Raw genomic sequence first — 352,145 nt, 5'->3', positions numbered from 1 at the left:
TCTGAGAATAGAAAGTCAGGGCTTTATCTACAGCGCAGTATTAAATACTAGACGTAAAGGCAAGCTCACTGACTACGATGTGATAAATGATAGCTAATCATTTATCAATGAGAGATACAAGGCGCCTTGCTTGCTGGCGCGCTTAGGCTAAGTCGTTGCCACCTAAATGCATTTAGTTAAGCTTGGTTTAGACTGCATAGGTATCTAAACCAAGCCCACTTTCTGCTGTTAACAAAGTTAGTAAACATTTACGATAAACGCCTATTTACTTAACAGACTTAAATTGTTTATAATTACGCGTTATTAAATTTAACGTTGTGTTTTTTTGCAATTATATTGTAGTAAGGATTGCTATGGAAAGTTGGTATTTAGTTACGTGTAAGTCTCGCCAAGAAGAGCGAGCAGCCACCAACTTATTAAACCAAGGGATTGAAGTATTCTACCCCAAGTTAACCATCGAGAAACTGGTTAAAGGTCGACGTACCATTAAACAGTCAGCTCTGTTCCCTAACTACCTATTTGTTTGTTTTGAGTCACAAAACGGTAACTTTTTTGCGGTAAAAAATACGCGCGGGATTAGTGGCTTTGTATCTTATGGGCCAAATTATCAAATTGTACCTACAGAATTAATCGAACAGCTTAAAAGTGAGCGTTTACAAACTACCAGTTCTACAATACCTAAAACGGGTGATGTAGTTAGCGTAAATAACTATTCATTTAATAATATTAAAGCTATTTACAAAGAGCCTGACGGCGATATGCGCAGTATTTTGCTAATTAATCTACTTAATAAACAAGTAGAAATGAGTGTAGATAACAAAGATATAAACCAATACTAGTTATAAAGCGCAACTTAGGCTTTATGCCATAAAAAATTAAGTAAGTATCAGTACGTAGGAACTGCAACCTAGGGGCGGAAGCGTGCCCGAAGGGCTAGACAAGCAAAAAGTTTTGCTTTCAAGCTGGAGCGAGAGAGGTTCTGCGACGAACTGGAACGTGGGGCGTGCCCGAAGGGCTAAACTCATTACTAGTAGGTTAGGGTATATTTTTACTTTTGCTAGCTTATGGCTTTTAACCAATACGTATAAAATGATTCGCGCTTGCGCGTAGTTAGCCCTCATGCTTTAATTACAGCGCTAAAAAAATAAGTACTCACCAAGGTTGGTGAGTAAGAACAATTTTAAAATAATTTTGGGATTCTACAATGGCGTTAAGCTGTAAATCACTCGCATCAATACTCGCAATACTAAGCATGACCGGCTGTACAATAGTACCAGGCAGCCACTTTGAAGGTATAGACTCAGGCGAGCAAACACAAAACCTCGAACAAGATCTCGAAAAAGTAAACATTCAAATAATCGACTCGCTACTAATAAATAAACAAAATCAAGCGCGTATAGCAGCTAAGCCAATTTCAAGCACCGATGGTTTAAACGTAAGCAACTACGAATACAAACTAGGTGTTGGCGACGTACTAACAATAGGCGTATGGGATCACCCAGAGCTAACAATACCCGCAGCAGTACAACGTACCGCAGAGTTTGACGGTTTTAGAGTACAACGAGACGGCACCATTACTTACGCCTACGCACCAAATATACCAGCAGCAGGTAAAACAATAAGCCAAGTGCGTAATGAGCTTGTTAAACGCCTAAGCCGAGTAATAGAAGACCCGCAAGTAGACGTAAAAGTAGTTGGCTTTAGAAGCCAAAAAACCTACGTTACCGGTGAAGTAAAACAACCTGGTGTATACCCAGTAACCGAAATTCCACTTACCTTAATTGATGCCTTAAACCAAGCAGGCGGCTTAACTGATGCAGCCGATTGGCGCACTGTTACATTTACCCGTGGCGATAAAACAGAAGTTATTAAACTTGATGACTTTTATGCCCATGGTGACATTTCACAAAACCGTTTGTTACAACATGGCGACATAGTGCATGTAAATCGAAACGATGCACAAAAAATATTTGTATTAGGTGATGTTAAAAAAGCAGGTTCAGTAACCCTTAACCGTTATGGTTTAAACTTGGCCGAAGCGCTAAGCGACTCGGGCGGCTTAAACGAAGCAACAGCAGACGCTAATGGCGTATTTGTACTGCGTAAAAGTGACCTAGAGCAAACCGGTGTTATTGCAAATGTATACCAGTTACACGCTAAAAATATAGCGGCAATGGTATTAGCTGAGCAGTTTGAGCTACAACCGCGCGACATTGTATATGTAACATCGGCACCACTTGCCCGTTGGAACCGTGTAATAAGTTTATTATTACCGTCGGTAGCATCGGTTGATAGCCTAGACGATATTTCATCAAACTAAGGGTTTTTAAAAATGTTTGATTCAGTTTTAGTGGTGTGTGCAGGCAATATTTGCCGCAGCCCAACAGGTGAGTATGTTTTAAAGCAAAAGCTTGAAGGCAAAAATATTAAAGTATCGTCTGCTGGGTTAACAGCACTTGAAGGCAAACCAGCAGATGCAAAAGCAAAGCAAATAGCACTCGCACATGGCGTTAATATGGATGATCACCAAGGCCAGCAGCTTACATCAAGCTTAGTTGCGCAAAACAGCGTAATACTCGTAATGGAAGAACGCCATTTAAACGACGTACATGCTCGCTACCCAGAGGCACGCGGTAAAACGTTTTTACTGGGTAAGTGGATTAATAACGCTGAAATACCAGACCCATACCGCCAAAGCCAAGAGGCTTTTGAACACGTTTATACATTAATCGACAGCGCGTGTAGCGCTTGGCAAAAGTATTTATAAGGAATGGCTAATTTAATGAATACCCAGCCGAATAACAGCGTTAGTAACGCTAATAATAAAAACACTAATAACACACAACCAACGCAAGAAATCGATTTAATGGCGCTACTAGGCGCATTGCTCGATCGCAAATATTTTATAGTAGCGGTAACTGCGTTGTTTATGTTTGTAGGTGTTATTTATGCAGTATTGAGTACCCCTGTTTACCAAGCAACAGCCATGATACAAGTTGAAGACGGCGGCGCATCAGTCCCTGGTTTTGACGATATGGCAGGCATGTTCGAAAGTACATCAGCCGCAGTAACCGAAATAGAGCTACTAAAGTCACGAAGCATAATAGGTGAGGCAGTAGACACTTTAAAGCTTGATGTAATAGCAGAGCCTAAGCTATTCCCGTTTATAGGTAGCCGCGCTTATCGTAAATTCACCCCAATGGAAGATGGCGATTTAGCTGAGCCAAGCTTTGGTGCTAGTAGCTTCGCGTGGGGCGGTGAAAGCATTAATATATTTCGGTTTGATGTACCACGTACCGCTGTAAATAAAGCATTTACTTTAGTTGCGCAAGCTAATAATAGCCTTGCACTTTTAAATGCTGACGGTGAACAAGTATTATCGGGTAAAGTGGGCGAGGAACTTACAAACGGTAAGTTTAGCCTAACCATTCGTACTTTAAATGCACGCGCGGGTACAGAGTTTACAATTACCCGTAAAGATCGCTTAAATACTATTTTAGATTTGCAAACTGCTATTGGCGCAAGCGAAAAAGGCAAAGATTCAGGCATAATTAACTTAAGCTTACAAAGTACTAAACCAAGCTACGCTGAAAAAGTGCTTGATAAAGTAGCGGCTATTTATGTACGCCGTAATGTTGAGCGTAACAGCGCAGAGGCGCAAAAGTCGCTTGAATTTTTAGAAGTACAATTACCAGAAATTAAAAAACAGCTTGAATACGCAGAGCAACGTTTTAACGACTACCAAATAAAGCGCCAATCAATAAACATAACGCTCGAAACACAAGGCGTGCTTGAACAAGTTGTAAAGCTTGAAACCAAGTTACAAGAGTTAAACCTAAAGCGCCTAGAACTTGGCCGTAAGTTTAAAAAAGACCACCCAACATACCAAGGTATGCTTGAGCAAATTCAAGCGGTTGAAAGCCAAAAGCAAGAGCTAGTGGGAGAGGTAGGTAACCTGCCAGAAACTCAACAAGAGCTACTACGTTTAAAGCGTGATGTTGAGGTAAGTAACCAAATTTACACTTTATTGCTTAGCAAAACACAAGAGCTTGATATAGTTCGTGCAGGCACCGTAGGTAATGTACGTATTATTGACTACGCTGAGGTAAATACCAGCAAGCCAGTTAAACCTAAAAAAGCATTAATAGTGGTAATGGCTACTATGCTAGGTGGTATGCTGAGCGTTGCGATTGTACTTATACAAAAAGCAATGCATAAAGGGGTTGAAGACCCAGCTGAAATTGAAGCACTAGGCATACCTGTATACGCAAGTGTACCGCACTCCGATTATCAAGATAAACTAAGTGGCTTTGCCGAGCGAGCCCGTAAAAACAAAACAAATAAGCCTAAAAGTATATTAGCGCTTGATAACCCAGCCGATCTAGCAATTGAGGCACTACGTAGCCTGCGAACTAGCCTGCACTTTGCGATGATGGAAGCTAAAAATAATATTATTGCTATATCGGGCCCAAGCCCAAGCGTAGGTAAATCGTTTATATCGGTTAACTTAGCTTCAGTACTCTCGCAAAGCGGCAAAAAAGTACTTATTATTGATGCCGATATGCGTAAAGGCTATTTGCAAACCCAGTTTGGTTTAAAGTGGGACGATGGATTAAGTGATTACCTATCAGGCCGTTTAAACCTAGAGCAAGTTACTAAACCAACTAAAGTTGAAGGACTAAGTGTTATTACGCGCGGGCAAATACCGCCAAACCCTTCTGAGCTATTAATGCACTCAAACTTTAGCAAATTAGTTGAAGAAGTAAGCGCCATCTACGATATTGTAATTGTTGATACTCCACCAATATTAGCAGTAACTGACCCTACAATTGTTAGTGCACACTGCGGTACTACATTATTAGTAACTCGTTTTGGCCAAAGCCATGTGCGTGAAATAGAGCTTACTCGTAATCGTTTTGAACAAAATGGCATAGACGTAAAAGGCGTAGTTTTTAACGGTGTTGTTAAAAAAGCGAGTAATGCGTATGGGTATTACGGATACTACAACTACGAATACAAAAGTGACAAATAGCCTTTAGTCTAAATCAGGGCCTATTGGGCACTTTTTATAAAAAGTACTAAATCAAGTAATTACAATGAGATAGTCTAAATTGACTGTCTCAATTTAGAAAAAAGTGTCTCAGTAGGGTGCAATAAAGCTGAGACACTAAATTGCTAAAATGCAACTTCATACTAGCTGAATGGTTACTCATAATGTGAATGCTGGGATGTTTTACAGCGTAAAATAGGGATAATTAACTCTCATTCCTCTATGAAGTTGACATATAAACGTAACTAAATATGGTTACGATAAAAGCTGAGTTTTATTTATTAAAGGATATAAAAGTGAAAGTATTAACGGTCTTTGGTACTCGCCCTGAAGCTATTAAAATGGCTCCACTGGTTCATGCTCTTGCCGCAGATGAGCGCTTTGAATCAAAATGCTGTGTAACAGCGCAGCATCGTGAAATGCTAGACCAAGTTCTTGAACTATTTAAAATCACGCCCGACTACGATTTAAACTTAATGAAAGCAGGGCAAACACTACCAGAAATAACCAGCCGTATTTTACTAGAACTAACACCAGTCCTAAAAGAGTTCAAACCTGATGTTGTACTAGTTCATGGAGATACCGCAACTACATTTGCAGCAAGCTTAGCTGCATATTATGAGCAAATAGCAGTCGGGCATGTTGAGGCAGGATTACGTACAGGTAATATTTATTCTCCATGGCCAGAAGAAGGTAACCGTAAATTAACTGGCTCTTTAACAAAGTTTCATTTTGCGCCAACAGAAACTTCGAAGGCTAATCTTTTAAAAGAGAACTACGCGAGTGAAAATATATTCGTGACCGGTAACACCGTTATTGATGCGCTATTACTCGTTAAGCAACAAATAGAAAATGACACCGATTTAAGTAATACGTTAGCTGGTCAGTTCCCAATGCTCGATGAAAGCAAAAGGCTTATCTTAGTGACGGGTCATCGCCGTGAAAGTTTTGGCGGTGGATTCGAAAGAATTTGTGAAGCATTAGCGCAAACAGCTAAAGCGCACCCAGATTGCCAAATACTGTACCCTGTACACTTAAACCCAAATGTACAAGAGCCTGTAAGGCGTATATTAAGAGATGTAAACAATGTCCATTTAATTGAGCCGCAACAATACTTGCCGTTTGTATACTTAATGAATCGCTCGCACATTATCTTAACTGACTCAGGTGGGATTCAAGAAGAAGCACCAAGCTTAGGCAAACCTGTACTCGTAATGCGTGACACAACTGAGCGCCCGGAAGCGGTAGACGCAGGCACAGTTAAATTAGTGGGTACTGATGTAGAAAAAATTACCAAAGCACTCAATGTGTTACTAACGGATGACGCCGCCTATAAGTCAATGAGCCGCGCCCATAACCCGTATGGTGATGGCCAAGCATGTCAGCGCATTTGTGATATTTTAGCAAAAAAATAAATTTAACCACAGGGCTACCCTGTGTTATGTAAATAGTCAAAGAAATTTCAAATACTTTTTATACTTCGATTTTAAAGTATTTTGCGAAGCTCTAGCTCGAAGCTCAAGTAATTATAAAAGGATTATCATGTCATTTAATACAATTTCAGTCATTGGTTTAGGCTATATTGGCTTACCGACAGCAGCAATGTTTGCATCATGTAAAAAACACGTAATAGGTGTTGATGTAAATCAACATGCGGTAGATACAATCAACCGAGGCGAAATACATATAGTAGAACCAGATCTAGACAAGATCGTACATACTGCAGTGACTGAGGGCTACTTAAAAGCAGTAACATCACCAGAGCCTGCTGATGCATTTTTAATTGCAGTACCAACACCATTCAAGAACAATGATTCAACAATACCTGAGCCCGATTTAAGCTATATAAGAAAAGCAAGTGAAGCTATTGCACCAGTGCTAAAAAAAGGTGATTTAGTTATTTTAGAATCTACTTCACCAGTTGGTGCTACTGAACAAATGGCCGAGTGGTTAGCAGCGGTTCGCCCTGATTTATCATTTCCACAAAATGCAGGTGAAAATGCCGACGTAAATGTAGCACATTGCCCTGAACGTGTATTACCAGGCCATGTCGTACGTGAATTAGTTGAAAATGATCGAGTAATTGGAGGTATGACTGCAAAATGTTCAGCTCGTTCAGTAGAGCTTTATAAAACATTTGTACAAGGTGAGTGTGTAATAACAAATGCCCGCACAGCAGAAATGGCAAAATTAACTGAAAATTCGTGTCGCGATGTACAAATAGCCTTTGCTAATGAGTTATCGATTATTTGTGATAAGTTAGATATAGACGTGTGGGAGCTTATTTCCCTGGCTAACCGCCATCCACGTATTAATATTTTACAACCAGGGCCTGGGGTTGGTGGGCATTGTATTGCTGTTGATCCTTGGTTTATTGTTGCTAGAACTCCCAAAGAAGCACAATTGATACATACAGCTCGAAAGGTAAATGATAGTAAACCTCATTGGGTTATTGACAAAGTAAAGCTAGCTGTTTCTGAGTTTTTACAAGAAAACCCAACTAAAACAATGCAAGAAGTTAAAATTGCTTGTTATGGACTTGCCTTTAAACCTGATATAGATGATCTTCGTGAAAGCCCAGCTCTAAATATAACTAAGAGCATTCTGAATATGCATGCAGGAACCGTAATGGCAATTGAACCAAATATAAATGTGCTACCTGATTCTCTAAGTGGATTAGAACTCGTGGATTTTGGAACAGGAAATAGAGCGGACATACACGTATTATTGGTTGACCACAAACAGTTTAAATCTGCTACCTTACAAAGCAAATACCTTGTTGATACAAAAGGCATTTGGTAGAGGTTACTTTGCTTATATATTTCTTTATGGTGATAAAATGGCTTTAGTTAAAGTAATTAAAGGTAATTTATCACTTATCGCTATGATCTTTTTCGCTGGTTGCTTTTTTCTTTCTAGTATTTTTGCAAAAAAAATACTGAGTGATGAGAGCTTTTATCAATATAATTTATTAACTACTATTTTTTCGATGTCTTTTACATTCTGTTTTTTAGGGAGTGAACAGCTTTTTTTAAGGTTTGGGAGCGTGACAAACGGGCGATACCATGTGTCAATCGACACGATAAAGTTAATGCTAACCAGTAATTTCATATTTATATTGGTATGTTACTTTTTTTTAAAAGGAATACTTTTTGAAGATGCCAATAAACTGTATTTTCTTTTAGTTCCTATTTACACGGCCCTTTTTGTACTAACATATAATTTATTAAGGGTTCAGCAAAAGTTTCTACTCTCGCAAGCTGTTAATAATTTATGGAAAATAACCCTACTTTTAGCTGTCTTACTTTGGAATTTAGTAGATTTCTATGTTGTAAGTCATGTGCTTTTAGCTTTTGGGGCACTTATAGTTTTATTAACACTTTATTTAAACCGTGATTCGTTAGTTATTGACAGAAGCAAGCAACCTAAAGATTGGGTACAACTCTTTATTGGTTTCTCAATATCACTGTTTGTATTATTATTGATTAATAATATTGATAGGTTAATGATCGAAAAGTTACTTTCTCAAGATGATTTTTCAAATTATGTATATTTAATTACTTTGCTTATTATGCCATTCAGTATTTTATCTTCATATTTTGGGTTTAAAGAAGTTGCATTTTTAAAGGTGAAGTATAATAAAAAAGTATTTAATAATAAGATATTAAAAGTTGCTTGTTTATCTTGCGTAACGTACTTCATTTGGTTTTTTTTACTATTTATATTTAGAAATTTAATCGATGTACCTGTAGAACTCGGTTTCTTTATTCCCTGTCTAATTATTGTTGTATTTAAGTCTTCTTACTCGCTAGTATCTTCTTTGTTTGGTTTAAAGGCTTCTTATAGACAAATCCTTATTACTAATCTTGTCACTATTTTAGTAATTGCAGCAATCTTTATTTTGTTGATGTTATTTGGTGTTAGTTATTTATATTTACTTTATGCAATAAGTTTTATTTGGGTTTTTAGGTTCTCAATATACTATATGCAAATAAGAAAGGTGTCAGAATATGAGGTATGAGTTGATATTATGGTTTTCTGCATTTTTAAAAATTATTCCAGGAAATATAGGTGTTTTTATTCGTTGTAAATTTCTTCCAGCTAAAATTGGTAAAAAATCAAAAATATGGAGTAATGTTCAAATAGACTCACCATCTAACTTAGTAATCGGTGAAAACAGCTCAATTAATAGAGGCTGTATATTAAACTGTGGGGGGGAGGTAGAGATAGGTAATAACGTCTTAATAGGCCCCTCTGTCACCATTTACTCGCAAAACCATGCTTACAAAGACAAATCAACTCCAATAAATAAGCAAGGCTATATCAAAAATAAAGTTATTATTTCTGATGATGTATGGATTGCTGCTAATGTCACTATTTTACCGGGCGTAATCTTAGCAAAAGGGACCGTTGTAGCCGCTGGAGCGGTTGTGACAAAAAGTACTAATGAGTATTCTGTTTTTGCAGGTGTTCCTGCTGTTCAAGTATCTAAAAGGCGGTAGCCGCTATGTTCTATATACTTTCTTTTACTTTCTTTTTACTAGGGCTTAGAGCATATAAAAATATTATTCCGTTTGTTATATTTATATTTACATTGCCTTTTGGTAATGCTTTCTCTGAATATTTTTATAAATCAGGACTTTATTCATATGACTTTTTCTTTTTTGCCATTATAGCTCTTCAATGTGTTAAAGCAATCCAGAGTGGAAAACTAATGGTATTGCCAGTCCTGCAGTTAATTGGATATTTAGTAGTTTTTCTTTACTTTTTCTTTGGGGCGTACTTATACGATTTAACTGTCTACTTTGTAAGAGACTTAAGGTTGTTTTTATTTTTAATATATCTGTCAACTATTTATTCTATTTTAAGGGGAGTTAAATTTAAAACTTTAAAAAGTTCGTATTTCTATCTCCTCATCTCTTTTGGTGGCGGTGGAAATTTAATTATATTGGCATTATCTTTTTATGGTTTTTTCTCATTTGACGATGGTTTTTATTCGCAAAATTCATTTCGTTACTTTGATTTAGTTACTTATGTTTGTTCTATTTTTTTGATATTTCACTCTCCAGTTAAACCCTCAAACTTATATTTATTAGCATTCTTGATAGCTGCTTTGTGCGTACTCGTATCAGGTATTAGGGTTTTAATTCTGATGACTGTTTTATTTTTTTTAATCAGAAGGCTTCATACATATAATATGTTTATAAAAATCATTGCACTGGCAATTTTTTTAATCATATTAACCCCATTTTTGGATCTAGGAAATACATCAACATTACTTAATAGAATTTCAGATTTATCAGTAGATGTTGTGTTACTTCAATTCTATACTCGCTACTCTCCATTTTTTAGCTTGATAGAATCCTTCGAATGGTATAATTACTTCATAGGCAAGGGGTTCGGTACTACATTTTTTATACCTTGGTTTGAGTATCGAGAGACAAAAGATGAGTTAAATAATTTTATTGATTCAACTTATTTAACTCTGTATGCAAAATTTGGCATTATATCAATACTATATGTTTTTAGTGTTATTTTTTCTTTTTTACGAATTGCCGAGTTTACTAATTTAAAAGACAAATACATATTAGTATTTTACTGTTGTGTATTAATGCTTGTTTATTCCCTACCATATCAAGCAAGCTCCATCGGACTTATTATCGGCTTTTTTCTGATAAATATTGGAAGAACTACTTCTAATGATGACAAAGCATAGTTAACCTTCTAGAGAATAGAGAAAATTATGAAAATAGCGCATGTAGTCTATCAGTCGGTACCTAATATTTCTGGTTCCAGTACTCGTACAAAACATATTATAACTGCACAACGTTTAGCTGGTTTTAGCCCCGTGGTTATTTCCTCACCATGCCAAGCTCCTATAAACAGTGACCAAGCTACTGGAGCAGAGGTTATTGATGATGTTGAGTACTACCGCACACACTGTTTTTCAGGTGTGTCTGTTGGCGGCAAATCATCGATCTCGCAGAAAATAAAAAAAATAATTGCTTTTCCATACTTTGTTTATAAATTATGGCGCTTTAGTTTAAAAGAAAAACCAGTTGTTTTACATGCTCATGCTATGTTCTATTGTGCGCTAGCGGCATTGATTGTAGGTAGGTTGTTAAATATACCGACAGTTTATGAAATTCGTAGTATTTGGTATATAAATTCAAACTCTAATCAATACTCACTTTTTAAGCGAATTGCAATATCTATGGAGCGCTTTGCGATCCGTCATTGTAATACCGTTATAGCTATTAGTGACGGGATTAAATCAGAGTTTAGTGATATTCGTGATGATATATTTATAGTAAGAAACGCAATTCAAAAAGATGAGTTAGGTACTGCAATTGATGATTCTGCTACATTTAAACGCTTTGGCTATATTGGTAGCGTTATAGAACTAGAAGGTCTTGATTATGTTATTAATGCATTTGCTTCTTTAAAAAAAGTATACCCAGATATTCAATTTCATATTTATGGTGGTGGGTCAAAGCTAGAAGATTTGAAAAGGCATGCCGAAAAACTTGGATCTCCTACAGTTTTTCATGGGCAAGTTAAGCCCTCTGATATTAATAGTTGCTATAGAGACTTAGACTGCATTATAAATTGTAGAAATGATGAAGTTATTGCGCAATTAGTAACACCTCTAAAACCATTAGAGGCTATTGCTTTAAATAAAGCGCTAATATGCAGTAACGTAAAAGGTTATATGGAAATTATTGGTGGTAAAGAGAATGCAGTAGTCGTAAATGCCAGAGACACTTCTGCGATAATAGATGCTGTTAGCTATGTTATGGATGATTTTAATCGTGATGAAATTATAAAAAAAATTATTTTAGCAAAAGACTTTATTATTGAAAATAGAACATGGGAGTCTAATATGGAACTCCATATTGAGATATATAACGAGCTTCTAGCACACACTAAATAAATTACAAAAATTAATAGCTAGTATTTTATACGAAAGCTAATTATGGATAATATAAGGTTAAAATGTATCAAAGTGAAATTTCTTCCATACCTGTTGACTGCTTCCAAACAATCGATGAGGCCGTTGACTACATCCTTTCACATGGCAGGGGTAAGATTGCAGTCGCTATTAATCCTGAAAAAATACTTGCTTCTATAAAAGATGAAAAAATTAAAAATGTTTTACTTGATGCTGATATTCGTTATTTAGACGGTATCGGTGCTGTTAAAGTGGCCCAAGCAAAACTTAAGAAAAACATCAATCGGATTCCAGGCTGTGAACTATGGGAATCACTAATGCAGGCATCAGGGAAGACGAAACGTTCTGTTTTTCTTCTTGGTGCTGACTCAGCAGTTGTTTCTAAGACAAAATTGAAATTAGAAGCTCAATATGGTGTCAACATTATTGGGTATTCTGATGGTTTTTTTGAAGATGATGGAGCAATGATAGATAAGCTACTGTCTTTACAACCAGAAATTTTGACAGTTGCTATGGGCTCTCCTCGGCAAGAATTGTTTATGAGTAAATGTAGGGAAGCGGGTCTAAATTCCTTCATGATGGGAGTTGGGGGGACATATAATGTATTCGTTGGTGCTGCAGATAGAGCCCCTAAAGCTTGGTGCGATTTAGGGTTAGAGTGGTTATATCGTTTACTAAAAGAGCCTAGCCGCTTTGTTCGGCAAGTGAAGTTATTAGAATTTGTTTGGCTAGCTTGTCGTAATAAGTTATGAATTAACCGAGATAAATTTAATAATATACAGCTGAATGGATAGTACTATAAAATTAAAAGTGGTAGTTAAAAATACGTTCATTGACAATGATTTTTAAACTCCAGGAAAAAATTATTTTTGGAAATATGTTTACTAGTAAATATGTTTTGAGATGTATACTCTGATTTTTATCGATTTTTATCGATTTTTATATTAAGTGTTAAATTGATAAAATTTAATTTTACTAATTCATTACTTTATTTCTACCTCTAGCATTTATTATATTTTTACCTCTATATAATTTAGATTCTTATGAATGTATGGGTAATAAGGTCTAGCTTTTATATTGAATGGAAAGTGGTTTTACTAGTTTTGGGAGTGTTGTTTTACATATTTCCGCTATGTACTAAATACTACTTGGGCTATTTTAGTTTAGTAATATTTAATACCGACTACGTAGTGAAATTTTTTAGTTAAAAAGTAATAACTTGATGGGCTAAAAGTTATAAATTCGTTAGTATATCATGCCAGATTATTTGAATTTATTACTTAGACTGTTGGTAGTGCAAGGAGCCTTTGAATTTCTTGTAAAGGTTGCACTGTTTCTAGAAACGTTGCGCAAACACCCTCTGTTAAAACCTCAATCACACTTAATTGTGTGCAGAATTAATTACTAGGTAGTTTGTTTATAACTGTTTAAACAAACTAATCAGGATAAGAGAAATCATGCTTTTAGATCTAATATTTACTTTTTTTATTGCTTTTGCTGTGTTGTTCTTAATGCGTAAAGTCGCACGGCAAGTTGGGTTGGTTGATAAACCTTCTGGCCGTAAAGTGCATACAGGTAATATTCCTTTAGTTGGAGGAGTCGCTATATGTATTACTATAGTGCAATACATATATTCACACCCTGGTATGATTAACCACGCTAATTTGTTTATGTGTTGTATTGCTGGCTTGACCATTGTTGGTGCATTAGATGACAGGTATGACTTAAGTGTAAAAATACGCATGCTGATACAAACACTTATATCTATAGCAATGATTTACTTTGCTCAAGCAGAGTTGGTTTCACTCGGAAATATATTGGGGTTTGGTGACATTAGCTTGGGCTATGGTTACGTAGGTGGCTTGATTACTGTATTAGCCGTTATAGGATGTATTAATGCCTTTAATATGGTTGATGGTATAGATGGCCTTTTAGGTGGGTTGTCGATAGTTACATTTGCTGCAATAGGTATTTTACTCAATATGGCTAATGAGCAAAGCTTAAGTTATTTATGCTTATTATTGGTTGTATGTATGATCCCTTATATTGTTATGAACCTTGGCCTTATAGGTCGTGAGCGAAAAGTGTTTATGGGTGATGCAGGTAGTATGATGATTGGCTTTACTGTTATTTGGCTATTAATTGGTGCAAGCCAAACCCCAGGGAACCCTATGATACGCCCAGTAACCGCATTGTGGTTAATTGCTTTACCGTTAATGGATATGGCTGCAATTATGATACGCCGTGTTAAACAAGGTAAATCTCCGTTTAAGCCCGATCGCGAACATTTACACCATATATGCCAACGTTTAGGCTGCTCGCCTACACAAACACTTATTTTAATATGCTCAATTGCATCTGTATTTGCAGGTGTAGGTATAATTGGCGAGATTTTTGTAATACCAGAATTTTTAATGTTTTATTTTTTTATAGTTATTTTTGTAGTTTACTTAGTTGTACTAATTAACTACTGTAAAATTATAAACTTTTTTAGGCGTAAGTTAGACCTACCAGAAAAAAATATTCAGTGAGTAAATAAAATTATACGAGTGCGAAGTAAAATGACATCGCTGATATCGATGGTGTGCAGCTCACTCCCGGCAATAGTGCCGCTTTTAAAACCTTACTTGAAAAACCGGATGCAGACAAAGCCCCTCTAACCTAGCGGAGGTAGGGCGCTACGTACTGAGTAAAATTATTTGGCTACTACTTGCTAAAACAGCGGTTGGCGGAGGTGGCGAAATACAGTTAACTGATTCAATTGATGAGCTAATGAAACAAGAAACGGTGTAAGCGTTTCATATGAGTGGTCGCTCTCACGACAGTGGTGATAAGCTGGGTTATTTAAAAGCGATTGTTGAATACGGTATGCGAGACACTAAGCTTGGCGACGAATTTGGTAAATACTTAACTACGCTTGTGAACGGTGATGATGCACAAACTAATAATGTCGTTAATCTATAATAATATTAGTTTAAAGTTTGACACTACGAGCTGCTAAATAATCTAGTACACAGAAAATCTAATTATAGCGCGGCTTATTGCTGCGCTTTTTCTTTTGTAAAGCTACTTTTTTAAAATTTTAATACATTAAATCTATAAAGGAATAATCATGTCACGTAAGTATTTTGGTACCGATGGTGTAAGAGGCAAAGTAGGCACGTTTCCTATCACGCCTGATTTTGCAATGAAACTTGGTTGGGCTGCAGGTATGGTTTTAGCCTCAAGCGGTACTAAAGAGATTTTAATCGGTAAAGATACACGTAATAGCGGTTATATGTTTGAGTCGGCAATGGAAGCAGGCCTTTCGGCGGCAGGTGTTAATGTTGCCTTTGTTGGCCCTATGCCTACCCCCGCGGTTGCCTATTTAGCATCAACGTTTAGAGCCGATGCCGGCGTAGTAATTAGTGCATCACACAACCCTTACTACGATAACGGGATTAAATTTTTTAATAACTTTGGCACTAAGCTTAACGACGAGCAGGAGCTTGAAATTGAAGCCTTGCTTGAGCAAGCATTAAAAAATGATGCAATGCAGTGTGTAAGCTCAGAGCGTTTAGGTAAAGCAAGGCGTATTAACGATGCCGCTGGTCGATACATTGAATTTTGCAAAGGCATATTTGCCAAAGACTTAACCCTCGAAGGCTTAAAAATAGTTGTAGATAGTGCTAATGGCGCAGCGTATCACATTGCCCCTAATGTTTATTCAGAGCTAGGTGCTGAGGTGATCAGCATTAATGACAAACCCGATGGTTTAAATATTAATGAGCAATGCGGTGCTACCCATTTAGATAGCTTGCAATCTGCTGTAGTAGCTAATAATGCAGATTTAGGTATAGCGCTTGATGGTGATGCTGACAGGCTAATGCTGGTTGATGATGCGGGCAGCGTTGTTGATGGCGACCAAATTTTATATATTCTGGCAAAAGCGGCGAAGCTACAAGGTAATATGAATGGCGGTGTTGTAGGTACGCTTATGTCTAACTTGGGCTTAGAGCTTGCGCTTAAAGACATGGATATAGCATTTAAGCGCGCAAAAGTAGGTGACCGTTATGTTGTAGAGCAACTTAAAAACACCGGCTGGAAACTAGGCGGTGAAGGCTCTGGGCATATTCTACACTTAGATTATGCAACCACGGGTGACGGTATAGTTGCATCACTTTTAGTGCTTACCGCACTTATACAGCAAAAGCAATCATTAAAAGACTACGTAGCTGGTATGCAAAAACTACCGCAAGTACTTTTAAATGTGCGTTTAACACAAAATAATGCCGATGAAATACTCAATACGGACTCAGTAAAGCAAGCTGTACTTGATGCCGAAAGTATATTGGCTGACTCTGGGCGTGTTTTATTGCGTAAATCAGGCACTGAGCCACTCATCCGCGTTATGGTCGAGTCTACAGATTCAGTGGCCTCACAAGCGCAAGCTGAGCATATTGCAAGTGCAATTAAAGCGATATTATAAAACGAACTATTAGTAGGGAGTGAGTGTACACTCACTCCCTATGCAACCTCTAAATAGGCTCTGCTTGAGCGTCATCTTGGCGTTATTACAAATATCCCTATTTGAAAACGTTAATGCGCTTAGAAGCACGCATCCCCCAACTTAACCCTGCTAAGCAATCCCACGCTCAATCATCATTTCATTAAATGCATACCCATCCTGCCTAGATGCATTAGCTACATACGGCGCATAAACCTCAAATAATAAACGTGTATCACTGTGCCCAAGCATATGCGAGATATATAATGGGTTTTCGTGCGCAGCAATATGCAGCACAGCCGCAGTGTGGCGTGTTTCGTAAGGGCGCCTACGCGCTAATGCCGCTTTTTTTAGTGTGGGATACCACAGCTGTTTACTCACAAAGTGATTATCGAGCGGGTTATCTTTATGAGTAAATACAAAGTCACTACTCGATAGCTCTTTTAAGCGGTTGAATAGTGTATAAAGCGTATCGCACATTTTTAATTCACGGCGTGACTTAGGTGTTTTTACATCACACAACTCACCATTGACCCAGTTATGGCGAATTCGAATCAACCTATGGTTAAAATCTATATCTCCCCAACGCAAGCCGTGAACCTCACAGCTACGCATCCCTGTCCAAAAACGCACTTTAAAGTAATCTTTCCACTCAATAGGTGCCGCCTCTAAAAAACATTGCACTTCATCAGCCGTTAGTGGGTTAGAATCAGCACGCTCTTCTTTAAGCGTTTTGTATCGACGCATAGGGTAAGGAAAGTTATGCTCTTCAGCCGCTAAACTTAAAATCGCAATAAGTGGCCACAAGATGCCATTAATGCGTTTATTGGTGAGCTTTCGTCGACCATTCTTTTTTATCATCGTTAGGCTTTCACGAAAATAATCCACATTGGCGAGTGTAATTTCACTCACGAGTATATTGCCAAACTCAGCGATTAAATACTTATCGAGTGTATTACGCATAACGCTTTGATAGCTCTTCTTCCATTTAGCTTTTTGACGGTCGAACCATTCATTGGCGTAATCGTTAAAAAATGGGTAGAGGCGATCGGGGTCTTTAGTGCGTTGCAATGTTTCAAACTTAGCGACTTTTTTGCTATCAGGAAAATAATCACGGTATTGAAACGTTTCTAAGTCAATTTCCGCGTTCATTTTTTTGAGGGTAGCATTAGCTTTTTTTAAATTAGCAGGCGTTGCCATGAGCTTGGTGCCTTCACGAAAGCGTTGTCCATAAAGGTGTAAATCAAATTGAATACGTCCGTTTGGACGAATGCGAATGTGAGCCATAATGGCCTCCATTAGTTAATGGATCTATAAATAGATCTATCCCTCACCAATGGAATTCGCTAGAATTAAGCCATCGGCTGGGTCTGGTTAAATATCGCGCAGCCGGTACGGGGTAGGGAGGTTGCCGCCTCTTTACCCCAACTGCTTATTTTATTGTCAGTAATGCGAATACCATACACTAAGTACAAAATTGCGCTACTGACTAGAATTTCACTCTTAAAATATAGTAAGTGCTGTATATTTGTCCAGTTTTTTTTAGTGCTCATCACCTTCCACTCACACCAGAATCAAACGTCAAGTTCACCCTGTCCTTTTTTCCGTAAATGTTGCGTTTTATCCAAATTTTCAAGCATAGTGACCACTTTCGATAGCTGGCTATCATCTTTTTCAATAGAAATACTGTGGTAGGGTAATTCATTATGTTCTGAACTAAATACGCCTAGTTGAAGTTCACCATTTAAATGTTGTATCACTTTTAATTGCGTAGCGTAATCGTTGTCAGAATTCTTAATTTTTATTTTGAGTAAATCTTTTGGTGAAAAACGGAACAATGAGGAGACTACACCTTCTTTTTTATCATCAACTTTCTTTAGGGGAAGCGATTTAACGAATTTATATGGACTTGTCAAAATTGCAATTGCAGCCCTGCCATTGTCTAGGTATAAATAGGCTTGATCGGCTTTTTTAATGGTGACATAATTATTAACACAGTGATTAACTTCATCTGTAAATGCTTTAAAATTAAGTTTGATACTCATTAAAGAAAGTGTCTCCTCAGGTTCTTTTGCATGAAACTCATCGGCGCCAGCCAAGGAACTGGTTATAACTCCTTCTGCTGTTTGTAGTATAAGCAACTCGCCCTGTTGAACTACACCAATCTCATCATCCTTTATAGATTTGCACAAGTTATCGAATTGCTTAAAGCTTTCTTGTGTCATAACGATAGAAATAGGTAAGTTAATCTCTTTTGGTAAAAAGATTTCGTTTGCTCTGCCTTCTATTTGTACTTTTATAACCTGCTTCTCTACATCTATTTCAAGAAACTCAAATACTTCAAATAAATTATCACCATGGTGAATTTTTTTTATCTCATATAGCATACGTTCGATGGCTGCCTTGCGGATTTTTTTAGTTGGCAGTTGTTGAATATCCTCAAAGTGCGTTAAATGTTTCTCAGATGCTTCTTGGCAATCGCATGTACGAATGGTTGCTTGATTACTTTGATTGTCTTGGTTCGACTTCGTTTTATTTTTATCTGAATCAACGTGAATTAATTCTATAATCGACGGACCTGATGGCGGCGTTTTAAAGTGAAATACAATGTCTTTTCCTAATGGAAAGTAGCCTGGAAGCTGTTTAGCCAAATTACCATGAATTGAAAATTGTGCATCTTTTAAGTGAGTAGAACTCGTACTTAGTTTAATTTTACAACCTGAAATTAAAGGGGGCTGACCTGCAATTAACGTAAAGAGAAGGCCTTTTTTATCTATTAATATGGTTGCTAGGCTATCGACGTGGCGCCTATCAATTTCATCCGTAATATTTTTAATTAAGCGGCTTTTATTGTGAGGGAGAACAATTATCATGATTGGGCCTCATTAGATTGCAATAACTGAAAAAAATTTTGTGTATATTCGAGGACATCGGCTGAAAGGGCTACTTTGGGTGTCAAATAAATAGTTAATAATGTTTCTCCTTTAGGTACTCTTTTTACTTCAATAGTATCGTTTTCATGAGCAAACAGTGTGTTGAGTAATACTAGTTGCCGCTTAGGCTTAACTTTTCGATTAATACACAGTACAAACTTACTGCTGAGCCACCCCCAATCTTCATATTTAAATACGGCGTTAAACATATTGGCATTTTTAGAGTTGCAGGCAAGCGTGATCTGTAATGATTGTTTATCGTTCGAAAGTATGATGGGAGGTAAGTTTTTCAAAGCTGTGCGCTGTTTTTTACTCATCGGTTTAATATGATGTTTACACCCATTGGCCCAAATAAAACTGAGTGCATAGAGATCAAGCGTTTTATTATTGAACATGGTTTTAAATATGAAACCGAGTATCGAGTGTTCACTGCCATGAAGTTTTTCCCAGGCTAAACTGTGAACAATTGTTAAAGGCGCTTGTTTCGTTTTAATAGCTTTACCAAATACGACTTCTATAAGTTCACAATCACGCAGTATGATTGGCTGGCTACGTTTTTGTTCCAGATTTTTATTGGTGTATTCAGGGCTGAGTTTAACTAATATACGAGAAAGATCATTAGAGTCAGGCTTTAGTCCAAGTAAATAACGTAGCTCACTGTGTGTGTATTCGCGCTGTGTATACGATGAATGAGTAGGGCTAATGATAGGCAGTAGCCAATCTATGTCATGCAAGTATGACCAGCGTGTAGTGCCATAATAAATATGACCAATTTGTTTACCCATTTTATCTAAAAAGGCGGCATCATTCACTGCGTTAACCTTTCGCCCTTCAAACCAATAATTAAAGCGAGTAGCCACAGACCTACTTGATAGCACCTCCTGCTCAAGTGGTGTTTCTCCTCGTTGTACATCGACTGTATTATTTAAGCAGTGTAGTGTTTGCAGCATAAATAGATGCACGCCACTGTGGCGAAGATGATGAAAATTAAGATGCTTACCAAATAAACACCGTAAAGCACGTGACACAGGTAATAAATAATAAAGCTGCCGTGAATGATATTTCTCACCTTCAAACCCCAACAAGGGCTGTTCGTGGGGAGCGCTCTCTTTTACTGCCAGTAGATGTTCAAATAATGGGTGATACCGCTCAGGAAGTGTAGTGTATACTTTGCGTGTGGTATCGCTTTTAGTGTTGCCTTCAGGGGTGTTTGTTACGGTAATTGTTACAAGGCCAGTACTTAGCTCAAATTGAATATCTTTACAGCGTAACCTTAGAATTTCACCACGGCGCAGCATAGCGTAAAAGCCGAGTAAAGCAGCGATTACACAAAATAGACTACGAAGAGGGTGATGGGTGCCATTGTCGATAAGTGTTTTTATCAAGTGGTCACATTCCTCAACGCTTAAACGTGCAGGGCTTACAGAAGGCGCTATTAGCGGGCTACTAAACAGAGATAAGTTGAGCATATCTGTTTGTTCTTGGTGCTTTAAAAACCGTAAAAAATTATAAAAGGTTACTTTTACTATATCTGAGCCTATTGAGCCATAAACACACTTAGCCCATACATTAACCGCCTCTTCATCAATTGCATCAGCGTAAGATAAAGGGAAAGGCTCAATTTTACTTTTTAGTGAGGTGTAATTTTTAATTGAGCCTGTGGCAAGCTTCGCTTTTTTTACGCCACCGTACACGATTAGCTGTTTGGTATAGTCAAATAACATGCGCGGCAAAATATTAGCTGCATCCCATGATGGAGGGGCTACAGCATTCGGGTTTTCTGAGTGTTTAAGTAGTATTTCATGCTGCCAGTGTTGTTTGGTTTTTGAGTTTTTTAGCGATTCAAACCACTTGAGATCCCAGTCAATAGCGTAAATTTCATCCGCTTTGATTGTGGACTGACTGATGCCACGAGGTATACCGACGTGGCGCTCAGGATAGGCTAAATCTTTTATAAAAATAAACGGGAGTTTAAAGCGAGTGTACCAGTTTATTTGAAAACGTCTTGGCCACTCACCTTGTTTAACACCAGAGAATCCTTCTTCTTCTAACCACTTAGTTAAATAGTTATGTAACTTCGCCACCGTTATCTGCTCAAGGGGCAGTGCATAGTAATCACGTAATAGTCGGTAGCATATTATTGGAATATGGTAATGTGTTACTTGCGGTTGATCAGTACCACATTCAAAATGCGTTACAGCAAGGCGCGGATTAGGCATTTCGTTTGTTATAGAGTTAGAGTTATTTAAGATTGCGCACATATGCGCTAACGATAAAGGCGCGATTTCAAACCCTATCATTAATGCAATAAAACAGGGAGTTAATGGCGATCTGGTAGCAAAAAAGTGTGCTTTGTGCTGTTGATAACGAGTAAATATTTGCTGTGCATGCGCAGTACCTTTTGTAAGCTCCTCAAAATATAGATGATTCGTATCCGCTATATTTAGTTTTATTTTTTCAGGTAGTTGCCATTGACGTTCATTTCCTAAATAAAAAAGAACGCCCTCAAGTGCCTTTCGATAGACTCGTTGCTCCCCCGTTGGAATAGTATTAATTTTTTTATTTATTATATTTATTTCGGTATCATCTAAACTAGGTGTTTGTATGCTCACCACCATTAGTAAGTTATTCAATACCCATAAAATAGCTTCTAGAGATGTACTGTGTGGCCAGGTATTTACTAAATAATCATTTATTTTATTGGCCTGCTTTTCTATAAACTGTTTAGACATGAATAAACGCCTCCAAACCAATGCGCTGCGGTAGCATGTTTAAATAGTCCTTCATCACAGCAAAACGTCTTGGCGATAATATGTCACTGCCGACCTGCTCTCCCAAATTTTCATGACCCATGAGACGATCAATATCGTTGTCAAATAACTTATTTGAAAACATATGACTATTAGCACAGTGGCTAAAAAAGTGACGCAACTGATAAGGCACTACATTGGGCCAAATTTGGTGCATAAATAAGCGAAGCTCGCGACTTGTTAGGGCTTTCGGGATGTTTTTCTCACTACACGTATACCAAAGCTCATTTAATTCAGTATGTATGCTGAGTTGTGTACGAATAACTGATTGTAAGGATAAATACTGTTTAATCTCTTGTTGCAAGTAATCACAGAGTATTAGCTGCCTAAGGCGGCTTTTATCCTTAATGAATGCAATATCACCACCTGAATAGTAATCTGATAAAATACTAATACCATGCGTAGGCCTTGCACCAGTAAGTAGAATATAGAGAAATGCAATACGATAAGTCGCTTTATTATAGTAATCGCGAAGCGCTGCTTGATTAGCTAATGACGATTTTTGGCTTGGACCTTTGAAATAAATACTCTCTTTGGCATCTTCAACCATTTTTTGAAGAGATTTAAAAAAACGACTCACATCTTTATCAAGCAACGAACGACTGCTTCCTAACATAATTGCGGGAATATACACTTTGTTTTGTCCGTACTGCGAAGTGTCGATTTCAGTGTGCCTAATTGTGCCTTGTCCTAATAAATACTTAGCCTTTTGTGGTTCCTTTTTAATTAAGTTAAATGAAAAGTCTTTCAGATAAACTACAAAGTATGAATAGATACTAGCGTTTCTTGCCGCAGTTATAAGCCTTGATAAGTAGCGATTATGCGCCTTAAAAATTTTACTGCGTATATTATCACTACTTTGTTGTTGATAATATTCCGCGCTTCTATGATGAGCTTGCTGGGGTCCTATAAGTTGCGCTCTAACAATTGCACCTATCGCATTATCTGCTTTGGCGCATTTTACAAAGTAACTTTGCAGGGTGTTTTTACGGACACGGGGTAGGTGCTGTAATTTACGAGGTGTTTTCCAAGCCTTAGACATTAACTCGAATAAGTGTTCTTTGTCTTTGAGATTTAAAAAAGGCGTACCGTAAGTTTGATCGCTAATAAAGCTTTGAAAAAATGCATTTAAATAGGTCGGCATAGGTTGCCATAAATACACAATACGGTTTTTGTATTTACAGGGTCTCGCATATTCAGCCCAGGAAACGGTGCGATCATAAAAAGTTCGAAAAGTGTGTTTTTTACAAGGTTTCGTGGCAGATATTTTTATAAAATCAGGAATATCACTTGCCGAACTAATGTGCTTCCAGCCTAGTGTTAACCACATGAATAGTGCTACTGCAGTCATGGCTGGACGTGCTTTAGCATCCACACTAGCTAGCTTTATCAACATAATCGCCAATGTTGTGGCGTGCGCTAATGCATTAGGGTAACAACCACCGGCATTACTTAAACGATTACTTCTTGCAATATGCTCCGAAATACCCATTTTTAGCTCCTTATTACCGAAAAATAGAAGGGGAGGTATTAGCTAAGTTTGCCAATGTCGTTTTTTTAGGGGCATGTATACCGTGCGCTTTAAAACAACCAAGTCGGTGCTGAATATTGCTACTCAAGCCATTTTTCAAATAAAGCGTGACAGCACAGTTATATAGCAAGGTAACGCCTAATACGTGCTCAATAACATCTGCTGGGTAAATATGTATCTTTAAAAACAGCTTTTTACTTAAAGGATGAGCTTTAAAGCGTTCAAGTATGTTGCTTGTTGTAAGTGTTAAATAGCTATTATCGTCAGTATCAAAAATCACAGCTAATGGGTGCAAGTCTAATAATGACTGTATTACTTCTATAGGTAAGTCATCGATACTTTGGTTCGCTCTTAGCTGTATTAAATCATTTTTGGTTAATTCAATTAGTAGCGGGTGAGGCTTCAGCTCAGCCTTTAAAAGTGGTATCGATTTTTGTTTGTATTTCATAATTAACTTCTCTATACATTTTATTATCAAAGGAGCGTTAAGGCTCATTTCGAAACAGCAGTAAACTAGTCGTGTTCATAAGACCTACATAAGTACAAGCAACAAAAGTTACTTTCTTATGAGTACGGCAAGTGAATAACTAGCTCCATAGGTACAAGTCGAATCGTAAACATTATTTTTGATATATAAAAAAATTAGAGAACCCCAAAAAGCATGCTGTAATTTTTCTTTTTTAAATTTTTTTAATTTCAGTTAGTTAAGATTTTGTTTTTATTCAAAAAAAGTTTGTTTTATGTTTTTTAATTGATTTTTATTTTTAAAGTGAATTTTGAGGTGATAAATAAGGTTATTTATGCATTTTGATGTGGACGTAGGCAGGGAGCCTGACTGAACAAGTATTTATTCAAGTCAGGCGTAGTTCATATAACTAAAGCATATAACGATGAACGTTAGTATTGATGTTCTGATTTTTAAAATAGTTGCTTAACGAAAAAAGATGAAGCAGAGAGTGAACGCTTGTTCAGCTAAAAAAATTCTAATTTTTCCGCTATTTCCGCGAGTTTAAGTTCTGAGTTTTATTCATAAATTTAAGATAGTCTCAAAAATAAATATCCACCCATCTAAACGACTTCAAATTTTAGGTTTTTCGCAAATTAATAGATTTTTTGATGAGTTTCAAAATAGAGCACCTTATTTAGCACCCTCTAAAATTTGACTTTTAAAAAACAGAATGAATTCAGTTTGTTACTTTGTTTTTTCTGTTTTTTTATTGTTTCATTTATTATATATTTTAGATTAGGTACAAATTGAATCGTAAACATAATTTTTTGATAAATAAAAAAATTAGAGCACCCTAAAAAGCATGCTGTAATTTTTAATTTCAATTGGTTAAAGTTTTATCTTTTAAGTGGATTTTGAGGTGATAAATAAGGCTATTTATGCGTTTTAATGTGGACGCAGAAAGGGAGCGTGACTGAATATGTATTTATTCAAGAAAAACGTAGTTCATATAACTAAAGCATATAACGATGTACGCTAGCATTGATGTTCTAATTTTTAAAATAGTTGTTTAACGAAAAAATACGAAGCAGAGAATGAACGCCTGTTCTGTATTAGTTCAAATCTAAACTAACAGTCACCATTAGAAAAATGGGTAACTGTCAGATCAAGTCTGAGCTAGTACACCTGTTCAGTTAAAATAGCTCCAATCTGTACGCTTTTTCACAAGTTTTTTCGCGAAATTTTTCGCACCTTTAAGTTTTTAACTTTTTCTTCGCAAGTTCTAAACAGTCTCAAACATGAACACCCATTTATTCAAGCAACCCCTTATTATCGCACTATTTAGGGGTTTTTATGCTTTTAGCTATTTCTCCGTAAATTGATAATAGTCTCAAATATGAACACCTGTTCAGCTGAAAATTTCCAATTTCCGTACTTTTTGCGCGAAAATTTTCGCACCTTTAAGTTTCGTTATTTTTTCGGCCTTTGAGTGTGGCTGTAAGCATGTAAGTAGTACTAATAACGTATAAAAATAGCTCTCGTAAACCCCTATTTACGATAGCTATTATTATGTTAAGTAGGTGGTGAGGTTGCATCGGTCATGAAATAACCAGAAATATTAACTTGTATCTAGCCTCAATTAATTTGGCTGGTTTAAAAGTTCTCGCATTAGAACTCATACAAAAACTGGAAAAGTTAAACAACGAAAATTCTACAGATAGCCTCCATTAAAAATGGGGGGATTACCCAATAATATCGGCACGTTAGTGATCGGCTTAAACAAAGGTTGGAAACAAGATAGTAATATTGACAAGGTAAACAATCAGAAGTTTGTGAGTATTCCTCACACTATTTTGATTGAGCAGATCAAGTACAAGTATTATGCACTAGGTATCAAAGTCATCGTACGTGAGGAATCGTACACGTCCAAGGCGAGCGCCTTGGATAACGATACCATTCCGACGCACGGTGACAAAATTGTCCCTAAGTTTAGTGGTCGCTGTGTGAAACGCGGCCTGTACAGAGTCCTCAAGGCTTAGTGAATGCTGATGTCAACTCGGCCTTAAATATCTTGAGAAAAGAAACAGGTGAAGCGCTTAACGCGCTAGCTTGTAGGGGCTGTGTGTGCCAGCCCGAAGTAGTAACGCTAGTGCCTAGCGTTACTACTTCTAAAAGGGAAGCTGACTCGTTGCCTTTGGCGGCTTGACCCAGACTTACCCGAAACCAATTCAAATTACGAAGTAATTAGTGTTGGTAGTTCATTTCCTACTAAATAGGGCCATCACGCGCTCTAAGTGGTCGGTTATACTGTCTAAACGCATTGTAACTACTCACTTAAAGCTTTGATTTGCATTATGTGGTTAGTTATACTGCCTATAAGTGTAATAAGTAGAGACTTGATTATGAAGCAAGAACGAGCAATTCAAAGACTGAATGAATTAGATAAGAAAGGCCGCTACGTCTTTTTGCATCGAGATTTATCTAAAATTTTCCATGAAGATTCTCCGCGCTCACTAAACGAAAGTCTTGCTCGCCTTGTTAAGAGCGGTATTTTGGAGAGAGTGGCTAGGGGCGTTTATGTATATGCTTTATCTAGATATAAAAATACATCTAATACGTTGGACTTGATTGCAACGGCATTAAGACGTGGAGAATATAATTATGTGAGCTTAGAGTCCGCGCTATCAGCGTACGGTGTAATTTCTCAGATCCCAATTGACAGGTTAACACTTATGACTACGGGGACGAAAGGTGAATATAAAACACCTTATGGCATTATTGAGTTTACACATACTAAGCGTGCAGTTAGGGATATTCTTCCTTACATTATCCAGGCTGATAGGCCTTTAAGAATAGCATCAAAGACTGCTGCACTGAGGGACTTAAATCGGGTTGGTAGAAATACCCATTTAATTGATATGGAGGTAATGCATGATGACTAAACGAGAGAACTTTAATTTTTTAGTTGAAAGAGCGCTGGAAGAAAATGCTGGCTCAGGTAATAAGCCTGTAATCGAAAAAGAGCTACTTCATTACGATATTCTATTTGCGCTCGATCGAGCAGGTATGCTGGATGATATTGTATTTCAAGGCGGGACGAGTTTAAGGTTATGCTACGGTTCTAATCGCTATAGTGAAGACCTCGATTTCGCAGGGGGCTATGATTTCAACAGCAAGACATTATCAAAAATGAAAGAAGTAATCGAGGAGTATATTGGCGACAGATATGGGTTTGAAATAACGGTTAAGGAACCTCAGTCGCTTAAAAAAGATCCTAAATATACCGATTTAAGAATTGATAAATGGCAAATAGCAATAGTCACTGCGCCAGAGCACAAAAGTATTGCGAAGCAGAGGATTAAAATTGAAGTTGCTAATATTCTGGCTCACACAAAAGTACCACTGCCCCTGAAACAAAATTATGCGTTTTTGCCGGATGGTTATAAAGATACGCTTATTTATGTTGAGTCATTAGAAGAGATAATGGCAGATAAAATTATCTCACTTCCAGCGACTCAAAGGTATGTTAGGCATCGTGATATTTGGGATCTTATGTGGTTACAACAGCAAGGGGCTACGATCAATAAGAAGCTCATTGAGAAGAAAGTGAGCGATTATAAAATAGAGGGGTTTATTGAGCTGCTTGATACGAGAATTGCATCAATTGAAAGCATTGTAAATGGACGCGATTTCGATCAAGAAATGAAGCGATTTTTAAGCCAAGAGGCATATGATCGAACTTTAGGCAAAGACAAATTCCGTGAGTTTTTAATATCAAACTTAGTTGGGTTACTCTCGTCTGCGAAAAAGGAATTGAGCATGCAGATGGATCACCGTACTGAATTTCGGCTATAGCAATCTTACATAAAGCTTATTTTGGTCAGTGGACTGCCAATGTTTCCAAATTATTAAGTTTAGGCATTCTTGTGCTCCATCACAAAAGCGAAGTCGGCAAAAAGTCTTTTTAAAGGGTTTACAGGTGAGGGGGTGATAAAAGGTTCTACTGCTGAACTAGTACAGCTCAGCTGAAGTGGTACAGTGATTTTGGCCACCCATTAAGGAAGAAATGTTATGCTAATAAGCATACAAATTTGGGTGAAAAAATGACCCACCGGTAAGTTTTGTGAAAATATAGGATGAAGAGAACCCGATGAGTAACCATCCATGCCTTTTTTAGTCATAGTAAGTGATACGTGTAGGTTTTCTTGTATTGGCTGGTAGTGATGTACTGAGCTGTACATACTGAGCCACTAATACAACTGAGCCATGTGTTAGTACGCCAACTTCAGCATAGTCAGTGTATACTGTTATATTTGTAATTTTATTTGGAAGCAGTGGTGTGCCACTCATTAGTCATCCTCCGAGAATATATCTTCAATGGTATCCCAGTCTGGTAGAGAGTGTTGTTTTGAGGTAACTTCAAATTGTAAATCAACTGCATCAAGCAGGCGTTCAAATATATCGAACGAACCCGTAAAGCGACCGTTCTCAACCTCGGAAATCGTTGTTTTATTAATCCCTGCGATCTCTGATATCTTTTGTTGCGTGTAGCCTAAAGCTTTCCTGCTAGTACTTATTTGTTTGCCAATATTTGCTCTACTCGACATATATTCACTTATTGAATGTTAGCTATATAGCTAATAAAAATTATCAATATTTCACCCAATAGAGTCCAATAATTTTTCTACGGCGTTGAAGGGAACTGTGTGATAAGCGCGTTAAAATCGCAATCACCGCTTACCCGGCATTTTAAGAAATCAACACTGTCATTTGATTTGAAGTAAGGTTATGTTTACAGAGCAAGTCGAACTTCTCAAAGAACCTAGTTACGTTATTCAAAGTAAGGGGTTATTTGATTTAAATTTCAACCATACCGCCTTAATAAGAAGCTAAAAAATAGTTGCTTATACTTTAGCAACGTAGGATTAGGAGGTGTTTTTGTCTTTCTTAATTGACTTGATATGTTTTTGATACCAAAATATATTGAATTTTGGTATCGGAGGTTGGCATGGCGAAAAATACAAGTGTTACATTAGGTGAGCATTTTGACTCATTTATTAGTCAGCAATTAGAGACTGGTAGGTATGGATCTGCAAGTGAAGTTCTAAGAGCTGGATTAAGAGCCTTAGAAGATCAAGAATTGAAAATGAACAATTTAAGGAATATGTTGGTTGAGGGAGAAAACAGCGGAATAGCTGATTATTCATATGACACACTATTAAGTGACTTAGATAAAGAAAATCATTGATATGAAATTTCATATATCTAAAAAAGCTAAATCAGATTTAATAAAAATCGCTCGTTACACGCAACTTAACTGGGGCAGGCAGCAGAGAAATGACAATTTAAAATTACTTGATAGCGTTTTTCATCAAATTGTAGAAGAACCAGAGCTAGGTTATATTTGTGATTACATTAGAGAAGGCTATAGAAAGCGACCGCAAGGGAGTCATGTTATTTATTACAAAGCATTCGACAAGATACAAGTTGTAATTATTCGAGTTATTCATAAAAGCATGGATGTACACCGGGCTCTCTGAAAATGTAACGGGCCTTTGAGCCTAGAACTTAGGGGGGCGGGCTGCGAGCTTATAAAATAAAGGTGCTAGGTGATAGGTAGAGATTAAGCCAAGCACGGTGTTTGGGTTAAGAGCTAAGGGTAACGGGCATCGGGTTACGAGCTACGGGCATAAAGCATAAAGCATAGAGCATAGAGCTTGGGGCATCAAACGACAGTAATGGCCTACTGTATAAAAGCGTTCGTGATGATGGGAGGGAATGCGTAGCCGCATTTAAGCCTAAAGCGGTGACGATCCCTATTCAAAGTGGGCATTACAAGTACATTTGGAGCGGTAAAAAACAGAAAATTGAAAATATCCTCGAAGTTAATCTCATTAGGCAATGTTAAGGCAAGATGATCAGACAATACATTAAGGAGTGCGATTCATATCAGCAACTATATATCTAGCGTCAATTAAAAAACTAAAAACGAGCAGTTACACAGAATCCGTTACAGGCTCGAACATTTTAAACTCATTCTGAATGTCATCTAAGTTGTCTAGTGAAAACCCTCTATATGAAACTTTATAACCCTTTTTGTTTAAGTTCTGCAATAAACTCTTAGACTTCAAAATCAGTTTTGGCTCACTATACTTTTTGTATTGGCGCTTAACTTCAGCAATTAAAATTTCTTTATCTAAATCGTTAATAGCAACAATATCGATTTCATCTTCACCCTTATTATTCCAATAACTACCAATATTATTAAATTGCTTCGATTCTATAATAATAGCTTTAAATAATGTCTCTAGCTGGGTGCCTGAATACGTATCAAAGTCCCTATATACTATGCGTCTTATGAAGTCATAGTTCTCTATTTCAACTGCACTTCGGTTACTATATATAAAACGAAACCAAAAGCTTAAAAATTCATCTGCAATCTTATAGCGAATGTCTCTAGAGTTTTCTTTTGCAGTAATCGGTCTGAGCCTTGTTATGATATCAAAATCTTTTTCTAATTTATCTAAGTGTACACCGACACTCGTATCTAAGTAATTCTCTATTCGTGGCCGGCTATTATAACCACTGGCTATAGCCCCTAGAATATCAAAATAGGCACGATGCTCAGAACCAAAATCTTCGACAAGTCGATGCATACCCTCTTTTATTAAGGGCGAACCATTTGAAATTAGTGTGTCAAAAGGTGAACTACCTGAATTAGTTAGCCATTCAAGATATTTAGGTATACCTCCAGATAAACACCACCAAGTCAGCATCTCGTTTGGCGTATATCTATCGTTATCCTTCATAATTGCTTTTATATAATTCGGCGCTAAAGGATTAACTTTAAAAAAGTAATCATCACGATTCAGTAATGGTTGCTTTTCATCCTTAAAGATCCTGGTCATTAAATTGTACATAGACCCGCAACAAACCAAATGCATCATCGACTTATTTTTATATTCGTCCCACAGGTTTTGTAGATCTGAAAATAGGCTACTATTTACTCGTTCAATATCCTGAAATTCATCAATAACTACAGTGATAGGTGTATGCGTGGAGTAATCTAGTAAATATTCATATATATCTTTCAAAGACTCTGGCTTAAAGAACTTTGTATTCAATTCATTTTGCAATATAGTTGAAAATTCGCTGACTAAGGCACTCTCAGATTTTCGACTCACAAATAAATAAAGGTATTGCTGCGTAATACTTTGAAAAGCTTCATTAAGTAAACGCGTTTTACCGACACGCCTACGACCAACAACGACACTTAACCGGCCTTTGGATTGCCCTATATTATCAGAGATCGTTCGTAACTTATTAAGCTGGACTTCTCTGTTATAAAATTTTTGCATACACTAGCCTCTTAAAGTTATTGTAATTTATATTACAGTAAATTTTATTACGATAACAATAAGTATAGAACAATATTAAAACAAGCTATTTAAAACATCCTCATAACCTTTCTCTTTATCATTAACAATATACAAAACCGTTGTCACTTCTTTCGTGTGGCCTAAAAGCTTACTAACACGACTAATTTTGACTCCTTTATCATGAGATTAAATGAGCAACTGGCTCAATTAGATGATGGAGGCTCGGTAAGACAAACCGAGGGCAAATAAAAAATCCCGTTAGCATTGAAGAACGTCCACAACTAGTTGATGAGAAAGGTCGTATCGGAGATTGGGAAATAGATACCGTAATAGGTAAAGGTCATCGCGGCGCCCTTGTTACCATTGTGGAGCGAATCACGCAATTCACTGTGTCAACTCAGGTGGCAGACAAAACAGCAGAGGTCGTCACTGCGGCGACGATATAATTATTAAGCCCTTTTAGGTCAGCGCTTCATACCATCACCGCGGACAATGGAAAAGAGGTCGTTTATCACGAGCAAATCACAGAAGCATTAAGTGTTCCTGTTTATTTTGCTCGCCCTTATCACTCATGGGATCGCGGATTGAATGAAAACACGAATGGATTACTACGCCAGTATTGGCCGAAGAGCACAGATTTTAAGGCGATAACACCAGCGCAAGTTATACCAGTACTTGAGTAACTTAATAATCGTTCGAGGAAGACACTTGGATTTGAAACGCCTGCAAAATTGATGCAGGAGGGCTTGGCGGCTAAAGCCACCTAAACGTTATGTGTACTAGCTCAGATTTGAATCCGCGATGTCAATTCCATGTGTATTTCCTGATTAATTATTCCAATTAGTGTGTTTTAACTGCTTCAACAGCCATTGTTAACTGATCATCTGTAAAGGATGGTTTGAAACGAAAACCAATTCTATATAAACAAGTCATTAACTTATCAATGCTGAATTTATCAATTCGGCCATTTACCAGATCACTTACGCGAGGTTGAGTTAACCCTAATTGAACTCCTGCATGGGCCTGTGACCAATTTTTAGCATTGATAATGTCACGAATAACAATCATCAGATCTGAGCGCGTCTGTAGTTCAGAGGCTTCTGCTTTATCTTCTGTGATTGCATCAAAGATATTTGAGTATTCAAGAGTCATCTTAACAACTTTATTGTTCAACTTATAACCACTATATACTGGTGTTGATATATGTTCAAGTAGTGGTATGTGTCACTTAATTTCTTTTTTCCATTAATTTGTATCGTTTCTTCGCAGTGTCCATTGCCTGCCTATCTACCCCGTTAGTAGTTTTGGTAAATGAGTGCAAAATAAAAACAGTGTCAGCAAATTTAGCAACATAAATCGTTCTATATGCTGGTCTGCTGTTTTCTATCAGTTCAACCGCGCCAATACCTACACTGTCCTTTAAGTGCTTAAACTTGCTAAATGGCTCTTTGTTTTGACAGATTGCGTTTAAATCATTTGCAAAGCGCTTTTGAATTTTATCAGGCAACGCTAGAAACTCCTTTTTTGATTGATTGTTTATAAACTTAAACTTTTTCAACTTCCTAATGTCCTGTCACTTTAATTCTTGAATATACGCTATTGATGACGTCTGATAATTTGATCTGAACCAATAGTTTTGGACACCTCATTAAGTGAGTAAACTAACTCATAGAGGTGAAACATGACAACTAAGACCAAACGTAAATCCTATTCAGAAGAATTCAAAGAAGAAGCACTAAAGCTGGCGAGTAAAGTAGGTTTTGCTCAAGCTGCCAGAGAATTAAGTGTCGCAGAGTCCCAGCTTTACTATTGGCGAACTGCTGCTCTGAAAAAAGCGTCTACATCAGATAGAGAAAGTACGTTAGCTACCGAGAATGCTCGTTTGAAACGCCAACTAGCGGTGCAAGCAGAGGAGCTAGATATATTAAAAAAAGCCGCCACCTACTTCGCGAAAAATCAAAAATAACACGATTTGAATTTATGCAAAGCTACCGAAGCACATTCAGCGTTATCAGAATGGCTAAGGTACTTTGTGTATCGCCAAGTGGGTTCTATGCATGGATAAAATCATGTGAGCACGTGTGTAAGCGCAAACAACAACAGCAAATGTTAGATACTCAGGTCAAAGCCGTATTTGTTGACAGTAAAGAGCGAGACGGTGCGAGACGTATCCAAGTCGAGCTGGCGGAGCAAGGAAATAAACATGATGTAAAAACCATCAACAGAAGCATGGGACGTCAGGGTTTAGTCGCTAAAGCAGCTCGTAAATTCAAGTCGACCACCGACAGTAAACACAATTTACCTGTGGCGCCTAATTTACTTGAGCAGAACTTTACCGCCGATAAGCCTAACCAAAAATGGGCAGGTGATATCACGTATCTAATGACCAGCGAAGGATGGATTTACCTTGCTGTGATTATCGACCTGTACTCGCGCTCAGTGACTGGTTGGTCAATGAGTACACGCATGACCTCATCTTTGGTGTGTGACGCCCTGGAAATGGCTATCTGGCGCCGAGGTAGACCTAAATATGTCATTGTGCATAGTGATAGATGCAGCCAATATGCTTCCCATGCTTATCGTGATTTATTAAGCGAACATCATTTAATGCAAAGTATGAGTCGTAAAGGCAACTGCTGGGATAATGCGTGTGTGGAAAGCTTCTTCCATTCACTCAAGGTCTAAGCCATCCAATATGAGCCTATTATGAACCGAGAAACCATGAGGCAGCATGTATTTGAATATATAGAAATTGATTACAACAAAAAGAGAAGGCATAGTGCGTTAGGCTATTTAAGCCCCGATAAATTTGAACAACTAAATGTCGCTTAACGAAGTGTCCACTAATGATGGTTCAGATCAGGAAAACATTCCTAACTAAAAAAGAACACTATCTATTACCATTTCTAAGAGCGTATAAACCAGCAACGAGAGTCAATGCAGTCATGACTAAAATCAATAACGTTGCTACTTGTATGACGTTCATAAATGATCTCCTGATGAGTATATTTTAAGCTGCATGTTAAATTATAACTTTTAAAATTTTTAGTACAAATTTAATGTTTACAGGCTAAAGCTTTATTTAATGTTGTTGAGCAAACCGGTCTTAGAACGGCGGGTCTTCGTGCATTTGCTAATTTAATGGGCTGGAATGTGAGTGATATTGCAAAAGCAACAACCGAGCGGACTTAATTCGCAATACTGCAAAGCCATTCAATAAACAGATCAGTGAACATGCATTAGAGGTAGCAAAATTATCTGGCTTTGGTGATGTCAAACGCTGGGATCAGTGGTTAGATATACCCAATCTACAATTTGATAATCACTGTCCGGGCGAATTGATGCGCCGTGTCATTAACGCTCTACAATATGGGTTTACTGCGTAATAGGTGGCCAAACTTACTTAACCACTATACATCGCCTGATAAGGTGACGAGAAGTCACTTTAAGAAACAATTCTAGTCATCACTTTTAATGTTAAAGCAAACCCACACGGCTTTAGTACTTTTTTTAAAACCGATAAGCGAGGATCTGTGTTGTTTTTCTCAATATCACGTAATGTCCTATCTGATACTTTGACATAATTAGCAAAGCGTGTTTGCGACATTTTATAAAGCTTAGTGCGAACTAATCGCACTGCATCACCTATTTCTATTTCATTATTTAAAATGTCGTGCTCTATTTGTGCTAAAAGTGCCAACCTTTCTAACCCATCATACTTACTCATCCATCACCCCCATTTGTACAAACTTACTCTCTAAAAACTCAAACCCAATTGAAGGAAAATTAACAATACTATTTGGGCAACCGGCATCTAAAAGTTTTATGGGTAAATTTTTGAGCCTTTTGGCTATTTCTTGAAGATATGCAATCAATTCATTTGGATCACACATAGGTGAGAGTTGCTCAGCGATATGTAAAAAGTTTACCTTGCCTCCACGTTCAAAACCGTCACCCCACTTAAATAATCGCGTTACCATTTCAGGATCTGCTTTCATTGGCGCAAAGTCATAAATAGGCGCAAACGAAATCTTATTCTCTTTTTTGAGAAATGAAATATTACGCCCATGGTTGTCTGAATTTCCAAAGATTAAATTCAAAAAATCGCGTGCAACATACTGTTTTATAAAATCCTCAGATGACATATCAGTTACGTTACTAATTTTTGCCCAAAGGCGATTAATCACATCAAAATGATTCTGCACACTTCCAGGCTCTGCATTGATAATTGAATAGATACTTTCCATACCTAACCTATGAGCAATTCCATTATTAATTTCAATATCAAAGCGAGGTAGCCATAAGCTTACTTGGCCATTATGCTCGAGTATTTTTATTAAAGAGGGATCCATAGTCTCTACTGACAAACCATCGAGCACTTGGTTTAGCACTTTGTAATAAACCCCTTCAGCTTTTAAAATATCGTTATCAATCTCTTGCCGGTTGTTTCTAGCAAATTTGGTTAAGTACGCAATGCCGGTTAAAGGTTTTCCGGCAAAGTCGCCATCTATGTATACTTTATCTTTAACAAGCATTAACAGTAGTTTTGGAGCAACACCGCCTGCACCCGTTGCCCCTCCAACCGTGGCACCTTGCTCATTGGCATATTCTAAAAAATCATACTGTAAAGACACAACATCATTTATTTCAAAGTAAAGTACATCATTATTGGTTGATACTTTGTTTGAATGCCCTTTAACTCGAAGATTGCCTATAGGTGAATTACATGCGTTTTTTAGTAAAGCGATATTTTTCTTAAAAGGCGTTTCATGCGCCACATTTAAACGCCGTAACCACCAGGAGCGAGACTTTCCTACAGGCATTAAATCATCTAAAAGAGCAGGCCACTTTAAATAGTCTGTCGGAATAATACTCAATGGTGCATTAACAGAGCATGCTCTGTTATCAATACAATCATTATCCGCTATAGAAAATAGATAGTCTGTAAGGTAAGTGAGCCTTACTTTAGAGCTCATTTCATCACCTGTAAACGTTAATTCAGCAGCATCATGCCACTGACCAGCGTGAAACAATTGGAATATTACACTCATAAATACCTCAGAATTATACTTCCGAAAATTATAATAGTTATGCTCAAAAGGGAAGTATAGTTCTGTTATTGTAGGTATTCAATAAAATAAGGGGAAGTAAGCTTCTGTTTTTAGTTCATGCTAATACAAATAAGCATTAGGTAATGCCATGTAATAAACATATTAGCTACACCAGTATGTCAGGCATTGTGATATTTGGAGCTTATATGGTTACAAAACCAAGGGGATACGATCAGTAAAGTACCTAGGGACATTAGTCTGAGTTAAAAATTATCGAATAATTATACCGTTTAAATGAACTGTTTTTAAGCATGTTAGCTTTTTTAATGACTTCCAAAAAATAGACCCCCCTATTTAGCACTTTCTAAAAAATTTTTAAAAGTTATTTTAATTCAATGGTTTATTTTGTTTTTGTGGTTTTTTACTGATTATATGTTTTAGATAGGGTTTATAGGTGATAAATAAGATTATTTATGTATTTTTTATATGGACGCATGAAGAGAACGTTCTATATTTGGCTTCTATTATTTTCGGAGGGATTACCAAAGCAGTTGCGTGATTAAAAACAGCTGAGAAACTAGGTTTACATATAAAAATATGTGGCTTAAAAATGACAAGTTGAGGCCTTTTCAAGCATACCCGATTGTTGTGTAGATACGGTATAATCAGCAAGGCAATGGATCCTGCACTATGGCGTTCAATACTAAAAGACAATTACAGGGAGTGTTATATTGCTTAGGGCCTATCCGGTAAACGACTATTACGCTGTAAATCCATGTTGCAGCCCGCTAATGACTCTGCGTATTAATTCACGGCCACGGATACTGCTCATTATGGCTCGTGCAGGTTGATTATCAAATTGAACATTGGGTGTGTCTAACCATGTATTCCAATTATCGATACTGCTGAAATATGCAATCCCAAAGTTTGACAATCGTGCCACTTCAATCGCATTCTCACTGATCTGTTTATTTAAAGGCTTATCTTTATTACGTAACAAAGTACGTTCAGTTGTGCCCAGCGCTTTTGCTAAAGTACTCAGTTCCCATTGCATTAAGGTAGAAAAAGTACATAAGCCGGCTGTAGTTAAACCTTCTTTAACGATGGCTATTTCAGTCATAGGGTTTGAGTGTGTATTTAATTTACCAAGCGTGACGACATTGAGAAAGTCGTGCCTTGTACTTTTATTTTGTACCGTACTCATTAGTAACTCACTATAATTAATGACAACTACTTTTAGCGTGCGCAGCTAACCCGCAAAGCCCTGAGCAATATAATATAGCAATGTTATTAATTATATTCTGAATCACATACGGTTTTTGGGACACGAAATACCTATGTCGACCTTATACGCTATCAAAGCTGGAAAACATTACTAATTAGATAAAAGAACACTATCTGTTTCTATTTTTAAGTGCGTATAAACCAGTGACGAGAGTCACTACAGACATAGCTAAAACTAATAAAGTGGCTATTTGTATTGCGTTCATAAATTATCTCCTGATGAGTATATTTTAAACTTCATATTAAACTATAACTTTGAAAATTTTTAGTACAAATTTAATATGTACAGACTAAGGCTTTATCTAATGTTGTCGAGCAAACCGGTGTTCAGAATGAAGTAATCTCGCTGGATAGTATACATAATATTTTTCGTACATCATTTGCATCATTCTTTAGATCTATATTTGATAGAATTTTAACTCATGACGAGTGTCGAGCCTAACTGCGAAATACATTGTCTAAACTGTCAGTGATTAATTAATAGACAAAATTGAACCAGTTCATCTTTCTTAATGGGTGGCCTAATTAACTATGCCACTACAGATGGGTACGCTTAACAAAATCGTTGAACGTTGAACGGTGATTAACACTGCTCTTTTTTAGGCAAAGTCCACTTCACTATGGGAATTGCCCCAAGTTTGTACCTGTATCTGGCGGAAAATAGTGCTTCACTATGGGAGTTACCCCAAGTTTGTACCTGTATCTGGCGGCAAATAGTGCTTCACTATGGGAATTACCCCAAGTTTGTACCTGTATCTGGCGGCAGATAGTGCTTCACTATGAGAATTACCCCAAGTTTGTACCTGTATCTGGCGGCAAATAGTGCTTCACTATGGGAGTTGCCCCAAGTTTGTACCTGTATCTGGCGGCAAATAGTGCTTCACTATGGGAATTGCCCCAAGTTTATACCTGTATCTGGCGGCAAATAGTGCTTCAGTATGGGAATTACTATGGGAAATAATCAATACATATTTTGTGCCATAAACAATATTGATTACACAATCATGGTGAAACACCATGATTGGACCCTGTGCTGTCAGTATTAATAAAGCTAGCAAACCTCAGGTTTTTGTTATTTGGACCGGCTCCAACATAGAAAGTAGTTTTGAAGTCAATAGGGGCTGGTGTTATCCCAAAACTTTTAAATACATCTTTATATTTATCATAATGTCCTATCCAAGCTCTATAAAGAAATTGTCGGTTGCACTTCCATGGTTTAGCACCCATTGCCTTATGCAGATTAGACTTCCAAATTATTTCTACATGTTCAGATACTGATATTTTATTAGAGTTTTTTTGTCTAGATTTGACCGAACTATTAATTTTATTTTTTTGCCATCGAGCTTTTGAATTTTTCCATATTACCGAAAAGTTTGGATAGTTATTTTTTAAGAATTTATATTCTGCATACTTATTGTTTCTAAAATTAGATCTACCACACATATCATCAATTAGTTTGTGCACTTCATCAGGTGTTAATGCTAACAAATACGCGAGATTACTTTTTTTAAATTTGCATATAGATGTAAAATTAGGTGCTATATGGTTAGGATAAAGGTTATATATTAATGTTTTAATGTCTTCATAGAAAGCTTTGTCAGAGTTATCACCATTAACCAACTCCACGTTGATACTATTTTCCTGATATTCGTTATTTTTAATTTTAGTGCGTTTTGAATATGCTGCCCGTTTAGATGTGCTGGAGCAAGCTCGGCTATCGTGAGGATCACACATAAGTATTTCATTATAAATGTCAAAGTCACAGAGCCTAAAATCAGCCTCTCGCTGAATAGCTTCGAATGAAGGGTGAGCTTCAAATGGAATTTTGCTGAGGTATAAATAGTTACCAAATATAACTTCTTTTAAGGATGAATAAATAATATTATTGTCTAAGCCAATATATCGTCGGTTATTAGTAAATACAGCCCAGTATAAATTAACCACAGACCATGCACTAAATATCTCATCGGTTTTTCCTATCATTAAAGAACAGAACTGTTCATTAATTTTGCAAATATCTTTCTTTGAAATATGTATATTTTCTAAGTGTATTCTTAACTGGCATTCATTTGCCGCAATTTCACCCTGAGTAGAATATTTTTTACACGTTTGCTCAATTAATTCGCCAATATTTGTGTCTTGGTATTTTAGTGCTTGCTTTTTATTTAGCCTCGTTATCCAGCCCTTTTCCAAGGCTTCTTTTGACTTCGCGTCAGCTGCTGGTTGTAACGAACCATAAATACGGCTACCACGATTTTGAGCTTGTTTTAACGATAATAGTGGGTTGGCTTTTTGGATAAGCCGACCTCGATTTAACCACCCTTCCTTAGTTTTGTATTTCTCATATAACGCCTTTGTATCTAACGACTCAATTAAAGCGAGCGTCGGTTCAACAATCTCATATCTGCTGGGTAGCCTTTTTGTCATGTATTCCACCTTCTATATAAAGAATATTCAAGTAATGAATTAAGTCTAGTAGCTAAAACGACTACTAACATGAGAGGCGCGAATATTAGATGAACAAGTTGTGCAAAGCGTTAGCCCTCCAAATTCAATACAGCGAGATAGGATAGACGAAGCTAGTACTAATGCTGTGATACAGAATGGGGGGAAGGTAGCAAAAAGTGCATTTTTACACATTTTTATCTCAGACTTTTGCGAAGTAGAAGTGTCTCAAATAGCCAAATTCAGACATTTTTATGTCTCATATGTAGAGTTAAATAGGGCGGAAAGTCTTGCTGTGTAAGGGCTGTCGGGGAGGGGGTGTTTTCTTCTAATAGCGGGAACTATTAGATAAAGAACTGACATAACGAGATTGAGGTATTGACTTCATGAGGAATGGCTTTGTTTTTCACTTTGACTAATTTAGGTGCTTTTACAGCCTCTTATATTTAGACCGATATTTATAAAATTTTGAAGTTGGTAACTTGTTTTCCCTACAAAACGCGTCAATAAATAAGCTACTAGTTTGTTACTGCACAATCAATTTTGCCAGTCATTAATGGGTCTTTGTGTGCATATTACCTACAGTAAAAAACTAAGAGCATTTTCACTTGATTGAATTCACTCTGCTAGGTGTGGTTGCTGTTTACGAAAATAATAAACTTTTTGCTTGTTCGTTTTCTCTGCTCGCTCTGGTAAAATAATAAAAATATTTTTAAATATAAAGGATTAATATGAAAATTGCTGTGGTTGGTACGGGCTATGTAGGCCTTTCTAACGCAATGCTTTTGGCGCAGAATAATGAAGTAGTTGCATTAGATATAGATGAGCACAAAATAGCACTGTTAAATAATAAAAAGTCACCTATTGTTGATATCGAAATTAGTGAGTTTTTAACTCGAAGCGACTTAAACTTTACAGCCACTGCAGACAAAATGGCAGCCTATAAAAATGCTGATTTTGTCATTATTGCGACTCCAACTGATTACGATGTAGAAAACAATTACTTTAATACAAGTTCTGTAGAAGCGGTAATTAAAGATGCGCTAGCGCACAATCCAAATGCGGTTATGGTTATAAAGTCGACGGTACCCGTTGGTTTTACGCAAAGTATTAAAGAAAAACTTGGCATTAATAATTTAATGTTTTCGCCAGAGTTTTTACGTGAAGGTAAAGCGCTGCACGATAACTTATACCCATCGCGTATTGTTGTTGGTGAGCAAAGCGAGCGTGCAAGTGTTTTTGCCAACTTACTTAAGCAAGGCGCTATCAAAGAAGATATTGAAGTACTTTTTACTGACTCAACTGAAGCCGAAGCTATTAAGTTGTTCTCAAACACTTATTTAGCAATGCGTGTAGCTTACTTTAATGAGCTTGATAGCTACGCTGAAGCGCATGGCTTAAACTCTAAGCAAATTATACAGGGTGTTAGTTTAGACCCACGTATTGGTGATCATTACAATAACCCATCGTTTGGATATGGCGGCTATTGCTTACCAAAAGACACTAAGCAGCTACGTGCAAACTATGCAAATGTACCAAACAATATTATTGGTGCCATTGTTGATGCTAATACGACACGTAAAGACTTTATTGCGGACTCAATACTTAAACGTAACCCTAAAGTGGTTGGTGTATATAGGTTAGTAATGAAAAGTGGGTCTGATAATTTTAGAGCTTCGTCTATTCAAGGTATTATGAAGCGTATTAAAGCGAAAGGTATTGAGGTTGTAGTTTACGAACCCGTGCTTGAAGAAAGTGAGTTTTATCATTCTCGTGTCATTAAAGACTTAAATGAGTTTAAGCAAATATCTGATGTTGTTGTATCTAACCGTATGGTTGAAGAGCTCAGTGATATTGCTGACAAAGTTTATACTCGCGATTTGTTTGGTAGTGATTAATAAACAAAGTTTAAAGACTAAAAGTTAAAGGTTAAAGGCTAAAGGCTAAAGGCTAAAGGTTAAAGGCTAAAGGCTAAAGGCTAAAGGCTAAAGGCTAAAGGCTAAAGGCTAAAGGTTAAAGGCTTATAGTTGAAATTAGTTTTTTTTGTGCGTGAGCAAGCTTCACGCCTACAACTCAGCCGTATAATTGCGATGTTATTGTTGTAGGCACCTTACTTGCTGGCTCGTTTAGGCTTTTTTCGTGCGTGCGCAAACTTTACGCCTACGACTCAGCCGTATAATTGCGATGTTATTGTTGTAGGCGCCTTGCTTGCTGGCGCGTTAGCAAATAAGCATAGCTTTAAAAAGTTAAAGGCATTGAGGTAAAAGTACGGACCTGAATAGAAGAGTCTAGGCAGTTATCAAAAATGATATCTGCCTTAATGAAAACTATTGAAACTTGGGATTAGGCTTTTAGTCTTCAACTTTCAACTTTCAACTTTCAACTTTCAACTTTATCAGCTTAAAGATTAGGAAATTATGAAATATTTAGTAACGGGTGCTGCTGGTTTTATTGGCGCGGCAACATGCCAAAAATTATTAGCGGCTGGCCATGTAGTAGTCGGTATTGATAACCTTAACGATTATTACGATGTAAATTTAAAACTAGCTCGTTTAGCGCAGTTTGAAAGCCATGAAGCGTTTACATTTATTAAGCTTGATATAAGTGAACGCCCAGCAATGAGCGAGTTATTTAAAACACAGCAGTTTGATAAAGTAATACATTTAGCGGCGCAAGCCGGTGTTAGGTATTCAATAGAAAACCCTGATGCTTATGCAGACTCTAATTTAGTAGGGCACTTAAATGTGCTTGAAGGGTGTCGTAATAATAAAGTTAAACACTTGGTTTATGCTTCATCTAGCTCTGTATATGGCTTAAACGAAAAAACACCGTTTGAAACAACCGATAGTGTTGATCACCCAGTGTCGTTTTATGCTGCAACTAAAAAAGCGAATGAGCTAATGGCGCATAGCTATTCTCATTTATATAGTTTACCTACAACAGGCTTACGCTTTTTTACTGTATATGGGCCATGGGGTCGCCCAGATATGGCCCCATATATTTTTACTAAAAAAATACTTGCCGGCGACACTATTGATATAAACAACAATGGCGATATGTGGCGTGACTTTACTTACATAGATGACATAGTCGAAGGTGTTGTTCGTGCTGCCGATGTTATACCTGTTGCAAACCCAGATTGGAAAGTTGAAACAGGTTCACCAGCTTCTAGCTCTGCTCCGTATGCGGTTTATAATATTGGCCACGGTAGCCCAATAAACCTAATGAAGTTTATTGAAGCCATTGAAGCTGAACTAGGTACTGAAGCTAAAAAGAACTTCCGTGAAATGCAAGCTGGCGATGTTTATAAAACTTATGCTGATACTACAGATTTATTTAATGCAACAGGCTATAAAGCGCAAGTTGGTGTTAAGCAAGGCGTGAGTGAGCTTATTAAGTGGTATAAAGACTTTTATAAATAAAGGTTACAATTTGTAAGTCATTTAAAACACTGTTTTAAATTTAAGACAGTGCTTTTTTTTGCTTTTAATAAAGTTAATTTAGATGAGCGCGAAGTAAATTCGCGCCTACAGGGTGTGTGTATTGTAGGTGAGGTTTTATACCTCGCTTTTGGTAAAGTTAAATCACATGAGCGCGAAGTAAATTCGCATCGATAGGGTGTATATTGTAGGTGAGGTTTTATACCTCGCTTTAGTAAAGTTAAATTACATTAGCGCGAAATAAATTCGCCCCTACAGGGTGTTAAAAATTGGCAAATACACCTAACCTAGCAAATGCTTCCCCGTATACATCCTTTCCTTGATACAGCTCAGCTCCCCAACTTTTAGCACCCATTATTGGTTTACTTAATTTCCGCGTATAGGCTGTTTGTAACTCATAACTAGTTTTATAACCATCACGTTTATTTTCAAGCATGCGAATGGTGGTATTTAAACTTTCTATTTTACTCAATTGCCAATGCCAGTTTACGCTCATTGATTTAGCAGGAGTGTAGTCGCTGTAGTCGTGTTCATCACCCGCCCAGTGGCCAATTACATTGCCTGAATTACGATTCCCGTCTAAGTATAAGTGATTACCATACCAACTAGGCTGCCAATTACTGTGCTCAAAACGTAGACTATGGTTATTAGCAATAAAAGGTAAGTAGAGTCCAAAACTGTAGGCATTATTACGTGAGCCTCCCAATGTATCTTCAAGCGCAATCTCGCCATAAAACTCAAACGGTAGCGCATAAATACTATTGTTGTAGGCGAATGTTATGGATCCTAGTTGATCCCCAAGCTCGTATTCATCACCAAGTTCGTTAGCATCATCAGTTGTTATATTGTCTTTAGCCCCTGGAGTAAAAAAACCCTCTGCAAAGTCTTTTAAGGTAACTGTTCGAGGGCCGCCTCCGAACTGCATTAAACGACTTAAGCCTATTGTTAGATTATCAGTTGCTGCAAAACTCGTGTGTAAACCAAATAAATAGGGCTTACCTGGTTCATAAACCCTATCAACACCTGTTTGTTGACCTTCTTTTAAAATGCCACGTTGCTCGGTCATTTTGCTAATAAACATATCATAACGAATATTAAAGCTGGTTATTGGCTCTACATTACTAAGCGTTATAGAAGGCGTTGTTTTAGCTTGTGTGCTTAATAGCATGGCGCTGTCGTTAAAAGGTGAGTACCAATGCTCTCGGTAACCTACATCTAACTGCGCGTACTTATTACCAAGGTAAAAAAAGCTTTGTGTAGGTAATATTTCATCTTCGTTGGCTATGCCAGCAACACTTACACCAAAGTAACGCCCGAAGTTAGCGTAAGCGCCACCTTCAACAATTAAGTTGGTTTTAGTGGTTTGGCCGCGTTGGTTTGGCAGTGTTTTATCTTTTGTGCCAGCAGCAAGCGCTAGTTTTGCAAATGTGCCCGCATCGCTTTGAATGTAAGGACTAAGTTGGTACGAAAGTGTTTGATATAGTTCTGGGTAAGTATGCCTTACTGTTTGCAGCACTCTATAAATATCGTGCGCTTTATAAGGCTTGCTCATAATATGTGTGTTTTTACTTACGGCTAAAAGTCGTTGTACTTGGTGCTCAAGTTCTGGGGCTTGATTTAAAGGTAAGTAAGGAGACACGCCACCTTTAGCAATAGCACTTGCACTGATTGCCATCCCTATAAACAGTGATATTTTTTTGAGCATAATTATTCCGTTAGCAAAAATTTGTTTAAGTAAAAACGTTAACGCGAGGTTAGCAATAAACGCCTAAGTAAGGAAGAAAAAAGCGATATATTAGTAGTTATTAGTTGGTGTATATAAGTTGTAGGTGAGGTTTTATACCCCGCTTTGGTAAAGTTAAATTAGATGAGCGCGAAGTAAATGCGTACCTACAGGGGCGTATATTATAGGTGAGGTTTTACATCTCATTTCTAAAGGTCTTATAAACAAAAAACCCGATGGTACTGTGTACCATCGGGGTTTTTTAATCGTTTTAGTAAACCTAAACTTTAAATTCGTCTACCGACAAGCGAAGCTCTTCAGCAAGTTTTGCTACTTCTGAACTTGAAATATTAGTTTGGTTTGCGCCTTCGGCTGTTTGCTCTGCGATGGCTACAATCGACTCAAGGCGTTCGCTAATTTCTTGTGCTACTTGCTGTTGCTCAAGTGCGGCAGTCGAAATTTCTTCACTTACGTCGTGGGCTTGCGAAACCGCAAATGTAATCGAATCAAGTGCGCTACTTGCTAGGTCGGTTTGCTCAACACACGATACAGCGCGTTGCTTACCTTTGCTCATTGCCGTTACTGCAGCTTCAGCGCCTGTTTGTAGCGACTCAATCATTGATTGTATCTCTTGGGTGGACTCTTGAGTTTTACTCGCTAGAGAGCGTACTTCATCAGCTACAACAGCAAAGCCTCGGCCGTATTCACCAGCTCGCGCAGCTTCAATTGCGGCATTTAGTGCAAGTAGGTTAGTTTGATCCGCTATTCCGCGTATTACATCTAATATGCTGCCAATTGATGCGCTATCTTGATGCAGTTTATTAATAACTTGTGAGGCGTCGTCTACTTCACGCGCTAGTTGTTCAATCGTTGCTTTATTGTTATTCGAAATACCTTTAACGCGTTCAGCTTCTTTATCAGCATTTTTAATTTCGCTAAGTGCCTGTTGAGCGCTGTTACTAACTGTTTGCGATGTACTGCTCATTTCGGTTGTTGCAGTTGCGGCTTGTTCAACTTGTGCTTGCTGGTTACGAATTGCTTGGCTTGATTCTGAGGTAATGGCCGATGTTTGCTCTGATGCTGCTGCAAGCTGAGTAGAGCGCGAAATAATACCTTTAATTAGGCTACGTAGGCTGTCAATTAGTGTATTACAACTTTTAGATAGTTCGCCAAACTCGTCTTGAGCGCTGTCGTCTAAACGTTGTGTCATGTCGCCACTGGCAACAATATCTAAAATGCGATTAACTTCGGCAAGTGGTTTAGTAATGCGGCTAACAGTAATAATGGCAATCACAATTGCTAAAAGAGTGGCTATAACCATGCCAACCCACGTCCATAAATTAGCTGAGTCTACATCGCTGCGCACACCTTGTTGCAATTTAAACGCAACGTCACTCGCTTGATTAACTAGCTCGTCAATTTGGTTAAGTGCCATTTTGGTGGCTTGCTCTGACTGCGCAAGCTCTGATTGCGTAAGCGTAATTGAATCAATTAAACGTTTTTTGTTTGCCGCTAAGCTGTTACTGCCCTTTATGTTATTTTCTAAAACATCAACATATTCTTTTAGGCTTGAATATAAGTCGCTATGCGTTTGCTCTATTGCTGGCTTAATTAAATCAACGGTGCGTACTACTTCTTCAAGGTAATACGTTTGCTCGTTCTTAACAATATCGAGAGTGTTAAGCGTTTTAACAGTTAGCATGTCGGTGCTGTTACTAACTACCGACATAAAGTTGTTTTCTAAATTATTTGCAGCTTGATAAGCACGAGGGTGGTTTTGTTCAAATCCGTCAATGTCGATAATGTCGAGTACAACAGAGTTAGCATCTTCTGCACTTAGTTCTATGTTTTCTAATTGTGCTTTTAATGCTTTATTTAATGCTAGTTGTTTGCCTTTATCTGCTAATAAATTTTCAACGGTGCTTAAAAAGCTTAAATAGGTTTTTTCTACGTTTTGGCTGCTTTGATTAAGTGCAGCATCGTTTTTTACTACGTCTTGAAGCTCACGGTGCAGCGTGTTGAATTGCTGTTTTTGCTCAAAGACCTGTGCTTTTATTGGTGCAAGCTCATTGGCTGATGTAGTGTAAAAGCTCGCTTGTGCGGCTTTACTCATTAAAATAAATTCGGCTTGTAGCTCAGAGCTTTTATTTAATGCTGGGAGTGATAGTTGGTTCACTTTTTGAGTGGAACGGTCAATATTTGCAATTTTTATTAAGGAATTACCACCAATTATTAATAATAATAGTGTGATAAATATAAAACCACCCCAAATACGCTGGCTTACTGTCAGGTTCATAAGATTTCCACTCAAAAAGTACTTCAATTAAGACTTATCGGCGTTTGTACCAATAAGTTAAGTAATTAAAATCAATTACTTTAATTAATTTTAACTATTAATTGATAAATCTAACAGATGTATTGTTTTTTTTCAGTTTATTTAGACGAAAGGTGGGAATTTTCTACAATTACTTTTTTAGTACTCAGCTCCATTAGGCTCATGGTGTTACCCCATACGCAGCCTGTATCTAGGGCGTGAACCCGTGAATTACCTGTTCTACCTTCAAGTGCGGCCCAGTGGCCAAAAATAATATCGTGTTTAGATTTAGCTATATTGGGGTGGTTAAACCAAGGAGTGAGAGTTTCGCTGTCGGTTATTGCACCCTTTGCATTAAGCTCGAGTGTGTTATCACTTGTTAAAAAACGCATGCGGGTAAAGTAATTAACTATGTATCTAAACTTTGCAAAGTCATCAAGGGTATTCGACCACTTAGCGGGGTGAGGCTGATACATGTGTTCAAAAAACGCTTTTGCGTTACTTGATTGATAACAGCTTTGTGCAAATTGGGCTTGTTTTAGCGCATCTTCAACAGACCAATCGGGATTTAACCCCGCGTGAGATATAAAGCAGTTATGTTTTATAAGCTCTAATGCCAATGGCTGGGTTTGTAAAAAAGCGATGTAGTTAGCCAATTTAGGGCTTTCAAATATTGAGTGTAATTTATCGTTTGGATTAGTGGGTTTGTTAAGAAAGTAGCAGGCAACCATGTGAAGGTCGTGATTGCCTAAAGTGATGGTCATGCTATTTTGATGTTGGTAAATATAGTCTAAGCAGGCTAGGGAGTCTGGCCCGCGAGCAACTATGTCGCCAACTAAATATAGGTGATCTTTACTTGGGTTAAAATCAACCCGTTGTAAAAGGGTGTTAAATTCACTAAAACACCCTTGTAAATCACCTATCGCATAATCTGCCATCTAAGTGCTTAATGCAAAATGTTAGGGCAAGCCAAACGAAACACATTAATAGGCGCCTGAAACTCAGAACCAAACTCGTTGCGTAACGTGTAATGGCCTTGCATAGTGCCTACAGGTGTATCTAAAATTGCACCGCTGGTGTATTTATAGCTTTCGCCTGGGCCAATATCTGGCATTTCGCCAACAACGCCTTCGCCTTCAACTTCTACTTGTTTGCCATTTGCGTCGGTAATTAACCAATAGCGGCTCAGTAATTTTGCACTGCATAAACTATGGTTTTTAATTGTTACCGAGTAAGCAAATACATATTTTTCAAGCTCAGGTTGAGATTGGCCTTCTACGTAAAATGTTTCTACAGATACCTTTACAGGCGATCCAATGTTACTGCTTGTTGTCATAAATCCAGTTAGCTATATCAATAAATTGTTGTAAAGATAAGCGCTCAGCACGCAGCGTTATATCAATGCCAATGCTAGTTAGTTCTTCTGCGGTAAGTAAGTTACCTAAACTATTACGTAGCGTTTTACGGCGCTGGTTAAATGCTTCTAAACACACGGTGTTTAAAATTTTAATGCTTTTTGCTGTACGTTGCTCTGGCTTTTTAGGTATTAAACGAATAACAGCAGAGTCAACTTTTGGCGCTGGTTTAAAGCACTCAGGTGGTACTTCAACAACCGGCATTGCATTACAGTAGTATTGAGTCATTACGCTTAAGCGGCCAAATGTTTTACTACCTGGGCCTGCTACCATGCGTTTTACTACTTCTTTTTGAAGCATAAAGTGCATGTGCTCAATATGATCTGAAAATTCAAAAAGGTGAAACAATAACGGTGTCGAAATATTGTAAGGTAAGTTACCAAACACTTTTAATTTTTTGTCATCGCGAACCAAGCTTGCAAAGTCAAACGTCATTGCATCGCCTTGATTAACGGTTAATTTAGGACCCAAAAATGGATGTTCAATTAATCGTTGTGCTAAATCTTTATCTAATTCAACAACCGTTAAATGGCCGCTTAAGTCGGCTACTGGCTCAGTAATTGCGCCAAGGCCGGGGCCAATTTCTACTAAGTTGTCTTCTGGTTTAGGATCAATCGCAGAGACTATTTTATCGATGATAGATTCATCAAATAAAAAGTTTTGCCCAAAACGCTTACGAGCGCGGTGTCCTAAATGTACTTTATCGGTCATTGATTTTGTGCTTTTTCTTGGGCGAGCTTAATTGCTTCGCGGATCGCTAATTCAAAACTGCCAACGTCAGCTGTACCAGTCCCTGCTAAATCGAGAGCAGTACCGTGGTCAACTGAGGTGCGGATAAATGGTAAGCCAAGGGTAATATTTACCGATTTACCAAATCCTTTGTATTTTAGCACAGGTAATCCCTGATCGTGATACATAGCAAGTACTGCATCTGCTTCAGATAGGTATTTATGTTGAAATAAGGTATCGGCCGGTAGTGGGCCAATTAAATTCATCCCTTCACTTCTAAGTATTTCGAGCGTTGGGGTGATTGTTTCTATTTCTTCACGGCCTAAATGGCCATCTTCACCTGCATGTGGGTTTAAGCCACACACTAAAATACGTGGTTTTTCTATCCCAAACTTAGTTTGTAGGTCGTGATTTAAAATACCCGCTACTTTAGTTAAGCGCTCAGGAGTAATGGCACGCGATACATACGCAAGTGGAATATGCGTGGTTACAAGTGCAACGCGTAAACCTTCAGTTGCAAGCATCATAACTACATCTGCAGTATTTGATTGCTGCGCAAAATACTCAGTGTGTCCGCTAAATGAAATGCCCGCTTTGTTAATAATGCCTTTGTGAACAGGGCCCGTAACAACCGCATCGAACGTGCCATCCATGTTTTTTTCACTTGCTATACGCAAGGTATCTAACACGTATTGGCCGTTACCGTCGTTTAGTACGCCAAGCTCTACATCCGCACCTAAATCAACCTGATGAATATACAAACTGCCCGCAGGAGCTGCTATGGCGGGGGCATTATCATCAAATTCAATTAAGTTTATTGTTAAGCCTAAATGCTTTGCACGCTCTTTTAATAGTTTGCCATCAGCAATCGCTATAAGTTGAGCGTCCCACGCTTGCTGAGCAAGCGTGAGTAGCAAATCTGGGCCAATACCGGCTGGTTCTCCCGGTGTAATAGCAATTCTTAGAGTCATATTTATTGGTCTATAGGGAAAATTTCAACGTGAGCTTGCTCGCGCATTTCTTGCTGCCAGTTAAAACTTTCTTCCTTAAATTTACGGTTAAACAACATACCGTGAGCACGGTTACGTTTAGCTAGTTCAGTTTTATCAGCTACACGTTTGCCAAGTAACTGCACAATATGCCAACCAAACTGTGTTCTAAACGGTTCGCTTATTTCATTTTCTTTAAGAGAAAGTAATGTATCTTTAAACGCAGGTACGTAGGTAGTTGGATCTGTCCAATCGTACTCGCCACCTTTAAGTGCAGAGCCAGGATCTTCTGAGTACTCTTTAGCAAGTTCACCAAAGTCGGCTGTTCCTGCACGTAAGTCTTTTGCAAAGCCTGCAAGCATTGAGCGTGCTTTTTCTTCACTTAAAATAATTGAAGGTTTAATAAGTATATGGCGTGAACGTACTTCAGTTGTTTCTACAACTTGTAGACCACGAACGTCTTGTACTTTTATGATATGAAAACCAGCACCAGAGCGAAGTGGGCCAACAATAGCGCCTTTCTTTTGCCCTTTTACTGCTTCAGCAAAAAGCGATGGCATTTCGTTAATGCCCATGTAACCAAGTTGTCCACCTTCAAGTGCTTTAGAGCCGCTTGATGATGAAATAGCAATACGCTTAAACTCTTGGCCATCGTTTAATAGCTCAATAACCTTATCTGCACGTGTTTTTGCATCAGCAATTTCGTCAGCTGTCGCATCGTTAGGGATATCTATTAAAATATGACCAATGTCGTACTCTTCAGCACTTTGACCTTGGGTTTCCATAATTTTTAAAAGGTTATCAACTTCTTGTTCGCTAATATAAATACGACGATCAACGCTTGCACGTGTTACTTGCTGCGTTGTGATTTCTTTACGAATTTCTTCACGGTAAGCTTGAAAGCTTTCGCCCGAACCTTCAATAGTGCGGCGTAAGTCGGCGATTGTTCCGCCTTGCTCTTTTGCCATGTTAGCGAGAGTTTGATCGAGTTGGCTGTCTGAGATTTGTAACCCCATACGCTCAGCCATTTGCATCATAAGCGCTTGATTAACTAAACGCTCTACAGCTTGTACACGAAGTGTTTCATCTTTTGGTAATTGCTGGCCTTGTTCTTGTGCTTGCTTTTTAACACGATCAATTATGGTGTCTACTTCGCTTTTTAAAATTACGCCTTGGTTTACAACGCCAATAACTTTATCTATTTCTACTGGTGCAGCCATTACACTTTGACAAAGGCTGGCACTTAAAACTGCTGATGTTAATAATTTTTTTAAATTCATATTCTTTTTACTACTCTTGCTGATAGTACTCTAGTTACTAAGAAAATACGGTCTACGATAGCCAAAAATACCTTGTTGTAATAATTTTTGTGCATCATAACGGCTTTTACTGCCAAGTCCTTTTAATACAAAATTCAAACTAATACCTGAATCAAAAGTTGCTTGTTCTTGTCCTATTGACTGATTTAAATCAGTTTCAATTTGGCGATGGCCAGTAATTTGGATAGCCCAACAGCATGATTCATACTGTAATCCGCTCAATACTTCGATACTTCTGTTGTTTTCAAGATCTCGATGGTAACTCGCAATAAATTGCCATTCGTCGCTAATAGGAATACTTGTAAATACACCTGCTTGCTCGATTGTATTTCCTGAGACATCATTTGCATAGCGATGGTTCAATTGTACTAGCTGATTATTATCACCTTTATAATCAAGCGTTACATTTGACTGTACCATTTGCTTGCCATCTGTATCATATTGAATACCTCCAGCGAGGTACCAACGGCGGTGCCAATGTAACATGGTTTGAGCTGCAAATAGTGCATTATAATTAGTGTCTGAGTTTAAGCCTTGCTCTGTTGGCTTGGCATCGTCACTTAAATAAAATATTTGGCCTGCACTAAAGTTAAATACTTCTTCTTGTTTTTTATCAAATAAGCGCGTTGTCGCACCTAAAGTAAACTGATTCGCAGCTGCTATACGGTCAACACCCGAAAAGCGCACGTCTCTAAATAAACCATAATAATCATCTTGCAGCTTGGTTGTATCAAACAAGCCAATGTCTGATTGATCTTTATTAGGTGTATATAAATACTGAATTTGCGGCTCAAGCGTTTGTATACCATCTTCAAAAAAGTAAGATGCGTCACGCTCAAAATTAAGCTGAGAGTACAAACGTACTTTTGGGATAGTACGCGATACGGTATCACTGTATTGCGTGCCGGTTAAATTTCCGCTTTGCTTATAATTAGTTTGTAATAAGCTTACTTCAGATAAAAATGACCACGCATGCGTAGCGTAGTTGTAGCGTGCTTTTGGCTCTACGTGTACACGAGTTGCGCTGTCTATGGCCACTGCTGATGAATCATTAGTAAAATGGCTAATCTCGCCCGACACACTAAAGTCAAAATTATCAAAACGCCAAGGTGCTGTTTGCGTAAAATTAACTTGTGGTATTGCAGTGTAAGACTCTAAGTGATCGCCGAGTACTTCAAAGTTTTGCACTTTTATATCAGTGCGCCATGTATCACCTAAATGCGTAAGTGAGCCAGTACGATACAATTGAGTATCGGTTTTACTTGCGTAGTTTGAAGTTAAGTCGGTGATGTAGTTATCATCGCTCACATTGGTTATATCAACGTTTGCGCGCCAGTTTTCACCTAAGTAGCTTTGCTGTTGCCAATGAAACATGTAGCGTTCGTTCAAATCAGGCTCAGAATCATCACTATTTAAGTATTCAATCCCTACTAACCCTCCATGTTGCTCTGTTAGGTATCTAAATTCTGTTTGTAATTGCAGCCCTTTGTTAGACATATAACGAGGGGTGATGGTGGCATCAAAGTTAGGTGCAATATTTAAATAATACGGCGTAATTGTTTCAAGACCGTATTTGTCAGAGCTTGAAATAGTCGGGGTAAGCAAGCCCGATTTACGACGCTCATCCAGCGGGAATGTAAAATAAGGTAAATATAAAACCGGTGTATCTAAAATACGTAATACGGCGTTATATGTTTCTCCCCAGCCTTCTTCGCGTGAAAGGTTTATTTCGTCAGCTTCAATTTCCCATGCTGGTGTGTCACTTGGGCAAGTAGTAAAGCTTGCATTCATGAGTAATAAGCCAGACTGATTAACAGTGAGCTTTTCAGCGCCGCCTTTACCTTGTTGTTCGGTTAAGCTGTAGTCGGCGCCTAACAAACTGACTTCTGAATTATTTAAATCGGCATTTAATCCGGTGCTGTTTACTTTACTTACGTAGTCTTGATAAGTAATTGGCCCCGTTGCATTTAATAAACCACGCTGTTTGTCTATCAACGCAGTTTGTGCGGACAAACTCATCTTAAGGGTGTTAATATCAACATTGCCGGTAAATTCAGCGCTTTGAGTGCCAAGCAGCTCAACATCATCAGCTTGAATATCAACTTCACCAAGGTTAAGGCCTTCAAGTGGTTGCCAAGCTCTGGTTTGCATTGAAATGCCACAAAGGTTGTGTGCCAGTTCAGTTTCGGCAAGCGATGGTGCGCTAACTACGCTTAGCATCAATATGCCCCAGGTTTTGCTCATTTATCGACCTTAATACTTTGTGTTTAATATAATATACACATAATAAAGGAAAATAATGGCAATTACAGTAATTGACCTATAAAAATAGATATCTAATAAAATGACACGCTTTGAGAATTTACAACAATTTATAAACACACACCTTAATGCCAAGTCGCATACTTTAAACGCGATCACGGGGGATGCTAGCTTTCGCCGTTATTATCGTTTAAATCACGATAATAAACATTTAATAGTGATGGACTCAGATCCAAAAAAAGTGAATAACGAACCTTACATTTCGCTAAACCAGGTGTTTGTTGAGCAAGGTTTTTTACTTCCCACTATTATTGCAAGCGATGAGAAACAGGGCTTTTTTATTCTCAGTGATTTAGGCAGTACGCACTTAGCTGACATGCTTGATGATGCAAATCGCACCGAGCATTACCAAGCATTAATTAGTTTAAGTGCTCAGTGGGCAAAAACGCCCACAGCTTCTGCTATGCAAGCGTATAACGAAGATTTTATAAAGCTAGAGCTTGATATATTTAGCCAGTGGTTAGTAAGCGACTTTATTAATGAGCCACTCAGTGCCGAACAAAAAATAATGTGGCAAGCAAGTTCAGAGCTATTAATAAAGGCGATGCTTGAGCAACCTACGGTTACCGTTCATCGTGATTACCATAGCCGTAATATTATGAATAGTGACGGCCAGTGGGCCATTATAGATTATCAAGATGCTGTACGCGGGCCGCTTTGCTACGATTTAGTATCGCTACTACGCGATTGCTACTTTAAATTGCCAGAGCAAGAATTAACAAGTTTGCTTGATTTTGCTTATCAAGAATTTACAGCTCAAAATTTACTGGCTAACACTTCATTCGATGAGTTTAAATATTGGTTTGATTTAACTGGATTACAGCGCCACTTAAAGGCTGCGGGTATATTTTGTCGATTGTATTTACGCGATGGTAAAACAGGTTATTTAGATAATATTTTACCGACGCTTGATTACATTATTGAAGTAGCAGCAAATTATCCAGAGCTTAAAGCATTGAGTGAGTGGACAAAAAATATCATAGTGCCAAAAGTGACTGAAAAGTTGGCAAAGGAGCGCTCATGAAAGCGATGATTTTAGCTGCAGGGCGCGGACAAAGAATGATGCCGCTAACGCAAAATATGCCAAAGCCAATGTTAAAAGTGGCAGAAAAACCACTTATTGAGCACCATATAAATAACCTTAAAGCAGCCGGCATCACCGATATTGTAATAAACCTTGCGTGGCAGGGTGATAAAATAAAAGACTACTTTAAAGATGGCAGTCAATTTGGCGTAAATATACTTTATAGCCAAGAAGTTGAAGGTGGCCTTGAAACGGCCGGCGGTATTATTGAAGCGTTACCGCTGTTGGGCGACTCGTTCATTGTAATAAATGGCGATGTATACACCGACTATGATGTAAGTGCGCTAATGCAACTCCATTTACAACCCGGTGAGGCGCACATAGTGCTTATAGAAAACCCGCCACACAACCCAGATGGCGACTTTGCATTGAGCCATTTGTCGGCCGAGAGTCAAAAATATACCTTTTCGGGGATTGGCCGGTATCAGGCTGATTTTTTTAAAGGATTAACGCAAGGTATTCGCCCTTTAGGGCCTATTTTACGTGAAAAGCTAAATGAACATTTAGTCTCTACTGAGCTCTATATAGGGCAGTGGGATGACATTGGTACACCAGAGCGTTTAAACCAATTAAACACGCGCCTTGAGGCGTAACAACTCAATTTTTAAGAAGGCAGTATTATAGATGTGGGGAAAAATTCTCGGTTTTTGTTTTGGCTTTATGTTTGGCAAAATATTTGGTGCTATTTTAGGTTTATACCTAGGTCATTTATTTGATAAAAGCTTAAAAAATAACTTTGATAAAGCAGGCGGTTTTTCTAGCTTATTTAGTGGTGACGATGTTCACGAGCGCCAAGCTTTATTCTTTTCAAGCTGCTTTGCTGTTATGGGGCACATTGCAAAATCGAATGGCCGAGTGAGCGAAATACATATAAAAGCGGCTAACTTGTTCATGGACGAAATGGGCTTAAAGGGCGAAGAACGCCGCGAAGCACAACATGCATTTCAGTCAGGTAAAGAGAGCGACTTTTCACTTAAAGAAACCGTACACGATTTTAAAGAACGCTTTGCTAAACGAAACGATTTAATACAGTTGTTTTTAGAAATACAAATACAAATGGCGTTTTCTGACGGGGTATTAGCCGAACAAGAAAAGCAATTATTAGCAGAAGTAAGTAAACAGCTAGGCATTTCTAAAACACACTTTGCATTTGTATTAAAACGTTATCAAGCTGAGTTTAACTTTAGAAAGCAACAACAGCGCTTTAATCAACAGCAACAAAGCCAAGGTCAAAGTAGTAGCTACCGTGAGGGTTCTGGCCATCATGTACCGCCAAATAATAATATGAACCGTGCGCAAGCATTGGCGTTATTAGGCTTAAATAGCGATGCAACGCAGCGTGATATAAAAGTAGCGTACCGTAAACTTATGTCGCAACATCATCCAGATAAATTAGTGTCGCAAGGTTTACCAAAGCACATGATGGAATTGGCTGTTAAAAAGAGCCAAGATATTCAAGCCGCTTATGAGTATTTAAAAAAGTCGGCGTAAAAACCCGTCTATTTCTTTTGTTAGGCGTGCGTGTTGACCGGGTTGATCGCGCAGGCCAAACAATTGGCGTTGGCGGTAATCAAATTTTGCATTTCGCTCAACCCAGCGCTGACGACTTTTAAGGCTCATTAAAATGTCTGTGCTGTCATTTGCGTAGTAAATATCAAGTAAGGCGGGTGTAACAAGTGACGCTGTTTGGCTCAAACTTTCGTTACGTTTAGTATTAGGTAAGTAACTGCTTAAACTTATAAACGCATCCAGCCTCTCGTCCGGAAAGTCTGCATAGTACTCCAACAACACACCCGCACTAGTACCTTGTGCAATAACCACTATATTACTCGAATCTTCCATAGCGGTTTGATACAGCGCATTAAACCGAGAAATGAGATTTATTTTATAGTCATCAAGTATGTCGTCAGTTACTTTTTCAATTGCATTAACGTAATGAGGCTCACCTTTGATTTTTGCAGGCTGTGATTGTGCGTTTGTTGCTGTGTCGGGTGATGCAGGCTCATCGGCTTTACTAGGCGCAGCTTCGGTTTCGCTGGGCATTGTTTCGGCCAGTTTACTTGCTTGCCAGTCAATGTCGGGCACTGTCATTGCGTAGGTGCTGTAACCTAAATTATTAAGCTCTTTGCGCAAGTAGCTCATACCTGAATTATTGGTAGGTGAAGAATGCCAATCGGGTATAAGTATTACGATACCTCTAAAATTACTACTCATGTACTCGCTGTAAAGGCTTAAAAATTCTGTTTCACCCGCCAATATAGGCTTTATTTCATCACTTGGCAGTAGTCGCTCAATATCGCTATTTTCAATACTTGATAGGCTAGGTGGAGCAATATATTCAGCCGCGCTGATGGGGTTAGCTAAAAGTAGGGCACAGCTGAGCTGTATATAAAAAGCCCCTTTTAAAAACCGTGTAAATAGCATCACGCACCTAACTAATGACAATTAGTTAGGTATCGGCAAGGTTATCTAAAAGTTTAATGTATAGAGCGAATTAGCTAGTAAATTTAAACCTGTTAAAACTCTAATTCGGCTTCAAAAGTAAGTACTTGCTCAGTTACGGGGTGCTTTAATTTCAGCATTTGTGCATGTAATTGTAAGCGAGGAGCGGCAGCAAGTGCCTCTTTGTGGGCGTAAAGTCTATCACCTAAAATAGGATGACCCAGGCTTAACATATGCACACGTAATTGATGCGAGCGACCAGTGATGGGAGTTAGCTCTACACGGGTTGCATTTTCTTCACGCTCAAGTATTTTGAAATGCGTAAGCGAAGGTTTACCTCTGTCGTGATCAACCATTTGTTTAGGGCGATTAGGCCAATCACAAATAAGGGGTAAATCTACTGATCCTGTTTCAGCTTCAAGTTGTCCGTATACACGTGCTATGTAACGTTTAGCTGTTTCGCGCTCTTGAAACTGCATACTTAAATGTCTGTGCGCTGCTTTATTCATGGCAAGGCACAGTATGCCAGAAGTCGCCATATCTAAGCGGTGCACTATTCTTGCTGTTGGAAAAACACGATTAACACGATTAATTAAGCTGTCGGCATGTTTAGGATCTTTACCTGGGACAGTTAATAACTCACTTGGTTTATTAACTATCAGTAAGTCGTCATCCTGAAAAAGTATCGTTAAATACGGACTCATAGGGGGATTGTAGTTAACTAACACGGCCGACCTTAGTAATTTTGAAGGGCGCTATTTTAGTAGAGCAAGCCAACAGGCTCAAGTAAAAGTTTGGCTATATTGTTTTAACTAATAGTCCAAGCCTTAGGCTCCTTTAAAGCGCTTTTATAACTTAATTTCTTCGGGTGTTAATAATCGATATTCACCACTGGCCAAGTTTTCATCTAGGGTAATCCCCGCAATCTGCTCGCGATGTAACTCAACCACTTTGTTATCTACCGCGTAAAGCATACGCTTAACTTGATGATACTTTCCTTCACTTATTGATAAACGTAGTCCGTAATTAGCAAGTCGTTCGGCAATAGCTGGGCGGGTTAAATCTTTTTCGTTATGCAGCATGACACCTGTGCGTAATTGCTCAAGTGCTTCATCGGTAATCGGTTCTTGAGTTTCTACTAGGTAGGTTTTAAATTTATTGCTTTTAGGCGACGTAATTTTATGTGACCAATCGCCATCATTAGTAATAATAACTAACCCGGTGGTATCTATATCAAGGCGACCTGCTACGTGAAAGTCGCTCATATTTGGCTCATCAAGTAAGTCAAAAACAGTTTTATGTAGCTCGTCGCTGTTAGCGCATACATAGCCAACAGGTTTATTTAACATGTAATAGCGCTTACCTAAAAATACCAAAGGCGTACCTTGGTGCAGTACTTCATCTTGCTGGGCTAGCTGAAAATTATGTGATGTGATTACTTCGCCATTAACGCTTACTTCTTTTCGCTTAATACTAGCGCGAGCTTGGGTGCGCGGTATTTCAGCTAAGTGGCTAATAAATTTATCTAAGCGGCAAGGGAATTTCATTTTGGTTCACATTTTTAGTCGGCTACAATGGGCGCGATTATAGCCGATAGTGAAATACCATGACAGTGCACAGCACACAAATTTTAAGCCTTTACCAAGCAAAAATAGACACGGGAGAACTGTGTTTTGATGCAGCGCAGCAAAATGCGGTGGAAGCTTTAAATACGCTAAGCGAGCAACTTCAAGCTCACACATCATGGTGGCAAAAAGCGCCCTTAATAAAAGGCATTTATTTATATGGATCCGTAGGGCGTGGTAAATCCATGTTAATGGATTTATTTTATAAAAACCTACCTATTGAGCAAAAGCAGCGGCTGCATTTTCATCATTTTATAGCACAAGTGCATGCCCAACTTTCGCAGCTACAAGGTCAAAAAAATCCACTTATTCTAATTGCAAAACAGTGGGCTAAAAATATTCGAATACTGTGTTTTGACGAGTTTTTTGTGAGCGACATTGGCGATGCCATGATTATGGCCAGATTGTTCAATGCGTTGTTTGAACAAGGTGTTGTGCTGGTGGCCACATCGAACGCAAAGCCAGAGCAGCTTTATTACAACGGCCTACAACGAGCGCGGTTTTTACCTACTATTGATTTAATTAATAACCATTGCTATATAATTAACGTGGCAGGGGAGGACGATCACCGCTTTAGATATGGTAAAAACAGTCGTCACTATTTTATAAATTTATCAAATCTCGATTTTAAAAATGAGTTTTTAGCTTCGTATCCGGTTGTAACATGTAGCAATACAATTACTGTGCATGGGCGTGACTTACCCTATTTATTAAGAGCCAATAATGCCTTGATGATTGATTTTATGGCGTTATGCTCTGGCCCTCGTAGTGCTAACGATTATATGTTGTTAGCAACACAATTTGATGTGTTATATGTATCGAACGTGCCGCAAATGGGTGTTAAAGCAACGGGTAAAGTTATTGTTCACGGTATAGAAGATAGCTACCAACGCGAAAAACAAACGCTTGATGAGCACACATTTGACGACGAAGCACGGCGCTTTATTGCCTTAGTAGATGAGTTTTACGATTGCCATAAATTGCTGGTAATAAATGCGCAAACCGACATTGAACATTTGTATAAAGGTAAAAAGTTGAGCTTTGAATATGCGCGCACGCAATCACGCATAGTCGAAATGCAAAATTGGTAACGCTTTAATATATATTGTAAACGAGCTTGCTCACGCGAAAAGCGCAGCGCCTTCTCAACCTCTTTGTGAATAAATCACTTAAGATCTTATCGCACAAAGAGGAGTAAATGAGAAGACATTAAAACATAGAAATTACGAGCTTTGCTCGTCACGCCAGCAAGCTGTGCGTACAAGTAAATTTAACCACGGCGTTAAACTTACCCTTCTTGGCGCACTATATTCTCAAGGGCGCGAATATTAGTAATTAAGTCCTGGCGTTGTGGGTTGGCTTGTAATGCTTTTCTAAGATGCTTTAGCGCACTCGGGTAGTCTTTAGAATCAATCGCTATTTGCGATAATCCAAGCCACGCCGATAGTTGGTAATCAGGTAGAGCTTGTGCACGAACATACATAAGTTTAGCTTGGGTAAGTTGGCCTTTACTACGATATATACTCGCTAAACTAAGTAGGGCATCACCTAAATTCGGATTTATTTTAAGTGCATTATTTAAGCTTTTAAGAGCACGTTTAGTATTACCTTGTTGCATAGCAATTTGTGCGCTGTATACAGAAAACTGCGCTTGTTCATCACGGGGTAGCTGCTTAGTTAATCTTTTTGCGCTGCCTATTAGCTCTTTAGCTAAATCCCATTTTTGTTGAGATACAAGCCAGCCTAAAGTTTGCATCGTGGTATTAATAACCTCAACTTGCTGCTGTTTAGTGGCGTGTTTTAAACCTTGCTTTAATAAACTCACTGCGCGTTCAGTGCTGCCTTCAGTTAAATGCAGCTGGGCTGCTAAAAGCTGATTACTGGCATCTTTAGGGTTGAGTTTTAGGGCTACTTCAATAGCAGCTAGCGCTTGCTTTTTTTGATCAAGTTGTAACGCTATTTGCGCACGTTGCAGCCAAAGTTCAGCTTTATCAGGGCTTTTATTAAGTAATTCTTTTAGTAATGCACTTGCCTGACTTAAATCACCCGATTCAATTAACGCAAACAATAGACCTTGTTGATATTGGCTTGTTTCTGGCGCTAGCATAAGCGCCTGGCGGTACGCCGCTACTGCGCTCCAAGGTTGGCTATGCTGCACGTGTATATAAGCAAGTTGCGCATAACTTTGTGCGTCAGCTTGGCCTAGTTCAATACTGTGAACTAGGTGTGTTTGTGCTTTGTCATACTTTGCTTGTTGCATGTATAAAAGGCTCAAACCTTGGTGTGCTTTTACTAAATCAGGTGAAGCTTTTAAACACGCTAGGTAAGCTAGTTCAGCGTTATTAAAGTCTTTTGTTGAAAGCAGTACTTGTGCACGTAATAAGTTTAAAGCAGTGCTATCTTGGCTTATATCTCGGCCTTTAAATAGCGCCGCAACTTCACTGTAATTACCGGCTTGTAATAGTGGTTGTACTTGGCGAGCAAAACCGCGCTCGGTCGGCTCAATAAGAACCTCTGTAGGGCCTAGTAATTTATTATTTATAGCCAACTGCCATGTTGGATCGCTAGGTGATAAGGTTACTTTTAGTGGCGCACTTTTCAATGGCGTACTAGCAGCGCTTGCATGCACGCTACTTACACCTAATAAAGGGAGTGAGCACATTAAAGTAGTGATAACTGCGCGAGTTAATGGTTTTAGCGTTTTAAATATATTCATATTTTTCATTTTAATAGGCTTAAGGTTTAAATTCGATTGGCCAAATAAAGCGAGCGCGTACGGTTTCACCTTCTTTTTTAGGTGCACTAAAGCGGCTTTGTTTAATAATTTTGTCGATAGCTGGTTTAAGTTCAGGGTATGGGTTTTGTACTACCTCAATTAAACTTAACTTACCACTTTCATCAATAAATACATCGAGTTTTACAGTAAATACATCAACACCTCGGCGGGTTAAGCTTTTTGGTAAAACGGCCTTGACGGGAGTAAGTAAAGTGGGGAGACCATCGAGTTGATTTAAGCTAAATGCATCCCAATTTACACTCATTGATTGCCATTGTGGCGCGCTTACTTTTACGTTGGGTGTATCGGGTTTTACAATACTTAAATCACTCTTTATCTTAATTTTTACGGCTTGAATTGACGCGCCTGCACCTTCTACCGCTAAGCTTTGCATTGGCTCATTTGTTTGCTGTTGTGATATTGATGGAGGTGGCGGAGGTGGCAGTGCCACCATGGCAATCTCACGTACAACCACTTTGTCTTGTATATGATGTTCAGCAAGTTGCCCAAGCCATAAAAGCAGTAATGCAGCACTAAGCACAATGAGGCTAAGGCCAAATGCAAACAGCGGATGGCGATTGTTTTTTGTTTTTTGAAGCGGGTTAATCGTGTGCATATTATTGTTTCGTAGCTAAGTTAACTTGCGCTGCGCCTGCCAGCTTTGCTTCGTCAATTACTTGAACAAGTAATTCAGTAGGTACTGTTTTATCAGCTTGAATAACTACAGGGCGTTGTTGCTGTTTTAACATTTGCTCGACACTACTACGTACACCCGCAACACCAATTTGGCTGCCATCAAAAAATACTTGTTGGTTGTCGGTTATTGCTAAAAATATAACTTGCTGCTCAAGACGACTGGCCGATACGGCTTGTGGTTTATCAACCTCAACGCCGCTTTCGCGCACAAATACGGTTGTAACAATAAAAAATATTAGCAATATAAATACCACATCAAGTAGCGGCGACATATCAATATGTTGCCCCGCTTCTTGCTCTAGCTTGTGCTTTAATCGTGATTGCATAGTGTTACCCTAACTGCTTACTTAACGTATGTAATTTAGGATTACGCTGTGAATATGCTAAGTAAGCTTGCATTAACCACGCGGGAATAGCGCACACAAGGCCCAATTGAGTTGTTAGTAATGCGTCACCAATGGCGTCACTCATTAACTCGTTATGGCCCAGCGCCATTACTTTAAATGTATCAAGCAAACCAACAATGGTGCCTAATAAACCAAGTAGCGGAAGCGCTGCAGTTAAAATAGAGCTAACTTCTTGCCAATAACCTTTGCGCTGTGCTTGGTATTGTTTAAGGTGCAGTAAGTCATGAAAAATCAGCTGGTATACAAATAAAGCGAGTAAAAGAATACACCAGCAAATAGGGTTACTAACGATTTTCTCAAACATTGTTATCTCCTTTTTCTAGTTGGCTTAGCTGTAATGCAAAGCCTTCTAGTTGGCTGTAGTACGCTTTTGCTTTACGCGATAACAGTGCATTTAAAACTAGTGCTGGTATGGCCACGACTAAACCTAATTCAGTTGTTATAAGTGCTTGTGCAATACCGCCCGATACAACTTCTGGGTCACCTGAGCCAAACAAGGTCATCATTTTAAATGTTTCGATCATGCCGCTAACAGTGCCTAATAACCCCAGTAGTGGGGCTACTGCTGCAGTAACGGCAATAGCGCCAATAAAGTTATCGAGTTTATGCTTATCATGAATTAACTGATTAAATAATTGATCGTCTCGTACTTGGCCTTTTTCGCTTTGCAGCGTTAAGTTAAATAACTGCTGCTGCATGCCTGCAAATTCACTGCTATTTTCAGCTTTAAAAAATTGCTGTAATTGCATTTGAGAGTGCATTTTAATTTTACTTAAACGCAGTAGCTGTGCGGCTTTTAATAGCGCAATGGTAAGTGCAAAGCAGGCAAATAAAATAATAGGGATAGCCCATAAACCGCCTTTTTCTAGGTGTTCAAGCGGACTTTCTTGTTGGGCTTGGCTAGTTACTAAGTGCGTTAAACTAGGATCAAAAGTAAGTAATGTAGAGCCTACACCGTTTTGCTTTAAAGTATTATCGAGTGGGTTGTCGTCACTTGTTGATTGTACTAACGCTACTTTTAATGCATTAGATTCATCATCCAAATTTAATAAACCCATAAGTTTAGGTGTTTGCGTACTAAACCATGCAACAGGCCCGACTTGAAGGGTATTAGCTTGGCTTAATTCGCCATTAATTAGCACAACCGATTGTTTTTTTAACTGTGGATAAAGTGCCTGCTCTTGATTATTAATTAGCGATACAACACGGCTTAATAACTCGTTTTGGCTATTAGCCGACTCGTTACTGCTAGCACTATTGCTGGTGTTTTGGCGTACAAAACGGCTAAGTAAGTTTAATTGATATTGCTGCTGCTGTTGCCAAGTGTCTAATCGGGTTTGTAACTGATCAAGGCTTAATGTGTTTTCGTCAGCTAGGCGGCGATTAACGGCTGCTTGTTCGCGTAATTTACTGAGCGATTGCTGCTTGGTAAAAATTTGCTTTGCAAGGGTCGCTTGCTCTTTTGAAATGCTCTTTTGAGTTTTACTTAGAGTACGCTGCGCTGTTTTAATATCACTTAAAATACTTTGCTTAGCATCATCACTGCTAGCTGCAAAAGAAATGTTTGCACTAAAAAGTAAAACTGTGGCGCTAAATACTTTAATTATGCTGTTAGTAGCCATTATTTAGCCCCTTGCTGGTTTTTATTTACATAACTTAATATTGGGAGTGTTACCCAATCAGCAGCGCGCTTTTTTTGCTGTACAGCAATACCCAGTGCAACTTGTTCTGCATTAATGCTTGAATCAAACTCCCACTGCCAACCTAAGTCACTTGGAAAACCAATACCTACGTAACTTAAGTCTTCGCTTACAAACCATGCTTGAGCTGCACCTAAATAAAGCTGCTTAACCCATACTTCTTGCCCGTCAGGATGCTTAATAGCCATTTCGTGAATAGAAATACGTTGTTGAAAATCATTAAGTAGAGTCAGCATTTTTAGTGCTGTTTGTAATTTGTCAGTTGTACTGAGTTTTGAATCGCTTAAATCACCAGCGTTTTTCCAACTACTCAAAAGTGGCGGGGGGAGTTGCACTTGTAATGAAAGTAATTGCCCAGAAATACGTGCTAGTTGATCATTTAATTGCTGTTGATCATTTTCAAGTTCTGATTGCTGAGTTACAAGCTGTTCGCGTTTTTGGGCAAGCTCACTGGTGCTTTTTTTTCTACGCTGATTAAGCTCGCTAAGTTGCTGCTGCTCGGCATTAAGAAGCGTTAAGGTTTGCTCCATACTGCTTTTTTGTTCAAGCCAATGAGTATTTAATTCTGTGTTTTGATTTTCTATTTGTAGCCATTTATTAACGAGTTGTTCTAGCTCACTAACAGTGTCGGCTTTTACTGCCATAGTGCTACAAAGCGCGATAACTACGCTAATTGGTTTAATTAAGCTTCGCATTACTTAACAACAATCCTGAAAGTTACGACGAGCAATTACAAGGACGTAATTACTGTTAATTTTTGAGTGTGTATACAATATAGTAATTCACATAACAATGCAATTGATAACAGTTATCGTTTACATTGCGTTATTTGAGTGGTAGGATTTCGCCGAAATTAAATATGTACCTTAAATTAACAATAGTTAAGTGCTTAATAAAAACTACGGAGTAACCATGAGTAAGCCATCGAATAAAGGAAATGCGTACGTGAAGCCAATTGCAGCGGTTGTTACAGCTACGCTTTCAACTTGGGCAAGTGCACAGGATGTTCAAGAACTATCGGTAACCAAAGCAGAAACTAAAACTGAGTCTAGTTATGTTGTAGAAAAATCAACGTCGCATAAATACACTCAATCGCTACTCGATACAGCTAAAACGGTAACAGTAATCAACCAAGCGGTAATGAAAGACAGAAACGTAGATAGCCTACGTGATGCTTTGCGTAATGTTTCAGGTATTTCTTTAGCAGCAGGTGAGGGTGGCTCACCTACTGGCGATAGCATGTCGATTCGTGGTTTTAGTGCAACAAATGATATTTTTGTTGATGGTATTCGCGATGTTGCAGGTTACACACGTGATATTTACAACATTGAAGCCGTTGAAGTTGCAAAAGGCCCAGGCTCTGCAGTTTCTGGTCGTGGCGCAACAGGTGGTAGTGTTAATTTAGAAAGTAAAAAAGCGAAGTTAGACAACTTTAACGACGTTTCTCTACGTTTAGGTACAGAAAACGATTACCGTGGTCGTTTTGATACTAACATTCAAGTAAACGACACAAGCGCACTACGTATTAATCTTCTTACTGATAAAGGTGATGTTGCAGGTCGCGATCATGTTGAAAACGAAACAAATGCTGTTGCGTTTGCATTTGCAACAGGGCTTGGTACAAACAGCCGTTTTGATTTAAACCTAGAGTATCAACGCCAAGACAATTTACCAGATTATGGTATTCCTTGGGTTTACAGTGATACACCAGTAGCTGAACTTGCAGATAGTGCACGCTCACCTTCTCCTGTCGACTTTGATAACTTTTACGGTAATATTTACCGTGATTACGAAGATATTGAAGCTTACTCAACAACAGCTCGTTATGAGTATGATTTTTCTCAAAATACTACGTTACGTGTGCAAGGTCGTTTAGGTAAAGTTAAGCGTGAGTCAGTAACAACTGCACCGCGTTATTTCTCGGTTACAACAGACACTGATATTACCTTTGCGGATGAAAAAACACGTGATACAGAAAATTCACTTGCTGCACTTCAAGTTGATTTAATTGGTAACTATGAATTTGCTGGCTTTACTCACGACGTAGTAGTGGGTGTTGAACTTGCAAATGAAACGTTTACACGCCATAACTTTGTTGCAACTACGCCTGATAACCTAATTGAAGATGGAATACGTAACGACTTATACAATCCTGATGCAACAATTGCATTTACGGGTGTGTACGGCCGTGATGGTACAAGCATTGAAGCTAAAGGTAAAAACCAAGCTATTTATGCATTTGATACAGTGACGCTTAACAAGCAATGGGAAGTTACAGGTGGAATTCGCTTTGATAGCTTCACTACGGATTATCACAACGATTACAATGATCCAAGCGCTTTAATTTCTACAAGTGACGATTTATTTAGCTGGAATGCAGCTGTAGTTTATAAACCTACAGAAAATGGCAGTGTATATTTAGGCGCGGGGAATTCATTTAATCCATCGGCTGAAAGCCTAACGGTATCTACGCGTTCAAATGCAGCTGATTTAGACGCAGAAGAAAGCCGCAGTTATGAATTAGGAACTAAATGGAGCCTAATGGATGGCCGCCTGCAAACTAATGCTGCACTTTTCCGTACTGAAAAAACCAATGCCCGTACTGATGACCCATTTGCAGATAGCTCAAGTGACGAAATACTCGGTGGTGAGCAGCGCGTTCAAGGTTTAGAGCTTTCAGCAACAGGCCTAATTACTAAAGAGTGGACTGTAATTGCTTCATACACTTACCAAGATAGCGAAGTAACTGAAGCATTAGGCGACGACGCAACTCAAATTGGTAACGAGCTTGCGCGTACGCCTAAAAATAGCGCAAGTGTTTGGACTACGTACGATATGTCGGATAAGTTATCGTTTGGTTTAGGTGCGCAGTATGTAGGTGAGCGTTACAACGGCACTACGTCAACACGCTCTCGTGCGCCAGGTTATACTATTTTTGACCTGATGGTTGCGTATGACATATCAAAAGATTTGAGCCTGCAGCTTAATGGTGAAAACCTAGGTGATAAAGATTACGTTGATCAGTTAGGTGGTGGACACTTTGTACCAGGTGATGGTCGTAAGTTTAGTTTAACAGCGAGCTACTCTTTTTAATTTTAAAACAAATTAAAAAATAAAAGTAAGCATAAGGGCAGGCCTATTACCTGCCCTTAATTATTTGATGAAAATGTGAGAGGGCGCACATGATAGTTAAAGTTCCAGAGCTATTAACGAAAGAAGAAGTGGCGTATTGCCATGAGGTTTTGCTTAAAGCGCAGTGGGCCGATGGCAGTATTACCGCAGGTCATCAATCAACCAAAGCAAAAAATAACTTACAACTACCTGAAAATAGTCCTGAATGCCAAGAGCTTGGCGATATTATTATGGCAGCACTTGCGCGTAGTAATTTGTTTATGTCGGCTGCACTTCCTGCAAAAATTTTTCCTCCATTATTTAATTGCTATCAAGGCGGGCAATCGTTTGGTGTACATGTAGATAATGCAATTAGACAAGTGCCGGGTACGCCAGTAAAAATTCGTACAGATGTATCAATGACGTTATTTATTAACGACCCTGAAGACTATGAGGGCGGTGAACTTGTTATTGAAGACACTTATGGCTCACATAGCGTAAAGCTCCCAGCAGGCAGTATGGTGTTGTACCCTTCAACGAGTTTACATCGTGTAATGCCAGTAACGAGTGGGCGCAGATTAGCCTCATTTTTTTGGCTGCAAAGCATGGTAAATAGCGACGAAAAACGTGGTTTGTTATTTGATTTAGATATGTCGATTCAAAGTCTGCGCAGCAAAGTAGAAGATAGCCCAGAGATTATTCAATTAACAGGTGTGTACCATAACTTACTAAGACAGTGGGCACAGACATAACGAATATACTCGTTATTAAATACTGGATATAAGTATTTAAATATAAGTAATTAAAAGCTGCGCTTTTCGCGTGGTAAGCGCTACGCTTACAGCCAAAACTTAACGCTGTGGTTAAATTACCTGTAGATACCATCTCTCATTTTAAGCTTCAAGGTCGTATTTAACTTTCTTGAAGCTTAAACGCTTCTTGGTTTTTTATTACACCAAAACATATATGAATTAGCTTTCGCATATTTGCACACACAGCTTGCATCGGTGTTTTACCATTATTTATTAACGTTAACTTGTGTCGTTTTATTGTTTTATTCCATTGCCCAGCAACAATGGCTGCCATATAAAGTTTGCATCGAATTCTGGCTGGTCCAAGTTTACTGATTGATGTTCGCCCTTTTAATTTGCCCGATTCATTGTGCCGTGGAATTAATCCACAATAAGCGGCCGCTTCTTTGGCTTTATTAAGTTTTTTAGCCGCAAACAAATACGTCAGCTCTCTCGATAATAGGGGCCCAATGCCAGGGATAGACTCAAGTAGTTTCCTGTTTCTTTTTAAATCAGGTTCATTATCTATGTGGTTATCAATGTCAGATTTAAGCTGTTTAATTTCATCGTCTAAAAACGCGATAGTCACTTTTATCGATTGGCAAACACGCGCGGAAACGTTGCTGAATTCACTTGCTTCTAATCGGTTAGCTTCTCGTTGTCGGTTACTCTCAAGCGCATCTAAACGACGAATAAGGGCTTTAAGCTCTCTAACTTCTAATGCATCAGGTTGCCAATAACTAACGACTGCGTGCTTAGCACAGCCGTAATGAGCAAGCATCGTTGCATCAGATTTGTCTGTTTTATGAATTATGTTTAAAGCGTCTGCATACTTTTTAGCTTTACCGGGATTCGCTAAAATAATATTAAAGCCTTGCTCGTGTAAAAAATACATCAGTGCTTCATGATAAACACCCGTTGGTTCGAGGGTGATAACGAGCTCATTAGCAGCGCTTTTAGTTGTATTTAAAAGCCATTTTTCTATTGCTAAAAAGTCTTGATGCTTGTTTTTAAAGACTTTTGTTTTAATTTTGTTTGTAAGCTGGTCTCTCAACCACGATAAATCAATCTTCTCTTTACTAATATCAATGCCGATAAACATCATCTCTACTTACTCCCCTTGTACATACAGCATCTACTTAAAAAAAGTGTGCTTGGATACCATTCAGTTTCTGAGAATAGAAAGTCAGGGCCTTATCTACGGAGCAGTATTAAATACTAGGCGCACAGGCAAGCTCACTGACTTCGATGTGATAAATGATAGCTAATCATTTATCAATGAGAGATACAAGGCGCTCAGCTTGCTGGCTGTGACGAGCGAAGCTCGTAATTTCTATATTTGCTCACTTGCCGTTTTTGCTTAACCTTTATAACCGTTAGGGTTATTTGACTGCCAGCGCCAGGTATCTTGCATCATTTCATCAATACCGCGCACTGCTTCCCAGCCAAGTTCATTAAGTGCTTTTTCTGGCGCTGCATAACACGCTGCAATATCACCAGGGCGGCGAGGTGAAACCTGATAGGGTACAGCCTGATCGCTTGCTTTAATAAATGCATTAACCATTTGTAGTACAGAGTAACCATTACCAGTACCTAGGTTATAAACTAATGCCCCCGTGCTGCTGGCAATTTTATCAAGCGCTTTTAAATGACCAATCGCTAAATCTACAACATGTATATAGTCGCGCACGCCTGTGCCATCAACTGTGTCGTAGTCATCACCAAATACAGCAAGCTGCTTTAGTTTACCTACTGCAACTTGGGCAATAAATGGCAGTAAGTTATTAGGAATACCGTTAGGGTCTTCGCCAATCAAGCCCGATTCATGTGCACCAACAGGATTAAAGTAACGCAAAATAGCAAACGCAAAGCGCTCATCTGATTTAGCGATATCTTGTAGCATCATTTCAACCATTAACTTAGATGTGCCGTAAGGGTTAGTAGTGCCGCCTACAGGAAAGTCTTCTTTGATTGGTAAGCTTGCAGGGTCGCCGTAAACCGTGGCTGACGAGCTAAATACCAATTTAAATACACCCGCATCGCGCATCGCATCAACAAGAGTAAGCGTACCTTGAACGTTGTTTTGATAGTACTCAACTGGCTTTGCAACCGACTCGCCTACTGATTTTAAACCCGCAAAATGTATAACACTATCAACCGTGTGTTTTGCAAATACAGAATCTAAAAAGGGTTTATCGAGAATATCGCCTTGGTAAAAAGTGGCTTCTTTACCTGTTATATTTTTTACGCGCGCAAGTGATTCTTGTGATGAGTTACTTAAGTTATCAATAACAACAACATCGTTACCTTGCTGTAAAAGTTCTAAAACAGTGTGCGAGCCAATATAGCCTGCGCCACCGGTTACTAAAATAGTCATGAAAGCTCCGTGGGTACCTTTTATCAATTAAGTTAATTTCACCATAAATAGAGGTGATTTACATGTTTTATCTGTAATTTATATGATTTTAATCGTATTTTTTTGATATCAGCACATTAAATGCTTTTGATTACATTTTGTGCAAAACAAGTAACACTTGATTGGTAAGATTAAGTTATAGTTAATAAACAAGTGCTAAAATAGCTTTAGTAATAGCTAATACTAGGTTTACTCCAATCCACACTTTTGTGATTGGTTACCTCTTTGGAGAAAGATATGAATTTAGTTAAAAAAATAGCAACAACAATGTGTATCGCATTACCTGCGCTTGCCCATGCTGGTGAGTCTGTTGTTAAATGGAATGACTTTAATGATTATCGTGATGTGCGAGCGTCTAACCAAGCTAAGGGCTCGTATCACAAAAGTGTGGCAGCAAGTTTCGAAAAGCATATGGCTAAACTAGCCGAGCAATTGCCAAAAGACTATAAATTAAATGTAGAGTTTACAGATTTAGATTTAGCAGGTGATGTGCGTTATGGTGGTATGGAGGAAATTCGTGTAGTAAAACCAATTTATTTTCCACGCATTAAGCTAAATTATTCGTTAACCGATAACGACGGTACAGTGCTAAGTAAAGATACTGATGTGGAGCTTAAAGATATGGGCTTTATGGATAAAATTAAAATGGGCCGCGACGAATCATTTTATTACGAAAAACGCTTACTAACAGAGTGGTTTGGTGAACAAATATTACCAAGTTTAGATTAACTGAAAATAAAAATGCCGCTAAATAGCGGCATTTTTATTTTTAAGCTTTACTTAAAAGTAGCTAACAACGTGAGTATTTGTTGTAACTTAATAACGGTTGTTTTCAGTTTTTCTTCTTCAAAACCATCGTTAGATAAGCTTTCAACATCAGCGGCTACGTCAAGTACGTAAGGCTTAAAACGTTTAGCTTCAAAGCTAAAGCCAGAATCGGCAGTAAATAAGGCTTTAAACTTACCGTGACCTTGCTGTTGAAGCTCGTCGAGTTTTTTGTCAGCATCAAGTGCCTGACGGTAAACAATTTTTAAGTTGGCATTGAGTTGTTCAATAATAGAATCCATGGTTTTCCTAAAGCTTTGCACTGCATTGCCGACATAATACTTGGATTACATTTAAAAGTCAGGTTTGTTATATGAATATATCAGGCACAAGTTTACCCGCTGTTTCTGGCTCAGGCCAAGGCAGTGAGCTTTATAGCGCTGCTTTATCTAAAAAGCAGCAACTAGCAGATGGCGCAGCAGCACTTGCACTTATTGAAGGTGCTGCACAATCGTCAAGTGCACAAACACCGGCTAAATCGGTAACTGCATCATTGGGTAACAACGTAAATATATACGTTTAAATGCTGTTTTAAATTAGCTTAAGATCGATAGGTGTTTTGCTTTTTTGACCACCGATTTCTCTTACTAATTTAGGCACTAAAAATCCAGGCAGAGCTTTTAATAGCTCTGCCATTATTTCAATTGCTTGCGCTTCATTAATATCAAAGTGGCTGGCCCCTTCAACTTTATCTAGCAAATACAAATAATACGGCAATACGTCTGCGTCAAATAACGCTTCGCTTAAATTTATTTGCGCATCGAGCGTATCATTCACATCTTTTAAAATTACAGCTTGGTTTAGAAGCGTTACGTTTGCTTGTTTAAGCTTTTGCATGGCAGCTTTAAAATCAGCGTCTATTTCGTTGGCGTGGTTTATGTGATTAATAAAAATAATTTTTAATGGCGATTTTGCTAATCTCTCACATAACTCATCGGTCACTCGCGCCGGTATAACTACTGGCAAACGGCTATGAATTCGCATTCGTTTTATTTGTGGTAATTGCTCAAGCTCATCCAAAAACCAGCTTATTGCATCGTCTTTGGCCATCAGTGGATCGCCACCACTTAAAATCACTTCGTTTATATTGCTATCTGATTTTATATAGCTCAGAGTTTCAAGCAGACTTTTTTTATTGAGTTGGTTTTCTTGATACGGAAAATGCCTTCTAAAGCAGTAACGACAATTTACAGCACAGCCGGTTTTAAACATCACCAAAACACGCGATTTGTACTTATGTAAAAGGCCTGGTTGGTCGTTATCTTGCTCAAGTAGGGGATCTTTATTAAAACCCGATTTAGTCAAAAATTCTTGATGGCGTGGCATAACTTGTAGCAAAAGAGGATCGTTTGGATCGCCTTTGCGTATTTTTTTTATAAAAGGGATAGGCACGCGTACCGGAAATAAACTGCGGGCTTTTAGGTCGTTTTCATGGACTTGGCTCGATAAACCGACCATTTCAAGCAAGGTTTTTGGGCAGGTAACTACATTTGCTAATTCTTTTTGCCAGTTTTTATGCAAATTTGCTTCATTTCTTTGTATCATTGGCATGTAGATTACTCGAAAAAATATAAATAGAGGAAACGATGGCGAATTATAGCACCAACGAGTTCAAGGGCGGCCTAAAAATTATGATGGACGGCGAGCCTTGCAGTATCTTAGAAAATGAAATGGTAAAACCTGGTAAAGGCCAGGCGTTTAACCGTGTTCGTATCCGTAAACTTATCTCTGGTAAGGTGCTTGAAAAAACCTTTAAATCGGGTGAATCAGTTGAAGGTGCTGATGTAATGGATACTGATTTAGCGTATCTATACACAGACGGCGAATTTTGGCATTTTATGAACAACGAAACATTTGAGCAAATTGCTGCTGACGAAAAAGCACTAGGCGATGCAGTTAAATGGTTAGTTGAAAATGATTTATGCACAATTACATTATGGAACGGCAGCCCTATTGCTGTTACACCACCTAACTTTGTTGAGCTTGAGATCACTGAAACAGATCCTGGCCTTAAAGGCGATACAGCGGGTACTGGTGGTAAACCAGCAACGCTTAGCACAGGCGCTGTGGTACGAGTTCCATTATTCGTACAAATTGGCGAAGTAATTAAAGTAGACACTCGTAACGGTGAATACGTAAGCCGTGTTAAGTAAGCTTTAACATTGTTTATAAAATCCCAGCTTACGCTGGGATTTTTTTTGGAGAAAATATGTCAGCAGATCTTTGGGCCCCAAGCGCAAGCATTGAAACACTAAAACAACGCGCATCGATATTACGTAGTATCCGTGAATTTTTTTATGTACGTGATGTTTTAGAAGTAGAAACGCCAAGCTTAAGTGCTGCTAGTGTAACCGATGTGCACTTAGCTAGTTTTAATACCAAATTTGTAGGTCCAGGGCATGCTGGTGGGCTTCTTCTATTTTTACAAACATCTCCAGAGTTTGCTATGAAACGCTTGTTAGCAGCAGGCTCAGGCGCTATTTTTCAGCTTTGTAAGGCATTTAGAAATGAAGAAGCGGGTAGCCATCATAATCCTGAATTTACTATGCTGGAATGGTATCGCCCAGGCTTTGATGAATTTGCACTTATGGATGAAATGGATGAGTTAATGCAACTTGTTTTAGGTGTCGAGCCTGCAACTAGACTTACCTATCAGCAAGCGTTTGAAAAAGCACTCGGCCTCGATCCGTTAACAGCAAGCATAGAGCAATTAAAGCAACTAGCGTGTGAGCAAGGGTTTGCTGATATAGCCCAAAATGAAACGCATAAAGATACATTACTGCAATTATTGTTTTGTATGAAAGTGGAGCCAACAATAGGACAAGAAAAACCGTGTTTTGTTTATCATTTTCCAGCCTCTCAAGCGGCCCTTGCACAAATTTGTGAACATGATGCACGCGTAGCAGGGCGCTTTGAGCTTTATTACAAAAATATGGAATTAGCTAACGGCTTTAACGAATTAACAAATGCTAGTGAGCAAGCTAAACGTTTTAATGAAGATAACACATACCGCGCTAACAACGGTTTAAAGCAAGTACCAATGGATACACGTTTAATTAAAGCGCTAGATCATGGATTACCACAATGCGCAGGGGTTGCTTTAGGGATTGATAGGTTGGTAATGCTCGCAACAAATAAAGAAAAAATTAAAGACGTAATAGCGTTTGATGTGCAAAGAGCGTAATGCTTAGCCTGTAGGCGTAGGTGTAATATTTGTAGGTGCGAATTTATTTCGCGCTCGTGTAATTTAACTTTATAAAAAAGCGAGGTATAAAACCTCACCTACAAATAAAAACACCGCGTTTAAATTAAACGCGGTGTTTTTATTTGCTTGCTGTAGCTTTCATTTGAAAGCCAACGGCTGTGCTTTACAGATTAAGTGTAAACGTAACACCTGCAACACGAGGCTCACCTAATTGTGTGTAGGTATGCGTTGTGTAACCATCTTGTGGATCGTTACCAAACTCAAAACCACGTGTAGGGACTGTCTCGTCAAACACGTTACGAGCCCACGCGCGAACTGCCCACATGTCTGCTTCGTAACCAAAGCTTAAGTTAACTAAGTTGCTGCTTGGTGCCTGTGAGTTATGACTATCTGAGAAGTAGTAGTCGTCCTTACCTTCAACACCAATCATACCGTAAAGCTCACTTGTAAAGTTATAGCGAGCAGTAAACGCATACTGGTATTTAGGTGACTGTGCTTGCTCACGACCGTCTTGGTTTAAGCCAGACTGCGTTACAAAGTCATCTATTTCAGTGTTTAAGTAACCAGCACTACCCGTTAAAAATAGATTATCAGTTAGTTGGTAACTACCTTCAACTTCTAATCCGTAGTTGCTACCAGAACTTGCGTTATCAACATAACCGGTAAATTGCTGACCTTCTACTTGCCATGCTTTTAACTGAATATCGTCGCGGTGCATGTAAAATGCAGCTAAGCGAAGCGTAAATTTGTCATCAAGCGATGAGCCTTTAACACCAAATTCGCCACTCCATAAATATTCAGGGTCGAAACTGGTGTGTTGCTGGAAAAAATCAGCGCTTAGGTTTAAGCCTTCATCTTTTGCTTTAGCCAGTGCTTCTGAGTTAATACCACCGGCTTTGTAACCACGGGTAATGCTGGTGTAGATCATAGTGCGATCAATTACTTGATATTCTAGAGCAATTTTACCGCCAACCATTACGTCGTCGGTGTCTTGTATAAAGCCATTGCTATCGGTGTAGTCGCCTTGGTATTGCTCTACACGTAAACCTGTAATTAATGTTGTTTTAGGGCCAATTGGAGTCGCTACTTGACCATATACTGCAACGTTACTCGTTTCGTAAGTTGAAGAAAACGGGCTTGCTAACCATGTGTATTGGCGCTCTAAATCAACGTCACGGTTTTGGTAATAAATACCCGCAACCCAGTTACCCGTTTTAGAATTAAACTGTAAATCTACAGACTGATCGTCGCGATCGCGGCTGTATAAATCAGTTGAGCTGTATCCATCTGGATGTAAGCCAGCAGCACATAACTTTGGCTCACTTGTATCGTTACACACCCAGTCTTCATCAAAACTATAAAGCAGCTCGGTATCAATAGCCGACAGGTTTAGGTTTACATCAAATAAATCAAAACCCGTGTAAGTATTATTAATACCTATTGCGTAGCTTTCTTGATTATCTTGGCCTGGTTCATCGGCTACACTATTGCGGCTGTTATCAAGCGTAAACGCATCGTAGCCATTGTTTATATCAATATAGTGAAGGTTTAGCTCAGTATTTAAATGCTCTGTAAGCTGGCTGTTTAATTTAAAGCGCGCTACTTGTTCGTCTTGATTTTGTGTTTCGTCATTTAAGTACAAGTTATCTACGTAGCCGTCTGACTTTCTGCGAAAGTAGCTAACGCGTGCGCTAGTGTCATCTGTTAAGCCTGTGCTTGCTGCAATGCCTGCTTCGCGGGTGTTGTATGTGCCAGCACCTACTTGTAATTTTAAGCTTGGATCGCTTGTGGCTTTAGCTGAACCCATTTGGATCATACCGGCCATACCGTCTGCGCCAAAGCGTGTACCTTGTGGACCACGGTAAATTTCTACTTGGTCTATATCAAATAATAATGAACTGCCACCAAGGCCAGAATAGTTAATACCATCAATAACTAAGCCTACAGATGGATTAATAGGATCTACAAATTGTGAACGAAGTCCCACGCCACGAATTTGAATATAACGACCGCGCGACGCACCAGATGCAAAATTTACATTGGCGGTACTGCCTAACATTTCGTCTAAGTAACTTGCACCACGTTGATTAATTTCATCTTCGCTGAATAAGCTCGCACTCGCGCTTAAAGTTTGAATGCTTTCGCGCTGAAAATCGCCAGTTACAACAATTCTTTCAAGGTCGCTATCATCAGCGTTAGCTGCAATTGGTGCACCAAGCAGCGGTAAAAGTGCGGCAGTAATTAAAGACAAACGTAAGTTCATTGGGTTACTTAACTCCATTTTAGGGACTCGTATGGTAGCAATTATTTAAACACATGTGCTATAAACGCGGCAATTATACGTTAAATAATCAGGATTACTAATATGACCTTTAAAGTTGACTTCAAGGTACGTGATTACGAATGTGACTTACAAGGTATTGTAAACAACAGCGTCTATTTTAATTATTTAGAGCATGCTCGACATGAATTTTTGTACGCACACGGTATTGATTTTGCTCAATTAGCAAAAGATAAAATTAACCTAGTCGTGATGCGTAGCGAAATGGACTATAAACATTCACTATTACCAGGTGATGAATTTTATGTAGCTGTAGAGCCGCAGCGTATTAGTCGTTTAAAATTTGCCTTTAAGCAAACGGTTATACGTAAAAGCGATGAAAAAGTAATGCTCAATGCGCTGGTTATAGGGACGTCTGTTAATGAAAAAGGTAGGCCATTTTTACCAGAGCAGATAGATAACGTATTCAAAACTACAACTTAGTACTTAATCGGACAACTTTTAAACTATCATAGAACAAAAATTTACATTTAAAACATGCATTTTTAACGGATAAAGGGCATAAATATTGTTACTATTACATTAATTAGACAATTAGTTAGTAGTAGCATGAAATTAGCAGCAATACCGATGCTTATAGTCGGTTTATGTGTTGGTTGCGCATCAACAGGGACGGTTACCAGTGAGCAGCTTAAATACACCCAATGGCAATTATCACGTGTTGATGGTTTAGCAATTCCACCTTCGTTTAATGCATCAATGAGCTTTATTGAAGCGCTGCAAGTAAACGGTTTTGCTGGCTGTAACAAATTTTTTGGTGAGGGTTCGCTTGAAGAAAGTAACCTTACTGTAAGTAAATTAGGAATGACGCGCAAGTCGTGCGGCGAAGAGCTTGATGAGTTTGAGCAGCAGTTATTACAAGCCTTAAAGCAAGGTGCAGAACTTAAATTGCAAGACCAGCAATTAGTCATGCAAGGCGAGCAAACATTTGTGTTTATCCCTAAATAATTTTAAGTTTTTGAAAAACAGCCCCTTGCGGGCAGTTTTTAACTGACGTACACTCAGCGCAGATTTGTTGAATAATATCTTCGAATCGACGAACAAAATTTATATATCAATACTTGTCGGAGTGCCAAAGCTAAGTAATTAGTTTTTGGCTGAGATCGCGAAAGCGGGATCCGTGAACCTGATCAGGTTAATACCTGCGTAGGGAACAAGCTGCCTAAAATAGGACGCTTGTGCGTCTTTTTTTATGCGCACAATAAAGTGATTTTGTTTTTTTAGGCTGCAAAGTAGCATGTACGCTACTTTACGATCTTTCTCTATTCCTCGGAATATCTGACAAGACAACCCTTAAGCAATGAGGCAAGTCATGTCAAATACTACAAATAAAGCGTCACGCCGAGAAACTCGTGCTGCCGCGTCTGAATATATTTATAACTTAACGGGTCAACCGTTCCCAAATTCTCATAAAGTATACGTTGAAGGTACTCAACCAGGCGTACGTGTTGGTATGCGTGAAATCACGCTAAGTGATACGTTTATAGGCGGCACAGATGAAAACCCTGTTTATGAGTCAAACGATCCGCTTCGTGTTTACGATACGTCGGGCCCGTATACCGATCCTAATTTTGAACTAGACGTACGCAAAGGCTTACCAAAGTTTCGTGAACAATGGATTGAAAACCGTGGTGACACTGAAATTTTAGAGTCAGTGACGTCGCAGTTTTCGCAGCAGCGCATGGCAGATGAAGGGCTGGATCATATTCGTTTTGAGCACTTGCCAAAAATTCGCCGTGGTGTCGCTGGTAAAAACGTAACGCAAATGCACTACGCACGCCAAGGAATTATTACCCCTGAAATGGAATACGTAGCTGTTCGTGAAAATATGGGGCGTGCAGAAATTCGTAAAGAATTACTTGCCGCTCAGCATAAAGGGGAGTCGTTTGGCGCGAGTATTCCTGAATTTATTACCCCAGAGTTTGTACGCGACGAAATAGCCCGTGGTCGCGCTATTTTACCAAATAATATAAACCATCCAGAAACAGAACCTATGATTGTAGGGCGTAACTTTTTAGTTAAAGTTAACGCCAACATTGGTAATTCATCGGTTAGCTCATCTATTGAAGAAGAAGTAGAAAAAATGGTGTGGTCTACCCGCTGGGGCGCAGACACCGTGATGGACTTATCAACGGGGCGTTACATTCACGAAACGCGTGAATGGGTTGTACGTAACTCGCCTGTACCTATTGGCACAGTACCGATTTATCAAGCGCTTGAAAAAGTAAACGGTGTGGCTGAGGATTTAACGTGGGAGATTTTCCGCGATACGCTTATTGAACAAGCCGAGCAGGGTGTTGATTACTTTACTATTCATGCCGGTGTACTGCTTCGTTACGTACCAATGACCGCTAAACGTGTAACCGGTATTGTGTCGCGCGGTGGCTCGATTATGGCTAAGTGGTGTTTAGCGCATCACAAAGAAAACTTTTTATACACGCACTTTGAAGACATTTGCGAAATTTTAAAACAATACGATGTATGTTTTTCACTCGGTGATGGCCTTCGCCCAGGTTCTATTGCTGATGCCAACGATGAAGCGCAGTTTAGTGAGCTGCGCACATTAGGTGAACTGACTAAAATTGCGTGGAAGCACGACGTACAAGTATTTATTGAAGGCCCAGGGCATGTGCCAATGCACATGATTAAAGCCAATATGGATGAGCAATTAAAGCATTGCGACGAAGCGCCATTTTACACTTTAGGCCCGTTAACGACCGATATTGCACCAGGGTATGACCATATTACTTCTGGTATTGGTGCCGCTCAAATAGCATGGTACGGCTGTGCAATGCTTTGCTATGTAACACCTAAAGAGCATTTAGGTCTGCCAAATAAAGAAGATGTTAAAGAAGGCTTAATTACCTACAAAATAGCTGCACATGCCGCCGATTTAGCAAAAGGTCACCCTGGTGCGCAAGAGCGCGATAACGCCTTATCAAAAGCGCGCTTTGAATTTAGATGGCATGACCAATTTAATATTGGTTTAGATCCAGATCGAGCTCGCGAGTACCACGACGAAACCCTTCCGCAAGAATCAGGTAAAGTGGCTCACTTTTGCTCCATGTGTGGACCTAAATTTTGTTCTATGAAAATTAGCCAAGAAGTACGCGATTACGCTAAAGATTTAGAGGCACGCGGTATTGATCCTAATAACGCTGGCGACGCTATTGAAATAAAAATGGTTGATGTAGAAGCCGAAATGAAAGCTAAGTCAGCTGAGTTTAAGCAAACAGGCTCAGAGATTTACCACAAAGCGGTATAAAGTAATTACCGGCTAGAAGTTAGATATAAATGATAGGTGAGATTTTATGCCTCGCTTTTTAATTAATTTTAGAGGCGAGAAGTAAATTATCATCTACTTATATTACTAATAACTGCTTTTGGAGGTTTTTATGTTTTATAACATTGCGGTGGTTGGGTTTGGTTTAGCGGGCAGGTTAGCTGCGCTTGAGCTAAGTAAACAGCACCAAGTAACTGTTTTCGAAGCGGACGACGAGCATACAAAAAGCAGTGCGGGCAAAGTAGCTGCGGCAATGCTCGCCCCGCTTGCTGAGTCGGTGTTATGTGAGGCTGATTTAGCTTTAATGGGTCTTGATTCAATGAAGCGTTGGCCCGGCATTATTGCAGAGCTTGAAAGTGACGTTTTTTTTCAGCAGCAAGGCACTTTGGTCATTGCGCACCAGCAGGACAAAGGCGATTTACAAAGCTTTGCACAGCGTATAAAACCACTAGCTGATCACACTGCCGAGCATATAAATGCTCAACAAATTACAATGCTTGAACCTGAACTGGCAGGGCGCTTTAATCAAGGCTTATTTTTACCCTGCGAGGGGCAAATTGATAACCAAGCATTTTATAAAGCCAGCTTTGCACAGCTCAACAAACGCAAAGTAAAATTTGTATTTAATCAGCGCGTAACCATTAGCGACAACAAAATAAACAATCGACCATTCGATTATATTATTGATTGCCGTGGGCTTGGTGCTAAAAATACTCAAGATGATAAACCGCTTAGAGGTGTGCGCGGCGAAGTAGCAAGGTTATACGCACCAGAGGTAAGTTTAATCAGGCCCGTGCGTTTAATGCACCCGCGTTATCCAATTTATATAGCGCCTAAACCTAATCATGAATATGTAATTGGTGCGACTGAAATAGAGTCACAAGACAATGGTGCCGCTACAGTGCGCTCAACTCTTGAGTTACTTTCAGCGGCTTATACCGTACACAGCGGATTTGCCGAAGCACGACTACTTAATATTCAAGCCGGATTACGCCCTGCATTTAGCGATAACCGCCCAGAAGTATCACAAGTTGGCAATGTAATTAGCATTAACGGCTTATATCGCCACGGTTATATGCTGGCACCGGCATTAGTGGCGCAAGCAGTTTCACGAATAGAGTGAGAATAAAATGAACATTACAATTAATGGCGAGCTACTTAATGTTAATAGCAAAGCGCTCGTTGAGGTACTTCAAAGTTTTGGTGCAGTTGCGCCTTTTGCTGTGGCTGTTAATGGCGAATTTATTCCACAAAGTCGGCACAGTAACTATGTACTTAATGAAGGCGACAGTGTTGAGTTGCTGTCACCCATTCAAGGCGGATAAAGCTCATGCAAACTAAAGACTGTTTAACTATTTATGGTGAGCAAGTAAATAGCCGTTTATTAATAGGCTCTGCGCTTTATCCGTCGCCTGATATCATGACCCAATCGATAGTCGCCTCTGGTGCTGAAATTGTAACCGTGTCGCTTAGGCGCCAACAAAGTGCAGCAGCCGGTGATGACTTTTGGCAGTTAATAAAAAATACAGGCTTAAAAATACTCCCTAATACTGCAGGGTGCCACAGTGTAAAAGAGGCGATTACACTTGCAAAAATGTGCCGAGAGGTATTTGCCACCGACTGGATTAAGCTGGAGCTGATTGGCGATGATTACAATTTACAGCCTGACCCTTTTGCGTTACTTGAAGCCACAAAAATATTAATTAATGATGGCTTTAAAGTATTGCCTTATTGCACCGATGACTTAGTACTTTGCCAGCGCTTAAATGAGCTAGGGTGTGAGGTGCTTATGCCGTGGGGAGCGCCAATAGGCACCGGTAAAGGCTTGTTAAATAGCTATAATTTAAAAACTATTCGAGAGCGTTTACCCGATACCACATTAATAGTAGATGCAGGTTTAGGTTTGCCATCGCATGCCTGCCAAGCACTCGAAATGGGGTATGATGCGGTATTATTAAATTCAGCCATTGCAGGGGCGGGCTGCCCAATTACTATGAGCCGCGCATTTAAAGTCGCAGTTGAAGCAGGGCGCTTTGCATATCAAGCAAAAGCAATGCCTGAAAAAGACGTTGCAGCCCCATCAACCCCAACAATGGGTATGCCATTTTGGCATCAGCAGTGAAGGAAAGAATATGAATAACGTAGTGTGGACAATTGCCGGTTCTGATTCGGGCGGCGGTGCCGGTATTCAAGCTGATATAAAAGCAATGCAAAGTTTTGGTGTACATGGCTGCACGGCAATTACGGCGCTTACTGCACAAAATAGTTTAGGCGTAGAGGCTATTAATGCAGTGTCTACCGATATTATTGAATCGCAGTTACTAGCGCTTGAAAAAGACATGAAAGCCAAAGTGATAAAAATTGGCATGTTAGCCAATGTGCAGCAAATTCAGTTGATCAGCGAACATATAAGTCATTATAAAGCTAAATGGCCGGTGCCTCCCGTTATTGTATATGACCCTGTCGCTATTGCCTCAAGCGGTGACTTACTAACAGAAGAAGACACGGTAAGCGCAATAAAAGAATGCCTACTGCCGCTGGTGGATGTAATAACCCCAAACACCCACGAAACACAGTTATTAACCGGTGTGTATTTAATTGGCCCGGCTGCAATAAAAGAAGCGGCTAATAAGCTATTAAGCTGGGGTGCAAAAGCCGTTGTTATTAAAGGCGGGCATTGGGATTACCCAAGTGGCTACTGCATTGATTATTGTATTGATAGTAATACACAAAATGGCGAAGAATATTGGTTAGGCAATCAAAAAATACAAACACCGCATAACCACGGCACCGGATGTAGCATGGCTTCGGTCATTGCTGCGTGTTTAGCTAAAGACTACCCATTAAAAGATGCCTTTATTTTAGCTAAAGCATATATAAACCAAGGGCTAAAACAGTCGGTACGCTATGGCGAAGGGATTGGACCGGTTGCTCATACATCGTTCCCCACTAATTTAGCTGACTACCCACAAGTGATTGAGCCGGGGAGCTGGCTGGGTGATGAACTAGATTTTGATGTGCCGCTTGATTTTAATATGGCCGCTGATTTTGCACCTTGTGAAAGTAAATCGCTTGGCTTATATGCGGTTGTAGATAGTACCGATTGGCTAGAAAAATGCTTACAACAAGGCATTAAAACAGCGCAGTTACGCGTTAAAAATAAAACGCAAGACGAACTTGATGAGCTGATTAAGCAAGCTGTTGAGCTGGGCAAACAATACAACGCACAGGTATTTATAAATGACTACTGGCAGTTAGCTATTAAGCATGGTGCATATGGCGTGCATTTAGGGCAAGAGGATTTAGACATTGCTAATTTAGCGGCAATTAAAGACGCTGGGTTAAAGCTTGGGCTTTCTACTCATGGTTTTTATGAAATGCTACGTGCGCATAATTATCGCCCTAGTTACATGGCATTTGGTGCTATTTACCCAACCACAACAAAAGATATGACAGGGCAAATACAAGGCCTTGAAAAGCTGATTAAGTTTGTACCTCTTATGCAAAGCTACCCAACAGTAGCAATAGGTGGGATTGATTTAAGCCGTGCTGAGCAGGTAGCGAAAACTGGCGTAGGCAGTGTTGCCGTAGTGCGTGCGATTACCGAAGCAGATAATTACGTAGAGGCTATAAGCGCTCTGCAAGTGGCCATAAGCAGTGCCAATTAAAACTAACAAGGGTAATACTAATAAGGCTGATAAACGTGAGTGAGCTAAGCGATAAAGAAACCCTGCGTTACAGCCGCCATTTATTGCTTGAAGAAGTTGGGCTTGAAGGGCAATTAACACTTAAATCCTCAACGGTTGCAGTAGTGGGGGCTGGTGGTCTAGGTAGCCCAGCGCTTTTATATTTAGCCGCTGCAGGTATTGGAACGCTTATTTTAATTGACGATGATGAGGTTGAGCATTCAAACTTACAACGCCAAGTGCTTTATAAAATAAATCACTTAGGACAAAGCAAGGTCGCTGCAGCGGGTAAAGTATTAGCGAGCCTGAATAATCAAATAAACATAGTAACGCATTGTCAAAAGCTAGATGAGAGTAATGCAGCTAACATGCTCAAAGGTGCTGACATCGTACTTGATTGCTCTGATAACTTTAGTACTCGCTATAGTGTTAACCGTTATTGTATTAGCAATAAAACACCGTTAATTTCGGGTGCTGCATTGGCAACCAAAGGGCAATTAATGGGCTTTGATTTTAGGCAAAGTGATAGCCCGTGTTATGGCTGTGTTTTTCCACAAAGCGAAGCTACACCAGTTATCAATTGCAGTAACGCAGGGGTTATTAGCCCGCTACTTGGTGTAATAGGCTCTATGCAGGCGCAACTTACGCTTAACTTATTGCTAGGGCATGCAGAGGGGTGTGAATTTATAACCTTTGATGCGCTTACTTTAAAGCAGCAGCATTTCAAAGTGATTAAAGATTCAGAGTGTAAAGAGTGTGGAAAATAGGTTTTGAAGGGGGCTGTGCCTTTTATTACATGTGGCGTTAAAGAATTAAAAGCTGCGCTTTTCGCGTAAGCAGGCTTTGCGCCTACAAAAATAAAAAACCGCGTTTAAATAAACGCGGTTTTTTTAATTTCGAATTAACGATTTATTTTAGTCGTTAATTTTTGCAAACGCAGTACCTAAGCGAGTAACCACTTCTGGTAGTTGGTCATCCAGTATTTCAGCTTTATCAGCACCCCATGCTAGTACCACAGTAGAGCCTAACTTAAAGCGACCCATTTCTTCACCCTTTTTAAGCGTGATGGCGTTATCGCCAGTGGTTGGGTATTTCCAACTAAATACATCGCTACCTGCTGGTGGCGTGACAGTACCTGCCCAAATAGTTTCTATGCTGGCTACAATTGTTGCGCCAACAAGTACCATAGCAAGCGGACCAATTTCAGTTTCAAAAATTGCTACTACTCGTTCATTACGTGCAAACAAGTTAGGCACGTTTTGCGCGGTAAGTGGGTTTACTGAAAATAAATCACCTGGCACGTAAATCATTTTGCTTAGTGTGCCATCAATTGGCATATGAATACGGTGGTAATCTTTAGGTGCTAAATAAATAGTGGCAAACTTACCGCCTAAAAATGGTGTTGTATTATCTTGTGAGCCGCCTAGTAGCGCTTGTAAGCTGTAATCGTGACCTTTAGCTTGTATTAGCTGTCCGTCAACAATATCGCCTAGCTGGCTGATTGCGCCATCCACTGGATGAATGATGATATCGCTATCTTCTACCATTGGGCGCATGCCGTCTTTTAAAGGGCGAGTAAAAAATTCATTAAAGCTTTTATAATGAGCAGGATCTGGGTATTGGGCTTCGCTCATATCTACTTTATATTGCTTAATAAATAGTTTAATTAAAGTCGTTGTTAAAGCGCCTGCTTTAGCTGCGGCTAATTTACCCACTACGCGTGAAATAAAATGTTTTGGCATTGCGTACTGCATTGCAATTTTAAATTTGTCTAAACTCACAGTATTTATCCTAAATTATACGCGAGGCGCACGGGCGCCTGCACGGCCATCGGCCATTGTTTCTAAAATTCGGTGGTAGCTGTCAAAGCGCAATTGAGAAATTTTGCCATCTGCTACAGCTTTTTTAACTATACAGCCCGGATCGTTTAAATGTTTACAGTCTCTAAAGCGGCACCCGCCTATAAATTCTCTAAACTCTTTAAAGCACCAGGTTACACGCTCAACATCTAAATGCCATAAACCAAACTCACGAATTCCTGGCGAGTCGATTAGGTTACCGCCACTTGGTAAATGGTGAAGGCGTGAAACAGTTGTTGTGTGCTGTCCTAAGCCGCTGTTTTCAGATACTTCTTTAGTTAATATTTCAGCGTTAGGTAATACAGTATTAACGAGGGTGGATTTACCCACACCACTTTGGCCAACAAAAATGTTATTTTTACCAACAAGTACTTCTTTTAATTCATCAATACCATTGCCCGATATATTACTAACAAGGAGTACTTGGTAATCAAGTTTACGATAGATATCGAGAACTTTTTGTATTTCGCTAAGACCTGCGTCATCAATTAAATCTATTTTATTGAGTACTAAAATTGGCTCAATACCCATATCTTCACAGGCTATTAAATAGCGGTCGATAATACTTGGGGTAAACTCAGGTAATACCGCCGATACCATGAGTATTTGATCAATGTTAGCCGCAATAACTTTTACGCCGTCGTAAAAGTCAGGACGGGTAAGTTGCGAGCGACGCTCTTGCGTGGCTTCAATTACTCCGGCTAAATCACCTTCACTTACTTTGGCTCGGCGAAACAATACCTCATCACCACACACTAAATTTGACACGGTACGTCGTATATTACAACGAAGTACATCGCCATTGTCAGTTTCTACATCGGCGTGTTGGCCAAAACGACTGATCACAATTGCGCTCTCGACCTGACCTAAATTATCGGTTTGCCACTCTTGCGCGCCTTTTTTAGCTGGTCTTGAGTTTGCGCTATTAATGCGCTTTTGGTGGTTGGCCTTGATCTGACGCGATTGGCCTTTACTTAATTTTTTCTGTTTTGCCACTGGAGGCCTATAACCTTAGTTAAATGTCGCTTTTCCTAAAAAAAGCTTTAGCTCGACGGTTGATGCTAATATGATATATCGAAATGCGTTGGATCTAAAGGAAAGCACCGCTTAGGTAATTATGACTATTAATAAATCAAATTTAATTTGGCTCGATCTTGAAATGACAGGACTCGAACCAGAGACCGATAAAATACTCGAAATTGCGACGGTTGTCACTGACGCAGACCTGAATATATTAGCCGAAGGGCCAACCATAGCTATTCATCAAAGTGATGAATTACTAAATGGTATGGACGAGTGGTGTACTACGCAGCATGGTAAGTCGGGTTTAACAGCGCGCTGTAAAGCAAGTACATTCGATGAAGAGTATGCCGTGGCACAAACGTTAGATTTTTTAAAACAGTGGGTGCCTGCAGGTGTATCACCAATGTGTGGTAATTCAATTGGGCAAGACCGCCGCTTTATGAATAAATACATGCGTGAACTTGAAGATTTTTTTCATTACCGCAATCTTGACGTGAGTACTATTAAAGAATTAGCACGTCGTTGGAAACCTGAAGTGCTTGCAAAAGTGAACAAAAAAGGTTCGCACCTTGCTTTGGATGACATTAAAGATTCGATTATGGAATTAAAAGTCTATAGAGAAAATTTCTTTAATTTGTAAAAAACACTTGCAAACACATCGGATTATTGTAGAATCCTGCCCCGCTCAAGACGATAACCCACGCGGGGTTAGTGTGTTTGAGTTGTTTTTATTATGGTCGTTTTACATCCATAATTAAAATGCAGTACTAGTTCAGTTGCTAGAATGTTGAACGCGACCTGTCGCGCTTAAGCGTAAAATAACTGAAGAAGTAAAAATGCGGTACTAGCTCAGTTGGTAGAGCGCGACCTTGCCAAGGTCGAGGTCACGAGTTCGAGCCTCGTGTACCGCTCCAATTTCTAACCAAAAGAAATTGAAGTGAATAAAAGCTAGCTCAGTTGCTAGGATGTTGAACGCAATTTATTGCGCATCATTAAAATAACTGAAGAAGTGAAAATGCGGTACTAGCTCAGTTGGTAGAGCGCGACCTTGCCAAGGTCGAGGTCACGAGTTCGAGCCTCGTGTACCGCTCCAATTTCTAACCAAAAGAAATTGTAGTGATAGTAAATTTAGTTATGCGGTACTAGCTCAGTTGGTAGAGCGCGACCTTGCCAAGGTCGAGGTCACGAGTTCGAGCCTCGTGTACCGCTCCAATTTCTAACCAAAAGAAATTGTAGTGATAGTAAATTTAGTTATGCGGTACTAGCTCAGTTGGTAGAGCGCGACCTTGCCAAGGTCGAGGTCACGAGTTCGAGCCTCGTGTACCGCTCCAATCTTTTTATATCCTTTCAAAATTCTCTGTATTAAAAATCATAAATAAAATTATAATTTAAAATATCTCTTATCTACTTTATTCTTAGTGCAATATTCAGCATTAAAGTTTTGGTTGTTAGAAGCTATGGTTTCTCGCGCGAGCTATGCGCCAACAATAAAGCTGTTGTGCTTTGAAGTTATGAGGTATGAGTGAGGTACAGAGGAGTCAATACTTTGAAACCGAGAGCTTTTATTAAAATAGCTCACCCTGAATAGTTGCTACAACTCCTCTAGAGCCACCAGAATCGCGATGTTCACCTAAATAAATACCTTGCCATGTACCTAACGCTAAATAGCCATTTGAAATAGGAATACTTAACTCGCAGCCTAACGTACTGGTTTTTATGTGTGCAGGCATGTCATCGTCACCTTCATAATCGTGGCGATAATAAGGTTGACGCTCAGGAACGAATTTATTGAAATGGCTCTCCATGTCCATACGAACAGTAGGGTCTGCATTTTCGTTTATTGTAAGGCTCGCTGAGGTATGCTGAATAAATAAATGTAACAAGCCAACTTTATAACTCGCCAGTTCAGGAAGCTGAGACAATATTTCGTCATCGATTATATGAAAACCTCGCGGGCGAGGCTTTAATGTAATTTGCTTTTGCTGCCAACTCATAATTTATCGAAACTAACTTCAATGTTTGCATTACCAGCATCACAGCTAAATGGCATGATGATTTTTTTACCTTGGCTTTTGTGAGTAATTGTATGACCCTTACCAGATACCACAATAGGCGTTGCCATATCAAAGTCGAAGCCTTTCTCGCCAAGTAAATTTTTAGCACCACCAGTTACCATGTTGGTTATTTCACCAACCATATCGGTAACTTCTTCATCTATAGCATCAGGGCGTTCGCCAAGCATACGCTCCATGATGGTCAATGCTAGTTCTTCATCAAATGTAATTGAAAATGATCCTCGCGTTTGCGGGCCAACCATACCAATCAAACCTGATACATCACCACAGGCTATCTCATCAGTTTTAATGCGAGGTTTACCTGGCTTCAATTGAGTTTGAGCCATAGTACTCAAAACATTAATTAAAGAAGATAAAAAAGGATTGATGAATTCTACATTCATAGTGGCTACTCTTAAATTTGTTCTGTGAAGTGACTATATAGTTTGAGTATAATCACTAAGGATAACTTTGAAGGATTATGATGCTCTGCAAGATTCACATTTACCATGTGCTTCTATTGTCTGCCCTGATACAACAAAGCCACCTTCGGCAGCTAAATTATTTAGCTCATGCGAAATTACACTCGAGTGTAATTCTTTGACAAAACCACAGGTATCGCAAATTAACAATTGTACTGGGTGTATATGATCAAAATGATGACACAGCATAAATGCATTTGTGCTTTCAATTTTATGAATAAAACCTAGCTCAGCTAAAAAGTCTAATGCACGATAAATAGTTGCAGGTTTAGCACCCGTTTCAGTTATTTTTAATTGCTCAAGCAAATCGTATGCACCAACACCACCTTGTGCGCTGGCTAATAGGCGAAATACTTTCTCGCGGATAGGCGTAAAACGCGCACCACGGTTGTCACAAACTTGTTTTGCTTTACTTACGAGTGATTCTATATTCATCATTACTCTTATCCTTATGCTACCGTGATATACTAACATACTGTGTTGTAGTTGCAGCGTTTTTATTAAGCGCTTTTTACCTAGGAAACCCAGTAATGCACGAACTATTAGCTATATTTATTTTCTTTTTTGCGGTTATTGACCCCATTGGTACTGTACCTGTATTTATTGCAGTCACACGTGGTGATGATGAGAAATTTAAACGTAAAGTTATATTTAAAGCGGTAGGCGTATCTGCATTAGTGCTCTTATTTTTTGTACTTGCAGGTGAGCAATTACTTAACGCAATTGAAATTCCGCTTTCGGCTTTTCAAATAGCCGGCGGTATCATATTACTTATTTTTGCGCTCTCAATGATATTTGGTGAAAGTAAACCAGAAGCCGAAATTAAAAGTGTACGCGACAGTACTGAAACCGCTATTTTTCCGCTTGCGATTCCCTCTATCGCTAGCCCTGGCGCTATGTTAGGCGCAGTATTAATGACTCGTAATGAAGAATATACCTGGGTTGAGCAGTTATTAACGTCTTCGATGATGCTTGCTGTATTAGCGGTTGTACTGGTTTTGTTACTGCTTGCAACACATGTACATAAATTAATTGGTGATAGTGGTGCAAGTATAATAAGTAGAATTATGGGGCTTATTTTAAGCTCGGTTGCGGTTACCAATATTTTAAATGGCATAGCCCATTATTTTGGCTTGCAGGTTTTCTCTTAACATTGATGCTCGCTAGGCTTTTGTGTAAAATGCAGCGCCTTTTAAGCTGTGCTTAATAACTTTAATACCCTGAGGTTTGCTTTGAATAAATGTACTTTGGATAGACGCTTTTCTGTGGCCCCAATGCTTGATTGGACTGATCGCCATTGTCGTACTTTTCATCGCAAAATGACTAAACATACTGTGCTTTATACTGAAATGATAACCACAGGGGCTATTTTATTTGGTCGAGGCGACTACTTACATTTTAATAAACACGAAGGCCCAGTTGCGCTGCAACTTGGTGGCTCTGATCCTAAAGCGCTAGCGCAATGTGCAAAGCTCGCAGGTGAACGTGGTTATGACGAAATAAATTTAAATGTAGGTTGCCCGTCGGACCGAGTTCAAAATGGTCGATTTGGCGCATGTTTAATGGCTGAACCTCAATTAGTTGCTGAGTGTGTTGCAGCAATGAAAAACGAAGTAAATATTCCTGTTACCGTTAAAACGCGTATTGGTATTGATGAGCAAGATTCGTATGAGTTTTTATGTGCGCTTATTGAAGCGTCTCATAAAGTAGGGTGTGATGATTTTATTATTCATGCTCGTAAAGCATGGCTTAATGGTTTAAGCCCGAAAGAAAATCGTGAGGTTCCACCACTTGATTACCCACGTGTTTATCAACTTAAAAAAGATTATCCGCAGCTAGATTTAAGCCTAAATGGCGGTGTTAAAACAATTGAGCAGAGCCTAGAACATTTGCAACATATTGATGGTGTAATGATTGGGCGTGAGGCTTACAGCAACCCATTTATGCTCAATGACGTTGATGAGAAAATTTATGGTGATTCTGCAAATACGCAGTCACGCCACGATGTAGTGCGTTCAATGTATGACTACATTGAAGAAGAAATGCGTTTGGGTGCTAATTTTTGGCATATTGCACGTCACATGCTCGGTATTTTTCAGGGGCAGCCTGGTGCGCGAGGTTTTAGACGCCACCTTTCTGAAAGTGGTCACGGTAAGCAAGCTGATTTATCGGTAATGGATAAAGCATTAAGCTTTGTACCAGAATAAAACTAAGCTTTAAAAATTCTAAATTTTAGCCACTTTCGAGTGGCTTTTTTGATCCTAAAAATTAGTCAAAATCATAATTTATTGGCCAATTACACTCTATGTTGTTCAGCTTAAAGTCACTAAAATTTAGAGTGCTTGTTGTTTATCGTTATGATTTTAAATGTTTTATTTTTGTTTTGATGGACTTGGCACAACTCTTGGAATCTTCTTGTTGAAATTAATTAAAAATCAACAGGAGAATACCATGGGAATATTTAACCGCGTAAATGATGTAATTCAATCAAACATTGTCGCCATGCTTGATAAAGCAGAAGATCCAGAAAAGCTTTTAAACCTAATGCTTACCGAGATGCAAGATGCGTTGAATGAGTGCCGTAGTACAGCAGCCGCTTTATTGTGTGAAGAGAAAGTAATTAATCGCCAAATTGATACTAAAAAAACAGAATTAGCAGCTTGGCAAATTAAAGCAGAACGTGCGGTTGAGAAGGGCAGTGATGATCTTGCTAAAACAGCTTTACTTGAGAAGCAACGCGTTAACGAAAGCATTGAAAATAAGCAAACTCAACTAGAAACTTTGCAAGAGTCTATTGTAAAAATTAAGTCTGATTGTGAACGCTTGCAGCAAAAAATGGCTATGGCTAAAACTAAGCAAGCTCAGTTAATGCAGCGCCACAATGTTGCTATTGCTAGAGGGCGGATCAGTACGCAACTACAAAGCGATAAAGTAGCTCATGCGTTGTCTCGTTTTGAACAAATAGAGCAGCGTGTTGAAGGTATTGAAGCTCAAGTAGAGGCTTATGAGCTGACTGATACAGCAAGTTCTACCAGTGCCCAAATTGAGTCGTTAGTTAAAAATGAAAAAATTGATGCTGAGTTGGCTCGCTTAAAGGCGAACTTAAATACTAATTTAAAACACACTGCTTAGGAGATTGCTATGAACAGCTTTAATCGTCAACAAGGTTGGTATAAAGATACTTTGAATAAAAAAATATCGGGTGTTTGTAGTGGTTTAGCCCATAGATTGGACTTTCCGGTATGGGCAACACGCCTAGTTACTATTTTATTATTTTTGAGTTTTCCGTTTGCAGTTGCACTTGGCTATTTTATAGCGCATTGCTGCCTTGAAAATAAAGAGTATTAATACCAACAGGCATAAATATTTGAATAATTTAACGAATTAAATCACTCTATAATGTTGTTAAAATTTTATATAGAACAACTAGGTATAAAAATCTTTGCCTAGTTATAGCGCAATTTTCTTATCGTTAAATAGGCCTCATATATAAGCCGGTTGGTATAAGGAGAATTACTATGAAAGCTTTGGCAGTATGTGTATTTATCTATTTATTACTGTTTACTGATTTAATAACGTTTGTGCAGATTGATTCTTGGCAGTTGCCGTTATGGATTGCTGATATTAGTTGGGCTGGGCTCGAGCTTGTAGGTGCTTTGGCCGCAATTATTGCTGTAGTTGCGGTAGTGGCTTTAATTACTATGGGATTAGTTGGTGCGGGTGTAGTGGCATTAGCAGGGACTGTTTTAGCGCTTTTATTCGGATCTATAATGATTGCTTGGCCGTTACTATTTGTTGCAGTGTTGTGTTGGCTTGTTGCCGATAACAAAAAAGTAGCCTCTTAATCCTTAATTTGACTGACTATTATAGGTTAACTATGTTAAATTTAGCCTGTAATTTAAAGTTTTCATAAGGATAAGAATGATGACGAAACTATGTTTTTCGATGGCTTCTGCATTAATATTTAGTTTTTTTTCGTCATCGTTGGCGGCGCACTCAGGGCATGATCATGGTTCTGATGTGGCTGTGCTCGAAGTAACTAACGCGCAAGTTAGAGAGTTTTTACCTGGCAGTACTTCAACTGTAGGTTATTTAACCCTTATTAATCACAGTGGAGCCGCAGCAACTTTAACTAAGGCAACTATTGATGGCTTAGGGCGTGTTGAAATACACGAGCATTCACATGTAGACGGCATGATGAAAATGCAACAAGTTGAATCGGTTGAAATTAAGGCGCACGAAAGTGTCAGCTTTCAGCCTGGCGGTTATCATTTAATGGCATTTGAACCACAAGAGCCATTAAAAGTAGGACAAGATCGTAAACTCACACTATATTTTAGTGACGGTAATCGCTTATTTACTAATGCTCAAGTCGTGTCGCTTGAAGCGCAAGCTAAGCAGTCAAAACCATCTACTCAACACGCTCATCATTAGGAGTACACATGTCGCAACATAAAGGAAAAATAGCAGGAATAATTGTTTTACTGCTTATCATTTTTTACGCAATTGCTGTTTATTGGAGCACAGAACCTTCACGTTTTGACGTTGTTGCAAACGCGAAAGAGCAAGCGCAGCTTCGTAATGAAAAAATAGTAACGGGTTATGTAACTACTTCTACATTAATTACGGTAGCCAATACCTTACTAGATAAACCGGGTGGCTACTTATCAAATGATGTAATACCACCAAGTATTATTATGGATGATATGCCAGCGTGGGAATATGGCGCACTAGAAATGGTACGTGATTTATCGCTTTCTATGCGAAAAGATTTTAGCCGTTCTCAATCACAATCAACGGAACATGAAGCTCTTAAAAAGGCGCAGCCGCAGTTTAATATAAGCTCTGAGGCATGGGCGTGGCCAAGTGCCGAAGGTGAGTACCAAAAGGGTATTGACTACTTAATGGTATATCGTGGACAAATTGCTAATGAGCATGAGCGCGATAGCCAATTTTACGCACGAGCAGATAACTTACGTAGTTGGCTTAAAGAAGCTGAAAAACGTTTAGGTAGCCTAAGCCAGCGCTTAAGTGCCAGCGTAGGTCAGGAAAAAGTGAACACCGATTTAGCGGGTAATTCATCTAATAAACAAGCAACGCTTGCGCCACTGCAGCAGCAAGTAAGAACCCCGTGGTTAGAAATTGACGATGTGTTTTACGAGTCGCGCGGTGCAACTTGGGCATTACTGCATTTTTTACAAGCGATAGAGTATGACTTTAATGACGTTCTTGAAAAGAAAAATGCACGTGTAAGCTTGCAACAAATCATACGTGAACTTGAGGCAACTCAAGAAACAGTATGGAGCCCACTTATTTTAAACGGAAATGGTTTTGGCTATGTGGCAAACCATTCTTTAGTTATGGCAAATTATATTTCTAGAGCCAATGCGGCTTTAATCGAACTCAGCGAACTACTAGCTCAAGGATAAAAAATGAAAAAGTATTGTTTAGCAGCAGCCCTTTCAATGGCATGTTTAGCACCAGCAGCGCAAGCTGACACTCTACTAGGTTTATATGTAGGTGTTGATGGGTGGAAGTCAGATAACGATGGTCAATTTTCTTATAAAAATAATGCATCTCAAGATTTTAATTTTGAAGATGAGACGTTTGTAAGTTACTACGCGGCACTTGAGCACCCTGTACCATTAGTTCCAAATATTAAATTAAAGTATACCGAGCTTGAGTTAAATGGTTCTGCGCTACTTACAGATACATTTAGCTTTAATGGCTCTGATTATGTTGTAGGCTCTACGGTAAATACTGTAAGTGATTTAACACACATCGATTACATTTTTTATTATGAGATTTTTGATAACGATTTAATCTCAATTGACTTAGGTTTAAATGCTAAGCAGTTTGATGGTGATATTGTTGTAAATGGTACTACTCAAAATGGTGGTACTAACTTTACCGAAATAAAAGATTTCTCTGGTTTTGTTCCTCTTGCATATGGCCGTGCCGAAGCTGGCTTACCTTTTACTGGTTTAAGTGTATTTTTTGAAGGTAGCTTTTTGGCTATTGACGATAGCAAAGTACAAGATTACCAAGTAGGCGTAGCGTGGGAACTTATTGATAACCTAGCAGTAGATGTTGCTGTTAAAGCCGGTTACCGCTCTATGGTATTAGAACTTGATGATGTAGATGATATTACTACTGATATTGATGCATCTGGCCCATTTGCGGGTATTCAGGTTCACTTTTAATTAGTATTTTCTAATTAAACATAGCGTGGCATATTATTTTATTGCGTGCCACGCTAAATCAAACTCTCCCTCCAGCGCATTATTAATTAACTGCTTATAAATTTTATTTACAGGAAAATTAATGAGTTTAGATAACTCATCACCTGTTTGCGTGAATTTATAATAGCTCAATACCAAATCACTACTTTTTGCTTTTAACGTTACTTTTTGCGATAAAAATGAAAGGGTAAGTTCTTGCCCCGCTTTAAGCACTGCAGATTCAATTTCTTTTCTATACAGTAAATTAAGATCCATAAGTGTTAAAATGTCAGGAAAACTAATACCTGTTTTTCCTAGATTTAGAGACACTTTATTGCCTTTTCGTAGCAAATCAAACAATGACGGTTTTTTGTAAAAGCCTAGTAGAATAAAGTGGCTGTCGTCTTTTTCGTTATAGCCTGAGAGCGACACACATTTTTGCAAAGAGTCAGCTTCTCGCTGTGTCATATGCTTTAACGTTTGCAAGCTTTTAATTGAAAACGTACCAGGGTTGAGTGTCTCTCCCGTTAAAATTTTGGCCCATAAAGTTTGCATTGACGCATTTGAAGTATCTTCGCACAGTGCGATAAAATGCTCTACCCAATCAACATCAGGTTGTTTACTACTTGCTACATCGGGGCAAAACCCCATAGCCATTGCTAAAATTGACTCTATATTTTGTTGTTGTTTTATTAGAAGTAAATCTTGGCGCTTTTGGGCACGAGCTAAAACAGAGTTTTCACTGTTAATATGATAAAGCGGCTTAACTTGGCCTTTAATATCGTAACTTTGTTCAGAGGTAGGCAATATTCCGTTACTGCCAACTTTTGTTATAGGGTAACCAAGTAAGGATTCGATAATGTTAGCAAGGTTAATTCTCGCTTGTGCTGTCTTGACTGGCATGGCTGTGCATTGTCCTTTGTGAATGACTAAGCTGAGCAACAGTTTTAAGGTTATTTAACCCCATTGAAACTGTATTACGGAGCACATTTTCGCTCAAAATTGCGGTGTAACCCGATATTAAAGGAGCGGTTGTTTGTCCGTTAATCTTACATATTAGAGTGACGATACCGTTTTGCTCACTAAAATTAAAAGTCCCCCTAATAATATGCTCAGCATTTAAAAGTATATTAAAGCTGACCTTATTTTGACTCACCGAAGTTATGATCATTTCACCATACCCCCATTTTCCCTTCCAAGACTGATGAGCACCCAGGCCAGAGTTCGGTTCGCCCAAAGTAAAACGTATACTGGGGTCTACTTTTTCCCATGGAGACCATTTTTGCCATTGATTAAAGTCAGTAATAAGCGGTTTTACTGCGTCAATATTTGCATTGATTTCTATTGTTTTATTTACATTATAACTTTGGGGAAGTATCAGCCCTACCAGTACTAATACCAATAACAATAACAGTACGCCTTTGATTAATATTTTTAATGGTTTAATAAGCACACCTTCTATTAATTTTTTGAGTTGAAATACAACAACTTTTTATTAATCGACTATAGTATGAATTAGATTATAAACCAAAAATAATTTATAAATTGCTACCTAGGAGAGCGAATGTCGTCAGATCAAAACGATTTTTTATTTTTTGAACAAGACTATGAAGATGAGGCAGTTATTGAGCCGACTAAGTTTTGGGATATTTTAATTGTTGATGACGAACCTGAGATCCACTCTGTAACAAAGTTGGCTTTGTCTGGGGTTGAGTTTTGGGGGGTAGGCTTGCGATTTCATGATGCCTATTCGGGAGCTGAAGCAATAGAGATTTTAGCTAAAAATAACAATATTTCAGTTATTTTTTTAGATGTTGTTATGGAAACTGACGATGCTGGCTTGCAGGTTGTAAAAAGGGTGCGTGACGAATTAAATAATCAACATGTAAGAATTATTTTAAGAACAGGGCAAGCTGGTAATACACCAGAGGAAAAAGTAATACGTGAGTACGACATAAATGATTATAAAACTAAAACAGAACTCACTCGCTCTAAATTAGTAACATCGCTCATAACCGCTATTCGCTCTTACGAGCAGGTATGCCAGCTTGAATATCAAAGTGATGCAATGAACACGATTGTTTCTGCATCAAAGTCTATTTTAGGGCTTACTGATATTAAGCAACTATGCAAAGAAATCATCAAGCACATGAGTATTATTTTAAAGTGTTCACCTCGAGGGCTTGTGTGCAGCAAATTAGATGGCGATGACTTTATTCAAGTCTTAGGTGGTTGTGGGCATTACGAAAACTACTTTGGTGAAAAATTAATTAATGTTGATAGCAAAGTATTTAAACAAGTCGAGTCGTGTTTTGATTTATCAAAGCATCAACATACAGACTCAAGTGCAACATTTGTATTAAGAAGTAAGCATAGAAAAGCGGCTTTATATATAGAATGTGACCATGTTCCTTTGCAAGCACAATTGCAGTTCGCTGAAATCTTCTTAACAAATGTGAGTGTTGCCCTGGATAATATAAGGCTGTTTGTAAAGTTAAGAGATGCAGCTTATAAAGATGTGCTTACAGGTATTTCAAATCGTACCAATTTTATTGAACGGGTAGAGCGTTATCAAAAGCCGCACGTGAATGATTATGTATTTGTACTACTTGATATAGTTAATTTTGCAGATATTAATAATGGCTTAGGGCAAGAGGTCGGCAATAAAGTATTAATTGGCATTGTGAAAAGGTTAAAAGAAAACTACTCAACAGCTAAGTTACTATCTCGTATTGGTGCTGATGTTTTTGGTTTTATTATTCGCCGTGATGAACTCGACTTAAAAAAATTGAATGAGCAGTTAGGTGTTCCATTTTGCGCAGAAGAGCATACATTACCTATCGATTTTAGATTGGGTTTATGCCAACAGCAAGACTTTCAAAGTAGCGGGATTGATACACTTAAAGTTGCTTATATTGCACTTAATCAAGCTAAAAAAACAAAACACAAAGAGGGAATTTATTACAGTGTAGACATGCAAGATAAAATGGCTTGGCGCATAGGAATTATTAGGCAATTACGCCATGATTTTGCTCGAAACAAGTTAGAGGTATGGTATCAACCCTAAGGGATCCCCAAAAATAATTATTAAATTTCAATCACATCACTCACATCCATATTTTTCCAATCGAGTTGCACTACCACCTGTACGAAATAGGCTAGCCCTTCCAAGTAATCTCGCCGCCGCAGCTTAATGGACTGTTTTTTGAAGTATCGCAACCCAACAAATGCCCATGACACTACTCGCCTGTTTTTGCTTGAGTTAGCTTGAAAAGCCCCTGTCTTTCCTGCTTTGTCTATCACAGCACCCAGCATCATTGAGAACCAATGAGCCAATGTTGCGAGCAGTAAAAGTATGTCTAATCGATAGAGTTTGTTCGTTCTGTGCAGATCTGAGCCTAAGCCGAACCTAACACTTTTTTGGTCTCGAAACCCTGCCTCTATCTGCATTCTCATTCCATATAGCTTGAGCACCTTTTCGAGAAAGTGGTGTCTTTTTGGAAGAGAAGAAACGAGTAGCCAAGGCTCCTTATAACCGCGTTTTTTATCTCTTTTTAATAACTTATGTCCCTTGCCAACCAACACTGCATGAGTTTGATATTTTGCACTTTTGGTCAGCTCGGTCGCGCCAAGATACTGGCTCTTACGCTGATTGTTCTTGAATAGTGACTGGCATGGAATAAACTCATCGCTGTCCTGCGTTTTCAAATGTGCCGTACCACGAACCCGACTAATATAATGCCAGCCATTGTTCCGCACGGCTTTGAGCCAGGGGACTTTAAAGCCTGCATCCGTCACAATCACGGGGCGGCAATCACTCGGCAAGATCAGTTTGAGCATCTTTAAAAACCGTTTTTGCACTTTTGGGCAATGATATTGAAAGCTGAATGCACTTTCCTGATACAGGGTTAAAGAGCGACCTTCACTGACAATGCTGGCACGCAGAATACAGTATTTGGTTTGTGTATCAGCATGGCTCCAATCGACCAAAATGACGGGATGCTTTTCAGTGACCACAAAACGGCTTAAGCGAACATAAACCGATATCGATTCACGCAAAAGCTCATTGTTACTGAGTAGTCAGTCAATACGTTTAATATCATGTTTTTCAGTTGTTTTTGAATCCAAATTGCGGCCGATAGACGTCAAGGTGCATTGCTGACAGTGCAAAAGAGATTTAACGGCAGCGACTAGAGTATTAAATCTGGCTTTATGAATAGAGTTAGGGGTGACAGCGCGGAGCATATTGTGCAAAATAGTAGACGCATTCATGGTGTTTAGTTCTGTTGTTTTTAAGCGATTCATAAGATCACAAAACACCATGAATGTTCCCTCACTACCCACATTTTTTAATACTGTTAGTTCATTGATATGTAAAGGCTAATTCTGGGGATACTTTAGGTATCAACCTCAACTTTCATTAGGAGACTTGTCTTTAATTGGGTGTGAGGCATTACTTAGGTGGCCCACCGGTAACGGATCATATATATCGCCAGCGGTATTTGTTCCACTTGCAGAAGATGCGGGCTTGATTGTTGATATAGGGCAGTGGGTTTTAGAGCAAGCTTGCCAACAACAAAAGCGCCTAGAAAATATGGGTACCGAAATTTGTATTGCGGTTAATGTGTCTGTTCCGCAGTTTAAAGTAAAAGGCTATGCTCAAAACGTTAAAAATACATTATTAAAATATGGCGTTAAGCCAAAAAACATAGAATTAGAAGTCACTGAAAGCGTAGTAATGGATGAACTCGAAACTGTTATTAATACACTTAGAGAGCTTCAAGAGTTAGGGATGGAGGTTGCTATTGATGACTTTGAGACTGGCTTTTCATCGCTTAGTTATATACAAAGTTTACCCTTGGATAGATTGAAAATAGATCGTGCATTTATTAAGGATCTGCCAAATGATGACACTGGCGCTATTGCTGCCTTAGTTATTTCTCTTGGTGCTAAGTTGGGTTTAAAAACGATTGCTGAAGCCGTTGAAACACAAGAACAAGCCCAGTTCTTAAAAAACTTAGGCTGTGATGAGGTACAAGGTTTTATGTATGCTAAACCCATGCCTGAGCATGAATTGATAGAATTTATAAATAAACGCTAAAAAAGATTAACTTATTATTTAAGTTAGGGCGTGTTGAACTTTTGTGGTTAATTTTGCAGCAGATTGTTTGGTATTTAGGCAAGGCAGAGCCTATGTAGTGTGGTTGTTCCCCATAAATAGGCGATAACGCAGCATAAATGCCAAACATGCGCTGCCCTTTGGGTTCTTTCTAGGGACGATTAACTCTTTGTTGCTCGGTTTTTACTTAGCCCGCTAGGTTACAAACCTCGCGCCGCGATTAAATCGCCCCTAGATTGAACAAATTTCAATCCACAAAGATCAACACGCCCTAATGAACGATTTAGAATTTAAAGCGCGATATGCTTTGACTACTTTGTATATATAAAGAATTTAGTAGGGTATAATTCGCGCCTTTTGTTATTCTACGGCCACAATTATGAGCACACTCAAAGCTAAGCGCGCCTTATTTTCATACCCGAAATACTGGGCTGAATGTTATGGCACCGCGCCATTTTTACCAACTACACGTGAAGAAATGGATGCACTTGGCTGGGATAGCTGCGACATAATAATAATTAGTGGCGATGCGTATGTTGACCATCCTAGTTTTGGTATGGCTGTAATTGGCCGTGTACTTGAAGCGCAAGGCTTTAGAGTGGGGATTATTGCCCAACCTGCATGGGACTCTAAAGATGCATTTATGGAGCTCGGCAGACCGAATTTATTTTTTGGTGTAACAGCCGGCAACATGGATTCTATGATCAACCGCTATACAGCGGAAAAACGCATGCGCCACGATGATGCTTACACGCCTAATAACGTTGGCGGTAAGCGCCCAGATCGCGCCGTGATGATTTACTCGCAAAAATGCCGTGAAGCATACAAAGGTATCCCAATTGTTATTGGCGGTATTGAAGCCAGCCTTCGCCGTATTGCTCATTACGACTATTGGCAGGAAAAAGTACGTCGTAGTATTTTGTTTGATGCAAAAGCCGATATTTTAATTTACGGTAACGCAGAGCGCCCGCTAGTTGAAGTTGCACACCGTATTGCGGCGGGTGAAACGATGGATACGATTCAGGATATTCGCGGCACGGCTGTTATTCGAAAAGAGCCTCTACCTGGTTGGCGTGGCAGTGATTCTACCGCTATTGATAAAATTGGTAAAATAGACCCTATTCCAAACCCATATGGCGCGGATGATGTTGGCTGTAGTAAATCTGAATTTAAACAAGCGGGTATTGATTTAAAAGCAGAAGCGGCAAAACCAATCATGGTTCAGCCTGCACGTCCTAAGCCGTGGGAAAAAACCTATGTTAAGTTACCTGCTTATGAGCAAGTAAGTGTTAACAAACCTTTATACGCTCATGCCTCGCGAATTTTACATCAAGAAACAAACCCTGGTTGTGCAAGAGCGCTTTACCAACGACATGGCGATCGCTCTATTTGGGTAAACCCGCCAGCATATCCATTAGAAACACATGAAATGGATGCTGTATTTGGTTTGCCGTATCAGCGTATTCCTCACCCAAGTTATGGTGATGCTAAAATACCTGCTTACGATATGATTAAAACGTCAGTTAATATTATGCGTGGCTGTTTTGGTGGCTGTTCGTTTTGCTCAATTACAGAGCATGAGGGGCGCATTATTCAAAGTCGTTCGCAAGAATCTATTATTGAAGAAATTGAACAAATTAGAGATAAAGTCCCCGGCTTTACTGGTGTTATTTCTGATTTAGGTGGCCCAACGGCGAATATGTATAAGCTGCGCTGTACTAGTAAAAAGGCCGAGAGTACCTGTAGACGCTTATCATGTGTGTATCCAGATATTTGTAAACACATGGATACAGATCATACGCCAACAATAGATTTGTATAAAAAAGCACGTGAAGTTAAGGGTATTAAAAAGGTATTGATTGCTTCAGGTGTACGTTACGATTTAGCTGTACGCGACCCGCGTTACGTTAAAGAATTAGTAACGCACCATGTAGGCGGTTACTTAAAAATAGCGCCAGAGCATACAGAGGATGGTCCATTATCAAAAATGATGAAACCAGGTATGGGAGCGTACGATCAATTTAAAGAACTATTTGATAAGTACTCTAAAGAAGCCGGTAAAAAGCAGTATTTAATTCCTTACTTTATATCTGCTCACCCAGGTACAAAAGATGAAGACATGGTAAACATGGCTTTATGGCTTAAATCAAACGACTTTAAGCTTGATCAGGTACAAAATTTTTACCCATCACCTATGGCTAATGCGACGACTATTTACCATACAGAGATGAACTCTTTGCGTAATATAAAAAACAACTCAGAAGTTGTTCCAGTACCTAAAGGCGCACGCCAACGTAGATTACATAAAGCTATTTTACGCTACCACGATGCAGCTGGTTGGCCAATGATACGTGAAGCTCTACGTAAAATGGGTAAAGCTAATTTAATTGGTAAAGAGCCTAACTGTTTAGTTCCAGAAGAAGGGCGCGATGAAAAAGCAGGTAAAGGTGGTAAAAAAGGTGGGCGTCCAGCACTAACGCGACATACCGGTTTTAGCCAATTTAAAAAGGCAAACACTAAGCCAAAAGTAGGCGGTAATCGACAAAGCACACGTTAGTAATTTTATTTGCTAATAGATAAGGCTAATTGCGGCACGCGTTTTTTAGCTTTTGTATACGTAAATTAAGTCAGCTTTGCTCTTTATTATCTATATTATTGTAGGTGATATAGGGTGAGGTTTTAGAGCCCCTCTCCTTAGATATCCTGTGCTAAGTTTAGTTTTTTTTTAAAGCATTGATGATAACCACAAACGCAATTTAAGTGACCATAACGGCTGAATGCCGGTGAGTCCTTGCGTCATTTTATTATCTTTTAAGATTATATAAGATGGCGTGACTTGTCCCTGCCAATCGGAAAATATCTCCCCGTGTTGATCGTTAACAGTACTGAAGCTGTAGCCCTGCTCATTTAAATAATCATGCAGCTCTTGATCAGAGCCTGATTTTATCGCGATGCTCACAACGGGGTATTTATTCTCGTTTGCGAGTTCGTTTATGGCAGGGGAGGTAATACTACAAATAGGACACCAAGTTCCCCAAAAATACACAAGCGTGGGTTTATCTTGGCTCATTGCTGCTAAATCAATGTTTTGCCCTTTATAATCGATTAATTGTAATTGAGGATTTGCTGGCATGACAGGTTGCCGCCACCAATTGACGGCGGTATAAAGGACGAAAAATATAGAGCCATATACCAGTACACTTTTTAATATGGATACGCTTTTTTGTTTTAGCGTTTTTTTAGGTATGTCATTTTTATGTTTGGTATCCGTTGCCATAGCTACTGATTTACCCTAAGTATTTTTGCTGTAGTTTTTTACATTTAAAGCGTTTAATTTATATCAGCAACCATGTAGCAGTACCTAAAAAGGCGAATATACCAACAATATCAGTCACCGTGGTTAGCACCACACTCCCTGCAAGAGCAGGGTCTATATTCATTCTTTTAAGAATTATTGGAATACTTGCACCAGCAACACCTGCCACCACTAAGTTCATAAACATAGCGAAAGCGAGTACGCCACCAAGCATAAAGTCCCACTGCCATAGCGCAATAACACCCGCAATTAATAGTGACCACAAAATACCGTTTAGCGCGCCAATGGCCAGTTCTTTCATCATCAAGAAACGTTGGTTTGTTTGGTTTATATGACCTACTGCAATACCACGGATAACAAGCGTTAATGATTGGCTACCAGCAACACCACCCATAGAAGGGACAATACCGTTAAGCACAGCCAAAATAGGTAGCACATCTAAAGTGCCTTCAAAAAAGCTAGCTACAAAAGCAGCTGCAAGTGCGGTTAGTAAATTAACTCCTAGCCAAACTGAGCGTTTTTTAGAGCTTTTTAGTACAGGCGCGAATGTATCCTCTTCATCATCAAGACCGGCTAGGCTTAATAAGCTATGCTCGGCATCTTCTCGGATTACATCAACGATGTCATCGATAGTAACACGACCGAGGAGTTGGTCGTTATCGTCCACCACAGGGGCCGATATCCAATTATGGCGCTCAAATAATTGCGCTACTTCACTTTCATCCATTGAGATTGGGATAGACTCACAATCTTCATCCATTAAATCGCGCACAATTTTTTCTGGCGGATTAGTTAATAATGTACTCAGCGATAAAGCGCCTATAAAGCAGTTATGTTTATCAACAACATATAAATCATCTGTACCCTCTGGTAACTCACCACGCAGTCTAATATAACGAAGTACAACATCGAGTGTTACATCAGGGCGAATGGTCACCGTATCGGTGTTCATTAGCGCACCTGCTGAACGCTCTTGATATGACAGTGCTTGCGTGGCACGTTCACGGTCTTGAATGTCCATCGCGCTAACAACGTCTTTATAGACGGTATCTGGCAGGCTACGTAATACTTCACCTAAGTCATCGTGGCCCATGTCTTCAGTTGCGGCGGCAATGTGCTTAGGTTCCATTTGGGCAATAATGCCTAAACGAACATCTTCAGATAATTCTTCAAGAACATCACCCTGCACATCAGGATCGACCAATTGCCAAAGCAGTCGGCGAATTTTATGCGGTGATGATTCTAATAATAATGCGGTATCACAAGGAGCCGTTTTTGCGAGCATGCGCCTAACTTGAACAAATTGACCACTATTGAGTGACTTCGTCACCTGTTTTAGTTGCTGTAGTGGGTAATCTTGTTCAAAAGCTTCAGGCATTGGCGTCCTTTATAAATTGTTATATTACTTTATGGGGGGGAGGTGAGTTAACTGGCGTTACTAACCTATCTATTTTATATATCTGTTTTAATTGAAGCATTAGTAATGCGAATATTGTTTTTATAAAACAGGTTATTCTTGTTCATTAAAGCGTTGTGCTATTAATTCTCCAACAGCGTGTAAAGCTTGCTCAGAATCAGGGCCTTTACAAACAACTTTAACTTCTTTTCCTTGGCTACTTTCAAGTAACATTAGTGCAAGTACGCTATCGCCTGCTGCTTCTTTGTCATCTTGGAATAATGTGATTGTCGCATCAAATTGTACTGCTAATTGCGCAAGCACAGTAGCTGCTCTGGCGTGTAAGCCTAATTTGTTTTTTATTAAAAAGGTATCTTCACAATGCATAACTTACTCTACCTAAGCTGAACAGGTGATTATTCAGCTATATTATTTTTCTTGCTCGCGATGGCGAATTTTTACATTGGGATGTGTCATTGCGAAACTTTCACCGATAGTTTGCGCTAAATACACAGAGCGATGTTGCCCGCCTGTACACCCAATAGCAATGGTTAAATAACTGCGGTTATTTCGTTCTAAATGTGGTAACCACGTTTGTACAAATGTTTGAATTTGCCATGTGAATTTTTGCACTATGCTGTGATTAGCTAAATAGTCTTTAACCGGTTGATCTAACCCATTTAAAGGCTTTAACTCTGGTTCCCAGTGTGGATTTGGTAAAAAGCGTGCATCAAATACGTAGTCTGCTTCTTTTGGTATACCGTGTTTAAAACCAAATGATTCAAATGTGACAATCAGTTGCTTATCTTTTTTACCTAAAATCTTTTCACGAATAGATTCAGCGAGTTGATGAACACTTAAATCAGTCGTATCTATCATAAAGTCGGCGCGAGTGGTTAATACATCAAGTAATTCTTTTTCTTTTTTGATGGCTAAATCAAGGGGCAACGAGTCTATTGATAGTGGGTGTAATCTGCGTGTTTCAGAAAAGCGTTTGATCAATGTCTGATCGTCGCTATCTAAATAAAACAACGTAGGGTTTGCAAAGCCAGGCAAGTATTCAAGAATATCGTTAAATTCATCTTGTTCTTTAGGGATGTTGCGCACATCTATGCTAACAGCAATTTTATCGTAGCTATCAGACACACTGCGAACTAATGAAGGTAGTAGGTTTACTGGAATATTATCTACGCAATAATAACCTAAATCTTCTACAATGCGCAAAGCAACCGACTTTCCAGAACCAGAACGGCCGCTTATGATAATTAACTCCATTTAACACCCTTTATAAAACTATGATTGATCGACAATAACTTGGTAAAGCTCAGTATCAGATTTTGCACTGCGTAACTGTTTACAAAAATCTTTGTTGTTTAGTTTATCAGCAATGGTTGCTAGAGTCTTTAAGTGCTGCTGGTTATCGCCATCTGGTACGATGAGTGCGACAAAAATATCAACAGGGCGATTATCGATTGCATCAAAGTTTATTGGAGTTTCGCTAACGAGCACTAAAGCCAAAGGCTCTTCTGCACCGCTCATTCTTCCATGAGGAATAGCAATGCCACGCCCTATACCTGTACTACCTAATTTCTCTCTGCTCATTAAAGCGTTAAGAATATCTTGTTGCGGTAAATACGGAAGTTTGTCGTGAGCAAGTTCGCTAATGAACTCTAAAATTCTTTTTTTGCTATTAAAAAGGACCGCAGCTTTGCTGCAGTCCTGGCATATAAGTGAACTTAATTTCATCATATTAGTGTCGAGCAAGCTTCTCTTTGTGTTTGATTACTTGGCGATCGAGCTTGTCGATCAACGAGTCAATAGCGGCATACATATCTTGATGTTCTGTAGAGGCAAATAGCTCAGCACCGCTTACGTGTATTGTGGCTTCTGCTTTTTGATTTAATTTTTCTACATCGAGAATGACATGAACATTATTAATATGATCAGAGTGTCTTTCAAGCTTCGCAAATTTAGTATTAATATAGTCTCTTAGTGAATCGGTTAATTCTACGTGACGACCAGTTAAGTTTAGTTGCATAAGCATTACCCTCTTAGTTTAGCGTCTTAAATCAGACTTTTACGCTGATTTGACGGTGGAATAGCAAGAGATTCACGGTATTTTGCGATTGTACGTCTTGCTACTTTAATTCCTTGCTCAGCCAATATATCCGCTATTTTGCTATCACTCAATGGTTTTGCTGAGTTTTCTGCTGCGATTAATTTTCGGATAAGCGCACGTATTGCTGTAGATGAACATTCACCACCGTTTTCAGTACTTACATGGCTTGAGAAAAAATATTTAAGCTCAAATATACCACGGGGTGTATGCATGTACTTTTGAGTAGTCACACGCGAAATTGTCGATTCGTGCATTTCTACCATTTCAGCGACATCATTTAAAACCATTGGTTTCATGGCTTCAGGGCCATGTTCAAAAAATCCTTGTTGTTGCTTAACAATACAATTAGTAACTTTTAATAGCGTGTCGTTTCTACTTTCTAAGCTTTTAATAAACCATTTAGCTTCTTGTAAATGTGAGCGAATAAACTGGCTGTCGCCACTTGATTTTACAGTGCGAGACATTGCCGCGTATTGGCTATTAACACGAATTTTAGGCATGCTATCTGGGTTTAATTCGACAACCCAGCGACCTTTAATTTTTTTAACTGACACATCAGGAATAACATACTCAGATTCTTCCCTTACAATAGTATCTGCAGGTTTTGGGTTGAGAGTATGTATTAGTGTCATCACTTCTTTAAGCTCTTCTTCTTTAAGCTTAGTTTTTTTCATTAATGTACGATAGTCGCGAGCTGCTAATAGATCAATATGCTCGGTTAAAATCATTTTCGTTTCATTAATGTAAGGTGTTTCTTTATCAAATTGATTAAGCTGAATACACAAACACTCTTGTAAACTACGTGCAGCAATACCAACAGGATCAAACAGTTGAATGCGTTTTAATACCGCTTCAATTTCATCAAGTTCGACTTCGTTATCATCTTCGTTTTCTTGATTAAAGCTTTCTAAAATTTCTTCGCAACTGAGAGTTAAAATACCTGAATCATCGACGGCCTCTACAATCGCAATCGCGATGGCTTCATCGGTAGGGCTAAATGGCGTTAGTTGTAATTGCCACATTAAATACTCATGGAGCGTTTCAGTAGAGGCGCCTTGGTATATAGATTCGTCTTCAGGCATTGGACCTGATGAGGCTGCTGGGGCGGCACTCATGTACTCATCCCAACTAACATCCATAGCCATGTCGTCACTTAGCGTGTCTTTTGCAAGTGCTTCACCAGTATCTTGTTCGTATTCGCTCGGAGCATCATCAGCAGATGCGCTAACAGTTATGTCATCGGTATCAGCTTTTTGCTCGTTTTTACCAGCAGCGTCTTCAGAATAGTCTGCCTCTTCAACCTCTAATAGTGGATTACTGTCGAGAGCTTCTTGTATTTCTTGCTGGAGATCCAATGTACTGAGTTGCAACAAACGAATAGCTTGTTGCAACTGTGGAGTCATTGTAAGTTGCTGGCCCATGCGCAGCTGTAGTGATTGCCTCATGTATCTCTAACAATCCTTTTATGTTGTTATAATTAATACTAGCAGATGCTTAAAGACATGGCGTAAATGTTACAGCCTAAATTGCTCGCCTAAGTAAACATCGCGTACTGTTTTATCATTTAATACGTGTTCTGGAGTACCTGATGCAATCAGCTCCCCATGAGAAACAATGTAGGCTTTTTCACAAACATCAAGGGTCTCTCTTACGTTATGGTCGGTAATTAATACACCAATCCCACGATTTTTAAGATGTTCTATTATTTTCTTTATATCTAATACCGAAATAGGGTCAACACCGGCAAACGGTTCATCCAGTAATATAAATTTAGGATCTGCTGCCAGTGCTCGTGCTATTTCTACACGACGACGCTCTCCACCCGATAATGCCATACCTTGGCTATCACGAATGTGTTGTATGCTAAATTCATCTAATAAGTTATTGAGCGTGTCTTCTCTGGCTTGTTTATTTAGTTCTTTGCGCGTTTCTAAAATGGCCATTAAGTTTTGATAAACAGTCAGCTTTCTAAAAATCGATGACTCTTGTGGTAAGTAGCCTATGCCTAATCTAGCACGACTATGCATAGGTAAAAGAGTAATATCGTTATCATCAATAGATATTTTACCTTTGTCGCTAGGAACAAGCCCTACAATCATATAAAAAGTCGTTGTTTTACCAGCACCGTTAGGGCCAAGTAAGCCAACTATACTGCCAGCTTGTACTTCAAGGCCGACGTTTTTTACAACTTCACGACCTTTATAGCTTTTTGCCAATAGTTCTGCTTTTAATGTGCTCATGGTTGACCTTTATCGCCTTTTTTACTTTTTTTAGTTTCGATCGGTACTAAAATTGTGTGAACGCGGTCAGTTGAGTTTTCATCTTTTTCGGCACTGATGAGCTGCTGCTCTATGTCGTAGGTAATGCTTTTAGCATTTATTTTTTGTCCGGCTTGCGATACTTGTGCATTACCAACAAGCGTTAAAAAACGCTTAGATACATCATAACGTACTTCGTCAGCACTGGCGCTCATAGTCGTGCCGTCTGATTGCTTTTCTTCAAAGTGCGCAGGGCTACCTGTGGCAATTAATAATTGTTTATTATCACCAAGTTCATCACGTTTGTGTACTTCGAGGCGATCGGCTGTAATGCGGCGATTACCGTGAATAATCTCAACGTTTTTCTCAAAAATACCCACATTAGCTTTCAATTGACCTTCTTGCTTGTCGGCACTTATTGAAATTTGATTGGCAGCAGGTTGCGTGTTTTGCTCTGCAGCACTACTATTAAACGCTAGTATAAGTGTAGGAATTATAAGTGATTTTAATATTTTATTGGTCATAGTATATGGTTCGCGTATGGTTAATTAGTTTTATCACTTCGGCTTTTAAGTCGGCTTCTAGGCCTTTACCGGTGATTTTTAAATTGGGTCCAGTGATGATGACGGGTTGCTCCGAACGCATTGTTAATAGCTTTATATCAACCTGAATATTATCAGCATTGATTTTGTCTATCATGGCGTTATCGGTTAAATTTTTGGCAACCACATTACCTTCTAAAATTAATTGTTTATCTTCGTATAATGTTGCTTCGTCTGCATTTATTTGCCACGTTTGTTGTTCGTTATATAAAGTAAAAATGGGTTTTTCGAAAAACGTGAAACCTAATTGCTGGTATAGCTCCATTTTAGCCGCAGTGACTTTGTGGCTAATTTTACCTTGCTCATCATAGGCTGTCTGTTTGAGCTCAATAGCTATGTAATCAGGCTTAGCAATAACTTCAGGCTCAGCCTGAGGCACAATATTTGTTTGTGCAAAATAAGGGTACCAAAGCCAAACCATACAGCTAATGAATAAAACGCTTAATATTATGCGCGCTGCATTCATGAACTAGTGCCTTGTGTAGTCAATGCTTTACCATTTTCAAGCATGAGCAAATCGGTGAGTTCTCTCACAGCACCAAAACCACCAGGCATTTGCGTTACATAGTGTGACAAACGCTTAATAAGTGGGTGGGCATCATTTACTGCAACGGCAAAGCCTACTAACTCCATAACAGGCATGTCAGGACCGTCATCACCAATATAAGCAATTTGTTCATCGCTAAGGTTGAGTTTATCTTTTAATTCTTGATAGGCAATGAGCTTATTTTCTTGGCCTTGATAAATATGCTGTACGGTTAAGCTGCTCATACGTTGTTGTACTATCTGTGAATGACGACCAGTAATAACAGCTACTTCAAAGCCACTGTTTATAAGTGCTTTAATGCCAAAACCATCTTTTGTATTAAATGCTTTTAGCTCTTCACCTTGATTGCCAAGGTAAATACGGCCATCAGAAAATACACCATCAATATCGCATATAAGTAGTTTTACTTTTTTAGCGCGTGCTTTTGCATCATCGCTCAGCGGTTGATAGAGTTCTTCAAATTGCATTTATAACACTCCTGCTTTCAATAGGTCTTGCATATTTAATGCGCCAATAGGTTGGTTTTTCTCATTGACGACGATTAGGCCATTTATACGTTTACGTTCCATAATATTGAGCGCTTCAGCGGCTAAAATATCTTGCGTAGCTGTAGTGCATGACTTAGTCATAACAACATCTATTTGTGTTGTATGAATATCAATTCTTTGTTCTAAAATGCGACGTAAGTCACCATCGGTAAATAACCCTACGAGTTGCTGATTTTCACCAACAATGGCTGTCATACCTAATCCTTTAGCTGACATTTCTATTAGAGCATCTTTAACTGTTTGTGAAACATCAATAATAGGTGTATTTGCGCCGCTGTGCATAACATCTTTTAAAGTAAGTAATAAGCGCTTGCCTAAACTACCACCAGGGTGAGATAGCGCGAAGTCATCAGCTGTAAAGCCGCGAGCTTCTAATAATGCAACTGCCATGGCATCGCCCATCGCAAGCGTTGCAGTGGTACTTGATGTAGGGGCTAGACCCAATGAACAAGCTTCTTTTTCTACTTTAATGCACACATGTACATTAGCAAGGGTTGCCATTGTTGATTGTGTATTGCCAGTCATCGCTATCATTTTGGCACCAAGTCGTTTTAAAACCGGAATGATATTTAAAACTTCGCTGGTTTCCCCTGAATTAGAAATAAGCATAACCACGTCATTTTTAGTGATCATACCTAAATCACCATGACTTGCTTCACCAGGGTGAACAAAAAACGCAGGGCTGCCAGTGCTTGCAAGGGTTGCCGCTATTTTATTGCCAATATGGCCTGATTTTCCCATGCCAATAACAATAATACGGCCTTCACAGTCGTACATTAATTGGCACGCGTTATGAAAATTTTCATCTACATATTGTGCAATATCACTAAGTGCTTGGCGCTCAACATCTAAAACGCGAAGGCCTTGTTCAATAAAGTTTAGCGTTGCCATCATTTACCCTACTTGACTAAAAATATACCCTTGGTAACCCAAAAACGCTATTAGCAATAAGCCACCTTCTACCCTATTGATACGCTGGGTGCCTCTAAAGTTCAATGACATAATAATAAGAGCAAGTGTTGCACCAATCATAATTAATATATCTCGGCTTACTAACGATGGATCAATTGCTGAAGGATTAATAATACCTGCTAGAGGTAATACAGCTAAAATATTAAATATGTTTGATCCAACAATATTACCTAGTGCTAAATCATCTTCATTTTTAAGTACACCTGCAACCGAGGCGGCAAGTTCCGGCAAGCTAGTACCAATGGCAATAATTGTTAAACCAATGACTAAGTCGCTTAAGCCGAAGTATTTAGCAATATCAACAGCTGAGCCGATTAAAAAATGAGAACTAACCGGCAAGAGTATCATGCCGACAATTAACCAAAATACCGCTTTTTTAGTAGGTACATCGTTTGGTACATCGTCGCAGGCTTCTGAGACAAATGGGTCATCTTGGTTTTTTGCACGCATAGATACAATGATTAACCCACCGATGAATACGATAAAGCCAACTAAAAGCGCAACACCTTCACTAAATGAAAAGTAGTTATCTGAGAACACATACCAAGTAGCTAAAGATACGAGCATCACTAATGGCATTTCACGTTTTAACGTACTAGATGAAACTGAAAGAGGGCGAAATAGAGCAGTGATACCTAACACAAGTAAAATGTTTGTAATATTAGAGCCAACAGCATTGCCAACGGCTGTGTCGGTTTTGTTAGCCAAAGCGGCAGAGGCTGAAACCATCATTTCAGGGGCTGAAGAGCCCATGGCTACAACGGTCAAACCAACAATAAGTGTAGGTACACCAAAGTTTTTAGCAAGAGCCGCAGCCCCATAAACAAACCTATCGGCACTCCAAACAAGAGCTGCAAAACCAAGAATTAAAATAACAAACGAGGTAACCATTGTGTTAAGCCAGTTATACAAAATACGGATGGCGCGAATAGTAACAAAAGCCAAGATGAAAGTATAAATAAAAGAGTAAGGTCAACTAGGTAACAATGTTGCTTTTAAACAGCTAATTTAAAAATTTAAGCCGGGGTTAAGCTGTTTTAAGCGAGTCTTATAATCCTTTTCATGGGTGTATTACAAAATCTTACGAATTGTTTTTTCCATCTTTGACAAAAAAGCTTTAAAATAGGGGCACTAGTGAACATTTTTATGGAGAGCGACTTGTCGCAATCAATAGTAGAAGTCAAGGATGTTAGCTTTTCGAGAGGCAATAGAACCATATATAAAAATATGAGTTTTAGCGTTCCTAAAGGTAAAATTACTGCGATTATGGGGCCAAGCGGAATTGGTAAAACCACTATGTTGCGTTTAATTGGTGGTCAGCTTAAACCAGATTCAGGTGATATTTTATTTGAAGGTGGCAGCATTCCTAAAATGTCTCGTAAAGAGTTATACGAAGCACGTACTAAAATGAGTATGCTTTTTCAAAGTGGTGCGTTGTTTACTGATATGTCGGTATTTGACAATATCGCGTTTCCTATAAGAGAGCACACAAAGCTAAGTGAAGACCTGATTCGATTAGTTGTGTTAATGAAATTGCAAGCTGTTGGACTACGTGGCGCTAAAGATTTAATGCCCTCTGAGTTATCCGGCGGTATGGCAAGGCGTGCTGCGCTTGCACGCGCTATAGCACTTGATCCAGAGCTAATCATGTACGATGAACCATTTGCAGGGCAAGATCCTATTTCGATGGGCGTATTGGTTAAGCTAATTAAGTCGCTCAACGAAGTATTAGGTTTATCGTCTTTAATCGTGACGCACGATGTAACAGAGGTAATGAGTATTGCCGATCACGTTATAATTATCGCCGATCAAGGTGTAATTGGTTGTGGTACTCCAGATGAAATGCGTAATCATGAATCTCCTTTAGTTCAACAGTTTTTAAAAGGCTTGTCGGATGGTCCAGTACCATTTCATTTTCCGGCTCAGGCTTATGCAGACGAACTACTTGGAGAAAAAGCATAATGTTGGATTTATTTCAAAAGCTAGGGCATAAAACGCTAGGACGTTTTGCGGCCCTTGGTCGTTCTGCTTATATGCTGTTTAGTGCATTAGCGCATTTTCCTAATTTTAAAAAAGGCACACCTTTACTTGTTCGCCAGCTTTATATGGTTGGTTCGCAATCGTTACTCATTATTATGGTGTCGGGTTTGTTTATCGGCATGGTGTTGGCTCTACAAGGTTACACCGTATTGGTTGGTTATGGTGCTGAAGATAGTTTAGGGCCGTTAGTGGCACTGAGCTTATTGCGAGAACTAGGCCCGGTTGTTACTGCATTATTATTTGCAGGACGCGCAGGTAGCGCTTTGACAGCTGAAATTGGCTTAATGAAAGCAACAGAGCAACTTTCATCACTTGAGATGATGGCAATCGATCCGCTAAAACGTATTATTGCACCGCGCTTTTGGGCGGGTTTTATAAGCATGCCATTGCTTGCATTGATATTTTCAGCTGTAGCAATTATAGGCGCTCATTTAGTGGGGGTAGATTGGCTGGGGGTTGATACAGGTAGTTTTTGGTCAATCATGCAATCGCAAGTGTCGTTTCAGCAAGACATACTAAACGGTATTATTAAAAGCTTTGTATTTGCCATAGTGGTGACCTGGATTGCGCTTTATAAAGGATATGACTGTGTGCCGACCTCAGAAGGGATCAGCAAAGCAACCACCGAAACGGTTGTTCATTCGTCATTAGCAGTTTTAGGTTTTGACTTTATTTTGACAGCGGTAATGTTTACCAGCTAATAGGGTATAGATAATGAATTCACGGAAATTAGAAATTTTAGTTGGTTTTTTTGTAGCACTTGGCATTTTAGCTTTTGCGATGCTTGCACTTAAAGTTGCCAATTCAGGTATTAGTGGCTCTGGCGAAACATATACGCTTAATGCCAAGTTTGAAAACATCGGCTCGTTAAAAGCGCGTGCGCCGGTAAAAGTAGGTGGTGTTGTAATTGGTCGTGTTGAATCAATTTATGTTCACCCACAAGAATTTTTACCAGTCGTTAATATGACCATTGACGCACAGTACTTATGTCGTTTTTCAGACACAAGCTCAATCTCTATTTTAACGTCGGGTATTTTAGGTGAGCAGTACTTAGGTATTCACCCTGTAATTTCTCCAGATTCTGCTAAGCAACGTTGTTTAGGCGAAACAGTGACAGAAAACAAGCAAGATGAAGCAATTGACGATTTATTTGGTGTGGAAAGTAAAGCACTAGGTGATGGCGATTCAATCACTGATACTAAGTCTGCCATTGTACTTGAAGAATTAATCGGGCAGTTTTTATTCAACCAAGGTAGTGAGTAATTATTATGTTGAAAAAGTTTTTAGCTATTGTAGCAATTGGCACAATGACGCTAACTCAAAGCGTAAGTGCAGCAGATGTGAAATTAATCGATCCTAATAAAATGGTACGCCAAGTTGCCGATAATACATTTGCGCGCATTAAAAAAGATCAGCCATTAATTGTTAAAGATCAAGAGTACCTTCGCGTAATAGTCGAAGAAGAATTAATGCCTTACATCGACTATAAATATGCAGCACTTCGTGTACTTGGCAGTGAAGTATCTAAAGTTCGTGCAATTACCGACGAGGCTGAAAAGGCCAAAGCAATTAAAGAAATTCAACGCTTTATTGGTGTATTTAGAGAGTACTTAGTTGCTACTTATGCAGGTGTATTTACTCAATACACAAACCAGAAAGTTGAGTTTGGTGCAGAGCAAGCGTTTAAAGGCAAAGACGTTGTTGTTATTAAGACTAAAATTATTGAAGACGGTAAACCTGATATCAGAATCGATTTTAAAGTACGCGAAGACCGTGACGGTGAATGGCGCGCGTACGATATGATTGCCGAAGGTATTAGTTTACTAGACGCAAAACAAAGTGAGCTGCAAGGTATTTTGCGCCAGCAAGGTATTGATAATGTAAGTAACCTTTTAGAGCAAAAGAGTCAGCTACCAGTTCAGTTTAGAGGCAGTAACTCGAATGACTAAATTGGCAATAAGCCAAGTTGATGGACAACATTTTGGAGTAAGCGGTGAGCTTACTCGAAATTCAATTGGCGATGAACAGCTTCTGAACAATAAGTTATTAACTAAGCATAAAATCATCTATTTCGACCTAAGTGGAGTATCAAGGGTTGACACAGCAGGCTTAGCTTGGTTAATTCACTCTTTTGCAGAATTAAAGCAGCAAGGCATTCGCCTTGAATTGCAAAACCTACCTGAGCAATTGCAAAATTTAATGCAATTGGGTCAGGTTACAACCCTATTTGAGTGAGAGTTATGGAAACTAGCCAAGTCGAAACATTATTACGCGAAGAACTTCAATTAGCTGAAGTGCATGTAAAAGCCAATGGTAGTCATTATGAAGTTGTTGCGGTAGGCGAATGCTTTGACGGTTTAAGCCGAGTTAAAAAGCAGCAGCTAGTTTATGGTCCATTAATGAATACAATTTCAGATGGGACAATTCACGCAGTATCTATTCGTGCATTTACTCCTGTAGAGTGGAAGCGTGAACAAAAATTCATTTTACCGCAATAACTAGGGCCTCCTAATGGATCAATTTGTAATTCAAGGTGGCACTTCACTTGCTGGTGAAGTGACTATTTCGGGCGCTAAAAATGCCGCACTGCCTATTTTATTTGCTTCACTATTAGCTGATGGCAAAAGTATATTTACTAATGTACCGCGTCTTCGCGACATAGTGACCACTGAAGCCTTATTAAAAACTTTAGGTGCAGATGTTAATTGGCAGGGCGATACCCTAGTAATTGACGGTGCAACGGTTAATAAAACATTAGCGCCTTACGACTTAGTAAAGCAAATGCGTGCCTCTGTGCTTGCATTAGGACCTCTAGTTGCACGTTTTGGTGAAGCTCAAGTGTCTTTACCTGGTGGGTGCGCCATTGGCGCTCGCCCAGTTGATATTCATATTCAAGGTTTGGAGCGCATGGGCGCACAAATAAACGTTGAAAATGGTTATATTAATGCCAAGGTAAATGGTCGCTTAAAAGGCGCTGAAATTTTTATGGAAATGGTAAGTGTAGGCGCTACCGAAAACCTATTAATGGCAGCGGCCCTCGCTGATGGTAAAACCATACTTGATAATGCGGCACGCGAGCCTGAAATAATTGATTTAGCTAACTGCCTAATTGCTATGGGCGCTAAAATCACAGGTGCAGGTACTAGCCGCATTGAAGTTGAAGGCGTTGAGCGTTTAGCTGGCTGTGAACACAGTATTTTACCTGACCGAATTGAAACTGGGACGTTTTTAGTCGCTGCAGCAATGGCAGGCGGTGAAGTACTTTGTAAAAACACTGACTTTCATTCTCTTGAGCCTGTGATTGAAAAGTTACGCGCAACAAATGCACATCTAGAAGTGCATAACGACAGTATTTACCTTGATATGCGCGGCCGAGAACTGAAAGCCGTGAATATTAAAACAGCTCCACACCCAGGTTTTCCTACGGATATGCAAGCTCAGTTTACAGCATTAAATGTAGTAGCAAATGGTAGTGCGACTATTACAGAAACGATTTTTGAAAACCGTTTTATGCATGTACCTGAGTTGCAGCGTATGGGCGCTAATATTCGTTTAGAAGGGCATACCGCAATTTGTGGTGAGACTGAGAGCCTAACGGGCGCGCAAGTGATGGCAACCGATTTACGCGCTTCAGCTAGTTTAATTTTAACGGGTATAGTGGCACAGGGTGAAACGGTTGTTGACCGTATTTATCACGTTGATAGAGGCTATCAGCGCATTGAAGATAAGCTAAGTGCGTTGGGTGCAAACATTAAACGTAGAAGTAGATAACTAGTTAAGCTATTTTAAAAAGGTCGGATACGCAAATTGCTATCCGACTTTTTTATTGACGATTGGTATTACTATTTATTAAAGCTTTGTTTCAAGTTCAGCTACCACCACCATGATTTTTTCTATTTTTCCATCTCTGTATAGCTCAAATTCTATTTCTTTACCGGGCTCCGTATTACCTATTTTTTCAAGCACTTTTTGTGGGTTTGCTACCGAAAGCCCTGCAATTTTAATGACGATATCTTGCTCTTCAATACCCGCTTGCCATGCTGGCCCCAAAGGGTCTAAATTAGTAATGCGCATGCCGGTAACCGGCGTTAGGCTGTCGTTTACTTCTTTACCTGTACTATCTACTGCTGTGCCTTCAAAGCCTAAATAGCCGCGTACAACCCGACCGTGACGAATGAGTTTACCCATCACTTTTTTAGCAAGTGAGTAAGGAACCGCAAAAAATATTCCTTGAATATTCAAGTTCTCACGCGTTTTAAATTGTGCAGAAGTAATGCCGACTAAATCACCATTGGAGTTAACTAATGCCCCGCCGGAGTTGCCCACGTTAATAGCTGCATCCATTTGCAATAAGTTATTGTAAGGGCTATCTGTAATTTTTTGCTTACCGGTTGCACTAATAATGCCTTGAGTGATTGTTTGCCCTAAGTTAAGCGGGTTGCCTATAGCAAGTACAACATCGCCTACATTTGATACATAGCTATCGTTTACGGGAATTACCGGGAGGTGATCTGCATTGATTTTAAGTAAGGCTAAATCAGTAATGGTATCAAAACCAATTAGTTGCACATCAAAAAAGCGTCGGCCATCGGTTAAGATAACCATAATTTGGTCTGCATTATTCACAACATGGTAGTTAGTAAGAATATAACCGTCTTGCGACATAATGACGCCAGAGCCTAGCTCTTGTACCGTGTTTTTTCTTTTATAACGAGGTTCTTTGGAAATGCTTTCTGAAAAAATAGTAACTACAGAAGGAGCTGCTCGTTTAACTGCATCAGAAAAACTCAGGTGACTCGCACTCATCGCGCTTGGAAGGGGAACATTAGGGAGTAAGGCGGCTCGCATATTAGGGCTGAAAAAAACCACTAAAAAAGCAATACTTAGACCTGCAAATAAAGGGGGGAGAATAAATTTTATTAATTTCAGCACAGTTTTCTTATTATGTAAGTGAGCAATCTCTTTATGATGACATAAAAAAAATAACAGCGGCAAGTGCCACTGTTATTTTTATTACATTAATAGTGCTATTTATTACTGAATTAAAATAAATATAGACTCACGACCACGTTGTACGCCAAGTACGATATTACCTTTAGTGTTTTCGATAATCTTATTCATATCACGAATAGTCTCTACTCGTTGGCGATTCACTTGCATAATAATATCACCTTCTTCAAGGCCAACACGGGCAGAAGGTGAGCGAGGGTCTACAGACGTAACCTCAACACCTTTATTACTATTTTTTTGCACGTTTTCAAGTGTCGCGCCTTGGAACGCAGGATGCAGCTCTTCGCCAGTCGCTGTAACACCTGATGCACCATCAAGAGTTACTTTTACCGTTTTAATTTTACCATCGCGGTAAATACCAAGTTTTATTTCGCGGCCTTCACCTAGCGTAGCAATTTTGCTGCGTAGTTCATGGAAACCACTAATATCACCGCCATTAATGCTAACAATTACGTCACCTGCTTTTATACCTGCTTTACTTGCAGCAGTGTCGTCCATTACTTGCATTACATAAGCACCTTGTTTAACGTCAAGTTGCTGCGCTTTAGCAAGGCCTGCATCAAGTGGTCGGCCAGAAATACCCAGCGAACCTCGGCGTACTTCACCGTGTTCAACAATTTGATCAACTAAGTTTTTCATCATGTTTGATGGAATGGCAAAACCAATACCCACGTTACCGCCAGAAGCACCTAAAATAGCAGTGTTAATACCAATCAATTCACCGTTTAAGTTAACTAGTGCACCACCAGAGTTGCCTTGGTTGATAGCAGCATCGGTTTGAATGAAATCTTCGTAGCCCTCAATATTTAAACCACTACGGCCAAGAGCGCTAACAATACCAGATGTAACTGTGTGGCTAAGTCCAAATGGGTTACCAATAGCGACGGCAAAGTCGCCCACTCGTAAACTATCTGAATTTGCGAGTTTTATTTCAGTTAAGTCATCAGCGTCTATTTGTAAAAGAGCGATGTCTGATTCTGTATCAGTACCAATTTTAGTTGCTTCAAATTCACGGCCATCTTCGAGGGTTACTACCATTTTTTCGGCATCTTGGATTACGTGATTATTAGTGACTACATAACCCTCATCAGCATCAATAATTACCCCAGAGCCTAACCCACTAAATTGACGCTTTTGACTGCGAGGCTGTTGCTGTCCAAAAAAGTATTCAAGCGGATCTGCACGGCGGCGTACTTCTTTTGAGCCTGAAACTTGGATACTTACAACACCTGGAGATATTTTCTCTAGCATGGGGGCAAGAGTTGGTAGTTGTTGACCATTTACTGCAATTGGCATTTTTGCATAAGATGCTACAGGGCTCATTAATAAGCTTGTAGATAGAATAGCTGCGCTGATAAGTGATAATTTCATTTTCATAGTCAGGGGTAACTCCACTTAAGATAAAGCAAAACAAAAAGGGCTACTTTACAGCAGCCCTTTTCGGTTTATTAAGATAAAACAACAAAGCTGTTATATCTAAAGACTATGGGGTCAAAAAAAAGTTCATCAAGATGCTTTAGAATGTTCTGAAACTTTATTTTGACCAGCAAATAAACCGGATTCACCTGATACATAATCAGCTGGTTGCGCTTCTGCAGAAGAGCGGTCTGAACGACGCTCTTTTAAAGATGCTTGTAATTGTTCGGTTGTTTCTTTAGAGAAATAAGGTTCAGCTGGTGCTTTATTTCTATCTTCTAGAAGAAGCTGGTTTGTTTCTTCAACGTGACTAAGCAGTTGATCATAGTTTTCTTTCATTTTATTTACGAGCTTACCAGTATTCGCTAAATGATCAGCGACATCTTGGCGATACTGCTCAAGCGCACTTTGTGCTTGTTCCGCTTGCTCTTTTAGTTCATCTTGTTTGAACTGTTTTTTAGTTACAAATGCACCAATAAAAAATGCTACAACAGCAACAATAACAATCAAACCTACCCACATAACTGTGCCCATAAAAACTACCCCTTTGGGAAAATAACTAACGAATGCCGATTCAATTATAAATCATACTAAGTGTAATATACCCCGAGTTATGATGCGTGTTAATATGCTTTGCAAATTAAACTGTGTTTTAACTGTAAATAGATATGACTCCTTGGCAAACATACCAACAAGACTTAAAGCGAGATGACTTTGTACACGACGCAGCACAAGAAAATGCTGTGCGCCATTTACAACGTCTATACGATGACCTAACTCAGACAAAGCCAAAACAAAAAGGCTTTTTTGCTAAGCTATTTAGTAAAGAAGAACCTGCGCCTGTAAAAGGTTTGTACTTTTGGGGGGGAGTAGGGCGTGGTAAAACTTATTTAGTTGACACTTTTTACGAATCATTACCGGGCACACGTAAAATGCGTGTGCACTTTCATCGATTTATGCACCGAGTGCATAACGAGCTTAAAAAGCTAAATAATACGGCTAATCCATTAGAAAAAATTGCTGACACTTTTAAAGCAGAAACAGACATTATTTGCTTTGATGAGTTTTTTGTACAAGACATTACTGATGCCATGCTATTAGGTGGCTTAATGGAAGCGCTATTTGCACGGGGCATAGTACTTGTAGCAACCTCTAATATAGTGCCTGATGAACTTTACAGAAATGGCTTACAGCGAGCGCGTTTTATGCCAGCAATTGAGCTTGTTAAAAAAAATACCGAGATAGTTAATGTAGATTCAGGTATTGATTACCGATTACGTACTTTAGAGCAAGCTGAAATTTTTCATAGTCCGTTAGATGAAGATGCGGATAAGAACCTATTTGAGTACTTCGATAAGTTATCGCCAGAGCCAGGGCAATTAGATGAGCCGATAGAGATAGAAGGGCGAAAAATCAAAACGCGTAAAGTAGCTAAATGCGTTGTGATGTTTGAGTTTAGTGAATTGTGCGAAACAGCACGTAGCCAGGTCGATTACATGGAGATTAGCCGCTTATACAATACGGTGATTATTTCTAACGTAAAACAGCTAGGGCAAACTAATGATGATGCTGCTAGACGCTTTATTGCTTTAGTGGATGAATTTTATGAGCGCCATGTAACTTTAATTATATCGGCTGAAAAACCTATTACCGAACTTTATACCCAAGGTAATTTAAACTTTGAATTTAAGCGTTGTATTAGTCGTTTACAAGAAATGCAATCCTTAGAATATTTAGCTAGAGAGCATTTAGTTTAAATAAGTAAGTAAATGTGTAATAGGGCAACTATAAAAAAGAGGTACATATATAGTACTTCTTATTTCTGAAATTTCTTGTGGAAAAAACAACCGGCGAGTAGCAATGTGTTTTAAGTGCTGGTATACTCCCGCGTCTGCCACGTTGCGTTCTATGTCCTCATATAGTCTAGCCACTTGTGAGCGGCGCAAAAGTCTAAAACTCGAAGGGGTTATAGCAAACTTAGAGCAGTAGTTAATATTAACTACTTGTGGTTTTAATTGAAAAACATTGGATTTTTATAAATGAAAACGTTTGTTGCTAAACCAGAAACAGTAAAACGTGACTGGTACGTAGTTGACGCTGAAGGTAAAACTTTAGGTCGCATCGCTACTGAAATCGCTCACCGCCTACGCGGTAAGCATAAAGCTGAATACACTCCTCACGTAGATACTGGTGATTACATCATCGTTATCAACGCTGAAAAAGTTACTGTAACTGGTAACAAATTCAAAGATAAAGTGTACTACGCTCACTCTGGTTTTCCAGGTGGCCTTAAGTCTACTACTTTTGATAAACTTCAAGCTGCAAAGCCTGAAATGATCATCGAGAAAGCTGTAAAAGGCATGTTGCCACGTGGTCCTTTAGGCCGCGCTATGTACCGTAAACTTAAAGTTTACGCAGGTACTGAGCATAACCATGCTGCACAACAGCCTCAGGTTCTAGACATTTAAGGAGCACCATCATGGCAAATCAATACTACGGTACAGGTCGTCGTAAAAGTTCAAGTGCTCGCGTATTCTTACGCCCAGGCACTGGTAACATCGTAATCAACAAACGCTCTCTAGAAGAGTATTTTGGTCGCGAAACAGCACGCATGGTTGTTCATCAAGCTCTTGAGCTAGTTGATATGACTGAAAAATTTGACCTTTACATCACCGTTTCTGGTGGTGGTACAACTGGTCAAGCTGGTGCTATCCGTCACGGTATCACTCGTGCACTTATGGAGTTTGACGAGTCACTACGTCCACAACTTCGTAAAGCAGGTTTTGTTACACGTGATGCACGTAAAGTTGAACGTAAGAAAGTGGGTCTTAAGAAAGCGCGTAAGCGTCCACAGTTCTCAAAACGTTAATCTATACGTTATCAAGAATTCAAAAACCCAGCTTATGCTGGGTTTTTTGTTTTCAAATCAAAAAGTTTACATTTGCTACTTAATTTAAATTTGTTTATAGCGGTCGCCATACTTGGTATTGCTGTAATTAATGATGATCAAATTTATTAATAACTGCGTATTAATCGAACGAAAGTTAAAAAACACTCAGATAGCTGCAAAAAAGTTAAATAATTATCGTAATTAGTTTAAATCCATCAGTTAATTGGTGGAATTTTTTGCTACAATTGGCGTGGAAGTAAAATGAGTGAGTTTAACGACACTATGTACAGTTTTTACTGTTTCCTCTTAGTGGTGTTGATCTCGGTCAGTATATTGTTTTTACAGAAGCGTTATTATAGTCGTTCGGCTTTATTCTCGAGCTAGCTTAATCAAATTTTTGATCAAGTCAGGTTTATTCGAGCATGGGGCTTTGAATAACCTTGTTTTAATCAAGGGTTTTAATTATGATCGCTTCTATTTTAAAAATTTCGAATAATTAACCTGCTGTAACTGATGTTCTCAATATAGCAAGTGTTGAGAATCATAGTGGAGATAAGTGGATGAGCAATGCGCCTGTAGACAATGGCCGACGTCGCTTTTTAACCATAGCTACCTCTGTTGTAGGTGGTGTTGGTGCGGCTGGGGCTGCTGTTCCTTTTATTGCGTCTTGGAATCCAAGTGAGCGAGCTAAATCTGCGGGTGCGCCTGTAGAAGTAGATATCAGCAAACTTGAGCCTGGACAATTAATACGTGTCGAGTGGCGTGGTAAACCTGTATGGGTTGTATCACGTACCCCAAAAATGCTTGAGCAGATGAAAGAACATGAAGGTCAACTTCGTGATCCGCAATCGCAAGAGCCACAACAATTAGAATCATCAACAAATGATTACCGTTCATTACGTCCAGAAATATTTTTGGCTGTAGGTATTTGTACGCATTTAGGATGTTCACCAGGCTTTTTACAAGGTAATTTTGGTGAGAAAGTAGAAGGGACTGATGACGGTTTCTACTGCCCGTGCCACGGTTCTAAATTTGATATGGCTGGTCGAGTATTTCAATCGGTACCTGCACCATTAAACTTAGAAATACCACCTTATACTTTTCTAGATGACACCACTATTTTAGTGGGCGAAGAAAGAGGGGTAGCCTAATGTTTGGTAAGATTATTGGTTGGATAGACGACCGAATCCCAATGACACGTGTTTGGAACATGCACATTGCACAGTATCCAGCACCTAAAAACTTTAACTTCTGGTACTTTTTTGGCTCACTAGCCATGTTAGTACTAGTCAACCAAATACTAACAGGTATTTGGTTGACGATGAACTTTGTTCCGTCTGCTGAAGGTGCTTTTGCCTCGGTAGAGTACATCATGCGTGATGTAGAATATGGCTGGTTACTACGTTACTTGCACTCAACAGGTGCATCAGCGTTTTTCATCGTTGTATATATGCATATGTTCCGTGGCATGATCTACGGTTCTTACCAAAAACCGCGTGAATTACTGTGGTTATTTGGTATGTTCATTTTCTTAGCGCTAATGGCTGAAGCATTCATGGGATACTTATTACCATGGGGCCAAATGTCGTTCTGGGGCGCACAAGTAATCATTTCATTATTCGGTGCTATTCCGGTTATTGGTGATGACTTAACACTTTGGATCCGTGGTGACTACGTAATATCAGGTGCAACGCTTAATCGCTTCTTTGCATTACATGTAATTGCACTACCACTGGTTATTGTAATCTTAGTTTTCTTACACATTGTTGCTCTACACGAAGTGGGTTCAAATAACCCTGAAGGTATTGAGATTAAACGTAAGAAAGGCTCAGTAGCTGAAGAAGATAAGCCTAAATTTAAATTCCATGAGTATTACACTAACAAAAAAGACATTGTTGATGCGATACCGTTCCACCCTTACTACACAGTTAAAGATATTGTGGGTGTGGTTGGTTTCTTAATACTGTTTTGTTGGGTTGTGTTCTTTATGCCGGCGATGAATGGCTTCTTTTTAGAAGGTCCAAACTTCGAGGCAGCTAACCCACTTAAGACACCTGAGCATATTTTCCCGGTTTGGTACTTTACGCCATTCTATGCAATCTTACGTGCAATCCCTGATAAGCTAATCGGTGTTGCGGCGATGGGTGCATCGATTGTAGTACTTGCATTACTACCTTGGATTGACCGTGGTAGAGTTAAATCGGTTCGTTACCGTTGTGGTTTCCATAAATGGAACATTGCAGGCTTTGTTGTAACTTTCGTTCTTCTTGGTTGGGTGGGTGCAACTCCACAAACTGATATGAAAACGATTATTTCTCAAATCTGTACTGTGACTTACTTTATGTTCTTCGTACTGTTGTTTGTATACAGTAAGAACGAAAAAACTAAGCCATTGCCAGAGAGGTTAACGAAATGATGAAGAAGCTTATTATTGGTTTATTTGCTTTATCAGTAAACTTGTTGCCTAACATGGTTATGGCAGCAGGTCCGTCGGTTCCTTTAATGGAAGCGAATAACGACCTTACTGATCAACCATCTTTACAACGCGGTGCAAAGTTGTTCATGAACTACTGTCTTGGTTGTCACCAAATGCAGTATCAACGTTATGAGCGTACTTTTCGTGATATCGGTATCCCAACAGAAGTTGGTTTAGAGCAGTTAATTTTTGACGGCTCTAAAGTCGGTAGCCATATCACAAACGCAATTACAAAAGACGATGCAGCAAAATGGTTTGGTGCGGCTCCGCCGGATTTAACTCTTATTGCACGTGTAAAATCACCAGATTATATTTACACGTACCTAAAATCGTTTTATAAAGATGAATCTCGCCCGTTTGGAGTTAACAATATTGTTTTTCCATCGGTAGGTATGCCTCATGTTCTTCAAGAACTACAAGGTTTACCAACGCCTATCACTAAAGAAGTAGAAGAACATGGCCACACTGTGACCAAAGTTATTGCTACTGAAACTGATGGTACGGGTGAATTAAGCGTAGATGAATACGACCAAGCGGCTCGTGATTTAACAAACTTCCTTGAGTACGTGGGTGAACCTTCACGTCTTGAATCGGAAGCGCTAGGTATTAAGGTAATAGGATTCTTAATAATTCTATTTATCTTGGCATTTATGCTTAAGAAAGAATACTGGAGAGATGTTCATTAAGTTGAACATTTTTAAAGGTAATTTTGCAATAGGGGCTTAAGCCCCTTTTGCTGTTTTAGTTATTTAATGGAGGTATAGGCATGGCCGTAGCTGCCAATAAGCGCCCTGTAATGACCCTTTTTTCTGGTGCTAACTGTATGTATAGCCACCAAGTACGTATTGTACTTGCGGAAAAAGGTGTAAGTGTAGATATTCATTTGGCTGAAAAAGATAACTTGCCAGAAGCACTTCACGAAATTAACCCTTACGGCACAGTGCCAACACTGATTGACCGTGAGCTTGGTTTATACCAGGCAAACATCATCATGGAATACCTTGATGAGCGTTTTCCTCATCCTCCACTAATGCCTGTTTACCCGGTAATGCGTGGTCGTAGCCGCTTAATGATGCATCGTATTGATACTGATTGGTACAGCCTAGCTGACAAAATCAGTAACAACACGTCAGATGCTGCTCAAGCTCGTAAAGAGCTAACAGAAGCATTACTTGCTGTAGCACCTATTTTTAGCGAAGCACCTTACTTTATGAGTGAAGAGTTTAGCTTAGTAGATTGTTATTTAGCTCCACTATTATGGCGTTTACCAGAGTTTGGTATTGAGCTTAATGGTGCAGGTTCTAAAGAGCTTAAAGAGTATATGATCCGTTTATTTGAACGTGAGTCATTCCAAGCCTCTTTAACTGAAGCTGAGCGTGAGATCCGTTTATAATGACGCCTAATCGTCCTTATTTATTACGTGCTTTTTTTGATTGGATAGTCGATAACGAGTGTACACCGCATTTAGTGGTAGACGCTGGGTTTGCAAATGTACAAGTGCCAACACAGTTTGTTCAAGACGGACAAATTGTTTTAAACATAAGTCCATCAGCGGTCACACAGTTTTCGTTAGACTTAACCCAACTTAGCTTCAATGCGCGCTTTGGTGGTCAGCCGATGCAAGTGTATGTGCCTCTAGGTGCTGTGCTTGCAATATACGCGCGTGAAAATGGCGAAGGAACAGTCTTTACTGCAGATGAGTTTTTAGAGGACGAAGACGATTTTGTGCCTGAGCTTGAAAGTGTTGATTCATCAGCTGAATTTATTGATGAAACACCACCAGAAAAGCCACAGAAGAAAAAAGGCTCTCATTTACGCGTTATTAAATAATAAGTAAATGCAAAAAAAAACCGCTTAATAAGCGGTTTTTTTATGTCTGTATTTTGTGTTTACAAGTATTCAAATACTTTAATTACACGCTCTACGCCAGATACATTTCGGGCAATGTTTACAGCTTGAGTAGACTCAGAGTCAGATACTAAACCCATTAAAAATACTTCAGCGTTTTCAGTAACTACTTTAATGTTATTACTGCTAATGTCTTTTGCTGTTAGTAGCTGAGCTTTTACTTTAGAAGTTAACCAAGAGTCATGCGTTTGTGTAGTAATGCCAATATTTGAGCCAATACGAATTTGGTTATGTATCTTACGAATACCTGAAACGCCCTCAATGGTACGCTGTGCTTCGTTTCTCATTTCTTCATTAGATACTTGGCCTACAAGTAAAACAATACCGTTAACGCTTACAGCGCTTATATTGGCAAACTTTTCAAGGCGTTCTACTTCGCTAAGTGCAATACTCGCTTTTATTTCAATATTGTTATCGTCAATTTGAGAGCCAATGGTACGGCGATCGTTCGCTGCAGTTACTGCACTGGCTGTACCTGCAACAACAGCAGCTGCGCAGCCTTGTAGTAATACAACAGTACCTAAAACAATAAGAGAGCGTTTAAACATAATTTTCATCCTGAGGGAAAAGCGTTAAATCAACAAGTTCGCTTAAACAATGTAAGTTAACTAAATGGGATTCGATAATGCGGCTAGGGCGTTTAGATGGGGATCTAATTTCAACATCGTTAGGGCCAAGTAGGCCAACCAACTCGCCACCATCATCACCAACCATAACTATGACCTTCATATCTTTAGTTAGTGCAGCTTCAACGGCAGAAATAACATGTTTTTCGTTACCGTTAATAGCCAGTACAAGCAATAAATCACCTTGCTGGGCAAAAGCGCGGACTTGACGAGCAAATGTATCGTGATCGTCTACCTGAGTACTTTGTCCAAGGTTAACGTTTTCTTGCGATAGAGCAATTGCCGGCAAACAAGGACGCTCGGTTTCATAGTGATTAACCAATACACCCGCCATGTGCTGGGCGAGCATGTGGCAATTAGCAGTACCGCAGCAAATGAGTTTATTTCCGTTGATCAGACTTTGTGCAATAGTAAATGCAGCTGACTCAAGCGCACTAGGTAGCACTTCACCAGCAGCGATTTGAACTTGAATGCTTTCTGTAAAAATTTCTTTAATTGTGTCTTGCATAGCCTACCAATAATTTATCTTTGTATTTGCGTTTAAAATACATTTTTAAGCCAATTAATATTAGGAGATGCTTCTCCTGTAATGGCTACATAATCAATTCTTAGTGCTTGGTTAGTTAAATTTTTAGCTGCTAAGTAATGATAAATACTACGTTTTAATCGAGCTTGTTTTTGTGGGCTAAGTGCATAGTTGGCACCGCCACGGGCATTATTTTTGCGAAACTTGACCTCAATGAATACAAGGGTGTCGCCTTCTTTCATAATGACATCAAGCTCGCCAAAGGGGCAGTAATAATTACGTTCAATGGGTGTTAAGCCCTGAGTAACTAAGTATTTTTGCGCTTCAAGCTCATAATACTGGCCTTTTTCGCGACTATTGTGCCACAGCTCTTTAAACCACGACATGCCGCCCCCTTAACTTAATAAAGTTTAATTTATAGTTTGTATATCACCCGCTGATTGCATAAACAATGGTACCGGGCGTTGTGTTTCTAATTGCACAGGCTTAATGCGACGGTTTGTATATTGAGCCCAGTCGAGCATACGTTCTATATGGCCGCTGGTATTAACAGATAGCTTACCGCTTAAACCACTATATTGGTTGCCTGGCATTACGCTTAACTGTCTAATGTCATGTAATATTGATACTGCATCGTACGCCATTGCAAATAAGCGTTGGCTAATATCAATTTGCTCAGGCCATAGAGAGTTGTACTGCTGGCGTAAATTATGTTGTTTAATTTGTGAATCAAGCATCCACGGTAATTCAGTGAAGTATAGGCCGTCTAAGTCGCCTTTGTCTGTACTGTCAATTTGTTTACTATGACTTTTAGAGCTTGCATAAAGTGGGATACGATCAGCAAATGTACTGACGTTTACATCAAGGTAAGGTTTAATTAAGCGAGTTTCTATTGCATCACCCAAAATATAAATAACGTCTATATCACTGCGTGAACGCGTTTCGTTTTCTACTTCTTGCTTAAATAATGCTTTAACTGTTTGTATGCGATCTTTTGACTTATCAACTTCTAATAAGCTGGTAATTGTGTTCGGCATATCTTTTTTATCGTTATAAAAACCGATTTGTGGCTTGGTTTCGCTGTAGCGTTGCCACTGTAGGTTAAAATAATCAACTAAACGTTGGCCATTTGCATTATTTGGCGCAAGCAGCATAGGCTTTTGATAGCCCTTAGTTAAAAAGTGTTCCAGAGCTTGCTGTACTTCGTGCTCAGGGTTCAATGCAAAGTAATAATGCTGAAGCGAAATGCGCTCACCATCAAAAGTGTTTAAATGCAGTACCGGAGTATCAATAAGAGTTTGTGCATTGGCTAGTTTATCAATATTTGCTTTAAGTAGAGGACCAATTACAAAATCAGGCTTTATTTCTTCAAGTTGCGCTGCGATTTCCTCAGTGCTTAGGTTTTCATCAATAAAAATAGTGTCGTTGATAGTTTGCGTATCAAGTGCAGCTAACACACCGGCTTTAAGCGCATCACCTAAGCGTTCGTTAGGGCCTGATTGTGGAAACAACACAACTAAACGCTCTATATTAATAGGGGCGAGCTCAGTAAGCATTTCGTCCTGTTCAGGTAATACAGAAAAAGCCGGATGCCCAATATAGCGTCTGCGCCAATTATTAATTGCTTGGTCTAGCTCCACGCCGCTACTTGCATATACTTGATAGTATAGACCAAGGTTTACCCAGCCTTGCTGGATAACCGAACCACGGTTAAAACGTTCAAGCGCATATGAAGAGAGCTGTTTTAAGTTATCCCACAAATTTTGATTGAGCTGAGGGATTTCTATATTGTTTTTTGTTGCTGTTTCAGAGGCTCTAAAGAAGTAGGGGGTAGCTTTTTTAGGAAAATTTTGCGATGCATAAATACTGGCTGTTAAAAACTGATGCCATGCAAAATGCTCAGGTTGAGTAAGTTGTCCGTCTAGCGATTGTAAAATCACCAAAGCTTGATCATTCTTATTCTGTTGTTTTTGTGCAAATGCAATATAAAGACGGTTTTGGATTTGATCAACACTTGCGGTTAATTCAAGCTCATTACCAATTCTCTCTAACAAAGGCCAATTTTGCTCACTAATCGCAGCATCACGGGCACTATACAATAACTGTATTTTATCGGCACCTTGGCGGTTTTGCGCCAATTGGTAGATAGATTGCGCACTGGTTGCCTGATTTTGCAGAGCATTAGTGCGGTTACTTACGTTATCGCTGTTTTTAGTTGGTTTTTCGGTTGTGCTACACGCCGATAACCCTGACAATATAATTAATAGACTAACTAGTTTAAGTCGCACAATGATTTCCCAATACGTTAACGCGATTTGCTTATATTACTGACTGACGCAGGAGACCTCAATGTTAAATGAGGAGAATTCACAGAAAATTGGCACTCTTTACATTGTTGCCACCCCAATTGGCAATTATGACGACTTAAGTCACCGTGCCATTGCGACATTATCGCAAGTTGACTTAATAGCTGCTGAAGACACTCGCCATACCGGCAAGCTACTTAGCCACTTTGGAATTAAGGCAAAAACGTTTGCATTACACGACCACAACGAAAAGCAAAAAGCACAGCAAATTATTGATCAACTTAATCAAGGTTTAAATATTGCTTTAGTATCTGACGCTGGTACACCGCTAATTAGTGATCCAGGCTACGCTGTGGTAAATCTATGTCGCGAACAAGGCGCTCATGTTACACCTGTTCCAGGTGCATGTGCTGCAATTACAGCCGTATGTTGTTCAGGCTTACCAACTGACCGCTTTCAGTTTATTGGTTTCACGCCAGCTAAAAGCAAAGCTCGCCAAGACTTTTTTACCGAAGCTGTTAACTCAGGCATTACCAGCATAATGTACGAAAGTACGCACCGTATTATGGCAAGCCTTGATGATTTAGCACTAGCCCTTGGTGATGAGCAGCAAGTCGTGTTTGCTAAAGAGCTAACCAAAACCTTTGAAACATTTTTTAATGGTAGTGTAAGTGAGCTTAAACAATTTTTAACTGATGATCCTACCAAGCAGCGCGGCGAAATAGTGCTTATGCTTGCGGGTAAACCAAAGCAAATAGACGATGTTCCGCCAGAAGCGCGCAAAATGCTGGCACTTCTTGAGAGTGAAATGCCAATGAAAAAAGCCTGTGGCGTTGTAGCCGAATACTTTGGTATGAAGAAAAACGCTTTATATAAAACAATTATTGAAGAAAAAGAGTAAATTTTACTGCGCTTAGTATTAGCCTCATGTATACTGCGCGCCGAGTCAGCCAAGATGATCGCTGCCTGTGACGAAAATGATCAGGGGGAGGAAAGTCCGGGCTCCATAGGGCAGAGTGCCAGCTAACGGCTGGGGGGCGTGAGCCTACGACAAGTGCAGCAGAGAGGAGACCGCCAATCTCGATTGGTAAGGGTGAAAGGGTGCGGTAAGAGCGCACCGGGCCGCTAGTAATAGTCGGTTGCAAGGTAAACTCCACTCGGAGCAAGACCAAATAGGGTTCTATCATTTTAAATAATGAACGCGTGGCCCACGTGAGAACCGGGTAGGTTGCTTGAGCCATAGAGCGATTTATGGCCTAGACGAATGATTATCACTTTCTTCGGAAAGGACAAAACCCGGCTTATAGGCTGACTCAAACTCAAGCGTAAGCACCTGATTTATTAGGTGCTTACGCTTGAACCACTAATCTCATGGCACAAAATTTCAAAAGTGTGCCAAATAGTGTGCCAAATAAACTCAATACGTTACTTACACATAGGTAACTTAATGAGACATATCAAACTCCCCGAACACCTCATACTACGAAAAGAACGTTACTATTTTCGTTATGTTTTCCCTCGTAAATTTATCGGCTCCGATATACGCATTTCACTTAAAACCAAACACCTTCATCATGCTTTAAACTTTCTTGAATTGATCAAACCCGAACTAGATAAACTAAAAATACTTGCGAGTGATCGACACAATATAGATACTGAAACTTTAATCACTCAAGCAAAACGTATCTTAATTCATATGAAGCAAAAACTTACCCATGAGCTAAGCAAAAAAATAATAGCAAAAGAAGAACAACGTTATGCTTCAACAGCACATTCTATAAATGGCATTAAAGCGAAGCCGCTAAATAATCACTCACCTACACATTTAAGAACCGCAGCAAACATTATGCTTTCTATTGCAGATGGTGAAACAGGTGAATTATTGGTTGAAGCTTTAAAAAACAATGATTACGAAGTGCTTAATATTTATGTTTTGGTTAGTAAGTACATGGCACTTAAAAATAGTGGTTTAAGTAATGCCGACATTGTAGCTAATAAACAAATCGAAAAAAGTGTTCGTCAGCTTGCACGCCAATTAGATACGTTTTTACTCGCTGGTATGTTTAATAATTCTGAAGTTGAAACAGATGAAGACTTGTTTGATGACTCAGATGAAGACGACAACTTTTACGCTGATGACATTGATGCAATAGATACTCTCAACAAACACGATGTAGAGTTTGAACATAGCTCTTTAGAGTATTCAGCATTTAAAAGTATGCTAGAAACCTCAAGAAATTTACAGGCTAAATACTTGGCCTCTTGCTTAACTAAAGATTCAGAGCAAAAACATTTATTAGATTCAATGTTTAATAAAAGCTCACACACCATAGCTGAAAGTCAGTCAAGGGAAGAAAAACAACAAACTCAAGGCCCATTGTTTTCAGAAGTATATGCCGAGTTTTTAGATTTTAAAGTAAATGCAGGTTTAAGCGATAGGCTTGTAAAAGAATACACTCGCCACTACGAAGCATGGTGTTTACTGAGTGAAGATAAAGCAATTGAAAGTTATAAAGCGAGTGATATAGGTCGTTTTATTGACCGTTGTTATCAGCTACCTAAAAAGAATCGCGCACCATACAGCAAAATGAGCCTGCAAGAGTGCCTAGACTTTGATGTGCCAGAAGATGACTTAGTGACACCTAAAACAGTTCAAGGCTATTATAAGTGGTTACAGGGGATATTCTCCTATGCTAAAAGAGATACGGTTGAATATATTCAGCATTCACCATGTACTATAAAACGAGACTTTAAGCAGCGCATACGTGGTGTTTTTAATAGCGAAGAACTTACTAAGTTTGAAGCTTTTGCAATACAAACAAAACATGCGTGGCAAAAGTGGTCACTATTATTAGCCATGTACACAGGCGCAAGGCGCACAGAAATTTATCAGTTAAGAAAGCCTGATATCCGTATTGAAGATGGGGTTAACTACATACTAGTAACTGATGAACACGAATCACAACGCCTTAAAACTAATAACGCAAAACGTAAAATTCCTATCCATAAGCGCTTAATTGAGCTTGGCTTTTTAGAGTATGTGGAGCAAACGCAAGAACGCATTCTATATGAAATAACATCGGCTGAAAGTATCACTAGTTGGTTTGGTCGTTTAGTTGTGGAGCTTGAAATACCAAGTGTGAATGAGTTAGATGAGCTGCGTAGTTTCCACAGCTTTAGGCATACGTTCATAAGTAACATAAGAAATAACCACTCGTTTGATCTTTCACTGATTCAGCAAATAGTTGGTCATGAACTTTCTAAAGGTGGAATAACAGATAAATACACGCATGGCGGGGCTAATTTGAAGAGGTTGCAGCAAGTTGTTAGCTCGTTTTGTATTTAATTAAATTAGATAAAATAGTATATTGATGTCACACGCTGGGCCTTTAAATGGTTCTGTTACGTCTTTGGTTCAAACCAACTAATCAGGTAGAGATAAATAATGGATATTCAACTGTTTGATAATGAAAAAATTGATTTCGATAAAAACGGGCATGGTGGGATTGAAGACCTTGATAAATCAGCGGCGAATGAAAAATATATAAAAGGCGCTGTCAGAATTGTTACAGAGCAGGCACGGTATCCACTAAATACAATACTTGCAATGGTAAAAAGTGATGATTATAAATTAAATCCTGAATTTCAGAGGAGGCATCGCTGGGGTATTGAAAGAAAATCGAAACTAATAGAATCATTTATCATGAATGTTCCTATTCCTCCTATATTTCTCTATGAAGTTAATTTTTCAGAGTACGAAGTTATGGATGGGTTGCAGCGCTTGACTGCTATCTCACAATTTTATGCAAATGAATTTCAACTAGCAGGACTATCAGAGTGGCCTGAATTGAATGGGTGCACATATTCTAGTTTGCCAGAGCAAATACAAAAAGGCATTGACCGTAGGTATATTTCTTCAATTATCCTACTACAAGAAACTGCAAAAAGTACTGAAGAAGCGAACCGTTTGAAGCAATTGGTTTTTGAAAGGATTAATAGTGGTGGTGAAAAGTTAAAGCCTCAAGAAATACGGAATGCACTATATCCAGGGGTGGTGAATTCAATGTGTATTTCATTGGCTAGAAATGAATACTTTTGCAGGTTGTGGAATATACCTGTACCAGACGCAGAAGAGCTTGAAACTGGTACAACGGATAGAAATGAGGTCATATCTAACGAACTATATAAAGATATGTCAGACGTTGAGTTATGTTTGAGGTTCTTTGCGTATAGGCAGCTTGATAATTGGAAAGGTAACACAATGGAAGTGTTTTTTGATGAGTTTCAAAAGGAAGGTAATGTAATTTTTACCCCTGAAGTTATTGAAAAACAAAAGAGGTTGTTTGAAGAAACTATAAAACTCTCGTGGGATATCTATGGGGAAAAAGCTTTCTGGTTACATAGGCATAGAGAAGGTAAGTGGTTCCATTACGAGCGACCAACTAAACTATTATATGATCCAATAATGCACGTGCTTTCTACAATGCTAGATAAGAAAGATGAGCTAATAGCAAATAAAGGCGAAATTCTCGCTGCTACTGAGCAATTTCATAAAGATATATATGAACAAATGAAGGGTAGAGATACTAATAAGAATGCGGTAAATACGAGGTTTAAAATATTTTCAGACTTCTTTAATCAATTTGTATCATGAAAGCAGCTTTTGAGGATTTTAGTCAGGAGTTAGAGGCTCTAGAGAAGCACATAGCTTCTCAAACATCTACTTTAAAAACAGTTTCTTCATTGCAAAAAGATGATTCTCTAAAGCATTTAGTTGAAGATATTGAAATAAATATGGTGGCTAATAAAATATTTAATTATAACTCTTATGTTATTTCGTTGTATGGAATTTTTGAGCGTTATATTGAAGATTTACTTAAAGGTTATTTGGTCTCAATATCTAGTATTTTCAACAATTACAATGAATTACCTAACAAAATTAGAGAGGCCAATATAAAGAAGTGTTCGGAGCTGCTTTTAAATTTGGGTCTTCAAAAAAATAAAGATCTAGCACCTGAAATCATTATTTCAGCGTTATACAATAATGTATCAAACGGTTCCATTAAACTTAACTACGAAGCTTTTATACAGCATAGTTCAAATTTTCGGAGCAGTTCAATAAATGAGTATTTCAAGAGTGTTGATATAAATGATTTAAATAAGTTAGTTTGCAATTACGAACCGATAAAAAGTACGCTAGAAAGTAAATTTGATAACCCTGAAGGAACTAGCTCTAAGCAACTTTTTAAAGCTATAGATGAGATTGCAGATAGAAGAAATGAAGTCGCTCATGGTACGAAAGTTCTAAACTTATTAACTCCTGAATTAATTCTTGAACATTGTGTTTTCTTTCAATCTTATAGCGAATCTTTATTTTACTGTTTAACTGATAAAGTTTTGAACCAAAAGGTCAATGTGAAAAGTACACCTATCAAGCTGATTACTGTCATTAATAACTCAATATTATGTTTTGATGCTTCTGATGTTGAATTAACAAGTACTTCTAAGATTATTGTTGAAAGAAAATCAGTTTATCCCAATTACATAACAGTAAATATCGAGGAGATGCAAGTTGACCGCAATGTGGTTAAAAGCGTAAAACTAGAAGATAAGGTTAATGTAGGTGTCAAAGTTGACGAGCACATTACAAATAATAATAACTTCTACTTATTGGCCTAGTACCGCCAACTAACGTTAATACATATTAACGTTAGTTGGTTCAATATTTGTTGCTGTCGTATCTAGAGTGGGTCTATAGATTATAGATACTATAAAAAATAAACCTCTTCAGTTGTCGAACCATCTCTGTTGAGTGGGGAGCCCTATAGTTATAGTGGGGGCTCAGCAGGAATTTTATTTTTTAATTGTTTAAGTTCTAATATACCTTCGTTAATGTAAGAAAAAATAACTATCCAGCCAACTACCGAAATAAAAGGGGCTTTAATGATCCAAGGTAGGAGCCAGTCTCCACTATTCCATAGCATATGTGAGAGTGTTGCTATTAAGAAAGCTCTTATAAAAGTATACTCGAGCAGCATGCTTATCATAAACGGCCTGCCTTGTTTAACCTTCCATAATGCAGCGCCAATCATGCCTGTCCAAATTATATGCCCAAATGGTGATAAAACACCTCTTAAATTTATATTATCTATCATGGAGGTATAGTTTTGATTTAAAAGAATTTCAAAAGCATACCCTGCACTTTCAAATGAGCCAAACCCACAACCAACAGCCGCCCCGAATAGTAATCCGTTTAAAATATATGGGTACCTGATTGCATTAGCTACTAATAAAAGCGCGATTAATTTTCCTGGCTCTTCAGCTAAGCCAGCAACAGGTGGCCCCAACCAGTTTAAGGTAGAAGTTAATTCAAACATTAATAATGAAAAAATTAATGAGAGAATTCCGCCTTGAAGAACTAGTTTAAATACTTTTATCAACGATACATTTCTAGGGACGTTTGTCTCGAAAAAGAAAACAAGTACACTTAAAGGCATTGCAAAAGTACCAACAAAGATTAAGCCGGGTAAAAGTTTAATATTATTCCAATATTCAAAAGAGTAGATGAACCCTATATAAGTCAAGATCATCAGACCAAAAAGCCGAATAAATAACCAAGGCCTTGGAAACTCAGATGTTATTTCTTTGATATCAGGTGTAGTTGTAGTTGTTCCTACTGAGTAATACTCTTCAAGCTCTTCATCATTCCTTTTCTTAAAAACATCAGAGAAAAGTAGCTTTATATTAAAATCGGCTAAATCTTTAGTTCCTGCAAATGATGTCACATGCTGACTCAATGTCGATCGGCTTTGGATTGAAGTATGATTTGTTGTTACATTTCCTTTTGCTAAAGGGCTACTACTAGCACTCTCATTATTTATTACATAGCAGATAACACCAGCCTCTAAAACCTTGTCATACATGTATTTAGACTTTTCTTTGCTGAGGTTTTTTTTTAATATGTAGCTTTTACCATTAAAATATTTTTCTGCATTAACTTTTGATATGTTAAAGAGTAATGCAAACTCACTGATAGCTTCTTCTAGGTTTTTATCAGGCACAATATCGCCTTTAAAAATGAGTCTATATGAATTAGCCATGGTTCTACCTCGTAAATAACAGTTTTACCGATGGTGTGACAGCTAGACTAATCTCCATACCTACGCTTTTCATACTCCTGATGTTAACTTTTTTCTGTAAGTCAGCGCTCATTTTGATTGCACGCACGAGCATTGTAACTACAGGTTTATCTTTAACTTTGTCTTCAAGTTCTTCCATTGATAGCGTCGTTTCGTTGTTCATTTTAATAATAACAATTACCTTTGGCGATACACCGACTTCCATTTCAAGATCTGCAATAACGTATCCTGCATTTTCAAGGTAGGGTATTGATGAATTTATTTGTATTACTGATTCTTGTAACTTTATCATTCCAATTGTTTGGGCTCGTTTTAGTTGCTCAAATGCTACTTTTTGTGCTTTTATAGTAAATGCATTAGAGTTTAGAAAGCTACTTGCTTCCTCTTCGACGACATAAGCCCCTGACATTAAATCATGGAGTCCTCTACGTTTAGGGTTAAAGAAAATACTTATGGCTGATATAAAGAATAGTGCTAGGCCAACTAAGAATGAAAATGATCTTATGAATGAGTTAAGTAAACTTAAAGGCGTAGAGTTCTCATCTACTACTTTGATCTTTAAAAGTCTTGCCCCTACTGTTTTTCCTTTTGAAATATTTCCAGTCATAACTGTAAAATAAATGAGGCTTAATACAAACCCAAGATACTTTAAGCTCTCAAGAGGGGGTGATAAGAAAGTCATGATTAAATACGTAATTATAAATGTAAATGCTATTGTTATAACTTGGTCAATACAAAGTGCTGCTACTCTTTTCCATGGTTTTGCTATTAAAAAGCTATCTACTTCTATAGTTTGGCTCTGATTTATTGACTCATGAACAGTATCGGTGTTTATTGTAGAAATATCTTCAACTACTGCAACAGTTTCAATACCCTCGTCTTCGGCTATTTCATCTACTTCTTCAACTTCTTCAAGATTGAAAAGGTCTTCATTATCACTCTTAAATTGAAGCTCAACTTTTCCCCCATTTTTGATAATTGCTTGTTTAATCTTATTTGCTTTTTCTTCGTCCAAATCACTAAAAAGAATTAGATCGTTTTGTTTTAAATAAACTACGATATCTTCTTTAGACGCTTTGGGAAAACAACGCTTAATTATCCCTGCAAGATTAGCAATATTATTTTTATTACTTATACCTCTGTAGATAACATCACACTTTACCATATACTTTGTCCCTATCATTTTTATCGTAGCAGAGTTCTATTTTACTTTTTAATATTTTGAAAAATTGTCGTTTTTACTTTTAATCATTCAGTCTCAGCGGGTCTAAAAGAGTCTCAGAACCTGTTTGTAAAGCTAACTATAAATCTAAGTTAAAATCACTAGCCCCTCTTAGTCTATTACCTTTTCTTGAGCATGCAGTAAAGATCATAGAACGACATTCATCTCGCTTTTGTTTCGAATCAAACTCAAATTGTTGAGAGCCAAATTCACCTGACACATTTAATAGCCATTGATCTTTCATAGGTGGTGTTTTACGTTTTGCATCAAAGTTTACTCTACTTTGCCTACGTCCTTTTTCATTATTTAATGCTCTTATTTCAGTGATTTTGATGCTATGTCGACGCATCATATTTCTTAATTTTTTTAGTGTGATAATTTCGATGATATTATTTTCAACATCACTAGCAGGAAAAGTAAACTCATTATTATCGATATCGACAATATAGCCTTGAGAGGTAGCCAGCCAAACAGGAATGGAGTAGACGAGAGTCAAAATATTAACAATAAATAGCCATTGTAAACCTACCCCCGCCAGAATTGCTGGAAAAAACCAAAGTATCACAGATAAAAAGAAGTGGGGGTATACGGTTGATTTAATTGCATACCAAATGTCAACTGTGGATTTCTTTTCAGATTCTGATAGCTGAACATTAGTTTCATGGGCTGTGTTTTCATTACTTTTATGAACTTGTTCTTTTGATTTAATAAACTCAACAACAATTCCATACGTTAAAAGTTTTTTAGATATGATTAGAACCTGTTCATTAGTAATATTCTTTTTTAATACGAATGTTTTACCGGATAAAAATTCATTATCTTGGCTTTGCGGAATTTTCAAAATTTTTGATAAGGTTATTGAAGCTTGATTTTTGTTAGTTCCCTCGACCAATTTCCCTCTAAAAATTACATGATAGATACTGTCCATAAATTCCATCTATTATTCCTTACAATTTAATAGATAATACAAAGTGCTTTGTTAAATGTGAAGCGCTAATTACCTAGTGCTATAGTCAGGAACTTTTTTAGTCGTAAAATGCGAAAGTAACTTTGTATTATCAGTCAAAAAAGGCTCTGGTTTTAATTAGTTAGTCATGTATACCGACTATACGTTTACGTATAAAGGTATCTATTATGACTAACTACACACCTACAGAGTGCTACTTAAATAACTTAGCACCAACAGGACGAAAGGCTGTTATTTCACTGATAAAAAGTGTTAAAAACACTTTATTATTGCATGATAAGCTAGTCGCATTACCACTTCACAAGTTAAGCTTTGAGCAGTTATCTACTCTTAAACAAAGCTTAGTACTCAATAATAAGTCAGCTAGAACTATCCAACTTACTTTTCAAGCTATTAAAGCCATAGCTAAAACTGCTTTTTTAATGAATTTAATTGAGCCGCACGAACTAGAAAAGTTTAATATTCTTAAGCTTCCCCATATTGAACCAAGCCTAAAAGGTAAGTCACTTACAGCCACACAGCTAAAAAGCATATTAAAGCAGCCCTATACACCATCTTCAATTATTAGCACACGTGATATTTCATTATTGGCTTTAATGGCTGGTGCGGGATTAAGGAGATCTGAAGTTTCGGCTTTAAGGCTTAGTGACTTTTCAATGGCTGATCAGCTAGTTGTTATCCATAAGGGAAAAGGAAACCGTACTAGAACGCAGTACTTACCAGTGTGGGTATTAGAGTATTTAAGCTCATGGCTAACGGTACGTGGTAAAAACGAGGGGCCATTATTTTGCGTGGTTTTGAATGGTAAAGTTATTCAAGCTCGTGGTATTTCACCTGAAACTATATATAGCGTTGTAACGGCCAGAACTAATCACGTTTTGGGGGAGAAGTTTACACCCCATGATATGAGGCGAACTTATATTTCATCACTCTTGGCTAATGGTGTGGATATTTCTACTGTGAGTAAGTTGGCAGGGCATAAAAGCATTATTACCACACAGTTATACGATAAACGGGGCGTGGACAGTTTAAAGCGCGCCGTTAATACTTTATCTGTGAATGGATGTGGTGATTATGAATAAGTTACTAATAAGCCAATTTACAAGCCATTATGGTATCAAGTTAATAGAATCAGGCTTATTTGATGATGATACGTTTGAACAATATAGCCCTAGGGAAGTACAGCAACTATCAGGCTCAAAAAGATCAAATTTACCTGTTGATCTGGATGAACTATATGCCTCATTTATTGAGATAACTACAGACTTTGACCAAAAATTACTTTCAAAAAACAGCCGTTATTTTAGCAAAAGCATTGGACTACCAACTAACGCTTGCTCACTTATGGAGTTTATTATTGTTGGTACTCTCAAACCAACCATTTTTAGGTCTATAGAGCAATTTATTACTAAATCTGCGTATTCATATTCAGATGCATTCACTGTGTTATTGGGGCTTGGGGAGATTGAGTTGGAGGAATGTTTAGAGGCACTTGAATCGATTGGATTATATAAAAACCGTATTTTTGACTATGAGCTACCATTACTCCCTAAATCTCTTGCCTATTATTTATTCACTAGCCCCCAATACAAGACTAAAGATGCATTAGGGCTATTTTTAAAAAATGAAGAGCCAGCTAGTTACAATTTGAGCTCTTTTGGCCATAGGGATACGTTATACCTAAAAAGCTTATTAAGTGGTTGGAAGAGAGCAAACAATAAAGGCTTAAATATATTGATATATGGGGCTGTTGGTACGGGTAAGTCTGAATTAGCTAAATCTTTATGTAGTAATGCTAACTTAGTTTTAATGAAGGTTAAATCTAGTTCTGAAGTCGATGCTCAAGTTGAAAGGCAATTAGGCACAAGGTCTTCAACTAGCTACCGTATTCATAACTTATCTATGGCACGTAAGTTAATGGGGGATCGCCGTGATGGAGTGCTACTTATAGATGAGTGCGAAGATATATTCGATGTAAACATGTTTGGCTCTAGTGAACCAAAAGAGCTTTTGCATAGCTTAATTGAAGAACCAAATAGTGCAACCATATGGATAACGAACCATATTGAAGATATCCCTGAAAGTTGTGTACGGCGTTTTGATTTTGTACTTGAAATGCCCCAGCTAACAAAGGAAAAGCGTTTAGAGCATGCCGTAGGGTACTTTAATGAACTAAAAGTAAGCCAAAGCTTTATTGAAAAGGTGGTTTCGAACAAACACCTAAGCTTGGCAAATATAAGTAAAGCCAGCCATGGGGCTCGTTTATGTGGTTATGAGAGTGAAGCAGCTCAAGAGTTTATAGGTTCGTATATTGAAGGGGTAATGGCTGCATCGGGTATTGATTTAAACCAAATGCATTACAATCCAGAGCTTAAGTTTGACCATACCAATATTAACTTAAAGGGCTCATTTTCTAGTCTTAATGATATAACCAACGCCCTTAATAACCATCATGGTGCGAGAACCTTACTATTTGGTCCTGCGGGTACAGGTAAAACAGCATTCGTTAATCATGTATGCCAAGAAGCTGGTTTTGAGCTAATTAGCGTTCAGGCTTCAGACATTTTAAGTAAATGGGTAGGGGAAAGTGAGCAAAATATAAAGAACTTATTTATACAGGCTACAGAAGAAGGTGCGGCTATATTTATCGATGAAGCCGACAGCTTATTTTCAAGCCGTGAGGGCGCCACAAATAGCTGGGAGGTTCAGTCCGTGAATCAGCTATTGTGTAACCTTGAAATGTTTGAACTTCCTTTCTTTGCCGCTACAAACTTTAAAAAGCGTTTAGATAAAGCTTTACTACGCCGTTGTGATTTTAAGCTTGAGCTAGATTACTTAACACCTGAACAAGTATCACGAATGATATTAAAGTTAACAGGCAAAAAAGCCTTGGCTAAAAGCGAGAGCGCTAAATTGGTTGGATTAGAGCGTATTACTCCTGGTGACTTTAGCGTAATAGCACGAAAAATACGTTTTTTGAATAAAGCGCCGACATCAAGTGAAGTATTAGAGTTCTTGTTTGAAGAGCAGAAATTGAAAGGCGATTGCAAACGGCGCATAGGTTTTTAATGTATTCTGTTTTAGCTTTTAGGCCTTTTAATTAATTTTTTTATTAAGGTGTTATTATAAATTAACTCGTTGGAATAATTACTATCTGCCAGCTTTATTAAATTGTTATATATATCGGTGGATATTACGATCGTTGTAGTGTTCCTGCGGTGTTTTAATTTTCTTAAATTTGACTGAATTAACTTCCAATCATTATTGTCTATATTACCCTTATTTTTATTTATTTTTTCACATGTATCCACAAACTTGGGGGATAATTTTTTTATCGCCCGTTTGAATTCTGATTCATCTATGTTTTTGTTTACAATTTCAGATAAGCAGTTTTTATCTTCAGCTTTTATTCTGCTTTTCTTTCGAGCAAGGCTGCTGAGATAGTTATGGATCTTTTCATATTTATCTAACTTCTCAAGTAAATAATCACAAGCAATATAAAACTCTAATAATGAAATGTCTTTTCTACCAGTCGCCATAAATTTCTCATCATCGTTACTTCATAGTTATCATAAACGTTCCGGAACGCAAGTGCAATTGTATTTTTACTTCTATGCTAAAGGCTACTGAAATTTAGATTTAAGTTTTTACAATGCAGTTCCGGAACACTTTCGGTTGATTTATTCTTAAGTCTCGAATTAGTTCCGGAACGCTTTTGATTGCTTTATTCTTAAGCCTTATTAAGTTCCGGAACGATATGTAATCTAATTATTTAAAGCCTTTAAATGTTACTAGATTAGTACTTTTTTGAATCTGTAAAAAGAAAGACCGAATAAATTAAAAGGTCTTTTTATGAGTAATAATTTTTCACCTGACTTCTATAACATAGTAGTTAACGTACATGATGATTATAAAGTTAATTTTAAGTATATCTCTCAGCGTATCAATAAAGATGGGGTTATATACACACAAAACCTACAGACTGGTGAGTATGAATGGTACGAGGAATCTAAATTTAAAGAAAAAACTAAGAGTGAAGTTAAATCAATAGATCTAATTGCTCTATCAATTTCATCGTATAGAAAGTTAAAAGATCATAAATGTTTTTATCAACCAAAAGTAATTTTAATTGTTAAACCGAAAAACAAAAACAAAAACAAAAACAAAAACAAAAACAAAAACAAAAACTCATTCATTGATGAATACTATACAAATGAAAGTGCTTTTTTAGATAAGTTATCATTTACATTAAAAGTCTCTGATGATTTAGGTGATGAGTTTATAAAGCTACTTTTACGAGAGAAACTTTGTAGTTCAAAGAGACCTAGGGATACTCGAATTTATAAATGTAGAGTTAGCAATAAAAGTCAGCATATGACGTTTGAATATATGCCAACAAAGAAAAAAAATTCTTACATAAAATGTACATTCAACCCTGCAAAAACCGATGTTCGTTTCTTAAGACTTGTTTTTTCGCAGTTAAAGTTTGTAATAGGCCCAAGTTATGAAAGCCTAATCAGGACATCGAATTTACTAAGGATAGACTTTGCGATTGATTTAAAAAAAGACAAAGTTAAAGATTTTTATTTAAACCTTAATTCCTCACGTCATATAACTCTATATCTTGACCATAAAGGCAAGGTAGAAACTAAAGTATATGGTAAAAGCGGTACGAGACTTCAGATATACAACAAATTGCGTGAAAGAAACTTGAAATGTAAAGTCCCAATTACTAGGTGCGAAATCCAACTGAAAAAGCTTAATTCTAAGTTTGATTTAGAATCATTATTCGATATTTTTAATCGGATACCTAATATAAGAGAGTACAGTATGAAAGCTCTAAAAGAACGGTTAAGCATCTCAGAGTATTATTTAATTAAAAAAATGGGTATAACAGCTGCGAGGTCAACCCTAATTTCTGACTCAGAAAAGCAAAAACTCAGACGACGTTTAAACTCAGCTGAAAAAGGTTTTTTTGGTGAAAGGTTAGTAGGCTCAACTCGAAATGAACTAAGAGCTATACAAAAACTTCTATTTAATCCATGACATTAGTGACTATTAACAATGATAGTAAGATTTCAATGAATAATTGTTAAATCTTTAAAATATAGTGGTCAATTAATTTTGTCCACTATAGACTGATTTCAATTAAGCTTTGGGGTAAGTCATGAATTCTAAACGATCTAACGATATAAAAAGTAAACCTAAGGCATATCGGTGGTTGCTAGACAATCCAGGTAAGTCGATTCTTTTTCTTGAGGTTGTAAATAGACTAAATATTGCATATTTGCATGACAATAGTGGGTATGTTGATTTTACCCCTACCGAATATAGGTATAACGATAAAAGAAATGGTGAATACACGATTATTACAGCCAGAGGTGATGGTAGTGTGAAGGTTAAACTATTGTTAGCTAATGGAACGTGGTTGCATCCAGAAATCTTTATTAGAAGTTCACTTGATATTCAAAAATTAATTAAACTTATGGAATCGTTAAAATACGCTAGCTTTACTTTTTCTCAGCAGGCTAGGGATGAGCAATTTAAAGAACAAGTGAAGAAAAGTATTGAAGAAGGGTCGACTAAACGTAAAAAACGTTTGGCCAAATCCTCTAAAATTCCTCGAAAATATTACGCTACAGTGGCTTTGTTTGAGCGTAACCCAGATGTTGTCGCAGAGGTTCTTGAAAGAGCTGGTGATATCTGTGAATTATGTGGAGAAACTGCACCATTCAAAAGAAAAAGCGATGGTAGTCCATATTTAGAAGTACACCACAAGATATTCTTATCTAAAGGTGGAGAAGATACTGTAGAAAATGCAATTGCTTTATGCCCTAATTGCCACAGGGAACAACATTTTGGCTAGACTACCAGTTTGCTCCTATTCAGTTAGAGTAGTATGTTAAGCTTAATAATTACATTAGAACTGTGCCAAATACTGTGCCAAAATCTGTATATTCACACTTACTAAAAAAAATAACGTATTGATTTATAAGTTTATACTAAAGTCTCCCTGTTAACTTATAGGCTGACTCACTCATTCAATAAAAAGCCCGCAGTTAACACTGCGGGCTTTTTTGTGTCTAAATTTTAGTTAATACAACTTCAGCATCTTTAAATAATATTTTTACCTTGTTCTGGATCGCGAGATTGCTCTGCTTGTTCACGTATTTCGTCGGTATCACTGCTTACATCATCAAGTGTTTTAGTTTGATCAACTGTTTCATTCTTTTCGTTTTGTATTTGCGATGGTTGTTCTTCCCCTATACTAGAAACATTTTCATTAGGGTCGGTGAGTATAATTCTCTCTCGTGCGTCATCAGGCATGCTGATGTTTTGTTTTGTGAACTCATTGACTAATTCGCGCATAAGCTGGGAAGCTACTTTTAATGGACTGTGTTGCTCGCTATTAACCCAAAAATACAAAACGAAGTTAATAGTAGATGAGCCTAAGTTTTTTATTAAAACCTGCGCAGGTGGATCGCTAAGCACCGCATTTTGTTGATTGGCAATAGCTAGGGCGAGGGTTTGTGCGCTACGTATATCGTTATCATAGCCAATACCAATTTCTACTTTTCCGCGCATTTTTGGATTGGCAGTCAGGTTTTTAATAGTATTTTTATATACCGTCGCATTGGGTATTTGAATATGATTGCCATCGTAATCAACAAGTGTGGTTGCTCTTGCGGTTACTTTTTTAACAATACCTAAACGATTGTCTACTTCAATTACATCGTCGATTTTAAAAGGCCTTTGTATGCTCAGTAATAAACTGGCGATAAAGTTCTCAGCTATGTCTCTAAAGGCAAAACCTAATATAAGTCCTATTAGTCCCGTGCCACTCATAATGGCGACAGCAAACTCGGTAAGCCCTGCTAAACGCAGGAATAAGTACACGCCAAATAAAATAATTAAAGTGCTTATGCTGCGCCTTACAACTAAATGAACTAGTTTACTGTCAGTCATGTAGTCAATAGGCTTTATAAGCAATCGAGAAAGTGGCCCTGCAATTAAATAGCTTAATGCTAAAAGTATTATACCGAGTAATAGTGTGGGTAATATTTGCGCTGTTGCATGAAGTAATTGCACAGCTTGTTCATGAAAAAACTGCCACGTAAACACATCGCCTTGAAAACTTTGCGTGCTGGGAGGCGTATTGTTTAAAGCTATAATGTTTGATTGGCTACTAGGCATGGCTTATCGTCCGTGTTTGGTTTTTATAATCGTTAATATTAGGTAACAGCAAGTTTAGTACCAAATACTTTATTTAACTTGGCAAACATTTTGCTGTAGTAATGTAATACAAATATTGAGGTTTAGAATGAAAGAAGCTAAACGAGGACAGCAAGCTGAGCAGCCTGGTCATATCCCTTTTATAGGTTGGTGGGATATTGTTAAGCGCATTTTTAAGCAAATGAGTGAAGATAACTTATCTATAGTGGCAGCGGGTGTGGCATTTTATGCGTTACTTGCTATTTTTCCGGCCATTGCGGCGATGGTATCTGTGTATGCATACTTTTCATCCCCTGCAGATATTAGTGATCATTTAAGTAAAATAGTTACTTTGCTCCCACCAAGTACCAGTGAACTAATCTTATCTCAGGTTTCTAGCCTTGCAAAAACATCAAGTGCCAGCTTGAGCTTAAGTGCAATTGGTACGCTTATACTTACCATTTGGAGTAGTTCTAAGGGCAGCCAAGCACTTATTACTGCGTGTAATATTAGTTATCGTGAATATGATAAACGTTCATTTTTTAAAGCTCAATTAGTACGCTTTTTATTTTCGGTAGGGGCGATTGTTGTCGCAATTTTTGCGTTATTAATTATTGGTATTTTACCTATTGTGCTTAATTTAGTGGGGCTAAAAGAAAGTATAGATTTATTAATTAAACTCATCTCTTGGCCATTATTAGCTTTTACCTTTAATTTTGCATTGGTACTTTTATATCGTTATGCCCCACACCGTAAACCGGCCAAATGGCGTTGGATCACGATGGGTTCGTCTATTGCTACTGTACTTTGGATTTTGGCATCTATAGGTTTTTCTTTTTATGTGTCGCGTTTTTCTAGTTACAACGAAACTTACGGCTCACTAGGTGGTGTAGTGATCATGTTGATGTGGTTGTATATCAGCGCTTATATAATCACATTAGGTGCTGTTATTAATGCAGCTACTGAGCAGCAAACAGGTAAAGACAGTACTATAGGCCCAGCTAAAGAGCGTGGGCAGCGAGGCGCCTATGTGGCAGATCACCTCGATGTAAAAAACGAATAGCTATTAGCTAAAGTTAGTGAGAGCTATAAGCTGCTCTTTAAACTCTTGTGCTGCAGGACCAAGCCTGTCGTTGTCGTTGCACATTAAATATAAATTAAGGGTACGGGTTGTACCTTGGTCTAAATTAAGTGGGATGAGCGTTTTATCTTCAATTAAATGTGCTATTTGTGTTTTTGGCAGCCAAGCGTAACCCAAATTTTGACTAACCATATCAATAGAGTTGCGTAAATGGCTGACTGTCCAGCGCATATCAGCACCTAACCAGCCATCATTGTGACTGGTGTGGATTGCTGAGTCGCGAACTACTATTTGCCGGTGTAGCTTTAAATCGCGAAAGTTGAGTTGTTCAGTTTGTTGGTGTAATACATGGTCTTTATGCGCAACGGCTATAAACTCTATATCGCATAACGTACTGCAACTAATTCCATAGATAGGAATTGATGAAATGGCTAAATCAACCACTGAGTTATGTAGTAATTCGTTTGCACCGGTTAGCACGCTTTCTACTAAATCAATCTTTAAAAGCGGGTAAAGTTCACTCGTTTTAGCAAGTGCCTGGTATAAAATGGTGTGTGGAAAAACTTCATCAACAGCTATTTTTAATGTGCTTTCTACGCCTTCGCTTAGTGTGCTCGCTACCGATTCTATTTTAGTTGCTTCTTCAATTAAAAATTCAGCTCTGCGTAAAATTAGTTTACCGCTATCGGTTAAAAATGCTTTACGACCTTTTACTTCAAGCAACTTAATTTGCAAGGCGGCTTCAAGTTTTTGAACAGCATGGTGTACGGTTGACTGACTTTTATGTACAGCCGCACTTGCGCCTGCAAATCCGCCGTGATCCACAACCGCTTTAAACATTCGCCATTGCTCTAATGTTGCTTTTGCCATTTTTAAATCCTGTTACTACTTATATCTGATTGCTTAACTTGACCGCGCAGACGCATTATTTATTGCGTAACAGTAATTTTTTGTTTATTTATTTTAATAAAGCGACTTTTTTATCAGATAGAAGTGCCATAAAGCTGCTTTTATTTAAAGGTCTTGAAAATAAATAACCTTGTCCGTAATCACATCCGGCTTCAAGTAATAGCTGCATTTGTAATTTAGTTTCAATTCCTTCGGCGATTACTTTTAAGCCCAGTTGATGCGCCATAACAATTATTGCTTCACACAGTGCAAGTTCTTGACTGCCTACTTGGATATTATCAACAAAACGTTTATCTATTTTTAAATAATCGGTATCCATTTCTTGTAAGTAAGCGAGTGACGAATATCCTGTACCAAAATCATCAAGGGCAAGCTGCATACCTGATTTTACTATTTCTTTTAAGCGACGTTGCGTTAATGCTTCGGGGTTAATCATTAGGCCTTCAGTTATTTCTGCCACAATTGAGGATGCAGGTAATTTTGCAGCTTTTAGCATATCGTACCATTCATCTATACCACTCTCTGGCGTGGATAACTGCACTGGCGACACGTTTACACTTATTTGAAAAGTATCATCGGTTAGGGTTTTTATATCGTTAAGCGTTTGCAAGGTTTGAGCAAATACAAATTGGCCAATTGCATTTATTTGCCTGGTCTCTTCAGCAAGTGAAATAAATGCGACAGGGCTAATTAGGCCTTTTTCGGGATGTTGCCAACGAATAAGTGCTTCAGCTTTATGAATATGTAAATCATTCAAAGCAACAATGGGCTGATAAAACAATTCAAATTGTTCAAGTTCAATGGCACTTCGTAAGTCTTTTAATAGCACCATGCGCGCGTGTGCATATTCGCGCATGTCAGCAGAGAAAAACTCAAAACAGTTACGACCATTACTTTTTGCTTTATACATAGCCTGATCGGCTGCTTTTAAAAGCTGTTCAGTATTTTCACCATCATTAGGGGCGCATGCTATGCCCATGCTGGCGCTAATAAATAACTCTTCGTTTTCAAGATGCAAAGCCGACGATAGGCTAAGCAAAATATTACTGGCAATTTGATTAATATGACGCGTACTTTTTATACGATTAAACACAATAACAAACTCATCACCACCAATACGTGCCACAAACTCAGCATTTTTTGCCGACTGAACTATGCGTTGCGATACGAGTTTTAATAAGTTATCGCCATAGTGATGGCCTAATGTGTCATTAATATCTTTAAAGTGATCTATATCTAAAAGCATGACAACCAATTGATTGTCGGGAGTAACAATGCTTGAAAATCGTTGATTTAATCGCTCCTTTAACTCTAAACGATTTGGTAAGTCAGTTAGGTGATCATAGTGAGCTTGTCGCCAAATTGTTTCATCGGCTTGTTTTTTCTCAGTGAGGTCTGTAAATATCGCGATTCGACGAATAGGTGCGTTGTTTGTATCATAAACCGTATCGATTGTGAGCCACTCAGAGTAAAGCTGCCCGTTCTTTTTACGGTTAATAACCTCGCCTTGCCAGCGGCCTGTTTGCTGTAATTCAGACCACATTTTATTGTAAAAATTCTTATCATGTTTTCCTGATGAAAGAATTGAAGAGGAGCGCCCAATAACTTCTTCTTTACTATATAAAGTCGTTTTGCAAAACGCAGGGTTTACATCAAATATTATACCCGCTGGATCGGTGATTATCATGCCTTCACTACTGTTGTTATACACTAGCAAGGCAAGGTGGAGTGCTTCTTCATTTATTTTTCGTTGTGTTATATCCCTTAGCACAACAACGTATTCATTTATACTTTGCATTGCACTAATACGTGCTTCAAAGCTACGTTTAGGATCTGATTTTTCGAGTGTAAATTCTAAATTACTCGAAACATCAAGCTTAGATAACTGCGATAACAAAAGCTGCACATTGTTGTGAGAAAGTATTGATGATAAATGAGGTGCTGCAGTGCTGTTTGGGTTTACTTGAGGCTTAAATTGCCCCGTTATGTTGAGAATATCGCCATGGATGTTAATTCTAACGTAACTGTCGGGTAGAGTATTAAGCAAGCTGGTAAGCTCATCGTGCTTGTTTTTTAAATTAGCCTCGGCTGTTAACCTGGTTTGCGCCATTGATTTAAAGCGCTGATAGAGAGTATTTAGCTCTGGATTATTTGGCTGTATTTTTTGTGACGGCATTTCGCCTTTAGCCAACACGTTTGTTGCATTTGTTAGATTATTAATTGGGTCGATAATGCTGGTTTTAAGCAGCTTACGTGCAATTAAACATAGCACTAGCAGTGATAAAATAAACACACCAATCGCTATAAAAAAATTATTATTTATTTGCTTTAAAGCATGTGTAATAGGAAGTGCAATATATATATTTAAGCTGTTATTACTCGGATCTTTATAAATAATAGAGTGATGAAGCATTCGATCTTCACCCTTAATAGATTTTATTTTTGTTGATGCCTCATTATCAATCGAAGAATCAGTTGCTAATAAAGTCTTTGCAATATTATCGCCAAGGGCTGCAGTTGTTGGTGGGTAACGCGCTAAAATTTTTCCATTAGAATCAGCGATTGCAGCAATAGAGCCAGGTGGCAGTTCAATATTATTAAAAGCATTGTTCCACCAGTCAAGCGCAACAACGATAACTACAACGCCCTGAATTACATTTTTTTTATTAATGATAGGTAACGCAAAGTTAAGGGTGTTTTTTTGCAAGTTTCTTCCGTGCTGAAAATAACCTACTGACAATTGGTTACTTTTTAAGGCATTTTGAAAATACGCACGATCTGCAATACTTATTGTTTTGGTTAATCCGCTTGTTGTACACATAACAATGCCATTTGGATCTATAATCCCGATATTGGCAATATGGGCATAAATAGCTCTAAATTGATTAAAATAATTAGGGCATGACGTAGCTAGATTTTCTTTCTTACTTTCCTCTTTAGCCAAATAACGCGCTAAACGGTCAATATCATCGACTAAGTGCTTTTGCTGTAAAATTAATTGCTTAGCAATGTTTTCTACTTTTTTTTCACTTTGCTCAATAGAGTGGTGGCGTTCAAGCAGCAGAGTAAAAATAATTACAGCGGTGCCCGGAATACTTAGCAATATAAGCAAACGATAAAGCTGATGTTTGAGAGAATAAGTAAAAATAACCATTCCTTAGTTTCGTATTTTGCAATAACAATTGTAGCCAAATTCACTCCAAATAACCATAGTAATTATAAGGTTGAAAATGTAACCAATGAATCAATGTCGTTCTATTTTATAGAACCTTAAGCTCGATTTAAAGACATAGTTATTTTGTTTAATGAATGATTTAATAGCCTCATAAACTTATTCTTTAGAGTGAATTAAAAAATGAAAATATCAAAAATACTTACAGCTTATGCAACTCAAGATGGCGATGGCGTGAGCATTAGCCGTATACCTGGGTTTGATGGTAAATATTTAGATCCGTTTTTGATGATTGATGAACTTAAGTCAGACGACAAAAAAGATTATATGGGAGGCTTTCCAGAGCATCCGCACCGAGGAATTGAAACGTTTACTTATATTCTAAAAGGTGGCTTTGAACATCGTGACCAAATGGGTAACAAAGAAGCAATTAAAGCAGGCGATGTGCAATGGATGAGCACAGGGCGCGGCGTCATGCACAGTGAAATGCCACTCGCTGATGCTATAGATGGTCTGCATGGCTTTCAAATTTGGATAAACATGCCAAGCGCAGAAAAAATGCGTGATTCACGTTATCAAGATACGACTAAAAACCCAGCTCCTAGTTTTACAAATACGCAAGGCGTGACGTTAAAAGCACTTGCGGGATCGTGGCAGTTCGAAAGTGAAACGCTTGCAAGCGAGCTGCAAAGTTTAGCTGCTAATGCGGCGCTCGCTGATATTACATTACCTGCTGGTAAAAGCACTTATTTAGAGCCTCTTAGCCAACAAAAAGTAATGCTTTATATTCATAGCGGCTCACTAATAATGAGCGACAATCAAACAATACCAGCGGGTAAGTTACTTATTTTAGAACCAGGCAGTGATATTAATATTAGCTCTGAGCACGGCGCTGGTGTTTTGGTTTTAGCAGGCGATCCACTTAATCAACCTATTGCTCATATGGGGCCGTTTGTAATGACGACGCAAGCAGAAGTACAGCAAGCAGTGCGTGATTATCAAAACGGTGAGTTTGGCAAAATATAACGGTATTTTTAGGAGAGTTTTATGGGATTATTAGTTAACGGCCAATGGCAAGATAAATGGTACGACACAGATTCAAGTAACGGTAAGTTTGAACGCGAAACGGCGCAGTTACGTCACTGGGTAACTGTTGATGGTAGCGCTGGAATAACGGGCGAGGCCGGATTTAAAGCACAAGCGAACAGGTATCATTTATATGTGTCACTTGCGTGTCCTTGGGCGCATCGAACGCTTATATTTAGAGCGTTAAAAGGGTTGCAAGATTTAATTACGGTGTCGGTTGTTAGCCCTGATATGCTTGATAGTGGTTGGGCTTTTGATACGCAAAACCACAGTACTGGTGATGCTTTATCTAATAGTAACTACTTACATCAAGTGTATATAAAAAATAATCCTAAGTATTCCGGGCGAGTTACCGTACCCGTATTGTGGGATAAAAAGCTAAATAAAATTGTCAGTAATGAGTCTGCCGATATTATACGTATGTTCAATAGTGCATTTAATGAATTAACAGGTAATAACGATGATTACTACCCAGAGGCACTACGACCAAAAATTGATGAATTAAATGCGTTGATTTATCAAAATATAAATAATGGTGTTTATCGTACGGGATTCGCAACAACTCAAGATGCATACGAAGAGGCGTTTAACGATTTATTCAAAGCACTCGATAAAGTAGAAGGGATACTGAGCAAGCAGCGTTATTTAACAGGTAATAGGCTCACCGAGGCAGATTGGCGACTATTCACTACACTCATTCGGTTTGATAGTGTGTACGTTGGCCATTTTAAATGTAATTTACGCACAATTGAAAGCTATCCTGCATTAAGTGGATACCTTAGGGAGCTATATCAAGTTAAAGGAGTGGCTGAAACAGTTGATTTTTATCATATTAAGCGTCATTACTATTTTAGTCACACAATGATCAACCCAACACAAGTTGTGCCAAGTGGTCCAAGTATTGATTACTTATCTGATCACGGTAGAAATGTTTAGCGCTTAAGCTATTAAGTTCACTAGCCAGCCGTATTTTCTTACGAAGCTGGTTTCGCTTTTACCCGCTTGTACTGCTGCACCTGCGATAAAGGCACTTGAAAGCCCAACTTTGGTTACGGCAAAACGCTTTAGTCTATATTGGAACGCTGCATGATGTTGGCGTTTCAATTCACTGCGCGTATCCATTTGCTTACTTAGAGCATCAACGTTTTCATTAGGTGCTTTAATTAAGTAGTTAACTAACATACTAATTTCCTTGTAGGTTAAATAGCTGCTTTAAACTTTTAAGCGTTTTACTAAAGCCAATTTTATTGCTTAAGTAAACTGTATTTTTCCAAAGCCATATTAAACAAGCAACTTGTAGCAAAGTAGCTGTTGCAATACTTAGCCATACCGACCCAAAAACATCGTATACACCGTATCCAACAGCACCTAGAAATCCTGCCCACAACAAAACCAAACCACTGGCAAAGCATCCTAAAAATATAGTGATCAATGCAAGCGATCTAAGCGATAACCGCCATTCAGCTTTAGCAAGCTGGTGGGTGATCTTTCCTTGAGTTTGGTAATCATCCTTGAGCTGCTTAGAATACTCTAAAAGCATTGCAACATGATCTTGCCAATCGTCCTTTTGTCTATGTTGCTCAGTAGTTTGGTCTTGCGCATTACCATCCTTGGTTGCTGTTGTTTGTGGGTTATTCATCACTAATTACTTACGACGAAGTAGTGATGTGATTAGCATACCCGCAGCAAAAGCAATACCCGCAGTTGCTAATGGATTTTCAGAAGCAAAAGCACGAGTTTTTGCAGTACATTCGCTTAGTTTTTCACGTGCGATAAGTTGTTTTTCGCTCAATGCATCTGCTGAGCTAGAAGCTCCTTTACGCACACTGCTTTCAGCTGTTGCAGCTTTGCTAGAAAGTGCATCTACAGCATCGTGCGCCGCTGATGTTGCTTTCTCTGTAAGAGGAGACTCAGTATTTGTTAGTTTAACGTCAGGCTTAACATCTGAAGTTGTATTTGGTTTCGTATTCGTTGCAGTAGCCATAATCAATCCTTAATAAGTTAAAAATTTAAATAGTGATTTAGATGATGCAATGATTAAACCAAACTTGTTATTTATTTTAACTGACTGAATTTGATAGGTTTTGTTTGTAGTTTTTAATTTTTGATAATTAGTATTTTAAAATAAACAGTAACTATTACTACACGGCTAGGTAAATTTTACAAAGAGGATAAAAATGCCTTAAAAATTGTAAATATTCATTGGTTATTCAGTAAGCAAAGCATGTAAACAGAAAGTTATAAAAGCAAAGCTGATATTTTTCTTTACCTCAATCCCACTTTTTCCCACGTAATTCAAACGCTTCGCTTGAGCCCTTATTTTTTCTAGCTTTGGGACTCACTAAAGCTGGTCAGCTTACTTGACAAAATGGCTTGTCAAGCCCTAAACTGGAGCACTGTGGTAAAAAGTGGTTTTTAGTGGATCTCATTGGATAAAATAAACAAGAAATTGAATAAAACAATTTCAAAGTAGGTTTTTTATGTTTCGTGGCGCGAGTTCACTGAGTTTGGATGATAAGGGGCGTTTTGCGGTACCGACAAAGTACCGAGAATCTCTGTTGTCTGAAGATCAGGGGACAGTTATTTGTACCGTCGCATTAAATGAACCGTGTTTATGGTTATATCCATTGGCTGAGTGGCTCGAAATAGAAAGCCGTTTAGCGAAAATATCTAATATGAATCCACGAGCTCGACGAATGCAACGTATGTTGCTAGGTAACGCTACAGAGTATCAACTTGATAAAAATGGTCGAATTTTGCTTGCGCCGTCATTACGTGCCCATGCATCTCTTGGCAAAAAAATCATGCTGGTTGGTTTGATGAATAAGTTTGAAATTTGGGACGAGGCGCGTTGGCACGAGCAAATGCAGCAAGATACTGAGCTTGAAAGGCTTGGTGATTTTGAACCTAACCAAGATTTAGATAATTTTACACTCTAACGGCACAAAAAAAGGCACACAATAGCTAATGACAGCGCAATTTGAACACGTATCCGTATTAATGGATGAGACCATCGATGCCCTTGCAATTAAGCCAGACGGTATATACATGGATGGTACATTTGGACGTGGTGGCCACTCTGGGCAAATTTTAGCACGCCTTGGTGATGAAGGTCGCCTGCAAGCAATTGACCAAGATCCACAAGCAATACAATCAGCTGAAAAATTTGCTGATGACCCACGTTTTGCAATTGCACATACTCGCTTTTCAAACTTATACGAAGTAGCACAGCAAAACGATCTAATTGGTAAAGTCGATGGCATTTTATTAGACATTGGTGTTTCGTCACCACAATTAGATGACGCTGAGCGTGGCTTTAGTTTTATGAAAGACGGCCCACTCGATATGCGTATGGACCCTACAACAGGTCGCAGTGCAGCACAGTGGTTAGCAGAGGCTGAGTTGGATGATATTACCCACGTAATTAAAAAATTGGGCGAAGAAAAGTTTGGTAAACGCATTGCACACAAAGTACTTGAAGTTCGTGAGCACACGCCAATCACAACTACCAAGCAGCTTGCTGACCTTGTTGATGAAGCTGTACCGGTAAAAGATAAGTTTAAACACCCAGCTACCCGTACTTTTCAGGCTATTCGTATTTACATTAATAGTGAGCTTGAAGAAATTCAAACTGCGCTTCAGTCTGCAGTTAAAGTGCTAAAGCCAGGCGGACGTTTAGTGGTGATTTCGTTTCATTCTTTAGAAGACCGTATTGTAAAACAGTTTATTAGAAAACAGAGTAAGGGAGAAGCATTACCCAGAGGTCTGCCTTTAACTGATGCACAAATAAATAAAAATCTGACGTTAAAAGCAGTGGGTAAAGCTATTAAGCCAAGTGCTGCAGAAGTAGAGCGTAATCCACGTTCTCGTAGTTCTGTACTTAGGATTGCACAGAGGTTGGGATGAGTAAAAAAGCGAGCTATCGGCAACCTAATTTATTCTTTGAAATATTAAAAGGCCTAGGAGCTAATAAGCTAACCTCGGCCTTGTTGGTTGTGATATTCGCTTCTAGTTTAGCTGTTGTGCAAACAACCCACTTAGCTCGTGGCCAACTTATACAGCAAGATCAATTGTTACAAGAACGCGATGAGCTCGATTTAGAGTGGCGCTACTTACTTGTTGAAGAAGAATTTTATTCGCAACATGCACGCATTGAAGACGTAGCTACATCACAATTGAAAATGAAAAGACCTACGAGTCAAGATGAGCAGGTAATAATAGTACAATGAGAAATAGAGGCAAAAAACCAGTCACTAATTTAATCACATGGCGCTTTATGCTGGTGTGTGCAGTTGTGTTTATGGTGTTTGTAACACTCGTATCTCGCGCTGCTTATTTACAAGTAATAGAACCTGATAAAGCACGTTCAGAAAGTGACAAACGCACCGTGCGCGTTGAAAAACTACATGTGCAACGCGGGATGATTTTTGACCGTAATGGTAAAGAATTAGCGGTAAGTGTGCCTGTTGTAAGTGTATATGCTGATCCTAAAGCATTGCACAAATCGCTTGTCTCTAAAGTAATTAAACAAGCACGTAAAAGCGGCGAAGATCATTTATCTTTAGCTGAAAATACCGCTGAGCTTGATAAGCGTACTGCACTATATTATAAAAACGATTTACGCTGGCGTGAGCTTGCAGATGTATTGCGTATTGATCCTAAGAAGATTAACTCTCGACTATTAAACGATCCCTCGCGTCGCTTTGTTTATTTAAAGCGCCAAGTTACTCCTGCTGTAGCAAATTATATTGGCGATTTACGCCTACCAGGTATTCATTTACTAGATGAATCTAAACGCTATTACCCCGCCGGTGAGGTTACCGCGCATGTTATTGGTTTTACTAATATAGACGGTAAAGGCATTGAAGGCATTGAAAAGCTATACGAAAACGCTTTAACGGGCGAGGAAGGCCGCCGCACTATACGTAAAGACGCACAAGGGCGTGAAGTAGAAGTACTTGACGAGCGCGAGCGTGTAGAACCAGAAAGTATAGAATTAAGTATTGACCAGCGAATTCAAGCTATTGCCTACAAAGCTGTAAAATCAGCTGTACTGACTTACAAAGCCACATCGGGCTCAGCTATGGTAGTTGATGTTAAAACCGGTGAAGTGCTGGCAATGGTAAATAGTCCTTCATTTAATCCAAATAACTTAAGCGATGCTGCACCTCATAAGCGTCGTAATCGCGCAATTACAGATTTGTTTGAACCAGGCTCAACTGTTAAGCCTCTAGCCATTTTGGCTGGGCTAGACTACGGCGCCATTCAGGCAGATGACACGATTGATACCTACCCAGGTTGGATGCGTTTAGGTGGTAGTTTAGTTAGAGATACTCGTAATCATGGCGAACTAACACTGCGCGAAATACTAAAGTATTCCTCAAATATGGGGGTTGCGAAGGTTACTCAGTTAGTGCCTAAAGATTACCTTGTTGGCTTATATCAAAAAGTAGGCTTTGGCAGTGACACCGGTACTGGAATGGTAGGTGAAAGCAGTGGTTTGTTTTATCCAAATCGTCGCTGGTCAGACTTTGAAATTGCAACTTTATCATTTGGTTATGCAATTTCGGTAAGTACTGCGCAAATGGCGCGCTTTTATACCATGTTAGGCGCTGGTGGAGTTAATCGACCACTGACTATTTTAAAGCAAGATAATATACCTGAAGGCGAACGTATTTTTAAACAAAAAGACGTAGAAGCCGTAGTCCACATGATGGAAAGTGTATTTGAAAAAGACGGTACTGCTCGCAACATAAAAGTTGATGGGTATCGTGCTGCCGGTAAAACAGGTACATCTAAAAAAGCCGTAGCAGGTGGTTATGGTGATGAATATGTAGGTTACTTTGCAGGTGTAGCACCGGCAAGTAATCCTCGTTTAGCCGTGGTAGTTATGATTAATGAACCTGGTGGTGATGTGTACTATGGAGGTGCCACCGCTGGCCCTGCATTTGCAGAAATCATCTCTAACGCATTAAGAATATTAAACGTAGCGCCTGACAAGGAAGAGGTTGCGTACGTACAAGGTAAAGATAACGATGCGTGATTTAAAGGATATTTTAAAATACATCGAAATAGATGCGCCCTCGCAACTGGTTAAGCATTTACGCCTTGATAGCCGTGAAGTAACGCCAGGTGATGTATTTGTTGCTATTAAAGGCCATACACTTGATGGCGGACAATTTATTAATAAAGCAATTGAAAATGGCGCAATAGCTATCATTGCTGACAGATTATGTGAATTTGAAAGCAGTTTTGAGCCACTGTATTTAGTCTCAGAGCTTGATAAAAAGCTTCCAGAATTAGCTAGTCGCTTTTATAGCCAACCAAGTCAGACTCTTGATTTAATTGGTGTGACAGGTACAAATGGTAAATCGACCACCACAGCAATGATTGCCCACTTAGCACAATTTTGTAGTACTGAGTCGGCTATTATAGGTACTTTAGGTTATGGCCATCCTGATAACTTAATTCCACTGATAAACACAACGCCTTCAACAGTTGATTTACAGCATATTTTGAGCGATTTAAATTCGCAGCATAAAAAGCTGGTAGCCATGGAAGTATCATCTCATGGGTTAGTGCAACAACGCGTTGCTAAATGTCAGTTTAAAGCGGCTGTGTTTACTAATCTTTCGCGCGATCACTTAGATTACCATGGTGACATGGCAAGTTACGGTGATGCTAAATTAATGCTTTTCCGTGATTTTGAACCGCAAGTTGTAGTGCTCAATCAAGATGACTTTCAAGCTGAGCAATGGCTTGAAAAGTATGATTTTAATAACCTAATTTGTTATGGCCGCAAAAACTTAGCTCCTAAGAATGCCCGATACGTTTATTTTTCTGATGTTGAATATTCAAGTAAAGGTATTTCGGCGCAGTTGTCGACAAGTTGGGGTGATATTTCAATTAAATCGCCTCTGTTTGGCGAATTCAACTTATATAACTTAACGGCAGCGCTCGCTACATTACTAGGGCTAGGTTATCCGCTTGAGCAACTAGTTGCTGGTTGTGCGCAGTTACAGCCAGTTGCTGGTCGAATGCAAGCTTTTAGTCAAGCTGGCATGCCAACGTGTGTTGTTGATTACGCCCATACACCCGATGCACTTGCACTTGCATTACAAGCATTGCAGTTGCATGTGCCAGGTGGTGTAAGTTGTGTATTTGGTTGCGGTGGCGACAGAGACAAAGGTAAGCGCGCATTAATGGCGCAAGCTGCAGAGCAAAACGCTAATAAAGTGATTATTACCAGCGATAACCCTCGAACAGAAAACCCTGATGACATTATTGCAGATATAGCAGGCGGTCTAACCCATCCACAAAATGCACATTTAGAGGCAGATAGAGCAACTGCAATTCGTTTTGCTATAGAAAATGCTACAGCTGATGATGTTATTTTGATTGCAGGTAAAGGCCACGAAGATTATCAAATTATAGGCGATAAGCGCATCGACTTTTGCGATCGCCGCTATGTACAAGAACAACTAAAAAAAGCAGTAAGAGGGATAACACAATGATCCCAATGGATTTTGATTGGTTAGCTAATGTGCTAACAACTGATTATCAAGGTGATAATCAACACGTGCTAAATATAAATACTGATACTCGCACAGTGTGCGATGGCGAAGTGTTTTTAGCACTTAAAGGGCCAAATTTTGATGGCCATAAATTTATAGCTGAGGCTAAACAAAAAGGCGCTATAGGCGTTATTGTTCAGCACAAAGTTGATGTAGATATTCCACAATTTATAGTAAGCGATACACGTATTGCACTAGGTACAATTGGCACCGCTGTTATGGCCCAAGTGGCGCCTAAAACAATTGCAATTACAGGGAGTGTAGGCAAAACCACCGTAAAAGAAATGTGTGCAGCAATTTTGTCGGTTCACGGTGATGTATTAGCTACTAAAGGTAATTTTAACAACGATATTGGCGTCCCTCTTACGTTATTGCGCTTAGAGCCTCAACATCGTTTTGCTGTTATTGAGCTAGGTGCAAATCACTTAGGTGAAATTGCTTACACAACGGCAATGACAAAACCAGATGTGGCCGTTGTATGTAATGTTGCAGCAGCTCACTTGGAAGGTTTTGGTAGCTTAATGGGCGTTGCAAAAGCTAAAGGTGAGATTTTTGATGGCCTAAAAGATGACGGCGTTGCCATTGTTAATTGCGATAGTGAATTTAGCCAGTATTGGTTAGATAAACTTGAAGGGCGTAATGTTAAACGCTTTTCTACAACCGAAAAACTAGACATTTGGGCAGAGAACATCACGCTTGATGCCAATGCACGTGCAAGCTTTACGCTTTGCACTAAAAACAAGCAAGTGCCTGTTACTTTGGCACTACCTGGTAAGCATAATATTAGTAATGCACTTATCGCTGCGGCGCTGACCAGTGAATTTGATGTAACCCTTGAAGAAATAGCCAATGCACTTGCCACAATGGGTGATGTAAAAGGGCGCGTTAATTTAATTGAAGTATCTGATTTACTTACCGTGGTTGATGATACCTATAATGCCAATGTTAAGTCAGTAAAGGCTGCGATTGACTTGTTAAGTGATATGCAAGGTCACCGCATTTTAGCACTCGGAGATATGGGTGAGCTTGGTGAAGATGCACGTAAGTATCATCAAGAAGTTGGCGAGTATGCACTTGAACAAGGGATTGATGAGTTATTTACATTAGGCGTGTTAAGTAAATACGCAAGTGATGTGTTTGAACTTCCTAATCGCCACTTTTCGAGCCGCGAACAGATGCAGCAAAAAATTCAAGAAAGTATTAATAAAGTGAATAAAAAAACAACAATAGTAGTGAAAGGATCGCGCAGTTCTCGCATGGAATTATTAGTAACCGATTTAGTTAATGGCCAGCAACAAGCCATCAATGGAGTATCATAATGTTAGTTTGGCTGGCAGAGTATTTAACACAGTATTTTAGTGGTTTTCATGTTTTTTCGTATTTAACGCTACGTGCCATTTTAGGTATTTTAACTGCGTTAATTATGTCTCTTTATTTAGGGCCTAAGTTAATTCGTGGTTTGCAACGTATGCAAATAGGTCAAACAGTTCGCGACGATGGTCCGCAATCGCATTTGTCTAAGTCGGGTACACCGACTATGGGTGGCTTACTTATTTTAGCGGCTATTTTTACAAGCACGCTACTTTGGGCCGATTTATCAAATAAATATGTATGGGCAACACTGTTTGTAATTGGCTCGTTAGGTATTGTCGGCTTTGTTGATGATTACCGTAAAGTTATTCGTAAAGACCCAAAAGGTTTAATTGCTAAGTGGAAGTACTTTTGGCAATCGGTCATTGCATTAGTTGTAGCTACTGCTTTGTACTTTACCAGTGCACAAGCATCTGAGACATCACTTGTTGTTCCATTTTTTAAAGACGTATTACCGCAATTAGGTTTGTTTTATATTGTGCTTACGTATTTTGCCATAGTAGGTACATCAAACGCAGTAAACCTGACCGATGGCTTAGATGGCTTGGCGATTGTGCCAATTATTTTGGTGGCTGCGGCATTGGCAATTATTGCTTACTTAACAGGTAATATTAACTTTTCGGCTTACTTACATATTCCACATTTACCGCTAGCGAGTGAGCTTGTAGTTGTGTGTACTGCCATTGTGGGCGCAGGGCTTGGCTTTTTATGGTTTAACACTTACCCAGCACAAGTATTTATGGGCGATGTTGGCTCATTAGCACTTGGTGGCGCATTAGGTATTATTGCTGTTTTAGTACGCCAAGAGTTACTACTTATTATTATGGGTGGTGTATTTGTAATGGAAGCACTATCGGTAATATTACAAGTGGGGTCGTATAAATTACGCGGACAACGCATTTTTAGAATGGCGCCGATTCATCATCATTATGAATTAAAAGGTTGGCCAGAGCCTCGCGTTATTGTGCGCTTTTGGATTATTTCTGTTGTGCTAGTGCTTGCTGGCTTAGCTACTTTAAAGATTCGATAAATGCAGTATTTAAACGAGATAAAAAACAAACAAATAACAGTGCTCGGACTCGGTGTAACCGGCCTGGGCATTGTGCGTTTTCTATTATCTCATGGCCTCACACCAAAGGTCGTTGATAGCCGAGTAACCCCACCGGGGATTGATTGGTTAAAAGAGCACGCATCAAATCTAGATACCCACTTTGGTAATTTGGATGACGCTGAGCTTTGTTCAAGCAATATGATTATTATAAGCCCTGGGCTTAGCTTAAAAATACCAGCTGTTGAAAATGCAATTAACGCAGGTGTTGAAGTGATTGGCGACGTTGAGTTGTTTGCTCGTATTAATACAAAACCAGTTGTTGCTGTTACGGGCTCTAACGGTAAATCAACCGTGGTTACGCTCGCTTATGAAGTATTAAAAGAAGCCGGCTATAAAGTTGCTTTGGGTGGGAATATTGGCACCGCGGTGCTTGATTTACTCAACGATGATTTTGATGTGTATGTACTTGAGTTATCTAGTTTTCAGCTAGATACCACAACGAGTTTAAAACCCGTGAGTGCAACGGTATTAAATGTGTCAGAAGATCACCTTGACCGATACGACAGTTACCAAGCTTATATAGACTCAAAGCTAAGTATTTATGACGGTGCAGAGCTTATTGTTGTCAATGCCGACGATATTCAAACACATCCAGTTGAGCGCGGTACAACCCCCCTAATCAGCTTTGGTGCTCAACAAGGTGATTACCATTTAGCGCAGCATAATGGCGAAACTCATTTTATGCTTAAAGGCGATGCATTTTTACCTGTTGATACGCTTGCGGTAGTGGGTAAGCACAATTATTTAAATACGCTTGCAGTAATGGCGCTTTTAAGTCCGTTTGAAGTAAGTAAAGCGCAATATAAGAACGCGTTAGGTCAATTTAATGGATTGGCTCATCGCTGCCAATTTGTAGCTGAGCTTAACGGTGTAAAGTATTTTAACGATTCAAAGGCAACGAATGTTGGAGCGACCATTGCTGCAATAGATAGTTTGGCTAGTGATGGTGAAAACCTGATTGTTATTGCAGGTGGCGATGCTAAAGGCGCTGATTTAAACGCACTTAAACCCTACATAGAACAGCATGTAAAAGCATTAATTTGTTTTGGTAAAGATGCAAGTGACTTAGCTGCGATTACCAATAAGAGCTATTTAACTAACAACATGGAAGAAGCCGTTGCTTTGGCCAACGTACTTAGTAGTACAGGCAATATTGTTTTGTTAGCACCTGCATGTGCCAGCATTGATATGTATAACAACTATATGCAACGTGGTGATGACTTTATTCAACGTGTTATGGCAGGGCAACTATGATTGCTTTTGCCGATATAAGAGATGCATTAACACCAAAACCTTCAGGTCAGTTGTATGATGTACCGCTGCTGTACTGCGTAATTATGTTAATTGGTGTTGGTTTTATCATGGTAACCAGCGCTTCAATGCCGACCGCTGAGCGGTTATTTGATGACCCATACCATATTACTATTCGCCACAGCATGTTTTTGGCAATGTCTTTTGTGCTTTTTTGGATAAGTGTTTGTGTGCCAATGGATTGGTGGAAACGATCCAACCCTTATTTATTAATACTAGGCATGGTGCTGTTAATAGCGGTATTGATTGTTGGGCGTGAAGTGAATGGTGCTAAACGATGGATACCTATTGGACCTGTTGGTTTTCAGGTGGCTGAGGCCGCTAAATTATATTTTTTTAGTTATATTGCGGGTTATTTGGTAAGAAAACGCGAAGAAGTACAAGAAAATATTAAAGGCTTTGCAAAGCCAATAGCTGTATTTGCAGTGTATGCGCTGCTTATTTTGCTGCAACCTGATTTAGGCACAGTGGTTGTTATGTTTGTAACAACGGTTGGTTTACTGTTTTTAGCTGGCGCTAAATTATGGCAGTTCTTTGTACTTATTCTAACTGGCGTCGGTTTAGTTGTATTACTGATTATTGTTGAACCATATCGAATGGCGCGTGTTGTTGGCTTTTTAGACCCTTGGGATGATCCTTTTGGTAAAGGTTATCAGTTGGTTCAATCGCTAATGGCTTATAGCCAAGGTGGTTGGTTTGGCCAAGGCTTAGGTAACAGTGTACAAAAACTGCAATATTTACCTGAAGCGCATAACGATTTTATTTTTGCTGTAATAGGTGAAGAACTTGGTTTAATAGGCGTTGTAAGTATTTTAATGGTATTAGCTACTTTAGTATTTAGAGCGTTATTAATAGGCCAACAAGCGCTTAAGTGTGGCAAAGAATACGAAGGCTATTTTTCGTTTGCCATTGGTATTTGGTTTGCATTTCAAACCATGGTGAATGTAGGTGCGAGCGCGGGTATTTTGCCAACTAAGGGTTTAACCCTGCCATTTATTTCTTATGGTGGTTCAAGCTTGTTAATTATGACCATTGCCACGGGCATTTTATTGCGCGTTGATTTTGAAACCAAAATGGCAACCAAACAAGCCACCTCACGTGGAGGCAAGCGATGAGTAAAAAATTAGTAGTAGTGGCTGGTGGAACTGGCGGACACATTTTTCCTGGTATTGCAGTGGCTGATTATTTAAAACAGCAGGGCTGGCAAGTTAGCTGGATTGGCACACCAGATCGAATGGAAGCAAGCGTTGTACCTAAGCATAATATAGATATTGATTTTATTAATGTAAAAGGTGTTCGTGGTAACGGATTAAAACGTCTTATTAAAGCCCCATTCATGGTAGTTAATGCAGTATTGCAAGCGCGTAAGGTATTGAAAGAACAGCGTCCAGATGTAGTACTCGCAATGGGCGGTTATGTTACGGGACCCACGGGAATTGCCGCAAAGAGTTTAGGTATTCCGTTAATTATTCACGAGCAAAACGCTGTAGCGGGTATGAGCAATAAACTGCTAGCTAAGGTGGCTACACGTGTATTAGCAGCATTTCCAAGTGCTTTTGCACAGGGTCAAGCCGAGCTAGTAGGTAACCCAGTTCGCCAAAGCGTTATGAATATAGCCAAACGCGATGTATCAAGCCCTATTAATATTTTAGTGGTAGGGGGCTCGCTCGGTGCACAAGTGCTTAATCAAACATTACCAGAAGCATTTAAAGTACTAAATAATACAGCTCCTATAAGCGTATGGCATCAAACCGGTAAAGGTCATTTATCTACTGTAGAAACAGCTTATAAAATGCATGGCTTTGCGGATGGTAATACAAAAATAGCTGAATTTATTGATGATATGGACGCGGCGTATAGCTGGGCTGATATTGTTGTTTGCCGCGCTGGTGCATTAACTGTTAGCGAAATTGCAGCAGCAGGTAAAATGGCTGTTTTTGTTCCCTTTCCACATGCCGTGGATGACCATCAAACAGCAAACGCACAATATTTAGTGATGGCTAATGGCGCATTATTAATGCCACAAGGGCAGTTTAATAAACAATCAATTGTTGAACTATTAAGCCCATATTTAGCCCAACCTTCATTAATTACTGAAATGGCTACAAATGCAAAAAAACAAGCCATTTTAGATGCCACAGCAAGCGTAGCAACGCACTGTGAGCAAGTAACAAATAAGAGAAAATAAGTGAAAGAAACGTCAGTACAAGAAAAACACACGCGCCCAGCAATGCGCCGAATAGAAACCATTCACTTTATTGGTATTGGTGGAGCCGGTATGGGCGGTATTGCTGAAGTACTCGCTTTTGAAGGCTACCGTATTACAGGTTCTGACATTGCTCATAGCGCTATGACAGATCGCTTAATTAAAGCCGGTGCTGAGGTATTTATTGGCCATCATGAAAATAACGTGAAAGATGCCAATGTAGTGGTTGTTTCAAGCGCGATTGATGAAACAAACCCTGAAATTATTGCAGCTAAGGCCGCAAGAATCCCTGTTGTGCGCCGCGCAGAAATGCTCGCAGAACTAATGCGTTTTCGCCACGGTATAGCAATTGCGGGTACGCATGGTAAAACAACGACAACAAGCCTAATTGCAAGTATTTATGGACAAGCAGGGCTCGATCCAACTTTTATTATTGGTGGCTTGTTAAATAGCGCAGGTAGTAACGCAAAAGTAGGCAAAAGTGATTTTTTAATAGCAGAAGCTGATGAAAGCGATGCGTCGTTTTTACACTTGCAGCCAATGGTCTCGGTGATCACAAATATTGAAGAAGATCACATGGATACTTATGGCGGCAGTCTTGAAAAAATGAAGGACACGTATGTCGATTTCATTCATAACTTGCCGTTTTATGGTTTAGCTGTTGTATGTATTGATTCTGAAGTTGCAGCTGAGCTTATCCCGCGCTTTGGTCGCCCAGTTATTACGTATGGCGAATCGAAAGATGCTGATTATCGCATGAGCGACTTTAGCCAATCAGCTAATACGTGCACATTTACAGTAACTAACAAACAAGGTGAGTGTTTAACTGCCACATTGAATATGCCAGGTAGACACAACGCACTTAACGCAACCGCTGCGATTGCTGTTGCAAAAGATCAAAACATTGCGAATCATGCAATTTTAGAAGCGCTGCAGAAGTTTGAAGGCATTGGTCGTCGTTTTCAGCACTATGGTGAATTTGAAAACGAGCGGGGCAATGTGATGTTAGTTGATGATTACGGGCATCACCCTTCAGAAGTTGCAGCAACAATTGCAGCAGTGCGTGAAGGTTGGCCTGATAAGCGTTTAGTAATGGTATATCAACCTCATAGGTTTTCTCGCACACGCGACTTATACGAAGATTTTGTAAAAATTCTTGCTGATGTAGATCAGTTACTATTGCTTGATGTGTATAGCGCTGGTGAAGATCCTATTGCAGGGGCCGACAGCAAAAGTTTATGTCGTAGCCTTCGCCAACGTGGCAAAGAGCCGCTGCACGTAGCAACAAATGCTGAGCTTGCAGGTGTTTTGGCCGCAAATTTACAAAACAATGATTTAGTATTAACCCAAGGCGCTGGTAATATAGGTCAGTTAGTTAAAACATTAGCTGCAACGGGTATGTCGATAGAAAAACTTAAGCAAGGTGAAGTATGACTCAGGTAAACACACAATTTGGTAAAGTAGCGGTACTGCTAGGTGGTAACTCAGCAGAGCGTGAAGTGTCTTTACGATCGGGTCAGGCTGTTTTAAATGCGCTGCAAAATTGTGGTATTGATGCAATTGCATTTGACCCACAAAGTCGTTCTTTGTGGGAGTTAAAAGAATTAAATGTAGATCGCGTTTTTATCGCTTTGCATGGCCGTGGTGGCGAAGACGGCACAGTGCAGGGTGCACTTGAATTTATGAACTTGCCTTACACGGGCAGTAATGTACTCGGTTCAGCACTTGCTATGGATAAAGTACGTTGTAAGCACTTATTTAAATCAGCGGGTTTAAGTACTGCACCTTATACCGTAGTTGATGCTAAAAAAGGTTTTGATGCTAAAGCCATTATGGATGAATTTAAAAAGGTAATGGTTAAGCCATCGCATGAAGGTTCAAGCATAGGTATGGCGCAAGCAAGTACAACACAAGAGCTTGAAGATGCACTAGCTAATGCATTTAAGTTTGATAACCAAGTACTTGTAGAGCAGTGGATCACTGGTCGTGAGTTTACAATCACGGTGCTTGGCGAGGATGTACAACCAGTCATTGAGATGACGACACCTAATGGCTTTTACGATTACCAAGCTAAGTATCAATCAAATACAACCCAGTATCATTGCCCTGCAGATTTATCAGAGCAAGATACTAAGTACTTACAAGCCATATCGCTAGATGCGTTTGATTTAGTGGGTGCAAGTGGTTGGGGTCGTGTTGATGCAATGCAAGACGAGCAAGGGAATTTTTACCTGCTTGAAGTAAATACAGTACCAGGCATGACTGAAAAGTCACTAGTACCGATGGCTGCAAAAGCGAACGGGGCAACTTTTGAACAATTAGTTGTTCGCATTTTAGAGCAAACGCTTTAATATGCATCCCCTTTTAGAAAAAGCTCAACAACTAAAACAGCAACTTAACTTTAATTGGTCGCTGATTTTTGGAGTGAGTTTTTTTCTGGTTGTAGTTATAGGCTTAGTACAAATAACCACCGGTGTATCTGATTGGTTAGTTGAAAATAAAGATGCTCAAATTAAGCACCTTACAGTGCAAGGGCATCCCAAATACACAGATGAAACGGCAATTATAAAAGCAATTAAAAAAGCCGATTTAAGTAGTTTTTTTGAACTTGATGTTAAGCACGTGCAGCAGCTAGTTCAAGACTTGCCTTGGGTTGCTACCGCTTCGGTACGTAAACAATGGCCTGATACTATACAGGTGTATGTAGTTGAACATGAAGTAGTTGCCCACTGGAATAGCGACTTGTTGCTCAACCAAAGTGGCCAAGCATTTCAAGCCAGCAGCGATAAGTTAGATGATAACTTACCGCAGTTATATGGCCCAGAAGGTAGCGAAGAAGAGGCGTGGGTTGCTTTTAAGCAATTTGATGAAATGCTCAGAGTTAATGGTTTAACATTAACAAGTTTGGCATTATCGGAGCGTTTTTCGTGGCAACTTTGGCTAGATAACGGGATTCGCTTAAATTTAGGGCGTAAAGATAAAGCCAAGCGTGTACAACGTTTTATAGACGTTTATCCACGAATGGAACAACGTGCAGATGCACAAGTAGATACAATCGATTTACGGTATGATACCGGCCTTGCAGTAAGCTTTAAGCCAATGCAAGAAGAACAATTACAAAATAAGAGTAAGGCATGACTAAGTCAGCAGAAAGAAACCTAGTAATAGGATTAGACGTTGGCACCTCGAAAGTGGTTGCCACGGTAGGTGAAATCACCGCAGATAACAAGCTCAGCATTGTTGGTGTGGGCAGCCAAGTATCTCATGGTATGGATAAAGGCGGCGTTAACGATTTAAACTTAGTGTCTGAGTCTATTCGACGAGCAATAGACGAGGCCGAGTTAATGGCTGATTGTCGTATAAGCTCTGTGTATTTGGGTATTTCTGGCAAACATATACAGTGCCAAAACGAAAGTGGTGTGGTGGCAATCAATAACACCGAAGTCACTGACGAAGATATTGAAAACGTAATACATATTGCGCGTTCTGTGCCTATTTCAGCAGAGCGTAAAATGCTACATGCATTGCCACAAGAATACAGCATCGATATGCAAGAGGGCATTAAAAACCCACTAGGCATGAGCGGCGTTCGTATGGAAGCGCGTGCACATATCATTACGTGCTCAAACGATATGGCAAAAAATATCGAAAAATGTGTAGAACGCTGTGGTCTTGAAGTCGATCAACTTATCTTTACTGCACTTGCGTCTTGCTATTCTGTACTAACAGATGACGAAAAAGAGCTAGGTGTTGCAGTACTTGATATTGGTGGCGGTACTATGGATATCACCATTTATATTAATGGCGCACTTCGTCACTCTGCGGTTATACCTGTAGCGGGTAACCAAGTTACTGGTGATATTGCAAAAATATTTCGCACACCTATATCACATGCCGAGTCACTCAAAGTACAATACGCATGTGCTAGTAGCCAAATGGCAAGTAGCGAAGACACGATTGAAGTACCAAGTGTAGGCGGACGACCAGCAAGGTTAATGTCGCGCCATACATTATCTGAGGTGGTAGAGCCTCGTTTTAGAGAATTATTTGAGCTTGCGATGGAAGAAATTCGTCGTTCAGGCTTAGAAGACCAAATTGCGGCAGGTCTCGTTATAACAGGCGGAACTGCTAAAATGACTGGTGCTATGGAAGTGGCAGAAGACATCTTCCAAATGCCAGTAAGAATAGGCAAACCAATCGGGATGGTTGGTTTGACAGACTATGTAGATGATCCTTCGTACGCAACCGCTGTTGGTTTGTTACAATACGGGCGTACCATGCAATCGATGAATGCACAAAAGTCGAAAGCAGAGGATAACAATAATTGGTGGAACCGCATTACTAAATGGTTCCAAGGCGAGTTTTAAGACTCAAGTCGGAGAGTAAACATGTTTGATATAATGGAACAACACAGCGAAGAAGCTGTAATAAAAGTAATCGGCGTGGGCGGTGGTGGCGGTAACGCTGTTGAGCACATGGTAAAACAACAAATAGAAGGCGTGCGTTTTATAGCCGCTAATACGGATGCGCAAGCATTACGTAACTCTGCTGCCGATATTACAGTTCAACTAGGCACACAAATAACCTCTGGGTTGGGTGCGGGCGCAAACCCTGAAGTAGGCCGTAAGTCGGCTGAAGAAGATGCAGATACAATTCGTGCCAGCCTTGAAGGCGCCGATATGGTATTTATTGCAGCCGGTATGGGCGGTGGTACAGGTACTGGTGCTGCACCGGTAGTTGCTAAAATTGCTAAAGAACTCGGTATTTTAACCGTTGCAGTTGTAACACGTCCTTTTGATTTTGAAGGTAAAAAACGTGCAGCAGCCGCTGAACAAGGCATTAATGAATTGTCAGAAATTGTAGATTCACTTATTACAATTCCTAACAATAAATTGCTTAAAGTTTTAGGGAAAGGGACTACACTTCTAGATGCCTTCGCTAAAGCTAATGACGTATTATTTGGTGCGGTACAAGGTATAGCAGAGCTAATTACACGTTCTGGTTTAATTAACGTGGATTTCGCCGATGTTAGAACAGTAATGTCTGCAATGGGTACTGCAATGATGGGAACGGCGTCTGCGTCAGGTCCTGATCGTGCACAAGAAGCTGCAGAAGCCGCTATCTCAAGTCCACTACTAGAAGACGTTGATTTAACAGGTGCTAAAGGTATCTTAGTTAATATTACCGCTGGTATGGACATTGCGATTGAAGAATTTGAAATTGTTGGTAATCACGTTAAAGCACTTGCGTCAGAAAACGCAACGGTTGTTGTTGGTGCGGTAATCGACCCAGAAATGACTGATGAGCTACGTGTAACGGTTGTTGCAACTGGTTTAGGCGGCGATCGTCGTCCACAGTTTGGTATTGTTGATAACGGCTTTAAAAAAGCATCAGGTTCTGATGTTGCAAGCACATCAAACCAAACGAGCAGTATGTACGTACCAAGCTTTGCAAGCCAAGATACAAACACTGAAGAAAATACGACTAAAGAGCAAGCGCAAAGTAAAGAAAAAGCGCCTTCAACGAGTTCAAGCAGTTCAAGTTCTTCAGCGCAAAATAGTAAAAAAGCAGATAAATCAGAAGGTGGTGATTATTTTGATATTCCCGCTTTTTTACGTAAGCAGGCAGATTAATATTTAATAATACTTTTGTTTGAAATATATACAAGTATTGAAAGGCAAAAGGATTTATGTTAAAATCCGCCGTCTAACTGTAACTGATTTAAAAGTGAGCATACCTATGATTAAACAGCGTACGATTGCACAAGTAGTCAAAGCCATAGGAATTGGACTTCATAAAGGTGAGAAGGTCACAATAACTCTCCGACCTGCGAGCGCAAATACTGGGATTGTATTTCGTCGTGTCGACCTTGATCCGGTTGTTGATTTTGAAACAACACCTGAAGCCGTTGGTGATACGCAGTTGTGTACCTGTTTAATTAACAAAGATGGTGTTCGCTTATCAACTACTGAGCATCTTATTGCAGCTGTTGCTGCAATGGGCATTGATAATCTAATTGTAGAATTGGACAGCTCAGAAGTGCCGATTATGGATGGTAGTGCATTACCATTCATATATCTGTTACAAAAAGGCGGAATTGAAGAACAAAACGTTGCTAAACGCTTTATCCGTATTAAAGAAAAAGTACGCATTGAAGAAGATGGTAAGTGGGCTGAAGTTGAACCATATGATGGTTTTCATATCGACTTTGAGATTGCATTTAACCACCCCGCTATCAATGAAAGTCGCCAACGTATTGGGTTGGATATAACAACGCAAAGCTTTATTGAAGAAATTAGCCGTGCGCGTACTTTTGGATTTATGAAAGATATTGAATACATGCATACAAACAACCTAGCGCTAGGTGGTAGCATGGATAGTGCTGTGGTACTTGATGAATTCAAAGTTTTAAATCCTAATGGCTTACGTTATAGCGATGAGTTTGTTAAGCACAAGATATTAGACTGTGTTGGTGACATGTTTATGACAGGTCATAATCTTTTGGGTAAAGTAACTGCATTTAAATCGGGTCATGATTTAAATAATAAATTACTACGTAAAATTATGGCTACAGAGTCAGCATGGGAGTGGGCAACATTTGAAACGCCTGTGACGATGCCTGCACCCGGTCTTGAGTTAGCTCCAGCCTAAAAGCAGTAAAAGAACAGCTCACAAACAGTTATAAAAAATGACGCTAATTAGCGTCATTTTTTTTGCGTAAAATTTACTCTATTATAACTCTAAAAGAGCTTGTAACTGATTTAAATGAGTTACTGTATAGGTTGGTTTTATTCCATCGGCTAATTGCTCACCAGGGTGTTGTAACCAGCAAGTATCAATACCTGCATTGTTGCCGCCAAGTATGTCACTTGCAGCAGTATCACCCACCATAAGTATCTCGCTTTTATCTGGGTTACCCATTAGCTCAAATGTGTGCTCAAAAATCGCTTTATTTGGTTTTGCTATACCCACAAGTTCAGATATTACTAACCATTCAAACATATCTTTTAAGCCAGTATGCTCAAGGCGTACGGTTTGTAAGCGGGCAAATCCGTTAGTAATAATACCTAATTGAGCATTTGGCTTAAGTTTATTTAAAAGCTCAATAGCACCAGGTAATGGCTCGCAAATTTGCGCCATAGCATCTAAAAAAGCATCGTTTAGCTCTTTTGCGGGCACATTGAGTTTTGAAGCCCATTCATTAAAGCGTGTTACTTGTAAGTAATCTGCGCTAATAGTGCCATTTTGATAATCAACCCACAGCTGCTTATTGGTTTTTTGATAATGAATATAGTCGTCTTGGCTAAAATCTACGTTGTAAGCTTTAAACATGCGAGTCATGCCCGCTAAAATATCAAACCTAAATAAGGTTTCGTCTGCATCAAACAATACATAGTTGTATTTCATTAAACTTCCTAAATTAATTTGTTTGGCTGTAGAGATCTACGTGTAGAAAGGGCGCCATAGCTAAAGTGAGTGCTTGTGTATAGGTGCTTTCGCGCGTGGCGTGATTGTTTGTAAGTAACCCAATAGCGCCCCCTTTTTGTTTAACGTTGGTGGTATTAAATGCTTTGTCCATTACATCGCCAAGCTCTTCGCCGTTAAGTAATGCGTTATAAAGCACTTGAGGCAAGGGGAGGTTGCTGCTGCGCCCTACAACCTGATTTAAGGCATTATCAATAACTACGTAAGCAAAGGTTGCTGCACCATAGCTAAATTGCTCTGCACCGCCTTCCATTGCCACGTAGTAGTGAGCTTGGTAATGCTCTTTGCAATAATTAACACGGTTTTGTGCGCCAACACGTGTTTCTTCTTCGCCAATAGGTTGATCTGGCACATTGGATAGGGCATCAACACCTTGGCAATCAATTTCATGTTCAGGGAAATACATTGCAAAAATATGTTTAGCCGCGTTAATTTTTACAGGGTTTTTAGAACCCACAATAATTTTTAATGAGTACAACACAATGTCCCTTATTGTTACTAAAATCAGCAGTGTACGTGAGAGAGCTCAATCTTAGAAGAGGAGTTAAATAGGTATATCCAAAGGTGCTAAGTTTTCCAGTGCACGCTTTTTCAAAATAATATCTTTAATAAGTGGAGTAAGAACCAGCTCCATAGCTAAGCCCATTTTGCCCCCTGGTACTACAAGCGTATTAATACGAGACATAAAACTGCCTTCGATCATCCGTAAATAATAAGGAAAATCAACATCATCAATCCCCCTAAAGCGAATAACTACAAAGCTTTCATCAAGAGATGGAATATCTTTGGCGCTAAATGGGTTTGATGTATCAACGGTCGGCACGCGTTGAAAATTAATATGGGTACGAGAAAACTGCGGGGTAATATGATTTATATAGTCATCCATACTGCGCACAATAGAGCCCATAACCGCTTCGCGAGAATGGCCTCGTTCGGATGTATCGCGTATTAATTTTTGAATCCATTCAAGGTTAATAATTGGAACCATGCCTATTAATAAATCGACATGCTTTGCAACGTCTACGTCTTGATCAACTACACCACCGTGTAACCCTTCATAAAACAAAATGTCAGTATTATGGTCAAGATCTTGCCAAGGTGTAAATGTACCTGGTAATTGATTATACGGAACGGCTTCATCAAAGGTATGTAAGTAGCGGCGTAACTTTCCTTGACCTGTTTCGCTATAGTTTTCAAACAACGTTTTTAAAGCGCCAAAGTCATTGGCCTCTCGGCCAAAGTAACTAATATGTTTACCTTCTTGTTGTGCTTCTCGAACTTTTTTATCCATTTCGGGGCGAGTGTAACGATGAAAGCTATCTCCTTCGACAAAAGCCGCTTGAATATTAAGGCTACGGAAAATATGTTTAATTGCATTCGTTGTGGTGGTTGTACCCGCACCAGATGAACCCGTAATCGCAATAATAGGATTTTTAGCTGACATGTTAATTCTCTTTTTTAGGACCAGGTTTTATAACCAGACTAAACTTAACATTATTTTAAGTCGTTTGGGTATCTTAAGAGTTGACTGACTTAGCTCAAGTGACGCCATCAGCAAATAACGTTATCATGAGGTGCTTAAAATTAAAACGAGAGAAAGCATGAAACTTATTAAACCATTACTTGGATTATTTTCTATAGCAGCGCTGAGACCAATAGTGGTGCAGGCTAGCATGCCAAAAAGCCAAGTATTACTTGCTGATTTAAATACACCTTTCGGGGTACAAGTTAGTATAGTGAGCGATAAAAATAGTTATAACAACCAACCGCACTTAACAAGTACAGGTTTATACTTTACTCATGAAGTAATTAATAAAGGGCAAAGCCAAACTGATATTGCTTATTATGATTTCACGTCAAAAAAAGTTACCAATATAACTAACTCTCCTGTAAGCGAATATTCGCCAACGGTTATGCCAAGTGGTGATGCGATATCAGCGATTGTTGTAGAAGCTGACGGTAAGCAAAAATTGTGGCATTACCCACTCAAAAATGAAGATGCGCCAAGTCGTATTTTTGATTGGATTGAACCTGTTGGATACCATGCATGGGGTGTCCAAAATGATTTAGTGATGTTTATTTTAGGAAAGCCTCACACTCTTCAATATACTTCTGTTGCACAAGCGAAGGGGGAAATAGCTGCCAGTAATATTGGCCGAACGCTTATTTATAACAACTCAATGGCTGCATTTTTATTTAGTTACACTAAAAACGAGCAACACATTTTAGCGAGTTTTAATCCACAAGATAAACAAGTTGAAGACCTATTAAGGTTACCGGCTCAAGTTCAAGATTTTATTTTAAAGGATAATGCGACCATTGCTTATGCTATTAAAAACCGCGTTTATCAGCGTAAACTTGATGGAAGTGATGAAGTATCGCAATGGCTTAATTTAAGCACCTACTGCGAAACAAATATAACAAGAATGAGTTACAACAATGAAAAACTCGCTTTTGTATGTGATATAACAAAGTAAAGCAGACAAATAAATTCAGATTTTATTGTGTGTATGCGTTAATCTAATACGCAAATTAACTAATAGGGATTACACGTGGCTTATAGTGCAGACGAGCTGACAGAACAGCTCATTAAATTACAGTGCAGAAGTAATTTTAAGATTAAAAATATTGCAGAGTACATGTTAGTAAACTCTAAAGAAGCATTTTATACCCACAGCGAAAGCGGCAAGGGTAAAATAGTAATTCGCCCTGCATTTGAAGTATTTAGCGATGATTTTAATGATATAGATGGCGTAACACGTGCGCAAGGGTACTTCCATAGCAGTGAGATGACACGCTTTCCTACGCGCATTTTTAAAAGCGCTCAACCTATTCACTACGGTGTTGCGTTTAAAATAAACTCTGAGCAAGCAGCCAAAGATTTTATAGCCAAGCTAACTATGATTATTGGCAACTAATTTTATATAAAAAGTAAAAAGCCGCTGAATTTATATTCAGCGGCTTTTGTATTTTTATAGCTCAATAAACCTAATAATTACTTACTTTTTAAAAAGCTATTAACCGATTCAAGTTCACGTGTTTTAAGCGCGATACAATCGTTTGTGCTTTCTTCAAGCTTACTTAATGTACGAGCGTAACCAGCTACATCAGCTACTTTTTCGTTAAAGAAGGTTTTTGTTGTCGCTAAGCTTTCTGCATCACAGCTTGCAGTTGTAAAGTACGGCAAGTTAGGAATAAAGAAAGGCGGTAAGCTTGCTGTTACTTTATCGTAGTTACTGTAAACCCAATCAATAAATAACGCTTGGCGCTCATCTGTGTAACTTTGACCTGACAAAATAGTACGCATGTCAGATGCCGTTACTTCATCCGTTAAGCTATAAGCTAATACCGCTTTTTGTAACTCAGGTTTACCAAAAAAGCCCATAGCTGCAAGCATGTTTGTGCGTACTTGCGGATCTTTAGTCGTTTTAAACGTTGTCATGAATTGATCAAGCAGCGCTTTGTCACCATGAAAAGCAGCAAGAGTTAAGTACGTACCCGCTAAGTATGGGTCTACTTTTTGTGGATCATTTAAATAAACCTGCGTTTGTTCTTTGGCTTTATTGATGACGTTTTGATCTTCACCATCAAAACCTAAGCGTGATACAACGGCTGCACGAAGTTGTGCAATAGCACCATCTTCACCCGCTTTTGCTTCTAAACCATATTTTTTAGCAGCAGGCGTTACTGCACCGCGAATAAATTCAGGCCATAGGTCTTTATTGCTATCGTCTTTAAAAGTGCGCTGTTGCGACACTAAGTAACCTAGTGCGGTATTTGCTACGCGAGGGTGGCTATCGCTTACGAACACTTCAAGTGTTTGCATTAACTTAGTAGCAGATATAACACCAGCATCAAGTAGCGCATCAGTAGCAGATAGTAACGCTAAGCGTTCACGGTCACTCAGTACGCTTGGCGCCTTTTTAACAAGTGCGCTAAATTGTGCATCATCCATTACCCAGCGGTAGTAGCCTAATGCACCTTGGTCAGGATAAATCCACTCTGGTTCAAAGTCTAAATCTAGTGTTTGGCTTTGTTTATTAAGTAATACGTTTGCTGTTTTTACTTTATCGCCAGCACCATATTTAATTGCAACAGGTACATTCCATAGCTGCTCTGGCGCATCAACGCCTGCGTTTACAAAGCGGCTTTGTGAAATAGTTACTTTGCTACCTTGTTGAGTTACTTTAACTAGTGGGAAAGAAGATTGCTCAATAAACGATTTTAAAACACTCGCTACGTCTTTATTTGATGCTTTACCAAGTGCTTCCCATAAGTCGGCCGCTTCTGCATTTTTATATGAAAACTCTTTTAAATAACTTTGAATACCTTTTTGAAATGCATCTTCGCCAATCCAGTTTTCAACCATAGCAAGTACTGAGCTGCCTTTACTGTAAGCAAGACCTAAACCGTCCATAATGTCGGCTTCGGTTTTAATTGGCTTACGAATAGGCTTGGTGCTTAGGCGTGCATCAAGTGCCATTACGTTGTTTTGTGGCAGGTCTAAGTGCGATTCAAACTCAGGGTTAAGCTGCTTAGTAATTTTTGCAGCCATCCAGCTAGCAAACGCTTCGTTTAACCATAAGTCGTTCCACCATTTCATGGTTACTAAATTACCGTACCATTGGTGAGCAAGTTCATGAGCAATAATTGATACATTACGCTGTTTTTTACTGCGTGTTGCTGCAGCTAAATCAACTAATAAAATATCTTCTCGGTAGGTTACTAAGCCTGAGTTTTCCATTGCGCCAAATGGAAACTCTGGTACCGCTACTGAGTCTAATTTTTTGTAAACGTAAGGAATACCAAAATACGCTTCAAGTGCGCCCAGTACTTTTGGCATGTTTTCTTTTGCGTATTGGGCTAAGTGAATTTTACCTTGAGGGGTAATTACACGACCAGGAATTGGCATGCCTTTAATATCTAATTCTTCAAATGGGCCAACAGCCATCGCGACTAAGTATGAAGGAATTGGCGGCGTTTTATCAAAAAAGTGTGTGGTCATATCGCCATCAACCGTTGTTTTTAGTTCTGGCGTATTTGAATATACTTTTTGTGATGTAGGTGCAGTAATCGTTAACTGAAATGGAATTTTGTAACTTGGCTCATCAAAAACAGGAAATGCACGGCGTGCATCACTCATTTCAAATTGAGTAAATAAATAAGGTGTGCCTTGGTCTAACGTTTTGTATAAACCAACGCTTTGACGATTATATGGCGCTGAAAAATCAACTTTAAGGGTGTATTTACCTGGTTGGATTTGCTCATCACAGCTAAATTTAACTTTACCTGTTTTAAGCATTTCGTTGTTTAAGTCACAGTTTTCGTCGCCAAGCAGTTGCGCCATTTTAACAGCGTAAGCTACGCCATTTAATTCAATGTATTTTGTTGGTTTTAGTACTTCTAGGGAAATCTCAGTTATCCCTGTGAATGTATCTTGGCTCGGATCGAGTGTTAACGATACCTGTTGAGAACTTGGTTTTGCGAGTTTTTCAATAACGAATTCGTTAGCGTTTGCAGCACCCATTGCCAAAGCAACGCTCACTGTTAAGAGGCTTTTAAGAAACATAGTGATCCCTAGATTGTTGTTGTTAGAAACTACCCTAAATAGGCTTTTTTATGCTCATATTATTAGGGGGTTAGATATCCTAACAGTTTTTTTTAATAGAGTAATTGATTATAACGGTGACTTTAAGGGGAAATAGTAACAAAGTTTGTCAGTGGCTTTCGCGTGTTATAAAACGCTGCCAATGCAGGTGTGAGTTAATTATACGTATTTTTTGGATCACGTTATTTAATAAAAGCACGTCCTTAAATTCATTGTGTGGGTATTCGTTAAATCCCATGAGGTAATTAAAGGCGTCTTTAGAGTTGGCTTGCAGAGCATGGATACGCACTTGTTGCTCAAAGTTAAGACGAAGGCTGCTTATTGCTGTTTTCATACCGAGTTGATCAACGTTTGGTATATCACACTTTTGTAAATAGCCGGCTCGCTCACCTTCACCTGAAAACCAAATACGGACTTTTTCACTGTATCTGCCAGTTTTAGCGGGTAAGTCGAACATTAATCGTTGTTGATTTTGTGATTTCATGAATGCTAAGTATTCATTAAACCCGGCATCTATAAGTGCCTGATGCACTGGAACTAAGCGAGGTTTTATCTTACCGTGAGTATGAAAATTAAAACATAAGACATCTTTTTCAAGAGACAGATCATCAAGCGTTAGATAGCCAATTTCATCGCTATATGCACCACTGTAATATGCAATTAGAGGAAGCCAAAAATGCCAGTGTTTTGGTTGCTCACGTGCAACTTTAAAATCACCGTATATATATCCATTATAAAGAGTGTGCAGTTCCATGGCTGAAAAGGGCCGGCGACCAAGATGGGTTTTCAACGTAATACCTTGAAAATAATGATGTGTTTTATTTTATACCCAACTAGCAGTAGATGCTAGTCGGGTTTTATCCGCTCTTAATATAAAGCGTATAAAGTATTACTCACTTAATGCGCGAGCTAAACCAGTAGGTTCAATCTCTGTACATACTTGGTCATCATTCCAGTTAATGCCAACAAGTGCGTTATCTTCATTTAAATCTTCAACCCATGCATCTAAAAATTCATCAAGATTTATTTCTACAGGGCTGTAGTCTTTCCACTCTTCTTTACATTGCGCTTTAGCTGCTTCTTCACTTTCCCAAAGCAGTAGTACGTCAGTTTCGTCAAATTGGTTAGAATCGCACACTACAAAGCCATTATCTTCTGCACCAAGTGCCCAAATTACTTCGCTAACACGTACTTTTTCTACAAAGTTAACTAGTTGTGATTCAATTTCGATATCGCTCATGTGTTTACCTTTTTAAATTAGTGACGAGGATTAGTATCTATTGCTGCTTGACGCTTGCCATATTGCTTATGAAAAGCAACAAGCTCTGAATACTGACTAAAGTCAGTTAATTCACGAAAGCAAATCCAATCAAGCAGGCAGTATAAACTGATGTTGAGGTATTCACAGCTTTTAAATTCTTCATCGCTTAAATGGGTATTTAAAAAGCTTAATGTTTGTTCAATTCGTTCGTTTTGCAAATTAAAAAAGAGTTTATCGCTTTTGGTGTCAAATCCAGAGCGTTCACATAGCAGCATTTCTATTAGCGAATCGTTACAGGCATTTATAGTCGTAAGTAAGTGCTCTTGCGGCCACGTTAGTTTTGGTTGTCCTGTTTTTTCAAGTAAATAGCGCAATATAGAATTAGAGTCACTAAGTGTTAAGTCGCCATCTACCAGAATGGGAATCTTTCGAGCTGGATTTTTACTGGCCATAGTAGGGCGATCTTGCTCAGAAAATATATCAAGACTCACAAGCTCTAGTTTACAGTTGTTTTGTTGTGCCCAAATTCTAATTCGGCGCACGTAAGGTGAAGGTACAGAACCAATTAATTGCATAATTACTCCATAAAAAAGCCGCATAAGCGGCTTTTATAAAACGTTACTTACGATACAGTTAAATTTATTCTGAACGGCTAGTAACTTCAAGTAAATGATAACCAAATTGAGTTTGCACAGGGCCTTGTATTTGGTTAATTGGAGCTGAAAACACAACTTTATCAAACTCTGGAACCATCATACCAGGACCAAACTCACCAAGAGCACCGCCATCTTGACCTGATGGGCAGTTTGAATGCGCTTTGGCTAATTCAGCAAAGTCTTCGCCTTGCTCAATTTTTGTTTTTAAGTCTAAGCATTGTGCTTCACTGTCTACAAGTATATGTCGTGCGCTTGCTACTGTCATAAAATCTCCCGAGTATAGTGTGGTGTTTTTTTAACCGAATTAAAATATCATTCTAGTTAGTTTCAACTAATTGTACCAGTATAAACTTATTTATCAGAAAGCACAGTTTCAATTGCAGCAATCATTTGTTCTGAATCAGGTGCTGCTTTGCTGTTAAACCGCAAAACCGTCTCACGATCAGCAGACACTAAATACTTATAAAAGTTCCAATTTGGAGAGCTAGTTTGCTCATTCAAATATTTAAAAATTGGGTTCGCTTTACTACCACGCACTTCGCTTGTAGCAAACATAGGGAAGGTTACACCATAATTTACAAAGCATACTTTTGCAGTTTCTTTTTCACTATCCTCTTCTTGAAAAAAATCATCAGAAGGGAACCCTAATACGACTAAGCCTTGTTCTTTGTATCGTTGATATAGCGCTTCAAGGCCTTTAAATTGGGGTGTAAAACCACAGTTGCTTGCCGTGTTTACTATTAATAAAGGCTTATTTTTAAATTGGCATAAATTAATAGATTCTTTTGAGCGCAGCTTTCGAATATCGACATTGGTAAAATCTTGACAGTCTTGGGTAGAGGTTTGGTTTATAGTTGATGATGTTTCAGCGTGGAGTGGGGCATTAATAAATAAAGCCATTAATCCTATTATAATTTTTTTTAGCATTACATTACCTAAACTTTTCAATTGTTTGATTGGATAATCATACGCTAATATGAAACAAATTGATCAACCTTTGAATGACCTATGACAACCCGTTTAGCAACTATTGATGATCTTAGTGAAATTGTAGCCATTTATAACGAAACCATTGCAGGGCGAATGGTAACTGCAGATACGCAAGAAGTGAGCGTTGACGAAAAGCGTGACTGGTTTAATAGCCATAACGATAAAAGACCTATTTATGTTTACTGCGAAAATAACCAAGTACTTGCTTGGGTAAGTTATAAATCGTTTTATGGGCGTCCTGCTTACGATGGCACAGTAGAGATGAGCATTTACATTACCCGTAAAGCACAAGGTAAAGGGCTTGGTAAAAAGCTAATGATATTTGCTCAAACACAAGCTAAGCAATTAAATATTAAAGTATTGCTTGGTTTTATTTTTAGTCATAATTTACCCAGTGTTAAATTATTTAAGTATTTTGATTTTGAAATATGGGGCGAGTTACCAAGCGTTGCCATAATGGATGATAAGGCGTATAGCCTTACTATTTTTGGAAAACATCTGAAATAAATTATTTTTCATAATGTTGTAATATTTTTTTACAAAATAAGACGAAGGGTTTATGCCAATTAAATAAAAATAGACTACGCTGTTGGGATATTAAGTTTATTAATTTAAAGTGTGGCTTGATGATTCGAAAAATATTAATTATTGATAGTAGTAGTGTCATCGCGATGCGTGTGAAAGTGCTTTTAGAATTAATAGGGTGTGAGGTCGAATTAATTCATTTCAGCATGCTAGACATGTATACCAATATAGGCGATTACGACTTAGTTGTTGTTGCCCATGGTGTGCCTGTTGATTCTATAAAACCGCTTGTAAGCGAAGTAGCGCAAGAGCGCTTTATGCTGCTTGCGCCAAAAGCACAAAGCGGTGAACAACTAACTGCGTTTAGCGAGCTAAATCATATTGCGCCTGACGCAACCGTGGTCTACCCATTTTTTTCTAATAAAGAAATTACTTCTCTTTTAGAGAGCCTATTAGAATTAGGCTCTAACCATATTTTGCAATTACCTACTATTTTACTTGTCGATCATGTTCCTGAACGTCTCGAAAAAATGAAAAATAGCTTAATCGGTGCTCATATCGAGACTCATACTGCGACAACCTCCGCAGAAGCTTTAGAAATTAGTAAAGAAAAGCAAATAGATATACTGATAAGCGATTTTATTTTAGATGACGGAACAGGTTTAGGAATTTTTTCAAATTTAAAAGTAACCCAACCACATTGCCGTTGCTTATTATTTACCTCACGTCCCGATCAAGTTTCAATGATCGACGCAATTCGTCAAGGCGTAGAAGATGTACTTATTAAACCTTTAAACGATAGCTCACTATTACAATCAATACATAAATTATGGCAAACAGAGTTATTAAAACGTCATAACGCAGAGCTTGTAGAAAGGCTACAAGATACGGTTGATGCCCTAATTGAAAAAGACAGCCTACTTCAGGTTATTTATAAACATACGCCCGATGCAATTATGTTATTTGAAAAGTGCGGTAGAGTGATAGAAGCTAATGATGCTTGCTTGAGACTATTTAACTTACCGTTTAATGAACTCGAAGGTAAATCAGTATTTGATTTTTTAGATGATGATTCAATTTTAGGTATTAAAGATAAGATTTCGACATTAAATAGTAATCGACAATTTAGCTGCGATTTACGTTTATCTAAAACAGCAGGAGGTTATATACCCTTAGTTGGCTCTTTTAATGAGATAGATCACCATGGCGAAATAGCACTTGCGGTCATATTTAAAAATGTAACCCATCTTAAGCAAAAAGAGGATTTATTACTTGAAGCAAAAGATGTTCTTGAAGAGCAAGTAAGAGCACGTACTTCACAACTCGAGCATGCTAAAAATGTGGCTGAGGCTGCAAACTTAAGTAAATCAGAATTTTTAGCAAACATGTCGCATGAACTTCGAACACCTATGCACTCTATTTTAAGCTTTTCGCGTTTTGGTTTAACTAAATTAGAAGCTGGAGATTTTGCAAAAGAAAAACTCATTAAGTATTTATCGCGAATAGAGAGTAGTGGTGAGCGTTTACTGTCGTTACTAAATAATTTACTCGACCTATCTAAGCTAGATGTAAGTAAGTTTCCATTTAACCCTCGTCCCTATAATTTAGCTAATATTATTAAAACAAGTATTGATGATGTGTCTGGTACTGCAATGGAAAAAGAAATTGAGATTATATTTACCGCACAGCCATTACCTGTAATTGCACAATGTGATGAAGATCAAATAAACCAGTTACTTCGAAACGTACTAGGTAACGCACTTAAATTTAGCGAACCTAAAAGTAAAATACGGGTAAATTTAGAGTCAGATAATAAGCTTGCTACTATAGAAGTTACCGATAATGGGGTCGGTATACCAGAAGATGAGTTGGAGCATATTTTTACTAAGTTTGTGCAAAGCAGTAAAACAAATAGTGGTGCTGGTGGCACAGGGTTAGGCCTTGCATTGTGTAGAGAGTTTGTATCTTTACACCAAGGTGAAATCACTGCACGTAACAACGAAAATGGTGGTGCAACTATATCTATACAAGTGCCATTAGAAATAAACTTAGACGAGCATTTAGCTGAAGAACAGTTAATACAACACACTAATTAATTGTTTTTTGGCATACCAAGTAACTTTTTAAAGAGTTTGAATGGATGATAAATTATGGCCTTAACTAAAATACTTGCCGTTGATGACGAACCCTTTAACCTTGAAATTATTGAGGAAATTTTAGAGGAGCTTGATTTTGAATTACAAGTAGCAACAAGTGGTCCTGAGTGTTTAAACATGGTTGAAGGTTATATGCCTCAGGTTATATTACTCGACGTAAGCATGCCGCAAATGAACGGCTATGAAGTATGTAAAGCACTTAAAGCAAATCCAAATACAGCACACATTATTGTTATGTTTGTTTCTGCTCGCGGCACTGTTGAAGAACGCATGGAAGGCTATTCTGTTGGCGCAGAAGATTATATTGTAAAACCTTTTGGCCATGACGAACTTAAATCTAAGCTTAAAAATTTAAATCAAGTACTCGTTGAAAAGCAAAGCCTAGAAAAGCAAGTTGAAGATGCAACATCAACTGCATTTAATGCAATGGCCAATAGCAGTGAAATGGGGCAAATAGTTAACTACGTTGAAAACATAGGCTTTATTAACGATCCTCAAGAGCTAGGTAAAGCGCTTGTAGATTGTCTGCAGTCTTTTGATTTACAAAGCAATGTAGAATTTAGAGAAAATAATGAAATTAGCCTCTTTGCGCTAAACGGCGTGTGTTCACCTATTGTGGTGGAGCTATTTGAAATGCTGAAAAACAAAGGGCGCTTACATGAGTTTTCGCACCGAATTTTAGTTAACTATGAATTGATTAGCTTACTCATTTTAAATATGCCCGATCATGACCCTGATAAGCATGGTCGTATACGCGACCACGTATGTTTTATTGTCAGTGTTACCGAGCAGCAGCTACGCGCCATCATGACCAAGAAAATGCTTGAATCACAACGAGCGAAACTTAATGCCGTAGCAAGTACTGTTCATAGTAAGTTTCATAGCTTAATTAGCTTGTTGAATGAAAACCGTCAAAACAACGAAAAAGTGTTTAAACAGTTACAAGAAGAGCTCGAAGAACGTATCCCATCAATGGGACTGGATGAAGATCAGGAGGTGTTTATTTATAAAAAAGTAGATGAAACTATCCAAAACTCAGTAGCAAGAGAAGAGTCTGTTAAACAAGTCAAAGCAGCCTTTACAGAGATAGAACAAGATCTATCGTTACTTTTGAAAAACTAGTTACTTCGCAATATAAAGGTTTACTTAAGCGGTGCTATGCATCCCTTGGTAAGCCTTTTTCTACAATTCTAATTAACCTAGCTGTTTTACGAATTTGTAATCGTTGTTTATCGTTTTGCTGAGCAAGTGCCCATTCAATATGCTCTAAAACAAGTTCGCTGCATATTTGGCTTTTATCTTGTAGGGCATTAATAATAGCGGGGCTGAATTCTGCATTACCTAAACCAACTGCTAAATTACGTAACCAACGTTCGTGACCAATGCGACGAATAGGGCTGCCTTCGGTGTTTTTTAAAAATGTAGGCTCATCCCAAGCAAACAGCTCAAGTAAATCTTTATCTTTTAATTGAGTGCGAGGATGAAAGTCATTTTCGTCAGTTATTTGTCCATAACGATTCCAAGGACATACCAACTGGCAATCATCACAACCATAAACACGATTGCCTAATAAAGTTCGGTACTGCTCTGGTATTGGCCCTTGGTGTTCTATGGTTAAATACGATATACATTTACGTGCATCAACAACGTAGGGCTCTACAATTGCACCTGTTGGGCAAAGAGTAATACAAGCAACGCATTTACCGCAGCCTTCAAAGGTGTTTTCTGCATCAATTGGTAGAGGTAAATCAATAAATAGCTCGCCTAAAAAAAACCACGACCCAGCTTCTTGGTTAATTAATAACGAATGCTTACCACGCCACCCTAAACCGGCTTTTTCGGCAAGTTGACGCTCAAGTACAGGGGCTGAATCTACAAAGGGTCTAAAGCCATACTCGCCAATTTCTTGCTCTATTTTTTGGCCGAGTTTTTTTAAACGATTACGCATTAATTTATGGTAATCACGACCTAATGCATAGCGGCTTATATATGCTTTTTCTTTATTTTTTAAGGTTTTTGCAAAGCCAGCATCGGGAGGGAGATAATTCATTTTTACGGATATAACACGTTGTGTACCAGGCACTAATTCAGCAGGGCGGGCGCGTTTCATACCGTGGGCAGCCATATAATCCATCGAGCCGTGGTAGCCTGCATCAAGCCAACGTTGCAATTGGGCTTCGTGCTTTGATAAGTCAATATCAGTAATGCCCACTTCGCTAAAGCCAAGCTCTTGCCCCCAGGTTTTTATTTGCAGGGCTAATTTTTCATAGTCTGGGGTAGGGTTGCTCACACGCTTTACACACTTAAATTAATAGCTGCGTAATTTACCATATTTCTCTGAGCCCGAAAACGCTTCTTAGTGCACAAAGCGCTTTAACTGTTGTTGGGTTTGTAAGCTTAGCTGTTGAGATTCCTCGCTATCGGCTAATGCCGTATCTATTTGCAGTTTAGCTTGCTCACCTAAAGCTACGATTTGCTCTACCGATTGGTGAGTCGTACTTTGGGTGCCCTCAAGCAAATGTACAGCACTGGCTATTTGTTGCAGCTGCTGCTGGTTGTGCTCAAACTCACTAAGCATTTTAGTAAAGCCATCACAGGTTGCACTAATTGAGCTTTGTGCGTTATTAGAGTGAGTCATTAATTGCTCTGACTCTTTATTTGTCTCGTTTACCAAATCATTCATCTGACTTATAAAGTCGCTAATCTGCCTAGTTGCGCCACTTACCTTTATTGAAAGCGTGCGTACTTCGTCTGCAACTACGGCAAATCCTCTGCCAGCTTCACCCGCTCTAGCTGCTTCTATTGCGGCGTTGAGGGCTAACAAATTAGTTTGATCAGAAAACTCTTCAACCATTTTTAAAATACTACGAATGTTTTCACTGTTCTCTTTTAGTCCCGCAATTGTATTTGAAAAGCTACCTAGCATATTAGTAATAAGTTTTACCTGCTCTACTAAAGCAGCGAGTTCTGACGCAGATAGTTTTACAAAGTTAAGATGTTCATTATTAACGTTATGTACGCTATCTGTATTATTTACTATGTCTTGTAAGCTTTGGGTTATTTGCATACTGGCATTAATAATACTGTGGCTTAACTGTATTTGTTGCTCACTTGATTGCTCAGTATTTTTCATTGATTCAGTGACTTGTGTATTGCTGTGTGCACTAGCTTGAGCACTGTTATATGTTGTGCTGAGTAACTCACTTAAATGGGCAGTAAATATATTGTATTGTGAACTTAAATCTTTAAATTCGTCATACGAAAAGTGGGGAAGTTTTGCTGCTAAATTTGCATCTTGTTGGTTTATTTCTATCAAAGTATCGCGCATAGCAGTAACAGGGCGAACAATTAAAAAACGCATATAAAAAAGAGTAAAAATAAAACCAGATATGATCACAAGCGTAAGCAGCCAAAATAGCCCTGTACTTTGCTGTTGTTCGCTTAAACTCTGATGCAGCCAAAATAACGTAATTGCTTGAAACAATAATACAAAACTTAAATTACCGACTATTTTACGGGTTAACGTAAAAAAGAATGTTTGCTCTATATAGTTATAAATTTTCATAAAACCACTCATTATGCTCAAGCCCTACGATTGTTATTTAAGTGAGGGGAATGTAAGTTAGCCTTTTTGTAACGACAACAAGTAAGCTTTGGTTCGCGCTGGGTAATTTGTAAAAATTCCGTCTATGCCATACTCAAGCATTAGCGCTATATCTTCTTTCCTATCGACTGTATAAGCATAAATCTTTAGGCCTCTTTTTTTTGCATCCTCTGCAAAAGCCTTATTTATAAAGGTTTTATCTGCATGTACGCTATAAGCGTTTAAATCACTAGCAAACTTTGCATAGTTAATTGGAATAGAAGAAGTAAGGGCGCCTATTTCAAGCCATGGTAGCTTGTTTTTAAGCCACTGTAGTTGATGATGATCAAACGATGATACTAAAATATTGGCTTTCGATATTTTTTTAGCTTCAATGTTTTGTTCTAATTGAGCCACAAACCTTTCTAGTGCAAACGTGTGTTTAAGCTCAATATTTAATAAAGATTTATTGTTATTCCAATCAAACAGCTGCTGAAGAGTAGGGATTTTTTCACCATTTCCAGCATCAAGCTTAGAGAGCTCATGAGCGGTAAAGTTACTCACCCTACCTTTACCGCTGGTGGTTCTATCAAGCCATGAGTCGTGTATTACCATGTAATCATCTAAGGAACTTTGAATATCTACTTCAATACCATCAACATCTACTTTTAACGCTTCTAAAATAGCGCTTTTGGTGTTTTCAGGAAAATCCCCACTGGCACCACGGTGTGCAAATACTTTCATTGTCGAGCCTTTTTAGTGATTGACCACGTTTCAAAACAAGCGGCACTAACTATGAGTGCTCCACCAACTAATGTCATAACAGTAGGACGTTCATGAATAATTACTATAGCCAGTATGGTGCCATAAAGTGGTTGCAAGCAAGAAATTAACCCAGCAGTTGCCGCTGATAAATGCTTTAAACTTGCTGCAAATAACGAGTGCGGTGTAGCTGTAAATATAACACCCGCTACAGCAATTAAAATCAGGTCGTGATTACTAACCTTATACACTGGTACTTCTATAAATGCACACAACATAATGCTTGCCACTAAGGTTTGATAAAACATCGTTTGCGGCCCGCCATATCGGCTAAAGTAGCGCTTATGAGTAATGTTTCTTATTGAAAAAAACAATGCCGATATCACACCTGTTATTACACCTAGGGTTACATCATCGCCTAAGTTTGCACTTGGTACTAATAAGTAAATACCTAAAACAACCACCGCTGCACTTATTATATCTTTTGCTTTTGGCCTGCTTTTATTAAATAAGGGTTCTAAAAACACCGTCATTACGGGATAGCTAAAAAATGCGAGCATTCCAATAGTTATACCGGCCATTTGCATACCAGCAAAATAGGTAACCCAGTGAATACCCACAGCAACACCTAAAAATAATGCAATAAGATAGTCTTTAGGTTTGTTGAGTTTAATTTGTTTTTTTTGAAAATAAAGCATGGCTAAAATAGCCATTCCTGCAATTGCAGTTCTGTAAACGGTAATATCTAAAGCATTTAAACCAATAAGTTTGGCAAATAGAGCGGTCCCGCCAAAAAGTAATACCGCTATGTGTAAATAAATTAAACTTTGTTGCTGAGGCTGCATTTAGTTTCCTTGTTGTACTTTTTGAATATATTAACATTGCTTAAAAATTCTTAAGATGAATTTTTTCCGCATGACAAAAGTCATTAAAGTTGATGACACTTCACACTCTTATTATTTTTGTACGCGGGCATAGTTACCTTACTCAACAGGAGATAATTATGAATTCTTTAATTTTAATCAGCTTAACTATTAATGAAGTGCTAGAGGCGTTAAGTTTTGCGGTTACGTACGCAGATTGCTTTATGCTGGTATGCATTTTTATGTTATTTATATTTATTAATAAAAATAGTGCTATAAGTAAAAATAATATGCCTGAGGTATTAGTATGAGCTCGTTAAGCAGCTTTTCTCAACAAAGCGATAAAGGTTTTTGGAAATATGGACATTTAATTTTTACCGGCTTTTATTTACTCCCGCTAATAATTAATTTTTCGAGCTTTACAGTTAACCAAATTGTTATGTCTTTAGCCTTCTATATTGCTTTTATTCTTTTGTATATAAAAGCAATAAACTGCAAAAGCGCAGGGGTGACTAAGTTATTTGTAGCCATGCTCTTAATTTGTTTTTGCGCTACTTTTTACACCACAGGTACTCCTACTTTATTTGGTTTCGTAGCCTATATAGCAGGCTACTCTTACAGCTCCCGTCAAAGAATTTATGCTGCGATCGCAATTATATTCACGGTTTTATTAAGCACATATATTGGAGATATAGGTAAGGTTCAATACTTTTTAGGCGTTGCTTTGATTCTATGCGCCACATTATTTAGTTACGGTATTGCAGCAAAAAGAGAAAGCTTATACAAAAAGCGCGAACAAGAAAGCGCTAACCAACTAGAGCAATTAGCAGCTATTGCAGAGCGAGAACGAATAGCTCGCGACTTACATGATATTTTAGGCCATTCACTTTCATCTATTGCTCTAAAGGCTGAGCTTGCTAATAAATTAAACCAAGGAGAGCGCTACGCTCAAGCGAATAGCGAAATTGCACAAGTGGCCGATTTGGCAAGGCAGTTACTTAGCGATGTAAGAAGCGCCGTAAGTGATTTAAAACAGCTTAATCTTGTCAGTCAAGTAGCACAGTTAAAGCAAAGGTTAATAGAGCAAGGATTTAACGTTTCATTTAATGTGGTTTTAAATGCTCTGCCCGCTAAAGTAGAGGGTATAGCAGGCCTTATAATTAAAGAGGCAGTTACTAACTTATTACGCCATAGCAACACAAAAAATTGCGAAATAAATATAGAACAAACAGCGCAGCAGTTACTTATAACCGTAATTGACCATGGTCCGTGCAGTACATTGAATTCGGGCAATGGCCTAAATGGTATTAAAGAGCGAGCAGAGCAACTAAATGGCAGTGCAGCATTTACCTGTGGCGATAATTTTACTTTAAAAGTAGTGCTGCCAATTACAGCTAAGGATTTATAATGATCAGAGTATATTTAGTGGAAGATCAGGCGCTTGTACGCGACGCAGTAGCAGCATTGTTAGGGCTTGATTTTAATATTGAGATTATTGGTCAAGCAAGTAACGGGCAAGATGCACTTAATGCAATTGAGGCGCTTGATAGTGATTTACATCCCGATATAATTTTAACCGATATAGAAATGCCAACCATGAATGGTATAGAGCTTAGCGAAAAAATAGCTGTTAAATTTCCTACTATAAAAATGGTTATTATGACTACATTTTCTCGTGCGGGTTATATTAGGCGAGCGCTTACGACTGGCGTTAAAGGTTTTATTTTAAAAGAAGCACCAAGTGAAGAGTTAATAAATGCGCTTAAAAAAGTAATGCAGGGACAAAAGGTAATTGACCCAGAGCTTGCTATTAATGCATTAGACGACGCAGATCCACTTACCGACAAAGAACGAAAAGCCCTTAAACTTGCAAGCGATGGCCTTAAAACAAGCGACATAGCCAAGCAGCTATTTATTAGCGAAGGGACTACGCGTAACTACCTATCGGATTCCATTGCAAAATTAAACGCCACTAACCGCATAGATGCTGCACGTATAGCTAAACAAAAAGGGTGGCTTTAATTAGCGGGTTTATAAATTATAAGCAAAGTATTACTATGTTATGTAAAAGTAACGAACAGCGCTTAAAATTAGCTTAAAAAGCGTTAAAAGAGGTTTTAATGGCAAATTTAATAGAACTAACAACTAAAAATAATATCGCTATACTCACCATGAATACCGCTGAAAACCGCCACAACCCAGCGTTTTTGGCTGAGTTTAATTTACACCTAGACCACATTGAAGCAGAACAAAATATTAAGTCAGTTATTTTAACGTCTTCAAGTGATAAAAACTGGTCATTGGGTATCGACCTTCAATGGATGTCTAATCCAAGTATTTTACCTGCAGCAATTTCAGACTTTATGATTCAAATAAGTGACTTATTTAAACGCATAGTTACTTTTCCTATGCCTATTATTGCTGCGTTAAACGGGCATACCTATGGTAATGGTTCTGTACTTGCGTGTGCGTGCGACTTTAGATTTATGAAATCAGACAAAGGCTTTTTTTGTTTTCCTGAAGTGGATGTAATGGTGCCGTTTGTTCCATCGATGTTTCCTATAATTAATAAAGCAATTTCGCAAACCTTCTTTAATCGTCTAGCTATGTCAGGAGAGCGGGTTGGTGCACAGCTGTTGCTAGAGAACAAAGTAGTTGAAGCTGTGTTTGCAAATAACGACGAACTACAAGCGGGTGTACTTGAGTTTGCCCAGCAATTTAATAAAAATCGTTGGATTTACGCTCAAAATAAAACACAAATGAATAAGCAGATTTTACTTACGATGAAAGAAGAAGACCCAAGCTTTATTGATAATATAAGTAAACTGCTGTGGAAAAACCTACAAAAAAATAGTATAGGTTTTAGCATTGCTACGAGATGACTAAACACTTTGCAGTTAAGGGATCGTTAAGCCCCATTGCGCTAGATTTTTAAACTATACAGCAAGGTAAAAGTGCTTTCTTAAAAGTTTAATAGCTTTTACCTGTCTCATTATAACTATATGGGTTAAAATACCTACATAACCAACTAACAAGATAGTGAATGTCAAACCAAGATCCAAATCTCAGTCGAGAACAAGAAAAGTACGAAAACCCAGTCCCTAGTCGTGAGTTTATACTTACTCACCTTCAAGAGCGTTCAAAGCCTGCTAACTACGCGCAATTATGTGAAGAACTAGCAGTAAACGATGACGAACGCCAAATAGCATTTAAACGCCGCCTTCGCGCTATGGAGCGTGACGGACAGCTGTATTTCAATAAATTTAAATGCTACGCCCTAATTGACGAAGCCGGTTTAACCAAAGGCAAAGTAATAGGCCACAGAGACGGTTTCGGCTTTTTAGAAGTTGAAGGCGAGAGTAAAGATTGGTTTATTGCTAAGCACCAAATGAATATGGTGTTACATGGCGACATTGTACTAGCTAAAGGTACTAAACGTGGTTCTGGCTCAAAATGCGATGCACGTATTATAAAAGTGCTTACTAACGAGCGCGCGCCAATTGTTGGCCGTTACTTTGTTGAGCACGGTGTTGCAGTTGTAGTCGCTGAAGACCCGCGCATAACGCAAGATATAATGATTTTACCAGGCAACGAAAACGGTGCCCGCCATAACCAAATGGTGCAGGTTAAAATTACGCAAAACCCAAGCCGTAACATGAACGCGGTAGGCAAAGTTATAGATGTACTTGGTGAGCATTTAGCCCCAGGTATGGAAATTGAAGTTGCACTGCGCAATCACGTTATTCCACATGTATGGCCAGAAGAAGTTGAAGCACAAGTTGCTCATCTAGGTGAATTTGTTGAAGAAGCTGACAAACAAGGTCGCGTAGATTTACGTGATTTACCACTTGTAACTATTGATGGCGAAGATGCACGCGACTTTGATGACGCCGTATATTGTGAACCTAAAAAATCAGGTGGCTGGCGCTTATGGGTTGCTATTGCTGATGTATCGCATTACGTAGGAATGAACACGCCGCTTAACAAAGAAGCAATTTTGCGTGGTAACTCAGTGTATTTTCCTGAGCAAGTAATTCCGATGCTACCAAAAGTGCTTTCTAACGGATTATGTTCACTTAATCCAAAAGTAGATCGCTTATGTATGGTTGCCGAAATGACCGTGTCGAGCGCGGGTAAACTTTCGGGTTATAAGTTTTACGAAGCGATAATGAACTCGCATGCACGTTTAACTTACACCAAAGTAAATGCCATTTTACGAAACGACGAAAAACTACGCGAAGAATACTCAGCCGTTGTGCCACATTTAACTGATTTACAGCAAATGTACATGGCACTTAAAGCAGCACGCCAAGACCGTGGTGCCATAGAGTTTGAAACCCTAGAAACACGTTTTGTATTTAACGCTCAGCGTAAAATAGAATCAATAGTGCCTGTTATTCGTAACGACGCGCACAAACTCATTGAAGAATGTATGATTTTAGCCAACGTATCAGCGGCTAAAATTCTTGAAAAGCATGAAGCGAGTGCGCTTTATCGTGTGCATGACGAACCAGATCAAGAAAAACTAGGTAACTTTACTAAGTTTTTAGGCGAGTTAGGTATTGAAAGTACATTAAGCGACGAGCCAACACCAAAAGAAATAACGCAAGTATTAGCGCGACTAGGTGACCGCCCAGAAGCTGAACTTATTCAAACTATGTTACTGCGTTCAATGAAACAAGCTGTATATCAGCCAGATAACATTGGTCACTTTGGTTTAGCGTTATCGGCTTACGCGCATTTTACATCGCCAATACGTCGTTACCCAGATTTAGTAGTGCATCGTGCTATTAAAGCAGTAATAAAAGCACAAGGTCAGCAAACGTCTGGCGAATACGCTTACACCGACGATGAAGTTGATCAACTAGGTGAGCAGTGTTCTACAACAGAGCGTCGTGCTGACGATGCAACTCGCGAAGTAGCTGATTGGCTTAAATGTGAGTTTATGCAAGACCATGTAGGTGAAGAGTTTGATGGTGTTATTTCATCGGTTACTAATTTTGGTTTGTTTATTCGTTTAGACGATTTACAAATTGATGGGCTTATACACGTTACTAATTTAGGCGACGAGTTTTTTGCGCATGATGCTGCAAAACACACCCTAATAGGTGAGCACTCTCACAAAGTTTATCGCCTTGGCGATAAAGTAACAGTTAAAGTTGCGTCGGTTAGTTTAGACGATCGCCGTATAAACTTAACGCTTAAAGGCGATGTTGCACAAGACAGATACTCACGTCGTCGTGCACCAAAAAAAGGTTCAGGTAAGTCTGAGCATGCGCCAGCAAGTGTGCGTTCGCAATTAAAAGCAGGCAAAGTACCAGGTAAAAAGTCGCACAGCGATGACAAACCAAAAGGTAAAAAAAAGCCAGCAAATAAAGATAAAGGCAAGCCTGCAAATAAGTCTGCAACAAAATCTGCAGATAAAAAAGCAGCAGACACTGCCGTAAAGAAAAAACCAAAGAAGAAGGCCGTTAAAAAGCCTAAAAGAGCAGGCAAAAATGCCCGCAAACGTACTAGCCCAGGAGCAGACAATACGTGAGTAATGAATTAATTTTTGGCTTTCATTCTGTTGAAGCAATTTTAGAAAGCGAACCAGAGCGCTTTGTAGAAATTTACGCCCTTAAAGGCCGTGACGACAAACGCTCAACTCCGATTATTGATGAAGCACGTAAATTTGGTATTTCAGTACAGTTTATGCAGCGTAAAGCCCTTGATAGCAAATCAAAGGGTGAGCAGCATCAAGGTATTATTGCTAACGTAAAAGCAGCGCCAACATTTAATGAAAAAGATCTTGATGCGATAATCGCTCGTGAAGACACACCGTTTTTACTTGTGCTTGATGGTATTACCGATCCGCATAATTTAGGTGCATGCTTACGTAGTGCAGACGCGGCAGGTGTTCACGCTGTGATTGTACCTAAAGATAAATCGGCTAAGCTTAACGGTACTACACGTAAAGTGGCCTGTGGCGCAGCCGAAACAGTACCGCTTATTCAAGTGACTAACCTTGCACGTACGCTTCGCGAAATTAAAGATGCAGGCGTATGGGTTGTAGGTACCGCTGGCGAAACTGATAACCACGTATTTGATGCAAGCTTAACGGGGCCAATGGCTATTGTTATGGGCGCAGAGGGCGAGGGCATGCGACGCTTAACGCGTGAGCATTGCGATATGCTTGTTAAAATCCCAATGGCGGGTACTGTTTCAAGCTTAAACGTATCGGTAGCCACGGGTATTTGTTTGTTTGAAGTATTACGCCAACGTAACGCAAATAACTAATATATAAAACGATAAGTTTTATGTATTAAAAAGCCGAGATTGAAATTCAATCTCGGCTTTTTTGTGTCTGTAATTTACGCTTTTAATTTTATATCAATTGATGCTCTATTATAGCGATAGGAAAATAACTCTATAGCAAGACAAAAATAACGAAATATAGTTGTTCTTATATGAGTTATTTTTAACGCAGCTAGAGAGCTATTTAACTCGTTAGAATGAGTAAGTGTAGCCCATCTGTACAGTACGTGGCTTACCTGGTTGAATGCCACCGTTTGAACGGTTAGCAACGTATGTTTTATCAAACAAGTTATCAACGCTTAGGTATACTTTTTGATTTTCATCGATTAAGTATTTAGCAGCTAAATCCCATACTACGCGGCTATCAATTGCGTTTAAGCCCGCCTCAGTTAAGTTAGCATGCGCATCAGATACGTAACGTATTTGGCTGTTAACTACAAACGCAGAAAACTCAGCACCTAACGATAACGCTACTTGGTTTTCTGGTACGTAAGGCATTGCATCGCCTTTTTCTACCGCGCCCCAAATTTCTGAATCAAAATCGTTTTTAAACTCAGAGTCTGTGTAGGTGTACGTTAATTTAACTGGGAACATCGCTGTATCAGTTGCAAAAGTACGTGCTGCACTAAATTCAAAGCCTGCTACTTCTACTTCACCGTAGTTGTATTGGTCGCCAATGTTGTCGTCGCTACAACCAACCGCTGCAGTACAGTTACCGTGCATGTTGTCGTAGTCTGAGTAAAAGGCAATTACTTCACCGCTAGAGCCATCCATATTAAAGCGAGAGCCAAACTCAATGTTTACACTTTCTTCTTCTTGGTCAGCATTACCAGGTGCTGCTGGTGCATACCCTTTTTGAATGCCCGCAAGTAGCGTTACGTTTTCGTTAAGCGTGTAAGTAGCACCTAACGACGGCACTAAAATTTCAGTGTCGTTCGACACATCTTTAGTTAAACCGTTGCTGCGTGTTGGATCTGATTTAGACCACTCTTCACGCGTAATAGTAATGTCTTCATAACGAAGACCAGCACTTACTACTAATGCGTCAATTGTCCACTCGTCTTGAATAAACAAGGTGCTTGCTTCTGCGCTATCTACGCGGTTGCTATCAGAGCCCGGAACGCCTTGCTCTGTAAGCGTTAAGCTTAGGTCTTGATTAAGTGTGTATTTGTCTTCCCATTGAAAACGATCCATTTCGTCTTCGTGGTAACGTACGCCAACAGTCACATAGTGATCGCCTGCCGGAATATGTAATTCAGACTGAATACCTTTAGCTTGGTAATCGCGGTTATTAGCTTTAACGCCAATACCTTCAATGCCTTCGCTTGTTGGGTTTGCTTCAAAATCGCTGTACTGCTCAAGAGTACTTAAACCTACGCTGCTGGCTTTATACCAGTTACGGTGAAAATCGTTTAAGTAAGCCGTAGCTAAAAACTCATAGCCATCACCAAAACGGTACGCGTAGTTAAGTTGGTATGCGTTGTGGCGCGTATTCATTTCATCGTTTTGACCAAACGTATGGCCAAACTTTAATAGTAAATCTGTTTTTTCAAAGCCGGTGTTGTCATTGCCTACTGGCAGCTCTTTAAAGCCGTCTGCGCCGTAAGTAAATACTTCAATTAAACCTGCTGTGTTATTTTTTTCTTTACCAAAGTAAGCGTGGCCTTTGTAGTAACCGTCGCTACCAAGGGCTGCATCTACCATACCTTTTGAGCTATTTGGCTCAGTTGGTAAGCTGCGCGAAAGTAAGTTTAAAACACCACCCGTAGTACGCGGGCCGTACTTAACTGAGGCTGCGCCTTTTAATACTTCAATAGATTCCATACGACCCATAGTAGGGAAGTAGTATGCAGAAGGTGCTGAATATGGTGCTGGTGCAACTAATACACCGTCTTCCATTACTGATATTTTATCGTTACGGCCAGTACCTGTACCGCGCATACCAATATTAGGACGAAGGCCATAACCGTCTTCTTCAGAAATAAACGTAGCTGAACCAGGAATATCGTTAATTGCTTGCTGAGAGCCAATAACAGTGATTTGTTCAAAGCGTTTTTCTTTATTGCTGGTGTCTTTTGCTATTGCAGTAGCACTAAAAGACAAAGCAATCGCAGTTGCCAAAGTAGATACTAAAAACTTAGGGTTCATTGTGTTCCTAATCATGTCAATTATCTTAATTGGCGTAATTTAAACACGTTAACGAATACGAATTAATGTTATTAAGTACTTAATTATTCAGTTTAATAGAACTAAAAGCACCTACTTATGCAACTTTGTTAACTAAATTGTTTCTTTTGTATTAGTTTGTAATTGCTTTACTCGTTATAAAGTTTTGATTAGCTATAACCTAAACGTAGCGCTATAAACTCCGCGAGCTTATCTACTGCATGATCCGATTCACCCGAACTTTTAATTAAACTAATACCAATATTACCAAGAGTGGGTAAATGTTTGGTTTGAACCTGATAGTTAAGCTCACTCGGTACTGTACTTTTGGCAAGTACCGTAATACCTAAGCCTTCTTTTAATGCAGCAATAAGGCCGGTTAAATCGGCGTTGCTATAAACTATTCGGTATTTAATGCCTGCACTTTTTAATGCATCAGTAGCACGGCGACGATAAATACACCCCTCTGGTGCGGTAACTAGGGTAACCACCTCGTTATGCGCAAGTGAAAGGTCGCCCACCCACACTAGTTCGTCTTGCATAAAAATAGGAAACTTATCAGAGTTGAGTCGCTCATTTAGCGCAAGTACTAAATCAAACTGATCTTGGCGAGAAGCCGAAAGCAAATGCTTACTTAAACGCGACTTAACCTCTAACGACACCTCAGGGTAGAGCGCCACAAAGTCGCCAATAATTGAGGGTAAAATACGCGCTGCAAATTCGCTCGGAATACCCAAGCGCACTTTACCTGCAATGTTTTCTGAGGTGAACTGCTGCAAAATAGCATCGTTGTGTTGCATCATTTGTTTTGCCAAAGGCAATAATAACTCGCCGTACTGGTTTAATACTTGGCGCTGCCCTTGTTTTTTAAATAGTTTATAGCCAAGCACGTCTTCTAAGCGCTTTATTTGCAAACTTACAGCAGGTTGCGACAGGCCAAGTAAATCGCCTGCTTTAGCAAAACCACCTATTTCAACTACCATTACAAAAGTACGTAAACCGTCTGTTGATATGTTTTTCATATTTAAAATTACAATTTATATGGCTATATATATAAGTATTATTTATCAATTGATAAATAATTACAATTTGTTGTTGATAGGCGTGGGCAATATACTTTTGTAATCAAAAATACACAGGTGTTTGTTATGACTTTTAACCCAATAATGTTTGCCCGCCACAGCAACGCAAGTAGTGCGGTTACTAACGCTTTGCAAACTAACAACAATCACGTTGTAATGGATTTTAGCGGCACCGAAACCAGTGTATTTTTAAGCACTATTTTAGGCCTTGATTTAACTAAGCTTACCGCCAGTGGTTTAGGCTTAAAAGGCACGCTTGATGGCGACTATAATTCTGACTACAGTTTTGCTGTTTATTACTTTAGCGAAACCGCCTTTAGATTCGTACTGCCACACAACGCAAGCCTTCAACTACAAGCACTTATAAACGAGCAACAACTACGTTTTGATATTGATTATGTAGTACGCACCGACCTAGCAAGCTTTATTTTAAGTGGCGACAACGCGTTTGATACTCTAGTAAATGCTTTTAAATTAACACCCGGTTTGCGCCTTTCTGACGCGCAACTTTGCTACGGTGCACAAAGCGGTGATGTATTTATTACCGCCATTGATAAAAACGACGAACAACACTTTGTATTAGTCGCTAAACAACAAGAATTACAAAAATGGCAAAGCTACATGCAAGCGCAAGGTTTTGCACTTATGCATAGTGAAGCCGCATAACGAATACAAACAACAGGCGAGCATAACAATGTTTACCTGTTTTTATATCTATTTAAGCCACGCCCTAAACAGGGTTAATTTAAACGTGAAGGAATGTTATGACTTCTAAAACTGTACTACATGCTAAGCACCTAGAAGCGGGCGCAAAAATGGTTGATTTTCATGGCTGGGAAATGCCAATCAACTACGGCTCACAAATAGAAGAACACAATAGCGTGCGTACCGACGCTGGTATGTTTGATGTATCACACATGACAATTGTTGATATTAAAGGGCCTCAAGCACAAGCATTTTTACGTAAGCTAGTAGCTAACGACGTTGCAAAATTAACCGTACCAGGTAAAGCGCTTTACACAGGCATGCTTAACGAGCAAGGCGGTGTAATAGACGACTTAATTATTTATTTCTTTAGCGAAACCTTTTACCGCCTAGTTGTTAACTCAGCAACGCGCGAAAAAGACCTAGCGCATTTAGCTAACGTATCGAGCGACTTTGACGTCACTGTTACAGAGCGCCCAGAGTTTGCAATGATTGCAGTGCAAGGGCCTAACGCTAAAGCAAAAACAGCTACTCTTTTAAATGCTGAGCAACAAGCCGCTGTTGAAGGTATGAAGCCGTTTTTTGGTGTTCAAGTAGGTGATTTATTTATTGCCACAACGGGTTATACTGGCGAAGACGGTTACGAAATAGTAGTACCGAACGACCAAGCAGCCGATTTATGGCAACAACTGCTAGACGCAGGTGTTAAGCCTGCTGGTTTAGGCGCACGCGACACGCTACGTTTAGAAGCAGGTATGAACCTTTACGGCCTAGATATGGACGAAAGCGTATCACCACTTGCAGCTAACATGGCATGGACCATTGCATGGGAACCAGAAGATCGTGACTTTATTGGTCGTGACGTACTTGTTAAGCAACGCGCAGAAAAAAGCACTGACAAACTAGTTGGCTTAGTGTTTGAAGAAAAAGGCGTTTTGCGTAGCGGTTCTAAAGTAATTGTTGATGGTGGTGAAGGGGTTATTACCTCAGGTACTTTCTCACCAACACTTGGTTTTAGTGTAGCCCTTGCACGTGTACCACGTTCAACAGGCGATACAGCTCAAGTAGAAATGCGTAAAAAATTAGTAAACGTTAAAGTAGTAAAGCCTAGCTTTGTACGTAACGGTAAATCAATAATTTAAATAATTTGGTTATATCAATCAGTGTAATTACAGTGATTGATATCCTCCCAATATAAACCAAAGGACAAATAAAATGAGCAACATTCCTAGCGAGTTAAAATACGCACCTTCACACGAGTGGGTTCGTAACGAAGGCGACGGTACATTTACTGTTGGTATTTCTGAGCATGCACAAGAACTTCTTGGCGACATGGTATTTGTTGAATTACCAGAAGTTGGCGACGAAGTAGACGCTGGCGAAGACTGTGCAGTAGCAGAGTCAGTTAAAGCAGCATCAGACATTTACGCACCTATCAGTGGCGAAATTGTTGCTATTAACGAAGAACTTGAAGACTCTCCTGAAACGGTAAACAACGACGCTTACGGCGACGGTTGGTTATTCCGTATTAAAGCATCTGACGAGTCTGAGCTAGACAACTTATTAGACGCTGAAGGTTACTCGCACACTATCGACGAAGAATAATTATTCTTTGTAGATAACTAAAAGCCCCGCGTGTTTTATTTAGATATCGGGGCTTTTATGATTTTACAGTTAACTTTTCCATACAAAGTAAGCTGTTAAATCATAAGAATTTTAAGTTATTGCTATTTACCCATCAGCAGTAGCCACATTTTTTGGATCATAGGAATCTGGACACATGTCAAACGCCAAATCTCTTGAAGAACTAGAGCAAAAGCAAGATTTTATTCGCCGCCATATTGGGCCAAGCCCAGCACAAGTAAGCGATATGCTAAGTGCTTTAGAAGTATCGAGTGTGCAAGAGCTCATTGACCAAACTGTACCGGCTAGCATTCGTCTAGAGCAGCCGCTAACAGTTGGACAAAGCCGTACTGAAGTTGAAACACTAAGCTACTTAAAATCAGTAGCCAGCAAAAATAAAGTTTTCAAATCGTACATTGGCCAAGGCTACCACCCAACTAACGTACCGCACGTAATTTTACGTAACGTACTAGAAAACCCAGGTTGGTATACAGCGTACACACCGTATCAGCCAGAGATTGCTCAAGGGCGTTTAGAATCATTATTAAACTTCCAAACTATGACCCTAGATTTAACTGGTCTTGATTTAGCAAGTGCGTCACTACTTGACGAATCAACAGCCGCTGCAGAGGCTATGGGCCTTGCAAAACGCGTATCAAAAGCTAAAAAAGCCAATGCCTTTTTTATTGCCGACGACGTACACACACAAACAATCGACGTAGTAACAACGCGTGCCGAGCAGTTTGGTTTTGAAATAATTGTAGGTAAAGCAGAAGATGCCGTAAACCACGACATTTTTGGTGCATTGTTCCAATACCCAACTACATCAGGCGAAGTGGTAGATATAACTGACCTAATTGCTGGCGTACAAAGCAAAAAGGCCATTGCCTGTGTTGCTGCCGACATAATGAGTTTATTACTATTAAAAGCACCGGGTAAACTAGGCGCAGACGTAGTACTTGGTTCGGCTCAACGTTTTGGCGTACCTATGGGTTACGGCGGTCCACACGCTGCATTTTTTGCAACACGTGACGCATACAAACGTTCATTACCAGGTCGTATTATTGGTGTATCTAAAGACCGTTTAGGTAACGACGCACTACGTATGGCAATGCAAACGCGCGAACAGCACATTCGCCGCGACAAAGCCAACTCAAACATTTGTACAGCACAAGTATTACTTGCCAACATGGCAGCGTTTTACGCGGTGTACCACGGCCCACAAGGCTTAAAAACTATCGCGCAGCGTATACATCGCTTTGCTGATATTTTAGCAAGTGGTCTTAAAGCTAAAGGCATCGCACTTAAGCACAGCACTTGGTTTGATACACTAACAGTAGTAAGCGACAGCAAAGACGACGTAATAGCGCGTGCAATTGCAAAAGGCGTAAACTTTGCAACAAATCACGAAGGCGAGTATTCAATTTCGGTATCAGAGACAACAACACGCGCCGATATTACTGAGTTATTCGATATTATTTTAGGCGAAGGCCATGGCCTAAGTGTTGACGCTATTGCAGCCGACGTTGAAGCAAATGGCAGCGAGTCAATCCCTGCAAGTTTAGTACGTGACGATGAAGTACTAACGCATCCAAACTTTAACAGCTACCACAGCGAAACAGACATGCTTCGCTACATTAAGCGACTAGAAAGCAAAGATTTATCGCTTAATCACTCAATGATCTCGTTAGGCTCATGTACCATGAAACTAAACGCGACTGCTGAGATGATCCCAATTACGTGGCCTGAGTTTGCAAACCTTCACCCATTCTGCCCGCTTGATCAAGCAGAGGGTTACCAAATAATGATTGGCGAGTTACACGACTGGCTAGTAAACATTACCGGTTACGATGCAGTATCACTTCAGCCAAACTCTGGTGCACAAGGTGAATACGCAGGCTTAATCGCGATTCGTAAATACCACGAGTCACGCGGCGATGCACACCGTAATGTATGTTTGATCCCAAGCTCTGCGCACGGTACTAACCCTGCATCAGCGCAAATGGCGAGCATGAAAATTGTGGTAGTTAACTGCGACAAAAACGGTAACGTAGACATGAGCGACCTTAAAGCGAAAGCTGAGGAAGTGTCTGAAAACTTATCGTGCATCATGATCACATACCCGTCTACGCACGGTGTATACGAGGAAACAATTCGCGAAATTTGTGACATTATTCATGAGCACGGCGGCCAAGTTTACATGGACGGCGCAAACATGAACGCGCAAGTTGGCGTAACAAGCCCAGGCTTTATTGGCTCAGACGTATCGCACTTAAACTTGCATAAAACGTTTTGTATTCCACACGGTGGCGGTGGTCCAGGTGTTGGCCCAATTGGTGTTAAATCGCACCTTGCGCCGTTTATGCCAAACCATAGCGTAATTAACGTACCAGGTACTAACATCGGTAACGGTGCGGTATCGGCAGCGCCTTACGGCTCAGCCGCTATTTTACCTATTTCATGGGCTTACATCACCATGATGGGTTCAGAGGGCTTAAAGCAAGCTACTGAAATGGCCATTGTTAATGCTAACTACTTAACACACGAGCTAAGCAAGTACTTCCCAATTTTGTACCGTGGTCGTAACAACCGTGTTGCTCACGAATGTATTGTTGACTTACGCCCGCTTAAAGAGCAATCAGGCATTACTGAAATGGACGTAGCTAAGCGCTTGCAAGATTACGGCTTCCATTCACCAACTATGTCGTTCCCAGTAGCTGGCACATTAATGATTGAGCCAACTGAGTCAGAATCAAAAGGTGAGATTGACCGCTTTATCGAAGCAATGGTGTCAATTAAAGGCGAAATTGAAAAAGTAATTTCTGGCGAATGGTCAATCGAAAACAACCCGCTAGTGTTTGCACCACATACACAAGGCGACGTGTTAGGTAACGAATGGGACCGCGCGTACGACCGTTTTTACGCTGCATTTCCAGTGCCTGCAGTGGCTAAAAACAAGTTTTGGCCAACCGTTACACGTATTGATGACGTATACGGCGACCGTAACTTAGTATGTTCATGCCCTGCGGTTGAGACATATAGAGATTGATAATTTTTAAAATTTCCAATTAAAGATTGGGAATTTATCAAAATTATAAAAGCCGTTGCAGCGATGCAGCGGTTTTTTTGTGTGTGGTGATTCCTAACAAATCACAACTATACTTACTCGCTCAAAAGCCAAGAGTATGTGTTATTTGTTATAGGCGTTTAGCTTGCTGACGCGTTGATTGTTAAATCAAAATTCGGTAACCCTTAAATAAAATTGCACGTGTGTAGCCCTTGGGCTACAATTGTTTTATGAAATATCGTATTAAGAAAACCGACGAGTTCGATAAATGGCTTAAAAAGCTCAAAGATCGTCAAGCTTTTATGGCGATAGCTAAACGTATTACACGTGCCATAAATGGAAACTTTGGCGATAGTGAATCTGTTGGTGGTGGCATATCTGAAATGCGAATTTTCGTAGGGAAAGGCTATCGTGTTTATTACATAATTAGAGGCGGTGAAGTTATTTTACTACTCAATGGTGGACACAAAGGCACACAAGGTAAAGACATTACCAAAGCAAAAGCCCTTTTAAGTGAATTGGAGTAATTACTATGGCGCTACAAACATCAGATTTTAACCCGTTTGACTATATGGAAACACAGCAAGAAATTAATACATTTTTAGAAGAGTGTTTAGCTGATGATGATCCAAATACCTTTATTGAAGCACTTGGCTTATTAGTTAAAAAGCATGGCGTGAGTGATATTGCTAAAGCAACGGGGCTAAACCGTGAAAGCTTATATAAAGCAGTTAACGGTAAAACTAAACCACGTTGGGAAACTATTTTTAAAGTGATGAAAGCACTTAACTTTCGCCTTACAACACAAGTTGCATAGGCTAGGTAGAGTGAAACGAAGCCCAACAATTCACAAATATACTTACTCGCTTAAAAGCCAAGAGTATGTGTTATTAGTTGTAGGCGTTTAGCTTGCTGACGCGCGGGCGATAGCCCGAATAAGTATTTAAATAGGTGCTTGAGGTTACTATTACAGATAACGCGAATACGTTTGGCACTTTTTAAAGATTAGAAACCTTATTCAAGGTTTTGTCGCGCTGGCGACGGCAGCCAAAGAGGGGCTGCCGCTGGTCCCTCTCTGGACGCTCTCAGCGCACCCGAGCATCACGCTTAATCCTTCAATGCACAATTGATGTGAACGTAAACGGCGAAGATAGGCCATCCATGGCCTAATTTCGCCTTATCGCGCATCCATGCGCGACATCACTCATCAATTGTTTATTTTCAGGGCGTGATGACGGGGAAGGGTGTTAAACGTGAGGTTGGTGTTTGGTCATAGCAAAATGCAATATTTATCAACAAATATCTTGATGTATGAAGTCAAAATTTCCCCCTCTGGCTTGCTGAGCTCATAAATTAAAAAGCGAACCATAGATGGTTCGCCTTTCTAAGAAAAAATGAAGTACAGTTAGCTGTCTATTAGTTGTTTTTTATAATTTTCTCCAGTTCTGAAGCTTGCCTTAACAAAAATTGCTGATATTTTTGGATGTTAACTAGGTTTTTTGCATCGTAGCCATCTTTTATTTGATTCTGTTTTTCTGCTTTTGTAAGCATATTTCGTGCTACTTGATTAAGTTGAACTGCTTGTTTTATGTCTACATCGGTTAATTTTCTGGCTTTGTGGTATCTCGCCATTGCTTTCCTAAGTAAAGCAAATGATAAAGTTCTACCTAATGTAACTGAGTTATCAATGTAAGAGTCTGCAATTTGTAATTCATCTAAGCGGTAATATATTAACGCTAAGGTTACGACAGCATCACAATTTTTCGGATTAAGTTGTATAGCTTTTTCAGCTATATTCTTTGCTCGATTAAAAAAATCGGTTTTATTTAGTAAAAGCAAGGCGAAACGATCGTGTAAAGCCGAGTTTAAAGGATCTTCTTCGAGCGCCAACTCAAACATATCTATAGCTAATTGAGTATTACCTTTATCTGACTCTACTTTAGCTGCCTTTGCATATTCATTTCTAAATGCTTCAGCAACTCGGTCTCTTCTGTAAGCTTGCTCAATATCGTGTCTTTTAGAGCTATATAGGTCTACTTCAGAGGCCAAGCGCTGCATTTTTTCTTGTATCTCTTTAGGTTGCTCATTTAGTTTCTTTTGAAAAAAACGATGGGCTAGATCTGCCAACTCTAATTCGTAATAAGAACCGTAATCAGTGATTGTAGAGAAGTGGGTTTCAGAAAGGCTTGCTTGAAACTCGCTATGTTGAATTTCAACAAATTGGCAGGCACGGCTAACAGAGTATTTATCTAAAGGGCACGTTAGAGAGACGATGACATAAAAAGCTTCTTTTTGTAAATCAGTTATACGTTCCCATGCGTCTTCATACAAAAACTCTAATAGCTCGTCATTTGATTTTCTATATAAATTTTCCAAAGCTTGCTCTATACCAACTTTAGCTCTGCCAATATAAACGGCAAGCGCTTCTAAAAGTATTGGTTTTTTCATTAGCTTTCTGGAAACTTTCCTTAAATTTGATTCTCCAGCTTTGGTTATTGACTCTGCATTATGTTCTTTAGCGAGAGCTTTTAGTAAGTTTACGCATTCTGATTCAGATAAACCTTCTATTAAAACTTGTTTCGCTTCAATACTTTCCTGTCGTCTTGATGTGATAATTACTCTACCGATAGTTTTACCTATTAGCTCTATTAACCGGCCTAATTCTTTTGTTTGTTGTGACGTGGTAGCTAGTGTTTCGGTATTATCTAAAATAATTAATATATCATCTCTAGTAAGCTTATTGCTCTTAAGCTCATTAGCAGCTTTATCAACGAGAGCTCTTCCACTAGTCTTATACCATTCGGAAGGTAAAACAGTGAATAGGCACTTAAGTAGCTCTCTTATACTTTCATCAATTACAGGTTCAACACTAGTATAATAAGTTAACCCTTCAGAGGTCCATCTAGTTTTTTTTGCAGTGTAATAGCAAATTACGCTAGGTAGTTCCCTGTTTATATTTAGATCCCCTTCCAACAATAGGTTTAGAGCTTCAAGCACTAAGGTTGTTTTACCATACCCCCCATCCCCATATATTAAGCACCTCCTAGAGTCCTCATCCTCCAACCAGTCTTTAAGAAGGCCTATTTCGTTTTGCCTCCCTTCAAAGTTGTCTGTTAGTCTAACTGGAATATTGTGTTCTAATATTTGTTCAACTTCATTATTTAGAACTTCTACAATTTTATATATATCGGCAACACTTTCTAAATTAGCAAATACATTTGACTCTATTAGATCTATTGTTCTTACTTCTGAATTTGTATTAGATAAGAGCTGAACCTTCATTTTCCATCCTGAAGGTTTCTGGACTACTTTTGAAATTACAACTGCGTGGTTGTTGACTAAAAGTGGAGTTTTAATGTTTAGGTCGCTTTTATTAAAAGAGATTTTTAGTTTATCTTTAGGCTGAACTTCGGGAATAGCTTGTTTGAATATATCAAGACAAGAGATTATTAACGATTGAGTTTTCTCAGACCATTTTTTAGTTTTTTGCTGATCTAAAACTCCATGTGCACTGAAAGTATTTCTGAACTCAACCCACTCTTGTAATTGCTTACTAATACAGGGATTGTGTCTAGCTGTCGCTTCAAACCACCCAGTTAAAAACCGAGGATCAACAAAGCTACGGATAATAGTAATGGTTTTATCAAGAATCTGTATTGGCATTCCATCAGATGGAGTGCGAAACCTTTCAATTAATTCATCAAGAGCGGGATCATCAGTAGGTGTTAATTCTTTTACCACTTCTAATGAAGTCGTTCCACATAATTGCAAAAGAGATCTCAATATTGCGGTTAGAAACGACAACTTCTCGCTTGGGTTTTTTAAATTTTCAGCATGAGCTAGTTGTTGTTGATAAATATTTATCATTTTAATCCTATCTATTTTTATTATTGTCTCAGTTATCAACCAGTGTTATATAAGTTTTAAAAAACTAATGGGGCAAATCTTAATTTTATTTATCAAAGGTCTAGATTTATAGTTTACTGCATATAAAGTTAATTGCTACAAATCCAAAAGATGACCCATTTGAAACTTAAGGCGCCAAACTTTTATTACACATCAAGTACCTAGGTTTTTAGTTTATTGCTCATCGAGTTAATTTCTCTGTCGAGACCACGACGAGTAGAGTTTAAGAATGCGTTTACCATGTGATTAACCGTGTGAGAGTGCGTGAGAAAATAAAGGGCAATGTTATTGCCTTTCTTTATACGCTTAAACTGGTAGTTATAAACTATAGCGCGACTAAGCTTTGCTCTAGCATTGCCTTTATTTGTTTTACTATTTTAGCTTCTGTTTCAGGTTCGAACTGTTGTATACGTGGGGTATGAATATGCCCTGTAGGTATACTTGAATTAAGCGCATCGCGTAGGCGAATACTCCTATACGATATTTCGTTAGACAGGTAACCACCGCCGCCGCCATTTACCGCAATACTATTTTTAAGCTCGCCGTACGAACCCGCTTTATAGGTTTTTTCAAGCGTGGTGACTTCGTGATTGTCGATAACTTTATAAGGGCCTTTAGCTTGTTGCATGTAATTTACTGGCAAGCTAAATTTTACAAACTCGTTGCCCGGGAGTGGTCGGCCATTAAGTTTTGGTATTACTGGGCTTGTTTGCGTTCCACCATACACAATATTGGCATTATCGGGGGCGGTTACACTGCGGCGTTTACCTGGGAAACGCTCTAAATCAAATTCTGTTCTGCCCATACTTACGGTTACTACCATGTCTACATTATTAAGTGCGTAGTAAGGGGCAAGTAGTGATTCTATTATACCTTGATCAAAGTCTTCGTAGCGTACAGGCACCATAACGGTGTTAATTTCTGCGCTTATGCCGTTGTAATTAATAACTTGGCCGTCGAGTAATAACGCCGCAACACCTGAGGGGTTACTTTGGTTTATGTTTTTATCGAGTAAAAAAGGGTCAAAGCCTGTAAGTAATATTTTTTTAGTGCTGCCTGATGAAAAAGTAAGATCGGTACGTCCTCTGCTGCCTTCTTCAAGTAGGGTTAGTAAAGTATTTAGTTGAGCCTGCGTAATTGAAAATTTAGGTGACGTTGTGCGTATTACTTTGCTTGAAAGCAGGCGTGCCCAGTAGAGCTCTCGGTCGTCGTAGTTATTGGTTTTTATTATGCGTTGTTTTGCGTTTTCCCATAGTTCAAAGCTAAAGCTTTGTACTAATATTTTTGCACTTTTAAAGTCGTTTAATTCTTTAAATTGTTGCTCAAAACTTGATACTTGTGAGGTAAATGCATTTAAAACATTTGGCATTGCAGATTGGGCTTTGTTGATACGCTGTTCTTCAACAGTTAAAGGATTACTTAAAGCAGCGAATGAAGAGGCTATTAAGCTGGTCGCTAATAATACTTTGATCATAATATTCCTAATATAAGGCTATTTTTTATGTGTAATTTACTATCCTACTATTGCTAACTTAGGGCAACCGATTAACGTTGAATCGACTGAAATTTGCTTTTGCCGTGCATTAGTATTGTTGAACGGCCAATTAGTATCATCGGCTAATAAAAATCCCTGAGTCAAAAATTGATCTTTATAGGTACTACTTTAAGCTCTAATAAAAGTAAAAAACCGTAGCATTAATGCTACGGTTTTTCATTATAGTTTTATGCGCTTCGGCTACACGAGTAAAAGGCTTTATACCCCTTTAAAAACCTCGTTTTAATCGTCAGGCCCTTTGAGCGTAAATTTTAAATGTTTACGCATATCTTTTAAAATAACGCCTTTTTTAAGCATTGCGCCGCTTAAACGCTTTTGCCACTTTAATAAATCAGGCTCTGCGACGGCTAAGGCTTGCTCGTTTTCAAACTGAAAGCACAGCAGTAATGAACTTGGAAATAAGTGATATTCCACATCAAACCAGCATTGCAGCATGCCTGGGAGCTCAGCGCGGCCTTGTTCTTCTAATTTTTCGGCAGTATTAAGTACAAGTGCTTGCTGTTTTATTTGCACTGCAGAGAGTTTTTTCATTATTAAAATCCAAGTTAGCGGCTAAAAAATGCAGCCGGAATGTGGGCATTATACGCAAGCTTGTAGGCAGGCAACAACTTTGAAAGGGAGTTAATGTGTTTTAACTCTATGGTTAAATAACCTTGTTTGAGGTTTTTTTAAGTTGCTTGCGACAACACAGGAGTAGCTGTCGCAAGCCGCCTTTTGAGCCTCTCCGTATTACGTTTAATACTTATAAGAGGTATTAATTGGGACGGTTTATTTGGAGCGGCGCTTGTCTAGTACGTAGCGTACGGCCATTCTTGCAACACCCGCACCAATACCTGAGACTACTGCCCATGTAACGGCCTCTTTAAGATCTGTTTCTTCGCTTGGTCTATCTTTTGGTGCTGGTTCGTTGGTAACCTTTTCCCACGATTTTTGTAAAGTTTTCCTTGTTAACATACCTGCAGATGCAGCGGCCAGACCTATACCTATTGTCGTAATTAGCTGTTTATTACTCATATTATCCTCGATTATTTAGTTGTAACTTGAGTTATTAATAGGTAACTCTTTAAGTAAGAACAGTATTAACAGCAATTTATATACCGATAGGCTTAAAATAGGTATTACGAGAAACACAAAGCATTTATATCTACCCGCAATAATACCAATCAATTTGAAGCATTAGCCTGATGCTAACTTAGTTGAGGGGTGGTGGTTATAGAGCAACCAATACCGTGGCATTAGTTAGAATATTAAGCTAAAGATTACTCTACTGTTGTTAGGGTATTTCTTAAGTTAGTAACTCAGTACCTAGTAAGGCGTCAATATAGGCGAGCTCTTCGCTAAAAATGCCATTCAAAAAAGCGTTTTGCTCAATTATTACAGCGTCATTAGGTTGGGCTTTGTATTCTTGTTGGCATCTTGTAAGCTCGCTGGCTAGCCATTGGCAGGCGTTGCTAGCTATGTTTATTGCCGTTTTTAAAAATGATGACCATTTTATTTTTTGTAAATTAAAGCGATAAAGCATAACTGCAATAGCCCCATAAGCTTGTTGCTCAAGCGAAGGTACATCTTCACTATTTACTGAAAGGCGACTTAAAAGCTTGGTATTAATTAGCGATTGTTGAAGTGCAGCTTGCTGTGATTGACTTAAAAAGTTGTTTTCGTAATCCATGGCCGGCCTATATCTGCTAATAGCAGGGCAATATAAAAAGGAGATTTAGCACAGTATTTTACGATTTATGCGCACCGAAAAATTAGCCGTAGTGATAACAAAATTAGGCTGACTCTTTACTGAATTAATAAAACACAATTGTAACTGGGTAGGGGGTTGAAGAGGGTAAGCGTCTTTTTTAACCTTTAAAGCGTATGAAAAAATGCTCTTTTGGTGTTTTTAATTTTATTGTTAAGCACGGTAATAACCATAAACAAAAGAGTAATAAAAACCTCCCTTTATTTCGTAAGGCGTTTTTTTGTAGATAGGAGTTTTTTACAAAATTTGGCAATTTTTACTCTAACAATGAAAGGGTTAGTTATGGGTTTTGTTTTATCTTATTGATTTTAAATAGTAAATTTATTGGTTTGGGTTTTGCTTAGTAGTAAGTGTATTTTCTTAAATAAATAAAGGAGTTATTATGAGTACCGTTATTACTGGGTTATTCGAAAGTGCATCACAAGCAACACTCGCAATTTATAGATTAGAAGCTTTAGGTATTAATGAAGCTAACATAAGCATTGTAGCCAATGACTCATACGCAAAGGAAGATTTTGCTGTAGACGAAGGTACAAAAGCGGCTGAAGGTGGCCTTGTAGGCGCGGCTTCAGGTGGTATTCTTGCTGCTATTATTGGCGGTTTTACTGCAGTGGGTACTGTAGCAACAGGTGGTACGGGCTTATTAGTTGCCGGACCATTAGTCGCAGCATTTGCAGCTGGTGGTGCAGGCGCCGCAGTAGGTGGTACTTTAGGCGCTGCAATTGGTGCGTTTATCCCTGAGCACGAAATTAAATATTATGAAGATGCCATTGAAAAGGGCTCTATATTAATTGGTGTTAAGTACGATAGTGACAACAAAAACGCTATTGAAGAAATACTTAACAATGCAGGCGCAAGTAACGTTTCTACGGCTTAACGCTAACTAATTAGTTTCAAAATTAATTATAAAGGTGAAACTTAGTTTCACCTTTTTTTTCGTTTTTTTAACTTGGTTTTTTGAGCTGGATCGTTGGTAATCTCCTTTTATGAGTTTTGTAAAGTTGCCATTTTGTTTGTAAATATGCCTTGGTTTTTGCTCAATCTTTGGCTGAAAGTCAGTTTTGTTAGTTAATTAGCTACTTATTTAAGTTTAATAAAAACTATAAATTTACTTTCTAATCAATAAATTAAAAATAAATTGTTCATAAATAATGTTTTCGCGTAGGGCTGGTATATACATTGAAACTACTTGTTTAATAGTCGCTTAATTTAGCGTTATTGTTTTATTAATTTGATACTAAACGAGGAGATGATGATGAGTTGTTTACAGTTTGATTCAAACGCTAAAAGATCTTTAACCCGCGTTTTAAAACCCACTTTTGCAATATTACTTACTGGCGTGTTACTACAAAATAGCGCATTGGCTAATGTAAAAGTTCAAATGCACCAAGTAACTAAGTCAGGCCAAGGGCAATCACTAGGTACTATTACACTAACAGAAAATGATAACGGTGTTGTTTTTTCACCAAGTTTAAAAGGTTTAACACCGGGGCAGCATGGTTTTCATGTTCACCAATTTGCTAGTTGTGAACCCAAGAAAAAAGGCGAGAAAGTTGTGCCGGGGGGCGCCGCTGGTGGGCATTTCGATCCAAAAGCTAGCGAGCATCATGATGCTCCTTGGGGGGATGGCCATTTAGGCGATTTACCGGCGTTGTATGTAAATGAAAGTGGCCAAGCTAAATCGCCTGTTTTAGCGCCAAGGCTCACGCTTGAAAAACTTAAACAACACGCAGTAATGATTCACGAAGGAAGTGATAACTATGCAGATAAGCCAAAGCCATTAGGTGGCGGTGGCAAACGTGTTGCTTGTGGCGTAATTGAGTAAATACAAGGAGAAAGTTATGCCATATAAAAATCGTGATGAATTACCTGAGTCGGTAAAAAGTAACTTACCTAAACATGCTCAAGAGATATATCAAGAGGCGTTTAATAGTGCATGGGATACCTATGAAGACCCAAGCGATAGAATAAACGATGATGACCGCGAAACAACAGCGCACAAAGTAGCTTGGTCAGCGGTTAAAAACAGTTATAGCAAAAATGATAATGGAAATTGGGTAAAGTCGAGTAACTAGCTTTGATCAAACTAATAACAAAGCTAACGCATTAAAAAGCCGCTGTAGCTGATGCAGCTGATATAGCGGCTTTTTATATACTCGTTTTATAGTTGCGCTGTTTATACAATACTTTGCATTATGTTTGAGTAAAAACTGGTAATCAAAACCATAAGTACTGCTTTAAACACGAATGTGAGTTTGGTCTAAATTTACGTTATTATTTATTTGTATTAGCCAATCAGAGAACACTTTGAATTATTTAGCTCATCTTTATTTAGCACAGCCTACAGCCGATTCTCACTTTGGGAACTTGTTGGGCGACTTTGGTGGTAAAAGGCATGTAGAACACTTATCAAATACGGTTATAAACGGGCTCGATAACCACTATTTAGTCGATAAATTTACCGACTCTCACCGCGCAGTAAAACACGCTAAACAGTACTTTTCACCCGAGCGTAAGCGCTTTGCTGGTGTAGCTATTGATGTGGTGTTTGATCATTTTTTAATTGTGCATTGGCAACGATTTAGCAAGCAACCTTTAAGTGATTTTAAGTACACCAGCTATCAGCTTTTAAATAACCGTATACCTGTTATGCCAGCGCGAATGCAGCATGTTGTAACAAGCATGACTAAAAACGATTGGTTTAAAGAATACGAAACCATAGATGGAATAGGGCTAGCACTTGATAATATTGCCAAGCGTATTCGCTTTACGAACACTTTTGCGGGCGCGGCTGATGATATAACTCGTAACTACAATGAATTAGAAGCCGTGTTTTTAGCGTTCTTCCCGGAGCTAATTAAGCATGTGAATGAGTTTGACCTTGAAAGCACCTCAAAAAATGGCATAAAGCGCATTATTTAAAGTTTTCATCAATTGTTAATCTTTTGTGATAAGTTAAGATGAAAAAAACGCTACTCTAATACAAATTAATTTTTGAGTGTTTTTAATGAATCGTAATTACTTGGTTATTGTGGGCTTTGCTGTTTTAGCGGCATTTCAATCCAGTGCTGTATTGGCTTTCGACTTCGACTTAAAATCGGTACGAACCACTATTTCAAATCCAAGCACTAGCCACGCGCTAATATACGATGACTTGGCGGGGAGTAATCAAAAAACACTGTTTTCGTTAGAGCCCATAAATAACCAGCGTGTGGGTGTGTTTTTTGATATTAACGACATTGAAATTGGCTACTCAGCCGATATTTTTGAAGATGATATTGAAACAAAAACACAAGATATACTGCTCTCGTATAGAAAATTTAAAAATTCTAAAATCACATTTAACTATCAAACGCTTGAAGGGCTGCAAAGCACGGCTAGCAATTTAAGCGGCAATCAAACGGATCAAATTTTCTCGCAAAATACACGTTCAACCAAGTTTGAGCTATCTGGCCAACACAACTTTTATACCTTCAATAATAAAGAGTCTTTGTTTGGGCATTTTTTTCTTAATAGGCCAAAGCTAAGTAACAAATTTGATATGTCGTTAAGTATTGTTGGCGCTTGGTCTTTCAAGCATGTATCTCTTGAGAACAAAGATAATATTGTGTTTCAGGCTGATTTTTTAAATTCACCTGTGCCACAGATCACTAAATTAATTTCTAATTCTTATGGGGCGAGTATTGGCTCGCTTTTATCATTTTCGTTACCGCATAATGTTCACGTATTTGCTGAATACAAAGTAGGTAAAGGGTATATTCAAAACACAACCCCTGGGCTGGGGTTAAAAGATTCGGGCGCCAAAAAAGTTGAAGCATACAGCGGTGGAATTTCTTGGACTTCTGACAATAAAAAACTTATGGTCGTACTACGCGCGTGGGAGCAAACAGGCCGGCATATAAATACTTCTTTTGGTGATTTGTCAGTAATTAAGTTTTTTTAGTATTGATCACTGAAATAGTAAATTTACCAGGAATACTATGAGTAAGAATAACGCAGTACCTCAGGCTTATGTGAAGCAAGAGGAAGGTTACCGAATTAAAGCCTTAAGATTGTACCCTTGGGTATGTGGGCGTTGTGCCCGTGAGTTTGAGTACTCTAATTTACGTGAGTTAACGGTGCATCATATAGATCATAACCATAGTAATAATCCAGAGGATGGCAGTAACTGGGAGTTATTGTGTATTTATTGCCACGACAATGAGCACAATAAATACCACGAACATATTATGTATGGCGGGTCGACTACAGAGCGAAAAGTTGAGGCTGCAACGCATTCTCCATTTGCCGATTTAAAAGCGATGCTTAATAAATCAAAGTAGCTACTATGATTTCAACTGTTTGGATAAAAACAAGGTTGTTACATCAGCTACTTTAATAAGTGACAGTTTATCTGCATGGCTCCATGAAATTTTTGAGCCAACACTTTCACAACAAATAACACCTAGCGGTTTGTTATCAATAAAGTAGATGTAATCAAGCAAGGAGTAAATGTTTGATGGTTCAAAATAAACCTTGGTTAAGTTTTTAGTGATTTCGTGGTTTCTCGCATCTGATGCGTCTAATACTTTATGCTCTAAAATATAGTCAAAGTATGCAGGAAAATCTTCAGCTTTTAAAACTGCATTACTTACTATCTCATTTTTTTCATCAAGGCAAATTAAGCTATTAATGGCAGTATAGTCGTGATTAAACAACCAGAGACTGACTCTGTCGGCATTTGAAATTAACTTTTTTAGCTCATTGCATATCTGTTTTAGCTTACGTTCACTCGTAATGTTTGGGTTACTAACTTTAACTGCTAAATTTTTGAGATTTGAGTTTTTTGGATTATAAACATTGAGCAAGCTATTTAAATGATCTTTATTAAATGGCTTCGTTAAATAGCCATCCATACCAATATTCAAATAGTGTTCAATATCTGGTTTCATGGTGTTGGCTGTCATGGCAATAATTGGCGTTGTTTTATCTGTTTGTTGCTCTCTAATTATCTTAGTGGCTTGCACTCCATCCATCACTGGCATTTGAATGTCCATAAAAATTAAATCAACATGGTTGGCAAAAAAGTAATCAACGCATTCTTTGCCATTTTCGGTAAATATTACTTTCGCATTATGAGCTTGTAGCATTTTACTTACGACAACTTGATTTACTTTATTGTCTTCGGCAACCAAAATAGTGCACCCTTGTAAATCGGTTATTTCTTTATTTGGTTTTAATAATTCATCGAGTTCTGATGTTTCAAAGCTTTGTTGGTAAATAAATACAGAACCTTTATCTTCTTTACTCGTGAAGTTGATTTTGCCATTCATTAAATCACTTAGCTTGGTGCAAATGGAAAGGCCAAGGCCCGTGCCCCCGTACTTTCTAGATGTAGATGAATCTGCCTGATGAAACTCTTGAAATAAATTTTGCTGTGCAGCTTTACTAATACCAATACCCGTATCGATTATTTCAAATACAATATTTTGCGTGTTTAAGAGGTTCTCCTTTACAGTGACTTTAAACTCTACCTGGCCTTGTTGTGTAAATTTAATCGCATTTGAGCATAAGTTATTTAAAATTTGAGAAACTCTGACAGGGTCGCCTTTTAGGGTTGTAGCGATATTTTTATCTATAGATGGAATAAATTTTATGCCTTTATCTGTGGCTTGTTTCATTAGTGGATTAATTACATTGTTAATGACTTCGCTCAAGTTAAAGTTAATATTCTCAATATTTAATTTACCCGCTTCAATTTTTGAAAAGTCTAAAATGTCATTTACAATATTTGAGAGTATATTCGCGGAGCTTAAAATACTCTTTAAGGCGTTATCTTTTTCTATATTTGAAGTTTCTGCTAGTCCAAACTCAGCTAAATTTAAAATGCCGTGCAGCGGGGTTCTTAGCTCGTGCGACATATTTGCTAAAAATCGACCTTTTAGAGTGTTAGCTGTGTCAGCTTCTTTTTTTAGTTCTTCAAGATTTTTATTATGTATTTGTTGTTGTTTTAATGCAGTGGCCAGCTTTCTGTTGTTTAACCTGAGCTCAAGTTGTGCAATAACTTCTTTGCCAAGTATTTTCAGTGCGTTAATTTGTGTTTGAGTTAGCTTTTTTGGCTGGTCGCTGATAACACATAATGTACCAATTGTGCTGCCACTAGGTGTAACTAGCGGTGTGCCCGCATAAAACCGAATGTTTGGATCGCTGGTTACTAGAGGGTTATCATAAAAACGTTCATCAAGTAGAGCGTTTTGTATTTCAAATACTTGGTCTTGCAGTATTGTATGAGAGCAAAATGCGATATCTCTTTCGGTGGAGTCTACATCGATACCATACTTTGATTTAAACCACTGCCTTTGTGGATCAACTAAGCTTATAAGTGATATGGGGGCTTCACAAATATCAGAAGCAAGTTGAGTTAAATCATCAAATACTTTTTCGGCTTCAGTATCTAATATTTCATACTCGTAAAGGGCCTTTAATCTAGATTCTTCGTCAGCTGGTATTTGTGCTTTTATCATAGTAATGCTCAATATTTATATAGATTCACTATAAGAGTAATTTAGTGATAATGACAACTTTAACATGTAGAACCGGCTAAAAAAAAGACATTGCATTTTGCTACTCTATTATTACTTTTTTGAAATGTTTTTTCTATTGTGACTAATATTGGTTTTTAAACTCGTATTTTAAAATCTGCTCTAAATACTTAAAAGTAACTTTGCTAAGGTTTTTAGCTAGGTAAGCTTTTATTAAAAAGGCCGAATCCCATTTAATGATTCGGCCTTTTTAAGATTTAGGTTAATAACAATAAGAGTTATTTTTTCTTTTCGCTTGGTGCTGGTTGGCCATAATTAGGTGAACGAGGTCCATATAATAAGCCGTTGTAAACATCTGAAGAAAGTAAGCGTGTTGAAGTCATTGCTGCGATTTCAAAGCCTTTATCGGTTACCGTTTCAGCAATTTGATTGATTGCTGCAATAACAAGCATACCTACAAGGCCACCACCGCCATTACTTTGTTGTTCAGCTGAAGAGGCTCTTGCTTTGCCTTGCCATAATTGCTCGCCAGTGCGTAAATCAACTAGTGAGGCTGACACAGTTACAGCTGTTTCGCTAGAAATTACAACATAGCTAGTGCCGTATTCTTCAATAGTGATGTAAAGCGCAGAATCTGCACCAAAAATTTCATGTAATTTATTCGCCGGTACTTGGTGTACGTCGCTTGCAACAGTGAGGCCATTACCTTTAAAGGTTTGATCAACTAAAGCAACAGGAAAAACATAAAAACCCGACTCAGCTATAGGCGCGACCATTTGAGTCATCACACTGTATGGTGCAATTACTTCAGGTGTATTATTTAGCGGAGGTAAAATAATAACTGAGTGAGGGTCTGCTTGTTTAAATGCTGTGTAGTCATGTGCTGGTGGAGGTGAAACACAACCAGCGAGTAATGCGACTAATGCGATCGCTGTGTATGATTTTAAATTAAGCATATTAAGCGCCTTTCGCAGATTTTAGAAGGAAGTCGATGTAATGAACTGATTCTGGAAAAAGTGATTTCTCAGTTTCGAAGTGAGTAGTGCCTAATGAAGGATTACCCGTTTCAAAGTACAGCATACCTAGGTGAGCATGTAAGCCAGGTGCAACATTCTTACTTTTGTTTGCGGCATCGGCAATAATTTGCTCAAGCATACTAATTTGCTCTTCGGCTGTTACGTCATCTGCTTTTAAATAGGCGTATACGGCAGTGCTATAGTCGCCGTAATAGTAAATAGGTTCTTTCGTTGAGTTACAACCCGTTAGGGCTATACAAACAAATGCTAAGGTAATTAGCTTTTTCATTATTTATTGCCCCATTGGCCAGCTTCAAGACCAGTAACTAACTTGTTAACGACTTCGCGAATAGCTAGGTCAAGTACTTTGCCATTTAATGTGGCATCGTATGAAGCTGTGCTACCAAAACCAATAACTTCACGTTCTGATAGGCTGTATTCACCAGCACCTTGCACTGAATAAATAACTTCTGATGTAGTAACATCAACAACATTAAGCGTTACTTTAGCATAAGCAATTTGCGATTTACCTTTACCCAATAAACCAAAAAGCTGGCGATCGCCAATGGCTTTACGGCCAAACTCTGTTACATCACCAGTTACAACAAATTTAGCACCGCTAAGAACTTGTTTTGTACCTGTTAACTTTGCCTCTTCCGCAAGGGCTGCCATATTGTCGCGATCAAGCACACTAAAGCGATTTGTTTGTTGTAAGTGGCTCATTAGTGTTGTTTTTGCTTGGCTACCTAAACGGTCTTGGCCTGATGCAAATATACCATTTTGAAAGCTCGAACGGTTTACAAACTGACCTACGACTAGTTTGCTTTTTGCACCTGAGTAGGTTGTGTTATAGCTAGCAACAGTTGGTGTTTCTATTACTTTTGATGATGTTGTAGCACACCCAGCTAAAGACGAAGCTGTAATTGCAGCGATTACAATTGTTTTAATGTGGCTTTGGTTAATTCGCATAAATTTTTGTCCATATAGATAATTGCAGAAGTTTTTATTGATAGGCGCTTGGTTTTTATACTTATAAGTCAATTACTTATTTCAAGAGTCCATTCAACCTACTTTATAAACAAAAGTTGATGTAAATACAATGTTATTTATGTTTTATACAGATACACACAATAAAAAAGAATAAATGTTTTGTAATAACAATGCTAATTCATTAGTTTTTAAATTATTGAAAGCCTTTTTCTATAGTTGATATACAAGGAGATTTATTGCGCGCTGAGTTGTTAATTAGTAATTTTATTCAATTAACTGTAATTTTTAAAACCAATCGGCTGCAACTTGTAGTGGAGTAGGGTCGCCTTTTTTAGATACCCAAAACACTAAGGCTTGCTTTGTTGGCGATATTTTTTTAACGCGAGGCAGGGTTAAGTCAGTTAATGATAATTGCTGCTTGGTCTGCATGTCATTTTGCTCGTAGCCAATAACAACAAAGTCGTGTTTTAACTTATGGCCTGCGTTTTCGCCGCTGTGTATTTGTGTTTCTATACCAAAGCCTAACAGAGCTACATGGGCTATTAAGTTTTGGTCAGTATTATCTTCGATATTAACAGTATCGTATTCGAGATTAATTTTACTGTTGTTTATAGTCGCTTTTAAATTACCTAAATAACGGGCTTTAGCTACAGGAATAGCTTGTTTATAAAACCAACCTTGCCACCCGTTGCCGTTAACCATAAATCCTGGAGTAGCTACAATCCTACTTTTACCAAGTGCCTTATAAGTGCGTTGTCTTTTACTAAAAACAGCAGAGGCAAACGGGTCTTTCCAACCCAAATAATTCCAATAAGTAACATGAAAATTAATAGGGATTAAATCAGTCCATAGTTTTTCATCATCTGTAAACGTTGAAATCCAGCGCTCTGCTGGTGGGCAACTACTGCAACCTTGCGATGTGTAAAGCTCTAAAAAGGTAGTCGGATTAGCTGTACTGGAAATAGTTACTTGCTCAGCAGCTTGGCTTTGAAAGCAAAAAATTTATTAACCCAACAAGTGAGATTAAAAATGGATGGGATAGTGCTTTAAAAGGCATGTTACTTCTCGCAAAGGCTGATATTGCATTCAGCCTAAATGATATTTACGAATGAAGTATCACGAAATACTCACAATTAAATCACGTTTTAACTGTGTATTTTATTTAGCTGCTCAATTATTGAAATACTTTACATGACTAAATTTTATTTTTAGGAAATATTATACTTAATTTGATGGTTTGTTAGTTAAAAGCGTCAACCTTTAGTGTGTAAGTGTTTTTTTTATATAGAGGTTATCAAATTTTGAGTTTTTATTTAGTTATTGGCAATAAAAGTTGCGATATTTATCAAGGCTATATTTACCTAATAAATATTATGCTAATTAGTTTTTTAGCCTTTTTTATCTAGAAATAAGGGGGGAGTGAGTTGTTTTAGGAAGTATCGCTTCGTTTTATTATTTTAATTAAGTTAATTATTTGTGTTTTATTTTTTTTATTGTTCTGATAAGTGGTACGGTATTGTGTTGCTTAAGTTGCTATCCTGTTGTTTTATTTGACTTTTAATTGTTGCCTTTAAGTGTCATTTAGTTAAAATAAGGTTTCAGTATAACTTTTTATTGGGTCAAAACACCCGGTTTTAGTTTAAACGGATGTTTGATTTACTAAAAATCAGTAAATTTCAAAAGGATTTATTAAATGAAAAAGACAAAGTGCTTTGCATTGTGTTTAATCGCAACCTCTATTTTAACTGCGTGTGGCAGTGATAAAGACCCATCTAGTACTAGTGAAACACCTAAAGTAGTAGCCAATACAGCACCTTCAGTAAATGCAGGAGCTGACCTTATCGTAGATGAAAATCAATCTATTTCATTTACAGGAACAGCTGAAGACTCAACCGGTACAATAGTAAGCTATGCATGGCAGCAAACCTCTGGGATTGATTTAGAGCTTAGCGGCTTAGATACAAGCACCCTTTCTTTTACAGCGCCAGAAGTAGATGAAGAGCAAGTTGTTGTATTTGAATTAGTTGCTACTGATGATGGTGGTTTGACTGCATCTGACTCTATTTCAATTACTATTAAAAATGTACTAGTAGAACCAACATTGAGCTTAAACGAAAGAGTCACTGTTGAAGAAAATACAGAAGTAGAAATTACAAGCATAGTAGAAGATTCTAATGGCTCAATAGTGTCGTATGCTTGGCAACAAACTGACGGCATTATCATTGAAATTGATAACTTAACTAATAATTCTTTAAAATTTATTGCTCCAGAAGTTGATTTTGATACAACGTTAACTTTTGACTTAACAGTGACAGATAATGATGGTCAAACAGCTACAAGTAGTGTTTTTGTTGATGTGACTAATGTTGCCGCAAGTGTTATGTCTATACCTGGTGGTAGTGAAAATATTGTTATAGATGGGCAAACCGTTGAAGCAGCGCTGAATGAAGTATTAGTACATTTAAACGATGATGTTACAGAAGCTGAATTAGAAGCTGTTTTTGATGAGATTAGTAATAATGATGCTGGAATCGCAAGTTTTGATGATGCATTAAAAGTATTACAGATAAGAGTTAGAGAAGGCGCTTCTGAAAATAGCTTGATAACAAAAATTGGGGAAATGGGTGGCGTTAGGCATGCAGGTTTAAATACTGTTATAGAGTCAAAAAACTTAAGTCTGATTAGTAATTATAGTCATGTAATCAAAAATAAAAACACTGTAATACAATATATTGCAGAGGAAAGCACTGATGAGTCTCTTTTTTCTGGAGATTATTGGGTTAAAGCTGTAGCCGCAGATAAAGCATGGGATGCATTACAAGAACGTACTTTAGCGCCAGTGACATTAGGTGTTGTTGATACCGGTATAGGTGCAGGACAAATTAGCATTGAAAGTTCTCGCTTAACTCGTCTTCGCGCACAAGATAATGGCCAATTTGGTGTTGTTGAAGGTGATGATACAGAAACTGATAGTTCTCATGGGTTGTGGGTATCTAGCTTTATTGCAGGACATAACACGAGTGAAGGCAGTGCTGTGTATGGTGTTGATCACAGTGCCAACTTAATACATACCGATATTTATGTTAAGCGTTGTAAGGATGGATCAACTACTGAAGAGTGTTCATCTGAATCTCCTATTAAAACTTATATAACAGATTTAATAGCAGGAACTAAGGCGACTATAGATAGCGGTGCGAGCATTGTAAATATATCTTGGGGTGATACAAGCACTTGTGCTGACGACTCACAAGTTAGATTAAAAAGTAATAGAAATTGGCGTCTACAACAAACTAACTTAGTGGAATACGCAAAAGAAAAAGATGTATTACTAGTTTATTCGGCTGGTAATAACTGTGAAAAAAATGATGATCAACTTTTAGTTGATATCAATGATATCGCCCAAGATGCTTGGCAAACAAATACATTGATTGTAGCGGCAACAGATGCAGATGATAAAGAAACTGATTTTACACGTATGGGTAACGTCGTAAATATTGCGGCTCCTGGTGATCAAATGGGGTGGGGGAATACTGATGGTAGCTTAGGCGTAGGTACATCATTTTCAGCCGCTTTAGTAACAGGCTCTGCAGGGATTGTGAAAGGAATTAATAGTTCATTAAAAGCAGCGGAGATTAAAGATATTTTAGTTGCTACATCTTCTAATTTAACGCTTTCTGAAGAGTCAAAAGCTCTAGGCACAACCGGTCCTACGCAGTTACTAAATATTCACTCTGTAATACAAACAGCCGATTTAACTGTTGATTCTGTTTTAGATGTTAAGGCTCCAATTGCTTTATCTAAAGGGGATAAAACTACTTCGCAGTTAAGCTTTACCTTACCTGAAACTACTGTGACAGCAATTGATGTCATGTTTTTAATTGATGTTAGCGGTAGTTATACTGATGATATAGCCAGCTTAAAAGAGCAAGCTGACAATATATTAGAAAACTTATCTGGTCGTGGAATTAATGTTGCTTTTGGGGTTTCTGCCTTCTCAGACTTTCCTATTGATGGATACGGCCATGAATACGATGGTGATGAAGCGTTCTATTTATTACAGTCGGTGACTACAGATATAGATGCCGCAAAAACAGGAATCAATAATTTAACCATTTATTCAGGTAATGATTATCAAGAATCACAGTTAGAAGGTTTGTACCAAGCTGTAACTGGAGCTGGTAGAGATATAGACAACGATGGAAATTATACTAGTTTAGGTGATATTGAACCTATGAATATTGGTTGGCGTGAAGGTGCTTTAAAAGTTATTTTATTAGCGACAGACGCGCCATTTCATGATTCAGATATAGATGAGAATTACCCGGGTGCGGGCAAAACTGAGGTCATCAATGTATTACAAGAAAAAGGTGTGACTGTATTTGGATTGCAAAGCGGCTCAATTGGCTTAGCTACAGATGATTTAGATTCAATTGTGTTAGCTACCAAAGGACAAACATTTTTATTGTCGTATGATAGTAACGAAATTGCAGCGGCTATTTCTTCAGCTCTTGATGAGGCTTTAAAAGAAATCGATCTCTCAATTGAAGTGATTTCAGGAGAGCAGTGGGTTGAAACTATTACCCCTGTATTAATTGAGAACGTTAAACCAAATGAAGAAGTGACCTTTGAAATTAATTTGAAAGGGATTAAAAATGCCTCTCTTGAGGAATTAAATTACGAAGTGATACTTTGGATAAGAGGTGATGGTAGCGCAGTTGTAAGAAGGGTTGTAATTCCTATTACAGTTCCAACTTTAGCCGATTAATTTAGACAAAATTAAATGATTAATAAAGCCGATATTGAGCGTTGCTCAATATCGGCTTTTTATTTAATGGGCCAAATATGAGTAGTGCTAATACTTGCCATGCTTTTAGTTTGTTGCTTCTGCAATTAATTTTTAAGCATATTACTTCTTACAAAAGTTTATTTTTTCTTTAGCATAAGTGATATTTACGAATGAAGTATCACGAAATACTCACAATTAAATCACGTTTTAACTGTGTATTTTACTTAGTTAAAACTCAATTTGAACACCCGCTCAAGTTGTGCTTTAATCGTTGCTCAATTATTGAGGAACTTTACATGATTAAATTTTATTTTCACCATACTCCTAACCCAATGAAGGTTGCGCTCTTTTTAGAAGAAACAGGCTTACCGTTTGAACTTGTTCCTCTTGATACTTTAAAAGGTGAGCAACATACACCTGAATTTAAAGCAATTAATCCAAACGCTAAAGCGCCAGCAATTGTTGATGGTGAAACGCGTGTGTTCGATTCGAATGCTATTTTAATGTACCTTTCTGAAAAGTATGGGAAGCTTGAAGGCAAGAGCGATGACCGCGCTGAAATGCTGTCGTGGTTAATGTTTATCGCATCGGGTTTAGGTCCGTATTCAGGGCAAAGTGTACACTTTAGACACATGGCGCCAGAAGGGCTTGATTACGCGGTTAATCGTTATTTACGTGAAGCGCAGCGCCATTACGAAGTACTTGATACTCACCTTGAAGGTCGTGACTTTATAGTGGGTGATACATATACCATTGCTGATGTATCTGCATGGGGCTGGATTGATAAAGCACCGGTTGTACTAGGTGAAGAGGGCTTAGCGCCGTACCCAAATCTTAAGCGTTGGTTTGAAAGCATTGATAGCCGCCCAGCGGTTGCACGTGCACGCGCAATTGGTACTGATATAGCCTTTAAAAAAGAGTTTGATGAAGACGCTAAAAAAGCGTTTTTTCCTTCAAACTACCCAAAAGTATAAAAAGTAATTAGTACTAAACAGCAGATCAGTTAGCTGATCTGCTTATTGTATTTTATTGCTGTGTGAGCGGTTCTTTATTTTCGTCTGACTCAAACAAGCTAACTTCTTGTGTATGCTGCCTTACGCTATTTCTTTTTAGGGCGATGTATAAGTCTGAGTGAATATATATACCTTCTTTTCCAGACTTCATTCCTGCAATATCAAACCACGAAAGTAACTGACGTTTTCTACCTGCAAGCTCAAGCCTTATATCACGCTTTTTAAATATAACGTCGAGATCTGCAAGCATCGCCATTACGCTTAAATCTAAATGAGTAAAGCAGGGCACAGCGTCAATTATTACACATTGAGTGTCGTCTTTTTGCCTTGCATATTACTCAAGTAATCTGCGTTTAAAGTAGCTGGCATTAAAGTAAGTTAAAGGTGAATTAAAGCGGTAAATAAACACGCCTTGCACTGCTTTTGCTTTATCTGTGGCGTCTAAACTTCTTACTACACCGTTAACATCTACGCCGAGAATATTGTCGGTTGGGCGCATAACAGTGCGAATAAATTGAAATAACCCCAGTAATACAGCAAGTGTGATCCCTGGTATAACGCCAATAAATAACACCGCAAGTAAGGTGGCTGAGGCGAGATAAAATGCCTGTTTGTCTTTTCGTTTTAATTGCCAAACAGCTTTTAAATCGAGTAAGTGTACAGAGGCAATAATAAGTACAATACCTAGCGCTGCGCTTGGAATAAATTCAAGTGGGGCTGTTAAAAATACAGCTATGACAGCAATAATGGCCGCTGCTATTATTGATACTAACTGTGTTTTACCACCTGCTGCATCGTTAACAGCGGTGCGTGAGTCGGCGCCACTGACGGCAAAACCTTGCGAAAGAGCTGACGCTATATTGGCAATACCTAACGCTCTAAATTCTTTATCGGCGTCTATGTCGTAGCCATTTTTAGCAGCAAAGCTGCGGGCAGTTAGCATCATACTAACAAAGCTCACGATGGCTAAGTTAAGTGCGGGTACCACCAGCTCACGAATAATCCCTAAATCAAAAACAGGGGTATTAAAAACGGGAAGCCCGCCAGTTACGGTGCCAATGGTTTTTATATCAAATTGTTTTAAATCGAAAATCCATACCAAAAGCGCACTAAAAGCAATAGCAAACATAGATGCAGGCCACGTGGGCTTTATCCGTTTCATGGCAAAATAGACCGCCAGTGTAAACAAAGCCATTAATAAGGTGGGAACATGTGTTTGCGCTAGGTATGTGGGCACACCACCGAGGCGTTCAAGTAAGTAGCGCTCATCAAAAGTAAAACCAAATACTTTAGAAAATTGACCAACAATAATAGTGATAGCTACGCCGTTTAGTAAGCCCAATAAAATAGGTTTAGATAAAAAGTCGGCTAATACACCTAACTTAAATTTACTGGCTATAAAGCACCAAAAGCCGGTCATAGCGGTCATGGTGACAACAAGTTGCCAATGCTTAAAGCTGTCACCTGCAGCAAGAGGTGTTACTACAGCGGCAATAACGGCGCAAGTTGCGGCATCAGGGCCGACTATTAATTGTTTTGAAGTACCAAAAAGTGCATATAGCATCATTGGCAGTATGCAAGAGTATAACCCTACGGCGGCGTTAACACCGGTTAGTTGTGCGTAAGCAATGGCAACAGGTAAAGCCACTGCCGCTACTGATAGCGCCGCCCTTACATCATCAGCAAACCATTGGCGTTCATAGTGCAGCAATGTATTTAAACCGGGCATAAAATTATATAAACGCGACAGCACTTTAGTTTTCCTGCTAATAGTTACAACGTTTTGATAGTAAATTTAATATTCAAATAAGTATAGCTAGGACGGCGGTTATTTTAATAAATTGCAGGTGATTATTTATCAAGATATTAAATTTATAATTTGGCAAAAAAGTGAAAATTGAATTTTCCTGAGGTGTCTTTTAATCAGCTTATGTGCGTAGTATTAATGTACTGATATTGAGCCCTCAGGAAATCACTAAATCTAAAATCTAATTTTAAATTTTTTAAGATTATTTAGCACCACATGCCGGATATAACTCAAGTACTTCTGTTACTACTTGTCCAAATAAAGCTTGTTCTTGCTGTGTTAAATCTATAGCAGGAATAAATGGCATTGTGTCTGTTAATTCCGAGGTAATGATTTGATAAAAGGTCATCGCTGTAAGGACATTCCCAGCATAGGATGCATGATTACCGTCGGCACTATGAAGGTTTATACTAGGCATTATTTCTAATACTCGATTCCATACAAAGCCAACAGGCGCTATGCAGCTAGGTTGTTTTTGACTGATTGCTAAATGGAGGTCGTAAACCTGCTTTGCTTCTGCGGGATCCCCTTTTTGAGGATGCTCTGGAAATAAAATAGGTGTAATTTTATGCTCTTTTGCGTTCGAGATTACTCGCTCAGTTGCACTTGTAGGGTAGTCAGTCGAACCTGATTGTGAGTACTTTTGGCCTTGAAAAATTGCATGACTCCAGTTATCACTTTTTAATTTATCGACATTTGCATCTACTGCGACTATTTCATCTAAAAATCGACCACTAACAGTCGTTATTTTGACTAAAGTGCTAGGTAACTGGTTTGTAATAATTATTTCTAATAAGCCCCCTAACTGTGAACTATGGCTATTACCATAGATAATTATTTTGTAGTCACTTAAGGGACTGTTATTAATAACCGCTTTTGATTGTGGTATTTCAATACTTTCAGCCTCTTTTGTTTTACTTCCCCCAGAGCCGCATGCTGTTAATAATAGTAATGATAATGTGATTGATATTGTTGTTATGTATTTTAGAGACATTGTTAATCCTTTTTTAGTACCAATTATAAGTACAGCTTTAGAATGCTAGACATTTTATAACCAAGCTGCAAGGTTGCTGGTTTTTAGTGCAATGTATGGTGCTTAGTTTGTGCGCTAAAAGTGAAGTGCGGGAGGTTGGTATTGTTTAAGCGGTATCTAAATTTTAGTTTGGAGTATTATTCAATGATAATTTTATTGCTTTAAATATTTAGTTATAAAAATTGTGCGATGTTTTAACACAAGTGCCACTTTTTTGTAGACGTAAAAAAGCCTGCATAAAAGCAGGCTTTAGTTTCTAGGGAAAATTAAAATTTAGCGCGAATACCAAAGCTGTAACGGCGATCCGCTTCAGTGTACTTCCAAGCACCACCTAGTTCAGATAGGTAAATAGAAGGCTCACCCGTTAAGTTGGTCGCATTACCTACTAAGGTCACGTTTTCGTTAATATCCCAGCTTGCAGAGAAGTCTAACTGACCTCTGTCGTCACGGTAGTTATTACCGTAAACAGTACCTTCTGCTGAAATACTGCCGTCTGAGTTAATATTTTCTACACGTTTCTCGTTTTCAGTATCTAAGAAACTGTCACGGTAGTTATAAGCTAGACGAGTAGAGAAACCTTCGTACTCCCAAAATACTTGTAAGTTATACGTATTTTTAGAAATATCTAATAACGGGTTACCGTTTGGTTGCTCGCTGTCTGCGTATGTGTAGTTTGCGTTAATGCCTAAGCCAGAAAATGCACCAGGTAGGTCTGTAAAGAACTGTTGATAACCAACTTCAAAGCCTTGTACTGAGCCGTTTTCACCGTTTACATTTTTAACAGTATCGATACCCGTTAGTCCTGCGTCACGTAAGCCTGCTACATGGTTAAAGCCATCAGCATCTACTGGGAAGTCAGTTGCATCCGAGTAAACTAGGTTATCTTGTGAAACACCTGCAACGTCAAGCTGACATACTTGGTTCCATTGAGTTACGTTTTGGCCTGTTGAAGTGCTTGATGCAGCTACACAGCTACTTTCGTTACTTAAGAAAGATTCAACATCTTTATAAAATACTGCGAAAGAAATTACGTTACCTTGGTCAAAGTAATGCTCTACAGATAAGTCGTATTGCGTTGCACGATATGGTTCTAAATCAATAGAGCCTTGCGTTGCACCTGTAATGTCGTTATTAACGTCAAATGCAGGGCTTAGTTCGCTAAAGTCAGCGCGGCGCATAACTTTTGCAGCAGCAAAGCGGAATAATGTTTCGTCTGAGTAGTTATACGTTACGTTTAAGCTTGGTAAAAAGTCGCTGTAGTCATTGTCGCCAGTTACTTTTTCGCCATTAAGAAATACGCTTGATTCTAAATCTGTAGTTACATAACGACCACCCACAATTGCAGTGATGTTATCAAAGTCTAAGTAGGCTGATATATACACGGCAGCTGTATCTTCAACTACGTTACGGTATGCGCTTTCTTGGAACTCTTGGTTATCTGAAAGACTACCTGCTGACGCTAAGTTAGTACCTGCAAGTAACTGCTGAAGTTGAGCGTAAGTATTGGCCGGGTTAGATAAACCGTTGTAGCTTAAAAAGGTTAGTAGGTCATTTTGTCCCGAATGACCTAGTTGGTCAAATGAGTTGTCGTGGCTAACTGTTGTAAAGCTATTTGAAAAAGCAGCGTTGTAGTCATCAACCCATAAAGTGGCTAACGAACCGTCTGAGTCGTTAAATGCATTTTTATAAATGTCTTTAATTTCTACTTTGTATTGCTCATATTCGTAATCGCGGTTAGTAACACGTACACCCGCTTTTACTTTAGATACCCAGCTTAAGCTGCTGAGTGGCTCAAACATTTCAACATCAAAACGAATAGCTGTTTCGTCATTGTCTGTTCTTCTATCTTCACTTTTAAACGTACGAAGTGCTAAGTTTTGTGGGTCAGTAAATGCATTAGGATCTGAATGAATGATGCTTGGTAATTTATTACCGTCCTGAGAGAATGCACCATCATATAAATGATTTGTTAGCTGAGTTCCGCCACTTGCTTCAAATGTTGATTTTTCGATTGGGCGAAGTGTAAATTCAGAATCAGGTCTTACGCTTTCTGATGATGCTACCGCAATTTCACCAGAGATTTTGATGCTGTCAGTAAGGTTCCACTCTGCACCAAGTGCATTTGAAAACGAGTCAGTTTCACGAAAGTCACTGTATGTTTTAGGAATACCAAATTCGTTTGTTAACGTGTAATTGTTTACGCCGTTAGCATCTTGAGTTGTATTTGCATCTGTTGATAACGAACCTGCGACACCTAAAATAGAGTTACCAGCTTGTTCACCTGAGCGCTTTGTGCCGCTTAAATCAAGATACACCATGCCATTACCAGATTGTGGTGCCCATTGAAGAGATAAATTTACAGCAGTTCGTTTACGTTGTTCTACATATTGTTCAACACTGTGCTCGTCTCTTACGATAGCGTTGCCACTAGGTGTATTACCTTCTTGGCCATTAATTTCTATATCTTGAGGTTTAACACGGCTAGATGTTTCATCTTGGCGAATTTCGCGATCTTGGAATGAAAACATAGCAATGGCACCAAAGGTACCCATTTCATCAAAGTCCCAGTTGTTACCAATTGAACCACTAAAAATAGGAGCTACATTTTCTGTTTTATCAGCGTATTCGCCATCTAATGAAACTGCGCCAGTTAGTTTATCTAACTCTAATGGGCGAACTGTCTTTAAACTAACTGTTCCGCCTAATGCACCCTCAATCATATCGGCAGTAGGAGACTTAACTACTTCTACTGTTTTTAAGAAGCTTGATGGGTAATCTTGCAAGCTAATGCCGTCACGAGAGTCACCAATAGTAGAGCGACCATTTAATTCAACACGGTTTTGAGGTAAGCCACGAATCGAAACACTGTCACCCACACCAAAATCGGTATTAATAGATACGCCAGTAATACGTTGCAACGCTTCTGCAATATTATTATCTGGTAACTTACCAATGTCTTCAGCAACAATTGCATCTACAATACGTCCGTCAGTACGCTTAAGCATAGCGGCGGCTTTCATACTGCCTAGCATGCCTTTTACTTCAATAACTTCAATGTCTGCAGCTGCCGTTTCTGAAGCTGCGGGAGCCTCTTGCGCTGCAATATTTGAAGAAGCCATTAGTAAAAGGGCTGCGGCACTGATTGCTGTAGAGCTACTTCTTTTATGCTTATTAATTAATGTTGAAGTAATTTGATTGAGTTTCATGTATCTCTCCCGTTTGGGTACGACTTGCGTCATTGTGTGTGTGTTTCTACCTGGTTTGGTTAACCAATTTAACTATTTCTTTCCTGTATTGTGTCATACAGGTGGTATGGTTGAAATTAATCCAATTCAACTTTATTTACAACCTTTGTTTACCAAAATTTCAAAATGTGTATTACAAAAGCTTCTTTTATTTTTCTTATATTTAATAAATTTAAAGGCTTATAGTGTGTTTTTATTTTTTGTATTTTGAATGAATTTTATTGAAGTATCTTTACCAAAGGCATTTTTATATATTATTTGTACTATTTAATACATTTGTTAGTACTATTTTTAAATTTTATGCCGTACTTTTATACGTGTTTAGTTTACTTTTCAAGTGATATTGACTTGGAAGAGCGACCATTAAAAGTTCTAAATGATTTATAAATTTGCGAAATAGTGGAGAGGTTAAAATAATTAAAAATCATTTTGGTAATACCAATTTTCTATTGTTTTTATATTGATTTTGTACTAGCTGGGGTGGGGGCGATACACTAGGTAGCGATAAATAGATTTTTACGCAAAAAAAAGCCCAGCATAATAATGCTGGGCTTTCTTACTTTAGATGTATTAGCTCTGTAATTCGCCTGTAGATGATTCTAAATGTGCTCGTATGAACCACTGAAATTGCTCTAAATCGGCTAGTTGGCTGGTGATCATATCTTCAGAGACCGGATCTAGCTCAGAAAGAGTCTCGATTGCTTTGCGGTGATCGGCATTAACGCCGTTATATACTTTATCAAGCGCAGCCAAATGCTCGGTGACTAGGCCTTTGCCTACAGAGTATTCGTCCCAAGTACGGCGATCTACAATTGATTTTGGTGTGCCAACAGGTACTGCACCGAGTGTCGCAATTCGCTCTGCAATTGTATCTGTCATTTCGCGTACAATGTCTACTTGCGGGTCTATCATTTCATGTACGCCAATAAAGTTAGGTCCCACTACGTTCCAGTGAATATGCTTTAAAGTAAGCTGTAAATCTATCAATGCAACCATGCGGTTATCTAGCGTAGCTATTGTTTTTTGAGCTGATTCGTCACTCATACCTGGCGCGGTAAATTTAGTTGTTTTGTTTGATTCGTTATTGTTACTCATAATTTCTCCTACTTAACTAATGTGTTGCTCATATAATGTGTTGCGTGATGAGCGTGACTTAAACTTAATAAAGCAACTGCTATGCCGTAAGTTGATTTATTTAAAAAGTAATTTAAAAACATGTGGTTATATTTTAAATTAAGGTTTTTAAGGCTGCAGAGGAGATTGGGTTTTTGAAAAGCCTGCATATATTTGTAAAATATGCAGACTTCGATTTAGTTACTCTTAGATGTATTTAAACGTTGGCTATATATTCGTGCGCTTTTAAAACATCGAGCGGCACTATTTCTAATGATTTTTTATTTGTAGCCTCAAGTACCACTGGTGGCGCAACGTTTGCTGAAATAGCATGAAGCCATCTTACTGCACACAAGCACCATTTATCACCGGCTTTTAAACCTTCAAAATCGTAAAGAGGGTTCGGGCTTATTAAATCGTTACCTTGTGATTTTGAAAATTGTAAAAACTCATCAGTCATAATTGCACACACACTGTGATTGCCAAGATCTGATTCTGGTACATAACAAAACCCTTCACGTGTGTAGCCACCATTACCGCAACATAGTTTTAAGCGTGTGCCGAGTACATTAAATTGATTCGCCATGAAATACCTTAATTAGTGGTGTTTAATAAATTTACTCTATCAGGAGTAACTCGCTTGAGATAGCTATAAAACTTAAAAGAGGGAAGGGCTACACAAACTTAAGCCCGCAGCAAATTGCGGGCTTAGTATTGTTTATTATTTAATACGCAGCGCCATACAATCGCTATGGCCGTTTATGATCATGCTTTTATCAACACGCACGCCACCACCGGAGTATTTACCGGCGGCTGTAAAACTACATATTTGTACAAAGTAATCATCTACTTTAGGCAATGCAAATAGCTGTTGGTATATTTGGTCTTGCTCGGCAAAGTGCCCCATTGTCTTTTCTATAACTTGCTGCTGTTCATCAACAAGTTGAATATTAGCGCCACAGCGTCCCACTATTGGTTTAACTACATATCCGGTTTGTAATAACTCGTCGTTAAGCTCAAACGCGGTATTAAGTAAATATTTATGATTAGGGAATAAGCTCCACAGTATTGGCAAAATAGCCTTGTTACTAGGAATTAATGTCCACAGCGGTTCAAACACCATGACATTTTTACGCAGTAATACATCGACTAAGCGTGGCGTTTCACCAGCTTTGAATTGTGGTTCAAAGTTATCACCTAATGATTGGTCGGCTTCGCATTCTTCACGAATTTGATCAAGTGCGGTTTCCCACGACCAGGTTTTCCATACGTGACTCAGTTGTGCGCCATCAGTATCTACTATGTTGCCTGACTCATTCCAGCGAAGTGTGCTTAAGCCAATTACTAGCTTACATTCAAAGCCTGCGGCTTCAATAGCTTCTTTCATAAATAATGCGTGGTAATGTTCTTCTGGTTCATCATCTTGCAGAATATGAACAAGACCTTTTACCTCACTTTTACGCCATGCTTTTACGAGATCTTTAAATAAATTTTGGCCTGCATCTACACCCGTTTTAACACTAAAGTGTTTTGCCCACTTTCCCTGAACTTTGCCGCTTTCCATGTAACACGATGCCGAATCGCAATTGTATTCGTAAACTTTTAAACCTGCTGCTGTTAAGGCAAAGTCAAACCGACTGGTAATTAATTGGTTTAAGCGGTTATCCCACGATTGGCGAATTTTATTAAGTACAACATCGGGTAAATTAAACTTTTTTAATAACTCAGGGTGCTGCAGTACATAGTCGGTTGCATGCATAAATAAACCATGCAGCTCATTTGTTGCATGCTCAATGCTTTGCTGCGCCGTTTGAGATATTGCAAAGTAATTATGCTGATCTTCATCTACGGATGTAAGTTTATGGCCTTGCATCATTTCTACGTAGGCAGCTTCATCGTCATTCGCAATATTTAACCATGACTTGTTTGCTTGGCCTGTATCTGCTGCTTTATGGGCTTCTATAGTAAATAAGTCAGTGTTTAGCTCAAACGTTGGCTCAGCATATTCTGTTTCATCAGTTTGTGTCATCCAACCTAAAATAGTGGCGTCGCTGTAAGAGCACTCAATCCAATAGTCGCCATCTTTAGTTACTTTTGCTTTTAGTTCACGGCACCAGTTTTGATTTGTTGGCCATATTTGATGCCCTACATTTTGCTCAGCAAGACGTATTTTATTTTCATGCACTTCAACAATGACAGCAACATGGCCTGTTTCTTCAAACTCGCCGCCTTCTTCCCATATAAGTAAACTACCTACTTGAGGGTGATGTTTAGCACCATTTTTAAACGCGTTTAGTGGCAATCTGTTTTGGCTATTTACATCGCGCACTGAACGCAACTCAAAAATATCGTAAGCCATAGCTATATCATCAAAAATATAACCATGATTGAGGTACATCCATCTCCGGGCAAATTCAACGCATTGCCATTTATAGCCCATGTAAATACCGTCTAGGTAACTACGATAGGCACTACGATTAGGATAAATGCTTTCATCAGCCGTATCATAATCAGATGAGTAAACAGCAACATTACCAGGTGCATAACCTAATAAAGTACCAAAATCACTAGCAGGAGCAGAAGATTTCATAAACAAAGATGTTCAAAATAAGGTGTGATAATTTGCTGACTATATGAGCCAAACTGCGTTATAGCAAGATATTACTGAGTATAATCTTTAATTAAAAATTGGCGCTAAATAGGGCTTAAAATTATATTTTATCAATCCATAGTTTTAAAAGCAGTAGTTAAGAAATCCATCCTTCAAAGTGCTTATACATATAAAACTAAACCTATATCCGTACTTTGGTTAACTTTTTATTAAACTGTTGCGCTTGGTATAGCAAAACTAGCTAAAAGTTTTTAAAACAGGAAAAACAATGGAAGACATAATAAACAACATTGATATTAATCAATATTTACCCGCTGCAATTACGTGGGCAACCAACATATTACTAGCAATTGCAATTTTACTTGCGGGCTTATGGTTAGCGGGCAAAGTACGCAATTTAATTATTGGCTTGTGTCATAAATACACTCATCTTGACGATACGCTTTTTCGCTTTTTAGGCAGCATGGCTCGCTACATCATATTAGCGTTCGTTATTATTGCTGTGTTAAATCGCTTTGGTGTGCAAACAGCCTCTATTATTGCTTTACTCGGTGCTGCGGGACTTGCTATAGGCTTAGCATAACAAGGTGCAATGTCGAACCTTGCAGCGGGCGTTATGTTGCTAATATTTAGACCTTATAAAGTGAATGACTTTATTGAGGCTGCAGGGCGTTTTGGTAAAGTAACAGAAGTAGATATGTTTACTACTATTTTACAAACGTTCGATAACCAACAGGTTATTATTCCAAATAGTCAAATTTGGGGCGCGCAAATTATAAACCATTCACATCATCCAATTTGTGGTGTGGATATGCATTTTGGTGTTGCTTACGGTGAAGATACAGCGGCTGTGCGTAAAGTTATAGATGCGTACTTGCAGCGCACCCACACATACTAAAGGATCCAGCGCCTTTTGTTGAAGTAGAAACACTTAACAACAGTTCAGTAGACTTTTTAGTAAGACCTTTTTGTAAGGGCGAGCATTACTTCGATATTCTTTACACGGTGCCAGAGTTAATTAAAAAAGCACTTGATGAAAACAACATCGAAATACCTTTCCCGCATCGTAAAGTTATTTTAGTTAACGAAAGCAAAGATTAACTAAATTTATAACGGTTTAAACGCAAGAGCACTTTTAAGTGCTCTTTTTTTGTGTGAAAAAGTTACATACCTGTGTAACCTTTTCTTTTATAAATCACCTCAAATACTACATTTTTATCTGTACAGCCCTTTTTTACTAGGTTAGATGGCTGGTCTTTATTTTGCATTTGCATAGTCGCTTTTAGCTTTAAAGCTCATAAAAACTATTGACCCATTAAATCAAACTGTATGAAGGACTAAACATGGCTGAATCATTTAAATACTCAGGTAATAAAGGGCATGGCGGTGAATTGCATCAAAAAGCGTCGGATGAACACCCTACCATGACCACCGCGCAGGGCTGCCCTGTAAGTGACGATCAAAACTCATTACGTGCAGGAAAGCGTGGCCCAGGATTATTAGAAGATCACATAATGCGCGAGAAGATCTTTCACTTTGATCACGAGCGCATTCCTGAGCGTGTAGTGCACGCTAGAGGCTATGGTGCACACGGATATTTTGAAACTTACGACACGCTTGAAGATTTAACCTGTGCAGATATTTTTCAGCGAAAAGGTGAAAAAACCCCAGTATTTACTCGTTTCTCTACAGTTGCAGGTAATAAAGGGTCTCCAGATTTAGCACGTGATGTACGTGGTTTTGCGGTAAAATTTTATACCCAAGAAGGAAACTGGGATTTAGTTGGTAACAATATACCGGTATTCTTTATTCAGGATGCGATGAAGTTTCCAGACTTAGTTCATTCAGCTAAAGCCGAGCCAGATCGTGGTTTTCCGCAAGCGCAAACAGCACATGATAACTTTTGGGATTTTGTGAGCTTATCGCCTGAGTCAATGCACATGGTTATGTGGGCAATGTCTGATAGAGCTATTCCGCGCTCTTTACGCTTTATGGAAGGTTTTGGCGTTCATACCTTTAAATTTATTAATGCCAAAGGTGATGAAAAATACGTTAAGTTTCACTGGAAACCAAAAGGCGGCATGCAATCAGTTGTGTGGAACGAGGCGCTTAAATTAAATGGCGCAGACCCTGATTTTCATCGCAGAGATATGTGGAAATCTATTGGCAACGGCGACTTCCCAGAGTGGGAGCTAGGTGTACAGGTGTTTGATCAGCAATTTGCTGATGAATTTGAATTTGATGTATTCGATGCCACCAAGCTTATACCTGAAGAGCAAGTACCAGTGCAAATTGTTGGCCGTATGGTGCTTGACCGTGTTGTAGACAACTTTTTTGCAGAAACAGAGCAAGTAGCATTTTGTACTCAAAACATTGTACCAGGGCTCGATTTTACACCCGACCCGCTACTGCAAGGTCGTAACTTTTCATACTTAGATACTCAAACTAAGCGTTTAGGTGGTCCTAACTTTACGCATATCCCGATCAATGCGCCTAAATGCCCAATGCGTCATTTTCAGCAAGATGGCCACATGGCAATGCATAATCCAAAAGGGCGTGTTAATTACGAACCAAACTCATGGAGCGGCGACGAAAACAACCCACGCGAATGCCCAGTACACGGCTTTAAAAGCTCAAAGGAACCTGAAGTAAGCGGCGGTGATAAACTGCGTTATCGCTCAGAAACATTCAGCGATCATTACAGTCAAGCTCGTCAGTTTTATTTAAGCCAAACAGAGGTAGAGCAGGCGCATATTCAATCTGCGTACGTGTTTGAGCTTTCTAAAGTTGAGCATTTACCAATACGAGAGCGTTTGGTATCGCACTTGTTAAATATTGACGAAACCCTCGCAAATAAAGTTGCCGAAGGACTTGGCTTGCAAGAAATGCCAGACCCAGCTGAAGCGGCTATGCCAACACGTAAAGACTTACCTGTATCTGATGCGTTAAGTATTTTGAAAAATGCGCCCAACACCTTCAAAGGCCGTAAATTAGGTATTTTAGTAAGTGATGGCTTTAATGCAGACATCTTTGAATCGGTTACCAATGCACTTAAAAGTGAAGGCGCAAACTTTGAAATTATTGCCCCACAAGTTGGCGGTGCTAAATGCAGTAAAGGTAAGCACTTTAAAGCTGATCAGGTTATTAATGGTGGTCCATCGGTTTTATACGATGCGGTACTTGTACTCACCACTGAAGAGGGAGCCGAAAAACTAGCTGCTATTGCAGAAGCTAAAGACTTTGTAAGCGATGCGTATGCACATATGAAATACATAGGCTACACACAAGAGGCTAAGCTTTTATTTAAAGCCGCAGGGCTCGATGACAAAGCAGATGATGGTTGGATTGATTTAGAGGCACACTCTGCCGATAAATTTATAAATACATTACGTAATTTAAGATATTGGAAACGTTAGTAAGCTCAATAATTAAAAAACCACAGCATGTAATTGTTGTGGTTTTTTTAGCTCACCTAGTTAAGGTATTAGTTCAAGCCAACAATAAAATTGGATATATTATGAAGCTTAATGGCGCTTGTCACTGTGGCAAAGTGGTATTTACGGTCAACTCAAAACACCCTTATCCTTATAATTTATGCTATTGCTCTGTATGTCGTAAAACCGCAGGGGGCGGCGGGTTTGTTATTAATTTGAACGCACAATACAGCACGCTTGAGGTTACAGGGCGTGAACACATAACTATTTATCATGCAAAAATAGGCGATAAAATCAGCCCTGCAGAGCGTCATTTTTGTAAGCATTGTAGTGCTAACTTGTGGTTATACGATGCACGTTGGCCTGAGCAAGTTCACCCCTTTGCAGGTGCAATAGATAGTGAGTTACCCATACCGCCAGAGCGCACTCATTTAATGCTTGGTAGTAAAGCAAATTGGGTAAATGCGCCCATTAATGAAGGTGACAAGCAGTTTGAAGAATACCCTGATGAAAGTATTGCTGCTTGGCATAAGCGTTTAAACCTCGAAAAGTAACGCAATTTTTTGTATGAGCTAAGCTTAAATTTAGGGGTAATTAAACGCATATTTAGTTAATTAAATATTAAAAATCACCGCGTAAGTAAAGGAGAATATTATGGCAGTCTCAGCAATACCAAAAGGGTTTCATTCAGTTACACCTTATCTAATTATGAATGACGCACAAAAAGCGATAGATTTTTATTGTGATGCATTTAGTGCTGAACACGTAATGCAGATGCCTTTACCTGATGGTGGAATAGCACATGCAGAAATAATAATTGGTGATTCGCATATTATGCTTTCAGATAATGGTTCTGAAGAGCATTTAAAAAACCCAAAAGAGCTCGGTGGTACAGCGCTAAGCCTTATGCTTTATGTTGAAGATGTTGATACCGTATTTAAAAAAGCAATTGAGCTTGGTGCAACAGAAATAAGACCCGTACATGATCAGTTTTATGGTGATAGGGCCGGCACGCTACAAGACCCATTTGGTCATATATGGATCATTGGTACACATAAAGAAGATGTTAGTAACGAAGAGTTAAATAATCGAATTGGGAATATAACAAATCAAGAGCAAGACGCATAACCCGCATGCTAATTAGATTTATGTAGCTTTCTAATTACGTTGATGACTTCAATGGAAGGCTTGTGGCTTGTGGCTTGTGGCTTTTGCTTCAGCTTAACTAGGTTTTGCCTTGTTATCGACACGGTTTTCTTACCTAAAAGTAGCTCACTTAGTAAAGCGAATTGGTATAGATTACTAGTTAAATTTTAGGCATAAAAAAACCTCAGCCAATAATTAGCTGAGGTTCAAAAGTGGTACCAGCGGCCGGACTCGAACCGGCACTCCTTTCGGAAGGGGATTTTGAATCCCCCATGTCTACCAATTTCATCACGCTGGCATAATTTTTCTTTAATCTTTTAAGCATAAAAAGATAAAGAAAAACCACTTAAAATAAAAAGGATACTTATATACCTCTTATTCTGTATCCGCATTATACAAACAAAAGAGGGGGCGGCAAGCCTTTTCTTTTATTTGCATAAACAACTGATTGATAATTAATCGTTTATAGCAAGGAGACTCCACCGGTAAATTTTTTAAGTCTTTTTGGGCCGATATATAAAGCGAATATTTTGGGTTATGAGTGCTATTAAATTGTTATGCGATTGAATAAATGAGCAATTGAACTATTGATAATAGTTAGCCGTATTACAATAATTATTCCTGATTTATGCCGATTTTGCGCTTGATTCAGGTATTATTTGTACAACAAGGTTTTTAAGACATTAATTATGACCCAATTAAGTGCCAAACAGAACATTCAATCGATTGTTAAAGCTATTAAGGCAGAAGAAGCATTACTTCGTCAACAGCACCCATTACTTGCACATCAAAATACCTTAGGGTTAATTATTTTATTGCTATCATTTAGCGCGTTAATTGGTGTTGGTGCTTTATATTATTTAGCCCTAATACCTGCTTGGGTATGTATAGTACTTGCGGCTATTGCTGCGTCTATTTCCCATGAGTTAGAGCACGACCTTATACATAAACAATACTTTAGCAATCAGCCTTTCATGCATAACTTTATGATGTTAGCAGTATGGTTAATGCGGCCAAATACTATTAGCCCATGGTACCGACGTAAAATGCATTTACACCATCACAAAACCTCAGGCACACAACAAGACCTAGAAGAACGCTTGGTGGGAAACGGTATTAAAAATCCATTTTTACGTGCGCTAGTTATTGTAGATGGGTTATTAGGGCTAATTATTTCTACTAAACGTTTTAGAAAAGAAATTAATGGCTTTAGTTTTTCGAGTGTTTTTAATGCGGGATTTCCGATAGCGACTGCGTATTTTGCTGTTTTATATAGCGTTATTGTATTTCATATCGTTGATTTATTTATACCACTTTCGCTAAATTCACCTAGTTGGTTGTTAAGTACAATGGATGTGTTTGAATTTTTAATGGTTGTGCTCATTGTGCCTAATATTATTCGCTCAAGCTCGCTTAATTTTGTTACCTCAAGCATGCATTACTATGGTGGCGTTAATAACATGCTTGAACAAACTCATGTGCTAACGAGTCGTTTATTCATGCCGTTTCACTTATTTTGTTTTAACTTTGGTAAAACGCATACCATCCATCATTTTGTGCCAAATCAGCCGTTTTATTTACGCCAAATGCTAAGTAAAAAAATACTTAAAGTAATGGCGCAGCACAACGTGCGCTTTAACGATTTTGACAGCATTAAAAATGCTAACGCGTATAAATAATTACCCCCAACATAAGGGGAGGTTCTGCATTGCTATTCTTATTTTATAGTTTGAATAGCGATTATGTGCCAAGCCCATTACCCGTGAATTTACTCTATCCATCGCAACGTTTATTAAGCCCGACTGTCCGTGCGTTGGTGGACTATTTAGTGGCATTTTTAAATCAACAAAAGCAAAAGTGGTAGGCTTAATTAGCGCTAAACCTTTAAACTAAAAATAGATAAAACCAGTGAAAAGTGAAGTGGCCCTTCATAGTTGAGCATCTAGCTTAAATGGGATTGATTATTGTAGAGCCTTCAGTAATAGTGGTTATAGAGCAAACTAATTATGTTCTCAATAATACATAAGAGCTCGTGCTCATCAATATTATAAAACCAATAAATATAATAAGGACAAACAGGATGAAAAAATCACTAATTTCAATAGCGTTGGGCTTTGCTGCCCTTAGTGCGTTTAATGCCAATGCAAACATTGATCAGCAAGTTAAAAAGATAGAGCAACAGGTTATTGATTGGCGACGTGATTTTCATCAAAACCCTGAGCTTGGAAATCGCGAAACCCGCACAGCAGGTATTGTCGCTAAGCACTTAAAGTCGCTGGGTATGGAAGTACAAACAGGGATTGCTTATACAGGTGTTGTGGGGCTATTAAAAGGCGCAAAGCCTGGCCCGACAGTAATGCTACGCGCAGATATGGACGCGCTGCCAGTTACTGAAAAAGCAGATGTTGATTTTAAATCAACTAAAACCACCAATTACCGTGGTGTAGATGTAGGCATAATGCATGCTTGTGGGCACGACACCCACGTGGCTATGCTAATGGGCGCTGCACAAGTGCTTGCAAACATGAAAGATGAGCTACACGGTAATATTATGTTTGTATTTCAGCCTGCAGAAGAAGGCGCACCTGAGGGGGAAGAGGGGGGCGCTGAGTTAATGCTTAAAGAAGGCATATTTAAACAATACAAACCAGAGGCTGCTTTTGGGTTACACATAACATCTAGTTTGCACAGCGGTAAAATTGGCTATAGAAGTGGCCCTGCAATGGCCAGTGCAGACCGGTTTGAAATAACAGTACATGGCAAGCAGGCACACGGCTCTGCACCGTGGACTGGGGTTGACCCCATTGCCGCAGCTGCGCAAATAGTAACAGGCGTAAATCATATTGTTAGTCGCCAAATCAACATTACCAAAGAGCCTGCTATTGTCTCGTTTGGTAAGATAGCGGGTGGGGTACGTAATAATATTATTCCTGAAGAAGTCGAAATGGTAGGTACAATTCGTAATTTTGATATGGATAACCGAGCACAAATATTTGAAAAAATAAAAACCACAGCCACGCACATTGCTAAATCGTCAGGTGCTACTGCAGAGGTACACATTCACGAAGGTTATCCGGTAACGATTAATAACCCAAAGTTAACTGCGCAAATGTTACCTAGCCTTAAAAAAGCAGCAGGTAATGAAAACGTAGTTGAAATGGGAAAAATAACCGGCGCAGAAGACTTTTCGTTTTACGCATTAGAAGTGCCGAGTGTATTTGTATTTTTAGGCGGCACACCAAGTGAGCAAGATTTAAATACAGTGGCTAGTAATCACTCACCTTATTTTTATGCCGACGAATCATCGTTTAAAGTAGGCACTAAGGCGCTTAGCCTGTTAGCTGTTGATTATTTAAACGCACATAAAAGATAGCTTAAACACACCACGTTACGCTATTAGCTTAACGTGGTATTGCTGTTTTATTTAAAACATCGGATCATGTTTTTAGCACTTGTTCAACGTTGAAAATCACTCTCAAAAATTAAAAATCTAACCGAACATACAAATGAACCGGCGAGCAGTTTTTTTATATTTTAAAAATAATGAATCGATATTGCCGGTCTTATATCTCGACTCAATCTTCATAAGCATTAAGGATTTAAATAATGGAAATTACTGGAAGCTGTTACTGTGGTGAAATTAAATACCAAGCAAAGTCTCAAAATAACAACGCACTTGTTTGCCATTGTAGCGATTGCCAACGTATGTCGAGCGGCCCATTTAGAGCAGTCATAATTGCAGAGCCAAATTCGGTCGTGTTTACCCAAAGTGAGCCAAAAGAGTTTGTTAAAACAGCGCAAAGTGGTAACAAGCGTGCGCAAGGTTTTTGTGGCACATGTGGTACAACACTTTATGCAACTAACGAAGCTAAAGCTGACCGTGTATATGGCTTGCGTATTGGTGCGGTTGATCAGCGTGATCAGTTTACGCCAACAGCACAAATTTGGGCTAAATCAACATTGAGCTGGTTGAGCGACTTACACGAAGTACCTGCGTTTGATACAACCCCACAAAATTAGTAATACTGATAAAAAATCACTTTTTAGTAAGCGGTTTGAAATTTATTAAACCAAATGACTGTCTACTTATAAGTCAGTCATTTGGAGAATAATATGTGTAGTTCACCTAAAAGCAGCCGAGCAGTGAAAAAAACAGCCATTAGTTTTAATGATGAGCTTACTCAAGAGCAGCGCTTGCGTTTTGCTGCAAAAGCTAATTTAGCACAAGAGCGCCGTGAACAGCGCGAAGTAACGAATAAACGCTATGAGCAAAAACATACGAGCAACAAACCTTCGTCTGGTTTATTTTCGTGGTTACAGCAGCTAGTTAGCTGATTTAGCTAAAGTGGTGTTTTTACCACTGCCTAAACCACATAATGCACACAGTACTCCGGCAATAGCGCACAACCACAATGGCGCACTCCAACTTCCCGTAGTCGTGTGTAATACACCAGCTAGCATAGGACCAATAGCCGCGAGCAAATAACCTACGCTTTGCGACATACCTGAAAGCGACGCTGCTTGTTGCGAATCGTCAGTTCGTAAACTAATAAACGACAGCCCCAATATAAAACATGCCCCAGAGCAAAAGCCCAGCATTAGGGTCCAAACAAAAGCAAAGCTAGGCATGTAAAGCAGCCCCAATGCACTGAGTGCACTCAACATGGCTAAAATAAAGCTAAGCGCGCTTTGATCTTTTAATTTGGCAAGTAACGGAATTAATATTAAACCCGGTAATGCAGTCGCTATTTGAAAAGCCCCATGATAAGCACCTGCTTGGGTAGCTGAGTGACCGGTTTCGGTTAATATGCTTGGTAACCACGTAATAATTATATAATTTAAAAACGAGTTTAAGCCCAGCAGTAGGGTAATTTGCCATGCTAGTAAATAACGCCAAACACTTTTTGACGTGTTAGCGTGTTGAGCAATACTCGCGGGTTTTGTGTGCTTACTTAATTGCGACATCCATACAATAATACTCGCCAGAGTAATAATGGCTGATGAGCCCAGCGCAAGTTGCCAGCCTAATCCGTTTAACTGACTCAGCGGAAATACCAAAGTAGAAAACCCACCCGATACCACGCCCATAGTAAGCACGTAGGCTGAGGTCATTAACGCAACCTTTGCAGGGAAGTCACGCTTAATTAAACTTGGTAATAATACGTTTGCAATGGCAATACCCACACCAATAATAGCGGTGCCCACAAAAAGCATGGCTGAGGTATTTATTACCCGCGCTGCAACCCCTGCAAGTATAAATAACAAAGCCAAAAACAAGGTGCGCTCTAACCCTTGCTTTTTAGCAAGAGTTGCGGCCATTGGCGATACAACCGCAAAGGCAATGAGTGGCAATGTTGTTAAAAAACCAGCTTGCGATGCGCTAAGCCCAAAGTGATTAATAATTTGTTCAAGCACAGGAGCAATACCTGTAAATGTGGCGCGTAAATTCGCGGCAATAAGTAATATGCCAAGCACAAGTAATATGCCAGCAAAGCGTGATTTAGGTGTGTTATTTAACAAAAGGGAAGACCATTAAAGCTAATAGTTAATGGGCGCTAGTATAAAGGCTTAGCAAAAACTATAATTTAGAGATAATGACATTAAATAACTAAAAACAGACAAAACTATGTTTGATGCAATTGGCTGGGACGACATTAAAAATTTTGAAACTATGGCGCAGCCCATAATAGCCAAAATAGAGCATGCCCATGCAAGTCACGAAATACCACTGCATACCCATCCAAAAGGGCAATTAATTTTAGCGCTACATGGTTATGTAACGTGTGAAGTGTCGGCAAAAATGTGGATGGTGCCTACGCACAGTGCAATTTGGATCCCAGCACAAAAGGTGCATAGCAATAGGGCGTCTGATAACGCGCAGCTTTGTCATTTATTTATTGATAGTAGTAAAAACGGTATGCCGCTAAATACCTGTACGTTAGCTATTACGCCGTTGGTTAAAGAGCTAATGTGTGAGTTGGCTGGGCATAATCAGCACTATACTTTAAATAGTAAAACAGCGCGTTTAGCGCAGGTGTTATTTGATCAACTTATTGAAATGCCCGTACAACCACTGGATTTTGTATTATCTAAAAATGAGGTAATTCAAACTATGAGCGATCAGCTTATAAACAAGCCAAACAATCGAAAAACACTACCACAATGGGCTAAGCAGTTTGCATTAACTGAGCGTACATTAGCGCGGTTAATTAAAAAAGAAACAGGCATGACATTTGGAAAATGGCGTACGCAATTGCATATAATTACAGCCTTAAAAGCGCTTTCTGATAAGCAAAGTGTGCAGCAGGTGTCGGAGTTATTAGGGTATGAGTCGGTGAGTGCATTTATTACTATGTTTAAAAAAGTGATGAAAAAGTCGCCCATGAAATACATGAGCGACTTAAATCAGCTAAATTAGCTTAGCCCTTAAATAAGCATTACCACGTATAAGTTGCCGAAAGCATCGCGTTACGAGGTCTACCCGGGAAGTATCTGTCGCCGGTGAAACTGGTGTAATCGGCGCGCTCCGCATAAACCTCATCAGTTAAGTTAATAATACGAGCAAGTAGCTCAAGATTACTAGTAACTTGCCACTGTGCGCGTAGGCTTAAAACATCATGCCCTTGGTATTTATTTAAGTTTTCTGGGTCGGTGTAGTAGTTACCAACGCGGTGCCACTGCAAAGCAAATTGCGCGTTGTTTAATGCCTGCCATGTTAAATCGAGATTAGCAATATTACGCGGCGCGGTATCTATGTCGTTGCCGTTTATATTTAAACCGTTAAGTATTTGGTTGTTAGTATAAGTATGCTTTGCGTGTGTGCCTGCAAAGTTAAGTGCAAGCGACTTAGTGAGCTGGTAGTCAAGCTCAAGCTCAATACCACGATGGCGAGAGCTGCCATTATTTACCGTAAAAAAGTCACTATCGCGGTAAATCGTATTGTGTTTACTCATAGCGTAAAGTGACACACCATAACGTAGTTTTTCGTAAATCCCTTTAATACCCAGCTCTGCGTTATTAGCTATTTCGGCGCTTAAAATTGCAGTGGTTTGCTCGCGTTGTAATTGGTATAGCTCAGCCGCTTGTGGCGCTCTGTAACCACGAGAAAAGTTCGCATAAAGCGTGTTATTTGTATTGTACTGATAACTAACCCCAAGCTTTGGCGATAGATTACTAAAACTATTTTTAGCACTCGCTGGGCGGCTGTATCGGCAGCCACCAAAGCCGCATTCTGTGCCATCGTCTTTTGTTCTACCTGCTAGCATATTATTGGTGTAGTCGTACTGCATATGCTCGTAGCGCACACCTGCGGTAAGTAACCATTTATTTAATTGCCAATCAAGCGATGCAAAAGGGGCATAAAGCGTGGCGTTTACATCGTAATCGTAATGCTTACCTTGGGGTACTGTAGCAACTAAAAATGCAGAACCTTGAGTGGGCTCATTTTGACTTTGAGTAAAGTCGGCTTGCGTGTATTCGCCATCAAGCCCGAGGTTTACTTTTACATTGCTTTGTAAATTATGTTGATAAAGCGATTGTATGCCAAAACCAGTTTGACTGTTTGTTTCAAGCGGTGTGCCGGGTAAAAAGTGCTTAAAAAAGTCCATGCTTTGGTCGCGAAAATATAACGTAGTAGAGAGCACATCATCGTTATTTAATTGCCATGTTGCATTGCTCCATGCTCTAAATGCGCGTGCTTTTCTAAATGCGTCAGGGTCAAAGTTTTTTTGCGCTAGGTCTTCGTTTTTATAGCTTTCAAAGCCCGTAATAAATCCCGCAGTTTGCTGATCAAGATTTGTGTAAGTAAGCCCAGAGGTAAGTAATAAATTATTATTTGAATAGCGATGGCGAATATTTACTTTTTGTTGCTCTACGCTTTCGTCGTCGCGGTAACCGCTATCGTCGGTAACACTTGCGTTAATGCCTATACCGCTGTTGCCGTAATCTTGCCCTGCGCGTAATTTGTAGCGAGTATAACCGTACGAGCCATAATCTAAACCAACTAAGCCACCGCCTTGTGTGGTGTCGGGCGTTATTACATTAATAACACCATGCACGGCGTTTGAGCCATAAAGTGCAGAGCCAGGGCCTTTTAGCACTTCAATGCGCTGCGCCATTTCGCTGTGCGCCTCAAATAGCTCGTTTATGTTACAAAACCCAGCGGCTCTCAGTGATATGCCATCCTCCAAAGTCAATATGCCACCACAAGCGCCAGCGCCCGAAAGTACGGGGGAGCGAAGTGCGGGTAAATACTCTTGGCCATTTCCGCGTTGAATATTAGCTCCTGCTACACGTTGCAGGGCTTCTTCAATATGGGTAGGCGCTATGCTATTTAGCTGCGCTTCGCTGAGTGTACTTATTGATAAAGGGAGTGGGGTAGATAGCGCTTCAATACGTGATGCCGTAGTTGTTATGGTTTCTATTACATCGTTGTTTTGATTATCGGCAAACGCGGTGTGGCTAAAGGGTAATATCAGCGGCAAAAAATAAGGTTTCATACATTCCTTGAAAGTAATCTATATTGCATTGCCTCTATAATATGCGGTTTTAATATGCATTTAAACTTGTTGCGTTAAAGCGTACGTAACCTATAAACCCGATACGTAATTGATAAAACAAAACAAGCCACAGCAGGAAACACTAAAGCTAGCACTAAGTAATGCTTAAATAAAACGTAGCCGGTTATACCGCCTAGTAAAAAGCCTGCAATAATGAGTAAAAACATAACGCCTTTACGGGTATCAAATTGCTCATCTTTAAGCGCTTTACCTAGCATTAAACCAAGGTCAGTAAAAATACCGGTTAAATGTGTCGTACGTATAACAGCACCACTGTAATTAGTTGCTAGCGCATTTTGTAACCCACACGCAGCAGACGTTAATACAATGCCGTAAACGAATGTGTTTTTGAGTAAATAAGCACTCGCAAGTAGCAGCAATCCTTCAATAAAAAGCAAAGTGTCGTAATGACGACCAAGTTTTAATGAGCCACCAGAGAGCAAAAAGCCCGACAGTGCCGAACCCAACATAAAGCTAACAATTATTGAAAGTAACAATAAGGCAGTACTAGGATTAGTTATTGCTTTAATACCAAGTAAAGTAACAGAGCCAGATACATGCGAAATAGCCTGGTGCTCAAATCCTAATAAGCCTACAGCGTTTACTATGCCCGCTATAAATGCGAGCGTAAACGCGCCATATTCAACCCACTTTGGTAGTTTTGTAAACATTGGTTATCTCTTAACGTGTACAGTGTTAATTATTGAGTTTGTGCTTTAAAACGCTTTATTTGCTCATCAACTAATTTTGTATCTATTACGCCACGCTTAAAAGCAATGTAAGTAGGAAACGTAAACTCATTGAGCTGCCTAGCGGATACGTTTTTATATTCCTTTGAGTACCACAAACCCGCTTGATAGTTAGTTATTGCGTATTCAACGCGATTTTTTTCTAGCAGCTCAAAAGTGTCTTTAGTTGAAAGTGAACGAAGCAGATTATTCTCATCAAGGTTATACTTTTTAGCAATAACCTCAGGCACAGGAACGCCGCGCAGCATTGCTATTGGGGTATTTGATAAATCGTCAGTGAGCAATTTATCTTTGTTTAAAGCAAATAAACCATACTTAGTAGTATGCAAGGGCACGCTTGTAAAATCTAAATACTCTGCTCGCTCTTTTGTATTGGCCAAAGAGAAATAGCAGTCGTAGTAGCCCAGCGCCATTTCTTTTTTAACGCGCGCCCATGGCAGATGAATTACGTCAATTTTAAGATTTAAATTACGCTCAATAAAGGTTAAGTATTCAATATCTAAACCTGTGAACGTTTCGCTTTTCTCATCAAATATAGTAAAAGGCGGGTAGTGAGTTGTTACGCAGCGCAGGGCTTTACTTGGCGCTGCAAGTAATAATGAAGGTAAAGTTAAAGCTAAAAACAGAAATATTGCGCGCATAAATAAAAATTCGATATCTTTTAAAATACATAAATTGAACGCCAATTATACAGTTACTGAGCTTAATTGCATTGATCTAAGTATTTTTACCTAGCGTATAAGTTAAATTTTGTGAGATATACCATGTTTAACGCAGAGCAGCAGTCACGCATTATCGAAATGGCGTGGGAAGATAGAACCCCTTTTGAGGCAATAGAGCAGTTATACGGATTAAAATACCCGCAGCTGGTGGTATTTATGCGCGAACATATTTCAAAAGGCAGTTTTAAAGTGTGGCGTAAACGCCATGCTGGTCGTAAAACAAAACACTTAAAATTACGCGATCCCGCTATTATGCGAAGCCACTGTAAAACACAATATAAACAACGTTAAATAAGTGTAAGCTGTTTCATATGATGTTCAGCCGTGTTTGTTAACCTTTAGCTATTAATTACGCTAGAGATTATTTATGAGAGCACTAACATACACAGCACTAATAGCATTGGCTTTATGTTCAATAAGCGCAGATGCGAAACCGCATAAAGATAAGCATGGTCATAAACACGGCCATAATAAGCATCATTCACATAAACACAACGACAATGACTACCTTTCTAAAAAAGAGGCTAAGCAGCTAATTCGCGCAGGTTGGACGCCACCAGGGCTAAGTAAAAGCTACCACCGAGGCGACTATTTAGATCGTGATTTATATAAACGAGGTAGAGTGATTGAACGCTCTAGAGATAATGGTACAGTGAGTATTGAAATAGACCGTACAGTTATTCACATGGTGCACGACACCCGAGAAATACTTTCAATTTTAAGTCGCTAAACTAACTTTATAAGGATATTAAAATGCTTATTGCGCTGGCTATAATTATTGGCTTTTTTTTACTGGTTACCTTGTTGCCTATGTCGTACAGCCAGCATTACTTAGTACGTAGCTGCGACTTTGTGCGCTTACAGGTATTTTATATTGCCAGTTTTGTAGCCGTTACATCGTTGTTTTTATTATGGCAAAGTAGCGCAATAGGTTATGTATTTATAGCCTTAACCTCATTATTTATAATGATTTTACAAGGTAAATGGATTTACCCGTATACGTGGCTTGCTAAAAAAGAAGTGCAAAGCGCACCAAAGCATATAGACCACAGCGTACGAATTATGTCGGCAAATGTACTTATGTCGAACCATAAAAGTGAGCAGCTAATTAGCCTTGTAGATGAGCACCAACCCGACCTGCTCATTACGCTTGAAAGCGATAGCTGGTGGGAAAATAAATTATCAGTCATTAAAAAAAATTACCCGTATTACATAGAATGCCCTAAAGACAATCGTTATGGCATGCACTTATACAGCAAGTTTAAAATACTCGATGCACAAATATGTGAGCTAATAGAAGAAGATATACCTTCAATTCATATTCTGTTTGAAAATGATGAAGGCCTGCAAATGCAAGGTCACTTTATTCACCCCGCACCACCAAGCCCGACAGAGGAAGATTCATCACGTCCTCGCGACTCTGAGCTAATAATGGTGGCTAAAGCACTTAAAAACCCTACACGGCCTACTATAGTTGCCGGAGATTTAAACGACGTAGCATGGTCGCGCAGCACTCGTTTGTTTATGCAAATAAGTGGCTTTTTAGACCCTCGAAAAGGCCGTGGTTTTTATAACACCTTTCATGCAAGTTACTTTTTTATGCGTTGGCCGCTCGATCACTTATTTCACAGCGAAGGCTTTAAAGTAAAGCGTATTAAGCGCTTAGCTAAGTATGGCTCTGATCACTTTGCGCTACTCACTGAGCTTTCATACGAAAACGCTAATCAGCAATCACTAGAAGATAAATCCGATGAACTTAAGCAAGAAGAAATCCAAGAGCTTGCTATGAATAAGGCAGACAAGCGAAAAGTGCCGAGGTTTGAGGAAAAGTTATAGCTATTAGGCAGTGTAGGTCGGATAAGTGGCGAAGCCACGCCATCCGACAAAAATAATGAATTGGCTAGCAACAACACGACTACCACGTTTATGTTGTCGAGTGGCTAGAAAGTGCCAGTTGCAGACGTTCGATAATGAGATTCATGAGCCAAAATTTGCTCTTATTCTCTCTTAGGGATTTTCTAATTAATTAGCTTTCACGCGTTGTTTACGGCATCTGCAACTTTTTCTGCAATTTCATATACCGTATTAGTTGCTGAATTAAGAGCAAACTTATCCACAAGCGTAGGACTCAACTTCATAATCTCATCTTTACTAATATTATGCCAAATAGGAAGAATGACTTTTTCACCCTCCATCTCTTTTGCGACTAATCCATTTAGTTCATATTGTGTCCAGTTTTTTTCGAAAAAACTTTTAGATAAAATAATTAAACCAAACCTAGATTGAGAAAGGCCTTTATCAATGGACTTCCTTAAACTATCACCAATTCTTAGTGCGTATTCATCATACCAAACTGAAACTCCCTGTTTTATGAGCTCATCTGCTAATGATTTCACAAAATCAGCTTTATCTTCAGAGGCGTGTGAAATAAATAAGTCGCTTGCTTTACCATCTTGCTTAGTTAAATCCTTAGCAAAACTGATCGGCATATTTTTTAATTGAGACAATATGTTTCCCTGAATTTTTAATTCTTCATTTAATGATTGATTAAGTGCAATATTCTTTCTTTTTTGAACTTTACCACCAAATTTTTCTTTATTTCGCTCAGCTAACTTTCTGGTTTTTTGAGCTATTTTTGACTTAACTTGTCGTCTAGCTTTAATAACAGACTTTTCTTTACTTTTTAAGGCCTTCCTTAATTTATGTATATCGTCATAAGGATCTGCATTTTTTAATTTTTTTACTGCCCACTCGAACTCTATCTCTCTAGTAATTACATTTTGTTCAAGTTTTCGTATTTCTGCATCTAGAAAGTTAACACCTTTATATTTGGGATGTTTCAAATTTATTCCTTAAATGCTTAACATTTCTTAGTGTTCGAAGGGCACATCTGAGCGGATGTAAAGCTCGCCTTTATAATCTATATAGTTTTAACAAATAACTTTAGATATTACTATCACAGTTTTCCATTGTATTTAACCAACCTCAATGGCCGGTAATCGCTCTTTGCCGAATTTGAGCTCAGTGCCATGAGCAGACACTGAAGATCTTTAATGTCTGAAATCAAGATTTGGGTGATGCCAATCATACCCATTGCTAGGCCACAAAAAGTGGGACGGGATAGTCGCCTGTTTATTTATTAGCTGGTTTTGTTTACTCTTATTTATGTTAATTGCACCACTTAAGCCTAATGACAAATAGTGGCGCTTAAAAAGCGCTCTTTGCTCATCAACATACCCTAATCAAAAATAGTAATTTGGTGTTGTTCGCGTATTAAATTAGGTTTTGATTAATGGCTTTTATAACGGCCTGAGTGCGGTCTTTTACGTCTAATTTGGCAAGAATTTGTGACACATGATTACGAATAGTCCCCTCAGAGTTATCTAATTTTTTGGCAATCACTTTGTTTGGCATACCTAAAGACAAACACTGCAGTACGGTTTGTTCTTTGCCCGTTAAGCAGAGTTGAGGGCTTAGTTGCTTTTTGAGTAAAAAATCAGTCACCGCACTTTGCAATACTCGCTCACCTGCAACGACCTGCTTTATAGCGCTAATGAGTTCTTCAAGTTCAATGTTTTTAAGCACATACCCACGAGCACCTAGATTAAGGGCTTTGACTAATACATCACAATCTTCAAATGTGGTAATGATCAGCACGGGGGTTTTATCACCCTTCTCGCGCATTTTTTGCAGCACGCCGAGCCCATCTAAATTCGGCATTCTCATATCGAGTAAAGCAATGTCAAAACTATGCTCAGCTAATAGTGCAAGCGCTTGCAAGCCATCTTCAGCTTGGGCTTCTATATTAATGGCGTTATCGAGGTTAAGTAAATTAGCGAGGCCTAAACGAACTAAGGTCTGATCTTCAACTAGTAGGCACTTTATCATGGCTTTTTTCTTCTAAATTTAGTGGTAATGTCATGGTATTGATCAGTGTTTCTTGCTCAATATGTTGTGAAAATTCACCGCCAAATTGTGCCATTCGCTCATTTAATCCTGCTAATCCGTTTCCTTGTTTAGGTAAATGGGTCTCTGGTTGATTGTGATACGCTTTTGCAATTAACAGAGGGTGTTGGCCAACGTGGGAGACATTCACATGCAAAGTAAAATAGTTTGCTTGGGTATGTTTAAGGGTGTTGCTGATCATCTCTTGGGTAAACCGCAATACACACAGGGCGTAGTCTTGAGGGAGCTGCTCTGTCCCCTTACTTAGTTGGAGATTACAGTGTAAATTAGGTGTTAGTTCGCAAATGGCCTCAAGAGCTTGCTTAAGTATCGTTTTGTCATTGCGTTGAGTGGAAACGATTTCGCGTACTTCTGCCAATACTTCTTGGCTAAGTTGGTGGCAAAGAGAGAGGGTTTCAACGGTGGCTTCATTTGCTGCTCTTTTAGCAAAATCTAAATTAATGCTGAGCGCGGTAAGCTTATGGCCGAGTGAGTCATGTAGCTCGCGTGATATATTTTGTCGCTCTTGCGCTGCATGCATCGCGCCCATCATGTGTTGGGTGGCTTTTAACTCTTTGTAGTTTTGGCGGGATTGGTAATGTGTATTTAAACTTTCGACAATACGCCGGCTAACAAACCAATTCATCAAGCAAAAGAAGAACCAAATTGTAAACGTGATCCAAGGAATGCCATTTTCCCAGCGCGAATAATGCGTTAAACCATACACCAGCATGACGGCCACAACACAAGTCAGTATTTTAGGAAGCGAAAAATGAGGACTAAAAACCGCTGTGAACATCACTAGGTGGATAAAAACTAAGGACGTTGAACTCAGTTGTATCATAACCAAAATCAGCAGGAAATAGCCAAGTGCTACGCCGTGAACAAATTTATTGGGTTGTTTTAACACATACAGCAAAATGGCTAAAATGGAACCACTTACTATGATTTGCAAATATAGTGCTAATTCTGAGTTTGCATAATAGGCACACGCCGATGTCACCCCAAGCCACGATGCCAATGTTGAGAAATGCCAATCGGTTGTATGTCGTATAGTTGATTCCATTACTGCGGCCATATTTTTTTAGCAATTATTGCAGAACTCGCATTGTAAAAACAGTGACATCTGTCATAGCTCGGGCTATGAGCTTTGTGACTAGTGCCATGAAACCTCATTCATTTATGCTTTATTAATAAAAATTAGTTGGGCACATTAATGAATAAAGACATTCGATTACACTATATTGATAATTTACGTAGCCTCGCGCTATTGCTCGGCATCGTATTTCATGCCGCTTTAGCCTACAGTCCGTTCTTTAGCAATATTTGGTTTACGGCAGACCCAAGCACACATGGTCTATTTGATTATATTACGCATACGCTGCACTTATTTCGGATGCCGTTATTTTTTATTATTGCAGGGTTTTGCAGTGCACTTTTAATAGATAAATCGAGCAACGCGGGCTTTTTACGTCATCGCAGTAAACATATTCTACTGCCTTTTATTGTTTTTTTACCGCTAAGCTTTGCTATTTACTACCATGCCTTGAGTTTTGGGGCCGGTATAGCTAATCCAATACCGCCGATTTTTGCTGTGTTTCAAGTTATTAAAGAGCCTGTTGTTAGCACTATGCACTTATGGTTTTTGTGGAATTTATTCCAGTTTTGCTTAATTCACTGGTTGTTGAAAACAACTAACTTATTAGGTAATAAATTCGATGGGCTTAGCGTTCACCCTTTATTTATGTGGGTTGTACTTCCCATCGTGTTAACGCTTTCTTTGATGGGGAAATCTATTCCATTTCCTGCTCCCGATAAACTCACTCCACAGTTGTGGTCGTATGGTTTTTACGGCAGTTTTTATTGCTTAGGAGTGGGGCTTTATAAAAAACAACAGCTTATTTCGTCATATCATAAGTACTTATGGCCTCTTATTTTGGGTGTTGCAATATCACTGACTGGTTATTTTTCTTTATTACCAGCCGCGCCAAGCTTAGATGAAGTGATTGCTGCCGCAACTACGGGGTATTTTGCCGCAGCGGGAGAGCTATATGTATTGCATGTTTTATCACAAGGACTAAGTGTTATTTTGTTAACCGCCATAACGTTTTTACTTGGGCATCGTTTTTTAAATCACAAAAGTAAGCTCAGTCGCAGCATATCAAATGCATCATATTGGATTTATTTAATACATGTGCCAGTGCTGATTTATATTCAGATGCCATTGATTAATACTAATTTGCCAGTTTTAGTAAAGTTTATAGTTAGCGTGGTTGTTACATTACTTATAGGTCAAATAAGTTATTTATTATTAGTTAAAAATACGTGGTTGGGCGCACTACTTAACGGTAGGCAAACCAAGAAAAAGATAATACAGTCAGCTTAAATGTCGTCACTTGGTAATGACTTAAAAGCAGCAAAACTGACACATTAAGAGCTACATAAAGGGATACTATTATGCATGCAATAACAATCAAATCGACAATCGCCACGATTCAACAAGGGGCAATCAAAGCCGACGGCAGATTTTGGTTAACCAACACCGATATTCATTTTGCACCGTTTAATGCACAATTTGGGTTAGGACCTTATATGTTTGCACGGCGTGAAATTGTAAAAGTGAGTAAGTGCACTGGTAAAGTTGCGGGTATTTTGTCTTATACACGTGATGCAATTGAAATCGTATTAAAAGATGGTAATAAATATCAATTCATTGTGTCGAATCCGATTGAGTGGATTAAATTAATTAACCAATAGTTTAAAGCACAAATGCTGGTAGTCCACAAAAGTAACTATTGTTTTAATGTACCTAATAATGCACGATAAAACATGTCACTATTTTATTGGGTATATAGTAAGCACATGGGTTTGATTAAAACGCTTTTGCTTAAGCTCCGTTTGGGTAAAAAAGCCGAACCCCTCATCGTTTTAGGGAAAAAACTATCAAACAACAATAACGTGGTAGTTAAGTCGCTTGAGTTATATTGGTTTTCGCCTGAAGCATATTTCGACGATATCAGTGAATTTGAGAAAGACAATTGTTTTATTGAATCTGTAGGTGATATAACCCCTGTTGATGCATTGGTGAGAGCGCTGAGTAGTGCAAATGCCGTTGTTTGTGTCGATAATCGCTCTGAGCCTTTGCTTGTTTTGCCACTATTACAAAAGCTCGTGCCCATTTGTTTTGAAAAAGCCAACGAGGATCAAATCTTGACTTCAGACATCAAAACTTTTGAATGACTACTTCTCGCTCATTGTTGCCTGTCAGGTTAGGTCTAGTGAAATAGATTGCATAGCATAGGTAAAGTTTTTATATTGTTCGGCAATATTTTATTTGGTGCTAATAAAGCACTGCGTGCAAAGGAAAGCATGTGAATTATAAAAAAATATACTACCCAGTTAAGGCGCTTGCTGTTTTATCTTTAGTTGCTGTTGCTATTAAGTACTGGATGCCAACTGAAATTGGCTTTGCGTTTATGCTGTTGCCTTATTTGCTTCTATATTTTTTAGCTAACGCTAAAAACTATAAAAATAAACGGCTCATTTTTATTAGAATTATAGCTGCATTATGTACTATTACTTTAGCGCCAGTACTTGTCTTTGGTATTGAACCTGACCCTCAGGCTGGGATTGGTATTATGTTTTTGCTGATAATGCAGCTAGCTGCAATTAGTGCCTCTGAATTTATTATATTATTCTTTTATATTGATAATGATTAAAAAGCAAACTGCTCATTTACAGTTATTACTGTGTAGTTGCTTTGTGGTTTGAACTTAGTAAAGACTAAGCTCTTCTGTAATCTAATTTTAAAGTTAAAAAAACCTAAAAGCGGTTACCCACTTTTAGGTTTTTTAATGTACTAGTATTTAAGGCTAAATTAGCTATTGATCATAATACATTTGATATTCACAAATTCGCGCATACCAAAGCCGCCGTGCTCTCGGCCGTAGCCACTTTCTTTAACACCACCAAACGGTAGGTTAGGTTGTGCTAAACCGTAGCCGTTAATATTGATCATACCGGTGTCAAAGTACTTTTTAGCTAGTTCAATGGCTTTTTTCTCATCTTTAGAGAAAATACCGCCGCCTAAACCGTAGCGAGAGTCGTTAGCGATGCGCATTGCATCGTCGTTGTCCTTGGCTTTAATAAGCGAAGCTACTGGGCCAAATAATTCGTCGTCATAGGCTGGCATACCAGGGGCTAAGTTATCTAGTAGAGTAGGTGGGTAGTAATAACCCGTTTGCGAAGGTATTTCGCCGCCCGTTACTATGTTTGCACCTGCTTTAACTGATTCCATTACTTGGTCGTGAATGCCGTCGCGTAAATCTTCACGAGCCATTGGGCCTAAGTCTGTATCGTCAGCCATTGGGTCGCCCATTTTCATGGCTTCAAATTGCTCTTTAATTTGCGCTTTAAAGTCATCGTAAAGTGACTCTACAACAACAAAACGTTTAGCTGAAACACACGTTTCACCGTTATTGATCATGCGCCCGGTTACACAGGTTTTAACTGCAAGCTCTAGGTCTGCGTCATCAAGTACTAAGTAAGCGTCGTTACTACCAAGCTCTAACACTGTTTTCTTAACGTGTTTACCTGCTTCTTCTGCTACTTTTTTACCTGTCGCATCACTACCGGTAAAGGTTACGCCGCTAATTGCTTTGTGCGAAATTAAAGAACTGGCTGTTTTGCCGTCGATAAGTAGATTGTTAAAGCAATACTCTGGGAAACCAGCTTGTTTAAATAGCTCTTCTATTTTTTCAGCCATGCCAAATACATTACCAGCATGTTTTAATACGGTTGTGTTACCCGCCATGATGTTAGCTGCACTGTAGCGAATTACCTGATAAAGCGGAAAGTTCCACGGTTGAATACCTAATAATACACCTGTTGGTTGGTAGCTGATAATTGCGCGGCCGCCGTCCATATCACGTTCTTCGTCAGCAAGTACTTCTGGGCCTTGTTCGGCTGTATAACGACAAATTCCTGCACATAGTTCAACTTCTTGAAAGCCTTGCTCGTAAACTTTACCCATTTCTTCGGTCATGAGTTTTGCAATAGCTTCTTTTTGATCTTCAAAGAGTGAGGCTAACTTATTAAGGTATTTTGCACGTTCAGTGAATGACGTTAATCGCCATTTTAAATATGTTTCGTGAGATTTTTCGATTACCTGTTCTGCTTCCTTTTGAGAAAGTAGTGTATAGGTTTCAATGGTTTGCTCAGTTGCGGGATTAATCGTTTTAACTGTGTTACTCATTTCTATCTCCTTACAAATTTAGTTATTTAAAAGGTGCAAGGCTAGAGCCAGTTTTTAAAAAAGTTGCTTTTGTTTTTATCCATCTGATTTTATTAGTTAAATTTAGATTTTTGCTGAAGGGGGATTTTTTAAATATAAAAATTGAGGTGCTCGAGGTAGTAAAATATTCTGGGCGTTGCAAAATTTACAACACCCTCTGGGGCAAACACAGAGCTTTATATTAGCTCCTTTGCAATGCGCTTTAATAAGTAAGTTTCTCGTAAAATAGAAAGCCCTTGTTTTTCACTGTTAGCAATGGTGCGCTCGTTATGCGCAATTGCGTCGTTAATATCAACCCATTTAGCTGTCATGCCATTTTGCTGCTCGTAATGCTCTAACTGCGCTTTGCCAAACTCGTCGGCAATACTGCATACAAAGCAATACGATTTAATATGAATAATATCAAAATCGTCTTTATACCAAGGGCGATACTCTTCATAGAGTCCAAAGGCTTTAACTACACTTATTTGTTGTGCACCAGTTTCTTCGCTTAGTTCGCGAATTAAGCCTTGCTCAATACTTTCGCCGTCATCTACTCCACCGCCGGGTAGGCTGTAGTCTTCATAACGGTTTGTATACATTAAAAGTATTTTATTATTTTTAATTACAATAGCGCGAGCTGTTAAGCGTGTAAATTGAGTACCTTGGTCAATATTAATACCTGAATGTATTAAGGTTTTTAATTGCTGCATTTCGTCTCCTTTTTTAGGTTTTTAATAATAATAGTTGCTACCATTCTATAAATAGAAACGATTTTAATTATTAATCATAATTTATGATCGATTTTTTTCAGCATACGTAAATATTAGGTTGGTAACATTAATAGCATTTAATCGCTTAAGTTTATTTTAAAATTAGATTCTGGGCGCACCTTTAAATTAATATCAAGGATGCGTAGAATAAGAAAAAAGCATAGGGATTTATCATGTTAGACATACTTTTAGTAGATGACGACGTTGAATTTAGTGACGTTGTTTGCCACATAGTCGAATTCCTCGGCCACAATATAAGCACAGCTACCAGTTTAAAAGAAGCACATCAATGGTTTGAAAATAATGCGTTTGATCATGTGCTGCTTGATTTTATGCTGCCTGATGGTAGCGGTTTGCACTTACTTGATCACTTAAAAACGATTGGGCAATCTCCAAAAATTACACTTATTTCGGGTCATCCTTCAGTTAAAGGTATTTTAGCTGATATGTGTGAGCCAAATGTAGGGCATTTATTAAAACCATTACAACGTGAAGATTTAGAACTCGTTTTAAATGGCCCTAAAAAAGCAGTTAAAAAAGCAAAGTCGAGCGGTATTGTACGCCACTTTGGCGGTTTGATTGGTGAATCTGAGCCAATGCAAAAGCTTTACAACATGATTGAACGTGTAGCTAAAACAAATGCTAACGTGATGCTTATGGGTGAAAGTGGTGCAGGTAAAGAAGTAGTGGCTCAAGCTATTCATAACGCAAGCCAGTGCGAAGGGCCATTAGTTGCTAGCAACTGTGGCGCACTTTCAAAAGAGTTAATTGGTAGTGAGTTATTTGGCCACGAAAAAGGCGCATTTACAGGCGCAATTGCACGTAAAGAAGGTGTATTTGAGCAATCAAATAACGGTACTTTGTTTTTAGATGAAGTAACTGAAATGCCAATTGATATGCAGCCAAATTTACTGCGAGTGCTTGAAACTAAAAAGGTAACACGCGTAGGTGGTAACAGAGAAATACCAACCAATTGCCGTGTTATTTCAGCTACTAACCGCTCGCTTACCGATTTAGCACAAAATAATGTTATTCGTGAAGATATTTACTTTAGGTTGGCTGTTTTTCCTATTGATATACCGCCACTTCGCGATAGAAAAGAAGATGTACCTTTATTAGCAAAAGCCTTTTTAGATCAACTTAATGACGAAAACGGCACTGCCTTTAGTTGGACTGCCGCACAGCTCAAAGAGCTGCAAAGCTATGAGTGGCCGGGTAATGTGCGAGAGTTCCGCCATGCTATACACCGTGCATTTATTATGAGCGACCCACAAACTAGCGATATTATTTTACCTGATAACTTAGAGTCACCTTTTTCGCGCGTTAATAATCAAGCTGCCGAAAAGCCTGTATCAGCAGGGCAAACAATTGAAGAAGTTGAAAAAGAACTTATTCATGCAACGCTTGATAAGGTGCAAGGTAATAAAACGCTTGCTGCACAAATGCTGGGTATTAGTACTAAAACACTTTATAACCGCCTTAATGCATATGGCGGTATTGGCGAATATAAATAGATTTGAGGAAGGGCATGACATCCGATAACCAAACAGAGCAACTCAATAAATTAGTACACGATGCAAGAGGGCCGCTAAATCGTATTTCGATGAATGCTGAGCTGATTAAATTGGTACTTGAAAACGATATGCCAAAAGAAAAAGCGTTAGATGCACTTGATAAAATTATCAATAATTGCCAACAGTGCAGCGAAAGTTTGCAAAAAATATCAGACTCTCAATAAGTATTAAGTGTTGTATAAACTTTAATTCGGGAAGCTAAATGAGCAAGAAAAAACAGCAAGGTAAGGCTAATATTACGTGGGCAACATTTATGGTGGTTGTGCTAGGTATTATTGTGGGCAACGCATTTTTAGCATTGAATACGATTCAAGGCTTAACACAAACCCAAAAAAGTTTAGACAACACTAGCATGCTAACCACAGCAATTGAAAAGCTGCATCTATCCATAGTGCAGGCTGAGTCTGGGCAGCGTGGTTATTTATTGACAGAAGAGGCTGACTATTTAGCGCCTTATTATGACGCTATTGGGCAAATTGAGGCGCAAACAGATCATGTCAAGTCGCTTCACTCTGAGATTGACGGTCAAGCTGAGCGTATAGCCCAGTTGTTAGTTCTTGTAGATAGTAAAATTAAAGAATTAAAACAAACTGTAAACCTTGCGCTAGATGACAAAGAAAGACGTGCGATGTATGTATTAAATACACATAAAGGAAGAAAGCTTTATAAGCAAATTAGAGAGTATGTTAATGAAATTCAAGACCGTGAATTACTCTTTAAAGTAAGCCATTTTTCTAAATTAGCACAGATTAAAAATGAGGCTAAAATTACATTCGCTATAACAGCAATAACCAGTGGGTTGCTGATTATTGGTATGTTTATTATGACGCGCCTTAATTTAAGAAATGCAGCACAATATCGTTTTGAGCTTGAAAAACAAAACGAAACATTAGCAATTAAGGTTTCTGAGCGGACACAAGAGCTAACATTATATTCAGATGAATTGAGCCGAAGTAACCGAGAGCTTGAAGAGTTTGCTTTTGTAGCAAGTCATGACTTACAAGAACCTCTTAGAAAAATCCAAGCCTTTAGTGACCGTCTCGAAACTATGTTTAAAGATGAGCTGGGTGAAAAGGGGATGGATTACATTGGGCGCATGAAAAATGCAGCGCAGCGTATGTCTAATCTAATAAACGACTTATTAGAGTTTTCGCGTATTACAACGCGTGGCAAAGACTTTGACGATACGAATTTAAATGAAGTTGTAGCTGATATATTAAGTGATTTAGAGATAGCAATAAAAGAGTCTGAAGCACAAATTGATGTGGAGGATTTGCCAGTTATTCAGGCTGATAAAAGCCAAATGCAGCAGCTGTTTTTAAACTTGTTGTCGAACGCTGTTAAATTTAGGCGTCCAAATATAAGCCCGCACATAAAAATCAGTTATCAAGATGAAGATATTTTCAGCTCTGATCATAATACTCATTTAAGTTTTCAAGTTATTACCATAGAAGATAACGGTATTGGTTTTTCACAAGACTATGCCGATAAAATATTTGTACCGTTTCAGCGATTACATGGACGCTCACAATATAAAGGCACGGGTATTGGCCTTTCTGTATGTAGGCGTATTGTAGAGCGCCATGGCGGAACAATTACAGCCCAAAGTAAAGACGGTGAAGGTGCAACCTTTATCATAAAACTACCTGTGGAAGCTGAGCTTTTCACATTGCAAGGAGAGGCTTAAATGCCCTATTCAAAAGTAAAACCGATTACTATTTTAATGGCAGACGACGATGAAGATGATCGTTTGTTAACACAAGATGCCCTTGCTGAAAGTCGTGTACTTAACGAGCTTCACTTTGTTGAAGATGGCGTCGAGTTACTTGAATATTTAGAACGTAAAGGTAAGTTTGAAGACAAAGCAGTTTCGCCGCGTCCTGGACTTATATTACTTGATTTAAATATGCCTAGAATGGATGGCCGTGAAGCGCTTGAAGCCATAAAAGGAAACCCTAGCTTAAAGGGAATTCCGGTTGTTATATTAACTACGTCTAAACAAGAAGAAGACATGGTAAAAGGGTATAACTTAGGTGCCGCATCTTACATCACTAAACCAGTAACGTTTGATGGCTTAGTTGATTTGATGAAAACGCTAGGAAAATACTGGGTAGAATTTGTAGAGCTACCATCAACATTTAACGATTAAAGGGAGATTCTATGTTAGATAAAGTGACTAAGCTGCTGCTAGTTGAAGACGATGAAGATGATTACATACTCACCTGCGACTATTTACAACAATTAGATTCACATACGTTTAATGTAGAATGGATAAGCTCTCCAGAGCAAGCAATTGAAAAGCTGAGTAAAAATGAGCACGATATTTGTTTGCTCGACTATCGCTTAGGTGCATCTAACGGGCTAAGCGTTTTAAAAAAAGCGATAGCCAACGGTTTTAGCGGTCCTATTATTATGTTAACGGGGCAATCTAATGATGAGTTAGACTCAGCTGCGCTTGATGCGGGCGCCGTTGATTACTTAATAAAAACAGAAATGAGCTCGAGCCGATTTGCGCGTGCTATTCGTTATGCTTTAGCGCGTAAAGATGTAGAAGGTGAGCGAGTTGAACGCTTAAAAGCTGAAGCCGAAAATCGTTCAAAAGATCGATTTTTAGCTCATTTGAGCCATGAGTTACGTACCCCTCTATCGTCTATTTTAGGTTACACCGAACTGTTAATGCAGAGCGACTTTAGTCAGCAAGCAGAAAATGAATTGGGTGTTATTTATCGAAACGGTAAACACTTATTGAGCTTGTTAAACGATGTGCTCGATTTGTCAAAAATAGCAGCCGATAAACTGGAACTTACCCTAAGCGAAGTTAACCTTGATAGCATGCTTGCCGATGTATACACGCTAATGCGCGTATCGGTGCTTGATAAGGGCCTTACGTTGCGCTTTGAATCTCATAAGCCATTACCTCTAGTTGCACGACTGGATGCAACAAGAGTTCGTCAAATTTTAATAAATCTAATAAATAATGCGGTTAAATTTACCGATAAAGGCGAAATTGTTGTTAATGCGTGGACGCAATGGGTTGATGACACTGAAATGCTATTTTTTAGCATTAAAGATTCAGGTATGGGCATTGCCCCTGAAAAACAAGAACTTATATTTAAGCCTTTTGAACAAATAGCCGATGTAGAATCACGCTCTGTAGGTGGCGCAGGCTTAGGTTTGGCAATATGTGCTGAATTGTTAGCGCGTATGCACGGTGATATTAGTTTGCACTCTGAAATAGGCAAAGGTTCTACATTTACTATTTCGGTTTATCCGGGTGACATTAGTGGAGTAGAACGCCAAACGCTTAATTTTAGTAGCGCACCACAATTACAAAGTAAATCAGCTCCTTGTAAGGTACACGGACGAGTATTAGTAGTTGATGATTTACGTGATTTACGCATGCTAGTTGGTCATATGATCAGTACCTGTGGTGCGCGCGTAGATTATGCCGAACATGGCCAGCAAGCGCTTGAAAAAGTACGCATAGCAGATGCGTATAAAGCGCCTTACGACATTATTTTTATTGATATTCATATGCCTGTAATGGGCGGCAAGGAAGCTACCATAGAGCTTAGAAAAATGGGCTATAAAGGCCCAATAATTGCGCTCACTGCCGCTACGATGAAAGGCATACATGAAGAGCTTGCTGCACTTGGTTTTAACGATGTAATACCAAAGCCTGTTGATAGCGCGGCTTTATATCAATGTTTACAAGATTACTTGGTAGCGCCAGAGCATGCACCGCAAGCTAAAGATATAAGCTGTGGCAAGGACTTAACTGAGAAGAAACAACGTTTTTTACTGGTTGAAGATGACCACGATGCAGCACAAATTACGCAGCTACTTTTAGAAAGCTTAGGTGTTGAAACCGTCATTGCGTCTAGCTGCGCACAATGTTTGCAAATACTTAATCACGACCAGCAATTTAATAAGGTATTGTTAGATATGCATTTACCTGATGGTCGTGGCGTTGACTTAGGCCAGCAAATTAATGAGCGATACCCTGAATTACGCTTAGTGATTGTAAGTGGAGCAGAGCCAGATCCAAGAGAAATAAAAGATTTAAATATTGACCGAGTTTTACTTAAACCTATTAATTTGAGCTTACTTGAAACGCTTATTAGCTAAGGACTGTTTCTCTTTTTAGGTTGAATTCATCAGTATGTTTGGTGTTTAGGCAAGGCTGAGCCTGTGTAGTGTGGTTATTTCCTATAAATAGGCGATAGCGAAGCAAAAATGCCGAACATGCGTTGCCCGATAGCTCCTAGATTGAACAAATTTTAATTCTGAAAGGTCAACAGGCCCTAATAACTGAGACATTATTTATATGCATTCAATAAAGTTAGTATCTGAAGAGTTAACACCATCAAAAGTAGTGTGTGTTGGGCGTAATTATACCGCACACATTGCAGAGCTAAATAACGAAACGCCAGAGCAAATGGTTTTATTTAATAAGCCAAATAGCGCAATTACTAATACGTTATTTGCAGCTCACAACGGCGATACGCTGCATTATGAAACCGAGTTGTGTTTTGTAGTTAAAAATAAAAAATTTGTAGGTGTTGGACTCGGCCTTGATTTAACTAAGCGTACTGTGCAAAGTAAATTAAAAAATAAAGGGCTTCCATGGGAGCGCGCTAAAGCGTTCGACGGCTCTGTTATTTTAACTGATTTTGTAGCGCTAACTGATGCAATGAAGCACTTTACCTTTGAACTTAAAATTAATAATGAAGTGATTCAGCGAGGTGATACTCATTTTATGCTGCACAATCCTGACTCAATTTTACAAGAAATTAGTGAATTTATGAGCTTAGAAGACGGTGATGTAATAATGACAGGTACACCGTCGGGCGTAGGTGAGGTAACAGCTAAAAGTATTTTTGCAGTGGCGCTTTATGCTAATGATCAGTGTTTGCTTGAGCATCAGTGGCAAGTAAGTAAAAGTTAACGACTTGCTGTTGGTAGTGTTTATCAAAGTCAGTAAAGGTGGTTTTAAGCCAACTATGCTGACTTTGTTGATACTCAGGCGATTGGAGTACATTATTTTTTAATGCGCGGTTAATTTTTTTAAGGGCTTGCTCTGCAAAATTATTAGGTGCTTTAGCCGCACAGCCTATTGCTCCTCTTATAAATTGAATGTCATTTTCTGCAATTGGCACACTTTCTATATACGTATACTCCCCTTGTTTATTAAAGTAATCAGCCATAAACGGGTAATCAATTGAGTAGTCTAAAAAGCCGTGACTCAAGCGTGCTATAACAGCCTGACTTTCATTTTCGCTACTCCAACTTAACGAAGACTCTTTATCTCGTTTTGTATTTTCAATAATTGTATTAATTTTAGTTGTAAATTTACGTGCAGCCGCTTGCCCGTATACATATTGCGGGTCGGTTAATAAATTAATAAGGTGAATAGGCGAGCCGTGCTTTTCTTCTAATTGCGGCTTTAGCTCTTTAGTCGTGATAATTGAAAATGGGGGATATACCGTTGTTGGATTTGAGTAGTTAAGTTGTTGGTTATTATTTTTTTTATAAATAACACACGGAAAACATACATTTTTTCCTTCATTTAAATATTTATTTATACGCTGCTGAGGAACAATTAAGCGGGTATGTTTTACATCAGTTATGGTTCTGATGAGTTGCTCGGTTAGGTTGTCGCAAATACCGCCTTGTGGTGCGCTTTCACTTTTAGCTATATGAAAAGGGGGCGTGTAACTTTGCAGCCAAATAATCTCTTCTAGAGGTTGTACTTTTTGCTCAACGGCGTGCGCGTTGAATACAATTAATAAGCAAAATGCATAGTATCCGTTTTTCAGCATTGATAAGTGTTCGTTGAATTAAGAAAACTTAATAAAAGTATAGTGTTGGTTGTAGTAGGGTCAAATATTTTAGTTTAAAAGCAACCTCATTCAAGGCTGCTTTTAACTCATACATGCTTAATAAGGCATCGGATGGTTTCTAAATATGGTGTTAATATCACTAAGAATTTCGTCGTTTAGCGTTATGCTAAATGCGTCTATATCTTCCTTTAATTGAGCTATAGATGTTGCCCCGATAATTGAAGAAGTTACGCCATCTACTTGGTTACACCATGCTAAGGCTAGTTGTGCTGGAGTAATATTGTTTGCATGAGCCAGCTCAACATACTGCTTAGTGGCTTGCTCTGCATTGGGTGTATCTCTAAAAATACCGTTACGCTGCATGAAGGTCCAACGAGAGCCTTCAGGGCGAGCACCGTTTAGGTATTTACCCGTTAATAAACCGGCTGCTAAAGGCGACCACGGTAAGTAGGCAATATCTTCGTGTACACATTGTTCTATTAAATACGGCCAGTCTTTAGCGTGCGCTAAGCTAAACTCATTTTGAATAGATACCATACGCGGTAAGTTATGCTCTTTGGCCAAACTTAAGAACTGGCTTATACCCCATGGCGTATCGTCAGATAAACCGCAGTGCTTAATTTTACCTGCTTTAACACATTCATTAAGGCCTTCTAGAATATCAAGCATACTAGCTTGTTGCTCTTGTGTATTTACGTCGGTAAATTTAAGAGTGCCGGGCCATTGTCTGCCAAAGTGAGGGGTAGAGCGGTTTGGCCAATGTAGTTGATATAAATCAATGTAGTCTGTTTGAAGTCGCTTAAGTGAATCATCTACGACTTCTATTACTGTTTGGCGAGTAATATTGCCGCCATCACGTACCCACGATAATCCATTGCCTGCAATTTTTGTAGCTAGTACCACTTCGCTGCGCTTTTGCTGATTACGCGATAGCCAATTGCCAATAATTTCCTCGGTTTTACCATAGGTCTCTGGCGAAGGAGGCACAGCATACATTTCGGCTGTATCAATAAAGTTTACGCCTTGCTCGAGCGCGTAGGCTATTTGTTCATCAGCGTCGCTTTGAGTATTTTGTTTACCCCAAGTCATACTCCCTAGGCACACTCGAGATACGTTTACGCCACTGCTACCTAGTGGGTTGTATTGCATAAAAATTCCTTAACTAAATTAGTTTTGAGCATGGCTGATTAAAGCCGATAAAAGAGGCTCGGAGATTGGGGCTTTTTGCCCTGTAGTAAAATCAAACATTACAACTTTAGATGCACCCGTAGTCGTTATTGCTTTTTGTGCATGGCTGTAAACGGTGTAGTTCATGGTAAAGCGATCTGTTTTAAGATCTGTAATTGTAACGCCTACAGTGAGTGTGTCGGGAAAAGTTACTGGGCGTTTATAGCGAACGCTATTTTCGCTGATTACTGGGCCCACACCGTTTGGGCTTATTGTGTCGAACAGATTTATTTTATTTAAAAAGTCGATCCGGGCTATTTCAAAGTAACGTAAATACACTACATTATTTACGTGTTGTAGCGCATCCATATCAGCCCATGCTACGGTGATATCGGTATGAATAGGGTGCTGATCTTTAAACGTTTGCATTATTTATTGGCCCTTGATTTTTAAAGTACTTAGATTATCAACATGGTGTTACGAGCTCAAGGTAATTAATGGCATGTTTTTTTATAAGATGATTGTACCTGTTTAATTTTAGGTCTACAGTTAAATTACACAGACACACAAAAACACACAAAGGTAAAAATATGCAGAATATAATTAATTGGGCCTTAGCTTGTTTGGTTTTTATAGCCTCTTTTACCTGTTACGCGATGGGGAATGAATCTGGCGCTATCATTTTAATGTTGGCAGGATTTTTATTTGAGGTTATGTATTGGCTACGTGGTTATAAAGAGCAAGAAGGTAATAAGCGCTTTTTTTAATCGCTAACTAGGGCCTGTTGACCTTTCAGGATTAAAATTTGTTCAATCTAGGGGCTATTTAATCGCGGCGCGAGGTTTGTGACCTAGTGGGCTAAGTAAAAGCCGAGCAACAAAGAGTAAATTGCCCCTAGGCAGAACCCTTCGGGCAGCGTATGTTTGGCATTTGTGCTACGTTATCGCCTATTTATGGGGAATAACCACACTACATAGGCTCTGCCTTGCCTAAATACCAAATATACTGCTGCAAATTTAACCTCGAAAGATAAACAGGCCCTAGGCTTGCTTATCACATTTGATTCTATAATAATGACTGTATAAATAACCAGTTATTGTTGTGGTGATGAAGAAGTTTATTCACATAGATATGGATTGCTTTTATGCAGCAGTAGAAATGCGAGATAATCCAAAACTTGCATGTGTACCGCTTGCTATTGGAGGCAATAGCCGACGAGGCGTGCTCTCAACCGCTAACTATATAGCTAGAGAGTATGGCGTACGATCGGCTATGTCGAACTATCATGCTAAACAATTATGCCCCGATTTAGTTATTGTCCCAGGGCGCATGGCTGTATACAAAGAAGCTTCAAACCAAATACGTGAAGTATTTAGACGCTACACAGACTTAATTGAACCTCTTTCTTTAGACGAAGCCTATCTAGATGTAACAGACAGCACCGCTTGTAAAGGCAGTGCCACACTTATTGCACAGCAAATAAGAGCCGATATTTACAATGCTACAGGGCTCACTGCATCAGCTGGTATTGCACCGATTAAATTTATTGCTAAAATAGCCAGTGACGAAAATAAACCGAATGGTCAATTTGTCGTTTTGCCTGATGAGGTTGATGACTTTTTAGCGCAATTACCGCTGGGGAAAATTCCAGGAGTGGGCAAAGTAACGCTCGAAAAGCTAAATTTAAAAGGCTTATATACCGGCAAGGATGTACGTGAAAAAGGCATTAACTGGATGCAGCAACATGTGGGTAATTTTGGTGTGTCGCTTTATCAAAAATGTGCAGGTGAGTATGTTGGTAAAGTATCCACAGATCGCATAAGAAAATCGCTGAGTGTTGAACATACCTACGAGTACAACAAAACGAGTTTACAGGAGTGCTTAGATGAGCTGCCAAGGTTGTTAGAGGAATTAGTTTTAAGGCTTAATAAACAGCAGTTACAAAATCGTATTAATAAATTGAGTGTTAAGGTGAAGTTTGCAAATTTTGTAGTGACCTCAGCCGATCAGGTATATCACGAGCTAAATATAGAAATATTTGTTCAACTACTTACTAAGGCCTACCAGCGAGGGCTACAACAGCCTGTAAGATTACTTGGCATAGGCGTTGGGATTAAAAACGAGCCAGAACAAAACTTCCAACTTAGTATTCTCGATTAAGCTGTAAAGCCTGTAACTCCAAGTTGCCATTTATTGATAGGTTATGTGATTAGCTCATCGCTCCTTGCTGGTCTTCAATATATAAATCGACGATAATAGGGGCTTATGTTTTCTAACAGGACCTTATTTATGGCATACCCTCAAGCGGTTAGTGCAAGCTTTGAATGCACATCTCATGATGCGCTTATTATTATTAGTAATGACTTTTCTCAGTTACCAAATAACTCATTACGTGATGCTATTTTAGCTCAAGCAAACGTAGATTCTCGCATCGGTAAGCAAGTTACTTTATTAGTAATTGAAAACAAGCGCGTTGTACTTGCGCCAACCGGTCCGTTAAATAGAGATTACGACGACGTGCGTCGTTATTTTGATGCTGCTAAATTAGCAATTAACGAAGCAAAAGCGTCGGGCAGTGTTAACCCTGCATTATTTTTACCAAATTTAAATGGCGATAGCCGTTATCAGCATGCTTTAGAAGTTGCTTATTTAGGCGCTTGCCAAGCCTTATGGCAGCCATTAGAAGCGCGTGAATATCACGGTGAAAGCATTGAACCTATTACACAGATTGGTTTAGTTGGCGCAAGCGAGCAAACGATTAAAGCTGTTAATGCAATTGCAGCAGGCCAATATGCAGCGCGTGACCTGTGTGGTACTGAACCTGAGCGTATGGCTCCACCACGCTTTGCAGATTACTGTGTTGATTTATTTAAAGGCTCAAACATTGCGGTTGACGTAATTGACGATATTGCAGCTATTGATAAAAACTACCCAATGCTGAGTACAGTTGCTCGCGCATCGTATGCAGTTGAGCGCCATCACCCACGTGTTGTTAAGCTTGAATATGTACCAGAGGGCGAAATTACTCGCACACTTATGTTTGTAGGTAAGGGGCTTGTATACGATACAGGCGGTGCAGATTTAAAAGTAGGCGGTTATATGGCAGGCATGAGCCGTGATAAAGGCGGCGCAGCTTCTGTTGCTGGCTTTATGAAAGCCGTTGCGGATTATCAGCCTAAAGGCGTTAAAGTGGTATCGTACTTAGCTGTTGTTCGTAACTCTATTGGCTCGGATTGTTTTGTGCCAGATGAAATTATTACTAGCCGTGAAGGTGTTCGTGTACGTATTGGTAATACCGATGCAGAAGGGCGCTTAGCAATGGGCGACCTGCTTAGCGAAATGAAAGATTTAGCTAAAACAGAGGTTAATCCAACGTTATTTACTGTAGCTACATTAACGGGTCATGCAGCTCGTGCAATGGGTCCTTACGGTGCGTATGTTGAAAATGGTCCAGCTCGTAGCGCTGGTGTTTCACGTCAAATAGCTGATTTGGGTGACTTATGGGCCGATGGCGCTGAAGTATCGCGTTCACGCCGTGAAGACTACGACTTTATTAAACCACGCACACTAGCTGACGATGTTTTATCTAGCAATAACGCGGCATCGGCTGTTACCGCTCGTGGTCATCAGTTCCCAATGGCATTTATGGCTATTGTTGGTGGGCTTGATAAACACGGTAACGATTCGGTTCAGCCACTACCTTATGTTCATATGGACATTGCAGGAAGCGGTGTTGAAGGTGGTGATTGGCAGCACGGTAAGCCAACTGCCGCATCAGTAACGAGCTTGTTTGCACGTTACTGTATGTAAGCTAAAAACTTTCATGCAATAAAAAAGCCCTGTTAATTCAGGGCTGTTGCGTTTCATGGTAACGGTATCGCTATCAATCTAATTTAAAGCGATTAACTACGCTCGAAAGCCCTTGGCTACTTTGTTTAAGGTTATCGCTGGCATTTGTAAGCTGTTTAGTATTATTAAGTGACTGCTCTGTTGAGTGTGATAGCTCGTTAATACGTAAATTAACTTCATCAGCGGCTTGAGTTTGTTGCTCTGTGGCACGTGCAATTTGGCTGTTCATTTCGGTAATAATTGAAACAAGTCGTTCTATTTCATTAAGTGAAGTATTGGCAGACGACGCCTGTTCTACGGTAGAAAGCGAAAGTGCTTGGCTTGATTTAACTGCTTCTACTGCTGCTTTTGCACCTTCTTGTAGTTTAGTGATCATGGTTTGAATTTCGTCAGTACTTTGCCCTGTACGGCTTGCCAATGTTCTTACTTCATCTGCAACAACTGCAAATCCTCGGCCGTGCTCTCCTGCGCGAGCTGCCTCAATGGCGGCGTTTAATGCCAGTAAGTTTGTTTGTTCCGATATACTTCTTATTACATCAAGTACCGAGCCTATATTATGACTCTCGTTGGCCAAATCAGCAGTTACACGGCTGACTGTTTCAATGTTGCTTGAGAGTGTTTCTATTGCTGTAATTGTTTGCGCAACCACATTTTTACCCGTTGATGCGTTTTGTGCTGCATCCTTAGCTGCTTGCTCTGCGGCTTCAGCGTTACGGCTCACATCGTGTATTTGGTGAGTCATTTGCTCCATGGCAGCTGCAACTTGGGTTGAACTATCGTTTTGAAGCTCTATAAATGAGTGGCTTGTTTTACTTGATTCGTCAACGATTTGTGCATGCTTGCTTACGCTGTTTGCGCTTTGTGCTACATGAGCAAGTGACTCTCGTATTTTTAAAACAAACAAATTAAATGAGCGCGATAGTTCAGATATTTCATCGTTACCGGATTCATTTAATGTACGGGTTAAGTCGCCTTCGCCTTGTGAAATGTCCTTCATCATATCGGCTGCTAAGCGAGTAGGTATTAAAATACTTTTACCTATAAAGTAACTAAGCAAAATAACAGCAATAATCATAATTATTGCACTGACTATAATTAGGTTACGTTGTTGGCTAAATGCCTCGTCAATTGAATCAAGGTATACACCCGAGCCAATAATCCATTGCCATTGACTAAACCCTTTAACAAAAGCAACTTTCTCTACAGGTTGGTCTTTACCTGGCTTTGGCCACTTATAAGGTATAAACCCTTCACCATCACGCTTAACTATATTAGCCATTTCTACAAAGAGCGCTTTGCCATCGGGATCTTTATTATTACTTAAATCTTTATTATCGAGGGCAGGTTTAATCGGATGCATTATCATTGTAGGCTGATAATCATTTATCCAAAAATAATTAGTACTGTCATAGCGCAGTGCTTTTATTGTTTCAAGAGCTTGCGTTTTAGCTTGCTGCTGGGTGAGTGAGTTATTTTGTTCAAGGTCATGAAAGTGCTCAATGATGCTGTGAGCAGTTTCTACTACATTTTGTGTTTTAAGGTACTGCTCGTTTTTAAGGGCATTATATTGGTTAGTTAGGCTGGATATGCTCAGCACTATAAGCCCAAGCACTACAATGGCTATTAACAGTGAGAAACGTTGAAATATACTAAAGCTACGTAAACTAGGCATACATTCATCCTTAAAAATTGGCGCTTTTGCGCATTGAATAAGCGTAGCTAAAAAGAGAGTTTAATCTAGGCTTAACAACCATTAATGCAAAAAAAAGGCTGATTTATCAATCAGCCTTTAGTCTACTTTTTAAACTTGTTTAACTATTTAACATCAAAATGACGATTAAAGAAATTTGTAATTGTTTGATGCAAGTGCGTTTGCACTTGTTTACCACGTAGGCTGTGCTTAGAGCCTGGGTAGGTCATCATTTCAAACTGTTTTTCGTTATCTTGTAGTTGTTTAAATAATTTAGTTGAATGCGTAAACAATACGTTATCGTCAGCCATTCCATGGTAAATCATTAATGGGCCTTTTAAGCCATCTGCATATGGAAATACTGCGCTGTCTTCATAGCCTTTAGCATTTGTATCGGGGTGACCTAAATAACGCTCTGTGTAATGCGTATCATATAGAGCCCAATCGGTTACTGGAGCACCTGATACGCCGGCTTGAAAGTAATCGCCCGCTTTAAACATAGTCATAAGCGCCATGTAACCGCCGTAACTGTGGCCATAAACACCGATGCGTTGTGGGTCAACGTAATCCAGTGTACGTAAAAACTCTACGCCTTTAATTTGATCGGCAACTTCAACCACACCTAAATGTTTATAAATAGCATCTTCAAACTTTTTACCACGGTTGTACGAACCACGGTTATCCAGTTGAAAAATTACGTAACCTTGTTGCGCCATGTACTGAAAGTACAAGTTTTTACTGCGCCAGCTATTCGTTACTCGCTGAGCATGCGGGCCGCCGTATACGTTAACAATAACAGGGTGCTTTTTGCCATCAGCAATGGTGCTAGGCTTAAATAAACGGTAATGCATAACTTGGCCATCATCGGCTTTAATTGTGCCGTATTCTGGTTTTGCTAAGTCGCTTAAATAAGGAGTAAGCGGATGGTTACTATCAAGCTTATTTTCTTCAAGCCAGGTAATGAATTCGCCGTTTACTTTACGAAGTGCTGCTGAGTTTGGTTTATTATCAGACGAGCTATTATCGATAAAGGTTTTATTGTCTTTTGCTAGCACAACATTGTGGTACTGACCTTTTTCGGTAATACGTTTGGCATCGCCTTTTTTAAATAAAGGCGCGCTGTATAAATGGCTTTCAAGCGGTGTATCTTTTCGACCGGCAAAGTAAACAATGCCTTTTTTCTCATCAATACCTTTTAAGCTATCAACAGCCCAATCACCAGAGGTGATTTGACGTACAAGTTGACCGTTTGTGCGATACAGATATAAATGTTTAAAGCCGTCTCGCTCAGATGCCCATACAAAATGTTTTTTGTCTTTTAAAAACTCAAGATCAAAATGTAGGTTAATCCACGTTTTGCTATTTTCGGTCAGTGCTACTTTTTGGGCTTTAGTTTCGCTGTTATAAAAACGCAGTTCTAATTTATGTTGCGAGCGATTTTGCCATTGGTACGACAGTGTATTGCCGTCTTTTAGCCATTTAGCGCGCGCAATGTAAATGTCTTCATCTTTACCTAAATCAATCCAATCTACTTTTTGGTCGTTTAGCTTAACCACACCAAGTTGAATTTTAACGTTATCGGTACCTGTAAACGGGTAGCGCTGGTTAAATAATTTAACTTCGTCAGCGTAAATTTCGTTACGGATAGCTTCTTTTACAGGGGTTTCGTCAACGCGGGTATAGGCAATTTTAGTTTCATCACCTGACCACCAGTAACCTGTCATACGGCTCATTTCTTCTTGAGCAACAAATTCGGCCATGCCGTTTTTAATTACGCCGCCGCCATCTTTACTAAGCTGAATCTCTTTACCTGATTCAAGCTCTAAAGCATAAAGGTTTTGCTCTCGAATAAACGATACGTAGTTACCTTTAGGTGAAAAGCGTGCATCGGTTTCAAATGCTTCAGTGTCGGTTAGTTTTTTACTTTTAGCTGAGGCTAAATCGTAATAATAAAGGTCACCATTGAGTGGGAATAAAAGTGCTTTGCTATCTTTAGACCATTTGTATTCAAGTATGCCTTTACCAAAAATACGTTGGCGTTCGCGGCGTGCTTTTTCTTCATCTGATAGGTTTTCTGGGCCTGAAAATAACTTTGCCGAATCAACTAGCACACGGTTGGTGTTATCTTTTAGATTGTACTCCCATAAATCGTAGCGGTTGTAGTCATCGCTTTTGCCTTGTAGGTAAGTTACACGGCTGCCATCAGGCGAAAATTTAAGTTGTACAGGCGATTTACCAGAAAGGCTCGGATCGTCAAAAATACGCTCCAGCGATAAAGGTTTTGCTTGAACACTAATAGCGCCAACCATTAACGGTATAGCTAGTGAGAGGTGTTTTATTTTTTTTAGCACAAGGTTGCCTTAGCTTATTATAAATATTGCTTTGATGGTAAAGCCAAGCGTGTGCAACTGCAACTAAATGCTATAAAGTGGCGATTATCAAAGACAAAGTAGGACATAGCAATGACTCACCCTGAATTTAAACTAGCGCCAGAACTTAAACGCGACTGTATAGAACTTGCCGATTGGCCACTGTGTAAAGTGCTTTTACTGAACGACAGCTTGTATCCGTGGTTTGTATTAGTGCCTAGGCAGGCTAACTTAAAAGAGATAATTGATTTATCTGAGGATGATCAAATTGTTTATTTAAAAGAGTCAGCCAAGCTAAGTAAATTATTAATGGATGTATTTAAACCAGATAAATTAAACATAGCGGCTTTAGGGAATATGGTGCCGCAATTGCATATTCATCATATTGCGCGTTTTACGAGTGATGCTGCATGGCCTGCGCCAATTTGGGGTAAGCACCCAGCAGTGCCTTATACAGATCTACAAATCACAGAGCTAAAAAAAGCGCTGCAGTTATAAGCTGCAACGCTTTTTTAGGGTTTAACTAAGTTTAACTAAACTTATTTAAGCCCTAGTATTTCCTTACCTTGCTTAAATGTTACATCTACAGGGATATTAGCTTTGCTTAGTTTTTCTAAGTCTTTAGCAAGTTCTTCTTTAATGTCGCCATGCGTTGCAATTAGTTGATCTACTTTTTCGTAATCGCCATCACCTTGTAAGGTTAAAATTAAGCGAGAAAGCTTAGCCATTGCAATGCTCATTTTTTCCATATTAACGCGGTATAAGCCTTCTTCATTTTTAGAAAAAGCACCTGCTTGAGCAAAAAAGTTAAAGCGGATCATATTTGCTTTACCATGCGCGCTTGATGCGCCAAAACGAACTGAGCGGAATATACCTGCCATGAAGGTCGTGTAATAATCTTCAATAGTGCCTTCAGTAATTTCGCCTTTTTTAAGTAACTGTTCAATCATGTATAGACCTAAAATATCGGCTTTACCTTCTTCAAGGGCACTTGCGTGTTCTTGTAAGGATTGACGAACAGTACCTTTACCAGTAATTGTATTTTTAATACCTAAACCGTGAGCCACTTCATGGAACATCGTATTGGCAAAAAATGCATCAAAAGTAATGTGTTTACGCTGCTCTGGTACAATTAACTGCTCTGAAATTGGCACTAAAATTTTATCAAATTTAGCACGCATTGCGTTTTTAAGTTGCAGACGACGAGTTCCTTTTTCGAGCTGTACTTGCTCATCGTTTGGTAAGTTAATTGCAATTGTTTTACTACCCGCGTTTGAATGCCCAGCGTAGTAAACAACATCATATGCATTTAGGTCGGCGTCAGAGCCTGGTACTTCTTGTTTGTACTTAGCATCTACAGGTAAGCCTTTTTGAAGCTCAGGTAAAAATGCTGCAAATTTAGCTAAGCGTTCGCTCCATTTTAAATCTTTAATAAGTACGTAAGATTCATAAGCTGCGCGGTAACCAAATAATTGATCTTCATAAGTTTCAATTGGACCAATAACCACATCTACTGGGTTATTTTTCATATCCATCCAAGCAAAGTCAGATACTTGGAAGTCATCTTTTTGTAGAGCATCGGCACGCAAGTTTAGATAGTTAGCAAATTCTTTATCGTCAGCAAGTTTGCTTGCTTCACGTAAAATATCAGCGGCTTTTGCAAGCTCATCAGCGTATTCCTTTGAATAAGGTACGCTGTAAAGCTTACCTTGCTCATCACGCTTAATTACAGAATAAAGCCCTGTTTTGTCTTCAACGTCTGCATTGTTTAACTCTTCTTTGGTTATATCAGCAGGGTAAAACTGTGCGCCAAGAGGTTTTTCTTTATAGCTGGATAAAAATGCTTCATCACCATTTAAACGATCCCATGGACCATAGTTAATATCAGCAAATTTACGTACTTTTCCATCGTTTAGTTTTGCTAAAAAAGCATCTTTATTTTCACCAAATGCTTGCTTCCAAAATAACTCATCCATTATTTTTGAAGCGTCAATAAGCTTTGCAACCATTGCTCGTTGATTATCGCTTAAGTGCGATAAATCACTTTGTAAGCTAAAGTCGGTGTAAATATCTAAACGTTGTTTATCTACATTAATAAGCTTAGGGCCTGACTGTGCACTGCTTTTTTGAGCAAGCTCTACGGCTGTGTTGTCGGTAGAAGACGGCGCTTGTTCAGAACATGCGCTAAGAAAAACAACACCAGAGAGCATAATTGCTTGGCTAATTTTATTTAAGATCATTATATTGCCTGTTAAAAAGTAAGTTTAATAATTTGTACTGCTTTAGTTAAAATATTAAGTATGTACAAACGCTTCCTTATTGTGAGTGCATTAAAGCAAAACTAAATGGTAAATAGCAAGTATTTGGCGTTGTAAGGCAAGCATGAGCGGTAAAGCATTATAAATAAAAATAAACTTCTATAATTTTCTTAACTTTATCGGTAAGTTAGACAATACTAATTATATTACTAATACGAAAATTAACTGCCTGAGTTTGCAGTTACTTTACAGGCTGAACACAAAAGGATGGCAGCTTTATGTCTACAGAAAACGCTTTATTAACGATTCTAGTCGATAGAATAAATAACGATACGTTGGTTTTACCAACGCTACCTGAAGTAGCGATTAAGGTTCGCCAAGCTGCAGATAACCCAGATGTGAATTTAATCCAAATGTCAGATGTAATCTCACAAGATCCAGCGCTTTCAGCTCGTATGATAAAAGTAGCTAATAGTGCGATTATGGGACGTTCTGTAAAAGTATCTAATTTACAACAAGCAGTGACTCGTATTGGATTACGTCAAATTAAAAACATTGCTACAGCTATGGCTATGGAACAATTATTTGTATCAAATAATGAGCTAATTAAAGGCTACATGGGTAAGGCATGGCAAAAAACATTAACTGTTGCTAGCCATTCAATATCACTCATGGAATTTTATTTAAAAAATAGTAAGCACACGTCACTAAACCGCGATTCTATTACACTCGCCGCACTTGTTTATAATATTGGTGTATTACCAATTTTAACCGAAGCTGAGCGCCACCCAGAGGTATTTGCCAACCCAAGCTTTTTAGCGCACGCAATTCAAAAGCTGAGTGGAAAAATTGGCTCATCTATTATGCAAGCGTGGGAATTCCCTAAAGAGTTTGTTGATGTAGCTCAGAGCTGGGCTGACCCAAGTTACAAACCTGAAAAAGTAAGTTACGTGGATTTTATTCGAGTAGGGGCTATTTTAGAGGGCACGTTACAAGTTTCTGATAAGTCGACAGCGCTGCAAACGTATATAGACAAAGGCGTTATACCGTCTATGCAGCTATTCACAAGTGATGAGTACAACGACATGCTAAAAGATGTGAAAAATATGTTTAGCTAAAAGTGCCTTCCTACACAACCAAAAAGGGTTAACTTGCGTTAACCCTTTTTTAGTTTTATTTTTCGGTGGTATTTTCTGTCTTAGTTTTTTCGTATCGCTTTATTCCTGCTACCCATGTTTGCAGTACGTTTGTTTTGTATATCTCGTCAACAGGCACTTTAAAGTAGTCTTTATCAATTAAAATAAAGTCGGCCCATTTACCTTTTTCTAAACTACCCACCTTAAATTCTTGATGAGCTGCATAGGCGCCGCCAAGAGTAAATGCACGTAATGCATCTTCGCGGCTTAGTACTTCACTTGCGCGCCAGCCGTTTTCCGGTAGTTTGTTATGATCCATGCGTGTAATGGCTGAATATAAACCATCAAATGGATTTGCAAGCTCTACAGGGTAATCAGAGCCTGCCGCAACCACCGAACCTTGCTGTAAAAATGTTTGCCACGCGTAGGCGCCGCTTAGTTGTTTTTCAGTTAAACGCTGCTCTGCCATATACATATCAGAAGTAGCATGTACTGGCTGCATTGAAGGGATTATTTTTAACGCTTTAAAGCGAGGGATATCATCAGGGGTTACAATTTGGGCGTGCTCTATTCGGTTTCGCAGTAATATACCGCCCGTTTTTTTAAACACATTTTGATAGGCATCAAGTACTACTTTATTTGCTTTGTCGCCAATGGCGTGAGTATTTGCGCTAAAGCCGCTTTTAAAGCTTTGTGTAAAGAGTGCTTCGAGTTTCTCTTGTGTTTCAAGCATTAAACCATGGTGACCAGGTCTGTCTGCATATTCTTCAATAAGTGCTGCACCACGAGAGCCCAGTGCGCCATCGGCGTAAACTTTAACACTGCGAATTTCCATAAAGTCATTTTTGTCGTGGTATCGGCCTGCCTTTAACATTGTGTCTAAATCAGGGCTTGCACCACTTAACATTGCCACAATGCGTAGTGGTAAATTACCAAGGTCGCCGCGCTCTTTGTAAACCTCCCAGGTGGTTTTATCAATACCTGCATCGTGAGTAGAGGTAATGCCTAAACTTAATAAATGTTTACCTGCTGCATCTAGTGAGTCACTTATATCTTGTTTTGAAGGGGCTGGCATATGCTGGGTAATTAGCGATTCTGCTTTGTCTACAAAAATACCCGTAGGATTGCCAAATTCGTCTTTAATTATCTCACCGCCTTCAGGCGCTTTTGTTTGGGCGGTAATACCAGCAAGTTCGAGCGCTTTTGAATTAACCCAAATGGCGTGGCTATCAACTCGAGAAAGCACCACAGGTCGATCGTTAACTACTTTGTCTAAATCTTTAGCCGTAGGAAAGCGTGTATCAGGCCATAGCTCTTGGTTCCAACCTCGCCCTATAATCCAACCTTGTTTGTTATCGGCAAATACTTTTAGTTTATTCGTTACTTCATCAACCGATTTTGCACCGCGTACATCAAGTTGCGATAAATTATCGCCAAGGCCAATAACGTGCCCATGAGCATCAATTAAGCCTGGTAATAAGGTATTACCGTGCGCGTCAATTAGCTTGGCATCTGGGTAGCTATCTTTAAGTGTATCGCTACCTAGTTTTACTACCTTGCCATTTTTAATAACGAGGGTAGTAAACTGCTGTACTTCACCTTGGTATAAAGGGGTATAACCATTTGCGTTATAAATTACTTTTGTTTGTGCAAGAGTGTAACTAGAACTAGCGCAAAGGCTGGCTAGTATGAGTGGTTTTATTATTTTTTTGAGCGACATAAGGCATTATTTTTTATTGTTAGTGCGTTAACACTAGCAAACCCAACTTTATAATACTAATATGTGAGACAAATTATGATGAAGAAAAAAGCAGTAAAGCTAGAACATAAAATATCTAGCTTTTGAAAGGGTTTATTTACTAGCGTATAAACTGTATTCACTTAGCGTTAGCTTGCCGTCTTTGTCTTGATCGTAGCTTGAAAACCGAGACCACAAAGCAGGGTCTACAGCGGTTTCTGAACGTGTTAAAAAACCATCCTGGTTTCTATCAAGTTTTTCAAATTGCTCTGCAACATTGTTGCTTGCAGCAAAGCCTAATGTGCTAAAAATACCAAACGCAAAAAGCGCTATATAGCTTGTTTTTTTCATGAAAAATACTCAGTAGAGGTTATTGGTAAGGTAATTTTTAAATTCGATTAACGAAATTTGGTTATCTTGGTTTTTGTCCCATTTTACAAATGTGTTTAATAGTTGTGGTTGGGGATCAAGTTCGTTATGCGTTAAATAGCCACTTTTGTCGCTATCGAGGTGATCAAAGCGTTGCTTTACATCAAGTGCAGCGGCATCAAAGCTTAATAGCATTAAGATGCTTATAATAAGGGGAAGTATCTTCATGGTGTTCCTTCCAAAAGATGTATTTAAAGTTTGTGGGTAAAATAAAGTGAAAAGGAAAAAGCACTTGCCGTAATTTAACTCCCAACATTAAATCCTTTTACACACTCCCTCAGGGATTATGGCAAATGCTTTTAATTCCAGTTTACCTATAACAAGCTTAAGTAAAGCTTAATCAGTAATTACTCATTAAGGTTTAAAGCTTTCAAATTCTTTTTTTGAGATTTTTTCATCACCGTCTTCATCTAAGTCGGCAAATTGTCTCATTACTTCCTTGTCTTCCTTTGCTTCTGCAATTGATATTTGTCCGTCCATGTCTTTATCTAAGTGGGCAAAACGCACATTTGTTGGCGATGCAATTACGGTGGCACTAATTGCTAAAAACATTAATGAAAAAGCGGCTATAAGTTGTTTCATAATCACGTTCCTTATTAAATAAGTTTATTGAATAAATTTTTTGAATTCATCTAGCGACAATTGCCCATCTTGATTAGTATCAATTTGAGAAAAATTCTCGTGTAACACAGCATCTTCACCTGCTTCGGCTTCACTTAATGTGCCGTTACTGTCTTTATCAAGTTCGTTAAAAGTCGCGTGAACGTCCATTGCGTGTGCATTAGCGCCTAAAAAGCCTAAAGCCAGTAGTAATGATGAAATTACTAAAATGCGTTTGTTCATAATTATTTCCTTATTGATTAAAGTTATTACTCCTATTACAAAAATGGTGCCAATAATAATTGTTGTTATTTTTCAATTGGTTATTGTTTTTTCTTTAAGCCAGTGAGAAGTTTTTACTGGGTTTATTGTAATTTTTGTGTGCCTTTTGCAACACTATTTAATGGGGTTAAAAGGGAGTTTATTAAAATCAACGAGTTACGTTGTCTCTATTTGGCGACACATTGTTTTGTAGTGCTGGCTGTTAATCGTATTAAATATAATTGCTGGTTCAGCTAGTGTATAAGGTAAGCACTTAATAATAGAACGCTTAACTTAAAAGGACTAAACGAAATGCCAGCAACCATAGCTAAAAAATACCATGCAATGCTTAACTGGCGGCCTAATTTAATTGGGCAATTTGCAATGAGTATGCTGCTTTCGTTACTCCCGCTTTCTGTAGTGGTGATCGTATTTTTAAATGCGCTTAATAAGCAATTAGCGGTTACTCAAAGTATTGTGAGTAGCAACTACCAAGTTACCAAATCGTTTAACACTTTAAAGCAAGAACTCAACAGTCTTGAACGCGCCACTAGGCAAAACTGGGTATTAAAAAGTGAATCGCTTGATAAGCTCATTGTCGATAAATGGCAATCATCCCTACAAAGCATTGATGAACTCAAATTTGTAAACACGAATAAAGAGTATATCCACCAATGGCAACGCTTATATACCACCTTACAAACCGCGCATGTAAAACTCGTTGAGCAAAAACAACAACAAGCTGAGCTATTTGTGCCAGTGAGCGACTTAGTTGCTGAGCTTACTTTATGGTTACGTGATAAAAACGAAGCGCAAATTACCAATAACCAAAATGAGCTTACAAGCCTGCAAGCGTCATTTATAAACTGGCTGGTGGCACTTATTCCACTGACTTTAATTGTTGGGGGAGGTTTTTTATGGCGCATAAGTGGGCGGCTAAAAGGGTTAACTACGGTTATTGATAAGCTTGGGCAGGGGCATTGGCAGCAAAAAATATCTGTGAAAGGTTCAGCTGAGCTTGTTGAGCTAGGAGAAAAGCTCCAATGGGTACAAGAACAACTTCATATGCTTGAGCAGCAAAAAGATACTTTTTTACGCCATGTAACTCATGAGCTAAAAACGCCGCTTGCTTCAATGGTCGAAGGCACTGATTTATTAACTGATGAAATAGTAGGTCCAATTACTGCTGAGCAAAAAGCGGTGCTTGAGCTTATTAGCCAATCTATGGTGCGCCTTCGCACAATGATTGACAGTTTGCTGAGTTATAATGCGATTCGCACCAGTAAAGACAGCTTAAGCGAAGTTGAATTTAGCTATCTTATTAATAAAATTAATAGCCATTTTGAGCATCGCTTAAGTGCGCGTGAGCAAGCTCTGCAGTGGCAAAACACTTTACCTAACAAACCGCTTGCTTTACCTAGTGAGCTTATTGAGATGATTTTAATTCAGCTTATTTCAAATGGCTTAAAATTTTCAGATAATAAGCAAAGCGTTACTATTAATTTAGCGCTTGAGCAAAACCAGCTTTGTATCGTTGTACTTGATAAAGGGGGCGGTATTAAAGAGCAAGAAAAAACTCAAATTTTCAGCGCATTTTATCAAGGTAAACACAGTAAAAATGTTACGCTGCAAGGCAGTGGACTGGGTTTAACTATTGTAAAAGAGTCTGTTGAACAGCTAAGAGGTACACTTAGTGTTGAGCATAACGAGCCACATGGTTGCCGGTTTTCAATTAAAATTCCCATAACAAAAAATCTAGGAGTTAATTAACATGCGCTTGCGTTTAATCGCTATTTTATGTGTGCTCAGTAGCAGCATGGTTATATCAGGTTGTGAAATTAATAATGGGCAAGAAGAGCGTGTGTCAATTACACCTGCACCTGTGGTCGATACAAAAAAAACGAACGACAAAAACAGTAACCCTAGTCCAAAACCTAGACCAAAAATTGAACCAAGCTATCCTCCTGCAGAGCAAGTTATTGCATGGCACGCTAATCAGTGTGGCGGATTTAAATTGGTACCTAGCAAAGATGTTTTTACAGGCGAAAACGAGCTTAAACGCTTTTTTAAGTTCATGTGCTTAAACATAAATGATGATCCAAATATGGTAATGACTAAGTTGCTAAAGCTCGATCTTGCTTACTTTTGGCCTGATGACATAAAGCAATATTTATGGCTTCAAAAGCAGCAAGTAACTATGCAAATAAATGCTAAAAAAGAGCAGCAAGCACTTAATAATAAAATGCAAGAAACTCTCTCATCGTTAGCAACGATTGAGCAGCAACTTTTACTACGAGAAGAAACGAAGGAGCAGTAACGATGGCCGCAACTAAAGTACAAGGTGCAAAAGTATTACTCGTAGATGACGACGCTAGCTTATTAAAACTGCTCGCTATTCGTATCGAATCAAAAGGATACGAAGTGACAACCTGCGAAAGCGGCTTAACCGCACTACAAATACTTAAAAGCCAAGTGTTTGACGCCGTAATAACCGACTTACGCATGGATGAAATGGATGGTATGGCACTGCATCGTCAGCTGCAAAGCCGCTACCCTGCGTTGCCTGTAATTATGATGACAGCGCATGGCTCAATACCTGATGCGGTAGAGGCTACTAAGCAGGGCATTTTTGCATTTATAACTAAACCTGTAGATAAAGACGAGCTATTCGACAGCCTTGCTAAAGCGATAGAAATTCACGGAGTGAACGCAGATGAAGCTGCACCTAAAAGTAATATAGTTACGCGCAGTGGTGCAATGCTGCACTTGTTAGAGCAAGTAAAACTACTTGGACCAACGCAAGTTAATGTACTAATTTCGGGGGCTAGTGGTACAGGTAAAGAGTTACTCGCACAGGCGATTCACCAGCATAGTCATGTAAGCGGTGGTCCTTTTGTTGCAATTAACTGCGGCGCTGTACCAGGGGAGCTTTTAGAGTCTGAATTATTTGGTCATAAAAAAGGCTCTTTTACGGGCGCAATTAAAGATCACCAAGGTTTGTTTCAACAAGCTGAGGGCGGCACGCTATTTTTAGATGAAATAGGTGATATGCCACTTAACTTGCAGGTTAAGTTACTGCGCGTATTACAAGAAAAAACAATTCGCCCCGTAGGCTTTCAAGAAGAAATCGCAATTGATGTACGTATTGTATCGGCAACACATAAAAATCTTCCTGAAGCTATTTTAAACCAGCAATTTAGAGAAGATTTATACTATCGCTTAAACGTAGTTAATTTAAAATTACCGCCACTGTGTGAGCGCCGCGAAGATATAAGCTTATTAGCACAGCACTTTAGTGCAAGCATTGCTAAGCGCATGAACCAAACTGAAAAACACTTTGCAAGCGATGCTATGCATGCACTTGTGCGTTACGACTGGCCAGGTAATATCCGCCAATTACAAAACGTAGTAGAGCAGGTTGTAGCATTAACACCGAGCGATGTTATTTCAGAGCATTTAGTGTTAGCTGCGCTAAATAGTAACGAAACAAACGTAGAACCATTATCACTAAACGACGCTAAAAAAGAGTTTGAGCGCGACTATGTAATTAACACTTTAAAAATGGCAGGTGGTAACGTAGCTGAAGGCGCTAAGCTTGCCAAGCGCAACCGCTCAGATTTTTATAAGTTGATTAAAAAGCATAATATTGATGTTGATAATTTAGGTTAAGGAAAAGCATGCAGTTATTTATGGTGTATTTAGGTGGCCGGATTCAAGGTTGCCACATTGAAATGCATGATATTCGTTTTGTAGTAGGGGAGAATATAGAGCAAACCTATTCAAAGTTAAAAAGCCAATGGGTAGGCGACAGAAGTAGTGTTCACATGGATAGCTACATGGCAATTAATCATATTGATGGCTTTAAAGTAGAAGTTGTCGACAGCTATGTGGAGCAAAATAAACAACTCTATTTTGTAAATTTAGGCGCTTACAGAAGTGATTCTATGGCTGAGCAACACGACTTTGCATTGTATGTTGCAAGCAGTAGCCATGAAGCTAAAGAGCGCGCTAAAAACGATTTACTCGCAGGGCTTAGTCATATTCATAAAGATGATTTACATGACGTAGACGATTGCTTTGCCATTGATTTACTCGACAGCCAGCTAAACATTAAACTCACGCCCAGCGGTATATCGCAGCCTATAAAGCCAGACTGGTTTGGCTATCACATACTTTAAATTATAATAAGTAGCTAAAACTGAGTAGGATTAAGAGTCCTGCTCGTTTTGTTCATCCTTTTCGCTTTTAGCCGCCATTTTAAATGCCACAATAACCAATCCAAACATAGCAAACGGCAGTGCTGCTAACATGTATTCAACTACATTACTGTCTTGAAAATTTGCTTGTAGTAAAAAGTGACCCGCCACACACATTAAAATAACCACTAATAAAATGGGTAGTAACATGAGTTCTTTTTTTGATGAATGGTTTTTCATTAATTGCGAAGCTATAGCTGAAAATAATGCGCCATTGTAATGAGCTTACTTAAGCTTGGCAAACACCGCAGAATTTTTTAATTAATGTTATGATTAGTATCAAACAATTTTATTAATGTTTATGGGAATAAAGTGAAAAGTAACTTAAAAAAAGTTTACCTCGTTGGTGGTGCAGTGCGCGACAAACTGCTAAATATAAAATCGAAAGATAACGATTATGTAGTGATTGGTGAAACGCCAGACACAATGCAGTCGCTCGGTTTTGTACCAATAGGTAGCGACTTTCCGGTTTACTTGCACCCAAAAACAAAAGAAGAATATGCACTTGGGCGCACAGAGCGTAAAAGCGGCAAAGGCTATACTGGCTTTGTGGTTGATGCCAGCCCAACGGTAACGCTCGAAGAAGATTTAGCAAGACGCGATTTAACCATAAATTCAATGGCGCTTGATGAACGCGGTAATATTATTGACCCGTTTAATGGCCAAGCTGACTTACAAAATAAAACACTGCGCCACACCACTGAGGCATTTGTAGAAGACCCTGTTCGAGTGCTGCGTATTGCCCGTTTTTTAGCGCGCTATGGCAGTGATTGGCGTATTCACCCAAGTACGTATGCATTAATGCGCGAGCTTAAAAATAAAGGTGAGCTAAATCATTTAGTACCTGAGCGCGTGTGGCTTGAAACTGAAAAAGCACTGGGTGAAAAGTACCCTGAGCTTTATTTTGAAGCACTGCAAGGTTTGGGGGTTTTTCCAGAGCTTGAGCGCATGGTTAATGTACCGCAACCGGCAAACCATCATCCTGAAGGAGATGTATTTGTACATACTATGCTGGTACTTAGGCGTGCAGCCGATTTAAATTTTAATTTAGAAACACGTTTTGCTGCACTAACCCATGATTTTGGAAAAGCGCTTAGTTTTAAAAAATATGGAAACCTACGTGGGCACGAACGCGAAGGTGTTGCAGTTATTGAGGCGTTTTGTGAGCGCTTAAAAGTGCCTAACCGTTTTCGCGATATTGGCGTACTCACCAGTGATAATCACACCCTTTGCCACACGATTGATCAGTTAAGGCCGCAAACCATTCACAAGCTAATAGTGACTAACTTAAATGCGTTGGTACACCCAGAACGTTTTATAGCGTTTACCCAAGCATGCCAATGCGATGCACAAGGGCGTGGTGAAACACTTGTTGATAAGCCATACCCGCAATCAGCTAAGCTGCGAGCAATTCATACTGAACTGCAAAAAATGGATAAGAAGCTGGTAGTGCAAAATGCACTTAAAAATGGCAAAAAAGGCCCTGAAATAGGCGAAGAAGTAAAACTTGCAGAAATAAACTGCATTAAAGCATTTTTAGAACATGAGAAGTCCCAAGCGTAATAAAATTAGACTAAGTAGTGCGATACGCCTTGGTTTTTGGTCGCGTCGTGCTTTCTTAGCTCTTTGTAGTTTGTACTTTTTGGTTTTACATTTTCAGGCTCAGGTTTTTTAGAGGGCCTGTATAAGTCAAAAATAAAGTCTAGTTCTTCACGCTCTAGTGATGGTTTCATGAGTATTCCTTCAATTTAATACTTTAATATGATGTAGGGTATGGTCATTCGACTGAATTAAAAGTGAATAGTTACATTTGAAGTTGTACTAAATTGTAACCGGCGGGTTTTAAGGGATGAGAGGAATTTGTTTGTTAATTTATATGGAGTTAAGGTAAATTAAAGTAACTCTTTTTAACTAAAAATATACAGCTGAATTTAACTTATTGCGTACTTACTATTTGCATATAATGCTGTGGCTATAAATACAACGGTACAAATATAACGGTATAAATACAGCCTTAACCATTTACTAACGGCAGTGTTACGGTAAATACTACACCATCACCTTGTTCGTTGTTTTGCGCTGTTACACTGCCTTTATGGTAGTCGCACACCAGCCTTACAATATAAAGACCTAACCCCAAATGTGGCTGTTGCTGCATTTGCTGGCTACGTACCGACACCATAGAGTCAAAAATATGTTCAGTTAATCCTTCGGGTAACGCGGGGCCTGTGTTACTCACTGTTAATGTTGCTTTATTTTCGCTCTGCTTAAGGCCTACATTAATAGCCGTATTGGCCTCACTAAACTCCAGCGCGTTATTAATAAGTTTATCAAGCAGCTGAGCTATAAACTCCGGTGCACCTTGCATAGGTAATTTGTTTTGGCATACATCAAGCGTAAATAACTGGTTTGGGTAAGTAAGCTGATAGCCTTGCATGCAACCATTTATTACTTTTTGTAAATCAAAAGGCTCAGGCTCGTTGCTTTGAATACTTTGCTCAAGGCGAGTTGCTTCACTCATGGTGGTTATTATTTTACCTAAGCGTTCAACGCCTTCGCTGGCGCGATCGAGGTATTTTTGACTCAGCTCGTTTTGTGGCAAGCTTTGTAAGTTTTCGAGTGATGAGCGCACTACGGCAACCGGCGTGCGCAGTTCGTGGGATAACCGCGACGACATATTCTCTAAGTAATCGGTATAGCCACCAAGTCGGCTCACAATGTTTGAAAAACTACGAGACAGGTCGCCAATTTCATCGTTAGCGTCGCTGTAATTAATACTGCCAGTAACACGCCCTTGCGCATCAATTGCTTGTTCAGCTGTATCGCGCAGCCGCCTAATTCGGTTCGATATACGTGAGGCAAAAAAGAATAAAGTCACAGTACCAATTAGCATCACAGCTAAAATAACGTTAAACAGTTTTTCGAGTGACTTATTACGCAGCGTACGTACGCCGTTTGTGGTTTCCTCTGCTATTACTGCGCCAATTACTTGGTCTTGGATCCAAATAGGATAAGCGGCCGATAAAATAACGGCTTTGCTGTCGGGGGTTAAGCGCCAAGACGATGCTGGTTGTCCTTTTAATGCTTTCGCTAAATGTGTGCCCTGCATAGAAGCTACATCGTGCAGGGTATCTAAAAACTCATTTTCGGGACGCGTTAAAATTTTATAGTAAATTGGGTGTAAGTAATTTTGCTCAAAGCGCTGCCACCAAGTTTCAGGTGCTTGGTTAGCAAGTCCATCAGCCCAAACGCCATCTGCATTTTGAATAGTACCCGACTGCGCAAGTACGCGATGATGGTTATCGACCACCCAAATGCGGCTACCACTGTGGCCCATACCTTTTAAAATACGGCTAATTTCTGGAGAAGGGACTAATACCGAGCCCAAATCGTTTGGGTTATTTAAGTTTGAGGTCGACATTATTTTAGGCTCTAATAATGCCTCTTTATTATCAACGTCAACAATAGCAAAGCCAAGTTTGTTGCCCAGCATGCTAATAGGAAAGCGCAGCTCTACGTTATAACCTGATTCGGTACTTTCAAAATAGCCCTGAATTTTTGTAAAAGGGGCTTTGGTATTTGCATCAAACGCATTAACCCAGCCATCTTGGCGTGGCGCAATTATATAGGTATTAAATTGGCCGTCAGGTGTTTTTAAGCCAATTTGTAAATAATCGTTATTGGTAATACTTAAGCTATTTTTAGCGCGATAAATAAGGGTATTGTCGGTGACTTTAAATACGGCGTATAAGTAGTTATCAAATTTTCCCACCATATGATCAAACGATAAGTCACTGGCTTGATGTTTGTTATCTGTTTTTTGTAAGTAGCGCTTGTCGTAATGCCAAAATAGCGGTTGATAGCTGTCCCAATCGTTAAGTTTACCGTCGAGCTGAATAGGGTTTTTAAGATTATAAGCGTATAAATCGCGGCCTTTTACTACTTGGTCTAAAAAGTTGGTTTGCTCGTCAAATAATGCGGGGCGCTCATGTAATGCGGTAGCAAGTGCTCGAGTGGTGCCTACGAGGGTTTTTTCTTGGCCTTGGCGTAAAAACTTTTCCATTTCCCATACGTACTCGTAGCCAAGCCACGGTAGCAAAAACAAAAAACATGAAAGTAATATAAATTTACTGCGCAGACCAAATCGTAGCATTAGTGTTGTTCCCACCTGTAGCCCATGCCATACACGGTATCTATGCAATCAAAGGTGCTATCGAGTGCTATAAACTTTTTACGAATACGTTTTACGTGTGAAGTAATGGTGCTGTCGTCTACATAAATTTTTGCATCGCTCATTAATTCGTTACGGCTTTTAACATGGCCAGGTCGCTGGGCGAGTGAATGCAGCATCCAAAATTCGGTTACGGTTAAATCAACTAATTGTTGCTGCCAAAATACCTGCATGCGTTGTGTGTCGAGCGTTAATTGTCCGCGTGTTATGAGTGCGTTTGCATCAGCAGGTTGTTCAAGTGCTTCCATTCGGCGAAACAGCGCACCAATACGTGCAGCCAAGTGAGCCAAGCTTATGTCTTTTGTTAGGTAGTCGTCGGCGCCCATGCGCAGGCCGCATACGGTATCTATTTCGCTATCGCGGGCGGTTAAAAAAATAATAGGCAGCGTTTTAGAAAGCGATCGCAATGTTTGGCACAGTAAAAAACCACCATCTATTTCATGGCCTAGGCCAATATCAACAATGGCTAAATCGGGCAGGGCATTTTTAAATTCAGCTTCTGCGCTGGCGCGATTTTCAAAGCCACTGACTTGGTAGCCCTGTGCGCTCAGCATTTCTATGTAGTTTTCGCGGATTGCGGGTTCATCTTCAACGATGGCTATTTTTTTCATCTTAATCATTATCCTATCGGCTCTGCTGTGCACTATATCGAAGTTTTTAAGCTAAGTACGCTTAAAAAGGCAATTGCCATTTTTTTGCCACAATTGCTCAGCAGTTTGCCATTTTTGATCCCCTTTGTTGCCACTTGAACTTGTTTTAATAGGTCCATCAAAACAAAACATCACAAATTAAAAAGTAAGTTTAAGGAGCACGTCATGAAGAAGACATTAATTGCATTAACACTCGTTGCTAGTTTTTGTACTCCAGCAATTGCCTCAACATCTAACACGCCATCAAAAGAAGCCCATAAAGAAACGGCTATTGGACTAGGTGCAGGCGCTATTATTGGCGGCGTAGTAGGCGGGCCAATAGGTGCGTTTATTGGGGCATTTGCCGGTGGTTTAATAGGTGATTCAAAAGTAGCTGATAACAAAATTGCAGAGCAAGAGCGTGCAATTACGGTTATGAAAGAAAAAACCAGCGATTACCAACACGTGCTTAACCACAACAATATGTTAGAGCAACAGCTAGAAGTGCTTGCCAATCAAAATGAGCAGTTAACTCAAGTTCAAATTAATAACTTATTGGCGATGACGGTGCAATTTAAAACAGGTTCAAGTGTTATTGCCCCGCATTTTGCACTGCAGTTAGACCAACTCGTTACCTTGTTAAACAACCAACCACAACTCGCACTTGATTTAAGTGGCTTTGCCGATCAGCGCGGCGATGAGCAAGCCAACCTTTTACTTTCTAAAGCGCGTGTAAATGCCGTGCAAAGCTACTTAATAAAACACGGTGTGAGCCACAAGCGCTTAAGCACGCAGGCATTTGGCGAGCAGCAAACGTTGGCTAACAGCAACACGGTGGAAGATAACTTTTTTGATAGACGCGTAACGCTTACCACTCGCTCAATAAATCCAGTAAATGGCCAAACGGCGAGTAACTAAATCTAACTGAATCTAAGTAAAACAAAGCGTTCGATGGAGTGATTTTATGTTGAGTAAACCGACCAAAATGCTTACTAAAGTAAGCATTTTTATATTCATAGCGATTGTGCTGTTAGCGAGCTTTAAAAGCCATGCGCAATCACCCAAGTTAGAGCTTTTTGATAGCAATGGTGCGCCAGCAGGCCCAGCAATAATATTAAAAAGCGACGCCAATATGACCTTAACTGGCCTAATTAATCATGTTGTAGTAACGCAAACCTATCAAAACGAAAACCCGTTTGCGGTTAATGCGCGCTACGTTTTTCCATTGCCTGATGAAAGCGCCGTACATGCCATGACAATGCGTATAGGTGAGCGAGTTATTAAAGGCCAAATTGATAAAAAGGTAGAGGCCGAAAAAAAATACGAGGAGGCTAAAAAAGCAGGCAAGCAAGCGGCCCTAGTACGCCAACAACGTGCGAATATGTTTATTACGAATGTGGCTAATATTGGCCCCGGTGAGCAAGTGATTATTGAGCTTGAGTATCAAGAAATAATTGATTACAGCAGCGGTACATTCGCTATTAGATTTCCTACTACCATTACACCGCGTTATCACGCGATTAGTGGTGAGGTTGAGGTTAGTACTCAAAATCAAGCGCATGTTAATCCGCTCCCAACGGGATGGTTAAGCCCTGTTTACAGCATTAAAAGCAGTAATCAAACTGATAACGTACCAAGTAGCCAATTTAGCTTAAACATTGATATAGACGTAGGCTTAGAGCTGGTGGATATCAATTCTAAATTTCACAATGTTGATGTGCAAAACACCGCGTTTGGACAATATAAAATAGCGTTAAATGAGACAAATGCAGTTAATCGCGACTTTTTACTTGAGTTTAAACCGCTGCAAAAAGAGCAAGCTCAAGCCGCATTTTTTACTCAGCAGTTTGAAAATGGTGACCGATACGGGCTTGCTATGCTAATGCCACCAGGGGATCACTTTACACAAACTCAGCGATTACCTCGCGAAATGGTATTTGTAGTTGATACGTCAGGCTCTATGCACGGGCAATCTATGGAGCAAGCTAAAAAAGCGTTGTTTTATGCACTTTCATTACTTGATAGCGACGACAGCTTTAACATTATTGGTTTTGACAACATAGTGACTCCAATGAGCGATAAACCACTTATAGCCAGTGACTTTAATTTACGCCGTGCAGAGCGATTTATTTATAGCCTAGAGGCCGACGGCGGCACTGAAATACAAGGTGCGCTTAATGCCGTACTTGATGGCAGCGAGTTTGATGGTTTTGTACGCCAAGTTGTATTTTTAACTGATGGCAGCGTAAGTAATGAAGATGCATTATTTAAAAATATTCAAGGTAAGTTAGGCGATAGCCGCTTATTTACAGTGGGTATTGGCAGCGCACCGAATAGCTTTTTTATGCGCCGAGCGGCAGATATAGGCAAAGGCTCATTTACGTTTATAGGCAGCACAAGTGAGGTGCAACCTAAAATGCAGCAGTTGTTTGATAAGCTTGCACATCCGGCTATTACTAACTTGGCGCTAAGCGATGAAAGCGGTAACAGCTTAGATTTTTGGCCATCACCACTACCTGATTTATATTTTGGCGAGCCTATCATGGTCGCTATAAAACTTAATAATGCTAAAAATGTGGTACTTGCTGGGCAAACAGCACAAAGGCCTTTAAGTATTAAATTAAGTACACAAAATAGCTCAAGCGCTCAAGGTATAGCAAAACTGTGGGCGCGCCAAAAAATCAAATCATTACTTTTATACAACGAGGAAAGTGTAGTTAAAGATGAAGTACAGGAGCTTGCGCTTACTCATCAATTACTTAGTCCGTTTACTGCTTTTATAGCGATTGAACAAACTCAAATAAAAGAAGTGGCAGAGCAAACGGCGCAAGCTACTAATGCATTACCACAAAGTATGGCAATGCGTTTACCGCAAACCCATGGGCAAAGCAGGTTACATATATTACTAGGCTGTATTTTATTATTGGGATTTAGCGCGCTTAAAATAAATCGAGGGCTTAAATTAAGCAGGGCACGTAAATGAAAAAGTGGCTAAGCGCGGGTTTACTAATAGCTGGGCTTGGATTATTTGGTCACGGTGCTTATATGCAGGCAAAAGCATGGCTTGCTCAAGTATTAATTGAGCAAGCATGGCAAGAGGCGCTTAAATCACCCGGCACTAAAGTAAAACCGTGGTATTACGCCGACAGCTACGTTACTGCAAAGCTTAATTGGCCAAGCCATAATAAAACATTAAGTGTATTGGCTGGAGCGAGTGGTCGTAATTTAGCGTTTGCGCCAAGCCAATTTTTACCTGCAGGGGAGCTGGGCGGAAAAGAATTTGGAAACGAAAAGGGCGCGCTAATAGCCGGACATAACGACACCCACTTTGCATTTTTACAAAACGCAAAAGTGGGGGAGGCGTTTACTTTGCAACTTCAAAGTGGGGTGATACAAAATTATAAAGTAACGGGGATTGAGGTTATTCATCAATCCCAAAACTCATTTTTACAAACACCTGGGCTGTATTTGCTTACCTGTTACCCTTTTGATTCGCTTGCCTCGGGTACTGATTTAAGATTGCTTGTATCTGCGCAAATGTCTTCGCCCGATTCACTAAGCGGTATATCAACCACGAGCTCTTGATGGCGCTGGCTTACCATTACGCCAATAAATACCACAAATATGCTCAACCATTGCCAAACGTTGAGCACTTCGCCCAAAATAATAGCTGACAAAATAAGTGTAAAAATAGGAATTAAATTAGAGTACGCAGCAGCGGTTAATACCGATACCTTGCTAATTGCATAGTTGTACATGCCATACCCGCCAAGGGTTACACACGAGCCTAAATACAAAATGCTCATAAGCGCAGTTAAGTCGTGTTGATTTTCGCTTGGTAGGTCGATAAAAAATAAAAACGGCGCAAAAAACAAGCTGCCGCTAATACCTTGCAACGCAATTAAAGTCAGGGGCGAGTAGCGATTAGCTAAATGTTTAATACTTACGGTATAAAATGCAGCGCACACCATAGCCATAAGCTCTAAAAAGTTACCTAGTAACGGATTAGGTGCTTGGTCGGAACTTGGTGAAAGAAGCGTAAGTAAAATACTGCCGCCTATACACAGCGTAAAACCGACAACAATGGCTTTGCTTATATGCTCTTTAAGTAATACAAAGGCAAGCAACGCAATTATAATAGGTAAGCAAGAGACAATAACACCGGCCTGCGAGGCTGATGTGTATTCCATTGCATGGCCTTCAAATAAAAAGTATAAGCAAGGCTCAGCAAGCGACATACCCACTAAATACTTCCAGTCACCTTTTAAGTACTCAAACCGAATAACGTAGCGCCATAAACAAAGCGACAAAACTAACGTGGTGAGCATGCGTAAAAATATCACCAATGCAGGGTCGTAAATAGCAATGGCGTATTTGAGCGCAATAAAAGAGCTGCCCCATAAAAAGGTGGCAATAATTAAACATAAACTGGCAGGCATAGAGAGTAATTTACTTAATTTAATAAAATCAGATCCTAGCATGAAAATTTTTAACTTGTTCAAAAATACCGAGCTGGTATAAATTAATTCATCTTTAATTAATCAATAGTAAAAAGCACATGCAAAGGGAACAGGTAATAGTTGTAAAGCTTGGTACAAGCGTACTAACTGGCGGCACCGATAAGCTAGACAAAGCACATATGGTTGAATTAGTACGCCAATGCTGCGAGCTTAAAAAGCAGGGGCATCAGGTTATTTTAGTATCGAGCGGCGCGGTAGCTGCTGGGCGCGAACAACTATTAAAACCCTGTGGCAGAAGCTTAATTGATAAACAAATGCTTGCTGCAATTGGACAAGGTCAACTTATTCATATTTGGCAGAGCTTGTTTGCTTTATATGGGGTAAATGTAGGGCAAATGCTGCTTACTCGCGCTGATGTAGACGACAGAGAGCGCTACCTTAATGCCCGCGATACACTCACCGCACTGCTAAATTACGACGTTGTACCCATCATTAACGAAAATGACGCAGTCGCTACCAGTGAAATAAAAGTAGGCGACAACGATAATTTATCGGCACTTGTCGCTATTTTGGCTAATGCTAATAAATTATTGCTACTTACCGATCAAGAAGGGTTATTTACCAGCGATCCTCGCACAAATGCCGATGCCACCCTCATTGGCGAAGTAACACATATAAACGATGAGCTGCGCCAACTTGCTGGTGGCAGTGGTACAAACTTAGGCACCGGCGGTATGGCGACTAAACTGCAAGCCGCCGACATTGCAAGGCGCGCAGGCGTTGAAGTTATTATTGCTAAAGGCGCAGGTAAAAACGTTATTTTAAAATGCATGAGTGACGAGTTACCAGGCACGCGTTTTTTAAAACTCACCGCTCCAAAAGATGGCCGTAAAAAATGGTTACTAGCCGGGCCTAAAAGTACCGGCCAAATTGTTATAGATGCAGGTGCTATTGGCGCCCTTCAAAATAAAGGCGCAAGCTTACTTGCTAAAGGCGTTACTAATGCATTTGGACGTTTTGAACGCGGTGATTTAATTGATTTAATAGATAATAAAAATCAAGTAATTGCACGGGGCTTAACGCGCTTTAGTAGCATCGAGGTAAATAAAATAAAGGGTGCGCATTCTAGTCAAATAGGCCAGTTACTCGATTACGATAGTGGTGCAGAAGTATTGCATCGCGACGACTTAGTATTACTTTAATACCTATTCTAAAGGATTAGTTAATAAGTATTACCTCATAACTTAGTAAATTCATGAGTATTGTCTAGACTAATAAAAGTTTAATTAGTTTAGGCAGTGTAATGAAGGCAAATAAGTGTGGGCACGAATGGATTATTAAGCTTACCCAGCAAGAGGAAGAAAGTGATTTAGATAGCGCATTAATACAAATAATTAGCGACTTGCTCGAAGTTGATAATTTTGCTATTTACGTCAATAAAAATTTTTCAGCCCCCATACCCCCTACTCTTATTAATCCAAATAGTAATTTAGAGCAATTAAGCCCAGATGAAGCATCATTATTATTACAAAAGGTCACTCAAAATAAAATTAGGGTGAGCTATGCCTTTAGTAGCACAACAAGTTACGTGCCTATTTATCATTTTGGAAAAGTAGTCGGCACTTTATTAATAGAAACCGAGCAAGAATTACCAGAACGAACAACTATGTTAGCTGTACATATTTTAAATATTTATGCTAATCAGCTTGGGCTATTATATAAGTCGCGGTTAGATCCACTTACAGAGCTTTTAAATAGGCAAACATTTGATAAAAAAGTAATTGAGATTGTATCGGGTAACGGTTTTTTGTTACCAAGAAATGATAACAATAAAAAGCGACGTTGGTATTTAGCTATTGCCGATATCGACAACTTTAAAAATATTAATGATAACTACGGGCATGTAATTGGCGATGAGGTTATTTTACTTGTAGCACGGCGACTAAAAAATAATTTTAGAATTGAAGACTATGTATTTAGGTATGGTGGTGAAGAATTTGCAATGTTATTTCAAGCAAAAACAGAGGCTGATGCACATGTTGCACTTAACCGGTTACGCCTTAATGTTGCCCAATACCCTTTTCCACAAATTGGCCAATTAACCATTAGCATTGGTTTTTTAGAGTTAGTGAGTATTGATACTGTATCGAGTATTGTAAATCAGGCTGATTTAGCGCTTTACTACTCTAAAAATACTGGCCGTAATAGAGTTACCTCCTACAGTGAATTAGAAGTTAATAACGAACCAAAGATAGATAACAGTATTGAGCTTTTTTGATTGTAAATTTGTGCTAAAATCTGGCTCCTTAAATTGTTGTAAGCAGAGCACAGAACATGAAATTAGTTCGTTGGTTTTTAGGTTGTATAATCTTATTCTTTAATTTTGTATTTACTCCTCGCAGTAAAAAGCGTGCAAGCGACGAGCAAGCACAGCTTGATCAGCAAACCTCACAATTTAAACTGTACCAATTTAAAGCATGCCCGTTTTGTGTAAAAGTACGCCGCGCTATTAAGCGCGAAGGCTTAAACATAGAAACGCGTGATGCAAAAAATAATGAGCAATATCGTCAAGAGCTTCTTGAGCAAGGCGGCAAAGTTAAAGTGCCTTGCCTGCGTATACAGAAAAATGGCCAAGTACAATGGCTGTATGAATCAAACGATATTATTGCTTACTTAAACAAAGTAGCTGCATAAACCACTTTTATTATCTCACTTATTTAAAGAGAATTTACCATGACAATTCGCACCCGTGTTGCCCCGTCGCCAACTGGTGACCCGCATCTTGGCACCGCTTATATCGCCTTATTTAACTACTGTTTTGCTAAACAACAAGGCGGTGAATTTGTACTTCGTATAGAAGATACAGACCAAGTACGTAGCACGCCAGAGTCTGAACTTGCGATTATGGATAGCTTACGCTGGTTAGGGCTTGAGTGGGATCATGGTCCTGATGTGGGTGGCGAATTTGGTCCTTACCGTCAATCTGAGCGTAGCGATTTATATAAAAAATACGCGCATCAGTTAGTTGACGATGGTAAAGCGTTTTACTGCTTTGCAACAAGCGAAGAGCTTGATCAAATGCGTGAAGAGCAAATGGCAGAAGGCTTGCGCCCTAAATACGACGGTCGTGGTTTAAACCATACAGATGAAGAAATTAAAGCAAACTTAGCGGCAGGCAAACCTTACGTTATACGTATGAAAATCCCAAGCGAAGGCACATTTAAGTTTAACGACTACCTACGAGATGAAATTGAGATCCCGTGGGAAAACGTAGACATGCAAGTGCTTTTAAAAGCGGATGGTTTCCCAACGTACTTTTTAGCGAACGTAGTTGATGACCACCATATGCAAATTAGTCATATTTTCCGTGGCGAAGAGTGGATTAACTCAGCACCTAAGTTATTAAAACTTTACGAAGATTTTGGTTGGGAAGCGCCGGTACTTGGTCATTTACCATTACTACGTAACCCAGATAAATCAAAGCTATCTAAGCGTAAAAACCCAACGTCTATTAACTACTATAAAGAAATGGGTTACCTGCCAGAAGCCGTGCTTAACTACTTAGGTCGTATGGGTTGGTCAATGCCAGATGAGCGTGAAAAGTTCACACTTAATGAAATGATTGAAAACTTTGACATGAAGCGCGTATCGCTTGGTGGCCCAGTATTCGACGTGGATAAATTAAGCTGGTTAAACGGCATGTGGATCCGCGAAAATCTAACTGACGAGCAGTTAATTCAGCGCTTTGTTGATTGGAAGTTTAACGGTGAAATGTTAGCTAAAGTATTACCTGAGGCTAAAACGCGTATTAATACCCTTTCGGATATGGTTGAGCTTGCTGGACATTTTGTAGGTGGTATTCCAACTTACGATCCTGCGCTTTTAACTGCTGGTAAAGCAGACGAAAACGTAATACGCCAAGCACTACAATTTTTTGTATGGCAGCTAGAAGGCTTACGTAGTTTTGATAAGCCCGCTATTTTTGCAATTGCAAAAGAAGTGGCTACATTCCACGAGCTTAAAATTAAAGACTTTTTAGAGCCAATTTTTGTCGCAATTACAGGCAAAACATCAAGTACGTCAGTGCTTGATGCAATGGAAATATTAGGCTCTGACTTATCACGTGCTCGTTTACGTGTAGCGCTTGCTCATTTAGGTATTTCTAAAAAGCAGGCTAAAAATATAGAGCGTGCGTACCGCGAATACCCAAGTGCATAATTGCTAAACAATGTACTTTTAAAAGCCGAGCTTAGTAAAATAAGTTCGGCTTTTTTGTTTCAGGCTGTTTAGCTATATGACATCGTATTTTGATATTGTTTAACTAAAGTATTAGTACTTAGCCCAATGATACAATAGGGAATATAAAATAATAGGAGGCAGTATGATTGCACCTGTAAAAAACAAAGCCATTTTTAGCAGTAACACATTTTCGATAAACCTTGTTACTTACCCAACCAATCATAGCGTAATGAACCATATTGACCCTGTGCAGCAAGGGCGCTATTACAAGCTCAACTTTGTATTAGAAAAACCTAAAGCGGGTGGGGTATTTAAATGCTCAAAATGCATTATAAATTTATTTAATCGCGTGTATTTATTCAGACCCGATAAGTACGAACACAGCGTATCTAAAATCGAGTCTGGAAAGCGTGTACTACTGAGCTTTGCGCTTAATATATAATTTGCACTTTTACTTATTAATAGTCGTAGGCCTGTCCGGTGCATAAAACAGATAGGTCGCAGTACGATACAGAGGTTTCACTACAAGAATTAATAGTAAAAGCATTCCCGCCTCTATTCATAGTATCATTTTTAAGCGCGTCAATGGCGTGAGACTTAGCACGGTTATAGCTAATATTAGGCTTAGTATCATGATTTTTGTTAATACAGAACTGCCCTTCAACTCTACCTAAAAGTTTAGCGCCGCTCTCGTGCGCTTCTTGATCACTATAAAACTGCTGAAGATCTCCTCTAGCAACACGAGTACTGACTTGATCTGCTAAAATATCTTTAGTTATATTGGTGTGAAAGCGAGCTCCAGAACAGCCCGCTAAAATAATGAGTAAGCTTAAGGTTATTATTATTCGTAGCATATCTAATTGATCCATCAATTTATTAATTTTGTTAGGGAATAAAGATACTTATTTAATTTAATACGCGCAAGGCTTGTAGGTTAATAAATTGTTTGTTTTTGTAAGTAACTTAAACATCACTGAGCATAGGGTAAGTAAACAAAAAGAAGTGGCAAACGTTCACTAACCAATGGCATAAAATAGCCCACTCTAAGCGCTGCGTTTTATAAAAAATATAGCCATATCCTAAGCCTGCAATAAATGAGACCAATACATAGTTAAATCCTCCTGCAAAATGTGCCAAAGCAAACACTGCTGCTGTCATTATTGGAGCAAGTAGCGCTGGGCGAGTAGATGTGATTATTTGGCTAAGTTTGGTTTGTAATAAACCTCTAAACAAAGCTTCCTCAGCTACACAGGTAAATAAAAGATTAATAGCCATAAAGGCTAACCAAAAGCCAGGAACCTTAGGGTTAAAGCTTACAAGTCCAAGCATTAAAGCCGCAGTGAGCGCAGCTAAAACAGTAGCAATAATTATTAAAATGGGTTGTTTAACGTTTAATGGGTCTGCTTTATTAGAGTCTGCTTTTAAAGCTTTTTTATTCGAATAAAAGTAAGCACAAAGGAATAAACCAGCCATAGCTTTATCAAAATTAGCATAAAGGGTAAAAGCAATCGCATCGCTTGTAATACGCTCATCTATAACAATAGGGAGGTTATTAAAACCAGGCACCCAATGAAGTGCTAATGCCAGTGAGGAAATTATAAAAACAGTACCTAAAATAGCGCGTATTATTGCCCGCTTTGCATTTAGCACACAGTAGTATAAAACAACGTATAGCCCAGTGCTGAGCAGAGCATACAAATTTATATAACCTTGAAAATACCCACTTAGAACACTTAAAGCCATTAAGTAGTGCCAAAGGGGTTGCCGCATTATTGATATTTTGCAGTACGGAAATACACATATAATTGATAGCGCTAATAAATAAAAGGTCATTGTTTTTTATTGCTCTGTTTTATTTAGCAACTAATCTAACAGATTCGACCTCTCAGTATTTTTTTTCTGGTAATATAGATAGGTTATAAGCAGTTTAAGCAGTGAACAAACTATGTTAAGTCCTTTTTTTCAGCAGCATGCTGATTATGTTTCTATCTCTCGTGAGCAAGGTTGTCGATTCGCTAAATGCGTTGCTGATGATTACAATCCACTTCACGACAAAGATGCCAAAAAGTTTTGCGCGCCAGGAGACTTACTTTTTTCATTGGTACTAGACCGCTACGGTATTAGTGAACAAATGGAATTTACTTTTGCCGGTATGGTTGATGAAAACACCAAACTACATTTCCCTGAGGGAGCCGATGAGTTTGATGTTACCAATGGCGAAAAAGTAATTTTAAAGGTAAAGCGCAGCGGTAAAACCAGCCAATGCCCAGCACTAACTAATAGTCTAATAAAAAATTATGTTGAGTTTTCTGGTACTACCTTTCCGCATGTAATTATCCCATTAATGGGCAAGCAAGAGGTAATGATAAACCCTGCTCGTCCGATGGTAATTTACGAATCAATGCTTATTAATCTTGATAACCTTGATATTACAGCACCAGAACTTGAGTTTGCAGAGCCTAGTTTTGAGTACGCCGGCAAGCGCGGAAAAATTACACTACGTTTTAACCTGTTAGAAAACGGCGTTAAAGTGGGTTTTGGTGAAAAGCACATGGTGGTTTCGGGTATTCGTGAATATTGCCAAGCAACAGTTGACGATTTAATCGCGTTTTACAACGAACGTAAAGCGACGTTAAAACCCGCTTAAAGCTACATTAAATTATTAAAAGGCGCTAAATACACTGTTATTTAGCACCTTTTTTATTGGTTTTAAGAGTACAGCTAGATTAGCCGAGGGATTAAATACTTTTCTGGACTGGTTAATTTACGCAGTACAGTAATATGCGTACAATAGCGCTCTTTGTTATTTTAAAGCTAAGCCTATGTCTGCCACTACGTTCTCATCACTTAATCTCGACCCGTTATTATTAACAGCGATTGAGCAAAATAATTACACTCAACCTACCGCAATTCAGATTAAAACTATTCCGCCTATTTTAGCCGGAAGTGATGTAATGGGCAGCGCGCAAACAGGTACGGGTAAAACCGCCGCCTTTGTTTTACCTCTATTACATAAGCTTTTAAATACCCCTAAAAAAGATGAGCAAGGCCTTGCCCGCGTTGTAATTTTAACGCCAACACGAGAGCTTGCTCAGCAAGTATTTGCCAGCTTTGAAAAGTATGCACAAGGCACTAACATTAATGGCGCTTTAGCCTATGGTGGTGCAAGTATTGGCCCTCAAATAAAAGCACTTAAAACAGCACAAGTTATAGTGGCGACACCAGGGCGTTTGCTTGATCATATAGTTAAAGGCAGCGTGGTACTTTCAAGCGTAGACTCTTTAGTGTTTGACGAAGCTGACCGTATGCTTGATATGGGCTTTATTGATGAAATTAAACGTATATTGCGCCATATCCCGGGCGATCGCCAAACTCTACTCTTTTCGGCTACGTTTGATGACAGCGTGTTTGAACTCAGTAAAAAACTACTAAAAAACCCAGAACTAATTGAAGTTGATAAACGTAACTCAGCTGCGGTTGAAGTAGAGCAAGTTATTTACGCTGTTGATGAAGACCGTAAGCGCGAACTTGTATCGCACATGATTGGCATGAAAAACTGGCGCCAAGTGCTTATTTTTACTCGCACAAAACAAATGGCTGATAAGCTCGCTAAAGAAATGTGTAAAGATGGGTTAAAAACCGAATCAATCCATGGCGATAAATCGCAAGGCGCACGTGACCGTGCATTGCAAAACTTTAAAGAAGGTATTACACGCGTACTTGTTGCAACCGATGTCGCTGCGCGTGGTTTAGATATTTCTACACTTAGATACGTAATTAACTTTGAACTACCTTACATTGCCGAAGATTACGTGCACCGTATTGGCCGTACAGGTCGTGCTGGTGAACAAGGACTTGCTATGTCGCTGGTGAGTCTTGATGAGCAATGGCTGCTAGAAGAAATTGAAGTACTACTCGATACGCGTTTAACGCCGCAGTGGTTAGAAGGTTACGAGCCAGACTTAAATAAAAAGCCAAAAGATAATCGTAAAAATACTAACAAGTCGCGAAAAGATCGCGATAAAAAACGCATCACTGGTAAAAGAGAGCCAAGTAGACGTCGTAAATAATAGCTTTTACTTTGCTTTTTTGCCTATACTGGAGCTATTAAATAGCCGAGGTAAAGTTACTGTTTGAAACTGATAAATGGGCATTCTCTGGTGTTGATGGCCAAATATCTTTGCATAAATGGCAAAAAACAATCGACCTTATTACGGGGCTTTTTTCAGCCCCATCTGGTTATATAGTTCAGGCAACAAGCAAAGGCTATCGCGTTGTTATTAGAAGTAACGAAGGTGGCTCAAGCTTTGAAACCAACCCGATACTTCCTCCTCAAACACCTCTTTTTTGTCGGCACGTCGCAGAAACTAATAATATTTTATGTTAATGATGCAAGCAATAACGATGCATGGAACACCCTACCAGAAGTAGTTGAGGACGGTGTTGAATCCTACTTAGGCTTAGCTATTCATTGGCCAGAAGGTGAAGTATTTGGCACGCTATGCTTAAAAGACACTAAAATAACTAGCTATACCGATAAATACTTTGAACTCATAGAGCAACTACGCGATTTAATTGAAGACGACCTAGCGCTTGTTTACAGCTATGAACAAATGCGCGAAATAGCCATGTTAGACTCATTAACAGATATTTATAATCGCCGAGCACTTAACTTACTAGCTCAGCAAAAGCTTAACTTAGCGCTACGTTTGGGCTTCGACGTGTGTTGTTTGTTTATTGATATAAACGACTTTAAAAAATTAAATGACACCTTTGGTCATGAAGTAGGTGACAAAGCCTTAATTATTTTGGCGGATACGCTAAAAAACCATTTAAGGGATGCCGACATAGTAGGGCGTTTAGGTGGTGATGAGTTTGTTGCAGTAATGCAATTAAGTGATAAAAGCAAAATTAACTACATTATGGATAAAATTTCGACTGAGTATACAAATGCTTTACTAAAAGAAGGTGTTTGCGATTTATCGCTCAGCATTGGTTATAGTTTTACTAATAAACAAAAGCAGCCCTTTGAAGCGCTATTAAATGATGCAGACCACGCAATGTATAAAAATAAACAAGCGTATAGGCTCGCTAAAAAAGCACAATAATAAAAGGAAGTTCGTCATGACTCATGCCACAAAAACTTGGCTGGTTTTTTCTGCGACAGGTTTTATTTTTTCATTAGCAATAATAAGCTTATTTGAAGCGCTTCCTAGCATTAGATTTATATCTGATGATGGCATTATTTTTGGTGTTATGTGCTCCTCTATGGGGTTTGCCTTAAAAAGGCTTGAGAGTAATAACCAAAAATAGCTTCAATGAATAGCTTAAGCTGCAAATTTTTACTTGTACTTCTTAATTTATTTTTCAAAGTACGGACATAAAAAAGCAAGCCATGAGGCTTGCCAAGAAGGGTGTTAACTAGCTCTTACCTAGCCTTTAAGCTATTAGCTTTTCAGCAAGGTTTAATTCCATAATAGCTTTTAATAAACGGTATAAGTTAATTGATGCGTCAATTTCTTCTTTACGGTTTGTTAAGCTTTCAATATTTAAGCCCAGTGGCACGTCTAGGTGCGCACAGCTTTTAAGTATTAAGTCGAGGTTTTCGCGGCAAATACGGACGGATTCGCTTAATGTATTGTCTGCATCAAGCATGCGCCATTTAGTTGCCTCTGGCACTGAGATACCCAACCATTGCATAAACTCTAAGGTTTTTTCGCCGCCGCACGGGGTAAACGTTAATATAATACGTTGTGGTGTAATACCCTGCGCTTTACATGTACGTGCGTAGCTAGTGATTAGCTCTATAGTCGCTTGTGCATCGTAAACAGCTTGCGATATAAAAAACTGACAACCTTGTGCTGTTTTTTCTATTAATCGTTCGTGCTCATTTCGTTTACTTGAATGGCGCTCGGCAATTGTAACGCCACCTAAAAAGAAATCATCTGACTGCTCAGCCAAAGCTTTATACGCATCTGGCAGGCTTAGCTTTATATCGCCTATCGATGATGGGCTACCTACTAAAACAACATTTTGTAAATCGTAGTCGTTTTTAGTTTCACTTAGCCAATCTTTAAATTCGCCTACACCACGCTGCGCCACACTTTTATAAGTAATCACATCTTGTGCAGATAAATTACGAAGTAAATGGCTGTATTCACGCGGATCAACGGTTTGTTTAAACGCAAATGGACGGTCTTGATTAGTTCGGCTGCTTTCGTCTTGAATGTCGTAAATTATCACGCCGTCGTATTCAATTTCGTGTAAGCGACCTAATAGCTTTTCTGCAATGGTTTTTAATTGCGCTTTATCGGTGCCAATTTTAGGCGGGGTAGTACCAATAAGATAAACACCTTGGTTGGTGTCCACTATCTTCTCTTTTAGTGATAAAGCCATAATCCTCATTCCAGCTAAGTTTGTTTTGATGGATTTAATATAGCAGCCATTTAGACGTCTAGATAGATTTATTTAGTGAAAGTTTTTCAACTAACATGATGTTTATTCATAGTACTTGTTCCCATAATTTATAATTGACACAGTTGTTTACATAATAAATTCCCTTGGGGCTCTTATAATTATTGGCTTTGGGGCATAATTAAAGAGTTAAATCTGACAACAAATTTGCTCAATTTAAAAAGGGACAACAATGAAATTTAAATTATTAGCAACCAGCTTAGCGGTATCGCTGGCGTTAACAGGTTGCGCCATGCAACAAAACCAAAGCACGCAAACAACAGCACAACAAGAACAAGTAAATAAAGCTGATGATCGTGTTTTCTCGCAAGATTATTTAATTGAAGAGCTAGAAAACGGCTTACGTGTCATGGTTGTTAAAACCGATTACCCTGATGTAGTGTCGCTGCAAATTCCGGTATCGGTTGGATCGCGTAACGAAGTTGAAGAGGGCAAAACAGGCTTTGCTCACTTTTTTGAACACATGATGTTTAAAGGCTCACAAAAATACCCTGAAGATGTGTACTCAGACATATTAAAAAATTCAGGTGTTGATAACCGCGCTTATACAACAAACGATTACACAAACTACCATTTAAACTTTTCAAAACAGCATCTTGATAAAGTACTTGAGCTTGAAGCTGATATTTTTCAAAACTTAACCTACACCGAAGAGCAATTTAGAACCGAAGCACAAACGGTAAAAGGTGAGTACTTAAAAAACAACGCGAGCCCAATTCGTAAATTATTAAGCGCTGTACGCGAAGAAGCGTTTGATAAGCACACGTATAAACACACCACTATGGGCTTTTTTAAAGACATAGAAGCCATGCCAGATCAAATGGCGTACGGGAAAGAGTTTTTTGCTAAGTTTTATAAGCCTGAGTATGTGTCACTTGTCATCGTGGGCGATGTTGACCCTCAAGCAACAATGGCAATGGTTAAAAAGCATTGGGGCAGCTGGGAAAAGGGTAACTATGTTGCTGACATTAAAGCAGAACCTGTTCAACAAGCACCAAAATATTTGCACCAGCAAGATGAAGCGCTACCAGGGCATTGGTTACTCGTATCGTACAAAGGCGCTGCGTGGGAGCCTGCTAAAAAAGACAGAGCGGCACTAGATTTAATCTCACAGCTTTATTTTTCAAATAATTCAGATTTATATCAAGAGCTAGTGGTCGACAAACAAATTGCCAGCCAAATGTTTACCTATAACCCAGAGACTAAAGATCCGGGTTTATTACACGTATTTGTTAAAGTAGAAAACGCAGACGATTTAGCGACTGCGCGCGATGCCATTAACCGAACTTATGCAAAAGCACGCACTGAGCTTGTTGATGAGCAAAAGCTCAGTGATTTAAAATCGAACCTTAAATATAGCTTTATAAATGGCTTAGATTCGTCGCAAGCGATTGCATCAACCCTTGCCAGCTACATGCATTTTGAGCGCGATCCTGAGGTTATAAACCAGCTGTATAAATCGGCAGATAACATCACCAGCGCAGATATTAAAGCCGTTGCTAATAAATACTTTACTGATAACGCACGTACCACATTAACAATGTCGGCACTTGATAAAGCCCCAGGTTTTGAGCAAGAAGTTGATTTAAATGCGCTTACTGCAAAGCTTGAACAAGCACCTGCGGCACCTGTATTTAAAGTACTTGATAAAACCAATAGCTCGCCATTAATCGATGTTAACTTTTTATTCAATACCGGCGCGGCTGCCGACCCTCAAGGTAAAAAAGGTGTTGCAGCGCTCACTGCTGCAATGCTTGCACAAGGTGGCTCAGAGGCAACAAGCTATAAAGATATTCAAAAAGCACTTTATCCGCTTGCAGGTAGCTTTGGTTATCAAATAGATAAAGAAATGCTGTCGTTCCAAGGGCGTATTCATAAAGACAATGCAGCGCAGTGGTATTCACTTGTGAGCGATCAATTATTAAACCCAGGCTTTAGAGACGATGACTTTAAACGCCTTAAAAAAGAAATGATCGATGGTATTAAATCAGGCTTAAAAGCATCTAACGATGAAGAGCTAGGCAAAGAAGTGCTATACAGTGCACTTTACAAAAATCACCCTTACGAAAGTTACAACTACGGTGATATTTCGGATTTAGAAGCGTTGACGCTAAATGATGTTAAAGCGTTTTATAACAGCGAGCTTACGCAATCTAAACTCACGGTTGGCTTAATTGGGGCTGTGCCTGCAAACCTTAAAGCTAAAATGATGAGCGATTTTGCAACGCTACCAAAAGGTGAGCAAAGCCGTTTAAGTATTCCTGATGCGCCAGTGCTTAAAGGTCATCATGCAACGATTGTAGAAAAATCGGCGCAATCGACTGCTGTATCGTTTGGTTTTCCTATTGATACAATTAGAAGCAGTGAAGACTGGACAGCCCTTTGGCTTGTGCGTTCGTACTTTGGTGAGCACCGTAGTTCTAACAGCTTTTTATATGAGCGCATTCGTGAAACTCGCGGCATGAACTATGGCGATTACGCATACATTGAATACTTTCCACGTGGTATGTTTCAAACCAAGCCAGATGCAAACCTAGGGCGCTCAGAGCAAATATTTCAAGTGTGGTTACGCCCACTTCGCTCTAATAACGATGCGCACTTTGCAACACGTACCGCCTTGTTTGAGCTAGATAAGCTCATTAAAAATGGTATGAGCGAAGGTGATTTTGAAGCTACGCGTAACTTTTTAATTAACTTTGTGCCGCAAATGGTTGCAAGTCAAAATCGCCAATTAGGTTACGCGCTTGATAGCGAATTTTACAACACTGATAACTTTGTAAGTTACGTAACTAATAAACTTAAAACGCTAACGCTTGCTGATGTTAATCGCGTTATTAAAGAAAACTTACAAACAGACAATGTTCACTATGTATTTATTACTGGTGACGGCGCTGATATGCAAAAACGTTTAGCATCGCAGCAAACCTCACCAATGGTTTACAACACTAATAAACCTGCTGAGTTGGTTGCTGAGGATAAAGTAATTGCTGATTACAAATTAGCAATTCCTGCAAAAAATATTAAAGTGATGAAAGTCGATAAAGTATTTCAATAATTTAAGTGTTTTTAAACTATCTTTAAATGTATAAAAAATGCCCCAGTGCTTAAAGCTCTGGGGCATTTTTATTATTTAATAATGAAACTTAATAAACAGTTATACCTAATAACCAGAACAAATAACTAAGGGATTAACACCTTAGTGGTTAAATCCGTTAGACTTGGGAAAAGGCTATTTTATATCAACTTAAGGCAGTGCAGTATTATGCGTCATGCAATTTGGCAACAGCTTCGCGACGAAGCTAACGATGTAGTAAAACGTGAACCATTATTAGCAAGTCATGTTTATTCATGTGTTTTAAATCATGATTGTTTAGGTTCGGCATTGAGCTTTATTGTTGCTAATAAGTTGGCTGATGCGGTGGTATCTGCATTCACTATCCGAGAGCTGTTTGACCAAGCATTTGTAAAATGTGACCGTATGCTATCTTTTGTTGCTGAGGATATTAAAGCGGTAAAAGACCGCGATCCGGCATCAGAAACCTATCTTACGGTTATATTAAATCTAAAAGGTTTTCATGCTATTCAGGCGCACCGTTTGGCTAATTGTTTGTGGCAACAAAATCGCAAAGAGCTAGCGCGCTTTATTCAAAGCCGTAATTCTGAAGTGTTTGGGGTCGATATTCACCCAGCATGTAAAGTGGGTAAAGGCATTATGTTTGACCACGCAACCGGTATTGTTATTGGTGAAACAGCGGTAATTGAAGATAACGTATCAATTTTGCAATCTGTAACGCTTGGCGGTACAGGTAATGAGCAGGGCGATCGTCATCCTAAAATTAGAGCAGGCGTATTAATTGGCGCCGGCGCTAAAGTACTGGGTAATATTGAAGTAGGTGAGGGCGCACGAATTGGTGCGGGCTCAGTTGTGCTTAGCAATGTTCCACCACACACAACCGCTGTTGGCGTACCCGCTAAAATTATTGGTCGACCGGATTGTGAGTGTCCGGCGCAAAGTATGAACCAAAACTTTTTAGCAAATCCTGAGCCTGAAAACGAATCGCACACGAGTGCAATGTTATAAGTAACTAAAAATAATAAAACTTAAAAGGAATTAACATGAACAAGAATAGTTTATTGGCTCTAGGGATTGGGTTTATTGCGGGTGTAGGTTTAACTTGGAGCTACTTTAATGCAGCTTCAAGTTATCCGGAATCTGTTAAGTCGCAGCCAAGTTATGAAAAACAGAAAAAGCTTCATACTGAACAACAAAGTAATGAGGTATTGAGTAATACAGGTTCAGCACCTGAGCAAGTCGCTAGTATAGAGCCCGCTGAAGTCTCGCCTACAACCAATTCAGAAACCCAAATGCTTGATGAACTACCTTTAGAAGAGCAAGTAACTCAGCTTAAGCAGCAACTCGCCGAACAGAAAGCGGCGCTCAAAAGTGTTTTAAAGAAAATGAGAAGCCCTTCAGATTTTGAGCAGATTTTACGTGATAAATTTGAAAATCAAACGCGCGACGAAGAATGGGCTTATCGTACTGAAATGGCATTACAAGATTTTTTATTAACAGCTGATTTATCAATTATTCCTGACGTTGTTAGTGCAAAATGTAAAAAAACAGTATGTGAATTTGAACTTGCCGCCCCCACTGATAACGACACATTTGGTAATGCTCAATGGCGAGAGCTAAACGATAAGTTGATGGAACAAGAGTTTTGGCAACAATTTAAAAGCACTACCTCCACATCGAGCGATAGCGAACTTAAAATGTTGCTAAGTACAGAGCTTTAAATAATTTGTGATTCTATAGAGCCATCGACTAACTCTGTAACTAAAACATCGCCTGTTTTAATTTGCCCCACAGATTTAACTACTTTTCCTTGCTGTGTTTTAGTGATGCTATAACCGCGCGCTAAAACATTAAGCGGACTTACCGAGTCTAACCTGCTTGCTTGCAGTGCTAAGCTATTATTCGCTTGTTGTAACTGATGCTGTATAGCTTGGTTTAGCCTAGCTTGTAATTGCGAGAGTTGATGGCTTGCTGAAGCGAGTTTTTTATCAGGTGATTGGCGCATCAAACGCGGCGTTAAGTTATTGAGTGTGCGTTCTTGTTGATATAAACGATTGCGCATAGCTTGTTGCAGCGCAATGCTTAGCTCATCCAAACGTTGTGATTTTTGACTAAGCTGATTACGCGGATGACACAAATTAAGGCGGTGTTGTAACTGTGTTGCTAATGCGCGTTTATCGGCAATACCGTGCTTAAACGCGTTAGATAAACGATTAACCAATTGCGTTACTTTGTTGTGTAACTCTTGCGTATTTGGGCTTACAAGCTCAGCTGCGGCTGATGGAGTGGCTGCACGAACATCAGCAACGTAATCGCTAATGGTTGTATCTATTTCATGGCCTACTGCACTTACTATAGGTAATTCACTTTCAAAAATAGCCCGTGCGAGCTGTTCGTGATTAAAGCACCATAAATCTTCAAGTGATCCGCCGCCTCGTCCTAAAATAAGTACGTCTACTTCATCACGAACATTAGCTAATTCAATTTGATTAATTAAATGTAGGTGTGCTTCTTTGCCTTGTACCATAGCAGGGTAAATGATTACCTCTAGCTGCGGCGCACGGCGTTTAAGTACCGTTAAAATATCTTTTATAGCAGCGCCGGTTGCAGAGGTAATAACACCAATACGATTAATGTTTTGCGGAAGTGGTTTTTTATACGCAGAGCTAAATAATCCTTCGGCGGCCAAACGCATTTTAAGTGCATCGAATTCTTGTTTTAGCTGACCTTCGCCGGCCGGTTCCATATGCTCAACAATAAGCTGGTAGTCACCGCGAGGTTCATAAAGTGATACACGCGCTTTTACTGTAACTTGCGCGCCATTTGCAGGGCGATAGCTTTGGTTGCGATTATTCCCACGCCACATAGCGGCTTTAATTTGTGCTTTATCGTCTTTTAACGAAAAGTACCAATGGCCGGATGCAGGGGTAATAAAGTTAGAAATTTCGCCCGTGAGCACTAAAGATGCAAAACCTTGCTCAAGGATTGTGCGAATTTCTCTATTAAGGCGCGACACGGTGTAAACCGTCTGCGAAGGCTTCGAAAACATAAAAAACAACCTAAAACTATTTATAAAGCAAGGGTCTATTGACCTTTGTAGATTAAAATTTGTTCAAACTAGGGGCGATTTAATCGCGGCGCGAGGTTTGTAACCTAGTGGGCTAAGTAAAAACCGAGTAACAAAGAGTTAATCGCCCCTAGGCTGAACCCTTTGGGCAGCGCTTGTTTGGAATTGATGCTACGTTATCGCCTATTTATGGGGAATAACCACACTGCATAGGCTCTGCCTTGCCTAAATACCTAACAAACTGCTGCAAATTTAACCTTGAAAGTCTAATAGACCCTATATTATCATAAATATTTGCGAAATATTATTTACTCATGCCAACAACGCTGTTAAAATTTGGCCGCAATTCCTTATCTTAGATCCACATGTGAGAAGTTGCCAAAATGCTTAGAATCGCTAAAGAAGCTCTTACCTTTGATGACGTACTTTTAGTACCTGGTCATTCTACTGTTTTGCCACACACGGCAAATATTTCAACTCGCTTAACGCGTGGTATCAAACTTAACTTGCCGCTTATTTCAGCATCTATGGATACTGTTACAGAAGCTCGTTTAGCTATTGCCCTTGCGCAAGAAGGTGGTCTTGGTTTTATTCATAAAAACATGACTATTGAAGAACAAGCGAAAAACGTACGTAAAGTTAAAACCTACGAAGCAGGTATTGTTTCATACCCTGTAACGGTTACTGCCGATTTAACAATTGCAGATGCAATTGAGCTTTCGCACGAAAAAGGTTTTTCAGGCTTTCCGGTTACCGACAGCAATAATGTGCTTGTAGGCATTGTTACTAGTCGTGATATGCGTTTTGAAACTAAGCTTGAACAGCCTGTTTCTACCGTTATGACTAAAAAAGAAAAGCTTGTTACCGTTAAAGAGGGCGCAGCACGCGAAGAAATTTTAGGCTTAATGCACGAACACCGCATTGAAAAAATCCTTGTTGTTGATGATGAATTTAAACTCAAAGGCATGATCACAGTAAAAGATTACCAAAAAGCCCAAGACAAACCTGACGCATGTAAAGATGACCAAGGTCGTTTACGTGTAGGTGCTGCTGTAAGTGTTGGCGCAGGTACTGATGAGCGCATTGCTGCATTAGTAGAAGCGGGTATTGATGTTTTACTTATCGATACATCGCATGGTCACTCTCAAGGCGTTATTGACCGTGTTACTAAAACTCGCAAAGAGTACCCAGACTTACAAATTATTGCAGGTAACATTGCAACAGCTGAAGGTGCGATTGCACTAGCTGATGCCGGAGCGGATGCAGTTAAAGTAGGTATCGGCCCTGGTTCTATCTGTACTACACGTATTGTTACCGGTTGTGGCGTTCCACAAATTACCGCTATTTCAGATGCTGTTGAAGGCTTAAAAGGTCGCGACATTCCTGTTATTGCTGATGGTGGCATTCGTTTTTCTGGTGATATTGTTAAAGCACTTGTTGCTGGTGCATCGTGTGTAATGGTGGGCTCTCTTCTTGCTGGTACAGAAGAAGCACCAGGTGAAGTTGAATTGTACCAAGGCCGTTATTACAAATCTTACCGTGGTATGGGCTCATTGGGCGCGATGGATCAAAAAGAAGGTTCATCAGATCGTTACTTCCAAAAATCAAACGAAGCAGACAAGTTAGTACCTGAAGGTATTGAAGGTCGCGTAGCTTACAAAGGTCCTATTGCAACGATTATTCATCAGCAAGTAGGTGGCTTACGTAGTGCTATGGGCTTAACGGGTTGTGCAACAATTGAAGAGCTAAATACAAAACCACAATTTGTACGTGTTACTTCAGCAGGTATGGGTGAGTCGCATGTTCATGATGTGCAAATCACTAAAGAAGCACCAAATTACCGCTTAGGTTAAGCAGCGTAATTAATTTAATATACTGGGCTTGCTTTGCAAGCCCTCTTTTTAGTCGTTTACATTAACAAACGGCATTTAGCATCAGACTTTACGAGATACTCCATGAGCAAAGATATTCACGATTCACGAATTCTCATTTTAGACTTTGGTTCACAATACACTCAATTAATCGCCCGTCGTGTGCGTGAAATTGGTGTTTACTGTGAACTTTGGGCATGGGATGTGACTGAAGAGCAAATCCGCGAGTTCAACCCACAAGGTATTATTCTTTCTGGTGGTCCAGAATCAACAACACTTGAAAACAGCCCGCGCGCTCCTGAGTATGTATTTAATGCAGGCGTGCCTGTGCTAGGTATTTGCTACGGTATGCAAACAATGGCAGCTCAACTTGGTGGAAGTGTACACAGCTCTGATAAAAAAGAGTTTGGCTACGCACAAGTTGAAAAAGTAGGCAGCTGTGCATTATTTGATGCAATTGAAGACCATATTACTGATGGCGGCAACGGCATACTTGACGTATGGATGAGTCATGGCGATAAAGTAATGGACATTCCAGCTGATTTTACAACAACAGCTAAAACATCTACTTGTCCACATGCTGCAATGTCTAACGAAGAAAAGCGTTTTTACGGCGTACAATTTCACCCAGAAGTAACGCATACTCATCAAGGGTTACGTTTGCTTGAGCGTTTCGCTATTGATATTTGTGGCTGTGAAAAATTATGGACTCCTGCAAAAATCATTGATGATGCTATTGAGCGTATTAAAGAAACTGTAGGTGATGACGAAGTTATTTTAGGTCTCTCTGGTGGTGTTGATTCATCAGTTGTGGCTATGCTTATTCACCGTGCAATTGGCGCAAAGCTAACATGTGTATTTGTTGATAATGGTTTACTTCGTTTAAACGAAGGTCAGCAAGTGATGGACATGTTTGGTAATAAATTTGGCTTAAACATTGTAAAAGTTGAAGCTGAAGAGCAGTTTTTAAATGATTTAGCTGGTAAGTCAGACCCAGAAGATAAACGTAAAGCCATTGGTCACACGTTTATTAATGTATTTGATGAGCAAGCCAAAAAGCTTAAAAATGCGAAATGGTTAGCACAAGGTACAATTTATCCTGACGTCATTGAATCTGCGGCATCTGCCACAGGTAAAGCGCATGTTATTAAATCTCACCACAATGTGGGCGGATTACCAGATGACATGAAAATGGGCCTTGTTGAGCCATTGCGTGAATTATTCAAAGATGAAGTACGTAAAATTGGTCTAGAGCTAGGTTTACCGTACGACATGCTTTACCGTCATCCTTTCCCTGGACCAGGTTTAGGTGTACGTGTACTTGGCGAAATCAAAAAAGAGTACTGTGATTTACTACGCCGCGCAGATGCGATTTTCATCGAAGAGCTACACAAAGCTGAGCTTTATCATAAAGTAAGCCAAGCGTTTACTGTATTCTTACCAGTTAAATCGGTAGGGGTTATGGGCGATGCACGTAAGTACGATTGGGTTGTATCACTTCGTTGTGTAGAAACAATCGACTTTATGACAGCACGCTGGTCACATTTACCATATGAGTTTTTAGGTGTGGTTTCAAACCGTATCATTAACGAAATAGATGGTATTTCTCGTGTAGTTTACGATATTTCAGGTAAACCACCTGCAACTATCGAATGGGAATAATTAATTTTAGTTTTAATTAACTAATTTTAAGTGATTAAAAAACGGCGAATTAGCATGCTAATTCGCCGTTTTGTTTATTTAAAAAGCAGTTGAACTAAAAGAGTGATTTTTCTCTTTACCTTTGGCGAAACTTCTCTATAATTCGTCGTCATTGCAGGGGCGTAGTTCCAATTGGTAGAACAGCGGTCTCCAAAACCGATGGTTGGGAGTTCGAATCTCTCCGCCCCTGCCATTTCTTCTTTACATCGTTTTTATTACTTCTTATATTGTTCAAATGTCTAATCTACTGAGTTGTTATGCATCCACGTTACGCAGCTATTTTTGATATAGAAAATCTTGAACTCAATCAGCATTATTGTTCTCAAACAAATGACCAAGCAGATACTTTATCGCAAAGCACGACAGCTAGTTCTTTAACGATAAATGAGCAACTATTTGCAGACATTAAGCTCAGTGCAGGGGCTATTATTATAAATAGCGTTGTACAGGGTAGTGAGATGCAATTAAACAACAATCAGCTTACATTGCCAACCCCACAGCTCAACGCCTCTGAGAAGCGTGCTTTATGGGCTTTAATGAGTGAACACCTTGATAAACTTTAAATCAGTAGATGAAACTGCAATACCTCAATTAATGGCTATCGAAACAGCATGTCATAGCCATCCGTGGACTTTAAATACAATGAGTTCGTGTATAGGCGGGCGCTATTTTAATGTTGCCGCATTTGATGAGGTGAGCATGATTGGTTTTTATATTGGTGAAAAAGCAGGGCCTGATTTTACGCTTATGGATATTTGTGTAACACCAAGCCACCAGGGTAAGGGTATTGCAAGGCAGTTGTTAGCCCAGTTTATTGAATATGGTGAACAGCAAAATGCTGAAAACCTCTTTTTAGAAGTACGTGAATCTAATACGCGGGCTATTGCGCTATACGAGAACGCTGGCTTTACAGAGATGTCAGTGCGAAAAAACTACTATCCAAGTGATAATCCGGCCAAAAATGGCTTTGAAGACGCTATTTTAATGGGCATGGCATTAGGTTTAAACTTTTCATAATTAAAGTCGGTGGTTAGCGTTTTAAGCATAGAGCACTAACACACCGAACTTGTACTATTTTGTAAGTTTTCTTTTAGGTTACTTTGCCACTAATTGCTTGCTCAATGGCTGCTATTAATTTATTTACTAGCTCGTCTCTTGGCACTTTATTGTTACTTTTTAAATTTTCTTCAAGTGCCGCAGCGCTGTGATAAATTTCATCAAAATTAAAGCACCCAGAACTACCTTTAATACTGTGCGCTATACTTCTTAATGCTTCCCAGTCATTACAATGTTGCAGAGTTTTAACTTCTTCTAAATAAGTAGGTAAGTTGGCTAAATAGTTATCAGTAATTTGCTGAAACTTTTCGCTTTTTAATAAGCTGTCCCACTTATTTTGATTATCCTTTTCAAGATGTAGGTAGCTTACGAGTACATTTTCCAGAGCATCTTTATCAATAGGTTTAGCGAGTGCTTTGTTGCAACCAGCTTCTAGGTAAGTACCTATATCGTGGTTCATAACATTAGCAGTAAGGGCAATAATGGGGCCATCGTATGCTGCATGACGAAGCATTTTAGTCGCTTCTAATCCGCCCATTACAGGCATTTGCATATCCATTATAATAAGCTGGTAGTCATTAACGAGTGCCATTTCTACAGCTTGTGCGCCATTACTAGCAATATCGGGTTCAAGGCCCCAAGTTTGCAGTAATAATTTAATTAATAGTTGGTTATCAGGGTTATCCTCAGCGACTAAAATATTAGCCTCAAAGTTATTGGTCGCAAACGATAAGAGAGGGTCTTTCTCTGGTATTAACTGGCTTTCTTGCGTTAAAAACTCAAGCATTGGTTGATCATCAGATAACTGACACGACACCCTAATTGTAAAGCGGCTACCAACGCCAACTTCACTTTCAAGCGTTACATCGCCACCAAGTAACAGTGCTAAATTTTTAGAAATACACAACCCAAGGCCTGTACCACCAAAACGACGTGTGGTTGTGGCATCGGCTTGCTCAAACGGTTTAAACACACGCTCTATTTGATGCTCAGACATACCAATGCCGGTATCTTTAATTACAAATTCTAGCTTTTGACTTGCTTGTAAATAATGCACGCAAATAGACACACTGCCATTTTCGGTAAATTTAACAGCGTTATTTGCAATATTTATAAGTATTTGTTTTAAGCGGGTCACATCACTATAAATGGTGCGAGGTAGCGGCAGTTGGTAATCAATATTAAGGGTTAATTGTTTTTCTTGTGCCAGTGGTTGAATAATTGATTCAATGTCATGCACAAGCTGCACTACGTTTAACGCAGACAAATCGACAGCTAGCTTTTCAGCTTCAATTTTAGATAAGTCGAGTATATTATTTATTAATTCTAGTAAGTGTTTTGAATTACGTAAAATAGTGCTTAGATGTTGTTTGTCGTTGGCTACTTTGTCGTTGTGGAGTAATTGCTCTGTAAAGCCCATAATAGCCGTAAGTGGCGTTCGTATTTCGTGACTCATATTAGCTAAAAAACGACTTTTAAGCTGATTAGCTTGCTCGGCTTGGCCAATTGCAAGCTCTAGTTGGCTGTTCATGGCTTCAAGTGCTTTAGTACGACTTTCTACTTTATCTTCAAGGTGGTGTTTATATTCTTCAAGCTGCTGCTGGTAGTGTCTAATTTGATTAACCATGTGGTTAAAGTCGTTAAACAAAACACCCACTTCGTCATTTGTATGAGCTGGTAAGTGCACCGACAAATCGCCATCACCAACACGGTGGCTTGCAGCACCTAATAATTCAATTGGGTTAAGTAATAAATTACGTACCACTATAAAAATTAATATTGGCAGGGTGATTATCGAAATAATAACAATTAAGCCTGTTATTAAGCTTATGGCTTTACCAGATTGATAAAGCACACCTTTGGGAATGGTTGAAACGTAATAATATCCACCGGGCATTTGTACGGCAAAAATCATACGCTCTATTTTATCTATGCTTGAGAGTTCAATGGTAGAAAGCATGCCTATATCGGCAAGATCGTGTACTTGGTTAAGTTCATATTCGCTTATGTATTGGCCGCGCATGTTGTAGTCGGAGCTAAATAAAATTTTCCCGTCTTTGGTCAACATTAAATTAAGTGTGTTGTTATATGGCGCTTCTAAAATACTGGAGTTGAGTATTGAAGGCTCTATATGTATTACAATAAAACCAAGCTGCTGTGGACGTTTCAAGTAGTAATCAACGCTGTCAATTCGTTGAATGAAATATAAGCTCGTGGTGCCATCGTCCTTTTGAATCATAAATTGCTGTGTACTTAAATTACTTTGCAATACTCGATTAAAAAATGGATAGCTTTTAGGCGCTGTTGTTAGGTTATTAGAGTAGTAGGCATCACTTTTCCCACTTGCTGAAACTAAATTAATGCTAATTATATCTGGATAAGCTTCGCTGTAACTGGCAAATACATCCATAAGCGCGCCAAGTTTTCGGGTGTAATTACCGTTGGCACTAATATCGTTTGCTAAAAAGTCACTAAGTACTGGCGAATTTGAAAGTAGTTTTGCAGTAGAGTGAAAAGAGTCGATATAGTTGAATATTTTTTGCTGTTGTTGCTCAACAAAACGGCTCATTATTAAATCAGCTTGTTTTTGTGTTGAATTAGTGACATTGGTGAGCGTAAAGCCACCTAAAAATAGCAGTGGCAGAATAACAAGAGGTGTTATATACCATAATAATCTTATACTTAACTTACTGGTTTTCATGACCAAACGACTTATCCTCCATGCAATCTGCCAATAATATGCGTTACGACCTGATTACACAAGCTTATAGCGGTCTTGGTGGCTAAATTACAATCATTAGTTGCATGATCTTTAGCTCTTTTTTTTATGTTTAAGTTATTTAAATTTAACAAATCACACTGAATAATATCAATTCAGTGTTTAAAAACTTACATAGTTTTACATCTTTTAAAGTCAATAACTAAAGTTGATGCATTGCCAGGCGTGACATTAAAAGGACACGTTGACAGTCTAAGTCCAGCAAGTTACTCCACTATTGGTGCACATAATGCAACAGGCAACTTTACTAAAATAGCGCAGCGCCTACCGGTAAAGATTAGTTTAGATGCTAAGCAGCCTTTACTTAGTCAACTACGTGTTGGAATGTCGGTTGTACCTACTATTGATGTTGTTAAGTAACTACTCATTTTTCTTTAAACGATCTACGACTAAATTGTAAGTCGTTTAAATATCGCTTGCTGTACACATTTATTTTAAAGCTAAGATATTTTTAAGTAGATAGCACACTTTTATACCGACTCCTGTTACAATTGCCATTATTAAAAAATCAACTATTGACGCTTTATTATCAGCTGTTTGCAACGTGAAAATCAGCGAGAATAGTAGTTAATTACGATCAACATAACGGGTTTACTCGCAGACGCTTATTAAAATGCATTCAACCCCGCATATAAACTAAAAGAATTTATCAATGGCAGACCAGACTATTATCAATGAAATCAGCAAGCGAAGGACCTTTGCTATCATCTCGCATCCTGATGCCGCCCAGCCTTTCAACGCATAAAACCACCTTTCATTGCACACCACAATCACATCTCTACGTACTGAATTTAAAGGCTTTTTGTCTTTTTCTCGTTTCTTTGCTTTTCAATGATGTTCAAGCGTAACCTCGGAAAGTGTGTACAAACTTGAGTACAAATTCCGTTTTAGAGGTCTTTGGCGAAAATTCCATGATACAAACCTGGCTGTAGGCCTTGTCGTTACTGGGTTTGACGTAAAAAGTACTACCGTTAAAAAGAGTCTCTTTTTTTGGTAAATGTTTTCTTCTGTGCCAAATTACAAAATTTAATTAAGGGATTTATTGTTGGTGTAATTTTTGCTCTAGTGTTTGTTTTTGAAGATGCTTGAAGCGAACCAATACGGTTATTTCTAATTGAGATATCAGACTTACCTTCAAATTTAGTTGCTGTTTACACCATCATTTTGCACTTGTTTTTCGGCCTGTGTGTACAAAATTTCCTGTAACTGTGTACAAACTTCCTTTTTGTTGCACTTATCCTTCGGTTATTTGACGCGATTTCTTCTGTAGACCTTGTTGTATATGAGCTGAGCGACAAAAGTACTTAGGGGATTTGATGCGCTTGTTCGCGATTATCAGCTGGAGTATCGCTCTTTTGTTGATGATAAAAATCTTTGCCTTAATTATATGTAATTGTGTATCAGTTCATGGCTGTTGATATGCAATAGCTAATCAACTTTGTGCTTTTTGAGTTGGTATGATATAGTTTGGTATATAATATTTCTTCAGTGATGTATTAAGGTGTATCGAAATGAGCTATGTAACAGAGCAGATACTAGAAGGCCTTCGAGAAGCTCGGGTACGTAAAGGTTTTAGTCAAAGAGAGCTGAGCGCGCGTTCGGGTGTGCCGCAAAGCCATATTTCGAAAATCGAGTCTGGCGGTGTTGATTTAAGAATATCCAGTTTGATAGCTCTTGCCCGTGTACTTGACCTAGAGCTATTTGTTGCGCCTAAAAAATCTGTACCTGCCATCAAGTCGATCATTCAAAGTGGCCAAGGTATTAACGGCATCAGCGATGAGAGTGAGCCAATGTCGCCCGCATATCAGTTAGAGGAAGGCGACGATGACTAACCATGTCTCTACGCTCAACGTTTTGCTTTACGGTGAACCCATTGCAACGATCACCAACGTGGGCAATGACAGAACGCTTTTTGCCTTTATGGATTCGTACATTCATGACGAATCGCGTCCTGTATTAGGACTTGGATTTAAAGATTCGCTAGGAGGCTTGCTGACTAGCTTCAAACCGACCCAAACTAAGTTAACCCCGTTTTTCTCTAACCTTTTGCCAGAAGAAACCATGCGAAATTACCTAGCAGAGCGTGCCGGTGTTAATTCAGCGCGGGAGTTTTTTTTATTGTGGGTACTGGGACAGGATTTGGCAGGCGCAATCACGGTTGAGCCAGCAGATGGTGAAGCCTTACCACCTAATGTGCATCAAGACATAGAAGATGAGACGAAAACAGATGGGCCAATGCGTTTTTCATTAGCGGGAGTGCAGTTGAAGTTTTCAGCTGTGCAGCAGGCAAATGGCGGTTTGACGATCCCAGCAACCGGTCAAGGTGGCTCTTGGATTGTAAAATTACCGTCGTCTCGGTTTGAAGCTGTGCCAGAAAATGAATATTCGATGATGGAACTGGCTCGAATGTTGGGAATGGACGTGCCAGAAACGCAGCTACTCCCTATTAATCGGATTGCTAATATCCCCAATGGCATTGGCAAATTTGGTGACAGTGCGTTTGTGATTAAGCGTTTTGACCGTGCAGATGGTCAAGCTGTTCACATTGAAGACTTTGCGCAAGTGTTTGGTGTTTATCCTCAAGATAAATACAAAAAAGCCAGTATGCGCAATATTGCTCATGTTATCGGTATTGAAGGGCAAGACGAAGACATTGCTGAATTTACTCGCCGATTGGTGTTCAATACTCTAATTGGTAATGCTGATATGCATTTGAAGAATTGGTCTGTGATCTACAAAGATAAGCGCACAGCGTCTATTGCGCCTGCTTATGACTTCGTTTCAACCATTCCCTATATCCCAGATGATAGTGCATCGCTTAAGGTGAGCCGTAGCAAGAGATTCAGCGATTTCACGCTGGATGAGCTATCACACTTAGCGGCTAAAGCCATGTTGCCAGAAAAATTGGTGTTAGATACTGCAAAGCAAACTGTAGCAGGCTTCCATGAGGTATGGGCGAAAGAAAAAGCGCATTTACCCCTCACTAAGTCAGTGATTGAAGCCATCGAAATGCACTTACGAAGTATACCGCTACGCTGAACTCCTAGTAGCTAGAGCGTGCATATCGATAAAGATGGTTTAACTTAATGCGATTTTACGGCGCTTTTCGCCGTAAACTGGAAATTTGGTAAACTGCACAATGATACCGGTGTCTTGATAAGGCTGATCTTCTGAACAAATCATGCATCTTTCTGACCATCAACAAGTGATGAATCAGGCGATGATAGCTTTACATTGATTTTCAGGAGAATGCAGATGACAGCAGTAGCGCACCAGGTAACCCCTTTTCTAACATCTTACGAAGTGATGGCTCGTTACCACATTAGCTATACAACGCTCTGGCGAAGAATAAAAGATGGCAGCTTGCCGCAACCTCGTATCAACCGAAATACACGAAACAAGCTGTGGCACATTGAAGACCTAGAAGAGTATGAGAAGAAAGAGGATTGAGCCTCTTTCTTTTATTTTATTGTCCGAAACGCCAGTTGAATGGAAAGCCTGTCGGCTCGATGATGGTTTCTAGTTGTTGATACCAAACGTCGTAAGCATGACGCATTTCATCCAGGTACTGATATTGGTTGTAGATAGCATCCAACCCTTTTTTGCTGTGGCCAATCATCAACTCGGCAACTTCTTGCGTCGTGATGGCTAACATTCGCGTTCGCATCGTTCTGCGAAGGTCATGCATAGACCAGTGTTCCATCTCAATACCAAGCGACCTGCGAGCCCAGATTTTCACATTGTTAGGAATAGTGGTATCAAAGCCATTTGTGGCAAGCTCTTCTTGTCCGTTCGCGAAAAACAAGTAAGTTCAGGGCTTGGCAGGCGCATTTGATGTGAATCCTGTTCCGACGATTCAGAACATGGCAGCATGCTAGTAGCAAAATGCACTTTGTTATGATTCCTGGTGACTCAATGAAGACATTGGTTACGGTTTTTGCAGTAAAGTGAGCTAATGTAGTATTCGCACTTTATGAATATTACTTATGTGCCATTAGCGGCCACTCAATCTTGACACCAAGTGATCAAAAACCAATCGAATACGTTGTGGTACTGGACCACGTTGAGGGCGATAAATATATAACTCCCAAGGCACAGGCTCGACTTCTTCTAACACTCTCACAAGTTTCTCTTGGCGTAATAAGTCTTGGACCAAAAAGTCAGGAATTTGAGCAAACCCCAGTCCATTTTGTATAGCCATTAATTCAGCTTCGGTGTCGGCACTTCGAAAACGTGTTATGGATGGGGTCCACTGTCTGTCCATGGAAAAAATCCATGGCCAAAGCTTTCCCGTATTGCGATCTACTAACCCTGTAGCCGGCAAGTGGTTTAGATCTTCAATAGACGCAGGCTTTCCCACTCTATTTATTAACTCAGGCGAAGCCACGACATACATATTAATTTTGGTGAGCTGGCGGGCAATAAATCGACTATCTCTCATGAAGCCGATACGAATCCCAATATCTATTTTTTCGTCAACTACATCAACGCGTTCGTCACTAAGTGTCAGGTCTATATCCAGTTGAGGATGTATTGTTGAGAGTTCCAGTAATACTGGCATTAAGCATTTATGACCAAAACCAACAGGCGCTGCGATACGAACCCGCCCTTGTAATTCATTACCCGAGTTAGGGGCGCTTGTTTGAAACAATTCATCTACAGCGCGCAGGCGTTCTTTTGCTATCACAGCAAATTTTTCTCCAACTAGGGTCACTTGTATGTGTCGAGTATTTCGATGAAATAAAAGCTCCCCTTGCAATCGCTCTAACTCCTTCACTGCTCGTGTCACTGCCTGAGGAGAAATTCCCAGACGGTTAGCCGCTTCTTTAAAGCTGCTAGACTCAGCAGCAGTACAAAATATCCGGAGCATTTCTAATCTGTTAAGCATCACAGTCACATTCAGTTTTGATATGAATACATTAATACTATTCCATTTTTAGGAATTGTGAAATTAAAACTTTTCCATTTATTAATTTCTGAAGGTAAGTAATAATTTGTTTGATATTTAGACAGAGTCATTCATTCAACTGATTTGAGGATATTAACTATGAGCAGTGTTTTAGCAAACAACATCAGCAGTAAAGTCGTTGTTATCACCGGTGGTAGCAGCGGTTTAGGCGAAACAACAGCAAGATATCTGGCCAGTCTTGGTGCGTCAGTAGTGTTAGGTGCCCGCCGTATCGAGAAGCTTGAAGCTATTGCTGCTGACATTCGCTCAGCAGGCGGAAAAGTTGCGGTTCAAGCGACAGATGTGACTTGCCAGGACGAAGTCAAGGCCCTTGTAAATCTTGCACAGGAGCGCTTCGGTAAAGTTGATGTGGTTATTAATAATGCAGGGTTAATGGCTATTGCACCGTTAGCTGAGACTCGAGTTGACGAATGGGATCGCATGATTGACATCAACGTTAAAGGTCTGCTGTATGGAGTAGCCGCAGCGCTTCCGATCTTTCAGGCTCAGGGAACAGGCCACTTTATCAATATTTCTTCCGTAGCGGGTATCAAAGTATTCAGTCCCGGCGGCACGGTTTATAGCGGAACGAAATTCGCTGTTCGCGCTATTGCCGAAGGCTTACGCCATGAAGTTGGGGGTAAAATTCGTTCAACAATCATTTCACCAGGTGCAATCGAATCTGATTTAAAACATGGAAGTTCAGATACTCAGGGTGCAGCCTTTGTAAAAGATTTTTATCAGCAAAATGAAATTCCATCTGAATCTGTTGCTCGTGCTATCGCATACGCAATTGAGCAGCCTGCGGATGTGGATATCAACGAGATTGTTCTGCGCCCAACTGTTCAAGAGTTTTAATTCGTTTAATAAAAGACCTATTAACCAGCGGGTGATTTAACCACCCGCTGAATATTCAGTTTGTGAGGTTATTGATGACAGCGTTAAACAGACAAATGTGTGCTTTGGTATTAGATAGCTACGAAGAGGGTACAGTATTCCGGGATGCCCTGATTAACTTACCCTCTCCATCAGCAGGTCAGGTGCAAGTAAAAATATTTGCAAGTGGAGTCAATCCTATTGATTACAAGATCCGCCAAGGTATCGCTCCTTATGCCATGCCGGAATTACCCGCAGTACTTGGCACCGATTTAGCTGGAGAAATTGTTGCTATCGGCGACGGCGTCACCGACTTTGCAGTAGGCGATGCAGTTTATGGTCTGACTGGCGGAGTGCGAGGATTGCAAGGCTCATTGGCTGAATATGCCAACGTAGATGCTGAGTTACTTGCTCTCAAACCGAAAAATTTGTCCATGCGTGAAGCTGCGGCTTTACCTCTGGTTACACTTACCGCTTGGGAAGGTTTGGTTGACAAGGCGAATGTTAAAGCGGGCCAGAAAGTCCTTATCCAAGGTGGAGCTGGCGGAGTTGGGCATGTAGCTGTGCAAATTGCTAAGGCCTTAGGTGCCGACGTTTATGCCACTGCATCGACTGGAAAACAAGAACTGGTCAAGGCGCTTGGTGCCACGCCGATTGATTATCACACTGTAAGCCCTGCTGACTACGTGGACGCATACACCCAAGGCAAAGGATTCGATATCATTTACGACACTGTCGGTGGCTCTGTACTCGATGCCTCATTAGGTATCATTGCACATTATGGACATATTTTAAGTTGTGCTGCATTCAGCTCACATAACCTGGCACCGTCGTCATTACGCTCTGCAACATTGTCAGCGATTTTTGTGTTACACCCACAGCTCAGCGGAGAGGGGCGCAAACATCATGGTGACATTCTGCGGCAAATTACGGCTCTAGTTGAAGCTGGACAAATTAAGCCAATACTCGATCCGTTACGCTTCTCCCTTGACACGGCAATGGATGCACATAATGCTGTAGAGTTGGGGTCCATGGGTAAAGTAGTTATTGATGTAATTGCTTAAAAAGTCATTGTTGTAATTACTTAAAAAGTCATTGTTGTAATTACTTAAAAAGTCATTGTTGTAATTACTTAAAAAGTCATTGTTGAGGATGCATATGAGCCCAAGAAAACTAATTCGAACTGTTCGTTTCCATGAACTAGGTGGCCCCGAGGTATTAACTATTGACTCGCTGGCGAGTCCAAGTTTGCAGGCTACTGATGTACGCATTGCGGTCAAAGTTGTTGGGCTCAATCGTGCTGATGCCATGTTTAGGCGAGGCAGCTATATAGAAAAGGCTGACTTCCCTTCGCGAATCGGCTATGAAGCATCCGGGATAGTCATTGAAGTCGGGGAAGAGGTAAATCATTTACGCCTTGGGGACGAGGTTTGTATTGTCCCTCAGATGGGGCTTTCTCAGAACGGCTGCTACGCAGAAGAGATTGTCGTACCAAGTGAATATGTGGCACTCAAACCAGCAGGGCTAACCTTTGCTGAAGGTGCTGCAGCTTGGATGCAGTACCTGACAGCTTATGGCGCTTTGGTCGAAATTGCTAACGTGCAAAAAGGCGATGCAGTACTGATAACCGCCGCATCGAGCAGTGTTGGATTGGCTGCGATTCAAATTGTGAATGCTCTAGGGGGTATCCCTATCGCTACAACTCAAACAGGAGCTAAAAAGGCTGCTGTGCTCAAGGCTGGCGCGGCCCATGTGATTGCAACCCAAGAAGAACCGCTGCTGGATAGCTTGATAAGCATCTTGGGAGAAAACAATTTAAAAATCGCATTTGATGCTGTCGGTGGGCCGCAGATAGCTGAAATTGCTGAAGCAATGAGCCCTGAAGGAACAATAATAGTACACGGAGCATTAAGTCCCGAAACAACTCCTTTTCCCTTAAAAATAGCACTTCGTAAAAGTCTGACAGTTAGGGGATATGTGTTTACTGAAGTTATAAAAGACATCGAGCGTTTTCGCAGAGCAAAGCAATTTATCCACTCGGGTTTATCCAAGGGAACACTCAAGCCTGTCATTGATCGAAGCTTTAAATTTGAAGAGATAGTAGCAGCGCATCATTATCTGGAGTCAAATCAGCAGATTGGTAAAATAGTGGTCGAACTTGATTAACAGTTCGTAGCTTCCGCTGGTCTCTCGACTCAGTCAGTGCCTGATAATAATTAGCGTGAGCTTTGTTGCGGAAATCGAATGAACTAAATCAGAATCTTACGATCAGATTAGGGACATTCATTTTGATTGCACGTGTTACGGAGATGCATGCCCATTATTACGCGACAGTGGCTGATTTTGGTCGGGAATTTGCATGTTCAGTGGCGAGTAGCATGGCGGAATTTATTGGAAGGCTAGATAACCCATGCAATGAGATTTGGACGATCAAACGGGACGATAAAATTCCAGCTTCTGCTGCCATTGATGGTGAAGAACTTGGGCATAATCGAGCACATTTACGATGGTTCATTGTGGACGACTCTTTAAGAGGTTTCGGACTAGGTAAACAGCTTCTCAATTCTGCATTAGCTTTTGCCGATGCTCAGGGTTTCGTCCAAATCAACTTATGGACTTTTTCAGGGCTTAATGCAGCTCGATATCTTTACGAAAGTCAGGGCTTTGCATTGGTGGAAGAGAAACTAGGCTCACAATAGGGTATAGAAGTTTTGGAGTAACGCTTCACCAGGTGCCTATAAACGTGAATAAATATTTAAGGAGTCTCAATGACAGCTACAAAAGAAGAAGTTATCGCTTTCATGAAATCGGAGTTTCCACAAAGCAAATGCGTTGTGGAAGCAGTGAGCAACGGTGGAGCGACTGTATCTCATCATGTAGGTCAGGATGAATTACGTCCTGGCGGAACGGTTTCGGGGCCTGTTTTAATGAGTGTGGCTGATGTGGCAATTTATGTGGCGATACTTGGTAAAATTGGCATCGTGCCATTGGCAGTAACAACTAGCCTTAACATCAACTTCTTACGTAAGCCATCGGCAAATGAGCGAATCATTGCGGAATGTTCTCTGATAAAAGTCGGCCGTACTCTCGTGGTTGGGGAGGTTTCTCTGTACTCTGAGGGGGTGAGTGATTTAGTAGCACATGTTGTGGGTACATACTCTATACCGCCCTATACATCGGAACGAAGTGAGAATATTAAAACAATTAACTCTCTGAAAGCTTGACTCCGTTTAAAAGGTTATTGTTGAGGATGCATAAGAGCCCAAGAAAACTAATTCGAACTGCTCGTTTCCATGAATTAGGTGGTCCCGAGGTATTAACTATTGACTCGCTGGCGAGTCCAAGTTTGCAGGCCACTGATGTACGTATTGCGGTCAAAGTTGTTGGGCTCAATCGTGCTGATGCCATGTTTAGGCGAGGCCACTATAGAAAAGGCCGACTTCCCTTTGCGAATCGGCTATGAAGCATCCGGGGTAGTCATTGAAGTCGGGGAAGAGGTAAATCATTTACGCCTTGGGGAAGAGGTTTGTATTGTCCCTCAGATGGGGCTTTCTCAGAATGGCTGCTACGCAGAAGAGATTGTCGTACCAAGTGAATATGTAGCACTCAAACCAGCAGGGCTAACCTTTGCTGAAGGCGCAGCAGCTTGGATGCAGTACCTGACAGTTTATGGCGCTTTTGGGGAGCATGAGTGCTATCGGTCATTGTGCCGATATATTTTTTACATCGAGCGGTTTCATAATCTAAGAATACGACGTAGAGTAGCGAATAAAGACAGGTAGTTTACAAACGTTTTAAACTGTCCGTAGAAACGGGGTAGAACCCCCGCCATAACAATAAGGCAAAGGGGGTGTGTATGGTAATTAACGATCTTCTCTGGCGGCGACCGCGCCATCACATGGATGTCGATGAAACCCACGACCACGTGCACTGGGTGGAACTTTTCTTCGATCTGGTCCATGTAGTGACAATTTTCATTCTGGGGAATTACCTGTCCCATCATCTGGGGTGGCAAGGATTCTGGGTGTTTACGGGACTGTTCCTGGCGATTTTCTATGCCTGGGCAGACAGTTCGGTCTATAACTCGCTGTATATCTCCACGGACATGCCGCATCGCGTGGTGATGGCACTTAAGATTGTCACGATGATGACCATCGCGGCGGCAATTCCCGACGTGGGCGGTGAAGGCTGGACGTATTTCGCGCTGGGCTATGCGTTGAATCGGGCGCTGACGGCCTATCTTTACTGGCGGGCGCGCTGTACCGACAACGCGGGCAATACGCTGGCGCAGGAACAGGGGCGGAATTTTTTCGTGTTGGCCGGGGTGTTCGCACTGTCGGCTTTTTTGCCCACACCGGTCGCCTATTGGGTCTTTGCCGCCGGCGTGGCAGCAATCCAGCTGCAGTACATGCTGCCGCGCGTGGGCACGCTCCGCTTCGAACGCTTTGTGCCTCAACTCGGACACATCTCGGAGCGCTTCGGCCTTCTGATGTTGATTTTGCTGGGTGAAGGCTTCTTTAAGCTGGTGGTCACACTGGCCGACAAGGGCGTCTACAAAGTCAGCGCGGGTACGCTGTTCAATGTGACCATGGGCGGCTTGTCCCTCTTCGCGCTGGCCTGGACTTATTTCGACTGCGCCGGCAATGCAAAACCGAAGAGCCGCACCAGTGCCGTGCTGCTGAGATACTGGTTTGCTCACATCGTGATTTTGTGGAGTGCGGTGACGATTGGCGTTGCGCTGGCCGGAGAAGTCTACGTCGGCCTGTGGGAGCCTTATCCGCCCGGCTACGCCGCGCTTGGCTCGGTCGGCCTTGCGGTTTTTTTAGCTTCGCTATGGGCGCTGCGTCGAACTGTGGCTGATGCCATCGACACTTACCATAGCGCCGGTCTGAGGCTGTTCGGCATTGTCATGGCGCTGGTTGTGCTAGCCGTTCATCCCCTCGTACCGTCGATTGTCAGCAACGCCCTTTGGGCCCTGGCGTTGTTCTCGCAGATTGGTGTGCCGATTTTTCTGGCGGTAAGAGATGCGCGCCGGTCTGATAAAATGCTGTGATGGAACATGGCTACGCCCATGCAATTTGACAGATAGCCGTCAGGGATTTGATGCGCTCTTCTTATGCTCATTAAGCCGTAGAACCACATTCTTTTCGGAAGCATTCATCAAGCCGGCCTTTTTGTTTTCGTGATCAGTGATTGTCCGTCGGCGCTGTCCACGCCGGCGCTTCGTCCTCAGTTCGCCGTGCATCCTCCCGCATGGCGTGCCCCTTCTAAAATAGCTGAGCCAATAATGTTCCCCTTTTATGGTAAAAATGTAACTATGATCATAAGAAGTAAATCATGGGTAAAAGTATCCGATATTCGGACGAGTTTAAACAAGAAGCAGTGAATCAAGTCGCAGTGCATGGCTACAGTGTGAATGATGTTGCTGAACGTCTAGGTATAAGCACTAAAACGCTGTATGGATGGCTTAAAAAATTTCAAAGCCAGCAAAAGCGCGTGAAGAAGAACAAGACTTACGAGCTGAAAATGCCCGGCTGAGACGTGAGCTGAAACGTGTTGAACAAGAAAGGAACCTGTTAAAGGAAGCCGCGGTGTTCTTTGTCGGTGAGTCAAAGAACGGTACCGGTTCATAAAATCTTGTAGTTCACGTTATCCCGTGAGAGTTTTGTGCCGAACGTTAGACGTTCACCCCAGCGGTTATTATGATTGGCTGAAATCGCCAGTCAGCAAGCGAGAGCGTGAAGACCAAAAACTCGCGCAAAAAATTAAGCAGTTTTGGATAGAAAGCGGTGGCTTTCATGGTTACCGCAATATCTACATGGACTTTCGTGACTCCAACCAATATTGTGGCCGTGATCGGATCTTACGCTTAATGCAAAAAGAAGGCATTCGTGCGCAGCGGGGTTATAACACGCCCCGAGGCTACTACGGAGGTAAGACCGATATTGTTGCCGATAACGCGTTAAATCGCGCATTTAACGTCGAGCACCCTAATCAATGGTGGGTGACCGACATCACTTACATTAAAACACATGAAGGCTTTCTTTTTTTAGCCGTCGTCATGGATTTATTCGCACGTAATATCGTTCGTTGGTCGATGAGCGAACGAATGCCCGAAGACTTGGCTATGCAAGCCATTGCAGCCGCTTATTGGTGACGAAAACCGCAGCAACAAGTCAGTTTGCACTCCGACCAGGGCTCTCAATATTCCAGTCGGCAGTTCAGAAAATTACTCGATGCATACAATATTAAAGCCAGTATGAGTCGACGTGGTAACTATCATGGTAATGCGGTTGCTGAGAGCTTCTTCAGCAATTTAAAGAAGGAAAAAATACGCCGTCGTATTTATCCAAACCGGGCTGAAGCCAAACAGGCAGTGTTTCATTATATTGAGATGGTTTACAATCCAACTCGGCGTCATACGAAAAATGACAGAGTATCGCCAAACAACTTTGGGCGTGAATATTTTAAAAGGGTAGAAGGTGTCTAGAAAAATTAGGCATTACCAGCTAAGCTTACAAGAGAACATCGCATATCGTGATGTCGTTTTAACAACAGGAGATATTCCATGGTCAAAGTAGCCTTGTTCGTTCGCCTTGAAGCGAAACCCGGAAAAGAGAAAGAGGTTGAGAGCTTCCTTATGAGTGGCCTTCCCATCGTCAATGAGGAGCCTGCCACCACTGCGTGGTTTGGCATTCGCCTTGGACCAAGCACTTTCGGAATCTTTGATGCTTTCCCGGATGACGCGGGTCGCCAGGCCCATCTCTCCGGCAAGGTCGCAGCCGCGTTGATGGCAAAGGCAGGTGAGTTGTTCTCCGAGCCCCCGTCCATCGAAAGCGTTGATGTACTTGCGGCAAAGCTACCTGGCTAGCAAGACTAACAATTCGTTCAAGCCGACGCCGGTTCGCGGCGCGGTTTAACTCAGGCGTTAGCGATACAAAAAGGAGAACTCATGAACACAAAACAAGTGTTCGGCTTAATCATACTTTTTATCGGAGTTTTTACACCGATTGTTAGTGTAGCTACCCCGTATAATAATACAGCTCACTCGTAGAATTTCTTTTAAACTAAAACAAAGGAGTTTTACGATGAGCAAACGCATGACAGAAAGCCAGATTGTGGCGATTTTAAAAGAGGCCAAAGCCGGTATGCCGGTGAAAGATATCTGCCGTAAGTACGGTATCGGTAATTCAACGTTTTATAAATGACGCGAAAAATACGGCGGCATGGAGGCGTCGTATGTGCGCCGCTTAAAAGAGCTTGAGGAAGAAAACCGTCGGCTTAAGCAGATGTATGCTGAGTTGAGCCTCAAGTCACAGATGCAAGAAGACATCATAAAAAAAGCTCTAGCACCTGTGGCAGAACGAAAAGTCTGGGCACGCGAGTTGCAGGTGCAGTATAAGGCGAGCGTTGTAATAGAGCTGTGATGTGGTTGGTATCAGTCGCACTGCTTACTATTACTAGCCGAAATTGAACGATGATGACGAAATCATTGATGCCTTGAATGCTTTAATCGAAAGGCACCATCGGTGGGGCTTCCCGAAGTGCTTCAAACGCCTTCGTAAGCTATAGGCAACCGCTGGAACCACAAACGAGTTTATCGCGTTTATACTAAGTTAAAACTGAACCTGCGACGCAAAGGTAAAAAGCGACTACCCAATCGCATTCCAGAGCTGCTCCAAATGCACTGGAGTAAGTCCTGGTCAATGGACTTTATGAGCGACAGCTTGCACAACAAAGTCAGGTTCCGCACATTTAACGTTATTGACGACTTTAATCGCGAAGTTTTAGGTATCGATATTGCGACCAGCATGTCGTCGCTGCGCGTCATACGCTATCTTGACCAACTTGCTGAGTGACACGCTTACCCTGAGAAAATTCGAGTTGATAATGGCAGCGAATTCACCTCGGAAGTGTTTGTGAATTGGGCAAAAGCACATGACATTATGATTGATTACATCAAGCCCGGCTGCCCATATCAAAACGCATACATTGAACGGTTCAACCTAACTTATCGTGACGATGTACTCGACGGCTACATCTTCAACAACCTGAATGAAGTGAAGCAAATAGCCGAAGATTGGATTGAGTTATGCATCAACGACCGCACGATTCACTCAATGATATGACGCCGTTTGAGTACCGAAATGCGGCATAAATATTCTACGAGATGACTGTGTTCTAAATGGGGTATTTACATTACCTGTCCTTGCGTAGCTTGTTCGATGGGTAAAACGAATTCAGCGGGAACACGCCCTGATTTATTCAACCAAAACCAGACGTTTTGCTGTTTTGAGTTGATGGCTCGTGCTAATGCTGATTGCCCGCCGAACAAGTCAATGGCACGGCGGAGATGTTTTTGTGTCGTGTTGAACACTTCCATACCGTCACCTGTTACAATAATAACTGTTACAAGATTGAGTTTTACAGTTTAAACTGTAGATTAGTCAACAGTTAAAATTGTTGAAAGGCTACAGTTTTATTTGTAGAATACGGGCTTATGAAAACTTTATCCGAACGACTAAACCATGCCTTGCAGCTTACTGGGGTGACTCAGTCTGAGTTGGCTCGTCGCATTGGTATCAAACAGCAGTCGATCAGCCAGATTTGCTCTGGTAAATCGGCTAGGTCTCGTTACACCATGCAGATCGCGGAGGCGCTTCGCGTGAATGCTCATTGGCTCGCCACAGGTGATGGCGAGATTGGCTTGGGGGTCGGTAATGTAGAAGTTGGGCCTGACATTAAGGGAAGAATTCCTCTCATTAACTGGGTTCAGGCCGGTGATTGGACTGAAATAGCGGAGGGATTTGCCCATGAAGATGCTGAAGAGTGGCGTGAAGTCACTGGAAAAGCACATGAGGGTTGTTTCGCACTTCGCGTAAAAGGCGACAGTATGGAAAATCCAAGCGGGAAAAAATCCATACCTGAGGGGGCAGTGATCGTTGTTGATCCTGAGTTACCTTGCACTTCAGGTTCATTGGTTGTTGCGCGTTTGGATGATTCGAAAGAAGCAACCTTTAAGCAGTTGGTCATTGACGGTGAACAGAAGTACCTAAAACCTTTGAACCCCCAATACCCTGCAATACCGATCAACGGCAACTGCACCATCATTGGTGTAGTACGACAAGCTATCATCGATTTTTGGTAGCGAAGGAATTTGTGGTTTAGCCACAGTTGTTCATGAGCTGAAGAAGCAACGATTGCAAACAGCTACAACTGAGCATTGGCGCACGCTGAGAGTAAATGGTAACCGATTAGATAACCATTGATTGTTTATAAAGTCAAGATCAGCGAAAATAGCGGCCAATTACGATTAACACGACGGATTTGACAAGCGAAGAACTGAAAGAGAGTACTTCCAAAAGTGTGTACAAATCCGTGTACAAACTAAAAGAATTTATACATGGCAAACCAAGATTTTCTTAATGAAATCAATAAGCGAAGGACCTTTGCTATCATCTCTCACCCTGATGCTGGTAAAACAACGATTACCGAAAAAGTATTGTTATTCGGACAAGCTATTCAAAGAGCTGGTACTGTAAAAGGTCGCGGCTCTAACCAGCATGCTAAATCTGACTGGATGGAAATGGAAAAAGAGCGTGGTATATCAGTTACTACGTCTGTAATGCAATTTCCATATAACGACGCACTTGTTAATTTACTTGATACGCCAGGACACGAAGATTTCTCTGAAGATACGTACCGTACATTAACAGCAGTAGATTCGTGCTTAATGGTTATTGATGCGGCTAAAGGTGTAGAAGACCGTACCCGTAAGCTAATGGAAGTTACACGCCTGCGTACCACACCTATTGTTACGTTTATGAACAAATGTGACCGTGATATTCGCGACCCAATGGAAGTGCTGGACGAAGTTGAAACAGAGCTAAATATTGCCTGTGCCCCCATTACTTGGCCAATTGGTTGTGGTAAAGAATTCAAAGGTGTTTATCACATTCATAATGATGAAGCTGTTTTATATAAAACGGGCCAAGGTCATAAAATTCAAGATGTTCGCACAATTAAAGGCCTTGATAATCCAGAGTTAGATATTGCCATTGGTGAAGACTTAGCTGCGCAGTTACGTGATGAGCTTGAGCTTGTTATTGGTGCATCAAACGAATTTGATTTAGATTTGTTTTTAGCCGGTGAGCTTTCGCCAGTTTATTACGGTACCGCACTTGGTAACTTTGGTGTTGATCACGTGTTAGATGGTTTAACTAAGTGGGCGCCAACGCCATTACCACGTGAAACCGAAGACAGACTAATTGTTGCAACTGAAGAAAACTTTACCGGGTTTGTATTTAAAATTCAGGCCAACATGGACCCTAAACACCGTGACCGTATTGCATTTATGCGTATTGTATCGGGTAAGTACAGCCAAGGCATGAAAATGAATCACGTGCGAATTGGCAAGCAAGTGAGCATTTCTGATGCAGTAACCTTTATGGCGGGCGATCGTGAACGTGCCGCAGATGCTTTCGCTGGCGACATTATTGGCTTGCATAACCACGGTACAATTCAAATTGGTGATACGTTCACGCAAGGCGAAAAACTTAAATTTAGTGGTATTCCTAACTTCGCCCCTGAACTATTTCGTCGTATTCGCCTTCGCGATCCGCTTAAGCAAAAGCAATTATTAAAAGGCTTAGTACAGCTTTCTGAAGAAGGGGCTGTACAGGTATTTAGACCACTTATTAATAACGACTTAATAGTAGGCGCGGTAGGCGTACTTCAGTTTGATGTGGTTGTAGCACGTTTAAAAGCAGAATATAACGTTGATGCTATTTATGAAGGCGTAAACGTGAATACGGCACGCTGGGTAAGCAGTGATGACGTTAAAAAGTTTGAAGAATTTAAACGTAAATGCGAAAGCAATTTAGCACTCGATGGCGGTGATAACTTAACTTACATTGCGCCGAGCCGTGTAAACCTTAACTTATCGGTAGAGCGTTACCCAGAAGTAACGTTTAGCCATACACGCGAAAACTAGAGCTCATTTACAAGAATTAAAAGAAAACCTGCTTTGGCGGGTTTATAAAGGTAAAAAAATATGAATATTCGTACTATTTTAATTGAAAAAGCCATTGCAGCTATGGTCGGTGCAGGCTTACCTGAAGACACAAACCCGGCAGTAACGCAAAGCACGCGTCCACAATTTGGTGATTACCAAATTAATGCAGCCATGGGCGCAGCTAAAAAAATGAAAAGCAACCCGCGTGAGCTTGCACAAAAAATTATTGATAACCTTGATGTAAGCGATATTGCACAAAAGACTGAAATTGCGGGTCCTGGTTTTATTAATATCCATTTAAAGCCTGAGTTTTTAGCGCAAAGCGTTAAAGCGGCTAACAATGATGCAAAACTAGCTGTAAACGAGCACGCTAAGCCACAAAAAGTTGTTGTTGATTATTCATCACCAAACCTAGCTAAAGAAATGCACGTAGGTCATTTACGTTCAACTATTATTGGTGACTCAATTGTACGTGCGCTTGAATTTAGAGGCGATACGGTTGTGCGCCAAAATCATATGGGTGATTGGGGTACGCAATTTGGTATGTTAATCGCGCATTTAGAAGATCAAATTAGTCAAGGCGTTGACTTAGATACTGTTGCGCTTGCTGATTTAGAAACTTTTTACCGCGATGCTAAAAAACGCTTTGACGACGAAGAAGGCTTTGCAGATAAAGCACGTGACTACGTTGTTAAATTACAAGGCGGCGATGCGCATTGTGAAAAACTTTGGAAACTATTTATAGCCACCTCAGTTAAACACTCTGAAGAAGTATACAAGCGTTTAAATGTAACGCTTACTCAAGCCGATATTATGGCTGAAAGCGCATACAATGCAGAGCTTAACGATATTATTAGCCTACTTAAAGATAAAAACATTGCCGTAGAGTCGCAAGGCGCGCAAGTGGTGTTTTTAGATGAGCTAGCTAATAAAGATGGCGAGCCATCAGCGTTTATCGTACAAAAATCTGGCGGTGGTTTTTTATATGCAACAACAGATTTAGCTGCATGTGACTACCGTTCAAATAAATTAGGTGCTGATCGCATCTTAATTTTTGTAGATGCACGTCAAAATCTACACTTTAACCAAGTAGAGCTAACAGCGCGTAAAGCTGGTTTATTAAGAGACGAAACAAGCTACGAGTTTTGCCCGTTTGGCACCATGATGGGCGCCGATAATAAACCATTTAAAACACGTACTGGCGGCACAGTAAAGCTTGCTGATTTATTAGAAGAGTCAATTAACCGCGCAGCAGCAAAATTAGCTGAACGTGAGTCTGATTTAAGTGATAGCGATCGCAGTGAAATTGCCCGTAAAGTAGGTATTGGCGCAGTTAAATATGCCGACCTTTCTAAGCACCGTACCAGTGATTACATTTTTAACTGGGACAGCATGCTAAGTTTTGAAGGCGCAACAGCTCCTTACTTACAATATGCTTATACACGCGTACGCAGTATTTTCCGCAAATCAGGCGTTGATGCTGCTACATTAAATTCAGACGTTGCAATTGTTGAGCCTCAAGAAAAAGCACTTGCACTTAAGCTACTGCAGCTCGAAGAAGTACTTGATTTAATGATCAGCGAAGCAACACCGCACGTACTATGTGGTTACTTATATGAGCTTGCAAGCTTATACATGACATTTTACGAAGCCTGCCCAGTACTTAAAGAAGGCGTAGAGCCAAGCGTGCGCGATAGCCGTTTAGTGCTGTGTAATCTGGTTTCTAAAACACTAGAAACGGGATTGGATCTGCTAGGTATTGAAGTTATGGAGCAAATGTAATCACCTTCTGCTGCGTGTAGTTCGCTTTGACTGCGTTGTCGTGCTTTTTTAGCCTAAGTCACATACTAAATGTATGCTCCTTGGCATAAAAAAGCACTCCGTCTTGTCAGCACTTCTACACTTGCAGATGTAATGTTTTACATTGTAGGTTGGGTTGAGTGAAACGAAACCCAACGATTCACCTGAGACTCTATACTTATTGCTATCGAATGCACCTGAGTCTCTGCGTTTATTGCTATCGTATATACCTGAATCTTAATGTTTGTTATTACTCAACATCTATTGTTTTAAGCTCGCTACTCTAAGCTCTTTTCTATGGCTTTATTTAAAGGACTTGTTATGAAACTCGAAGATATCCGTCGTGAATACCTGCAAGACGCGTTAAGCGAAGATAACTTGCAAGATGATCCGTTTAAGCAGTTTGAAACGTGGCTTGAGCATGCGGTAGCAAGTCAATTGCCCGATCCTACTGCAATGGTTGTAGCAACTGTTGATGAAACCGGTCAACCTTCACAGCGTATTGTGCTTTTAAAACATTTAGATGATAACGGCTTTGTATTTTTTACCAATACAGGTTCGCGTAAAGCGCAGGAGCTTAAAGGCAATAACAAAATTTCCTTGCACTTTCCGTGGCATCACATGGAACGCCAAGTTATAGTTTATGGCGAGGCTAAACCATTACCAACTTCTGTTGTGGCAAAGTACTTTCTATCTCGTCCTAAAGAAAGCCAATTAGCAGCGTGGGCATCAGCGCAAAGTCGTCCGGTGTCATCACGTAAAGTACTCATGGAAACCTTTGCTAATATGAAAAACAAGTTTGCTAAAGGTGAAATTCCATTACCTGATTTTTGGGGCGGTTATTGTGTAGTGCCCACTAAAATTGAGTTTTGGCAAGGTGGGGCGCATCGTTTACATGACCGTTTTATGTATCAGCGCCAAGCAGATAACAGCTGGCAAATTACACGCTTAAACCCTTAATAAATAGATGAGTAAGTAACCGTGCAATTTATTGACTCTCATTGCCACCTCGATTTTAGTGAGTTTGATTCAAGTCGTGAATCGCTCATAACCGAGTGTGTAGCAAAGGGAGTTAATCAGTTTGTTGTACCGGGTATTACGCTTGCTCAATCGCATACTCTTATAGAGCTCAAAGCAACCTATCCAAGTATAAAAATAGCGGCAGGGCTACATCCTTACTTCTTAGATCAACATAAAGAATCGCACATAGAAGCGTTATTCGAGTTTGCAACTACAAATAAGCATCAGTTAGTGGCCATTGGTGAGTGTGGGCTTGATAGAAGCATTGAAAACCTCTCTAAACAAACTTATTTATTTGAACAGCAAATAAAGCTTTCTAACGAGCTAAGCTTACCGCTCATTGTACATCACAGGCAAAGCCATGATTTAATTGCGCAAGCGTTTAAACGTTGTAAGCCAAAAAATGGGGGAGTGATTCATGCATTTTCAGGTTCAATCCAACAAGCGAAGTATTATATCAAACAGGGCTTTAAGCTTGGCGTAGGCGGTGTTATTACCTATCAACGTGCAGCTAAAACCCGTGCTGTTATTGCCGCTATTGAGCCCGAGCACTTAGTGCTTGAAACGGATTCACCTTCAATGCCGTTAAGTGGCTACCAAGGGGAAGTTAACACGCCATTGCATATACCTGATGTGTTTGACGCACTATGTGATTTAAAGCCACACAGCGAAAAAGAGACGCTTGCAAAGCAACTTTATGATTCTTGTTCAGATGTTTTTTGCATATAACGATTTACCTGCCAGCGCTTTAATCCACGGCCTAACTGCCACGTAAAAATACAAGCAATCACTAGCATTAATAAAACCTGTCTGCCTAAGTCATGAAAATGATTATGGCTGTCGGATATTGCAGCGCGAGTTAAATAAGTAATAGATACAAAACCTATAGGGCGGTCATCATCGCTTATTACAGGTTCCATAAAAGGTGTTTTTAACTTACTTATTCCGGGGGTAGAATCAGAAAGTTGACCATAAACATGATGCGACTGCCAATTGTCGCTACTGGCTAATAAAATACCCTGTTGATCGTAAATAGTGGCCGAAAGCACGAACTCATCTTTACTTATATCGTTACAAATTGCATTGAGCTGGGGTTTGTTTTTTTCGATTAAAGGTGTTTTAACATTTAAAGCCATAAACTGAGTGAGGCTTTTGGCGGTGCTGTCGGCGCTATCGTACAGTAACTGGTGACTCTGAAAACTACTATTAACACCCACCCAGCTTAGTAATACAAAACAGCCAGCCGCAAGAATTAAGCGAACGAGTCGCTTTCTTTGGGATGCGCTTATAGGGTTTTTAATATGGTTATTTTTCATAGTCACCGTTTATGCTACTGACAGCATTTTGATTTGATGTTACAACTACACTAACTATAACCTTAAACCCCACCTGATGGCGAATTTAGTGTTGAGAATAGCAGTTTTGAGATGCCAACTATCAGGAAAATAAAAATAAACACGGAGATCCCATGTCGCAAATCAACATGGCACAGCAAGCTGCTGAGCAACCATTACAACACTTAACTCTAAATAAATGGTTTAGCTATAGTGGTGGTGTATCTACACCTCTCGATTATATTCCAAACAAAGCATTAGGGTTATTTAGCATCGCATTTGCAGGTGATTTTGCAGAAAAACACATTGCCAATATTGTTGACTTTTTAGCGACACATAACCAAAACGTCACCGCTATATGCCAATACCAACCTGATTTAGGGCTTGCACCAGCACTGTGTTTTTACGCGCAAAATGCAGATAAAACTATAAACCCGCTAGTATTACAACAATTTTCCAGCACACTTGATTTTCAGCTAGTGCAAATAGCTTGCCCACCCAACTTGTATGAGCCAGGTTTATTGGTAATGGATATGGATTCAACCGCTATTACTATTGAGTGCATAGATGAAATTGCACGCTTAGCTAACGTATACGATGAGGTTGCTTCGGTAACAGCACTGGCAATGGCTGGTAAGCTTGATTTTAGTGAAAGCCTAAATCAGCGCGTCGCTAAACTTACCGGAATTGAAAAAAGCTTAATAGATGAGTTAAAAAATAATTTACCTTTAATGCCGGGTATTAAAATGCTTTGCCAAATACTTAAACAGCATCAGTGGCACTTAGCCATTGCGTCGGGTGGTTTCGTACCCTTTGCAGAGCAAGTACAAGCGTTAATCAATTTAGATGAAGTACACGCTAATGTGCTTGAATTTAAAGATAATAAGCTCACAGGTAAAGTATTAGGCACAATTGTAGATGCACAGCAAAAAGCCGTTATTTTAGAGTCATTACAGCAACAGCTGGGATTAATAAAGTCGCAAACAGTGGCGATTGGCGATGGGGCTAACGATTTAAAAATGATGGCAACAGCAGGGCTAGGTGTAGCAGTACATGGTAAAGCAAAAGTGGTTGAGCAAGCCCAAGCAGCTATTTGCCAAGGCTCGTTATTACAATTACTGTATATGCTAGCTATACCATTAAATAGTGTGGCTACTGTTTAACGCAGGCGGTTTAGCCAAAGCAGTTTGCGGCGACCCATTTGGTCAACTTGTTGCTGTTCAAGTTTTAAATGGCTTAAGGCTTCTTCGGTGATATCGACAATATCACCGACACCCGCTACAGACCACAATGCCTCTTCTAATTCCCTTGCTTTATGCAGCGCATACTGACTCACATATTTTAGTTCGTTAGATAAATAATCGGTATCTGGGCGTCCAGTACGTGATATGTACAAGCGCATAACAAAAATAAGATTCGACTTTAAGCCTTTGCTTATTTGTTCCTGAAAATCATTATAATCCTCACCTGCTATGCAATAACTGGTAGTAGACTCTGAAATACTGCCCTTACGGGGATCAAAATTAATCACAAGTGTAAAGGCGCTTGGCGGATCTTGGCGGCTAAGATCTTTTATCTGTGGGGTGATCACATTAACGATTTGCTCATCAGTAATAATGCTCGATAAATCGGTTTTATTACTCAACAAACCAAAGTTTTGTAAAAGCACATGTAGTGGGCTAGGGTATAAGCCAAAGCCAATTGCACCTGCTTTAAAGTGCGCTCCTTCTTTATGTAAATAAAGTGGGAACTGGCAAACGCTTTTAGTTACCATATTTCTAAGTGCTGTAGAGAGCCCTGGCACTTTAGGCGCTTCTTCTGACACTTTTAGTTTATCTTTATTACTGTTAATTAACTGCGTAAAAAACAGCACTCCAGCATGGGGTAAGTCGGCAACTCGGCTGGCTTTTAAATTAATAATAGTGAACGACTTATTTACAGCCATCACTTCGTACTTTAGCTCACTAAGCTGATATGTTTTGGTTATTTTTTGTAAGTCAGGAAACGAGAGTAAAACAATGTCGCCTTTTTTTAAGCTTACTGGTTGTTTGCATTCAAGCTGCAAGCCCATAACCGAAAAGTCGCGAGTAAGGCCATGTACTACCTCATCGTTTACGCTAATCGACACATTCGTTTTATATAAGTAGCGCTTATCAGAGCGAAGATTTACATACTCTAAAGGTACAATATCTAAATAAGGCGCAGACTTACTTTTGCTATGGCCAAAACTCTTCAATTGATTAATCAAAGCTTTATCGTAATTTAATTGCTGATAGTGTTGCTGTTCAGTTTTATTACCAATAGCAGTTAGTACCACCATATATTTTACATTTTTCACTAACCCTTCTACCCGAGGAGAAGGCGGCTTATTGAGCTTTTCAATATTTTTACTTACAGTGTTTGGTAACGATAAAGGAATAAATGAGTCATCTGGATGGCTTGGCATAATTTGTATTTTAAAGCACTGCCAAGTGTCTTTTTGACTGCCAAAACCTAAAAATAAGTTTTTTAGCTGAGGGTTTTGTTCAAGCTCATTACGTGTTGCAGAATAATAATAAATTTTGCCCGCTGAAATATGAGTAAAAGTATATAAATAATCTTCTTTAACTGGAGCCTGTTTTAAAAGTAATGCATTAATGCGTTGCTCATTAAGCACACTGTATAAACAAGGGTTTTGGCGTTCATCGGTAAAGTAACGTTGAATAAAAATGTTGTTTTCGGTGGTTAGACTTAAGCTAGGATAAAGTACATTGTCTTTTTTACTTAAAAACACATATAAAGAGGTGACGCGTGGAATATAGTATTGCTCGTAACCCTTAGAAACCACAGCATCGAGCGTATTATCAAGGTTTACTTTATAGCGACGTTTATTACCGTGGATAAAGCTTTCTAAAAAATTATCAAACGCTTCATTATTTTCAATAAAGGTGCGTTTTAAACGAATATGATTAAACTCTTTAGAAATATTTTCTACGGCGACAACCTCATACTGAATGCCATTTTTTAAACCTAGCTCAAAGTCTTGCTCTAAACCTACCAAACGCAAGGCGATTAAATGTCCTTTTTTTAGTACATAACGAGTGGCTAGCTTTATTTTACAACCACTGAGGGATATATCGGAAGTGCTAGCAGCAATACTTTTTTTGTCGTTGTATTCAACCGTTACTTTAATTGAATAGTTCATTCGCTCTTCAGAGCGGCTTTCATAAGAGGCAAACTTTATAACATTTGTATTAAGGGAGTCATCAATGGCTTGCTCTGCAATTTTTTCTGTGGTTTTGCGTTGTAACACCCGATGATTATTTTCGGTGTTCATCACTGCCTCATAAACGGCAAGGGTATAACCACCGTGTTGTTTTAGCGCAGCTTCAAATACTTCAATCGCTGTTTCATCCATGAAATGTTGTTTGCCATTGTGATCATAAGGCTTTACCTGCCCAGTCACTAAACCACGTAAGTCAATAAAGCGCGCTATCGGCTGAGATAAGCGTGTCATTTCCATTTTCATTAAAAACTGTTCAGGCTTTGTAAGCCCAGCTATTTTAGACTTAAAAATTAAATCAAATTTAGCGTTGCCTAAATATGTTTTTAACTCATTCACGAGGTCTTCGTGTTTGAGCATTATGTCATCAGCCATTTATAAAACCATCACCGTCTAATTGAAAAAGTAGGTATACTGTTAAGTCCATTTATTAGAAGTTCAATAAACGTTAAATCGCGCTATGTTGTTAATATAGGTACAATTATTTGAGTTACTACTGTTTAGCTCTTGTTATGTATGTGTTATTTGCCATTTTATTGGCAAGTTACTTTAAACTATTACAAAGCAAAAAGTATGCCCTAAATTATAGCTAAAAAGAAACACCATGTGTATTTATTGATTGTGACGCTAGATTTTTAAGCAGGCAAGAGTTTGTTGCTAAGTAAATGCCTGAAATGGCAAAATAAGCGCTTAATAGTAAGAATTTTTTTAATTTAAAGAATAGTAGGTAAAGTTATCAATGGCTAAAGCGGCAAAAGTAGAATTTGTTTGTACCGAATGTGGCATGAACTATCAACGTTGGCAGGGTCAATGTCGCTGCGGTGCGTGGAACACATTAGCGGAATTTAAGCCTTCAGCAGGGCACAGTAAAAAAGCATCAATACGAGCAAACGTTGGTGGTTATGCTGGTGGTGTTGGTGGTGGCTCTAAAAAAATCAATGATATTGCTACATCAGAGGCTGAAAAGCAGCTAACTGAAATCGGCGAGCTTGATCGCGTACTAAGCGGCGGGGTGACTACTGGCTCGGTTAATATTATTTCGGGCGATCCGGGGGCGGGTAAGACAACTTTGCTATCTGACCTAGTGGCAAGAATGTCACAACGGATGCCGTCACTTTACTGTACGGCAGAAGAATCTTTATCGCAGTTTAAAAACAGGGTAAATCGTTTAAAGTTAAACTATAACCCGGACGAGCTTTATTTACTTTCAGAAACGAGTGTTGAAACCATCATCGAAGAGCTCGAGAAAAATAAAATTAAGTTTGCTGTTATTGACTCTATTCAAGCTGTTGTAACCGATACGGCAAATGGTAGCCCAGGTTCGCCTTCGCAAGTAAAAAGCGCCGCCCAAGCATTAACTCAGTACTGTAAGCAAAATGATGTAACTATGTTCATTATTGCTCACGTAAATAAAAATAACGAAATAGCAGGCCCTCAAACACTTGTACATATTGTTGATGCGCTTTTACACATAGATACCAACGATGGGCAAATACGAACACTTAGGGCAAATAAAAACCGCTTTGGTGATATTGATACTGTTGGCATTTTTAAAATGTGTGAACGTGGGATGTTAAGCGTTGATAATCCAAGTGAAATATTTTTATCGGGTTCAACCACCGACTCACCTGGCTCTACTATTACCTGTATTCGTAAAGGGAATCGTAATTTATTGCTTGAGATTCAATGTTTAACTACCGAAACAGAAGCTGAATTTCCGCAGCGTGTTTGTGTTGGTTTAAATATGAATCGTATAAAAATGCTGACCGGTATATTACGTAAGCATACTAAAACTAAAATATTTCACGATACGTTTTTTAATATTGTGGGTGGTTTAAGAATTGATGAGACAGAAACCTGCATCGATTTAGCATTAGTAACCGCGTTACTTAGCAGTTTAAACGAATTTGTTGTACCTCGTACCACGTGTATTATGGGAGAACTTAGCTTAAACGGCGATGTACGCCCAATAGACAGTGGTGTACCGCGTGTTAAAGAGGCTGCACAACATGGTTTTACAGAAATATATATTCCATTTCGCAATTACCATAAATCGATGGAAGGGCTAGGCGCTAAAATTACCCCTGTAAAAACCGTACATGAGTTACTTAGTTTGATTAATTAACACTTATCGGTGATGTTCTTCAGTGTTACTCTTAAGTTGAGACACTTTATAGAAAGAATTAAATAAGGAAATGACATGAAAAAATTAGTTATAGTTGCAGCTCTTGTGGCCGCAGGCGTGGGTGGTGTTAGTTACGCAAACTACGTAGCAACTCAAGAAGTGCGTGCAGAAGTAGATAAGCAACTTGCTTTAGTAAGCGAGCAAACTGGCGCTACATTTAAATACGCTGGTTTATCGGCAAGTGTTATCTCAAAGAGTGTAGAAATAACAAACATGGAAGTAATAAGCCCTGAAGGTGACAATGTTGCTAATATTCAAAGCATTGAAATAACTGGCTACGAGCCGGATAAAATATCACCACATACATCATTTGATGTAAAAAGCTTTCAGTTTGATAAAAGCTTCGTATTAAAATTACCAGCTGATACAAACGAAATGTTAGCGTCGGCAAGTTACGATTTACATTCATCACTTGATTACGATGAAGAGTCTGGCAATAGTGATGTAGTAGTTAAGCTTGATGCAAAAGACATTGTTAGTTTTAATATGGATATGGGTTTAGCTAATTCAAAAGCGTTAATGGATGCTTCATTAGCTATTAGCAAGGCGCAGCAAGAAGCCGGTGATCAACCGCTGACGTATGAGCAAGAATTACAGCAGCAAACACTTGTTATGCAAGCAATGAGTAAATTAGAGCCGCGTAATGTTAGCTTTGCCTTAAATAACCAGGGTAAATTAAAAGATTTACTCTCAAGCGAGCTTGAAAAGCAAGGTATGACGCTTGAGCAAATGGAAATGACGCTAGAGCAACAGTTACAACAAGCTCCTGTAACTGAAGATATTGCAGAGGCTTTAACCAGCTTTGCGAAAGGTTTAAATTCATTCAGTGTGTCTGCAAAGCTACCTGAAGGTAAAACTATGATGGAAATTAACCAACAAGTTATGATGCTAGTAGGGCAACCTGAAGAACTAGTTAAGTTTATTAACTTAGAAGTTAAAGGTAATTAGGCCTTAGTTCTGTATTAATAAAGGCGCCAATTGGCTGTCTCTTGATCACAAGTCTGACTCAAGAGATTTTGCTAAATCGTAGCCTTCTAGGATGGCTTGTAACTTAAGCCATCCTTTCCATAACACTTTCACAGATGCACGCCCTGTGCGCTTG

The 352,145-nt window shown here is 39.2% G+C and carries 322 protein-coding genes, 6 tRNA genes, 1 other RNA gene, 11 pseudogenes and 1 riboswitch; of the genes and pseudogenes, 199 read left to right on the top strand and 141 right to left on the bottom strand.

Going from position 1 to position 352,145, the window contains the following annotated elements; all coding sequences use genetic code 11:
• Positions 1-353: 353 nt before the first annotated feature.
• From rfaH to glmM, 14 genes and pseudogenes are all read left to right on the top strand, one after another.
• Positions 354-839: a transcription/translation regulatory transformer protein RfaH gene (gene rfaH, locus I6F10_RS01695; RefSeq protein WP_197098289.1), complete on the top strand. Its 486-nt coding sequence runs from the start codon at positions 354-356 to the stop codon at positions 837-839.
• Between the two features lie 365 nt (positions 840-1,204).
• Positions 1,205-2,320 carry a polysaccharide export protein gene (locus I6F10_RS01690; protein WP_197098287.1) on the top strand — a complete coding sequence of 372 codons (1,116 nt, stop codon included), beginning with the start codon at positions 1,205-1,207 and terminating at the stop codon, positions 2,318-2,320.
• 12 nt (positions 2,321-2,332) lie between these two features.
• Positions 2,333-2,767, top strand: a complete 435-nt coding sequence (locus I6F10_RS01685; protein WP_165743746.1) for a low molecular weight protein-tyrosine-phosphatase — start codon at positions 2,333-2,335, stop codon at positions 2,765-2,767.
• 15 nt (positions 2,768-2,782) lie between these two features.
• Positions 2,783-5,032, top strand: a complete 2,250-nt coding sequence (locus I6F10_RS01680; protein ID WP_197098285.1) for a polysaccharide biosynthesis tyrosine autokinase — start codon at positions 2,783-2,785, stop codon at positions 5,030-5,032.
• Between the two features lie 314 nt (positions 5,033-5,346).
• Entirely contained in the window at positions 5,347-6,465 is a 1,119-nt protein-coding gene (gene wecB, locus I6F10_RS01675; RefSeq protein ID WP_331461814.1) for a non-hydrolyzing UDP-N-acetylglucosamine 2-epimerase, read from the top strand.
• Positions 6,466-6,592: 127 nt separating this feature from the next.
• Entirely contained in the window at positions 6,593-7,852 is a 1,260-nt protein-coding gene (wecC, locus tag I6F10_RS01670; protein ID WP_197098282.1) for a UDP-N-acetyl-D-mannosamine dehydrogenase, read from the top strand.
• Between the two features lie 37 nt (positions 7,853-7,889).
• A complete protein-coding gene (locus I6F10_RS01665) occupies positions 7,890-9,071 on the top strand; it encodes a hypothetical protein (RefSeq protein WP_197098280.1) in 1,182 nt (393 codons plus the stop codon).
• The gene (locus I6F10_RS01660) at positions 9,061-9,552 is read left to right on the top strand and encodes an acyltransferase (RefSeq protein WP_197098278.1); all 492 of its coding nucleotides are present in this window, start codon (positions 9,061-9,063) and stop codon (positions 9,550-9,552) included. The genes I6F10_RS01665 and I6F10_RS01660 overlap by 11 nt, the downstream gene beginning before the upstream one ends.
• 5 nt (positions 9,553-9,557) lie before the next feature.
• Complete coding sequence (locus tag I6F10_RS01655) at positions 9,558-10,766, top strand: DUF6369 family protein (RefSeq protein ID WP_197098276.1); 1,209 nt, start codon at positions 9,558-9,560, stop codon at positions 10,764-10,766.
• Between the two features lie 27 nt (positions 10,767-10,793).
• Positions 10,794-11,984 carry a glycosyltransferase family 4 protein gene (locus tag I6F10_RS01650; protein WP_197098274.1) on the top strand — a complete coding sequence of 397 codons (1,191 nt, stop codon included), beginning with the start codon at positions 10,794-10,796 and terminating at the stop codon, positions 11,982-11,984.
• Positions 11,985-12,046: 62 nt separating this feature from the next.
• Positions 12,047-12,754 (top strand): WecB/TagA/CpsF family glycosyltransferase, encoded by a 708-nt coding sequence (locus I6F10_RS01645; RefSeq protein ID WP_197098272.1) that lies wholly within the window; start codon positions 12,047-12,049, stop codon positions 12,752-12,754.
• Between the two features lie 705 nt (positions 12,755-13,459).
• Positions 13,460-14,533, top strand: a complete 1,074-nt coding sequence (gene wecA / locus I6F10_RS01640; RefSeq protein WP_197098270.1) for a UDP-N-acetylglucosamine--undecaprenyl-phosphate N-acetylglucosaminephosphotransferase — start codon at positions 13,460-13,462, stop codon at positions 14,531-14,533.
• Between the two features lie 35 nt (positions 14,534-14,568).
• Positions 14,569-14,966: pseudogene (locus I6F10_RS01635) on the top strand (UTP--glucose-1-phosphate uridylyltransferase); the annotation flags it as partial.
• 148 nt (positions 14,967-15,114) lie between these two features.
• The gene (glmM, locus tag I6F10_RS01630; protein WP_197098268.1) at positions 15,115-16,470 is read left to right on the top strand and encodes a phosphoglucosamine mutase; all 1,356 of its coding nucleotides are present in this window, start codon (positions 15,115-15,117) and stop codon (positions 16,468-16,470) included.
• 150 nt (positions 16,471-16,620) lie between these two features.
• On the opposite strand, the gene I6F10_RS01625 is transcribed toward glmM, so the two are convergent.
• From I6F10_RS01625 to I6F10_RS01605, 5 genes are all read right to left on the bottom strand, one after another.
• Positions 16,621-17,775 carry a site-specific integrase gene (locus tag I6F10_RS01625; RefSeq protein WP_197098266.1) on the bottom strand — a complete coding sequence of 385 codons (1,155 nt, stop codon included), beginning with the start codon at positions 17,773-17,775 and terminating at the stop codon, positions 16,621-16,623.
• 287 nt (positions 17,776-18,062) lie between these two features.
• Complete coding sequence (locus I6F10_RS01620; protein WP_024605731.1) at positions 18,063-19,361, bottom strand: hypothetical protein; 1,299 nt, start codon at positions 19,359-19,361, stop codon at positions 18,063-18,065.
• A complete protein-coding gene (locus tag I6F10_RS01615; protein WP_197098264.1) occupies positions 19,358-22,153 on the bottom strand; it encodes a site-specific integrase in 2,796 nt (931 codons plus the stop codon). Before I6F10_RS01615 ends, I6F10_RS01620 begins: the two co-directional genes overlap by 4 nt.
• Positions 22,146-23,723, bottom strand: coding sequence for a hypothetical protein (locus tag I6F10_RS01610; RefSeq protein WP_197098263.1), 1,578 nt, complete (start codon positions 23,721-23,723; stop codon positions 22,146-22,148). Before I6F10_RS01610 ends, I6F10_RS01615 begins: the two co-directional genes overlap by 8 nt.
• A 13-nt stretch (positions 23,724-23,736) precedes the next feature.
• The gene (locus tag I6F10_RS01605) at positions 23,737-24,210 is read right to left on the bottom strand and encodes a hypothetical protein (protein ID WP_197098261.1); all 474 of its coding nucleotides are present in this window, start codon (positions 24,208-24,210) and stop codon (positions 23,737-23,739) included.
• A gap of 1,733 nt (positions 24,211-25,943) precedes the next feature.
• On the opposite strand from I6F10_RS01605, the gene I6F10_RS20510 reads away from it, so the two are divergent.
• The 3 genes from I6F10_RS20510 to I6F10_RS01590 all read left to right on the top strand — a co-directional run bounded on the left by I6F10_RS20510 (position 25,944) and on the right by I6F10_RS01590 (position 28,065).
• A complete protein-coding gene (locus I6F10_RS20510; RefSeq protein WP_442960853.1) occupies positions 25,944-26,249 on the top strand; it encodes an IS200/IS605 family accessory protein TnpB-related protein in 306 nt (101 codons plus the stop codon).
• 363 nt (positions 26,250-26,612) lie between these two features.
• Positions 26,613-27,152 carry a type IV toxin-antitoxin system AbiEi family antitoxin gene (gene abiEi / locus I6F10_RS01595; protein WP_197098259.1) on the top strand — a complete coding sequence of 180 codons (540 nt, stop codon included), beginning with the start codon at positions 26,613-26,615 and terminating at the stop codon, positions 27,150-27,152.
• Positions 27,142-28,065, top strand: coding sequence for a nucleotidyl transferase AbiEii/AbiGii toxin family protein (locus I6F10_RS01590; protein ID WP_197098257.1), 924 nt, complete (start codon positions 27,142-27,144; stop codon positions 28,063-28,065). Before abiEi ends, I6F10_RS01590 begins: the two co-directional genes overlap by 11 nt.
• A 318-nt stretch (positions 28,066-28,383) precedes the next feature.
• On the opposite strand, the gene I6F10_RS01585 is transcribed toward I6F10_RS01590, so the two are convergent.
• Together I6F10_RS01585 and I6F10_RS01580 are read right to left on the bottom strand one after the other, a co-directional pair.
• Positions 28,384-28,560, bottom strand: a complete 177-nt coding sequence (locus I6F10_RS01585; RefSeq protein WP_197098255.1) for a hypothetical protein — start codon at positions 28,558-28,560, stop codon at positions 28,384-28,386.
• Positions 28,560-28,817, bottom strand: coding sequence for a helix-turn-helix domain-containing protein (locus I6F10_RS01580; RefSeq protein WP_197098253.1), 258 nt, complete (start codon positions 28,815-28,817; stop codon positions 28,560-28,562). Before I6F10_RS01580 ends, I6F10_RS01585 begins: the two co-directional genes overlap by 1 nt.
• A 401-nt stretch (positions 28,818-29,218) precedes the next feature.
• Here I6F10_RS01580 and I6F10_RS01575 point away from each other — a divergent pair, with 401 nt between their 5' ends.
• The 3 genes from I6F10_RS01575 to I6F10_RS20430 all read left to right on the top strand — a co-directional run bounded on the left by I6F10_RS01575 (position 29,219) and on the right by I6F10_RS20430 (position 30,118).
• Positions 29,219-29,458 (top strand): type II toxin-antitoxin system ParD family antitoxin, encoded by a 240-nt coding sequence (locus I6F10_RS01575; RefSeq protein ID WP_008113998.1) that lies wholly within the window; start codon positions 29,219-29,221, stop codon positions 29,456-29,458.
• A 1-nt stretch (position 29,459) separates the two neighbouring features.
• A complete protein-coding gene (locus tag I6F10_RS01570) occupies positions 29,460-29,750 on the top strand; it encodes a type II toxin-antitoxin system RelE/ParE family toxin (RefSeq protein WP_197098251.1) in 291 nt (96 codons plus the stop codon).
• A gap of 170 nt (positions 29,751-29,920) precedes the next feature.
• Entirely contained in the window at positions 29,921-30,118 is a 198-nt protein-coding gene (locus I6F10_RS20430) for an RES family NAD+ phosphorylase (protein WP_331461816.1), read from the top strand.
• 88 nt (positions 30,119-30,206) lie between these two features.
• Here I6F10_RS20430 and I6F10_RS01565 read toward each other — a convergent pair whose 3' ends face one another.
• Positions 30,207-31,568 carry an ATP-binding protein gene (locus I6F10_RS01565; protein WP_197098249.1) on the bottom strand — a complete coding sequence of 454 codons (1,362 nt, stop codon included), beginning with the start codon at positions 31,566-31,568 and terminating at the stop codon, positions 30,207-30,209.
• Between the two features lie 245 nt (positions 31,569-31,813).
• Here I6F10_RS01565 and I6F10_RS20505 point away from each other — a divergent pair.
• Positions 31,814-32,356: pseudogene (locus tag I6F10_RS20505) on the top strand (IS30 family transposase); the annotation flags it as partial.
• 73 nt (positions 32,357-32,429) lie between these two features.
• Here the strand turns inward: I6F10_RS20505 and I6F10_RS01555 are convergent.
• Together I6F10_RS01555 and I6F10_RS01550 are read right to left on the bottom strand one after the other, a co-directional pair.
• Positions 32,430-32,741, bottom strand: a complete 312-nt coding sequence (locus I6F10_RS01555; protein WP_197098247.1) for a helix-turn-helix domain-containing protein — start codon at positions 32,739-32,741, stop codon at positions 32,430-32,432.
• A 76-nt stretch (positions 32,742-32,817) separates the two neighbouring features.
• Positions 32,818-33,147 (bottom strand): type II toxin-antitoxin system RelE/ParE family toxin, encoded by a 330-nt coding sequence (locus I6F10_RS01550; RefSeq protein WP_197098245.1) that lies wholly within the window; start codon positions 33,145-33,147, stop codon positions 32,818-32,820.
• 123 nt (positions 33,148-33,270) lie between these two features.
• Here I6F10_RS01550 and I6F10_RS01545 point away from each other — a divergent pair.
• Positions 33,271-34,421 (top strand): annotated as a pseudogene (locus I6F10_RS01545) (IS3 family transposase).
• 613 nt (positions 34,422-35,034) lie between these two features.
• Here the strand turns inward: I6F10_RS01545 and I6F10_RS01540 are convergent.
• The 4 genes from I6F10_RS01540 to I6F10_RS01525 form a co-directional block, all read right to left on the bottom strand.
• Positions 35,035-35,316, bottom strand: coding sequence for a helix-turn-helix domain-containing protein (locus tag I6F10_RS01540; protein WP_197098243.1), 282 nt, complete (start codon positions 35,314-35,316; stop codon positions 35,035-35,037).
• Entirely contained in the window at positions 35,309-36,640 is a 1,332-nt protein-coding gene (locus I6F10_RS01535) for a HipA domain-containing protein (protein ID WP_197098241.1), read from the bottom strand. Before I6F10_RS01535 ends, I6F10_RS01540 begins: the two co-directional genes overlap by 8 nt.
• A gap of 760 nt (positions 36,641-37,400) precedes the next feature.
• Complete coding sequence (locus I6F10_RS01530; RefSeq protein ID WP_197098239.1) at positions 37,401-37,844, bottom strand: antitoxin Xre/MbcA/ParS toxin-binding domain-containing protein; 444 nt, start codon at positions 37,842-37,844, stop codon at positions 37,401-37,403.
• Between the two features lie 1,082 nt (positions 37,845-38,926).
• Positions 38,927-40,351 (bottom strand): hypothetical protein, encoded by a 1,425-nt coding sequence (locus I6F10_RS01525; protein ID WP_197098237.1) that lies wholly within the window; start codon positions 40,349-40,351, stop codon positions 38,927-38,929.
• A 749-nt stretch (positions 40,352-41,100) separates the two neighbouring features.
• Here I6F10_RS01525 and I6F10_RS01520 point away from each other — a divergent pair.
• Together I6F10_RS01520 and I6F10_RS01515 are read left to right on the top strand one after the other, a co-directional pair.
• Positions 41,101-42,267 (top strand): nucleotide sugar dehydrogenase, encoded by a 1,167-nt coding sequence (locus I6F10_RS01520; RefSeq protein ID WP_197098235.1) that lies wholly within the window; start codon positions 41,101-41,103, stop codon positions 42,265-42,267.
• Positions 42,268-42,786: 519 nt separating this feature from the next.
• Complete coding sequence (locus I6F10_RS01515) at positions 42,787-43,791, top strand: NAD-dependent epimerase (protein WP_024606393.1); 1,005 nt, start codon at positions 42,787-42,789, stop codon at positions 43,789-43,791.
• 280 nt (positions 43,792-44,071) lie between these two features.
• Here I6F10_RS01515 and I6F10_RS01510 read toward each other — a convergent pair whose 3' ends face one another.
• From I6F10_RS01510 to lptD, 8 genes are all read right to left on the bottom strand, one after another.
• Complete coding sequence (locus I6F10_RS01510; RefSeq protein WP_165743716.1) at positions 44,072-45,514, bottom strand: capsule assembly Wzi family protein; 1,443 nt, start codon at positions 45,512-45,514, stop codon at positions 44,072-44,074.
• 298 nt (positions 45,515-45,812) lie between these two features.
• Positions 45,813-47,828, bottom strand: a complete 2,016-nt coding sequence (locus tag I6F10_RS01505; protein ID WP_165743715.1) for a methyl-accepting chemotaxis protein — start codon at positions 47,826-47,828, stop codon at positions 45,813-45,815.
• 137 nt (positions 47,829-47,965) lie between these two features.
• The gene (locus I6F10_RS01500) at positions 47,966-48,784 is read right to left on the bottom strand and encodes a symmetrical bis(5'-nucleosyl)-tetraphosphatase (RefSeq protein ID WP_165743714.1); all 819 of its coding nucleotides are present in this window, start codon (positions 48,782-48,784) and stop codon (positions 47,966-47,968) included.
• Between the two features lie 8 nt (positions 48,785-48,792).
• Positions 48,793-49,182 (bottom strand): Co2+/Mg2+ efflux protein ApaG, encoded by a 390-nt coding sequence (gene apaG, locus I6F10_RS01495; protein WP_002960839.1) that lies wholly within the window; start codon positions 49,180-49,182, stop codon positions 48,793-48,795.
• Positions 49,166-49,972, bottom strand: coding sequence for a 16S rRNA (adenine(1518)-N(6)/adenine(1519)-N(6))-dimethyltransferase RsmA (gene rsmA / locus I6F10_RS01490; RefSeq protein WP_165743713.1), 807 nt, complete (start codon positions 49,970-49,972; stop codon positions 49,166-49,168). The genes apaG and rsmA overlap by 17 nt, the downstream gene beginning before the upstream one ends.
• Entirely contained in the window at positions 49,969-50,961 is a 993-nt protein-coding gene (gene pdxA, locus I6F10_RS01485) for a 4-hydroxythreonine-4-phosphate dehydrogenase PdxA (RefSeq protein ID WP_024589800.1), read from the bottom strand. Before pdxA ends, rsmA begins: the two co-directional genes overlap by 4 nt.
• 2 nt (positions 50,962-50,963) lie before the next feature.
• The gene (surA, locus tag I6F10_RS01480; protein ID WP_002960833.1) at positions 50,964-52,259 is read right to left on the bottom strand and encodes a peptidylprolyl isomerase SurA; all 1,296 of its coding nucleotides are present in this window, start codon (positions 52,257-52,259) and stop codon (positions 50,964-50,966) included.
• A 30-nt stretch (positions 52,260-52,289) separates the two neighbouring features.
• Positions 52,290-54,542, bottom strand: a complete 2,253-nt coding sequence (gene lptD / locus I6F10_RS01475) for an LPS assembly protein LptD (RefSeq protein WP_165743711.1) — start codon at positions 54,540-54,542, stop codon at positions 52,290-52,292.
• A gap of 100 nt (positions 54,543-54,642) precedes the next feature.
• Here lptD and I6F10_RS01470 point away from each other — a divergent pair, with 100 nt between their 5' ends.
• From I6F10_RS01470 to djlA, 3 genes are read left to right on the top strand one after another with little or no spacing between them, the layout of a single operon-like run.
• Positions 54,643-55,644, top strand: a complete 1,002-nt coding sequence (locus I6F10_RS01470; RefSeq protein ID WP_165743709.1) for an aminoglycoside phosphotransferase family protein — start codon at positions 54,643-54,645, stop codon at positions 55,642-55,644.
• Positions 55,641-56,297: an N-acetylmuramate alpha-1-phosphate uridylyltransferase MurU gene (murU, locus tag I6F10_RS01465; protein ID WP_039485522.1), complete on the top strand. Its 657-nt coding sequence runs from the start codon at positions 55,641-55,643 to the stop codon at positions 56,295-56,297. The genes I6F10_RS01470 and murU overlap by 4 nt, the downstream gene beginning before the upstream one ends.
• Before the next feature lie 31 nt (positions 56,298-56,328).
• Positions 56,329-57,195, top strand: a complete 867-nt coding sequence (gene djlA / locus I6F10_RS01460) for a co-chaperone DjlA (protein WP_002960826.1) — start codon at positions 56,329-56,331, stop codon at positions 57,193-57,195.
• Here djlA and I6F10_RS01455 read toward each other — a convergent pair.
• The 3 genes from I6F10_RS01455 to rsuA all read right to left on the bottom strand — a co-directional run bounded on the left by I6F10_RS01455 (position 57,178) and on the right by rsuA (position 59,693).
• Positions 57,178-58,128 carry a DUF3530 family protein gene (locus I6F10_RS01455; RefSeq protein WP_165743707.1) on the bottom strand — a complete coding sequence of 317 codons (951 nt, stop codon included), beginning with the start codon at positions 58,126-58,128 and terminating at the stop codon, positions 57,178-57,180. The two genes, djlA and I6F10_RS01455, sit on opposite strands and share 18 nt — an antisense overlap.
• A 92-nt stretch (positions 58,129-58,220) precedes the next feature.
• Positions 58,221-58,874 carry a bifunctional tRNA pseudouridine(32) synthase/23S rRNA pseudouridine(746) synthase RluA gene (gene rluA / locus I6F10_RS01450; RefSeq protein WP_165743705.1) on the bottom strand — a complete coding sequence of 218 codons (654 nt, stop codon included), beginning with the start codon at positions 58,872-58,874 and terminating at the stop codon, positions 58,221-58,223.
• 120 nt (positions 58,875-58,994) lie between these two features.
• On the bottom strand, positions 58,995-59,693 hold the full coding sequence (rsuA, locus tag I6F10_RS01445; protein WP_138488517.1) for a 16S rRNA pseudouridine(516) synthase RsuA: 699 nt from the start codon (positions 59,691-59,693) through the stop codon (positions 58,995-58,997).
• Between the two features lie 59 nt (positions 59,694-59,752).
• Here rsuA and zapE (I6F10_RS01440) point away from each other — a divergent pair, with 59 nt between their 5' ends.
• Positions 59,753-60,862, top strand: a complete 1,110-nt coding sequence (gene zapE, locus I6F10_RS01440; protein WP_165743703.1) for a cell division protein ZapE — start codon at positions 59,753-59,755, stop codon at positions 60,860-60,862.
• A 197-nt stretch (positions 60,863-61,059) separates the two neighbouring features.
• Here zapE (I6F10_RS01440) and I6F10_RS01435 read toward each other — a convergent pair whose 3' ends face one another.
• Genes I6F10_RS01435 through I6F10_RS01410 form a run of 6 tightly spaced genes read right to left on the bottom strand, consistent with a single transcriptional unit; the run spans position 61,060 to position 66,045 of the window.
• Positions 61,060-62,487 (bottom strand): tetratricopeptide repeat protein, encoded by a 1,428-nt coding sequence (locus I6F10_RS01435; protein WP_165743701.1) that lies wholly within the window; start codon positions 62,485-62,487, stop codon positions 61,060-61,062.
• A gap of 19 nt (positions 62,488-62,506) precedes the next feature.
• Positions 62,507-63,163 (bottom strand): energy transducer TonB, encoded by a 657-nt coding sequence (locus I6F10_RS01430; protein ID WP_165743699.1) that lies wholly within the window; start codon positions 63,161-63,163, stop codon positions 62,507-62,509.
• Position 63,164: 1 nt separating this feature from the next.
• Positions 63,165-63,569, bottom strand: coding sequence for an ExbD/TolR family protein (locus tag I6F10_RS01425; protein WP_036981164.1), 405 nt, complete (start codon positions 63,567-63,569; stop codon positions 63,165-63,167).
• A 4-nt stretch (positions 63,570-63,573) separates the two neighbouring features.
• Positions 63,574-63,954, bottom strand: coding sequence for a MotA/TolQ/ExbB proton channel family protein (locus I6F10_RS01420; RefSeq protein ID WP_002960812.1), 381 nt, complete (start codon positions 63,952-63,954; stop codon positions 63,574-63,576).
• Positions 63,947-65,272 carry a MotA/TolQ/ExbB proton channel family protein gene (locus tag I6F10_RS01415; RefSeq protein WP_165743697.1) on the bottom strand — a complete coding sequence of 442 codons (1,326 nt, stop codon included), beginning with the start codon at positions 65,270-65,272 and terminating at the stop codon, positions 63,947-63,949. Before I6F10_RS01415 ends, I6F10_RS01420 begins: the two co-directional genes overlap by 8 nt.
• Positions 65,272-66,045, bottom strand: a complete 774-nt coding sequence (locus I6F10_RS01410) for a DUF3450 family protein (RefSeq protein WP_024596704.1) — start codon at positions 66,043-66,045, stop codon at positions 65,272-65,274. Before I6F10_RS01410 ends, I6F10_RS01415 begins: the two co-directional genes overlap by 1 nt.
• 217 nt (positions 66,046-66,262) lie before the next feature.
• Between I6F10_RS01410 and I6F10_RS01405 the strand changes: the two genes are divergently transcribed.
• Positions 66,263-68,443: a TonB-dependent receptor gene (locus I6F10_RS01405; RefSeq protein ID WP_165743695.1), complete on the top strand. Its 2,181-nt coding sequence runs from the start codon at positions 66,263-66,265 to the stop codon at positions 68,441-68,443.
• 89 nt (positions 68,444-68,532) lie between these two features.
• Positions 68,533-69,213, top strand: coding sequence for a Fe2+-dependent dioxygenase (locus tag I6F10_RS01400; protein WP_165743694.1), 681 nt, complete (start codon positions 68,533-68,535; stop codon positions 69,211-69,213).
• A 160-nt stretch (positions 69,214-69,373) separates the two neighbouring features.
• Here I6F10_RS01400 and I6F10_RS01395 read toward each other — a convergent pair whose 3' ends face one another.
• On the bottom strand, positions 69,374-70,357 hold the full coding sequence (locus I6F10_RS01395) for an IS110 family transposase (protein ID WP_197098233.1): 984 nt from the start codon (positions 70,355-70,357) through the stop codon (positions 69,374-69,376).
• 255 nt (positions 70,358-70,612) lie between these two features.
• Positions 70,613-71,629 (bottom strand): UDP-glucose 4-epimerase GalE, encoded by a 1,017-nt coding sequence (gene galE / locus I6F10_RS01390; RefSeq protein WP_002960801.1) that lies wholly within the window; start codon positions 71,627-71,629, stop codon positions 70,613-70,615.
• 276 nt (positions 71,630-71,905) lie between these two features.
• Here galE and I6F10_RS01385 point away from each other — a divergent pair, with 276 nt between their 5' ends.
• Positions 71,906-72,397, top strand: coding sequence for a DUF3016 domain-containing protein (locus I6F10_RS01385; protein WP_165745047.1), 492 nt, complete (start codon positions 71,906-71,908; stop codon positions 72,395-72,397).
• A 47-nt stretch (positions 72,398-72,444) separates the two neighbouring features.
• Here the strand turns inward: I6F10_RS01385 and I6F10_RS01380 are convergent, their stop codons facing one another.
• Positions 72,445-72,735 carry a hypothetical protein gene (locus I6F10_RS01380; protein ID WP_007585044.1) on the bottom strand — a complete coding sequence of 97 codons (291 nt, stop codon included), beginning with the start codon at positions 72,733-72,735 and terminating at the stop codon, positions 72,445-72,447.
• A gap of 71 nt (positions 72,736-72,806) precedes the next feature.
• Here I6F10_RS01380 and I6F10_RS01375 point away from each other — a divergent pair, with 71 nt between their 5' ends.
• Entirely contained in the window at positions 72,807-73,016 is a 210-nt protein-coding gene (locus tag I6F10_RS01375; protein ID WP_002960797.1) for a hypothetical protein, read from the top strand.
• A gap of 8 nt (positions 73,017-73,024) precedes the next feature.
• Here I6F10_RS01375 and epmB read toward each other — a convergent pair whose 3' ends face one another.
• Positions 73,025-74,038, bottom strand: coding sequence for an EF-P beta-lysylation protein EpmB (gene epmB, locus I6F10_RS01370; RefSeq protein WP_033010032.1), 1,014 nt, complete (start codon positions 74,036-74,038; stop codon positions 73,025-73,027).
• 41 nt (positions 74,039-74,079) lie between these two features.
• Between epmB and efp the strand changes: the two genes are divergently transcribed.
• On the top strand, positions 74,080-74,646 hold the full coding sequence (efp, locus tag I6F10_RS01365) for an elongation factor P (protein WP_024596699.1): 567 nt from the start codon (positions 74,080-74,082) through the stop codon (positions 74,644-74,646).
• A 56-nt stretch (positions 74,647-74,702) separates the two neighbouring features.
• Positions 74,703-75,677, top strand: coding sequence for an elongation factor P--(R)-beta-lysine ligase (gene epmA / locus I6F10_RS01360; protein ID WP_165744956.1), 975 nt, complete (start codon positions 74,703-74,705; stop codon positions 75,675-75,677).
• Positions 75,678-75,861: 184 nt separating this feature from the next.
• On the opposite strand, the gene I6F10_RS01355 is transcribed toward epmA, so the two are convergent.
• Positions 75,862-77,979: a TonB-dependent receptor gene (locus I6F10_RS01355; RefSeq protein WP_197098231.1), complete on the bottom strand. Its 2,118-nt coding sequence runs from the start codon at positions 77,977-77,979 to the stop codon at positions 75,862-75,864.
• An 84-nt stretch (positions 77,980-78,063) separates the two neighbouring features.
• On the opposite strand from I6F10_RS01355, the gene I6F10_RS01350 reads away from it, so the two are divergent.
• From I6F10_RS01350 to I6F10_RS01315, 8 genes are all read left to right on the top strand, one after another.
• Positions 78,064-78,462, top strand: coding sequence for an acyl-CoA thioesterase (locus I6F10_RS01350; RefSeq protein ID WP_010555268.1), 399 nt, complete (start codon positions 78,064-78,066; stop codon positions 78,460-78,462).
• A gap of 126 nt (positions 78,463-78,588) precedes the next feature.
• Positions 78,589-78,987 carry an META domain-containing protein gene (locus I6F10_RS01345; protein WP_331461813.1) on the top strand — a complete coding sequence of 133 codons (399 nt, stop codon included), beginning with the start codon at positions 78,589-78,591 and terminating at the stop codon, positions 78,985-78,987.
• A gap of 107 nt (positions 78,988-79,094) precedes the next feature.
• A riboswitch (TPP riboswitch) is annotated at positions 79,095-79,209 on the top strand.
• Between the two features lie 142 nt (positions 79,210-79,351).
• Positions 79,352-81,304, top strand: coding sequence for a phosphomethylpyrimidine synthase ThiC (gene thiC / locus I6F10_RS01340; RefSeq protein WP_231619851.1), 1,953 nt, complete (start codon positions 79,352-79,354; stop codon positions 81,302-81,304).
• Between the two features lie 130 nt (positions 81,305-81,434).
• Entirely contained in the window at positions 81,435-82,445 is a 1,011-nt protein-coding gene (locus tag I6F10_RS01335; protein ID WP_165744954.1) for an FAD-dependent oxidoreductase, read from the top strand.
• A gap of 7 nt (positions 82,446-82,452) precedes the next feature.
• On the top strand, positions 82,453-82,647 hold the full coding sequence (thiS, locus tag I6F10_RS01330) for a sulfur carrier protein ThiS (RefSeq protein ID WP_002960781.1): 195 nt from the start codon (positions 82,453-82,455) through the stop codon (positions 82,645-82,647).
• A 5-nt stretch (positions 82,648-82,652) separates the two neighbouring features.
• Positions 82,653-83,444 (top strand): thiazole synthase, encoded by a 792-nt coding sequence (locus I6F10_RS01325; protein WP_165744953.1) that lies wholly within the window; start codon positions 82,653-82,655, stop codon positions 83,442-83,444.
• 10 nt (positions 83,445-83,454) lie between these two features.
• Complete coding sequence (thiE, locus tag I6F10_RS01320; RefSeq protein ID WP_165744952.1) at positions 83,455-84,990, top strand: thiamine phosphate synthase; 1,536 nt, start codon at positions 83,455-83,457, stop codon at positions 84,988-84,990.
• A 35-nt stretch (positions 84,991-85,025) separates the two neighbouring features.
• Positions 85,026-85,775 (top strand): HesA/MoeB/ThiF family protein, encoded by a 750-nt coding sequence (locus tag I6F10_RS01315; RefSeq protein ID WP_165744951.1) that lies wholly within the window; start codon positions 85,026-85,028, stop codon positions 85,773-85,775.
• 147 nt (positions 85,776-85,922) lie between these two features.
• Here the strand turns inward: I6F10_RS01315 and asd are convergent, their stop codons facing one another.
• Positions 85,923-86,789 (bottom strand): archaetidylserine decarboxylase, encoded by an 867-nt coding sequence (gene asd / locus I6F10_RS01310; protein WP_197098229.1) that lies wholly within the window; start codon positions 86,787-86,789, stop codon positions 85,923-85,925.
• A 15-nt stretch (positions 86,790-86,804) separates the two neighbouring features.
• A complete protein-coding gene (gene rsgA, locus I6F10_RS01305; RefSeq protein ID WP_197098227.1) occupies positions 86,805-87,863 on the bottom strand; it encodes a small ribosomal subunit biogenesis GTPase RsgA in 1,059 nt (352 codons plus the stop codon).
• Between the two features lie 121 nt (positions 87,864-87,984).
• On the opposite strand from rsgA, the gene orn reads away from it, so the two are divergent.
• The 5 genes from orn (at position 87,985) to I6F10_RS01280 (ending at position 89,221) form a co-directional block, all read left to right on the top strand.
• On the top strand, positions 87,985-88,530 hold the full coding sequence (orn, locus tag I6F10_RS01300) for an oligoribonuclease (RefSeq protein WP_004336052.1): 546 nt from the start codon (positions 87,985-87,987) through the stop codon (positions 88,528-88,530).
• 198 nt (positions 88,531-88,728) lie between these two features.
• Positions 88,729-88,804 (top strand) — tRNA-Gly (locus tag I6F10_RS01295).
• A gap of 103 nt (positions 88,805-88,907) precedes the next feature.
• Positions 88,908-88,983, top strand: a tRNA-Gly gene (locus tag I6F10_RS01290).
• Positions 88,984-89,026: 43 nt separating this feature from the next.
• Positions 89,027-89,102, top strand: a tRNA-Gly gene (locus tag I6F10_RS01285).
• 43 nt (positions 89,103-89,145) lie between these two features.
• Positions 89,146-89,221, top strand: a tRNA-Gly gene (locus I6F10_RS01280).
• 234 nt (positions 89,222-89,455) lie between these two features.
• On the opposite strand, the gene I6F10_RS01275 is transcribed toward I6F10_RS01280, so the two are convergent.
• From I6F10_RS01275 to I6F10_RS01265, 3 genes are all read right to left on the bottom strand, one after another.
• Positions 89,456-89,884 carry a secondary thiamine-phosphate synthase enzyme YjbQ gene (locus I6F10_RS01275; RefSeq protein ID WP_165744948.1) on the bottom strand — a complete coding sequence of 143 codons (429 nt, stop codon included), beginning with the start codon at positions 89,882-89,884 and terminating at the stop codon, positions 89,456-89,458.
• A complete protein-coding gene (locus I6F10_RS01270; RefSeq protein WP_024595807.1) occupies positions 89,881-90,348 on the bottom strand; it encodes a chemotaxis protein CheX in 468 nt (155 codons plus the stop codon). The genes I6F10_RS01275 and I6F10_RS01270 overlap by 4 nt, the downstream gene beginning before the upstream one ends.
• Positions 90,349-90,423: 75 nt before the next feature.
• Positions 90,424-90,861: a transcriptional repressor gene (locus I6F10_RS01265; protein ID WP_002957918.1), complete on the bottom strand. Its 438-nt coding sequence runs from the start codon at positions 90,859-90,861 to the stop codon at positions 90,424-90,426.
• A 95-nt stretch (positions 90,862-90,956) separates the two neighbouring features.
• Here I6F10_RS01265 and I6F10_RS01260 point away from each other — a divergent pair, with 95 nt between their 5' ends.
• From I6F10_RS01260 to I6F10_RS01225, 8 genes are all read left to right on the top strand, one after another.
• Entirely contained in the window at positions 90,957-91,577 is a 621-nt protein-coding gene (locus I6F10_RS01260) for a MarC family protein (RefSeq protein WP_024589771.1), read from the top strand.
• A gap of 123 nt (positions 91,578-91,700) precedes the next feature.
• Entirely contained in the window at positions 91,701-92,633 is a 933-nt protein-coding gene (gene dusA / locus I6F10_RS01255) for a tRNA dihydrouridine(20/20a) synthase DusA (RefSeq protein WP_033020525.1), read from the top strand.
• A gap of 244 nt (positions 92,634-92,877) precedes the next feature.
• Entirely contained in the window at positions 92,878-93,558 is a 681-nt protein-coding gene (locus tag I6F10_RS01250; RefSeq protein WP_165744947.1) for a PspA/IM30 family protein, read from the top strand.
• A gap of 9 nt (positions 93,559-93,567) precedes the next feature.
• Complete coding sequence (locus I6F10_RS01245; protein ID WP_039485433.1) at positions 93,568-93,774, top strand: PspC domain-containing protein; 207 nt, start codon at positions 93,568-93,570, stop codon at positions 93,772-93,774.
• 170 nt (positions 93,775-93,944) lie between these two features.
• A complete protein-coding gene (locus tag I6F10_RS01240; protein ID WP_024595804.1) occupies positions 93,945-94,271 on the top strand; it encodes a hypothetical protein in 327 nt (108 codons plus the stop codon).
• A 79-nt stretch (positions 94,272-94,350) separates the two neighbouring features.
• On the top strand, positions 94,351-94,860 hold the full coding sequence (locus tag I6F10_RS01235; protein ID WP_024606365.1) for a copper chaperone PCu(A)C: 510 nt from the start codon (positions 94,351-94,353) through the stop codon (positions 94,858-94,860).
• Between the two features lie 8 nt (positions 94,861-94,868).
• Positions 94,869-95,855 (top strand): DUF2333 family protein, encoded by a 987-nt coding sequence (locus tag I6F10_RS01230; RefSeq protein WP_024603343.1) that lies wholly within the window; start codon positions 94,869-94,871, stop codon positions 95,853-95,855.
• A 3-nt stretch (positions 95,856-95,858) separates the two neighbouring features.
• Entirely contained in the window at positions 95,859-96,629 is a 771-nt protein-coding gene (locus I6F10_RS01225; RefSeq protein ID WP_165744946.1) for a TIGR04219 family outer membrane beta-barrel protein, read from the top strand.
• Positions 96,630-96,662: 33 nt separating this feature from the next.
• Here I6F10_RS01225 and I6F10_RS01220 read toward each other — a convergent pair whose 3' ends face one another.
• Complete coding sequence (locus I6F10_RS01220) at positions 96,663-97,550, bottom strand: TIGR03899 family protein (protein WP_165744945.1); 888 nt, start codon at positions 97,548-97,550, stop codon at positions 96,663-96,665.
• Positions 97,519-98,100 carry an SRPBCC family protein gene (locus I6F10_RS01215; RefSeq protein ID WP_024595802.1) on the bottom strand — a complete coding sequence of 194 codons (582 nt, stop codon included), beginning with the start codon at positions 98,098-98,100 and terminating at the stop codon, positions 97,519-97,521. Before I6F10_RS01215 ends, I6F10_RS01220 begins: the two co-directional genes overlap by 32 nt.
• Positions 98,101-98,211: 111 nt before the next feature.
• Between I6F10_RS01215 and I6F10_RS01210 the strand changes: the two genes are divergently transcribed.
• Positions 98,212-99,714 (top strand): DUF3369 domain-containing protein, encoded by a 1,503-nt coding sequence (locus tag I6F10_RS01210; RefSeq protein WP_231619850.1) that lies wholly within the window; start codon positions 98,212-98,214, stop codon positions 99,712-99,714.
• Positions 99,715-99,734: 20 nt separating this feature from the next.
• On the opposite strand, the pseudogene I6F10_RS01205 reads toward I6F10_RS01210, so the two are convergent.
• Positions 99,735-100,952, bottom strand: a pseudogene (locus I6F10_RS01205) (IS4 family transposase).
• Positions 100,953-101,049: 97 nt separating this feature from the next.
• Between I6F10_RS01205 and I6F10_RS01200 the strand changes: the two are divergent.
• Positions 101,050-101,748: pseudogene (locus I6F10_RS01200) on the top strand (putative bifunctional diguanylate cyclase/phosphodiesterase); the annotation flags it as partial.
• A 397-nt stretch (positions 101,749-102,145) separates the two neighbouring features.
• Positions 102,146-104,323 carry a YgiQ family radical SAM protein gene (locus tag I6F10_RS01195; protein WP_197098226.1) on the top strand — a complete coding sequence of 726 codons (2,178 nt, stop codon included), beginning with the start codon at positions 102,146-102,148 and terminating at the stop codon, positions 104,321-104,323.
• A gap of 168 nt (positions 104,324-104,491) precedes the next feature.
• On the opposite strand, the gene I6F10_RS01190 is transcribed toward I6F10_RS01195, so the two are convergent.
• The 13 genes from I6F10_RS01190 to I6F10_RS01130 form a co-directional block, all read right to left on the bottom strand.
• Positions 104,492-105,043, bottom strand: a complete 552-nt coding sequence (locus tag I6F10_RS01190) for a protein disulfide oxidoreductase (RefSeq protein WP_165743092.1) — start codon at positions 105,041-105,043, stop codon at positions 104,492-104,494.
• Between the two features lie 58 nt (positions 105,044-105,101).
• Positions 105,102-106,460, bottom strand: a complete 1,359-nt coding sequence (gene mgtE, locus I6F10_RS01185; RefSeq protein ID WP_002957935.1) for a magnesium transporter — start codon at positions 106,458-106,460, stop codon at positions 105,102-105,104.
• 132 nt (positions 106,461-106,592) lie between these two features.
• Positions 106,593-106,865: an HPr family phosphocarrier protein gene (locus tag I6F10_RS01180; RefSeq protein ID WP_002957937.1), complete on the bottom strand. Its 273-nt coding sequence runs from the start codon at positions 106,863-106,865 to the stop codon at positions 106,593-106,595.
• Between the two features lie 42 nt (positions 106,866-106,907).
• Entirely contained in the window at positions 106,908-107,753 is an 846-nt protein-coding gene (rapZ, locus tag I6F10_RS01175; RefSeq protein ID WP_165743093.1) for an RNase adapter RapZ, read from the bottom strand.
• 18 nt (positions 107,754-107,771) lie between these two features.
• On the bottom strand, positions 107,772-108,224 hold the full coding sequence (gene ptsN, locus I6F10_RS01170) for a PTS IIA-like nitrogen regulatory protein PtsN (protein WP_024595797.1): 453 nt from the start codon (positions 108,222-108,224) through the stop codon (positions 107,772-107,774).
• A gap of 4 nt (positions 108,225-108,228) precedes the next feature.
• A complete protein-coding gene (gene hpf, locus I6F10_RS01165) occupies positions 108,229-108,516 on the bottom strand; it encodes a ribosome hibernation promoting factor (RefSeq protein ID WP_007580301.1) in 288 nt (95 codons plus the stop codon).
• 26 nt (positions 108,517-108,542) lie between these two features.
• Positions 108,543-110,042, bottom strand: a complete 1,500-nt coding sequence (locus tag I6F10_RS01160) for an RNA polymerase factor sigma-54 (RefSeq protein ID WP_002957941.1) — start codon at positions 110,040-110,042, stop codon at positions 108,543-108,545.
• A 69-nt stretch (positions 110,043-110,111) separates the two neighbouring features.
• Complete coding sequence (lptB, locus tag I6F10_RS01155) at positions 110,112-110,837, bottom strand: LPS export ABC transporter ATP-binding protein (protein WP_002957942.1); 726 nt, start codon at positions 110,835-110,837, stop codon at positions 110,112-110,114.
• The gene (gene lptA / locus I6F10_RS01150) at positions 110,834-111,379 is read right to left on the bottom strand and encodes a lipopolysaccharide transport periplasmic protein LptA (RefSeq protein WP_002957943.1); all 546 of its coding nucleotides are present in this window, start codon (positions 111,377-111,379) and stop codon (positions 110,834-110,836) included. Before lptA ends, lptB begins: the two co-directional genes overlap by 4 nt.
• Positions 111,369-111,923 (bottom strand): LPS export ABC transporter periplasmic protein LptC, encoded by a 555-nt coding sequence (lptC, locus tag I6F10_RS01145; protein WP_165743094.1) that lies wholly within the window; start codon positions 111,921-111,923, stop codon positions 111,369-111,371. Before lptC ends, lptA begins: the two co-directional genes overlap by 11 nt.
• A complete protein-coding gene (gene kdsC / locus I6F10_RS01140) occupies positions 111,920-112,471 on the bottom strand; it encodes a 3-deoxy-manno-octulosonate-8-phosphatase KdsC (RefSeq protein ID WP_007580311.1) in 552 nt (183 codons plus the stop codon). Before kdsC ends, lptC begins: the two co-directional genes overlap by 4 nt.
• The gene (locus tag I6F10_RS01135; protein ID WP_165743144.1) at positions 112,472-113,443 is read right to left on the bottom strand and encodes a KpsF/GutQ family sugar-phosphate isomerase; all 972 of its coding nucleotides are present in this window, start codon (positions 113,441-113,443) and stop codon (positions 112,472-112,474) included.
• A 3-nt stretch (positions 113,444-113,446) separates the two neighbouring features.
• Complete coding sequence (locus I6F10_RS01130) at positions 113,447-114,415, bottom strand: calcium/sodium antiporter (RefSeq protein ID WP_002957947.1); 969 nt, start codon at positions 114,413-114,415, stop codon at positions 113,447-113,449.
• Between the two features lie 255 nt (positions 114,416-114,670).
• Here I6F10_RS01130 and I6F10_RS01125 point away from each other — a divergent pair, with 255 nt between their 5' ends.
• Genes I6F10_RS01125 through murA form a run of 7 tightly spaced genes read left to right on the top strand, consistent with a single transcriptional unit; the run spans position 114,671 to position 119,335 of the window.
• Positions 114,671-115,486 (top strand): ATP-binding cassette domain-containing protein, encoded by an 816-nt coding sequence (locus tag I6F10_RS01125; RefSeq protein WP_076915496.1) that lies wholly within the window; start codon positions 114,671-114,673, stop codon positions 115,484-115,486.
• Positions 115,486-116,265 (top strand): lipid asymmetry maintenance ABC transporter permease subunit MlaE, encoded by a 780-nt coding sequence (mlaE, locus tag I6F10_RS01120; RefSeq protein ID WP_165743095.1) that lies wholly within the window; start codon positions 115,486-115,488, stop codon positions 116,263-116,265. The genes I6F10_RS01125 and mlaE overlap by 1 nt, the downstream gene beginning before the upstream one ends.
• Positions 116,266-116,278: 13 nt before the next feature.
• Positions 116,279-116,827 carry an outer membrane lipid asymmetry maintenance protein MlaD gene (gene mlaD, locus I6F10_RS01115; RefSeq protein WP_002957950.1) on the top strand — a complete coding sequence of 183 codons (549 nt, stop codon included), beginning with the start codon at positions 116,279-116,281 and terminating at the stop codon, positions 116,825-116,827.
• Positions 116,828-116,832: 5 nt separating this feature from the next.
• The gene (locus tag I6F10_RS01110) at positions 116,833-117,513 is read left to right on the top strand and encodes an MlaC/ttg2D family ABC transporter substrate-binding protein (protein WP_165743096.1); all 681 of its coding nucleotides are present in this window, start codon (positions 116,833-116,835) and stop codon (positions 117,511-117,513) included.
• Entirely contained in the window at positions 117,506-117,799 is a 294-nt protein-coding gene (locus I6F10_RS01105) for an STAS domain-containing protein (protein WP_002957952.1), read from the top strand. Before I6F10_RS01110 ends, I6F10_RS01105 begins: the two co-directional genes overlap by 8 nt.
• 5 nt (positions 117,800-117,804) lie before the next feature.
• Entirely contained in the window at positions 117,805-118,062 is a 258-nt protein-coding gene (locus tag I6F10_RS01100) for a BolA family protein (RefSeq protein ID WP_002957953.1), read from the top strand.
• 13 nt (positions 118,063-118,075) lie between these two features.
• Positions 118,076-119,335, top strand: a complete 1,260-nt coding sequence (gene murA / locus I6F10_RS01095; RefSeq protein ID WP_165743097.1) for a UDP-N-acetylglucosamine 1-carboxyvinyltransferase — start codon at positions 118,076-118,078, stop codon at positions 119,333-119,335.
• A 78-nt stretch (positions 119,336-119,413) separates the two neighbouring features.
• Here the strand turns inward: murA and I6F10_RS01090 are convergent, their stop codons facing one another.
• From I6F10_RS01090 to I6F10_RS01080, 3 genes are all read right to left on the bottom strand, one after another.
• Positions 119,414-120,496, bottom strand: a complete 1,083-nt coding sequence (locus I6F10_RS01090; protein ID WP_024595792.1) for a trypsin-like peptidase domain-containing protein — start codon at positions 120,494-120,496, stop codon at positions 119,414-119,416.
• A 102-nt stretch (positions 120,497-120,598) separates the two neighbouring features.
• Positions 120,599-121,951, bottom strand: coding sequence for a Do family serine endopeptidase (locus I6F10_RS01085; RefSeq protein ID WP_024606350.1), 1,353 nt, complete (start codon positions 121,949-121,951; stop codon positions 120,599-120,601).
• A 129-nt stretch (positions 121,952-122,080) separates the two neighbouring features.
• Positions 122,081-122,524 carry a YhcB family protein gene (locus I6F10_RS01080; RefSeq protein ID WP_024595790.1) on the bottom strand — a complete coding sequence of 148 codons (444 nt, stop codon included), beginning with the start codon at positions 122,522-122,524 and terminating at the stop codon, positions 122,081-122,083.
• Positions 122,525-122,658: 134 nt separating this feature from the next.
• Here I6F10_RS01080 and zapE (I6F10_RS01075) point away from each other — a divergent pair, with 134 nt between their 5' ends.
• The 8 genes from zapE (I6F10_RS01075) (at position 122,659) to I6F10_RS01040 (ending at position 129,186) form a co-directional block, all read left to right on the top strand.
• A complete protein-coding gene (zapE, locus tag I6F10_RS01075) occupies positions 122,659-123,747 on the top strand; it encodes a cell division protein ZapE (protein ID WP_002957958.1) in 1,089 nt (362 codons plus the stop codon).
• 282 nt (positions 123,748-124,029) lie between these two features.
• Positions 124,030-124,458, top strand: a complete 429-nt coding sequence (rplM, locus tag I6F10_RS01070; RefSeq protein WP_002957960.1) for a 50S ribosomal protein L13 — start codon at positions 124,030-124,032, stop codon at positions 124,456-124,458.
• Between the two features lie 8 nt (positions 124,459-124,466).
• Positions 124,467-124,859, top strand: coding sequence for a 30S ribosomal protein S9 (gene rpsI / locus I6F10_RS01065; RefSeq protein WP_024595789.1), 393 nt, complete (start codon positions 124,467-124,469; stop codon positions 124,857-124,859).
• Positions 124,860-125,440: 581 nt separating this feature from the next.
• Complete coding sequence (gene petA, locus I6F10_RS01060) at positions 125,441-126,031, top strand: ubiquinol-cytochrome c reductase iron-sulfur subunit (RefSeq protein ID WP_002957962.1); 591 nt, start codon at positions 125,441-125,443, stop codon at positions 126,029-126,031.
• Complete coding sequence (locus I6F10_RS01055; protein WP_002957963.1) at positions 126,031-127,296, top strand: cytochrome b; 1,266 nt, start codon at positions 126,031-126,033, stop codon at positions 127,294-127,296. The genes petA and I6F10_RS01055 overlap by 1 nt, the downstream gene beginning before the upstream one ends.
• Positions 127,293-128,042: a cytochrome c1 gene (locus I6F10_RS01050; RefSeq protein WP_002957964.1), complete on the top strand. Its 750-nt coding sequence runs from the start codon at positions 127,293-127,295 to the stop codon at positions 128,040-128,042. Before I6F10_RS01055 ends, I6F10_RS01050 begins: the two co-directional genes overlap by 4 nt.
• A gap of 80 nt (positions 128,043-128,122) precedes the next feature.
• Positions 128,123-128,749, top strand: a complete 627-nt coding sequence (sspA, locus tag I6F10_RS01045; protein ID WP_002957965.1) for a stringent starvation protein SspA — start codon at positions 128,123-128,125, stop codon at positions 128,747-128,749.
• Positions 128,749-129,186, top strand: coding sequence for a ClpXP protease specificity-enhancing factor (locus I6F10_RS01040; protein WP_002957966.1), 438 nt, complete (start codon positions 128,749-128,751; stop codon positions 129,184-129,186). The genes sspA and I6F10_RS01040 overlap by 1 nt, the downstream gene beginning before the upstream one ends.
• Before the next feature lie 59 nt (positions 129,187-129,245).
• Here I6F10_RS01040 and dolP read toward each other — a convergent pair whose 3' ends face one another.
• Genes dolP through I6F10_RS01020 form a run of 4 tightly spaced genes read right to left on the bottom strand, consistent with a single transcriptional unit; the run spans position 129,246 to position 132,704 of the window.
• Positions 129,246-129,812 (bottom strand): division/outer membrane stress-associated lipid-binding lipoprotein, encoded by a 567-nt coding sequence (gene dolP / locus I6F10_RS01035; protein WP_002957967.1) that lies wholly within the window; start codon positions 129,810-129,812, stop codon positions 129,246-129,248.
• Positions 129,805-130,398, bottom strand: coding sequence for an SIS domain-containing protein (locus I6F10_RS01030; protein WP_002957968.1), 594 nt, complete (start codon positions 130,396-130,398; stop codon positions 129,805-129,807). Before I6F10_RS01030 ends, dolP begins: the two co-directional genes overlap by 8 nt.
• A 32-nt stretch (positions 130,399-130,430) precedes the next feature.
• A complete protein-coding gene (locus I6F10_RS01025) occupies positions 130,431-130,802 on the bottom strand; it encodes a YraN family protein (RefSeq protein ID WP_002957970.1) in 372 nt (123 codons plus the stop codon).
• A 24-nt stretch (positions 130,803-130,826) separates the two neighbouring features.
• Positions 130,827-132,704: a penicillin-binding protein activator gene (locus tag I6F10_RS01020; protein WP_165743098.1), complete on the bottom strand. Its 1,878-nt coding sequence runs from the start codon at positions 132,702-132,704 to the stop codon at positions 130,827-130,829.
• 61 nt (positions 132,705-132,765) lie between these two features.
• On the opposite strand from I6F10_RS01020, the gene rsmI reads away from it, so the two are divergent.
• The 5 genes from rsmI to I6F10_RS00995 all read left to right on the top strand — a co-directional run bounded on the left by rsmI (position 132,766) and on the right by I6F10_RS00995 (position 138,401).
• A complete protein-coding gene (gene rsmI, locus I6F10_RS01015) occupies positions 132,766-133,623 on the top strand; it encodes a 16S rRNA (cytidine(1402)-2'-O)-methyltransferase (protein WP_024595588.1) in 858 nt (285 codons plus the stop codon).
• A gap of 41 nt (positions 133,624-133,664) precedes the next feature.
• An RNA gene (gene rnpB, locus I6F10_RS01010) (RNase P RNA component class A) lies at positions 133,665-134,042 on the top strand.
• A 127-nt stretch (positions 134,043-134,169) separates the two neighbouring features.
• Positions 134,170-136,068, top strand: coding sequence for a DUF3258 domain-containing protein (locus I6F10_RS01005; RefSeq protein ID WP_197098224.1), 1,899 nt, complete (start codon positions 134,170-134,172; stop codon positions 136,066-136,068).
• Positions 136,069-136,167: 99 nt separating this feature from the next.
• On the top strand, positions 136,168-137,376 hold the full coding sequence (locus I6F10_RS01000) for a DUF262 domain-containing protein (protein ID WP_197098222.1): 1,209 nt from the start codon (positions 136,168-136,170) through the stop codon (positions 137,374-137,376).
• Complete coding sequence (locus I6F10_RS00995; RefSeq protein ID WP_197098220.1) at positions 137,373-138,401, top strand: MAE_28990/MAE_18760 family HEPN-like nuclease; 1,029 nt, start codon at positions 137,373-137,375, stop codon at positions 138,399-138,401. The genes I6F10_RS01000 and I6F10_RS00995 overlap by 4 nt, the downstream gene beginning before the upstream one ends.
• Positions 138,402-138,550: 149 nt before the next feature.
• Here the strand turns inward: I6F10_RS00995 and I6F10_RS00990 are convergent, their stop codons facing one another.
• The 3 genes from I6F10_RS00990 to I6F10_RS00980 all read right to left on the bottom strand — a co-directional run bounded on the left by I6F10_RS00990 (position 138,551) and on the right by I6F10_RS00980 (position 142,020).
• On the bottom strand, positions 138,551-139,822 hold the full coding sequence (locus I6F10_RS00990; protein ID WP_197098218.1) for a PrsW family intramembrane metalloprotease: 1,272 nt from the start codon (positions 139,820-139,822) through the stop codon (positions 138,551-138,553).
• A gap of 4 nt (positions 139,823-139,826) precedes the next feature.
• Positions 139,827-141,026, bottom strand: a complete 1,200-nt coding sequence (locus I6F10_RS00985; protein WP_197098216.1) for an RDD family protein — start codon at positions 141,024-141,026, stop codon at positions 139,827-139,829.
• Between the two features lie 136 nt (positions 141,027-141,162).
• On the bottom strand, positions 141,163-142,020 hold the full coding sequence (locus I6F10_RS00980; protein WP_197098214.1) for a hypothetical protein: 858 nt from the start codon (positions 142,018-142,020) through the stop codon (positions 141,163-141,165).
• A gap of 197 nt (positions 142,021-142,217) precedes the next feature.
• Here I6F10_RS00980 and I6F10_RS00975 point away from each other — a divergent pair, with 197 nt between their 5' ends.
• The gene (locus I6F10_RS00975) at positions 142,218-143,132 is read left to right on the top strand and encodes a tyrosine-type recombinase/integrase (protein WP_197098212.1); all 915 of its coding nucleotides are present in this window, start codon (positions 142,218-142,220) and stop codon (positions 143,130-143,132) included.
• A complete protein-coding gene (locus I6F10_RS00970; protein ID WP_197098210.1) occupies positions 143,125-145,119 on the top strand; it encodes an AAA family ATPase in 1,995 nt (664 codons plus the stop codon). The genes I6F10_RS00975 and I6F10_RS00970 overlap by 8 nt, the downstream gene beginning before the upstream one ends.
• A gap of 11 nt (positions 145,120-145,130) precedes the next feature.
• Here the strand turns inward: I6F10_RS00970 and I6F10_RS00965 are convergent, their stop codons facing one another.
• On the bottom strand, positions 145,131-145,589 hold the full coding sequence (locus I6F10_RS00965; protein ID WP_197098208.1) for a hypothetical protein: 459 nt from the start codon (positions 145,587-145,589) through the stop codon (positions 145,131-145,133).
• 313 nt (positions 145,590-145,902) lie between these two features.
• On the opposite strand from I6F10_RS00965, the gene I6F10_RS00960 reads away from it, so the two are divergent.
• Together I6F10_RS00960 and I6F10_RS00955 are read left to right on the top strand one after the other, a co-directional pair.
• Complete coding sequence (locus tag I6F10_RS00960) at positions 145,903-147,096, top strand: hypothetical protein (RefSeq protein ID WP_197098206.1); 1,194 nt, start codon at positions 145,903-145,905, stop codon at positions 147,094-147,096.
• A 121-nt stretch (positions 147,097-147,217) separates the two neighbouring features.
• Positions 147,218-147,916, top strand: a complete 699-nt coding sequence (locus tag I6F10_RS00955; RefSeq protein WP_197098204.1) for an HNH endonuclease — start codon at positions 147,218-147,220, stop codon at positions 147,914-147,916.
• Positions 147,917-148,164: 248 nt separating this feature from the next.
• Here the strand turns inward: I6F10_RS00955 and I6F10_RS00950 are convergent, their stop codons facing one another.
• Positions 148,165-149,244: a mechanosensitive ion channel family protein gene (locus tag I6F10_RS00950; RefSeq protein ID WP_165743099.1), complete on the bottom strand. Its 1,080-nt coding sequence runs from the start codon at positions 149,242-149,244 to the stop codon at positions 148,165-148,167.
• Between the two features lie 127 nt (positions 149,245-149,371).
• Between I6F10_RS00950 and I6F10_RS00945 the strand changes: the two genes are divergently transcribed.
• Positions 149,372-150,325, top strand: coding sequence for a YihY/virulence factor BrkB family protein (locus I6F10_RS00945; RefSeq protein WP_024595416.1), 954 nt, complete (start codon positions 149,372-149,374; stop codon positions 150,323-150,325).
• Between the two features lie 3 nt (positions 150,326-150,328).
• Here I6F10_RS00945 and I6F10_RS00940 read toward each other — a convergent pair whose 3' ends face one another.
• Together I6F10_RS00940 and I6F10_RS00935 are read right to left on the bottom strand one after the other, a co-directional pair.
• Entirely contained in the window at positions 150,329-151,213 is an 885-nt protein-coding gene (locus I6F10_RS00940) for a LysR family transcriptional regulator (RefSeq protein ID WP_165723745.1), read from the bottom strand.
• Between the two features lie 88 nt (positions 151,214-151,301).
• Positions 151,302-154,406 carry a bifunctional diguanylate cyclase/phosphodiesterase gene (locus I6F10_RS00935; RefSeq protein WP_165743100.1) on the bottom strand — a complete coding sequence of 1,035 codons (3,105 nt, stop codon included), beginning with the start codon at positions 154,404-154,406 and terminating at the stop codon, positions 151,302-151,304.
• Between the two features lie 201 nt (positions 154,407-154,607).
• On the opposite strand from I6F10_RS00935, the gene I6F10_RS00930 reads away from it, so the two are divergent.
• Positions 154,608-155,450 carry a pirin family protein gene (locus I6F10_RS00930; protein WP_165743101.1) on the top strand — a complete coding sequence of 281 codons (843 nt, stop codon included), beginning with the start codon at positions 154,608-154,610 and terminating at the stop codon, positions 155,448-155,450.
• A 21-nt stretch (positions 155,451-155,471) separates the two neighbouring features.
• Entirely contained in the window at positions 155,472-156,446 is a 975-nt protein-coding gene (locus tag I6F10_RS00925; protein ID WP_165743102.1) for a glutathione S-transferase family protein, read from the top strand.
• 3 nt (positions 156,447-156,449) lie between these two features.
• On the opposite strand, the gene I6F10_RS00920 is transcribed toward I6F10_RS00925, so the two are convergent.
• Genes I6F10_RS00920 through I6F10_RS00910 form a run of 3 tightly spaced genes read right to left on the bottom strand, consistent with a single transcriptional unit; the run spans position 156,450 to position 157,494 of the window.
• Positions 156,450-156,692 carry a hypothetical protein gene (locus I6F10_RS00920; RefSeq protein ID WP_024596383.1) on the bottom strand — a complete coding sequence of 81 codons (243 nt, stop codon included), beginning with the start codon at positions 156,690-156,692 and terminating at the stop codon, positions 156,450-156,452.
• A 1-nt stretch (position 156,693) separates the two neighbouring features.
• Positions 156,694-157,149: a hypothetical protein gene (locus I6F10_RS00915; RefSeq protein ID WP_165743103.1), complete on the bottom strand. Its 456-nt coding sequence runs from the start codon at positions 157,147-157,149 to the stop codon at positions 156,694-156,696.
• A 6-nt stretch (positions 157,150-157,155) separates the two neighbouring features.
• A complete protein-coding gene (locus I6F10_RS00910; protein ID WP_002957982.1) occupies positions 157,156-157,494 on the bottom strand; it encodes a hypothetical protein in 339 nt (112 codons plus the stop codon).
• A gap of 496 nt (positions 157,495-157,990) precedes the next feature.
• Here I6F10_RS00910 and mraZ point away from each other — a divergent pair, with 496 nt between their 5' ends.
• From mraZ to lpxC, 16 genes are all read left to right on the top strand, one after another.
• The gene (gene mraZ / locus I6F10_RS00905; protein ID WP_007582904.1) at positions 157,991-158,449 is read left to right on the top strand and encodes a division/cell wall cluster transcriptional repressor MraZ; all 459 of its coding nucleotides are present in this window, start codon (positions 157,991-157,993) and stop codon (positions 158,447-158,449) included.
• 28 nt (positions 158,450-158,477) lie between these two features.
• Positions 158,478-159,416 (top strand): 16S rRNA (cytosine(1402)-N(4))-methyltransferase RsmH, encoded by a 939-nt coding sequence (gene rsmH, locus I6F10_RS00900; RefSeq protein ID WP_024606338.1) that lies wholly within the window; start codon positions 158,478-158,480, stop codon positions 159,414-159,416.
• A complete protein-coding gene (gene ftsL / locus I6F10_RS00895) occupies positions 159,413-159,739 on the top strand; it encodes a cell division protein FtsL (RefSeq protein WP_165743104.1) in 327 nt (108 codons plus the stop codon). The genes rsmH and ftsL overlap by 4 nt, the downstream gene beginning before the upstream one ends.
• Positions 159,736-161,553: a peptidoglycan glycosyltransferase FtsI gene (locus I6F10_RS00890; RefSeq protein ID WP_002957987.1), complete on the top strand. Its 1,818-nt coding sequence runs from the start codon at positions 159,736-159,738 to the stop codon at positions 161,551-161,553. Before ftsL ends, I6F10_RS00890 begins: the two co-directional genes overlap by 4 nt.
• Complete coding sequence (murE, locus tag I6F10_RS00885) at positions 161,546-163,024, top strand: UDP-N-acetylmuramoyl-L-alanyl-D-glutamate--2,6-diaminopimelate ligase (protein WP_165743105.1); 1,479 nt, start codon at positions 161,546-161,548, stop codon at positions 163,022-163,024. Before I6F10_RS00890 ends, murE begins: the two co-directional genes overlap by 8 nt.
• Positions 163,021-164,403: a UDP-N-acetylmuramoyl-tripeptide--D-alanyl-D-alanine ligase gene (locus I6F10_RS00880; protein WP_165743106.1), complete on the top strand. Its 1,383-nt coding sequence runs from the start codon at positions 163,021-163,023 to the stop codon at positions 164,401-164,403. The genes murE and I6F10_RS00880 overlap by 4 nt, the downstream gene beginning before the upstream one ends.
• Positions 164,403-165,485 carry a phospho-N-acetylmuramoyl-pentapeptide-transferase gene (gene mraY, locus I6F10_RS00875; RefSeq protein WP_002957990.1) on the top strand — a complete coding sequence of 361 codons (1,083 nt, stop codon included), beginning with the start codon at positions 164,403-164,405 and terminating at the stop codon, positions 165,483-165,485. The genes I6F10_RS00880 and mraY overlap by 1 nt, the downstream gene beginning before the upstream one ends.
• Positions 165,486-166,820, top strand: coding sequence for a UDP-N-acetylmuramoyl-L-alanine--D-glutamate ligase (murD, locus tag I6F10_RS00870; RefSeq protein WP_197098202.1), 1,335 nt, complete (start codon positions 165,486-165,488; stop codon positions 166,818-166,820).
• Positions 166,817-167,992, top strand: a complete 1,176-nt coding sequence (gene ftsW, locus I6F10_RS00865) for a cell division protein FtsW (RefSeq protein WP_024606332.1) — start codon at positions 166,817-166,819, stop codon at positions 167,990-167,992. Before murD ends, ftsW begins: the two co-directional genes overlap by 4 nt.
• The gene (gene murG, locus I6F10_RS00860; RefSeq protein ID WP_165743108.1) at positions 167,989-169,065 is read left to right on the top strand and encodes an undecaprenyldiphospho-muramoylpentapeptide beta-N-acetylglucosaminyltransferase; all 1,077 of its coding nucleotides are present in this window, start codon (positions 167,989-167,991) and stop codon (positions 169,063-169,065) included. The genes ftsW and murG overlap by 4 nt, the downstream gene beginning before the upstream one ends.
• Positions 169,066-170,517 carry a UDP-N-acetylmuramate--L-alanine ligase gene (gene murC / locus I6F10_RS00855; RefSeq protein WP_024606331.1) on the top strand — a complete coding sequence of 484 codons (1,452 nt, stop codon included), beginning with the start codon at positions 169,066-169,068 and terminating at the stop codon, positions 170,515-170,517.
• A complete protein-coding gene (locus tag I6F10_RS00850; RefSeq protein WP_165743109.1) occupies positions 170,514-171,434 on the top strand; it encodes a D-alanine--D-alanine ligase in 921 nt (306 codons plus the stop codon). Before murC ends, I6F10_RS00850 begins: the two co-directional genes overlap by 4 nt.
• Position 171,435: 1 nt before the next feature.
• A complete protein-coding gene (locus I6F10_RS00845) occupies positions 171,436-172,221 on the top strand; it encodes a cell division protein FtsQ/DivIB (RefSeq protein ID WP_002957996.1) in 786 nt (261 codons plus the stop codon).
• On the top strand, positions 172,218-173,450 hold the full coding sequence (gene ftsA / locus I6F10_RS00840) for a cell division protein FtsA (RefSeq protein ID WP_007582937.1): 1,233 nt from the start codon (positions 172,218-172,220) through the stop codon (positions 173,448-173,450). Before I6F10_RS00845 ends, ftsA begins: the two co-directional genes overlap by 4 nt.
• Before the next feature lie 21 nt (positions 173,451-173,471).
• Entirely contained in the window at positions 173,472-174,716 is a 1,245-nt protein-coding gene (gene ftsZ / locus I6F10_RS00835; RefSeq protein WP_002957998.1) for a cell division protein FtsZ, read from the top strand.
• 106 nt (positions 174,717-174,822) lie between these two features.
• Positions 174,823-175,734, top strand: coding sequence for a UDP-3-O-acyl-N-acetylglucosamine deacetylase (gene lpxC, locus I6F10_RS00830; RefSeq protein WP_165743110.1), 912 nt, complete (start codon positions 174,823-174,825; stop codon positions 175,732-175,734).
• Between the two features lie 81 nt (positions 175,735-175,815).
• Here lpxC and yjjG read toward each other — a convergent pair whose 3' ends face one another.
• From yjjG to I6F10_RS00815, 3 genes are all read right to left on the bottom strand, one after another.
• Positions 175,816-176,490 carry a pyrimidine 5'-nucleotidase gene (gene yjjG, locus I6F10_RS00825; RefSeq protein WP_165743111.1) on the bottom strand — a complete coding sequence of 225 codons (675 nt, stop codon included), beginning with the start codon at positions 176,488-176,490 and terminating at the stop codon, positions 175,816-175,818.
• A 13-nt stretch (positions 176,491-176,503) separates the two neighbouring features.
• Entirely contained in the window at positions 176,504-177,049 is a 546-nt protein-coding gene (yjjX, locus tag I6F10_RS00820; RefSeq protein WP_096040826.1) for an inosine/xanthosine triphosphatase, read from the bottom strand.
• Between the two features lie 63 nt (positions 177,050-177,112).
• On the bottom strand, positions 177,113-178,012 hold the full coding sequence (locus tag I6F10_RS00815) for a phosphoribulokinase (protein WP_002958002.1): 900 nt from the start codon (positions 178,010-178,012) through the stop codon (positions 177,113-177,115).
• Positions 178,013-178,169: 157 nt separating this feature from the next.
• On the opposite strand from I6F10_RS00815, the gene I6F10_RS00810 reads away from it, so the two are divergent.
• Both I6F10_RS00810 and I6F10_RS00805 read left to right on the top strand, forming a co-directional pair.
• Positions 178,170-179,045: a hypothetical protein gene (locus I6F10_RS00810; RefSeq protein ID WP_165743112.1), complete on the top strand. Its 876-nt coding sequence runs from the start codon at positions 178,170-178,172 to the stop codon at positions 179,043-179,045.
• 75 nt (positions 179,046-179,120) lie between these two features.
• Positions 179,121-179,486, top strand: coding sequence for a hypothetical protein (locus tag I6F10_RS00805; RefSeq protein WP_007376965.1), 366 nt, complete (start codon positions 179,121-179,123; stop codon positions 179,484-179,486).
• A gap of 77 nt (positions 179,487-179,563) precedes the next feature.
• Here I6F10_RS00805 and I6F10_RS00800 read toward each other — a convergent pair whose 3' ends face one another.
• The 6 genes from I6F10_RS00800 to I6F10_RS00775 form a co-directional block, all read right to left on the bottom strand.
• The gene (locus I6F10_RS00800) at positions 179,564-182,137 is read right to left on the bottom strand and encodes a M1 family metallopeptidase (protein WP_165743113.1); all 2,574 of its coding nucleotides are present in this window, start codon (positions 182,135-182,137) and stop codon (positions 179,564-179,566) included.
• A gap of 148 nt (positions 182,138-182,285) precedes the next feature.
• The gene (locus tag I6F10_RS00795; RefSeq protein ID WP_024605975.1) at positions 182,286-182,966 is read right to left on the bottom strand and encodes a hypothetical protein; all 681 of its coding nucleotides are present in this window, start codon (positions 182,964-182,966) and stop codon (positions 182,286-182,288) included.
• Between the two features lie 99 nt (positions 182,967-183,065).
• The gene (locus I6F10_RS00790) at positions 183,066-183,416 is read right to left on the bottom strand and encodes a DUF2750 domain-containing protein (protein WP_002958007.1); all 351 of its coding nucleotides are present in this window, start codon (positions 183,414-183,416) and stop codon (positions 183,066-183,068) included.
• 17 nt (positions 183,417-183,433) lie between these two features.
• The gene (locus tag I6F10_RS00785) at positions 183,434-184,012 is read right to left on the bottom strand and encodes a glutathione S-transferase family protein (protein ID WP_165743114.1); all 579 of its coding nucleotides are present in this window, start codon (positions 184,010-184,012) and stop codon (positions 183,434-183,436) included.
• 64 nt (positions 184,013-184,076) lie between these two features.
• Positions 184,077-184,358, bottom strand: coding sequence for a peptidylprolyl isomerase (locus I6F10_RS00780; protein ID WP_165743115.1), 282 nt, complete (start codon positions 184,356-184,358; stop codon positions 184,077-184,079).
• Positions 184,359-184,444: 86 nt separating this feature from the next.
• Complete coding sequence (locus I6F10_RS00775; RefSeq protein ID WP_002958010.1) at positions 184,445-185,020, bottom strand: glutathione peroxidase; 576 nt, start codon at positions 185,018-185,020, stop codon at positions 184,445-184,447.
• An 81-nt stretch (positions 185,021-185,101) separates the two neighbouring features.
• Here I6F10_RS00775 and I6F10_RS00770 point away from each other — a divergent pair, with 81 nt between their 5' ends.
• The 3 genes from I6F10_RS00770 (at position 185,102) to I6F10_RS00760 (ending at position 188,886) form a co-directional block, all read left to right on the top strand.
• Positions 185,102-185,590 carry a GNAT family N-acetyltransferase gene (locus I6F10_RS00770; RefSeq protein WP_165743116.1) on the top strand — a complete coding sequence of 163 codons (489 nt, stop codon included), beginning with the start codon at positions 185,102-185,104 and terminating at the stop codon, positions 185,588-185,590.
• A 119-nt stretch (positions 185,591-185,709) separates the two neighbouring features.
• Entirely contained in the window at positions 185,710-187,704 is a 1,995-nt protein-coding gene (locus I6F10_RS00765) for a hybrid sensor histidine kinase/response regulator (RefSeq protein WP_165743117.1), read from the top strand.
• Positions 187,705-187,758: 54 nt separating this feature from the next.
• A complete protein-coding gene (locus tag I6F10_RS00760) occupies positions 187,759-188,886 on the top strand; it encodes a response regulator (protein ID WP_165743118.1) in 1,128 nt (375 codons plus the stop codon).
• Positions 188,887-188,920: 34 nt separating this feature from the next.
• Here I6F10_RS00760 and queG read toward each other — a convergent pair whose 3' ends face one another.
• From queG to I6F10_RS00740, 4 genes are all read right to left on the bottom strand, one after another.
• The gene (gene queG / locus I6F10_RS00755) at positions 188,921-190,054 is read right to left on the bottom strand and encodes a tRNA epoxyqueuosine(34) reductase QueG (protein ID WP_024594635.1); all 1,134 of its coding nucleotides are present in this window, start codon (positions 190,052-190,054) and stop codon (positions 188,921-188,923) included.
• A gap of 66 nt (positions 190,055-190,120) precedes the next feature.
• The gene (locus I6F10_RS00750) at positions 190,121-191,341 is read right to left on the bottom strand and encodes a methyl-accepting chemotaxis protein (RefSeq protein WP_165743119.1); all 1,221 of its coding nucleotides are present in this window, start codon (positions 191,339-191,341) and stop codon (positions 190,121-190,123) included.
• A gap of 45 nt (positions 191,342-191,386) precedes the next feature.
• A complete protein-coding gene (locus I6F10_RS00745) occupies positions 191,387-192,091 on the bottom strand; it encodes a glycerophosphodiester phosphodiesterase (protein WP_197098200.1) in 705 nt (234 codons plus the stop codon).
• Positions 192,088-192,954 carry a DMT family transporter gene (locus I6F10_RS00740; protein WP_197098198.1) on the bottom strand — a complete coding sequence of 289 codons (867 nt, stop codon included), beginning with the start codon at positions 192,952-192,954 and terminating at the stop codon, positions 192,088-192,090. The genes I6F10_RS00745 and I6F10_RS00740 overlap by 4 nt, the downstream gene beginning before the upstream one ends.
• A gap of 158 nt (positions 192,955-193,112) precedes the next feature.
• Between I6F10_RS00740 and I6F10_RS00735 the strand changes: the two genes are divergently transcribed.
• The 6 genes from I6F10_RS00735 to rlmB all read left to right on the top strand — a co-directional run bounded on the left by I6F10_RS00735 (position 193,113) and on the right by rlmB (position 199,251).
• Positions 193,113-193,283, top strand: coding sequence for a hypothetical protein (locus tag I6F10_RS00735; RefSeq protein ID WP_197098196.1), 171 nt, complete (start codon positions 193,113-193,115; stop codon positions 193,281-193,283).
• A complete protein-coding gene (locus I6F10_RS00730; protein WP_197098194.1) occupies positions 193,280-194,380 on the top strand; it encodes a sensor histidine kinase in 1,101 nt (366 codons plus the stop codon). Before I6F10_RS00735 ends, I6F10_RS00730 begins: the two co-directional genes overlap by 4 nt.
• Positions 194,380-194,994, top strand: coding sequence for a response regulator transcription factor (locus I6F10_RS00725; RefSeq protein WP_197098192.1), 615 nt, complete (start codon positions 194,380-194,382; stop codon positions 194,992-194,994). Before I6F10_RS00730 ends, I6F10_RS00725 begins: the two co-directional genes overlap by 1 nt.
• A gap of 98 nt (positions 194,995-195,092) precedes the next feature.
• Entirely contained in the window at positions 195,093-195,854 is a 762-nt protein-coding gene (locus I6F10_RS00720; protein ID WP_197098190.1) for an enoyl-CoA hydratase/isomerase family protein, read from the top strand.
• 161 nt (positions 195,855-196,015) lie between these two features.
• Positions 196,016-198,511, top strand: a complete 2,496-nt coding sequence (rnr, locus tag I6F10_RS00715) for a ribonuclease R (protein ID WP_197098188.1) — start codon at positions 196,016-196,018, stop codon at positions 198,509-198,511.
• Entirely contained in the window at positions 198,508-199,251 is a 744-nt protein-coding gene (gene rlmB, locus I6F10_RS00710) for a 23S rRNA (guanosine(2251)-2'-O)-methyltransferase RlmB (RefSeq protein WP_165743125.1), read from the top strand. The genes rnr and rlmB overlap by 4 nt, the downstream gene beginning before the upstream one ends.
• A gap of 210 nt (positions 199,252-199,461) precedes the next feature.
• Here rlmB and I6F10_RS00705 read toward each other — a convergent pair whose 3' ends face one another.
• Together I6F10_RS00705 and I6F10_RS00700 are read right to left on the bottom strand one after the other, a co-directional pair.
• On the bottom strand, positions 199,462-201,417 hold the full coding sequence (locus tag I6F10_RS00705) for a TonB-dependent receptor family protein (protein ID WP_197098186.1): 1,956 nt from the start codon (positions 201,415-201,417) through the stop codon (positions 199,462-199,464).
• Positions 201,418-201,605: 188 nt separating this feature from the next.
• Complete coding sequence (locus I6F10_RS00700) at positions 201,606-202,457, bottom strand: LysR family transcriptional regulator (RefSeq protein ID WP_165743127.1); 852 nt, start codon at positions 202,455-202,457, stop codon at positions 201,606-201,608.
• Positions 202,458-202,583: 126 nt separating this feature from the next.
• Here I6F10_RS00700 and I6F10_RS00695 point away from each other — a divergent pair, with 126 nt between their 5' ends.
• The 6 genes from I6F10_RS00695 (at position 202,584) to I6F10_RS00670 (ending at position 208,729) form a co-directional block, all read left to right on the top strand.
• Positions 202,584-203,183, top strand: a complete 600-nt coding sequence (locus I6F10_RS00695; RefSeq protein WP_002958026.1) for a hypothetical protein — start codon at positions 202,584-202,586, stop codon at positions 203,181-203,183.
• 98 nt (positions 203,184-203,281) lie between these two features.
• On the top strand, positions 203,282-204,364 hold the full coding sequence (gcvT, locus tag I6F10_RS00690) for a glycine cleavage system aminomethyltransferase GcvT (protein WP_165743128.1): 1,083 nt from the start codon (positions 203,282-203,284) through the stop codon (positions 204,362-204,364).
• Positions 204,365-204,437: 73 nt separating this feature from the next.
• Entirely contained in the window at positions 204,438-204,827 is a 390-nt protein-coding gene (gene gcvH / locus I6F10_RS00685) for a glycine cleavage system protein GcvH (protein ID WP_002958029.1), read from the top strand.
• 175 nt (positions 204,828-205,002) lie between these two features.
• A complete protein-coding gene (gene gcvP / locus I6F10_RS00680; RefSeq protein ID WP_165743129.1) occupies positions 205,003-207,894 on the top strand; it encodes an aminomethyl-transferring glycine dehydrogenase in 2,892 nt (963 codons plus the stop codon).
• A gap of 248 nt (positions 207,895-208,142) precedes the next feature.
• Positions 208,143-208,439 (top strand): type II toxin-antitoxin system RelE/ParE family toxin, encoded by a 297-nt coding sequence (locus tag I6F10_RS00675; RefSeq protein ID WP_165743130.1) that lies wholly within the window; start codon positions 208,143-208,145, stop codon positions 208,437-208,439.
• 5 nt (positions 208,440-208,444) lie between these two features.
• Positions 208,445-208,729, top strand: coding sequence for an addiction module antidote protein (locus I6F10_RS00670; RefSeq protein WP_007579952.1), 285 nt, complete (start codon positions 208,445-208,447; stop codon positions 208,727-208,729).
• Between the two features lie 599 nt (positions 208,730-209,328).
• Here the strand turns inward: I6F10_RS00670 and I6F10_RS00665 are convergent.
• The 5 genes from I6F10_RS00665 to I6F10_RS00645 all read right to left on the bottom strand — a co-directional run bounded on the left by I6F10_RS00665 (position 209,329) and on the right by I6F10_RS00645 (position 215,042).
• Positions 209,329-211,779, bottom strand: coding sequence for a tetratricopeptide repeat protein (locus tag I6F10_RS00665; protein ID WP_165743131.1), 2,451 nt, complete (start codon positions 211,777-211,779; stop codon positions 209,329-209,331).
• A gap of 364 nt (positions 211,780-212,143) precedes the next feature.
• Positions 212,144-213,292: a hypothetical protein gene (locus I6F10_RS00660; protein ID WP_165743132.1), complete on the bottom strand. Its 1,149-nt coding sequence runs from the start codon at positions 213,290-213,292 to the stop codon at positions 212,144-212,146.
• A 303-nt stretch (positions 213,293-213,595) separates the two neighbouring features.
• Entirely contained in the window at positions 213,596-213,904 is a 309-nt protein-coding gene (locus I6F10_RS00655) for a hypothetical protein (RefSeq protein WP_165743133.1), read from the bottom strand.
• A gap of 237 nt (positions 213,905-214,141) precedes the next feature.
• Positions 214,142-214,387 (bottom strand): DUF4235 domain-containing protein, encoded by a 246-nt coding sequence (locus I6F10_RS00650; protein WP_002958040.1) that lies wholly within the window; start codon positions 214,385-214,387, stop codon positions 214,142-214,144.
• 271 nt (positions 214,388-214,658) lie between these two features.
• On the bottom strand, positions 214,659-215,042 hold the full coding sequence (locus I6F10_RS00645) for a hypothetical protein (RefSeq protein WP_165743134.1): 384 nt from the start codon (positions 215,040-215,042) through the stop codon (positions 214,659-214,661).
• A gap of 460 nt (positions 215,043-215,502) precedes the next feature.
• Between I6F10_RS00645 and I6F10_RS00640 the strand changes: the two genes are divergently transcribed.
• From I6F10_RS00640 to I6F10_RS00615, 6 genes are all read left to right on the top strand, one after another.
• Complete coding sequence (locus I6F10_RS00640; RefSeq protein WP_024604742.1) at positions 215,503-215,997, top strand: general stress protein; 495 nt, start codon at positions 215,503-215,505, stop codon at positions 215,995-215,997.
• Positions 215,998-216,375: 378 nt separating this feature from the next.
• A complete protein-coding gene (sodC, locus tag I6F10_RS00635; RefSeq protein WP_197098184.1) occupies positions 216,376-216,945 on the top strand; it encodes a superoxide dismutase family protein in 570 nt (189 codons plus the stop codon).
• Between the two features lie 16 nt (positions 216,946-216,961).
• On the top strand, positions 216,962-217,195 hold the full coding sequence (locus I6F10_RS00630; protein WP_165743135.1) for a ChaB family protein: 234 nt from the start codon (positions 216,962-216,964) through the stop codon (positions 217,193-217,195).
• A 232-nt stretch (positions 217,196-217,427) separates the two neighbouring features.
• Positions 217,428-218,042, top strand: coding sequence for an acyl carrier protein phosphodiesterase (locus I6F10_RS00625; protein ID WP_165743136.1), 615 nt, complete (start codon positions 217,428-217,430; stop codon positions 218,040-218,042).
• Between the two features lie 85 nt (positions 218,043-218,127).
• Positions 218,128-219,063, top strand: coding sequence for a hypothetical protein (locus I6F10_RS00620; RefSeq protein ID WP_165743137.1), 936 nt, complete (start codon positions 218,128-218,130; stop codon positions 219,061-219,063).
• A gap of 37 nt (positions 219,064-219,100) precedes the next feature.
• The gene (locus tag I6F10_RS00615; RefSeq protein ID WP_024604747.1) at positions 219,101-219,442 is read left to right on the top strand and encodes a YajD family HNH nuclease; all 342 of its coding nucleotides are present in this window, start codon (positions 219,101-219,103) and stop codon (positions 219,440-219,442) included.
• 3 nt (positions 219,443-219,445) lie between these two features.
• Here the strand turns inward: I6F10_RS00615 and I6F10_RS00610 are convergent, their stop codons facing one another.
• The 5 genes from I6F10_RS00610 to I6F10_RS00590 form a co-directional block, all read right to left on the bottom strand.
• Complete coding sequence (locus I6F10_RS00610; protein WP_165743138.1) at positions 219,446-221,623, bottom strand: GAF domain-containing hybrid sensor histidine kinase/response regulator; 2,178 nt, start codon at positions 221,621-221,623, stop codon at positions 219,446-219,448.
• Positions 221,624-221,919: 296 nt separating this feature from the next.
• On the bottom strand, positions 221,920-222,597 hold the full coding sequence (locus I6F10_RS00605; protein WP_165743139.1) for a DUF799 domain-containing protein: 678 nt from the start codon (positions 222,595-222,597) through the stop codon (positions 221,920-221,922).
• Position 222,598: 1 nt separating this feature from the next.
• Entirely contained in the window at positions 222,599-222,946 is a 348-nt protein-coding gene (locus I6F10_RS00600) for a DUF4810 domain-containing protein (RefSeq protein WP_008165258.1), read from the bottom strand.
• Positions 222,946-223,626, bottom strand: a complete 681-nt coding sequence (locus I6F10_RS00595) for a CsgG/HfaB family protein (RefSeq protein WP_076923668.1) — start codon at positions 223,624-223,626, stop codon at positions 222,946-222,948. Before I6F10_RS00595 ends, I6F10_RS00600 begins: the two co-directional genes overlap by 1 nt.
• 306 nt (positions 223,627-223,932) lie before the next feature.
• Complete coding sequence (locus I6F10_RS00590) at positions 223,933-224,526, bottom strand: DUF1223 domain-containing protein (protein WP_331461815.1); 594 nt, start codon at positions 224,524-224,526, stop codon at positions 223,933-223,935.
• Positions 224,527-225,340: 814 nt separating this feature from the next.
• Between I6F10_RS00590 and I6F10_RS00585 the strand changes: the two genes are divergently transcribed.
• Positions 225,341-228,412 (top strand): PKD domain-containing protein, encoded by a 3,072-nt coding sequence (locus I6F10_RS00585; protein WP_197098182.1) that lies wholly within the window; start codon positions 225,341-225,343, stop codon positions 228,410-228,412.
• A 317-nt stretch (positions 228,413-228,729) separates the two neighbouring features.
• Positions 228,730-229,407 carry a glutathione S-transferase family protein gene (locus I6F10_RS00580; protein WP_165743141.1) on the top strand — a complete coding sequence of 226 codons (678 nt, stop codon included), beginning with the start codon at positions 228,730-228,732 and terminating at the stop codon, positions 229,405-229,407.
• Between the two features lie 52 nt (positions 229,408-229,459).
• On the opposite strand, the pseudogene I6F10_RS00575 reads toward I6F10_RS00580, so the two are convergent.
• The 6 genes and pseudogenes from I6F10_RS00575 to gss all read right to left on the bottom strand — a co-directional run bounded on the left by I6F10_RS00575 (position 229,460) and on the right by gss (position 239,234).
• Positions 229,460-231,199: pseudogene (locus tag I6F10_RS00575) on the bottom strand (SulP family inorganic anion transporter).
• A gap of 256 nt (positions 231,200-231,455) precedes the next feature.
• The gene (locus tag I6F10_RS00570; protein ID WP_197098180.1) at positions 231,456-232,247 is read right to left on the bottom strand and encodes a hypothetical protein; all 792 of its coding nucleotides are present in this window, start codon (positions 232,245-232,247) and stop codon (positions 231,456-231,458) included.
• Positions 232,248-232,552: 305 nt separating this feature from the next.
• Positions 232,553-235,492, bottom strand: coding sequence for a TonB-dependent receptor (locus I6F10_RS00565; RefSeq protein ID WP_197098178.1), 2,940 nt, complete (start codon positions 235,490-235,492; stop codon positions 232,553-232,555).
• Positions 235,493-236,101: 609 nt separating this feature from the next.
• Complete coding sequence (gene dps / locus I6F10_RS00560; RefSeq protein WP_024595435.1) at positions 236,102-236,626, bottom strand: DNA starvation/stationary phase protection protein Dps; 525 nt, start codon at positions 236,624-236,626, stop codon at positions 236,102-236,104.
• Between the two features lie 235 nt (positions 236,627-236,861).
• Positions 236,862-237,230, bottom strand: coding sequence for a DUF2237 family protein (locus tag I6F10_RS00555; RefSeq protein WP_024605487.1), 369 nt, complete (start codon positions 237,228-237,230; stop codon positions 236,862-236,864).
• 135 nt (positions 237,231-237,365) lie between these two features.
• A complete protein-coding gene (gene gss, locus I6F10_RS00550; RefSeq protein ID WP_197098176.1) occupies positions 237,366-239,234 on the bottom strand; it encodes a bifunctional glutathionylspermidine amidase/synthase in 1,869 nt (622 codons plus the stop codon).
• A gap of 289 nt (positions 239,235-239,523) precedes the next feature.
• Between gss and I6F10_RS00545 the strand changes: the two are divergent.
• The 4 genes and pseudogenes from I6F10_RS00545 (at position 239,524) to I6F10_RS00530 (ending at position 243,817) form a co-directional block, all read left to right on the top strand.
• Positions 239,524-240,356: pseudogene (locus I6F10_RS00545) on the top strand (mechanosensitive ion channel family protein).
• Between the two features lie 242 nt (positions 240,357-240,598).
• A complete protein-coding gene (locus I6F10_RS00540) occupies positions 240,599-242,671 on the top strand; it encodes a catalase (RefSeq protein WP_197098174.1) in 2,073 nt (690 codons plus the stop codon).
• 101 nt (positions 242,672-242,772) lie between these two features.
• Positions 242,773-243,243 (top strand): GFA family protein, encoded by a 471-nt coding sequence (locus I6F10_RS00535; RefSeq protein ID WP_165743361.1) that lies wholly within the window; start codon positions 242,773-242,775, stop codon positions 243,241-243,243.
• Between the two features lie 100 nt (positions 243,244-243,343).
• Positions 243,344-243,817, top strand: a complete 474-nt coding sequence (locus tag I6F10_RS00530) for a VOC family protein (RefSeq protein ID WP_024595441.1) — start codon at positions 243,344-243,346, stop codon at positions 243,815-243,817.
• A 231-nt stretch (positions 243,818-244,048) separates the two neighbouring features.
• Here I6F10_RS00530 and I6F10_RS00525 read toward each other — a convergent pair.
• Positions 244,049-244,133: transfer RNA gene (locus I6F10_RS00525), tRNA-Leu, on the bottom strand.
• A gap of 391 nt (positions 244,134-244,524) precedes the next feature.
• Between I6F10_RS00525 and I6F10_RS00520 the strand changes: the two genes are divergently transcribed.
• The 4 genes from I6F10_RS00520 (at position 244,525) to I6F10_RS00505 (ending at position 248,170) form a co-directional block, all read left to right on the top strand.
• Positions 244,525-245,514, top strand: a complete 990-nt coding sequence (locus tag I6F10_RS00520; RefSeq protein ID WP_197098172.1) for a fatty acid desaturase — start codon at positions 244,525-244,527, stop codon at positions 245,512-245,514.
• Between the two features lie 401 nt (positions 245,515-245,915).
• Positions 245,916-247,208: an amidohydrolase gene (locus I6F10_RS00515; RefSeq protein ID WP_002958068.1), complete on the top strand. Its 1,293-nt coding sequence runs from the start codon at positions 245,916-245,918 to the stop codon at positions 247,206-247,208.
• A 233-nt stretch (positions 247,209-247,441) separates the two neighbouring features.
• A complete protein-coding gene (locus tag I6F10_RS00510; RefSeq protein WP_197098170.1) occupies positions 247,442-247,855 on the top strand; it encodes a GFA family protein in 414 nt (137 codons plus the stop codon).
• 93 nt (positions 247,856-247,948) lie between these two features.
• Entirely contained in the window at positions 247,949-248,170 is a 222-nt protein-coding gene (locus tag I6F10_RS00505; RefSeq protein WP_197098169.1) for a hypothetical protein, read from the top strand.
• Here I6F10_RS00505 and I6F10_RS00500 read toward each other — a convergent pair.
• Complete coding sequence (locus I6F10_RS00500) at positions 248,159-249,355, bottom strand: MFS transporter (RefSeq protein ID WP_197098167.1); 1,197 nt, start codon at positions 249,353-249,355, stop codon at positions 248,159-248,161. The two genes, I6F10_RS00505 and I6F10_RS00500, sit on opposite strands and share 12 nt — an antisense overlap.
• A gap of 106 nt (positions 249,356-249,461) precedes the next feature.
• Here I6F10_RS00500 and I6F10_RS00495 point away from each other — a divergent pair, with 106 nt between their 5' ends.
• Complete coding sequence (locus I6F10_RS00495) at positions 249,462-250,253, top strand: AraC family transcriptional regulator (RefSeq protein ID WP_033038023.1); 792 nt, start codon at positions 249,462-249,464, stop codon at positions 250,251-250,253.
• Positions 250,254-250,272: 19 nt separating this feature from the next.
• Here the strand turns inward: I6F10_RS00495 and I6F10_RS00490 are convergent, their stop codons facing one another.
• From I6F10_RS00490 to I6F10_RS00480, 3 genes are all read right to left on the bottom strand, one after another.
• Complete coding sequence (locus I6F10_RS00490; RefSeq protein WP_197098165.1) at positions 250,273-252,333, bottom strand: TonB-dependent receptor; 2,061 nt, start codon at positions 252,331-252,333, stop codon at positions 250,273-250,275.
• Positions 252,334-252,407: 74 nt separating this feature from the next.
• A complete protein-coding gene (locus tag I6F10_RS00485; RefSeq protein WP_024595122.1) occupies positions 252,408-253,064 on the bottom strand; it encodes a YoaK family protein in 657 nt (218 codons plus the stop codon).
• Positions 253,065-253,093: 29 nt separating this feature from the next.
• The gene (locus I6F10_RS00480) at positions 253,094-253,783 is read right to left on the bottom strand and encodes a substrate-binding periplasmic protein (RefSeq protein WP_024595123.1); all 690 of its coding nucleotides are present in this window, start codon (positions 253,781-253,783) and stop codon (positions 253,094-253,096) included.
• Between the two features lie 123 nt (positions 253,784-253,906).
• On the opposite strand from I6F10_RS00480, the gene I6F10_RS00475 reads away from it, so the two are divergent.
• The 3 genes from I6F10_RS00475 (at position 253,907) to I6F10_RS00465 (ending at position 255,700) form a co-directional block, all read left to right on the top strand.
• Entirely contained in the window at positions 253,907-254,155 is a 249-nt protein-coding gene (locus tag I6F10_RS00475) for a TIGR03643 family protein (protein ID WP_024595124.1), read from the top strand.
• Between the two features lie 76 nt (positions 254,156-254,231).
• Positions 254,232-254,594: a hypothetical protein gene (locus I6F10_RS00470; protein WP_024595125.1), complete on the top strand. Its 363-nt coding sequence runs from the start codon at positions 254,232-254,234 to the stop codon at positions 254,592-254,594.
• 23 nt (positions 254,595-254,617) lie between these two features.
• Positions 254,618-255,700: an endonuclease/exonuclease/phosphatase family protein gene (locus tag I6F10_RS00465; protein WP_197098163.1), complete on the top strand. Its 1,083-nt coding sequence runs from the start codon at positions 254,618-254,620 to the stop codon at positions 255,698-255,700.
• Between the two features lie 197 nt (positions 255,701-255,897).
• Here the strand turns inward: I6F10_RS00465 and I6F10_RS00460 are convergent, their stop codons facing one another.
• The 3 genes from I6F10_RS00460 to I6F10_RS00450 all read right to left on the bottom strand — a co-directional run bounded on the left by I6F10_RS00460 (position 255,898) and on the right by I6F10_RS00450 (position 258,875).
• Positions 255,898-256,707, bottom strand: a complete 810-nt coding sequence (locus I6F10_RS00460; RefSeq protein ID WP_002962239.1) for a toll/interleukin-1 receptor domain-containing protein — start codon at positions 256,705-256,707, stop codon at positions 255,898-255,900.
• Positions 256,708-257,137: 430 nt separating this feature from the next.
• Positions 257,138-257,752, bottom strand: a complete 615-nt coding sequence (locus I6F10_RS00455; RefSeq protein WP_165743368.1) for a response regulator — start codon at positions 257,750-257,752, stop codon at positions 257,138-257,140.
• Positions 257,730-258,875 (bottom strand): sensor histidine kinase, encoded by a 1,146-nt coding sequence (locus tag I6F10_RS00450; protein ID WP_165743369.1) that lies wholly within the window; start codon positions 258,873-258,875, stop codon positions 257,730-257,732. Before I6F10_RS00450 ends, I6F10_RS00455 begins: the two co-directional genes overlap by 23 nt.
• Before the next feature lie 150 nt (positions 258,876-259,025).
• Between I6F10_RS00450 and I6F10_RS00445 the strand changes: the two genes are divergently transcribed.
• The 4 genes from I6F10_RS00445 to I6F10_RS00430 all read left to right on the top strand — a co-directional run bounded on the left by I6F10_RS00445 (position 259,026) and on the right by I6F10_RS00430 (position 261,528).
• Entirely contained in the window at positions 259,026-260,195 is a 1,170-nt protein-coding gene (locus I6F10_RS00445) for an acyltransferase family protein (RefSeq protein ID WP_197098162.1), read from the top strand.
• Between the two features lie 71 nt (positions 260,196-260,266).
• Entirely contained in the window at positions 260,267-260,566 is a 300-nt protein-coding gene (locus tag I6F10_RS00440; RefSeq protein ID WP_197098160.1) for a hypothetical protein, read from the top strand.
• A 105-nt stretch (positions 260,567-260,671) separates the two neighbouring features.
• The gene (locus tag I6F10_RS00435; RefSeq protein ID WP_197098158.1) at positions 260,672-261,049 is read left to right on the top strand and encodes a hypothetical protein; all 378 of its coding nucleotides are present in this window, start codon (positions 260,672-260,674) and stop codon (positions 261,047-261,049) included.
• 131 nt (positions 261,050-261,180) lie between these two features.
• Entirely contained in the window at positions 261,181-261,528 is a 348-nt protein-coding gene (locus tag I6F10_RS00430) for a hypothetical protein (protein ID WP_165743375.1), read from the top strand.
• 158 nt (positions 261,529-261,686) lie between these two features.
• Here I6F10_RS00430 and I6F10_RS00425 read toward each other — a convergent pair whose 3' ends face one another.
• Positions 261,687-263,063: an NAD-dependent succinate-semialdehyde dehydrogenase gene (locus I6F10_RS00425; protein WP_039485091.1), complete on the bottom strand. Its 1,377-nt coding sequence runs from the start codon at positions 263,061-263,063 to the stop codon at positions 261,687-261,689.
• 215 nt (positions 263,064-263,278) lie between these two features.
• Positions 263,279-263,794, bottom strand: a complete 516-nt coding sequence (locus I6F10_RS00420) for an NUDIX hydrolase (RefSeq protein ID WP_039485087.1) — start codon at positions 263,792-263,794, stop codon at positions 263,279-263,281.
• A gap of 233 nt (positions 263,795-264,027) precedes the next feature.
• On the opposite strand from I6F10_RS00420, the gene I6F10_RS00415 reads away from it, so the two are divergent.
• The 6 genes from I6F10_RS00415 to I6F10_RS00390 all read left to right on the top strand — a co-directional run bounded on the left by I6F10_RS00415 (position 264,028) and on the right by I6F10_RS00390 (position 270,376).
• Entirely contained in the window at positions 264,028-265,368 is a 1,341-nt protein-coding gene (locus I6F10_RS00415; protein ID WP_197098156.1) for a sigma-54-dependent transcriptional regulator, read from the top strand.
• 14 nt (positions 265,369-265,382) lie between these two features.
• Positions 265,383-265,592, top strand: a complete 210-nt coding sequence (locus tag I6F10_RS00410; RefSeq protein WP_039485081.1) for a histidine kinase — start codon at positions 265,383-265,385, stop codon at positions 265,590-265,592.
• 38 nt (positions 265,593-265,630) lie between these two features.
• Positions 265,631-267,115 (top strand): sensor histidine kinase, encoded by a 1,485-nt coding sequence (locus I6F10_RS00405; protein ID WP_024597247.1) that lies wholly within the window; start codon positions 265,631-265,633, stop codon positions 267,113-267,115.
• A complete protein-coding gene (locus I6F10_RS00400; protein WP_165743378.1) occupies positions 267,116-267,577 on the top strand; it encodes a response regulator in 462 nt (153 codons plus the stop codon).
• A gap of 11 nt (positions 267,578-267,588) precedes the next feature.
• Positions 267,589-269,556, top strand: coding sequence for a hybrid sensor histidine kinase/response regulator (locus I6F10_RS00395; RefSeq protein WP_165743380.1), 1,968 nt, complete (start codon positions 267,589-267,591; stop codon positions 269,554-269,556).
• Between the two features lie 199 nt (positions 269,557-269,755).
• A complete protein-coding gene (locus I6F10_RS00390) occupies positions 269,756-270,376 on the top strand; it encodes a fumarylacetoacetate hydrolase family protein (protein WP_024597249.1) in 621 nt (206 codons plus the stop codon).
• On the opposite strand, the gene I6F10_RS00385 is transcribed toward I6F10_RS00390, so the two are convergent.
• The 3 genes from I6F10_RS00385 to I6F10_RS00375 all read right to left on the bottom strand — a co-directional run bounded on the left by I6F10_RS00385 (position 270,327) and on the right by I6F10_RS00375 (position 272,867).
• Positions 270,327-271,250: an ABC transporter substrate-binding protein gene (locus tag I6F10_RS00385; RefSeq protein WP_165743382.1), complete on the bottom strand. Its 924-nt coding sequence runs from the start codon at positions 271,248-271,250 to the stop codon at positions 270,327-270,329. The two genes, I6F10_RS00390 and I6F10_RS00385, sit on opposite strands and share 50 nt — an antisense overlap.
• A gap of 117 nt (positions 271,251-271,367) precedes the next feature.
• Positions 271,368-272,420, bottom strand: a complete 1,053-nt coding sequence (locus I6F10_RS00380) for an aldo/keto reductase (RefSeq protein ID WP_165743384.1) — start codon at positions 272,418-272,420, stop codon at positions 271,368-271,370.
• An 18-nt stretch (positions 272,421-272,438) separates the two neighbouring features.
• The gene (locus tag I6F10_RS00375) at positions 272,439-272,867 is read right to left on the bottom strand and encodes an acyl-CoA thioesterase (protein WP_165743385.1); all 429 of its coding nucleotides are present in this window, start codon (positions 272,865-272,867) and stop codon (positions 272,439-272,441) included.
• A gap of 161 nt (positions 272,868-273,028) precedes the next feature.
• Here I6F10_RS00375 and I6F10_RS00370 point away from each other — a divergent pair, with 161 nt between their 5' ends.
• From I6F10_RS00370 to I6F10_RS00360, 3 genes are all read left to right on the top strand, one after another.
• Complete coding sequence (locus I6F10_RS00370) at positions 273,029-273,205, top strand: hypothetical protein (RefSeq protein ID WP_165743387.1); 177 nt, start codon at positions 273,029-273,031, stop codon at positions 273,203-273,205.
• A 340-nt stretch (positions 273,206-273,545) separates the two neighbouring features.
• Positions 273,546-274,598 (top strand): DNA polymerase IV, encoded by a 1,053-nt coding sequence (gene dinB, locus I6F10_RS00365; RefSeq protein ID WP_165743389.1) that lies wholly within the window; start codon positions 273,546-273,548, stop codon positions 274,596-274,598.
• Positions 274,599-274,727: 129 nt separating this feature from the next.
• Positions 274,728-276,248, top strand: coding sequence for a M17 family metallopeptidase (locus tag I6F10_RS00360; protein WP_165743391.1), 1,521 nt, complete (start codon positions 274,728-274,730; stop codon positions 276,246-276,248).
• Between the two features lie 73 nt (positions 276,249-276,321).
• Here I6F10_RS00360 and I6F10_RS00355 read toward each other — a convergent pair whose 3' ends face one another.
• Positions 276,322-277,959 (bottom strand): methyl-accepting chemotaxis protein, encoded by a 1,638-nt coding sequence (locus tag I6F10_RS00355; protein ID WP_165743393.1) that lies wholly within the window; start codon positions 277,957-277,959, stop codon positions 276,322-276,324.
• Between the two features lie 143 nt (positions 277,960-278,102).
• Positions 278,103-280,328, bottom strand: a complete 2,226-nt coding sequence (locus I6F10_RS00350) for a S9 family peptidase (RefSeq protein WP_165743395.1) — start codon at positions 280,326-280,328, stop codon at positions 278,103-278,105.
• A gap of 111 nt (positions 280,329-280,439) precedes the next feature.
• On the opposite strand from I6F10_RS00350, the gene I6F10_RS00345 reads away from it, so the two are divergent.
• Positions 280,440-280,844: an HIT domain-containing protein gene (locus I6F10_RS00345; protein WP_165743397.1), complete on the top strand. Its 405-nt coding sequence runs from the start codon at positions 280,440-280,442 to the stop codon at positions 280,842-280,844.
• Between the two features lie 41 nt (positions 280,845-280,885).
• Here I6F10_RS00345 and I6F10_RS00340 read toward each other — a convergent pair whose 3' ends face one another.
• The gene (locus I6F10_RS00340) at positions 280,886-282,586 is read right to left on the bottom strand and encodes a dipeptidyl-peptidase 3 family protein (protein WP_165743399.1); all 1,701 of its coding nucleotides are present in this window, start codon (positions 282,584-282,586) and stop codon (positions 280,886-280,888) included.
• A gap of 296 nt (positions 282,587-282,882) precedes the next feature.
• Here I6F10_RS00340 and I6F10_RS00335 point away from each other — a divergent pair, with 296 nt between their 5' ends.
• Complete coding sequence (locus I6F10_RS00335) at positions 282,883-283,722, top strand: HDOD domain-containing protein (protein WP_165743401.1); 840 nt, start codon at positions 282,883-282,885, stop codon at positions 283,720-283,722.
• Between the two features lie 55 nt (positions 283,723-283,777).
• Here the strand turns inward: I6F10_RS00335 and I6F10_RS00330 are convergent, their stop codons facing one another.
• The 5 genes from I6F10_RS00330 to I6F10_RS00310 all read right to left on the bottom strand — a co-directional run bounded on the left by I6F10_RS00330 (position 283,778) and on the right by I6F10_RS00310 (position 286,750).
• Positions 283,778-285,460, bottom strand: coding sequence for an amidohydrolase (locus I6F10_RS00330; RefSeq protein WP_197098154.1), 1,683 nt, complete (start codon positions 285,458-285,460; stop codon positions 283,778-283,780).
• Between the two features lie 132 nt (positions 285,461-285,592).
• Positions 285,593-285,829, bottom strand: a complete 237-nt coding sequence (locus I6F10_RS00325) for an EF-hand domain-containing protein (protein WP_197098152.1) — start codon at positions 285,827-285,829, stop codon at positions 285,593-285,595.
• A 9-nt stretch (positions 285,830-285,838) separates the two neighbouring features.
• Positions 285,839-286,075 carry an EF-hand domain-containing protein gene (locus tag I6F10_RS00320; protein WP_197098150.1) on the bottom strand — a complete coding sequence of 79 codons (237 nt, stop codon included), beginning with the start codon at positions 286,073-286,075 and terminating at the stop codon, positions 285,839-285,841.
• Positions 286,076-286,261: 186 nt separating this feature from the next.
• The gene (locus I6F10_RS00315) at positions 286,262-286,489 is read right to left on the bottom strand and encodes a hypothetical protein (RefSeq protein ID WP_024604359.1); all 228 of its coding nucleotides are present in this window, start codon (positions 286,487-286,489) and stop codon (positions 286,262-286,264) included.
• Positions 286,490-286,513: 24 nt separating this feature from the next.
• On the bottom strand, positions 286,514-286,750 hold the full coding sequence (locus tag I6F10_RS00310; RefSeq protein WP_197098149.1) for an EF-hand domain-containing protein: 237 nt from the start codon (positions 286,748-286,750) through the stop codon (positions 286,514-286,516).
• Between the two features lie 330 nt (positions 286,751-287,080).
• Between I6F10_RS00310 and I6F10_RS00305 the strand changes: the two genes are divergently transcribed.
• From I6F10_RS00305 to I6F10_RS00290, 4 genes are read left to right on the top strand one after another with little or no spacing between them, the layout of a single operon-like run.
• Positions 287,081-288,538 (top strand): sensor histidine kinase, encoded by a 1,458-nt coding sequence (locus I6F10_RS00305; RefSeq protein WP_197098147.1) that lies wholly within the window; start codon positions 287,081-287,083, stop codon positions 288,536-288,538.
• Position 288,539: 1 nt separating this feature from the next.
• Complete coding sequence (locus tag I6F10_RS00300; protein ID WP_197098145.1) at positions 288,540-289,085, top strand: hypothetical protein; 546 nt, start codon at positions 288,540-288,542, stop codon at positions 289,083-289,085.
• Between the two features lie 2 nt (positions 289,086-289,087).
• Positions 289,088-290,437 (top strand): sigma 54-interacting transcriptional regulator, encoded by a 1,350-nt coding sequence (locus I6F10_RS00295; protein WP_197098143.1) that lies wholly within the window; start codon positions 289,088-289,090, stop codon positions 290,435-290,437.
• 8 nt (positions 290,438-290,445) lie between these two features.
• Entirely contained in the window at positions 290,446-290,946 is a 501-nt protein-coding gene (locus I6F10_RS00290) for a DUF1543 domain-containing protein (RefSeq protein ID WP_002961636.1), read from the top strand.
• 30 nt (positions 290,947-290,976) lie between these two features.
• Here I6F10_RS00290 and I6F10_RS00285 read toward each other — a convergent pair whose 3' ends face one another.
• Complete coding sequence (locus I6F10_RS00285; protein ID WP_007581571.1) at positions 290,977-291,204, bottom strand: hypothetical protein; 228 nt, start codon at positions 291,202-291,204, stop codon at positions 290,977-290,979.
• Positions 291,205-291,336: 132 nt separating this feature from the next.
• Here I6F10_RS00285 and I6F10_RS00280 point away from each other — a divergent pair, with 132 nt between their 5' ends.
• Entirely contained in the window at positions 291,337-292,587 is a 1,251-nt protein-coding gene (locus tag I6F10_RS00280) for a multifunctional CCA addition/repair protein (protein ID WP_197098141.1), read from the top strand.
• A 5-nt stretch (positions 292,588-292,592) separates the two neighbouring features.
• On the opposite strand, the gene I6F10_RS00275 is transcribed toward I6F10_RS00280, so the two are convergent.
• The 3 genes from I6F10_RS00275 to pdsR form a co-directional block, all read right to left on the bottom strand.
• Positions 292,593-292,757, bottom strand: coding sequence for a hypothetical protein (locus tag I6F10_RS00275; protein ID WP_165743405.1), 165 nt, complete (start codon positions 292,755-292,757; stop codon positions 292,593-292,595).
• A gap of 281 nt (positions 292,758-293,038) precedes the next feature.
• Positions 293,039-295,177, bottom strand: a complete 2,139-nt coding sequence (gene pdsS, locus I6F10_RS00270; protein ID WP_197098139.1) for a proteobacterial dedicated sortase system histidine kinase — start codon at positions 295,175-295,177, stop codon at positions 293,039-293,041.
• Positions 295,177-295,866: a proteobacterial dedicated sortase system response regulator gene (gene pdsR, locus I6F10_RS00265; protein ID WP_197098138.1), complete on the bottom strand. Its 690-nt coding sequence runs from the start codon at positions 295,864-295,866 to the stop codon at positions 295,177-295,179. The genes pdsS and pdsR overlap by 1 nt, the downstream gene beginning before the upstream one ends.
• 204 nt (positions 295,867-296,070) lie before the next feature.
• On the opposite strand from pdsR, the gene pdsO reads away from it, so the two are divergent.
• From pdsO to I6F10_RS00250, 3 genes are read left to right on the top strand one after another with little or no spacing between them, the layout of a single operon-like run.
• Positions 296,071-296,802, top strand: coding sequence for a sortase-associated OmpA-like protein PdsO (pdsO, locus tag I6F10_RS00260; protein WP_197098136.1), 732 nt, complete (start codon positions 296,071-296,073; stop codon positions 296,800-296,802).
• Positions 296,803-296,848: 46 nt separating this feature from the next.
• Positions 296,849-298,867 (top strand): marine proteobacterial sortase target protein, encoded by a 2,019-nt coding sequence (locus tag I6F10_RS00255; RefSeq protein ID WP_197098134.1) that lies wholly within the window; start codon positions 296,849-296,851, stop codon positions 298,865-298,867.
• Positions 298,864-299,469, top strand: a complete 606-nt coding sequence (locus I6F10_RS00250) for a class GN sortase (protein WP_197098132.1) — start codon at positions 298,864-298,866, stop codon at positions 299,467-299,469. Before I6F10_RS00255 ends, I6F10_RS00250 begins: the two co-directional genes overlap by 4 nt.
• Here the strand turns inward: I6F10_RS00250 and I6F10_RS00245 are convergent.
• Positions 299,364-300,323, bottom strand: coding sequence for a DMT family transporter (locus tag I6F10_RS00245; protein WP_197098291.1), 960 nt, complete (start codon positions 300,321-300,323; stop codon positions 299,364-299,366). The genes I6F10_RS00250 and I6F10_RS00245 overlap by 106 nt on opposite strands.
• Positions 300,324-300,442: 119 nt before the next feature.
• Between I6F10_RS00245 and proB the strand changes: the two genes are divergently transcribed.
• The 5 genes from proB (at position 300,443) to I6F10_RS00220 (ending at position 305,025) form a co-directional block, all read left to right on the top strand.
• Entirely contained in the window at positions 300,443-301,546 is a 1,104-nt protein-coding gene (gene proB, locus I6F10_RS00240; protein ID WP_197098131.1) for a glutamate 5-kinase, read from the top strand.
• Positions 301,547-301,647: 101 nt separating this feature from the next.
• Positions 301,648-302,622, top strand: a complete 975-nt coding sequence (locus I6F10_RS00235; RefSeq protein ID WP_197098129.1) for a GGDEF domain-containing protein — start codon at positions 301,648-301,650, stop codon at positions 302,620-302,622.
• A gap of 56 nt (positions 302,623-302,678) precedes the next feature.
• A complete protein-coding gene (locus I6F10_RS00230) occupies positions 302,679-303,038 on the top strand; it encodes a glutaredoxin family protein (protein ID WP_197098127.1) in 360 nt (119 codons plus the stop codon).
• 39 nt (positions 303,039-303,077) lie between these two features.
• On the top strand, positions 303,078-304,562 hold the full coding sequence (gene gltX / locus I6F10_RS00225; RefSeq protein ID WP_002961608.1) for a glutamate--tRNA ligase: 1,485 nt from the start codon (positions 303,078-303,080) through the stop codon (positions 304,560-304,562).
• 163 nt (positions 304,563-304,725) lie between these two features.
• Positions 304,726-305,025: a hypothetical protein gene (locus I6F10_RS00220; RefSeq protein WP_002958795.1), complete on the top strand. Its 300-nt coding sequence runs from the start codon at positions 304,726-304,728 to the stop codon at positions 305,023-305,025.
• A 16-nt stretch (positions 305,026-305,041) separates the two neighbouring features.
• Here I6F10_RS00220 and I6F10_RS00215 read toward each other — a convergent pair whose 3' ends face one another.
• Both I6F10_RS00215 and I6F10_RS00210 read right to left on the bottom strand, forming a co-directional pair.
• Positions 305,042-305,437, bottom strand: a complete 396-nt coding sequence (locus I6F10_RS00215) for a hypothetical protein (protein WP_033016118.1) — start codon at positions 305,435-305,437, stop codon at positions 305,042-305,044.
• Between the two features lie 109 nt (positions 305,438-305,546).
• Positions 305,547-306,416 carry a CPBP family intramembrane glutamic endopeptidase gene (locus tag I6F10_RS00210; RefSeq protein ID WP_197098125.1) on the bottom strand — a complete coding sequence of 290 codons (870 nt, stop codon included), beginning with the start codon at positions 306,414-306,416 and terminating at the stop codon, positions 305,547-305,549.
• A 112-nt stretch (positions 306,417-306,528) separates the two neighbouring features.
• Between I6F10_RS00210 and I6F10_RS00205 the strand changes: the two genes are divergently transcribed.
• The 4 genes from I6F10_RS00205 (at position 306,529) to I6F10_RS00190 (ending at position 309,896) form a co-directional block, all read left to right on the top strand.
• Positions 306,529-307,230, top strand: coding sequence for a DUF3581 domain-containing protein (locus tag I6F10_RS00205; RefSeq protein ID WP_197098123.1), 702 nt, complete (start codon positions 306,529-306,531; stop codon positions 307,228-307,230).
• A gap of 175 nt (positions 307,231-307,405) precedes the next feature.
• Complete coding sequence (locus I6F10_RS00200) at positions 307,406-308,653, top strand: DEAD/DEAH box helicase (RefSeq protein WP_182753717.1); 1,248 nt, start codon at positions 307,406-307,408, stop codon at positions 308,651-308,653.
• A 237-nt stretch (positions 308,654-308,890) separates the two neighbouring features.
• Complete coding sequence (locus I6F10_RS00195; RefSeq protein WP_231619848.1) at positions 308,891-309,691, top strand: GGDEF domain-containing protein; 801 nt, start codon at positions 308,891-308,893, stop codon at positions 309,689-309,691.
• Positions 309,692-309,707: 16 nt separating this feature from the next.
• The gene (locus tag I6F10_RS00190; protein ID WP_197098121.1) at positions 309,708-309,896 is read left to right on the top strand and encodes a hypothetical protein; all 189 of its coding nucleotides are present in this window, start codon (positions 309,708-309,710) and stop codon (positions 309,894-309,896) included.
• A gap of 126 nt (positions 309,897-310,022) precedes the next feature.
• Here the strand turns inward: I6F10_RS00190 and I6F10_RS00185 are convergent, their stop codons facing one another.
• The gene (locus I6F10_RS00185) at positions 310,023-310,979 is read right to left on the bottom strand and encodes a methylenetetrahydrofolate reductase (protein ID WP_024597318.1); all 957 of its coding nucleotides are present in this window, start codon (positions 310,977-310,979) and stop codon (positions 310,023-310,025) included.
• 250 nt (positions 310,980-311,229) lie between these two features.
• Here I6F10_RS00185 and I6F10_RS00180 point away from each other — a divergent pair, with 250 nt between their 5' ends.
• From I6F10_RS00180 to I6F10_RS00170, 3 genes are all read left to right on the top strand, one after another.
• Positions 311,230-314,112: a M16 family metallopeptidase gene (locus I6F10_RS00180; protein ID WP_197098120.1), complete on the top strand. Its 2,883-nt coding sequence runs from the start codon at positions 311,230-311,232 to the stop codon at positions 314,110-314,112.
• A 207-nt stretch (positions 314,113-314,319) separates the two neighbouring features.
• The gene (cysE, locus tag I6F10_RS00175; RefSeq protein WP_002958786.1) at positions 314,320-315,138 is read left to right on the top strand and encodes a serine O-acetyltransferase; all 819 of its coding nucleotides are present in this window, start codon (positions 314,320-314,322) and stop codon (positions 315,136-315,138) included.
• Positions 315,139-315,173: 35 nt separating this feature from the next.
• On the top strand, positions 315,174-315,851 hold the full coding sequence (locus tag I6F10_RS00170) for a hypothetical protein (RefSeq protein ID WP_197098118.1): 678 nt from the start codon (positions 315,174-315,176) through the stop codon (positions 315,849-315,851).
• Here the strand turns inward: I6F10_RS00170 and xseA are convergent.
• A complete protein-coding gene (xseA, locus tag I6F10_RS00165; RefSeq protein ID WP_197098116.1) occupies positions 315,848-317,179 on the bottom strand; it encodes an exodeoxyribonuclease VII large subunit in 1,332 nt (443 codons plus the stop codon). The genes I6F10_RS00170 and xseA overlap by 4 nt on opposite strands.
• 401 nt (positions 317,180-317,580) lie before the next feature.
• Between xseA and guaB the strand changes: the two genes are divergently transcribed.
• The 5 genes from guaB (at position 317,581) to rimI (ending at position 321,786) form a co-directional block, all read left to right on the top strand.
• On the top strand, positions 317,581-319,050 hold the full coding sequence (guaB, locus tag I6F10_RS00160) for an IMP dehydrogenase (protein ID WP_002958783.1): 1,470 nt from the start codon (positions 317,581-317,583) through the stop codon (positions 319,048-319,050).
• A 102-nt stretch (positions 319,051-319,152) separates the two neighbouring features.
• Positions 319,153-320,730, top strand: coding sequence for a glutamine-hydrolyzing GMP synthase (gene guaA, locus I6F10_RS00155; RefSeq protein ID WP_002958782.1), 1,578 nt, complete (start codon positions 319,153-319,155; stop codon positions 320,728-320,730).
• Between the two features lie 155 nt (positions 320,731-320,885).
• Positions 320,886-320,962, top strand: a tRNA-Trp gene (locus I6F10_RS00150).
• Between the two features lie 64 nt (positions 320,963-321,026).
• Positions 321,027-321,332: a hypothetical protein gene (locus tag I6F10_RS00145; RefSeq protein ID WP_197098114.1), complete on the top strand. Its 306-nt coding sequence runs from the start codon at positions 321,027-321,029 to the stop codon at positions 321,330-321,332.
• Entirely contained in the window at positions 321,319-321,786 is a 468-nt protein-coding gene (gene rimI / locus I6F10_RS00140) for a ribosomal protein S18-alanine N-acetyltransferase (RefSeq protein WP_002958780.1), read from the top strand. The genes I6F10_RS00145 and rimI overlap by 14 nt, the downstream gene beginning before the upstream one ends.
• Before the next feature lie 73 nt (positions 321,787-321,859).
• On the opposite strand, the gene I6F10_RS00135 is transcribed toward rimI, so the two are convergent.
• Positions 321,860-324,526 (bottom strand): ATP-binding protein, encoded by a 2,667-nt coding sequence (locus I6F10_RS00135; protein ID WP_024596082.1) that lies wholly within the window; start codon positions 324,524-324,526, stop codon positions 321,860-321,862.
• A gap of 192 nt (positions 324,527-324,718) precedes the next feature.
• Here I6F10_RS00135 and I6F10_RS00130 point away from each other — a divergent pair, with 192 nt between their 5' ends.
• The 3 genes from I6F10_RS00130 (at position 324,719) to I6F10_RS00120 (ending at position 327,643) form a co-directional block, all read left to right on the top strand.
• On the top strand, positions 324,719-324,964 hold the full coding sequence (locus I6F10_RS00130) for an HlyD family secretion protein (protein ID WP_442960854.1): 246 nt from the start codon (positions 324,719-324,721) through the stop codon (positions 324,962-324,964).
• A 1,151-nt stretch (positions 324,965-326,115) separates the two neighbouring features.
• Positions 326,116-326,436 (top strand): helix-turn-helix domain-containing protein, encoded by a 321-nt coding sequence (locus I6F10_RS00125; protein ID WP_024606417.1) that lies wholly within the window; start codon positions 326,116-326,118, stop codon positions 326,434-326,436.
• A complete protein-coding gene (locus tag I6F10_RS00120) occupies positions 326,429-327,643 on the top strand; it encodes a type II toxin-antitoxin system HipA family toxin (protein WP_197098110.1) in 1,215 nt (404 codons plus the stop codon). Before I6F10_RS00125 ends, I6F10_RS00120 begins: the two co-directional genes overlap by 8 nt.
• Positions 327,644-328,070: 427 nt before the next feature.
• Here I6F10_RS00120 and I6F10_RS00115 read toward each other — a convergent pair.
• Both I6F10_RS00115 and I6F10_RS00110 read right to left on the bottom strand, forming a co-directional pair.
• A pseudogene (locus I6F10_RS00115) lies at positions 328,071-328,415 on the bottom strand (tyrosine-type recombinase/integrase); the annotation flags it as partial.
• Positions 328,416-328,598: 183 nt separating this feature from the next.
• On the bottom strand, positions 328,599-329,492 hold the full coding sequence (locus I6F10_RS00110; RefSeq protein ID WP_197098108.1) for a LysR family transcriptional regulator: 894 nt from the start codon (positions 329,490-329,492) through the stop codon (positions 328,599-328,601).
• Between the two features lie 159 nt (positions 329,493-329,651).
• Here I6F10_RS00110 and I6F10_RS00105 point away from each other — a divergent pair, with 159 nt between their 5' ends.
• The 10 genes and pseudogenes from I6F10_RS00105 to I6F10_RS00060 all read left to right on the top strand — a co-directional run bounded on the left by I6F10_RS00105 (position 329,652) and on the right by I6F10_RS00060 (position 338,586).
• Positions 329,652-330,410 (top strand): SDR family oxidoreductase, encoded by a 759-nt coding sequence (locus tag I6F10_RS00105; RefSeq protein WP_197098106.1) that lies wholly within the window; start codon positions 329,652-329,654, stop codon positions 330,408-330,410.
• Positions 330,411-330,484: 74 nt separating this feature from the next.
• Positions 330,485-331,492, top strand: a complete 1,008-nt coding sequence (locus I6F10_RS00100; protein WP_197098104.1) for a zinc-dependent alcohol dehydrogenase family protein — start codon at positions 330,485-330,487, stop codon at positions 331,490-331,492.
• Between the two features lie 94 nt (positions 331,493-331,586).
• Positions 331,587-332,594, top strand: coding sequence for a zinc-dependent alcohol dehydrogenase family protein (locus I6F10_RS00095; RefSeq protein WP_197098102.1), 1,008 nt, complete (start codon positions 331,587-331,589; stop codon positions 332,592-332,594).
• Between the two features lie 212 nt (positions 332,595-332,806).
• Positions 332,807-333,127, top strand: a complete 321-nt coding sequence (locus I6F10_RS00090; RefSeq protein ID WP_197098101.1) for a GNAT family N-acetyltransferase — start codon at positions 332,807-332,809, stop codon at positions 333,125-333,127.
• 69 nt (positions 333,128-333,196) lie between these two features.
• Positions 333,197-333,652 (top strand): PaaI family thioesterase, encoded by a 456-nt coding sequence (locus I6F10_RS00085; protein WP_197098099.1) that lies wholly within the window; start codon positions 333,197-333,199, stop codon positions 333,650-333,652.
• Positions 333,653-333,678: 26 nt separating this feature from the next.
• Positions 333,679-334,114: pseudogene (locus I6F10_RS20420) on the top strand (alcohol dehydrogenase catalytic domain-containing protein); the annotation flags it as partial.
• Between the two features lie 170 nt (positions 334,115-334,284).
• Positions 334,285-335,481, top strand: coding sequence for a low temperature requirement protein A (locus tag I6F10_RS00075; protein WP_165744823.1), 1,197 nt, complete (start codon positions 334,285-334,287; stop codon positions 335,479-335,481).
• A gap of 284 nt (positions 335,482-335,765) precedes the next feature.
• Positions 335,766-336,918, top strand: a pseudogene (locus I6F10_RS00070) (IS3 family transposase).
• A 78-nt stretch (positions 336,919-336,996) separates the two neighbouring features.
• Entirely contained in the window at positions 336,997-337,299 is a 303-nt protein-coding gene (locus I6F10_RS00065; protein ID WP_165744824.1) for a putative quinol monooxygenase, read from the top strand.
• A 217-nt stretch (positions 337,300-337,516) separates the two neighbouring features.
• Positions 337,517-338,586, top strand: a pseudogene (locus tag I6F10_RS00060) (IS3 family transposase).
• 36 nt (positions 338,587-338,622) lie between these two features.
• Here the strand turns inward: I6F10_RS00060 and I6F10_RS00055 are convergent.
• Complete coding sequence (locus tag I6F10_RS00055; RefSeq protein ID WP_024603823.1) at positions 338,623-338,811, bottom strand: transcriptional regulator; 189 nt, start codon at positions 338,809-338,811, stop codon at positions 338,623-338,625.
• 117 nt (positions 338,812-338,928) lie between these two features.
• Between I6F10_RS00055 and I6F10_RS00050 the strand changes: the two genes are divergently transcribed.
• The 5 genes from I6F10_RS00050 (at position 338,929) to I6F10_RS00030 (ending at position 344,991) form a co-directional block, all read left to right on the top strand.
• Positions 338,929-339,576 carry a LexA family protein gene (locus I6F10_RS00050; protein WP_024603822.1) on the top strand — a complete coding sequence of 216 codons (648 nt, stop codon included), beginning with the start codon at positions 338,929-338,931 and terminating at the stop codon, positions 339,574-339,576.
• 255 nt (positions 339,577-339,831) lie between these two features.
• Positions 339,832-341,421 carry a peptide chain release factor 3 gene (gene prfC / locus I6F10_RS00045; protein WP_165744826.1) on the top strand — a complete coding sequence of 530 codons (1,590 nt, stop codon included), beginning with the start codon at positions 339,832-339,834 and terminating at the stop codon, positions 341,419-341,421.
• Between the two features lie 60 nt (positions 341,422-341,481).
• Positions 341,482-343,224, top strand: coding sequence for an arginine--tRNA ligase (gene argS, locus I6F10_RS00040; RefSeq protein WP_024596080.1), 1,743 nt, complete (start codon positions 341,482-341,484; stop codon positions 343,222-343,224).
• Positions 343,225-343,563: 339 nt separating this feature from the next.
• Positions 343,564-344,202: a pyridoxamine 5'-phosphate oxidase gene (pdxH, locus tag I6F10_RS00035; protein ID WP_165744830.1), complete on the top strand. Its 639-nt coding sequence runs from the start codon at positions 343,564-343,566 to the stop codon at positions 344,200-344,202.
• Between the two features lie 21 nt (positions 344,203-344,223).
• The gene (locus I6F10_RS00030) at positions 344,224-344,991 is read left to right on the top strand and encodes a TatD family hydrolase (protein WP_197098097.1); all 768 of its coding nucleotides are present in this window, start codon (positions 344,224-344,226) and stop codon (positions 344,989-344,991) included.
• Here I6F10_RS00030 and I6F10_RS00025 read toward each other — a convergent pair.
• Complete coding sequence (locus I6F10_RS00025; protein ID WP_002958772.1) at positions 344,958-345,578, bottom strand: AhpA/YtjB family protein; 621 nt, start codon at positions 345,576-345,578, stop codon at positions 344,958-344,960. The genes I6F10_RS00030 and I6F10_RS00025 overlap by 34 nt on opposite strands.
• Before the next feature lie 152 nt (positions 345,579-345,730).
• Between I6F10_RS00025 and serB the strand changes: the two genes are divergently transcribed.
• On the top strand, positions 345,731-346,759 hold the full coding sequence (gene serB / locus I6F10_RS00020) for a phosphoserine phosphatase SerB (RefSeq protein WP_165744832.1): 1,029 nt from the start codon (positions 345,731-345,733) through the stop codon (positions 346,757-346,759).
• Here serB and I6F10_RS00015 read toward each other — a convergent pair.
• On the bottom strand, positions 346,756-349,233 hold the full coding sequence (locus I6F10_RS00015) for a PilZ domain-containing protein (RefSeq protein ID WP_165744833.1): 2,478 nt from the start codon (positions 349,231-349,233) through the stop codon (positions 346,756-346,758). The two genes, serB and I6F10_RS00015, sit on opposite strands and share 4 nt — an antisense overlap.
• 364 nt (positions 349,234-349,597) lie before the next feature.
• On the opposite strand from I6F10_RS00015, the gene radA reads away from it, so the two are divergent.
• Together radA and I6F10_RS00005 are read left to right on the top strand one after the other, a co-directional pair.
• Positions 349,598-350,983: a DNA repair protein RadA gene (gene radA, locus I6F10_RS00010; protein ID WP_002958769.1), complete on the top strand. Its 1,386-nt coding sequence runs from the start codon at positions 349,598-349,600 to the stop codon at positions 350,981-350,983.
• A 75-nt stretch (positions 350,984-351,058) separates the two neighbouring features.
• Positions 351,059-351,991 (top strand): hypothetical protein, encoded by a 933-nt coding sequence (locus tag I6F10_RS00005; protein WP_165744835.1) that lies wholly within the window; start codon positions 351,059-351,061, stop codon positions 351,989-351,991.
• The last annotated feature ends 154 nt before the right edge of the window (positions 351,992-352,145 follow it).

This window comes from Pseudoalteromonas sp. SWYJZ98, assembly GCF_015864495.1.
GTDB lineage: Bacteria > Pseudomonadota > Gammaproteobacteria > Enterobacterales > Alteromonadaceae > Pseudoalteromonas > Pseudoalteromonas distincta.
This window is presented reverse-complemented; position numbering and strand designations above follow the sequence as displayed.

What these genes read in the sequence shown, in the direction of transcription:
- efp (WP_024596699.1), top strand. Translation starts at nt 74,080, where the DNA reads ATGGCGAATTATAGCACCAACGAGTTCAAGGGCGGCCTAAAAATTATG.
- I6F10_RS00990 (WP_197098218.1), bottom strand. Translation starts at nt 139,822, where the DNA reads ATGGCTAATTCATATAGACTCATTTTTAAAGGCGATATTGTGCCTGAT.
- I6F10_RS00005 (WP_165744835.1), top strand. Translation starts at nt 351,059, where the DNA reads ATGAAAAAATTAGTTATAGTTGCAGCTCTTGTGGCCGCAGGCGTGGGT.
- djlA (WP_002960826.1), top strand. Translation starts at nt 56,329, where the DNA reads ATGTGGGGAAAAATTCTCGGTTTTTGTTTTGGCTTTATGTTTGGCAAA.
- dusA (WP_033020525.1), top strand. Translation starts at nt 91,701, where the DNA reads ATGCTTGATTGGACTGATCGCCATTGTCGTACTTTTCATCGCAAAATG.
- I6F10_RS00370 (WP_165743387.1), top strand. Translation starts at nt 273,029, where the DNA reads ATGCAGAATATAATTAATTGGGCCTTAGCTTGTTTGGTTTTTATAGCC.
- I6F10_RS00570 (WP_197098180.1), bottom strand. Translation starts at nt 232,247, where the DNA reads ATGTCTCTAAAATACATAACAACAATATCAATCACATTATCATTACTA.
- I6F10_RS00340 (WP_165743399.1), bottom strand. Translation starts at nt 282,586, where the DNA reads ATGATCTTAAATAAAATTAGCCAAGCAATTATGCTCTCTGGTGTTGTT.
- I6F10_RS01690 (WP_197098287.1), top strand. Translation starts at nt 1,205, where the DNA reads ATGGCGTTAAGCTGTAAATCACTCGCATCAATACTCGCAATACTAAGC.
- I6F10_RS00930 (WP_165743101.1), top strand. Translation starts at nt 154,608, where the DNA reads ATGAAAATATCAAAAATACTTACAGCTTATGCAACTCAAGATGGCGAT.
- rfaH (WP_197098289.1), top strand. Translation starts at nt 354, where the DNA reads ATGGAAAGTTGGTATTTAGTTACGTGTAAGTCTCGCCAAGAAGAGCGA.
- sodC (WP_197098184.1), top strand. Translation starts at nt 216,376, where the DNA reads ATGAGTTGTTTACAGTTTGATTCAAACGCTAAAAGATCTTTAACCCGC.
- I6F10_RS00230 (WP_197098127.1), top strand. Translation starts at nt 302,679, where the DNA reads ATGAAATTAGTTCGTTGGTTTTTAGGTTGTATAATCTTATTCTTTAAT.
- I6F10_RS01125 (WP_076915496.1), top strand. Translation starts at nt 114,671, where the DNA reads ATGGAGAGCGACTTGTCGCAATCAATAGTAGAAGTCAAGGATGTTAGC.
- radA (WP_002958769.1), top strand. Translation starts at nt 349,598, where the DNA reads ATGGCTAAAGCGGCAAAAGTAGAATTTGTTTGTACCGAATGTGGCATG.
- I6F10_RS01250 (WP_165744947.1), top strand. Translation starts at nt 92,878, where the DNA reads ATGGGAATATTTAACCGCGTAAATGATGTAATTCAATCAAACATTGTC.
- I6F10_RS01525 (WP_197098237.1), bottom strand. Translation starts at nt 40,351, where the DNA reads ATGACAAAAAGGCTACCCAGCAGATATGAGATTGTTGAACCGACGCTC.
- I6F10_RS00200 (WP_182753717.1), top strand. Translation starts at nt 307,406, where the DNA reads ATGTCTGCCACTACGTTCTCATCACTTAATCTCGACCCGTTATTATTA.
- I6F10_RS00695 (WP_002958026.1), top strand. Translation starts at nt 202,584, where the DNA reads ATGACTTTTAACCCAATAATGTTTGCCCGCCACAGCAACGCAAGTAGT.
- I6F10_RS00125 (WP_024606417.1), top strand. Translation starts at nt 326,116, where the DNA reads ATGAGCTATGTAACAGAGCAGATACTAGAAGGCCTTCGAGAAGCTCGG.
- I6F10_RS01575 (WP_008113998.1), top strand. Translation starts at nt 29,219, where the DNA reads ATGGCGAAAAATACAAGTGTTACATTAGGTGAGCATTTTGACTCATTT.
- proB (WP_197098131.1), top strand. Translation starts at nt 300,443, where the DNA reads ATGCAAAGGGAACAGGTAATAGTTGTAAAGCTTGGTACAAGCGTACTA.
- I6F10_RS00285 (WP_007581571.1), bottom strand. Translation starts at nt 291,204, where the DNA reads ATGAAAAACCATTCATCAAAAAAAGAACTCATGTTACTACCCATTTTA.
- I6F10_RS01085 (WP_024606350.1), bottom strand. Translation starts at nt 121,951, where the DNA reads ATGAAAATGAAATTATCACTTATCAGCGCAGCTATTCTATCTACAAGC.
- I6F10_RS00325 (WP_197098152.1), bottom strand. Translation starts at nt 285,829, where the DNA reads ATGAAAAAAACAAGCTATATAGCGCTTTTTGCGTTTGGTATTTTTAGC.
- I6F10_RS00215 (WP_033016118.1), bottom strand. Translation starts at nt 305,437, where the DNA reads ATGCTACGAATAATAATAACCTTAAGCTTACTCATTATTTTAGCGGGC.
- I6F10_RS00180 (WP_197098120.1), top strand. Translation starts at nt 311,230, where the DNA reads ATGAAATTTAAATTATTAGCAACCAGCTTAGCGGTATCGCTGGCGTTA.
- I6F10_RS01355 (WP_197098231.1), bottom strand. Translation starts at nt 77,979, where the DNA reads ATGGAGTTAAGTAACCCAATGAACTTACGTTTGTCTTTAATTACTGCC.
- sspA (WP_002957965.1), top strand. Translation starts at nt 128,123, where the DNA reads ATGGCCGTAGCTGCCAATAAGCGCCCTGTAATGACCCTTTTTTCTGGT.
- I6F10_RS01410 (WP_024596704.1), bottom strand. Translation starts at nt 66,045, where the DNA reads ATGCGAAGCTTAATTAAACCAATTAGCGTAGTTATCGCGCTTTGTAGC.
- gcvT (WP_165743128.1), top strand. Translation starts at nt 203,282, where the DNA reads ATGACTTCTAAAACTGTACTACATGCTAAGCACCTAGAAGCGGGCGCA.
- I6F10_RS01270 (WP_024595807.1), bottom strand. Translation starts at nt 90,348, where the DNA reads ATGAATGTAGAATTCATCAATCCTTTTTTATCTTCTTTAATTAATGTT.
- I6F10_RS01665 (WP_197098280.1), top strand. Translation starts at nt 7,890, where the DNA reads ATGGCTTTAGTTAAAGTAATTAAAGGTAATTTATCACTTATCGCTATG.
- apaG (WP_002960839.1), bottom strand. Translation starts at nt 49,182, where the DNA reads ATGACAACAAGCAGTAACATTGGATCGCCTGTAAAGGTATCTGTAGAA.
- I6F10_RS01470 (WP_165743709.1), top strand. Translation starts at nt 54,643, where the DNA reads ATGACACGCTTTGAGAATTTACAACAATTTATAAACACACACCTTAAT.
- surA (WP_002960833.1), bottom strand. Translation starts at nt 52,259, where the DNA reads ATGAATTTAAAAAAATTATTAACATCAGCAGTTTTAAGTGCCAGCCTT.
- I6F10_RS00925 (WP_165743102.1), top strand. Translation starts at nt 155,472, where the DNA reads ATGGGATTATTAGTTAACGGCCAATGGCAAGATAAATGGTACGACACA.
- I6F10_RS01350 (WP_010555268.1), top strand. Translation starts at nt 78,064, where the DNA reads ATGACCTTTAAAGTTGACTTCAAGGTACGTGATTACGAATGTGACTTA.
- murD (WP_197098202.1), top strand. Translation starts at nt 165,486, where the DNA reads ATGCAGTATTTAAACGAGATAAAAAACAAACAAATAACAGTGCTCGGA.
- pdsO (WP_197098136.1), top strand. Translation starts at nt 296,071, where the DNA reads ATGAAGAAGACATTAATTGCATTAACACTCGTTGCTAGTTTTTGTACT.
- I6F10_RS00615 (WP_024604747.1), top strand. Translation starts at nt 219,101, where the DNA reads ATGAGTAAGAATAACGCAGTACCTCAGGCTTATGTGAAGCAAGAGGAA.
- I6F10_RS00915 (WP_165743103.1), bottom strand. Translation starts at nt 157,149, where the DNA reads ATGAATAACCCACAAACAACAGCAACCAAGGATGGTAATGCGCAAGAC.
- hpf (WP_007580301.1), bottom strand. Translation starts at nt 108,516, where the DNA reads ATGCAACTAAACTTAACTGGTCGTCACGTAGAATTAACCGATTCACTA.
- lptC (WP_165743094.1), bottom strand. Translation starts at nt 111,923, where the DNA reads ATGAATGCAGCGCGCATAATATTAAGCGTTTTATTCATTAGCTGTATG.
- I6F10_RS00345 (WP_165743397.1), top strand. Translation starts at nt 280,440, where the DNA reads ATGACTCACCCTGAATTTAAACTAGCGCCAGAACTTAAACGCGACTGT.
- rplM (WP_002957960.1), top strand. Translation starts at nt 124,030, where the DNA reads ATGAAAACGTTTGTTGCTAAACCAGAAACAGTAAAACGTGACTGGTAC.
- I6F10_RS00730 (WP_197098194.1), top strand. Translation starts at nt 193,280, where the DNA reads ATGAGCTCGTTAAGCAGCTTTTCTCAACAAAGCGATAAAGGTTTTTGG.
- I6F10_RS00065 (WP_165744824.1), top strand. Translation starts at nt 336,997, where the DNA reads ATGGTCAAAGTAGCCTTGTTCGTTCGCCTTGAAGCGAAACCCGGAAAA.
- I6F10_RS01395 (WP_197098233.1), bottom strand. Translation starts at nt 70,357, where the DNA reads ATGATGTTTATCGGCATTGATATTAGTAAAGAGAAGATTGATTTATCG.
- I6F10_RS00135 (WP_024596082.1), bottom strand. Translation starts at nt 324,526, where the DNA reads ATGAAAACCAGTAAGTTAAGTATAAGATTATTATGGTATATAACACCT.
- I6F10_RS01620 (WP_024605731.1), bottom strand. Translation starts at nt 19,361, where the DNA reads ATGATAATTGTTCTCCCTCACAATAAAAGCCGCTTAATTAAAAATATT.
- I6F10_RS01225 (WP_165744946.1), top strand. Translation starts at nt 95,859, where the DNA reads ATGAAAAAGTATTGTTTAGCAGCAGCCCTTTCAATGGCATGTTTAGCA.
- I6F10_RS01210 (WP_231619850.1), top strand. Translation starts at nt 98,212, where the DNA reads ATGTCGTCAGATCAAAACGATTTTTTATTTTTTGAACAAGACTATGAA.
- I6F10_RS01660 (WP_197098278.1), top strand. Translation starts at nt 9,061, where the DNA reads ATGAGGTATGAGTTGATATTATGGTTTTCTGCATTTTTAAAAATTATT.
- I6F10_RS00975 (WP_197098212.1), top strand. Translation starts at nt 142,218, where the DNA reads ATGACTAACTACACACCTACAGAGTGCTACTTAAATAACTTAGCACCA.
- thiC (WP_231619851.1), top strand. Translation starts at nt 79,352, where the DNA reads ATGTCAAATACTACAAATAAAGCGTCACGCCGAGAAACTCGTGCTGCC.
- I6F10_RS00055 (WP_024603823.1), bottom strand. Translation starts at nt 338,811, where the DNA reads ATGGAAGTGTTCAACACGACACAAAAACATCTCCGCCGTGCCATTGAC.
- I6F10_RS00385 (WP_165743382.1), bottom strand. Translation starts at nt 271,250, where the DNA reads ATGCTGAAAAACGGATACTATGCATTTTGCTTATTAATTGTATTCAAC.
- I6F10_RS01455 (WP_165743707.1), bottom strand. Translation starts at nt 58,128, where the DNA reads ATGCTATTTACACGGTTTTTAAAAGGGGCTTTTTATATACAGCTCAGC.
- I6F10_RS01500 (WP_165743714.1), bottom strand. Translation starts at nt 48,784, where the DNA reads ATGGCAGATTATGCGATAGGTGATTTACAAGGGTGTTTTAGTGAATTT.
- I6F10_RS01245 (WP_039485433.1), top strand. Translation starts at nt 93,568, where the DNA reads ATGAACAGCTTTAATCGTCAACAAGGTTGGTATAAAGATACTTTGAAT.
- I6F10_RS00540 (WP_197098174.1), top strand. Translation starts at nt 240,599, where the DNA reads ATGGCTGAATCATTTAAATACTCAGGTAATAAAGGGCATGGCGGTGAA.
- I6F10_RS01415 (WP_165743697.1), bottom strand. Translation starts at nt 65,272, where the DNA reads ATGGCTACTAACAGCATAATTAAAGTATTTAGCGCCACAGTTTTACTT.
- zapE (WP_165743703.1), top strand. Translation starts at nt 59,753, where the DNA reads ATGACAGTGCACAGCACACAAATTTTAAGCCTTTACCAAGCAAAAATA.
- murG (WP_165743108.1), top strand. Translation starts at nt 167,989, where the DNA reads ATGAGTAAAAAATTAGTAGTAGTGGCTGGTGGAACTGGCGGACACATT.
- I6F10_RS00105 (WP_197098106.1), top strand. Translation starts at nt 329,652, where the DNA reads ATGAGCAGTGTTTTAGCAAACAACATCAGCAGTAAAGTCGTTGTTATC.
- pdxH (WP_165744830.1), top strand. Translation starts at nt 343,564, where the DNA reads ATGAAACTCGAAGATATCCGTCGTGAATACCTGCAAGACGCGTTAAGC.
- I6F10_RS01555 (WP_197098247.1), bottom strand. Translation starts at nt 32,741, where the DNA reads ATGACTCTTGAATACTCAAATATCTTTGATGCAATCACAGAAGATAAA.
- I6F10_RS00050 (WP_024603822.1), top strand. Translation starts at nt 338,929, where the DNA reads ATGAAAACTTTATCCGAACGACTAAACCATGCCTTGCAGCTTACTGGG.
- I6F10_RS00600 (WP_008165258.1), bottom strand. Translation starts at nt 222,946, where the DNA reads ATGAAAAAGCTAATTACCTTAGCATTTGTTTGTATAGCCCTAACGGGT.
- I6F10_RS01195 (WP_197098226.1), top strand. Translation starts at nt 102,146, where the DNA reads ATGAGCACACTCAAAGCTAAGCGCGCCTTATTTTCATACCCGAAATAC.
- I6F10_RS01425 (WP_036981164.1), bottom strand. Translation starts at nt 63,569, where the DNA reads ATGCAATCACGATTAAAGCACAAGCTAGAGCAAGAAGCGGGGCAACAT.
- kdsC (WP_007580311.1), bottom strand. Translation starts at nt 112,471, where the DNA reads ATGCAATTTGAAGAACTCTATCAACCGCTGAGCGATGATGCAAAAGCA.
- wecC (WP_197098282.1), top strand. Translation starts at nt 6,593, where the DNA reads ATGTCATTTAATACAATTTCAGTCATTGGTTTAGGCTATATTGGCTTA.
- I6F10_RS00725 (WP_197098192.1), top strand. Translation starts at nt 194,380, where the DNA reads ATGATCAGAGTATATTTAGTGGAAGATCAGGCGCTTGTACGCGACGCA.
- I6F10_RS00675 (WP_165743130.1), top strand. Translation starts at nt 208,143, where the DNA reads ATGAAATATCGTATTAAGAAAACCGACGAGTTCGATAAATGGCTTAAA.
- I6F10_RS00790 (WP_002958007.1), bottom strand. Translation starts at nt 183,416, where the DNA reads ATGAGCGATATCGAAATTGAATCACAACTAGTTAACTTTGTAGAAAAA.
- I6F10_RS00335 (WP_165743401.1), top strand. Translation starts at nt 282,883, where the DNA reads ATGTCTACAGAAAACGCTTTATTAACGATTCTAGTCGATAGAATAAAT.
- I6F10_RS00565 (WP_197098178.1), bottom strand. Translation starts at nt 235,492, where the DNA reads ATGAAACTCAATCAAATTACTTCAACATTAATTAATAAGCATAAAAGA.
- I6F10_RS00505 (WP_197098169.1), top strand. Translation starts at nt 247,949, where the DNA reads ATGTGTAGTTCACCTAAAAGCAGCCGAGCAGTGAAAAAAACAGCCATT.
- I6F10_RS01030 (WP_002957968.1), bottom strand. Translation starts at nt 130,398, where the DNA reads ATGCAAGACACAATTAAAGAAATTTTTACAGAAAGCATTCAAGTTCAA.
- prfC (WP_165744826.1), top strand. Translation starts at nt 339,832, where the DNA reads ATGGCAAACCAAGATTTTCTTAATGAAATCAATAAGCGAAGGACCTTT.
- I6F10_RS01570 (WP_197098251.1), top strand. Translation starts at nt 29,460, where the DNA reads ATGAAATTTCATATATCTAAAAAAGCTAAATCAGATTTAATAAAAATC.
- ftsL (WP_165743104.1), top strand. Translation starts at nt 159,413, where the DNA reads ATGAGTAAAAAAGCGAGCTATCGGCAACCTAATTTATTCTTTGAAATA.
- I6F10_RS00585 (WP_197098182.1), top strand. Translation starts at nt 225,341, where the DNA reads ATGAAAAAGACAAAGTGCTTTGCATTGTGTTTAATCGCAACCTCTATT.
- I6F10_RS00420 (WP_039485087.1), bottom strand. Translation starts at nt 263,794, where the DNA reads ATGCAGCAATTAAAAACCTTAATACATTCAGGTATTAATATTGACCAA.
- I6F10_RS00595 (WP_076923668.1), bottom strand. Translation starts at nt 223,626, where the DNA reads ATGCGAATTAACCAAAGCCACATTAAAACAATTGTAATCGCTGCAATT.
- I6F10_RS00535 (WP_165743361.1), top strand. Translation starts at nt 242,773, where the DNA reads ATGAAGCTTAATGGCGCTTGTCACTGTGGCAAAGTGGTATTTACGGTC.
- I6F10_RS00485 (WP_024595122.1), bottom strand. Translation starts at nt 253,064, where the DNA reads ATGTTTACAAAACTACCAAAGTGGGTTGAATATGGCGCGTTTACGCTC.
- I6F10_RS01265 (WP_002957918.1), bottom strand. Translation starts at nt 90,861, where the DNA reads ATGAATATAGAATCACTCGTAAGTAAAGCAAAACAAGTTTGTGACAAC.
- I6F10_RS00970 (WP_197098210.1), top strand. Translation starts at nt 143,125, where the DNA reads ATGAATAAGTTACTAATAAGCCAATTTACAAGCCATTATGGTATCAAG.
- I6F10_RS01000 (WP_197098222.1), top strand. Translation starts at nt 136,168, where the DNA reads ATGGATATTCAACTGTTTGATAATGAAAAAATTGATTTCGATAAAAAC.
- mgtE (WP_002957935.1), bottom strand. Translation starts at nt 106,460, where the DNA reads ATGCCTGAAGCTTTTGAACAAGATTACCCACTACAGCAACTAAAACAG.
- I6F10_RS01520 (WP_197098235.1), top strand. Translation starts at nt 41,101, where the DNA reads ATGAAAATTGCTGTGGTTGGTACGGGCTATGTAGGCCTTTCTAACGCA.
- I6F10_RS00405 (WP_024597247.1), top strand. Translation starts at nt 265,631, where the DNA reads ATGAGCAAGAAAAAACAGCAAGGTAAGGCTAATATTACGTGGGCAACA.
- gss (WP_197098176.1), bottom strand. Translation starts at nt 239,234, where the DNA reads ATGAAATCTTCTGCTCCTGCTAGTGATTTTGGTACTTTATTAGGTTAT.
- glmM (WP_197098268.1), top strand. Translation starts at nt 15,115, where the DNA reads ATGTCACGTAAGTATTTTGGTACCGATGGTGTAAGAGGCAAAGTAGGC.
- I6F10_RS01515 (WP_024606393.1), top strand. Translation starts at nt 42,787, where the DNA reads ATGAAATATTTAGTAACGGGTGCTGCTGGTTTTATTGGCGCGGCAACA.
- epmB (WP_033010032.1), bottom strand. Translation starts at nt 74,038, where the DNA reads ATGATACAAAGAAATGAAGCAAATTTGCATAAAAACTGGCAAAAAGAA.
- mlaD (WP_002957950.1), top strand. Translation starts at nt 116,279, where the DNA reads ATGAATTCACGGAAATTAGAAATTTTAGTTGGTTTTTTTGTAGCACTT.
- I6F10_RS00100 (WP_197098104.1), top strand. Translation starts at nt 330,485, where the DNA reads ATGACAGCGTTAAACAGACAAATGTGTGCTTTGGTATTAGATAGCTAC.
- pdsS (WP_197098139.1), bottom strand. Translation starts at nt 295,177, where the DNA reads ATGCTACGATTTGGTCTGCGCAGTAAATTTATATTACTTTCATGTTTT.
- rnr (WP_197098188.1), top strand. Translation starts at nt 196,016, where the DNA reads ATGTCAAACCAAGATCCAAATCTCAGTCGAGAACAAGAAAAGTACGAA.
- I6F10_RS00470 (WP_024595125.1), top strand. Translation starts at nt 254,232, where the DNA reads ATGAGAGCACTAACATACACAGCACTAATAGCATTGGCTTTATGTTCA.
- I6F10_RS00995 (WP_197098220.1), top strand. Translation starts at nt 137,373, where the DNA reads ATGAAAGCAGCTTTTGAGGATTTTAGTCAGGAGTTAGAGGCTCTAGAG.
- rsmI (WP_024595588.1), top strand. Translation starts at nt 132,766, where the DNA reads ATGTTAAATGAGGAGAATTCACAGAAAATTGGCACTCTTTACATTGTT.
- cysE (WP_002958786.1), top strand. Translation starts at nt 314,320, where the DNA reads ATGCGTCATGCAATTTGGCAACAGCTTCGCGACGAAGCTAACGATGTA.
- ftsZ (WP_002957998.1), top strand. Translation starts at nt 173,472, where the DNA reads ATGTTTGATATAATGGAACAACACAGCGAAGAAGCTGTAATAAAAGTA.
- I6F10_RS00120 (WP_197098110.1), top strand. Translation starts at nt 326,429, where the DNA reads ATGACTAACCATGTCTCTACGCTCAACGTTTTGCTTTACGGTGAACCC.
- I6F10_RS01345 (WP_331461813.1), top strand. Translation starts at nt 78,589, where the DNA reads ATGAAATTAGCAGCAATACCGATGCTTATAGTCGGTTTATGTGTTGGT.
- I6F10_RS00235 (WP_197098129.1), top strand. Translation starts at nt 301,648, where the DNA reads ATGAAGGCAAATAAGTGTGGGCACGAATGGATTATTAAGCTTACCCAG.
- I6F10_RS00480 (WP_024595123.1), bottom strand. Translation starts at nt 253,783, where the DNA reads ATGCGCGCAATATTTCTGTTTTTAGCTTTAACTTTACCTTCATTATTA.
- lptA (WP_002957943.1), bottom strand. Translation starts at nt 111,379, where the DNA reads ATGACCAATAAAATATTAAAATCACTTATAATTCCTACACTTATACTA.
- I6F10_RS00275 (WP_165743405.1), bottom strand. Translation starts at nt 292,757, where the DNA reads ATGAAACCATCACTAGAGCGTGAAGAACTAGACTTTATTTTTGACTTA.
- I6F10_RS01105 (WP_002957952.1), top strand. Translation starts at nt 117,506, where the DNA reads ATGACTAAATTGGCAATAAGCCAAGTTGATGGACAACATTTTGGAGTA.
- I6F10_RS00145 (WP_197098114.1), top strand. Translation starts at nt 321,027, where the DNA reads ATGCATCCACGTTACGCAGCTATTTTTGATATAGAAAATCTTGAACTC.
- I6F10_RS00750 (WP_165743119.1), bottom strand. Translation starts at nt 191,341, where the DNA reads ATGAGTGGTTTTATGAAAATTTATAACTATATAGAGCAAACATTCTTT.
- I6F10_RS00740 (WP_197098198.1), bottom strand. Translation starts at nt 192,954, where the DNA reads ATGCAGCCTCAGCAACAAAGTTTAATTTATTTACACATAGCGGTATTA.
- I6F10_RS00185 (WP_024597318.1), bottom strand. Translation starts at nt 310,979, where the DNA reads ATGGCTTTATCACTAAAAGAGAAGATAGTGGACACCAACCAAGGTGTT.
- I6F10_RS00660 (WP_165743132.1), bottom strand. Translation starts at nt 213,292, where the DNA reads ATGATCAAAGTATTATTAGCGACCAGCTTAATAGCCTCTTCATTCGCT.
- guaB (WP_002958783.1), top strand. Translation starts at nt 317,581, where the DNA reads ATGCTTAGAATCGCTAAAGAAGCTCTTACCTTTGATGACGTACTTTTA.
- I6F10_RS00300 (WP_197098145.1), top strand. Translation starts at nt 288,540, where the DNA reads ATGCGCTTGCGTTTAATCGCTATTTTATGTGTGCTCAGTAGCAGCATG.
- I6F10_RS01580 (WP_197098253.1), bottom strand. Translation starts at nt 28,817, where the DNA reads ATGTCGAGTAGAGCAAATATTGGCAAACAAATAAGTACTAGCAGGAAA.
- murE (WP_165743105.1), top strand. Translation starts at nt 161,546, where the DNA reads ATGCGTGATTTAAAGGATATTTTAAAATACATCGAAATAGATGCGCCC.
- I6F10_RS01585 (WP_197098255.1), bottom strand. Translation starts at nt 28,560, where the DNA reads ATGAGTGGCACACCACTGCTTCCAAATAAAATTACAAATATAACAGTA.
- I6F10_RS00945 (WP_024595416.1), top strand. Translation starts at nt 149,372, where the DNA reads ATGAAAGAAGCTAAACGAGGACAGCAAGCTGAGCAGCCTGGTCATATC.
- I6F10_RS00440 (WP_197098160.1), top strand. Translation starts at nt 260,267, where the DNA reads ATGCATGCAATAACAATCAAATCGACAATCGCCACGATTCAACAAGGG.
- I6F10_RS00670 (WP_007579952.1), top strand. Translation starts at nt 208,445, where the DNA reads ATGGCGCTACAAACATCAGATTTTAACCCGTTTGACTATATGGAAACA.
- I6F10_RS00310 (WP_197098149.1), bottom strand. Translation starts at nt 286,750, where the DNA reads ATGAACAAACGCATTTTAGTAATTTCATCATTACTACTGGCTTTAGGC.
- I6F10_RS01615 (WP_197098264.1), bottom strand. Translation starts at nt 22,153, where the DNA reads ATGTCTAAACAGTTTATAGAAAAGCAGGCCAATAAAATAAATGATTAT.
- I6F10_RS00955 (WP_197098204.1), top strand. Translation starts at nt 147,218, where the DNA reads ATGAATTCTAAACGATCTAACGATATAAAAAGTAAACCTAAGGCATAT.
- I6F10_RS00250 (WP_197098132.1), top strand. Translation starts at nt 298,864, where the DNA reads ATGAAAAAGTGGCTAAGCGCGGGTTTACTAATAGCTGGGCTTGGATTA.
- I6F10_RS01190 (WP_165743092.1), bottom strand. Translation starts at nt 105,043, where the DNA reads ATGGCAACGGATACCAAACATAAAAATGACATACCTAAAAAAACGCTA.
- I6F10_RS01230 (WP_024603343.1), top strand. Translation starts at nt 94,869, where the DNA reads ATGTCGCAACATAAAGGAAAAATAGCAGGAATAATTGTTTTACTGCTT.
- I6F10_RS00760 (WP_165743118.1), top strand. Translation starts at nt 187,759, where the DNA reads ATGGCCTTAACTAAAATACTTGCCGTTGATGACGAACCCTTTAACCTT.
- mraY (WP_002957990.1), top strand. Translation starts at nt 164,403, where the DNA reads ATGTTAGTTTGGCTGGCAGAGTATTTAACACAGTATTTTAGTGGTTTT.
- I6F10_RS01565 (WP_197098249.1), bottom strand. Translation starts at nt 31,568, where the DNA reads ATGCAAAAATTTTATAACAGAGAAGTCCAGCTTAATAAGTTACGAACG.
- I6F10_RS00520 (WP_197098172.1), top strand. Translation starts at nt 244,525, where the DNA reads ATGACCCAATTAAGTGCCAAACAGAACATTCAATCGATTGTTAAAGCT.
- I6F10_RS01050 (WP_002957964.1), top strand. Translation starts at nt 127,293, where the DNA reads ATGATGAAGAAGCTTATTATTGGTTTATTTGCTTTATCAGTAAACTTG.
- rsmH (WP_024606338.1), top strand. Translation starts at nt 158,478, where the DNA reads ATGACAGCGCAATTTGAACACGTATCCGTATTAATGGATGAGACCATC.
- I6F10_RS00090 (WP_197098101.1), top strand. Translation starts at nt 332,807, where the DNA reads ATGGCGGAATTTATTGGAAGGCTAGATAACCCATGCAATGAGATTTGG.
- mlaE (WP_165743095.1), top strand. Translation starts at nt 115,486, where the DNA reads ATGTTGGATTTATTTCAAAAGCTAGGGCATAAAACGCTAGGACGTTTT.
- argS (WP_024596080.1), top strand. Translation starts at nt 341,482, where the DNA reads ATGAATATTCGTACTATTTTAATTGAAAAAGCCATTGCAGCTATGGTC.
- I6F10_RS00390 (WP_024597249.1), top strand. Translation starts at nt 269,756, where the DNA reads ATGCATTCAATAAAGTTAGTATCTGAAGAGTTAACACCATCAAAAGTA.
- I6F10_RS01235 (WP_024606365.1), top strand. Translation starts at nt 94,351, where the DNA reads ATGACGAAACTATGTTTTTCGATGGCTTCTGCATTAATATTTAGTTTT.
- I6F10_RS01260 (WP_024589771.1), top strand. Translation starts at nt 90,957, where the DNA reads ATGCACGAACTATTAGCTATATTTATTTTCTTTTTTGCGGTTATTGAC.
- I6F10_RS01160 (WP_002957941.1), bottom strand. Translation starts at nt 110,042, where the DNA reads ATGAGGCAATCACTACAGCTGCGCATGGGCCAGCAACTTACAATGACT.
- I6F10_RS00415 (WP_197098156.1), top strand. Translation starts at nt 264,028, where the DNA reads ATGTTAGACATACTTTTAGTAGATGACGACGTTGAATTTAGTGACGTT.
- I6F10_RS00380 (WP_165743384.1), bottom strand. Translation starts at nt 272,420, where the DNA reads ATGCAATACAACCCACTAGGTAGCAGTGGCGTAAACGTATCTCGAGTG.
- I6F10_RS00950 (WP_165743099.1), bottom strand. Translation starts at nt 149,244, where the DNA reads ATGCCTAGTAGCCAATCAAACATTATAGCTTTAAACAATACGCCTCCC.
- thiS (WP_002960781.1), top strand. Translation starts at nt 82,453, where the DNA reads ATGAACATTACAATTAATGGCGAGCTACTTAATGTTAATAGCAAAGCG.
- I6F10_RS01220 (WP_165744945.1), bottom strand. Translation starts at nt 97,550, where the DNA reads ATGCCAGTCAAGACAGCACAAGCGAGAATTAACCTTGCTAACATTATC.
- I6F10_RS00170 (WP_197098118.1), top strand. Translation starts at nt 315,174, where the DNA reads ATGAACAAGAATAGTTTATTGGCTCTAGGGATTGGGTTTATTGCGGGT.
- I6F10_RS00920 (WP_024596383.1), bottom strand. Translation starts at nt 156,692, where the DNA reads ATGTTAGTTAACTACTTAATTAAAGCACCTAATGAAAACGTTGATGCT.
- petA (WP_002957962.1), top strand. Translation starts at nt 125,441, where the DNA reads ATGAGCAATGCGCCTGTAGACAATGGCCGACGTCGCTTTTTAACCATA.
- I6F10_RS00320 (WP_197098150.1), bottom strand. Translation starts at nt 286,075, where the DNA reads ATGAAGATACTTCCCCTTATTATAAGCATCTTAATGCTATTAAGCTTT.
- I6F10_RS00940 (WP_165723745.1), bottom strand. Translation starts at nt 151,213, where the DNA reads ATGGCAAAAGCAACATTAGAGCAATGGCGAATGTTTAAAGCGGTTGTG.
- I6F10_RS00395 (WP_165743380.1), top strand. Translation starts at nt 267,589, where the DNA reads ATGTTAGATAAAGTGACTAAGCTGCTGCTAGTTGAAGACGATGAAGAT.
- I6F10_RS01535 (WP_197098241.1), bottom strand. Translation starts at nt 36,640, where the DNA reads ATGAGTGTAATATTCCAATTGTTTCACGCTGGTCAGTGGCATGATGCT.
- I6F10_RS00580 (WP_165743141.1), top strand. Translation starts at nt 228,730, where the DNA reads ATGATTAAATTTTATTTTCACCATACTCCTAACCCAATGAAGGTTGCG.
- pdsR (WP_197098138.1), bottom strand. Translation starts at nt 295,866, where the DNA reads ATGAAAAAAATAGCCATCGTTGAAGATGAACCCGCAATCCGCGAAAAC.
- I6F10_RS00465 (WP_197098163.1), top strand. Translation starts at nt 254,618, where the DNA reads ATGCTTATTGCGCTGGCTATAATTATTGGCTTTTTTTTACTGGTTACC.
- I6F10_RS00850 (WP_165743109.1), top strand. Translation starts at nt 170,514, where the DNA reads ATGACTCAGGTAAACACACAATTTGGTAAAGTAGCGGTACTGCTAGGT.
- I6F10_RS00315 (WP_024604359.1), bottom strand. Translation starts at nt 286,489, where the DNA reads ATGAAACAACTTATAGCCGCTTTTTCATTAATGTTTTTAGCAATTAGT.
- I6F10_RS01650 (WP_197098274.1), top strand. Translation starts at nt 10,794, where the DNA reads ATGAAAATAGCGCATGTAGTCTATCAGTCGGTACCTAATATTTCTGGT.
- I6F10_RS01325 (WP_165744953.1), top strand. Translation starts at nt 82,653, where the DNA reads ATGCAAACTAAAGACTGTTTAACTATTTATGGTGAGCAAGTAAATAGC.
- I6F10_RS01645 (WP_197098272.1), top strand. Translation starts at nt 12,047, where the DNA reads ATGTATCAAAGTGAAATTTCTTCCATACCTGTTGACTGCTTCCAAACA.
- I6F10_RS01605 (WP_197098261.1), bottom strand. Translation starts at nt 24,210, where the DNA reads ATGAAATACAAACAAAAATCGATACCACTTTTAAAGGCTGAGCTGAAG.
- I6F10_RS01505 (WP_165743715.1), bottom strand. Translation starts at nt 47,828, where the DNA reads ATGAACCTGACAGTAAGCCAGCGTATTTGGGGTGGTTTTATATTTATC.
- I6F10_RS00220 (WP_002958795.1), top strand. Translation starts at nt 304,726, where the DNA reads ATGATTGCACCTGTAAAAAACAAAGCCATTTTTAGCAGTAACACATTT.
- xseA (WP_197098116.1), bottom strand. Translation starts at nt 317,179, where the DNA reads ATGTTTTCGAAGCCTTCGCAGACGGTTTACACCGTGTCGCGCCTTAAT.
- I6F10_RS00960 (WP_197098206.1), top strand. Translation starts at nt 145,903, where the DNA reads ATGAGTAATAATTTTTCACCTGACTTCTATAACATAGTAGTTAACGTA.
- I6F10_RS00400 (WP_165743378.1), top strand. Translation starts at nt 267,116, where the DNA reads ATGCCCTATTCAAAAGTAAAACCGATTACTATTTTAATGGCAGACGAC.
- I6F10_RS00985 (WP_197098216.1), bottom strand. Translation starts at nt 141,026, where the DNA reads ATGGTAAAGTGTGATGTTATCTACAGAGGTATAAGTAATAAAAATAAT.
- I6F10_RS01100 (WP_002957953.1), top strand. Translation starts at nt 117,805, where the DNA reads ATGGAAACTAGCCAAGTCGAAACATTATTACGCGAAGAACTTCAATTA.
- rsuA (WP_138488517.1), bottom strand. Translation starts at nt 59,693, where the DNA reads ATGAAATTCCCTTGCCGCTTAGATAAATTTATTAGCCACTTAGCTGAA.
- gltX (WP_002961608.1), top strand. Translation starts at nt 303,078, where the DNA reads ATGACAATTCGCACCCGTGTTGCCCCGTCGCCAACTGGTGACCCGCAT.
- I6F10_RS00085 (WP_197098099.1), top strand. Translation starts at nt 333,197, where the DNA reads ATGACAGCTACAAAAGAAGAAGTTATCGCTTTCATGAAATCGGAGTTT.
- I6F10_RS00700 (WP_165743127.1), bottom strand. Translation starts at nt 202,457, where the DNA reads ATGAAAAACATATCAACAGACGGTTTACGTACTTTTGTAATGGTAGTT.
- I6F10_RS00330 (WP_197098154.1), bottom strand. Translation starts at nt 285,460, where the DNA reads ATGTCGCTCAAAAAAATAATAAAACCACTCATACTAGCCAGCCTTTGC.
- I6F10_RS00605 (WP_165743139.1), bottom strand. Translation starts at nt 222,597, where the DNA reads ATGCTTAATTTAAAATCATACACAGCGATCGCATTAGTCGCATTACTC.
- ftsW (WP_024606332.1), top strand. Translation starts at nt 166,817, where the DNA reads ATGATTGCTTTTGCCGATATAAGAGATGCATTAACACCAAAACCTTCA.
- I6F10_RS00425 (WP_039485091.1), bottom strand. Translation starts at nt 263,063, where the DNA reads ATGAGTAACACAGTTAAAACGATTAATCCCGCAACTGAGCAAACCATT.
- I6F10_RS00355 (WP_165743393.1), bottom strand. Translation starts at nt 277,959, where the DNA reads ATGCCTAGTTTACGTAGCTTTAGTATATTTCAACGTTTCTCACTGTTA.
- gcvH (WP_002958029.1), top strand. Translation starts at nt 204,438, where the DNA reads ATGAGCAACATTCCTAGCGAGTTAAAATACGCACCTTCACACGAGTGG.
- I6F10_RS00785 (WP_165743114.1), bottom strand. Translation starts at nt 184,012, where the DNA reads ATGCAATTAATTGGTTCTGTACCTTCACCTTACGTGCGCCGAATTAGA.
- I6F10_RS00255 (WP_197098134.1), top strand. Translation starts at nt 296,849, where the DNA reads ATGTTGAGTAAACCGACCAAAATGCTTACTAAAGTAAGCATTTTTATA.
- I6F10_RS00745 (WP_197098200.1), bottom strand. Translation starts at nt 192,091, where the DNA reads ATGAAAGTATTTGCACACCGTGGTGCCAGTGGGGATTTTCCTGAAAAC.
- I6F10_RS01510 (WP_165743716.1), bottom strand. Translation starts at nt 45,514, where the DNA reads ATGCTCAAAAAAATATCACTGTTTATAGGGATGGCAATCAGTGCAAGT.
- I6F10_RS01135 (WP_165743144.1), bottom strand. Translation starts at nt 113,443, where the DNA reads ATGGCAACGCTAAACTTTATTGAACAAGGCCTTCGCGTTTTAGATGTT.
- I6F10_RS01005 (WP_197098224.1), top strand. Translation starts at nt 134,170, where the DNA reads ATGAGACATATCAAACTCCCCGAACACCTCATACTACGAAAAGAACGT.
- I6F10_RS00845 (WP_002957996.1), top strand. Translation starts at nt 171,436, where the DNA reads ATGCATCCCCTTTTAGAAAAAGCTCAACAACTAAAACAGCAACTTAAC.
- I6F10_RS01420 (WP_002960812.1), bottom strand. Translation starts at nt 63,954, where the DNA reads ATGTTTGAGAAAATCGTTAGTAACCCTATTTGCTGGTGTATTCTTTTA.
- I6F10_RS01610 (WP_197098263.1), bottom strand. Translation starts at nt 23,723, where the DNA reads ATGGGTATTTCGGAGCATATTGCAAGAAGTAATCGTTTAAGTAATGCC.
- I6F10_RS01375 (WP_002960797.1), top strand. Translation starts at nt 72,807, where the DNA reads ATGAATATATCAGGCACAAGTTTACCCGCTGTTTCTGGCTCAGGCCAA.
- ptsN (WP_024595797.1), bottom strand. Translation starts at nt 108,224, where the DNA reads ATGAAATTAAGTTCACTTATATGCCAGGACTGCAGCAAAGCTGCGGTC.
- I6F10_RS00075 (WP_165744823.1), top strand. Translation starts at nt 334,285, where the DNA reads ATGGTAATTAACGATCTTCTCTGGCGGCGACCGCGCCATCACATGGAT.
- I6F10_RS01685 (WP_165743746.1), top strand. Translation starts at nt 2,333, where the DNA reads ATGTTTGATTCAGTTTTAGTGGTGTGTGCAGGCAATATTTGCCGCAGC.
- I6F10_RS00910 (WP_002957982.1), bottom strand. Translation starts at nt 157,494, where the DNA reads ATGGCTACTGCAACGAATACGAAACCAAATACAACTTCAGATGTTAAG.
- I6F10_RS01385 (WP_165745047.1), top strand. Translation starts at nt 71,906, where the DNA reads ATGAATTTAGTTAAAAAAATAGCAACAACAATGTGTATCGCATTACCT.
- I6F10_RS00890 (WP_002957987.1), top strand. Translation starts at nt 159,736, where the DNA reads ATGAGAAATAGAGGCAAAAAACCAGTCACTAATTTAATCACATGGCGC.
- I6F10_RS00965 (WP_197098208.1), bottom strand. Translation starts at nt 145,589, where the DNA reads ATGGCGACTGGTAGAAAAGACATTTCATTATTAGAGTTTTATATTGCT.
- I6F10_RS20510 (WP_442960853.1), top strand. Translation starts at nt 25,944, where the DNA reads ATGGGGGGATTACCCAATAATATCGGCACGTTAGTGATCGGCTTAAAC.
- gcvP (WP_165743129.1), top strand. Translation starts at nt 205,003, where the DNA reads ATGTCAAACGCCAAATCTCTTGAAGAACTAGAGCAAAAGCAAGATTTT.
- I6F10_RS01530 (WP_197098239.1), bottom strand. Translation starts at nt 37,844, where the DNA reads ATGAGTACGGTACAAAATAAAAGTACAAGGCACGACTTTCTCAATGTC.
- I6F10_RS00450 (WP_165743369.1), bottom strand. Translation starts at nt 258,875, where the DNA reads ATGGAATCAACTATACGACATACAACCGATTGGCATTTCTCAACATTG.
- I6F10_RS01080 (WP_024595790.1), bottom strand. Translation starts at nt 122,524, where the DNA reads ATGGGCACAGTTATGTGGGTAGGTTTGATTGTTATTGTTGCTGTTGTA.
- I6F10_RS00495 (WP_033038023.1), top strand. Translation starts at nt 249,462, where the DNA reads ATGTTTGATGCAATTGGCTGGGACGACATTAAAAATTTTGAAACTATG.
- lpxC (WP_165743110.1), top strand. Translation starts at nt 174,823, where the DNA reads ATGATTAAACAGCGTACGATTGCACAAGTAGTCAAAGCCATAGGAATT.
- I6F10_RS00620 (WP_165743137.1), top strand. Translation starts at nt 218,128, where the DNA reads ATGAATCGTAATTACTTGGTTATTGTGGGCTTTGCTGTTTTAGCGGCA.
- I6F10_RS00610 (WP_165743138.1), bottom strand. Translation starts at nt 221,623, where the DNA reads ATGATAAAAGCACAAATACCAGCTGACGAAGAATCTAGATTAAAGGCC.
- I6F10_RS01590 (WP_197098257.1), top strand. Translation starts at nt 27,142, where the DNA reads ATGATGACTAAACGAGAGAACTTTAATTTTTTAGTTGAAAGAGCGCTG.
- lptB (WP_002957942.1), bottom strand. Translation starts at nt 110,837, where the DNA reads ATGAGCACATTAAAAGCAGAACTATTGGCAAAAAGCTATAAAGGTCGT.
- I6F10_RS01055 (WP_002957963.1), top strand. Translation starts at nt 126,031, where the DNA reads ATGTTTGGTAAGATTATTGGTTGGATAGACGACCGAATCCCAATGACA.
- I6F10_RS00205 (WP_197098123.1), top strand. Translation starts at nt 306,529, where the DNA reads ATGTTAAGTCCTTTTTTTCAGCAGCATGCTGATTATGTTTCTATCTCT.
- I6F10_RS01430 (WP_165743699.1), bottom strand. Translation starts at nt 63,163, where the DNA reads ATGCACACGATTAACCCGCTTCAAAAAACAAAAAACAATCGCCATCCG.
- I6F10_RS00810 (WP_165743112.1), top strand. Translation starts at nt 178,170, where the DNA reads ATGAAACTTATTAAACCATTACTTGGATTATTTTCTATAGCAGCGCTG.
- I6F10_RS00375 (WP_165743385.1), bottom strand. Translation starts at nt 272,867, where the DNA reads ATGCAAACGTTTAAAGATCAGCACCCTATTCATACCGATATCACCGTA.
- pdxA (WP_024589800.1), bottom strand. Translation starts at nt 50,961, where the DNA reads ATGACTCTAAGAATTGCTATTACACCGGGAGAACCAGCCGGTATTGGC.
- I6F10_RS00015 (WP_165744833.1), bottom strand. Translation starts at nt 349,233, where the DNA reads ATGGCTGATGACATAATGCTCAAACACGAAGACCTCGTGAATGAGTTA.
- I6F10_RS01110 (WP_165743096.1), top strand. Translation starts at nt 116,833, where the DNA reads ATGTTGAAAAAGTTTTTAGCTATTGTAGCAATTGGCACAATGACGCTA.
- I6F10_RS00190 (WP_197098121.1), top strand. Translation starts at nt 309,708, where the DNA reads ATGACTCATGCCACAAAAACTTGGCTGGTTTTTTCTGCGACAGGTTTT.
- I6F10_RS00815 (WP_002958002.1), bottom strand. Translation starts at nt 178,012, where the DNA reads ATGTCAGCTAAAAATCCTATTATTGCGATTACGGGTTCATCTGGTGCG.
- I6F10_RS01625 (WP_197098266.1), bottom strand. Translation starts at nt 17,775, where the DNA reads ATGGCTCACATTCGCATTCGTCCAAACGGACGTATTCAATTTGATTTA.
- I6F10_RS00510 (WP_197098170.1), top strand. Translation starts at nt 247,442, where the DNA reads ATGGAAATTACTGGAAGCTGTTACTGTGGTGAAATTAAATACCAAGCA.
- dps (WP_024595435.1), bottom strand. Translation starts at nt 236,626, where the DNA reads ATGAGTAACAATAACGAATCAAACAAAACAACTAAATTTACCGCGCCA.
- mraZ (WP_007582904.1), top strand. Translation starts at nt 157,991, where the DNA reads ATGTTTCGTGGCGCGAGTTCACTGAGTTTGGATGATAAGGGGCGTTTT.
- I6F10_RS00245 (WP_197098291.1), bottom strand. Translation starts at nt 300,323, where the DNA reads ATGCCTGCCAGTTTATGTTTAATTATTGCCACCTTTTTATGGGGCAGC.
- I6F10_RS01335 (WP_165744954.1), top strand. Translation starts at nt 81,435, where the DNA reads ATGTTTTATAACATTGCGGTGGTTGGGTTTGGTTTAGCGGGCAGGTTA.
- I6F10_RS00705 (WP_197098186.1), bottom strand. Translation starts at nt 201,417, where the DNA reads ATGAACCCTAAGTTTTTAGTATCTACTTTGGCAACTGCGATTGCTTTG.
- epmA (WP_165744956.1), top strand. Translation starts at nt 74,703, where the DNA reads ATGTCAGCAGATCTTTGGGCCCCAAGCGCAAGCATTGAAACACTAAAA.
- I6F10_RS01435 (WP_165743701.1), bottom strand. Translation starts at nt 62,487, where the DNA reads ATGAATATATTTAAAACGCTAAAACCATTAACTCGCGCAGTTATCACT.
- I6F10_RS00650 (WP_002958040.1), bottom strand. Translation starts at nt 214,387, where the DNA reads ATGAGTAATAAACAGCTAATTACGACAATAGGTATAGGTCTGGCCGCT.
- I6F10_RS01655 (WP_197098276.1), top strand. Translation starts at nt 9,558, where the DNA reads ATGTTCTATATACTTTCTTTTACTTTCTTTTTACTAGGGCTTAGAGCA.
- I6F10_RS01380 (WP_007585044.1), bottom strand. Translation starts at nt 72,735, where the DNA reads ATGGATTCTATTATTGAACAACTCAATGCCAACTTAAAAATTGTTTAC.
- I6F10_RS00305 (WP_197098147.1), top strand. Translation starts at nt 287,081, where the DNA reads ATGCCAGCAACCATAGCTAAAAAATACCATGCAATGCTTAACTGGCGG.
- I6F10_RS00435 (WP_197098158.1), top strand. Translation starts at nt 260,672, where the DNA reads ATGGGTTTGATTAAAACGCTTTTGCTTAAGCTCCGTTTGGGTAAAAAA.
- I6F10_RS00210 (WP_197098125.1), bottom strand. Translation starts at nt 306,416, where the DNA reads ATGACCTTTTATTTATTAGCGCTATCAATTATATGTGTATTTCCGTAC.
- serB (WP_165744832.1), top strand. Translation starts at nt 345,731, where the DNA reads ATGTCGCAAATCAACATGGCACAGCAAGCTGCTGAGCAACCATTACAA.
- I6F10_RS00295 (WP_197098143.1), top strand. Translation starts at nt 289,088, where the DNA reads ATGGCCGCAACTAAAGTACAAGGTGCAAAAGTATTACTCGTAGATGAC.
- I6F10_RS00735 (WP_197098196.1), top strand. Translation starts at nt 193,113, where the DNA reads ATGAATTCTTTAATTTTAATCAGCTTAACTATTAATGAAGTGCTAGAG.
- dolP (WP_002957967.1), bottom strand. Translation starts at nt 129,812, where the DNA reads ATGTTTAAACGCTCTCTTATTGTTTTAGGTACTGTTGTATTACTACAA.
- I6F10_RS00110 (WP_197098108.1), bottom strand. Translation starts at nt 329,492, where the DNA reads ATGCTTAACAGATTAGAAATGCTCCGGATATTTTGTACTGCTGCTGAG.
- I6F10_RS00665 (WP_165743131.1), bottom strand. Translation starts at nt 211,779, where the DNA reads ATGATAAATATTTATCAACAACAACTAGCTCATGCTGAAAATTTAAAA.
- guaA (WP_002958782.1), top strand. Translation starts at nt 319,153, where the DNA reads ATGAGCAAAGATATTCACGATTCACGAATTCTCATTTTAGACTTTGGT.
- I6F10_RS00410 (WP_039485081.1), top strand. Translation starts at nt 265,383, where the DNA reads ATGACATCCGATAACCAAACAGAGCAACTCAATAAATTAGTACACGAT.
- I6F10_RS00490 (WP_197098165.1), bottom strand. Translation starts at nt 252,333, where the DNA reads ATGAAACCTTATTTTTTGCCGCTGATATTACCCTTTAGCCACACCGCG.
- I6F10_RS01680 (WP_197098285.1), top strand. Translation starts at nt 2,783, where the DNA reads ATGAATACCCAGCCGAATAACAGCGTTAGTAACGCTAATAATAAAAAC.
- murA (WP_165743097.1), top strand. Translation starts at nt 118,076, where the DNA reads ATGGATCAATTTGTAATTCAAGGTGGCACTTCACTTGCTGGTGAAGTG.
- I6F10_RS01040 (WP_002957966.1), top strand. Translation starts at nt 128,749, where the DNA reads ATGACGCCTAATCGTCCTTATTTATTACGTGCTTTTTTTGATTGGATA.
- I6F10_RS00530 (WP_024595441.1), top strand. Translation starts at nt 243,344, where the DNA reads ATGGCAGTCTCAGCAATACCAAAAGGGTTTCATTCAGTTACACCTTAT.
- murU (WP_039485522.1), top strand. Translation starts at nt 55,641, where the DNA reads ATGAAAGCGATGATTTTAGCTGCAGGGCGCGGACAAAGAATGATGCCG.
- rsmA (WP_165743713.1), bottom strand. Translation starts at nt 49,972, where the DNA reads ATGACCGATAAAGTACATTTAGGACACCGCGCTCGTAAGCGTTTTGGG.
- abiEi (WP_197098259.1), top strand. Translation starts at nt 26,613, where the DNA reads ATGAAGCAAGAACGAGCAATTCAAAGACTGAATGAATTAGATAAGAAA.
- ftsA (WP_007582937.1), top strand. Translation starts at nt 172,218, where the DNA reads ATGACTAAGTCAGCAGAAAGAAACCTAGTAATAGGATTAGACGTTGGC.
- I6F10_RS00775 (WP_002958010.1), bottom strand. Translation starts at nt 185,020, where the DNA reads ATGCTAAAAAAAATTATAATAGGATTAATGGCTTTATTTATTAATGCC.
- yjjG (WP_165743111.1), bottom strand. Translation starts at nt 176,490, where the DNA reads ATGAAATACAACTATGTATTGTTTGATGCAGACGAAACCTTATTTAGG.
- I6F10_RS01400 (WP_165743694.1), top strand. Translation starts at nt 68,533, where the DNA reads ATGATAGTTAAAGTTCCAGAGCTATTAACGAAAGAAGAAGTGGCGTAT.
- rapZ (WP_165743093.1), bottom strand. Translation starts at nt 107,753, where the DNA reads ATGGAGTTAATTATCATAAGCGGCCGTTCTGGTTCTGGAAAGTCGGTT.
- orn (WP_004336052.1), top strand. Translation starts at nt 87,985, where the DNA reads ATGACTATTAATAAATCAAATTTAATTTGGCTCGATCTTGAAATGACA.
- I6F10_RS00780 (WP_165743115.1), bottom strand. Translation starts at nt 184,358, where the DNA reads ATGACAGTAGCAAGCGCACGACATATACTTGTAGACAGTGAAGCACAA.
- thiE (WP_165744952.1), top strand. Translation starts at nt 83,455, where the DNA reads ATGAATAACGTAGTGTGGACAATTGCCGGTTCTGATTCGGGCGGCGGT.
- I6F10_RS00630 (WP_165743135.1), top strand. Translation starts at nt 216,962, where the DNA reads ATGCCATATAAAAATCGTGATGAATTACCTGAGTCGGTAAAAAGTAAC.
- I6F10_RS00095 (WP_197098102.1), top strand. Translation starts at nt 331,587, where the DNA reads ATGAGCCCAAGAAAACTAATTCGAACTGTTCGTTTCCATGAACTAGGT.
- I6F10_RS00360 (WP_165743391.1), top strand. Translation starts at nt 274,728, where the DNA reads ATGGCATACCCTCAAGCGGTTAGTGCAAGCTTTGAATGCACATCTCAT.
- I6F10_RS00880 (WP_165743106.1), top strand. Translation starts at nt 163,021, where the DNA reads ATGATCCCAATGGATTTTGATTGGTTAGCTAATGTGCTAACAACTGAT.
- I6F10_RS01540 (WP_197098243.1), bottom strand. Translation starts at nt 35,316, where the DNA reads ATGAGTAAGTATGATGGGTTAGAAAGGTTGGCACTTTTAGCACAAATA.
- I6F10_RS01130 (WP_002957947.1), bottom strand. Translation starts at nt 114,415, where the DNA reads ATGGTTACCTCGTTTGTTATTTTAATTCTTGGTTTTGCAGCTCTTGTT.
- I6F10_RS01025 (WP_002957970.1), bottom strand. Translation starts at nt 130,802, where the DNA reads ATGTCGTGGTTTAAAGAGCTGTGGCACAATAGTCGCGAAAAAGGCCAG.
- I6F10_RS00555 (WP_024605487.1), bottom strand. Translation starts at nt 237,230, where the DNA reads ATGGCGAATCAATTTAATGTACTCGGCACACGCTTAAAACTATGTTGC.
- I6F10_RS00980 (WP_197098214.1), bottom strand. Translation starts at nt 142,020, where the DNA reads ATGGAATTTATGGACAGTATCTATCATGTAATTTTTAGAGGGAAATTG.
- lptD (WP_165743711.1), bottom strand. Translation starts at nt 54,542, where the DNA reads ATGAGCAAAACCTGGGGCATATTGATGCTAAGCGTAGTTAGCGCACCA.
- I6F10_RS00645 (WP_165743134.1), bottom strand. Translation starts at nt 215,042, where the DNA reads ATGGATTACGAAAACAACTTTTTAAGTCAATCACAGCAAGCTGCACTT.
- I6F10_RS01275 (WP_165744948.1), bottom strand. Translation starts at nt 89,884, where the DNA reads ATGAGTTGGCAGCAAAAGCAAATTACATTAAAGCCTCGCCCGCGAGGT.
- I6F10_RS00720 (WP_197098190.1), top strand. Translation starts at nt 195,093, where the DNA reads ATGGCAAATTTAATAGAACTAACAACTAAAAATAATATCGCTATACTC.
- I6F10_RS00290 (WP_002961636.1), top strand. Translation starts at nt 290,446, where the DNA reads ATGCAGTTATTTATGGTGTATTTAGGTGGCCGGATTCAAGGTTGCCAC.
- I6F10_RS00475 (WP_024595124.1), top strand. Translation starts at nt 253,907, where the DNA reads ATGTTTAACGCAGAGCAGCAGTCACGCATTATCGAAATGGCGTGGGAA.
- I6F10_RS00800 (WP_165743113.1), bottom strand. Translation starts at nt 182,137, where the DNA reads ATGTTTCTTAAAAGCCTCTTAACAGTGAGCGTTGCTTTGGCAATGGGT.
- I6F10_RS00935 (WP_165743100.1), bottom strand. Translation starts at nt 154,406, where the DNA reads ATGGTTATTTTTACTTATTCTCTCAAACATCAGCTTTATCGTTTGCTT.
- I6F10_RS00765 (WP_165743117.1), top strand. Translation starts at nt 185,710, where the DNA reads ATGATTCGAAAAATATTAATTATTGATAGTAGTAGTGTCATCGCGATG.
- I6F10_RS01240 (WP_024595804.1), top strand. Translation starts at nt 93,945, where the DNA reads ATGAAAGCTTTGGCAGTATGTGTATTTATCTATTTATTACTGTTTACT.
- I6F10_RS01180 (WP_002957937.1), bottom strand. Translation starts at nt 106,865, where the DNA reads ATGCATTGTGAAGATACCTTTTTAATAAAAAACAAATTAGGCTTACAC.
- dinB (WP_165743389.1), top strand. Translation starts at nt 273,546, where the DNA reads ATGAAGAAGTTTATTCACATAGATATGGATTGCTTTTATGCAGCAGTA.
- I6F10_RS00515 (WP_002958068.1), top strand. Translation starts at nt 245,916, where the DNA reads ATGAAAAAATCACTAATTTCAATAGCGTTGGGCTTTGCTGCCCTTAGT.
- wecA (WP_197098270.1), top strand. Translation starts at nt 13,460, where the DNA reads ATGCTTTTAGATCTAATATTTACTTTTTTTATTGCTTTTGCTGTGTTG.
- I6F10_RS00025 (WP_002958772.1), bottom strand. Translation starts at nt 345,578, where the DNA reads ATGAAAAATAACCATATTAAAAACCCTATAAGCGCATCCCAAAGAAAG.
- I6F10_RS00770 (WP_165743116.1), top strand. Translation starts at nt 185,102, where the DNA reads ATGACAACCCGTTTAGCAACTATTGATGATCTTAGTGAAATTGTAGCC.
- I6F10_RS00655 (WP_165743133.1), bottom strand. Translation starts at nt 213,904, where the DNA reads ATGAAAAAACTCTCTGCAGTGCAAATAAAACAGCAAGCACTTGTACTT.
- I6F10_RS00445 (WP_197098162.1), top strand. Translation starts at nt 259,026, where the DNA reads ATGAATAAAGACATTCGATTACACTATATTGATAATTTACGTAGCCTC.
- galE (WP_002960801.1), bottom strand. Translation starts at nt 71,629, where the DNA reads ATGACTATTTTAGTAACCGGTGGCGCAGGCTATATTGGCTCGCACACT.
- I6F10_RS01405 (WP_165743695.1), top strand. Translation starts at nt 66,263, where the DNA reads ATGAGTAAGCCATCGAATAAAGGAAATGCGTACGTGAAGCCAATTGCA.
- zapE (WP_002957958.1), top strand. Translation starts at nt 122,659, where the DNA reads ATGACTCCTTGGCAAACATACCAACAAGACTTAAAGCGAGATGACTTT.
- I6F10_RS00455 (WP_165743368.1), bottom strand. Translation starts at nt 257,752, where the DNA reads ATGATAAAGTGCCTACTAGTTGAAGATCAGACCTTAGTTCGTTTAGGC.
- I6F10_RS00640 (WP_024604742.1), top strand. Translation starts at nt 215,503, where the DNA reads ATGAGTACCGTTATTACTGGGTTATTCGAAAGTGCATCACAAGCAACA.